Below are 461,373 nucleotides of genomic sequence, written 5' to 3' on the forward strand. Positions count from 1 at the left end.
ATCATTCTTTAAGTTATCGGATGATTGCCATTTTTGTTCAGTTGCGCCTTTGGCCGGTGGAATCGGTTGAGATTTTGCGGCTGTCGGTTCGAGGAAAGCCTGAGCGGAAATAGCGATGGACTATATCGGTGGGCTTACCTCTGTGATTAAGCGTGAACAGTAAGTGAGGTATGTAACTTTGGTTGATTATTACTTCTTTCTTGTGTGCCGCCCAGGACAGAGCCCCCTAATTGATCAATTTTGGCTGAAGTATTTATAAGGAAGTCTAAGTATGTCCTCAGGGGTACGCAGATCATTACGTTGGTGCATGTCACTTGCTTCCAAATTCTCGCGGGTGGTGTTCTGGCACACTCTGATTATTATCTTGCTTACACTTACTTCGCAAATATCGATGGTGCTTGCCTTTTTCCTACCGCTGAAAGTAGTGATTCTGCTTGGTTCTAGCGGTATCCCTAACTACTTTCCGGAATCACTGCGTGTTCTTGGGAGCGAATTTTTAATCCTTGGACTTAGCTTATCAGCAGTTTTATTTTATATAGTTCATTTGCTTTCTGAGCACTTGGTTGGCGTTGTTACAGCCCGTGCTTCCGGTCAAATTCTGCTGCATAACAAAAAGGTTGCTCTGTTTCAAAATCAGGACATTGTTGCAGGTAATGCCTATAAGCGTTTCTCTCGGATGCTGGCGAGTAGTTGCTTTATATTTTTGGCTCTGTCCGTAATATCTGTTGTCTATCTAGATATGGCCGCAATTTTGGTGTTTTTAGCCGTAGTTGTAGGTCTCTTAATTGCTTTCCTTGAAAGGACTCTGCCTTCCTTTAAGGATTATTTGAATAATCAGATGCAGGATGCAGCAGGAATTGTCGCAAGTGCTGGTTTCTTTATTTCTTTTGTTTACTTGGTGCTTGACTTCATTTTTCTGAAGCCACCTTCGGTTATTGTTGCTATCCTATCTTTGCTTTTATGCCGGCAGCTCTTTAGCAGGTTTTCTGCTGTTGTCAAAGACATTCAAAGTCTTTCTTCGCAGCGGGTGAAGATTGATGCGCTTTTTTTTCACAACAAAGTGCTTCTGCCAAGTAGAGCTCGCTCAAGCAAGGGCTACTGGCCGTTTTTAGAGCGAGAGCGCCGGGCGGAGTGGATTGATGCTGTTATTTCCAGTTTTGTTGAGGGCTGGGAGGGTTGCAACAAGGTTTCGTGGCATTCATCGAGCTCTCCAGGAATCGCGGTAATGATTGTAGAAGCGTCTTCTGCAGCGAATAAGTACCTGGTGAAGCTCTACGAGCCCAAAAATAGCAATCTGGCTATGCATGAATCCACTCTCATTGCTGAGGGTATAGCCGGTCTGGCTGCGCCGACATTTGTTGGGATGAGTAGCCTTGGTGATATGTCATGTCTTGTTTGCAGGCTCCCATCGGCTGATTTATCAGTTTCTCCCAATGTGCTTCGGAAAGCCGTAGTTAAACTGAAGAGTGATATGCTGAAGATTGAGCCGCCGGCAGTACTCGTCGATCGCTATCAGCGTTCCAGACCATTGCTTTGGCAACGCTTAGGAGAATCTGACCTTCAGAAAATTAAGGTTGCGGCAACTGAAGTAGCGGAGGTCAATCAGGTCGATCGTGTGATAGATCGTTTGCCTATCATCAGGACGATTTTGCAATCAATGCCTCTTTCTTTTGTAAACCCTGACGTGCGACCAGCCAACATTTGGACACTAGCTCAACAGGAAGAGCCAGTGTTCGTGAACTGGGGGCGCTGGTCCCTTGAACCTGTTGGTGCCGGATTTGGAGTGGGTCAACGTGAGATTAGTCAGATCGAGAAAGCGTTGCACGCCGCGGCTAAAGATCGTCCCTCTCTCAAAAACATTGATGCAAAGGTAGTAGAGTTGGTTGCGTTGGTATCCGCACTTGATGAGCGTTATGGAAAGCATCAGCTGAATGAGGCTCTTGATCTTTTGGGTCCTATACTGGAAAGGTTGGACGTCTTAAATTTTGGGTTGCCACTGGAAGAAGCTGACCACGTGCTATCGTAGGTTTACTTGCGGATTTACAGGTGTTGTCCGGGGTTTATACGGAATTTTATTCTATGAAAGTTGAGATATCTATCATTATTCCGGTTTTTGAGCAGTGGGGGTTTGTTCCGGAACTAGTTGGCTGTCTCCGTGCCCAATCCTATTCAATGCAGGGTGTTGAGATATTGCTGATTGATAATGGATCCCGGGAATTAAGTGTTCCTGATAATTTACCTGAGAACGTAAAGGTTCTGCATTGCGATGTTCGTGGCGCATATGCTGCAAGGAATCATGGGATTCGAAATTCTCAAGGACAATTGCTTATTTTTACCGATGCTGATTGCCTGCCGGTCGATAATTGGCTCAATGAGGTAAAAGGTGCACTTAGAAGCGCGAAGACGGATGACGTTCTTATAGCCGGAAGAGTCGATTCTATAAGCGAGTGGAGTGAGCCTTCGGCCTACGAGATTTTCGACATGGTGAGAGGGATTCCTCAGGCTCACTATGTGAGCCGTGGTTATGCCGCTACAGCGAACCTGTCGGTCCCAAGGAAGTTGTTTGATGAGATAGGTCTATTCGACGAGAAGCTTTTTTCGGGTGGAGACGCGGAATTTTGTCGTCGCGCAACCAATAGCGGCTTTCGGATAATTTATAAAGATTCTGCTGTTGTTCGCCATCGGACCAGGGCGAGCTGGGATGAGATTGCAACCAAAGCACGTCGAGTTAAAGGTGGGCAGTTGACCTGTAAATCAAAGCGCCACAAGCTGTGGATATACGTTCGCACTATTTTGTCTCCGGGAATAACAGCCGTTCGCCTTTTCCGCCACCGGAAGTTTTCACTGCGCTACCGCTTGATTGCAAGCCTGGTATATTTGCGGGTGTGGTGCGTCGAATTGTTGGAGATGATTCGCGTGAGTTTTGGTGCTGAACCCGAGCGACGATAGCCTTAAGGGCTTTTGATAGCTGGAGACGTGTGTGCAAGCTTTTGGTGGATTAGTAAAGTGCCGTTAGGAGTTGATAATAGAGTCAGCGTAATAATGCCCGCTTTCAATGTGGGCTCTTTTGTTGCGGCATCAATCGAGTCAGTGCTAAATCAGAGTCATTCAGAAATAGAATTAATTATAGTCAACGATAGCTCGACCGATGGAACAGGTGAGGTGCTGGATAGGTTTGCAGCTATTGATTCTCGGGTCAGAGTAATCAATAGCCTAAAAAATCTTGGTGGAGCAGGAGCGCGAAATTTGGGGTTGGAGTCTGCTCAATATCGTTATGTCGCCTTTATTGATGGTGATGATCTCTGGCATCCTCAAAAGTTGAGCCGTCAAATTTTTGATATCAAGAGTCGGGGCGCACAGCTTGGGTACACAGCAATTCAGAAAGTTGATTCACTAGGAAATCCCTTCGGAGATGTTCAGTGCGTTGAGCAAGAGGTAGATTATAATACGCTGCTCGCTAACCCTCTTGTAGCTTGCTCAAGTGTTCTTCTGGATTATGAAGCGGTTGGTAGACCGTTGATGCCCAATATTAGAAAGCGTCAAGATTTTGCGTTTTGGCTTAAGTTGCTTCGTGAAGGTGCTGTTGCGAGCGGAATTAACGAACCTTTGACTTACTATAGAGTCAGGCCAGGATCTCTATCGTCAAATAAGTTGAGTGCTGCACTGTATACATGGCGTGTTTATAGGTCATTTGAGTATCTCCCCCTGGCAAAAGCTTTGCCGAATTTTATCTCTTATGCTTTGCGGGCTTTTTTGAAAAGGCTCAACAGATGAGAGGTGGTAGATTGTTGGTCACCGGGGCCACAGGCATGGTGGGTCGTGCGCTTGTTAGCAATCTGCGGGCTTCCGGAGTACCCGTGGCTGCAGTAGGTAGAACGCGAAAGGCCGGGATGGAGGCAGATCATTTCTGGGAGCTGGGCGATCAAATGGGTCCTGCTCTGGATGGGGTACAGACATTGATTCATCTGGCCGCCAGGGTGCATATCAGGGGGGCTGGTTTTTCGGATAAAGAGGGCTTCGATCGGGAGAATGCTGAGCTTACTTTAAGACTTGCAAAGGAGGCTCATGCTTACGGAGTTAGGCGGTTTGTGTTCGCAAGTTCTATTGGAGTTCTGGGTTCAAGGTCTGAACGCCCCTTGGGCGAGAGTGACGCCCGGCGACCGCACAATGCCTATACTTACTCCAAAAGCCTGGCAGAAGAGAAGCTCGAAGCTTTCTCGCGGTCTTCTGGCATGCAACTTGTGATACTGCGTTTTCCTGCAGTTGTCGGAGTCGGAGTTAAGGGGAATGTCGACAGCCTTCTTCGCGCCGTCAGGTTGCAAGTTCCATTGCCTTTTTCCCTGATTAATAACCAGCGCCAGTTCGTAACTCTTCGGAACCTGGTTGACGGGATAGTGCTGGCAGCGAAGCATGACATCGCTGCCGGTGAGATATTTCATCTGGCGAATCCGGAGCGTATTTCAACGTTGCAGCTCTGTAAGCTTATTGCCGAGGAGCTTGGTGTTAAGCTCCGCTGCTGGCCCTTGCCCCCCGCCTTTCTGAATGCAGCATTTTTAGCGCTAGGCAGGAAGTCTCTGGCTGACGGGCTGACTGGGAATATGTTAATCGATACTTCAAAAATATCCAGTGTGCTAGGTTGGGAGCCGGAGCAGCCCCTGCAATCGGCTATCCGCGAAATTATCTCTGGCCGTGGTTAGATTGAGCGAGGCTAAAACCTGGTAGATTGGCTTAAAAAATATACTTGGTAAATTTGCTGCTGCTTTGTTTACTCACGCTTGCGACTCATTTCGGGATTTCACATCCCGGTTTGCAGCAACTTTGCTCGGGTTTTGGTCTGCGGGTCTCTTATCAGTAAATCTCCCATATCTTTTTACTGTCACGAAGGCTGGCATCGTGGCCAGTTTGGACCCCGGAATCGTTTTGGTTTCAGAGGTGGCGCGGCCTTCACTTTGCGCTTGTCTATTAGTGTTCCTGTCAGGGTTTTCCTATGAGAAAAGCTCAGGAAGGGCGCTGGAAGTTTGGGTAGGCGCAGAACTGCTTTCGTGTTTAACGAGCCTCCTCACTAAGATTTCCACCTGCTGTCGGTTGAGAGGCCGTGGGGGCTGGACGTAGAGGGCGTTGTTGAGTAATCCGTGGAGTTTATCCAGTTCCTCGAATTCTAAAAGTTTGCTTGCATCACTGATGCTATTTATATGCAGGTTTGGCCATCGGGACTGGAGCCATTGTTTTAGCTCTTTTTGCAAGCGCACCGGGTCACCAGTTTCAACAGCGTGGAAGAGCCGCTTGGTTTGTTCGCTGTCGCTGTTCTGGGAGCTCGGTGTTTTGGCCGTTTGGGAAGGGACCAGATGCTGCCGAAACCACCAGAGATAAATAATCCACATCAGGTGTGAGGCGACAGCAATGATAGCCAGGTTCCGCCAGAAATGATCAGCAGGGAGCTGGTTACTGCGGTTTGGGCCGGGCGGGGCGGTTTGGCTGCTATCGCTGCCGCTTGCCATCGGTGCACCACTGACGGTAAACCGGAACGCCGGTAGCTGGGTTACGCGCTGGCGCCCGGACTTGGTGTCCCACCAGCTCAATGTGATCGGGGGGAGTTGGTATTCACCGGGCTTGGTAGCGACGATGGCCGTGGTCTCGATGCGGCTGCCGCTGATGCCATTGGCGCCGGCCTGGTCATCCTGCTGGGGTTGGTCGGGATAAGTCTTGAGTCCTTCCACATTGATCTTCGGCAATGGCGGCAGTTGGGCAGCGCGCAGGCCCTCGGCGCGAATGGTGACGATTCTAGTGATCGGCTCTCCGACCTTGAAGCTGTCCGGGTCCTGGCTCCAGCTCTGCACAATGCCGAGGCTGGCCGCGGGTAGCCAGTGTTTGCCGCTATAACTGTCGGGTTTCGGTAGTACCTCAACCTCTTTAGCCTCGGAACGCAACCGCATACGTTGCGTATTGCGGTTGAATAGTGAGAAGGGGTCGCGGCGGCCGGCTACTGCCACGTAGGTGAGGGCGGGGATGCGGAGTTTGCCGGAGCTTTCGGGGAATATGGCATAAGTCAGCTCGTAGACCGCATGGCCGACGCCGTTGATGCGCCTCTCATAGCGCTGTTCATCCACTTTCTCAATATGGGCGCCGGGGATCTGCAGTGGCTCGGTTGAGATGTCGTGCAGCCCGATTACCGTATACAGGCGTACCTTGATCAGCAGCTGCTCCTGCACGTAGACCTGGTCCTTGTCGAGCTCCACTTCCAGGAAGGCTTTGCGGTCGTCGTTATCCGGTGTCGAGCCCGCCTCAGTAACGGTGATGGGGATGGCGTCGGACACCTGGCCGTGTAAGTGCAGTGAGGGAACAAACAACCGGCCTTCACGCTTTGGAGCCAGTGTCAGCATCCATTCGACATAGCTTTCCGCGCGGCCGTTGATAACCCGGTACTGGTTGGATTGCTGGCGCGAAAGGATATCAAAATCCTGTTCCAGCAGCTCGAAATCCGGCTGGCCGCCACTCTCCTTGCCGGAATATCGTAGACGTAGGTTCAGGGTCTCGTCCACGCCGATGGTGTTGCGGTCAACGGTTGCAGTCAGCTCGTTGTCCGCCGCGGCGGTACTTGCCAGAAGAAGTAACAAGATTGCCTGGAACAGGTGAAATACTCGACGCATGTTGGTCAACGTTTCTCGTGTTTGTTTGCGGACCCGGGATGAAGCTGCGGTAGATTGAGAGTGTAAGGCTACCATCGTTCCGTGGCTCCATTTTCCGGCGGTTCCCAGTCCCCGGTACGGTAATCCCGCCGTCGCTGGAGGCTCTCATACTTGAATTTCTCCCGCATCAGTCCGGCGGGATCATCGGGAATCTGTCGGAGCCACTGGTCCAGGGCCTGCTGAGTTTCCGGATCGAGGGCGTTTTCGGCGGTTGGCTGTTTCTGTTGCGATTCGCTTTCCTGGTCCGTTTCTTCGCCCTGGCCGCCCTGGGGCTGTTGTTGCTGGCTTTGCTGCTGTTCTTCTTCGCTACCGGACTGTGAGTCTTTGCCTGCCTGTTGCTCCTGTTGTTCGCGGGAAGACTGGCCGGGTTGGGAGTCGGATTGCTGCTCGCCGTCTTGTTGCCCCTGCTGGTCCTGTTGCTCGCCCTGTTGCTGTTGTTGCTCGTCACCGGATTGTTGCTGTTGTTGCTGTCCTTGCTGCGACTGCTGTTGTTGTTCCTGCTGTTTCTTCTGCTGCTCCCTGAGTTTACGGGCGATCTCCCGGTTGTGCTCGGCATCGGGAAACGCCGGTTGCCGGGCGAGTGCCTCGTCATAGGCGGCGATGGCCTCATCGAAGCGCCCCTGGCGGGTCAGGCTGTTGCCCAGGTTGTAAAGGCTTTCCGCGTTCCCGCCACGGGAGAACTGTTGTGCGGCAGCGGGGAAGTCACCGGCCCGGTACCTGGCGGTTCCACGCCATTGCGGGTCCTCGAAAAGCTCGGCTGCCTGCTCCGCCTTTCCCTGTTCCAGTAGCCTGCGGGCCTGCTGGTCCTCCCGCAACCAGAGGTCCTGCCAGAGACCCGTGGACTTCGCTTCGTCGGCATTTGATGGCTGAGGAAGCGCCAGGGCCAGTGTTAGCGGTAGCAGGCAGGCGAGGGCCCCTCGGCGAAACAGGAGGGCCGCGAGAGGCAGGAGAAGTAGTACGAGCCACGGACCTTCCTCACGCCACTGGTCGAATTCGCGTTCAGTCAGAGCCGCCTGTTCAGGAGTATCCCCCCGGGGCATGAGATAGGTAATGTCCTGGTCATCCACCGCAATCTGGGCAAAGCGGCCCCCGCCCTTGCGGGCGAGGTTGCGCAGCTTGGTCTCATCAAAACCTGCGATCACGATAGCGCCGTTGTTGTCGGTAATGAAGCCACCCCCATTGCCGCGGGGGATCGGGCTGCCTTCACCGCTGCCAACTGCCAGCACCGAGAAGTCGATGGCGGCGGGGCCTGTCAGCTCCGCCAGCGTGCCCAGGGCCGCATCATCGATACCGTCAGTGACCGCGAGGATCCGGCCGCGGCCGTTCGCGCCATCTTTAAGCAGCCGAATAGCCGTTTTCACAGCCATTTCAATATTGCTCCCGGGAACCGGGATGATCTTCGGGGACAGGGCCGGAACCAGGTTGGCGATGGTGGCAGTGTCTTCTGTCAGTGGTGTGACCACATGCGCCTCGCCGCCATAGGCAACCAGCGCTGTCAGCCCGTCCTTTCGCTGTTTGAGAATATCCAGAACCTTGAGCCGTGCCCGTGTAAGCCGGTCCGGCGACAGGTCAGTGGCCATCATGGAAGGTGAGAGATCCAGTAGGATGACCAGGGCATCCTGGTTGCTAAACACGGGAGTCGGCAGTTTGCGCCAGGTTGGACCGGCGAGTGCAATGATCATGCCTGCCAGTAGCAGGAATATCAGTGAGAAAAGCAGAGGGCGTCGCGAGCCGCCGCGCAGGAGCAGGTGTGGCAGCAGATCGGCGTCAACCAGTTTCTGCAGGTGACCACTGTTGAAGACAGTTTTCGCCAGCCCCCAGCAGCCGAGGGCAGCGGGTACCAGCAGCAGCAACAGGAGTGGTCGCAGGAAGTGAAACTGTTGCAGGTCGGCGAGCAGGTTCATGTCAGTTCCCCCTGCCGCCGCTTGTCTCCGGCGGTGCCGGACAAGTATTCAAGGCCAGCCCGGAGCAGCGGCACCAGTGCCCACAGCAATGCCAGCACCAGTGCGAGGCCCAGTGGCCAGATATACAGGGAGCGGAGTGGCCGGTAAGAAGCGGCTTCCTGCTCCACCGGCTCGAGGCGATCCAGTTCCTCGTAGATGCGGGCCAGCTCAGCCGGGTCGCGGGCACGGAAATACTGGCCTCCAGTACCATCAGCGATGGCTTGCAGTGTCTCGCTGTCCAGGTCCCGGGATGGGTTGATGCGCCGTGACCCGAAGCGGCTTCCCAGCAGGCCCGGACGCACCATTTCCTCCGCACCAACCCCGACGGTGTAAACGGTGACACCGGCCTGCTGGGCAAGCTCGGCGGCCTTGAGCGGCGCGACTTCGCCGGCAGTGTTGGCACCATCGGTGAGCAGGATCAGGACACGTTGTTCAGCGGGTCTTTGCGTCAGCCGTTTTACCGCCAGGCCGATGGCGTCGCCGATCGCCGTGCCCTGGCCGGCAAAGCCGATCTGGGCTTCCTGCAGCAGCGTGCCCACGGTCTCGCGATCATAGGTCAGGGGCGCTTGCAGGTAGGCGCGGGTACCAAAGAGCACCAGACCCAGGCGATCGCCCTTGCGGCGCTCGACAAAGTCACCCACCACCTCCTTCACAGCATCGATGCGCATTGCCGGGCGTCCGTTCAGCAGCATATCGGGGGTTTCCATGCTGCCTGAGATATCCACTGCCAGGAGCAGGTCCCGCGCACTGCTGGTTTGTGTGATGGGCTCCCCATACCACTGGGGGCGGGCAGCCGCTGCCACCAGTAGTACCCAGAGGAACCACAGCATCAGCAGGTTGACCAGCTTTCCCGGGGCGCCGCTGCCGCGCTGCGAGAGTTCGGCATAGAAGGGCACCTTGAGCGCGCTGTCCAACGGTCGAGCGCGGGGCAGCAGCCGCCGGGTCAGTAGCGGCAGGGGCAGAAGGATGAAGGCCCAGGGCAGGGCAAACTCAAACACTCTCGACCTCCGCTGTGACCTGGCGCCCCGAAAAGCGCGTGGGCTGTTTATGCCTGTGCACCCAGTCGATAGCGAACTGTTGCAGGGCACTGTTGGACTCGATCCTGAACCTGTCGCGCCGGTAGAGTTCTTCAAGTAGTGCGGTCCGGGCGTCCGCGGGGCAGGGGGTGCCGCCGCTTTCCTCCAGGAAGGCGACCCACTGCTGGCCGGTAAGGTTGCCGGCCCTGCGGCGTCCATAGCTGGTGACGGCGACCCGCTTCAGGATCTCGTTGAGTTCCTCGGTCGCGCGGGGGCTTTCCACGTCCACTTCCTGTAGCAGGTGTACGGCCTCCTGCCGGTAGCGACCGCGCCGCGCCCGCTCCCGCCGGTGCTGGATCCACAGGGCCGCGAGTATGAACAGGGCAGCGATCAGCGCGGCAAGTAACCACCAGCCCGGTGCCGGTGGCCACCATGCAAGTGGCGCGGGTTCATGGATGTCCCGCAGTTGTGCCATCAGCTCCTGCTGCTCCGGTGACAGTGCGGGCTGTGCCGGCGGCGCTTGCTGTGTTAACGGCAATCTCACGGCACCAACACCCTATCTGTGGCGGCGCCCAGTCCGCGGGATTCCGGCTGGCGGCTACCAAAGTAACTCAGCAGGGCGGGTACCAGTGGCTGGCCGGTATTAAAGTCAAGCAGGGGTAATCGGTGGCGACGACACAGCTGCTCCACGGCCTCGCGAGCCTGTGCCTGGCGTTCGGCAAAGTGCTCCCGGAGCGGCCGGTTATTGCCGTTCAGGAAGGTTCGCTGGCGGCCATCGGAGATCGTGAGGGATTCCTCTGGCAAGGCCAGCTCCAGGGGGTCAGTGATTCGGAGCACCTGCAGGTCCGAGTGGCGGGTCAGCAGGTACAGGGCCTGGGCGCAGCTGTCGTCCAGGTCGTGGCAATCGGAAATCAGGAAAAGCGCAGTACCGGGACGGCTGATTCGCCGGGCCTCTTCCAGCAATAACTTCAGCGGTTGGCTCCCGGGTGAGGGTACCGGATTGCTCAGGTCGCCGGCGAGCTCGACCATGGCGTGGATCATGGCCAGCACCGCGTGGTGACTGCGGCGCGGGCGCACGGTGTCGATATCGTCGTCGGTAAAGAGCATGGCGCCAATGCGATCACTGTGGTGCAGTCCCGCCCACCCGAGGGCGGCAGCGATACCACTGGCGACAACTGACTTGAATGCCCTGCGACTGCCGAAAAACATCGGTGAGCGCAGGTCCACGAGGATGACCACCGGCCGCTCCCGCTCTTCCTGGTACAGCTTGGTGTGGGTCTCGCCGGTCCTGGCAGTTACCCGCCAGTCGATGGAGCGCACATCATCGCCTGCCTGGTAGTTCCGCACCTCCTCGAAATTCATGCCGCGGCCGCGATAGCGGGTCAATAGGCCCCCAGCCTGATCGCTGCGGGCCACTCGCGGCTGGAACATCTGCAGCTGGCGGGCGATATAACGCAATTTCACCAGCGGCGCCACCTCGGGATAGGCGCCCCGCGGGCTGAGCTCAATATGGGAAACCGCCTTTGGCATCAGATTGCCGGTACCAGTTGGAGCAGGCGCTGGATTACCTGGTCGGCGGTAACGCCGGCGGCCTCGGCCTCAAAGCTCAGCAGCAAGCGGTGGCGGAGGATGTCGGGTGCGACTTCCATCACATCGTCCGGGGTGACGAAGTCACGCCCGGCCAACCAGGCGCGGGCCCGGGCGCAGCGGTCGAGGGCAATGGTGGCCCGGGGGCTGGCACCGAAATCTAGCCAGCTGGCAAGCTCGCTGTCATACTTCGCCGGCTCGCGCGTGGCGATGACGAGCTGGACGATATAGGTCTCGACCGCCTCAACCATCTGCATGTCGAGCACCTGGCCCCGGGCGCGGAAAACCTCTTCCTGGCTGACCACAGCGGTAGGGCGATTTTCGCCAACACTGGCCTCGGATCTGGCCAGGCGCAATATTTTCGCTTCCGCGCCGGCATCGGGATAGGCAAGATTCACCTGCATGAGGAACCTATCCAATTGCGCCTCTGGCAGCGGATATGTACCCTCTTGTTCGATAGGGTTTTGCGTTGCCATCACGAGGAATAGCTGTGGTAACGGATAGGTTTTGCGCCCGACGCTGATCTGGCGCTCGGCCATGGCCTCAAGCAGGGCGGACTGCACTTTCGCCGGTGCGCGGTTGATCTCATCGGCCAGCACCAGGTTATGGAACACTGGCCCTGGCTGAAAATGGAACTCTCCGGTTTCCGGTCGGTAGATATCGGTGCCGGTAATATCTGCCGGCAACAAGTCCGGCGTAAATTGGACGCGATGAAAATCTCCCTCTATAGCATCGCCGAGCGTTTTGATGGCCTTGGTCTTCGCCAGGCCCGGCGCGCCTTCCACCAGCAAATGGCCATCGGCCAGCAGGGCTATCAGTATGCGATTGACCAGCGTTTCCTGGCCAATAATCTGCTGCTCCAGCCATTCGCCCAGCGCCCTCACGCGATCCCTGATATCTTGCGTCGTCGATTCCATAATGTCTCTTCTGTCGAGGATGATCCTGCTCCCTTTCCGGTGGGCGGCTATCTATCATCTTTTATATATAGCCGGCCGCGACCGGAGACGTGATTCCGTTGATTCTAGCGGCACACAGCAGAGAGGCAACCGCCGGGAGGATTAGGCTCCCGGCTTGCTCAAAAGTTCGCCGTCGTGGCAGTCGTTTACCCCTTGCCCGGCGGTCCCCAGATTGAAGACCCGCGGCCACAAGCCGCGTAGAGTATAAGGATAAGCCGGCCGTGAAAAAAAGGCCGGCGGCACTCAGTGAACTTTGGAGGTTTTGTGTGAATATGGCCACGGTGATCACCGATAGCCGCGAGGAGCTGGTCGAACAGGTCAGCGTATTGATCCGCGAAAAGCTGGGTGACAAGGCGGAACCGGTGGTGGCATTTGCCGAACAGTTCCTGCACCAGTACCCCCTCGAGGACCTGGCCGGCCGAAGAATGGCCGATGTCTACGGCTGTATCTACACCTGGTGGGACTTTATCCAGCAGCGGACGGCCGGTAAGCCGAAAGTGCGCGTGTTCAATCCGCGCCTGGAGGATGATGGGTGGGAGTGCAGCCATACCGTTGTGGGTGTATTGCAGCGGGATATGCCCTTCCTGGTCGACTCGGTCCGTATCGAGATCAACCGCCGGGATACGGTCATCCATTCCATTAAGAGTACTGTGCTGCACCTGGAGCGCACTGCCAAGGGCAAGCTGAAAAAGCTGCTGCCACGACCCAGGCCCGAAGAGGGTGTAGCTGCCGGCGCCTCCTCCGAGGCGCTGGTCTATGTCGAGATCAACCTGGATACCTCTGCAGGGCGTCACGCGGACCTGTCCGCCGCTCTCAAGGATGTGCTGGGCGACGTGGAGCTGGTGGTCGACGACTATGTGCCGATGCTGGACACCTGCAGTGCGATGGAAGACCAGCTGCACAATGGTGTCGCCGAGGACGACGCCAATTTGCAGGAGGCCTGCGCCTTCCTGCAATGGATGCGCGACGGTAACTTCACCTTCCTCGGCTATCGGGAATACGAGTTTGCGCAGCGGGGGGACCGGAAAGTCCTGTGCGAGGTTGAGAATCGTCGCCTGGGCATCTTCAAGAAGCTGGAGGAATCGGCAGAGCCGACGCCCGAAGCGGCCTTCAGCGAGGGTAAACAACGCTTTTACCAGGGCCCCAATTACCTGACGTTTGCCAAGTCCTCGGTAAAGTCGCGGGTACACCGTGCCGCCTATTCCGATTACGTCACCATCAAGCGCTACGATGCTGATGGCGAAGTGATCGGTGAGTCTGCAATCATGGGGCTCTACACGTCCCCGGTATACACCGAGAGCCCGGTAAAGATACCGATCATACGTCGTAAGATTGCTTCCATTATGGAATCCAGCGGCCTGTCCCCGCACAGCCATGACGGCAAGGCACTGCGGCGCATACTGGATACCTTTCCGCGGGACGAGCTGTTCCAGAGCAGTACCCAGGGCCTGTTCGATACGGTGATGGGTGTGCTCAGCATGAACGAGCGCGCCCACATCCGGCTGTTCCTGCGCCGCGATCCCTTTGGTAAGTTCGTCACTGCGACCGTATACGTGCCACGGGAGCAGTTTAACAGTGATGTACGCGAGGAAATTTGCGCGCATATCGCCAAAGCGGTCAATGCCCGCGAATCCGAATTCACCACCTATTTTTCTGAATCCATCCTTGCACGGGTGCACTTCGTGTTCCGGGTCGACCCGGGTGAGGAACTGGAAATTGACGAGGCGCGACTGGAGGCGCAGATCGTGGATATAACCCGTTCCTGGGAAGATGTTTTCCATAAGTCCCTGGTCGAGAGTCACGGCGAGGAAGAGGGGAACCGGCTTTACGGTGTCTATGGCCGAGCGTTCCCGGCTGGCTATCGCGAGGACTTCGAGCCGCGCATCGCCGTGCAGGATATCGGCTCCATCGAGGAGTTGAGCCCGGACAACCGGGTCGCCATGAGCTTTTACCAGCCTGTGGGTGCGTCCGCAGGCAGCCTGCGCTTCAAGGTGTTCAACTGGGGCGGCAACCTGCCGCTCTCTGATGTGATCCCGGTACTGGAGCACCTGGGGCTGAGGGTAATGGGCGAGTTTCCCTACACGATCCGGCCGAAAGGTGTCAGCGACGTGTGGATGCACGAGTTCCACCTGGAGTTCGGCCTGCCTACCCGGGTGGACGCCCAGGCGTCACGGAACCTGTTCCAGGACGCGTTCGCGGCTATCTGGAATGGCGTTGCGGAAAGTGATGGTTTCAACCGGCTGGTACTGGCAGCGCGCCTCAACTGGCGCGAGGTTTCCATGCTCCGGGCCTATGCCCGCTACCTGAAGCAGACCAAGTTCAGTGGCAGCCAGCCGTATATCGCTGCCACCCTGGCTAACCACGTGGAAATTACCCGCAATCTGGTTGCATTGTTCCGGGCCATGTTCGATCCACGGGTGGGCAGCAGTAACAAACAGGACCAGACCCGGGTAGAGCGCCTGATCAAAAAGATCCACGACGGTCTCGACAAGGTGGACAACCTGAATGAGGACCAGGTGCTGCGCCGTTACCTGGACCTGATCCTGGCCACGTTGCGCACCAACTTCTTCCAGGTGGGCGCGGATGATAAGCCCAAGGACTATATCTCCATCAAGTTCAGTCCGCGCAATATCCCGGGTTTGCCGGAGCCGCGGCCGGAATTCGAGATCTTTGTCTACTCGCCCCAGGTCGAGGGTGTGCACCTGCGTGGTGGCAAGGTGGCCCGTGGTGGCCTGCGTTGGTCCGATCGGCTTGAGGATTTCCGCACCGAGGTACTGGGCCTGGTAAAGGCCCAGAATGTTAAGAATGCTGTGATCGTACCGAGCGGGGCCAAGGGCGGGTTTGTGGTTCGCCGGCCTCCGGCAGATGGCGGGCGTGAGGCAATGCTCGAGGCCGGTATCAATTGCTATAAGACGTTTATCCGCGGGCTGCTGGATATTACCGACAACCTGAAAGAGGGTGAGGTACTGCCGCCGGAACAGGTGGTGCGGCGCGATGAGGATGATCCCTACCTGGTGGTGGCGGCGGACAAGGGCACCGCGACTTTCTCAGACATCGCCAACAGTATCGCTGCCGAGTACGATTTCTGGCTTGGCGACGCATTTGCGTCCGGTGGCAGCCAGGGATACGACCACAAGAAGATGGGCATCACGGCCCGCGGTGCCTGGGTTTCGGTGCAGCGACACTTCCGCGAGATGGGCGTGAACGTCCAGGAGGAAGATTTTTCGGTTATCGGCATTGGCGATATGGGCGGTGATGTGTTCGGCAACGGTATGCTGCTTTCCGAGCATATTTGCCTGAAAGGTGCGTTCAACCACCTGCATGTTTTCGTCGACCCGACTCCCGATGCCGCAGCCAGTTTTGCCGAGCGCAAACGACTGTTCGAGATGCCTCGCTCCAGCTGGACGGACTACGATCAGTCCCTGATTTCCAAAGGAGGAGGGATTTTCGACCGGAGTGCCAAGTCCGTCGAGATTACCCCGGAAATGAAAGAGGCCTTCGGGATCGAGGCCGACAGGCTCAACCCGAACGAACTGATCAATGCGATGCTCAAGGCGCCGGTTGACCTGATCTGGAACGGCGGCATTGGCACTTACGTCAAGGGCTCTACGGAATCGCACGCGCAGGTGGGGGATAAAGCGAATGACAACCTGCGGGTAGATGGCCGGGAGCTGCGTGCACGCGTCTTTGGTGAGGGCGGTAACCTGGGTATGACGCAGCGTGGCCGGATCGAATTTGCCCTGCGGGGTGGGCGCTGTAATACCGACTTTATTGATAATGCCGGTGGCGTCGACTGCTCGGACCACGAGGTGAATATCAAGATCCTCCTCGACAAGGTGGTCGCCAACGGAGATCTCACTGGCAAGCAGCGCAACCAGATGCTGGAGGAAATGACCGAGTCCGTATCGGAACTGGTCCTGCATAACAACTATGAGCAGACCCAGGCCCTGAGTGTCGCTGAACGGCAGGTGCCTGAACGCCTCGATGAGTATCGTCGCACGATCAATGCCCTGGAAAGTGAAGGGCGCCTGCGCCGCTCGCTGGAGTTCATCCCGGACAACGAGCAGATTAACGAACGCCAGAACAAGGGGCAGTACCTCACCCGGCCGGAGCTTTCGGTGCTGATCTCCTACGTTAAGGTAAAGCTGAAGGAAGAGCTGCTGGATGCGTCCATTATCGATAACCCGCGGGTTATCGAGTCAGTGGAGTCCGCGTTTCCGGAAGAGCTGGTGGCCCGGTATCGTGACATGGTGTACGACCACCCCCTGCGTCGGCAGATAGTGGCCACCCAGGTGGCCAACGAAATGGTCAACAATATGGGGATCACATTCTACCACCGCATCAGCGGTGCCACCGGGGCGGATATCGATACCATCTCGGCCGCCTATATCAGTGCCCGCGACGTTTACCTGATGGACGACTTCCAGGAGGCGATAGCGGCGCTGGATTACCAGGTGTCCGCCGACCTGCAGCTGGAACTGCTGAACTCCATGATTGGCCGCGTGCGCCGTGCGGCGCGCTGGTTTATCCGGAATCGCCGCAGCGAGCTTGATGCCACTGATGGCCAGATGCCTTACCGGGAGTCAGTACAGCGGGTGATCAAGGCTCTGCCGGAAGTATTGAGCGGCCGTCCCAGGCACCTCTGGGAGGAGCGGTTCCAGGAACTCCAGGAGGCTGGCATCCCGGAAAATGTCGCTTTGCTTGCTGCTTCGCCCACTTACCTGTACTCCGCGCTCGGGATCTCAGAGTCCGCGCGGGTCAGCAAGCGGCCGGTAGAAGAGGTTGCACGGATCTATTTCCAGCTGGCGGATTCTCTGGACCTGCCCTGGTTCGGTAACCAGATCATCGACTTGCCGGTGGAAAATTTCTGGCAGGCCCAGGCCCGCGAGACCAGCATGGACGATCTCGACAACCAGCTGAGTAGCCTGGCAGTGAACCTGCTGCGCCTGGCAGCGGAGAGCGATCTCGATGTGGATGGCGCGATGGACCGCTGGAAGGCTATCATGGCGCCCGCGATCCAGCGCTGGACCGGCATACTGGCGGAGCTGCGAGCTGCGCCAAGCACTGACTTCGCGATGTTTACGGTGGCCCTGCGGGAGTTGATGTACCTGGCCAATGCCACGGCTGACCAGGAGAGCCTGCTGGAGTCGGGCGAGGCCCCGCTGGAAGAGTGATATACGGTAAAAAATTCAGGTAACGAGAGAGCATGTATTCGTTTGTACGTAAGGCCCTGTTCGCGCTCGACCCGGAGCGGGCCCACCATATTTCCATGGATGGCATCGGTGCCGCAGAGCGGCTGGGGCTATTGTCCCTGTTTGTGGACCCGCCCGCGGATGACCCGGTGGAGGTGATGGGGTTGACGCTACCGAACCCGGTGGGCCTCGCTGCAGGCCTCGATAAGAACGCGCAGGCGTTCAACGGTCTCGGTGCCCTGGGCTTCGGTTTCGTGGAGGTCGGCACGGTGACTCCCCGGCCACAGCCGGGCAACCCCACACCGCGGATTTTCCGGTTGGAAGAGGCTGAGGCCATCATCAACCGCATGGGCTTCAACAACCAGGGGGTTGATTACCTGGTTGAGCGGGTGCGCCGTCGACGCTATGGCGGGGTACTTGGTATCAATGTCGGTAAGAATTTTGATACCCCGGTGGAGCGGGCCGCCGACGACTATTGCCACTGCATGGAGAAAGTCTATCCCTACGCGGACTACATTACTGCCAACGTATCTTCCCCCAATACCAAGGGGTTGCGGGACCTGCAGTTTGGAGAAAGTCTCAACAGCCTGCTGGATGCCCTCAAGAGCAAGCAGGCCCAGCTCGCCCGGGTTGATGATCGCTATGTGCCGCTGGCGGTGAAGATCGCTCCTGATATGGAGCCGGAAGAGATTGCCCAGGTTGCCGGGGCTCTGCGTAAATACGAAATCGATGGCGTTATCGCAACAAACACCACGATTGACAAGTCCGCAGTCAGCGAGTTGCCGCACGGCCAGGAGGAGGGCGGACTCAGCGGTCGCCCTCTGGCTGAGCGATCCAACAATGTGATCCGGACACTGTCCCGGGAGCTTGAGGGGGCCCTGCCCATCATTGGGGTAGGGGGCATCTTCGATGGCGAGAGTGCAGTGGAAAAAATCCGGGCCGGTGCTACGGCCGTACAGGTTTACACCGGCTTCATTTACCGTGGCCCGACTGTTATACGGGAAGCGGTCGAGGCTATTGCCCTGCTGCGCCGTCGGGGTGGCATGGAAAAAGACGTGGCAGATAGCCAGGTTGGCGGGGAGAGTCGCTAGCTGGTGGCTTTGCCCTGTCGTCCAAAGGCATGACCGGGGCGCGGTGGCTGGTGCCAGTCACCGCGCAGCTCCCCTTATATCGTGCTCCACCCATTCGGGTGATGGATGTTGGTGCTTACGGTGCGGTAGGTTTCAAGTTTCTGGGCTTTGGTGGAGTTCCCAAATCCGTTCCAGTAATCCTGGCGGCCGTCCCGCCATCCATTAACCCATTCCTGGTGAAGATATCCGCTCATGTAAGGACAGCTATCCATGGGTTTTCTCTGGGTGGCGGCAAGGTATCCCTTGTAAAAGGCCCTGCTGGACTGGTTACGTTTTTGGCGTTTCATCGTATACAGCACCTCTTGGTCATTTTGGGCTGGTTTTTTTGGGGTCTGGTGACCCGCGCGTGATGTTAGCGTGCGTTTTTTGATCCCCTGTCTTTAAGCTTAGTGAAATTTATGGCCGGGTTAATGCCTGTGACTGTGTGCTTTCACAATCTAGATTATGGTGTCCGGGAGCGAATCCAAGGCGACGTTTGACGGCTTGGCCCGGAAATGCGACCGACAGACCGCAGGCGGCCACGTATATCTCTGTGCCGCGGTCCTGCTGGGTGGAAATGGCGGACGGGCGCCTGGTTCCATATCCCTGACAATTCAGTTTTTATTACAGAGGCGGTGCTTTCGGGGCGAAGAACTCTACCCAGCCTTTAGTGCAGGGCGCGAGGTGAGGCACGTTCGCAATGGTCAACAACAGGAAATGGAGGGCGACCGCTGGCGCCGGTTTTCATCAGTTTTCCCAGTAGAGCAGAATGTTGCTTTTCTGTGAATGATCACTTGGCACTCAGAATCGTCATTGATAGAAGAAAATGCTATAGGCGTTAAACCAACCTGCGGGCATCGGGTTGACGCCGTGGCCTGAAGTCAGACTGACAATACAGCGTGGAAAAAATATTTTGCCGAAAGAGATGATCCCCCTGACCGCGACCTGCCCACGCGGGCTTGAAGCCCTCCTGGCTGCAGAGTTGCGGGAGCTGGGTGCCACAGATTTACGCGAGCAGCCGGCTGCCGTCCATTTTTCCGGCGACCTGGAGCTGGCTTACCGTTGCTGTCTGTGGAGCCGTCTGGCCAACCGGGTATTACTGCGCCTTGCCAGTACCAAAGTGCGGACCGCTGATGAGCTTTATCGAGCGGTAGCGGCGTTGCCGTGGGAAGAACATATCAACCCGACCGGGAAGCTCTGGCTGCAATTTTCGGGAACCAACCGTGAGATTCGTAACAGCCAGTTCGGCGCCCAGAAGGCCAAGGATGCCGTTGTCGACCGCCTCCGGGACAAGACCGGTGAGCGACCACTGGTAGACAGGAATCATCCGGACCTGACTGTGGCCCTGAGACTGCATCGTGACACTCTGGACATTGCAGTGGACCTCAGCGGTGAAAGCCTGCACAAGCGGGGTTACCGGACGCATATCGGTGCCGCACCATTGAAGGAGAATCTTGCCGCAGCGCTCTTGATGCGCTGTGGCTGGCCGGATATCGCGGCGCACGGTGGTGCGCTGCTGGACCCTATGTGTGGTTCGGGCACTATCCTGATCGAGGGGGCGATGATGGCAGCGGACATGGCGCCGGGCCTGCTGCGCGGAAGTTTTGGTTTCGAACGCTGGCTCAATCACCAGAGCGATATCTGGAACCGCCTTCGCGAGGAAGCCCTGGAGCGCCGGCGCCGGGGGCTTGAAAAAGCGCTTCCCGAGATTCGCGGTTACGATGCGGACGCCAAGGTATTGTTCGCGGCAGAAGCGAATATTGCCCGCGCCGGGCTAGAGCGCCAGGTGCGCGTCAGCTGCCGGCCTGTAGCCGCGTTCAAGGTGCCCAGCCACCGGGAGGTCAAGCCGGGGCTGGTCCTGACCAATCCCCCCTATGGTGAGCGGCTGGGTGAGCAGGAGGAGTTGCGGGAAACGTACGCGGAGCTCGGACGCCAGCTGAAATCCGGTTTCCCGGGCTGGCTTGCTGGTATCTTTACGGGTAATCCCGAACTTGGCCATGCCACCGGGCTGCGCTCGCACAAGCAGTACAAGCTCTACAACGGCAGTATTCCCAGCCAGTTGTTACTGTTTGAGATTCGCGCTGGCGCGTCCGCTGGCCAGGCCGATACTGCCGCCCCACGCCTCTCGCCGGAGGCAGAGATGGTGGCCAACCGCTTGCGTAAAAACCTTCGCACTACCGGGAAATGGGCCCGTAAAAGCGGTATCAGCTGCTTCCGCCTCTATGATGCGGACCTGCCGGAATACGCTGCGGCTATAGATCTGTACCATTCACTGGACGGCGGCAGCTTTGCCCATGTACAGGAGTACCGGGCGCCGGCCCAGATACCCGAGGAAAAGGCGCGTGCCCGGCTGCGGGAGCTGGTGCGTGCGGTCGAGGCGGTGCTTGAAATTCCCCAACGGAATATCAGTATCAAGGAGCGACGCCGCCACAGCCACAAGGGCAGTGGCAGCCAGTACCAGCGGCGTGATGATTCGGGCCGGACTTTCTGGGTGGAGGAGTACGGTGCGGAATTCGAGGTAAACCTCTGGGACTACCTGGACACCGGTGTTTTCCTGGACCACCGGCCGGTACGGCAATACCTGAAATCCCTGGCCGGAGGTAAAAAACTGCTGAACCTGTTCTGCTATACGGGCACAGCAACAGTACAGGCGGCCCTGGGTGGTTGCACCCGGAGCACCAGCGTCGATATGTCGAAAACCTACCAGGCGTGGGCCGCACGTAACTTCCGGCACAATGGAATGGACCCTTATCGCCACCAGCTGGTACAGGCGGATTGCCTGGAATGGCTGCAGTCTGCGCAGGAGAACCGGCGAGGGGAATACGACCTGATCTTCCTGGATCCCCCCAGCTTTTCGAACTCCGCCAGGATGCGCGGGGTGCTGGATATCCAGCGGGATCACGAGACGCTGATCCGGCAGTGCATGGAACTACTGACACCGGCCGGAATCCTGCTGTTTTCCAACAATCTGCGTAGTTTCAGGATGGCCGAAGCGGTCGCTGCGGACTTCGCCGTTGCGGATCTCTCCGGGCGGCTGCTGGATCGTGATTACCAGCGCAATCCAAAGATCCACAACGTCTGGGAAATACGTCTGCGCAAGGAATAAGGGGGGATCAGGGCCGGCTCTGCCGCTGTGGCACCGAGTAAGCGGTGCCGCGACATTCCAGGTACACCCGACAGGTACCCTGGGCGACCCTGGCGCAGGACTCTACCACAACGCCATTTCCGCCCAGTTTGTGTACGCGCTGTTTCATTGCGCGCACAACGCCTGACCGCTCCGGCGCCGGTTCGTCGATGCGTTCCTGGCAGGACGATGCCTCGACCAGCCCGAGTGATACTGCATCGTAACGAGCGATCTCTACCGGCGAATACTCCTCTACACCGGCACTGGCAATACGGCTTTTGGCGTACGGTCCGATATTCGTCCTGAAATCGACGCCGTTGCAGCCGGATATGACAACGCCAACCAACAGGCAGGCCATGGTGATTAAAGCGCTATTCAAAACCTGTATCCCCTGTTTGCCAGTCCGGGTCCCCTCGCGGGTCAGTCCAGCTCCATCAATACGCGAAAGCCAATATCCTTGGACATCGCAATTTCACTCTGACCCACACGGTGCACGGAGCTCACGTTGTAGAGCGGATCACGCATTGATCCGCCACGGACTGTGCGCAGGTTGCAGTTCTTGACCTCTACCGGCCTGCCGTCGCTGCGGCTGCCCTGGTAGTCGGCGAGGAAGCAGTCCTGCGTCCATTCGGCGACGTTGCCAGAGGTGTCGAACAGACCGAAACCATTAGGCTCATAGGTGCCAACCGGAGCGCTCCCGGCGGTGAAAATGCCCACGAATTCGCTGTCACAGCCCCGCCGGCAATTGGCTTTGCCTCTCGGGTCGGCATCGCCCCACCAGAAGGGGCGCGACTCGCCGCCACGTGCAGCATATTCCCACTCTGCCTCACTTGGGAGTCGGTAACGCTTGCCGGTCTGCTCCGAAAGCCATTGTGCGTATGCCCGAGCCTCGTTCCAGGTGACGTTGATCACGGGGCGATGGCCGCGGCCCCAGCCCTCGTCGCCGGGCAGGGCTGCCCCGGTGGCTTCCGCAAACCGGTCGTACTGGTTGAAGGTTATTTCATGTCGGGATATGGCAAAGGGCCGCGCAATGGTGACTCGGTGGGCGGGGCTTGCCGTGGGTCGCTTGTCGTCTCCCATGGTGAAGCTGCCGGGGCTTACCACGACGAGACTCGGCGATCGGCCGCCGTCTGCGAGGGCGGGGCGCAATACCTTGCCCGCGGTGTGGATGCGTTCGAGCCTGAAGCTGACCTTACGGTCCCTGTCGCTGATACGTATCCATCGACGTTCGGTCTCATAGCCCGCCTTGCTGACCTCCACATCGTAGTTGCCCGGCGACAGGGCCATGCCGGCCCTGTAACGGGGAGAAATATTCATGATGCGGACCTGGGCATCCGCGGGCCGGGTAGTGATATTCAGGGCGTATGTCTCGGTTTCGCCAGCAGCGGGCTGGGCGGCCGCGGTCGTTGCTGCTTGCGCGTCCGCCTTGGCAGGGGCCGGGTCCTGTGTCTTTTGCGTGACTTGCTGCGGGCCGGGCACCGCAATATCCGACTCTGGAGAGGCGGGGCCTTTACTCATGCCCCCATCGGAGCCCTCTGTCGTGCTTGATGCCGCTGCCGGCGACTTCTCGTCTGCCTGGTGGCCGGGCTTTCCCGCTGCACTGGTCGCCGCAGGGGCGGACGCGGAGCTATTGCCAGCCGGCTCGGGCTCTGATGTATCAACCTCGTGGCCCTTTGACCCGGGCAACAGCAGGCTGGCTGTAAATTCGCTGGTCCGGCCCAGGATCGAGTCTTCTGGCAGCCAGTCGAATCGGTAACTGAGCAGGCTGAACAGCAGCCACGCCACAAGCAGGCCGGCAGTTATTGCGGATCCGTAAGTCCACTGTCGTATTTTCTTCTGGGGTGCCTGCTGGATCACCTGCTGGATCCGCATAATGGTGGCCTGCTCGGCACGGGGGTGATTCTCGTGCAGGGGCTTGTCCCGCCACCGGGCCCAGGTGGCGGCAACTCGATCACGTGCAGTGCCGTACAGGGTCATGATCAGGGCGCGGACCAGGCTCGAGGTGCGCACCGCAGTGTTGTTCAGCTGAGTAGTCTGAGTTGTGGGCTTGCCAGCAAGGGTTGCCACCAGCTGGTCGATTGCGTCAACAACATCGAGCCCCCGCTGGAAGCGGTCCTGCGGGTCCTTGGCCAGGAACCGGTCGATCAGGCCCTGGTACAGGGAGTGCCGGGCTGGCAGTCGGGGCAGTGGGTCGGTGAGGTGCTTGATGGCGATAGCCACCGCCTCGTCGGCCTGGAAGGGCACAACACTGGTGAGCATCTCATAAAAGACGATGCCCAGGCTGTACAGGTCGGCGCGGCCATCGATGGCTGCGCCACGGGCCTGCTCCGGACTCATGTAATGTGGTGTGCCCACTACCATGCCACTGCTGGTCATGCGGGTTGTTCTGGCTACTGCCCTGGCGACACCGAAATCCGTCAGGACCGCGGAGCCGTCTTCACGAAACAGGATGTTTTCCGGCTTCAGGTCGCGGTGCACATAGCCCTTGCTGTGGGCGTGGTCCAGGGCGAGGGCAATCTGGCGCGTAATAGTGAGCGCCTCCATCGGATCGATGACCCCGCTGGAAAACCGGTCGGAAACCGAGCCGCCGGGCATGAAGTCCATGGCAATGTAGTTGAGGCTGCGAAAGCGGCCAATATCATGGATCCCGACAATATTGGGGTGGGACAATTGCCCGACAATATTGGCCTCGCGCTGGAAACGTTCGCTGAAAATAGGATCCGCGTTTAGCACTGGTGACATGACCTTGAGCGCAACCTGCCGGCCAACGCTGCGCTGCACCGCCAGGTAGACCGTAGACATACCGCCCTGGTTGATCTTTTTCAGGATACGGTAACCCGGTATTTCGAGGGCGTTGTTGTTGCTCACAACCTCCATTGATGCGATTTCCTTAATGCGGTATCAGGCCGAGAAGCCATCCGGCAAAACCGGAGGCTAACGCCGCAGCGGTGACGACCGCCAATACGATTCTTGCCGTGTTTCCCAGGCGGGCGGGAGAGGGAGTGTCCGCGCCCATATAGTCACTTCCCGAAAGCCGGGCCGGGTCCGGCGCGTCAATGACCTGAACGGTGATGTTGTCCTTGCCGCCGGCATCGAGTGCGGCGGCAATGAGGAGGTCTGCCGCCCGGCGGCAATCATCGTTGCAGGAAAGTATCTCGGCGATCGCCTGCGGCTCGACTTCCGCGCTCAGGCCATCGCTGCACAACAACAGTCGGTCACCGGCTTGCCAGGGCGATGACATCCGGTCCACGTCCAGGCTGGGGTTGGTGCTGCCGCCAATACAGCGCGTGATTACGTGTCGGTTCGGGTGGCTTGCCGCTTCCTGGGGATTGATGGCGCCGGAATCTACCAGCATCTGAACATATGAGTGATCATTGGTCAGCTGCTTTAGCCGGCCGTGCCCTTCGCCGGGAGACCAGAGATAGGCGCGACTGTCACCTACCCAGTAGATGTGGAAATAGGCGCCTTCCTCTGCCACTACAACGGCAGTGGAGCCCATATTCGCTGCGCTCTGTTCATCCCCCAGCAACAGCGCATGGGCCCGCTGCAAGGCGTGTTCATAGTGGCGGTCAGTAGCCGCGGAGCGCTGGATCTCCTCTACGACGGTCTTGCTGGCGATTTCCCCCGCCTGGTGGCCGCCTAGCCCGTCTGCCACGACCCATACGCCCCGTTGCTCGTCGGACCAGAGCGCATCCTCGTTCTGCTCACGCTTGAAGCCGGGGTGTGTTGCACCGGCGCTCCGTGCCTGATTCCCTGTCGACTGGCGGGGTACCGTGTGCCTCGATACATCGCGTACTTTGGCTTCACTCACTGCGTGCAACTACCTGTGTCTTATTTTGGTTTTTAGCGCCCCATCCCAGTTCAGCGGGCTCTCCGCTGCCGCGGCTTGACCGCGTGAAAACTAAGCGGGACGCCCATCCCTTAACCGAGCTGAGTTTGCTTCTTCCCGCATGCGGTATCCCCGGAGGACAAACAAGCGGAAATATATGCCAGAGAAGGCCTGGTACCGACCGCCGGAGGCAGGTATTCCATGGCAAATAATATTGTAAGGAGGGATTGTACGCTGCAAACCCAATCACATGCCACGCAAAAACTTCGTGATAGAATTTTCCCGTTAACAACAAGATGGGCGGACTCGCCCGCACCGGGTTTGCTCGGATACCGGCAGGATATCCTTGGGCAGCGGCGCGGCGGGTACTTCTCGGGCATTGCCTGGCGAGGCACTGTCCCTGGAGTTGACCAGACCCCGCATTACCAGGAACACGAGAAATGCTGAAACTCTGCGATCTCAAGGGTGCCGGACAGAGTGTCTGGCTCGTGGCGCCGAGAGTAACCATCGGTCGAGCCTCTACCTGTGACCTCACCCTCGCCAGCGATTCGGTGGCCAAACTGCACGCCGAAGTTGTTGTCGATGGTGACACGCTCACATTGCGCGACCTGTCCGGATACGGCGGGCTGGCTGTCAACGGGCAGCCAATAAAGGGCACGACCCGGCTTAAGTTGAACGATCGTGTCACTATCGGCGATCGTGAGCTGGGGGTAGTCGACCCGAAGGTGGCACGGTTTCGCTCCAGTACCTCCGGCAGTGGCGCCGTGTCCTGGGCACTACGGGCCAATCATCCCGCCATCGCCGGCCGGGTTTTCCCCGTTAAGCAGGCCAGCGTGGTGGGGCGTTCCGACGAGTGCGATATCACTTTTTCCCTTTCTCACCTTTCGCGCCGCCATGCACGCCTGGAAGTACGGGACGGCCTTTTGTTCGTGGTTGACCTCGGGTCGGCCAACGGTACTTTCCTGAACAACCAGCGAGTTTCGGAAACGCGGGTCCGCCGCGGGGATGAGTTACGATTCGACACCCTGAGCTTCAGTGTGGTGGGCCCGGCCGATGACCTGGACAAGACGACAGTGCGTCCTGCAGTGATGATCCCGCGGGAACATGACACCGCTGCAGAGGGCGAGAGTGAGGCGCCCCCGGTTGATGCCGTGCAGTCCGCCCCGGTTGCGGAGGCGGAAATGACCCGCGAGCGGCAGCGCTACGAGGGTGATGCGGCAGCGGCGGAACCCGGGAGCAGCGCATGGCTTTGGTTTGGCGTGGTGCTGTTGATCGGTCTGGGTACCGCGGGCGTGCTCTGGGCGCGCCAGCAGGGGTTGCTCTGAGCAATGCCGGCAGAGTTGCTTCTATATACCACCCTCGGCTGCAGCCTGTGTGAGAAAGCCAAGGCTGAGATCTGGCCCGTGCTGGATGACTTCGCTCTCCGGTTGCGCGAAGTGGATATCTCGGATGACCTGGACCTGGAGAGGCGTTTTGGGGCCCGCATTCCGGTTGTAGGCCTGGGGGACCCGGATGACGTCCTGGGTTGGCCGTTCGACAGCAGCAAGCTACGTAACTGGCTGCAGGCCCGTCTTTAGTGCGGGGTCGTCAGGCCCCCTTTGCGGGCGGGCGCTGCCTCCAGGTTTTTACCTGCCTGGCCGGCCGGCAGGGGCCGCCCGGTCCAAATCACAGCTTGCTGCGCGCCTCGTTATCCCTGAGCAACGGCTGTATGTTCCCGCTGCGATACGCATAAATGACGGAATAGGCCAGTACGTTCTGCACGTACTTCCTGGTTTCGTGGTAGGGAATGGTTTCAATCCACACATCGTAGGGCAGCTGGCTGCCGGTTTCCCGAAGCCACCCGGCGACCCTTGTCGGGCCCGCATTGTAGGCTGCAGCAGCCAGGATCCGGTTATTGTCGAAGCGGTTGAGCAGGGTTCGGAGGTAAAAACTCCCAAGGGCGATATTGGTCTTGGGAGTCAGCAGGTCCCAGCTGCGGCGATACCGCACACCGGCCTTGCGGGCCGTGGTTCGGGCGGTGGAAGGGAGCAGCTGCATCAATCCCAGGGCACCCGCACGGGACTTTGCGTCATGGGCAAAGTGGCTTTCCTGTCGGGCAACGGCGTAAATGAGGTAGGGGTCCAGCGCAGTCTTTTCGCTCATCTGGTTGCTGACATCGGTGACGATGTCGGAGAAGGCGAGCGGGAATCGCAGTTCCAGGTCATCCAGGTAATCGGCGGCGAGTACTGACCGGATCGATTTGTGATACCAGCCCCAGGCGCTGGCGACTTTGCCGGCGGTCAGTAATTCCTGGTGGCCGAGGCCCTGAGTGGCATAATCCCATTCGCGACGGGCGTGGTAGAGCTCACCGATAGCCTGCAGCTCCCGGGCCCGCTGCATACCGGGGCGGGCAGCCATCTCCTGCACCAGTTCCGGCGTGACCTTGGCGGGGCGGTCGACAAAACGGTAGTTCTGCCCGAGGATGTCTGCCGACAGGAAGCCATAGTAACTGCGCTCCTCCGCCGCCTGGCGGTAAAGTTGCACCGCCTGGTCTGAGCGTGAATCGCCGTATTGTTCTTCCAGGGACCGCGCTTTCCAGTACAGCCACACGTCCCGGAGTTGCTCCTCCGGTGGCAGCCGGTCGATCCAGAATTCCACTTGTGCCCAGTCCAGCTCCCGCATTGACTGGCGGGCCAGCCAGCCGATGGTTCGTGGGTCGGTAAATTTCTCGGTACGAGCGAAGAACGCCCGCAGGCCCTCGATATCATCCTGGCGCGCAAACTGCAGGGCCAAATTGCGCAGCAGTTGCTCGCGCTCATTATCGGCAAACAGGTAACTGCGCTCGAAGCGCTGCCAGGCCTTTTCAGCCAGGCCGGCATCTTTCAGGGCCAGGCGCTCGAGTCCGTGCAGGACAATCTGGCGGTATTCGGGCCGGTCACTGATAAAGCGCGAGTGGTTGGACAGCTGCCCGGGGTCCCGGTGGACTGAGCGCAACAGCTCTGCCCGTTGCGCCTGGTCCGGGTCCATTTTCCTGGCGATATACTCAGCCAGGTCCAGTTGGCCACTTTTCACTGCCAGCAGATGCCGTCCCCAGGCCAGCTGCGGAGTGAGGCCGCCGTCTTTTATCCAGCGGTTGAATACCGGGTCACACTCCTCGGCCTGGGAGCGACCGACCATCCACAGCTCCTCCACCAATGCGTAGGCGGTCTCCTTGTCCCCGTGTCGGGAGAGGGCGTCAGCGTAGTAGCACTTCAGTGAAGCGCGGGAGATCTTGTCCGGGTCATAGTACTTGAGGTAGGCACGGAAGCGCTTGCGGCTCCCCAATTCGCGCAGGATGCGCACGCGCATCCAGTCACCGATTGCGGTATCGCGATGCTCACTGATAAACGCATCTATCTCATCGTAAGGGAGGCGGCTGATTTTTCGGCTGATCGCCCAGTAGTCGAGGTAGGGTAGAAGCGGGTAACCTTGTAGCTCCCGCTTGAGGCGCTTCAGGTCGGGGGCATCGCCGCGGCCGATAGCCTCGCGGGCCTCCTGGAGCTTCTCCCGTTGGGCCACCGCTTTTTCCGCGTTGGTCTCGCCAAGTGCCGGGAAGGCAGTCAGCGCCAGGAACAGCGTTAACGCGATTCCCTTTGCGTCAATCGACATAGTACTCACCCGATTGATAATTCGCGCCGGTAAAAGTAAAACAGCGCGTCAAATAATGCGTAAAATATCCATTTCACACAAGCCCGATTCGTGGGCTGGTGAGACTCCCGGTCGAGAATGAGAACGGGCACACCCTCAAATAGTGTAGTTGTAAAAGTATGTTGCTTCAGTTGGATGCCGTGAGCCTGCGGTACGGAACCCAGGTCCTCGCGGACAATGTCAGTGCCATGATAGATCGCGGCGACCGGATTTGTCTGGTCGGCCGGAATGGCGAGGGCAAATCGAGCCTGCTGCGCCTGATCGGCGGCCACGTGGATCCCGATGGCGGAGAGCTGGTTACCACCTCTGGGACCGTAGTCGCGGCCCTCGAGCAGGAGTTGCCATCCGGCTGCCGAGAGAGCGTTTATCGGTTTGTCGCCGGTGGGCTCGGACAGGTGGGGCTGTGGCTGGCGGATTACCAGGATGAGCCCCGGGAGGACCTGCAGTCCCGGATAGAGGAAGCGCACGGCTGGGACCTGATGCCGCGTATCGACAGCGTGCTTGACCGTCTCGGCCTCGACCCGGCGGCAGTCGTTGCTGATCTTTCCGGTGGCTGGCAGCGCCGCGCCGCACTCGCCCGCGCGCTGGTAGTCGAGCCGGACCTGCTGATTCTCGACGAGCCCACCAATCACCTGGATATTGCCGCCGTCGAATGGCTGGAGAACTTCCTTGATTCGTTTCGTGGGGCGTTACTGTTCGTCAGCCACGATCGTGCCCTGGCCCAGCGGCTCGCACGTACGGTCTGGGACCTGGATCGCGGTCACCTGCGGGTATTCAATTGTGATTTCAATCGCTACCAGGCCGAGAAGGAAAAGGTCCTGGCGGAGGAGGCCCGCAACGAGGCGCTGTTCGACAAGAAGCTCGCCCAGGAGGAGGCCTGGATCCGGCAGGGCATCAAGGCCCGCCGTACCCGCAACGAGGGCCGCGTGCGGGCCCTGCAGGACCTGCGTCGCCAGCGGGAAGCCCGCCGCAGCCGCCAGGGTACGGCGAAGCTCTCGGTGGACGCCGGAGAGATTTCGGGCAAGCTTGTGGCAGAGTTACAGGGTGTTGGTTTCGCCTATCCCGGGGAGTCGCCGCTGGTGCGGGACCTGGATTTCACCTTGATGCGGGGAGACAAAGTGGGGCTGATCGGCCCCAATGGTGCCGGTAAAAGTACCCTGATCCGGTTGTTGTTGGGGGAGCTGCAGCCGGATACCGGTCGCGTGCGGCTGGGCACCAAGCAGCAGGTGGCCTACTTTGACCAGCGTCGGGACCAGCTGGATCCGGAATTGACGGTGCTGGATAATGTCGCGGGCGGGCGTGAGTCCATCACCGTCGGCGGCAAGAGCCGGCACGCCATGTCCTACCTGGCGGATTTCCTCTTTTCCGGCCAGAAGGCGCGGACTGCCGTGTCGGCGCTCAGCGGCGGTGAGCGCAATCGCGCGCTGCTGGCAAAGCTGTTCAGCCAGCCGGCCAATATCCTGGTACTGGATGAGCCGACCAACGACCTCGACGTCGAGACGTTGGAGTTGCTGGAGCAGCTGCTGCTGGATTTCTCCGGTACCGTGCTCCTGGTCAGCCATGACCGTGCCTTTCTCGATAACGTGGTGGACTCGTGCCTGGCTTTCGAGGGCGATGGCGTGGTGCGGGAGTATGTGGGTGGATATGAGGACTTCCTGCGCCAGGGCGGGCATTTTGCCGGTTTTGAAGGGAGCGGTGCCACAGAAAAGCCAGAGAAACCGAAACCCCGGAAGGATACGGGGCCGGGAGCGAAGCCCCCGGCCAAGTCCAAAAAGCTCAGCTACAAGCTACAGCGCGAGCTGGATAGCCTGCCGGGGAAGATAGAGGCCCTGGAAGAGGAGATTGGTGTGCTGGAGGAAGAGGTGTCCAGTCCGGATTTTTACCAGCAGGACCAGGCATTGGTGGAGGAGCGCCTGCGGCTGCTGGCCGAACGCCAGGCGGAACTTGAGTCTGCCTTTGAGCGCTGGGCCGAGCTTGATGAAGGCACCTGAGGCGCGCGCCGGTGCCGCGGTATCCCTGTGAGTGGATGCAGGCGGGGGCGGATAACACCGTGATGACCGATCCCCGCCGGGCCCGGGCTACTCGCCCGATTGGACTCGCACGGCCAGCACGTCGCAGCCGGCGCCGTGCAATACGCCATTCGCGGTGGAGCCGAGCAGCAGTGCCAGGCCATGGCGGCCGTGGCTACCGATGATAACCAGGTCGGCGCTGATTTCCTCGGCGAGGCGGTGGATTTCGGACGCGGGCTGGCCGAGCACCACATGCTGTCTCTCCTCTGGAATTCCGAGCGACGTGGATGCTTTCTTCAGTTGCTCTTTGGCCTGGTCCTGCAACTGTTCCTGCACCTCCGACAGGTCCATCGGAATATCGCCGCCATAGGCGAAGGTGAGGGGCTCAATTACGTGGGACAGGCTCAATTCGGCCCCGAACGCCTTGCCAATTTCCTCTGCCTTTTTGAGCACCTGGGAAGAATCTTCCGAGAGATCGAGGCCCACAAGAATCTTTTTATAGCTGGCCATTGGCATACTGCTCCTTTTGTTGGCTGGTTATTGCCCGCTCAGGGTGTAGTCACTTTTTACCCCTGGAAGAGTCTAATGTAAAACAAACCAGTTGACATAACTGGCATCGGGCGCAACACAATAGGCGCCTCAATCATCGAAATGGAGTTTGCATGTCCGGCTGGCTTCCCCTCCTTATCATTTTTTTTGCAGTGGCACTCGTCATCGGCCCCGTGATGTGGCTGAAACCCAGTAGCCGCGATCGCCGGCTCGCAGAGTTCAGGCAGCGGGCGGCGGGCGCAGGCATGGTGGTGCAGATGTCGAGGTTGCCGGAATCACAGGGCGAGGGTACCGCAGCGGTGTATATCTCCCGGTGGGAGGATCCGCGGCGCCTGCAAACCGGATGGATGATCGAGCTACAGCGGATGGAGCACGGTATGCATTTCAGCGGCCGCTGGGACTGGCGCGGAGAGCAGCAGGCACCCCGCGAAGCTTGGCCGCTACTGCGGGAGCTACTGACGTCTTTGCCGCCGGATGCGCTTGCCCTGCACGCCACACAGGCCGGCCTGGGCATCCAGTGGCGTGAGCAGAGCGGCGAATCCGGCATGGACAGCCTGCTCGCGGCGCTGGACAAGTTCAGGCCGGAAATCGAAGAGGCGATCCGGCGTCCGAGGCCTGCTGAGGCCGGGAAATAGTGCCCCTGGAGCTCCATGTTTTCCCGCTTGCGGGCGGTCCGGGGGCGCTCCGATTACCCCTTTACCGGAGGGGCGAGGGGGCAACTATTTTCCCCTCTCGCTTGACCCCACTGGGGTCGGGGCTTATATATTCGCGCACAGCGGCCTGTCCAAAGCGGCGGCGCCAGAGTGTCAGCACCTAGAAATTTTGATTAAAAAACAAGTACTTATGGGTAAATCACTGGTCATCGTCGAATCACCGGCCAAAGCGAAAACGATCAACAAGTATCTCGGAAAGGACTTTGTGGTGAAGTCCAGCGTTGGTCATATTCGCGATTTGCCCACTGCCGGGGGTAATAAGCAGCCGGTCGATCCCAAGGAGCGTGCCCGGCGCGCGGCGGAAACCCGCAAGCTGTCGCCGGAAGAAAAAGAGAAGTACAAGCGGAAGAAGAATCGCGAGCAGCTGATCCGTCGCATGGGAATTGACCCCGACCACAACTGGGAGGCTCACTACGAAATCCTTCCTGGCAAGGAAAAAGTCGTCAACGAGCTGCGCAAACTGGCGGAAAATGCCGACCACATCTATCTCGCCACGGACCTCGACCGCGAGGGAGAGGCCATTGCCTGGCATCTGCGCGAGTCCATCGGCGGGGATGACAACCGCTACCGGCGCGTTGTCTTTAATGAAATTACCAAGTCGGCGATCCAGGAGGCCTTCAAGGACCCTGGCCGGTTGAACATCAACCGGGTTAACGCGCAGCAGGCGCGCCGGTTCCTGGACCGGATCGTCGGCTATATGGTATCGCCGCTGTTGTGGGAGAAGGTTGCCCGCGGCCTTTCCGCCGGTCGTGTACAGTCAGTGGCCGTACGGCTGGTAGTGGAGCGTGAGCGCGAAATTCGTGCCTTTGTACCCGAGGAGTACTGGACGCTGTTCGCCGACACTGAAACCGCGAGGGCCAACCCCCTGCGGCTGGAGGTGAAGAAACAGGCAGGCGAAACCTTCCGCCCCACCAATGAGCAGCAGGCCATGGCGGCCACCAGCGCCCTGCAGGGCAGTGACTTCACTGTCAGCGCCCGGGACGACAAGCCCACCAGCTCCAAGCCATCGGCTCCGTTCATCACTTCGACCCTGCAGCAGGCAGCGAGTAATCGTCTTGGCTTCAGCGTCAAGAAAACCATGATGCTGGCCCAGCGCCTGTACGAGGCGGGGCACATCACCTACATGCGGACCGATTCCACTAACCTGAGTAAGGAAGCCGTGGAATCGGTGAGGGAGTTCATCGTCGATAAATTTGGCGATAAATACCTGCCGGATACTCCCAATAATTACGCCAGCAAGGAAGGCGCCCAGGAGGCGCACGAGGCCATCCGTCCTTCCGATGTGCGTATGCAGCCCAACATGCTCAGTGGTGTCGAGCGTGATGCGGAGCGGTTGTATAACCTGATCTGGCAGCAGTTTGTGGCCTGCCAGATGACCCCCGCCCAATTCACCTCGACTTCGGTGGTGGTAAGCGCCGGGGACTTCGAGTTGCGAGCACGGGGTCGTGTAATCCGCTTTGACGGCTTCCTCAAGGTCGCCCCGCAGACGAGCAAGAAGGAAGAGGATGCCGTGTTGCCGGACGTCAAGGTGGGCGACAAGCTGGCACTCAAAAAGCTCGACCCGAAGCAGCACTTTACCAAGCCGCCGGCCCGTTACAGTGAGGCGGCGCTGGTCAAGGAGTTGGAGAAGCGTGGCATCGGTCGGCCTTCCACCTATGCATCAATTATTTCCACCATCCAGGATCGTGGTTACGTACGGTTGGAAAACCGACGTTTCTACGCGGAGAAAATGGGGGATATCGTCACCGACCGGCTGAGCGAAAGTTTCAAGAACCTGATGGATTACGGGTTTACTGCCAGCCTTGAGGAATCACTTGATTCGGTTGCCGAGGGCGACAAGGGCTGGAAGGATCTGCTCAATGAGTTTTACCGTGATTTTTCTGCCCGCCTGGAGAAAGCCCAGGCTGCAGAAGGGGGCATGCGGCGCAACACGCCTACGGACACCGACATAGAATGCAGCAAGTGCGGACGCCATATGCAGATCCGCACCGGCTCAACCGGTGTGTTCCTGGGATGCTCCGGCTATGCGCTGCCGCCCAAGGAGCGCTGCACCAATACCATGAACCTGGTTTCCGGTGACGAGGCTGTAGACGCGGACAAGGATGAAGACGCAGAGTCCCGTCAGCTGCGTGAAAAAAGGCGTTGTCCGAAGTGCGGTACCGCCATGGACAGCTACCTGCTGGACGAGCATCGCAAGCTGCACATCTGTGGTAATAACCCGGATTGCAATGGCTACGAAGTAGAGAAGGGCACCTTCAAGATCAAGGGTTATGATGGCCCGGTGATCGAGTGCGACAAGTGCGGCAGCGATATGCAGCTCAAGTCCGGCCGCTTTGGTAAATACTTTGGCTGCACGAACGATGAGTGCAAAAACACCCGCAAGCTGCTCAAGAATGGTCAGCCGGCGCCGCCCAAGATGGATCCGGTCCCAATGCCCGAACTGCCGTGCCAGAAAGTCGATGACCACTATATCCTGCGGGATGGCGCATCGGGCCTGTTCCTTGCTGCCAGCCAGTTTCCCAAGAACCGGGAAACCCGTGCTCCGCTGGTCAAGGAGTTGTTGCCTCACAAGGATGAGATTGATCCAAAGTACAGCTACCTGTTCTCCGCGCCGGCAGAGGACGACCAGGGCAGGGATACGGTGATCCGCTTCAGCCGCAAGACTCAGGAACAGTACGTGCAGTCAGAGGAAGAGGGCAAGGCAACTGGCTGGCGCGCATTTTACCGTGACGGCAAATGGCAGGCGGAGGCCACCAAGAAAGCTGCGGCCAAGCGTAAACCGGCAAAGAAAAAAGCCGCCACCAAGGGTAAGTAAGGCCCATGCCCAATCCTTATACCGGTACCGTGGCAGTGGCGCTTCGAAAAAGCCAGCTATTGCTCGAGTCAGAACCAGCTGGGGACCTGCACCGGGTCGCACTGCAGGATGCGGTGGTTCTGCAATTATGGCTGGCCTACCGGGCATTTCTCTGTGAGCTGGGCCACCAGTTACAACTGGGGGCTGAGCCGGAATCACCGGAGCAGCTGGCACGCGCACTGGGGGCAAGGGGCATGGCATCCGCCGAGGCCGCCGAGCTACTCAGCCTGGCGGAAGACCGGGAGAGCTGGCTGGCGGGCCTCGAGGCGGCCTGGCAGCAGCTGTGGCAGTTCTCCGGTGGCAGTGCCACCGGGGCTGGCGGCGCCGGTTCCCCGACCCAGGTCATTCCCCTCCGCGACCTGGGGCGGCAGCCCCCCGTACCTGATCTTCCTGCCCTGCGGGTATGGCGGGAGTCGCTGGCAGAGCTTGTCCGGCGCCAGCGGGCGCATATGGAAGAGTGCTAGTAAGTGGCGCTGATTCTGCCTCCTTCCCTGTGTTACACTGCGTGAAAGTTGATGTTGCAGGAGAAGCGAATGTCCTCCGAGACCTTTGAAATTATCGAGCTTGCCAATGGCGATGTAGCGCTTCGCCGGGCCGGGCAGAAGGAGGATCCGCTGGTGCGTATTCATTTTTCGGACGCCAGCTCCGAATTCTTGCGCGAGCACAAGATCGCCGTGGCCCGTGCCATGTTGGAGGCCGGCATTGACGCCGTCCAGAACATCGATGAGATTGCGGCTGAGTACCTCGAGGAAGAGGAGCTGGAGCCGGTAAACCACACGATCCACTGATTCCCGTCAGTTAATCCGGTCGGCGGGCGCCAGGAGTCGTCTTCCGCCGACGGGTAATCTCCTCCCCCGAGCCCGCCGCTCACTGATATTTCCCCACCTGCCTGTCCTCAATAGCCCTGTGCCAAAAGCCTTTGGATGCTGGCGTCCTGGCGTGGGCTGTTTCTATGGCTGGACTCACTGCGTTACACGTGCCCGCAGCCTGCGGCGCGGAAGCGGGTATGCAATCATTGAGGTGGGGAGGGGCGGGGGGAGCCCCTGCGTACACCGGCAGGGGCAGGCGGGGTCAGGGGCTCTGGCGTATGACGCCCACAGCCAATCCCTCAATGGCGAAGTGCTTATCGCGCATATCGACCTGAATTACGTCGAATTCCTCGTTCTCCGGGAGTAACTGCACTGTGGCCTGGTTGCCCTTCCGGCGGAAGCGCTTGACGGTCACTTCGTCCTCGATCCTGGCAACCACGATCTGGCCGTTGCGGACCTGGTCAGTGCGCTGTACGGCCAGCAGGTCCCCGTCGAGAATCCCGGCATCGCGCATACTCATGCCATGCACGCGCAACAGGTAATCCGCCGGAGGGTGGAAAAAGTTTGTCGGCAGATCGCAGTAATCCTCGATATTTTCTTCGGCGAGAATCGGGTTGCCTGCCGCCACGCGACCAACGATCGGTAAACCCGGTTGGTGGTCCGGGATGCGGATGCCGCGGGAAGCTCCTGCCACCATTTCAATGGCGCCCTTGCGGGCCAGCGCCTTGAGGTGTTCCTCGGCCGCATTGGGGGAGCGAAAGCCCAGTTGGCGGGCAATTTCCGCGCGGGTAGGGGGGTAGCCGGTTTCATCGAGGTAGGTCTTGATGAGTTCGAGTACCTGCGACTGGCGCGCCGTGAGATTGGTCATAGATTCACCTGGTCGTGTGTCTGTATTTTTATACAGTTGCTGGGATTATATACAGATTTCCCGGCGGCGCAAATTCCGCGGCCTTGTCGTCAAATCCTGCTACATTGGAAAGGGGAAAGGAACTGAGAACGAGTCAATAAAAGCGTTGATAAACGCGACAAGGCAAGGAAGTGCAAAATGCTAGATGCCAAGATGCCCGAGGCATGGCGTGTCCTGCGTATCCAGTCTGAGCTGGTTGACGGAATTGAGCGTCTCGTTGCTCTGACCGGTGCGGTAACCGTATTTGGCAGTGCGCGATTCACGGAAGGCAGCCAGGAATATAAGCAGGGAGTCAGGCTGGGAGAACTCCTTGCTGCAGAAGGGATATCGGTGATAACCGGTGGTGGGCCCGGGCTTATGGAGGCCTGTAATCGCGGAGCACATCCTCAGCCGGGCGCATCCATCGGGCTCAATATCGAGCTGCCATTTGAGCAGACAGCGAACCCCTACCAGGATATCAGCCTCCATTTCCGGTACTTTTTCGTGCGCAAGTTTATGTTTGTGAAGCACGCGGTGGGTTTTATCGGGTTGCCGGGCGGCTATGGCACCCTCGATGAGCTCTTTGAGGCGTTGACCCTGGTGCAGACGCAGAAGGTGCGCCGTTTCCCCATCGTGCTGGTAGGGCGCCGTTACTGGGCGGGGCTGCACGACTGGCTGGTGGATACGGTGCTGCAGAGCCAATGTATCGATGAAGCTGACCTGGAACTGTTCCGGGTTGTTGATACCGTGGACGAAGCGGCAGAAATCATTATTGACAACATCCGTGCGCGCGAGCAGTAGCTGGGCACTCAGGGGGATTCGTCAGTACCACTAAAGCTTTCTCCCTCCAGATAGTCCAGCGGGTTCTGCTGGTCGGGCAGGGTGGCATCGCTGGAGCTGGGACTGTGTTCGCGGGCAGTCATACCATAGGCGATATTTGCGTCTTCCGGTGGGGCTGCCGTGGCCAGTGGCAACGATTGCCATTGCTCCATGTCGAGTTCGTCCAGGGTGCCGTCGAGGTATTGGATCTCGACAGTCCTGTGAAGGTCGTCGAGGGCGACCACCTCAAACAATTGCCCGCTGTCAATCATCTCGAACCAGTTACCGATATCCGGGTGGCTGTGTGCCATGATCCGCGTCCCCTTGCGTTTGACTACCAATCTAATGTCTGGGCGTTGCCTTCAGTAACCGCCCTTTTCCGGATGCAAATGTGCTAATCTCGGCAAAATCAAAACAAGCGTTTTAATTGTTGGTTTGAATTTGTATGACCCAGACAGATACGGTCAGTCGGATTCTGGATGCTGCGGAGGTGCTGTTCGCCGAGCGCGGCTTTACAGAGACTTCGCTGCGCACCATTACCAGTACCGCCGGGGTCAACCTTGCCGCGGTAAATTATCATTTCGGGTCAAAAAAAGAACTGATCCAGGCGGTTTTTGAGCGTTTTTTGACGCCGTTTACCGAGACACTTGCCGCAGAGCTGGACCGGCGCGTGGCCGCAGGCGAAGCGCTGGAGGTGGAGGAGCTGCTGGACGCCCTTTTCCGGGGCGGGGTAGCGGGGCTGGCCGCCAAAGGTCGCGATCCCCAGCGCTTTATGCGCCTGCTGGGTATGGCCTATACCCAGCACCAGGGGCACCTGCGCCGCTATATCGTGTCCCGCTACGGGGATAGCTATCGACGGTTTGCCGGGCTGCTCAGCCGGGCACTGCCGGGGATCGACCCGGTAACCTTCTACTGGCGGCTGTACTTCATGCTGGGTGCCACCATTTTCACCCTTTCGAGCTTTGATGCCATCGACGCTATCCTCAGGGAGGACTTCGATGCCCAGAGCAGCCTGCCAGAAACACTCGATCGACTGGTGCTTGCCGCCGCGGCCATGCTGCGCGCCGACAGTGGCGACTAGGTTGCACAGGCAGCTTATGTCGGGCCGGGCCGGGAAGGCTCTTCCAGAGGGAAATACTGAGGACTTGAAATGGGTGAATTGATTGGACCGGTAATGGTCGATGTCGGGGGCACGGAGCTGACGGCGGAAGACCGGGAGTTGCTCCGTCACCCTCTGGTCGGCGGCTTGATTTTCTTTGCCCGCAACTACAGCGGCCGTGACCAGTTGCGGAAGCTGGTTGCTGAGATCCGCGAGGTGCGCCCGGAGATCCTGCTTGCGGTCGACCAGGAAGGTGGGCGTGTGCAGCGTTTCCGGGACGGGTTCACCCGTCTTCCCTCCATGCAGCTGCTGGCCGCAAACGCCAAACCCGGCCAGCTGCGCGACGCGGGCTGGCTACTGGCCGCAGAACTGCGGGCCGAGGATATTGATTTCAGTTTTGCCCCGGTGCTGGATGCTGACGACCAACACTGTCGCATTGTCGGTGACCGGAGCTTCGCGGCGGACCCGGCGCAGGTCGCATCCCTGGTGCGACCGTTTATGGAGGGCATGCACGAGGCGGGAATGGCGACGACCGGTAAGCACTTTCCCGGCCACGGGCATGTACTGGAAGACAGTCATGAAGAGCTGCCCGAGGATGAGCGCTCGCTGGAGCAGGTGATGGCTTCAGATGCACTGCCATTTATTGAGTGCATGGAAGCGGGGGAGCTGGATGCTGTCATGCCGGCCCATATCCGTTTTGTGCGCGTAGATCACAACCCGGTCGGCTTTTCCCGCCTGTGGCTGCAGCAGATACTCCGCGGTGAGCTGGGTTTCAATGGTGTGATTTTCAGTGATGACCTGTCGATGGAGGGGGCGGGCGCCGCCGGCGGGTACGGGGCCCGGATCCGGGCCGCCATGGACGCCGGCTGCGATATGGGTGTGGTGTGTAATAACCGGCAGGGCGCCCTGGAATGCCTCGAGGCCCTGCAGGGGTTCACACCCCCTGCGGAATCCCGTACAAGGCTTCGGCGCATGCGGGGACAGCCAGGGGCAATGGACTGGGAGACACTCCAGCAGGATGGGCGTTGGCAGCGCACGCGGGCCTGGTTGGACGAGCTGGTGGCCATGGGGGCTGCCGGCTGAAGTAATCCATCCGTATGGGGACACGTAAGCCAGCAGCGCTGGAAACAACCCGGCAACACGCGCTATTTTCGCACCCACTGAATTGGAAATAAGCAAAATCAGGAGTGACGTCGTTTGGAATCTGTACAGTCTATGGTGATGACCTGGGTCGGGGATAACCGGTTCTGGATCGTTGTGATTTTCACGATCATCCTTTTGACGGCGCTCGGTGCGTGGTTGTTCGGGCGCTTTACCCGGCGACTTGAAGTACGGGCGAAGCGGACGGTCAATGCCTGGGATGATGCGCTGGTAAAGGCATTAAATCCGCCCGGTGCCGTCTTGATCTGGCTGTTTGGCCTGACCATCGCGGCAGGCCGTGCCGGCAAGGCCACCGGAGCGGAGATCTTCTCTGTGGCGGCCACTGTGCGTGAGATCGGGCTGATCCTGGTAATCACCTGGTTTGCCCTGCGTTTCGCACGCAGTGTGGAGCACAACCTGCGCGATCCCCGCTACATGGCCAAACCCATGGATGCAACTACGGTGCGGGCCCTGGGGAAACTGGTCCGGGCATCCATTGTCATTACCTCCGCGATGGTGGTGATGCAGTTTCTCGGCTACAGCATCAGCGGGGTACTGGCATTTGGCGGTATCGGCGGCCTGGCCGTGGGCTTTGCGGCCAAGGACCTCCTGGCTAACTTCTTCGGCGGGCTGATGGTCTACCTGGATCGGCCGTTCAAGGTGGGTGACTGGGTGCGCTCCCCGGACAAGGAAATCGAGGGTACTGTGGAGGATATCGGCTGGCGCCTTACCCGTATCCGCACTTTCGACAAGCGCCCCCTCTATATACCCAACGCGGTGTTTAACCAGATCTCCGTGGAGAACCCCTCCCGGATGCACAACCGTCGGATCTTCGAGACCGTCGGGATCCGTTATGAGGATGCGCCACTGATGGCCGGGATTGTGGCCGATGTGAAGTCGATGCTGCAGGAGCATCCGGAGATAGACAACAACCAGACGTTGATTGTGAACTTCAACACCTTTGCACCATCTTCGCTGGACTTCTTTATCTATACCTTCACGAAAACCACCGAGTGGGTTCGTTACCACGAGATCAAGCAGGATGTACTGCTAAAGATCCTGGAAATCGTCGAAAAGCATGGTGCTTCTTGTGCATTCCCTACCTCCACCCTGCACGTGGCAGAGCTCCCGGCAGAGTTGCGCGCGCCCGGCTCGCTCGAGGCGCCGGGAGCGGGCCGGGGATAGCCCCGGGGGATCTCCCGAGGGGCGACCGGGAGGTGCGAGACAGGAAAAGCACGAATGTTCAGAAAAGGGGGCTTGCCCCCTTTTTTTTGTTCTTTTATTGCGCAGCTCACGAAATCTGTAGTAATTATTTCACGCTGAAACCTAGACACTGGCGCTGTTTTATCTAAGAATCAGGTAGCGTGTTCGTGGGGCGACCTACGGGGACGCATCGAGGTTCAGTGTGCCGAGGAGCGGCCGCTGCAATGGAGAGCCGTTCGCTGCATGTGGTGAGCGCAATAACAATAATGAGGTTGTCTTAATGAGTGATCGCGTTACAGGTACCGTGAAGTGGTTTAATAACGCCCGGGGTTATGGCTTCATCACCTGTGGAGAAGGTACGGAAGATATCTTTGTTCACTACCGCAGCATTCGCGGCGAGGGGTACAAGACTCTGAACGAAGGCCAGTCGGTCGAGTTCGAAATGCAAAAGGGTGACAAGGGACTGTTGGCGGAAGACGTTGTTCCGTGTGAGTAAGCCCGAACCTGTTGTCGATCTGGCCAGTCTGGGATGATGTAACCCGGGCCATATGTGGTCCGAAGGCATTGCCAGGACTGGCAGGTCGCTCTCCTTCTCTTTTAAACACGCCTCCCTGGCCATACCTGCCTCGCGCAAGCCGGCAGCAGGCCGTCCCACCTTGTGGCCAGTCCCAACGCTAGCCGTGAACCTTTCTTGATGCCTGATGCCTGATGCCTGATGCCTGATGCCTGATGCCGCACCGGGGCATTGCCGTCACGGTCCGCACCTGCCGGGATTCCATTCCCGGGAGAGCCTGGCGGCGTGGTTTATCCGGCTCCGATAACGCGCAACAGTTGCCCGCAGAACCAGGCGGCATAGGTGCCCAGCGCGTAGCCCATCACCGCCAGCAGCACGCCAACCGGCGCCAGGGAGGGGTGGAAGGCCGCGGCGACCACCGGCGCAGATGCGGCGCCACCCACGTTGGCCTGGCTGCCGACCGCCATGAAGAAGGTGGGAGCCTTGATCAGCTTGGCAACCAGCAACAGCAGGCCCGCGTGGACCGCCATCCAGATTGCCCCCAGAAGGAACAGTTCGGGGCTGTCGCGCAGCGCCGTGATATCCATGTGGGTGCCAATGGTGGCAACCAGGAAATAGATGAATACCGAGCCCACCCGGGACGCTCCTGCGCCCTCGAGTTTCTTGGCCGGTGAAAAGGCCATGGCCACGCCCAGGGTAGTGGCAACGACGATCAGCCAGAAAAACTTGCTGGTAAAACTGAACCTGGCCAGCTCTGGTGCATTGGCCTGGAACCACGGCGCCAGGGTGTCAGCAAAAGCGTGGGCTACGGCTGTAATGCCGAAGCCCACCGCTGCGATCAGCATCAGGTCCGGCAGGCTGGGAATCCGGGAGTGCTTTTTCTGGATCGTCTCGACCTTTTCACGCAGTTCCGTGATCGCCGTCGTGTCGGCCCCGCGGCGCGCGTCCAGCTGCTTGGCGTTACCGGCCATGATCAGCAGGGCTGCCATCCAGATGTTGGCAATGATCACATCAACAGCCACCATCGCCGAGAAGACCTGGTCGCCAACGGAGAAAATCTCTTTCATAGCGGTCTGGTTGGCGCCGCCGCCGATCCAGCTGCCGGCCACGGTTGTCATGCCCCGCCAGACAGCCTCGGGGCCGCTGACGCCAAGCAGGTCCGGGTCGAGTTGCGCCATGATCATCAGCGCCAGAGGGCCGCCAATGACAATCCCCAGCGTGCCGGTGAGGAACATAATCAGCGCCTTGGGGCCAAGGCTGACGATGCCCTTCAGGTCAATGCTGAGTGTCAGCAGCACCAGGCTCGCCGGCAACAGGAAGCGTGAGGCCACGTAGTAGAGCTGGGACGCCTCGGCGTCGATGATGCCAAAAGTGGTCAACAGGGAAGGCAGGAAATAGCACAGCAGCAGAGCCGGCACGAAGCGATAGAACCGTTTCCAGAAGCGGTGTTCGCTGCCAGCTGTATAAAAGACAAAACCGAGGATCGCGGCCAGCATGCCGAGAATGATCGCGTCGTTGGTAATCATGGCTACCCGTTCGAGGTCTGTGGATTGGTTTTATTCGTTTATGGTGCGGGCGGCAGGCCCGCTTCAGCCAGATTCCCCTGGCTTTTCCACCTTGCGTACCTGGATCAGTACACCGAAAAGGGGGTGGTCGAGGTAATGCAGCTCGCCGCTACGCATACGCCGTTCCTGTTGCAGCTGTGCCACGTGCGCGGCGTAAACCGGAGCATCGGCCCGTAGCCGCATGGCTCCGGAAGTGCCGGCGGGGCCGGCGGAGAGCTCCAGCGGCTCATCGTCCTGCTGGCGGGAAGGGGTGGGCAGCAGAATGCCGCGCCCGTCCATCGCCGGGCTGGCGAATTCACTCATCCACAGGTTGGTGCTGAGGTGGAGGTAGCGCGATACGCTGACCTTGATGGTCCCCTCCAGCTCACTATGGCGACCATTTGTTTCCCCGCCGGACACCAGGATTGAGGGAGCCCTGCGCTTTTGCCAGAGCCGTTGCTGCCAGGCCTTGTGGAACAGGACCCGGTAACTGCTGGAGCGCTTGAGGGCGGCGGCCTTGTTGTCGAGCTGGGTGGGCACCTGGTCGAGCAGGGGGGCACCATCGTCACCGGTGCTGGAGAAGTCGATCCAGCGACCCGGGTAAGACAGGCGTGGTGCGGCCGGCCAGTCCTCGCGGGCGCCGTCCATGCCTGCTGTGCGGCTGAAGACGATCATCTCTATTTCGAAGGTAGTGCCGGCATAACTGGCGGCCTGGGTGCTGGTAGCGCTCAGGACCATGAGCAGGGCGCTACACAGTTTTAAGAATCGGGTCATGTTGATACCGCTTGCTTTGTTATGTTCGCTCCCCGGCGTCGCAGCTCGGCGCCGGGAGCCACAGTCTATCATTGCGCCAGTTGCTCCAACACTCCTGCAACCTGATTCAGGCGCATGTCCGGGCCCTCTTCATCAAGGGCGAAGCTCAATTGGTTGGCGCCCTGAAGCTGATAGCGGCCGGGCTGGGTCTGGACCAGTTTCACCAGTGTGAGTGGGTCCACGGCAGTTTCCTCCGAGAATTCGATGCGGCCCCGTGCGGCCGAGGCCTCCAGCTTGCGGATACCCATCTGCTCGGCGCGCAGCTTGATTTCGGTGGTGCGGAACAGGTGCTTGACCGGCTCTGGCAGCAGGCCGAAGCGGTCGATCATCTCCACTTGCAGCTCTTTCAGTTCCTGGGTGTCCCCGGCGTTGGCGATACGCTTGTACATCATCAGCCTGCCGTGCACGTCCGGCAGGTAGTCTTCCGGAATCAGGGCCGGTACGCGCAGGTTGACGTCGACCGCAGGTGATTCCAGTGGTTCATCAATATTCGGGGTACGCCCCTCCCGGATTGCTTTCACCGCCTGGTCGAGCATCTCCATGTAGAGCGTGAAGCCGACACTCTGGATCTGGCCGCTCTGTTCCTCGCCGAGTAGTTCACCGGCGCCGCGGATCTCCAGGTCATGGGTGGCCAGGGTGAATCCAGCTCCCAGGTCCTGGGCCTCGCTGATGGCCTCCAGGCGCTTGACCGCATCCGCCGTCATCGAGCGCTTGTGCGGTGTCAGCAGGTAGGCATAGGCCTGGTGGTGCGACCGGCCCACACGGCCGCGCAGCTGGTGCAGCTGGGCCAGGCCGAATTTGTCGGCCCGTTCGATCAGGATGGTGTTGGCACTGGGTACATCGATGCCGGTCTCGATAATGGTGGTGCATACGAGGACGTTGAAGCGCTTGTGGTAGAAGTCGCTCATCACCTGCTCCAGCTCGCGTTCGCGCATCTGGCCGTGGCCGATGCCGATGCGCGCCTCGGGGACCAGTGCCTCCAGTTCCCGGGTAATACGCTCGATGCTCTTGACCTCGTTGTGGAGGAAGTACACCTGCCCGCCGCGCAGAATCTCCCGCAGAATCGCTTCCTTGATCAGGGCTTCGTCCCGCTCACGTACAAAAGTCTTCACCGACAGCCGCCGCGCCGGCGGCGTGGCGATCACCGACAGGTCGCGAATCCCGGCCATGGCCATATTGAGAGTGCGCGGAATCGGTGTGGCGGTCAGTGTGAGGATGTCCACCTCGGCCCGCAGGCTTTTCAGCCGCTCCTTCTGGCGCACTCCGAAGCGGTGTTCCTCGTCAATGATCAGCAGGCCCAGGTTCTTGAAGTCCAGCTCGCTCTGCAGCAGCTTGTGGGTGCCGACCAGGATATCGACCTTGCCGCTCGCGACCCGGTCCTTGACGCCCTCAATCTCCTTGCCGCTGCGAAAGCGCGATATGACTTCGATATTGACTGGCCAGTCGGCGAAGCGGTCCTGGAAGGACTGGAAATGCTGCTGGGCCAGCAGGGTGGTCGGTACCAGCATGGCGACTTGTTTACCTGCATGGGCGGCTACAAATGCGGCGCGCATGGCCACCTCGGTCTTACCGAAGCCCACATCGCCGCAGACCAGCCGGTCCATGGGCTTGTCTGACAGCATGTCGGCCACTACCGCCTCAATGGCCTGCTGTTGGTCCGGAGTCTCCTCAAACGGGAAGCCCGCGGTGAACTCCCGGTAGGACAGCCCCGGGTCGGCAAAAGCGTGGCCCACCCGGGCCTCGCGCCGGGCATAAATGTCGAGCAGCTCGGCCGCGGCATCGCGGACTTTTTCTGCCGCCTTGCGCTTGGCCTTCTGCCACTGTTCGCTACCGAGCTTGTGCTGTGGTGCCAGCGCTTCGTCCGCACCGGAATAGCGGCTGATCAGGTGCAGGCTGGCCACCGGGACGTAAAGCTTGGCCTCGTCGGCATATTCCAGGGTCAGGAATTCCGCCGGCTGGCCATCGATTTCCAGGTGCTGAAGGCCGCGGTAGCGGCCGACACCGTGATCGATATGCACAACCGGTGCACCAATGCGCAGCTCGGCCAGGTTGCGGACCGCGTTCTCGGCGTCATCCTTGGCCTTCTTGCGGCGACGTTGCTGCAATACCCGCTCGCCGAACAGTTGTGGCTCCGCGATTACGTTGATCGCGGGATCCCGCAGGCTCATCCCCTGGTCGATCGGGGCGATGGTCATGCCGTGCGTCTCATCGCTGGCCAGGAATTCAGACCAGGAGTCAAACTGCACCGGCTTCAGGCGGATTCCGTCCAGGAGTTCCAGCAGGGACTCGCGCCGCCCACTGCTCTCAGCGCAGAACAGGACCCGGCCGTTGTACTCCATCAGGTAGCTTTCCAGCGCGGCAAGGGGGTTTTCGGCCTTGCCGTCAACCGGCAGGCTGGGCGGGGTGGCTGTAGGGAAGTTGTGGTTGCCCTCAGCCTCCGGCAGCTCTCCGTCGGAGAAGGTGGCGCGCTTCATCTTTTTCAGGGCGCCGTTGAACTCGTTGATCTCCAGCAGGATCTGCCCGGGCGCCAGGATCGGCCGGGTCAGGTCGCCGCGCCGGCTCTCGTAGCGATTGCTGACTTCCCGCCAGAAGTTTTCCAGTGGTTCCTGGATGTCTCCCTGGAGGAATGCGGTGCTTTCTTCTGGCAGGTAATCAAAGAGGCTGTCACAGCGCTCAAAGAACAGCGGCAAATAATACTCGATGCCGGCCGGGGCAATGCCTGAGCTGATGTCCTGGTAGATGGAAACCTGGCTGGGGTCGCAGTCGAACTGTTCATGCCAGTTTTGCAGGAAGCCGTTGAGTGCGGCCTTGTGCAGGGGAAATTCGCGCGCGGGCAGGAGGTCCACGGTGTCGACGCGGTCCACCGTGCGCTGGGTCTCGGGGTCGAAGGTGCGCAGGCTCTCGATTTCGTCGTCGAACAGGTCGATACGGAAGGGCAGGTCGCTGCCCATTGGGAAGATATCCATCAGGGAGCCCCGCACGGCGAACTCGCCGTGCTCGTATACCGTGTCCACGCAGTGGTAGCCGGCCTGCTCCAGCAGGCGCCTCTGGCTGTTCAGGTCGAATCGCTGGCCCTCCTGCAGCATCAGTGCGTTGCCGGCGACATAGTCGCGGGGAGGCAGCCGGTGCATCAGGGTGCTGACCGGTACGATGACGATGCCGGAGCCCATCTGAGGCAATCGATATAGAGTGGCCAGGCGGTCGGAGATGATGTCCTGATGGGGGGAGAAGGTGTCGTACGGGAGGATCTCCCAGTCGGGGAAATGAATGATCTCCGTCGGCAATCCCCTGTTAAAAAATTTCAGCTGGGCCTCCAGCCGCTGCGCTTCCAGGCTGTCGCGGGCCACCAACAGGGTGGGGCAATCGCTGCGCCGCGCGGCGTTCAGGATCGCCAGCGAGGCCGCCGCGCCGTGCAAGCCGCCCCAGAACTGGCGGTCGTTTCCGGAGCGGAATGGCGGGGGCGAGAGGGGCTGCAAATCTTTCATCTTTCCTTATAAATCCACGCTTTCAGGCGGGCCTCGGCCCGGGCGGTAGCTATTGTAACTGCGAACCGGTTGCGGTGCAGGCCGGGTCATGCCGGTGGTGCCATCGAGGGCTTCGCCGGTGGTGCGCGAACCCATTCCAGGCTCGCGGATTCTTTGGGAGTGAACTGGTAGTTTTACTACAATTTTTTGGTGTTTTTTTGCCCGGTTGCGCCCCTCTCGGCATATCCTGATAATGCGCAGCCACGCGGCCCCGGGAGCCTTTTCCGGCCGCGATTTGCCTGCCTACACAACTGATTGCAGAGGTGTCTGATAGTGACTCAGAAGCGACCCAAGCCCGCGGATTTTTTCAAGGACTGGAAAGAGCGCGAAGCGCTGGCTGAATCCATGATCCCGATGATCGGCAAGCTCAACCGAGAGCGTAACGCCGGCATCTACATGTACGGCCGCAACCTGGTAAACCGCTCCGTGTTGAGCATCATGAAGGCACACCGCTTTGTGCGGCAGGTGGAGGGTAATGAACTCTCCGAGTGGGAAACCTACCCGGTGCTGGAAGCCATTACCAAGCTGGACCTGGGCCCGGTACATATTGACCTGGGCACATTGACCAACAAGTACATGCGCGATGACCGCGGCATGTCCGTGGACGAGTTTGTGCGCGCGGAGCTGGCCGGTGCCGAGGGTGCCGGCAAGCCTATCCCGGAACCGCGGGATGTGGTGATTTATGGTTTCGGGCGTATCGGGCGCCTGGTGGCGCGCCTGCTGATCGAGAAGGCGGGTAGTGGCGACGTGCTGCGCCTGCGCGCCATCGTGCTGCGCAAGGGCAATGCGGACAACGACCTGGTCAAGCGCGCCTCGCTGCTGCGTCGCGACTCTGTACACGGCGCCTTCAAGGGCACCATCCGTGTGGATGAGGAGACCAGCTCGCTGATCTGTAACGGCAACGAGATCAAGGTGATCTATGCCAACTCCCCGCAGGAGGTCGATTACACCGCACACGGCATCCACGACGCCATCGTAGTGGACTCCACCGGTGTGTGGCGCGACGAGGCGGGCCTGAGCCAGCACCTGGAGAGCCCCGGCGCTTCCAAGGTGATCCTCACGGCGCCCGGCAAGGGCGACATCAAGAACATCGTTTACGGCATCAACAATGATGACATCAAGGACGATGACAAGATCATCTCGGCCGCCTCCTGTACCACCAATGCGATTGTGCCGGTCCTGAAGGCGATGATGGATGGCTTTGGCGTCGAGCACGGCCACGTGGAAACCGTGCATGCCTACACCAATGACCAGAACCTGATCGACAACTATCACAAGGGTGAGCGTCGCGGTCGTGCCGCCGCACTGAACATGGTGCTGACCGAGACCGGTGCCGCCAAGGCGGTGGCCAAGGCGCTGCCGGAGCTGAAGGGCAAGCTGACCGGTAATGCCATCCGGGTCCCGACCCCCAACGTGTCCATGGCGATCCTCAACCTGCGCCTCGGTAAAAGCACCACCAAGGAAGAGCTCAACGAGTACGTCCGCGAAGTGGCCCTGCACTCGCCGCTGCGCCAGCAGATCGATTACACCAACAGCCCGGAAGTGGTTTCCTGTGACTTCGTGGGGTCCCGCCGCGCCTGCGTGTTCGACTCGAATGCGACCATTGTCGAGGATGACAATGCGGTGCTCTACTGCTGGTACGACAACGAGTTCGGCTACAGCTGCCAGGTGGTGCGTTGCCTGGAGGATATGGCCGGCGTTCGGTACAAGTTGTTCCCGAAGCGCGACTGATGTTCGTGTCCCGGCGGTCATTGTGACCGCCGGCCCTGCCGGCGTCATGCCGGCGGGGCCGATTTTCCGGGCTTCCCCCGCGATTCCTCATCTCAAATCCTTGTTTTTCCAGCAAAATTTTCCCTCTGATTGGTCATTTCGGCCGCTTCTGCTCTGGTAAAGCAACGGGCCCATCTTTATAATGCGCGCGATTTTAGTGGGGCCACCGTGCGCCGAGATTGTTCCTCCCGCCCGGCCAACGGGTGACAGCGGTTTAAGTCCTCGCAGAGCGTGAATTCCTGGATGCAGCCCCGGGCTTCCGGCAGGTGCCGGAGGTTTGGTCGCTGCATTCGCATACTTTCTTAAACTAGTAACTTAGGCATAGGCGTATGAGAAAGATCCGTCGGGGATTGGAATTACCCATATCCGGCGCGCCCGAGCAGGCCATCCATGATGGCCCTGCGCTCAAGACCGTCGCTGTGCTCGGCCCCGATTACCACGGGATGAAGCCGACCATGGCGGTGGCAGAGGGGGATAGCGTCAAACTGGGGCAGCTGCTGTTTACCGACAAGAAGACCGAGGGTGTGCGCTATACCGCGCCCGCGGCCGGTAAGGTGGTCGCCATCAATCGCGGTGCCCGCCGTGCACTGCAGTCTGTAGTGATCGAGATAGACGGCGATGAGGCCGAGCAGTTCGCTTCCTACAGCGCCGACCAGCTCAAGACCCTGACTGCGGAGCAGGTGCGGGAGAATCTGGTGCAGTCCGGTCTCTGGACCGCCCTGCGTACCCGTCCGTACAGCAAGGTGCCGGCCCTGGATGCCGAGCCGTCCGCGGTCTTTATCAATGCCATGGATACCAACCCGCTGGCGGGTAACCCGGCACTGGTGATCGCAGAGCAGCGCGATGCCTTCTCCCGCGGTGTCGAAATCCTGGCCAAGCTGGCGCCGAAGACCTTTGTCTGCACCGCGCCGGATGCCGATATCCCGGTTCCCGAGATGCCCGGTGTCAGTCGCGAGGCCTTTGCCGGCCCGCACCCGGCCGGCCTGTCCGGAACCCACATCCACTTTCTCAATCCGGTCAAGCCCGGTCGCAGCGTTGTGACCATTGGCTACCAGGATGTTATTGCGGTCGGCAAGCTGTTCGAGACCGGACGCCTGTTCACCGATCGCGTGGTGGCCCTGGGTGGCCCGCAGGTGGAAAAGGCGCGCCTGCTGCGCACCCGCCTGGGCGCGAACCTCGAGGAGCTGACCGCAGGTTCCCTGAAAGAGGGCGATAACCGCATTATCTCCGGTTCGGTATTCGGTGGTCACAAGGCCAGCGGCCCGCTGGGGTATCTTGGACGCTACGCCAACCAGGTGAGCGTACTGGAAGAGGGCAATGAGCGCCCCTTCCTGCATTACCTGCGCGCAGGCAACAAGCGCTTCTCCGCACTGCCGATCTACCTCTCGCGGCTGTTCAAGAACCGCAAGTTCAACTTTACCACCAGCACCAATGGGTCCGAGCGGGCCATGGTGCCGATCGGTGCCTACGAGCGCATCATGCCGCTGGATATTCTGCCCACACAGCTGCTGCGCGCACTGATTGTGGGGGATACCGCGACTGCCCAGCAGCTGGGCGCGCTGGAGCTGGACGAAGAAGATCTGGCCCTGTGTACCTTCATTTGTCCGGGCAAGTATGAATACGGCCCCATTTTGCGGGACAACCTGACCCGTATTGAGAAGGAGGGTTAAGGATGCTGCGCAAATTCCTCGATTCCATTGAGCCGCATTTCCATAAAGGCGGCAAATACGAAAAGTTCTACGCGCTCTACGAGGCGATCGACACTGGCCTGTTCCAGCCCGCGGACCGCACCAAAACCACCGCCCATGTGCGTGACGGCATCGACCTGAAGCGCATCATGATCAGTGTGTGGGCCTGCGCGATGCTGGCTGCCTTCTGGGGCATGTGGAATATCGGTTATCAGTCCAACCTGATTATTGCCGATATGGGCACCACCGGGTTTGACGGTTGGCGCCATGCCATTATCGGCGCGCTGAGCAGCTACAACCCCGCGAGCACCTGGGACAACTTCGTATACGGAGCCATGTTCTTCCTGCCTATTTACCTGACCACGTTTATCGTGGGCGGTATCTGGGAAGTGCTGTTCGCCGCGGTGCGGGGCCATGAGGTCAACGAAGGGTTCTTCGTCACCTCCATCCTGTTTGCACTGAGCTGCCCGCCGGACCTGCCGTTGTGGCTTGTGGCGATGGGTATCAGCTTTGGCGTTGTGATCGGCAAGGAAGTGTTCGGTGGTACCGGCAAGAACTTCCTCAACCCGGCGCTGACCGGCCGTGCATTCCTGTACTTTGCCTACCCGGCCTCCATGTCCGGTGACATGGTGTGGACCGCCGTCGACGGTTACTCCGGCGCTACCGCGCTGTCCGTGCTCGCCAATGAGGGTGTGCAGAATGGTGTGATCGCCGCTGCCTCCGGCCCGCTGACCTGGTGGGATGCCTTCTTCGGCAACATGCACGGTTCCATCGGTGAGACCTCGACCTTTGTCATCCTGATCGCCGGCGCGATCCTGATGAGCATGAAGATCGCCAGCTGGCGCATCGTGGCCGGCACACTGCTGGGTATGATGGCAACCGCCACGCTGTTCAACTTTATCGGTTCCGAGACCAACCCGTTCTTCAATGTGCCCTGGTACTGGCACCTGGTTGTTGGCGGTTTCGCGTTCGGCCTGATCTTCATGACCACCGACCCGGTATCCGCGGCCATGACCAATATGAGCCGCTGGTACTACGGCATCCTGATCGGGGTCATGACCGTGCTGATCCGCGTTGTGAACCCGGCCTTCCCGGAAGGCATCATGCTGGCGATCCTGTTCGCCAACCTGTTCGCCCCGCTGTTTGACCACTTTGTGGTGCAGTCTCATATCAAACGGAGGTTGGCACGTGGCTAATAAAGAAACTGTAAAAGGAACGCTGATCGTAGCCCTGGTGCTGTGTATCGTGTGTTCCGTCGTGGTCTCCACCGCGGCTGTCATGCTGAAGCCCATGCAGCAGGCGAATGCCGCGCTGGACCTGAAGCGCAACGTCCTGCTGGCCGGTGGCCTGATCGATCCCGACCAGGCGGGCAAGGCGGCGGTAGAGGAGGCGTTTGCAAACGTCACCAAGAAGTACGTCGACCTGCGCACTGGCAAGTTCACCGACGAGAAGCCCGCTGGCGGCAGTGGCCGCGCTGCGGCCAAGGTTCCGTCGGCCAGTGAAAAGCTGACCCCGGAGCAGGATATTGCCAAGATCATCCGTCGCGAGAACATCAAGGAAGTTTTCGTGGTGGAAAAGAATGGCGAGCTCGAGAAGATCATCCTGCCGATCCGCGGCTACGGCCTGTGGGGACAGCTGTATGGCTTCCTGGCCCTGCAAAGTGACCTGAACACCGTTGCCGGCCTGGGCTTCTATGAGCACAAGGAAACCCCGGGACTGGGTGGCGAAGTTGACAATCCCAACTGGAAAGCGATCTGGGAAGGCAAGGAAGTCTACGACCAGGACGGCGATGTCGCCCTGAGCGTCATCAAGGGGAGTGTCGACAAAGATACCCCGAATGCCCAGTACAAGGTCGACGGCCTGTCCGGCGCAACCCTGACCAGCAAGGGCGTCGACAACCTGGTGGAATTCTGGCTCGGGCGTGAGGGCTATGGTCCCTTCCTGAACAACCTGAAAGCAGGGGAGGCGTAAGCATGAAAATCAAAGACACTCTGCTGGAACCGATTTTCAACAATAACCCCATCGCGCTGCAGATCCTGGGTATCTGTTCCGCCCTGGCGGTAACCAGCTCGCTGAAAGTGACGCTGGTAATGTGTGTGGCACTGACCCTGGTCACCTGCTGCTCCAACGTGCTGGTGTCGCTGATCCGCAAGCAGATCCCGGGCAGTATCCGCATCATCGTGCAGATGACCGTGATTGCGTCGCTGGTAATCCTGGTGGACCAGGTGATCAAGGCACTGGCCTACGACATCTCCAAGCAGCTGTCCGTATTTGTCGGCCTGATCATTACCAACTGCATCGTGATGGGCCGTGCTGAAGCCTTCGCCATGAAAAACGGCCCGGTGGCCAGTTTCTTCGACGGCCTGGGTAACGGCCTTGGCTACAGTGTGATCCTGATTGGCCTGGCCGTGATCCGTGAGCTGTTCGGTGCCGGCAAGCTGCTGGGTGTGGAGATCCTGCAGACCGTGAACAACGGCGGCTGGTACGTACCCAACGGCATGCTGCTGCTGCCGCCGAGCGCATTCTTCCTGATCGGCCTGTTTATCTGGGCGCTGCGTACCTGGAAGCCGGCACAGGTGGAAGAGGACGAGTTCAAGATTGCGCATAACACCAAAGCGCAGGAGGCCTGATAAGTGGAACATTATATTTCTCTGATTGTTCGGGCCGTGTTCGTCGAGAACATGGCGCTGGCCTTCTTCCTGGGTATGTGTACCTTCCTCGCCGTCTCCAAGAAGATCGAGGCTGCTGTTGGCCTGGGCGTTGCGGTTATCGTGGTTCTGACCCTGACCGTCCCGGTGAACAACCTGATCTACACCTACCTGTTGAAAGACGGTGCCCTGGCGTGGGCGGGTTACCCCAACGTTGACCTGAGCTTCCTCGGCCTGCTGTCCTACATTGGCGTAATTGCGGCCCTGGTACAGATCCTGGAGATGTTCCTGGATAAATACGTGCCGGCGCTCTACAACGCCCTGGGTGTATTCCTGCCGCTGATTACCGTGAACTGCGCCATCATGGGTGCGTCCCTGTTCATGGTGGAGCGCGAGTACAACTTCGGCGAGAGTGTGGCTTACGGCTTCGGTGCCGGCCTCGGCTGGGCACTGGCGATTACCGCACTGGCGGGAATCCGCGAAAAACTCAAGTACAGTGATGTACCGGATGGCCTGAAGGGTCTGGGTATCACCTTTATCACCGTTGGTCTGATGTCGCTCGGCTTCATGTCCTTCGGTGGTATCGATATCTAATCGGGGGAGCGCAATACGATGAATCTGGAAATTATTCTCGGCGTTGCGATGTTTACCGTCATCGTGCTGGCACTGGTGGCGGTAATCCTCGTTGCCCGTTCCCGCCTGGTAAACACCGGCGACGTCAATATCCTGGTTAACGGTGAGAAGACCCTCACCGTGCCGGCCGGCGGCAAGCTGCTGCAGACGCTGGCGGCCAACAACCTGTTCCTGGCCTCCGCCTGTGGTGGCGGTGGCAGCTGTGCGCAGTGTGTGTGCAAGGTCACTGCCGGTGGTGGCGATATGCTGCCCACCGAAGCGGCCCATTTCACCCCGCGTGAGGCGAAAGAAGGAAAGCGCCTGTCCTGCCAGGTGGCAGTAAAGCAGGATATGGAGATCGAGGTGCCCGAAGAGGTGTTCGGTGTGAAGCAGTGGGAGTGCACTGTGGAATCCAACCCGAACGTGGCCACCTTTATTAAAGAGCTGACCCTGAAGCTGCCGGAAGGTGAGAACGTAGACTTCCGCGCTGGTGGTTACGTGCAGCTGGAGGCTCCGCCCCACCACGTTAAATTCTCCGATTTCGACATCGAGGAAGAGTACCGTGGAGACTGGGAGAACTTCGGTTTCTTCAACCTGGAGTCCAAGGTGAGCGAGCCGGTGGTGCGGGCCTATTCCATGGCCAACTACCCGGAAGAGAAGGGCGTGGTGAAGTTCAACATCCGTATCGCCACCCCGCCGCCCCGCACCGAAGGTGTACCGCCGGGCCAGATGTCTTCCTACGTTTTCAACCTGAAGCCGGGCGACACCATCCGCGTTTACGGTCCCTTTGGTGAGTTCTTTGCCAAGGACACCGATAATGAGATGGTATTTATTGGCGGCGGCGCCGGTATGGCACCGATGCGCTCCCATATCTTTGACCAGCTGAAGCGCCTGAACTCCACGCGCAAGATCAGCTTCTGGTATGGCGCGCGCTCCCTGCGTGAGATGTTCTACGAGGACGACTACAACGGCCTGCAGGAAGAGTTCGATAACTTCCAGTGGCACGTTGCCCTGTCCGATCCGCAGCCGGAAGACAACTGGAGTGGCTACACCGGGTTTATCCATAACGTGGTTTATGAAAACTACCTGAAGGATCACCCGGCACCGGAAGACTGCGAGTACTACATGTGCGGGCCGCCCATGATGAACGCTGCTGTTATCAACATGCTGAAGGATCTCGGCGTTGAAGATGACAACATCATGCTGGATGACTTTGGCGGCTGATCGGAGTGATTGATTTGCCCAGAGCAGTTAAACACCCGATAACAACAAAAACAGGGCCCGCATTCCGGGCCCTGTTTTTGCTTTTGTGCCTGGTGTCCGTGGCGGCCTGTTCGCCCGGTGGTGAAACCTGGAAGCTGACAGGCCCCACCATGGGGACCCGCTATCACCTGACGATTGTGGATGCGCCGGATGGCGTGACCCGTGAGGGACTGCAGTCACTGGTGGACAGCGAGCTTGTGGCGGTCAACCAGGAGATGTCCACCTATATACCGGATTCAGAATTGATGCAGCTCAATGACGGTCCGGTTGGTGAACCGGTTCCGGTCAGCGCGCCGCTGGCCGAGGTCGTGGGCCTGGCACTGGATATCTATCGCCGCAGCGAGGGCGCATTCGATATTACCGTGGGTCCACTGGTGAACCTGTGGGGGTTTGGCCCCACGCCGGAGCCGCAACAGGTCCCCGCACAGGCGGAAATTGACAGCCTGCTGGCCCAGCTTGGTTCCGATGCGCTGGTGCTGGAACGCAAGCCTGACCGGCTGACCCGCAAGCGTCCGGTCCAGCTTGACCTGTCGGCGATTGCCAAGGGCTATGGGGTTGACCGGGTTGCACGCCTGCTGGATGACTTGGGTGTTGCCAATTACCTGGTGGAAATCGGCGGGGAACTCCGTACCCGCGGCCACAACCCCGATGGACGGGAATGGCGCATCGGTATCGAAAGCCCGACAACCGCGGGGCATGTCGTTCACAAACCGGTACGGGTGAGCAACCGGGCGGTGGCCACCAGTGGGGATTACCGGAATTATTACGAGCGCGATGGCGTCAGGTATTCCCATAGTATCGATCCGCGCACCGGGCGGCCGCTGTCCCACCAGCTGGCCTCGGTCACGGTGATCGCCGACAACTGCGCCGAGGCGGACGGCCTCGCTACCGCGTTGAATGTGATGGGCGCGGATGCGGGGTTACAATTGGCTGAGCGGGAGGGCCTGGCCGTATTTATGCTGGTTAAGACCAAAGATGGTTTCGAAGAGCGTTACAGCAGCGCATTTGCTCCCTACCTGGAGGAGTCTGAGACGTGACTATTTATATTTTTGCATTCGTTGCCATGATCCTGATCGTGGCCGGGATGGCGGTGGGTGCCATCTTCCAGAACAAGCCGTTGAAGGGATCCTGCGGTGGCCTCAATACGCTGGGCCTGAAAGAGAACTGCGACATCTGCGGCGGCGATGACGATGAGTGTCGCAAGGAGCAGGAGCGCCAGGAGAAACTGTCGCAGCAGGCGGACCTGGCTTACGACGCAACCAGGAAGCACTGATCAGGACTCATGGTTTGGCGGGCGCGCAGGGTGCGCCCGCAGGGTGGACCTTGTCGGGTTCCCTGGCGGCAACCCGCCGTTTCTAAAATAAAACAGAACCACAATTATCAAGAGCTGGTAGATGGCAGAACAGAAATTTGACCTGGTAGTGATCGGATCCGGCCCCGCAGGGGAAGCGGCGGCGATGAGCGCAGCCAAGAAGGGCATGCGGGCGGCAGTCATAGAGAAGCGCCCGGCGGTGGGTGGCAACTGTACCCACAAGGGCACCATTCCCTCCAAGGCGTTGCGCCACTCCGTCAAACAGCTTATGCGCTACAACACCCAGCCGGTATTCCGTGCGTTGGGTGAGCCTTGCCGGCTGTCATTCCCCCAGGTGATGGAGTCAGTCCATAAGGTCATCAACTACCAGGTGGAAATGCACACCAGCTTTTATGCCCGCAACCGGGTTGAGCTGATTCTCGGTGAAGCCCGTTTCCGCGATGCGAATACCATCGAGGTTCAGTTGCAGGATGGCGCTGTAGAGGTACTCAAGGCCGACAAGTTTGTCATCGCCACCGGCTCGCGCCCGTACCGTCCGGCGGATGTGAACTTTGACCATCCGCGGGTTTACGACAGCGACACCATCCTGGAAATGCAGCACACCCCGCATTCCATGATGATCTACGGCGCCGGTGTGATTGGTTGCGAGTATGCCTCCATCTTCGCCGCACTGGGGATCAAGGTCGACCTGATCAATACCCGTGGCAGCCTGCTGGAATTCCTCGATGATGAGATTTCCGACGCACTGAGCTACCACCTGCGGGATATGGGCGTGACCGTCCGCCACCAGGAGGAGTACGCCAAGGTGGTGCCCACCGATAACGGCGTCATCATGGAGATGCAGTCCGGTAAGCGGATCCACGCGGACGCGCTCCTGTGGTGTAACGGGCGCTCGGGCAACACAGGCTCACTGGGCCTCGATAATGTCGGCCTGGAGGCCAACCACCGCGGGCAGCTGACCGTCGATGAGCACTATTGCACCGACGTGGACAGCATCTACGCCGTGGGCGATGTCATCGGCTGGCCGAGCCTGGCCAGCGCCTCCTACGACCAGGGCAGGGCGGTAGCCGCAGCTATCGCCGGTCGCGGGCACCGGGTGATCGAGGATGCACCCACCGGGATCTACACCCTGCCGGAGATTTCCTCCGTGGGCCAGACCGAGTCTGAGCTGACTGCCGCCCGGGTGCCTTACGAAGTTGGGCGGGCGCTGTTCAAGCACACGGCGCGGGCGCAGATTTCCGGCGAGCGCGTGGGTATGCTGAAGATCCTGTTCCATATCGAAACCCACGAGATCCTGGGCATTCACTGTTTCGGCGCCGAGGCAGCGGAAATTGTGCACATTGGCCAGGCGATCATGAAACAGCCATCGCCCAACAACGTGATCGATTTCTTCGTGAACACCACCTTCAACTACCCGACCATGGCGGAGGCCTATCGCAGTGCTGCCCTGGACGGTCTTAACCGGGTAATGCGACTGTGAGCGAGCCATCGCCCAGTGAGTTCCGTGAACTGGTGAAGGGATTCTTCGAGCAGATTCCCTTTAACCGGCAGATTGGGCTGGAGATGCAGGAGCTGGACCTGGAGAACCTCCGGCTCTCAGCGTCATTTGAGCTGCGCCCGGAGCTGATTGGTAATATCTGGAAAGAAATCCTGCATGGCGGGGTGATTGCCACGGCACTGGATACAGTGGGTGGCCTGACGGCCATGGTGGCTGCCTACCAGCGTATGGGGGATATTCACTGGAAGGAGAAAACCGAGCGGTTATCGAAGCTTGGTACGGTGGATATGCGGGTGGATTACCTGAAGCCGGGCAGGGGAGACCGGTTCCTGTGTCACGGCTCCATCCTTCGCGCCGGTAACAAGCTGGTGGTTACCCGGATGGAACTGCACAATGATGCGGAAGAGCTGATCGCCACCGGCACCGCTACCTTCCTGTACTGAGTAGCCTGGCGCTGGAAGCAGGCTCTGGCTGGAGGGCGGGGTGCGCCCTCCCATCGCTGCGGATCAGCCTCGCGGCTTGTTGACGACGTGCAGCACCTTGTCCCACTCAAAGTAAACGTAGAAGTCCGCATACTCCCAGCGTGAAATGGCCGGGTCGCCGACCGGGCCCTGGATGCCAACCGGCTCGCCCAGGCGAGCGGTCACCTGGTCCTTGTCCAGTCCCCGCATGGTGGATGCCTCGGCAACCTGGCCCTGTTCCCCCACGGGTACTTCAACAGTCTCGGCCAGGCTCCCAGAGGAGGCCCCGAGCGCGAGGCCCACTGCCAGTGCACCGAGCCAGGACAGGGGAGCTCCGCGAATCAGTTTATTATGCATTTTTGTTCTCCGGCGAACAGGTTCCTTCGTCATTCTGAAGCTGGCCAGCTTCCCGGCCATTAAAGCAGATATTGTGCCTAAACATTTGGCATTATTCACGTTTTTAGTCTGGCCCGGGATCGGCCAGCCATCGCTGGCCCGGGGATCGGATTGCCTGTGCTAGGCTGATAGAAGAATCCTGTCCTGCGGATAGTCACGGATGCGACTCGCCCATTTCCTCTCCATACCCGGGGTGTTGCTTGGCACCATTTTCTTTGCACTGTCACTGACCCCCTCATTGATCCCCCGCGATGACGTGATGCAGGGCATTGTGTCGGGGATATCGTTCGCCGCCGGCTATGGCATCGGTGTATTCCTGGTCTGGTTGTGGCGTTTCCTTGAGCTCCCCGTGCCGCGTGACGGCGCCCGCAGGGTGATCGGGTGGGCCACAGCGGTGGCCTGCGTATTGCTGGCGCTCGCTTTCCTGTGGCAGGCAACCCGATGGCAGAACTCTGTGCGGTCCCTGATGGGCCTGGAGGCGGTCGATAGCAGCCGGCCGGTGACCGTTACCCTGGCCGCGCTGGCAATTTTCCTGGTCATTCTCCTGTTGGCGCGGCTCTTCCACCGCATCATGCGCTTCCTGTCCCGCCACCTGGAACGCTTCATTCCCCGGCGGGTCTCCCTGTTGCTGGGACTGGTGGCGGCATTCGCGCTGTTCTGGGCGGCGGTCAATGATGTACTGATCAATGCCGGTCTGCGCACGGTCGATTCCATCTACCAGAAACTCGATGCCCGCATCGCGCCGGATATGCCGGCACCGGAGAACCCGGACAGTCCCGGGGGCGCCAATTCCCTGGTGCGATGGCAGGATATGGGGCACCAGGGGCGACAGTACCTGGCCCTGCGGCCGACAGAGGCCGATATCCGCGAGGTGGCTGGCAGGGCCCTCGAGCCGATCCGCGTCTACGTGGGGCTCAATGCGGCGGAAACGCCGGAGGCGCGCGCCAAACTGGCGCTCGATGAGTTTATCCGGGTCGGGGGCTTCGAGCGCTCGGTGGTGATCCTGATTACACCTACCGGGACCGGCTGGGTGGACCCGGGAGCCATCAATTCCGTCGAGTTCCTGCACCGGGGTGATATCGCCAGTGTGGCAATGCAGTATTCCTACCTGCCGAGCCCGATTGCACTGATGACGGAAGATGCCTACGGGCGGGAGTCGGCAGAGGCCCTGTTTCAAGCCATTTACGGCCACTGGCGGTCGCTGCCCCGCGATTCCCGGCCCCGGCTGTACCTCTTTGGCCTTAGCCTGGGCGCGCTCAATTCCGACCGCTCTTTCGACTTCTACGACATCATTGATGATCCCTTCCACGGTGCCCTGTGGACCGGGCCGCCTTTCCGCACCGATACCTGGCGCGCGGTGACCGCCAACCGCGATCCCGGTTCACCCGCCTGGTTGCCCGAGTTTGGCGATGGTGCCGTGGTGCGGTTCGGCAATCACTTCGGCGGTTATGACCGGGGCAGCGCCCCCTGGGGGGATTTCCGCCTTGCCTTCCTGCAGCACTCCAGCGACCCGATTGTCTTCTTTACCCCGGATGCGCTGTTCCGCAAGCCGGCGTGGATGAACAAGCCGCGCGGGCCCGAAGTCTCGCCGGACCTGCAGTGGTATCCCATCGTCACCATGTTCCATCTGGCGGCGGACATGCATGCCGGTATCGCGCCGATGGGCTTTGGTCACAGCTATGCCCCTGCCGATTACGTCCGTGCCTGGCTGGCACTGACCGAACCGCAGGGGTGGGGGGAAGCGGACCTGGACCGACTGCGCGAGAAGCTGAAGGGATACAACAAGCGGTAAATGTGTCCAATTCCTTGGATTTCTCGCGTCATATCCGTTTAAATCACGTCTTATGATCGCCTCTCGAGACCTGCCGGGATGTCGCCGGGCAGCTGATGGCCAGTCTGGACTGCAAGGCTGTGCAAGTCCGGAGGCGGATGGCCACTGGCCGCAATGGGCGAACTGAGCGCCGCAACCGCCCCGCAATGGAGTTATGTGAATTATGTGGGTCCGTCCCGTCCCCCTCTTTATTGGCCTGCGTTACGTAGCCGCCCGCCGCCGGCAGCAGTTTATCTCTTTTATCAACGGCTTCTCGCTACTGGGGATGGCACTGGGCGTCATGGCCCTGATCGTGGTGACGTCAGTGATGAACGGTTTCGACCGTGAGCTGAAAACCAGGATCCTCAGTGTGGTGCCCCACGGTTTTGTGGAGAAAGAGGGCGGCCTTGAGGACTGGCGCGATGCAGCCCGGCAGCTTGTGCAGCAGCCCCACGTGGAGGCAGCGAGCCCGTTTGTGCGCGGTTTTGCCCTCCTGGGTTCCGGCAATGAGAGCCACGGGGTGGAGTTCCAGGGCGTGGACCCCACGGCGCTGCGTGAAGTAAGCGAGGTGGGTGAGCATATGGTGCTGGGCAGCCTCGACAGCCTGCAGCCACGCAGTTACAACATCGTGCTGGGGCGTATCCTCGCGCGCCAGCTCAATGTGATTCCCGGGGACAGTGTCATCCTCACTCTGCCGGAAGTGGTGATTACCCCGGCCGGCATCTTTCCCCGCACCAAGCGCTTTACTGTCAGCGGCGTTTTCTCTGTCGGTGCCCAGGTGGACCAGAGCATGGCCCTGGTGCATATCGAGGATGCGGGCCGCCTGTTGCGGATGCCCGGAAAGGCGCAGGGCCTGCAGTTGCGCTTCGACGATATGAACAACGCCCTGGGCAGGGTCTCCGGCTACGCCGAGGCGCTGGGTGAGGGCTTCAGCGGTGAGGACTGGAGCAAGTCCCAGGGCAGCCTGTTCCAGGCGGTGAAAATGGAAAAAACCGTAGTGACGCTGATGCTGATGATCATCGTTGCGGTGGCCGCATTCAATATTGTGTCCGCGCTGGTACTGATGGTCGCCGACAAGCGCTCGGACATTGCCGTGCTCCGCACATTGGGGCTGACATCGCGGCAGATCATGGGTGTGTTTGTGGTGCAGGGCAGCGCCATCGGTATTATCGGCGCCGTCGCCGGGGCGCTCCTGGGCATCCTGATCGCCCTCAACCTGACCGACATGGTGAGCTGGGTAGAGAACGTCCTGGGTGCGAAAATCTTTGATCCGCGCGTCTTCTTCGTCAGCTTCCTGCCCTCGGAATTCCGTACCGCAGACGCAGTCACTGTGCTGACCGCAGCGATCCTGATGAGCCTCCTGGCGACCCTGTTCCCCGCCTGGCGGGCCGCTCAGATCGAGCCGGCGGAGGCACTGCGCTACGAGTAAAAGCACCGAACGAATAATGCATCCCGGAATGCGGCCCGCCGGAAAACGGTCGCCGCTACCGACAATGAAAATGACTGGCACCAATAAATGATGAACAGCCAAGTAGAATTGCAAGACAAGCCGCACACCGGCAACGATATGCAGAGCGATGCAGTGGTACTGTCCTGCCGCAACCTGCGTAAATCCTATCGGCAGGGCAGCAACGAGCTCGAGGTGTTGCGCGGCGTCGAGCTGGAGGTCCGCCGGGGTGAAAAGCTCGCGATTGTCGGGGCCTCGGGCTCCGGCAAGTCGACCCTGCTCAACCTGCTCGGTGGGCTGGATACGGCCACTTCGGGTGAGGTCCAGGTGGCGGGAAAAGACCTCGCCACGCTGAATGCCAATGAGCGTGGCTGGCTCCGCAACAGCAGCCTCGGTTTTGTTTACCAGTTTCACCACCTGCTGGGCGAGTTCTCCGCCCTTGAAAACGTGGCGATGCCGCTGCTGATCGGCAAGCGTGCGGTATCTGAAGCCCGGGAAGAGGCCGCGGCCATGCTGCGGGCCGTGGGTCTGGGTGAGCGCCTCGACCACAAGCCCTCGCAACTCTCCGGTGGCGAGCGCCAGCGGGTTGCCATCGCCCGCGCGCTGGTGACGCACCCGGCCTGTGTACTCATGGACGAACCCACCGGTAACCTGGACCGGGCCACCGCCAGGGAGATCCACGGCCTGATGGACAGGCTCAACCGGGAGCTGGGTATCAGCTTTGTCATCGTCACCCACGACCCGGACCTGGCGGCGGCACTGGACCGCACGCTGCACCTGATTGATGGGCGGCTGGAGAGCGACTGGCAGCAGGGTGACCATGTTTAAGCCGCTGCCCACATATATCGGCCTGCGTTATGCGGGCGCACAGCGTCGCGGTGAGGACTCCGCGGGACTGGTGTCTTTCATTTCCGGCCTGTCCATGGTGGGGTTGATCCTGGGCGTGGCCCTGATGATCGTGGTGATGTCCGTGATGAACGGTTTCGATCGCGAGTTGCGCGACCGCATCCTCGGCATCATGCCCCATGCAACCATCTACAACAGCAGTCCCGATGTCGACTGGCCGGCGATCCGGGACCAGCTGGCGGCGAGCCCGGCCGTGGAAGCGGCCGCCGAGGTGTGGCAGGTCAATGCCATGGCGCGCAAGGGCAGGGAGGTCACCCCCCTGCTGGTCCAGGGCATCAATCCGGACACCATTACGCGGGTCTCCAATATCGGTGAATTCGTTTCGCCGGACAGCTTCGCCGCGCTGCAGAACCCGGCGGAGCCGGGCGTGATCCTGGGGCGCGGCCTGGCCGACAAGCTGGAAGTGACCGCAGGGGAGCACCTGTCCCTGATTGTGCCCAACAGTGCCGGGGCCGAGGGCGGTCGCCGCGCCGCGCGCCTGGCGGGCTTCAAGGTGGTGGATGTGTTCCACTCCGGTACCGCGCTGGATCACAGCCTGGCCCTGCTGAGCTGGGAGCAGGCGCGCCGCCTCGCTGGCGGTGCCGGTGGGGCCGGGGTCCAGCTGCGCGTGGGTGACATGCTGCAGGCAAACTGGATCATGCGCCAGCTGCTCGGTGAGCTGCCGGCAGAGAATTTCTATGGCAGTGACTGGAGCCGTACCCACGGCAACCTCTACCAGGCGATCCAGATGTCCCGCAACCTGGTGGGGCTCCTGGTGTTGCTGATTATCGCCATTGCCGCCTTCAACGTGGTGTCCACCCTGGTGATGGTGGTGATCGACAAGCACAGCGATATCGCCATCCTGCGTACCATGGGTGCCAGCACCCGCGAGATCCTGCTGACGTTTGTCAGCCAGGGGGCGCTGGTGGGGCTGGTCGGCGCCACCCTGGGTGGCCTGCTGGGTGTGCTTGGGTCACTGGTGGTGACGGACCTGGTGGCGGGCCTGGAATCCCTGTTCGGTATCCAGTTTCTCAAGTCGGATGTCTACCCGGTGGACTACCTGCCGTCCGAGCTCCAGTGGGACGATGTGGCGCTGGTGGTAGGGGCTGGCTTTGTCCTCAGCCTGGTGGCCACCCTCTACCCGTCATTGCAGGCGAGCCGGGTGCAGCCCGCGGCGGCGTTGCGCAACGAACAATAATGATGGCGGGATTCAGGCTGTAGGGAAGGGGGCAGAAGGCTATGGATGGTGACAAAGGTAAAGCAGCGAGAGGAGAGGGTTTCACCCGATTTATGGCGGCCATACACCGGCCGTCGATTGTCTGGTGGCCGTTCCCTTTCCTGCGCCCGGAAGACGGTGAGCCGTTCGGGCGTTTCAGGCTGTTTACCTGCACGACCCTATATCCGCTCTACCTGTGGTCGTTTGTGTCAGTGATTCTGTTTTTGAAGAAGGGCCTGGGAACTGCAGAGTTGTTGCCGCTGCTGGGCGTCCTGCTCGGCTTTTTCCTCATCTATTATTCCGTAGTAGCCCATTGCTGGAACCGGGTTCATGGTCCCGGGCGGCAGCGGGTTTCAATGGATCGCTGATCGCCGCGCCAGGCGCATCTTCCAGCGTTTCACCACATGCCAGCGCCACAGGGCCTGCATGCCGAAATAAGAGACCGCCGCAAAGAAGATCCCGCTCAACAGTGAGCCGAAGAACAGCGGCAGCCAGATCTTGCCCACCTCGCCGGTCAGCCATTCCCACGACAGCTCCAGCCTGAAGTCCAGGGGCGGTGTGCCCAGGATCCAGGCACCCAGCTTGTAGGTGCTGTAGAAAATGGCCGGCATGGTAATCGGGTTACTGATCCACACCAGGATCATCGAGAGCGGCAGGTTACAGCGGAACCACAGCGCCAGCAGCGCGGCGATCACCATCTGGCCCGGCAGCGGCAGGAAACTGGTGAAGACACCCACTGCAAAGGCGACCGATACCGAGTGGCGGTTCAGGTGAAAGAGGTTGGGATCGTGCAGCAGGGTCCCCAAGAAGCCCAGACCCCTGTTGGCCCGCACCTGTTCGGGAGTCGGCAGCCAGCGCCTGATGATACTTTTCGGCATAACGTCACTGTACACGGAGACCGGCGGCCCGGACGAATATGATTCAACGTTCAGGGGAAGTCGGCGGGTCCGGTCCGCCGCCTGTCCTTGCACACTCTCAAGAATAGATTGTGGCCGGCTGGGCGGCACGGCCCAGCCTTTGCGGGCGCTATTATGCCCGCTCAGCGCGCTTAAGACTACTCTTGTGCCAATCGTCCCGCAAAGCCCGTTATTGTCAACAATTGAGTACGTTTTAACTGGTTGACTGGGATAACCTCGTACATTATTGTGGCTTTCAATTCAGGATTGTCGACAATCCTGTGGCCTGTCGGAGATCTTCCCTTGAAAGCAGCACCGTCACAGAACGCCGTCACCGGCCAGAGCCTGGCAGACCGTCTGTTTGAGACGTTGCGCGGAGAGATCGTGGAGGGGCGGATCGCCGCCGGCAGCAAGGTCAGCGAGCCGGAGCTGGCGCGTCGCTTTGAAGCCAGCCGGGGCAGCCTGCGCGAGGCGCTGATGCGGCTCGAGTCACTGGGCCTGCTGGAGCGCCGGGTGAATGTCGGCGCCCGGGTGGTGGACCTGACCGAGCGCGGCCTGCTGGAACTCTATGACGTGCGGGAAGCGCTTGAGGGCATGGCCTGCCGGCTGGCGGCCAGCCAGCGCACAGACGCCGACCTGGCGGAACTCCGGCGGATGCTCGAGCACCATGAGCAGCAGGAAGAGCTGCGGGCCGGTACCGCCTATTTCCAGCCCGAGGGCGATTTCGACTTCCATTTCCGCATCGTGCAGGCCTCCGGCAACGACCTGCTGATCGACACCCTGTGCAACCGCCTGTATTACCGGGTGCGCATGTACCGGTACCAGCTGGGTATGGCCAGCCCCCGTGCCCAGCGGGCCTTCCGTGAACACAGTCATATCATCGAAGCCATCGAGGCCGGGGACGGTGACCTGGCGGAGCTGCTGATGCGCCGCCATATCCGCGCCTCCCGGCAAAACATAGAAAACAAACTGAGGTAGCCAATGAGCCACACTCTCTCTGCTGGCGCGCGCTTTCGCCGTGCCCTCGCCGAAAACAACCCGCTGCAGGTGGTGGGGACCATCAATGCCTACAGCGCCATCATGGCGGAGCGTATCGGCCACAAGGCGATTTACCTGTCCGGTGGCGGGGTGGCCAATGCCTCTTACGGCCTGCCTGACCTGGGCATGACGAGCCTGGACAACGTGCTCGAGGACGTACGCCGCATCACCGCCGCCAGCGAACTGCCGCTGCTGGTGGATATCGATACCGGCTGGGGCGGTGCCTTCAATATTGCCCGTACCATCAAGGAAATGATCCGTGCCGGTGCCGGTGCGGTACACATCGAGGATCAGGTGGCGCAGAAGCGCTGTGGCCACCGCCCGAACAAGGAAATCGTCAGCAAGGAAGAGATGGTCGATCGCATCAAGGCGGCGGTTGACGCCCGTACCGACGACGATTTCTTTATCATGGCCCGTACCGACTCCTTTGCCCAGGAAGGGCTCGACGCCGCCATCGAGCGCGCCCAGGCCTGCATCGAGGCCGGTGCCGACGGCATCTTCGCCGAGGCGGTCACCGAGCTGGAGCATTACCGCGCGTTCAAGGATGCGCTGAATGTGCCCATCCTCGCCAACATCACCGAGTTCGGCAAAACCAGGCTCTACAACAAGGCAGAGCTGGCGGAGTCCGGTGCTGATATGGTGCTGTACCCGCTGTCGGCCTTCCGCGCCATGAACAAGGCCGCGGAAAACGTCTACACCAGCATCCTGGAAAACGGCGACCAGCAGGCGGTGGTGGACACCATGCAGACCCGCGCCGAACTGTACGACTACCTGAATTACCACGACTTCGAGCAGAAGCTCGACGACCTGTTCAAGAAGTAAACCCGAGTTCGATATTTACCCATCGCCATACCGGGCCCCGGCATGGCGAAGCAAAAATTCTTTCCTAAAAAAGGGGATCAGAAGATGGCAGAGAAAAAAGTAGGAGGCGCCGGCCTGCGTGGCCAGGTTGCCGGTAAAACCGCACTTTCCACCGTTGGCAAAAGCGGTTCAGGCCTCACTTATCGCGGCTATGACGTCAAGGACCTGGCAGAACGCTGCGAGTTCGAGGAAGTCGCTTACCTGATCTTCAACGGCGAGCTGCCCACCAGTGCGCAGCTGGCAGATTACAAGGGCACCCTCAAGGGCATGCGCGGCCTGCCGCAGGCGCTGAAGGAAGTGCTGGAGCGCATCCCCGCCGACGCACACCCGATGGATGTGATGCGCACCGGCTGCTCCATGCTGGGCAACCTGGAGGGCGAGGAGTCCTTCGACCAGCAGTACGACCGCGCCAACCGCCTGCTGGCGGCGTTCCCGTCCATCATCTGCTACTGGTACCGCTATACCCACGACGGCGTGCGTATCGAGACCGAGACCGACGACGATTCCATCGGCGGCCACTTCCTGCATATGCTGCGCGGTGAGAAGCCGAACGAGCTGCACGCGCAGGTGATGAACGTTTCCCTGATCCTGTACGCCGAGCACGAGTTCAACGCGTCCACCTTTACCGCGCGCGTCTGTGCCTCCACCCTGTCCGACCTGTTCAGCTGCATTACCGGCGCCATCGGCTCCCTGCGTGGCCCGCTGCACGGCGGCGCCAACGAGGCGGCCATGGAATTGATCGAGAAGTTCTCCTCCGCCGACGAGGCCGAGAAAGGGCTGCTGGGCATGCTGGAGCGCAAGGAAAAGATCATGGGCTTCGGCCACGCGGTCTACACCGAGTCCGACCCGCGCAACGCCATCATCAAGCAGTGGGCCGAGAAGCTGGCCGCCGATGTTGGCGACGAAGTCCTGTACCCGGTTTCCGTGCGCTGTGAAGAGGTGATGTGGCGCGAGAAGAAGCTGTTCTGTAATGCCGACTTCTTCCACGCTTCCGCGTACCACTTTATGGGCATTCCCACCAAGCTGTTTACGCCGATCTTCGTGATGTCCCGCGTTACCGGCTGGGCCGCCCACGTGTTCGAGCAGCGTGCCGACAACCGCATTATCCGCCCGAGCGCGGAATATGTGGGGCCGGAGCTGCGTAAAGTGACGCCGATCGCCGAGCGCGGCTAATCGCGTTTAACGGCCACCGGCCGTGAGGGTTGTGCCGCTGCTCAGGTGCAGTGGCGGCCCGGCCGCCGGTGACCGCCCCCGCGACCCGCCGTAAACCCATCCATGGGGGCTTGTCTGCGAGATCCCTCTCGCAGACAGTCGCGGGGGCAGCCACCGTCAACCGGGCCTTCCCATTGCCCAGCGGTGGTTGTCTGCATTCGGTTGGATTGCCGTACTTCAGGCCGAGCCTGGAAGGGCGCTGGACCTGATTGCAGAAATACCGCTACAAAACATTCGATGGGCCCCGCAGCGGACCCCAAATTATTGATCACACTATGAATACCGAATTCCGCAAAAAACTCCCCGGCACAGACCTCGACTTTTTCGATACCCGCGAGGCCGTCGAAAAAATCCAGCCGGGTGCCTATGAAAAACTGCCGTACACCTCCCGTATCCTGGCCGAAAACCTGGTGCGCCGCTGCGAGCCAGAAATGCTCACCGACGCCCTCAAGCAGCTGATCGAGCGCAAGCGCGACCTGGACTTCCCCTGGTTCCCCGCGCGTGTCGTCTGCCACGATATCCTCGGCCAGACCGCACTGGTGGACCTGGCCGGCCTGCGCGACGCCATTGCCGAGAAGGGCGGGGACCCCGCCAAGGTCAACCCGGTGGTGCCCACCCAGCTGATCGTGGACCACTCCCTGGCGGTGGAGCATGCGGGCTTCGAGAAGGACGCATTCGAGAAAAACCGCGCGGTGGAAGAGCGCCGCAACGAGGACCGCTTCCACTTTATCAACTGGACCAAGACCGCGTTCGAGAACGTGGACGTGATCCCGCCGGGCAACGGCATCATGCACCAGATCAACCTGGAGAAGATGTCGCCGGTGGTACAGGTACGCGAAGGGGTAGCCTTCCCGGATACCTGTGTCGGTACCGACAGCCACACCCCGATGGTGGATGCCCTGGGTGTTATCTCCGTGGGTGTCGGCGGCCTGGAAGCCGAGAGCGTGATGCTCGGCCGCGCCTCCTATATGCGCCTGCCCGATATCGTCGGCGTGGAGCTGACCGGCAAGCTGCAGCCGGGTATTACCGGCACCGACATGGTACTGGCCCTGACCGAATTCCTGCGCCGCGAGCGCGTGGTGGGTGCCTACCTGGAATTCTTCGGCGAGGGCGCCTCCAGCCTGAGCCTGGGCGACCGCGCCACCATCGCCAACATGACCCCGGAATACGGTGCCACCGCCGGCATGTTCGCCATCGACGAGCAGACCATCGACTACCTGAAGCTCACCGGCCGCGACGACGAGCAGGTAGCTTTGGTAGAGAAGTTCGCCAAGGAAACCGGCCTCTGGGCAGACAGCCTCAAGACCGCCGAATACGAGCGCGTACTCAAGTTCGACCTCTCCTCCGTTGGCCGCAACCTGGCCGGCCCCTCCAACCCGCACGCACTGCTGCCGGTGTCCGAACTGGGCAACCGCGGTATTGCCCAGGGGGATTGGAAAGAGGAATGGAAGGAAGAAGAGGGCCTGATGCCCGACGGCGCGGTGATCATCGCCGCCATCACCAGCTGTACCAACACCAGCAACCCGCGCAACATGATTGCCGCGGGGCTGATCGCGCGCAATGCCAACAAACTCGGCCTGACCCGCAAGCCCTGGGTAAAAACCTCCCTGGCACCGGGTTCCAAGACCGTAAAGATGTATCTGGAAGAAGCCGACCTGCTGCCCGAACTGCAGCAACAGGGCTTCGACGTGGTGGCCTTTGCCTGCACCACCTGTAACGGCATGAGCGGCGCGCTGGATCCGAAGATCCAGAAAGAAGTCATCGACCGCGACCTGTACGCCACTGCCGTACTGTCCGGCAACCGCAACTTCGACGGCCGTATCCACCCCTACGCCAAGCAGGCCTTCCTGGCCTCGCCGCCGTTGGTCGTAGCCTACGCCATCGCCGGCACCATCCGCTTCGATATCGAGAAGGACGTACTGGGCCACGACAAGGACGGCAACCCGGTAACCCTGAAGGACATCTGGCCGAGTGACGAAGAGATCGACGCGATCGTCAAAGAGAGCGTCAAGCCGGAGCAGTTCCGCGAGGTCTACATCCCGATGTTCGACCTGAACAAGGCCGAGGCGGAGAAGGGCCAGCCGCTGTACGACTGGCGCCCCCAGAGCACCTATATCCGCCGCCCGCCGTACTGGGAAGGTGCACTGGCTGGTGAGCGTGGACTGAAAGGCATGCGCCCGCTGGCGGTACTGGGTGACAACATCACCACCGACCACCTGTCGCCATCCAACGCCATCCTGGCCAGCAGCGCCGCCGGTGAATACCTGGCGAAGATGGGCCTGCCGGAGGAGGACTTCAACTCCTACGCCACTCATCGCGGCGACCACCTCACCGCCCAGCGCGCCACCTTCGCCAACCCGAAGCTGTTGAACGAAATGGTGCGCGACGAAAACGGTGAAGTGAAGCAGGGCTCCCTGGCCCGCATCGAGCCGGAAGGGCAGGTGACCCGCATGTGGGAAGCCATCGAGACCTATATGGACCGCAAGCAGCCGCTGATCATCATCGCCGGCGCCGACTACGGCCAGGGCTCCTCCCGCGACTGGGCCGCCAAGGGCGTGGCACTGGCCGGTGTGGAAGCCATCGTGGCGGAAGGCTTCGAGCGCATCCACCGCACCAACCTGATCGGCATGGGCGTACTGCCGCTGGAGTTCCAGCCCGGCACCACCCGCGAGACCCTGGGCATCGACGGTACCGAGACCTTCGATGTGATCGGCGAGCACAAGCCCCGGGCGACCCTGGCGCTGCTGATCCACCGCAAGAGCGGTGAAACCCTAGAGGTCCCGGTAACCTGCCGCCTGGACACCCAGGAAGAGGTTTCCATCTACGGCGCCGGCGGTGTCCTGCAGCGCTTCGCCAAAGACTTCCTGGAAGCCGAAGCCCAGGCCTGATGCGAAGCCCCCTGTAGGAGCCTGCTTGCAGGCGAACAAACCACCTACAGAGCACCCGTAGGAGCTTGCCCTGCAAGCGAACAGCCACGAAGCACCGAACTGTTCGCCTGCAGGGCAGGCTCCTACAACCACAAATGACACACTGTCGCGAGACTCATAAATGACCTTCGCACCCCAAATCAAAATCCCCGCCACCTACATGCGTGGCGGCACCAGCAAGGGCGTCTTCTTCCGCCTGCAGGACCTCCCTGAATCCGCCCAGGTGCCGGGACAAGCCCGCGACAACCTGCTGCTGCGCGTAATCGGCAGCCCCGATCCCTACGGCAAGCAGACCGACGGCATGGGCGGTGCCACCTCCAGCACCAGCAAGACCGTGATCCTGTCGAAGAGCGAACAGCCGGATCACGATGTGGACTACCTGTTCGGCCAGGTGGCCATCGACAAGCCCTTCGTCGACTGGTCCGGCAACTGCGGCAACCTGACCGCCGCCGTGGGTGCCTTCGCCATCAACAGCGGCTTCGTCGATGCCGACCGCATCCCGGACAACGGCACCTGCACCGTGCGTATCTGGCAGGCCAATATCAAGAAAACCATCATCGCCCGGGTCCCCATCACCAACGGGGAAGTACAGGAGACCGGCGATTTCGAGCTGGACGGCGTCACCTTCCCCGCGGCCGAAATCCAGATCGAGTTTATGGACCCGGCGGACGGCCCCGGAGAAGATGGTAAAGGGGCGGCCATGTTCCCCACCGGCAACCTGGTGGACGACCTGGAAGTGCCGGGTGTGGGCACGCTGAAAGCCACCATGATCAATGCCGGCATCCCCACCATTTTCGTTAACGCCGACGAGATTGGGTACGTGGGTACCGAGTTGCAGGAAGCCACCAATGGTGACAACAAGGCGCTGGCCATGTTCGAGACCATCCGTGCCCACGGCGCGGTCAAGATGGGCCTGATCAGCAACGTGGAAGAGGCGGCCAGCCGCCAGCATACCCCCAAGGTCGCCTTCGTGGCGCCACCGAAGGACTATGTAGCCTCCAGCGGCAAGAAGGTCGCAGCGGCCGATATCGACCTGCTGGTACGCGCCCTGTCCATGGGCAAGCTGCACCACGCCATGATGGGCACCGCCGCGGTGGCCATCGGCACAGCGGCTGCCATTCCCGGTACCCTGGTGAATCTGGCCGCTGGGGGCGGGGAGCGCAACGCCGTTACCTTCGGCCATCCGTCTGGGACCCTGCGGGTTGGGGCCGAAGCGGAGGTGCTGAACGGGCAGTGGACTGCTACCAAGGCCATTATGAGCCGGAGTGCGCGGGTTTTGATGGAGGGGTGGGTGAGGATACCCGGCGATTCCTTCTAGTACGCCTTGCAGTAGGGGCTGCGAATAGCGGTTAGTACCGTTTAAACGGAGTTCGGAAGTCGAAAAAGCGAGCCTCAGTTGAGGCTCGCTTTTTTGTGTTCACAAGGTTTGTTCAAAATCCATACAGGGCAAGTGGTGGATCGCTAGATCAGCAGCTCTCGTCACTGATTCGATTGGGGTGAGGCTAAGTCATTGACATAAAAGGCAATTGAAATAATATCGGGTACAGGCCTGTCTCGCGTTAGAAAAAATACTGTGTAGCCTAGTGTTGTAGAAATATTTTTTAAGAACAGATAACCTGCTGATTTTAAAGCTTTTCCGTTCGATGCGTTTTGGAGCGATTAGGGTTACAGAGATCCGAGCTACATAAAAGCGTCTTTTGAATATATTATTAGGCAAAAAGAATGAGTAGTCTCAGTCTGATAGAAAAGCAGAAGTTAGAGCGTGAACTAGGAATGCCGAGCGGGTACGTGCTTGGTTTTTCAAACCGTACCTTCGATGAGTTTTTCAGAGAAATTGTCGGTGTTTCGATTTATGACTCCTGCTATGACCAAGCGTCGGGCTCAAAAGCTCACAGAACTCGTTCATTTTGGCGGATAGCTACGGATGAGCAAGTGTTGCTGTTTTTGAATGGTCTGCTTGAAGGCTGGGAAATCTATTCAGATGGACCTATTCCAGATTCTGCGGAAAAGCTTCTAAAGCAAATCATTCGAAGGCTGGGAGGAAACAGTGAACCTCCAGCTCAACCAAAGGATGAGGATGAGCGAGTTCAAATTGACGAAACTCTAAGCCAGCGCATCTTCTCTCAACTTATTGAATTAGCAGATCTAGCGCCACAGAGCCGAGGATTCGCCTTTGAGCGTTTCCTAAAAGACCTCTTTGATGCCTACGGACTTTCTGCACGCTCTTCCTTTCGTCTCCTTGGCGAGCAGATAGATGGCAGCTTCGTATTAAATAAAGAAACGTACCTATTGGAAGCAAAATGGCAAAACGCACCGACAGGAGTAGCAGACCTACACACGTTTGAGGGCAAGTTAAGTCAGAAAGCGTCATGGTCTAGAGGCTTATTCTTGAGTAACAGTGGTTTTTCCGTCGACGGACTTCAGGCCTTCGGTAAGGGGAAGCGCATCGTATGCATGGACGGTTTTGACTTGTCTGAGATCCTCAAGCGAAGACTGTCCGTGGTAGATGTTCTAGAAGCAAAAGTTCGGCGAGCAGCGGAAACAGGGAGACCCTTTATCCCTGTCCGTGAGCTGTTTATATAAACGTGAGTAAGCTTAATAATTATTGCGCAGTTCGTTCCGGGCCTGACGGTCATTTCTTCGCTTAGGTGCAAAAAGATGGCGCCTGAGAAAAGTATTGGTCTTTGCTGTAGGTCAAGGAGGAAGAGCATCGTGAAAAGAGTTGATTTCATAATGGACAGCATAGACGTTTAAGAGCCGATATCTAAAATATTGCATGTTTTTGATGGGCGGGATGGGGTTTGGGTGGAGACAATTAAAGATAACTTGAGTTCAGAGTAAATTTTTCTCGCTATATGGAACAGTTGATTTGGGGTGGGAAAATTTAACTCTGACCCCAATTATCTGAAGGAATTAAAGTGGCAGGTTTCCATGATTGAAGACTGGCTGGAAATCGAGGAGGCGGAAAACGGCGGACGGAAGCTCCTTTACGTGCTTGCTGAGAAAGAGGGGGGTAGGGCTGTCGTACAAGCTGATCTTATCGAGCGTGTGCGCGCCCACTACGACAATCCGCGGCGCATTGCCGACGATATCGCCGAGCTGGGATTTCCGCGTGCTGCAGCGATCCTTCGGGAACGGCTGCCCACCAATGCTAAAACGCGGTCCGGAGAAGTGGGCGAAATTCTGGCGACCGAATTCATGGAACACCAGACAGGCTTCCAAATGCCTGTCCGCCGACTGCGCTACAAGGATGGGCGCGAAATGGCGCTGCGTGGCGATGACTTCCTCGGCATAGAAGAATTAGAGGGACGCCTCTCCTACTTGAAGGGTGAGGCTAAAAGCGGTCAGGCAATGGGCGCGTCAGTGATCACTACCGCTCGAACCCGGCTGAATGACGATGAAGGGCGTCCAACCCCGATCTCGCTCCTGTTCGTCTCCGATAGGTTACTTGAAGGGGGGGAGGAAGACGTGGCACTTGGTCGTCAGATTCGAAATGCGCTTGGCAGGGGCGCCATACGAGCCGGCGATGTTACGCACGGATTGTTCACGCTAACAGGCAATGACCGGGTCGCCGATCTCGAAACCGACCTCGACGGTGCTGACGATGCCCACGGTCATGTTTCCGTCAACCTGAGGATCAACGATCACCCGGCCTTTATCGCCTGGGTTTACGAAGAGGCCGAGAACCTTGGAGACGATTGAGGAGCTGCAAGAATTCATCGGGGCGATAGGGCAGCCCAACATCCGGGGGCGACTCCTTGCGCGAGGAGAGGCTCGCGCAATCATTCGTCGGAATGGACAGCTTCCCCAGGGTGCTCCGGCCTTTGCGGCGAGCCTCGATGCCGACCTTTCCGAATACGGCTTCTCGCTGCTCCGGGCGTCGCTTTCGCTGCGGGAGAGGCAGGAAGGTAACGCCCTAGCCTGGCGCGAAGGATTCTTGACAGCAGGCAACTCCTTCGAGGCGCTTGTCCGGAACGGCTCGCCCACAATGCCAGAGCGTGGTTTTTTACGTGTGATGGGAGCCGCTTCCTATCATCTTGCTGGATACGCCGCGATGTCGTTCTCGCTTATGGCGCAGGCCGAAGAAGAAGCGAATCTTGCACCTGCGGAGCGCGCGATTATGCGCCTGCTGCTCAGCGATCTCGGTACACTTCGTGAAGAAGCCGAAGCGTGGCTTCGCGATCCCGCTCACAGAGACGGCGCACTTCAAGCCGCGTTGCAAGACGGTCAAGGCGAAACGGATGATGTCTTTTCCATTATACTGACGACAGCAGTCTATCGGGCTTTCGCCTTCTTCGAGTTTGCTCTGCTAACGGGGCATGCAACTATGCACGAAGAGGCGCAGAACATGCTCCACCGCGCACTTAGCGTAGCCGATCACGTCGGTGCCGTGACGCTTTGGTGGATCATCCGCGTCGCCCTGAATTTGATCGATGATTTATGGGCTAACAGTCTCCATCAGGTGCTCCCGAAAGTCGGGCCTGATGATGCGGGCGGCTATCCCGAGCTTCGCGATATGTTTCTCGCCTCGCTTTACGCAAGGAATACAGCGGAAGTGGAGCTCTGGCCATCACAGATCGGGGCAGCCCGTCGGGCAACCGATTTGACCGATGATCTCGTGGTCGCTCTTCCGACGAGCGCCGGAAAGACCCGCATCGCGGAAATTTGTTCCCTAATGTCATTGAGTGCGGAGAAACGGGTACTGCTTGTGACCCCATTGCGAGCGCTATCCGCCCAGACCGAGCGCTCATTTCGTAAGACCTTCGGCCCGCTCGGCTTCTCGGTCTCTTCACTCTACGGCGCGAGCGGAGCATTGCCGGGCGACCAAGACGCGCTTAGGTCGCGGGAGATTGTAATCGCGACGCCCGAAAAGCTAGATTTTGCTCTCAGAAGCGATCCGCAGTTGATCGATGATGTCGGGCTGATCGTGCTTGACGAAGGCCATCTCATTGGTCCAAGCGAACGTGAGCTTCGCTATGAAATACTGGTGCAAAGACTTCTTCGCCGACAGGACGCTGACGAAAGGCGTATCGTCTGTCTCTCGGCAATACTTCCGGATGGCGAACAGCTCGACGATTTGACGGCGTGGGTGCGAAGCGACGCAGAGGGTGAGGCGGTGAAGTCAGGATGGCGTCCGACACGCCAACGCTTCGGAATATTGGCATGGGGCGGACAAGGTGCTCGTCTGACCTTCGACCTTGATGACGACGGCCCCTTTATTCAGGACTTCGTTGCCCAGCAACCGGCCATCGCACCGAGGCGAGCTCCTTTCCCTAAAGACAATCCCGAGCTAACGATCGCTGCTGCGTGGCAGTTCGCCGGGGAAGGAAAGCGAGCGCTCGTGTTTTGCACACAGCGCGATCACGTGGAGAGCTATGCCAAACGTATTGTCGATCTCGCACAACGCGGGTTCATTGTCTCGCTTCTTGGCCACGCAGATGCTATTGAAAGGGCGGCATCCGTGGGAGCCGAATGGCTTGGGGCAGACCATCCTGCTGTCCAATGCCTTGCGTTGGGCGTTGCTATTCATCACGCGCGGCTGCCAAACCCGTTTCTTCGCGAGGTCGAGCGACTGCTAAACGAAGGGGTTCTGACCGTTACGGTTGCCTCGCCCACCCTTGCGCAGGGACTAAATCTCAACGCTGCAGTCTTGTTGGTGCCTACGCTCTATCGTGCAGGTATGCCGCTGACCGGCGAGGAGTTTGCGAATGTTGCGGGCAGGGCTGGACGTGCATTTGTCGATCTCGAAGGACTTGTTATTCACGTCATGTTTGAGCCGGCTCGCTGGCGCAGACAGGCATGGCGCGATCTAGTCAATTCCTCTCGGGCGCGGACGCTCGAAAGCGGGCTTATTCAGATAGCCAGCGAGATACTGCACCGTTTAGCGCGAAGCGGAACACTGAATCGAGAAGACGCCTTTGAGTATCTCGCGAATAACCGCGATGGCTGGGATATTGATGTCGATGAAGAGGGCGATGAACCGTTCGAGTTTTTGCTAGAGAAGCTAGACCACACGATATTCGGGCTGGTCGAGGCCCTGGATGCAGATGACGCGGATTTGCCTCGCCTGATTGATGAGGCCTTGAATGGTTCCCTATGGGCACGTCAGCTCGCGCGTCACGCGGGTGATTTGCGCGAACGCCAGCTTGCCCTCTTTCGCGCGCGGTCAGAACTGATTTGGTCACAGACAACGGTCGACCAGCGGCGAGGCCATTTCGCAATGGGAGTGGGGTTGGAAGCCGGTCTCACGCTCGATGCCATGGCCGACGAACTGGCTGCACTGCTCGATCAGGCTGACGAGGCGGCGATACCGGGCGATACCGACGCACTTATTGCAGCGCTCGTTGCACTTGCAGAGCGGTTGCTTGCTATTCGCCCTTTCGCTCCCGACGATACTTTGCCGGGCGACTGGCGTGAAATTCTTTCTGCGTGGCTCACTGGAACACCGGTTCGCGCCATCGGGCCGGACAATATGCGCTTCATCGAGGACGTGTTCACCTATCGCTTCGTCTGGGCTCTGGAAGCCATGCGCACCCGGCGCGTTGCGCTCGGCTGGCAACCAGAAACACTCGCAGGTACTGCTGCTGCCTGTCTTGAAACTGGTTTGCCACGGTACGTGATGGCGCTGCTTGTGCGGATGGGCCTTCCTTCGAGGGCGGCGGCGATGGCTGCCATAAATGACCAGAACCCTGTGGTTATGGACATTGACGATTTAATTGCCTGGCTCGAAAGCAACCAGATCGGTGCCCTCACAGATACGGGCAATTGGCCGACGCCGGAGGCCGCGTCAGTATGGGCAGAGTTTCGCTTTGAATTGCTTAATCGTACCAGCCATCAATGGACGTCGCAGGTATGGAGACGGAATGTTGATTCAAATACTCTCGAAATCGATCCGGTTCCAGGCTCGGAATACAGAGTCGAGATCGACGACGATGGTTCTACCTGGGCCCTTACGCCGGATTTCGAAAGGGTTGTCATGCTCCGGCGCAACATGATTGACCACGCTCCAAGTGTACTTACGGCCCGTTTCGAGGAAGGTAGCAGTCAGGCCATCATACGGCGATTGGGTCGTTCACGTGCAACTTGGTCCGAGGGATAGCATGCCGAAGAAAAGGCTCAGGGCATTCTTCCAGTCCCAGGAGTGCCGGCCTGTCGTGAGCCGAGCCCGGCGGTAGAGATGTTGGATATTGCGGTCGGATATTGGGGGCAGAGTAAGGCATTGGCACTCTATGCTACTGTGGATTCCGCCGTCAAAACTTTACTCTGACCCCAATATTTTTAGGTAATACTTCTGGTGTGGTTTATGGCGACATTGGGGTCCGGAGAAATTATGTACGTCCGAAAAGATGAAGGATTAAAGCTAATTCATGAGTTCAAAGGCGAATTCCTTGGGGAGTTTGAAGGCAGTGCTGAAACCCTCTTCAAAATAGTGAATCAAGACGATTGGTCTTTTGTTATCAAGATTCATGCTTTTATTGAGGCATTGGTTACTGATCTGATAATTAGCCAGGTTTCGGATGAGCGGCTTCGGTCTACAATAGAAAGACTGCCTCTGTCTGACGAGCAAGCGGGAAAGCTTAAAATTGCTAAAGACATGGATTTGCTTTCCGCTTCAGACCGTAAATTTATTAAAATTCTATCTAGGTTGAGAAATGATCTTGCTCATAAGATTGAAAATGTTGAGTTTTCATTTGAAGCTTATATTTTTGAAATGGATAATAACCAAAAGAAGTCATGGTCAAGTACTATTAGTTGGTATGCCAAGGAAGATACAAGAGAGTACTACTCTCAGCTGGCGCTAAAAAATCCAAAATTCGTAATATTGCTCGGCGTTATATTGATGTCTGGTTTGTCGAGGCTTGAAGCTAAGAAGTCGACCTTTCTTAAAAAACTTAACTTGATGGCAGCCAAGACAACTAGTGAATTGATGCTCGACAAGGCTTGAAGGTTTTAAAAGTGTTTTTTCGGCTAAAGGGTGCGTTTTCCGCGGGGCTAAATATTGGGGTCAGAGTAAAGTATTGGCACTCTATGCAATTGTGGACTACGCCTTCAAAACTTTACTCTGACCTCAATATTTTGTGAAAAAGAGCGTATAAAAATCGAGCTTTCTGGAAGGTAGCTGATTTTATGTGGTTGTGTTCATTTCTCGGTATTGGCTTTTCTCTGTTCTTTTGCGAGTAGACTACGAGTAGACTAAATGGGGTCAGATCAACATTATGACACCCATTAGCGCCCACTGAGTTTTCCATTCATTAGTCTATGGCCATAGCAAAAAGGGAAGGGGAAGCTAGATGGCCAGATTGCCGCGCCTCGGACCTGCAGAGATTCCGCAGCATGTTATACAGCGGGGTAACAACCGGCAGGTTTGCTTCTGTTCAGAACAGGACATGCTCGCCTACGCCGGTTGGCTAAAACAGTATGCGAAGGAATTCGATATTCAGGTACATGCCTGGGTGTTGATGACCAATCACGTCCACCTGCTGGTAACCCCGCAGTCTGATCAGGGTGTTAGCAGGTTGATGCAGGCCCTTGGGCGTATCTATCTGCGTTACTTCAACCGGGAGTATCGGCGTTCGGGAACCCTGTGGGAGGGGCGCTACAAATCCTGCCTGGTTCAGTCTGGGGATTATCTTCTGCAGTGCTATCGGTATATAGAGCTAAATCCGGTGCGCGCGGGCATGGTGTCAGATCCGGGGGAGTATTTCTGGTCCAGCTATGGCTGCAATGGGCTGGGCAGGTCATCCAGCCTGCTTATACCTCATATGCAGTATCTGGCGCTCGATCGCTACCCGAAGCAGCGCCAGGAGTGCTACCGGGCCCTGTTCCGCCATGCGCTGGATGCGCCCGCTCTCCACAAGATCCGGGGTGCCTTGAGCAGGGGCTTGGCGCTGGGTAATGACCGGTTCAAGGCGCAGATCGAGGGACAGTTTGCCCGGCGGGTGACGCAAGCTCCGCTGGGTCGGCCGCGCATCGCTTTGCCGTGAATGTTGGTGTTCCTGGCACAATGTTGACCTAACCCCGTTATTCATTTGTTCAAAGTAGATTCAGCGGCGATTCAGTTGTGCCGGGTTAAAAAGCAGGTGTGAATCCAAGGAATACGCACCATGCGCCAGCTCCCATACCGATTACTCGCCGCTCTCACCATCACTTTGACGCTTGGTGGCTGTGTCACCTACCCAGCGACGCCGGTGTACGTCGAGAAAACCTATGTCCGGAAGCCTGCCCCGGTTTACTCCTATTCAGTGATGACCGATCCCGGTTATCGCTACTACGACGATACGCTCGGCGTCTACGTATTCTACGACCGCAGCGACGTTTTCTATCGACAGGGGCGTTACTATCGTTGGCATCAGGACCACTGGATTAGTGCCAGTCACTGGCGTGGCCCTTGGTATCCGGCCCCGAATCTGACTATCTCGGGAAACTTCAATGATCGCTGGCATTCGCGCTTGCGCCGCCATGGCCATCGCTATGCTGGAGGACACGACTACAGACCGCCGCGCCGGCACGTTCATGACGACGGTTATGACCGGCGGGACTGGCATGACAGCAACGGACATCGACATGATCGCCGGGAGAAGGGTCAGGATCAACGCGAGAAGGGCCGGGATCGTCGTGAGAAGGGCCGGGATCATCGTGAGAAGGGCTGGGATCGTCGTGAGAAGGGCTGGGATCGTCGTGAGAAGGGCCAGAATCGTCGTGAGGAGCGCCAGCATCGTGGCCGAGGCGGTGAACATGGGTTTGCTGGCACAGCCGAGCCAAAGCGGCGGGCGTCTCCGGTGGATAACCGGAGCTGGGATCGCGGTAATGAACGCCGGAAGCCACGTCGGAATCCAGGTCGGGACGAGCGGGCAGTTAAACTCGCGGACAAGCCCACCGGCATTCGCGGCCCACGAGTTGTTCCTGCGTTAGAGCATCCGACAACCGATCGTCGCACGGTGCGCGATAGGCCCAAGCCAAAGACCCAGCGCGGGCAGCCCCAGCGCCAGCGCAATGCGCCAAATGATCGGCGCCATACTGCGGCAAAGCCAGCTCCGCGCCAGGAGCGCGAGCAACCCAAGAACGAGCAACCAAAGAAGAAGAAACGGGAAAAGGAAAAGAAGTCCAAAAAGAAAACGGATAGGCGCGATCAGAAACGCCGGGTGCGTGAGCCTTAACCGCCGCTCCAAAGAAGCACGCCGTCGGATCGATTGAGCTGTCTGAAAATGGGGGTAGATCAATGTTATGGCGTTAATTGGAGTGGGGGCGCTTTTCCCTCTCCCCCCTGGCTTGGGTGGGCACCAGACCCTGCTCGTCCAGTTCTGGTGATTGCTGACGCCTGTGCATTTATCCAGTAGAATGGCGCCCATCACCAACCCAAGCCTTAACCCGGAACAGCCTCTTGCCCCAGGGATTTCTCCTCACCCGCCACAGCTTTGACCAGCGCGGCAGTACCTGCATCCACTACTGGCTGGCCACGGCCGAGGGCCCGGTCAAGCTGGTCATTGAAGGAGAGCGCCCGGTCTTTATGGTGAAGGTGGCGGACCGGGCCCAGGTGACCGAGGCCCTGGCCGGCGTGCCGTACGACTGGCAGCAGCTGGGCTTCCAGACCTTTGGCCGCGAGGAAGCGGCCATGCTGTATTTCCCCACCATCGACGCCCACCGCCGGGCCCAGACGCTGTTGCAGAATCGCGGCATTGAGGTGTTTGAAGCGGACTTTCGTCTCCACGACCGTTACCTGATGGAGCGCTTTGCCCGGGGTGGCCTCTACTTTGAAGGTGTGGCCCGGGCAAGGGACGGCTATACGGAATATCGCCTGGTGCGCCTCAAGGGCGCCGAGATGCAGCCGGATTTCAGGGTGGTTTCCCTGGACGTGGAGTGCTCCGGCCAGGGTGAGCTGTATTCCATCGGCCTCTACGGGCATGGCGTGGAAGAGGTGCTGATGGTGGGCAAACCGGAGGCCGCCGACATCACCATCCACTGGGTGGAGGACGAACGGGCCCTGCTCCAGGCCCTGGAGGCCAGGATCCAAAGCCTGGATCCGGACATCATTATCGGCTGGGCCGTGGTGGACTTTGATTTTCGGCTGCTGCTGAAACGGGCCGAGCGCCATGGCCTGCGCCTGAAGCTGGGGCGCGGTGGCACCGATGCCCGCTGGCGGGATGGCCGGGAAGGCGGCCAGGGCTTTGTGACGTTGCCGGGCCGGGTGGTACTGGACGGCATCGACGGACTGAAGAGCGCCACCTACAACTTCGAAAGCTTCAGCCTGGAGTTCGTGGCCCAGACCCTGCTGGGCAGGGGCAAGGACACCGAAGACGTGGACAACCGCCTGGCGGTGATTGAACACGACTTCCGCCATAACAAGCCCAAGCTTGCCGCCTACAACCTGGAAGACTGCCGCCTGGTCTGGGATATTTTCCAGCACACCCGGTTGCTGGATTACCTGCGCCTGCGGGCCCAGCTCACTGGCCTGGAACTCGACCGCAGCGGCGGCTCCGTGGCGGCCTTTACCAACCTCTACCTGCCCAGGCTACACCGCAGCCGCTATGTGGCGCCCAACCTGCCGGCCGACGGCGGCCTGGCCAGCCCGGGCGGCTATGTGATGGACTCCCGGCCGGGCCTTTACGACAACGTGCTGGTGCTGGATTTCAAGAGCCTGTATCCCAGCATTATCCGCACCTTCAAGATCGATCCGATGGGCTTGATTGAGGGACTGGCTGAGGCGGCGGGCGAGGGCGCAGAAGAGGAATCGGAAGAGGGCACGGCGGAGGACCGGGCGGATGAAAACAGCATCCCCGGTTTCCGCGGTGCGCGCTTTTCCCGTGACAAGCACTTCCTGCCGGACATCATTACCAATCTCTGGGCCCAGCGGGACATCGCCAAGCAGGAGCAGGATGCCGCCCGCTCCCAGGCTATCAAGATCATCATGAACTCCTTCTACGGGGTACTCGGAAGCGGGGGCTGCCGTTTTTACGACACGCGCCTGGCCAGCTCCATCACCCTGCGCGGTCACGAGATCATGCAGCAGACGGCCCGCTGGATCGAGGAGCTGGGCCACCAGGTTATCTACGGCGACACCGATTCCACCTTTGTCTGGCTGAGCGGCCGACCCACCCCCGAGGAGGCGGATGTGATCGGCAAGCGCCTGGCCAGCGAGATCAACACGCGCTGGCGGCACAAGCTCAAGAAAGAGCTGGCGTTGGAGTGCGAACTGGAGCTGGAATTCGAAACCCACTACCAGCGCTTTTTGATGCCCACCATTCGCGGCTCGGAGGCCGGCTCCAAGAAGCGCTATGCGGGCCTGGTGATGAACGGGGACGAGGAAAAACTGGTATTCAAGGGCCTGGAAACCGTGCGCAGCGACTGGACGCCCCTGGCCAAGCAGTTCCAGACCCAACTGTATGCGATGGTGTTTCACGGTGAGGATCCGTCCGGCTATATCCGCGAGACGGTGGAGAAAACCCGGGCCGGGGACATGGACGAGCAGCTGGTGTACCGCAAGCGGCTCAGGCGCAAGCTGGAGCAATACGTAAAAAACGTGCCACCCCATGTGCGCGCAGCGCGAATGGCCGATGAACACCGCCGCCAGCAGGGGCTGCCACCCCGCTACCAGAAAAAGGGCTGGATCCGTTACGTGATCACGCTCAATGGCCCGGAGCCGGTGGATTACCGCCAGTCACCGATGGATTACCAGCACTATATCGACCGGCAGCTCAAGCCGGTGGCCGATGCCATATTGCCCTTCGTAGAACTGGATTTTGACAGCCTGGTGGATGGCCAGCTGGGCCTGTTTGGCGTGACCGATTGAGCATCAGAATGTAGGGGTCAGGGAAAAATACTGGTGCTCTACGGCTTTTTTATATTGGCATCAGCTAGCGCTGGCCACACCAGCCCCGCCCGTATACTCACCAGCAGGATGACAAGCGACATTTCCAGGGCCAGAAAGATTCCAATGGGGTGGCCCGGTACGCCTCTTACAAGCAGGTAGACCAGATAGGCTGTAGCAACCAGGTTGCCCACCAGGGTGGTGGTAAGTGCGTAGCCGCGGGCTTGCCAGAGCGGCTTGCTGAGCAGGATGTTCAACACGGCGGCACCGGCGAGCGTCACCCCGGGCAACATTAGCAGCAGGCGACGGGGCAGGGCAGTATCCTCACTTATCAACTGCGCCCACACAGCGGAAAAATGGCCGTAGGCGCCCAGGGTGAGCAGGGCGCCCAGCAGCACCGCACCGACAGCCGCGAGGCTATACAGGGAATTGCGCTGCAGATCTTGTCTTGAATCAGGAACCGACATCGCGCCCTCCGGCGGTGGCCAGGCCGCATTCGTAGGCGAACACCACCGCCTGGGCCCGGTCGCGCAAGCCCAGCTTGGAGAGCACGCTGGATACGTGGGTCTTGACGGTGGCCGGGCCAATAAACAGGGTTTCGGCGATCTCGGCATTGCTCTTGCCATGGGCGATCGCGGCCAATACCTCGCGCTCCCGCGTGGTCAGGCGCTCCAGGCGTTCGGCCAGGTTGCGGCCGGTGCCCATCTTCTGCGCGAACTGGCTGATCAGGCGGCGGGTGATACCGGGGGCGAGCATGGCACCGCCGTCCGCTACCGTGCGCACCGCCTCCACCAGCGATTCCGGCGGAATGTCTTTCAGCACAAACCCACTGGCGCCTGCCTGTAGCGCACGAAACACATACTCATCGGGATCGAAGGTGGTCAGGATGATGACCCGGCAGGGAGTGTCACTGGCTTCGGCTGCCTCCCCGGCTTTTAAGATCTGCGCGGTGGCTTCCAGCCCGTCCATCTTGGGCATGCGGATATCCATCAGGATGATATCCGGTTGATGCTGCCGTGCGGCTTCTATTGCCTCGATGCCGGTGCCGGCCTCGGCCACCACCTCAATATCGGGCTCGTTATCCAGCACCAGGGCAAAGCCGCGCCGCACCAGCGCCTGATCGTCCACCACCATCACTCGTATCATTAATTCCCCCTCTCCATGGTGGGCAGTTGTGCGGTCACTTCAAAGCCACCGCCTTCGGCGGGGCCGGCATTGAGCCAGCCGCCGAGCAGTTCCGCGCGTTCGCGCATGCCGGCAATGCCGTGCCCACCGCCGCCTTGCTCTCCACTTTGCTCCTGAGAGCGCCGCGCGTCTGTCGCACCTGGGCCCTGGCCGTCATCGCGCACACAGATCGCGAGATGGTCCGCTTCGGCGTTCACGTGGACACGGACGCTGGCCCCGGCACCCACGTGTTTGATGACGTTGGTCAGTGATTCCTGCACGATCCGGTAGGCGGCAAGGGCGACCCTGGCAGGCACATCGTCGAGCTCGCCGTGGGTGGCATAGTCCACCCTGGCCACCACCTCCCGGACCTTGTCGATCAGGGCGGGCAGGTCCGCCAGTCCTGGCTGCGGGGCGAGGGCGGCGGCATCACTGGCCGGGCGCAGTACGCCGAGCAGGTGGCGCATCTCCGTCAGGGCCTGGCGACCCGCAGCTTCCACCGAGGCCATGGCCTCACTGGCCGCCTCCGGGTTGTTGCGGCCGATGGTCCGGGCGGCGCCGGCCTGGACCGTCATCAGGCTCACCTGGTGGGCCACCACGTCGTGCATCTCGCGGGCGATCCGGGTGCGCTCGGCCGCGACAGCCCGCTCGGACTCCGCGTTGCGCTCCCGTTCCAGGTACCGGGCTCGCTCTTCCATCAAGCGCAGGTACTCGCCGCGAAAGCGCAACCGGCGGCCGGTATACCACAGTGCCCACGCCAGCATCACCGCCATGGTGCCCCCGGCCGTGGGCCTCACCAGCACCCTCTCGTCGATCAACACAAAAGCCAGCGTCGCCAGCATCGCGATCCAGCTGGCCCGGGTGTTGGCCTCATAGCGCCCAAGGCTGTAGAGAGAAAACGCCAGGGCAACGATGCCCTCGGCCGGCAAACCCAGCTCCAGCACCAGCGTGGCCCCGAGAATAACGGCCTGCACCTGCCAGGGGTGGGTGCGGCGCCACAGCAGGGCGAAACAGCCGATGAAGGCGCACTGGAAAGCGGCGACATCCCAAATGCTTTGCAGGGCCAGCACCTGGTGTGTGTCATCCCGCGACCACATCAGCAGCGTCAGCAAAAAGGCGAACAGGACGATCAGCAGGTCGGTCAGCTGCGGCCAGAGCTCGAATGGCCCGCGGATGGGCTGCCAGACCGGGAGCCTGGGTAACTCTTGCCTCGCTAACTCTTGCCCCATTAACTGGGGGCTGGCCAATTCGGGGCTGGCACCAGCTGAATGCGATGCCTGCGTGGTGGGAGACGGCGATTTCATTTCCGCATGCTAAACCAGGCCCGGCAGGCTGTCATGGGCCTTGTGGGGGAGGGCACAGCAGGGGGACTCCCCCTTTTGGGGGAGGCCAGATTCCTGCCTGTGGCGGATGTGCAGGGGTTATAAAAGGCCGACCATGCCCGGCAGGCACATTCAGCCCAGGCCTGCAGGGACCACACGGGAGAAAAGTATGTCGTGCGTCCCGCTTTATCAATGCATGGAGAACAATGATGAACAACGCTGTACTCAGCCCCACACTGCTGCGCCAATTCGATGCCCGGCGGGCCGTCAATCTATCGGTAAAGACGTGGTTTTGCATAACGGCGATTGGCCACGGGATATTCCTGGCCTACATCCTCGCCGTGTTCTACCCGCCCATTGCCCAGTCCGGGCTGCACGGCCTGCAGGGGCTGCACCTGCCGGCGGGTTTTCGCGAGGGGGATACATTGGGCAACATCGCTGCGGTGGCCCACGTCCTGCTGGCCGCGATAGTGATCGGCGGCGGTCCCCTGCAGCTGGTGCCTGCCGTGCGCCGGCACGCACCCACATTCCATCGTTGGCTGGGGCGCAGCTACCTGCTGGCGGCCGTCATCAGCAGTGTCGGCGGGCTGTACATGACCTGGACACGTCACACCATTGGCGACTTGGTGTCCCAGGTCACTATCTCCATCGACGGCATACTGATCCTGGTATTTGCGTTCTTGGCAGTGCGCAACGCCATGGCCGGCCGCTTTGCCGAGCACCGGCGCTGGGCCCTGCGCCTGTTTATGGCCGCCAGCGCGGTATGGTTCTTTCGTGTGGCCCTGATGGGGTGGGCGATGCTGACCGGTGGGTGGGGAGTCGACTGGGACTCCTTCACCGGCCCCTTCCTGTACGCCCTGGGGTTTGGCCAGTACCTGCTCCCCCTGGCCATGCTGGAATGGTATTTCCATTGCCAGAAGCGCGAAACCGGGCAGGGCACACAGCTTGCCTTTGTCAGTACGCTGGTGCCGCTCACCGCCTTTATGGCCATTGGTATCTTTGCTGCGACCATGGGCATGTGGTTGCCGCGAATGTAGTCCGGTAACCTTGCGCGTCGCCACAGCGCCCGGCTCCAAGATGTGGCTTTGCAGGTGTAGAATCCCCGCCAGTATCAGCCATCAATGGAGCACAAGCGCATGAACACGACGCCCAAAGCCTATCCCATTGGCACCCCCGGCACGCCCTGGGGCGAGGCAGAACGTGCCGAGTGGTTGTCGCGACAGACCCGACAGCGCAGCTATGAATCTGAAGTATTAAGCAAGATCGAGGGCCTGCGCCGGCGTTTCGACGTGGAGGAGTACGGCCTGCTGGAATACGGCGCCGACCGCTATCCGCTGCTGGCGATCCGCAGTCACGACTGGCGTGAGGACCTGCCGGTGGTGCTGGTGACGGGCGGGGTGCACGGTTACGAAACCAGTGGCGTACACGGTGCGCTGCAGTTCGTGGATCAGCATGCCGCGGATTACACAGGCCGCGTCAACCTGCTGGTGGCGCCCTGTGTCAGCCCCTGGGGCTATGAGCGCATCCACCGCTGGAACCCGAACGCCGTCGACCCGAACCGCTCGTTCTGTGATGACAGCCCTGCGGAAGAATCGGCGGCGCTGATGCGGCTGGTGGCGGCGATCCGCGATCGTGCCCTGTTGCATATCGACCTGCACGAGACCACCGATACCGACGAATCCGAGTTCCGCCCCGCGCTGGCCGCCCGCGACGGCAAGCCGTTCACGCCGAACGGGATTCCCGACGGCTTCTACCTGGTCGGCGACAGCGAGAACCCGCAGCTGGAGTTCCAGCAGGCGGTGATCGCGGCGGTAGAGCAGGTCACCCATATCGCCCCGGCGGATGACAATGGTGAGATCATCGCTTCGCCGGTGATTGCGCGGGGGGTGATCCAGTACCCGCTCAAGCAGCTGGGCCTGTGTGCCAGCGTCACCAACGCCCCCTACAAGACCACCACCGAGGTCTACCCCGACAGCCCCCGCGCGACGCCCGAGCAGTGCAATGCCGCGCAGGCGACTGCGGTGTGTGCCGCGATCGACTACGCGCTGGAACATCGGTAAGAAGGTGTGGTGCGCGTTGGCGGCGACGCGCTCTAACGGCGGGTGATACTGGAGGTCACGAAACCGTGACCTCTGCATTCAGCGTTACCGAGGACTTGAGGGAATTTGTCACCAGGCAACTCGCCTCAGACTTTTCCAGCAGCTTGTGCGCCTTGTTCGTATCCGTGCCTTCTGGCACCTGCAACCTGGCGTTCACCTCGAAAGCGGTGAAGCAGGGTGTGCGTTCGACCTTGTCCAGAGTGCCGGTAACGCTGCATTCCAGTGATGTCCACTCAAGCTTTGAAAACTTGGCAATGGCGCGGAACGTCAAAATGAAACAGTCCGCCACGGAAGCTACCAGAAGGTCTTCCGGTGACCAGCGGTCGCCGGGTCCGCCGAACTGGGCCGGTGCCGCAGACGGGAGGGGTTCCAGCCCTTCAGCAGTCAGGGTGATTTCACTTTCACTTGCCGCACTGGCGGCCACTTTGTATTCGTGGGGAAATGCGTCCACGAAACCTCCAATTATCAAGTCATTCATTTATGCCGGGTAGACCCGTCGTCTCTCCGCGGCTATTCAGGGCAGTGCATATCGCGAGGGATATTGGCATCGCGAACACCTGACGCCTCATGGCTATTGTTTAACCAGTGGTTGAAGAGGAGCGCCGCATGAACGTTACCGCCACACAAGACGTCCGCCCTGATTAGGATCAAGTCATCCAGAAATAAACGGGACCAGGCCGCCCGCGACGGCAAGCCGTTCACGCCGAACGGGATTCCCGACGGCTTCTACCTGGTCGGCGACAGCGAGCACCCGCAGCCGGAGTTCCAGCAGGCGGTGATCGCGGCGGTGGAGCAGGTCACCCATATCGCCCGCCCCGGCCAATGGCAGCGGTGAGATCATTGGCTCGCCGGTGGTCGCGCGGGGCGTCATCCAGTACCCGCTCAAGCAGCTGGGCCTGTGTGCCCAGCCTGCGCGCCCTACAAGACCACCACCGAGGTCTACTCCGACAGCCCCTGGGCGACGCCCGGGCAGTACAATACCGCTCAGTCTGTGGCAGTACGCGCGGTGATCGACTAAGCGCTGGTGCACCAGTAACATGGCGGGAATTGGCGGCTGCACGGCCTGGCGCGGCCCGACCCGGCCAGCGGACCGTCTCCGCTGACGATCAGAACAGAACCATGAAAGTACCCAAGAGATTACAACCGCTGGTCGATGACGGCATGATCGAGGAGGTCATTGCCCAGTTGATGAGCGGCAAGGAGGCACAGGTGTATGTGGTGCGCTGTGGCGACGGCTTACGCTGTGCCAAGGTCTTCAAGGAGGCCCGGCAGCGCAGCTTCAAGCAGGCGGTGCAGTACCAGGAAGGCCGCAAGGGGCGCAACAGCCGCCGTGCCCGGGCGATGTCGAAGAAGACCCGCTACGGCCAGAAGGAGCAGGAACAGGCCTGGCTGAGTGCCGAGGTCGATGCCCTGTATCGGCTGGCGTCGGCCGGCGTGCGCGTCCCCCAGCCCTATGGCTTCGTCGATGGCGTGCTGCTGATGGAGCTGGTGGCCGACGACGAGGGCTACGCGGCCCCGCGGCTGGATGACGTCACGCTGACTCCGGAGCAGGCCCGCGATTACCACGGCCAGGTGATTGCCGACGTGGTGCGCATGCTGTGTGCCGGCCTGGTGCATGGCGACCTTTCCGAGTTCAATGTACTGCTGGACCGCGACGGCCCGGTCATCATCGATTTGCCCCAGGCGGTGGATGCCGCCGGCAACAACAACGCCGCCATGATGCTGGAGCGCGATGTCAACAATATGCGCGCCTATTTCGGCCGCTTTGCCCCGGAACTATTGACCACCGATTACGGCAAGGAAATCTGGGCCCTTTATGAGGCGGGTGAACTGCACCCGGACAGCCGCCTTACCGGGTATTTCGAGCATGACACGACCAGCGTCGACGTCGGGGACCTGATGGATGTCATCGATGACGTGCTTGAAGAAGAGGCCGAGCGCCAGGCACCGGCCTGGGAAGGATCGTAGGCCGCTGATGCTGATGATCTTCCTCGCGCAACATTCACAATAAGGCAAAAACTCTATGGCTACCCTGGGCACTCCGTTCTCTTCTACCGCTACCCGCGTCCTGCTCTGCGGCGCCGGGGAATTGGGCAAGGAAGTTGTAATCGAGCTGCAGCGCCTCGGCTGCGAAGTCATTGCGGTGGACCGCTACGCCAACGCCCCGGCGATGCAGGTGGCCGACCGCAGCCATGTGATCAATATGCTCGATGGCGAGGCCCTGCGCGGTGTGATTGAACAGGAGCGGCCCCACCTGGTGGTGCCGGAGATCGAAGCCATCGCCACCGACACCCTGGCCGAGCTGGAAGGGGAGGGGGTCAATATTATCCCCACCGCGCGGGCCACCCAGCTGACCATGAACCGCGAAGGCATCCGCCGGCTGGCGGCGGAAACCCTGGGGCTGCCCACCTCCCGCTATCGCTTTGCTGCCGGTGAGGCGGAATTCAAAGCCGCGATCGACGAGATTGGCATTCCCTGCCTGGTCAAACCGATCATGAGTTCGTCAGGCAAGGGCCAGAGCCTGGTGCGCGATGCCTCGCAGGTTGAAGAAGCCTGGGCCTACGCCCAGGAGGGTGGCCGCGCCGGCAAGGGCAAGGTGATTGTCGAGGGGTTTGTCGACTTCGATTACGAGATCACCCTGCTGACGGTCCGCCACGATGACGGCAGTGGCAACGACAAGGGCAACATCGTCACCAGCTTCTGTGCGCCTATTGGTCACCGCCAGGCGGATGGGGATTACCAGGAGTCGTGGCAGCCGCAGGCGATGTCGGCTGCGGCTTTGAGTCGCGCGCAGGAGATCGCAAAGGCTGTGACCGACAACCTCGGCGGCCGCGGCCTGTTTGGCGTGGAGCTCTTTGTCAAAGGCGATGAGGTGATTTTCAGTGAAGTGTCACCGCGGCCACACGACACCGGCCTGGTGACCCTGATCTCGCAGGATCTCTCCGAGTTTGCCCTGCACGCCCGCGCCATTCTCGGGCTGCCCATTCCCAATATCCACCTGCACCGCGCCTCCGCCTCGTCGGTGCTGTTGGTGGAGGGCAATTCCACCCGGGTCCAGTTCGGCAACCTGGGCGCCGCGCTCTCCCGCCCCGATACCCAGCTGCGCCTGTTCGGTAAGCCTGAAGTCGCTGGCAAGCGCCGCCTGGGTGTCGCCCTGGCGCGGGCCGACGATATCGAAACGGCCCGCGACACCGCCAATGCGGTGATTGCCGATATTGAAGTCAAACTGTAGAGGCAACCAGATTCCCGCCACGCAAAGGCAGGCTTGCCGGCGGTTTCCCGCTTGAAGAAGCACGCGTGACTATACTTTCCCACTGATTTACAAGGTGTGGGCTAGAGGAAGCGGGCGATGAGCGAGGAAGAACAGTCAAAGAGTGTCGGGCTCCATGCGCTGTATGGCGATGATCCCGAGCGGGCGGACGAAGCGGTGTTTGGCCGCAAGCCGAACCCGGACCGGCGAGGCTTTCTGAGGGGCCTGGGGCTCGGGACCATGGCGGCGGCGTTGGGGGTAAGTGCCATTCCCTTTCACCGCAATATGCCGTCGGGCCTGATCCCCGCCGCGCTGGCAGACGATCCCGAACCGTTCACGCTGAAAGGCAAGGATGGCCTGGTGGTGTTGAATGACAGGCCTGTCAACGCCGAAACCCCGGCGCATCTGCTCGACGACGAAGTGACCCCGAAAAACCGGCACTTCATCAGGAACAACGGCACGCCGCCGAGTGACGTGGATGCCGACAGCTGGGAGCTGACCATTGACGGGCTTGTCGACAAGCCGCTGAAACTCTCTATCGCCGACCTGAAGAAAGAGTTCGAAGTGGTCACGCAAAACCTGGCCATTGAATGTGGTGGCAATGGGCGGGCCTTTTTCAAGCCACCGGCCAAGGGGAACCAGTGGACCTATGGCGCCGTCGCCTGTTCGGCCTGGACCGGCGTGCGCCTGGCCGATGTGCTCAAGGCGGCGGGCGTTAAGCCCGGTGCAGTCTATACCGCACATTACGGTGCCGATACCCACTTGTCCGGTGATCCCAGTAAGCTCCCGATCTCCCGTGGCGTGCCAATCAAAAAGGCCATGGGGGAGGAGAACCTGATCGCTTTTGGCATGAACGGCGAGGACATCCACCCGATGAATGGCGCCCCGTTGCGCTTGGTGATACCCGGCTGGCCCGGTTCCTGTTCGCAAAAGTGGCTGACACGCATCCAGGTGCGCGACCAGGTACACGATGGCCCCAAGATGACGGGCACCGCGTATCGCGTACCCAGGTATCCGGTGGCACCGGGCGAAAAAGTCGACGAAAAGGACTTCGTGATCATCGAGCGTATGCCGGTGAAATCCCTGATTACCGCGCCTGAGACAGGCATAAAACTCAACAATCGCGAGCTGGAAGTACGCGGGCACGCCTGGGCTGGCGATCGCGAAGTGTCCGAGGTGCACCTGTCCATCGATTTCGGTGCAACCTGGATGAAGGCAGCCCTTTCCCCTCCCGCCAACAAGGCTGCCTGGCAGCGGTTCCGGGCGAAGGTGAAATTCCCGCAGCAGGGGTATTACGAAGTCTGGGCCAAGGCCGTCGACAGCGATGGCGTCAGCCAGCCCTTCGGCATTACCTGGAATCCCAAAGGCTACCTGAATAACTCCTATCACCGCGTGGCGGTTACGGTGGTTTAACGATGGCCCAGAAAAAACGAATGGACAGGCGTGGCCGCATGGCGCACAGCTGCGCTGGACTGCTCCTGGCGCTCGGGGTGGGGTTCGCGGTGGGGCTGCCCGGCACAACCCTGGCCCAGGACACCGCCCCCGCTGCGCAGGAGTTCGGCGGCCTGCCGCCTGGTGAAGGCCGGGAGGAAGTGTACGGGCTCTGTTCCGCCTGTCATTCGCTGATGATCGTCAAACAGCAGCGGCTCAGCAGGAAAGCCTGGCAGGACACTCTGAAATGGATGACCGAAACCCAGGGCATGCCGCAACTCCCCCCGGAAACGCTCGAGCGGATCACCAATTACCTGGCAGAGCACTACGGTACCGGTGGTGAATGACCGCGCCAGCCTTCTATTCCCGCGTCTCTTTCGCTGTCATCTCTGCCGTCATCCGTTAAAGGAAATGAGGCATGCGTGAACAGCCCTGACCGACGTGAGCAATGACCGCGCTTAAGAACACCGCACAGCGGTACGGCTCCGTCGCCATCGCGCTCCACTGGCTGATGGCGGTGTTGCTCATTGGCCTGATCGCACTTGGCCTGTATATGAGCGGCCTGCCGGACGTCGGGTTCGACAAGAAGAAAATCGAGCTGGTGCTGTTGCACAAGGAATACGGCATATTGGCGCTGGGACTGGCCGTAGTGCGACTGGCATGGCGCCTCGGCAATGTGCTGCCGGCGCTGGCGGAGCAGTTCCCCGACTGGCAAAAGGTGGCGGCGCGGTTTGTTCACCTCTGTTTCTACGCTTTGATGTTCGCCCTGCCGGTGACCGGCTGGTTGATGTCTTCCGCCGCGGCCATTCCGGTATACGCCTTCGGGGTCCGGCTGCCGGACCTGATTGCCCAGAATGATTATCGGTTCCAGGTGCTGCTCGAGATTCACAAATGGCTGGGCTACGCATTGATCGGCTTTATCGCGATCCACGCAGGCGCGGCGTTAAGGCACCACTTCCTTTCCGGCGACAACACCCTGACAAAGATGCTGCCCGGAACGGGCAGCCAGGGCTGACTCAGGGCATCTCCGCGAGTACAAACCAGGCGACCTGTTGCAGGGTTTTTGCGGCGGCCTCGTTGGCGGCCACGACGCCGGCGTAGGGGGTCTGCTGCAACAGGGGTTCGCGCAGGGAGATGGCCCGTTCGGCGATCACCCGGTTCGATCCGCCATCGACCAGCTGCACCCGCAGGGACAGCTGCAGGGTGGCCGGCTCGGAAGTGAAGTCCTGCGTCAGCTCCAGGATCTCGGTCCGCAGCGCATAGTGGTAGGGGCCGAAGTAGGGCGGGCTGAGAACGGCATGGAAGTAGTGGGTGTTTTCCAGCGTTCGGGCCAGCAGGGGCTGCAGCATCTGCGCCGGTGTTGCGCCCCATTCGTGCCGGCTGAAGTACTCAACCTGGTGTGGCCGGAGGCGGTAGGCCATCCGTACGGTGTCGTAGACGGGGTTGATGGCCGGCGGCAGCACCATCAATGTGGCGGCATGGGTGTCCCGCCGGGGGAGTTCGGCAGGCAGCTGGTCGATCACGCCCACCTGGATATCGTCCTCTACCGGGGAGAACAGCGAACAGCCGGCAAGTACAGCTATGGACAGTGCCGCCAGCAGGATGCCGGCCCGGGCGCAGGCCCGGTGGCGCACGCGACGGATTGCGTTCATTCGCTTTCGCCCGGGCCAAGCGGTGGCTGGGCGCTGCCGCGCAGCAGGATTGACGGGTCGCGATTGATCTTGACCGTCAGGCGCTCCATCGAATTGGTCAGCCTGCCCAGGGCGGTCATGGTCCGGTACGCCTCGGGCAGCACCTGCTGCTGGAGTGCGTTGACCGAGTCATTGCCCGAGTCCAGCAGCGGTCCCAGCCTGCCGCTGGCGGCCTCGGTGTTGGTGATAATGGTGCTGAGTCTCTCCTGGTGCCCGGCCAGCATACGGCTCACCTGCTGCAGGGCCTGGACCGTGTCGGTGCTGGAATCCAGCAGTGGCTCGAGCCGGCGGCTGGCCCGCTCGGTGTTGGCGATGAGGGAGCCGAGTTTTTCCTGGTTCTCCGCCAGTGTGTGGCTGACGCGCTGCAGGTCCTGCACGGTAGCGCGGAGCGAGGCAATGGTTTTCTCGTCCAGCAGGGTATGCAGCAGGTCGGTCAGCTGCTGTACGTTCTGGTTGACCTGGCTGATGGCGGTATCCAGGCTCACAACCCGGGACGGGGCAGTGGGTATCTGCGGGTAGCGGTCGCCGGGGGCGGCGGTGAGTGGTCCCTGGCCTGTGCCGGTATTTTCCAGCAGGACGTACACGTACCCGGTGAATCCCCGGGTGGCGAGTCCGCGGGCGGTGATGGTGGCGACGGTCGCCCGGGAGATGGGGGCGTCATTTTCCACCTCAAACAGGATGCGGACAGAGTGGGGGCCGGTCAGCTCGACCTGCGTGACCCTCCCCACATCCACCCCGTGGAACTCCACCGGCGCACCGGCGATCAGCCCGGAGACGGAATCCTCGGTGACAATCTGGTAAGTCGTAAACCGGCCCGCTGCCAGGTAGTACCAGAGTGCCCAGGCCACAAGGCCAAGCAGCACTACCATCACGAATGCCAGCCTTGCCCGGTTCGCTATGCTGATTGTCATCGGGCTTCCTCCGCTGCTGGGGGATTGGCCGGGGTCGTGGCCACACCAAGTCTAGATCAAACCGCGACAAGCTAAATGGATATGCCGACAACTGCGTTGATTGGCGAAGTTGCCGGGTGCATGCCAAGACACAGGTAGTCCAAGCAATCGATGCGGGAGGGAGCCGTATATGAGTAGCAATGTAGAGCAGAATATTCGCCCGGAGTACGACCAGGTAATCCAGGATATCGCTGACTATGTCCTGGATTACGGGATCGAGTCGGAAGAGGCCTGGGACACGGCGCGCTACTGCCTGATGGACTCGATTGGCTGTGGGCTGCTGGCGCTGGGCTTTCCCGAGTGCACCAAGCTGCTGGGTCCGGTGGTCGACGGCACCTCGGTGCCCCATGGTGCGCGCGTACCGGGAACAAGGCTCAGCCTGGACCCGGTGAAGGCGGCCTGGGATATCGGCTGTATTGTCCGCTGGCTGGATTACAACGATACCTGGCTGGCGGCGGAGTGGGGCCACCCGTCGGATAACCTGGGGGCGATCCTGGCGGTGGCGGACCACCTGTCCCGGCAGAATGTCGCTCAGGGAAGCGAGCCGTTCAGGGTGCGCGATGTGCTGGATGCCATGATCCGCGCCCACGAGATCCAGGGCGTGCTGGCGCTGGAAAACAGCTTCAACCGGGTGGGCCTGGACCACGTGCTGCTGGTGCGTGTGGCCTCCACGGCGGTGGCCGCGAAGTTGATGGGCGGCGATCGGGAGCAGGTGATGGCGGCGGTGTCCCATGCCTGGGCGGACGGTGGGGCGCTGCGGACCTACCGCCACGCCCCCAATGCCGGCTCGCGGAAGTCCTGGGCCGCCGGTGATGCCAGCAGTCGCGGCGTGTTGCTGGCAGGCCTCAGTATGCGTGGCGAGATGGGCGTCCCCGGGGCGCTCACGGCGAAACAGTGGGGCTTCTACGATGTGTCATTCAGCAAGACCAATGCCGACCAGAAGGTAAAACCGGAGGGGGACCGCCAGTTTAAGTTTCCTCGGGACTATGGCTGTTACGTGATGGAAAACATCCTGTTCAAGATCTCGTTTCCCGCCGAGTTCCACAGCCAGACCGCCTGTGAGGCGGCTGTAATCCTGCACCCCCAGGTCCGGGACCGGCTGGATGAGATCGACCGGGTTGTGATCACCACCCACGAGTCCGCCATCCGTATTATTTCCAAGGAAGGACCGCTGGCGAACCCGGCGGACCGCGACCATTGCCTGCAATACATGACGGCGGTACCACTGATATTCGGGGAGCTGCGGGCCGAGCACTACGAAGATGGTTTCCATAGCGCACACCCGGAGATCGACCGGTTGCGTGAGAAAATGGAGGTTATCGAGGAGCCGCGCTATTCGGCCGACTACCTGGATCCGGACAAGCGCTCCATCGCCAATGCGGTGCAGGTGTTCTTCAGCGATGGCAGTGCCACCGAGCAGGTGGCCGTGGAATACCCGGTGGGGCATCGCCGCCGGAGGGCAGAGGGAATTCCCCTGCTCGAACAAAAATTCCGGGACAGCCTGGCCACCCGTTTTCCACGCCGGCGCTGTGACGAAATTTTTGCCCTCTGCAGCGACCGGGAATCCCTGGAGCGGTTGCCGGTTTGCGAGTTTATGGATCGGCTGGCGATCTAGGCCGGAGAGGGGAGAGGGGAGAGGGGAAAGTTAAGCGGAACAGTGCAGCCACCAAAAAAAGAAACCCGGCGCGGGGCCGGGTTTCAGGGCAGGTAACTGCTCCGGATGGATCAGAACTTCAGTTCGGTACCAAGGCCGAAGTAGCTGCGCTCGTAGTCGTTGGCTGCGGTCTCGTCGGTAACGAAGGCGAATACCTTGGCCGCGCTGGACATCTTGTAGTCCAGGCCCAGGCTGTAGGTTTCCGCATCTTCCACAACGATGTCGGACTGGCCGTACTGGGCCTTCATGGTCCAGGCGTTGATCTTGTAGGCGGCGGAGGTCATCCAGCCGTCCTGGGTGCTGCCATCGGGCTTTTCCTGCTCTTCGAACAGGGCGCCTACCTGCACCGGGCCGATGTTGTACTGGCTCACCAGGCGCTGCACGTTCCAGTCGTTGGCTTCCACGTCCTGGTCGAAGGCGTAGGCCACGTAGATGCCGTTATTGTCGTAGGCGAAAGACACGGAAGTGCCGTTATCGCGGGTGATCACGTTGCCGTTCTCGTCCAGCAGCGGTGCGCCTTCGCTGTCGGTCAGTTCCTCGTCACCGTGGCTGATGTAGGCGGCGGTAGCCTTGAAACCACCGAAGGACGGGGTGGAATACTGGAGGTTGTTGGCTTCGCGGTTGTCGCTCTTGGTGATGACACTCTTGATGTCACCTTCCAGGTCACCGAACAGGTCGACTTTCTTCTGGGCCTTCTTCAGCGGGGTATCGAATTTGCCGCCGATCACCTGACCGAAACCGCCCTCGAGGCCGGCGTAGATGTTGCGCTGCTTGAAAATCTCTTCAGCCTCGCCGTCGACATCGGTCTCGTATTCCATCTTGTAGATGCCCGTCAGGCCATTGTCGAAAGGCAGCTCGCCCTTTACACCCAGGCGGGAGGCATTGCTCTTCAGGCCGGTGGTGGAGCCTTCGCCCTCATCGGCGGACTGGAAAGTCACATTAGCCTTGCCGTAAAGATCCAGCGCCTTTGATTCGTCTTGCGCATTAGCCAGGGTCGGGACCACGGCAACGATAGCCAGGGAGATAGCGGTCTTTTTCATCGGTCGTCTCGCACAGTTTTTGGTTGAGATTCAGGTAGGCCGTTTATTTGTCCAATCGCCGGCCGTCCCTTGAGTTGCTGCGCATTCTGCGGGGGCTTTATTACAAAAACGTTAAAGAAGACATTTTTTTTGCTGTTGTGTGACTGGCTGGTGCCGTTTCCGGCGGCTCGGGGACGTGAAAACGGCATTTTTGCCTGAAAATCGAGCAGCTGGGGTTTGCATGGCTCCGAGCCCTGTGGCAGAAGTGCATCATATTGGGAGCGGTGCAAAAGGAATTGCCATGCAGGAATCATCGGCCACAGGATCCGCCGGTCGTATCGGGACACCGGTAACCACGGCTGCCGGCAGGGAGCAGGAGGCGCCTGCGGCCTGTTCCCCGGTCCTCTTGCTCTGGTCATATTCCCTGGGCGTTGCCGGCACCGGTCTCCTGCCCGAATTGCCCGGCTGGCCTGCCTGGTTGGTGGCTGCCAGCGCTGCTGTACTCTCCTGCGCGTTGCCCAGGCACCTGCGCCGATACCTGCCGCTCGTGCTCGCGGCCTGCCTGGGCTCTGCCTGGGCGCTCTGGCATAACCAACAGGCGCTGCTGAATCGCTTGCCCCCGGATCTGCACGGCACCGACTTCCTGCTGCCGGTGGAGATTGTTTCGCTGCCGGAGAGATCATCTCCCGTCAACGGCAGACAGGACATACGGTTCAGGGCGCGGGTGCTGCCAACAGAGACCGGCCCTCTCGTGGGACAGCAGCTGCGATTGAGTTGGTATCGCGCCGGTACCGATGTTTGCGCGCAACTGGAGGCGGGTACCCGCTGGCTGCTGCCGGTCCGCCTCAAGCGGCCTCGGGGCAGCGTCAATCCCCATGGCTTCGACTATGAGGGATGGCTGCTACGCCAGGGAATCTACGCTACCGGTTACGTTCGCCCCGGAGATGCGGAGCCGCGCCTCCTGGGCCGGTCATCGGGTATCCCGGCGGTGCGAGAGTGGCTGCGGGACCGGCTTGTGCGGCAGGCGCCGCCGCGACCGGAGCTGATACGGGCGCTATTGCTCGGGGACCGCAGTAGCCTCAGTGGGGCAGACGAGCAACTGTTGCGCGCCACCGGCACCGCCCACCTGGTGGCGATATCGGGGCTTCACGTGGGCCTGGTGGCCGGTTTTTTTGCGCTTGCTGCGGCGATACTGATTCGTTTGCTGGGTGTCGCGGGCTGGCACCTGCCGCCTGCGATCGCGGGGGGCTGCGCGATCCTGGCGGCACTCGTGTACACGTTGCTCGCCGGCGCACCGTTATCCGCCCAACGGGCCCTGGCAATGACGGTCGTAATAACGCTGGCCTTGTGCTGGCGGCGACGTATCAGTGGCGGGCTAGCCTATGGAGCCGCACTGGCGCTCGTCTTGACGCTGCAGCCACTCGCCATATTCAGTCCCGGCTTCTGGCTGTCGTTCGTTGCGGTCGCGGCCCTGCTGCTGGCTTTCTCCGGCAGGAGTGCTGTCGACCGGGGTGAGGGCGCGCGTCGCTGGCCGCGCGGTCTTTGGCGAGGGGTGGTGGGACTGGTCCGTGGCCAGTGGGTGATAACCCTGTTCCTGCTGGTGCCCTCTGCCTACTTCTTCTCCGGGGTAAGCACGGTGGGCTTCGCGGTGAACCTGGTTGCGATCCCCTGGATCGGATTCGGAATCCTCCCTTTGCTGATGCTGGGTGCACTGCTCGGGGGGGACGGCATTGGCGGGCAGCTGGTGGTCGCGGCCGGACAGCAACTGGAGCTACTAATGTCGCTGCTGGCCGAAGCTGGTGCTGCAGGGACCTGGCGATCACTGGGCTACAGTGCTGGCCCGATGGGCCTGGTGCTCTGCGCCACAGGCCTGTTTTTGCTGGCCCTGCCACGGGGGACCCCGGGCCGCCACCTGGGCTGGTTGTTTGCCTTGGTCCTTGTGGGTCCGTTCGCATATCCGGAACACCACGAGAGGGGATCATTGCGGGTAGCGGTGTTCGATGTGGGACAGGGCCTGGCGTTGCTGGTCGGCGCGGGAAAGCACCACCTTTTATATGATACCGGGCCCCGGTCCCGCAGCGGCTGGAATGCCGGTGAAGCAATCCTGGCGCCCTACCTTCAAGGGGAGGGCATAGGGCTGCTTGATACGGTGGTAATCAGTCACGGGGACAGCGATCACAGCGGCGGCCTGGAGGGGTTGCTGCAGCGGGTTGCTGTCGGGCAGGTGCGCGCACCGGGCGGGTTGGCCCGCCGTGTGGGGGATTCGACGGGGATCCCGGTTGGTGAGTGTCGCGCGGGAAGCACCTATTCCCTGGGGCAGGCTGTGGTGAAAGTGCTCTGGCCGGCAGATACCACGGTCAGTGGCGAGGAAAACGACCACAGCTGTGTGCTCGCCCTGCATTGGCGAGGGGTGCGGATCCTGCTGGCGGGGGATATCTCCGCACGCGTGGAGGCGCGCCTCGTGAGGCGGTACCCGGCGCTGGGGGCTTTTGACCTCCTGCTCGCACCCCATCATGGTTCGCGGTCCTCTTCCTCACCAGCTTTTGTCGAGTGGGCCAGTCCACGGCATGTCGTGTTCAGTGCGGGGTTTCGCCATCACTTCGGCCACCCTCATCCGGAGGTGGTTGCCCGGTATGAGGCTGTCGGAGCACAGGTGTATAGCACTGCCGACTCGGGAGCACTAAAATTCGCCTGGCGTCAGCAACCAGAGGACCCTGTTGTCGTTTACGCTCGGGAAGCAGGGCGATTCTGGATAGATGATGCGGCCAAGAAATAACCTTTGCGCTGCAAAAGTGTGGAGTAATGCGCACGGAAGTCCCACTTTTGGTGGGAGCAGGTCTCAGTTTACAGGGTTGGCTGCGCGGGGAACTTCTATTGTGAAGTTGGTCAAATCCAATCTGCTAATAATTGTTAGCCTTTGATAATGCTCAGAGAGTGCGCGACTGCTCAAAAATTGAGCTGTGCAGTCCGGCGACCCAGCCGGGTTGACATAGTGCCGGAAGCAGGGGCACGAGCAAAGAGATGTGGTGTGTTTTGATGAAGAGTTACATGAATAAGAAACTTCTTTCCGGGGTTGTCGTTACGGTGGCTGCATTGTCTGCCAACCCGGCCCTGGCGGAGCCGGAGTGGAAATACTCCCTCGGCACTGACATCAGCAGCGGTGATTACGGTGATTCTGTGGAAACGGATATCGTTTCCACCCCATTTACCGTGAGTTACAAGCCCTCTGCCAGCTGGACCTTCAAGGCTTCGCTGCCATTCGTGCAGATCGAGGGCCCCGGTGGTGTCGTGCCCGGCGGTGATGGCGGCGTTGTCGTGGGGCGCGGCAACGGCGGTGGTTTTGGTCCGGGAAACGGAAACGGCGGAGCGGTTGAGACTGATGTTGAAACCGTGAAGGAATCGGGTATCGGTGACCTGTGGCTTACCGGCACATACAGCCTCGACCCGATCGGCGAGCGCTGGTTTGTTGATCTCTCCGGGAAATACAAGGTGCCGACCGCTGACGAGGAAAAAGGGCTGGGTACCGGCGAGCCGGACTACACCCTGCAGGCCGAGGTTTTTACGATCGTCGGTGACTTTACTCCGTTTGCCACCCTTGCGCGCAAGATGAAGGGTGACTTACCGGAAACCGAACTCAAGGATGTCTGGTACACGTCGGTGGGCAGTGGTTACCGCCTGGGTAGTAATACCAGTGTGGGTGTATCCCTGGACTACCAGCAGGCAACAACCGAAACCAACGACCCCTCTACGGAACTGTTTGGTTATATGAACCAGAAATTGAGTGAGCAATGGAGCGGTATGCTCTACGCCTATAAGGGACTTTCTGATGGCAGCCCGGACTTTGGTTTTGGTGTCCAGGTCAGTTACCGTCCGGGCCAGTAACCGGCGGTTTATTTTTTTAAACAGGAGAACGAGCGATGAAGATTCCCTACAAGACAGCAGTACTTCCCGCTGTGCTTTCTGCCATGCTCGCGGGTGCGGTCTGGGCCCAGGACGAGATGCCGGATAATGATGCAACTGATACCGAAGTTGTAGAATCGGTTGGCGATGTTTCCTCCGGCAATGTTGCCGGAATGTTCAGTGATTTCCTTGGTGAGGATTCCCAGAACTATGTGGAAGGCCTGCGCAGCGGCGAGCTGACCTATGTACCGCCGGAAGATGCCGAAGGTGGTGCAGAGGGTGACGCCGCAGAGGATGTTGCTGAAACCGACGATGTAGAGGGTGTCGAAGGTGAGGAAACCACCGTTGGCATGGGCTACGGCAATGTGGTGATCACCCTGGCGCTGGCGGAGCAGCTGGCCATGGCTTCTGCCGCCGAGGCGCTTGAGGGTGAGACCGGCATGACTGCCGATGACGCCATCAATGAAGTCCTGTACATGCGTGTCGAAGAGGGCATGGGCTGGGGCCAGATCGCCAAGGCGATGGGCTTCAATCTGGGCGAGATCATGAGCGGAATCCACTCCAACCGCCCGGAAACCGCCGGCATGGCCAAAGCCGACAAAATGACCGGCCATGACAAGCGTGCCGAGAAAGCCGTATCGATGGAAAAAGGCATGAAGCCCGATACCGCCGGCCCGAAGATGGCCAAGCCGGAGCGCCCGGCCAAGCTGGAGCGTCCCACCAAGCCTGAGCGCCCGGAGAAGCCGGAGCGTCCGGAGAAGCCCGCCAAGCCGGAGCGTCCGGGACGCTGATCGAATACTGGTGGCCCAGGCCACCAGGCGTCGAACCTGAACCGCCGGTCTCCCGGCGGTTTTTTTATGGGCCAGGTGCAACAACCCTGTTCCTGTGCCACGGTGTAACCGGTGTCACAGACAGGGAAAAGACGCGCTTGGCAAGACTTAGCTGGCGCCAAGAGCTGTGGTAGAGTGCTGCTCTACCTTTCGCAGTACGGGTAATAAAAAAAGTGTTAGAGATAATAAAGTCCGGTGGCTGGCTGATGCTGCCGATCCTGCTCTGTTCCGTCGCGGTTATTGCCATTTTTATCGAGCGTCTCTGGACCCTGAATCCCCGCCGCATTGCGCCACGGGGCCTCCTGGGTGAGGTCTGGGGTTGGCTTAAAAACAACCAGATTGACGGCGAAAAACTCAAGGCGCTTCGCGACTCCAGTCCGCTGGGGCGGATTTTTGCCGCGGGCCTGTCAAATTCCCGCCACGGCCGCGATGTAATGAAGGACAGTATCGAGGAGGCCGCCAGCCAGGTCGTTCACGATCTGGAGCGTTTCCTGGGTGCGCTGGGAACCATCGCTGCCGTAGCGCCGCTGATCGGACTGCTGGGAACGGTCGTGGGCATGATCCAGGTATTCACGGCGATCATGCTGGAGGGTACCGGTAACGCCGGTGTGCTGGCAGGGGGCATCAGCCAGGCGCTGATCACCACCGCTGCGGGCCTGACAGTGGCCATCCCCGCGTTGATAGCCCATCGCTATTTCCAGCGCCGGGTGGACACCATCGTGGTCACCATGGAGCAGGAGGCCGTCAAGCTGGTGGACGCCCTGCACAGTGATCGCCGCGTCGAAACAGCCTGAGGAACACAGGATGCAGTTTCGCCGCCAAGCCAGAGAGCAGGATGGGGTCAATCTCACGCCACTGATCGACGTGGTGTTCCTGCTGCTGATATTTTTCATGGTCTCGACCACATTCACCAAGGAGAGCCACCTCAAGCTGGACCTCCCTGAGGCCTCGGGCCCACAGGCCGAGAATCCACCCCGTAGCATTGAGGTGCTGATCAATGCGGATGGCTCCTATTCTGTGGATGGGCGCGCCCTGGTGAACAAAAAACTGACTACCCTGAAATCGGCGCTGTCGGAAGTTTCTGCGGGCGAGTACAATCGCCCCCTGATTATTACTGCCGATGCCACGGCGGAGCACCAGGCTGTGGTGCGAGCCATGGATGCCGCTGGCCAGTTGGGCTTCGTCCACCTGAGCATTACCACGCGGCAACCGGAAGAGAGTTAACCGACAGGGTGCAACTGCCGGGTCGCACGGCGCGACCCGCTTGCCCCCTGAGGCCGGAGACCGCCGGGCCTGAAGCCGCCTGCAGGGGCTGACCGCCGCGCTCCTCCGCCCGTTGTACGATTTGGGTATCTATGGATAAAGCCCCAGTGCTCCCGCCAAGCGGGACAAAGACCTACCGCCGCCTGCTTTCCTACGCCCTGCCTCACTGGTCGATTTTCGGCCTGGCAGTATTGGGTTTCCTCCTGTTCTCCACCATGAACGTGAGCCTGATCGCGGTAACTGAGTTGCTGCTGGACGCAGTGGGTTCCGGCATCCAGCAGGGGCAGGGGTTCCTGGCGAAATGGGTGGCCGGCTACTTCCCCGGTGGCATCATGCCGCAGGAAACGGCGCGGTGGATGGTGCCTCTGGCGATGTTGCTGATTATTGTCCTGCGGGCATCCGGGAACTTCATCGGCAGCTACGGCCTGGCCTATGTGGCCCGCGCGGTGATTCACCAGTTGCGCACCGACCTGTTCGTTAAAATCGGCCAGCTCCCCAGTGCCTACTTTGACCGTTATACGGGCGCTTACCTGATCTCCAAGGTTTCCTATAACGTGGAGCAGGTCACCAACTCCATCACCAAGGCGATGAAGGTGATGATCCGCGAGTCCTTCACCGCACTCGGGTTGCTGACCTACCTGTTGCTGGTGAACTGGAAGTTGACCCTGACCTTCTTCCTGTTTGCGCCGCTGATTGCGTTCATCGTGCGTATCGTCGGCAAGCGATTCCGCAAGCTAAGCCATCGTATCCAGAACAGCATGGGTGATGTCACCCATGTGACCCAGGAGACCATCAACGGCTACCAGGTGGTGCGCATGTATGGCGGCCAGACCTATGAAAATGCCCGGTTCGAGTCCGCCAGTGACAACAATCGCCAACAATTCATGAAGCTGGTGGTGGCCAATAACGGCAGCGTGTCGATTATCCAGATCCTGGTGGGCCTGGCGACTGCATCGATTGTCTGGCTGGCGCTGGCGCCGGGCATGGTCGAGGCGATGACTGCTGGTGTCTTTGCTTCATATATCGGCGCGGCGGCTTCACTGGCCAAGCCGGTGCGGAGCCTTTCGGAAGTCTACGCTGATATCCAGAAGGGTATCGCCGCCGCGGAGAGCATTTTTGATGTCCTGGATTCCCCCCGGGAGCCGGCAGATGGAACCGCGTCACTGCCATCCCCGGTGCACGGTGCGGTCACCTTTGAGCATGTTGGCTTTCGCTATGACGCGGCAGCCCCGGCAGTGTTGAGCGATATCGATATCGAGGTTGCGGCCGGCCAGACGGTGGCACTGGTGGGCGCGTCCGGATCGGGCAAGAGTACCCTGGTCAGCCTGCTGGCACGCTTCTATGATCCGACGAGTGGGCGTATTCTCCTGGACGGGGTCGACATCGCGGATGTCCCGCTCGAGCAGTTGCGGGCCCAGATCAGCATGGTGTCGCAGAACATCGTTTTGTTCAACGATACTGTCTATAACAACATTGCTTACGGTGAGCTTGCGGACTCCCCGCGTGAGGCTGTGGAGCGGGCGGTTGAGCTGGCCCATGCCACTGACTTTGTGGCGGGGCTGCCCGAGGGGCTCGATACGGTGCTGGGGGACAATGCGCAGATGCTTTCCGGTGGCCAGCGCCAGCGCCTGGCGATTGCCCGGGCATTGCTGAAAGACGCGCCGGTACTGATTCTTGACGAGGCAACCTCCGCGCTGGATAACGAGTCCGAGCGCAGTATCCAGGCGGCACTGGCGGAAGTCATGAAGAATCGGACAACCTTCGTGATTGCCCACCGCCTCAGTACGATCGAAGGCGCTGACAGGATCCTGGTAATGGAGCAGGGCCGAATCGTCGAAAGTGGCGATCATCGGGCCCTGGTAGAGCAGGGTGGTCGTTATGCTGCCCTGCTGCAACAGCAGCGAGCGGGATAAACGGATAGATGTCGATGGAAGACTGGTTTAACAAGCAATGGTATCCGGAGCGGAAGCAACTCTCGCCGGTGGCGCTGCTGTCCCCGTTATCGGCCGTCTACAGGGCGGTAACCAGTCGCCGCCGGCGTGCGTTTCGCGAGACGCCTCCCGAGCCGCTGCCGGTACCGGTGATTATCGTGGGTAATATCACGGTCGGAGGCGCGGGCAAGACGCCACTGGTCGCCGAACTGGCGCGCTGGCTGGGAGAGCGGGGTTACAACCCCGGAATCGTCAGCCGCGGGTACGGTGGCCGGGCCAAGGCCTACCCCTACCAGGTCACCGCACAGTCACACCCGCTGGAGTCTGGTGACGAGCCGCTGATGCTGCACCTGATTACCGGTATGCCGGTGATGGTCTCGCCGGACCGCAGTGAGGCTGCGCAGGCCCTGGTGGATTACCACCAGTGTGATGTGATCCTGTCCGACGACGGGCTCCAGCACTACGGTCTGTGGCGAAGCCTGGAGATCTGCGTTATCGATGGCCAGCGTGGGTTGGGCAACCGCCACCTGTTGCCCCGCGGGCCGCTGCGGGAACCACCGGAACGCCTGGACAGTGTCGACCTTGTGGTAGTGAATGGTGAACCTGATTCCCGTATCAGCGACCAGTGCGGCGAGCAGATAGATTTCACCATGAAACTGCAGCCGTCCAACTGGCACCAGTTCAACCTGGACCAGACATCGACACTGAAGCTCGCGTCCGGGCCCGAGGTCGGGCCATGCCACGCGGTAGCAGCGATCGGTAACCCACAGCGCTTTTTCCGCGAGCTGCGCCAGATGGGATACCAGGTCATGGAGCAGGCGTTTGCCGACCACCACCAGTTCAGCCAGCAGGAGCTGCAGTTCGACGGGGAAACCCCTGTGATCATGACCATGAAGGATGCGGTCAAGTGCCGCGACTTCTGGCAGAGCCACTGGTGGGCACTGGAAGTGCGCGCGCTCCTGCCCGACCTTTTCTACCAGCAAATACACCAACACCTGCAAGATTTTTCCCCCGATGAGTGAGCCCCTCTCTTTCGATGTTGTTATTCCCGCGCGCTACGGCTCCAGCCGCTTGCCGGGCAAACCACTGGCGGATATCGCCGGTAAGTCGATGGTCCAGCGTGTCTATGAGCGTGCCGCCGACAGTGCCGCGGAAAGGGTTTTTGTGGCCACTGATGATATGCGCGTGGCCCAGGCAGTGCGGGCCTTCGGTGGCGAAGTCTGCATGACCTCACCGGACCACGCCTCGGGTACCGATCGTCTCCATGAGGTGGCCGCGAACCTGGGGTTGGCCGGAGAGCGTATTCTCGTGAACGTCCAGGGGGATGAACCGCTGATTCCACCGGCAGTGATTGACCAGGTGGCGGCCAACCTGGCCGGCAACCCCGCAGCGGGGGTAGCCACACTGGCGGAGCCCATCCGCGGTGTAGAGGACTTCCTCAACCCCAATATCGTCAAGGTGGTGACTGCGGAATCCGGCCTCGCGCGGTATTTTTCACGCGCGCCGATCCCGTGGCCACGCGATGCGTTCGCGGTACACCAGGCACGCCTGCCCGAGGGATTCACCCCACGGCGCCACATTGGCATTTACGCCTACCGCGTCGCCCTGCTGCAAAAATTTGTCAGCTGGGATATGGCCCCGCTGGAGCGCCTCGAATCCCTGGAGCAGCTGCGATTCCTCTACCACGATGAGAGTATCCACGTAGCGGATGCCTGCGAGGACGTACCGGGCGGCGTGGATACGGAGCAGGACCTGCAGCGCATGCGGACCCTGCTGGCGGACTGAAATGATCCAGTCAGATGTAGACCTGCAGCCCTACAATACGCTCGCGATAGCCGCACGGGCCGCGCATTTCGCGCGCGTCGAAACCCTCGAGCAGCTCCAGGAGGCGTTGGAGTTCGCGCGCCGGAAGCACCTGCCGATCCTGCCCCTGGGTGGGGGGAGCAATATCGTGTTGACCGGCGATTTTCCCGGCCTCGTGGTTCATCTGGACAATCCCGGCCTGTCTATCAGTAAGCAGGGCGACTGCACTTCAATAACGGCTGGTGCCGGGGAGAACTGGCATCGGCTGGTGCTGGCTACAGTGGACCGCGGCCTCGGTGGCCTGGAAAACCTCGCCCTGATCCCCGGTCGTATCGGTGCGGCACCAATCCAGAATATTGGCGCATACGGCGTGGAGCTCCGGGATACTTTCCAGAGCCTGGAGGCCGTACATGTGGCCACCGGGGAGGTTCATCGCTTTTCCGCCGCGGAGTGTGAGTTCGGCTATCGGGACAGCGTCTTCAAGGGCAGGGCGAGGGACCAGTACATCATCACCAGTGTGTGCCTGCACCTGCCCGAAGAGTGGCATCCCCGGACAGATTACCCGGCCCTGCAGCAATACTTCCGTGAGCAACAGGTGGATGCCACCGGGTTGACGCCCCGCGGGGTCGCCGATGCGGTAATCGCGGTGCGTACCAGCAAGCTGCCTGATCCGGGTGTGATCCCCAATGCCGGCAGTTTTTTCAAGAATCCTGTTGTGGACCGGGAGCTGTACCACGAGTTGAAGCAGGCATATCCCGACCTGGTCGCCTACGAAGTGGGGGATCGCTGGAAGCTGGCCGCTGGCTGGTTGATCGACCGTGCCGGTTGGCGGGGCAGGAGGCAGGGCGCGGTAGGTGTGCACGAGCGGCAGGCCCTTGTACTGGTGAACCCCGGCCGGGGTAACGGGGCCGAAGTGACCGGCCTGGCGCGGGAGATTGCGGCTGACATTAAGGCCAGGTATGGCGTGGAACTGGAACCTGAGCCCAGGTATTACCCCTGACTCCAACGATTCCGGAGCCTGGAAGATGCTGGATGAAACAACCTTCCGCGCCCTGGCCGGGAAGCTGGCGGCCAGCCATGCAAGCTCTGAATGGGTCGACCTGGCGCCGGGTAGCGCACTGTTACTGCCACACTGGCTGGGCCCCTCGGACCAGGCGGGCCTGATGCAGGCCTGCCTGGAGCTGCTGGCCTGGGACAGTCCCGAAATCCGCATGTTCGGCCGCAGCCATCCCATCCCCAGGCGCCATGCTTTCGTGGCCGATCCCGGTATTACCTACCGCTGGTCGGGGCTGGAACAGGTTGGGCAACCGTGGATTGAACCACTGGCCCGGGCCCGTTCACGCCTGCGATCCAGTGGTTTTGACTTTAATTCCGTGCTGGCCAATGACTACCGCGGGGGCGCGGACAGCATGGGCTGGCATGCGGACGATGAGCGCGAGCTCGGGCCGCACCCGGTGATCGCGACCCTGAGCCTGGGTGCATCGCGGCGACTGGCTTTCAAGCGGCGTGACGGTGGCGGCCGGGTTGCGCTGGAGCTGGGCCAGGGTGCGCTGTTGCTGACATCCGGCGCCGTACAGCGTCACTGGCTTCACCAGGTGGCCAAGTCCCGCCGCCCCCTGGGACGGCGTGTGAGCCTGACTTTTCGCCACCTCGCGGGCTGACCCGGAAGCATGATTGTGGTCTTGCCGGTGTTGGCAGCGTTGCGGCTCTGCGAACTTTCATGCCATTTGGTTATATATGGCGTGTGCGTTAGGTCTCGGCCAATGTTTTATCTGTCACCGGGCATTCCCTGTGTCTTTGCACCCGCGAATTTGTCTGGTATTTTGGCCGTAGGCTCTGTGGATTCGCCTGGCGGTGCTGTCAGCCGGGTAAAAAAATCTGTAAGAAAGAATGCAAACCGGAAAGCGGAAGCCCGGTGACTGCATAATCCGTTGTTGGGGCTATCTTGATTAAAGTCTTAGTGGTTGACGATCACGACCTTGTGCGCATGGGAATATCGCGCATGCTCGGTGACGTCTCTGATATTGAAGTTGTCGGTCAGGCCAGCAATGGCGAGGACGCGCTGGCCTTTGTGCGCCAGCAGCCGGTGGATGTCATCCTGATGGATGTGAAGATGCCGGGCATGGGCGGCATGGAGGCCACCCGCAAATTGCTACTGCGCTGTCCGGAATCGCGCGTTATCGCAGTGAGCGCGCTGGATGACGAAATGTTTCCTGACCGGCTGATGCAGGCCGGTGCCCTTGGCTATGTCACCAAAGGTGCTGACCTGGAGGAAATGGTCAAGGCAATCCGCACAGTCCATTCAGGCAATGTCTATCTCAGCAGCTCAATTGCCATGAAAATGGCCCTGCGGAAAGTGAACGGCAATTCGAGCAAGTCATCTCCTTTTGACGATCTGTCAGAGCGCGAGCTGCAGACCGCCACCATGATCGTCAACGGCAATAAGGTCGCTGAGATTGCCGCGACTCTCGCGGTGAGCCCAAAGACGGTCAACAGCTATCGCTACCGGATCTTTGAAAAGCTCGGTATTCACAGCGATGTCGAGCTAACGCTGATGGCAGTCAAGTACCAGGTTCTGGATCCCGAGGCAGTGCTCTGAATTTTCCATAGCGCGGTGCTCACCTTGAATTCCGCTCAGCAGTAATTGGCGAAATCCATGACAGATAGCGATGCTTCGAGCACTGTTCACCCGTTTGACAGCAAGCGTTTCCTGCAATCAGTCACCCGCAAGCCCGGCGTCTACCAGATGTTCGACGCTGATGGCCGCATCCTTTATGTAGGAAAAGCGAAGAATCTCCGCAGTCGCCTGTCCAGTTATTTCCGCGCCTCGGGCCTGACCGCCAAGACCATGGCCCTGGTCCAGCGTATCAATAGCATTGAGGTCACGGTAACCCGCAGCGAGACTGAGGCCCTGGTTCTGGAGCAGAGCCTGATCAAGTCCCAGCATCCGCCATACAATGTGATGCTGAAGGATGACAAGGGTTATCCCTATATCTTCCTTTCCAGTGCTGACACCTTTCCCAGGATTGCCTTCCATCGCGGTGCCAAGCGCAGGAAGGGGCAGTACTTCGGTCCCTACCCAAATGCCTCCTCGGTGCGGGACAGCCTCAATTTCCTCCAGAAGACATTTCGCATTCGATCCTGTGAGGACAGTGTTTTCCGCAACCGCTCACGCCCCTGCCTGCAGTACCAGATTGCCCGCTGCACAGCGCCCTGCGTGGGGTACATCAGTGAGGAGGAGTATGCTGCTGACGTGCGCCATGCGGAGATGTTCCTTACAGGGAAGAGCGACACCATTCTCCGCGAGCTGGCTGATCAGATGGACAGGGCTTCGCGCGACCTGGATTTCGAGCGGGCGGCACGTTTGCGTGACCAGATCGGCGACCTGCGTCGGCTCCAGGCCGACCAGGTGGCAGAGCGTTCGAGTGGCAATGCCGATGTGATGGGCGTGGCGTCTGAAGGTGGCACTTGCTGTGTGCACGTCCTGTTTATTCGCCAGGGGCGCATCCTTGGCAGTCGAAGTTTCTTTCCCGCCGAACGCCTGGGTCTTGGTCCCGCTGAGTTGCTTTCCGCGTTTATTCCGCAGTTTTACCTCGGTAGCCAGCGGGAAATACCGCGGGAAATCCTGATCTCTGAGGAGGTCGGGGACCGCGAGGCGCTCCAGGAGGCGCTGGGCCAGCAGGCTGGTCGCGAAGTGATCATTTCTCACAAGTTGCGGGGGAACCGCGCTACCTGGGTCACCATGGCGCAACAGGCCGCAGCACAAAACCTCGGCAGTCGCACTGCGGCCCAGCAGAAGCTGCAGGGCCGGTTCGAGGCCCTGCAGGAGGTACTGGAGCTGGAGCAACTGCCTGAGCGCCTGGAGTGTTTTGATATCAGCCACTCCAGCGGCGAGGCCACGGTGGCTTCCTGTGTGGTCTTTGATACGGGTGGGCCAGTCAAGTCCGATTACCGTCGCTTTAATATCGAGGGGATCCAGGCCGGCGATGATTATGCTGCCATGGGGCAGGCGCTCAAGCGCCGCTACACAAGGCTGTCGAGCGGAGAGGGCAAATTTCCGAATATCCTGCTGATTGACGGTGGCAAGGGCCAGGTGCGACAGGCCGTGGACACCCTGAACGCGCTGGGCGTGGTGGGTGTACAAATTGTGGGTGTGGCCAAGGGCACCACGCGCAAGGCCGGGTTCGAGACCCTCTACGTCGTCGCAGGGGGGCGTGAGCTGGTACTGTCAGCCGATTCCCCGGCACTACACCTGATCCAGCAGGTGCGTGACGAGGCGCATCGATTTGCGATTACCGGGCACCGGCAGCGGCGTGACAAAAAGCGCCGGGAGTCACCACTCGAGGGTATCCCGGGGGTGGGGCCGGCACGCCGGCGGGCACTACTCAGGCATTTCGGTGGGCTGCAGGAAATCCGGCGTGCAACGGTGCAGGAGCTCGCGAGCGTGGATGGGGTCAGCCGTAAACTCGCGCAGGATATATACTCGGCCTTACACAGTCATTGAGGTTACGAATGCAGCGCCTGCAAGTGACTACGGGGCGCATAAAGTTTCTTTTTAAGTGGCGACTTGGTAACGTACCCGCACCGCAAGCACAGGGATAAGTATGACTCTCGCCAACCAACTGACCCTTTTTCGGGTCGCATTGATACCAGTACTGGTGCTGGTGTTCTTTCTGCCGTACAAATGGAGCTATCTGGCTTCCGCGGTGATCTTTTGCCTTGCCGCCATCACTGACTGGCTGGATGGGTACATCGCCCGAAAGATGAACCAGAGCACCCCATTCGGGGCCTTCCTGGACCCGGTGGCAGATAAGCTCATGGTCGCAACAGCGCTGGTCCTGTTGGTGGGCCTGCACCAGAGTGCCTGGTTCACCATTGCTGCGGCAGTCATCATCGGGCGGGAGATTGCCGTATCTGCCCTGCGTGAGTGGATGGCCGCGCTGGGGCTGCGCTCCAGCGTGGCTGTGTCGTTCATCGGCAAGGTGAAAACCACGGCACAGATGGCAGCGATTATCGTCCTGCTCGCATTTGATGTGCGGGAATACCCGGTAATGGAAACCATCGGCTATATCCTGCTGTATATCGCAGCGGCACTGACACTCTGGTCAATGGTGATTTACCTTCGCGCGGCCTGGCCGGCCCTGATGGATAACAGTGAGGGTAATAATGAAGACGGCGATCGGGAAGAGGGATCCTGAAGCCAGCTTCTGGTCAGCAAAAAGGCCTGCCATCCCGGCAGGCCTTTTTTGGTTCAAGCGGCAGTTCGATTCACCGTGGTGCCTTCAACAGGCCACCACCGAAGTCATCATCGTTGCCGGGCTTGCCCAGGTCCTGTGCCAGGTGAGCCATTTCCGCGACTGCCTGAGCCGGGTGCATGGGCCCGCCATTGGCTTCCATGACCAGGGCCGCAACACCGGCGGCGTGGGGAGAGGCCATGCTGGTACCCACGGACCAGTACCAGCCACCGTTGCCGGTGCTGAATACGAAATCAAACACTCCACAGGGCCGTACCAGTCCGGCTACTGCACAGATATCCCCGCCATTGCTCAGGTAATACTCGTAGTCGCCACCGGGGGCGGCAAAGTCGATCAGGGACTGGCCGTAGTTCGAGTAGATTGCGAGCTGGTTCAGGTTTTCCTCGCCGGCTGCCCAGCCTCTGGGACCAGTGGCCGAAATGGAGATTGCGTGGGGCGAGTCGGCGGGCAGGGTGACCGTGTCTGTGTCCTTGTCGCCGTCCCGGGCGTCATTGCCTGCCGATGTGATGATCGTGACTCCCGCATGGTGGGCGTAATTGGTGGCCCTGGACATCATCACCTTGAGCGCTGCCGCGCCTTCCGCACTGGCGGGGAAAGAGGCGCCAAGGCTCATGTTGATAATGTCTGCGTCATGATCGGCCGCATGTACGATCGCAGCTGCCACGTCACCAAACGAACCCGAACCCTCGTCGCGCAGCGCCTTGAGCAGGATGAGCGTGGCGTCCGGAGCGACGCCGATGGTGCCAAAGCCGTTATCGGCGGCAGCGATGGTGCCGGCTACATGGGTGCCATGGCTGAAGGTGTCATCGATGCCGTAATCGATTCCTTCACCGGTAAAGTCCCTGTAGGCGCTGGTATCGATATTGGGCACCAGGTCCGGGTGATCCATGTCATAACCGCCATCAATAACCGCGACGCGTATACCCTTGCCGGTATAGCCTGCATTCCAGGCTTCAGGTGCATCTACCGCATCGTGCCCCCACTGCAAGTCAAAGAAAAAGTCATCGTCGCCGCTGCCGGGGGGATTGGCAGCCTCTTCAAGGGAAGGGCCAGCCTCGGCAACCGGCTCGTAAAACTGGAAGCCGCCGTCTGCGCTCAGGTGCTTGACCCCGGATATGGTTCGCGCAATCTCGCCAAAGTTGCTGTCCGCTTCCACCTGCAGCACACCAATCTGGGAAATATGCCTGGTGACGGTGCCACCGGCGGCCGCAATATCATCCAGCGTCGTCTGCTTGATGTCGTTGCCGTGGGCGACTACCACCCAGGAATCGGCCAATGCCGCCTGGGAGGCAGCGGCTCCCAGTGCCAACACTGAAGTCAGCGCGATCATTTGCTTGCGTAACATAGGTTTTCCTTTTTTATCCTTGGAAATTGGCGGCTTCCGTACCGCAGATTACGGAGAAGTCGCAAAACACAGCGCGTAAAGCGCCTGCGACTATGTAAGCGGGGAGTGAAATGGGAGTAAATGATATTTGATCAAATAACAAGAAAGTTTGGTCAGGTGACAGGGATAGTAGGATGTGGTTTTTCTCTTGGCACGGGATTCTTTCGGCTGGGTGAATTCAATCTTTGAAGTTCGTACCAAATTCGTCTGCGTGCTTGCGAAGGTTGTCCATGCCGGCCGCGGTAGCTGGGGATAAGGGGTTAAACCTGAGCCAATGGGCTGCGATGGTGATGTGGGAGGAAGCTGATCTGTGACTTTGGGTGGGTCTTCCCGGGGCTTATGGATGGGGAGAGCCAAGAAAAGTGGGAAGTGGTGCCCGGGGCCGGACTTGAACCGGCACGACCTAACGGTCGGGAGATTTTAAGTCTCCTGTGTCTACCGATTCCACCACCCGGGCAGGGCTGCGAGAGGCGTTCGCACTGCCTACCCCGGCGGGGGGCTCTCGCGAATCACCTGCCGGAATGGAGGGCAGGTGAGGGGAATATGGAGGCTAGGGTCGGAATCGAACCGGCGTACACGGAGTTGCAGTCCGCTGCATAACCACTCTGCCACCTAGCCATATTGTTTGCTCTGTCGAAACTTCAGTCGCCGGTTCGAGCTTAACCGGCGCTTATATCTGGCCGCTGGCGCCGTAGTTGCAGTCCGCTGCATAACCACTCTGCCACCTAGCCATATTGTTTGCTCTGTCGAAACTTCAGTCGCCGGTTCGAGCTTAACCGGCGCTTATATCTGGCCGCTGGCGCCGTAGTTGCAGTCCGCTGCATAACCACTCTGCCACCTGGCCAAGTCTTCTAGTCGGGTAAACTGCCTGATTTAAAAGGGACTGCTTACCTGAGCTGTTCGTCGTGGCGAACCTGAAAACGCGCTGGATTCTACCGGATGGACCTGAAAAATCCTAGCGTTTTCTTATACTTACGTTCGCAGCATGGCTGCGAGGAAGGCGCTATTCTAGGGATTGGGAGCGATTAGTCAAGCATTGCGGTGCTCGGTTCTGCCGCTTAACCCACAGCCCTGCGGCGCCGCCGGGGGCTGGCGGGATTTAAGCGCTATCACTATGGACGCGCTGCTACCTATTACCAATTGTTCTAAAATTTTTTGCGGTGGTACTGGCAATCCCCGGGGGTTGGCCAATACTTCCCTTAACTGGCTAGCACATTCCCCCCAAGGTGCTCGGTAATGCCGGTAGGACGCGCCCCGAGCGGCTGCTGTCCGCTGTGTAGCAAGGATGAAATCCTCCAAGTTTCACTCCTAATGGTCTTGGCCCTGACGCTCTCCCCCCCCCGTCGTCAGGGCTTTTTTTTGCCCGAAATTTGTTCACGGTTTCCCGTCGCGGAGGTTGTCCTTGTCCAGCGCCTTGACCGGTCTCCCGGCAGCTTCCTCGGCGAGCCTGCGGAACCGCGCCAGGGTTACCTTGCCCCGATCCTCGGCCAGCGCCCGCGCCACATCGTCAATGCTGGCCTCGCCGTCAGTGGCGGTGCGGATTTCGCGGTCCAGCTGGCGCATGATCCCGACCGCACGGGCGGTAACCGGGCCTGATGAACGCTTGACCAGCAGGGTAGGGGCCTCCTTGCCCCATTCTTCCAGTTCGTCCACTGCACCCTGGTAGCGGCGTTCGCTGATTCCGCCGGTACGCCGCAGGATCTCCAGTGAGTAGAACTCGGCAAGTCCTTCAACGATCCAGTCGCTCTGGTGGTCGCCACGGATACCGGTGGCCACGTGAACCAGCTCGTGGATCATGCTGCTGGTCCGGTTACCGCTGATCAGGGGGCGGTCAGAGTGCATGAAAAGTGACCGGGTTCCGGAAAGGCCCCCGCGCCACATGGGGTCATCCGCGCTGACGATCAGCAGGTGCTCGGGGAATCCCGGGAAAACCTTTTTCAGCTCTGGCAGATTCCAGTTAAGGAATGCCAGTGTGTCCTGGCGACGGACATTCTGCCCCAGGGGGGCGGCCACGGTGGTGTCGACTCCGTCGATGATATCCTGGCGGCTGCCGATCCTGCCTACGATCATCCAGCCCTTGGGGCGCTTGAAGCGGCGCCCGGGATCCTTGATGCGATAGTGATCGTCCTCGATTTCCTCGTAGGGCAGGGCAGAGGACCACCCATCCGGTAGTGAGAACTCCAGCGCAGCCTTCGAGCGCAGGCCGCTCTCCATGGTTGCCGCAATGGGCGGGATCAGCTTGTCACTGCGCAAGATGGCCCATTTGTCGGTGATACGGGAATCAAAGCTACCGGATCCTTTCTGCTCATTGATCTTGAACTGGTAGCGCAGGCTGGCGGATTTTGCCTGTGGATGCCAGACCGCTTCGTCCCCATTGACTTCAAGTTCCCCCTCACCCTCGAGGTCCAGGTGGCGCTCCGGGTCCAGGTGAAGTACCAGCTTGCGGGGCAGGCTTTCGCCCTTGAGTTGGATCTCAACCTCGGCCATGCCGGTTTCCGGCTGAATGTCAGCACGGTAGAGCAGGTCGAAGGTATTGCCTTCCGTCGCGCCTGCGGTAAACGCGATGCAGAGGAGGATCAGGCCCAGTATGGAATGCAGCTGTCTGAACATCGTACCTTTCACTGTCAGGGGTTGAGTGAGATTGGACAGCACAAGAGGGTAACGGTGCCATCTGGATTGAGGCAACCTGTTCGCTTCGGGGCGGCGAGAAGCCGTTTTACCTTGCGGGGCGGGCAGACATAAAAAAAGCCCGCGATTGCGGGCTTTTTTTGAATTTGGTCGGTGAGAGAGGATTCGAACCTCCGACCCCTTCCTCCCGAAGGAAGTGCGCTACCAGGCTGCGCTACTCACCGTTTTGTGGTGCCTCATCAACGAAGCGAGCGGCATTATAGCAGCCGCTCACGACTTGTAAACCATTGATTTACTTTTTAATTTGCCGGATCAGTCCCTCCTGGGCGGTGGAGGCCACCAGTACCCCCTCGCGGGTGAACAGCTGGCCCCGGCAGAAGCCACGGGCGCCGCTGGCTGAGGGACTGTCGGTGACATAGAGCAGCCAGTCATCCGCCCTGAAATCCCGGTGGAACCACATGGCGTGGTCCAGGCTGGCCGGCATCAGGTGGGGGTCAAAAAGGGAGATGGGATGGGGTTGCAGGGCAGTACCCAGCAGTGCCAGGTCCGAGGCGTATGACAGGGCGCAGCGGTGCTCAAGCGGGTCGTCCGACATCTCTCCCTCGGCCCGCAACCAGAACATGCAGCGGGCCTCACGCTGTTTCCGGTCAAAATAGCTTTCCGGGTCCACTGGCCGGAAATCGATCATATAGCGCCGCTGGTCGTGGGCTTCGCTGACCAGCCCGGCTTCCTCAGCCAGCTGCTGGGTATTTTTCAGTGACTCCGGGTCGGGGATAGCGTCAGTGGGCATATCCACCTGGTGGTCAAAGCCCGGCTCATGGATCTGGAAAGACGTGGACATGTTGAAGATGGCGCGGCCATGCTGCTTGGCCACCACCCGGCGAGTGGTAAAGCTACCGCCGTCGCGGATCGGGTCCACGTCGTAGATCACCGGCAGGTCACTGCTTCCAGGGCGCAGAAAATAAGCGTGCAGGGAATGGGGCAGACGGTCCTCGACAGTGCGTGTGGCCGCCATCAGCGCCTGGCCCAGCACCTGGCCGCCGAACAGCACTTTGCGATAGTTCTCCACGTGCTGGCGGCTGCGAAACAGGTTCCGGTCCAGCTCCTCGACGTCCAGCAGCTTGCTCAGTTTTTCCATTGTGTGCCTTACTTTCTGAGTGATCCATTGCCCCCGTACCCGAGTATTGGCGAGTAGCGGCGGGCATTCCAGCGACGCATGATAACAACCCGGGACGGTAGAACCATTACCGATCTGCTCAGTATGGATGTTCCTTTAGGGGGCATGAGGGGCCCGTTGGCACCGGATGCGACTATGAGGGGCCCGCCCCATACCCGCGGATCGGGTCACCGGGCGCGGGATCGAGCGGCGCTTTCGACACAAAGTCCTCTGCAACGCTTTTCCAATGTCCACTAATTGCCTATCATTCATGAATGGATAGTCAATTTCAGTCTCAAAACCGTATGGCACCTAAGGTCGGAAGTATGGATAAGGCAAAGGAGAAGGTTCAGCGCTTCCGCGCGAGGGAGCAGCGTATCCTGGATGCAGCGCTTGAACTGTTGCTCGAGCATGGCGAGGAAAAGGTCACTGTCGAACAGATCGCCGAGCGGGTCGATATTGGCAAGGGCACCATCTATAAGCATTTCATCTCCAAGACAGAGATATACATGCGCCTGCTGATGGACTACGAAAAGGCCCTGACCGAGCGCCTCAAGTCCGCTGTGGCGACGGCGGAGCAGGGTGATATCACCGCCCCGGCCCGCGCGTACTTTGAGTCGCGGATGGCTGACCCGGCAAAGGACCGCCTGTTCCAGCGCCTTGAAGAGAAGATCATCGCCCTGAACCTGGCTCCGGAAATGATTGCCGAACTCCATGCGATCAGGAACTCCAATGCGTCCGCGCTGAACCGGGTATTCGAGCGCCGGATGGAGCAGGGCGTGCTCAAGAAGGTCCCGGCTTACTTCTACTATTCCACCTACTGGGCCCTGGTGCAGGGCGCCGTCGAACTCTACCATTCGCGGTCATTTGCCGATGTGATCGAGGACCGTGAGGGGCTGATGGAGTTCATCATGGATGTGGGTGTCCATATTGGCGATGTGTCCGGCCGCCGCCCGGAAGGTGGCGCCCCGTCAGAAGGCAGCGCGAGTTCCTCTTTTGGCTGAACCCCTGTTCCAGCAACTGCAGCGATTACAGGAAGAGTTCAGTGGGCATCCACCGGTCAGCGACTGGAGCCCTGACCTGTGCGGCGATATGGACATGGTCATCCGCCGTGACGGGAGTTGGGTGCACGAGGGCACTGTGATCCGTCGCAAGCCGCTGGTGAACCTCTTTGCCAGCATCCTCAAGCGCGAGGGCGATGAGTACTTCCTGGTAACCCCGGTGGAGAAATGGCGGATCCGGGTCGAGGATGTGCCATTCCTCGCCACCCAGGTCGCCCGTGGGAAAGAGGGTGGCGAGGACAAGCTGCTCTTCACCACCAACACGGGGGACGTTGTGCCTCTGGATGCCGGGCACCAGTGGGAGCTGCGTCCTTTTGGCCGTCCACCGCAACCCATTCCCTATATCGAAGTACGCAACGGGCTGTTCGCCCGGATTTCCCGCGACGTTTACTACGAGCTCGTAAGCTGGGCCGCTACTCCCGCCCAGGGTCCGCAAGATACTCTTGTCGTCAAGAGCGCCGGTGAGGACTGGCCGCTGGGGCAATACTGAGAACCAATACCCCGGCGGTCGGAAGCATATCTTCGCGCAATTACCCTCTGCTGCGCACCTGACTGGGATCCCCACACTTCTCCTGCCTGACCAGCACGCGACATTAATAGTGGCTTTTTATATTACCAGTCCGGCCAGGTAACGCTTCGAAAGTGCAGCCTGGACTATCGCCTGGAATTGCCAGCCCCAATTCCTCGCGGTCGCCATCTGATTTCCTCTCACCGTTGGATGTAACTTATCTCCGACCTGACCGAATATTGACCGCCTGAAACATGCGCGCAACATAAGTGTAACCGTTTCTTTAATTCCTTTCAGATGTTGCAAGTTTTTTGGGAAATAAGCTGAAAAGTAACATTTCCGCAACATGGCCTTCCTACACTTCCTCGCGTCCGAATCGCCAGGGCGAACAAAAAATTTAAGGTTTCCGGGTTGCTGAAAAAGCGCTTTTGGATTCAGGACGCACAGCTGAAGAAAAGTCAGAATTTTGGCTGCCCAAATTTGCAAAACTTCCGTTAGGGGGAATTATGAAACACGTGAACAAAAAGCTACTGCTCTCTGCGGCGATTGCCGCCATGCTGGCCGGCTGCGACAGCGGTGGAATCAGCATCGAGCCGGAGACTGTCGACAACTCCGTAAGCGGTGGCACTCCCACCGATGAGAATAACCCCTGCGCTTCTTACGAGGAGAGCGGACAGGTAATGCAGGGCTCCTTCGACGGCACCAACTGTACCTACTCAGCGAGCTTTGTTGACTCCGGTAACGCCCTGACCCAGGACCTTTTTATCCCGGCGCTGGACAACGGTGGTGTTCACATCTTTGAAGGCAGCCTGTTTGTCGGCAACAACTACGACGACGACGCGACCATGGCGGCCGCCGGCATTGCTGAAGGCGGTGACGGCGCCAAGCTGACCATTGAGGCCGGCTCCACTATCGCCTTCCCGGACAGCACCAAGTTCATGGTGGTAAACCGTGGCTCCCAGGTGTTTGCTGTTGGTACCGCGGATGCCCCGATCACTTTCACCTCCACCTCTGATGCCGTCGACAACGCGGTTGCATTCGATGCGGTACAGCAGTGGGGCGGTATGGTGATCAATGGCTTCGGTATCACCAATAAATGCAGCTACGACGCCAGCCTGAACACCTCCGAGTGCCATGTACTGGCCGAAGGCGCTGCCGGCAAGGACCAGTCCAACTACGGCGGTGACAACAACAGCGACAGCTCCGGCCAGCTGGAATACGTACGCGTCAAGCACACCGGTGCCGAAGTGGCCAACGGAGACGAGCTGAACGGTATCACCTTCAGCGCCGTTGGTGGCGGAACCATCATCAAAAACCTGGAAGTTTATTCCACATACGACGATGGTATCGAGATGTTCGGTGGTGCGGTCAGCTTTGAGAATTACCTGGCCATGTACGTCCGCGATGACTCCATCGATATCGATGAGGGCTGGAATGGTTCGATCACCAACGCACTGGTAATCCAGAGCGAAACCGATGGTAACCATTGTATCGAGTCCGATGGTATCGGCAGTTACGACGATAAAGATTCCGCTACCATCGACGCAATGATCGCCGCAGGCATCAATAGCCGGCCGGTTATTGATGGCCTGACCTGCATCATCTCCGCCAATGGCGCCGACACCGCCACCCACGATCCGGGTGCTGGGTGGCGCTTCCGTGAGGCCATCTTCCCGAAAATCACCAACTCCATGGTTGTGGCTTCTTTCAATGCCGACACTACCGGTGCCGATGGCAGTAACTACTGCCTGCGTGTGGAAGACCCCGAGACCCTGGCGGAGGCAGAAACCGGAACTGAGCTGCAGATCGAGTCCAATATCTTCGCCTGTGAAGATCGCACCAAGGGTGGCCCGGTTGGAGCCCAGACCCTGGAAGAGTGGGCCGTTGCCAACAACAACATCTTCGCCGACATCACCGGCGCTGTTGACCCGACTGCGATGAACGCCACCCAGCTGCAGATCCTCGAGGGTACCCCCTCTGTGTTTTCCATCGCTGCCGGGAACATGATGGTCAACGATGCACCCATCAGCATCAGTCCCATCTCCCGCGCCTACTTCGGTGCGCTGAGCCAGGGCGACCTCGACTGGACCCAGGGCTGGACCTACGGCCTGCACGACGGCGAGCCGCTGTGGTTTGCAAACTAAGCAGGGCACTTGATCGGGGGCCTGGTCCCTGATCACCCGGGGCGCCACTTTCGCAAAGGGAGTCGGCGCCCCGTTTGCTTCTACCGCAGGATCAACAGGAAATATAAGAGGCCTGGAAATGGTTAAGATCGAAAAATATCAAAGAGCGCCGCTGGTACTGGCTATCGCCACGGCCTCGACCCTGACCCCCAGTGCGTGGGCTCAGGTGGAGATGGATGATGTTCCCGCTCCGCAAGGACAGCAAATCGAAGAAGTAATGGTCCAGGGCCGCCTGCGCGATTCCGCGGAGATGCTGGTCACCGAGCGCCTGGAAGAAGAGGTGGTCACCGATGTGCTGGGCTCGGAGATGATCGGGCGGGTGGGGGACTCCACCGTCGCGGCTGCACTGCGCCGCGTTTCCGGCCTGTCACTGGTAAGCGACAAGTTTGTCTATGTGCGCGGCCTGGGTGAGCGCTATTCCAGTACTACCATGAACGGCGCCACGGTCCCTTCACCGGACCTGACCCGTAATGTAATTCCCCTGGATATCTTCCCCACCTCGGTGGTGGATTCCCTTGCCGTGCAGAAATCCTATTCTGCCGACAAGGCTGCGACCTTTGGTGGCGGTAACGTTGATATCCGCACCAGGGGCATCCCGGAGTCGCTGACTTACTCTCTGGAATTCGGTACCGGTATGAACTCGGAGACCGACGGGGATGTTCTGAGCTATCGCGGCGGTGGCGATGATGACTTTGGCACTGACGATGGCACGAGGGAGCTTGCCAGTGAAATAGACTGGTACCTGGAGCGTTTCCAGGGGCGCCTGGGCGTGGCAGATATCCGGGATACACTGCAGAAAGATGGCGTTGAGTACCATTCCCCGCAGGAGGCCTTCTCTGCTGCGCAGAAGCTCAATCGTGAGATAGCCCTGTACCTGAATCGCGATGTGGCTATCGAGGAAGACTCCAGTGCGCCGGATGCCGATATCAAGGGTAGTGTCGGCAATCGCTTCTATATCGGTGACAACCTGGAAGTGGGCTTCCTGGCCGGGGGGTCCTACAAGAACAAGTGGCATGAAGAGGAGCGGGTCAAGCGAAGTTTTGGCGCACCGGACCAGCAGTTCGACACACAGGACAAGTCCACTCACTCAGTCGATCTGAGCGGTAACCTGAACCTGGGTGTACGTTACGGGGATGATCACGAAATCTCCAGCACCAGCCTCTACCTGCGCAATACCGATGATGAAACTGCAATCCGCGACTACTTCAACGAGAACCGCCAGCTGGCAGATGGCCGCGGCTTCCGTGAGTACAGTATCAAGTACGAAGAGCGCGACCTGTTCGTCAACCAGGTCAAGGGCAGCCATGTGGTTGGTGCCCAGACCAGGGAAATGACGCCCGGTGGCATGCTTGACTGGGTGCCGGAAGACCTGGCGTTCGACTGGTTCTATTCCGAAGCCACTGCTGCCACTGATATTCCCAATGAGGTGTCAGTGAATGCTGATACCACTACTGACGAGTCCGGAGCAGTTGTCAGCTCGGCCGTCAGCATTGGCACCAACACCTCAGGCTTCCGTTTTACCGAGCTGGAGGATACTGTCAAGGATTATGGCTGGACTGCAGCCCTGCCGCTGCAGTTCTCTTCTTCCACACTGGAGCTGAGCGGTGGTTTTGCCCGCACAGAGAAGGGGCGCACCTACAAGGAGACCGAGTTCCGCCTGGGTGCCCTGGATGTCGACAGTGTTGATTCCCTGAATGGTTCATTGGACCAAGTGCTCAGCGACCAGAATATTACCGACCCGAACAACAACTTCGTATTCGACCGCGCCGGCGCCAACAACCAGAGCTATATCGCCGCTACCCTGACCGATGCCGCCTTCGGTAAGTTTGACTGGACACTGAACGAGACCTGGCGTGTCTCCGCCGGCGCCCGCTGGGAGGACTACAGCCAGGTGGCCCTGGACTGGAACCCCTATGGCTACACTTTCGATGATCCCCAGGTCACCATGGATCGCCAGGAGCTGGAAGCCGCGACATTCAGCGAAGATGCGGTTTACCCGGCACTGGCCCTGACCTACATGGACAACCTATGGGCCGAGACTTTCCAGCTGCGCTTTGGTGCCAGCAAGACCGCGGTGCGTCCGGACCTGCGTGAGATCACGGATGCTATCTATATCGACCCGATCACCGATGAGCAGATCAAGGGTAATCCCAATGCGCGTCCGTCAGAGATCACCAATTTCGACCTGCGTGCGGAGTGGTTCTTCGACAACGGTGATAACCTGACCCTGTCCACCTACTACAAGGGTATCCTCGACCCGATCGAATTCTTCGAGCTGGGTTCCAGTGATACCAATGTTGCGCGGGAGATCATCAATGCCGAGTCTGGTGAAATCATCGGTGTCGAGATTGAGGGCCTGAAGACCATGGGCTTCCTGGGCGAAACCATGGACAGTTTCTTTGTCCAGGGCAATATCACGCTGCAGGAGTCGGAGCTGGTTGCCGGTACCGAGGCGGACGCACCGACCAATGCCGTGCGTGAGATGACCGGCGCTTCCGATTACGTGGTCAATATGCTGGTTGGTTTCGACTCGCCCGACGGTTACCACGCAGCCACCCTGGGTTACAACGTCTTCGGCGAGCGCCTGTACCTGGCCGGCCGTAACGGCTCGCCGGATGCATTCGAACAGCCGTTCCACTCCCTGGACCTCACTTACTCCTGGTATCCCACCCAGGAATTAACCATCAAGGCCAAGATGCAGAACCTGCTGGATGAGCCTGTCGAGATCGAGCGGGAGAGTGTCATTGTTTACGAGGAGCAGCCGGGATCCTCTTTTGCCCTGAGCGCGCAGTACAAGTTCTGAGTACAAACAGGGACTTAACAAGCAGAATGGGGAAGCTTAAACCGGGCGCTGGTTCCTGCGCCCGGTTTTTTATTGTCGGGATATCGTCGGGATCATGTATTATTTTACCGAGCGGATATGCTGGCGCAGGTCCTCTACCAGCGTCTCAGTCTCGATGGTATCGCAATAGACTCCATGCAGTCGGTCCACTGTGTCTTTCTCCATTCGTTCACTGCCTGTGGCCGTGGCGTCCGTGACGAGCACTGGACGGTAATGGAAATCGGCCAGGGCGCGGACGGTGGATTCTACGCCCTGGTGGGTAAACACGCCGCAGCAGTACGGCTGGGAAATATCAAGCTCGGTGAGTATGGGGTGGATATTGCTGTTGCCGAATGGACCGGAGCCCGTCTTGTTGATAATCAGCTCGTTCTCCCGGGGCTGCACCGAGTCGAGAAATTCCGATTCCCGTGAGCCGGGCAGGCACAAGAGTTCGCGCCGCTTGTGCCAGTAAGTCCGGTCGCGCCCGTCGGTTGTCTTGCAGCGGGTGCGCAAATGGATCACCTCCAGGCCCTTGTCTCGGAAAATCGCCTGTAACTCCTGGATGTTTGGCAGGACCAGCTTTTCCAGCCGGTTAAAGTAATACTCCTGGCCTGGCTGGTCGAAGGGTGCTTTGCCGTCGGTGCTGAATACGCCGTGACCGCGGGCGGCCACAAGGTACTGGAGGTCGATGCAGAGTAGGGCGGCTTTCATGCGGATACACCTGTCTTCGGGTGTCGCAAGGCGACATTCTTCTTTGGCGGTATGCTTCAGTGTAGTCAGCTGGGAAGGTCTGGCCGGGACCGGGTGCAGGCAGGCGCTGGCAGGGCGCGCAGGAGTGCGGGGTTGCTATCCAGTGCAATAAAAAAGGCGCCCGAAGGCGCCTGGAAACTCTAACTGTCGGGTTACATGTTGGGGTAGTTCGGACCACCGCCGCCCTCGGGGGCGATCCAGACAATATTCTGGGTCGGGTCCTTGATGTCACAGGTCTTGCAGTGCACACAGTTCTGCGCATTGATCTGGAAGCGCTTGCCCTCGGCATCTTCAACCACTTCGTACACGCCCGCCGGGCAGTACCGCTGCGCCGGCTCGTCGTAGATGGGAAGGTTGTGGTTCAGCGGGATCTCGTCATCCTTGAGCGTCAGGTGACAGGGCTGGTCTTCCTCGTGGTTGGTGTTGGAGATAAACACCGAGGACAGCTTGTCAAAGCTGAGCACGCCGTCAGGCTTCGGGTAGTCGATCTTCTTGCAGTCCGCGGCGGGCTTGAGCTGGGCGTGGTCCGCCTTGGTGTCACGCAGGGTCCACGGCAGCTTGCCCTGGAAGATGTTGATATCCAGGAAGGCGTAGGCGGAACCGAGAATGTTACCGAACTTGTGCTGGGCGGGGCCGAAGTTGCGCTGCTTGTGCAGCTCCTTCCAGGCCCAGCTGTTGCGGTACTTGTCGCTGTACTCGGTCAGCTCGTCACTGGCCCGCTCTGCGGCCAGGGCTTCGGCCACGGTCTCGGCGGCGATCATGCCGGACTTCATGGCGGTATGGTTACCCTTGATCTTGGCGAAGTTCAGCGTGCCGGCGTTGTCGCCGATCATCAGGCCACCCGGGAAGGTCATTTTGGGCTGGGACTGGAGGCCACCCTTGGTGATGGCACGGGCACCATAGGCCACGCGTTGACCACCTTCCAGGTACTGCTTGATCACCGGGTGGTGCTTGTAGCGCTGGAACTCGTCAAACGGGCTCACGTGGGGATTGCTGTAGGCCAGGTCGGTAATCAGGCCTACCACGACCTGGTTGTCCTCCAGGTGATACAGGAAGCCGCCGCCGTGGGAGCCGCTCTCATCGAGGGGCCAGCCGGCGGTATGCACTACCAGGCCTTCCTGGTGCTTGTCGTCGGCAACTTTCCAGATTTCCTTGATACCGATACCGTAGTGCTGCGGGTCCTTGCCTTCATCCAGCTTGAACTTGCTGATCAGCTGCTTGCCCAGGTGGCCGCGGCAACCCTCGGCAAAGAGGGTGTACTTGGCATGCAGTTCCATGCCGGGCATGTAGGCATCTTTATGGTCGCCGTTGGCCCCAACGCCCATATCGCCAGTGGCGATACCCTTGACTGAGCCGTCGTCGTTGTAGAGGACTTCTGCGGCGGCAAAACCGGGAAAGATCTCCACGCCCAGACTTTCCGCCTGTTCCGCCAGCCAGCGGCACAGGTTGCCCAGGCTGATGATATAGTTGCCTTCATTGTGCATGGTGCTGGGCACAAAGAGGTTGGGTACCCTGGTGGCTTTTTCAGCACCGCCCATGACATAGATGTCATCACCCTTGACCGGGGTATTCAGCGGCGCGCCGCGCTCTTTCCAGTCCGGGAACAGTTCATTCAGGGCAGTGGGCTCGAATACCGCGCCGGAGAGGATATGGGCACCGACCTCGGAGCCTTTTTCCACCACACACACCGAGATGTCTTCGTTGAGCTGGCGAATACGGCAGGCCGCCGCCAGCCCCGCCGGACCGGCACCCACGATTACTACGTCGTATTCCATTGATTCGCGTTCCACGGCGCTCTCCTCCGCTGGTTGCACTCGAGTATTTCAGGGCCACTGGGGCCTCGGTTCTTATATAGGTCGGCGATTATATCGGTGTTTGAACAGCCCTACCAATTGCAGGAGTATGCATTTCTCGTGGCAAATATGCCGAAATTCAATGAGTTGCGGTGGATTATGGCGGTGGCGGATGCCCGGTCATCAGTCATATGAATAGTGCTGGCGGCTATTATCAGCCTATTGATTTTGCGCAGTAGAAGGCTCAACATACACCGCGTTCAAACAACTGTTTGACCGAAGAATCATATTTGTTCGCGATATGACCTGTCAGTCGCGGCTCCAAAATAGATTAGCGAGACGGGATTTCCATGAAAGTTCTTGTAGCTGTGAAACGCGTTGTGGACTACAACGTCAAGGTTCGCCCAAAGGCGGACGGTTCCGACGTCGATACCGCCAACGTGAAAATGTCCATCAACCCATTCTGCGAAATTGCCGTTGAAGAGGCGGTGCGCCTGAAGGAAAAGGGTGTTGTCAGCGAGATCGTTGTCGTTTCCATGGGTTCCAAGCAGTGCCAGGAGCAGATCCGCACTGCTCTGGCGCTGGGCGCTGACCGTGGCATCCTGGTTGAGACCGACGAAGAACTGCAGCCCCTGGGCGTGGCCAAGTGCCTGAAAGCCATCGTTGAGAAGGAAGAGCCGCAGATGGTCATCATGGGCAAACAGTCCATTGATGGCGACAACAACCAGACTGGCCAGATGCTGGGTGCGCTGACTGGCATGGCCCAGGGTACCTTTGCTTCCGAGGTGGTTGTTGAAGACGGTTCCGCCAAGGTGACCCGTGAGATTGACGGCGGCCTGCAGACCGTCGAGCTGAAACTGCCGGCGATTGTCACCACCGACCTGCGCTTGAATGAGCCGCGTTATGCCTCGCTGCCGAACATCATGAAGGCGAAGAAAAAGCCGTTAGACACCACCAGCCCGGACGAGCTGGGTGTCGATATCGCCCCGCGCTTCAAGACCCTGAAGGTTGAGCCGCCGGCTGAGCGCCAGGCTGGCGTTAAGGTCGCTGACGTAGCGGAACTGGTGGAGAAACTGAAGAACGAGGCGAAGGTAATCTGATGAGCATCCTGGTTATTGCGGAACACGACAACGCCGAACTGAAGGGCGCAACCCTAAACACCATCGCCGCTGCCAAGGCGATTGGTGATGATATCCACGTACTGGTTGCCGGTGCCGATTGTGGCGCCGTTGCTGAGGCCGCCGCCAAGGTGGAAGGTGTCAGCAAGGTGCTGGTTGCCGATAATGCAGCCTATGGTCACCAGCTGGCGGAGAACGTAGCCAAGCTGGTGGCGGACCTGGGCAAGGATTACGGGCACATTCTGGCCCCGGCCACCACAACCGGCAAGAACATGCTGCCGCGTGCAGCGGCATTGCTGGATGTGCAGCCGATTTCTGACATTATCGCCGTCGAGAGCGCCGACACGTTCAAGCGCCCGATTTACGCTGGCAACGTCATCGCCACAGTACAGAGCTCCGATGCCATCAAGGTGGTATCTGTGCGTGCAACCGCGTTTGATGCGGTAGTCGCCGAGGGCGGCTCTGCTGATGTTACGGCCGTCGATATCGCTGACGATGCCGGTGTCTCCAGCTTTGTCGGGGAAGAGCTCGCGGAATCCGACCGTCCGGACCTCACCTCTGCCAAGGTAGTGATCTCCGGTGGCCGCGGCATGCAGAACGGTGAGAACTTTGAGATGCTCTATAAGGTCGCTGACAAGCTGGGTGCCGCCGTGGGCGCCTCCCGGGCGGCTGTGGATGCCGGTTTTGTGCCCAACGACATGCAGGTGGGGCAGACCGGAAAGATCGTGGCACCTGACCTGTACATCGCAGTCGGTATCTCCGGTGCCATCCAGCACCTGGCAGGTATGAAGGACTCCAAGATTATTGTCGCCATCAACAAGGATGAAGAGGCACCGATCTTCTCCGTGGCGGATTACGGCCTGGTGGCTGACCTGTTTGATGCCGTACCTGAGCTGGAAACAAAGTTGTAACTTCCACTTAATAGACTGTCCGGCATTCGGAAGGCGGCCCCTGGCCGCCTTCTTTTTACCTGGGAGGTGACCCGGACGGATTAGCTGTTGCAAGCTCGATGCCTGTGGGTACAGGAAGTAATCGGCGCCAATCAGGGAACATTGCCTTTCTGGGTGTGACGAAAGACAATAGGCGTCAATAATAGATAAGCTCCGTCGATCTCGTTATTGACTCACAGGGTGTTTCATGACCGCAGTTTCTCGTGTGTTCAGCGCATTTCGCGACCGTTTCGCGCACGCTGAGGGCCGCAAACCGTTTCCTCGAAGCACTGCGGCCTCCGCAGCTGTTGCCGCTGGCTGGTTGCTGCTCAATGCGACCGCTTACGGTGCGTTGATTATTCCCTCTTCACCGGAAGAGTCCCTTCTTGCTCCCCGCCAGGCCGCCCCTTCGACCGTGGCCCGTACCACGCGCCTGCCGGCTACGCAATTTTTCGGCGATGCCGCTGTTGAGCAGGGCCGGGAGGAGCCGGACCTGGATCTCGCCAATATTCCCATTACCCAGTTGAACCTGGTCCTGTCTGGTGTCCTGGACAGCAGCCGTAAAGAGCGGGCCAGTGCCCTGGTGGCCGAGCGGGGCAAACCCGCTGAACGGGTGTATGTGGGGGACGCGTTGCCCGGTGGGGCCAAGTTGCACTCGGTGGCTGTTGATCATATTGTGCTGCAAAGGGGGGGGCAGATGGAAAAGCTGACCTATCCCGACGTGGATGGCCAGCCCAGCGTTTCCCGGCGCAACTATGCAACCGGCTCTGCCAGAGCCTCCAGTGCGTCGGTACGCTCCCGCGGCAGTGTGAATAATGCCGATCAGAGTCGCGCATCGGTGCGCGAGCGTCTGGAAGAGCTGCGGCGACTCGCAAAAGAGCGCCGGGCGGAACGCCAGTCCCAGTAGGATCGATTACAACAAAAAGATTTTTTGCATCACGGCATCTCAGATAAGAGTCAGTTAATCAATGATCAGGATGTTTTACCGGCGGCTGCTAGTCGCATGCTCAGCAGTATTGCTGGCAACGTCAGTCATGGCCCAGTCCCCGGAACGAGTCACCCTGTCTCTCGACAACGCAGACATCCGCGACCTGATCAACTGGGCTGCCGACTTTACCGGCAAGAACATCATCGTTCACCCGAACGTCAAGGGTAAAGTAACCGTGGTCGCGGGTGATCCCATGACCCATGAAGAGGCCTTTGACGTTTTCATGTCGGTCCTGCAGGTCAATGGCTTCAGCCTGGTGGAGCAGGGCGGAACCTGGAAAGTCGTGCCGGATGCCCTGGCCAAGCAGCAGGCCATTCCCGTGACCGACGACAGCTCGCGCGCACCGGCGGAATCGCTGGTGGTGCGAACCGTGAGGGTGGAGAACATCTCGGCCACCCAGCTCATCGCCATGCTGCGTCCGCTGATTCCCCAGACCGGACACCTGGCCGCCTATTCCGATACCAACACCCTGATCATTGCCGACCGGGCCGCGAATATCGACCAGATTGTGCGACTGGTGCGCCAGCTGGACCGCGCCGGCGCCATTGATATCGAGTTGGTACCACTGCAGTTCGCCTCTGCCAAGGAGATCAAGCAGGTACTGAGCGAGCTGCTGCAATCCGGTGGCAAACAGGCGAACGAGGCTCACCCCCTGCGTATCGCGGTGGACGAGCGTTCCAATTCGGTACTGCTCACCGGTGATCCAGTGACCCGTCAGCAGCTCAAGAATGTGATCATGCGGCTCGACCAGCCGCTGGAGGGCGACGGCAATACGGCGGTGGTTTACGTGCAGTATGCGAAGGCCGCCGACCTGAAGCCGATCCTCGAGGGCATGAGCGGCAGTATCCAGAAGACCGAGAAGGATCAGCAGGCCGCTGATGTGGAAGTGAGCATCCAGGTCAACGAGTCCCTCAACTCCCTTGTCCTGACCGCGCCGCCGGCACTGCTGGAAACCATGAAGGGTGTGATTGCCAAACTGGATGTTCGCCGTGCACAGGTGCTTATTGAGGCGATAATCGTCGAGGTGACCCAGGGTACCGGCAACGATCTGGGGATTCGCTGGATTGCCGGCGCCGGCGACAACGCGGTGGCGGGGTTCCGCAACAACGCCGCACGTTCCGACGTACTCGATGACGATGGCAATGTCATCAGTGAGGATTTCAACCCGTTCTCGCTCGACCCCGCCAGCCTGCTCGTTCCCGGGGCTCTTAACCTCGGGTACCTGAGCGGCACCGATATCCGGGTCGCCATCAATGCCATCGCTACAGAGAACAATGCCAACATCCTGTCCACGCCAACCATCATGGCACTCGACAACGAGGAAGCCGAAATCCTGGTGGGCCAGAATGTGCCGTTTATTACCGGCGAACAGCTTCTGTCCGGCAGTAATAACGATCCTTTCACCACCATCCAGCGCCAGGACATCGGTACCACCCTCAAGGTGACGCCGCGGGTAAATAACAACAATTCGGTCACCCTGGACATCGAGCAGACCGTCGAAAATGTGCTGCCCACCAGCGAGGGGGCCGCAGACATCGTGACCAGCAAACGGGAAATTCGCACCCGCGTGCTGATCGATGATGGTGCCATGCTCGTGCTCGGGGGGCTGATCGAGGACCAGGTGACGGAAACCAAAGAAAAAGTGCCGCTCCTGGGCGATATCCCTGGTATCGGGCGACTGTTCCGGTCGAGCTTCAAGGATGTTACCAAGACCAACCTGATGGTCTTCCTGCGGCCGCGGATCCTTACCACCCGCCGGGCCGGGTATGAGGAGACCCGCAAGCGCTATCTTGACCTGCAGCGCAAGCAACTGCGTATCAAGGACGACACCAGCTACATCTGGGACTGGCACCGGGGTGACGTGCTGCCCGACCTGCTACCACCGTCGGGATCATACGATGACGACGATGGCGCGCCGATCCAGGTGCTGGAAGCTGAAGAGTCAGAGGCCCCGAAATGACGGCCGATCCGGTACCTGGGGCAGTGTCTTCCCGGCGCCTTCCCTATGCCTTTGCCAAACGCCACCGGGTGCTGCTGGTGGAGGCCGGGGGTGAGCCCCGCTGCCAGTACGTGGCGCCGCTCAACCCCAACGTGCTCGCTGAGGTCCAGCGCCTGACCGGTGCCGAACTGGATATCGAAGCCGTTGCGGAGAGTGATTTCCAGACTGCCCTGCAGCAACTTTATGAAAACCGCGAGGGGGGGAACCTGGCAGACGTGGAGGGTCTGGGTGATGAGCTGGACCTGGCCGCCGTGGTGGATGCGCTCCCGGAGACCGAAGACCTGCTGGAACAGGAAGACGATGCGCCCATCGTCAAGCTGATCAATGCCATTTTTGCCGAGTCCCTCAAGCAGGGGGCCTCGGACATTCACATCGAGACGTTCGAGAAGCGCCTGGTGGTGCGCTTTCGCGTGGACGGTGTTTTGCGTGAGGTACTTGAGCCCCGCCGCGGACTGGCACCGCTGCTGGTGTCACGGATCAAGGTGATGGCGAAGTTGGATATCGCGGAAAAGCGAGTTCCCCAGGATGGCCGGATTTCGCTGTTGATGGCTGGTCGGGAGGTGGACGTGCGCGTCTCAACCATGCCCTCCAGTGCCGGTGAGCGTGTGGTGATGCGCCTTCTGGATAAGCAGGCCGGCAAGATGGACCTGCGCCAGCTGGGTATGGCGGACCATGACCTCAGGGTAATGACAGAATTGCTCGGGCGCCCCCACGGTATCCTGCTGGTGACGGGGCCGACCGGTTCGGGCAAAACCACGACACTGTATGCCGGTCTCGGCAGCATCAACAATCGGGAAAAAAATATCCTCACGGTGGAGGATCCCGTCGAATATAACCTCGAGGGGGTGGGGCAGACCCAGGTCAACACCAAGGCCGACATGACTTTCGCCCGGGGCTTGCGGGCGATTCTGCGCCAGGACCCGGATGTGGTCATGGTCGGGGAGATTCGCGACCTGGAGACCATGCAGATCGCCATCCAGGCCAGTCTTACCGGACACCTGGTGCTGTCCACCCTGCATACCAACACGGCCCTGGGTGCGGTGACGCGCCTGGTGGACATGGGCATCGAGCCTTTCCTGCTGTCGTCGAGCCTGATAGGCGTGCTGGCGCAGCGGCTGGTGCGGGTGCTGTGCCACGAATGCCGGGAGGCGCATCCTGCCGATCCCACTGAGCGCCGCATGCTCGGTCTCGAGGACAGCGGTGAGACCCTTATTTACCGCTCCCGGGGTTGTGAATCCTGTAACCACAGCGGTTATACCGGCCGGGTCGGCATCTATGAACTGGTGCCGGTCAACGAGACCATGCGCCAGCTGATTCATGATCGCGCCTCCGAGAGCAAGCTGGTCGCAGAGGCCCGCAAGGTGGCCCCCAGTATTCGTGAAGACGGAATCGCGAAAGTACTGAATGGCGTGACTTCCCTGGAAGAAGTCCTGCGGGTTACCCAGGAGTCCTGATCGTGGCTGCTTTCCAGTTTACCGCCCTGACTGACTCCGGCCGCAAGAACCGCGGTACCCTGGAGGCCGACAGCGCTCGTGCCGCGCGGCAGCAATTACGCGCTCGCGGGCTTGTGCCTCTCGAGGTAGAGCCGGCCACAGGGGGGGAGGAAAGTCGTTCTGGTGGGCTATTGGTGGGAAGCCCCGGCCTGAGCGTGAAGCATCTGGCGCTGCTGACCCGGCAGCTGGCGACTCTGCTCCGGGCTGGCATCCCGCTGGAGGAATCACTCGGGGCCATTGCCAACCAGACCCGCAACCACAAGATCCGTCGCATTGTACTGGCCGTGCGCGGCAAAGTGCTCGAAGGCCATAGCTTTGCCCAGGCACTGGGCAGCTTTCCGCGCGCCTTTCCGGGACTCTACCGGGCTACCGTTGAAGCGGGTGAGCATTCCGGGCACCTGGATTCAGTCCTGGAGCGGCTGGGGGATTACACGGAAAACCAGCAGAAATTTCGCCAGAAGGTCCAGCTGGCACTGATTTACCCGATTGTGCTGGTGTTTATCTGCGTACTGGTGGTCACCGGCCTGATGGTGTACGTGGTACCGGATGTGATCGAGGTATTTACCGGTACCGGCCAGGCACTACCGTTGCCGACCAGAATCCTGGTCGCCATGAGCGATTTCATTTCCGCCTGGGGCTGGCTGGTGCCGCCCGCGATCGCGGTGCTGGTTGGCGCGGTCATCGCGCTGCTGCGCCGACCGTCTGTCCGCTATTGCTTCCATCACCGCTTGCTGGAGATGCCGCTGATCGGTTGGCTGGTGCGGGGCAGCCAGAGTGCACGCTATGTTGGCACGCTGGCCATCCTGACCGGAAGTAGTGTGCCCCTGGTGCAGGCCATGGGCATCGCCAGCGGTGTGATGTCAAACGAATACCTGAAGGAGCGGCTTAAAACCGCACAGAAGTCTGTCCGCGAGGGCGGTAGCCTGCGGCGGGCGCTGGAGGACGTCGAGTACTTCCCGCCGATGATGGTATACATGATCGCCAGCGGGGAGTCATCCGGCACCCTGGACGAGATGCTGGGCAGGGCCGCCGAGTCGCAGGAGCAGGACCTGCAGGGCGCGGTGACGGCCTTTGTGAGCCTGTTCGAGCCCGCCATGCTGCTGGTCATGGCCGGGATAGTCCTGTTTATTGTCATGGCCATCATGATGCCGATCATGAGCATGAACCAGATGGTGGTATAAAGGCTGGGCGACAGCCGGGAAGGTCCCGCATCCAGCCTGGAATCAAGAGGGTAGAGACGATGAAGACAATGAGTAAGAGTGGCGGTTTTACGCTGATTGAGATCATGGTGGTGATTGTGATCCTGGGTGTCCTCGGTGCCCTGGTGGTACCGAATATCATGGGTCGCACTGGCGAGGCCCGTGTGAAGGCGGCGGTTACCGACCTGCGTGCCATCGAGACTGCGCTCGATATGTACCGCATGGACAATTTTGTTTATCCCAGTTCCGAGCAGGGACTGCAGGCCCTGGTCAGCAAGCCCTCTGGCTTCCCGGAAGCCAAGAACTGGACCCAGCCCTACCTCAAGCGCGAAGCCAAGGACCCGTGGGGTAACGAGTACCAGTACATCAGTCCCGGTACCGAGGGCCCCTATGATCTCTACAGCCTGGGCGCCGACGGCAAGCCGGGCGGGGAAGGGGAAGCCTCGGATATCTTCGTGAACGAACTCTGACGTCGATCCCCGACCGGTATGGGAGCCCCGCCTGGCCGCTGTCGCGGCTTTACGCTGATCGAACTGCTGGTGGTAATAGTGATTATTGCCACCCTTGCCGGCATGGCGGTTATTTCGCTCGGCAGTGCGGGGCACAGGATCTGGACCGGCGAAACCCAGCGACTGGCCAATGTGTTGCGCCTGGTCGCAGACCGCGCGGTGATCGATAAGGCCCATTACGGTGTCCGCGTGGAGCGGGACAAGTATGCAGTGGTTCGTTTCGAGCCCGGGACCATGCGCTGGGAGAGCCCGGCAGCAGGGCAGTCTTCCGCCAGTCGTTTTGCCGAACATGTGTTGCCGGGGAATGTGCGCCTGGAGGTGCTGGAGCAGGCAGAGCTGCCCGGCGCAGAGGACTCTGTTTTTACGCCCGCTGGGGACGAGGGGGATAAGGCCCAGCCGCCCCAGTTTGTGGCGCTCTCCAGTGGAGAGGTGTTACCGGTGGCACTCGCGGTAATCCTGGTGGAGAACGGCGATTACGTCCGCACGGCAAAAATTTCCTATAGCAGCCTCAATGGCCTCGAACTGCAGTGGCAGGCCGATGATATTTGAGCGAGGTCACCCCGAGCGGGGCTTTACCCTGGTAGAAGTCCTGGTGGCACTGGTCATTTTTGGGGTAATTGCCGCCAGTGTTCTCAAGACCATGCAGGATAGCGTACGGCACCAGGCCTTGATGGAGGAGCGCCTGGCAGCCAGTTGGGTGGCGCAGCAGGCATTGGCAGAAATCCGTCTCCGGGATGACTGGCCGCCCCTGGGGGAGCAGACCGAGCGTGTGCCGCAGGGCGCCCGTGAGTGGCGGGTTACCGCCCGTGTGGAAAGCACCAGTGAAGAGCGCCTCCGCCATATCATTATTGAAGTCGCCGCAGCTGGCAGCGAGACCCCGAGCCTGACGCTGGATGCGTGGGTGGCCGGCGACGCGAGCACGACTGGCCGCGTGAAAAGCCCTGCGGGCGGGGGGCGCCAGTAATGCCCGGGCCCACCAGCTTCCCTTCCTGCAATCGCCACAGTGGCTTTACCCTGATTGAGGTCATGGTGGTGCTGGTCCTGGTAGCGATCATCAGTATCGGGTCCTTTGCGCTGCTCGATTCTTTCCAGAATACGGACCAGGCCCTGGAGTTGCGGGCGGAGGAACTGCGCCGGGTATCCATGGCGATGTACCGCATCGGCGATGACATGCGGCAGGTCACCGCGCGCCCGGTGAAGAACGGCTACACCGGCTATGAGCCGGCCCTGCGCGGCGACAGCGACGAAATAGAGTTTACCCGCCTGGGCGCGGCGAACCTTACCGGTGAGCCCCGTGGCGAGATGCAGCGTCTCGCATACAGCCTTGGCTTTGAAGAGGAGGTCGCCAATCCCGCGCCTCGGTCCCCCGGGGGCCTGTTACTTCGCAGCCGCTGGCGAGTGCTGGATCGTGCACCCGACTCAGAGGCGGTCGCAGAGCCACTGCTTTCCGGCGTGAATAACCTGGCTTTCCGTTACTACGACGGCGACAGTGAAGCATGGCTTGACCAATGGCCACCGCTTGGCACGAACTCGGGTACCGGTGCGCCGGATAACCGGTTGCCGCGCGCGGTGGAAATGATAGTCACCACCACCGGGGCCGGCGAAATGCGTCGTGTCTATACGCTGCCCCGGGGCGTCGGCGCGACCGTGGGTTCGGGGAGCCGGGGCGGGTCCGGAACCGGTGGCGACGCCGGGGGAGAATCCGGAGATCGGGCCGGGGGGGTGGATGACGCCGGGAATGACCGCCGGAATACTGGTGGGGACGGGTCAGAAAGTGGGCCCCGGGAGGCGCGGGATGGCTCCTAGCAGCATCGCCAGGCAACGTGGTGTGGCATTGATTACGGTGCTGCTGGTAATGGTGATTGCGATTGCGGCGGTGACCCATACCATACTGCGAAACCGTATTGCGATTTCGCGCACTGCGGCGTTGCTGGCCAATACCCAGATGGCGGAATTCGTTCATGGTGCCGAGGCCTGGGCCAGAATCGCCCTCGAGCGGGACTATCTGGAGGACCAGGATAACCCGGATTCCGCTGATTCCGGAATGGACAACTGGGCGCTCGAGGCGCTCCAGTTCAATCCCGATAACGGAAAAATGCGCATTAAAATCAAGGACTTAAACTCCTGCTTTAATGTGAATAATCTCGCCGGGGCGGGGCAGGCCGCGGCAGACCAGCGCGCGGTGTTCGAGCGCCTGGTGCGCAATGTAAGCGGCAAGGCAGACCTTGCCCACGCCATGCTCGACTGGGTCGACAATGGCGATACGCCCCTGGCCCCCGGGACCGAGGACAACGGCTATCTGGGGCGGGAAATCGCCCACCGTACGCCGGATATCCCGATTACCGATGTTTCAGAACTTTCCGCGGTGCAGGGAATGGAGCGGGAAGACTGGGAGGCCCTGAGCCAGTTCCTGTGTGCACTGCCGGAGTCTGGCACAGTGATCAATGTGAACTTCGCCCCGGTAGAATTGCTTGAGGCAATGGCCCCGCAATCCCGGGCGGCGCAGATAAACAGCTTCCGGGAGGCGGACGGTGTGTTTACCGAGGCCTCGCAACTGGCTCCCTACGGCCTTGGGGGCGTGGCGGGCCTGGTGTTTCACAGCCGCTACTTCCTGGCCCAGATAGCGGTACAGTTGGGTCCGGATCCTGACAACCGGCAGTACTGGGAGACCATGTTCAGGCTCGATGACGGGCGTGGTGAAGTGTCCATGGTCCAGCGCCAGCGGCGCATGTTTTCCGGCAGTGAGATCCTTGAGTTACTTGAGAGTGATTCTGGATCAAGCGAAAAATCTAATGAAAACAATGACGTATGATTGAATCCTCAAGTGAGAAGAGAGCGGGCGGCCCGCAGGTGATGTTACTGCGGTTGGTTGAAACGGCCGATACGGGGCAGGTGGCAATGCAATGCTGGACAGGGCATGTCTGGCGGCCGGTTGCGATCGACGGTGAATTTTCCCGGGCCTTTGCCGCCAGTGACGCATCGCCTGAGGTCTCTCCTGTCGGGACAGCCGTCACGGCCGCGAATGATGATGATGCGATACCGCTGGAGTTTGCAGCCGGTGCCAGGGCGATCATTCTGCTCCCCGGGAGCTGGGTCTGGAGCGGGCTGGAGTCCATCCCCCGGGCAGCGCGCAAGCAGAGTGCGGCGGTGGGCTACATGGTCGAGGAGCGGCTGGCCGAGGACGTGGAGGAACTGCACTTTATCTGCCAGCCGCGCGCGGGCAACCTTTGCTCGGTTTACGCGATTCAGCACAGGAAAATGACGGCCCTCTCCGGGCAACTGGAGCGACTCGGCTGGCCTGTGATTGCCGCGGTACCTGAATACCAGCTGCTGGACCTGTTCGAAACCGACGTCAGTTTGTGGCTCGATGGTGACCGGGCGCATATCTGGCGGCGCGCCGGTTACGGCCTTACGGTCCGTCGGCGCTACCTGCAGCCGTTGCTCGCCTCCCTGACGGAGAATGATGCCGATTTGGCGGTCGAGACCTCCAGCACGGAGGTGCAATCCCCGCCCGAGCTAAGCCTGCTGGGCGCCGGAGAGCAGGATGGGCTAACAGTCGCGGAGCTGGAGTCGCTCTTTGGCGACGGGCTCAGGCGGGTGGAGGCAGAGGCGGAGAATCAGCTGTTAACACGGCTCAGGATTCCCGCCCTGGCCAACCTGCTGGTGGGAGACTATCGCCCCGCAGGCGAAGCGGGGGATGCCAACTGGTGGCTGGGGCCTCTCAAGGTTGCCACTGCCTGCTTTGTATTGCAGCTGGTGCTGTTTGTTGCCGCCGGGGGTTACTACAGCTGGCAGGCGCAGCGTCACGATGCGCAGGCCAGGGCACTGTTTACCGAACTGTTTCCCAATGCCCGGGCCGGCGCGGATATCCGCCGCCAGATCCAGGGGTACCTCAACCAGGCCGGTGGTGGCGGTGGCGGCTTCGCCAGCCAGGTCTCCGCGCTCAGCCGGGCGTGGGAGCAGCACAGGGGCGAACAGCTGAAGCTGCAATCCCTGCGCTTTGACGGTAATCGTGGCGAAATGGTGATTCAGCTGCAGGCTGCCACCCTGAGTGAGCTTGACGGCTTTGTGGGGCGCCTGTCCTCGGGGCAGTATACCGCCGAGCTGCTGGCAGCCAATGAACTGGAATCCGGAGTGTCGGGCCGGATCCGTCTTCGCTGAGTGCAATAGCAACATTTCACAGGGCACCTGGAACATGAAAGAAAAGATCGCAGAACTGCAGCGCCGGTGGCTGGCGCTGCCACCCGGTGACCAGCGCGCGCTTGGGGCCCTGTCCATTTTCCTGGGCGGCTTATTTCTTGTTTATGGCCTGTTCATGCCGGCCAAGCATTATTTCGATAACTCCCGTACCCGGGCAGAGGAGTCCCGGGAGCTGGTTGCCTGGATAGAGGCCCAGCGACCGGTACTGGAACGCCTCGATCCGGGCGCCGGACGGGGCAGTGAGCAGAACGCCGGAACCCTTCTGCAGCGTGTCACGGCCGCAGCCGAACGGCACGGGATCACGATCAAGCGGTTTGAACCCGAGGGCCAGGGGAGGATCCGGCTCTGGATCGAGCGTGCGCGATACGAGGATTTACAGCCCTGGTTCAACACACTGATCGAGCAAAAGTTTATGCTGCGCACGGTGAACCTGGATGCTCTGCCGGAAGAGGGCATGGTTTCCGCACGATTGACCCTCGAGGGCTGATCGCCTGCGTGCCGGTTTAGATATTTTCGGTTTTCAGGAGCTTTTTGTTGGTCTCTATTCTTGTTAGTAGAATTCAAATGGCAGAAAAATCATAAATCCTTCGATTTTTAAGGTGGGTTTACCTGCAAGTGGCGTTTGTATTTTCTGGCAGGAGATCGGCCGATTACCGTGGATTGCCCCTATACTGTCGATATAGACGATGAATAGGGTGCCAACATGCTGTTCAGAGACACGTCGACCAACCACCTGGTGGAAGTGGCCGATATCGTAACGCTCGCGAACCCGTACGAGCTAACGGTGGTTGGGCGGTATCTGTGGGGGGAGGAAGTCCAGGACCCCGAGGTCTTTGACAAGACCCAGCTGAGCTTTCTTTCGGGGGAGGCGCTGCCGCGTTGCTGGCATGACAGCCGTTATCGCGACCGGGAGGTTAGGCGACTCCGGTGCGGGACCCGAGCCGAAGATGGCGACTACTACCAGGGTGCCTGAAACTGCCTGGTGGAGGCACCCGGGGATGGGAAAACCGGCAAAGGACTCGCGACCACGCCCGCTAGGCTGTAAAATGCGCGCCAAATTTTCACCTGTGGTATCCCATGACGTTTGCGCAATTTGAAGAGTATTCCCTCTGGTTCGGTATCGGGGGCCTGATCCTTTTTATGCTGTTTATCGTCTGGGACCTGGCCAAAAAATCCAAGGCCGGCCGGTTCGGCACCATGATTCTGTTTCTGGCGCTCGGTCTGGGCCTTCTCGGGTTCATTATCAAGACGGTGCTGGTAGAAGTCATGGGGATCGGCTAGGTAGTGCCGCTATACGCAACTGGATCGCCGGGCCTATTCATGGAAGGGCATAATGCCAATATTTGACCGCCCAGAGCTCAAAGTACAGAAAGATCGACGGGTCTGCCGTGCCACCGATACACGGATTGCCAAGTACAGTCGGCGGGGGATGCTGCTGACGCTACTGGCGTTTGTTATCGCTGCAGCGATGGGGGATCTGCGCCTGCAGGAGCCGCAGCTGCTGTTGGTGCTGGGCGTAGTCCTTGTGCTGTTGACGCTGGTGCGGGGTTACTATGTCTTTCGTTTCCGCCACTTGTATGCGACCGGGCCGGTACGGTGGCGCCGTCGTTATTTTTTCGTTTCCACCCTCGGGGCGGCCTGGTGGGGCGTGATCCTGCTGTGCCATGAGTGGTTGCTGGGTTTTGCCCCGGCAACGCATTTCCTCTGGCTGTACACCGTGGTTTTCTGCTCTAGCGTGGCCTCGGTATTCGCCCCTTACCATCGTTTCCTGATCTGGTTCGTGTCAGCAAGCCTGGTGCCTGCTGCAGTCAAGGCAATTATGTCCGCGGATATCCTTGGGACCATTTATGGCGCCCTGACATTTGCCTTTATCTGGCTCACGGCACACCAGGCGCGTCGGGAATCGCAAAACTACTGGGATCGGCTCTCGGCCATGCAGGAGTTGCAACAACGGGCCAGCAACCTTGCGGCCGCGCGCAAGCACTCTGAGGCGGCGGTTGAGCTCACCAATGAGTTTGTTGCCAATATCGGCCAGGAATTCCGGAGCCAGCTATCCGATTCACTGGGCGCGTTGGCATTACTCGAGGCCGACGACCTGAGTGAGCGGCAGCGGGAGTGGGTCCGGCTGGCCAAGAACGCCGGCAGTCAGCAGTTGAAGCTGGTGGACAATGTCGGCCTCTTCACGCGTGTTGCGCGCAAGGATATCCGGCTGCGCCAGGGACCATTCAACCTGGTCAAGACGATCGAGAAGTCTTTCAAGTTTGCCGCCCGTGCGGCCCATCGACAGAACCTGGAATTCAACTTTCAGATTGACGACAACCTGCCGGTGATGGTCACGGGTGATAACCGTAAAACCGCCCAGTTGATCCGTAACCTGGTGGATTCAGCCACGGCAGTGGCACAGGTTGGAGAGCTCTGGGGCCAGGTAAACTTTACTCCGATCACCAGTTTCGAGGGGCAACTGACCATTCACCTGAATGACGACGGCCGTGGTGAGATCCTGCCAGATGAGAGTGAGCTGTTCGGGGCCTTCGCACGGCTTGATACCAACCAGGTAACCAGTGGCCTGGGCCTATCGATCTCCAAGGGCCTGGCCGAAGCGATGGGAGGGTACTTACAGGTCAACTCCACACCTGACGGAAATCGCTACGAAGTGGGGATCAAGCTTGCGATGGAGCCAAACCAGCGTGTCTACCTGACACCTGATCGTCGCCTGCAGGACTGTGAAGTGTTTGTTTTCCACGAGGGAGGACTGTTCGTTTCCGGCCTGGTACAACAGCTCCGATCATTTGGCATGGAAGTGGGTTGTGGGAAGTGGGGCACGAACGGCGGTGAGCCAATCGAGAAGCTCCTGTTGGCTGTAGAGAGACAGCAACTCCTGATTCTTGTACCGGCCATGGGCGCGCGCCGGATGCTGGTTGAGGTCTCTGAGTTCTTCAACGGCCTGAATGGCGATGCCAGTGCCACCAAGGTGATTTGCCTCGGGGCACCCGGCCACAAGGCCGATTTTGCGCCGCTCATGCAGGCTCTGCCTGAAGCCCAGTACATCCGTCGCCCGGTGACCCGAAAGGAGCTTCATGATGCGCTGATCAGGCGCCTGTTCGGGGGCGTGAAGAAAGCCAGCCGGCGTATTGCTTCCACCATCAGTGCGCACCCGCGGCAGCGTTCACTGCTGTTGATCGAGGAGTCACGCCAGCACCAGGGAGTGACTGAAGAGATGTTGCACGCACTCGGTTACCGGGTGGATGTGGCCGCGGCAGTGGAAGAGGCGCTGGAGCGGCTCGGGGACAAAAGCTACGATTTGGTGCTGGTGGATTGCCAGCAGAATACCGATCACAGCGCCGACATCATTGACAGGTTGCGCCACTGGGAGTCGGAGAATTCACCAGGTGATCGCATGCCGATTGTCGCCCTTACCAGTACCACCGAAGAACAGTTTGAGGGGCGCTGCCTAGCTGCGGGGATGGATGACTTCCTGACCAAGCCGCTGAACAAGGAGTCCCTCCAGGAAACCCTGGAACGCTGGCTGGGCGACGCCTGAGTAAGCTGAGCCAGGTTCCCGGGGCCTTGCTGGCCCCGGGTTGAGGGTTACCGCTACATCAGAACTGGTATCGAATCCCCAGGCGCGCGCGCCACAGCGAGGCGTCTGACACCCGGGTCTGGCCCGCGGGATCCAGGAACTCCTCGAAGACATAGCGTCCCTGTTCGTCCACGCTGGCACTGATCGCCGCCTGGTAACGAGGGAAACCGCCCTCGTACATTACTCCCCAGTCATCGTTCAGCAGGTTGCCCAGGTTCTCCACCACAAAGTAGGCGTTGGCGCGATCATCGGCACGGAAGCCCGGCAGTTCCTGGTTGATCTTCAGGTCGAACTTGGTCCACCAGTCGCTGCTGAGTTCATTGCGCTCCGCGATTCCACCCCGGTCCAGGTCCTCACTGTCCAGGAAAGCAAAAAAAGCATCCGTGTCGAAACCTTCCGCAAAGACGACATTCTGGTCGTCCGGACCACTGGGAACATAGAGCAGGTGTCGTGAGATAAAGCCGGTAGAGTCACCGAACTTGAAGCCGTCATCGAAGGTATAGGTGTAGGGACGTCCCTCGTTGGCGGAGCCGAACAGGGTGAAGCGGGTCTCCAGGCCGGCGAAAAGCTCCTGTGCGTAGTCCAGCTTCAGGGTGAACCGATGGGGTACGACATAGTTGGATGTCGCGGTACCCGGGTTCTCAGGGTCGGCGGTGGCAATATTCACGTAGTTTGAAAACGCGACCGAGCTGGTCATGGGATTGACATCCTCTGCCTCGGTGTAGGCGTAGCCCAGGGCTGCAGTCAGGCCGGACTCGAAGGACTTGGTCAGCCCCAGGGAGACGACGGTTGAGTAGCCGCTATCGCCCCGGGCGTTGGTCAGCATGAAGTCCTGCGAACGCCCCGTGTCGCTTCCATAAATGGGGCGGCCGTCGATGGCTGTGCCCACCTGGACGCGGGAGATATCGCGTACGATTGCTGCATCCTGGTAGTCACTGTAAAGCAGGTCGGCTGATGCCAGGTAGCCGTCGCCAAATTCGTAGCTGCCACCGATTGCATATTTCCAGACCGAGGGCACTTCGAAATTCGGGGCCAGCAGGTTGACTCCGCCATTGTCACCTTCGCCGCTGGCGACCGCGTCATAGAGTTCCGCCGGCACCTCGTAGATCGGCTGGCCGGAGCCGGTCCAGGCCAGGTCGAACAGGCTCTGCTGGCTGAAATCGGCGAGTGAAGTCTCTATCTGGGTAACGCCGTCGTTGGAATAGTTGTTGGAAATCCAGACATTGGGATTGCCGCCGGAATAGAGGCCGATACCACCGTGGACCTCAGCGCTGTCGGCCAGGTTCCAGTTGAAGCCGATACGTGGCTGCAGCAGGTCCTTGCCATCGAGGTTGGCCCGGTTGGAAAAGCCGTAGGCTGAAACGATATCGCCATTGTTTACCGGCCGTTCATCACTGCCATAACGGTCGTAGCGGAAGCCACCTACCAGGGTCAGGTCGACACTGGCAAAGGTGTACTCGTCCTGCAGGTAGAAGGTGTCGATGGCATAGCTGAATTCGGCCGCAGCGTCCTGGGGATTATTGCTGCCGCTGGCATTCTCGTAAATCAGGACGGAAGGGGTACCTGCGGCAAAGTCCGTGATGCTGCCAAAGCGGTACTCACCTTCGGCTTCCTGGACAAACATATTGAAGACATCGAACGTCTCGCGCTCATAGCCACCGTAGAGGCGGTGCTCACCCAGCTGCAGGTTGCCGGCGAGCTTCAGGCTGAGGCTCTCATAGCTCAGCTTGTTCGCATGGCGGGAATCGTCAGCGCCGAGATAAACGGTCGCCCGGGACGCATTGCCATCACCGTCGTCATCGTTTTCGGTGCGAATCTGCACCTCGCCAAACTCGGTGCCACCCAGCGAGAGCTGGCGGTTGTCCAGTTCCGAGTAGCCGATCTTGACCTCGGTTGAAAAGATGTCACTCCAGTCGGAATACAGCTGTCCGACGTAAGCATTGAGCTCCGCGCCACGCTCGTAGTAGTGATTGGAGAGCTCCAGTTCATCCGGGTCGCCGTCGGACTGGGCAATGCTGAAGCCATCATTGTAATTGTAGGTAAAGGCTGCCCGCTGGGTATCGGTGATATTCCAGTCAAGCTTAACCAGCAGTTTCTCATCCTCTTCCGGCAGACTGGACGGGAGCCCACCCGGGTCATAGCCGTAGATATCGCGGGAGATACGCAGGATTTCCTCCAGCTGTGCCTGCGAGACACCCTGGACCGGGGTAGCAGTGTTACTGCCGGCCGGGCCCCGATCGAATGTCGCCACGCCGTCAAGCTTTTCATAGGCGGCGAAGAAGAAAAGCTTGTCCTGGATAAGCGGGCCGCCCAGGGTGGTGCTGTAGCGCTGCTCATCGAACGGGGCAATATTGATATCGTCGCCCTCCAGTTGGTCGCCCCGCATACCGTCATCGGTGTAATCGTAGAACACCGACCCGTGCCACTGGTTGTCCCCGGATTTGGTAACGGCATTGATGTTGCAGGCGCTGAAACCACCGTACTGGACATCGAACGGGGCCAGCTCAACGGCCACCTGCTGGATGGCATCGTAGGAGAAAGGCATCCGCTCGGTAGGGTAGCCATTGCTGTTCAGGCCGAAATTGTCATTCATCCGCACGCCGTCGACGGTCAGGCTGTTAAAGCGCGGGTTGGCGCCGGCACATTGCACGGAATCGTTAAAGGCCTCATCCACGTACAATCGCGGGTCCAGCCGCACCAGGTCCTTAAGATCCCGGTTAATAGCCGGGGCACTTTCCAGGTCATCGAGACTGAAGTGTGAGGCGGGCCCTACCGCTGTGGCAGTGGGGTTCTGGACATTGGCCACAACACTGATTTCTTCCATTGCCTCCGGCGCCAGGCTCAGGTTCAGCGGCAGGGAGTCACCCAGTGAAAGGTAAACCCGATCGACTACCCGCCGTCCCTCGGGCGCATCGATGATCACCCGGTAAGGGCCACCTACCCGGAGTCCGTCCAGGTTGAAGCGCCCCGATTCGCCGCTGGTGATTTCCCGGCGGCTGTTTGACGGGGTATGCACTACGGTTACCGTGGCATTATCCAGCGGCTGCCCGTCAAGTCCGGTCAGCTGTCCCCGAATGCCGGCACTGGTTTCCTGGGCCATGACGCCCGGTGCACAACTGATGGAAGCCGACACTGCTGCTGACAGCAGTGCGCGGGTAAAATTGATTCGTTTCATTGAAAACTCCTGCTCCCTGGAAGGGTTGTTGAGATTCCTGCCCCTGGGAATTGCCGTGTTGCAGCATGCCCGCCAGAGACTGTTTTTGTTGTTTACGCGAGCCCGGTCGCGCGGACACTTTGTAACAGCCTTGCTTTAACCTGCTGTGACGGTGAGGTTTCCGGTTTATCTCCGTGCGGTTATATTTTTGTTACTGATTACAAACTGTCATGACAGGTGGTTATCCTCGGGCACTCAAGTAACCAAAGGACTTTGAACATGGGGAACAGCAGTACCGCAGTGACTGCATTGCTGGTTGCATCGATATTGAATTGCTTTTCCGCCACGGCCTGGGGCTGGGGCGAGGACGGTCATCGGGTAACCGGGCAGATCGCCTGGGATCTTCTTGATTCTTCTGTACAGGAACCGGTGCGGGAACTGCTGGCCGTGAAGGGAGAGAAAAGCCTGGCCGAGGCTGCAACCTGGGCGGATTGGATCCGTGGTGATGGGCAGTACGACTGGGCTGGCCCCCTGCATTACATCAGTCTCCCGCGTCACTGGTCTGGATACCAGCCGGGCCGGGATTGCCCGGAGCAGGGATGCATCCTGGGGGCCATTGCAAAGTTCCGGCAAATCCTGGCTGATCCTGATGCACCACAGGGAGAGCGGGCGGAGGCCCTGCTGTTTATTGTCCATTTCGTCGGTGACCTGCACCAGCCCCTCCACACCGGACTGGCCACAGACCGCGGGGGCAATGATGTGGAGGTGGAATTTTTCGGCTTTGGCACCAACCTCCATGCGCTGTGGGATGTTTTCCTGCCGGGAGGCTTCCTGACTGACTGGCAGGCATACGCGAAAAAGCAGGCTGCCGGGCTTGGCAAAAGCCGGTTAGATGCATGGCGCCGGGGAACGCCCGGGGACTGGGCCGCAGAGTCCCACCAGTTGGTGCATGAGTATGCGTATACAGAGAGCCGGGTGCTTGGAGAAGACTACTACCTGCGCAACCGCCCGATTATCGAAAGGCGCTTGCAACAGGCCGGGGTAAGGCTGGCAGTATTGTTGAATAACGACCTGGCGCGGGAGCGCTAGCAGCGGCGGGAGACCGCACCGGGCGCTACAGGCTCCCGGCGGAATGGCTGGCCCTGGCCGTTTCCGCGGGCAGTGGCCATACAAACGCCGCTGCCAGCAGGATAAAGCCGACCGAGATCCACAGGCAGGCGTTCAGGCCTGCCACCTGGAATACCCAGCCGGAAAGCACCGTCCCCAATAAGCGGCCCATGGCATTCGCCATATAGTAAAAACCCACATCCAGTGATACGCCGTCCTCGCGGGCATAGCGCACAATCAGGTAACTGTGCAGTGACGAGTTGACGGCAAACAGCGCCCCGAACAACAGGAGTCCCCCCAGCAGGCTGGCCTGGGGCGGCAGCCCTGCCTGCAGCGCTATGGGGATGGCGGCGGTTACAAGCGCCAGTGACAGTGCCCAGCCGGTCGCGGCCCGGTTGGCGGAACCACTGGTTGCGACGGAACCGGTGAACCTGGGGGCGAGTGACTGGATGACGCCGTAGCCTATGATCCAGATGGCCAGGAAGCTACCGATACGCCAGTGGTCCCAGCCGAATTCCATTCCCAGGTAGAGGGGCAGGGCGATAACAAACCAGACATCCCTGGCCCCAAAGAGGAACAACCGCGCAGCTGCCAACAGGTTGATTGCCCGGCTTTTGGAAAAGATATCCCGGAATTTTGCCTTCTGTTTTGCCCGGCCCAGGTCTTTCTTCAGCAGGCAGATACTCAGGAGCCAGACCAGGAACAGTGCCAGAGCCATTGCGCCAATGGCAGCGGTAAAGCCGATTGCACTCAGCAGCAGGGCCCCGAGGAAAAAGCCCAGACCCTTGAGGGCGTTCTTCGAGCCTGTGAGTATTGCCACCCATTTATACAGGGTCCCCTGGGCTTCGCCCGGGACCAGTAACTTGATGGCGCTCTTGGCACTCATCTTGTTGAGGTCCTTGGCAATACCTGAAAGGGCCTGCGCCGCCATTACCCACGGTACGGTCAGCATCGGCGATGGCAGCAGTAGCATGGAAAGCGCCACGACCTGCAGCCCAAGCCCGATATTCATGGTGCGGTTCAGTCCCACACGGGCACCCAGCCAACCTCCCAGCAGATTGGTAACCACACCAAAGAATTCATAGAACAAAAACAGTAGTGCGATCTGCAGCGGCGAATAGCCCAGCTCGTGAAAGTGCAGTACCACGAGCATGCGCAGGGCACCATCAGTAAGGGTGAACGCCCAGTAATTCCCGGTTACTAACAGGTACTGCCTGATTCCCGGTGAAAGGTGCTGAAACATCGACAAGTAGACCTATCTCAATTCGTGCCCGTGAGCGGGGCAGCCTTACTGCCTGGCCCCGACCATGCGTGCCAGTTCCACGGTGCGGTTGGCGTAGCCCCATTCGTTGTCGTACCAGGCATAGAGCTTTACATGGGTACCGTTGACCACCATGGTCGAGAGCGCATCGACGATACTGGACCGCGGATCGGTCCGGTAATCGATGGACACCAGCGGTCTTTCCTCGTAGCCGAGGATACCCTGAAGGGATCCATCAGCAGCTTGCCGGAAAAGGTCATTGACCTCTTCTGCGGTGGTTGCAGTTTCAACTTCAAACACGCAATCAGTCAGGGATGCGTTGGCAAGCGGAACCCGGACTGCGTGTCCGTTCAGCTTGCCCTCCAGCTCCGGAAATATCGCAGTAATCGCAGTGGCGGAGCCCGTGGTAGTGGGAATCAGGCTCATTCCGCAGGCGCGGGCCCGGCGCAGGTCCTTGTGGGGCGCATCGAGGATGGTCTGGGTATTGGTAACATCGTGGATGGTGGTCATGGACCCATGGCGGATGCCGAGGTTCTCGTGCAGTACCTTGACTACCGGTGCCAGGCAGTTGGTGGTGCAGGACGCGGCAGTGACGATTTGGTCCTGTTCCGGGTCAAACAGGTTGTGGTTCACACCCATCACCACATTCAGTACGGCGGCATCCTTTACCGGTGCGCTGACCACAACCCGGGCCACGCCCTGGTCGAGATAGGCCTGCAGCAGGTCTGTGCTGCGCATCTTCCCACTGGCTTCAATCACGAGGTCACAGCCGGACCAGTCGGTGTCACCAATATTCCGGTTATGTGTGCATCTCAGGCTTTTGTTGCCGATAACGATGGCACTTTCGTCGGCATGGGCCTCGTGTCGCCACTGGCCGTGCACGGAATCGAAGTTCAGCAGGTGCGCGAACGTGGCAGCATCGCCGCCGGGATCGTTGACCTGCACAAACTCGAACTCCGGCCAGTCCCATGCGGCGCGGAGGCACAGGCGGCCGATCCGCCCGAGCCCATTGATACCTATCTTGATTGCCATTGCAGAAATCTCCCTGATATGTAGTTTGTCAATTCGGGCACGAAGCCGGCTCAACAGTTGCCAGAACAGCGTTCGGGGCGATTGGCCATGTCCTCAAGTCGTTGTAGAGGTTCACTGAGGAAAGCCTCGTCGCCCGCAAGGGTCTGTTGCAAGACTGCCGCAGCCCACTCCGGCAGTTGCGGCGCAAGCCGGTAAAATACCCATTGCCCCTGACGGCGGTCGCACACAAGGCCGCACTCGCGGAGCTGTGCAAGGTGCCGCGATATTTTTGGCTGGCTCTCGCCCAGGGCCTCCATCAGTTCGCATACACAGAGTTCGCCCTCCCGGGCAATCAGTAGCACGCTGCGCAGGCGGGTGCCATCTGCAAGGCACTTGTAGAATCGCAAAGGGTTCAAGGCCGGGTCCCCGGGGTAATGTTGAATAACTCCGGGCAGTATATATGGAAATCCATATATGTGGCAGTGGGAATGTTTATGCCATACCGGCACACGCCGGGGCATGAAAGTCCCGATGGTGCCGTGCTTGTAGCCCATGGGTGTATCGTGCAGTATAAGAGTAATTATGTGGAGATGGCCGCCTCGTGAAGGGGCAGACAGCAGCTTGCCAGGTGCGGGGAGGGAATTTGCGCGGGCGCCGGATACTCCTTTCATTAATACTCACCGCCATTGTGCTGCCTGCCCGGGCCGAAGAGGTAATTGCGGCCGTGGCTTCCAATTTTGCCGCACCCATGAAGGTGATCGCGGCAGCATTCGAGGAGTCCACCGGACATCGGGTGCGCCTGGCTTTCGGTTCCTCCGGAAAAATCTTCGCCCAGGTCAGCAATGGCGCCCCTTTCGATATTTTCCTCTCGGCCGACCAGGCCAAGCCTCACGCCCTCCTGAATGCCGGCCTGGCCGAGCCCGGTAGTGCATTCACCTATGCCATTGGCCGGCTGGTGCTCTGGTCTCCTGTAACAGGCAGGGTATCCGACGGCCCAGGGGCGCTGCGGGAAGGCGGATATCGCAAACTTGCGCTCGCCAATCCACGCCTGGCCCCTTACGGCGCCGCAGCCGTACAGGTGCTCGGCTCGCTGGAGCTGGTTGAGACGACTCGCAGCCGCTGGGTGCAGGGTGAAAATATTTCCCAGGCGTTCCAGTTTGTCGCCACTGGCAATGCGGAGCTGGGATTTGTTGCTTTATCCCAGGTAATGAAAGAGGGGCGAATCGCGCGGGGCTCCGGTTGGGTGGTGCCCTCCAGTATGCACCGGCCGATCCGCCAGGATGCAGTACTCCTGGAGCAAGGTGCAGAAAACCCGGCCGCCCGCGCCTTGCTCGCTTTCCTGCGCTCGCCCAGGTCTGCGGCCCTGATCGAGTCCCACGGCTACCAGCTACCCGTGAGCGAGGAATAGCCATGGGTTTTTCCGAGGCGGACTGGATTGCCATTGGCCTGACCCTGCGGCTGGCGGTGACGGTGACCATACTGCTGCTATTGCTGGGTACACCCATTGCCTGGTGGCTGGCCCGCACCAGTTCCCGCTGGAAAGGGCCGGTGAGCGCGCTGGTGGCATTGCCCCTGGTGCTACCCCCGTCAGTACTGGGCTTCTACCTGTTGCTCTCCATGGGGCCCGGGGGGCCGATCGGCCAGCTCACCACGTCGCTGGGCTGGGGCACGCTGCCGTTTACCTTCTGGGGCCTGGTGGTGGCATCACTCTTCTATTCGTTGCCGTTTGTGGTGCAACCCATCCAGAACGCGATTGAAGCGATAGGGACGAGGCCACTAGAGGTCGCCGCTACCCTGCGGGCGGGACCCTGGGATCGCCTCTTCACTGTCGTTCTGCCACTGGCCCGGCCAGGGTTTATCAGCGCCGCGATCCTGGGGTTCGCCCACACAGTCGGGGAATTCGGGGTCATCCTGATGATCGGGGGGAATATCCCGGGAGAAACACGGGTCGTTTCTGTTCAAGTCTACGATTACGTGGAAATGATGCAGTATGAACGGGCCCACTGGCTGGCCGGGACCATGCTGCTGTTTTCCTTTGTGGTATTGCTGGCACTGTACGGGTTCCGTCGCCAGCGCCAGGGTACGGTACTGCGCATGGGGGGGTAAATGAGGCCTGGATTCGAGCCAGACGCTGTGTCGGCCAGCGATATTATTACGCGGTTCCAGCTTGCCTATCCCGCCGCTGAGGGGGATCCGGGGTTTTCGCTATCGGTGGATACCAGGCTGCCCGGCAGGGGCATTACCGGTATTTTCGGTCAGTCCGGATCGGGCAAGACCACACTGCTTAGGTGCATCGCCGGACTCCAGCAAAGTGACGCCGGGCAACTCGTTGTGGGCGGGGAAACCTGGCAGGAGAATGGTGTGTTTGTGCCCGCGCACAGGCGCCCGATTGGATATGTATTCCAGGAATCCTCCCTCCTGGATCACCTGAGCGCCAGTGGTAACCTGCAATATGCGCTGCGCAGGGCACGCCCGACGCCACCGGCGCAGCTTTATGATCATGTCGTGGCGCTAATGGCACTCGAGCCATTGCTCGCCCGTTACCCCCACCAGCTGTCCGGAGGGGAGCGCCAGAGGGTCGCCATTGCCCGCGCACTCCTGACCCATCCCCGACTGCTATTGATGGATGAGCCGCTCGCATCACTGGACTCAGGGCGCAAGCACGAGATCCTGCCTTACCTGGAGCGCCTGCGGGAAGAGTTTGCATTGCCGATTCTTTATGTCAGTCACTCACTCGATGAAATCGCCCGCCTGGCGGATCACGTGGTCATGATGAAAGCAGGGCGCCTGGCAGGGGCGGGCAGTCTGGCAGAAGTGCTGGGAGACCTGCACATGCCTCTGGCGCCGGATGATGAACGCTGTGTGGTGCTGGAAGGACGCGTTACTGAATGTGACCCACACTGGAACCTGGCGCGTATTGAAATACCGGGCGGGCACTTGTGGTTGGCCAATCTCAACCTCACGGTCGGGCAGCCGCTGAGGGTGCGCATTTTTGCTCGTGATGTGAGTATTACGCTGCATGCGCACGCTGATAGCAGTATTTTGAACCGGCTACAGGCCTCTGTGGCCGCCATTTCGGCGGAGGAGGGTAAGGCCCTGGCCCTGGTCCAGCTGCGTATCGGCAGTAGTGTGATACTGGCCCGGGTCACCCGGCGTTCACTGGCGGATCTGCGGATCGCGCCAGGAAGCCAGGTCTGGGCCCAGGTAAAGTCAGCCGCGATCGTCAGCTGAGTCACAGCGGCCCCGCTTTACAGCGGATACCGCCAGGCAGCCGGCGGTTTACAGGTTGAACTCGGCCCACACCGGTGCGTGATCCGACGGACGCTCCATTCCCCGAATATCGTAGTCGACACCGGCAGCCACGCATTTTTCTGCCAGTGGCTGGCTGGCAAGAATCAGGTCGATGCGCAGGCCGCGCTTCGGGTCACGATCGAAGCCGCGACTACGGTAGTCGAACCAGCTGAAGATATCGTCAGTATCCGGGTTTCGGCTACGGAAGGTATCAACAAGTCCCCAACCCTGGATTTTCTCGAGCCATTCACGCTCCTCCGGCAGGAAACTGCATTTGCCATCCCGCAGCCAACGCTTACGGTTTGACTCGCCGATACCGATATCCAGGTCGGAGGGGGAGATGTTCATATCGCCGATAACCAATACCGGTGCGTCCGGCTTACAGGTGGTTTGCAGATAATCATCCAGGTCGGCGTAGTATTTGCGCTTGGCCGGAAACTTCACCGGGTGCTCGCGGTTCTCTCCCTGCGGGAAATAACCATTGATCACGGTGAGCGGACTGTCGCCGCCAATATCGAATTTCCCGGCTACCATGCGGCGCTGTGCGTTTTCCTCGTCTTTCGGGAAGCCGTATTCACGATCGATAAAGGGATAGCGGGAGAGCAGGGCGACGCCGTAGTGGGTCTTCTGGCCGAAATAGATCAATTCATAGCCCAGGTCTCGGACCGCGTCCACCGGGAAGTCCTCGTCGGTAACCTTGGTTTCCTGCAGGCCGATAATATCCGGAGCGTGACTGTCCACCAGCGCCTCGAGCTGGTGCAGCCGCGCCCGAATGCTGTTTACATTGAACGAAACGACTTTCATTTATCCCCCATACAAAACAAAAAGGTCGGGCAAAGCCCAACCTGATCAATCGTTAAACAAGTGCAACAGTAACGGCGGACACCGGAAGGTGCCCGCCGCATCGAGTGGTCAGAAATTGGCGACCTGAGGCGGTGCCTTGGCGCTCTTCTCTGTCATACCGATAAAGTCGGACATGATGTAACCAGCCTCGTTGAGGATAGGGTCGTCCTCAAGCTTGATCTCCACGGGACCGCCAATGGCCGCTGTGCTATCGGACTCACTTTCCTCGTAAGCCTCGAAGGATTCATAGGGTTCCAGTCCCTTGGCGGTGCGGCGCCGGTTTTCCATGGTCAGGAGGCGTTCGTTGATATCCTCGCGCTCCTGCTTGCGGGTAAGCTCATTCAGGGAGACAAACTTGCGATCGGCACGCTCGCTCTCAAAGCTGAACTGCTCCCTCAGGTAGATGAAGTCCGGGTCGGCTGCCGTGCGCTCGTTGTGCTTCGTGACCAGCTCCGGCAACACTTCCTTCAGGTTAAAGTACTTGGCGTGCGGTACGGCGTGGATACGATCCCAGGGCAGGGCAGTATCGTAAGCACTCTCGCCGACACTCTCGGCATCGATCAGCTGCGGCATGGCTATGTCCGGTGTCACACCGGCATGCTGGGTGCTGTCGCCCGATACCCGGTAGAACTTGGACTGGGTGATTTTCAACTGGCCTTCCTTCAGGGGAGCCATGGTCTGCACCGTGCCCTTACCAAAAGACTGGTTGCCCACCACAATGCCGCGATTGTAGTCCTGGATGGCACCGGCAAAGATCTCTGAGGCAGAGGCAGACAGGCGGTTGATCAGCACCATCAGTGGCCCCCGGTACATCGCACGTGACCGCGAACGGTTATGGCGCGATATCTGCTCGTTGGCATGGCGAATCTGTACCACCGGTCCCTGGTCGATAAACAGGTCCGTCAGGTTGGTGGCTTCCTGCAGGGAGCCGCCGCCGTTGTTGCGGAGGTCAAGGATGATTCCGTCGACATTCTCCGCCTTCAGTTCGTCAAGCAACCGGGCAACATCGCGCGTAGTGCTCTTGTAGTTGGGGTCGCGACGGCGATATGCCTCGAAATCGATGTAGAAAGTGGGCAGGTTGATCACACCGACCTTGTAATTCTTCTCACCATCGGAGAACTCAAAAATCGCTTTCTTCGCTGCCTGGTCTTCCAGCTTTACCTTGCTGCGCTTGATCAGGATGGTGCGATGGGAGCCGTCCCCGCCAGTGGGAATGGTCTCGAGGCGAACAAAGGTGCCTGCGGAGCCACGAATCAGGTCCACGACGTCGTCCAGGCGCCAGCCGATCACATCGACCAGCTCGCCGTCCTTACCCTGACCGACAGCAACGATTTTGTCATTCGGCTTGATCTTGCCGGTCCGATCGGCCGGACCACCGGCAACCAGGCGTGCGACCTTGGTGTACTCCTCTTCCATCTGCAGTACCGCGCCAATGCCCTCGAGCGACAGGGACATGCTCATATTGAAGTTTTCCAGAGAGCGCGGGGAAAGGTAATTGCTGTGCGGATCATACAGGCGCGTCAGCGAGTTCATGTACAGCTCGAACACATCGTCACTGGTCTGCTGCTTGATGCGCTTCAGCTGCCCCTGGTAGCGGCGTACCAACAGATCCTGGATTTCCTGATCTTCCTTGCCGGTCAGTCGCAGGTTGAGGACGCTGGACTTGAGTCGCTTGCGCCACAGCTCATCGGCCGCACTGATAGATCCGGGCCACTCGGCCTCCTCCCGATCCATGATCAGGGACTCATCGCGTGTGAAGTCGAAAGAGGGCAGGCCCTTGTCGAGCCGGGACAGGATATTGTTCAGGCGATCGGTAACCCGGAGGCGATACCGGTTGTAGATCTCAAAGCCGGCGTCCACCTCACCGGTGCGCAGCTGGTCATCCAGGTCATCCCGCCACTCACGGAATTCCGCGATATCGGACGCCAAAAAATAGCTGCGGGTGGGGTCGAGTGCATCGATGTACTCATCCCAGAGGTCCGCAGACATCTCGTCGCCCACTTTCTGCTTGTTGTAATGCAGCATTTCCAGTTTGCCGACGATCTCACGGGCAGTGCCACCCTGGCCGTCCTGGGGCTCAAGGGTACCGACCTCTTCAGCGTGAAGGGGCGTGAAAGCGGTGAAAGTGAGAATCAGGAGGCCGGAGAACAGGGCTGTGATCCGATTGGTAAGCATAGGGAGTCTCTTTATACGTCCTACTTCAAGGCGCCGCTCAACCCGGCGGGACTGAGCCCCGGGCCTTGGCGACTTATAGCTTAGGACAAGTATAAAGGCTGAAAGCTCCAAAAGGCATGAGTTGCCTCTAATCCGAGGCAGGTGGTGTCGAGAAGGGCTGATTTTAGACATTTTGTTGCGCATTTAGCCGGTCAGACGCGTAAATATACTCAATGTTGGTACTGACGGATTGGAATAATCCGAGATACTGCTTTTTTTTTGAACAGGACCGAACCTTTTGAGGGCCACTGACAGGCACAGGGTTCACCTGGTGACCAGCCAGTCCGGCAGGCTTATAACTTCCTCACCATTTGATCCCCGGATCTGAGTTCCCTTCGGACCGAAACTTGGGCCGGTCATTGGGTCAACGGCCGGATCGCGCACCACCTCTTGGCTGCGAGCCGGCGGAGTGCGGGTTTGCAATTGGGTATTTGAGGCCAGAGCGGGCTTTGCTGTGATGACCAGGAAGGCGCAACAGCACAGCGTGGGCAACATGAATCACTTGTATCTCTTGACACACTGATACAGTTGGTGAGATTTTTCTTAGGTTCCCGACAGCGATTGCTGCAGAAAGTGCTGTCGTAGTTGGGGACATCGCAGAGCAAAGAATGACGAAAAAAGTGTCGGGTTCCCGTATGGAGACCCGGACTCAAAAAAATAAATTGCGCACAGAATAGGCAGGTATGGCCAAGAACACGCAACCCTTGCTTTCCTCCCCGGCCCGTTTGGGCAGCGGACCAGGCTATGTAAACAAGTCACTTTTTCATGGCTTCTTCGTGCGTGTCGGCGATCCACAGCCCGTTACCACAGCCTTTCACAAAGCGCCTTACCACTAATCATGCGGACCTTTTTATCCCCGCTGCCCAGGAGGATCAGTTGATGCGTTATTCCCTGGCGTTGTTTGTGATCCTGGCATTTATCTGGTTGGCCAACTCCGGCCATTACACCGGACTACTTCTCTCTTTTGGCCTGGTTTCCGTGTTCACAGTGGTTGCTATTTCGCAACGCATGGGACTGATAGACCACGAGTCACAGCCAATACACCTTGCTGGTGGCTTGCCGCGCTATTACTGGTGGCTGTTCACGAAGATCGTGCGGAGTAACATCGATGTAGTGCGGCATGTATGGCGGGGGCCATCGACCATCAGTCCGGTAAGCGCCTGGGTCCCCGCAAGACTGCATACCGATATGGGCAAAGTGCTCTATGCCAATTCGATCACCCTGACCCCGGGAACTGTGGCAGTGGATATTGATGGGGAAGAGATCCTTGTGCATGCGCTGACGGCCGAAGGGCTGGAAGACTTGCGCCGGGGGGAGATGGAACGGCAGGTAAGGGACCTGGAGGAATAATGCTCGCTGCAACAATTATTGCCCTGCTGGTGGTAATGGCGCTGGCGCTGGCCCGGGCTCTCTTAGGTCCTACCATTTACGATCGCATCCTGGCCGTTAACGTCTTCGGCACAAAAACCGTGGTCCTGATCGCAGTCATCTGTTTTACGCTGGGCAAGCCGGAATTCCTGGATATCGCCCTGGTTTATGCACTGATCAACTTTGTCAGTGTGGTCGGTGTTTTGCGTTATTTTGAGTTTCGTTCCGGCAATAGCTTCCCTGTAGTTGGCCAGGGTGACTTCAGTGGTGACGAAGGGGGGCAGGCAAATGACTGATCTGGTGGTGAGTGGGCTGAGTGCTGTGCTATTGGCCCTGGGTTGCCTGTTTATGGTTTCAGGGGCCGTCGGCCTGTTGCGATTCCCCGATTTTTATACACGCATGCACGCGGCTGGAGTGACTGACACACTGGCTACTTTCCTGATCATCTGTGCGCTGATGTTGCAGGCCGGCTGGAGTCTTGCGCTCTTCAAGCTCGGCCTCATCCTCCTGTTTATTTTTTTCACCAGTCCCGCTGCCAGCCACGCGCTTGCAAAGGCCGCACAGCACAGCACCCTGCGGCTCGAGCCGGGATCCGGACCTCGCGCTGTTCCGGCGGAGGCTGTCGGGGGACAGGAGACTCAACCCGCGGAACCGGCTCTCGAGGCGGACGCGGCCAATGGAGATCGGGCCTGAGCCCGGGGGAGCCTGATGGACTTACTACTCGATGTCGCGCTGCTGAGCCTCCTGCTTGTAACCGCTGTTGCCATTGCATGGACGCGTGACCTGTTTAGTGCCGCCATGCTGGCGGGTATTTACGGACTGCTTTCCGCCAGCTTCTTCGTGACCATGGGCGCTGTCGACGTGGCCTTCACCGAGGCCGCAGTGGGTGCGGGTATCTCGCCGTTGCTGATCCTGGCCACCCTGGCCCTGTGCGGGCGGAGACAGAAGCCGGACCGAAGTCGAGCGCTGCTGGCTCTCGGGCTGGTGTGCACGGTCGGTGCGCTGTTGGTGGCAGCGACCCTGGATATGCCAGCGTTTGGCGATCCGGATGCGCCGGCACAGACTCATGTGGCACCGCGCTATCTCCAGGAATCCATGGCCGAAATCGGTATTCCCAATGTTGTGACCTCGGTGCTGGCCAGTTACCGCGCCTATGACACCTTTGGCGAGGTGGTGGTCATCTTTACCGCTGGCCTGGGCGTGCTCAGCCTGTTACTGGGCCTTGCCGATACCCGTCGGTCCGCGCCCAGCCTGCAGGCAGTGCCGCGCCAGCACCTTGTTTTTCGTGTGATCGCGAAGATCCTTATCCCACCGATCCTCGTGTACGCTCTCTACGTTCAGTTCCATGGTGAATACGGGCCCGGCGGAGGCTTCCAGGCCGGCGTGATCTTTGCCGTTGGGTTCATTCTCTACGCCCTTGTATTCGGCCTGGATGCCGTGCGCAGGGTTGCCGGTCACGGGCTGGTACAGTTTCTTGCAGCGCTGGGCGTGCTGGTTTATGGGACTGTCGGGGTGCTGGGTATGGCTACGGGCAGGAACTTCCTCGATTACAGCGCACTGGGGAGCGACCCGGTTACCGGCCAGCACATCGGCATCATCGTTATCGAGCTGGGCGTCGGTATAACTGTAGCGGCCGTCATGATGCTGGTCTTTTACCTGTTCTCAGAGCAGCTGCAAGAACGAGGCGATGGGGGAGGGCAGTTAACCTCGGGGAGGGCCGGATAAGGTGCTAGTAACTTCGCTCTACAACTACTGGGTCGTCATTGGACTGATGATGATCGGGCTTTACATGGTTGTTGCCCAGGGCAACCTGATCAAGAAAATCATCGGCCTGAATATTTTCCAGACTTCTGTATTTATCTTTTATATCAGCGTGGGCAAGGTGGATGGCGGGGCAGCTCCGATCCTGTCAGAGGGTGAGGCCGTGTACTCGAATCCCCTGCCTCACGTGCTGATCCTCACAGCCATCGTTGTGGGGATCGCCACCACTTCACTGGCGCTGGCACTGATTATCCGCATCAAGCGGGCCTATGGCTCTGTTGAGGAGCGAGAGATTCAGGCGGAGGAAGCACAGTGCTGAGCCATTTACCGATACTCCAGGTTATCCTGCCCCTGGTTGCTGCGCCTTCATGCATGATGATTCGGCGGGCCAACCTGGTGTGGTTCTTTGCCATGCTGGTCAGCACGGCGGCACTGGTTGTGAGTGTCCTGTTGTTGCAACAGGTGCTTGACACCGGTCCCATCAGTTATCGCCTCGGGGGCTGGGAAGCCCCATGGGGAATCGAATACCGAATAGATCTCCTCAATGCCTGGGTGCTGCTGGTGATCACAGGGCTGGGCACCGCCGTGCTCACTGCTGCGCGAGTGAGTGTACAGCGGGAAATGGATGACCTGCGGCAGACAGTGTTTTACAGCCTTTATCTGCTTTGCTTTGCCGGGCTCCTTGGCATTGTGGCCACTGGCGACGTGTTCAACGTATTTGTGTTCCTGGAGATTTCCTCGCTGGCCACCTATGCGCTCATCGCCCTGGGCCGCGACCGGCGATCGCTGTGGGCGGCGTTCCAATACCTGATTATGGGAACCATTGGTGCCACATTTATCCTGATTGGTATCGGTTTCCTGTATATGATGACCGGTACACTCAACATGGCAGACCTGGCGCAGCGCCTGCCTGAAATCAACAGTTCCAATACCGTACTTGCGGCCTTTGCGTTTATCGTCGTGGGCGTTTGCCTGAAGCTGGCACTGTTTCCCCTCCATATGTGGCTGCCCAACGCCTATGCGTTCGCTCCCTCGATAGTGACCGCCTTCCTTGCGGCGACGGCGACCAAGGTAGCGCTGTATCTGTTGGTACGCTTTATTGTCACCGTGTTCGGCGTGGACTTCTCCCTGACCAGCCTGCCATTGCAGTCCCTGTTCATTGGCCTGGGCCTGATGGGCGTATTTGTGGCCTCGGTTGTGGCCATTTACCAGGTGGATATCAAACGGATGCTGGCCTATTCCAGTGTTGCGCAGGTTGGCTACATGGTAGTGGGGATCGGTATCAGCAGTGTGGTGGCCCTGCAGGCAACACTGTTGCACCTGTTCAACCATGCATTGATGAAGGGTGGACTGTTCCTGGCCCTGGCGGGGCTGGTCTACCGTCTGGGCAGTAGCCGGATCGATGCCTTCAATGGCCTTGGGCGCACCATGCCCTGGACCATGGGGGCGATCGTAGTGGGCGGAATCAGCCTGATCGGGATGCCGCTGACCGTGGGGTTTGTCAGCAAGTGGTACCTGATTACTGCCGCCATTGAGAGCGATATGTGGTTCGTGGCCCTGCTGGTGGTGCTCGGCTCCCTGATTGCTGCGATTTATATCTGGCGCCTGGTCGAGGCGGGATATTTCCGTGAAGCGCCCGTGGCCAGAGCAGCAACCGTTGGGGAAGCCCCGCTGTCCCTGCTGGTTCCCACGTGGATCCTGATCGGTGCGAACATCTACTTTGGTATCGATACCCGCCTGCCGGTTGAAGTTACCGGTGCCGCTGCGCAGTACCTGCTGGGAGGTATCCAATAATGTCTGCTGTCGACCTCCTGCAACTCAGTGTCCTGATTCCTCTGTTGGCGGCGGCTGGAATTGGCCTCACCGGCAAGCACCAGAACCTGCGTGAGAGCGTATCCCTGATTGCCGGCACCCTGTTGTTTGCCTCGGTCTGCAACCTCTACCCGGTGATCATGGCAGGCCAGGTGGTAGAGCTGATGTGGCTTGAGGTGCTCCCCGGGCTGGCGCTGGCATTCCGGGTGGAACCGCTCGGGCTCCTGTTTGCGCTGGTAGCCAGTGGCCTGTGGATCGTCACTACGCTCTATGCCATCGGTTACATGCGCGGTCACGGCGAGCAGAACCAGACCCGGTTCTTCGCTTTTTTTGCCATATCCATCGCCGCCGTCATGGGCATTGCCTTTGCCGAGAACCTGTTCACCCTGTTCGTGTTCTACGAGATCCTGACGCTTTGTACCTATCCGCTGGTCACCCATGCCGGTACCGACAAGGCGCGGGAGGGTGGCCGCGTTTACCTGGGCATCCTGCTGGGCACCTCGGTGGCTTTCTTCCTGGTGGCAATCATCGCCACCTGGTTGCTGGCCGGGACACTGTCTTTCCAGCCGGGGGGTGTTTTCAGCGGGGATACACCGGCTGGGCTGCTGTCGCTACTGCTGGTGCTTTATGTATTCGGTGTGGGCAAGGCGGCGATCATGCCGTTTCATCGCTGGCTGCCGGCGGCCATGGTGGCCCCGACCCCGGTAAGTGCTCTCCTGCACGCGGTTGCGGTGGTAAAAGCGGGTGTCTTTGTACTGCTCAAGGTGTGCCTGCTGATCTTTGGCCTGGAGACCCTGCGTGAGATTCCCGCCACCCAGTGGCTCCTGTACCTGGCGGGTGCATCGATCCTGCTCGCAGCCATTGTGGCAATGCGTCAGGAAAACCTGAAAAAGCGCCTGGCGTACTCCACGGTGAGCCAGCTCGGCTATATCACGCTGGGTGCACTGCTGGCCACCAGCGCCGGTATCACCGGCAGCGCGATGCATATCGTGATGCATGCCTTTGGCAAGATCACCCTGTTTTTCTGCGCCGGCGCCATCCTGGTGGCTGCCCACAAGACCGAGGTAGGGCAGTTGCGCGGCCTGGGCCGACGGATGCCGATTACCATGGGAGCGTTCCTGGTTGCCAGTCTCTGTATTATCGGCATCCCGCCAACCGGCGGCACCTGGAGCAAGTGGTACCTGTTACTGGGTACATTGGAGGCAGGCGAGCTGGGATTAATGGCTCTGCTGATGGTGAGCTCGTTGCTCAGTATCGGCTACCTGTTACCGATCCCATTGCGGGCATTCTTCTCTGACGCGTTGCCGGCCGATACCGGCGACACCAGTGTCGCCGTGCGCGAGGCCCCATGGCCGTCGCTGCTGGCGCTGGGGATTACAGCCACAGGCTGCGTCCTGTTATTGATTTATCCCGACATTATCTATCAGCTGATCAAGGCCGGAATCTGACCCGATGAGCACTGGTGACAAGCAAGACTTTTTCGATAAGCCGGAGAATATCCAGCGAATCCTGCGTACCTTCTACGCGATCTGCGCGCTGCTGGTGCTCGCGGATTTCGTGGTTCACCGTCACACCGAGCACGGTTGGGAAGGGCTGCCCGGGTTCTATCCGCTGTATGGATTCGCTGGCTGTGTGATCCTGGTGATCATTGCCAAGTGGATGCGCAAGTTCCTGATGCGCCCGGAAGACTATTATGATCGGCTGGAGCTCGGCGGCGATGCGCCTTCCGGTGTGAACGTCTCGACTGGTGCAGGTTCCCGGTCGCCGGAGGAAGGAATGAGGGGAGGGCAGGAGCATGTTTGAGATGGCCCCCTTTATTCCCTTTTTCGTCGCTGCACTACTGGCAATGGTCCTGCGTGGCTGGCCGCGCGCACTGGTAATGATTGCTGTGCCCCTGCTGGGGCTGGCCAACCTGTGGATGCTGGGAGCTGGTAGTTTCGGGGCCTATTCGGTGCTCGAGTTTGACCTGTTGCTTTTCCGCGCAGACAAGCTGAGCCTGTTATTCGGCTACCTTTTCCACGTCGCGGCGCTGATTGCGATCATTTACGCACTGCATGTTCGCGATACCCTGCAGCAAGTGGTGAGCCTGCTCTACGCTGGCAGTGCACTGGGTGCCGTGTTCGCCGGTGACCTGCTGACCCTGTTTATTTTCTGGGAGTTGCTGGCGGTCACCTCCGTATTCCTGGTCTGGGCGCGCCGCAACGGCCGCGCCTATATGGCGGGCCTGCGCTATTTCACCCTGCATATTCTCTCGGGGCTGCTGCTACTTGGCGGTATTATTTTCTACGGCCAGGCCCACAGCACTCTCTCTTTCGGGCAGATCGGGTTGGGCGACAACGCCTACAGCTGGATGATCTTCCTGGCCTTCGGTATCAAGTGTGCCTTTCCTTTCTTCCACAACTGGCTCACCGATGCATACCCGGAATCCACCCCGACGGGTACCGTATTCCTGAGTGCATTCACTACCAAGGCGGCGGTCTATGCACTGGCGCGGGCCTATCCGGGCACTGAGCTGCTGGTCTATATCGGTGCGACCATGGCCTGCTTCCCGATCTTCTATGCGGTAATCGAGAATGACCTGCGCCGGGTGCTGGCGTACAGCCTGATCAACCAGCTCGGTTTTATGGTGGTCGGTATCGGTATCGGTACTTCACTGGCCATCAACGGTGCCGTGGCCCATGCGTTTAATGATGTGATATTCAAGGGCCTGCTGTTCATGTCCATGGGCGCAGTCCTGCATGTCACCGGCCGTATCAATGGCTCAGAGCTGGGTGGCCTGTACAAGACCATGCCCAAGACCACTATCCTGTGCATCGTCGGTGCCGCCTCGATCTCTGCCTTCCCGTTGTTCAGTGGTTTTGTCAGCAAGTCGATGGTGATGAGCGCGGCGATCAAGAATGGCTATGACTGGGTGTGGCTGATCCTGTTGTTTGCATCCGCCGGTGTCTTCCACCATGCGGGCATCAAGATCCCGTACTTTGCCTTCTTTGCCCACGACTCCGGTATCCGGGCGCAGGAACCGCCTGCCAACATGCTGGTGGCAATGACGATAGCCGCGGCTCTCTGCCTGGCAATCGGTATATATCCGCAGGCGCTCTACAGCCTGCTGCCCCATGAAATGGCGTATACACCGTACGACGTCACCCATGTGCTGACCCAGCTGCAGCTGCTGTTCTTCTCCGCGCTGGCGTTCGTATGGCTCAACCTGCGGCGCCTTTACCCACCGGAGCTGCCGTCGGTAAACCTGGATGTCGAATGGCTTTACCGCCGGCTGTTCCCGCAGGCTGTGCGCGGCTTCGTAACCGCGGTATTTCGCCTCGACGGGCGCGCCCGCCGCGCTGCCATCGCCGGAGTGGGTAGTCTGATGGATTCCGTTGCCAGCCACCACAAGCCTGACGGCGTGCTGGCGCGCAGCTGGCTGACCGGGAGTATGGTCGCTGGTGTCATACTGCTGCTGGGCGTCTACCTGTTGCTGGGGTTCGCCCTGTAGGTCCGGGGCGGGCTCATCATGCTGAAGAGCCATGCCCCTATTTACTCAGGCTGGAATGGTACGGCGCAGGGCAGGGGAGTGCTGCAGCATTTCGATCATGGCATCCAGGTAGCGCTCGCCGATACAGGCCAGGTCCCGGTCACGGGGCTGCAGCAGCCAGTCCCCCAGGATCCCGACCAGTGACCCATGCAACAGTGGTGCTGCCAGTTCGATATCCAGGTCCCGGGGCAGTTGGCCGCGCTCAACCGCCCAGCTGATCAGCTGGCGGACCCGTTCCTGTCCTTCCTCGGTGCAATCGAGCATACGCTGGCGGATTTCGCCGCTCTCCGTGACCAGCTCGCAGCGGTGGAAGAGAATATCCAGGATCAGTTGCCAGTCCCGGTTACAGGAGACTTCCTGGAACAGCCACAGCCAGCGGGTCCTGAGTACCCCCAGCGGATTGTCCGGTGGTTCACTGCCGGCCTCTTCACACAGTTTCTCACCCGGTAGCTGCACGCGCTCAGCCAGGGCATTGAAGACATCGGCCTTGTTGCGGAAGTGCCCGTAAACTGCGCCCCGGGTGACGCCAGCCAGCTCTGCCACTTCCGTCAGCGACGGACGGGCCAGGCCCTGCTGGTGAAATACCGTGATAGCCGCATCCAGGATGCGTTCCCTTGTCTCCAGTGCGTCTTCTTTCCGCTTCTTGACCAACTCTCTGTCCTCTGGTGGCAACCGTCTATCTATTTACCCGCGGGATCGGTTCATATCCGGGTTAGGATGGCCGGCGTCGCCAAACCGGGCCGTTCCGGGCGCGAAGTGTAATTCATATTCATGCATGAATGAATACTTGCCGGCGCTACCGGCCGGGCGATAGAATGCGCGGCATTCTCGACCATTCATAACTGTCAGACCGTACTTACAGCGCGGTACGCTGGCGTCCACTGGCGAACCCAAGGGTCACTGGAGAGGTATCCATGCAGAAAAGGAATCTGTTGATCGGCATGCTGGCCGGCTTGTCGCTGCTGTCCGCATGCAGCCAGGAGCAGGGCGGGCGGCCACAGATGGCGCCAGAGGTGGCAGTGGTGACGCTGGCACCCGAGTCAGTGACGCTGACCCGTGAGTTACCCGGCCGCACCAACCCGTATAAGGTCGCCGAAGTGCGTCCGCGGGTTAATGGCCTGGTGGAGCAGCAGCTGTTCCGCGAGGGCGGGCTCGTCGAGGCCGAGCAGCCCCTGTACCAGCTGGATGATGCGACCTACCGTGCCGATTACGAAAGTGCCCGCGCAAGCCTGCAAAGCGCCCGCGCGGAGCTTGAGGTTGCCAGGCTTCGTGCCCAGCGGGTCGCCAACCTGGTCAAGACCGGTGCCGTGAGCAAGCAGGACAACGATAGTGCCCAGGCCGATCTCAAGAAGGCTGAGGCGGCAGTCGCCAGCGCGCTGGCGGCGGTGAAGCGCAGCCGTATCCCGGTGGACTATGCCCGGATCAGTGCGCCCATTTCCGGTCGTATCGGCAAGTCATCGGTAACCCAGGGTGCACTGGTTACCGCGAACCAGGCGCAGGCACTGGCTACCATCCAGCAACTGGATCCCATCTACGTGGACGTGAGCCAGTCTACCAGCGAGCTGCTCAACCTGCGGCGCGCGCTGGAAGCGGGGAAAGTGGAAGACACCGCTGACCTGCCGGTAACCATCCTGTTGGAGGACGGCTCCACCTACGAGCACAAGGGCAAGCTCGAGTTTGCCGAAGCCACTGTCGACCCGACCACCGGCAGTGTCCTGCTGCGCGTCGTTGTGCCAAACCCCGAGAATATGCTGTTGCCGGGTATGTATGTGCGCGCGGTGATCGGCCGCGGTATCCGCGATAACGCCATCCTGGTCCCCCAGCAGGGCGTCACCCGCGACCCCAGGGGCAACACCAATGCCATGGTGGTGAACAGTGAGAACACGGTGGAGGTACGCCCGCTGACCGTCAGCCAGACCATTGGCAGCCACTGGCTGGTGGAGGACGGCCTGCAGGCCGGTGACCGGGTCATCGTCGAGGGGCTCCAGAAAATCCGCCCCGGCGTCCAGGTCACCACCGTATCCGCTGAACCTGAACAGCCAGCCCCTGCGGCGGAAAGTGCTGCTGCAGCTGATTCCTGAGGGGGCATACCATGGCATCTTTCTTTATTGACCGCCCCATCTTCGCCTGGGTGATCGCGATTGTCGTGATGCTCGGTGGCGGGCTCGCGGTCAGCAAGCTCGCCGTAGAGCGTTACCCGGATATCGCGCCGCCCACGGTATCCATCAGTGCCAGCTACCCCGGTGCCTCTGCCCGGGTAGTAGAGGAATCGGTGACCCAGGTTATCGAGCAGGGCATGACCGGGCTCGACGGCCTGTTGTATATGTCCGCTACCAGCGAATCCAATGGCCGGGTGAATATTTCGCTGACGTTTGCCAATGGCACGGATCCCGATATCGCCCAGGTACAGGTGCAGAATAAACTGCAGCTGGCCATGCCGCTGTTGCCGGAAGCGGTGCAGCGACAGGGGGTGAATGTTGGCAAGGGGCGCAGCGGCTTCCTGATGGTGGTGGGGTTTGTGTCCGAGGACGGGCGCATGGACCGTGCTGATATCGCAGACTATATCAATGCCAACATTGTCGACGCTATCAGCCGGGTGCCGGGCGTGGGCGGTGTCAGGGTATTCGGTTCCCAGTACGCCATGCGTATCTGGCTGGACCCAAACAAGCTTGAAACTTACAAGCTGGTGCCCAGTGATGTAATCGCCGCGGTCCGGGCCCAAAACCAGCAGGTGGCCGTGGGCAGCCTGGGCGGGACGCCGGCCATCGATGGCCAGCAGCTGAATGCCAATGTGGTGTCCCAGGGACGGCTGGAGACACCTGAACAGTTCCGCGATATTGTTATCCGTTCCAATCCCGACGGCTCGGCACTCAAGCTGGGCGATATCGCGCGGGTCGAGATTGGTGCAGAGAATTACGACTTTATCAGCCGCTTCAATCGCCAGCCGGCCACCGGCCTGGCGGTGAACCTCGCCACCGGCGCCAATGCGCTGGAGACAGCCGATGGGGTGCGGGCGAAGCTCAAGGAGCTGGAGCCTTATTTCCCGGCCGGGATCAAGACCGTGGTGCCGTTTGACTCGACACCGTTTGTCGAGGTGTCCATCAAGGGCGTGATCCAGACGCTGATCGAGGCGGTGATCCTGGTATTCCTGGTGATGTACCTGTTCCTGCAGAACATCCGCGCCACGATTATTCCCACTATTGCCGTGCCGGTCGTACTACTGGGCACTTTCGGCGTGCTGGCGGCGATGGGCTTCTCCATCAATATGCTCACCATGTTTGCCATGGTACTGGCCATCGGCCTGCTGGTGGACGACGCCATTGTGGTGGTGGAAAACGTAGAGCGGGTGATGAGCGAAGAGGGCCTTTCGCCCCGAGAGGCCACTCGCAAGTCGATGAAGCAGATCACCGGGGCGCTGGTGGGTATCGGCGTGGTGCTCTCGGCGGTATTCGTGCCCATGGCATTTATGGAAGGCGCCACCGGGGTAATTTACCGGCAATTCTCGGCCACCATCGTCGCGGCCATGGCACTGTCGGTGCTGGTGGCCATCGTGCTGACACCGGCCCTCTGCGCCACCATGCTCAAGCCCATTGCGAAAGGTGAGGGCCATGCGAAGACGGGTTTCTTCGGCTGGTTCAACCGCAACTTTGAAAGAGGCACCGCTGGCTACCAGCGTGGTGTACGGGGGATCGTGGCGCGGGGCGGTCGCTTTATGTTGCTGTTTGCAGGCCTCGCCGCAGTGATGCTGGTGCTCTTCCTGCGTCTGCCCAGTTCCTTCCTGCCGCAAGAGGACCAGGGTGTGCTGTTTTCCATGGTCAATGCGCCGGTGGGCGCCACCCAGCAGCGCACCATGGAGTCGATCAGGAAAGTCGAGGACTACTATCTCGAGAACGAGCAGGACACGGTTAAATCTGTCTTCAGCGTGCAGGGCTTCAGCTTTGCGGGTAGCGGGCAGAACAATGGTATCGCGTTCATCAATATGCACGACTGGGAAGAGCGTGAGGAGCCGGGTCAGGACGCGGGTTCTGTCGCCATGCGGGCCATGGGCGCGCTGATGCAGATCAAGGACGCCATGGCCTTCGCTTTCTCGCCACCGGCGCTACCGGGCCTCGGCACCTCCGGGGGCTTTGACTTTTACCTGAAGGACAATGCCAACCTGGGACACGAGGCACTCACGCAGGCGCGCAACCAGCTCCTGGGTGCGGCGGCAGAGAGTCCCCTGCTGGCAAATGTGCGTCCTAATGGGCAGAACGATACACCCCAGTTCCGCCTGAATATCGATACCGAGAAGGCAGCCGCGCTGGGCCTGTCGATCAACGAGATCAATACCACCATCGGCACCGCCTGGGGTGGGCGCTACATCGATGACTTTATCGACCGTGGCCGGGTAAAGAAGGTCTACGTGCAGTCGGACGCGCCGTATCGGATGGTGCCGGAGGATTTCAACAAGTGGTCCGTGCGTAACCGGGACGGGGAAATGGTGCCGCTGTCGACCTTTGCCAGCTTTGAGTGGGAGTACGGTTCCCCGCGCCTGGAGCGCTACAACGGCGTGCCAGCGATGCAGATCAACGGCTCCGCTGCACCCGGTGTGAGTTCCGGGGAGGCCATGGCGGAGATGGCACGCCTGGTCGGCGAGCTGCCGGCTGGCATCGGCCTGGAATGGACCGGCCTGTCATACCAGGAGCGGCAGGCAGGCGCCCAGACCCCACTGCTGTATACGCTGTCGCTGCTGATCGTGTTCCTGTGCCTCGCGGCCCTCTATGAGAGCTGGACAGTGCCGACCGCGGTACTGCTGGTCGCTCCGCTGGGTATCCTGGGGGCTGTGCTCGCCAATACGCTGCGCGGTATGGAACGGGATATCTACTTCCAGGTGGCGATGCTCACTACGGTGGGCCTGACCAGCAAGAACGCCATCCTGATCGTGGAGTTCGCCAAGCAAAACCTGGAAGAGGGCATGGAACTGGTCCAGGCCACCATGCGCGCGGTGCGCGATCGCCTGCGCCCGATCCTGATGACCTCGCTGGCCTTCGGCCTGGGGGTACTGCCGCTTGCCATTGCCTCCGGTGCGGGCTCCGGTGCCCAGCAGGCCATCGGCACCGGGGTGCTGGGCGGCATGCTGGTGGGGACATCGCTGGGGATCTTCTTCATTCCCCTGTTCTTTGTGATTGTGCAGCGTCTCTTTGGTCGCTCGCGGAATGCTGAAGAGCTCACAAGTGAATCGGAGGCGCCTGCCCGGGGGAATCTCCGTGAAAGCGCCCCGGCAGATGTGACCTGAGCGCTGGGGCGGCCGTGAAAAAGAAGCAGGTGTATACCGCCTGACTGGAAACGCCGGCAATCGCCGGCGTTTTTTTATGTGCGTTAGAATGCGTGGCAAACAATCGCAACAGGAGACCGGGATGCGCAGGGCTGCACTCGCGACGGCGTTACTCTTCAGCGGGAGCGCCTTTGCCGACGACCAGGGCGGGGATGTTGAAAGCCAGCTTGAGACGCTGGTGGTCACCGGCAGCCCCCTGCACGACAGTCGGGCGGACTACGCCGGCAGTATGGCGGTGTTGGAGGCCGACTCCCTTACGCTGGTGAACCACAGCCATATCCAGCAGAGCCTGGCCCGGGTTCCCGGGGCCAACCTGAGTCGCGGCAACGGGCAGGAATACCTGCCGGCCCTGCGTTCGCCGGTGCTGACCGGCGCCGGAGCGTGCGGCAGTGTGCTGGCCATGCAGGATGGCATCCCGCTGTTCCCCGCCGGCTTTTGTAATATCAATGAGCTGTTTGCCGCCCACAGCGAACAGGCCGAACGGATCGAGGTGATCCGCGGGCCGGCCGGTACCCTGCACGGTGCCGGTGCCATGCATGGTGTGGTCAATGTACTGGGCCCGTCATACGGATCCGCTGATACCGGGCGGGCCAGCCTGGAAGCGGGGCCCAACGATCGCTGGAGATTCACCAGTCGGATTCCCACCGCCACCGGTGCCGGATCGGGTCTGCTTGCCGCCGTCTCGCTGGCCAGTGACGGGGGCTACCGGGCAAGCTCCGGCTACGACCAGCAGAAACTGACCCTGGTGCACCGGAGCGGGCAGTCCACTTCCGAGACCCGTTTCAACGCCACCAATCTTGAGCAGGACACTGCAGGCTATGTAGTAGGGGAGGATGCGTACCGGGACGATGTACTCCGACGCTCTAACCCCAATCCGGAGGCTTTTCGCAATGTGCGTACTGCGCGCCTGTCGCACCGGCTGGAATCAGAGTGGGGGGCGGGCTACAAGCTCGAAATCACCCCGTACGCCCGCTATGGGAAGATGGGCTTCCGGCAGCACTTCCTGCCCGGGCAGCCCCTCGAGGAAACCGCCCACGGCAGTGCGGGCGTGCGGACCAGCCTGACCGTGCCGGTGAACGATTTACTCGGTGTCGCGGCAGGCGTCGACGGGGAAATTACCCACGCCTCCCTGCGCCAGTCACAGTCCGGCATCGCGGCCGGATCCGGGTTCCTGGCGGAAACTGTTCCACCTGGCCGGCATTACGATTATCACGTCAATGCGTTCCTACTCTCGCCCTATGCACTGGCATCCCTGCGACTGACGGAGCGACTGGTACTGGAGGCGGGACTGCGGCTGGAAAAGCTGTCGTACGACTATGACAACCGCATGCTGGCCGGCCGAACCCGAGACGATGGTAGCAGCTGTGGTTTCGGCGGCTGCCGCTACAGCCGTCCCGCGGATCGACGGGATGACTTTGAAAACTGGTCACCGCAGCTGGGGTTGCTTTACAGCTGGAGACCGGCCCATCAGCTGTTCGTAAACCTGGCCCACGGTTTCCGCGCACCGCAGGCGACCGAGCTTTACCAGTTACAGCGGGAGCAGCAAGTGGCCGAGCTGGATTCCGAGGAAGTTCGCAGTGTCGAGCTCGGGCTGCGGGGCGGGGCCGGGGACTTTGATTACGAGGTAGTGGGTTTTGCCATGGAGAAGCGCAACGTGATCTTTCGCGATGCCGACTTCTTTAACCGCTCCGGCGGGACCACTACCCACCGCGGCCTGGAGCTGGCACTGGGTTACCAGTTGGCACCGCAGTGGCTGGTGGATGTGTCAGCGAGCTATGCGGAGCACCGCTACGACGATGAGAGGCTGCTCGACGGAATAGCGCTGCAAGACAAGCTGGTGGACTCCGCGCCGCGCAGTTTTGGTTCCGCCCGTCTCCAATGGCAGCCGGATGCCGCCACGCAGCTCGAACTCGAGTGGTTGCACCAGGGACAGTACTACACAGATCCCCTCAACCTGCATAGCTACCCGGGCCACGACCTGTTGCACGCACGTGCAACTCGACGACTGGGCGAGCGCTGGTCAGTAGGGGTGAGATTGCTCAACCTACTGGATGAGGAATACGCGGAGCGAGCCGATTTCAGTAACTTCAGCGGCGATCGGTATTTCCCCGGTGAATCCCGGGCGCTTTATGCCGAATTATCGCTGCAGCTGTGACCGCACGACGCTGTTCCGGTTCTCGGGGCATTGTCAGTCTCGGCCCGGATACGGGTAATGGCGACAGATTGTAATAATTCCTGGCTGGCTGCGACTCTTGTGCCAATACAAGCAAAGCTTATCGCCAAGCCGGTGATCCGGCCTGAAAACAACAGGGGTCAGCTGATGCGGCACATCTTAGTCACCATCCTGCTGTTGGGCCATTTTACCCTGGCCGGAGCCTCTGAACCGGATCACGGCACCTGGTCGGACCTGTTGCGGAAGCATATGGTCCTGCACGATGGCGGCCGCGGCTCGACCGTGGACTACCGCGGAATGCAGACCGACCAGGGGCGACTGGATGGCTACCTTGCAGAGCTGGCGAACGTGGAAAGGGATACCTTTGAGGGCTGGGAAGAGAGTGAGCGACTGGCTTTTCTCATTAATGCGTATAATGCCGCGACCGTCCAGCTGGTGCTGACAGAATACCCCGGGCTGGAGTCCATCCGGGACATCGGCTGGCTTCCGGGGGCAGCGTGGCGCCGGGAGTTCATTTCCCTGTTCGGCCGCAGGTATTCCCTGGATGATATCGAACACGGCATGATCCGGCAGGATTTTAATGAGCCCCGCATCCATTTTGCGGTCAATTGCGCGAGCGTGGGTTGCCCGATGCTGCGCGAAGAGGCCTATACCGGGGAATTGCTGGAGCAGCAGCTCAAGCAACAGGCTCGCCGCTTCCTGTCGGATCGGTCCCGAAACCGTGTCACCGCTGAAGGTCTGGCGCTGTCGCGACTATTCAAGTGGTATGGGGACGACTTCAGTAGCGGCTGGCGTGGCCACGGGAGTCTCGGGGAATTCCTGCTGGATTACCGGCAGGCCCTGGGCCTCGATCCCGCACAGGTAGCGGCCCTCCGCGCCAATGAGCTCCAGATTAGGTTCCTCGACTACGACTGGCGCCTGAACGATGCTGGCAGCCGGTAATACACGTAACACCCGAGAAGAATTTTGGATGACCAACAGAGGCCAGGAATGACCGATAAGAGTTTCCGTAAAAACCCCATCGCACTCTCATTGATACTGCTCGCTGCAACACCGGTACTTGCCCAGGAAGCAGAGCCCGAGCTGGTCGAGGTAGTGGGCAGCCAGGATGACCCGGTGCGCGCGGGTCTTGCGGACAATACCGTCAGTGATGCTTTCGGGGAGGGGCTCACCAGCGAGGATATCGCACGTTCGGTCACGCCCATTGACGAATGGCTGCTGGAGGCAGTGGCTGTGCAGGACCTGCGGGACCTGCAGCGCGTTACGCCCAACACCTACGGCGCAACCGGTTTCGGGGCCCCCAGCCTGCCGACGGTGCGCGGGCAGCTGGGTGAGGTCTTTGAGGCCGGAATGCGGCGTCAGGTGGGCAATAACGGCCTGGGGATTCCGCTGTCATTCAATGCGGTGGGGCAGGTAGATGTGGTGCGCGGCACGCCATCGGTGATCCTCGGCACCACCCAGCGCACCGGTGGTTTCGTCAACCTGCAGCCCAAGCGACCGGACCTTGCCCGCTCCAGTCGCTCGGTGCAGGTCCGGGGCGGTGAATGGGATCGCTACCGAACCCAGCTGGATTATTCCCGGGTACTGGAAAAGGGGCGTTCGGCGGTGCGGGGCAGCTATGAACACCGCGACGAGGGCAGCTTCTACGATTATGCCGGCCTCGACAGCGACAACCTGTTCCTGGCCTATCGCCTCAGGCCCGACACCAGCAGTGAGTGGAATATCTCGCTGGAATACTACGATATCGACTGGACTGACAATGCCGGTATCAACCGACCGACACAGCAGCTGGTTGACGACGGCCTGTATGTACAGGGGCAGGGTGTGCAGCCAGGTGGTTCCACGGTGCCCGGTGCCGGTGCACTCGTGAGCCCCACCGGCCCGGTGGAAATTGATCGCAGCACCGTGCTCACTGATCCGCTGGATATCAACGGTGCCGAAACCCTGCTCCTGCACTCCGTTTATCGCCGTGAACTGGGTGAAGAGCTGGCATTTATCAACCGCACTTATTACGAACACCTGGAGCGCGAAGAGATAGCGCAGAACAGTTTTGTCGAAATTATCGACGGGGCGGATACATTCGAGAACCGGACTGAACTCCATTTCGGCGATACCGTCGCCGGCATCGGCCTGCGCTACAACGACGTGCTGGGCTACAGCCAGTTCACTACCGAGGCCGACCTGCCCATTGATCTCACCGGGCCGCTGGCAAGCCGGCGTATACCCTTGACCGAGGCCCAGCAAGAACGCCTGGTGGAACTGCGTCCGGGTTTGTTCGTGTCCCCGGGCGGCCAGTATGACCTCGATGGAGACGGATTCGGCGACTTCAACCTGTCTGACACCACCGATTCCAGTAGCCTGCAGACCGGGCTGTTTGTGCAGCATCGCCAGGATTTCACCGAGCGGCTCTGGGTTACGGCCGGCGTACGGGGCGACTACTACGATGTGAAGGCCCGGGACCCGCTGGCCCCGTCAGGAGTACAGCGCGCCAGCGACGATTACAGCGACTGGCTGAAATCCGGCAGCGCCAGCCTGCACTATCGCCCGCAGGAACCTGTTACCGGCTATGCCACGCTTGCCTACCAGGAGTCCACCTCCAACAGCCTGGGCGGCGGCAACGTGCTTTCCGGTGACAACACCATCAGTCCGCTGAACTTTGCCACTGAAAATACGCTGTACGAGATTGGCCTGAAGTACCGGCCCGAGGGGAGCCCCTGGTATGCCGATGCAGCACTGTTCGAGCAGACCCGGAGCCTGCGAAACCGCGACGGGAGCAATTCGGGTATCCGCACACGGGGCGTGGAGATGCAGCTCTTCTACCAGGGTGAGAGACTGTGGGCCAATGCCGGTGCCAGCTACCTGGAGGCCCGTTTCGATGACTCCGCTGCCTATCAGGACTCGCGGCAGGTACTGGACGCCTTCGACGACTCACGTCCGGAGATTGTTGCGGGAACCGGCGCGGGTGCGCCCAATTTTGCCCGCTTCGCCCCATCGGATGCCCGCCTGCAGGGCCTGCCGGATTGGACTGCATCCGCGGCTGCGGGTTATCGGCTGAGCGACGCCTGGTCGCTGGGTGGATCGGCGGTACTCTCCGGCAGCTACCCGCTGGATTACCTGCAGACAGTGGAGATCCCCGCGCAGTTCACCCTCAACGCCAATGTCGAATACCGCTTCAATCAACAGCGTACTTCGGTTCGGCTGGATATCTTTAACCTGACCGACGAGGAAAACTGGGCGCCGGTATTCGAGGGTGGCTATTTCGGCTCCACGCTGGTCTTCCCCGAATTGCCCCGACATATCGACCTGGCGCTGTCGCACCGGTTCTGAGGCATCAGGGGTTGCCCGGCAGCGCGCTCCAGCTGGCATAGGGATCCGGGCCGTCGTCGAGCGGGATGTGGATCATCCTGAGGGTGCGCTGCCCGGCGGGCCGGGCCAGCTCGGCGTAGATCTCCGCGGTCGAAAGGCCGTGGGGCTCGCCGTTTTCCTGGGACAGGGCGTAATAGGCCCGCGTCACCCCACACAGGTACATGGCAGCCAGGCACATGGGGCAGGGGTGTCCGCTGGCGTACATGATGGCTCCATCAAGCCGCGGATGGCCGGCACTGCAAGTGGCAGTGCGGATTGCCTGTAGCTCGGCATGCGCTGTCGGGTCGCCGTCCCGGTGAATGGTATTGACGCCCTCGGCAATCACCTGGCCGTCACGCACCAGCACGGCACCGAATGGCCGTCCAGATTCCTGCCTGACGTTCTCATCAGCCAGGGTCACCGCGCGAGCCAGGAACTCGCGATGCTGGGCTTCTGTCGACGGACTATCCGGGTCACTCTTCATGGGTTACCTCCACTACGGCCTCTCTCAGGTTAGCCGGAGCCTGGGGCGGTGGGGATATCTGTCGGAAGGGGGGAAGCGGCCCACCATTTTGGTGGTGGGCCGGACGGTCAGCGTCAGGCGGCCAGTTCCTCGATGCGTTCGTGAGCACCGGTCAATGCCTTTTCCTTTGCATCATCGTTGATGGCCAGGCCCTCGGCATGCACGAACTCAACGTCAGTAATGCCGATAAAGCCCAGGAACTGGCGCAGGTAGGCAGTCTGTGCATGATCCTCGCCGTAGATTCCGCCCCTGGTGATGAACACCACGGCCTTCTTTCCCTTGAGCAAGCCTTCCGGGCCGTTTTCGGTGTAGCGGAATGTGACCCCCGCACGGGCGATATGGTCAAAATATGCACTGAGCGTTGTGGGTACGCTGAAGTTGTACATGGGGACACCCAGCACCAGCACATCGGCGCGCTTGATCTCATCGATCAGTTGGTCGGAATAAGCGACTACCGCCTCCTGCTCCGGGGACCGTTCGCCCGCGGGGGTGGTAAACGCACCGAACCGCTGGGCGTCCAGATGGGGTACCGGCTCTTCCGCGAGGTTCCGCGTAGCCACGGTGGCGCCGGGGTTATGTTGCAGCCACTGCTCTGTATATGCATCGGCCAGTTGCGAGGATTGGCCGTCGTTGTGGAACAGGCTCGCTTTGATCTTCAGTATCCGGGTCATCTCTCGTACCTCCATCGGTATTCCTGAATTTGATGGCGGCATTTAAGCACTGAAGAAATCGATTGAAAATTGCAAATTTATGGCTGAATGGGTCTATTTTTTAGAAGCGTTGCCCAGCGAAACCCATCAGTGCCCCCCGCGCTGTGCCTGAACCTCCGCTCAGGTCGCGGCTGACTGCGATGTTTCCTGGCGGTCCTGCGGGCCGCTGTACCAGAAATTGTAGAAATCCTCGGTCACATTCTGCTCGATTTCGTGGGCATCCTCGCGGGGGCAGAACAGGGTGATGGTCACCACATCGTGTCCCAGCTCGTTGGATGAGAAGGTAATCTTGGGTTCGGTCCCCACCAGCTCGACTCCCGTACGGTGTTCAATCATCTGGCAATAGCGTGCTGCCACTTCCCGGAATGCCTCGCTGTGTTCGTGGATACGTTCCAGCAGGAACTTCTTGGCGGCAAAAGGATTGCCACCCTTGTTCTCCCTGGTAATGGAAAAGGTATGCTCAATGTAACGTCGCATAAAGTTCAGGTTCTTGACCGGCTGGGTAAAGAACACATTATTGGGAATGTACAGTGTGATACCGGTGTAGCCACTGCCGAGGCCATGGGGGTCGATCTCCAGCAGGGTAGTGCTCAGCCAGTCACTGTCGATCACCTCCCCGAACTGGTCGCCCACCTTGACCCAGTCGCCTACCAGGAAGGAGCGCATGCTGGCCTGGTACAGCTTACCCACCAGGCTCTGCACCAGTTCCCGCAGGGCCAGCACGATGGCGACTGAGAAGGCAGCGATGGAAAGGGCGAATTCCCGCAGTTCCGAGACCCAGACCGCCACAAGGCCGAGGAAGATCAGCAGGTTGCTGAAATTATGTACTGTATTGATCCGGCGCCGGCGATCCTGCTTGCTCCAGCGCTTCTGGCGGGCAAATATAAATGACAGCAGCAGGCGCAGCAGCAGGACTACGACAATCACCAGGATTGAGAGGAAGAGCTTGTTCTCGAGCAGCTGCTGCAGCATTGATACTCCATCTTTACTGTGGGTTGGTCATATCCGTTCAAGCCGGCATAGTAATGATTTCCGTGCCCCAAGGACAGACGCTACCCACAAAAGAATAGACCGCTGCACAATGTTTCAATCGACTGTGTCGAACCGTGGTTTCGATAACTTTCAAAGCAGTAATGGTTCCGGCTTTGCATAATGGTTGTCTGGCCGGTTTAAGAGGCGGTATGGGGCGACATAGGGCAAACGATAAACTGCCAGCCAGATAGTTCTGACAAAAAGGGGATTAAGCGTGAGTAATCTGATCAGGACTGCAGAGCAGGAATGCGACTTCATTGAGGGATGTGGCGCTATCCAGGAGATCATCGAGCCCAGGTCACGGGAGCTCGGAGGTTTCCAGGTGCGTCGGGCGCTGCCGAGCCGGGAGCAGCAGATGGTCGGCCCCTGGATTTTCTTTGACCATATGGGCCCGGCAGATTTCCCGGGCGGGCAGGGGATCAACGTCCGGCCACACCCGCATATTGGTATCTGCACCGTTACCTACCTGTTCGAGGGGGAAATCCTCCACCGGGATTCCCTGGGAAGCCTGCAGCCAATCCGGCCAGGGGACATCAACCTGATGGTGGCCGGTAGCGGTATCGTGCACTCGGAGCGGGAACGCGACGAGGTCCGCAGCTTACCGCACAGGCTGCACGGACTGCAGCTCTGGCTTGCGCTGCCCAGAGACCGTGAAGAGATACTGCCTGAATTTTACCACTACCCATCAGCGCAGATTCCAGCACTGACTGTTGACGGTGTACCGGTGCGCGTGATCATGGGCCGCGCCTATGGTGCCGAGTCACCAGTCAAAACCTTTGCAGAGACTCTCTATATCGAGGCCCACCTGAGCCCCGGACAGCGGATCACACTGCCCGACAGCGAGGAAAGGGCCGTCTATGTGGCAGCCGGTAGCCTCAGGGCCCGCGATACGGATATTCCCGAGTTCTCCATGGCGATCTTCAAGCGTGACCAGGGCGTGGAGCTGCAGGCACTGGAAGAGAGCCGCATTGCCATTATTGGTGGCGAGCGATTCGACCGACGCCATATTGTCTGGAACTTTGTCTCCAGCCGCCCGGAGCGCATCGACCAGGCAGTGAACGACTGGAAGCAGGGCAGGTTTGCCAAAGTGCCGGGCGATGAGGAAGAGTACATTCCCTTCCCGGAAAAGTAGCCAGCCGCCCAGGAGCCGGGAGACATCGCGTACTGGCGCACGGTGGTTGGTCACGCCGGTACACGCTTGCCTGGAATTTTTCTCTCCGGGCTTACCTTCCTGCCTGACGCGCTGGCGCCGATGCTTGGACCGGCTTACCCACGGTCCCGACCTGTCAGGCTATGGAGGGCACCCGACTTCAGGCGCCTTGCTACACTCTGTGGTATCCCTGTATACGTGATAACAATGGTTACCGGAAATGCCCGACACCCTGCTCGGATACTCATGCGACCCGGTCTGCGGCGCCACGGTGCCGGTGGACACCCTCAGCTGGACACATCGCCATATCAAGTACGCCTTTTGTTCCGAACATTGTCGCACCCGATTCCAGCGCTGGCCCCACCTCTATGTCGGTGAAGCAACTTTCGGGCTTTCCGAGGGCCAGCTCGGCACATCGGTACCCAAGTTTCGGCGTATTGCGCTGGCGGGTACCCCGACAGAAGAACAGACTGAACGGATTGTCCACTCTCTGCTAGAGCTGAAGGGCATCGGGGAGGTACGCGTGGAGGGCAGTGAAGTACTGGTGAATTACGACCTGATGCGGGTGTCACTCAGCGATATCGAGAACGCCATCATTGCGCAGGACGCCACCCTGCGCAATCACTTCCGGGACCGGGTGGCCTGCGCCCTGGTGCACTACAGCGAGAACTGCGAGCTCGACAACCTGTCCCATCTGGCCAGTCACTACAGGGCCTGAACAGGCAGGCGTTTGCTCTCTACGCGTTAATGCTCATCCGCCAGGTTTGAATTCCCGGGGAAAGTTCCGCTGCGAAGTCTGATTGTGGTGTCCCTCCCCGGTGTCGCCCAGACCGCGATGCTACCGCAGTTTACCGGCGCGGCTGCCGGGTAGTGGCATGAAGGGCCGTTACAGCTCTGGTATGCTGTTTTCCCGTGATACGAGCAAAAAACAAGGGGAACCGTAGATGAAGGCATCGGATCTGTTTGTTCGGGCGCTGGAAGCAGAAGGCGTCGAGCATGTTTTCGCAATCCCAGGGGAAGAGAACCTTGACCTGCTGGAATCCCTCCGCGGTTCCAAAATCAACCTGATCGTCACCCGGCATGAACAGGCAGCGGGTTTTATGGCTGCCACCTACGGTCGCCTGACCGGTAATTCCGGTGTCTGTCTTTCCACCCTTGGGCCCGGGGCGACGAACCTGGTGACCGCCGCGGCCTATGCCCAGCTCGGCGCCATGCCGATGGTGATGGTGACCGGGCAGAAGCCGATCAAGAGTTCCAAGCAGGGCCAGTTCCAGATTATTGATATCGTGGACATGATGCAGCCACTGACCAAGTTCACCAAGACCATCGTCAGCGGCGACAACGTGCCCGCCCATGTGCGTGAGGCGTTCCGCCAGGCGCAAGAAGAGCGTCCCGGCGCTACCCACCTGGAATTGCCCGAGGATATCGCCCAGGAGCACTCGACCATGCCAGTGCTTGAGCCGAGCTACACCCGCCGCCCGATCGCGGAAGAGAAGGCTATTCGCCAGGCGGCCGAGGCCATTACTGCCGCACGGAAACCCCTGCTGCTGATCGGGGCCGGTGGCAACCGGAAGCTTACCGCGAAGATGCTGCGGGAGTTCGTGGAAAAACTGGGCATACCTGCAGTGACCACCCAGATGGGCAAAGGGGTTATCGACGAGTCGGGTCCCCACTTCATCGGCAACACCGCACTGTCAGACCATGATTTTGTCCATCGCGCCATCGACGAGGCGGACCTGATTATCAATGTGGGCCACGATGTGGTGGAAAAACCACCTTTCTTTATGCGCCCCGGCGGTGCCGAGGTGGTTCATATCAATTTCAATTCCGCCCAGGTGGATCCGGTCTATTTCCCACAAATTGAAGTGGTGGGGGATATCGCCAACAGCCTGTGGCAGCTCAAGGAACGCCTCGAACCCCAGGAGCACTGGAGCTTTGCCAGCGCACACCGTATCCGCGATGCCCTGCAGAAGCATATTCACGATGGTTGCGGGGATGACAGCTTTCCAATTCGGCCCCAGCGCCTGGTCAAGGAAGTCCGTGATGTTATGCCGGAAGATGGCATTCTCGCCCTCGACAATGGCATGTACAAAATCTGGTTTGCGCGGAATTACCCGGCACATTCACCGAACTCGGTCCTGCTGGACAATGCCCTCGCTACTATGGGTGCCGGCCTGCCGTCGGCCATGGCTGCCAAGCTGGTTTTCCCGGAGCGCAAGGTAATGGCGATCTGTGGCGACGGCGGCTTTATGATGAACTCCCAGGAACTGGAAACCGCCGTGCGCCTAAAGCAGGACCTGATCATCCTGCTCTTGCGGGACGACGGCTACGGCATGATCAAGTGGAAGCAGAAGCAGATGGATTTCCACGATTTCGGCCTGGACTTCGGCAATCCGGATTTCGTCGCCTACGCGGAAGCGTACGGGGCACACGGTCACCGAATTGCCGCCACCGCCGAGTTGAAGCCCACAATCGAGAAGTGTTGCAAGGCGGGCGGGGTGCACCTTATCGATGTTCCAGTCAATTACTCCGATAACGACCACATCCTGAACCGGGAAATTCGCGAGTTATCCGAGAAACTTTAGCGGTCAGCGCAGCTGGCCGACAGCCGGAAAGAGGAGACGCACATGCTCCGGGATGCTTACCCCTACTACCTGGCGAATGACGCAGTGTTTGCCAACACCGACCTGGAGGTCCCGGACAAGTATTCTGGCAGTGTCGCAACCCGGGTCGCTATGGCGGATACCGCCGCCATCGACCAGGCCATCGACTGGGCAGTAAAGGCTGAGAAGCCCATGGCGACATTGGCGCCCTACGAACGACAGGACGTACTCAACCACTGCGTCGGCCGTTTTCGTGATCGTTTCGACGAGCTGTCCGAGGCCCTGTGCATCGAGGCCGGCAAACCGATCCGGGATGCCCGCGGCGAGGTCACCCGGTTGATCGATACATTTCGGGTGGCTGCCGAGGAAGCGGTCCGCATCGACGGGGAAGTGATCAACCTGGAAATCTCTCCCCGAGCGCGAGGCTATCGGGGCTTCGTCAAGCGCGTGCCGGTGGGTGCCTGTTCATTTATCTCTCCTTTTAATTTCCCGCTGAACCTGGCAGCCCACAAGGTTGCCCCGGCAATCGCGGCGGGCTGTCCGTTCGTACTGAAGCCGGCAAGCCGTACGCCGGTGGGTGCCCTGATCATCGCTGAGGTGCTGGCAGAGACCGACCTGCCTAAAGGTGCATTCTCTGTGCTGCCCTGTCACCGGGAGGGTGCCGACCTGTTTACCGTGGACGATCGCTTCAAGCTGCTCAGTTTTACCGGTTCGCCGGAGGTTGGCTGGGATCTCAAGGCCCGCGCGGGGCGCAAGAAAGTGGTGCTGGAACTGGGCGGGAATGCCGCCTGCGTCGTGGACGGGGATGCGGACCTGGATGATGCGGTAGAGCGCCTGATCTTCGGTGCCTTCTACCAGTCCGGACAGAGCTGTATCGGGGTGCAGAGGATTTATGGCCATACCAGTATCTATGGCGACCTCAGGGACCGCCTGGTGGAACGCACTCAAACGCTGGTAAAGGGCGATCCGAGGATGGAGGATACATTTATCGGCCCGATGATCTCGGAAGGCGAGGCCACCCGCCTGCATGACTGGATCCGTCAAGGGGTAGAGCAGGGGGGCACACTGTTATGTGGTGGCGACAGGGACGGCGCCATGCTGGACCCGACCCTGCTGGAGAATGTTCCCCGGGGCTGCGCCGTGGTGGAGGAGGAGGCGTTTGGCCCCGTGGCAGTGCTAGAGTCCTTTGATGACTTTGGAGAAGTGCTCGACCGGGTCAACGACAGCAAGTTCGGATTGCAGGCCGGTATATTCACCCGTGATATCTACAAAGCCCAGAAAGCCTGGGATGAACTCGAGGTGGGCGGCGTCATCATTGGTGATGTCCCCAGCTGGCGGGTGGACAATATGCCCTACGGCGGAGTCAAGGACTCCGGGCTGGGTCGGGAGGGCATTCGCTGGGCAATTGCCGACATGACAGAGGAGCGCCTGCTGGCAATCCGTACCCCGCCAGGCTGATCCGGGCACGGGTGGGGGCATTAGTCATCGCCGGCCGCCATGTACCGGCCTAATACCTGGTTTCCCGGTTGTCACCACTGGACACAGATCTTGCCGAAATGACGGCCACTCTCCTGGTAACGGAAGGCATTACCCAGCTCTTCCAAGCCAAAAGTACGGTCCACCACCGGTCGAATGCCCGTCTGCTCGAGAGCAGCCACATATTCCTGTTGCTGACGGCGACTGCCCACAATCAGTCCCTGCAAGCGGGCGTGCTTCGCCATCAGCACTGCTGTCGGTATTTCACCGCTCCGGCCGGTCAAAACGCCGATCAGGGCAATATGGCCACCGACACGCACAGCCTCGATCGATTGGGCCAGGGTGCCGGGTCCGCCGACCTCAACCACATGGTCGACGCCACGGCCATCAGTCAGCTCGAGGGCTTTCTTGCCCCAGTTTCCCTCGCGCTTGTAGTTGATGGTGTGATCCGCACCCAGTTCACTAACGCGTTTCAATTTCTCGTCAGAAGAAGATGTCGCAATGACCCGGGCACCCATTGCCCTGGCGAGCTGCACGGCAGCAATGGACACGCCGCCGGTGCCCAGCGTCAGCACCGTATCACCGGCCTTGAGGCTACCGTCAACGACCAGGGCACGCCATGCCGTGAGGCCGGCAGTGGTGATCGTTGCGCTCTCTGCGTGACTCCAGCCTCGGGGCGCATGGGTGAAGGCACTGCAGGGGCACACCGCATGCTTCACGGCAAAACCATCGATGCCATCCCCGGGAGTGTCGCTGAAACTGCCTACTCCCGGGCCTGGCAGCCCATCAGACCACTGCGGGAAAAAACAGGAGACCACATTATCACCGGTGTTGAACTCCGTAACCCCTGCACCCACGGCCTCGACGACCCCGGCACCATCGGACATCAATACCCGGCCGTCCTCGCTGGAAATGTGCCCGGCAGCAACCAGGTAGTCGTGAAAATTGAGGGACGTGGCATGCAACGCGACCCTGATCTCTCCCGGACCTGGCTCGCCTGGATCCGGTTTCTCCGCAATCTCCAACCGGTCGAGCCCCCCGGGTGACCTGACGACAAAAGCTTCCATCGATTACTCCTTTTTCTGGTGCCGGTTCCGAACCCGGCGGCGCTGGATGCATGACAGTTCAGTCGCTGCTTTCCTGCCATAGCTCCCGCAGGCAGTGCACTTCCACCTTGAGATCCGGGTCGCGCATTTCCCGCCTTACGATTTCAATAAGATCCTGGGCGTATTTCCTGTCAAGTTCAAACGGTGCACCGATCACCAGCACTACGTCCGACCTGTGGTGGCGTGAAGCAGGCCGGCCCGCTGTCAGAATCTCAATATCGGGATTATCCTCTACGTAGTCTTTCAGGGGTTCGATCACTGTTCGGGACAGGGGATACAGATTGGGTTTGGGCTTGCCCTGGAGCAGGTCCTTGACCAAAGAGACTTTCAAGGGGCCGAGCAACACAATGGCAACCAGCGCCATCACCGCGACAGTAGCAGCCACCCATCGACGCTGTCGGAAGCGGGTCCGTCGTGAGGTGCGGACACCCATCCACCGAAAGGTCAATGCAGCGAAAAGCACAATGGCAATAAAGTTGGTGAGGAATAACAGGGCGGCACCACCGGCATTGCCAACCTGGAAATAAGCGACAGAAATGCCAATCGAACACAGCGGCGGCACCAGGGCGGTAGCGATTGCCACGCCTGCAATAGAGCCGACCAGGTTTGGGCGGGCAAGTGCATAGGCAGCAGCCGCGCCGGAAGCAGCAGCAATCACCAGGTCGAGTACATTCGGGGCACCGCGGGCATAGATCTCGGGGGTCAGTTCCACGCCCGGCGTCAGGAAACCAATCGCGAAACTGGTAATCACGGTCAGGAGGGTACCTGAACCGATAGTGGCGAGTGAGGTGTTTCCCAGTTTCGGGTTGGCCTGGGCCAGCGCCATGGCGCATCCCAGCATCGGCGTCATCAATGGCGCCAGTAGCATTGAGCCGATTACCACCGCCGGAGAATCCTGCAGTAGCCCCATGGATGCGACGACTGCTGCCAGGCCCAGCATGATCAGGAAATCCAGGCTGAGCAGGGACCCGCGGCGCAACCCGCCAAGCAGGTCGACGTAGTCCGCGGGGCTGAGGAAGGGATTCCACTCCTCGCCAATGGTCCCGGGCCGCCAGGGTTTCAGGGCCGGTGCGCGCTTGATTACCGCAATGGCGGGGTGCTCGGTGGATTTGACGATGGTGCTGACAACCGGGGAGTTGGCTCCCACCAGCACCAGGTCGTGCGCATTCATTTTTCGGGCGTTGCCAGCCCGGTCCTTCTCACGCAGGATCTGGCATTCAATACGTTCACTGTCCTCAAGGCCTGTATCCCGTATCAGCTGGTTGAGGTCCTGCCGGCCAACCTCAACATTGACGTCCTCGTACTCGGCTTCTGTACGCGCGAGAGTGATCTTCCCATTGTTGGCTTCTGCCAGCTGCTGTGCCAGAAAAAGGCATGCGCCGTCGTGGGGGTTCTCCCCTGCGAATACGAATATGTTCCTGGCATGGCCGGCGCGCCCGGGGCCTCCAAACAGGATCAGGGTGCTGCAGGGAGCCTTCTTCAGTAGGTTATTGGTGGAGTAACTCGCGCCTTTCCCGGCAGCCTGGTCATCGCCGACAGCAACAACCAGCTGAACCTCTTCCTGCCTCGCCAGGTCCAGGGCACTCTCAGTTGCATCGGGGGAAGAAAGCTCGCGTACCTCGCCCTTGCCCTGCTTCACCAGTCGCGCGAGTGCGGGAACCTCCTGGTGCTCCTGCAGGTAGGCCCTGACTGCCTTACCCAGGCTGTTGTCGCCATATCCGGCCCCTGGCAGCGGGGGCTGGGCATGTTGCCAGCAGAGAGCACAGACAGAGGTACCACGAGCCTGTGCGATCTCCGCAGACAGGCAGAGCACCTGGCCGATCTCACGGGGGTTTCTGATCAGGGCCAGGATGGCCATTAAGTCGACCTCAAATACATTTGGCGTCGGCGAGTTACTGGTAAACAAACAGGCGGAGCTGCTTCAATATAGCTCCTGCCGAGGAACCGTTTACAGCTTTGGTCGGTAAGCGTGAAAGTGCCACATGAAAGGGCAGCAGCTGTACCAGACTGCACCGGAATCGCCTGGCAGGTTAGCTAATAACTCCGTTGCGCCGCTTAGAGTAAAGAGTGACGAGGTGGTTGTTGCCGTCAGAAAAATCCTCGATAAACGCCCTGATAAAGGTATCCACGGTCTGTTTCCGCTTTGGCGCGAGACTGACGGCCAATAGAGCCAAAAAGATGACAACTATCTTCGCACCTGGAGCAACGGTTTTCATCGTAACGCCCCCTTCGGATAGCTCCGGCAAAGCTTGACAGAATTATCAATTGAAGAGCCGGAAATCTGCGGATTCGGCTACCAGCATGCCGGGATGTGTAACCATGCTGAATCGTTGTGGTTGCTGGGTGAGATTCCTGGGCAGATAAGCGCCCGGTGATGTAAAGGTTTGGCTTCTCTATCGATAAGTGGCCGGAGCGAGCCTGGTGTTTCTATCCTATGGGGAACACATTTGGCGAGTAGGGAAATTGTGGAGAAGATCAGCCCTGTTGAGCCCAGCGTCACCCCGGCAGCCTCAATCGGGGTCATCACCGAGGTACACGGCCCGGTGGTGGTAATCCGTTGCGATCGATTACCTCCCTTACGTCAGGCATTGATGGCCGCGATCAACAGCGAATCCTATCTATTTGAGGTGCACCAGCACCTGGACCAAGGTCACGCTCGCGCCATCACCCTGCACCGGACCACCGGGCTGTGCCGGGGGATGCCGGTTTACGATACCGGGGCGCCTCTGCATATTCCTGTAGCGACTGAGTGCCTCGGCAGGCTCCTGAACATTTTCGGCGAGCCCCTGGATGGTGGCGCCCCCCTGAAAACAGCGGAGTTCCGCAATATCCATGCGCCACCCCCCGCGCTCTGGGACGCCCTGGGCACCGGGGATATTCTGCAGACAGGGATAAAAGTCATTGATCTGCTGTGCCCCTTCCTGCGGGGTGGCAAGACAGGCCTGTTTGGCGGTGCGGGCGTGGGCAAGACCGTGCTGGTAATGGAATTCATGCATGCCATGGCTGCCCTTCACAGGGGCGTCTCTGTTTTTGCCGGTGTAGGAGAGCGAATTCGCGAGGGACATGAGCTCTGGCACGAAATGCGTGAGGCCGGGGTGATGAAGCAGACGCTGATGTGCTTCGGGCAGATGGATGAGTCGCCGGGCGTACGCTTCCGTATTGGCTTGTCCGCACTTACCTATGCGGAATACTTGCGTGACGCAATGCGTAAAGAGGTCCTGTTTGTAATGGACAATATTTTCCGTTTTGTCCAGGCGGGTAGTGAGATTTCGAGCCTGCTCGGGCGTATGCCAGCCACTGTGGGGTACCAGCCGACCCTCATCAGTGAAGTGGCGGAGCTACAGGAGCGAATCCTCTCCACCAGGTTGGGGGCCGTTACTGCGGTGGAGGCGGTGTATGTCCCTGCGGACGATATGACAGACCCGGCGGTGGATGCCATCCTCAGCCACCTTGATTCCTCGGTCGTGTTGTCCCGGGCCCAGGCGGGGAAGGGCATCTATCCGGCGGTAGAACCCCTGCAATCCGCCAGTCGTGCCATGGACCGGCAAACCCTCGGCGATCGCCACTACGCCGTGGCGGAAGGGGTAAGGGAACACCTGGCGAGGTACCGGGAGCTGGAGGATATCATCGCCATGCTCGGTATCGAGGAGCTGTCGCGTCAGGACCGGACAATTGTTTCGCGCGCACGGAAGCTCCAGCGCTACCTGACACAGCCGTTTAATGTGCTCTCGTCCCACACAGGTATTCCAGGGACCTCGGTCTCCCTGCAGGAGAGCCTGGACGACTGTGAAGCATTCCTGCGTGGTGACTATGACGAGCTGCCAGAGGAAAAATGCTATATGCGCGGGAGCATGCGGAGAGCCACGAAATGACGTATTTCAGACTGGAGTTGCTTTCCGCCGCCGAAGAAAGGCATGTGGACAACGTCATCTCATTTGTCGGGGAGGATGATTCTGGCAGCTTCGGTATTCTCGCCGGTCACGGGCGCTGCATCACGTCGCTGGTGTTCGGCCTGGCCCGTTTCCGCTGCGACGGGGAAGGCTGGCAGTACCTGGCCGTGCCCGGGGGAGTGCTCTACTTTCTCGATAGTCGTCTGCAGATCTGCACCCGACACTTTCTGGTAGACAACGACTACGGGCGTATCTCTGAATTACTGCAGCGGAAACTTCTGGCCGAAGAGGAGCAGCAACGTGAAATGAAAGAAAGCCTCAGACGACTGGAAGAAGCCCTGCTACGCCGGCTATGGGAAGCGGGACGCAGGGATGGCCTGCAGGAACAGATGTGATGGAGGAAAACCGTGACAAGGCCCTGAGGGAGCAAATTGAGCGACAGGCCCGGCGTATGAAAAAGGCCGAGCGGGAGCGGCCTACACTAATCGCACAGACGATCTACATTGGCACCCTTGGACTGGTTTTTGTGCTGCCCGTGATCGGCGGCGCCTACCTGGGCCACTGGCTTGATGGACTTGCCTCGGGGTACTCCACTCGCTGGACCATCAGCCTTATTTTGGTCGGTTTGGTGGTGGGCGCTGTTAATGTCTATCTGCTGATCAGGGAATAGTGCATGGAGCACAGTGAACTCTCACCTGCGGTGCTTTTCAGCCTGGGACCAGTACATGTCACCAGTACCATCGTCACCAGTTGGGGGATTATCCTCGGGCTCTGGCTGGCCTCATCATTGCTGTGCCGGCGCCTGCGGCTGACACCCGGGCCTGTGCAGACCGCCGCCGAGGGCGTCCTGGGCGCAGTGGAAGAGGCGATCCGTGCAGTTGCGCCGGATCACGCCAGGTTGTTGCTGCCGTTTATCGGCACCCTGTGGATCTTCCTGGTAGTGGCGAACCTCAGTGGCCTCCTTCCCGGCGTCCACTCCCCGACCAGGGACCTTTCCGCCACTGCAGCACTGGCGATACTTGTGTTCCTGTCAGTGCACTGGTTCGGCATCCGCAGCCAGGGCCTGAAACCCTACCTGCGGCATTACCTGACACCCAGCCCGCTGCTATTGCCTTTCCACTTGATCAGCGAAGTCACCAGGACCGTGGCACTGGCCGTGCGCCTCTTCGGGAACATCATGAGCCTGGAGATGGCGGCACTGTTAATCCTTTTGGTAGCGGGATTCCTCGCTCCTGTTCCTATACTGATGCTGCATATTATCGAAGCCCTGGTGCAGGCCTACATTTTCGGCATGTTGGCGCTTATCTATATCGCCGGTGGGCTCCAGTCGCAACAACAACGGCACACGCCGCAAGGAGAGCGCGATGAGTGACGTATCCTGGTTTGCGCTGCTTTCAACCATTGCAGCCATGCTGGGCATTGCCATTGGTGTGCTGCTACCGGCCTTGGCGATGGGCCGCGCCATCAGCAGCGCACTGGAAGCACTGGCGCGCCAGCCTGAGGCCGAGCGCTCGATAATGCGCACACTATTTATTGGTCTTGCCATGATTGAGTCCCTTGCCATCTATGTGCTTGTGATCGCATTGATCATCCTGTTCCGGAACCCGCTGCTCGAATATTTGCTGGAATCAGCCCCATAACAGGAGACCACAAGTGGAGCTCAGCTGGTCGACCTTCCTGCTGGAGATCGTCAATTTCCTTGTACTGGTATGGCTGCTCAAGCGCTTTTTTTACAAACCGCTCCAGGCAGTCATCTCGCGTCGCCAGAAAGGGATCGAGTCCCGGTTAGCAGAGGCAGGGAAAGCCCAGGCTGAGGCACGGGACTTAAAGCAGCAGTACGAGCAACGCCTGGAGAACTGGAAAGAGGAAGCCCGGCAGGCAAGGGATAAATTGCAGAGGGACATACACGCCGAGCGGCAAAAACTACAAAAGGAGCTGGAGGACTCACTGCAAAAGCAGCGCGAGCAGGCCGAAATTGTCCAACAGCGCCAGCAGCACGAACTGAGACGACAGATGGAGCAGCAGGCCATGGAGCAGGGCAGCCAGTTCGCGGCAAAATTACTGCAGCAGGGCGCGGGCCCGGAACTGCAACAGCGCCTGCTGGACCTGTTACTGGGATCCCTTGAGGAGTTGACCGAGGCCCAGCGACGGCCATTGCGGGAGCAGATGCAGGAAACCGCTGCAGTAGTGGAAATTGTCAGTGCGTTCCCCCTGGAGGGGCCTCAGCGCCAGGATCTGGAGGAAGCATTACGTGATGTGCTGCAGCAGGATTATCCGTACCATTATATCGAGGACCCGAAACTGCTCTCGGGCCTCCGTATCACGGTCGGTCCCTGGCAGTTGGGTGCAAGTGTACGTGATGAACTACACGCCTTTGTGAAGTTGGCGCAGGCGGCCCAGTGAGCACCGAAGCACTGCTGCGTCGACAACGCTGGCTCGAGGATTACCGGCCGTGCCTGCGAATCCAGGAACGGGGGTGGGTCGTCTCGGTGGGTGATGGTATTGCCTGGGTTGCGGGATTGCCCACTGCAGCCATGGACGACCTGCTTGAATTTGCCGACGGGAGCCGCGGACTGGTCTTCGATCTGGCCGGCAGCCTGTTGGGCACAATACTGCTTACCTGGACCGGACAGCTTACCGCCGGCACATCCGCGCGACTGTACCCCAGGCCGCTGGGGATAGCTGTAGGAGATGCACTGTTGGGGCGGGTTCTCGATCCCCTTGGCAACCCGCTGGATGGCGCCACTGAACCGGACTGTCCGGGCTGGATGCCCATGGAAACGGCCTCACCACCAATTACCCAACGGGATTTTGTACACCGGCCCCTGTATACAGGTAACAAGATCCTCGACACATTGATACCCATCGGTTGCGGCCAGCGACAATTGCTTATTGGCGACGAGGGGCTTGGACGCAGTGCCCTTGCGCTGGACACGGTGATCAGCCAGCGCAACTCCAGTGTTGTATGTGTTTACGTTCTGATCGGGCAGAAACGCTCCGCTGTGGTCAATACCATCCGCCTGTTACGGGAATACGGCGCCATGGAGTACACCACTGTCGTGGTGGCCGAGGCCAGCGCACTGCCCGGACTCCAACACCTGGCGCCCTTCGCGGGCTGCAGCCTTGCCGAGTACTGGATGCGGCGGGGACGGCACACACTGGTCGTTTATGACGACCTTTCCACCCACGCCAAGACCTACCGCGAATTGTCACTGCTGCTGCGGCGCCCACCGGGGCGAGAGGCGTATCCCGGCGACATTTTTTCCGTACATGCACGCCTGCTGGAGCGGGCTACCTGTCTCAGCGCCGCGGAGGGAGGTGGCAGCATGACAGCACTTCCCATAGTGGAAACCAAGCAGGGTGAGATAGCGGCCTATATCCCCACCAACCTGATCTCCATCACCGACGGACAGGTGTACCTGAACCGCGAACTCTTTAGTGCGGGCTTTCGCCCGGCGATCGACATCGCGATGTCAGTATCCCGCATCGGCGGCCGGGCCCAGCACCCGGCAATCAAGCGCGAGAGCGGACGTATGAAGCTCGACTACCTGCAGTTCCTGGAGCTGGAAATGTTTACCCGTTTCGGTGCCCGGCTCGAGACGGGCATGGCAAGAGCCATTCAGCGGGGAAGGATATTGAGGGAAGTCCTCAAGCAAGAGCGCCTTGCTCCACTACCCATCGAGTACCAGCTGGCGTGGATGGTCGCCTTCAACGACGGTCTCCTCGACAGCCTGGACCCATCCCGTGTACAGGGGCTACTCGCCAGACTGGAAAAGAGGCTTCAGCGTGGCGTACCACAACTGGATGATCCTCGCAGGGAATGGGAGACCCTGGCCAGGGAAGTATTTGTCAGTATGGAGGAAAAAACAGAATGAGCCGCCAGCGGGAACTGCAGCGCCATCAGCGACAACTGGGGGAGACCCGGGAAATTGTCAGTGCAATGAAGGCGATGGCGTTTATGGAAGTGCACCGGCTGGAAAAGACACTCCTTAACCAACGGCGCACGGTTGAGGCCATGCGTGGGGCCGCGGTGGATCTGGTCACTTTTTTCCCGGAGTCACTCCCGCCACCGCCACTGGAGTTCCGCCGCGTATACCTCCTGGTGGGTTCAGAACGGGGTTTTTGTGGCAACTTCAACGAGAACCTCATTGCACACCTGGAACAATCCCTGGAGAAAGGGGCCAGGGATGAAGGCAGGGCAAGTGGCGGCATTATTGGCCTGGGGCGGCGATTGTGCAGCAAACTGGAAGGACACCCACAGCTACTGGCCGCCCTGGACGGCGCCGGCCTGATGGATGAAGTTGAAGGCCCCCTGCGCCAGCTGGTGGAAAAGCTTGCTGACCTGCAGGCCGAGACCGTGACCACATTGACAGTGTTCTACCACGACCCGGAACACAGGACGGTGGTGGAGAGGGAACTGCTGCCACCGTTTGAGTCCCTGCGTAATGGCGCTAGAGGATTTGTTCACCCACCTTACCTCAACATTCCCCCGGCAGTTCTTATGCATGAACTGGAGGAGCAGTATCTGTTCGAGGCTCTGCACGAAATTGTCTACCTATCCCTGATGGCGGAGAACCAGCAGCGTATGCAGCACCTCGAAGGAGCCGGGCGATACCTGAGTGAAAGACTCGACGTACTTCGGCGTAGAACCCGGCAACTGCGCCAGGAGGAGATCACCGAGGAAATCGAGGTGATACTCTTGAACGCGGACAGCGCCAGCCTGCCGTCGCAACCGACACGCAGTGATCAAGTTCCCTGATTCTGTTCACTGGCAAAACTGTGCCCGGATGAAAAGGAACCAGGCTGTGATCCCACGACTTTGCCTGCATACTGAACGAATGTTGCCACGAGGGGCTGCTAATGTTGGGTAATCCAGAGCTTGCCCGGTTTTTCTTGTCGAGATGACTGACAGCGAAACTGACCGCCAGTGGTACTCCATGCACACCGTTGAGGTGGCCGAGCAGTTTGACTGCGCCGTGGGCGAGGGCCTCCCCTCAGTTGAGGCTGACAGACGCCTTGCCATCAGTGGCCCCAATGCCTTACCGCTGCCACGCCTGCCCGGGTTCCCACGATTGTTCCTGCGACAGTTTGCCAGCCCGCTGATCTATGTTTTGCTGGCGGCGATGCTGGTCTCGGTCAGTGTGGGCAAGCTCGCAGACGCCACTTTCATCGGACTGATATTGCTGCTCAACGCCCTGATCGGAGCCCTGCAGGAGCATCACGCCCATCGTAGCGCCCAGGCGTTGCGGAAGCTTATGGTCAACCGGATCCAGGTGGTTCGGGATGGAGCGGCCATGGAACTCGATGGCGAACTGCTGGTGCCGGGGGACATTGTCCTGCTGGCCTCCGGAGATCGCGTGCCGGCGGATGTGCGACTGGTGGAATCAAATGGGCTGGAAGTGGACGAGTCGGTCCTGACCGGGGAATCGCTGCCAGTTGAAAAGAACAGCAGCGCCATGTGCGAGCCTGGAACGCCGTTAGCTGAGCGGCGTAACCTGTGTTTTGCAGGCAGCCTGGTTGCTTCGGGCCGCGGCCGCGGACTGGTGGTCGCCACGGGTCTGCAGACGGAAATGGGCAAGCTCAGCCTGAGCCTGGAATCGGCAGGGGAGGTCAAGCCCCCGTTGTTCCAGCGTATCGAGCGTTTCAGCAAACGGCTTACGGTCGTCCTTCTCTTCAGCGTGGCACTACTGGCGTCGATCGAACTGGTACGCGACACACCGCCGCTGCTGATTTTTATGACTGCTGTGGCGCTCGCAGTATCGGCCATTCCGGAAGGGCTACCGATGGCGCTGACCGTGGTGCTTTCCATTGGGACCCGGCGTATGGTCAGGCGGCATGTCATCGTCCGCAAGCTGGTGGCAGTGGAGAGCCTGGGCTCCTGCACCGTCATCGCCGCGGACAAAACCGGCACGCTGACCCAAAACCAGCTGACCGCTAGCCAGGTGGCCTTTATCGATGGGGGCGACGTCCGCGTTGATAGCTTACAGCACCGCGACGAGCGTATGACCCGACTATGTCGTGTCGCCGCCTTGTGTAATGAGGCTGTAGTGCAGAAATCCGCAGGTGGTCAGTGGCAGGCTAACGGCGATGCGGTGGATCAGGCGCTGCTGGTCATGGCGCATGAATGCGGCGCGGACCGGGCTGTTCTGCTCAAGCAGTATCCGCTGCTGTCACAGATACATTACGAACCCGCCCTTGGTTATGCGGCGACCCTGCATGAGCACGAGAACGGCCAACTGATATGCGTGAAGGGGGCCCTGGAGAAGTTGCTGCCCATGTGCGACCGGATGGCGACTGCGCAGGGCGATACAGCCGCGGATGCCGAGCGCGCCCACGACGCTATGGAACGGCTGGCGGGAAGCGGGGCACGAGTATTGGCACTTGCCGACGGTTACTGGCAAAGCGGCGACGTCATGGCCCCGGAACAACTGCGGAACCTCTGCCTGCTAGGCCTGGTGGGAATGGTGGATCCGCCTCGTCCAGAGGCCGCGCGGGCGATAGCGGATTGCCGGAAGGCCGGTATCCGCGTATGTATGGTTACCGGTGACCACCCGCATACTGCGCTCAGTATTGCCCGGGAGCTGGGACTGGCGGACGATGGCGATGCTGCCGTAAGCGGTATGGAACTGGCGGAAGCTGAGTTCCGCGGCAATTCCGCAATCGATGAAGTCACAGCCGGCGCACGTGTTTATGCAAGGGTGTCACCGGAACAAAAACTGACCATTGTCCAATCCCTGCAGCGCCAGGGAGAGTTTGTCGCAGTGACCGGTGACGGGGTGAATGATGCCCCCGCGCTGCACAGTGCCCATGTTGGCGTGGCAATGGGGCAGCGCGGAACCGAAGTCGCAAAGGAATCCGCCGACCTCCTGCTCACTGACGACAATTTCGCCTCCGTAGTGGCCGGCGTAGAGGAAGGACGCATCGCTTACCGGAATATCCGTAAGGTGGTGTTTTTCCTGATCTCCACCGGCGCGGCTGAAATTGTGCTGTTTGTATTGAGTACCGCTTTCGGGATGCCATTGCCACTGACACCGGTACAGCTGTTGTGGCTTAACCTCGTCACCAACAGTGTGCAGAGCGTGGGCCTGGCATTGGAGCCAGGGGAGGGAGACGAGATGCGGCGGCCCCCGCGACCGCCCGGGGAGTCGCTGTTCGATCGGGTGATGCTGGGTCGTGTCATTACCTCCGGCCTCGTAATGGGCGGAGTGGCCTTCGGTTGCTTTTACTGGCTCATGCTGGAAGGCTGGCAGGTTGAGCAGGCGCGCAACAGCGTTCTGTTGCTGATGGTGCTGTTCGAAAATGTACAGGTGTTCAACAGTCGCTCGGAAGCCCGCTCGATTTTCCACCAGCCATTCTTTTCCAACCCGGTGTTGTTACTGGGTACGCTGGCAGCACAGGGACTGCATATCCTGTCGATGTATTCACCGTTGATGCAGGGGGTGCTGGGTGTTTCACCGGTAAGCCTGGTTCACTGGACTGGCCTGTTGTCGCTGGCGATGTTGCAGTTACTGGCCATGGAGCTGCTGCTACGGGTCCAAACCTGGCGCAGGGATCAAGCAGTTTCCGGATAAGATGGTCAATCGCCGGGAGGCGCTTATCAACGAATCGACTCGCTCAGCGTAAAATAAAGCTCTTCCTCTTCAGAGAAGTGTAGTCGGACGATCGCCAATAAACTGAAGAGGGTCAGTCCGAGAGCGTGAAGCTGGGCCTCGTCCGGGGCATCATCCTCCAGCGATTCAACGCACTGTCGAAAATTGCGGGCGAGACGGAAGATTTCCCGGTGAGTATGGCTGAGGGAACCCATTGGGTCGAAGCCACGAACCAACCTGGCCAGCATCGGATAGAGTTCTTCCTCGTCTTCACGCTCATGAGGTAGGAGTTTCTGGCCAATTTCGTCGGAGAGTAACTGCAATTGAGAGCGGATATCCGCGGGATCGATGCGCGCAAGCTCCCTAGCGGTGGCCTCGATATGGTCCAGCACTGGCTGCAGTTCCCGGTGCTCCAGACGCAGGCGATCTGCCAGTTCCACCGGAAGCTGTGCCGATGACGGGAATCCGGGTATGGGGCGAAGCGCTCGAAGCGCGTTGAGAATGACCGCCACGTCAATGCCTTCCTGCAGCAACGCACCTGCCACCGGTGACAGGTGCCCCAGAGCAGCGAACAACATGGCTATTGCGGATAAACCCATACCAACAGAAACACTCTGCAGGCCGATGCGTCGGCCACGTTGAGCGATATGGAGTCCTTCGGGCAGTCGATCGAGCCGGTCTACCAGTAACACCACATCGGCGGCTTCGGCCGAGGCACCCGCACCGCGCGCACCCATGGCAATACCAACGTCCGCCGCTGCCAGTGCTGGCGCATCGTTGACGCCATCACCGACCATCGCGGTAGTTGCTTGTCCGCATTCGGCACGTACTATTTTCAGCTTCTCCGCTGGGGAGCACTCGGCCAGGACCGAATCGAAGCCGAGAGCGGCTGCGATAGTCTCCGAGACGTCGCGACGGTCACCACTCAACATCACCGTGCGGTCTATGCCTGCCCGATGTAGCTCTCGCAGTGCGCGAGGTGTTTCCAGACGCACCTGGTCAGCCAGTAACAACGCGCCGGCGAGCTGCCCATCGACCCCTACAAATGCCGCCGATATACCGCGACCGGCTATCTGGCGCAGTTGCTCTCGTGCCCATGGGTTTTCTACCCCAGGGCCCAGAACCAGCGGTAGCCCGCCCACGGTCACGCTGTGTCCCGAAACTTTTCCCCGGAGGCCTGCACCGGCCTCTTCGATTACGTCCTGCGGGATTACCAGCTCCAGGCCGCGCTGGCGAGCTTCCATGACCAGTGACTGTGCCGTGACATGCTGGGAAACCTGGTCCAGGGACGCGGCGAGGCGTAATACCTCATCCGGAGCAAAGCCGGGGTGGGTTTCCACCGCAACCAATTGTGAGCGGCCAGTGGTGAGCGTTCCCGTCTTGTCGAACAATACAGTTTTTATCCCTGCGAGCTGCTCTAGGGCCGTACCGTTCTTGATTAGGATCCCTTGCCGCGCTGCACGGGATATCGCCGAAATGATGGCTACCGGTGCAGCCAGTATCAGCGGGCAGGGAGTAGCAACAACAAGCACCGCAAAGGCTCGCACAACATCGCCGGTAACAAGCCAGGATAGTCCTGCAACAGCGATTGCCGTTGGGACGAAATAGAGTGCGTAACGGTTGGCCATGCGGACAAAAGGCGCTTTGCCCGCCTGAGCCTCCTGCACCATACGTACTATCCCCGCATAAGCACTCTCCGCCTGGGACTTCAGGGCTCTGATTTCCAGCGGACTGCTGGCATTGACAACTCCGCTCAGCAGCTGGTCTCCCCGGCTGATCTGGCGCGGTCGGGATTCCCCTGTCAGTGCTGATTCATCCACCGAGGCAGATTCTGACAGTAACAGCCCGTCAACAGGCACAACCTCGCCCGGCTTCACCAGGAGGCGATCCCCCTGGCGGACCTCATCCGCCGGCACCTGCTCCAGCCCGGACTCTTCAATACGATGTGCCACCCTGGGGTTACGATTGAGCAGTACGTTGAGTTCACGGTGCGCCCGGCCCCGGGCAAACTCCTCGAGGGCACGCCCGCTGGCGAACATCAACGCAATCACCGCACCGGCAAGGAACTGCCCGAGTACAAGAGCGGCAGCCATGGTCAGCAGGGCCAGGAGGTCCACGCCCGGTCTGCGCTGCAGCAAACCATGCAGGGTCTCGACCGTAGCCACCGCGAGCATTACCCCCACCGCCACGGTCCATGGCAGTGCGGGGGAAGTGCCCAGTAGCAGGGCCACGCCACCGGCGGCCAGCAGTATAGCCATCAGGACAGCGAGGGCAGTGTGAAACCTGCTCATGGCGAAATCACCCGGGAAGGTAACGGACTGGAAACCGGGAATGCCAGAATTTGGATTCCACGCTCAAATTACCGTATTGCCTGGGAGTGGCTCTCATGATGCCCGCAACCCGGTCAAGGTTCCGGTGTGCCGGTGTCCTGCTCTCCACGCGCAAGCTCTTCCCTGGCAACGGAAGCAAGTCGCTCATAGCGACGCAAGAAATCCTGTAGAATGTTCTCATCAAGCTCCTCGAGGTCTAATAGAGCGTTATGCGCCCCATGGGTGGCACGGATAAGCTCATCCAGCTTGATTTGAATGGCTTCTGTATCGCGGTTTTGTGTGTTCTGGATCAGGAACACCATCAGGAAAGTGACCGTGGTGGTAACCGTATTGATAATGAGCTGCCAGGTATTACTGAAGCCAAAAAATGGGCCGCTGATGCCCCAGACCACGATAATCCCCAGGGCAAATACGAAAACCCTGGGCCGCCCGCAAAAGCGCGCAGCGGATTTCGCCACTCGCGAGTACCAGGTAATTGCAGTCATGGTCTTACCTCACTGTAAAAAACGCCTGGCTCGGATAAAAGCGGAAGAGTCGCTCCCGATCTCAAAGTGCATCTCCGAGGCCAGCGGGCTAGTCATCACGGCCTTCGCCCCTCCTGCCAGCGTTGTGCTCTATAGCCGCAACCCTTGTAATAGTACGAAGTAGGGCATCGGGACTCAGGCTGATCGAATCAATTCCCAGGTGCACCAGGTATTCCGCAACTTCCGGGTAGTTCGACGGGGCCTCACCACAGATACCAGCGGGAATACCATTGCGCTGCGCGCCCTCGATCGCCAGGCGCAACATCTCAAGTACACCGGGATCCCGTTCATCGAAATCAAAGGCGACGATATCCGAGTCCCGGTCGACACCGAGCACCAGCTGTGTGAGATCGTTGGAGCCGATCGAGATGCCATCGAATAACTTGCTGAATGCATCGATCTGCACAACGTTATTGGGGATCTCGCACATCACGTAGACTTCGAGGCCATTCTCGCCGCGCGTCAGCCCATGCTTCGCCATTGCCTGCAGTACCTGTTCCCCCTCGGGGATGCGCCGGCAGAAGGGAATCATTACCTTGATATTGTCGAGCCCCATAGTCTCCCGGGCCCGCTTAAGGGCCGCACATTCCAGAGCAAAACCGTCGGCGTAGGCTTCGTGGGCATAGCGGGAAGCGCCGCGGAAACCCAACATCGGGTTTTCCTCATGGGACTCGAACGGTGAACCGCCGATCAATCGCGCGTATTCATTGGTCTTAAAGTCAGAGGTACGCACAATCACCGGGCGCGGATAAAATGCAGCGCCGATAGTGCCGATTCCCTCGGACAATTTCTCGATAAAGAACGCACCGCCGTTTTCATAGCCGTCAACCAGCGCCTCGATTCGACGCTTTTCCTCAACATCCGTCACCCTCTCCGGGTGTGCCAACGCCATCGGGTGGACCTTGATGTACTCATTGACGATAAACTCCATCCGCGCCAGGCCCACACCATCGCAGGGCAGGGCACTGAGCCGGAAGGCCTGGTCCGGGCTGCCCAGGTTGATCATCATTCTGGTCTTCGGTCGCGGCAAATTGTCCAGTTCAGTGGTGATAACCTCGAATGGGATACTGCCAGCGTACACGAGGCCCACGTCGCCCTCAGCACAGGAGAGGGTGGCGGTTTCACCGTCCGCCAGTGCGCGCCCGTCCTCACCGATGCCGACCACCGCCGGGATACCAAATTCCCGCGCCACGATGGCGGCGTGGCAGGTACGGCCGCCGCGCTCAGTGACGAGTGCAGCCGCGCGACGCATGGCCGGACCCCAGTCCGGGCTGGTGCTCTCGGCAAAAAGCACTTCCCCATCCCCGAAGTCCGCCAATTGTCCGACATCGTCGATCCGGCGCAACTTACCAGTGGCAATGCCGGTCCCTATTGCGCGTCCTCGCGCCACCAGGGCAGTTTCAGCCGGCTTCTGGCTGAGCCGGTAGCGTTTCAGCTGGTTACGGGGCTTGCGTGACGCCACTGTCTCGGGCCGTGCCTGCAGCAGGTACAGCTGTCCATCATCCCCGTCCTTGGCCCATTCGATATCCATCGGGCAGGGTGTGCCCCGACGCTCGCTGTAATGCTGTTCCGTGCGGATGGCGTACTCGGCCAGGGTCAGTACCTCCTCATCGCTGATACTGAAGAGCCCTCGTTGCGGCTCTGGCGTCTCAATATTATGAAGCTCCTGGCTGTTCAGGTCCTGGTCACAGACCAGGGTCTGTTGCTTGGCGCCCAACTGCCGCCGTAACACGCAGCGGTACCCCTGTTCGAAAGTGGGTTTATGAACATAGAATTCGTCAGGGTCGACGGTCCCCTGGACAATATTTTCCCCCAGGCCGAAAGCGGAGTTGATAAACACTACATCACGAAAGCCACTGTCGGTGTCGAGCGTAAACATAACGCCACTGGAGGCGTGATCGGCCCGTACCATTTTCATTACCACAATGGCCAGGGACACCTTGAAGTGGTCAAAGCCGTTACGCTCCCGATAGCTGATGGCCCGCTCGGTAAACAGGGATGCGAAGCATCGGCGACAGGCTTCCAGCAGACCGCCCTTATCACCAATGTTAAGGAAGCTGTCATGCTGGCCTGCGAAACTCGCGTCGGGTAGATCCTCGGCAGTCGCGGAGCTGCGCACCGCGATGCGAAGCTCCGGGCCATATTGTTCGCACAGCTCAACATATGCGCTGACAATTGCCCGCTCCAATTCCCCGGGCAGCCCTGATTCAAAGACTATGTCGCGGGCTTCGCGGGCCAACTGCCGCTGCGCCAGCCCGCCGTTACCACTACTTTCAAGCAATTTACGTAAAGGATCCCAGGCACCAGCACTGTCGAGCACCGCGCGATAAGCGGCAGCAGTAATAGCAAAACCGTTGGGCACTGGTATCCCTTTCGGCGCCAGTGATCGATACATTTCTCCCAGGGATGCAGCCTTGCCGCCGACATCAGGAATGTCGTCGATACTGATATCTTCAAACCAGCGGATATAGGGGCTCTTATTCATGGTGGTCGCCTTCGCGTAAATTGACCTCTTTTTCAACCCGAGCTGAATTTCTTCCGGTCTGTACTGACCATAGCCACGCTAAGCTTGAGTCGCGGCCGATATAGTCCAGTAAAGGTCGGGACATTCTTCTGCCGTTGTTCCTATAACATAGCGCCGCACCTTTACTGTTTCCGGAAATTTACGCTTGTCTCATATACAGACAGGGGAAAGGCATGTCTTTTGAACATATCCTGCTTCCACTCGATGGCTCCCCGGTCGCAGAGGAAGCCATAGCGCACGCTCTGTCGGTGGCCCGCAGTTGCGGCGCTGAAATTCACCTTCTGCATGTACAAAAATCCCAGGGCCAGTCCGGGTCCCATAACGTTGATCCGGTGGACTGGCGACTACATCGTGCAGAACTACGTAGTTACCTGAACCGCCTTGCCGACAAGATCTCCGCGCAGGACATTCCGGTCACCGTATCCATCATGGAGGGACGGCCGGCGGAGCAGATCGTCGAATATTGCGATGACACCAACATTGACCTGATTGTATTTACAGCCTTCGGCCGGGGCGGGCCCAGCCGCTTTGACTTTGGCAGCACAGCGCACAAGGTCTTCAGCGGTGCCGGCTGCTCATTTATGGTTGTCAGGCCAGGCCAGGCACCAGCAGACCTGCAGTCCATGCAATACCGCCGCGTCCTGGTGTCTATGGATGGAACACCCCGTTCTGAGTGGGTAGCCTGCCAGATGGCGTCGATGATGCGTGACCAGGAGGCCGAGCTGATCCTGCTGCAGGTCATTGCCATACCGGAAATGCCGCGGCGCATGCCAATCACCCGCGAGGAGCATGCCACCCGGGAAAAGTTTGTTGAGTGCAACCGCCGCGCTGCCCAGGCCTACCTGGAAGAGGTTGCCCGACAGCTTAAGAACGGTATTACCGTACGCCCATTGCTACTGGTGGACCAGAACGTTGCGGAGCGTATTTATGCTACTGCGGAACAGGAGGGTGCCGACCTGATTGCCATGAGCGCGCATGATTGGCAGACCGGCGCCCAGCAGGTCACCGGTACGCTCTGTCACACCGTAACGTGTCATAGTGCGCGGCCGGTGCTGGTGTTCCAGGATCTGCCGAGTGCCCAGATACAGGCCCTGCGGTCTGGCGCAGAGTTCTGCCCGATACGTCACCCCCTTCTTCCCTGAGACAACCATACTTCGATGAGATTCAGACGCTGGAAAATGCTCCGAGCCGGCCATGGGCGCGGTATTATCCGCGACGCAGGGCATACCCCTGTCTCGCCGGACGCCGCGAAAATAATGGAAAAAGGGCGGAACGAGCAGCAGCGCCAGGAGCACATCGAGACACTGGCACAGCGTCACCATACCACCATCGATATCCGGGTTTCGTATCGCCTCAAGCCTAGACTCGCACAACTGGAACGGGAATTTGAAAGCGTTTACCGCCATCTGTCGGCACGAGTAGAGTCCGGGGAGAAAGGGAGCCGCAGCGAGGAGTGGCTTCTGGACAATCGCCATGTGATCCAGGAAACCCTGGAATTGGTCCGCGAATCCCTCCCAGCCGGCTTTCTCAAGCAGCTACCAAAGGTTGTCGATGCTGCTGGTGGTACCGACCTCCGTGCACACTGTCTCGCGCAGGGCCTTGTGGGCCCACTCTCCCAGCCCCTGGATATGGAGTCCATCCAGCAACTGGTAGCCCATTACCAGGAGAAAACCACACTTGCGACGGGAGAGCTATGGGCACTTCCTGCGCTCTTGCGACTGGTCCTGCTGCAGAGACTGTCCCGGTTCGCCATAAGCACGGTTGAGATAGGCGAGGGCGAGTCTGGTAACGATGACGACAACGCAGTGGGCATTGCCAGTGTCATCATCAGCCTGCGTGAACTCCGCGCATATCGCTGGCGTGACTTCGTCGAGACCCTGAGCGCAGTAGATCGGGTGCTGGTAGCAGACCCCGCAGGAGCCTATCGCGGCATGGACTTCGAAACCCGCGACCGCTATCGCGCGAATGTGGAGCAACTGGCCCGGGGCAGTGGATACGACGAAGAACAGGTCGCCCTGCATGCCGTGGCGTTAAGCGAACAGCAGCCTCCGGACAGCCGGGCGCGGCATGTAGGCTACTACCTGCAGGGAGACGGACGGCGGGAGCTGGAAACGGAACTCTCGTACCGTCCGGGGTATAAAGAGCAGCTGTATGGGTGGACCCTGCGACAGGCACTCCGAGCCTACTTCGCGGCGATGGCCGTGTTTTTTGTGCCACTGGCAGTGGCCCTGGCTGTTTTCCTGCTGGCAGGTGGAACCACTCTTCGCCTTGCGCTGCCTGTCATCATCATCGCTGCAGTGCCACTGCTGGGCCTGGCCATGGCCATGGTCAACGGACTGATCACCCACAGCCTGCCGGCACGTAAACTACCCAAGATGGACTTCGAGGAGGGTATCCCGGACGAGTACCGCACAGTGGTTGTCATGCCGGTACTGGTCGCCGATGAGGACGATTTGCACGGCATCCTGGAAAGCCTGGAGATCAACTTCCTCAACAATGATGATGACAACCTGCTGTTTGCCCTTCTCACTGACTTTCCTGATGCAGAATCGGAATACACCAATGGTGATGACGCCCTGCTAATGACAGGCCAAAAGTCCATACAGGCGCTTAACCAGCGCTATACAGACAGTGAGGGTAGGGCACCTTTCCTGCTGTTACACCGTAACCGACGCTGGAACCCAGCGGAAAACTGCTGGATGGGATGGGAGCGCAAGCGCGGCAAGCTGGTCGAGTTCAACCGCCTGTTACAGGGAGACACGGAAACCAGTTTCCGTCACTGCGCCGGCGATTACACCCGGCTGGAAAACATCCGCTATGTAATTACCCTCGATGCCGACAGCCAGGTACCCCCGGGTACCGCCAGGCGCCTGATCGGTGCCATGGCGCATCCGCTGAATCGGGCTGAAACTGATAGGGATGGGCAACGGATTACGTCTGGTTACGGCTTTCTGCAACCGCGACTGGAAACCGATCCCGGCAGCCCTGCGGAAACCGTGTTCACCGAGGTTTTTTCCGGCGACCGGAGTGTCGACCTTTATACCCATGCCGTCTCCGATGCCTACCAGGACCTGTTTGGCGAGGCGATCTTTGCCGGCAAGGGTATCTACGATCCGATGGTTTTTTCCGGCACACTGGTTGGTCGCCTGCCGGAGAATGCCATTCTCAGCCACGACCTGCTTGAGGGGGCCATCGGTGGTGCCGCACTCCTCTCAGACACGGTTTTCTATGAACAATACCCGCCAAACATCCTTGCCCTCCTGAGACGCAGCCATCGCTGGATCCGCGGGGACTGGCAATTACTACCGTGGCTCGGTAAGCGTGTAGCGGTCGCCGATGGTCGCACAGTAGCCAACCCGTTACCGACGATCCAGCGCTGGAAAATCCTGGACAACCTGCGCCGCAGCCTCGAGGCACCGAGCATGCTGGCCCTTTTCCTGCTTGCATGGAGTGGTCAGTTGCCCGGGAGCGCAGGGGCGTGGACGCTGGGCCTGCTATTGCTTTCAGCGGCACCGGTGTGGCTGGAGATACTGTCGATTTTCTGGCTCAGTGTTGCCGATCCGCGCCGGGTGCACCGCCATTTACAGGCTGGGCCGGCACGCCTGCACCAGCGCTGCCTGCACTGGCTTTTATCCCTGGTGTTGTTGCCTAGCCAGGCCATCAATGCCCTGGACGCCACCACCCGTAGCCTCTACCGGCTACTGTTCTCCCGTCGACACCTGCTCGAGTGGACATCCGCCGCCCATGTAAACCGTTCGGTTGCCACCCCCCAGAGCATCGGCGGCATATGGCAACGGCTCTGGTTCACACCGGTGCTGGCGGCAGGAGTAACCACAGGTCTAGTTGCGGCGGAGCCTGGCAGCCTGCTGCCTGCAGCGCCATTGCTGCTGTCCTGGCTGTTCATGCCGCAGCTTATCAATCGAATAGACCGTCCCCGGCGGGCCGGGCCACCGTCACTCAGCGAGGCAGAAAAACGCCAGCTGCGCCTGCTGGGCCGTCGTACCTGGTTCTTCTTTGAACACTTTATGGGTCCGGATGACCACTGGCTGCCACCCGACAATTACCAAGAGGAGCCACTGGCGGTACTGGCACGGCGTACATCCCCGACCAATATCGGGCTGGGCCTGCTTTCAATACTCAGTGCCTACGATTTCGGGTACCTGGACCTCAATCAGCTGATCGCCCGGCTCGACAACACCTTTGAACGCATGCGTGGCCTGGAGCGTTACCGTGGCCACTACCTGAATTGGTATGAGACCCGGGAACTGCACCCGCTGAACCCCCGTTACGTCTCCACTGTCGATAGCGGCAACCTGGCGGGGAGCCTCCTGACGCTATCCACGGCACTGCAAGAACTTCGCATGGCGGCCCTCAGTGGCCGGCAGCTGGTGAGCGGGATCCTGGACACACTGGGGGTAGTCGAGGAGACACTGCTTCCGGCGGAGGCGGAAAACGTTCCCGCAGAGATTACCGGGATGCTCGATGAGATGGACAAGCTGCGTGAGCGTCTCGAACAACGCGCAGAACAGGGCCATTGGTGGCAGGTGATCGATGATCTTGACGAGCGTGAACTCCCGGTCCTTCGCGAGCGCCTGCTGAAACTGATTGAGCAGGAAGAGTCCGGCTTCAGTTCCGAGGCCCTGTCCCGACTCCGCCAGTGGATCGATGAATTGCACCGGCAGGCACATGCGGCGCGACGGTTCCAGGAAAGCCTCCAGCCATGGCAGAGACTGATCCAGGCACCGCCAGCATGCTATGCGGGGGAGGGCGGTCCCGCGGGCAATTGTTTCAGGGAATTGGCAGCGTTATTGCAGGCACCAGTCTCACTGGCGGAGCTACCGGGCGCATGCGCCCTGGCGGGGGAGAAACTTACAGAGCTTGACCGACTGCTGGACAGCCTCACCGAGGACCAGCGGAATCAGGCGCTTGGCTGGAACGAAGAGCTGCGCAGCGCCCTCGCGACGGCCAGCGACAGTGCCATAAGTCACAACGACGAGCTACAACGGCTGGCCGCACTGGCCGGGAAATGGGTGGATGAGATGGACTTCTCCTTTCTCTATGACCCCGGCCGCCACCTGTTCCATATCGGGTACAACGTTACCGATGCCGCGATGGACCCAAACTACTATGACCTGCTCGCTTCGGAATCGCGCCTGACCGGTTTTATCGCAATCGCGAAGGGGGATGTGCCAGCCCGGCACTGGCGGCACCTGGAACGCCCTTTCCGGCGCTTGCACCGGCGCGTGGTGTTGATGTCCTGGAGTGCGACCCTGTTCGAATACCTGATGCCGCGACTGTTGATGGAAACACCCGACAACAGCCTGATGGGGCGGGCCTGTCGCAATGCCGTGGATACCCATCGCGAATTCACCGGTCGTTTCGGCCTGCCATGGGGCATTGCTGAATCCGGTTACTACGAGCTCGACAGTCACCTGCACTACCAGTACCGGGCCTTCGGTGTCCCGGGGCTCGGGTTCCGTCGCGACCTCGGTGAACGCATCGTGGTCTCGCCCTATGCGTCGGTGATGGCGTTGCCTTTCTGTGCCGATGCGGTCGTGGAAAACCTGCGACAGTTGCGCACTCACGGTGGCTATGGCCAGTTTGGGCTTTACGAGGCGATTGATTTTGGCCGCACCGCCAAACCCGCGCCCCGACGCGCGCGCACCGTGCGCTCATATATGAGCCATCACCAGGGTATGATCCTGCTGGCACTGAACAATTACCTCCATGGCGATGTCATGCTGCGCCGATTTCACGGCGACGTACGTATCGCGGGACTGACGCCTCTGTTACACGAGCGACTCCCGGCTGCCCCTCCGGCGCTCATGCCATGGAAACGACCGGGTGTTATGCGGAGTTTCCGGCCCGAAGTGGCACTGGAAAGCTGGTGGCCCGACCTGACTCGCCCCTTTCCGCATTACAACCTGTTATCCAATGGCCACTTGACCCTGGTCCACGCCGCTGATGGCGCCGGTGGCAGCTACTGGCATGACATTGCCGTTACCCGTTGGCAACCGGACCCCACCCATCACCAGTGGGGCCATTGGAGCTATGTAAAGGATCTTGATAGCGGAAAGCTTTTCTCCGTGGGATTGGCGCCCTGTGGCGGTGATACACGCAATTGCGCAGTCAACTTCTCCCCCCAGCGCGTGGAGCTGCAGCGCCGGGAGACGGATCTTTTCTGCCGCCTGAGTACCGCCCTCAGCTCACAGCACGATATCCAGGTACGGCGACTCCTGATCAAGAATGAAAGCCACCGCGAGCGCCGGCTGCTGGTGGCAGATTTCGCAGAAGTAGCGCTTGCTCCGGAACGGGAAGACCAGCGCCACCCGGCATTTGCCAAGCTGTTTGTGGAGAGCCAGTACCTCGCGGAAACCCAGCTGATGCTCTATCGGCGGCGTCCTCGCGCGAGCGATCAAAAACCCATTTACCTGGCGCACGCCGTACTCGTGCAGCAGGGCGTCCAGCACCGGCTAGGCTGGGAGACCGACCGCGCACGATTCCTGGGCCGCGGCGGCTCCCCGGCACAGCCGCAGGCCCTGCGGAAGGGGCTGTCTGGCTTCAGCGGGACCACTGGACCGGTGCTCGATCCCGTGATTGCTTCGGCACAGGAAGTGGTGGTTGCAGGGCATTCGGAGATCGAGATTCTCTATTTGACTGGTGTGAGCAAATCCCGGCGAGAGTTGCTGGCGATGCTACAGAGCTATCGCTCGCGCCCCAAAGCCCACTGGATCTTCGACCTGGCCCGCATGCAGTCGGAGCAGGAGCTGCGCAACCTGCATATACCCGCCAGTAATCTCCACTGGATGACAGACCTGCTATCGGCAGTACTGGCTCCAGCCGGCAGCATGCGTGCCCCCTCCCGTGTACTGGCGCGTAGCCATCATATCCAGCCGAACCTTTGGAGTCGTGGCATTTCGGGTGACCAGCCAATATTACTGGTGCAGATCCGCAGCGAGCAGGATACCGGCTTTGCCGAACCGATCCTGCAGGCACATACATACTGGTGCGGCCGCGGGCTCCCCGTCGACCTGGTGATCATCGACGAGGAGTCTGCCGGCTACGCCCAGCAGACCCGGGACCGGCTGCAGGAAATGATCGATGAAATCCGGGGACGCACCCAGCGCAAGCTGGCTGGCTCTGTGATCATGGTGCCGGGTCAGGAGTTACCCGGTGTCGAGCGAACACGGCTCATGTCGGCTGCCCGGGTCTTGTTGGATTCCGAGGCGGGTTCGGTGGTTCATCAGCTGGAACAGGGAGCCATGCGCCTGCAGGCCCTGACACAACCTCTGCCCCCGTTTGTGCCGGTACATCCCGGTGACACCAACGGGCAACCGACACCGGTTCTGGAGCGGCCCGACGACCTGCTGTTCGATAACGGTCTCGGTGGTTTCTCCGCCGATGGCCGTGAGTACATCATGCATCTCGAAGCCGGACAACGCCCCCCGGCCCCCTGGGTCAACGTGGTGGCCAACCCGGTTTTCGGTTGCCTGATCTCCGAGGGTGGCTCCTGCTGCACCTGGAGCGGTAACAGCGGCGAGCACCGGCTAAGCGCCTGGAATAACGACCCGGTGCGTGATCCCAGTGGCGAGGCGCTTTATCTGCGGGATGAGGAAACCGCTGCCGTATGGACCCCAACCCCGGCCCCGCGGTCAGCTGACGCGACCTGCCAGATACGCCATGGAGCGGGGTACAGCGAATTCCGCCAAAACAGCCACGGACTGGAACAGGCGTGGCGTATTTATGTCGATCCTGAAGCGCCGGTAAAAATCGGTCGCCTGACGCTGAAAAACTGTTGGGGAAGGCCCCGGCGCCTCACCGCCACCTATTACGTGGAGTGGGTCCAGGGGCTGGTACGCGCTGCCAGCTGGCCATACCTGGTGAGTGAATTTGAGCCAGAACGCAATACACTACTGGCCCGCAACGCGTTTGTGCCTGACGCCACACCGGGCGTCGCTTTCCTCACAGCCAGCTTGCCGCCCCACGGTGTCACGACCGACCGGCGTGAGTTCCTTGGCGAATCCGGCGATCGCGATGCACCCGCGGCCCTTTTCCGCATCGGCCTTTCCGGGAGAGTGGAGTGCGGCGGCGATCCCTGCGGCGCCTACCAGGTGCATATCGACCTCGCCGCTGGTGAGACACAGCAGGTCTATTTCATCATGGGAGAGGGGAACGACCGGGCCCACGCATTGGAATTGGCCGGGGAATTCGGGGATCCCGAACGGGCCGAGAAGGCCTGTGTCGAGACAGCAAGGTTCTGGGATGACTTCCTGGGCAGTGTGAAGGTCTCCCTGCCGGACAGGGCGACCGAACTGCTTGTGAACCGCTGGCTGCCGTACCAGACGCTAGCCTGCCGCCTGTGGGGGCGCAGCGGCTTTTACCAATCGAGCGGGGCGTTTGGGTTCCGTGACCAGTTACAGGATGTTCAGGCGTTGTTGTGGACACATCCCGAGTGGACCCGGGAACACATACTCCGGGCCGCGTCACGACAGTTCCAGGATGGCGATGTCCTGCACTGGTGGCATGAAGATCCATTGCGTGGTGTACGCACTCGCTGTTCCGATGACCTGTTGTGGCTGCCGTTTGTGACCGCACAGTACATACGCACCACTGGCGATTTCGCAATCCTGAAAGAGGAAATTCCGTACCTGCAGGGTGCGCCGCTGGCCAGGGATGAACATGAACGCTATGCCGAGTTCGATACCAGTGACGAGTCGGGCTCCCTTTATGAGCACTGCTGCCGTGCCATTGAACACGCCGGGGCGGTGGGGCCCCACGGCCTGCCGGTGATTGGCAACGGGGACTGGAATGATGGCTTTAACCGGATCAGCACCACCGGTCGTGGTGAGAGTGTCTGGATGGGCTGGTTCCTGTTAAGGGTATGCCGGGATATGGCCCCCCTGTGCGAGCACATCGGCGACACAGCGCTGGCGCAACATTACCGCGAGCTGGGAGAGAATTTCCGTGAACAGGTGGAAGAGAATGGCTGGGACGGTGAATGGTATCGCCGCGCCTATTTTGATGACGGCACGCCAGTCGGTTCCACTGAGAGTGAGGAATGCAAGATTGACCTGATTGCGCAGACCTGGTCGGTGTTATCCCAGGAAGCGCCGACGGGACGCGCTCGCAAGGCGATGGATTCCGCCTGCGAGCATCTGGTGAATGAAGAGGCGCGGCAGATACTACTGCTTAAGCCTGCCTTCAACCGTACTAAAAAAGACCCCGGTTACATCAAGGGTTACCCGCCAGGCATTCGCGAGAATGGCGGCCAGTACACCCACGCCGCTACCTGGGCGGTCTGGGCCGCCGCGGGACTGGGGCAGGGGGAGCGTGCCTGGCACTTCTTTAATCTCCTCAACCCAATCACCCACACCGACAGTGCTGCAGGAGTACAGCGGTACCGAACCGAACCCTATGTGCTGGCTGGCGATGTCTATGGCGTGCCCCCCCACGTGGGGCGCGGAGGCTGGACCTGGTACTCCGGTGCGTCTGGATGGCTGTACCGGGGCGCGCTGGAAGCACTGCTGGGAGCAAGAATCGTCAATGGCAACACGCTGGAGATTAAGCCCTGCCTACCCAGGAGCTGGGATCGATACAGCCTTTCTCTGAGTTTCGGCAGCAGCCGTTATGACCTCGACGTGGTCAATTGTGGTGGCTGCCCGCGGGAAGTGGCCGAATTGATACTGGATGGAGAGCAAGTGGAGGGCAGTCACCTCCCCCTGACGGATGACGGCGCGCGCCACAGCGCACAATTGACCTTTGTTACAACCTGAGCCGATCACTGTACAAGCAGTTCGTCGAGGTTACCGTCACCCGGCGCATAGAACCACTTATCCATGGTTCGCCGCACTTTACGTCATTTCACTTGACCGGCTAAACCGGTTTGTGGGCCGGATATGGGCAAGCTATGACCTGGTCAGGTCGAGCGTATAAATCACCTGCGTATGGTTCTCCGGATCCGTGCGACAATCCCAGCCCATCGCTTGGGCCACCCGACGCAGCCTATTGTTAGCTGCCGAGTCAATCGAGTACAGGTGCTCAATTCCCCTGGCACGCGCTGACTCTATCAGCCGGTCCAGTAACAGGGTGCCGAGTCCCTGCATTTGCCATTCGTCTGCTACTACCACTGCACATTCAGCGGCCTTACCGCCAGCTTCCAGGACATAGCGGGAAACGCCAATTTCTCTGTCTTGCCCATCGTCTCGCTTGATGGTGGCGACAAATGCCTCCCGCTGGTCGTGATCAATATCTGTCAATCGTTCAAGCATTTGCTGGCTGGGCTTGCCAACGCCACCCAGGAAACGAAAGTGGCGTGATTCCGGCGACAGGTTGGTAATGAATTCACGCTCCAGGTCTATATCGGCCCGGTCCAGCGGGCGTATTTTCACTACCCGGCCGTTGCGGAGTTTCTCGGTCACCGCTCTCGATATCGCCTCTCGATGCTGCTCTTCGGACATTGTCGCCTGTCTCCTCTCACGCTGGCCTGCTGGTTTCTACAATCAGCCTAAATAATAGTTCTCTGTCGTTGCGGTCGGCCAACCTGACAGATGTATTTCGCGCACCAGTAAACACGCCGCACGGGGTACTCATATCATGCAGGATTACGTTTTACAGGCACGAGACCTGGACATCCTGATTCAGGTGGTTCGTGCAGAGGGTTTCGAGGTCATGGGGCCGGTCCTGCGCGACAACGCCATCGTCTATGACGCAATTTCCACCGCGGCAGATCTCCCGCAGGGTTGGACCGATGAACAGGAGAAGGGCACCTACCGGGTAAAGCGTCGCAACGACGGCGCGTATTTTGGTTATGCGGTTGGGCCACATTCATGGAAGAAGTTCCTGCAACTGCCGCACCGACAGGTCTGGAAAGCACGAAGCAACAACTCCGGTATCCAGGTTGCAGAGATTGTCGATGAAGCGCCACAACTTGCCTTCCTGGGTGTGCGAAGCTGCGAAATGCACGCCATTGCCATCCAGGACCGGGTATTCGTTGATGGTGAATATCAGAATGACAGTTATACGCGGCGGCGTAGCAACATCTTTATGGTTTCAGTGAACTGTACCTCCGCCGCAGCCAGTTGCTTTTGCACTTCAATGGATACCGGCCCCAGGGTAACACTCCCCTGTGACCTGGAGATGACAGAAGTCATCGAAGGTGAAACGCACTATTTCCTGGTTGGCAGTGAATCATACCGGGGAGCACGCGTACTACAGCAGCTACCGGTTGTACCTTCAACTCAGGAGCATGAGGCGAAGGCAGAACGAGCCGTACAGAACGCAGTGCGGCAGATGGAAAAGGGGCCGCGCAATTTTGACAGTACCGACCTCAAGGAACTGCTTTACCGCAATTACGAGAGCCCGTCCTGGGACCGGGTTGCAGAGCGCTGCCTTTCCTGTGCCAATTGCACCATGGCTTGCCCCACCTGCTTCTGTTCCACTGTGGAGGACACCACCGACTTGAGTGGAACCTACGCAGAGCGCTGGGAGCGCTGGGATTCGTGCTTCACTGCTGATTTCACCTATATTACCGGGGGCGCCGTACGGCCGGATACACGAACTCGTTACCGCCAGTGGATGACCCATAAACTGGCCACCTGGCACGACCAATTCGGTTCTTCCGGCTGTGTCGGTTGTGGGCGATGTATCACATGGTGCCCGGTGGGAATCGACCTCACCGAGGAAGTCCGAAAAATTCGAGAGCTTGAAAAAATTAACCGGGAAGGTCCATGAAAACCATTGCCGAACTGTTACGTGAGCATCCCTTTTTCCGGGACCTGGCCCAGGCCGACCTGGAATTTATCGGTGGCTGCGGAGAGAACGCCATCTATGCTACTGGTGATTACCTGGCGCGGGAGAATGAGCCGGCCGATCATTTCTTTGTGATCCGCAGTGGCAAGGTCGCAGTGGAAACTTACTTGCCTGACCGTGGCCCGCTGTGCCTGCAGACGCTGCACGATGGGGATATTTTCGGCTGGTCCTGGCTGTTTCCACCCTACGTTTGGACCTTTGATGCCCGCGCCCTGGACGAAGTTCACGCGATACGCCTGGGAGGAAAATGCCTGCGGGAAAAATGTGAAGGGGAGCCGCGCCTGGGATTCCAGCTCATGAAGCGTTTCGCCCGAATTGCCACAGAACGGCTACAGGCGGCAAGGATTCAGTTACTGGATGTCTATGGACAGAGTCCACCGCCGCAAGGGGACACCTGGTGATACCACGGGTGTATCGAATTGAACATCGCCGGGAGGAGTATCCCGGTACTTTTACCCTGGAGATGTCAGCCGACCGGGGACGCCCTGTGACGTGTGATCCGGGGCAGTTCAATATGCTCTATGCCTTTGGTGCCGGCGAGGTACCTATATCAATTAGCGGGGCAGGCCGTCGGGATGGGTTGCTGGTACACACCATCCGCACCCAGGGACTGGTAACTGCGGCCCTGGAGAGGCTGAAGGAAGGCGAGCAACTCGGTGTGCGTGGTCCCTTCGGCCAGGGCTGGCCGCTGGACCTGGCCAGGGACAGTGACCTGCTGATCATCGCCGGGGGCGTGGGCCTCGCACCACTGAGACCGGTTGTTTACAGCCTCCTGGACGGCAGAGGCCGTGCCCGACGTACTCAGCTTTACTATGGGGCCCGAAGGCCGGAGGAAAGGCTCTTCCGGCACGAACTCAACCAGTGGGGGCGGGCTGTGTCGTTGGTGCAATCGGTGGATCATGCAGACAGTGACTGGCCGGGCCATATTGGCGTGATAACCGGGCCACTGCAGGCATCGCGGATCAACGGACCGGAAACAATTGCATTTGTCTGTGGGCCGGAGCTCATGATGCGCTTCAGCATCCGCGTGCTACTCGAGAGCGGCGTGCCGGCGTCCGCTATATTCCTTTCCATGGAGCGCAATATGAAGTGTGCCACCGGCCTCTGTGGCCATTGCCAATGGGGTCCCCGTTTTATCTGCAAGGACGGCCCGGTGTTCTGCTACAAGGATATCCAGCCATGGTTCCAGATTCGCGGGCTGTAAAAAAAACCTCCGGGAAGCGAAAGCTCGCAGTGTGGAAGTTCGCCTCCTGTGACGGTTGCCAACTCAGCCTGCTGGACTGTGAAGATGAGCTGCTGGCACTGGCGGGAGAGATGGAGATTGCGTATTTTATGGAGGCCAGCAGCCATCAGGTGGAGGGACCATACGACCTTTCGCTGGTGGAGGGATCCATCACCACTGCCCGGGACAAACGCCGGATTCAGCAGGTTCGCGCACAGTCCCGGGTGCTAGTGACTATCGGGGCCTGCGCAACCGCCGGTGGCATCCAGGCCCTGCGCAATTTTTCCGATGTGGAGGAGTTTACCTCCGTCGTCTACGCCCACCCGGAATATATCGCCACCCTGAAAACCTCAACGCCTGTCAGTGCCCATGTAGCAGTAGACTTCGAGCTGCAGGGCTGCCCGATCAACAAGCACCAGCTGCTGGAGGTCATCAGTGCATTCCTGCACCGGCGCCCTCCACAGGTGCCGGCACACTCGGTATGTGTCGAATGCAAAATCCGCGGCAATGTCTGCGTCTGGGTTGCCGATGGCATCCCCTGTATGGGACCGGTGACACACGCCGGCTGCGGCGCCCTGTGCCCGGGCTATAGCCGCGGCTGCTACGGTTGCTACGGCCCCAAGGAAAATACCAACACAGCCTCCCTATGTCACTGGTGGAAAAAGGAGTTGGGCGCAGACCAGGCCACCATTGTCGAGAACCTGCGCAACTACAATGCGGCCGCACCGGTCTTTGCACGCGAGAGTCGCCGCCAGGAGAGGCCCGATGGCGAAAAGTAAGACCATCAAGGTGGACTACCTGGCGCGGGTGGAGGGGGAGGGAGCCCTTTACATCCGCTACGATGATGGCGGAGTTCGCGATGTCAAACTGAAGATCTTCGAGCCACCGCGTTTCTTCGAGGGCTTTATGCGCGGTCGGGACTACCTGGAGGCACCGGACATCACCGCCCGAATCTGCGGTATCTGCCCGGTGGCCTACCAGATGAGCGCCCTGCATGCGATGGAGCATGCGCTGGGCCTGACCCCCACGGCGGAACTCCGGGACCTGCGACGGCTGATCTATTGCGGTGAGTGGATCGAGAGTCATGCCCTGCATATTTTCATGCTGCACGCGCCGGACTTCCTCGGCTATGACAATGCTGTCGCCATGGCGAAGGATCATCCGGCCATTGTGCAGGATGGCCTGGAAATCAAGAAAGCCGGCAACGCCATCGTGAGCCTGATTGGTGGACGGGAAGTGCACCCGATCAATGTGCGGGTAGGAGGATTCTACCGGGTTCCAACTGTCGAAGAACTGGGCCCCTTGCGGGAACAACTCCTGAAAGCAAGGGATATGGCGGTGCAAACTGCCCACTGGGCAGCTTCACTCACATTTCCGCGGTTCGAGCGTCCCGCAACGGATCCCTATGAATTTGTCGCCCTTTCCCATCCCCGTGAGTACCCGATGAACGAGGGCCGTATCGTATCCACCCGCGGCCTGAACATCCCTGTAGAAGAGTACGAGACGCATTTCCGTGAGGAACATATCGATTACTCAAATGCACTACACAGCGTACTGGTGGAGCGGGGTGCCTACCTCGTTGGCCCAATGGCGAGGTATAACCTCAATTACGAACACTTGTCGCCACTGGTTCAACAGACGGCCGAAGTAATCGGGTTCCCGCCATTTTGCGCCAATCCATTCCAGAGCATTGTGGTACGAAGCCTGGAGGTGCTTTACGCCTTTGACGAGGCTCTGCGGATAATCGATTCCTATCGCAGGCCAGAGCAGCCATACCTGGCAACCGATCCCCGAGAATCCAGCGGTTGTGCCGCCACCGAGGCGCCCCGGGGGCTGCTCTACCACCGCTATGACATCAACGACAGGGGCAAGATCACCGATGCCAGGATAGTGGCGCCCACCTCCCAGAACCAGAAGTCCATCGAGGATGACTTACGCCACCTGCTGCCGAAGTTCCTGGACTTGCCGGAGAACAGGCTACAGGCCCGATGTGAGCAGGCAATCCGTAATTACGATCCCTGTATCTCCTGTTCGACCCACTTCCTGCAGCTGCACCTGGAACACGATGAAGGCCGGGGCGGAGCAGGGATATGAGCGGAGCCATCCCGGGGAGCTGGGCAATCATCAGCCTTGGCAACCGCTTCCGCGGTGACGACAGTGTGGGCCCATACCTGCTGCACCGGCTGCGCGTCCGGCTCGGCGATGCAGTGGATTGCCTGGAAAACGGTGGCGACATGACCCGTTTGCTGGAAGACTGGAAAGGTCGTGGTGTTTGCCTCGTCGACGCTGTCGTGGCGCAAGGGCGCGATTTGGGGGAGATCATCCACCTGGACGGCCTCACTGAGACTTTGCCGGCCGGGGTCTGCACCACATCCAGTCACGGCTTTACGCTGGCCGAGGCACTGGAGCTCGCCCACCTGCTGGATTCACTGCCAGATAAGCTGGAGATCTACGCTATCTGTGGCTCCAACTTCGCCACTGGCGCCCCCCTTTCCCCGGCAGTGCTGGCCGCTGCGAAAAAAGTCGAACAGGAAATTCTGCAATACCTTGCACAACAGGCAGGAGGCCCACCGTGCACGAACAATCGCTGATAAGGAACCTGGTGGGCAAGATACAGGTGCTCGCCAGGCATGAAACCGGCAGGCTGGTTGCTGCCAGGCTGCGCCTGGGAGCACTGGCGCATATCTCGGCAGATCACCTGCGCGAGCATTTCGAGCATGAAACCGCCGGCACGCCCCTGGAAGGCCTCCGTCTGTACATCGAGGAATTGACCGATATCCATCACGCCCAGGCCCAGGAAATTGTCCTGGAAAGCCTTGAGTTCGAGGATAGCGATGAACCCTGAGCGAACCGAGCGCCTGCGTGTCGAGGTTGGCGGCCTGGTACAGGGCGTCGGCTTTCGCCCGTTTGCCTATCAACTGGCGTACCGCTGCGACATCAGCGGATGGATCGCCAATGATACCCGGGGCGTGCAAATGGAAATCCAGGGCAGGGCGCGACGAGTACGGGAGTTTCTGCAGAGGCTGCAACAGGAAAGGCCGCCTCATGCCCGTATCGATGACCTGGCAATCGAGGCCATCCCACTCCTGGCAGAGACCGGATTTACCATCCGCGACAGCGATCGCTGCCCATCGCCTTCGGCGATTATCTTGCCCGACCTGGCCCCCTGTGCCGACTGCCTGGGGGAACTGTCAGACCCCACCAGCCGGAGATTCGGTTACCCGTTCATCAACTGCACGCACTGCGGCCCGCGCTTCAGTATTATTGCGCGGCTGCCGTATGACCGGCCCAATACGGCCATGCAGGCTTTTCCCTTGTGTGACGACTGCCGACGCGAGTACGTCGATCCACAAGACCGTCGCTTTCACGCGGAGCCCAATGCCTGCGCCCGTTGTGGACCGCAACTGCAACTGTGTGACCGGCATGGAAATGTCAACGCCGGAGGAGCCACGGCGCTGCAACAGGCTGTCGCCGCGATCCAGGCCGGCCAGATTGTCGCCATCAAGGGAGTCGGCGGTTTCCAGCTGTTGGCGGATGCGTCCAACACCGAAACAGTTTGCCAGCTACGCGACCGCAAACAGCGGCCACACAAGCCTTTTGCGTTGCTGTACCCGAACCTGGTTACCGTTCAGAGGGACTGCAGGCTCAGCGGGCGGGAGGCGGAGTTGCTCAGTGGTCCGGAGAGGCCTATTCTCCTGCTCGCCGCGCTGGAGCAGGATACCGCCCATATTGTTCCGGAGGTCGCGCCCGGGAACCCGCTTCGCGGTGTCATGCTCCCAGCCTCACCGCTGCACCATCTCCTGATGCAGGCGCTGGAGCGCCCGGTGGTTGCCACCAGCGGCAACCTGGCGGGTGAGCCTATCTGTACTGAAAACAGCGACGCGCTGGTCCGTCTGGGAAAGATCGCGGACCTGTTCCTGTGGCACAACCGCCGAATACTTCGGCCCGTGGACGATTCCGTGGTGCGAATTATCAATGGCCAGCCCGTGATGATTCGACGTGCCCGGGGCTACGCACCACTTCCCCTAAAGCTACCGTCTTCCAGCGCGAGCACGGAATGCCGGGTCGCCCTGGGGGCAGACCTGAAAAACTGTGTGGCAGTCGCGCGCGGCACCACTGTCCACTTGAGCCAGCATATTGGCGACTTGCAAGACCGGGTCGGACTTCAGGCTTTTGAACGTGCGATCGCTGACCTCCTGGGATTGTATGAGCTGGAACCCATGACACTACTCTGCGACCTGCACCCGGGATACACGTCTACGCGCTGGGCGGAACAAAGTGGCCGGCAAAAGTCTGGCGTACAGCATCATGTGGCCCACTTTTTTTCCTGCATGGCGGAGCATGCCTATCGGGGCCCGGCATTGGGTATCTGCTGGGACGGCACCGGTTATGGCACGGACGGCACCCTGCGTGGCGGGGAGTTCCTGCTCTGGGACGGCGGCCACCAGGTTGCTCATTTCGGCAGTCTCCGCAAGTTCCGCTTACCCGGCGGCGATCGGGCCATTCGAGAGCCACACCGCGCAGCGGCGGGACTCCTGTTCGAGATGCTGGGTCGAGAGGCTTTTTCACAATCGCCCCTGCGGCAGCAGTTCAAGGCCCGCGAGAGGCACAACCTGGCCAGGATGCTGGAAAGGAACATCAACAGTCCCTGGTGTAGCAGTATCGGCCGCCTGTTCGACGTTGCGGCCGCGCTGCTGGGTCTCTCCACACGGAGCTCTTTCGAGGGGCAGGCAGCCATGGCGGTGGAACATGCCGCACAGGACTCGGTCACTACCTCAAGCTATCCCCACAGCTTGTGTAGACTCCACGACCGTTGGCTGATCGACTGGGAGCCGACAATTTCTGCACTATTGCAGGATACCGCCGCGAACGTCCCTGTGGCCGACAGGGCGGCGATGTTCCACACCACTCTGGCCCGGATGGCCCAGGCCCTGGCCCATAAAGCCGGAACAGAGAATGTCTTCCTGTCAGGCGGCGTCTTCCAGAACCGTCGGCTCACAGAAACCGTGGTCAGGAGACTGGAGCAGGACGGCTTTCGGGTCCATTGCCACAGCGCTGTGCCACCGAACGACGGCGGCATTGCTCTGGGCCAGCTCTACTACGCCCAGTGCATGGCCCAGAGCGGCGTAAAGATCGGGGAGGGTGGCGCCCTATGTGTTTAGGTATTCCCGGCCGGATCGAGGAGATTATCAACAACAGCCCACTGGAGCGCTGTGGCAGGGTCAGCTTTGGCGGTATCAGCAGGGAAGTCAACCTGGCTTATGTCCCCGAGGCAGCTGTCGGCGACTATGTAATCGTGCATGTGGGCTTTGCCATCAGCCGGGTGCGGGAGGATGAAGCCCGCCGGGTTTTCCGTTACCTGGAGGAAATCGGGGAGCTGAAAGCGCCATGAGATACCTGCATGAATACCGGCAACGGGAAAGCATTGAAAAGATCCAGACAGAAATCTCACGGATCACCACCAGGCCCTGGACCATCATGGAGGTTTGCGGTGGACAGACCCACGCTATCGTCAAGTATGGACTGGAGACGTTCCTGCCTGAGCAAGTGGAGCTGGTACACGGCCCGGGCTGCCCGGTTTGTGTGACGCCGCTGGGAATCATCGACAGGGCCATCAGCATCGCCGCCCGGCGCGGGGTCATTTTCTGTTCCTTCGGCGACATGCTGCGGGTTCCCGGCAGTGAGCGCGACCTGCTGGCCGTAAAGGCGGTGGGAGGGGATATCCGTATCGTCTATTCCCCCCTCGACGCAGTGGCCCTGGCTGAAGACAATCCGGACAGGGAGGTGGTGTTCTTCGCTATTGGTTTTGAGACCACCGCGCCCGCCAACGCAATGGCCGCCTACCTGGCAAGGAAGAAGGGGCTCCGAAACTTTTCGCTCCTCGTTTCCCATTTCCTGGTCCCGCCGGCCATAGAGGCTATCTGTTCCACAACGGACAATCGTGTGCAGGGCTTTCTTGCGGCTGGCCACGTGTGCGCGGTCATGGGGTATGAGCAATACCCACCTCTGGCACGGCGACATCGCGTCCCGATCGTGGTTACCGGCTTCGAGCCCCTGGATATCCTCGAGGGTGTGCTCATGTGCCTGTCCCAGCTGGAACAGGGCAGCTGCAGGGTGGAGAACCAGTATGCACGTGCGGTTGATCGCAGGGGCAATGCCCCGGCACAGGAGATGGTCAAGCAGGTATTCGAGATCGCCGACCAGCACTGGCGTGGGGTCGGACATATCGGTCACAGCGGACTACGCTTGAACCCCGGGTTTGCAGACTTCGATGCTGAAAAAAGGTTTGCCCCCCCGCACACTCCGCGAATGGATGACAGTGGGTGTATCAGTGGCCAGATAATGCGGGGCCTTAAAAAACCTTGCGACTGTCCCCATTTTGGCCGTCGCTGCCGTCCCGAACAACCATTGGGCGCACCCATGGTCTCCTCAGAGGGAGCCTGCGCTGCTTATTACCGTTACAACCGACAGGTCACGACTGATGAACGTTGAGTGCCCGCTCACCACAAATACCGGGACAGTGGTGCGTCTCGGGCACGGCAGTGGGGGCGTGATGAGCCAGCAGCTGCTGCGCGAGTGTGTCTTCCCCCATTTTGACAATGCCTGGACCAAACAGGAACACGACGGGGCCAGGATCCCAATGCCAAAAGGGCAAGTGGTGTTCACCACCGATTCCTTCGTAATCACCCCGCTGTTTTTCCCTGGAGGGGATATTGGCAAGCTGGCAGTCTACGGAACGGTAAACGATCTCGCCATGTGTGGGGCCAGGCCCGAGTACCTGAGTTGCAGCCTGATCCTGGAAGAGGGGCTGCCATTCGCTACCCTCGACAGGGTAATCGAGTCCATGGCCCGGGCGGCGTCGGAAACCGGGGTGCAATTTGTTACCGGCGATACCAAGGTGGTAGAGAGAGGCAAGGGCGACGGGCTCTATATCAACACTGCCGGTATTGGCACCATGGCCTGTCCGGATGCGATAGAACCCCGACAAATCCGGCCGGGAGATCGAATCATCCTGTCCGGGGATATCGGGCGGCATGGTGTGGCGGTAATGGCCAAACGGGAAGGGCTGTGTTTCGATAGCCCGCTGCAGAGTGACTGTGCGCCTTTGCACGGTGCGGTCCGGAGCCTACTGGATGCAGGGATAACCCCGCATTGCCTGCGCGACCTCACACGTGGCGGACTGGCTACGGCACTTGTAGAGCTGGCGGAGACCGCCCGGAAGGAAATCCTTGTACACGAAGCCGATATCCCCGTGGGGGACGCCGTGCAGGGTGCCTGTGAGATGCTGGGGTTGGATCCCCTCTACGTCGCCAATGAGGGGCGCTTTATCGCCTTTATCCGCCCGGAAGAGGTGGATCGTGCACTATCGATCCTGTCCCGCGATCCCGTTGGATCGGGAAGCCGCATCATTGGCAAGGTCGGTGAGGGTGACTGCCACCAGGTAATCCTGCGGAACTCACTGGGTTGCGAGCGCCTGCTATATCGGTTGCCCGGGGAACAACTGCCGCGGATCTGCTGATCCCGATTATGGTCGGGATTAGCGGGCGGGTTAAAACCGGTACTGCAAGGTCAATTCCGTGAAATTGAGGTCATCTGCGGGACCCGTCTCGCGAATGAACTCCCCGGGCTTACCAAAGGTATGAATTGCGGTAAACACAAGGCCGCGGCGGATTGTGTATTCGGCAGTAAATGACAGGGCAGAGGCGGCGAAGTGGGCATCACTTCCCTCCGGTCGCCGGATTATCTGGCCACTGGGACTGTAGAGGCCATCCTCGCTTTCCAGGCGCCAGAAAAAGTTGACGTCGGCGGTCAGGGCCAGTACCCCGGAGGGGTTCAGGTACAAGAAGGTATGGAAATTGTAAAAATTACGAGGACCAAAAACCGCGGCTTCAGAGAAATAGTTCCCACGGGGGTAGAGCGGGTTGAATGTCGATAACTCGTCGTCCAGCGGGTTCTTGTCACCGCTGGCAATATTGACACTCAATTTCAACCCGGGTTGCCAGTTAACCTCCGGCCACTGGTAAGCAGTCTCCATGGCCAGTGTCCAGGCATTGATATCATCGCTGCCGAAATTGCCGAACTGGTAGAGCGTCTCCCAGTTCCATATCCAGTTCCCGGCCTCACCCCAATAACGTGCTCCCAGGGAATGGCGCTGCTCCCTGGCGACTCCCTGAACATATGCAGAGCTGTCATTGCCGTATCCCAGGTAGTAGAGGTCCAGGTTGCCGGGCCCGGACAGGGGTTGCTTGATGACGCCGTAGAGCCCCCAGAGTGCCTGGTTGCTATTTGTCCCGTCATCGAAAACGCCACGCTGGTCCTCGCGTGGCCGCGCAGCGATCACATCAAGGCGCCAGCCGTCCCCGATTGAGAAGCTCCTGGCGCCATCAAAGGTGCGCCGCACATTCGGCCCCTCGCGGACATCCACCAGGCGTCCAGAGCCCAGTACAATTTCCTGGCGCCCAAGGCGAAAGGTCGTTTCACTGCCGCGCAGTTGCCTGGTGCTCAGGTCCAGGAATGCGTTCTGCCACTCGAGCTTGTCTTCATCCACGGGGCTGGGCCCCTCGGCCCGACCATTCTCCAGCGCGCTGGTGAGCTGCCCGAAGAATCGCACATCGGGATTCCAGTGCAGGTCACCAAGCAGGGAGTAGCGCTGTAACCAGACGCCGCGCTTGTCCTGGGGATCCTGTCCGTAAGCGGGGTTGTTTGTGTACTCATAACGCTGGCGGATCTCGCCGCCAAGAGTGAAATAGCGCCCGCGTGTATCGGATAGCGGGATGTATTTCCAGCAATCCGGCCAACACGCTCGGGGCGGGACACTTTCGAGGTGTGAATAGTCCTCTTCGAAGCGCAGTTTCTTTATTGGCGGCAGTTCCAGATCCCGGGAAAATCCCGATGCACTCGACAAGAGCGCGATGAGAACCAGCACCAAAACTGAAGGTTTATATTGCATAGTCCGGAACCCCGGTTACCCCCTCGGCTGTCCAGGCGACCGCCAAAGGCATATCATCCCCGGGATGAGTCCGACTGTCCCAATCCTGCAGGCACAGCCGGTCTCCTCTGATAGTGGGCGGAAATCACCTGTTACCGCTACAACCTGGTATCGGGGCTAAGAGCCGGTTGTCGTTTGCTGACGGCGGTCCGTGTAAGTTACCGGGGACCATTCTGGTATTGCAGGCAGGGCCCGGGTCTTGTGTTCTGGGTAGGCATCGGAGGCATACTCAATTTCGCCATCCACCACGGTAAGTTCAGCGCGGGTTTCCAGCAGCTCCGGCTCTTCCACCTCGAAGATATCGCGGTCGAGGATAGCGAAGTCCGCAACCATTCCCGGGGCGATTTCCCCTTTACTTTCTTCCTCGCCGGAGAACCAGGCGGAACCCTGGGTGAATAGCTTCAGCGCGGTCCGGCGGTCGAGACGGTTCTCCGGTCCATATAGCTCGGTGCCGCCGATGGTACGGCCGGAGACAGCCCAGTAGTAGGTGACCCAGGGGTTGAAACTGGCCACGCGGGTACCATCGGTGCCGAGTCCTACCGGGATTCCCATTTCCAGCATCTTGCGAATTGGGGGGGCACGGCGGGCCGCTTCTTTACCGTAGCGCTCAATGAAGTACTCACCGGCAAAGGCCATACGTGCCTGTACAGAAATTCCGCCACCCAGGGCCTTGATTCGCTTCAGGTTCTGGTCGGATACAGTCTCCGCATGGTCGGGTGAGGTCAGCTCTGACGCCAGCTCAGTATGGATTACATGTACGTCGTCGCTTAGCCAAGGGGAAGTGGCACGGGTTGCGCCTTACTTAGCGTTGCCCGAGGGCGGAAGTGGATGACATCCTGGATCGCGTGAAGACTGGCGCAAGTGCACAGGGCGCGGCGGATAGCTGCACCGTGTGCACTGGGCAGGTATTAACAACCACCCTAATACAAAGTGAAGTTCGCATAATATAGATTATGTTAAATTAGGTGTCAGGACACCGGACCCACAGATCGGCCCACTGCCATGTCCCCTGCAACTAGACTTGCGAAAACTGGACAGGAAATACCATTGCCGGACAGGTTCAACGATCACGCAGCCAATGAGCGCACTTTCCTTGCGTGGGTACGCACGGCCGTCGCTGTGGTGGGGTTCGGTCTCGCGGCCGGCAGGCTGGGCACGCAGCCGCCGCCGGTGAGGAGTGAATTCACCCTTCTGGTGATGGGCGCTGTGATCATACTGCTGGCTTACCTCCGAATGCGGATCCAGCGTGACCGGATCGAGGGCCTGACAAAGGTCGATGACAGGGCCCGGCCTGTCGACTGGCTTTTGACGGGCCTCGTTTTGAGCCTCTTTGCCCTGGTGGGTTTCTTCACGCTGCACCTGGCGTAGCTACTGATGGTCCTCAGTGCTTGCGAAATCGCTCCAGGAACGCAGGAATACGCTGTTCCAGCCAGTAAACGGGGCGCCAGAGACTACCGCCAACAAACCCTACATGGCCGCCCTGCTTTGAGATCTCCAGCTCAACCGACGGACTGCATTCCGCCGGTTCCGGTACCGCGCTGGGGCAGATAAAGGGGTCGTCCACGGCGTGAATGATCAGCGTCGGGGACGCAATACGCTTCAATAGCGGCTTGCTCGAAGCACGGGTGTAGTAATCCTCAACATCACGGTAGCCGTGCAGTGGTGCCGTGAACCTGTCGTCAAAGATCCGGAAGTTGCTGAACAGGCTGGCGTCCTCCAGGTCTGGTAGCTGGCGTGCCAACTCTTCATTGGCACTCTTGCGAAGCAGGCTTTCGCGAAGGCTCGCGAGCAGGTGCCGCTGGTAGACCCGCGATAGTCCACGGTTGATCCTGTGACTGCAGGCGTGCAAGTCGAGGGGCGCCGACACTGACACCGCCGCCCTCAAGGGGCTGGCCTGACTGTCCTCACCCAGCCACTTGAGCAGCACGTTGCCGCCCAATGAGTAGCCCACGGCCATCAATGGCGTATTCGGCAATTCCTTCTGCAGGACACCGGCGAGCCAGCGAGGATCATCGCTGTCGCCGCTGTGGTACGCTCGTGGAAGCCGGTTGGGTATCCCGCCGCAGCCGCGGAAATGCATAACCGCCACCTGGAAATTGCGCTGCTGCAGGGACTCCATGATTCCCTGCGCGTAGGGAGAGTTGACCGACCCCTCGAGCCCGTGCAACACCAGGACCAGTGGCCTTGCCGGATCATCGTGGAGCTTTGCCGGCGTATGGAGCGCGATGACATCCCCGTCAGGCGTACGCAGCCAGCGGCTGTGCGTCCGCACCCAGGGCTTCGGGCGATGAAATCGGGAGAAAACAGTCTGGAGGTGACAATTGCCCAGGCCGGCGGCCGGGCGGAACTTCTCTGCCATGCAAATCAATCCGGTTCGGGGAGGCCCTACCTTACCAGAAACACAGGGCTAGGAGCCGTCCCGCACTGCCCCGTTAACCGAGTTTTCCGGCTCATCCTGCTCAGCGCGAACCTCCGGGCGCCCTTCACTTCGGGTTTCAGGCTCATCAACTCGCGCGTAGAACCGGTAGTCACCATCGCGCATCACCAGGTACACCGTATAGGGCGCAAAATTCTCACCGTCATACATCCCGGGGCTGCCCTCGGGCATCCCGGGCACGGTGAGGCCAAGACTGTCCTCCGGCGGGTTGGCGAGGAATTTCCGGATCAGTCGTGCCGGGACATGGCCTTCGAACACATATTTTCCGTCGATCACGCCGGTATGGCACCCCTGCATACCATTGGGGATCCGCCATTTGCCCTTCAAAACGCTGAGCTCATCGTTGCTGGCGTTCACCACCGGCGTCTGCATGCCATTGGCCTGTAGGTGCTCCATCCACCGCTTGCAGCAGAAGCAGAACCGGTGCTTGTAGACGGTAATGACAGATTGTTGCCCTGTCTGTGGCTCTTCAGCAGCTGCCTCAGGATCAGACGCCCCGTGTGCGGGATTGGCCATACCTGCGCACAGCACTGTCAATAAAAGGAAAGGTGCGAAAATAACCCGTGCTTCAGCGGATTTCCGCATAATGAATGGCATACAGCCCTCCCCTGTCGCTCCACTGGCGCACCAGTGTAAAGCCGGCCCCACCGAGCATTTCAGCAAACCCTTCAAGGGTATACTTGTGGCTGTTTTCCGTGTGGATGGTTTCGCCCTCGGTAAATTCGAAGCGCTCGCCAGCAATGTGGACCTGCTGCGCCTTCAGGCTGACCAGGTGCATCTCTACCCGCTGCCTCAGTGCGTGGTAAAAAGAACGATGGGCAAAGGCATCCAGGTCAAAGTCCCCGCCCAGCTCACGATTGACCCGTGCCAGCAGGTTCTTGTTGAAATTTTCAGTAACGTGTTTGCTGTCATTGTAGGCCCGCTCGAGCACAACTGAGTCCTTGACCAGGTCAGTGCCGATCAGGATCCCGTCACCAGCGGCGAGATGGGCCGCAAAGCCAGCCAGCAGCTGGCGCGCTGCGTCCGGATCGAAATTCCCGATGGTGGATCCCGGGAAGAAAATTACCCGCCGACCAGCAACCTTCTCCGTTACCACACCCTGCCAGGCTTCAGGTGCAGTAAAATCACCCACATGCGCATCCACCTCCAGGTCTGGCAACTGGCTGCGGATGCGGGTTCGGGCAGCGAGCAGGATTTCCGGCGAAATATCCATGGGGATGTATGCCCGGGGCTCCTCGAGCGCCTCCAACAAGGGTTCCACCTTCTCGCAGTTGCCCGCGCCGGGCTCGATAATCACACTGTCAGGCCCGATCAGTTGCACCATGTGCGGCAGATGGTCATGGAAAATCCCCGCCTCGGTGCGGGTCAGGTAGTAATCTGTGAGCTCGCAGATCTGCTCAAAGATACGCGACCCCTCTTCGTCGTACAGGTATTTACAGGGAAGCGTTTTTTGCTTTTTACTGAGGCCGGCAATCACATCGCGACGGAAGAATTCCGTTTCGTTGATTTCATTCGCTGGTGATAAGGCCATATTCATACTGGGTCTCCTGCCAGCCTGATACCGGTAAACTGCCACCCCTGGTGCGGGTAAAAGAAATTACGGTAGGTCATACGAATATGGTCCGCCGGCGTAATGCAGGAGCCACCCCGCAATACTTTCTGGTTACACATAAACTTGCCATTGTATTCGCCGACTGCATCCGCACTTGCACGGAAACCGGGATATGGCAGGTAGGCACTGGAGGTCCACTCCCAGAGATCACCGAGAAACTGGTTGTGGCCCGCGCCTGCGGCCAACGGCCGAAGCTGTCGTTTCTCCAGCAGGTTGGCGGAAGCCAGCTGGTCCGGCCGGCGCAGCTGGCAGGCGGCGACTTCCCACTCTGCCTCTGTCAGCAATCGCTTGCCAGCCCAGGTAGCAAAGGCATCAGCCTCATAAAAATTGAGGTGACAGGCCGGCTCCCCATCGACCAATGGCATCAGGCCGCCCAGGGTAAACTGCATCCAGCGCCCTTCCCTCTGCTGCCAGTACAATGGCTTTGCCCAGCGCTCACGCTGCACCAGGGACCACCCATCCGATAACCAGAGTCGCGGATCCCGGTAACCACCATCTTCGATAAAGTCGACAAACTCCCGGTTGGTCACCAGTCGCGATGCGACCTGAAAATCCTGCACCAGTTGCTGGTGCGCCGGGCTCTCATTGTCAAAATAGAAATGATCCCCCTCCGCACCGATGGCATAGGCCCCACCGGGAATTTCAAGCCATTGAAGGTCAGGGGCCGCGGTCTCCTCCTCCTCCGGGTCAAATGAAAAATCCGTGTAAGCAGGTAGTAACGGGTTAATGGAGAAGGCATGCTTGATATCGGTCAGCAACAGTTCCTGGTGTTGCTGCTCGTGATTCAGGCCCAGGGTAACCAGCGAGACCAGCGTGTCCGGGATGGGATATTCCGACAGCAGTTCCCGCATCGCGAAGTCCACCGCCCGGCGGTAGGAGAAAACACTTTCCAGGTCCGGTCGGGACAGCAGGCCCCGTTGTGGTCGGCTGAATGGTGTGCCCAGGCTGTTGTAGTAGGAATTGAAAAGCTCATGGTAGTGGCTGTCAAAAACCCGGTAACCTGGCAGCGCATTGCGAAGGATGAAAGTCTCGAAGAACCAGGTGGTGTGGGCGAGGTGCCATTTGCTCGGGCTGGCATCGGGCATGGACTGCAGCTGCATGTCCTCCGCCGAGAGCGGATCGGCGAGCGCCTCTGTCTCGGCACGCACCCGGCGATATCGGGAGAGGAGTTCAGCTTGGTTTTCGTCAGATACCTCTCGCGCAAGTAACGTCATGCGTTGGATCACTGCTTCTGCTTTTCATTGATCATACGCAGTTTTGGCGTGATTCCCATGAAATTGCCAGCGGCCCTGGATTTTTTGGCGCTTTTTTCTCTGTGTTTCAGTTCCCCAAAAAAAGAAAGGCCGGCAAATGCCGGCCTTTCATTACCTCTGTATCAGGGTTCCTGATCAGAAGCGCACAGTCACGTCTGCACCGAACATACGCGGCTGGAAACGCCAGCCGGTCTCGGAGCCAATCGCACTACCCGGGCCACCATAGGAACCCACGATCTCCTCATCGGTCAGGTTCTGGACCCAGGCCGAGACAGTGTAGGTATCAGTGGGGCTGTTGAAAGCCACACGGGCATTCAGCAGCTGGTAGTCAGGTACCGTCAACGACGGGTCAGAGATGGTGCCTACACGCTCGTCGGTCCAGTTGTAGTCACCCCGCAGGACGACATCGCCGCCGGAGTTCAGACCGATGACGTATTCCGCCATCAGGTTGAACTTGTTCTCCGGAGTGCCTACGCGCGGATCGCCGGTGCGGTCATCTGCAGCGGTCTCACCGGCAGCCTCGATGATCTGGTAGCGGGTGTACTCGGTCTTCAGGTTCGAGTAGTTACCGCCGATCAGGAGGTTGTCTGTAGCCGCGAACAGCACTTCCACCTCGGCGCCCTGCCCTTCGGCATCGGCGTTACGCAGGTTGTAGCTGGGGATCGGGAAACCGATCAGGCTCAGTTCCTGCAGGTTATCGTACTCGTAAGCGAACAGGGACGCGTTCAACTGCATGCGGTTGTCGAGCAGGTTCGACTTCATGCCCACTTCAAAGTTGGTGACGTTCTCCTGGTCGAAGGAGTTCTCGATATCCTCACCGTAGTTCAGGCTGTTGAAACCACCCGCCTTGAAACCGTTCGCCAGAGAGGCGTAGGTCATCACATTGTCGTTCCAGGTGTAATCAAGAACGACTCGACCGGAGAGATCGGACCAGCTGTCGGACGGCGATTCGGAAATCATCGGCTGGCCGCCGCTGAAGAAGGCAATACCGAACGGCAGGCCGTACAGCTCGTTCTGGTAGGCGGTATCGATGGTGAAGTCCTTGTCGTCCTGGGTGTAACGCAGGCCGAAAGTCAGGTCCATGCGATCGGTCAGGGACCAGGTCGCGTCACCGTAGATGGCCGCTGAACGGTAGTCACCGGTGTTCAGTACATTCTCACGCCAGCTGGCATCAGTACCCTGGACGAAGGCATTGGCGCCCTGGAACAGGCAGCCCTGCAAGAGGGCCGGGTCGCTCAGGGCCGGAGCACAGGAGAAGGTGCTCAGGAACTGGCCCCAGGCTTCCGGGGATTGCTGCGCCTGCGCAACGAGAGACGGCAGCAGGTTCTGGCCGAAGAAGCTGGCGATCAGGGCACCGTCCAGGCCAAAGCTGCGGATCATCTCGCGAGCGCCGGGTACGATGTCACGCACCTGCTCGTCGGTCATCTGGGAGATCGCCATCAGCTGCGGCGTGAGCTCGTCGATAACCGGCTGCTGCATTTCCGGCGGCAGCGCACCGGCCAGGCCCAGCAGGTCCATGGGGCTCTCACGCAGTGCGGTGTACAGGGCGAACGACTCGAAGGTACTCGGGGTGAAGAACGCCTCGGTGTTGTGCTCCAGCTTCTCCTGGGAGTAGGACGCGCCCAGGGTCCACTTGAGGGTGTCGGTCTCACCATTCAGGCGGAATTCCTGCGAGAAGAATTCCTGGTCGTCAGTGTTGGCGGAACCGAAGTAGAAGTCCGGGTTGTTGGCGCCGTCCTCGTCCTGGCCGATGTACGCCTCGAAAGTGCGGTACGCGGTGATGGAGGTGAGGGTCACATTCTCGAAATTGTGGGTGACCTTCAGGGAAGTGCCGTACAGGTCGCGCTCTTCCACGTTGCCGAAATCGAACGCCACGTCACCGAAGATATCGCCACCGCCAACGGAGATGGCATCGTTGGTGGAGACGCGGGTGGCACCGTTCTGGTCCAGGCGGCTGTACTCGCCGCGCCACAGGATTTCTGTGTTGTCGGTCGGCAGCAGCGAGACCGCAGCGCGCAGGGTCTTGGTGTCCTGCCCACCCCAGTCGGAACCGTCGAGGGCGTTCGGGTAATAACCGTCACGCTTGTCGGTGGACGCGGTCAGGCGCACCGCGGCACGATCATTGATGGCGCGGTTGATGATCACGTCCGAGGACATGCGGCCGTAGTTGCCCGCAGTCAGGGACACCTCGGTCTGGTCCTCGTTGAAGGGACGCTTGGTGATGATGTGGATGGCACCACCGGTGGCGTTGCGGCCGAACAGGGTGCCCTGCGGGCCTTTCAGTACCTCTACCCGCTCGATATCGGCCAGGGGTACCTCGGCACCGGCGCCGCGGCCGGTATAGACACCGTCCACGTAGACAGCCACCGCGGGGTCAGAACCGACAGTAAAGTCGGAAGTCTGGATGCCGCGGATGTTGTAGGTCGGCTGCAGGGCTGTGTCGTTATTCATTTCGACACCGGGGGTGGATTTACCCAGGTCGGTCAGGCTCTGTGCACCCATCTTCTCGATGTTGTCGCCGGTGAAGGCGGAAATCGCAATGGGGACATCCTGGAGGTTTTCCGAGCGCTTCTGCGCAGTCACCACCACTTCCTCGATCTCGGCCGCATAGGCGGAGCCGCTGATCGCAGTGGCAAAGGCAACAGCTTGGGAAAGAATGGACAGACGGAAGTTCCGGTTGGTACCGGGCTGATCGGCGTCGTGCATCATCGCGTCCTCGCGTTTGTTGTTATAGAAAAGCGTGATGTTCGGTTAGTTTTTTGTTATTGGGCGCCATATTACGTGCCAAAAACCAAATGTGAAAGCCCGTTATGACTTTTTTCTAGTGACCAGTCAGTTCTCCCAAACGCAACCGGTTGACGGCGGACTTTAATGGCACGTCATTCCTCTGAAAAGTGAAATTTGTGACTCTTATATGTCCCCGGGTAACTATTTTGGTGCACCGCTGGCTGCTAATATCCGGCTGTAACAAGACCAATAAGCATTTTCCACCGGATGTAGCCATGTCCCCTACCACTCCACTTCGGTTCGTGACCCGTGCACTGATACTTATCGCCACCATTACCGCGATTGCCCTGGCGGCAGGCTGGTTATGGTTGCGCCAGAGCCTGCCTATGCTCGAGGGCAGCCTGGAAACCGGCAAGCTCGACGCCCCGGTGACCATACGCCGCGATGCCCGGGGAGTTCCCCTGATCCAATCCGAAAGCCGTGACAGTATCGCCTTTGCCCTGGGCTTCCTGCATGGCCAGGAGCGCTTTTTCCAGATGGACCTGCTGCGCCGAAATTCGGCGGGTGAGCTATCGGCGCTGGTAGGGGGTGCGGCGTTGGAGCACGACCGTGAGGTACGGGTACACCAGTTCCGCCAGCGGGCTCAACGCAATGTCGAGGCCCTGCCCGCTGACCAGCAGGCGCTGCTCGCGCAGTATGTCCGCGGGGTCAACCTGGGACTGGAGGAACTGGGCAGCAAGCCCTGGGAATACGTGCTGCTCAACCAGGAGCCGCATCCCTGGACTGCAGCTGACAGCATGCTGAGTGTCTTCAGCATGTACCTGAGCCTGCAGAGCCCGATCGGCAAGTTCGAGCAACGGGATACCGCGCTTGCACAACTGTTACCCGAGGATCTCTACAGCTTCTTCTTCCCGGAGGGCGGAAGCTGGGATGCCCCCCTGATCGGGGAGGCACGCGGCCCGGTTAGCGTGCCCGAAACCCACATTGCCTCCCTCCTCAAAGAAGCAGACCCGATTGCATACCAGCCCATGGAGAGCGACGACCAGGTCTTTGGCAGCAATAACTGGGTGGTCGGTGGCGCGCTGACTGCCCACGGTGGGGCCATGTTGGCGGACGATATGCACCTGGGGCTCGACGTCCCCAACATCTGGTACCGGGCAGCGTGGACTATCCCCGGCACCGACAGACAGATGCGCGCGGCCACTCTACCGGGCGGGCCGATTGCCGTAGTGGGCAGTAATGGCCTGGTGGCCTGGGGTTTCACCAATACCATGGGTGACTGGGGCGACCTGATCCCGCTCGAAGTGGATAAGAGCGGCGAGCGTTATCGCACGCCTGCTGGCTGGGTAGAGTTTGCCGTTGAGCCCGAAGTGATAGAAATCAAGGATGGTAAACCTGAGACCCTGCAGGTGCGCAAGACCATCTGGGGGCCGGTAGTGGGTAACGACCACCGGGGCATACCACTGGCTTACCGGTGGGTGGCCCATGATATCCGCGGCGGGAACCTGAACCTGCTATTGATGGAGAAAGTCGCGTCAGCGTCCGAGGCTCTGGACCTGGGCGCCCGCCTGGGAATTCCACACCAGAACCTGGTGGTTGGTGACAGGGACGGAAACATCGGCTGGACGGTAGGCGGCGCGATTCCCCGCCGTGTGGGACTGGACGGCAGCCGCTCGGTATCATGGGCTGACGGCACCGCACACTGGGATGGCTACCTGGATGCGAGCGAGCAGCCCCGAGTCTACAACCCTCCCTCCCATCGAATCTGGACGGCGAACAGCCGGGTCATGGACGGACCGCAGTTGGCGGTAATGGGCGACCATGGCTACGCGCTGGGGGCACGCCAGCAGCAGATCCGTGACGCGCTGTTTGCCAGTGAATCCTTCGCCGAGCAAGATCTGCTTGACCTGCAGCTGGATGACCGCGCCCTCTTCCTGCAACGCTGGCAGAAACAGTTACTGGCGCTCCTTGAGGGCAACAACAACTATGCCGACGTGCGGGCCGAGCTGGAAAACTGGGAGGGCCGGGCCAGCGCCGATTCCGTAGGCTACCGTATTGTCCGGAACTTCCGCCTCAAGTTCCTCGAGCTGGCCACCGCTCCGGTACTGACCTATATGCGCCGCTTCCAGGAGGACTTTTCTTTCGGTCCACGCAAGCGGCAACTGGAATATGCGGCGTGGGAGATGAACCGCAGTGAGCCCGCGCACCTGCTCAACCCGGATTTCGAATCCTGGCGCGAGCTCAAGATGGCTGCACTGGATGCCGTCCTGGAGCGGATGGCCAGAGACGGGCTACCCCTGGACGAACAGACCTGGGGCGTGCAGAACACTGCCCGGATCTGGCACCCGCTGGGCCGTGCCGTCGCACCGGTGAACTGGCTGACAGCCATGCCGGCAGATCAGCTGTCCGGCGATACCCACCTGCCTCGGGCACAGTCGCCGACCACCGGCGCCTCCCAGCGCATGGTCGTTGCGCCCGGACGGGAGGAAAGTGCCATCTTCCATATGGCCACCGGGCAGAGCGCCCACCCGCTCTCGCCCTTCTTCGGTAACGGCCACAGTGACTGGGTCGAGGGCAATCCCTCGCCGATGAAGGAAGGCGAGACCCACTACACCCTGACACTGCACTAGCGATGACCGGTGGGCCTGCGCTTCAAGCGGTTTCGTCGAGAATGGCGAAGGACAGGAAAGAAGTCAGCAGGCCCAGTGCCGCCACAAACGGCAGCAGCGGGAAACAGATCATCAACAGGGTTGCGACGATCCAGAGATTTTTAACCCAGCCCCGCTTTACCCGATAAGCCCGGGTATAGCGCCGGGTGTGGCTGTCGTTCGGGTCCGGCAGGGAAATCTCTTCTTCCGCCGGCAAAAAACTGTGCACTAAAAGCGTGCAGTAAAATCGGATCAGCGCGACAACCATGCTAGACACCACTGGGAAAATCTATCTAGCAGTATAGTTAGCCGTTCACCAGGGGTGGTTTGCAGCCAGCGTTCAAAGTGGTTGTAGCTGTCAGTCCCCCGCCATATACAGGCCATCAGGCGGTAATGTCAGCGAAACCACTGCAACTTTTCATGCAGGCTGACGACACCGCCGACAATCGTCAATGCGGGCGCCTGCACATCGCGCTCCCGGGCCAGGTCCGGCAGCGTGCACAGGTTGCCCACCACCACACGCTGCTCCGGCGTAGTGCCTTTTTCAACCAGTGCTGCCGGTGTTTCGGCAGGCAGCCCATGCGCTGTCAGCTGTGCGCAAATGGTATCGATGCCGGTGAGGCCCATGTAGAACACCAGCGTCTGGCCCGGGGAAGCCAGCTCCTTCCAGGGCAGGACCAGCTCGCCTTCCTTGAGGTGGCCGGTAATGAAGCGCACCGACTGTGCATGGTCACGGTGCGTCAGCGGGATACCCGCGTAACTGGCACAGCCTGAGGCTGCAGTAATACCGGGCACCACCTGGAACGGAATCCTGGCATCCGCCAGCCGGTCGATTTCCTCACCACCGCGACCAAAGATAAACGGGTCCCCGCCTTTCAGGCGCAGGACTTTCTTGCCCTCTCTGGCCAGATCCACCAGCAGCTGGTTTATATTGTCCTGGGGTACCGAGTGAAACTCTTTCTTCTTGCCCACATAAATCCGCTCGGCATCCCGGCGCACCAATTCCAATACCTGGTGGGAGACAAGACGGTCGTAGAGCACCACGTCCGCCTGCTGCATCAGGCGCAGCGCACGGAACGTCAGCAGGTCCGGATCCCCGGGGCCGCCGCCCACCAGGTAGACCTCACCGGTAGGTTCCGGGCTTCCGGCCCACTTTTCCAGCACTTCGAGTAATTGTGCCTCACCTTCTTCCGGCTTGCCGGACTCCACCTTGCTCGCCACCGGGCCGGTAAAAACCCATTGCCAGAAATCCTTGCGCTGGGGCTCCGGCAGCGCCTCTTTGACCCTGTCCCGCGTGCGTGCGGCCATCTCTGCCATGGTGGCGACCGCCGGTGACAGCAGGGCTTCCAGTTGCGCACGGATACTGCGCGCCAGTACCGGCGCCGCACCGCCACTGCTGATGCCAATCGACAGGGGGCCGCGCTCAACCAGCGCCGGTACAGTAAAGGTGCAGAGTTCCGGGGAGTCCACCACGTTGACCGGCAGGCGCAGTGCCCTGGCATCGGCGGAGACAATGGCGTTGACCGATTCCTCCGAGGTGGCGGCAATCACCAGGTCGCCAAGGTCCAGAAATTCGGTGCGATAGGGTTCGGGGTAATACTGCCCACCACTTTTACGCACCAGCTCGCGTAACTCGTCGGTAATGTCCGGGGCGACCACAAACAGGCGGGCACCGGCCTTGCGCAGCAAACGCGCTTTGCGGGTGGCAACAGGTCCGCCACCCACCAGCAGGCAGGGGCGGTCTATCAGGTCAAATGCGAGGGGAATGTAGCGCAACGATGGTTATCCGTTATTCCAATCCGGGCCGGTCCCTGGTGTGGGCAGTCAGCCGATACTTTCGATTCCGCCCATGTAGCCGCGCAGTGCCTCAGGAACCTGAATGCTACCGTCCTCACGCTGGTAATTTTCCAGCACGGCAATCAGGGTACGACCGACGGCGAGGCCGGAACCATTAAGGGTATGCAGCAGCTCCGGCTTGCCTGTTTCCGGATTGCGCCACCGGGCTTTCATCCGGCGCGCCTGGAAATCGCCCACCAGTGAGCACGAAGAGATCTCGCGATACTTGGCCTGGGAGGGAATCCACACCTCGATATCGTAGGTCTTGCGCGCAGCGAAACCGATGTCGCCGCCACACAGGATAACCGTCCGATACGGCAGCTCCAGCTTCTGCAAAATGGTTTCCGCGTGGCCCGTAAGGTCCTCGAGCGCTTGCTCTGACTGGTCCGGGCGGGCAAACCAGACCAGTTCCACCTTCTCAAACTGGTGCTGACGAATCATGCCGCGGGTGTCGCGCCCATGGGAGCCGGCTTCGGAGCGGAAGCAGGTGGTATGCGCCACATACTTGTGCGGCAGCGACTCCGCATCCTCAACAATCTCATCCCGGTACAGGTTGGTCAGCGGCACCTCGGCAGTCGGGATCAGGTAGAAATTACGCTCATCTTCCAGCTTGAACAGGTCCTCGGCGAACTTCGGCAACTGGGAGGTGCCGAACAGTGAATCGCTGTTCACGATCACGGGAACATTCGCCTCGCGGTAACCATGTGATTCAATATGCGTATCCAGCATAAACTGTGCCAACGCCCGGTGCAGCTTTGCCACCTGCCCGGTCATTACCGCAAAGCGGGAACCGGTGAGCTTGCTCGCCACCTCGAAATCCAGGCCATTCAGCTGCGCGCCCAGGTCGACATGATCGCGGACCTCAAAATCGAAAGTGCGGGGCGAGCCCCAGGTGCGGACCTCGACATTATCGTCCTCGGTCTCCCCTTCCGGTACGGACTCATCCAGCAGGTTGGGGATCGCCGACAGGACTTCATCCAGCTCCTGCTGCAGCTGTCCCAGGGCCTCTTTCGCTTCACTCAGTTGGCCACCCAGGGACTCCACTTCCTTCAGCAACGGTGCGATATCCTCGCCCTGGGCCTTGGCCCGGCCGATATTCTTGGATTTGCTGTTGCGCTCACTCTGCAGGCTTTCGGTGCGAACCTGCAGTTCCTTGCGCCGCTCCTCCAGTTCCTGGAGGCGGGCAGTATCGAGTTCAAAACCGCGCTTTTTCAGAGTCGCGGCCACTTGGTCCATCTGGGTGCGAATGAGTTTGGGGTCGAGCATGATGCTTTGATTACCGCTTATAGATATTTCATTGTCAGTGCGATGGCCGCGCCGGTAGCAGCCAGGCACAGGACCAGGCTGATCAAAAGGTAGGCAATCGCCATCAAAGGCTGGTTATTGTGCCACAACAGCAGCGTTTCCAGCGAGAAAGTGGAGAAAGTGGTCAGCGCGCCAAACAGGCCCGTCATCAGCAGTAGCCGCCATTCCGGGGAAAGCATGCCACGCTCCACGATCGCAACATAGACCACGCCGATCAGGAAAGAGCCCATGACATTGACAATCAGCGTGCCAAGGGGAAACCGCCCCTCAAAAACGGGATAGCTCCAGACACTCACCAGGTGACGGATCAACGCACCAATGGCGCCCCCCACTGCAATCGCCAGCCACTGCATTCAAAGTTCCCGCGTCGGTCGGCGCCACGTGCGAGTGGCAACCGGTGTTGAATCCCCGGCCGGCATCCGGGCCGGTCATATGACCGGGGATTCTACCGGAATTCGCCGCCACCGGCACTGAGCCGGCCCGCTGTGGCTGTAAGTAACCCCCCGGATCCCAGAGACGGCTTCACTGCGGTATCGCCCAGTCCGGTGTACCGGCAAAGCGCTCAACGAGGAAATCCACAAACATTCCCACTCGCGCGGGCACGAATGCGGCTTTAGGGTAAAGCGCGTAACTGTGAACAATGTCCAGCCGGGCCCCACCGATACGGAGATGAATCCGGCCGACGGTGCCTACAGTGAGGTATTGCACAGCTTTATGGCGCTGAAGCGCCATGGTCGCCCGGAAGAAGTGGCGGGGGTTGTGGCATTCCTGGCGGGACCGGAAGCCGCCTTCATCACCGGCTCGCACTACGACGTCGACGGCGGTTTCAAAGCGTGACCGGGTGTTAACGCCAGTGGGCCCGCATCCGCGGGCCCTTTTCAGTTCTTTTGCCGCCCCGCATCCCGGCCGTATCGCTGCTGCCCGCTGTCGCGGTTCAGCTGCCTGAGCTTCTCCAGCTTGTCGCCGATTTTGAGTTCCAGCCCCCGTGGCACCGGCTGGTAGTACACGCGCTCGTGTATGGGTTCGGGAAAGTAGTTCTCTCCCGCGGCAAAGGCATCCGGCTCATCGTGGGCATAGCGGTACTCGGCTCCGTGCGCCATGCTTTTGGCCAGTTTGGTGGGCGCATTGCGCAGGTGGATGGGAACCTCGTAGCTGGGATCCCGCCGTACGTCCGCCAGCACTCGCTTGTAGGCGCTGTAGACGGCATTGCTTTTCGGGGCGACCGCCAGGTAGGCAATTGCCTGGGCAATCGCCAGCTCCCCTTCCGGGCTGCCCAGGCGCTCCTGGACATCCCAGGCATCGAGGGCAACCTGTAGCGCACGAGGGTCCGCATTACCGATATCCTCGCTGGCCATACGCACGGCCCGGCGGGCGATATAAAGCGGGTCGCACCCCCCGTCCACCATGCGGGCAAACCAGTAGAGTGCGGCATCCGGGTCCGATCCCCTCACCGCCTTGTGCAGGGCCGAAATCTGGTCGTAGAAATAGTCCCCGCCCTTGTCGAACCGCCGCACATCGGCACTCAGCACTTCCGCCAGCACCGCCTCATCGATTACATAGCGGCCGCCCTCTTCCCGGGACAGGTCACAGGCAATCTCCAGCAGGTTAAGCGCACCGCGGGCATCACCGTCTGCGGCCTTTGCCAGCTTGGCCAGAATCGCCTCATCGATCTGCGGGTGCAGTTTCTGCAGCGCCTCGTCCTCGGCCAGTGCCCGGTGCATCAACTGCAGCAGTTCCTCCTCATTGAGGTTGCGCAGCATGTAGACCCGGCATCGAGAGAGTAGTGCATTGTTCAGCTCAAATGAGGGATTCTCGGTGGTGGCGCCGACAAAGGTGACGGTGCCCTCTTCCACGTACGGCAGGAACGCATCCTGTTGCGCCTTGTTAAAACGGTGTACCTCGTCCACAAACAGAATGGTGCCGCGCCCGGTCTGGACCCGCTGCTGTTCAGCCTCCGCCACCGCTGCCCGGATGTCTTTTACCCCGGCCAGCACCGCGGACAGCGTGGTGAAATGGGCATCGCACTCCTCTGCCAGCAGGCGGGCGAAGGTCGTCTTGCCCACCCCCGGCGGTCCCCACAGGACCATGGAGTGCAATTGTCCCCGCTCCACTGCTTCCCGCAGCGGTTTTCCCGGCCCCAATAAATGCGTCTGGCCCATGTACTGGGCCAGGTTGCGAGGCCGCATGCGCGCGGCCAGGGGCTGGTGTTTTGGTGCGGACTGGAACAGGTCACTCATCGCGGATAATGTCGGTTCCTGCCGGTGGGTTGAAGTTGAACAGTGCCGCAGCAAGGCTGGGGTTCGCCTTGACCCGACTGAACTTGATCCTGGTAGTCTGCCCCATACTGTCACGCACGGTCATTGCCGCGGGCAGCCCTTTGTCACTGAAGCGAATTTCCATGGATCGAAACGGTGCCGAATCGCTTTTCGGAGTGAGCTGGAAGGCGCCATCCTTGCTCGCCACATTGAATGAGCTGCGAATCTCACCCACCTTGCCACCAAGCAACAGTGCCGGGGTCTCTTTCATGCGCTTATCCACCGGGCGGATAGTCACCTGCTCGAGATCCGGGTCATACAGCCACAGTTTTTTGTTGTTGGTCACCAGCAGCTGCGGAAAGGGCTCCCCTGTCTCCCAGCGTAACTTTCCCGGACGCTCAACGGAGAAGGTGCCGCTGCTTTTCTGCAGGACTTCACCGCGCTCATCGGTGAGGGTCTGGTGGAACTTTCCCGAGATAGATGCCAGCGGTTGCAGCAACTGGCTCAGTTCGGCGGTGGCGTCGGCCCACGCAGAGCTGGTCAGTAGCGACGCGGAAGCCGCAAGGGCAGTAATAAAGCGATTCATAGCGAGACTCCAGTGCTGGTGTTTTCCATAGGAAACCTGGTATCAGGTCCATAGCCTCTCTGTGTGTAGCGATCGAGACTCTGCACCTGTCCAAAGTTCCCTAAAGATTAGCCGCCGGCGTGTGAACGATAACTGAACCCGGCCGGGAGCCGGGTGATCAGGCGGGTGGCGGCGCGAGGACCTCGCGATTGCCGTTATGGCCGGCGGGGGAAACCACACCGGCGGCCTCCATGGCATCGATAATACGAGCCGCGCGATTGTAGCCGATGCGCAACTGCCGCTGCACCGAAGAAATCGAGGCCTTGCGCGACTTGGTCACAAAGGCCACGGCCTCATCATAGAGCGCATCGGTTTCCGGATCATCGTCTTCCCCGCCCTCGGATTGCAACCCGGGTACCGGGATACTGTTATTGCTGTCATCGACAATGCCGTCGATATAATCCGGCTCACCGCGACGGCTCCAGTCGGCTACAACCTTGTGCACTTCGTGGTCATCCACGAACGCACCGTGGACACGCACCGGCACGCCGCTGCCCGGCGGCAGGTACAGCATGTCGCCGTGGCCAAGCAGTTGCTCTGCACCGCCCTGGTCGAGGATGGTCCGGGAGTCCACTTTGGAGGACACCTGGAAGGCCATGCGGGTGGGCACATTGGCCTTGATCAGGCCGGTAATCACATCCACCGACGGACGCTGGGTGGCGAGCAGGAGGTGGATCCCGGCGGCGCGGGCCTTCTGTGCGATCCGCGCGATCAACTGTTCCACCTTCTTGCCCACAATCATCATCATGTCGGCAAATTCGTCAATCACCACCACAATCGCCGGCAGTGGCTTGAGGTGCGGCGGCGTCTGCTCGCCTTCCGGGACGCTGGAGGCCGGATCCGGCTGCCAGGTCGGGTCGACCAGGGGCTCCCCTGCTTCAATCGCCTCGCGGACTTTGCGGTTGAAACCCGCCAGGTTGCGCACGCCCATGGCTGCCATCAGCTTATAGCGTCGCTCCATTTCACCGACACACCAGCGCAGCCCATTGGCGGCGTCGTTCATGTCAGTGATTACCGGGGTCAGCAGGTGCGGAATCCCCTCGTACACTGACAGTTCCAGCATCTTCGGGTCCACCAGGATCAGGCGGACCTCCTCGGGCGTGGATTTGTAAAGCAGGCTCAGGAGCATCACATTGATGCCCACTGACTTACCGGAGCCGGTGGTACCCGCCACCAGCAGGTGCGGCATCTTGGCCAGGTCCGCCACCACTGGCTGGCCGGAGATATCGTGTCCCAGCGCCAGCGTGAGGCGGGACTTGGCATTCTCGTACACATCCGCCGACAGGACCTCGGTCAGGCGCACCATCTGGCGGTTCTCGTTGGGAATCTCGATTCCCACTACCGACTTGCCCGGAATCACTTCCACCACCCGCACGCTGATCACAGCCAGTGAGCGCGCGAGGTCCTTGGCCAGGTTACTGATTTTGCTGACCTTGACCCCCGGAGCCGGCTGGATTTCAAAGCGTGTGACCACCGGACCGGGCAGCACTGAAACCACTTCCGCCACCACGCCGAAATCCTTCAGCTTGAGTTCTAGGAGGCGGGACAGGGCTTCCAGCGACTCGCGGGAAAATCCGGCCTTTTTGTTTTTGTCCGGGGCATCCAGCAGCGACAGTGGCGGCAGCTTGCCGGTCACCGGCCCACTGGAAAAAAGCTCGCCCTGCTTTTCTTTCGCAGCACGGGGACTGGGCTTGGGGGCCGGCAATGAGGGTTCGATCTTTGGCGGGATGCGCTTGGCTGTACGCTGTTTCTCTTCCGTTACGGCGGCCTTGCGTACCAGGACGGCCTCCCGCGCCACGCGCTTTTCTTCCCGTTCCTGGCGCGCACGCTGGTAGCGCTGGCCAAGCCAGGCGATCAGTCCCAGTAGATTACGACCAATACTGTCCGCCAACTTCAGCCATGAGAGGCCGGTGAATACGGTTATGCCAATGGCAAACAGTGCCAGTAAGAGGATTGTCGCCCCCACGTACCCAAGACTGGTTTCCATCGAGCTCGCAATAGCGGCCCCCACTATCCCGCCATTGGAGAACGGCAAGGGTTCCTCGGCCTGGGCGAAAGACAGTGTGGCAAGTCCGGCCCCGGTCGCCAGCAAAAGAACAAGCCCGGTTACCCGTAGCGCAAACAGCGGCCCATGGAACCGCGCGTTACGGTCGCGGAGGATACCGAACGCACGCCAGCCAATCAGCAGGGGAAAGAGATAGGCCATCCAGCCCAGCAGCGAAAGGCAGACATCAGCCAGCCAGGCGCCGGTTGGGCCAATTGCGTTCTGGACCGGCCCGCCATGGCCGGTGTGCGACCAACCGGGGTCCTGGGGGCTGTAGCTTGCCAGGCTGATGGCCATCAGCAGCGCCCCGGCCAGCAGGGCAATCAGGGCCCCTTCGCGCAATAGCCGGGCGATCAGCGATTCGGGCAGGCTGCCGGCCTCGGTATCTGGTTTGTCGGTTGCGCTCTCGGCCTTCACTGGCGTACCTCGGTGATTCTTGTTGTGTCCGGGAGCTGTCTCCGCCCCGACGGAAGTGCCCTGTGTACTACAGAGACGCCTAAAATACCACTATCGTGCTGCTTGAGAGTTTACTTTAAGATAGATTTAATTCATATAATTCAAACAGTTAGAGGGTTTTCCCAAGTAAAATTGTGAGCCAGTTCAATCGCTTCCACAGTGAGGGCGCACGGTAGCCCAGCCGCCCCGCCGGGGCGACCGGGCATAGTGGCGTGCAATGATTGGAATTGAGCCAAACTATTTCGCTCCCCCCCACCCTTAGCCTATGATATCGCTCAATTTGATAGCCTCCGCTGATCAATTTTCAGCCGGCTGCCGCCCGCACACCGGAGCGGATACACTGTTGTTAACGGATTTGTTGAAGAGCCTTTTATGAGTGACAAGCATCATCGACTGATTATTCTCGGTTCCGGTCCAGCCGGTTACACTGCAGCAATCTACGCCGCGCGCGCCAACCTCAACCCGGTAGTCATCACCGGTATGCAGCAGGGTGGCCAGTTGACCACTACCACCGAAGTCGAGAACTGGCCGGGCGGTATCGCCGAACTGCAGGGCCCGGACCTCATGGTACAGATGCAGCAGCACGCAGAGCGGTTTGAGACAGAAATCGTTTTCGATCACATCGATTCCGTGGACCTGAAGCAGCGCCCGTTCGTGCTGAAAGGCAATGAAACCTATACCTGTGACGCCCTGATCATTGCCACCGGCGCTTCTGCCCAGTACCTGGGCCTGCCCTCTGAAGAGGCATTCCAGGGCCGCGGCGTATCGGCCTGCGCGACCTGTGATGGCTTCTTCTACCGCGACCAGAAGGTCGCCGTTGTAGGCGGCGGCAATACCGCCGTGGAAGAGGCCCTGTATCTCTCCAACATCGCCAGCGAGGTCACCCTGATCCACCGCCGCGATGAACTGCGCGCTGAGAAGATCCTGCAGGACCGCCTCATGGACAAGGTCGAGAACGGCAATATCAAGGTATGCTGGCATCACACGCTGGACGAGGTGCTGGGTGACGACAATGGTGTTACCGGTGTACGCCTGCGCAGCACCCAGGATGATTCCACTCGTGAACTGGACGTCTCAGGAGTCTTTATCGCCATTGGCCACAAGCCGAACACAGACATCTTTGCCGACCAGCTGGAGATGAACGGCGGCTACATCATTGTCCAGAGCGGCCTCGACGGGAACGCCACCCAGACATCGATCCCGGGAGTATTCGCGGCCGGTGATGTCTCTGATCATATCTACCGCCAGGCAGTCACCTCCGCGGGCACAGGCTGTATGGCAGCACTCGACGCAGAGCGCTTCCTCGACGGTCTCTGAGCCGCTACCGGCGTGGCCGGCAAATGCAGTGTCATTAAAGGGCGATCTTTTGGGTCGCCCTTTTCTTTTGTACTCTTTTGGTAATACCGTCCCACCACTACGGCGACAGCCGGCAGCAGCACCCGCACAGAGGGCTCAGTAACAGATGACCAGACAAAGCGAAGAGCGCCTGAGCCTGCTCGGTGAGGGCCCCCCTGATTTCCCCCCTACCCACCAGGCACTGGGCGACCCCAACGGGCTGCTCGCGGTTGGGGGCCAACTGACACCGGAGTGGTTGCTGGCCGCCTATAAGCGCGGCATCTTCCCGTGGTACTCGGACGGCCAACCAATCCTGTGGTGGTCCCCCTCACCGCGCTGTGTCGTCCTGCCGGACCGATTCTCAATCGGCCGCAGCCTGCGCAAGACCCTGCGCCGCGGCCGCTACACGGTGACTTTCGACCGGTGTTTCGGTGAAGTCATCCAGGCCTGCAGTGAGCCGCGGGCGCAGGATGACGGGACCTGGATTACCGGGGAGATGCGGGAGGCCTATCTCGAGATGCACCGTCTCGGGTACGCGCACTCTGTGGAGACCTGGGAGGGCGACCGACTGGTCGGCGGGCTCTACGGGCTGGCGATCGGCCGGGTGTTCTTCGGCGAATCCATGTTCCACCGGGAAACCGATGCCTCCAAAGTGGCTTTTGCCCACCTGGTCCGCCAGTTACAATTCTGGGGCTGCCCGTTGATCGACTGCCAGGTGAGCAACCCACACCTGACCAGCCTCGGCGCAGTAGAGGTAGAGCGTGCTGCCTTCGAGCAGCTTCTGGCCCGGGGAACGGCGATGAGTGATTTCCCGCGCCCATGGACCCTCTCCAGGAATATTGCCCTATGAGCAGGTACTCCCAGCTGGACTCAGTGCGGTTACTGGCCACCCTGCCCCACCCCTGCGGCTACCTGCCCGGACGGGAGGCAACCACGGTCTTCATGGATCCCCAGACCCGGGTCGACCAGCAGCTATACACCCAGCTGTCAGAGCTTGGGTTCAGGCGCAGTGGCGAATACCTGTACCGGCCCCAGTGCGCCAACTGCAATGCCTGCATCCCCGCCAGGGTACCGGTTGGACTGTTCGTACCTGACCGCAGCCAGCGGCGCTGCTGGAAGCGCAACCGCGACCTGGACATCTTCCATGTCGATACCATCGACACCGATGAGCACTATCAGCTGTATGCACGCTACATCGAGGAGCGGCACCGGGACGGGGAGATGTACCCACCCAGCCGGGACCAGTTCCGCGACTTTCTCTCGCCGGCCTGGGGCAGCACGCGCTATATCGAGTTCCGTGCCCGCGGGGCCCTGGTCGCCACTGCAGTTACGGACCTGCTCACTGCAGGCCTTTCCGCCATCTATACTTTTTTCGACCCGGATGAGGCGCGCCGCAGCCTCGGCAGCTATTGCATCCTGTACCAGATCGAATGGGCCCGGCAGCTGGGCCTGCCGAGCCTCTACCTGGGCTACTGGATCGAAAATTGCCAGAAAATGGCCTATAAAACCCGGTTTGAACCGGTGGAATTACTGCGCGACAACCGCTGGCACCTGAAGTCTGGCTAGCGCCCCGGGCCCCAGGTTTTGCCCTGCCGCGTCTTTTCGTGCAAAATACGCGCCCGTCGCACCGCGGCCCGGCCTATGTGCCGCCGGGGTAAAAGGTCAGATCAAGTTATTTTGAAGGTTACTGCCGCATGGCGAAAGACGATTACATTGAGATGGAAGGCGAGGTGATCGACACCCTGCCGAACACCACATTCCGCGTAAAGCTTGAAAACGGACACGTGGTGATCGCGCACATCTCCGGAAAAATGCGCAAGAACTACATCCGTATCCTCACCGGTGACAAGGTCAAGGTAGAGCTGACTCCCTACGACCTGAGCAAGGGCCGCATCACTTACCGCGCGCGCTGAGCTAACCGGTTTACAGGTACGAAAAAGGCCACCCCTCGGTGGCCTTTTCCGTTTCGGGAACAGAGCTTGCCCCTATCAGGCAGGGACGGCAGTCCTGATCTGCAGCTCGTCCCCCTCGACGGTGACCTCGACACGGCCACCCTCCTCCGACAGATCCCCGAACAGAACAGCCTCCGCCAGGGGCTTGCGCACCTTGTCCCGGATCAGCCGGGCCATTGGACGGGCGCCCATCTTCTCGTCATAGCCGTGACGGGCTAGCCACTCGCGGGCTTCCTCGCTGACCTCCAGCGTCACACTCGACTCATCCAGCTGGGCCTGCAGCTCCACGATGAACTTGTCAACGACAGTCTTCACCACCCCAAAGTCCAGCGCACCAAACTGGATAATGCTGTCCAGGCGATTACGGAACTCCGGAGTGAACATCCTCTTGATCTGCTCCATGCCATCACTGGAATGGTCCTGGGAGGTAAACCCGATGGACCGGCGGCTCATCAATTCCGCCCCGGCGTTGGTGGTCATGATCAGGATCACATTGCGGAAGTCCGCCTTGCGGCCATTGTTGTCCGTCAGGGTTCCGTGATCCATCACCTGCAGCAGCAGATTGAAAACTTCCGGGTGGGCCTTCTCAATCTCATCAAGTAGCACCACGCTGTGCGGGTGCTTGGTAACGGCATCGGTGAGCAGCCCACCCTGGTCGAAACCCACATACCCGGGAGGTGCACCAATCAGGCGGGAGACGGTGTGGCGCTCCATATATTCGGACATATCGAAGCGGATCAGCTCGATCCCCATGACCTTGGCCAGCTGCCGACAGAGCTCTGTCTTGCCCACACCGGTGGGGCCGGCGAAGAGGAAGGACCCGATGGGCTTCTCCTCGGCGCCCAAGCCCGCGCGACTGAGCTTGATCGAGGTGCTCAGGGCACCGATCGCCTCATCCTGCCCGAACACCACCATCTTCAGGTTGTCGTCGAGGCGTGCCAGCTGCTCCTTGTCGGACACCGACACACTCTTGGCCGGGATCCGGGCAATCTTGGCAATCACCGCCTCGATATCCTCAACCTCGATGACTTCCTTGCGCTCTTCCACAGGTAGCAGCGCCTGGAAAGCCCCGGCCTCATCGATCACATCAATGGCCTTGTCCGGCAGGAAACGCTCGGTAATGTGACGGCTGGACAACTGCGCCGCAGCCTCCAGGGCGCCATCGGTAAACCGTACGCGATGGTGATCCTCGAAACAGGTTTTCAGGCCCCGCAGGATCTGCACGGTTTCTTCAATAGAGGGCTCGTTGACGTCGATCTTCTGGAACCGCCGGGACAGGGCCCGGTCTTTCTCAAAGATGCCCCGGTACTCGCTAAAAGTCGTTGAACCGATACAGCGCAGGTGGCCGCTGGAAAGCAGCGGCTTGAGCAGGTTGGATGCATCCATCACCCCACCGGACGCCGCTCCGGCACCGATAATGGTGTGGATTTCATCGATGAACAGGATTGCCTGGTCCCGCTTGCGCAGCTCTGCGAGCAGCGCCTTGAAGCGTTTCTCGAAGTCACCACGGTACTTGGTGCCGGCGAGCAGGGAACCCAGGTCCAGGGAGTAGATGGTGGCGTTGCGCAGCGTCTCGGGAACATCCTCATCAACGATGCGACGTGCGAGCCCCTCTGCAATCGCAGTCTTGCCCACACCCGACTCACCCACCAACAGGGGGTTATTCTTGCGCCGGCGCGCCAGTACCTGGGTTACCCGCTCCACTTCGGGGCCCCGGCCGACCAGAGGGTCAATGCGACCCAGGATCGCCTCCTGGTTGAGGTTGGTGGCGTAACTCTCCAGCGGGTCAGAGCCACCCGGTTCACTGCCCGGCGCCAGGTCCTCATCAGTCTGCTCAGGGGCCGGCTCGGCACTGTGGCTATTATTGCCACTGGAACCCACACGGGAGATACCGTGGGTGATGTAGTTGACCACGTCGATACGGGCCACACTCTGCTGCTTCAGGTAATAAACCGCCTGGCTCTCCTGCTCACAGAAGATCGCCACCAGCACATTGGCACCGGTCACTTCCTTCTTGCCGGACGATTGCACATGAAATACCGCCCGTTGCAGCACACGCTGGAACCCTAGCGTAGGCTGGGTCTCGCGCTCGGTATCGGACTCGGGAATAAGCGGCGTGGTGGAGTCGACAAACTCCAGCAATTCGCGGCGCAGGGCACTCAGGTCGGCTCCACATGCGTGCAGCACATCGGCAGCGGATTCATTATCGAGCAGGGCGAGCAACAGGTGCTCTACCGTCATGAATTCATGCCGTTTGGCGCGCGCACCCTTGAACGCCAGATTGAGCGTTACCTCTAAATCCTTGCTGAGCATCTGAACCTCGAATCCTCGTATGCCTGTATCACCCGCCACTCACCTGTCCAGTGCGCGCCGCAGAACGGCGGTTGTGAATGCGCCCGATTCCTTTCGGGCAACGGGGCCTGAATCAATCTTCTTCGCTCTCGTCCGCTTCGATCTCACACAGCAGGGGGTGCTGGTGGTCCCTGGCAAATTGATTGACCTGTGCTGCCTTTGTTTCCGCTATATCCCGAGTATAGACACCACAGACCGCTTTTCCCTCCGTATGCACCTGTAGCATCAGGCGGGTGGCACGCTCCCGGTCCGCGCCAAAAAACATCTCCAGGGTCTCCACCACGAAGTCCATCGGGGTGTAGTCGTCATTGAGCATCACCACCTTGTACATGGGAGGACGCTTTACTCGCGCAGGGGCCTCTTCAAGCGCCAGGTCACCATCAAAATCGTCTCCGTACGGAAGATCATTCCCGCTGCCGGAGCCGAGCTCAATCACACTAAACTTGCTCATAGCTATATTCTATAAACTGGTAGCCATCCGCCAGCGCCACGAGTTTCCGGGCGCCACTAAATAAGCCGGCATTGTACCTTCATTTCGCTCGCCGGGCAGGCGTCCACACCCCTTGACATTAGCAAACCAGTTAGCTACAAGAGGTAGTGCATGCCTTGACCAGAGGCATCAATACCGCAGGGACGCACGCGGTAATCAAGCGACAAGCTTCGATAACGATAAAAGAAACTCTGTAAGGCGGCCTGCAGTCGCCCCGGCAATTAGAGGGATTTCGCCATGCCTACCGGTACCGTCAAATGGTTCAATAATGCCAAGGGATACGGTTTCATTCTCGCGGACGAAGGGGGTGAAGACCTGTTCGCGCACTACTCCGCAATCCAGATGGAGGGTTACCGAACCCTGAAGGCGGGTCAGCAAGTAAGTTTCGATATCATCAAGGGCGATAAAGGTTTCCACGCGGCCAACATCAATGTCGGCACCGCGGCCCAGCCGGGCCCGGATAAGGCTTCCGAGGCAGCTGGCCAGAGGGAGAAAGAGGCCGAGGCTCTCGGCTGAGCCAGTCAGGACCGGCCATACCGCCGCTCCTGAATTCGGCGTTTCAATTCCAATCGAGACGGCTCGGCAGCGATGCTTCGGTATCGCACTGACCACGCCCCCTTCTCTACTGGTCAACCGCATCAGAGGGGACGTTTTACCGGACAGCCCCGCGCCAACCGGCGATTCCGACCAATAAAAAAGCCCCACCTCTTTCGAGGCGGGGCTTTTTCATTCCGGGTCTGGCCCTGGATCAAGCCATGTGCTTGATCACTTCATCGCCAAACTCGGAGCAGGACTTCAGCTCGGCACCATCCATCAGGCGCTCGAAGTCGTAGGTCACGGTCTTGGCGGCAATTGCACCTTCCATGCCCTTGATCACCAGGTCCGCAGCGTCGTTCCAGCCCAGGTGACGCAGCATCATCTCGGCAGAGAGAATCAGGGAGCCCGGGTTTACCTTGTCCTGGCCGGCGTACTTGGGCGCAGTACCGTGAGTCGCCTCGAACAGTGCCACCTCGTCAGAGATGTTGGCACCCGGAGCGATACCGATACCACCCACCTGGGCCGCCAGGGCGTCGGACAGGTAGTCGCCATTCAGGTTCAGGGTGGCGATAACGTCGTATTCGGCCGGACGCAACAGCACCTGCTGCAGCATGGCATCGGCAATGACGTCCTTGACCACGATTTCCTTGCCGGTATTCGGGTTCTTGAAGCTGTGCCACGGGCCACCATCCAGAGGCTGAGCACCGAACTCGTCGCGAGCCAGCTCGTAACCCCAGTCGGCGAAGGCGCCTTCGGTGAACTTCATGATGTTACCCTTGTGCACCAGAGTCACAGAATCGCGATCCTGGTCCACGGCGTACTGGATGGCCTTGCGTACCAGGCGCTTGGTGCCCTCGGCAGAAACCGGCTTTACACCAATACCACAGTGCTCCGGGAAGCGAATCTTCTTCACACCCATCTCTTCCTGCAGGAACTTGATGACCTTCTTGGCCTCATCGGTGTCTGCTTTCCACTCGATGCCGGCATAGATGTCCTCGGAGTTCTCGCGGAAGATCACCATGTCCACTTCGTTCGGCTTCTTGACCGGGGACGGCACGCCAGTGAACCAGCGAACCGGGCGCTGGCACACGTACAGGTCCAGCTCCTGTCGCAGGGCCACGTTCAGGGAACGGAAGCCGCCACCTACCGGGGTGGTCAGCGGGCCCTTGATGCCGACAGCATACTCTTTCAGGGCCTCCAGGGTCTCGGCCGGGAACCAGTCACCGGCATAGGTCTCGGCAGCTTTCTCGCCGCAGTAGATTTCCATCCAGGAGATCGCCTTATCGCCGCCGGAGGCCTTCTCGACCGCCGCGTCGATGACCTTGCGCATTACCGGGGTGATATCCACGCCGATGCCGTCACCCTCGATATAAGGCACGATCGGGCGATTCGGGACGTTCAATGAACCGTCGGAATTGACTGTAATTTTCTCGCCGTTTTCCGGCACTTGGACATGACCCATATCGTTTAAACTCCCAAAACTCTTTGACTATTTCGGTCGGGTGTTACTTGCCCCGCCCTCTTCTTCTCCGCTGGCGGGATGAAAAATCGGCGGGATTATATCAGTATCCACTCATTTTTGTAGTTGGATTACAATACTCATTTCACCCGACCTATGAGCAACATCATCCTTTTCAACAAGCCGTACGGCGTACTGAGCCAGTTTTCGGATGAGCGTGGCCGCCCCACACTGGCTGATTTTATCAGCCGTAAAGGCTTCTATGCCGCGGGACGCCTCGACTTTGACTCCGAGGGCTTGCTGCTGCTCACCGACGACGGTCGGCTTCAGCACCAGATTGCCCACCCGCGACAAAAGCTGCCAAAGACCTACTGGGTGCAGGTGGAAGGCGAAATCGACGCGGAGGCGCTGGCCAGGCTACGGCAGGGGGTGGACCTGAAAGATGGCCGCACAGCGCCAGCACGGGCTCGACGCCTCGAATCACCCGACCTGTGGAAACGGACACCACCGGTCAGGGAGCGCAAGTCCATACCCACCAGCTGGCTGGAGCTGACCATCCGCGAGGGCCGTAACCGCCAGGTCAGGCGCATGACTGCGGCAGTGGGATACCCCACCCTGCGCCTGGTCCGCACTGCCATTGGCAACTGGCAGCTGGGCGAATTGCAGCCGGGCCAGCTGCGACAGGAGGAGGTCTTTGCCGCACCGAAAACCGTGGCCAGGCGGTCGCGGCGACGCTGACGCGTGATCCGCGGGCAGAACGATCCTGGAGCGCCTGGCGTGAACTGAAGTGCACGGATCCTGGACGCGGCTCGCGCCGCCAGGCCTCACCGGCACCACGGTTACGCGCCCCAGGCCCCGCGCAACGGGGCATTGAGAGCGACGCCCTCCAAGGATTGCGCCCTGCAACCTCCCCGGCCGCGCCTTGATTATGGGCCGCTCACGAAGCCGGAAACGCCATAGTGGAAGGCCCGGGGTGACCGGGCGTGGTCATAGCGGCTTTTCGCGGTTAAAATTGCGCCCCTTTTTACAGCAGTAACAGCCAGTCCCATCCACCATGCCTGATTCCACAGCCAAACAGCCCCAGCGCGTCATCGTCGGCATGTCCGGCGGCGTAGACTCATCCGTGGCCGCCCTGCTGCTGCAACAGCAGGGCTATCTGGTCGAGGGCCTGTTTATGAAGAACTGGGATGAGGACGACGGCACCGAGTACTGCACCGCCAAGGCCGACCTCGCGGATGCCGAGGCGGTCGCTGCGCGCCTGGGGATCAAGCTCCATACCGCGAACTTCGCTGCAGAGTACTGGGACCACGTGTTCGAGTACTTCCTGGCGGAGTATCGCGCCGGCCGCACGCCTAATCCGGACATCCTCTGCAACCGGGAAATCAAGTTCAAGGTCTTCCTGGAGTACGCGGAGATGCTGGGTGCTGATGCGATAGCCACTGGACACTACGTGCGACGCCGGGATATCGACGGCCGCACCTACCTGCTCAAGGGGCTGGACAGCAACAAAGACCAGAGCTATTTCCTCCATGCGGTGGGTGAAGCGGAATTCGCCCGCTCCCTGTTCCCCCTCGGGGAGCTGGAAAAACCCGAGGTGCGCCGTATCGCGGAAGAGAACGGTTTCGTTACCCACGACAAGAAGGACAGCACCGGTATCTGCTTTATCGGTGAGCGCCGCTTCAAGGACTTCCTGGAGCAGTACCTTCCCGCACAGCCCGGGGATATGGAAACGCCCGAAGGCGAGATCATGGGGCGCCATGCGGGGCTCATGTACCACACCATCGGCCAGCGCCAGGGGCTCGGTATCGGCGGCGTCAAAGGTGCCGGCGACGCTCCTTGGTATGTCGTCGGCAAGGACCTGCAGCGCAATGTGTTGATTGTGGCCCAGGGGGCGCACCATCCACTACTCTATGCGACCGGCCTGCACGCCTCTCAGGCTCACTGGATCAACGACAATGCGCCGGCCGGGCAATTCCGCGCCCGGGCCAAGACTCGCTATCGCCAGCCTGATCAGGACTGCACGGTACAGGTGCTGGACAATGGTGAGCTGGACGTCACTTTCGATGAGCCACAGCGGGCCATAACACCAGGCCAGTCACTGGTGCTTTACGATGGAGATATCTGCCTGGGTGGCGCCGTGATCGAGCGGGCCACAGGGGTCGGCGAACGGGTACCGGAGAAGTACCGATAGCCCACTCTCGACCGGCAGCAAATTTCTCGCGGGCGCATGGGGCGACCGCAACCTGAAGAAAACCAGTTTAAGGAGAGAACTTGAGTAAGTGGCGGGACCAGGCAATCGCTCTGGCGGGGATATTCCAGGCCTCCATGTTAGTGGAACGCCTGGCGAAAACCGGTAGTGCCCCCGATGAGCAGCTGCAGACAGCGGTCTACAGCCTGTTCCAGGTCAACCCCGAGCGGGTCGGGGACGTGTTCGACGGCACTGACAAGCTCCTGCCCGGGCTGCGCGTGTCCCGGCAGCTATTACGCACGCGCCAACACCCAGAGTACACTGACTGCCTGCGCTACGCCCTGTCCATACTGTACCTGCAGCGCCAGCTGGCCAAGAAACCGGACCTGCTGGCAATTATCGGCAGCCGCCTGGAGAAGGCCCAGGTACAGGCAGAACACTTCAGTCTGACTCACGAGAATGTATTTTCCAACCTGGCGAGCATCTACACGGATACCCTGAGCACATTCCGTTTTCGCATCCAGGTACTGGGAGATTTCAACTTCCTGCAACAGCAGCGCATCGCCAACCAGATTCGCACCATGCTGTTTGCCGGTGTACGCGCCGCGACACTCTGGCGCCAGCTGGGTGGGAGCAGGCTGCACCTGATTTTCCAGCGCAAGAAGCTGTTGGCCGCGACCGAGCAGGTGATCGCGGAACTTGAACAAGCCAATATGTAATTTCGGAGAAATATCATGACAGTCGAGTTATCCGCGCTTACCGCGGTATCACCGATCGACGGCCGCTACGAAAGCAAAACTGCGGCCCTGCGGGACATTTTCAGCGAGTACGGCCTGATTCGCGCACGCGTTGAAGTGGAAGTGCGCTGGCTGCAGCAACTGTCACGCCATGACGAGGTTGCCGAGGTTCCCGCTTTCAGCGCGGCCACCGACAAGCTGCTCGACGATATCATCGCCCGGTTCTCGATAGAGGATGCAGCGCGTATCAAGGACATCGAGGCCACTACCAACCACGACGTGAAAGCGGTCGAGTATTTCCTAAAGGAAAAGATCGCCGGTAACGAGGAACTGGACCGGGTGAGCGAATTCGTGCACTTCGCCTGCACTTCCGAGGACATCAACAACCTGTCGCATGCGCTGATGCTGCGCGCCGGCCGCGACCAAGTGCTGCTGCCCGCTATGAACCAGATCGTCAACAAGGTTGCGGAGCTCGCCCGGGACTTTGCCGATGTACCGATGCTCTCACGCACCCACGGGCAGACTGCCAGCCCCACTACCGTCGGCAAGGAACTGGCCAATGTGGTGGCACGGCTGCGTCGCCAGGTAAAACAGATTCACGATGTGGAACTGCTGGGCAAGATCAACGGTGCCGTAGGCAATTACAACGCGCACCTGTCCGCCTACCCGGATGTGGACTGGCAGGCCAATGCTGAGGAATTCGTGCAGTCCCTTGGCCTGTCCTGGAATCCCTACACCACCCAGATCGAACCGCACGACTATATTGCAGAACTGTTCGATGCGATCTGCCGTTTCAACACCATTCTGATCGATTTCGACCGGGATATCTGGGGCTATATTTCCCTTGGCTACTTCAAGCAGAAAGTCGTGGCCGGTGAAGTCGGCTCCTCCACCATGCCCCACAAGGTCAACCCGATTGACTTCGAGAACTCCGAAGGCAACCTGGGTCTCGCCAACGCCGTATTCCAGCACCTGGCGTCCAAGCTGCCGATCTCACGCTGGCAGCGCGACCTGACCGACTCTACTGTTCTGCGCAACATGGGAGTCGGTGCCGGTTACGCCGCTATCGCCTACGCTGCCACCCTCAAGGGACTGGGCAAACTGGAAATCAACCGGGCTCGTCTCGAAGAGGACCTGGACAACGCCTGGGAAGTGCTGGCGGAGCCAATCCAGACGGTCATGCGCCGTTACCACATCGAGGAACCTTACGAGAAGCTCAAGGCCCTGACCCGCGGCCAGGGCATCAACCAGGAAACCCTCAAGGCATTTATCGACAACCTGGAGATTCCGGAGGAAGCCAAGCAATCCCTGCATGCACTGACCCCGGCGGGCTACATCGGTAACGCTGTCGCCCAGGCAGAGAAAATCTGAGGAGCCCGATGTGACTGCTTCCCTGCCCCGGCCACTGACGCATCTCGGCGAAATGCCCGTGGCGGAATTCCTGCGGGACTACTGGCAGCAGAAGCCACTGCTGATCCGTAACGCCTTTCCGGATTTTGTGTCTCCCGTCTCCGGCGAGGAGCTGGCCGGGATGGCGCTGGAGGAGGCGGTAGAATCGCGCCTGGTACTGGAACATGGCGAAGACGGCCCCTGGCAGCTGCGCAATGGGCCATTCACGGAAGAGGACTTTCTCACCCTTCCCCGCAGCCACTGGACCCTCCTGGTCCAGGCTGTGGACCAGTGGATGTCTGAGGTTGCCGACCTCAAGGAATATTTCCGCTTCCTGCCCGACTGGCGGCTCGACGATGTCATGATCAGCTACGCCGCAGATCAGGGTAGCGTCGGGCCGCACTTCGACTACTACGATGTGTTCCTGCTGCAGGCAGAGGGCAAGCGCCTCTGGCACCAGGGGCCGCCTGTGGACGCCAGCAGCCCCCGTGTCGAGGGAACCCCCCTCAACATCCTCCGGGAATTTTCGCCGGATAACAGCTGGTTGCTGGAGCCCGGCGACATGCTGTACCTGCCCCCGCAGTACAGCCACTGGGGCATTGCCGAAGGGGGCTGCACCACCATATCCATCGGCTTTCGCGCCCCCTCGGCGAAGACTATCCTCGAAGACCTGGCGGCGGAGCTTGCTCACGCCCTCCCGGAACACCTCCGCTACACAGATCCCGGGCTCAAGCCGGCGACAGAGCCGGCGGAGATTGATCCGGCAGCCGTTGACCGGCTGCGGGACCAGCTGGCGGACTGGCTGTTGCAGCCACAGAATATCGCCCAGTGGTTCGGCGCTGTAATGACCGAAGCCAAGTACCCGGATACCGTAGCCCTCGATGCCGGCGAGGCCACGGACTGGCGCGCGCAGCTGCCGGACGGCGCCAGGCTGGTGCTGAACCCGGCCTCCCGCTGCGCCTTCTGCCGCGATCCCGAGACACTGTTCGTCGACGGCGAGTCCTTCCCGGCGCCACTGGCCTTTGCCGAGCGTTTTTGCACCAGCCACCAGCTGGTCCAGGGGGATATTGATGATTTTCCCGGCATCGCCGAACCGGAGGGACTGGTTGACCTGCTGGTGGCGCAAGGGACGTTAATCTACCCACCGGAGGACTTTTGAAGTGGCACCCGGGGAACCAATGCTTGAAATCCGCACCGCCGACTGGGAGGCCGACAGGGACCATCTTCGCGCCATACGCGATGCCGTGTTTATTCGCGAGCAGGGCGTGGATCCCGCGATCGAGTGGGACGACCAGGAGGAGGTTGCCCAGCATTTCCTGGTGCTCAGGGATGGGAACCCTGTGGGAACCGGCAGAATCCTGCCCGGGGGCAAGATCGGCCGTATGGCGATCCTCCCGGAGCTGCGCGGCACCGGGCTGGGCCTGCGCCTGCTGCAAAGCATATGCACCTTTGCGCGGAGCAATGGCCTGCCGAGGGTCTACCTGCACGCGCAGCGCCACGCCGAAGCCTTTTACCGCAAGGCCGGCTTCGTCCCGGTAGGTGGCGAATTCGAGGAGGCAGGTATCGCACATATTCGCATGGAGCGCACCCTTGCCTGATACCGATGCGCAGAACCCCGCTGCCGGGCCTGCAGCCGCCGGGGCAAAGAGGCAGCTGCAGAACCAGGAAGACTTTCGGGAGGCCCTGGTGGAACTGCTCCGGGGCGCCAGTCGCCAGGTATACATTTTTTCAGACCGCCTGGCACGGGGAATCTACAGCGACCCCGAAGTGGCGGAAGCCATTTCCGGATTTGCCCGCCGGAGCCGGTACGTGGAGCTGCAAATCCTGGTGCGCGACACTGACACACTGGCACGTGAATTCAATCGCACCCACAACCTGGCCCAGCGGCTCAGCAGCCGCATCCGCCTGCGCTGTGTGCATCCCACGGCGGAAAGCCCGGAAACGGAATTTGTCCTCGCTGATGGCAGGGATGTATTGCTGCGGGAGGATCGCGAGCAATGGCGCGGCGTATATGTGCCAGGTGACCGGGTGCGGGCCCGAAAGCTCGGGGAGATTTTCCAGCAGCAGTGGGAGCGCGCCACGGAGGACCCCGCCCTGCGCCGGCTCTTTCTCTGAAGCGGCAGCAATGCCCGCCCAGACCCACGCTTTTCAGCGCAGGTGGCTGGGGCATGGGCAATGTTTTACACCCGCTTATCCGGCCTGCTGTCTCGCCTTGAACTCGCGGCGACGCCGGTGGAGAACCGGCTCGGTATAACCGTTCGGCTGCGCACAGCCCTCGAATACCAGCTCACAGGCCGCCTGGAACGCGACACTCTGGTCGAAATCCGGGGCCATGTCCCGGTAGTTCGGGTCACCGGCGTTCTGTCGGTCAACCACGGCCGCCATACGCTCCATGGTCTCCCTTACCAGGGATTCGCTGACAATGCCCTGCTTGAGCCAGTTGGCGATATGCTGGGACGAGATCCGCAGGGTAGCGCGATCCTCCATCAGCCCCACGTCGTTGATATCCGGGACCTTGGAACAGCCAACCCCCTGCTCTACCCAGCGCACGACGTAGCCGAGGATGCCCTGGGCGTTATTATCCAGTTCACGCTGGATCTCCTCTTCGGTCCAGTTGCTGTCTTCCGCCACCGGCACCGTGAGGATATCGTCCAGTCTGGCCGTCTCACGGCCGGCCAGCTGCTCCTGGCGCCTGGCCACATCCACCCGGTGGTAATGCAGAGCGTGCAGCGTGGCAGCTGTGGGAGACGGGACCCAGGCGGTATTGGCTCCGGCCATGGGGTGACCGATCTTGGCTTCCATCATGGCCGCCATTTTCTCCGGCATGGGCCACATGCCCTTGCCAATCTGCGCCCTGCCCTTGAGACCGGTGGCCAGGCCCACGTCCACATTCCAGTCCTCATAGGCATTGATCCAGGTAGACTGTTTCATATCTCCCTTGCGGATCATCGGGCCTGCCAGCATTGAGGTATGTATCTCGTCCCCGGTGCGGTCCAGGAAACCGGTATTGATAAAGACCACCCGCTCGCGGGCGGCGGCGATACAGGCTTTGAGGTTGACCGTGGTACGACGCTCCTCATCCATGATGCCCATTTTCAGCGTATTGCGATCCAGCCCCAGTGCATCCTCGATACGGTCGAACAGCGTGTTGGAAAAATCCACCTCCTCCGGGCCATGCATCTTCGGCTTGACGATGTACACACTGCCGGTACGGGAATTCTTCAGGGCCCCGTTACCACGAATGTCGTGCAGCGCAATCAGGCTGGTGATCATGCCATCGAGGATACCCTCAGGCACTTCGTTTCCATCGCCATCCAGGACCGCATCATTGGTCATCAGGTGGCCGACATTACGCACGAACATCAGGCTGCGTCCGGGCAGGGTAAACTTGCTGCCATCGCGGGCGATATATTCACGATCGCCGTTCAGCTTGCGGACAAATGTCTTGCCATCCTTGTCGATGGACTCTTCCAGGTTGCCCTTCATCAGGCCCAGCCAGTTGCGATAGACCACCACCTTGTCTTCAGCGTCCACCGCCGCAACCGAATCCTCACAATCCATGATGGTGGTCAGCGCAGATTCCATCAGGATATCTTTCACCCCCGCCGCATCGGTCTTGCCGATGGGGCTTTCGCGGTCAATCTGGATCTCGAAGCGCAATCCATTTTGTTGGAGGAGAATGGCTTCGGGGCTATTGACATCGCCATTGAAGCCAAGGAACTGGCCTCTGCTTTTGAGCGTGGCGATGTCCCCGTTACGCAACTGCACTTCAACCAGGTTTCCATTGATATGGTATTCCACCGCATCGCTGTGGCTGCCCTCGGTAAGCGGTGCCGCCTGGTCGAGGAAGTCCCGGCCGAACGCGATAACCTTCTCGCCGCGCACCGGGTTGTAGCCGGTTCCCTTCCCGGCTCCCCCTTCCTCGCTGATCACGTCGGTACCGTACAGGGCATCGTACAGGCTCCCCCAGCGTGCATTGGCCGCGTTCAGTGCATAACGGGCATTCATCACCGGGACCACAAGCTGCGGTCCGGCCATAGTCGCTATTTCCTCGTCAACATTCTCAGTTGAGATCGTAAAAGGCTGCGGTTCATCCACCAGGTAGCCGATTTCCCGCAGGAACGCCTTGTAGCCATCCAGGTCCCGGAAAGCGCCGGGATTATCTCGATGCCACTGGTCGATCTGTTCCTGCAGTGCGTCGCGCCTTGCCAGGAGCTCCCGATTGCGGGGCGCCAGATCGGCAACGATCTGGCCGAATTCCGCCCAGAAACCGTCGGCATCCACGCCGGTCCCCGGGATCACCTCTTCGTTTACCAGCTCGTAAAGTTCTGGGGCAATTTTCAGTTGGCCGACTTGGACTCGCTCCGTCATTTCCTGACCTCTTGGCTGCTCGCGTTTTGGGAAATTGTTGCACGGCATTCTAAACAGGCGCAGCGCCATACCGCTAATTTATAGCTGCAATTTCCACTATTCACTCATGTAATTTTGGTAGACCGACTGTTCACCCGGATAACTGTGCACCCTACAGCTGTCGGCCAATATCCAGGATCAGGCGGCGCAGCCAGCGATGCGGCGCGCTCTGCTGGAGCAACGGGCTCCAGGCCATCTTCAGTTCCAGCGGCGGGATATCCAGCGGCGGCTCTCGCCGTGCGATACGCGGGTTGTCGCTGGCCAGCTGGGCCAGGCGTGTCGGCACCGTCACGATCAGGTCGCTCTGCTCTGCCAGCAGCACGGCGACCTGGTAATGTCGGGTAAACACCGATATGTCACGCTTTTCCCCCAGGCGCCCGATGGCCTCGTCAACCCAGCCGAGTCGCTGGACATCCTCGGGGTTGACCCCTACCCCGACACCCATGCCGGTCTTGCTCACCCAGATATGCTGGGCCCGCAGGTAGGACTGCAGGGTATAGTCCCCCAGGATCGGGTTGTCCGCACGCATCACGCAGGAAAAGCTGTCCCGCCACACCGTGGCCTGGTGAAAGCTCTGGGGCATGCTGTCAAAGCGGTTGATGACCATATCCACCTTACCCTGCTCGACATCCACGAAACTGACGTCACTGGGGGTCATGATGTCCAGGCTGATGCCCGGGGCGTGGTCCCGCAGGCGCCGCAGTAACGGCGGGATCAGCGTGGACTCGGCATAGTCACTGGCCATGATGCGAAAGGTCCTGCGCGCTCCGGACGGGTTGAAGTCGCGATTGGGCTGGATCACCCGATCAATCGAGGCCAGGGCCTCCCTCACCATCGGCTGCAGCTCCAGCGCCCGCTCGGTGGGCATCATTCCCTCCCGGGTGCGGACCAGCAGCGGATCATCAAACAGCTCCCGCAGGCGCTTGAGGCCATTGCTCATCGCGGGCTGTGACAGCCCCAGGTAATTGGCGGCGCGGGTGACGTTGCGCTCCCGCAGCAGTACATCCAGGTAGACCAGCAGGTTCAGGTCAGCTCTTTCCAGGCTCATAGTATTTATCTGACTGATAGCGAAAATAATGGCAATAAATTAGCCAAATTATGCCAGCGCCCTTAGCATATGCAACAACAATTCGCAGTCATCTTTTTTCAAGGAAATACAGCCATGCCTACCTACTCGCAAGAAATCGAAGCGGCAGCCAAGCTCCGCAAAGCCAATGGCAGCTCCTGGGATGCCATCAACCCGGAATCTGTGGCACGCATGCGCCTCCAGAACAAGTTCCAGAACGGCCTCGAAATCGCCAGATATACCGCCAATATCATGCGTAAAGACATGGAGGCTTACGACAAGGATTGCACCAAGTACACCCAGTCACTGGGTTGCTGGCACGGTTTTATCGGCCAGCAGAAGATGATTTCCATCAAAAAGCATTTTGAAGGCAACACCGATCGCCGTTACCTGTACCTGTCCGGCTGGATGGTGGCTGCGCTGCGCAGTGAGTTTGGCCCCCTGCCCGACCAGTCCATGCATGAAAAGACTTCAGTCGCTGCCCTGATCGAAGAGCTGTATACCTTCCTGCGCCAGGCAGATGCCCGCGAGCTGGGAGACCTGTTCCGCAAGCTGGACACAGCCCGCGAAGCCGGCGACAAAGACGCCGAGAAAGCGATCATCGACAAGATCGACAACCATGTGACTCACGTCGTGCCGATTATTGCCGACATCGATGCCGGATTCGGTAACGCGGAAGCGACTTACCTGCTGGCCAAGAAGATGATCGAAGCCGGCGCCTGCTGTATCCAGATCGAAAACCAGGTATCCGACGAGAAGCAATGTGGCCACCAGGATGGCAAGGTGACCGTACCCCACGAGGAGTTCCTGGCCAAGATCCGCGCAGTACGCTACGCGTTCCTCGAACTGGGTGTAGAAAACGGCGTGATCGTTGCCCGAACCGATTCCCTGGGCGCCGGCCTGACCAAGCAGATCGCCGTGACCAAAGAGCCTGGCGACCTGGGTGACCAGTACAATTCCTTCCTGGATTGCGAAGAAGTCGCTACCGGTGATCTGGCCAATGGCGACGTGATCATCAACCGTGACGGCAAGCTGCTGCGTCCTAAGCGCCTGGCTTCCAACCTGTTCCAGTTCCGCAAGGGTACCGGTGAAGCCCGTTGTGTCCTCGACAGTGTGACATCCCTGCAGAACGGCGCCGACCTGATCTGGATTGAAACCGAGAAGCCCCATGTCGGCCAGATCGGTGCCATGATGGACGAGATCCGCAAGCAGGTTCCGAATGCGAAGCTCGTGTACAACAACAGCCCGTCCTTTAACTGGACCCTGAACTTCCGCCAGCAGGTATTCGATGCCTGGCAGGAGGAAGGCAAGGACGTGTCGGCCTACGACCGCGAAAACCTGATGAGCGCCGAATACGATGATACTGAACTGTCCATGGCGGCCGATGACAAGATCCGTACCTTCCAGGCGGATGCTGCCCGCGAGGCCGGCATCTTCCACCACCTGATTACTCTGCCAACCTACCACACCGCCGCCCTGTCTACCGACAACCTGGCGAAGGAGTACTTCGGCGAAAAAGGCATGCTGGGTTACGTAGAAGGCGTGCAGCGCAAGGAAATCCGCCAGGGTATCGCCTGCGTCAAACACCAGAACATGGCCGGCTCCGACATCGGCGACGACCACAAGGAATACTTTGCCGGTGAAGCTGCGCTGAAGGCTGCCGGTAAAGACAACACCATGAACCAGTTCGGCTAAGCGCCGCTAGCGAGCAGGAGTTGAGCAGGCCTGGCTACTGCCAACTCCCGGAACTTATTCACTCACTTTCGGGGTCACTTTGTGACCCCTTTTTTATGGGCGAGTTAAAAGCCGCGCTCCCCGCGCACATGAGCCCAACGGGTAGCGCCCCTGTTCCTGTCTGCCCGGAACAGGGATAACGCGCCAGTTTGGACTAGCCTTAGGGGATGATGGTGTTTATTTGGCGGATTGTATGGCCGCGCCAGGGCGTGTTCTGGTCTTTAATTCTGGCTGTTCCTCGCCCGGGTTTGCGCTGCTCAGCCTCCTCAGTGACAAACCGTCCCGGAGCGGTATCGGCGAGGCACAGTAACGCCACGTGTGGGCTACCTGCAGGCAGACACCCGCCAGGCGCGATGAAATGAATTGCAGCAGGTCACCAAGTGGTACACGGCGATAACCGGCCCGGCCGCCGGGCCTTGATCGACCAACAGGTCATCGCTGCCATCGCCGCCCGGTCTGCCGAGGCGCCCGGTCTGCCGAGGCGCCAGATACTTAACACCCAATTGCAGCCAACATTTCGAGGGGAAGCAAGAGATGACTACCGGCAACTATGACCGCAAGGCCGAAATCGCTGCCATCGAGAAAGACTGGGCAGAAAACCCGCGCTGGAAAGGTGTAGAGCGCACCTACAGTGCAGAAGATGTGGTGCGGCTGCGCGGCTCCATCAAGCGCGAGAACACCATTGCCCAGCGCGGCGCCGAGAAGCTGTGGCAACTGGTCAACGAGGGCGGCCGCCCGCCATTCCGCCCCGACAAGGACTTCGTCAATGCCATGGGTGCGCTCACCGGCGGCCAGGCCGTGCAACAGGTGAAAGCCGGCGTGCAGGCCATCTACCTGTCCGGCTGGCAGGTGGCCGCCGACGCCAACAGCTCCGAGACCATGTACCCGGACCAGTCCCTGTACGCCGTTGACTCGGTCCCCACCGTGGTACGCCGCATCAACAACGCGTTCGAGCGCGCCGACCAGATTCAGTGGAAGAGCGGCAAGAATCCCGGTGACGCCGGCTATATCGACTATTTCGCCCCGATTGTCGCTGATGCCGAGGCTGGCTTTGGCGGTGTCCTGAACGCCTACGAGCTGATGAAGAACATGATCCGCGCTGGCGCCTCCGGTGTGCACTTCGAAGACCAGCTGGCGTCCGTCAAGAAATGTGGGCACATGGGCGGGAAGGTACTGGTACCGACCCAGGAAGCCATCCAGAAGCTGGTAGCCGCACGCCTTGCCACAGACGTTGAGGGTGTTCCCACCATTGTCCTGGCCCGTACCGACGCCAATGCCGCGGACCTGATGACTTCCGACCACGACGAGCGCGACGCGCCCTTCCTGACCGGTGAGCGCACTGCCGAAGGCTTCTATCGGGTCAAGGCCGGTATCGACCAGGCAATCGCCCGCGGCCTGTCCTATGCCCCGCATGCCGACCTGCTCTGGTGTGAGACCGCCACACCGGACCTGGAGGAAGCAAAGAAGTTTGCCGAGGCCATCCACAAGGAATATCCAGACCAGCTGTTGTCCTACAACTGCTCGCCCTCCTTCAACTGGAGAAAGAACCTGGATGACGCCACCATCGCCAGGTTCCAGCGGGAGCTGTCGAGCATGGGCTATAAATTCCAGTTCATCACCCTGGCCGGTATCCACAACATGTGGAACAGCATGTTCAACCTGGCCTATGAATATGCCCGCGAGGACATGTCCGCATACGTGCGTCTGCAGGAAAAGGAGTTTGCCGATGCCGAGAAGGGCTACACCTTCGTTGCGCACCAGCAGGAAGTGGGCACGGGTTACTTCGACGACATGACCAATGTGATCCAGGGTGGCCAGTCATCAGTAACCGCTCTGACCGGTTCCACTGAGGAAGACCAGTTCAAGTAAACCCTGTGCCGAATGTATCCCTTCACCCAATGTGCGGGCCGCTTTGCGGCCCTTTTTGTGGCTGTCGGTTACCCGTCAATGGTGAGTGGTCGTCTGCGGTCTACAAACTGCTGCAGGGCAGCGGCAACCAGGTAACCCTCGAGCCGATGCTCAAAAGTATCGGTGTCCTCGAAAGCCATCCGCTGCAGGCAGCGATGGATATACTCCGCCTGCGGGGAGGTGTCGGCACGGGCGCGGCGACCTGCGAGGGCTAGCTGCAAGATTTTCCACCATTTTTTACTGTGGACCTTGAGTCGGCTGAGGGCCACCGCCAGTATGGCCTCCTCCTCGGTGAAATCCGTACCCAGCGGAAAATACGGCAAGAGGGAAAGGCGGCGCTCGGTACTGTAGGCGGCGCGGATTCGCTCCGGGGTATTTTCAGTGAATTCCATCGGGATGGTGTAATCCTTTTCCACCTTGCCCGCCGACTTCGCCCTTTCCAGCAACCCCCGCTGGAAACGCGAATCGCAGATGGCCAGCATTGACACAATCACGTCGCGGTCTGATTTGCCACGCAGGTCGGCTACACCATACTCGGTGACCACTATATCTCTCAGGTGCCGGGGAATCGTGCAGTGCGGGTACTCCCACACCAGGTTGCTACGGGTTTCGCCGTTGGTTTCGCGCGTGCTCGGCAGCGCAATTATCGAGCGACCACCCGGCAACTCATGGGCCTGTGCGACAAAGTTGTACTGCCCCCCAACCCCGCTGACCACCTGACCGTCGGCAAGGCCGTCGGAGATCACGGCCCCGTTCAGCGTCACCATCATGGCCGCATTCACAAAGCGCGCATCCTGTCGCTGGGCCATCTTGAGTTCCCAGTCGCCGGACAGATCATTAATAAAGTCGATTGCGGTCATATTGATGCCGGCCCGCTCATCCGCGGCAAGCTCCCGCAGTTCACGGTACATAGCGGATGGCCCCAGGTAAAAGCCACCGTGGAGCCAGATGCCCCCTTTGAGCGGTTGCCCGGCGCAGCGACCCAGAAGTCGCTTCCGCCCGTGCTCGCTATGCAGGTCACTCTCTTCCTCCTCGCCTTCCGGAGTCAGCAACTTGTGGCCACGCCAGCTGTAACTGGGGTCAATGGCCCCGATCGCCTGCAGGAAGTCGGTATCACCGGGGGTCAGCGGACAACTGATACGACCGCAATCCCGCAGGGCCAACAGCAGTTGTTCGTCTGCGATGGCGTCCACTTTGTCCCTATTCAGCAGTTTTTGCAGGGCGGCATCCGGATAGACCGTGCGGGCCAGTATCCCGGCGCGCCGCAGCGCCAGGAAGCCAGGCGGCACCATTTCGCTCGCACCATAGAGACCACGCTCAAATACGCCCTCCTCAAGGGGCAGGCGCTGACGCAACTGGAGGGAATCGTCGGACGTCAGGTCTCGCAGTATGCCCCGATATTCCTGGTTATCTGTCTGGCGCAGCCTCAGGGCATGGCATATGGCATCGCCCAGTGCCCCGATGCCGACCTGCAGCGTGCCCCCATCAGGCACCAGGCTGGCCACGTGAAAGCCCAGGCTGTACTCGGTAAAGCCAACCGGGGTCGTGGGCGCGCTGAACAGCGGTACATCAAAAGCATCGCCCTCGAGCAGGAAGTCGAAATCGCCCTCGCCGAGCTCCGCATCCCCCTCCATAAACGGCAGCTGGGGGTTCACCTCACCCAGCAAGTAGAACTCGTACCCTTCGCGCGCACGGGCTTCGCGCAACAAGGGCAGGGTCAGGTCGGGGTTACTACTGAGGCTGAAGCGATCCGGGGACTCACCCGGTGCCACCATCTGGGCAATCAGGTTTACCCCGCGATCAAACAAATCCCGGGGCACGTGGGTGTAATTGGAACTTACGTAATTTTGCTGGACGGACGGGCACCCGAGAAAGGAGCCAGTCTGGAGGAAAAACTCACATACCTCGATATTGGGCGGTAACTGCCCCCGGTGTCGAGGATCGGTGTAGGCGAGGTCCTGGTAGTGGTTGTAAAGGCGGTCGAGCAGGGGCTGAATAAACCGCCGCTGTATTTCCCCCTTGCCCTTAGGGCGCTCCAGTGTCAGAGCGGTAAAAATCGTCAGCGAGATGGACGGGTCCGCCGCAGCGCGGGCGTACAGCGCGTTGGCAAAGTGATTGGCCTTGCCGATACCCAACGGCAGGCCAAGCACGATGCGTTTGCCCACTTTCTCCAGCACCGCATCGACACAGGCTTCGACACAGTCAAACCGACCGGGTTCTCTATCCACTGAATAACTCCTGCCCTGCCCCGCCCGCTGCGACGGGCGGAGTGCGGATTTACTGCTCGTGCAGCGCCTTGTCGCCGCAAGGGCTGAGGTGGTCGAAGTGATCTACCTGGATTGCCAGGTTGACCGCTTCCGCGGCATCCTGCAGCTGGCTGGCCTCGTCCTCGCTGATCACTTTTTTCTCCAGGGCCTCGTCGATACAGTCCCGGTTCAACTGGCGCAACCCGGCTTTCTTCATCTTGTCCCGGGCTTCCTGAGTGGCGCAAACCTTGTTGAATGCCTGCTCCATGATATCCACGCCGTCGCCGGGATTACCGAGGAAAACGCCTTTTGTCAACCGATCCCGGGTCTCCGAGGGCTCCATCAGGAGCTCTGCGCAAACACGGGCCTGCCGATCGGATGCGGTATACACGCTATGCCCCCAGGGCATGGTGAGAAAGTGCATCAGATGCCCCAGGAACCGCCGGGGGAAGTTCTGGTAAACCTCCAGCAGGCTCACCTCAATTTTGTGCAACCCGGCACGCATGGAAAACTCCAGCAGGGGACGGTCAGCCTCAGGGCTCCCATCATCCTTGAAACGCTTCAGGGTCGAGCTGAGCAGGTAAAGCTGACTCAGCACATCACCCAGCCGGGCAGAGATCAGTTCCTTGCGCTTAAGTTCCCCACCCAGTGACATCAGGGAAATTTCCGTAACCAGGGTGAGGATCGCGGAGTAGCGGTTCAGCTGCCGATAGTACTTGGCCGCCGCCCCGACACCGCGGGGGCTACTGGCAAACAGGCCCACGGTCCAGCCGTGGAACACGCCGCGCGCCAGGGTCTTGAGCTGGAACCAGGCATGTTTTGGCAGCAATTCATCCAGCTCATCGGTACCCGCTTCCGTATCCTTGTTCTCTGCCGCAAGCATTTCATCCAGCAGGTAGGGATGGCAGCGTATCGCCCCCTGGCCAAAGATCATCAGGCTGCGGGTCAGGATATTTGCGCCCTCCACCGTGATGGCCACCGGCACGGCGCGGTATACATTACCGATATAGTTCAGTGGGCCATCCATGATCGCCTTGCCGGCATGTATATCCATGGCATCGTTGATGGCGTTGCGAAGCCCGAATGTGGCGTGGGCTTTCATGATCGCCGAAACGACAGCCGGCTTGAGGCCCTCATCCAGGGCGCGGGTCGTGGTCTTGTGGGCGGAGTCGAGCACGTAGGCAATACTGGCAATTTCCGCCAGGCGATGTTGCACTCCCTCGAATTTACCGATGGGGATACCGAACTGCTCCCTGACGCGGGCATAGGCGCCGGTGAGACGGGCTGCCATCTTGGCGCCGCCGGTAGACAGTGAGGGCAGTGATATACCCCGCCCCGCGGCGAGGGCGCTCATCAGCATGTGCCAGCCGCGCCCCACGTTTTCCTGCCCGCCGATAATCCATTCCATGGGAATAAATACGTCCTTGCCCCAATTGGGTCCATTCTGGAATGCCTGCATGGCTGGCAGGTGGCGCTGGCCAATGGTGACGCCCTCGGTATCCGTCGGTACCAGGGCGACAGTGATTCCCAGTTCCTCCTGGTCCCCAAGGATATGGTCGGGGTCATAGAGTTTGAAGGCGAGACCGAGGATCGTCGCCACAGGTGCCAGGGTGATATAACGCTTGTGCCAGTTCACCCGCATACCCAGCGTTTTCTCACCGTTGTATTCGCCATAACAGACAACCCCGCGGTCGGTCATCGAGGCAGCATCAGAACCGGCCTCCACGCCCGTAAGCCCGAAACAGGGCAGCTCACGACCATCCGCCAGGCGTGGCAGGTAGTAATCCTTCTGCTCTTCGGTACCGTGCGCCATCAGCAATTCACCCGGGCCAAGGGAATTCGGCACCATAACGGTGACACCAACAGTGGTGCTGCGAGTGGAAATCTTCGTCACGATCTCGGCGTGGGCAGTCGGCGAAAAGCCGAGGCCTCCATATTCCTTGGGAATGATAATGCCGAAAAAGCGCTCTTTCTTCAGGAAATCCCAGACTTCTTCGGGAATATCCCGGTCTTCAAAACTAATTTGCCAGTCGTCGACCATCTGGCACAGTTCTTCTGTAGGGCCGTCGAGGAAGGCCTGCTCCTCCTCGGTGAGCCTGGGCGGCCCCATACTCAGGAGTTCGTCCCAGTGGGGCTTACCGGACAGCAGCTCCGCATCCCACCAGACCTCGCCAGCCTCCATGGCTTCCCTCTCGGTCTCGGAGATTGGCGGGAGAACTTTTTTAATCAGGTTCAACAGTGGGGCGGTGAACCATTTCTTTCGCAGGTCGCTCATTGTTTCCTTCCGGGTGCTGGATGGGCGGGCACTGAAAGCCCCCGCAATTGCGTGACGGTGTCAGCTCACATGATAGGCGACAGGGACCGGTTAAAGCACAACCGGGCTCACCGCGCTACCACAATTGACACCTATTTCGACGACCAGGGACAGCCGGCACAATGGCCCCGTGGAATGGCCAGAGGCATGCCGGCCACTCGGCAGCTGATAAAAGGCACATCTGTCCCTGCCGCAGCTCAGGCTAGGGAATGCTACGCCAGGGGTCAAATAACAGATCAGAAGACCACTAAACCGGGAGTATTGCTGACACTGCTTACAACAACGCCCGATCACTCACAACCACGCCGTTATTGTCGGCATAGACATAAGCGCCCGGTATAAATGTTACTCCGCCAAATGTCACCGAAAGATCGCGCTCCCCCACTCCCTTCTTGTCAGTTTTCATGGGGTGGCTACCCAGTGCATGCACGCCCAGATCCAGCCCGCCGATCTCATCCACATCCCTGATACAGCCGTACATTACTATCCCTTCCCAACCATTGGCGACAGCCTTTGCTGCCAGCTGGTCACCGAGACAGGCCCTCCGCATGGATCCGCCGGCATCCACCACCAGCACCCGGCCCTCACCGGGTTCAGCGACCAGCTCGCGAACCAGCGAGTTGTCCTCGAAACACTTGATGGTGACGATGCGTCCGCCGAAGCGCTCGCGCCCACCGTAGCTCACCATCATGGGCTCGAGCACCTGAATTTCGCCTGCATGTTCGTCACAAAGATCCGGGGTGGAAATTTCCACAGTCAGTCCCTCCTGAAATCATTATCTGCGAATCCCAGTATGCCGGTGGCCCAGGCACTTGCAAGCGAATCAAAAAATAACGGGCATTACCCGTGAGGATAATACCCGACGCCCTGCATTCTTTGATCAGCACTCCCCGGGTCAGTAGGTCACCCGCACTGGCGTGCCCACCCGGGCATACCGGTAAAACACCTGCGCCATGTGCGGCGGCATACGGACACAGCCATGTGATGCCGGATAATTGGGCACATGACCCGACGCGTGCAGCCCGATTCCACCGTTAAAGCGAATGTAATAATGCATCTTGGCGCCGCGGTAATAGGTTCCAGGAGGACGGCGATGGATTCGGGTATTTACGTCAGCCTTCACCACACGCCCGGTGCGCTTGTCCACATAGCTGCCGTAAATCGTGGAGCGGTGGCGTGGATGCTTGGAAAGCACACGGAAGTGCCCGGGGCTGGTCCTGAATCCCTGCTTACCCGAAGACACCTTGGAGACGCCGATCAACCGTCCACCCTTGTAAAAATAGGCACGCTGTTCAGAGAGGTTGATGCGAATGGAGGGTGCGCCGGAACTCGACGCTGCGGCCTGCTCGTCGAACCAGTTGACGCCACGCTGGTTGGCAACCGCGGGCACGGACAGGAATGCCAACAGCAACAACATTATTCCCGCCTGAGCGATTGGGGTCCAGTCTCGTCTGATCGTGTGCATACATCACCTCACTTGACTCGGCACGGACACTGATCGCCCCTGGCGGACGCGATCCCCTGTTTTTTCCCCGTTTCCTCTACTTGTGACCGTCGATTGAACTTCGACCTGCACCACTTTCCAAAAAGTAAAGCTTCGGCACAGTTTTCACTATTCGATTCTATTGCCGGCCGGCATGCCTTTTAGACGGATTCCTTCTGTCACGGATATTGGTTATTGAGCTACCGGGGACCTCAGGTACGAAGTCCTGAGTGGTGGTGTACAGGGAGAACAGGTTGCGCAGCGTGCGGCTCAGGGAAAGGAAAATGGGTTAATTATCAAGCAACTTGAATAAGAGCGGCGGCCATGTGCGGAGATATTTCAACCAAAGGAAAAATAAAAGACCAGGGAACCAGGAAAAACCAGTCAAGCAGGACTTTGGACCATGTGACCGGGCCAGTTGCATTGGCCGGCAGCCTGACATTGCACTAGTGAGCCCTGCCCCCATAAAAAAAGCGGCCCTGAGGGGCCGCTTTTGGATTATTGTGCTTCTGGGTCACTGGCCAGAAATAACCAGGTGTCCACCGCCGTATCCGGGTTGAGGGAAACGCTGTCGATCCCCTCATCCATCAACCAGCGGGCAAAGTCCTTGTGGTCCGATGGGCCCTGTCCACAGATGCCGACATATTTGCCGGCTTTCTTGCAAGCCCGAATGGCTTTGGACAACAACAGTTTAACCGCTGGATCACGCTCGTCGAACAGCTCTGCAACCAGTCCGGAATCGCGGTCCAGCCCCAAGGTTAACTGGGTGAGGTCATTCGAGCCGATGGAGAAGCCGTCAAAGTGCTGCAGGAACTCCTCCGCCAACAGTGCGTTCGAGGGCAGCTCACACATCATGATCACCTTCAGCCCGTTCTCACCGCGCTTGAGACCATTTTCCGCCATCAGGGCAACCACCTCGCCCGCCTCGGCCGGCGTGCGCACAAACGGCACCATGATTTCAACATTGTCGAGGCCCATCTCCTCGCGCACCTTTTTCAGCGCGCGGCATTCCAGGGCAAAGCACTGGCGGAAATCCTCCGAACGATAACGGGCAGCCCCGCGAAAGCCCAGCATCGGGTTTTCTTCACTGGGCTCGTACAGCTGACCGCCGACAAGATGCGCATACTCATTGGACTTGAAGTCGGACAAACGGACGATCACCCGGTTTGGGGCAAAGGCGGCAGCCAGCGTGGAAATTCCCTCCACCAGCTTTTCAACAATAAAGTCCTCCGGGGAATCGTAGCCACCAATGCGCTCGCTGATGGTTTTCTGCAGGTCTTCCGGCAGTTTATCCAGTTCCAGCAGGGCTTTTGGGTGAATGCCAATCATCCGGTTGAGGATGAACTCCAGCCGGGCCAGCCCCACCCCTTCATTGGGCAGGTGACTGAAGGCAAAGGCGCGATCCGGGTTACCAACGTTCAGCATAATCTTGAACGGCAGATCCGGCATATCCTGGACCTCGGTCTGCTCTCGCTCAAATTCCAGCTCTCCCGCCATCACGAAACCGGTATCCCCCTCGGCACAGGACACGGTTACTGCGGTGCCTGTGTGCAACAGGTCGGTAGCGTCGCCACAGCCCACTACCGCCGGAATACCCAGCTCACGGGCAATGATCGCCGCGTGACAGGTGCGCCCACCGCGATTGGTAACAATCGCACTGGCCTTCTTCAGGACCGGCTCCCAGTCCGGATCCGTCATATCGGTAACCAGGACCTCACCGTCCTGCATCGCCGCCATATCCGCGACTGACTCCAGCACACGAACCCGCCCAGCACCGATACGCTGGCCGATAGCCCGACCTTCACACAGCACGTCGCCGCGCTCGCGCAGGTGGTAGCGCTCGATGCTGGTGCCCTCGTCACGGGAACGGACTGTCTCCGGTCGCGCCTGGACAATAAACAGCTTGCCCGTTTCCCCGTCTTTGGCCCACTCGATATCCATAGGACGACCGTAGTGTTCCTCGATCTTGCAGGCCTGCAGGGCCAGGCTGGTCAATTCCTCATCGGTCAGAGAGAAAGTGAGACGGTCCTCATCAGCCACCGGCTCGGTTTTGACAGTACGGCCACCCTCGCCACCCTGGTCGTAGACCATCTTGATCGCTTTGCTGCCGCGGTTACGGCGCAGGATGGCCGGGCGCCCGGCCTGTAACGCCGGCTTGTACAGGTAGAACTCATCCGGGTTCACAGCACCCTGAACCACAGTCTCCCCCAGGCCGTAAGCCGAGGTGATAAAGACTGCATCACGGAATCCACTTTCGGTGTCCAGCGTGAACATCACCCCCGCCGCACCGATATCGCTGCGGACCATGTGCTGGATCCCGGCTGACAGCGCCACACCGGCATGGGCGTAACCGGTATGCACCCGGTAGGCGATGGCCCGGTCGTTGTAGAGGGAGGCAAAGACCTCCTTCACCGCTATCAGTACCGCGTCAATACCGCGGACATTGAGAAAGGTCTCCTGCTGGCCGGCAAACGAGGCATCCGGCAGGTCCTCAGCGGTGGCAGAGGAACGCACTGCGACAGCGGTCTCGCCTCCCCCAAGCTTTTCGTAGCCGTCGCGAATCTGCTGTTCCAGCTCCGCAGGGAACGGAGTGGCGAGTATCCATCCCCGGATCTCCTCGCCAGCTTCCGCCAGCGCCTTCACGTCCTCGATGTTGAGAGTCTGCAGGCGAGCTGCAATCCGTTCCTCGAGCTCTTCGTGGACAAGGAAGGCACGGAAAGCGTCGGCCGTGGTGGCGAAGCCGCCCGGCACACTAACCCCGGCACCGGCGAGTGAGGAGATCATTTCCCCCAGAGAGGCGTTCTTGCCGCCGACCTTGTCGACATCGCCCATCCCCAGTTGCTCGAAGCTGATGGTAAAACTCGTCACTTGTGCGCCCTCTGCAGCAGGATTTGAGGCGCCGATTATAAGGAAGGGTTTTGTAAAAAATACCCCGTAATTTGTCGCGAAAATGTTGTAATTTTTCTACAAAAATACGGGCAAGACTACAAACCCCAAAAGCCTTAGCATAGCCACCCAAACAGCCTGCAAGGATCCCCATGGCAAAGGATAAACGCACCGCATTCTTCGTTTCGGACGGCACCGGGCTCACTGTTGAGGCCATCGGCCACAGCCTGCTGGCTCAGTTCCGCAGCGAGCACGTGGAGCAGGTTACCCTGCCCTACATCGATTCCTCAGAAAAGGTAGGGCGCGTTATGCAGCGAATCGAGCGCGCCGCCGAAGAGTCCGGCCTTCAGCCGATCGTCATCAGCAGTATCGTCGCCGACAAGTTCCGTGCGCAGCTGCACCGCAGCCCGGCCCTGATGCTGGATGTATTCGAGAGTTACCTGACCCCCCTGGCCAACCTGTTCGGCACCGGCCCCGCACAGACCGTCAATGTCTCCCACGGTATCGCCAACGACAGCCGCTATACGGAGCGTATCGAGGCCGTGCACTACGCCATGGATAACGACGATGGCCGCCGGGTGCGGGAATTCGACCGGGCAGACATCATTCTGGTGGGCGTGTCCCGCTCCGGCAAGACTCCGACCTGCCTGTACCTGGCGTTGCAATTCGGTCTCAGGGCCGCGAACTATCCCATTACCGAGGAGGATATGGACTCCACGGCCCTGCCCAAGATTCTTCGCCCATACCGCCACAAGCTGTTCGGCCTGACCATCGATCCCGAACGCCTGATGTCGATCCGGCAGGAGCGACGGGCCAATAGCCGCTACGCTTCTCGGGAACAATGCGAATTCGAGGTCCGGCAGGTGGAGCAGATGTTGCGACGTGCGCAGATTCCCTACCTGGACGCCACACAGTTGTCGGTGGAGGAACTGGCCACCCAGCTGATGTCCCAGGCCGGCATAGAGCGGCGCGTCGGCTGAATTTACGGTAAAGTAGCCGCCTTTTTTCTGTCCGGGTGACCTCAGGGCAAACCCGGGCCCGGCGTGGTGCGTATAGAAGCCTGAATGAAATCACTGCAGATCGTCGCAATTCCCTACTCAATCAATACGCCGATGGCCTTCCAGGCCATTGCGGACCTGCCCGCACCGGTGTGGCTGGACAGTGGCCGCCCTGTGGCACCCGGGGGTCGCTTTGACATTATGAGTGCAGACCCACTTGCGACACTGGAGCTCGATGCAAGCGCCCGCGAGCCATTTTCAGAGCTGGACGACCTGTTGTGCGAACTGGCGCCACAGGACAGCGATGCGCAGTTGCCCTTCTGTGGCGGGGCGATTGGTTATGCCGGTTACGAACTCGGCATGGCGGAGAACTTCCTTGAACCGGATCTGCGCACCACCCCACTTCCCGCAGGTTTTTTTGGGCTGTACAGCTGGGCCCTGGTCGTCGATCACCAGCTATGTGCCAGCCACCTGGTATTCCATCCCGCCTGCTCAGAGATCCAGGTCCGGGACGTAATCGCACGCTTCAACGCTGTCGCCTGGCAGGGCGAGTGCAAGGCAGGGAAATTTGCCCTGGGCGCCGCCTTTACCCATGAGTTTACACGGGAGGAGTATTGCGAACGCATTGAGCGAATCCTCGACTACATCCAGGCGGGCGATATCTACCAGGCCAATTTCACCCAGCGATTCCAGGCGCCTTTTGACGGTGACCCATTGGCGGCCTACCTGGCACTTCGAAGTCGGGTGGCCGGCCCCTTCTCCGCCTATCTCGACCTGCCCCGCGGGCAGGTGTTGAGCCTGTCGCCGGAGCGCTTCATCCATGCTGACGGCAGCAGCGTACAGACCGAGCCCATCAAGGGCACGGCGCCCCGGCACCCGGAGCCGGTAGAGGATACCCGGGTGGCAGAAGCCCTCCAGCACAGCATCAAGGACCGCGCTGAAAACCTGATGATCGTCGACCTGCTGCGCAATGATTTCAGTAAGCGGTGCCGGCGCGGCAGTGTACGGGTGCCGGAGCTGTTCGAGCTTGCCACCTTTGCCAACGTGCATCACCTGGTCAGCCGTATCACCGGTGAGATGCCGCCAGGCTGCTACTTCACCGACCTTTTAGGCGCCTGTTTTCCCGGCGGCTCCATCACCGGTGCACCCAAGCGCCGGGCCATGGAAATCATCCGCGAACTGGAAAAGAGCCCCCGCGGGGTCTATTGCGGCAGCATCGGCTATCTCAGCAGCTGTGGCCGGGCCGACACCAGCATCGCCATCCGTACTTTCACCGCCGCCAACGGACAAATCAGTGGCGCCGCCGGCGGGGGTATCGTGGCGGATTCGAGCCCCACTGCGGAACACGACGAGTGCCTGAACAAAATCGGCATGTTGCTGGCCACACTCGAGTCGATGGCCTGACAAGCGCTTTCAGCCCTGTCTAAAACCATTTGTTATTACCGTATCTCACTTTGATATTTCCAGGTTATTAAAGCGTCTGCTAGATTCTGCGCCAGACTATGGATAGATACGCCCTTCCCCAGCGGGACGGCGGTTAATCTCGAGGATGAAAGCAGGAGCCTGTTCATGCGCATTACCCTGGTAAAGAAGATACTCAGCGACGGCTCCCCCTGCGCCAAGTGCCGCGATGTGGAGCAAAAACTGCGCGACAACGACCAGCTGAGACTGATCGACGAGACCCTGGTTGCCGACGAGCGGGACCAGGCCAGCCCCGGCATGGTCTTGGCGCGCCAATACGGTGTTTCCCGCGCTCCCTTCTTTGTTGTCGAGGACAGCGCAGCTTCCGGGGAACCCCAGGTCTACACTGTCTATTTCAAGTTCGCCAAGGAAGTCCTGCAACCTCTGCAGCGTGCCGCCGAAGCTTCCTGACCGGAGCGGATTTCCCCTAACTCCCTGACTCTCCCCTGCCCCAGGGCTTCCCCCTTTTCTCTCCAGGCGGGAAGTCCAGGGCCTGTGACATTGACTATAATTAAATCTAAATTTAATATTGACCCGTCAGCTCCGGGTAGTACCGCTTAATTTCCATGCCGGGCTGGGGAGGCGCTGATGGCCGGGAAGCGAACACCAGGTAGACCGATAAACCGTACCAGTACGGACCTACGCCCGGCGATCATAGATGCCGCAGTGCGCTGCTATTCCCAGCGCGGGGTAGCCGCGACCGCACTGAAACATATCGCCGAGGAAGCCGGTGTCACTCCCGCCCTACTCCATTATTACTTTGGCTCTCGCGAACATCTGCAGCAGGCGGTGCTGGACGAACGTGTACTCCCCCTCCTTAACGAAGTCCAACAGCAGTTGGGCCCGGGCGGCCTCAGCGGCTCTCCCGAGGCCCTTGTGCGCCGGTTTATCTCAGCGGTCTCAACAACCGTCGAGCGGCATCCCTGGTGGCCACCACTTTGGACCAGGGAAGTACTTCTTGAAGGCGGCGTATTCCGTGCCCCCTTGATCGAACGAACCGGTAAACAATTCTTCCAGCAGATCGTCGCGGCATTTTCGGCTGCAAAAGATCGGGGCGAACTCCCCCCAGACATCGATCCACGCCTACTCCTGGTATCACTGGTTGGCCTGACCCTGTTTCCGGCCGCGGCCGCCCCTGTCTGGCGAAGCCTGATGGACACCAGGGATATAGATTCAGAGGCCATGGAGCGGCACACACTGGCACTGGTTTTACAGGGCATCGGGGGCCACCATGCCTGAGGGCTTTTTCAGCAAACCTAAAAGAACACTATGTGTAGCATTGGCCATGGCCGTGCTGGCCATTGCAGCCTGTGATAACAAACAACCGGGTGCCCTTGGCACACTGGAATGGGACCGTATCTCTTTACCGGCTCCCGCCGCAGAAAAAATCGAGGAGACTTTTGTAGTTGAAGGACAGGATGTGGCTGCAGGACAGCCCCTGATACGCCTCGACGAGCGCGCCACCCGCGCCCGGTTACAGGTTGCCAGGGCGGAAGCAACCCGGCTCCGTGCCCAGCTGGACGAACTCGAGGAGGGTCCCCGAGTCGAGGAAATCGAACGGGCCGGCGCGGCGCTGGAGGCTGCCAGGGCGACGCGCCAGGAAGCTTTCGACAACCACCGGCGTCTGCTCGCGCTAAAGGAAGAGGACTTTATCTCCCAGGCAGATATCGACCGTGCCCGTACTGACCTGGACACTGCAATTGCCGAAGTGGAATCCCGCACCGCGGCCCTGCAGGAATTGCAGCGAGGGACCCGTGCAGAGCAACTGGCGCAGGGGCGCGCGGCCCTGGCGCGAGCCGAGGCAGAGGCCCGCCTGCAGGCAGTGCTGCTCGACAAACTCCTGCTCCAGGCACCCCGTAGCGGCCGCATCGACGACCTGCCTTTCCGGACCGGCGATGAAGCCCCCGTGGGGGCACCGCTGGTCAACATGCTGGTGGGTGAGGCGCCCTACGCCAGGGTATATATCCCCCAGTCACTCAGGCCCGGGATTCATACCGGCGACCGCGCAGTGGTTTACATCGTCGATGTCGCCGGAAGTTTCGAGGGGCGGGTGCGCACGATTCGCAGCGAGCCAAGCTTTACGCCCTACTATGCACTTACCGGCAAGGATGTCTCCCGCCTCAGTTACCTGGCGGAGATCCAGCTCGGTGCTGACGCAGCGCAGCTGCCCTCCGGGCTGCCGCTGCGCGCCGAATTCACCGGCGATGTGGCAACGACTGGCAGCGCAGGGAAAGTGCCGACGAAACCGATGCCAACCGATGGGGGACCACAGCCCGATGGCAAGTGAGGAGGCGGCCGTGATCGCCCGCGGGCTGACCAAGGTTTTCGGCGACCTGGTGGCAGTGAATGCAGTGGACCTGCGCATCGAAAAACGGCAGGTATACGGCTTCCTCGGTCCCAACGGCTCGGGCAAATCCACCACTATCCGGATGCTCTGCGGCTTGCTCACCCCGACCGGGGGAAATATTGATGTACTGGGCATGGAGATCCCCAGGCAGGCAGAAGCGCTGCGTCGCCGTATCGGCTATATGACCCAGCACTTCTCCCTGTTCGGCGACCTGACGGTGCGGGAAAACCTGGAGTTCCTCGCAGCGGTCCAGGGCCTCGCGGCCGCCCCGGCGCGACGACGGGTGGCGGAACTGCTGGAGGAGTTCCACTTCACCGGCATGGAGCGACAACTGGCAGCCACGCTGAGTGGTGGGCAGAAGCAGCGCCTGGCACTGGCCGGCAGTATTGTCCACGGCCCGGAATTACTGTTCCTGGATGAACCCACCAGTGCGGTGGACCCGGAGTCCCGGCGAGATTTCTGGGAGAAACTGTTCGAGCTTGCCGACGCCGGCACAACCCTACTGGTGTCGTCCCACTACATGGACGAGGCTGAACGCTGTCATCGCCTTGCCATCCTGGACCACGGCGCGCTGGTGGCCGACGGCACGCCCGCGGAACTTACCGGCTCACTGGAAGGCCGCACATTTGCGGTTGAGGCATGGCAACCACGCCGGGCCAAGGCGACCGTGCTGGGCGTGCCCGGCGTCATCAGCGCGGCACAGATCGGCAACAGCCTGCGGATATTGTGCGATTCAGGGGACGGCATCGAGGAACGCCTGTCGCGGGCGCTCGACAAGGCCGGCCTGCAGGCGCGACTCTCGGCAGCGCGGCCCACCCTCGAGGATGTCTTTGTCGCCGTCACCATTCACCAGGCACCGGGAGAGACCGCGGAAACACCATGAACCTGCGACGCCTCTGGGCGATTGTGATCAAGGAATTGCGACAGCTGCGCCGCGACCGGGTAACCCTGGCAATGATAGCGGGCATTCCCGTGATGCAGCTGATCCTTTTCGGTTATGCCATCAACCTCAACCTGCGCCACCTGCCCACAGCAATCGTCGACGAGGCACAAACTACCGCCTCCCGGCAGCTTGCAATGGATATGCTGGCCACGGATATCATCCGGCCGGTCGCACAGGCCACTACTGCCGAAGGTGTCATGGCCCTGATCCATCGCGGCGAGATCAGTGTCGGCATTGTCATACCGCGGGACTTCGAGCGTCGGCTCGCGCGGGGAGAGCCGGTAGCACAGGTACTCGTGGACGGCAGTGATACGGTCGTCCAGAGTGCTGCATCCCAGCTGGCTCAGCTTCCGGTAACAACGCCGGCCACAGAGCGGGACCGGGCCTCGGTCCCCCTGCCCCGGGCACCCATCAGCGTGGTCAGTTTCTATAACCCCCAGCGCGTGTCTGCCATCAATATCGTACCCGGCCTGATCGGCATCATCCTGACCATGACCATGGTGATGTTTACCTCGGTTGCGATTGTGCGGGAGCGGGAGCGCGGAAATATGGAACTGCTGATCGCCACCCCGGTAAGCCGCAGCGAACTGATGCTGGGCAAGGTGCTGCCCTACGGCATTATCGGCCTGGTGCAGACCACGCTTATCCTGTTGCTGGGAATGTGGCTGTTCGGGGTGCCGGTGCGAGGGAGCGCCATGGACGTCTACTGGGCAGCACTACTGCTGATCCTCGCCAATCTGTCCCTGGGGCTGCTGATCTCGACCCGGGCCCAGTCACAGTTCCAGGCCATGCAGATGACATTTTTTGTCTTCCTGCCCTCGATACTCCTGTCGGGATTTATGTTTCCCTTCGAGGGCATGCCGCTGCCGGCGAAATGGATTGCCGAGATCCTGCCATTGACACACTTCCTGCGCCTGATCCGCGGCATCATGCTGCGGGGTGCCGACCTGATGGAGCTGTGGCCAGAGGTACTGGCGCTGCTGGCATTCATCGCCCTGATGATGACCCTGGCAATCAACCGCTTCAGCAAGCGACTGGACTGATCGCCCCGGCTCAGTACACCGGCAGGTCGATGCTGGCGAACAGTTCGTCCAGCTCTGCCCGTGAGCCCACATGGGCTGCCTGATCCACCAGTTCGCGGGTCAGGTGCGGGGCGAACTGCTGGATAAACTCGTACATGAACCCGCGCAGGAAGATGCCTTTGCGGAAGCCGATCCTGGTCACGCTCGACTCGAACAGCTCACTGGCATCCAGCGCCACCAGGTCTTCATCGGCTTCGTCCACCGCCATATCCGCCACAATGCCGATTCCCAGGCCCAGCCGCACATATGTCTTGATAACGTCCGCGTCTGCTGCGGTAAAAACCACCTTCGGTGACAGCCCCTTTTCCAGGAAAGCCTCGTCCAACTTGGAGCGCCCGGTAAACCCGAAAACATAGGTAACGATGGGATACTGGGCCACATCCTCCAGGCTAAGCTTGCCGACCTGGCACAGCGGGTGGTCCCTGGGCACCAGCACGCAGCGATTCCAGCGGTAAACCGGCATCATGATCAGGTCGCTGAACAGCTCCATAGCCTCGGTGGCAATGGCGAAGTCGGCGGTACCATCGGCGGCCATTTCCGAGATTTGCATGGGCGTGCCCTGGTTCATCTGTAGGGACACTTCCGGGTAGCGCGCAATGAAAGACTTGATCACCGGCGGCAGCGCATAGCGCGCCTGGGTATGGGTGGTGGCGATGGAGAGACTGCCTTTCTGGTCGTTACTGAATTCCTGCGCGACCTGCTTGATATTCTCCACCTTGTGCATGATCTCGCCGGCGGTCTTGAGGATGGCCTCACCGGCAGGCGTGATGCGTGTCAGGTGCTTGCCGCTCCGCGCAAAAATCTCTACGCCAAGCTCATCCTCGAGCAGGCGGATCTGCTTGCTGATACCGGGTTGCGAGGTATACAGGCTCTGCGCGGTAGCGGAGACATTCAGGTCGTGATGGGCAACTTCCCAGATATATCGCAACTGCTGCAGCTTCATGGTTTCTCCCTGGCATCGGGCCCCGGTACCCGGACTTCCGGCCCGGGCTCCCCCGGCCGCTTTCACGGCAGTTATAAAAACTATAAAAGTTTATGCGAGAAAAGAATAGCAGCCAATTCCGCAGACGGGCAAAGTGAAAACACGGCGGATCCATCGAGGTGTGACGGCAAACACGGGAGATGTGCTCCCAGGCGCCACTGACCGGCCGGGTAATGCCGGAATATGCCCCAGGGCGCCAGATTCAGGACTGGCCCTCGAGGTTGGCGATACCATGGGGAACATGGCCGGTCGCCACGTGCTCCGCGGCGGAGGCACAATGCGCAGGCTGGTCGTCAAAGAAGACATCAGCGCCGAATGCACGCAGGAACTCCCCCTTGGGCAACCCACCGAGGAATACCGACTCATCAATACGCACATTCCACGCGCGCAGGGTGCGAATGACGCGCTCGTGCGCCGGCGCCGAGCGCGCGGTCACCAGCGCCGTGCGGATCGGGCAACTCTCGGGGGTAAACTCGGCCTGCAGCTGCTGCAATGCCTCGAGGAACCCCTTGAAAGGCCCACCACCCAGGGGCTGCTGGGCAGAGGCCCGCTCCGAGGCAGCAAAGGCAGCGAGCCCGTCCCGCTTGAAAATCTGCTCAGCCTCATCGGAGAAAATGACTGCATCACCATCAAAAGCGAAGCGCAGGGTGTCATCCTCCCGCCAGCGATCCCCCCCGGCCACCAGCGTTGCCGCGGCCACACCCTGCTCCAGTGCCCGGCGCACATCCTGGCCATCGGTTGACAGGAACAGGTGGCAGCCAAACGGCGCTATATAACGATAGGGACTGTCGCCGTTACAGAATGCCGCCCGGGTAATATCGAGGCCGTAATGCTCGATGGAATTGAAAACACGCAGGCCAGTGTCCGCACTGTTGCGCGACAGCAGGATCACCTCGACCCTCGGGTTGCCCTCCAGCCGCTGGTTAATCTGCAGGAATTTCTCCACCAGCGGAAAGGCATCGCCCTTCTCCAGCACGTCGTTTTCATGCTCAACCTGGTAGGCTGAAAACGCCTCCAGCCCCTGCTCCTCAAACACCCGGTGACTGTCGCTCAGGTTGAACAACGCCCGGGAGGAAATGGCAATCACCAGTTTATCGGTGCGCGGCATCACGGGGCCTCTACGTCGCCAAGCCCACTGGGACGACTGTCTTTGCGTCGCGAATCGAGCATGCTAAACAACATACCTTCAAGATCCTCGCGCGTGCGCTCGGAGCGCACTCCCTGCTGGTTGACGATAACCAGGAACACCGCATGGCAGGTCTCCAGAGTGGCGCGCGCCAGCCGGTTCATCTCATTCGGTGGGCAGGTAAAGCCCATGCGCCGGAACATATCGCAGAGGTGGCTTATGATCAGCTCGTCGTGGCGCTCATCAAGTTCGTGGAGCTCAGGAATACCCCACATGGCCTGCACCAGCGGCAACAGGCCCCGCTGCTCGCGATAGACGATCAACAACCGTCGCACCAACTCGGAGATAAACTCCTGCAGTGACATCTGCTCGACCCCGGATTGCCCCAGCTCGTCCAGGGCCTCCGTCATGCTTACCAGCCATTGCTCCCCCATCGCGTAGAGGATCGCGTGCTTGTTGGGGAAATAGTGGTAAAGCGAGCCCACCGACACACCCAGCTCCTTGGCAATCAGGATAGTGGTGAGATCATTCAGGCCCACCTCTTCAAGCAGGCGCCCGGTGATATCGAGGATCTTGCGGGTACGCTCGCGTGCACGCGCCTGCACCGGCTCGCGCCTCGGTGCAAGCTGGCTCTTGCGCTTGCGTTGTTCGGAGTTAGACAAATCCATGCCCCCCATTCTCATGTAAGCGCAGTTTATCATCAATAGCAGCCCGCGGAGGGGCATGAGCGCACTCCACAAGCATAAAAAAACCGGCGCAATGCGCCGGTTTTCGGGTCCGCATCCTGCGGGAAGCGGGGGGATCAGAAACGGTAGTCGAGGTTGACACCCAGCACTCGGCCACGGGACGGATCCGTCTTGGTGGCCGGCAGGTTGTACAACGCCTCAGCGTAACCCCAGTGGTAATACTCCTCACCGGTCAGGTTCTCGGCGTACAGCCCGGCCGTCCAGCTGTCATCCGGCGAGGTCAGGGCCAGGCGCAGGTTGAACACATTGCGGGCTTCCAGGCGTACGGCCTCAGTGTTTTCCAGGTCGGACCACTGCTCCCCGGTATAAGTGTACTCACCGGATACAGACATCTCGCCCAGTCCTGTCATGCGGCTGTAGGTCAGCACTGTGGCGGAGGAAAAAGCCGGTGAGAAAGCCATTTCGTTACCATCACAGGTTTCACACAGCTCGGCGGGAGCCCCGGTGAACTCTGTATCCAGCCACGCGAGCCCCATATACAGGTCGAGATTGTCCGTGAGCAGCCACTGGGCATCCACCTCCAGGCCCTGCCCCCGGGATTCCCCCACGTTGCGGGTAATGGCCGCCGCGCCGACAAAGAATGCCTGCTGCAGGTCGTCATAGGTGTACTGGAAGGCTGCGGCATTCAGGGCCAGGCGGTTATCCAGCAGGCGCGCCTTCAGGCCCAACTCATATGAGAGGACATTCTCCTCATCGAACTTGCTGGGTTCCGCGTTGCCGGAATCCACCTCGTAGCCCTGTTCATCCAGCCACTCGTACTGGCTGTCGGCGTCGGTGCCATAGGCAGGGTCCGTCACGTTGTAGCTCAGGTAATCAAAGCCTCCGGATTTATAACCGGTGGCCACACTGGCATAAGCCGTCAGCTCGTCACTCAGTACCTGGGTCAGGGTTGCACGGCCGGAAACATTGCTCCAGGTATTGTCCCCGGTAATGGCACCGTTGGTGTACATGGCCTGGTAGTTCCAGCCACCCGTCCAGGTATCGGGCCACGGGGAATCCACACTGTACATCTTGTCATCTTCGGTATAGCGGACACCCAGGCCAAGGGTGGTGGACTCGCCCAGGTCGTAGGTAGTGTTGGCGAAGACACCCCAGCCGGAATATTCGCCAACAGTGTAGGCCTCTTCACTGGACAGCATGCCTGGCGCATACTCCCAGGGCTCGCCCTCGAAACCGAACGCCTCGTCCAGCACATCCTGGGGCAGCGCGTCACAGGTGACGAAGCTATCGAGGCCCTCTTCCCACTCGTCGGCATAGATGCCGTCACAGATGAAGTCCTCATTGTCGACGCCGGCAAAATAGGTGTCCAGCTCCTCCTGGTAGTAGGAGGCACCCAGTACATAATTTAACGGGCCGCTGTTATTGGAGGTCAGGCGGAATTCCTGGCTGAAGAAATCCCCGGTTTGGTCGCGGTAGTAGGTATCGATCGGGAATGGGGTACCGTCAAAATCCTCTACGTAACTGTAGTCATGGGTCTTGTAGCCGGTAATGGAAGACAGCGTGGAGCCACTGGCCAGGTCATGCTCGATGGTCAGGATAACGTCGCCGATCTGCGACTCATCCTTGCCGCGCTCGTCGTTGTAGACCTGGTCGTAATCCCCCTCCGGGATCGGGTAGTTGTAACCCGCATCGGTATCGAAAGCCCGGTAGATGGTGCCATCGCTGGCACGGTCCTCGTACTGGGCCAACAGGGTCACCGTGGTGTCCTGGATACCATCGTAAACAGTGGTGATGCGCATGGCATTCAATTCACTGGCACCCAGGTCGGGCCCGCCGGCCAGGTTTTCAACATGGCCATCTTCCGCGAAGTGCTTGCCGGAAAACCGAACCGCAAGGTCTTCGCCCAGCGGCATGTCCAGCCCACCCTCGATTTCGGTGCGACCATACTGCCCCGCACCCACGGAGATCTCGCCGGCAACGGTGTCACCGGGCTTGCGGGAAACCATCGAGATGGCACCGGAGGCGGTATTGCGTCCGAACAGGGTACCCTGCGGGCCCTTCACCACCTCAACGCGCTCCAGGTCATACATGCTGGGGGTCGCACCGGTGCGGCTCTGGTACACGCCGTCCAGGAAGATGCCCAGTGCCGGGTCACTGCCGCTACCGAAGCTGTTGTTGTTCACCCCTCGCACGGACACGGAATCAAAGTAGGAATCCGTGGTCTCGCCGGATATGCCAGGCGTCAGGGAGAACAGGTCCTTGAAATCGCTCAGGTTACTGTTCTTGACCGTTTCACCGGTGAAGGCGCTCACCGCCATTGGCACGTCCTTGAGGGACTCTGCACGCATCTGGGCGGTGACAGTCACCTCCTCGATCTGCGCAGCGCTGGCACCGGTGCCGACGGCAATAACAACTGCACCCACTGCCGAGGCCAGCAGGTGTTTCCGGGTAAGTAGTGTCTTCTCTGTAACAGGCATGGTAGTCCCCGTCTTTGTTTTTATTCAGGGTTGCTCATCCAATACCGCCGATGGCAGTACCCCATCGAAAATAGCTCGAGGTATTGTTATCCCATAAACCGAATTATTATTCAAATTACTTTTTCAACGCCCCGGGAGCCATCGCCGGCCCGGACCTGTACATACAGTGCGTCAGGCCCCCAGCTTGTCCTTGAGGCTGTAGTAGAGCATCCCCGTGACCAGGCCCGGCCAGCGCAGCAAAGTGCCACCCGGGAAGGTAGGCGTTGGAATTTGCGCCAGCACATCAAAGCGCTCTTCCGTTCCGGCGATCACTTCGGCAATCAGCTTGCCCGCGAAAGTCGCGGTGGGAACACCGTGGCCAGAGTAGCCCTGGCTGTAATAGACGTTGGGCTCCAGCCGACCCAGGTGCGGCATCCGGTTCATGGTGATGGCCAGCGTGCCCCCCCAGCCGAAATCGATCCGGGTATCCGCCAGTTGCGGGTAGACCGCCAGCATATACTTGCGCACGAAGCTCCGGATATCCTGGGGGAAGCGGGAGGTATAATTTTCCCCGCCACCGAAAATCAGGCGGTTGTCCCCGGAGAGCTTCCAGTAATCGATAACAAAGAGGGTATCCTGGAGCGCGTAATCGTTCGCGATCAGCTCCTGTGCCAGCGTTTCCGGGAGCGGCTCGGTGGCCAGGACAAAATTGTTGATGGGCATGATCTTGCCGGCCATCCGCGGCTCCAGGTTGCCCAGGTAACCATTGCAGGCAAGCACCACGTTCTTTGCCCGCACCTGTCCCCTTTCCGTCTCGACAATGCAGGGAGAGCCGCCCTGGTAGCGGGTCACCCGACTGTTCTCGTAAAACGTGACACCGGCAGCGGCAGCCGCACCGGCCAGGCCCAGGGCAAAATTCAGCGGGTGCAGGTGCAGTGATCCATCATCCACCTGGGCGCCGAAATAGCGCTCGGAGCCAACCATGGTCCGGGCTTCCTCCTCATCGGCATAACGGATCTGCTCATAGCCGTAACGTTCCCGCAGCAGGTCGGCCTCCATCTTCAGGTGCTCATTATGGCTGCGCTTGGCGGCCAGGTGCAGGATGCCCCGCTTCAGGTCACAGGAAATAGCATGCTTGTGGATCAACTGCTCCACCAGGTGGACCGCCTCTACACCCATGTCCCAGAGCTGGCGGGCAGTGTCCATACCCAACATCTTTTCCAGATCCTCCTGGCCACGGCGCTGCCCCACCCCGACATGCCCGCCGTTGCGACCCGAGGCGCCCCACCCGACCCGTTCGGCCTCGAGCACAACCACCTTGTAGCCGCGCTCTGCGAGGTGTAGCGCCGAGGAGAGCCCCGTGTACCCGGCACCGATCACGCAGACATCGGCCTCCACGCTCTCCTCCAGAGCCGGATACACCGGTGCCGCATTGGCACTGGCCGCATAATAGGAATCGGTGTGCCCTATCAACTTGTTCACTGTCCCCCTGGTACTCATCGCATCATCTCCGCCAGTGGTTTGCGGGCGCACCCGCAAAACCCGAATAATAATTCACTTTATATTGAATAATAATTCGGTTTCTTGTCATAATCAAAGCCTGTGGATCGGCCCATGTCGCCGACCACTTACTCGCTCGTCTGTGCCATCCTACCGGAGACGCAGGCGGCGTATACTAATGCAACCCTCCAAAGGGGCAGATCATTTCGATCAAGGTGCAAAATGGACAAGATTAAGCAGTGGCTCGCAGAACACAATATCTCTGAAGTGGAGTGTCTGGTGCCCGACATGTCCGGAAATGCGCGGGGCAAATTTACCCCCACGGACAAATTCCTGACCCAGGACAGCCGGCTGCCGGAAAGTATCCTGGTACAGACAGTGACCGGAGACTACGTCGACGAGCACAACGAGCTGGTTGACCCGGCGGACACCGACATGCTGCTGGTGCCGGACCCGGACTCCATCCGGCTGAACCCCTGGGCCAATGAGCCCACGGCACAGATCATTCACGACTGTTATACCCGTGACGGCGCCCCCCACCCCATCAGCACACGCAATATCCTCAAGTTTGTGCTGGCGAAATATGCAGAGAAAGGCTGGAAACCGATAGTGGCTCCGGAGGTGGAGTTCTACCTGGTGAAACGCAACCTGGACCCGGACGAGAAGCTGTCCGCCCCCGTGGGCCGTTCCGGCCGCACCGAGAAAACCCGGCAGTCCTACAGTATCGATGCGGCCAACGAGTACGAGCCGATTATCGAGGATATGTATGACTTCTCAGAGGCCCAGGGGCTGGATGTGGATACACTGATCCACGAGTCCGGGACCGCCCAGATGGAAATCAACTTCCTGCATGGCGACCCGCTCAAGCTCGCCGACCAGGTCTTTACCTTCAAGCGTACGGTACGAGAGACCGCGCTACGCCACGGCATTTATGCCACCTTTATGGCGAAGCCCATGGAGCACGAGCCCGGCAGCGCACTGCATATTCACCAGAGCGTCGTGAACTCGGAGACCGGCCGGAATATCTTTGTCGACGAAAACGGCAAGGAAAACGAGACCTTCATGCATTTTATCGGTGGTATGCAGAAATACACTCCCGGGTTCATCAGCTTCTTCGCTCCCAACGTAAACTCCTATCGCCGCTTTACGCCGGAGATAGCGGCACCCACCAGCCTCCACTGGGGATACGACAACCGTACAACCGGCTTGCGTGTACCCGACAGCTCGCCCCAGGGAAAACGCCTGGAGAACCGGTTTCCCGGTGCGGACTGCAACCCGTACCTGGCCATCGCCACCTCCCTCGCCTGTGGCTACCTGGGCATCATCAACCGCATCGAGCCCAGCGAGCCCTATGCCGGTGACTGCTCTTCGGAGCCGATCTCCCTGCCCCGCACACAGGAGCACGCCCTCAGCCTGCTGGCAGAGTGCAGTGAGGCACAGCAGATGTTTGGCGAAAAATTCGTGCGCGCCTGGAGCGCCATCAAGCGCGACGAATACGAGGAGTTCAATCGGGTAATCAGCTCCTGGGAGCGTGAATACCTGCTGCTGAACGTCTGATTGACACGATATCAGGCACCTCCCGAGGAGGCGCCTCTGCCGGAAAGGCCCCAATAAAGGGGCCTTTTTTTGATTATAAAGTTAACTTTTTTACTGACTATTCGTGAAAATTAAGCTGCTTTTTACGATAAGATCGTTTCAGCGCAAAAAAACTTGACCCACTTTCCAAACCGCGAAATAGCCCTCCCGAGCCAATTGCCCCCCCTGTTATGCCCGCTAATCTGGATCACGCCTGTCACCAACAGGTGAACCGGTCGGGGAAGTGAGAACGGGGAGATGGAGCCAGGGCTCGCTGCTGTGGTGCCCTCTTTCCCCCAATCCCGGCCCAACCCAATGGCGGCGGTATCGCAGGCTCCCGGCATTGCCGGTTCCCGCCCGTGCGTTGCGTGCGGAGGCGATCCCACCAAACGCGGCCCCGCCCTTCCGGATAGAAAAGGAATAATAAGCAATGAAGCACTTAATAGGTTTTAGCTGCGCGATTTCGATGACCCTGGGTGCCCATGCGGCCGACCGCATTCCGGCAACGCCGGACCTGTTGGCGAAAGGCATTCAGTCAGCACAGGACGTCACGCTGGAAGCGGTAAAAACACGGACCCTGCCAAACGGCAAGACCGTGACCCGTTACCGCCAAACGCATCGGGGCATACCGATCTGGGGCGCCTCCGTGACCACTTCCGGTCAGGGCATCGCCGCGCGAGTCAGCGGCGAAGTGATTACAGGACTCGACCTTGAGGTCCCCTCCGTTAGCCCCATTATCAAGCCAGAAAATGCCCTTGCGAGAGCGATGTCCCGCAGCATCGCACTGCGTATGGAGTCCGGCCGGGCAACACCGCAATCGGCAAACGCCCTCAGGCTCTCGGCCGCCAACCAGCAGCAGCAACTCTACGTGTACGTCGATGACCAGGACCGTGCCCGCCTGGCTTACCTGGTCAGCTGGGTCGAGTATGGCGAGAATCCCGGCCGCCCCTTCTTCTTTATCGACGCGCTTACCGGAGAGGTACTGTCCCACTGGGATGGGCTTACCAATCGCGATGCCAATGGTCCTGGTGGCAACGAGAAAACCGGTCGCTATGACTATGGCAGCGATTTCGCTCCCCTGCTCGTATCCAGTGACTGCCGGTATGATTCACCAAACGTGGAAACTGTCGACATGGACAATCGCACCAGCGGCGGCAGTATTTTCGCGATTGACAGTTGCCCGGCCAGTGGCACGCCCTATAACGACTACCGCTATACCAATGGGGCGTTTTCCCCGCTGAATGACGCACACTATTTCGGCAACGTTGTGTTCAACATGTTCAGCGACTGGTATGACACCGCTCCGCTGACGCAAAAGCTGCGTCTGCGGGTCCACTATGGTAACAGCTACGAAAACGCCTTCTGGGATGGCAGCCAGATGACCTTCGGGGACGGGGCCTCCCGCTTTTATCCCCTGGTCAGCCTCGATGTCACCGCGCATGAGGTGAGCCACGGCTTTACCGAACAGAATTCAAACCTCCGCTACTCTGCACAATCCGGCGGTATTAACGAGGCCTTTTCGGATATGGCAGGCGAGGCAGCGGAATACTACATGCGTGGCAGCAACGACTGGCTGGTTGGCCAGGAAATTTTCAAATCCAGCGGTGCGCTGCGCTATTTTGAAGATCCCACCCAGGATGGTAACTCCATTGGGAACGCGGCTGACTACTACTCGGGCATGGACGTCCATCACAGCTCTGGCGTCTTCAATCGTGCCTTCTATCTGCTGGCCAACACCAACGGGTGGGATACCCGCAGCGCCTTCGATGTCTTTGTCCTTGCCAACCAGGTTTACTGGAACAGCACCACAGATTTTAACGAGGGCGCCTGTGGTGTGGTTGAGGCAACACGCGATTACAGCTATGACGAAGCAGACGTGGTTGGGGCGTTTGATGCCGTCGGCGTTTCCACCACCGCCTGTACCGCCACACCACCACCAGGTTCAGAACTGGACAATGGAGTCCCTGTCAGCGGCATCTCGGGTAGCCAGGGCGAGGAAATCTTCTATACGCTCGAAGTGCCGGCTGAGGCGAACAGCACCAGCTTCGAGATTTCCGGCGGCTCGGGCGATGCGGACATGTACGTCAAGTACGGTTCTGCGCCGACCACCTCCAGTTATGACTGCCGCCCCTACCGGAACGGCAACAATGAAAGTTGCTCGTTCAGTACTGCACAGGCCGGAACCTACCATGTCATGCTCAGGGGCTATACGAGCTTCAGCGGTGTGGAACTAGTGGGTAGCTACAGTGACGATACCGGGGATAGCTGGACCCGGTCTGACCTTTCCGGCACCCGCGGATCCTGGCAGCATTTCACGCTGGACGTCGGGGAGGGGCGCTCCGCGCTTGAGGTGCAGATGTCCGGGGGGAGTGGTGACGCCGACCTTTATGTTCGCTACGGCAGCGAGCCCACTACCAGCAGCTACGACTGCCGCCCGTACCGAAACGGCAACAGTGAAACGTGCTCGTTCAACACCCCTCAGCCAGGTACATGGCATATCAGCATCCGCGGCTACCAGTCCTATAGCGGCGTAACCCTCGAGGCCGCAGCCACGCCATGATGCGGGGAACCACCGCCGGGTCGCACAAGGCACAGGCCTGAACGAGAAAGGGGCAGCCTATGGCTGCCCCTTTTCTGCACCGTCTTCAGTGATTACTTGTGACTGGGATCCTTCCAGTAATCCTTTACGGTATCTTTCATTTCTTTCGCAAGAATGCTGATACCAAACAGGTTGGGCAGTGTCATGATCACGATCGCTACCGCTGACAGGTTCCAGATCACCGTAGTGTCCTCGATCGCCGCCCAGAAAAAGGCGATGACGTAAACCAGGCGGTAAGGCATCACCGCCCGCGGACCAAAGAGGTAAATCATCGAGCGGTCGCCATAGTAGGACCAGGCAATAGCCGTGGAAAAGGCGAACAGCAGGATGCCAAGCGTAACAATCAGGCTACCGTAATCCCCGAAGAAACCGCGCTGGAAGGCGATATTGGTCAGCGCCACGGAATGCACCAGAGAGTTACCCCAGACTTCCACATTCTCGTTGACGAAGCGACCATCGGTCACTGTGAGCACCCCGCTGAAGGTATCATCGCCAACGCGGAACTCGACATCCTCGGCAACCGAGCGCGCATTGATCAGGGTAAACTCACCCTCGTTCAGGGCGCGGCCATCGGCGACCACAACGGACCCATTAAACGGTTCCACCTCGCTCTCGCCATTGCTGAGGAACTTGAACAGCTTTTGTACATCCTCACTGTTTTCATCAGTGTACTGGCCTGCCAGTGCCACCATGTCCGCACGCTCGAAGCGATTGAAGTGTTTTTCCGTCCACACGCCGGAGGAGAGGATCACCAGTCCGGTGAGGGTGCAGATGATCAGCGTATCGATAAACGGTTCGAGCAGGGAAACCATGCCCTCAGACACGGGTTCGTCAGCCCGCGCCGCGGCGTGCGCAATCGGCGCCGAGCCCTGCCCCGCCTCGTTTGAGAAGAGCCCACGGTTAACGCCGCGGTTGAAGGCGTAAGCGAAGCTGGCGCCGAGGAAGCCGCCGGCAGCAGCCGAGCCATTGAAGGCATCCCGGAACACCGCCACAAATGACGGGATGATGTTGTCGTAGTTGTAAAGGATCACGGCAAGGGCGCCAATCACATACAACAGGGCCATTACCGGGACGATAGTGGAAGTCACCTTCGCAATTCGGGTGATGCCACCGATAATCACCATACCCAGCAAAATTGCCAGCACACCTCCTGTCAGGGCCTTGTTGAGCCCGAAGGTGTCATACATTGCCTGGGCGATATTGTTTACCTGCGGCAGGCTGCCGGTACCAAAAGAACAGATCACCGTGGCGATCGCGAACAGGACCGCCAGCCACTTCATATTGAGGCGGCGCTCCATATAGAACATGGGGCCACCTGCGTAGTAGCCGTCAGCAGCCTTGATACGGTATTTGTGTGACAGGGTCACCTCGACAAACTTGGTTGTCATACCGAGGAACGCCGTGACCCACATCCAGAACAGGGCCGCCGGCCCGCCGAGGAAGATGGCCAGCCCCACACCGCCGATGTTACCGGTACCCACAGTACCGGAAAGCGCGGTGGAGAGCGCCTGGAAGTGGGAGGTGTCACCGGGGTCACCCGGCTTGTCATACTTGCCCCGGACAATCTTGATCGCATGGCCGAAATACCGCACCTGGGGAAAGCCCAGGAAAATGGTAAAAAACACGCCGACGCCAAGCAGGACGTACGGGAACCACCACGCTGAGCCGAGAAAGCCGTCCAGCGACAACAGCAGTTGATTGAAGGATTCCAAGTTGACCCCCACTACTCTGTATTATTTATTTCCGATTATTTTTACAGCTTTGGCTGCAGATAGCTGCGCAGATTAGCAGTTTCCGGGATGCTAGAACAGTAAAGCCGTATCACCCCAGGAATGCGAAGTGCTCCCGATGCGGGAACAGGCCGTAGTGCCCTCCGGTATGCACAAATACCAGGTTGTCGCAATCACGGTACTTTCCGTGGCCGAGGTCCTGCAGCAGGCCGTGGAAGGCCTTGCCGGTGTAAACTGGATCCAGCAACAGTCCCTCAAGGGCAGCCGCCTCGGCAATTGTCTGGTACACCGGTACCTCAGCCACCCCGTACCCGGGCCCGATATAATCCGCGCTCACCGCAATATTGAGTGAATTCTCATCAAACTGCTGATTATTCCGGCTGGCCCATTGAACAACATCTTCACGCACCTTGCGAACGAAGAACGCTTCGTCATCGCATACCGCATAGCCGGTAACCTGTGTCTGCATGCCTGCGAGGTGAAAACCGAGGGTCAGGCCGGCCTGGGTGCCGCCACTGCCGGTGGCACAGACGACATGGCCCGGCTCGAAGCCCTCCCGGCGACAGTCGTCGATAAGCTCCCTGGAGCCAGCGAGGTAGCCCCAGATACCGAGGCCGTCGCTGGCTCCTGTCGGAATCAGCAACGCCCGGTGACCATGGTCCGCGTAGACCTTCTCCCAGTGCGCGAAGATGTCCTGCTGCTCACGGAAATACTGGCGCGGCGGATAGAACGAAACCTTTGCACCCGCGAGCCGGTCCACCAGCAGGTTGCCGTCCATATCACCGCTGTGCTCGCCGCGCAGGATGAGGTGTACATTGAGTCCCAGGCGGGCACCCACCAGGGCTGTGGTGCGGCAGTGATTGGACTGCAGCCCCCCACAGGTAATCAGGGTGTCATATCCCTGCTCCAGTGCGGCTCCGGCGATAAACTCGAGTTTGCGCAATTTGTTGCCGGACATGGCGGCCTCCGTCAGGTCATCGCGCTTGACCCAGATACGCGGACCATCGGAGGGTGTGGAGTACTTCTCGGTGATACGGTCGAGTGGCTGCAGGGGCGTTGGCAGGCGGGCAAGTTCCACCCGGGCAGGAAAAGTCAGCTGATCCATGGACACTCCCATCGTTTGCAAATCAGGCACCAAACGAACAAAAAAACCCGGCATATTGCCGGGTTTGTACGGAACCTTGAAGACAGTGCACCTGTGCGCACTAGATCTTCTTGATAGTACCTTTGGGCAGGATGGCATGTACTGCCACCTTCTGGAACTTCAGCTGCATATTCTCAGCCACTTCCAGAACGATATAGTCCTCGTCGACCTTCTCGACACGACCGAGCATGCCACTGGTCATCACCACTTCGTCGCCTTTTTTCAGGGCGTTGACCAGCTCCTGGTGCTCTTTCTGGCGCTTGCGCTGCGGCCGGATAATAAAGAACCACATAAACGCGAACAGGCCAGCGAACATCAGCAGGGTTACCATCGGGTTACCCTGGGGCGCGGGAGCGGCCTCCTGAGCGACTGCGGCAGGAATGAAAAAGCTCATTAATCAACCTCGAAAAGTCAGCCAATAATTTGTGGCCAACTCTAACGGGTTTATCCTGCCGAGGCAATCTGCGACCCCGCGGCTTGGGCGCGGGGCCGTAGAGGCATCAGAAACGCTGTCGGACCTGGCGGCGATAGCCTGTGGGCGACATGCCCGTCCAGCGTTTGAATGCACTGGTAAAGCTGGTCCGGTCGGAGAAGTCCAGGATCCGGGAGATACCGTCAACGCTCAGGGCGGTGTCCTTGAGGAAATGCACGGCGTGGCGGAAACGGACGTGGTCGCGCAAGGCGGCGAAGCTGAGATTGTGCTCCTGCAACCGGCGCTGCAGTGTCCGCGTGGACATGCTCAGGTCGGAGGCTACCGGGCGGATGGCCAGGGAGGCCTTGCCAATCCGCTGCTCCAGCACGTCGATCACACGTGCGGCAATCCCAAAGCTGGTGGCCTCCGGCGGTGCAAGCAACTGGTCCAGGATATTGGGATCACCCGAAAGTCGGGCCTGCTGCAGGGGCTTGTCCTCGGAGAGAGAAGACTGATCTGGCTGAATATGGTTCATGAGCTGCTCCTTAATAAGTTCCGTGAGCCGCGGTTATTTTTCTACGTCCGCTTCCTGCGAATCCCTGAACTTTTCTAGCCCCTACCACTCACCTCAAGAGCCAACTACCACCCGTTGGGGATGCACCTGAAACAGACCTCGAATCCATCGCAGAACTGTACAAAAATTAACCTTATCTCCGGCAACTTCCTTCCAGGGAGGAGACCCTGTGCCGGCGCATCTTTACACAAGCCAGTATAGACCAATCACAGAGAATGCAAGGCGCGACAGGCAATTTTTTTTAAAAATTGTATAAATGACACCTTACCGGACCAGAATTGACGTTAACTGAGGCGTCACTCGCGTGGCGGCAGCAGGACAAAGCATACAACGAGGGCGCGGTGCTGCACGCATTCGTGCGGCACCGGCCGGGAGCCGAGGGCTCAATCCAGGTTCTCATCTATCCAGTTCAGGACATCATCGTGATGGGTCTTGGTTTTGACCTTGTCGATGATATGCCGCAGCCGGCCACTCTTGTCGATAATGAAAGTGGTACGCAGGAGCCCCATGTACTCCTTGCCCATAAACTTCTTCAGGCCCCAGCAACCGTACTTGTCAGCAACCTTGTGTTCCTCATCCGCCAGCAGGTCGAAATTCAGCTCGTGCTTGTCGATAAACTTCTGCAACCTGGCCTCGGGGTCGGGACTTACACCCAGTACCACCGTATCCCGCTTGGCAAACTCCCGGGCACTGTCGCGAATGCCACAGGCCTGGGTAGTGCAACCTGGTGTCAGCGCCTTGGGATAGAAATACAGCACGACATTCTTCTTGTCGCGAAAATCCTTGAGTGCAACTTTCTCGCCATCCTGGTTTTTCAACGTAAAGGCTGGAGCGAGGTTACCGATCTTGGGAAATGCCACAGATACCCCCTAAATGTAAGCATGATGGTTTGAGAGGGGCAGGATTATAACGGAGCCTGGTTAGCAGCTCACTTTATGCCGCCAGAACCCTCTCTCACTCTTGCCCACTATACCCGTCTCTCCGCCAGCATGCCTGATGCCTATCGGGGCCGTGCACTGGCGCAAGCCACTCACAGCTCAACAAAGCCGTATCCACGCTCGCGCCGGGCAAATATTCCGCACTGGCTGAGCTTTTCCACCAGTGCAGCGCGCTCCGCATCGGTCAGGAAGTCACCAACCTCCAGGCAGCCCTCGGGTCCCGTAAAGCTGATTGACGCAGGTTCCGTATCGCCCTCGATGCGCACCAGCACAATCAGGCTATCGCGCTCAAACTCCCGATGGTAAACAGTCTGCTCCCGATGCCCACGGGAACAGTCAAGCACTACGCGCTCGCCATTAATACGGATCACTTCGCGCCTGGCCCCCTCCGCATAGACGTAAAACAAGACGATGCCAAGTAACAACATTTCGAGGCCGGCAAAGGGCAGTATCATCCACGCCCCCGCAAGCGCGAACGCGAGGCTGATACCCAGGGAGACAGCGATCAGGGACACGAAAACCCACAGGTTTCCGGACAGGGAGAGTGACTGGTTGGGCTGCAGGAGGATACAGGCACTGGCGCGGGAAGCGCGGCCGACTTCAGTAACCATGATCTCGGCTTCCAGGGACTACTTGCCTTAAGTGTAGTCAGGCCGGCCCGGGAGCCAAAAACCCCTCCCTGGGGCCAGGTCACTTACGCCGGGACATAAAAAAAGCCCGCAACCGGCGGTGCGGGCTTCTCTCAATCCGGAACCGTCAGCTGACGGTGGATCGATTACGGCAGCAGGTGCGCCACGGCGTCGCGCTCTTCCGCCAGCTCCTGCTCGGTGGCAGTCATCTTCTCGCGGGAGAAATCATTGATGTCGACGCCCTGAACAATTTCCCAGTCACCGTTCTTGCAGGTGCAGGGGAAAGAGTAGATCAGGCCTTCCTGGATACCGTAGGAGCCGTCGCTGTAGACGCCCATGCTGGTCCAGTCACCCTCGGCAGTGCCCAGCGCCCAGTCGCGCATATGGTCGATTGCCGCATTGGCTGCGGAAGCGGCTGAGGAGGCACCACGGGCCTTGATGATCGCCGCACCGCGCTGTTGCACGGTGGGGATAAAGTCACTCTCGTACCAGTCCTGCTCCACTTTATCCATGGCATTGGCACCGCCCACCTTGACCTGGTGCAGGTCCGGGTACTGGGTGGAAGAGTGGTTACCCCAGATGGTCATATGGGTAATGTCATTGACACTGGAGTCGGTCTTGTTCGCCAGTTGCGACAGGGCACGGTTGTGGTCCAGGCGGGTCATGGCGGTGAAGTTACGCGGATCCAGGTCCGGCGCGTTGCGCTGGGCAATCAGGGCATTGGTGTTGGCCGGGTTACCCACAACCAGCACTTTCACGTCGCGGGCCGCCACATCATTCAGCGCCCTGCCCTGTGCAGAGAAGATTGCCGCATTGGCTTCCAGCAGGTCCTTGCGCTCCATGCCAGGTCCGCGCGGACGGGCCCCGACCAGCAGGGCGTACTGAGCGTCTTTAAATGCAACATTGGCATCGTCGGACTGGACAATACCCGCCAGCAGCGGGAACGCGCAGTCTTCCAGCTCCATGGCCACGCCCTTGAGCGCTTCCAGGGCCGGGGTGATTTCCAGCAGTTGCAGGATCACCGGTTGGTCTTTGCCCAGCATCTCGCCGGAGGCGATGCGGAACAGCAGCGAATAGCTGATCTGGCCGGCGGCGCCGGTCACAGCAACACGTACAGGTGCTTTCACGATAGTTCTCCCTCGTCTGTAAGCGGCCCGCATTATAGAGACTTGCGGATAAATTTCACCTGCGGTCCGCGGGCTTTAGCCCCGGTTCATGCCAATGTCGTAGTCGATTCCTCGTACCGGCTGGCCAGCGCCCGGTAAAGCTGGTCGCTATAGTCGCCGCTCGAGGCATCCAGGCCCGCACTGAGCTCCGCAAGGTGCTCGTTGTCCTCTCGCCCCGCCCAGTTCTTCACGTAACTCCCGTCCTGGTAGCCATTGTCCTGCCGGAAACGATTGAGGACATTTTTACCCACGTAGCGCCGGTAAAGCTCATCGAAGCTCATGCCGGTATCCACCAGCAGCTGCGCAAACCCCACCAGGTCAAACTGCCTGCTGGCCAGGGTATTCAACGTAAAAGCCTCCAGGTGCTCGCGAAAATCGCCGGGCTGGGTGTCCGCCGCGCCAAGCTCCGCTGCCATCTCGGCGGCTACTTGATCCGGGGCGCCCTGCTGCAGCTCGAGACTCAGGCCAAAATGCCAGATATCCACCAGCTCCAGCTTGACCTGGTCCATATCGGGTTGCTGTTTTTTCCACCACTTCCAGCCAAAATGGTCCAGCAGCTCAGCACTCTCCACCCAGATTGCGCGGTACCACGCAAAGCCCTGCTCACGCCAGTTCTCGTTGACCAGTGTATTGATCTCGTCTTGCAGGGCCAGCATGGCCTGCAGCTGTTGTTGCATCATCGGGATTTTCCAGCGAATGGGCTCAGGCGGCCCGGGGGAACAGTCGGTTAAAGTTTTCCGTGGTGATTTCGGCAAGCTCTTCCAGAGCCAGCCCACGCAGTTCGGCAATGAACTCCGCCACCTCACGGACATAGGCGGGGATATTCGGCTTACCGCGGTATGGCACCGGTGCCAGGTACGGGGAATCAGTCTCTACCAGTAACCGGTCCAACGGCAGCTTGCGTGCCACATCCCGCAGCTCCCCGGCATTCTTGAAGGTAACGATACCGGACAGAGAGATGTAGTAATTCAGGTCCAGGGCAGCCCGCGCCATTTCCCAACTCTCGGTAAAGCAGTGCAACACGCCGGCGTGCTCCGGATCTCCGTGGGCGCGAATCAGCTCCAGGGTATCCTCACGGGCATCGCGGGTATGCACGATTACCGGCAGGCCGGCGCGGCCGGCTGCACGGAGGTGCGCGGCGAAACTCTCGCGCTGGGTCTCTTTCGTATCCGTGCTGTAGTAGTAATCCAGGCCGGTTTCACCCAGGGCCACCACTTTGGGTTTCGCCGAGAGCTCTATCAGGCGATCCTCGGTGGCCAGGCCCGAATCCACGTCCAGCGGGTGGATTCCCACGGAACACACGACATCGGGGTACTGGCCGGCGATTTCCACCACGCGGTCGACGTTATCGAGACTGACCCCCACACACAGGAACTTGTGCACCCCGCGCTCACGTGCCAGGTCCAGTACGGCATCCAGGTCACCGTCGAACTTGTCCAGGTTCAGTCGATCGAGATGGCAATGGGAATCTACAATCATCTATCTGTTACAACGTGTGGGTAGGCCGACTGGATTCCAGTGAACCGGCCAGGTAAGTTTCGATCTTGCTCTGCGCCTGATTGTCCTTGTCCGTGAACTGAAGCCCCACACCCGGTGACCGGTTGCCCTGGGCACCAGCCGGTGTGATCCAGACCACTTTGCAGGCCACCGGGACCTTATCGGGCTCGTCCATCAGGTTCAACAGCAGAAAGACCTCGTCGCCCAGGTTGTAGGGCTTGTCCGTTTTCAGGAACAGGCCACCGTTTTTCACGAAGGGCATGTAAGCAGCATAGAGCACCGACTTATCCTGGATCTTCAGCGTCAGGATACCCCGGGCACCCCCTCCCATGGCGGTCATAGTCCGTCCTCGGTTGTTGTCGTTGTATTTGGCGCTACGTTAGCCGAGCGCGCCAGACCTGTCCAGAAGCGGCCACCTGGTCAGGCAGCGAGTTCGCCGTGACAATCCCGGGTTAACCGGAAAAGAGCCTCGTCCAGCGAATCATCAACTCCTCCAGTAATAGGCGCTTGTTCGGGTTGCTCCCCCCTATCAACCCCTGCCGGGCCTGCTGCAACTGGTCGCTGAAAGCAAACAGCGGCTGCAGGCTCCCGGTCCCAGAGCCCGGCAGGCGCTGCAACAGGGCCACGACCTGCTCATCGGCAGTGAGGTCACAACTCCGCGCGCGCATCATGAGAGCCACCCAGTGCTGCCAGAATTTCAATAGCTGGGGCAGTGACACCCCCTCGGGGGGATTCTCCCACCGCCCCGCCAGGGCGACCGGGCTGGAGGCCCCCTGGGTGAGTTCGGTCAGGTCGCCGAGAAACTGCTCCCGCGCCTCACTGGCCTCGGGTTCAGCCAGTTCCAGGGCCAGCAGGGGGGCACCGCCCGCCAGGTCCAGCGCGCGCCGCGCGCCCTGTCCGTCAAGCCCCCCCTCGCCCAGCCAGCGCAGTGCAACGTCTCTGGACGGGGCCGGGAAAGGCACCGTCTGGCAACGACTGCGAATGGTGGGCAGCAAGCCCGATGGGGCATCCGAAATCAGCAGGAACAACACTGCCGGCGCGGGCTCCTCCAGGTTCTTCAACAGGGCATTGGCGGCATTGACGTTCATCGCCTCGGCCGGGGCCAGCCACACGACCCGGGCCCCTTCCCTGCCGCTGGTGCGGCCGACGAAGCCACCCAGTTGCCGAATCTGCTCCACCTTTAGTGGCCCCCCCGGTTTTTCCGGCTCCACCCGCAGGAAATCGGGGTGTGAGCCGGCCTGCCACAGTCGACAGCCGCGGCAATCACCACAGGCGAGGCCCTCGCGAGGCTGCTCGCAGAGCACCAGGGCGGCAAACGCCTCCGCAAAGCGGCGCTTGCCAAGGCCACCCGCCCCGCTCAGCAGCAGCGCATGGGGGCAGCGCCCGGCACGCCACTGTGCGCCCAGCCTCTGCCAGGCCTCGGCCTGCCACGGCAGGGGTGAGGGAATACGGGTATTGGCTTCGTTGATATCAGGCACGCGCACTATGCTCCTGCAAATACTCCCACCCCCTCAGGGGATGAGGCTCTCCAGCTGCCGCTGCAGGTCCGCCTGCACCCGTTCCAGGGACTGGCCGGCATCAATCACGGCGTAGCGATCGGGATCCGCCTCGGCGCGCGACCGATACGCCTCCCGGACGCGGCGAAAAAATTCCAACTGCTCACTCTCAAAGCGGTCTGCGGCCCCGGTCCTGGCTGCACGCTCCAGGCCAAGCTCCGGATCCAGGTCCAGCAGCAGAATACGATCAGGGCGCAAGTCACCCTGCACCGTCTGCTCCAGCAGGGCAATCAGGTCCCAGTCCAGCTGCCGGCCCCCGCCCTGGTAGGCATAAGTGGCATCGGTAAACCGATCACAGATTACCCACTCTCCCCGCGCAAGCGCGGGTAATATGACCTCCGCCAGGTGCTGTGCACGGGCGGCAAAGACCATCAGCAGCTCTGCCGTAGGGTCGACAGGTTCCTCGCGGCGGCTTAGCAGCAACTCCCGGAGCTGTTCCGCCAGTGGCGTGCCGCCGGGCTCCCTGGTCTGCACGAAAGGAATCCCCTGCTCCTGCAGCCACCCGGTTACAAAGCGCAGGTTGGTGGACTTACCGACACCTTCTCCGCCCTCCAGGGTGATGAACTTTCCGCGCACCGTCATTCTCCCTGGTCCGGACTCGAGCGATAGTCCGCGCGGCGCTTGAGCTGGTACTCGCGGACCGCACGGTTATGTTCTGCCAGGGTCGAGGAGAAGTGATGGTAGCCATTGCCCTTGGCGACAAAATAGAGGCTGTCGCCCTCCTTCGGGTTCAGGGCCGCACGGATGGCCTCACGGCCCGGCAGCGCAATCGGCGTGGGCGGGAGTCCTTTAATCACGTAAGTGTTGTACGGGGTCGCCTGGCGCAAGTGTACGCGTCGCAGGTTACCGTCGTATTCGTCACCGAGGCCATAGATCACTGTGGGGTCAGTCTGCAGGCGCATACCCTTGTTAAGGCGCCGGACAAATACACCGGCAATCTCGTCGCGTTCCGAGGGTTGGCCGGTTTCTTTCTCCACCAATGAGGCCATGATCAGGGCCTCATAGGGCTCGCTGTAAGGCAGGTCCTCTCCGCGAGCCTGCCACTCCTCATCCAGCACTTTCTGCATGCGCTGGTAGGCTTGCCGTAACAGATCGATATCGGTGGTGCCAGAGCGATAGATGTAGGTGTCGGGGAAAATCCATCCTTCCGGGCTCTGCTCCTCGAACCCGAGCGCCGTGGCAGCACTGCCGGGATCAGCCGCGGCTTCAGTCTGGACGATATTACGACCGGCCCGTACCTGCGCCAGGGCCTGGGCAAAAGTCCAGCCCTCCACCAGGGTGACGCGGTAGCGGGTGACATCCCCGGTGTGCAGCCGCTCTACCAGGTCCATGGCATTGCTGCCATGCGGCACCAGGTACTCTCCGGCATGGATACCGGTCTTGTCCTGCCAGTAGGCATACAACAGCACAACTTTCGGTAGGGATACTGCCCCTTCACTGTGTAACTGGTCCAGCACCTTCGAGAGGCTGCCACCACTGGGCACCTCGAAGCGCAGGCCTTCCTCATTGACGGCCAGCGGCTCCACCAGGCTCTTCTGGTATGCCCACAGGGCGGCGGCCCCAGCCACGAGAGCGAGAACGCCCCCGAGAAGCAGGTAACGCAGAACTTTTGCCCCACGTTTCCGGGTAGGGGTGGCCGCCTTGTCCTGCTTTGTTCGCTTGTTTTTCTTTACCACAATTCTTCCGTCACTAACTGCTGTAACTTGCGGGTCTCAGGCCCTGGCGGCCCGAGCTGGCGTCCATCGAGCGCGACCACCGGCAAGACGCCACGCACGCTGTTGCACAGTGCCAGCTCACCGGCTCGCCAGAGAGTGCCCTCTTCAATATCAACCTCATGCAGGGCTATCCGCTCTGCCAGCCAGTCTCGCATCACGCCTCGCACCCCGCAACGACTCAAGTCGGGAGTCAGCCATCCCTCATCCGTATATAGCAACAGGTTGCAACGGATACTCTCGATGACCCGGCCGGCACTGTCCCGCAGCAGGCCATCTACTGCAAGTCCGGATCCGGGCAACTCGGCTGCAGCACGATTATACCGCGCGCGCTGCAGTAATTTGCAGCCACGGTTGGCAGTTTCACCCGCTTCCAGGCGGGTTTCGCAGAGGTAAAGGCGTACTCCCCGGGCCTGGCCCTCACGCGGGTCCAGGGGATGCAGGGCCAGATCCCAGTAGCCCTTCCCCCCTGCCAGTCGCAAGCGAACCCGGGCTGCATCGGGAACCGCGGCGAGCTCCGGGAGAAACGCCTCTATGTCATTGAGCTGGCTATCTGGCACGGCACCACTGCGCACCAAGCGCTGCCGGTGCAGGTGCCAAAGCGGAATACGCCCCTGTTCCAGCCGCATGGTCTCCAGCAGGCCATCCCCAAGCGCAGCATCAGGCGGGAGATCGCCGGCAGGAGCACCATTGCGGAAATACGCGGGCAGGATCACGGGGGCGGCACCAGGCCGAGGGAAATACTGCCCCGCCACCTGTCGGCGGCGGGGGCGAGGGAATCAGGCACGCCTGAAGACAAGCGAGCCGTTAGTGCCACCGAAACCAAAGGAGTTCGACAGCGCGGCATCAATGTCCATCTTCTGGGCTTCCCAGGGTACCAGGTTGATGCCTCTGCAGGCCTCGTCGACATTGTCGAGGTTGATGGTCGGCGGAGCCACCTGATCACGCAGGGCCAGGACGGAGAAAATCGCCTCGATGGCGCCGGCAGCGCCCAGCAGATGACCGGTCATGGACTTGGTGGAGCTTACCGCGAGCTGTTCCGCTACATCACCGAATACCGCACGCACCGCCGCCACCTCGGCTTTATCGCCGAGCGGCGTGGAGGTACCGTGCGCATTGATGTACTGAAGCTGATCCGCTGAAAGCGCGGCATCATGCAGCGCATTGCGCATGGACAGCGCGGCTCCCGCACCATCCTCGGGCGGTGAGGTCATATGGTGGGCATCGCCACTCATGCCGAAACCGGTGAGCTCCGCGTAAATCCTGGCACCACGGGACTTGGCACGCTCGTACTCTTCGAGTACCAGCACACCGGCGCCCTCGCCCAGGACAAAACCATCGCGGTCGCTGTCCCACGGGCGGCTGGCAGACTTGGGATCGTCATTACGGGTGGAAAGTGCACGCGCCGCACAGAAACCACCGAGCCCCACCGGGGTGGTTACCATCTCCGCGCCACCACAGACCATCACGTCTGCGTCGCCATACTGGATCGTGCGCAGGCCCAGACCGATCGCATGGGTACCAGTAGTACAGGCGGTGGTGGTCGAGAGGTTGGGCCCCTTGAGGCCGTATTTAATCGAAAGGTTACCGGCCACCATATTGATAATGGCTCCCGGCACAAAGAACGGGGAGACGCGGCGCGGGCCCTTTTCCGCAATCAGGAAGGCGTTATCCTCGATCGCACCAATCCCGCCCATACCGGAGCCGATGCAGGCCCCCATTCGTGGCGCATCCTCTTCGTTCACTTCAAGGCCGCTGTCCTGCATGGCCTGGATACCCGCCACCATGCCGTACTGGAGGAAGACGTCCATCTTGCGCGCTTCCTTCGCCGCCATATACGGGGTCGGGTCAAAGTTCTTTACGGTCGCCGCGAAACGCGTGGAAAACGCGGAAACATCGAAAGACTCGATCGGCCCGGCACCGCTAGTGCCAGCGAGGACCCCGGCCCAGGTCTCATCCACGGTATTGCCCAGCGGGCTCACCATGCCCATGCCGGTTACGACTACTCTTCTGCGCGACACTGTTGCTCCCCCGAAAATCATTATTGCACTGACGGATTATCTACGCGCGGCCTATCGACGGAGATCAATCCGGCAGTCACATTTTCCTAGTGGCAATAAAAGGAGAGCCGAACTATGGGACATAGAACGGCTCTCGCGATATTCAGCGACCGGGAAGGTCATGCACTCCCCGGGCTTATTCCTTCCAGCTCGGATTAACCAAGGTTTTCCTTGATGTAATCGATGGCGAGCTGGACGGTAGTGATCTTTTCGGCTTCCTCGTCCGGAATCTCGGTCTCGAATTCCTCTTCCAGGGCCATTACCAGCTCAACTGTGTCGAGGGAGTCAGCGCCCAGATCTTCAACAAATGAGGCTTCAGGCTTTACATCTTCTTCCTTAACGCCCAGTTGTTCAGCAACAATCTTTTTGACGCGCTCTTCAATGCTGCTCATGATTCAATTTAACTCCTAGTGGATGAAAATCTGTTTTAGTCGTTATTTTTTCAGGCCGCCGTTTGATGCGGGTATAACGACCGGCTCACACAGCTTATGGTTAATGCGAGGCGGCATTGTACCCTGAATTCCTCAGGTTGTAATGCACCGCCAGCCCCAACCATAAACTACTCTACAAACTCTTTATATTTCAATAAGTTACGGCTGTTTTTTGAGTGCCAGCTCAAGCCATGTACATGCCGCCATTCACATGAATGGTCTCACCGGTCACATAGCCCCCGGCATCACTGGCCAAAAATGCAACAACGGCAGCGATCTCTTCCGGCTCACCCAGGCGACCGAGCGGGATCTTGGCCATCAGCGCTTCGCGCTGCTCCTCCGGCAGAACGCGAGTCATATCGGTATCGATAAACCCGGGGGCCACCGTATTCACCGTAATCCCGCGAGAGCCGACCTCAGCGGCCAGAGACCGCCCAAAGCCCGCCACTCCGGCTTTTGTGGCAGCATAGTTACTCTGTCCGGCGTTACCCATACTGCCGACCACGGAGCTGATATTGACGATACGCCCCCAGCGCGCCTTGGTCATGTCACGCAGGCAGCCCTTGGTGACACGGTAGACGGCGCTCAGGTTGGTGTCGATGACCGACGCCCACTCTTCATCCTTCATTCGCATCAGCAGGTTGTCTTTGGTGATGCCGGCATTGTTGACGAGAATAGTCGGGGCACCGAACTCCTCTTTCACCGCCGCCAGCAGGGCCGCCAGGCTGTCTGCACTGGTTACGTCCAGCACCTTACCTGCTCCCTTCAAGCCTTTCTCGGCCAGGCGCGCACTGATTTTTTCGGCACCGGCCTCGGAGGTTGCAGTGCCAATCACCGTGGCACCGAGGTCACCCAGGGTATCGGCAATCGCGGCACCGATGCCGCGACTGGCTCCGGTAACCAGGGCAACCTTGTCGTTCAGGGACGTTGTTATTGTCATTACTGCTCCAGGATCGCTTATTCAGCGGTTGCCAGCGCCGCCTCTGAAAGCTGCACTGGGGTTTCAATATTCATTGCAGTGAGGCTGCGATCGATTCGCTTCGCCAATCCGGCCAGGACCTTGCCGGGGCCGCATTCAACCAGCTGTTCCACACCATCTGTCGCCATCGCCTGCACACAGGCGGTCCAGCGGACCGGGCTGTATATTTGCTCAACCATCAGCGCCTTGATGGCGGCAGGGTCCATCTCCCTGCGCGCATGCACATTGTGTACCACGGGGATTTCGGGCACGTGAAATTCTGTCTGCTCGATCTTCGGCGCCAATTTTTCCGCCGCCGGACGCATCAGTTCGGTGTGGAAAGGGGCACTGACCGGCAACGGCATGGCACGCTTGGCTCCCGCCGCCTTGCAGCTGTCAATCGCCCGCTCGACCGCGGCCTTGCTACCGGCAATTACGACCTGCCCCGGTGAGTTGTAGTTCACTGCCGCAACAACTTCGCCCTGGGCGGCGTCACTGCAGGCCGCCTCCACCGCCGCATCATCCAGTCCGATCACCGCGGCCATAGCGCCCTCGCCCGCAGGAACGGCTTCCTGCATCAGGCGGCCGCGCTCGCGCACCAGACTGACTGCTTCAGTAAATGACAGGACACCGGCACAAACCAGCGCGGACCATTCGCCCAGGCTGTGGCCGGCCATGACGGCCGGGCGGGCACCACCGCGGGCACGCCAGGCCCGGTAAAGGGCGACACTGGCCGTGAGCAACAGTGGCTGGGTACGCTCCGTGAGGTTGATATCAGCCTGCTCGCCGTTCTGGCAAAGATCCCAGAGGTCGTAACCGAGCACCCCGGAGGCCTCCGAAAAAGTGGACCGGACTTCCGGGAATTCACCCGCCGCATCGGCGAGCATGCCGATCTGCTGGGAACCCTGGCCGGGAAAGACGAATGCGAGCCTTGCATTGGTCATGGGACATCCTTACACCTGTTTGCATTATTGGTGAGGGACCGGCCCGTGCATCTCTGACATGGCGCGGCCTACCCGGCCGGCGAGATCCGCATCAGCGCACTCTTTGGCGGTGATCATCGCCCGGTAAAATGCCTCACTACTGGCACCACCGTGGCTCTTGATCACGTTGCCCTTCACCCCTAAAAAGCTGGCGCCATTATAGCGGGCGGGTTCCACCTGTGTACGCCATTTTCGCAACAGCTTTATGGCTAACTGGCCAAAAAAACGCTTGAAAGGCGTCTTCTTTTCGATCGTAAAGGCTTTTTGACCCATAAGTCTAATGACGCCCTCGGCGGACTTCATTGCCACATTCCCCAGCAGCCCGTCACAGACCACCACATCCACACACCCGGTGAATATATCGTGCCCCTCAACAAACCCCGCGTAATGGATCCCCGGATCAGCCTCAAACAGCTCAGCGGCGCGACGAATCTCCTCGGTCCCCTTATGCGCCTCCGCACCGATATTCAAAAGTGCGACCTGTAATTCGCACTTATTGGCGTGCACACGCTGGGCCTCGATGCCCATGCGCGCAAACTGCAACAGGTCCTCAGCACTACAATCAATATTGGCGCCCAGGTCGAGCAGGAAACAGGAGCCCCGCTCAGTTGGCAGCGACTTGCCCAGCGCCGGCCGGCGAACGCCATCGATTGTGCCCAGGATACTGCGGGACAGCGCCAGCAGCGCACCGGTGTTACCGGAGCTGACCACTGCCTGCACCTCGCCGTCTGCCAGAGCCTGCAATGCACGCCCCATCGACGAATCACGCTTGCGGCGGACGGCCTGGATCGGATTGCACTGCTGGGTAATGACCTGATCGCAGCCCACCACCTGCAGGCGTCGGCTCAGGGAAGGTTTATGCTGCTCCTCGAGGAGCCGGGTAAGGAGGTCGCGGGGGCCGAAGAGCTTCAGCTCCGCTTCGGGAAATCGCTGGAGAAACCGGACACAGGCCGGAACGACAGAGCGGGGACCTAAGTCCCCGCCCATCGCATCCACGGCCAATCGTAATTGGCTGGACAAGACTTACTCTTCTTCAGAGCCGCCGACATCGATCACTTTGCGACCGCGGTAGAAGCCGTCTTTGGTCACGTGATGACGACGGTGCTTCTCACCGGTAGTCGGATCGACGGAAAGAGCCGCACCTGTGTCCAGCGCGTCGTGGGAACGACGCATGCCGCGACGGGAACGGGTCTTTTTGTTTTGTTGAACAGCCATGGCTTGCTCCTAAAATCAACAAGTTACACTGGAACCGGGGCGCCTACCGGCGAGCCCAAACTCGGCGGGAGTCACTCAGGACTTACCCGACGAACCCTTCAACTGTTCCAGCACTTTAAAGGGGTTTTCCCGCTGCTCATCCTCCCCTGCTGACTCATCACCGGCGCGGAAATGCTCGCTGGCGACGCATTCCTCATCGTGGTAAGCCACCATAGGCAGGTTGAGCAAAATCTCATCTTCCAGTACTTCGTACAGGTCCAGTTCATCACTGTCCTGAATGACCGGATCCAGCTCCTTGGGCAGCGCCTTGCCCTGCTCCTCGGACCAGACGACACCCCAATGGAACTCTCCCTCTACCGGAACCGGCATGGGCTGCAGGCAGCGCTGACAAAGCAGCGTGACCGCCCCGTGCACCTGCCCGGTTACGGTAAAGTGGCCCTGCAGGTCCCTGGCAAATTCCAGGTCCGCCCGCACATCCTCCTCTACAGAGTCTACTGCTGCAGCCAGTCGCTCAAGCCCGGCCACCGGAACCTTGCCCGAAAGCTGTTGTTCTCGCTGTACCAGCTTGCGCGCATCAATGCGCCGCGGCAGCTCTGATTTAGAGGGGGGTATCGACATAAGCGCGCAATTCTATGGACTCGCCTCACCCTTGTCAAAACAATTCAGCCCGCTCAATATCCGGGCTGCAAACCAATCCCGGCCATGATGCGAGGATCACCCAAAGCCATGACCTACCCCCTGATTCTAGCCTCAAGCTCCCCGTACCGGCGCGCACTGCTCGAACAGCTCGAGCTCCCTTTCGAGTGTGCATCACCCCATATAAATGAAGAAGCATTAACCGGGGAGAGCGGGCCGGAACTGGCCGCCCGACTGGCAAGCGAGAAGGCCCGCGCACTCGCCGCGCGCTACCCCCACGGACTGATCATCGGCTCCGACCAGGTGGCCGAATGCGACGGAAGACTTCTGGGCAAGCCAGGCACGCCGGAAAAAGCCGAGGAACAGCTCTCAGCCTGCAGCGGGCGCCGCGTATGCTTCCACACCGGCCTGAGCCTCCTGCAAGCGGCGTCCGGCCGCCAGCTGACCCAAGTCGAGCCCTTCAGCGTTATTTTCCGTGAGCTCACTCCGGGGCAGATCCGCCGCTATGTAGAGCGAGAGCAGCCACTGGATTGCGCTGGTTCGTTTAAAGTTGAAGGATTGGGGATAGCACTTTTCGAAAAAATGGAAGGATCTGACTATAACAGCCTGATCGGCCTCCCATTAATTCGACTGGTCAACATGCTGAGGCAGTTTGACATCGATCCGCTAACCCCGGCAAAAGCCCCTACCGGGAAGTAGTAGCATCCCTCAGGGGACAAGCGGCGGCCAGCACAGCAACTCTGAAAAGTGGTCGATAATCACCCTCGGCTTCCACGCCTGGAGACGATCGGGCTCGTGCACCCCGTAACTGACCCCTATGGAGGGCATATCGAGGGCGGCCGCCATTTCCAGGTCGTAGACAGTGTCCCCCACCATCACCGCATCCTCGGGGCGACAGCCCGTCTCCCGCAGGATCTCCTGCAGCATTCGCGGGTGAGGCTTGGAGGCGGTCTCGTCGGCGCAACGGCTGGAACGGAACAGGTCATGCAGCCCGCGCTCACCCAGTTCGCGATCGAGCCCGCGCCGGCTCTTGCCGGTGGCCACAGCCAGCTGGTGCCCCGCCCCCAGCAGCCGATCCAGGGTAGGCAGGACGCCATCAAAAAGGGGGAGCGGCTCCCCGCGGGCAGCCAGCCACTCCTCGGAATAGTATGCGCGCATCCGCTCGCGCTGGTCGCTGCCGGCCTCCGGAAACAGCGCCACCAGCGCCTCCGGCAGACCGAGCCCGATAATATTGCCAATCGCCGCCGGCTCCAGCACCGGCAGCCCCGCCCGCTCGGAGGCCCTCTGCATGCACTGAACTATGCGCTCGGCGGAGTTACAGACAGTGCCATCCCAATCAAGAATCACCAGCATCCCGGTCACCTGCTCAACTACAAAATCATCGACTGCCGGAGCATTATCGCCGCAGCGTTGCCAGCACCGACTCGAGCTCCGGGGACAGAGGCGCCTCCACCCGAACCTTCTCGCCACCGGGAAGGGAACAACTAACACTGGCGGAATGGAGGAACAACCGCTTGAGGCCCAGCCCCCTGAACCGGCGATTGTCATCATCCGGCGTGTACTTCGCATCCCCGGCCAGCGGGCAACCGACAAACTGCGCATGGACACGTATCTGGTGCGTGCGGCCGGTTACCGGCTCTGCCGCCAGCAGGGTCGCACCATCAAAGCGCTCCAGAACCTGGAACCGGGTCTGCGACGGCTTGCCGTCCGCCGCCACCGACACCATGCGCTCCCCGCTCTTGAGGGTATTCTTGCGCAGCGGGGCCTCCACCAGCTTGCGCCCCCGGGGCCACTTGCCACACGCCAGCGCCAGGTAGGACTTACCCACCCTGCCCGCGCGCAGCTCGGCCTGCACGTGCTGGAGCACCGAACGCTTGCGGGCCACCATGATGGCACCGCTGGTATCCCGGTCCAGGCGATGCACCAGCTCGATAAAGGGACTCTGCGGGTACATCTGCCGCAAAACCTCGATGAGCCCGAGGCGAACACCGCTACCACCATGAACCGCGAGCCCGGATGGCTTGTTGACCACCAGCAATCCCCCCTCATCATAAAGTATGGATTGCTCCACCAGGGTTCGCAGTGACTCACCGGCAACCGCCGGCGGAGCCTGCTCCGCGGTGCGGATCGGCGGCACCCGCACCCGGTCACCGGCCTGAAGCCGGTATTCGGCCTTTACCCGCCCTTTGTTCACCCGCACTTCACCCTTGCGCAGGATGCGGTAGATACGCGAGCGGGGCACCCCCTTGAGGCGCGCCTGAAGGAAGTTGTCGATACGCTGGCCTGCCAGGTCGGGCGGAACTGTCAGGAACCGTACGCCGGGAGAGCCAGCACTGGGGGATTCGGCGGCCGGGCTGGCCTTACCGGAGGGGTCATTACTTCGCATGGGCGCATGATAGCGGCAGCGCGACTGCAATTGAAGCAACTTCCGGGCCATGCTATATTCGAGCAGGCTGAATTGGGCTGGTTTTCGGCGATGCGCGGCTTCCGAAGTTGTTGGCTCAGGCATCGCTCAAGAGAAAATACCGCCAATCGGCCGGTGCGCGGACAACCGCGACATCAACAAAACTCTGTCGATGAGGCAGGCCCCGACCAGAATGTACCGGGCGCCTCGTCGGCTACTGACTCCCGCCTGACCGGCGGGTATTTATCGCGAAGGTAAGACGGGCTGAGACCCGCAGCGCTTGAAGAAAGACTCAGGACACTTTACGTCCCGCTCTGTTTCAGCTGGCCAGCGATCGAACTGGCCCACCGGGCAGCACACGAAGACCAAGCGAGCCCGGTCGACACAAATACAGAAACGAAGGGGCCCGGCCACAAGCCGGAAACGACAGAGCCGGACGACAAAAGTATTTCCCCGCCGCCGGGGTTTGCGCGTGACGCACACCTTTTCATATGGCGGCCCTGCAGGTAGCGGTATTTCCCGCTGACCCGCAGGTGGTGCCCGGAAGCGGCACCGGAGACCCAAAGGCTGCACTGCCAACTGCGTGCAGCCCGAGGTACGGCAGCGAGACCGCCGGGTCAACACCGCCCTGCCCCAGGGGCGGCGGAGCGACCCCTGTTCCCTGCAAGACTGTGCGGAAATTCCGCACAGCACCTGAACAACAAGCCTGCGACCTCAGTGTCTGGCCTTTGCGCAACGCAAGGATATAAGACACGCATGAAGAGAATGCTGATTAACGCAACTCAACCTGAAGAGTTGCGTGTAGCTCTGGTAGACGGCCAGTGGCTCTACGACCTGGATATCGAAAACCGCACCCGCCAGCAGAAAAAAGCCAACATTTACAAGGGCAAGATCACTCGCGTCGAGCCTTCCCTGGAAGCTGCCTTCGTCGACTACGGCGAGGAACGACACGGTTTCCTTCCACTGAAAGAAATCTCCAGGGAATATTTCGTTAAACAGCCCAAGGACATCGAAGGCCGCATCAAGATCAAGGATGTGGTCAAGGAAGGTATGGAAGTTATTGTCCAGGTGGACAAAGAGGAGCGCGGCAACAAGGGTGCCGCCCTCACCACTTTCATCAGCCTCGCGGGTCGCTACCTCGTCCTGATGCCTAACAACCCCCGCGCCGGCGGTATCTCCCGTCGTATTGAGGGCGATGATCGCTCCGAGCTGCGCGATGCCCTTTCCAGCGTGGAAATCCCCTCCGGCATGGGCATTATTGTCCGTACCGCCGGCGTTGGCCGTAGCGGTGAGGAGCTCCAGTGGGACCTGAATTACCTGCTGCAGCTCTGGGATGCCATCAAGAAAGAGGCCGACGACTCCAAGGCGCCGCACTTCCTGTTCCAGGAAAGTAACGTCATCATCCGCGCAATCCGTGACTACATGCGCGACGACATCGGTGAAGTCATTGTCGATGACAAGGGCGCCTACCAGCTGGCCGCCGAGTTCGCACGCCAGGTGATGCCCCACTACGCCAACAAGGTGAAGTACTACGAAGACGCGATTCCGCTCTTCAACCGCTACCAGATCGAAAGCCAGATCGAGACGGCCTTCGAGCGCGAGGTCAAGTTACCCTCCGGCGGTTCCATCGTCATCGACGTCACAGAGGCCCTGATCTCCATCGACATCAACTCCTCCCGTGCCACCAAGGGTGGGGATATCGAGGAGACAGCGCGCTCCATCAACCTGGAGGCCGCGGACGAAATCGCCCGCCAGCTGCGCCTGCGCGATATGGGCGGCCTGGTGGTCATCGACTTTATCGATATGCAGAACAAGTCGAACCAGCGCGAAGTGGAAAAGCGCATGGAAAAGGCCCTCGGCATGGACCGGGCCCGAGTACAGATCGGCCGCATTTCCCGCTTCGGCCTGCTGGAGATGTCCCGGCAGCGCCTGCGCCCATCCCTCGGGGAAACCACCTTCCGGGTCTGCCCCCGCTGTAGCGGCCAGGGCACCATTCGCGGCACCAAGTCGCTGGCACTGTCCATCCTGCGCCTGGTAGAGGAAGAGGCGAAGAAAGAGCGCAGTGCGGAAATCCGGGCCATCTGCCCGGTCAATGTCGCCACCTACCTGCTCAACGAGAAGCGCAAGGCGATTTCCCAGATCGAGTCGCGCAACAATACCCGTGTAGTGGTGGTGCCGAGCGCCGATCTGGAAACCCCGCATTTCGAGGTTCAACGGCTGCGGGATGACGACACAGCGACCCTCGAAACCTCCTACAAGATTGCAGGCACCCTCGAGGAGGCCCCGGACCAGGAAGAGGAGCCGATGCGGGCACCCGCCCAGCCCGCAGTGCAGCAGATCGCCCACACAGCACCTGCACCTACTCCCACTGAAAAGCCGGCGGCACCCGCTGCGGCGAAGGCCAAGCCCGGCCTGATCTCACGCCTGATCAGCGCCATCTCTGCCCTATTCTCCGGTGAGGAAGAAGAGGCCAAGACCAAGAAACACAAGAAAACCAAAGGCCGTGGCAAGAACTACCAGAAGCGCGGTCGCGGGGGCAGCCAGCGCGGCAGCCGCGGTGGCCGCACCAATCGGGGCGGTCGACGTCGTGAGGAATCCCGTCGCGAGGAGAAACCAGCCGAAAAACAGGCGGACAAGCGAGAGGAGAAGCGCCAGGAAAAACGCGAGGAAAAGCGTGAAGACAAGGCCACTACCGCCAAGCGCGATGAAGGCCAGGGCGGCGAGCGCCCACAGCGTCGCCGCCGCCGTCGTCGCGGTGGTGAGGGACGTCGCCGTCGCGAGGAAGGCCAGCAGCCAACTGCGGAAAAGGTAGCTTCCGGGGAAGTTGCCGAAACCTCCGGTGATGCCGCTGAGACCGAGGGCCAGGAGCGCCCGGCGCGTCGCCCAGGCAACGTCCGCGGCCGTCCGCAGCCCCGTCGTCGCGGTCGCCGCGGTGAGAATAAAGCGGCGGCTGCCGTAGCCCAGAACCAGGAAGAGCTGGATCGTGAGGTCAATGAGGCCATCGACGAAGCCGAGGGTGAGGCCAAGAAATCTGCCGACAAGCAACAGCAGGCCCCTGTAGAGGCTGCTGCCGGCCAGAAGCCGGAGGCCGCTACAGAAGGCAAGCGTGAGCCGAAGGCAGAGCGCCAGCCCCGCAAGCCGAAGGAAGCCAAGGCGGAAGAGACCACCAAGCCCGTGAGCGACAAGGGCAAAGGTAAAGCCGAGGGCGAGGGCGAGGCCGCGGACGAAAAGGCTAAGCGGAAACCCCGTCGCCAGCGGGAAGCACGCAAGGATTCCGGCGAGGAGGCGGAGCGCTCCGCGAAAGCCGCTGAGCGCAGTGGCGACCGGGACCAGCAGCGCCCGGAGGAGGCCCCGGCGCCGAGCCCGGCAGCACCGGAGCCGGAAACTGCAGGTGCACCCGGCAAGGCTCCGGACGCCGAGAGCCAGGTCACCACTGCCGCTGTCTCTACTGATGAGGAAGCCGGCGAAGCGCCACGTACCGATACTGTGAAAGCCGAAGCGCCTGAAGCAGTCGCAACGGCACCTGCGCAGCCCGAGCCTGAGGAAGCTGCCGAATCGGCGGCAGAAGCCCAGCAACCGGAACCGGAAGCAGTAGCTGAAGCTGCTGAAGCACCGGCACCCGCAGCTGCAGAGCAGCCAGAGGAGCCGGCTGCTGAAGCACCCGCGGCAGCCCCGGTTGCAGCTGAGCCGAAGCAGGCAGCCCCGACCGGTGCTACGCCCGCTCGAGCCAGCAACGATCCGCGAGTGAACCCGAAACCGCTGGGTGCACTGGCGATCGTCACCGAGCAGCGCGATATGGGACTCAACCAGCCGCTGGACACGTCCACCCCGGCTGCGATTGAGCATAAGCCCCGCGCCATCACGCGTCCGGCCAACGATCCACGCGTCGCGCGTGAGGCGAACCAGGCCAACGACGAGGACGGCTCCGCCCAGGCGAGCTGACCAGACAGGAGGCCCGTGCCCGCCACGGGCCTCCCACGTCACTCGCACAGGCACCGAAATTGTTTAAAAATACAGCTAACCTATTGAACTGCCTAAAAAAATTATCCACGCCCTTGTACCCGACAACCACGTCGGTATAATGCGCCGGACAATCTGGTGGGGTGGCTGAGTGGTCGAAAGCGGCGGTCTTGAAAACCGTTGACTGTAACAGGTCCCAGGGTTCGAATCCCTGCCCCACCGCCATACAATACAGCCCGGCTTTATGCCGGGCTTTTTTGTATGGTGCTACGGTGGATTTGGATAAGAACCCCGTTCGACCCGGAGGGCGACGCCCGGAGAGCCGCGAGCATAGCGAAGCGCATCCCCCACCGCCATATAAGGAAACCCGGCTCCACGCCGGCTTTTTTTATATGGGGTTGGGACAGATTTGGATAAGAACCCCGTTCGAGCCGGAGCTGGCACAGCCAGCGGAGACCAGCGAGCGCAGCGGAGCTACCCGGAGGGCGTCAGCCCGGAGAGCCGCGAGCGCAGCGAAGCGCATCCCTGCCCCTTGCCCCACTATCCGACGATCTGGAAATGAGGTCGGTGTGCCTAAAGGCTTCCCCGGGACCCCATCCCTGTCCAGTGTGGGCGTAAATAAATCCTGCGACGTTCTTTGCCTTGTATCAGGCTGCCCTGGCCGAGGACCGGCACGAAGGGCAATTCCCTCCACTACACTAGGCCTCAAGCCGGGATTAGCCGCCGACACCGAAAAAGTGCCCAGGGAGCGCCTTTAATGAGCACCAAACCTTATATTCGCCTCGAGAAAGACAACGCCGCGGTACTATTGGTCGACCACCAGACCGGTCTGTGCTCATTGGTCCGGGATATAGAACCTGACAAGTTCAAGAATAATGTCCTGGCGCTGACAGACCTCGCCAAGTACTTCCAGCTGCCCACTATCCTCACCACCAGCTTTGAAGACGGGCCCAATGGCCCCCTGATGCCTGAAATCAAAGACAGCTTTCCCGATGCCCCCTATATTGCCCGGCCAGGGCAGATCAATGCCTGGGACAATGAGGACTTCGTGAAGGCAGTAAAGGCCTCCGGGCGCAAACAGTTGATTATTGCCGGCATTGTCACCGAGGTATGTGTAGCATTTCCCGCCCTGGCCGCCATCGAAGAAGGTTTCGAGGTCTTTGTAGTCACTGACGCTTCAGGTACTTTCGACCCATTTACCCGACATTCTGCCTGGGGCCGAATGGCCGCAGCCGGGGCGCAGCTGATGACCTGGTTTGGCGTGGCCTGCGAACTGCACCGGGACTGGCGGAACGATGTTGAGGGACTGGCCAGGTTACTTGCCGACCACATCCCCGACTACGCCAACCTGATCAGTAGCCACGATTCAGCGAGCAGTAACCCGAGCCCCTGATGTCCGATCATCCCTGGGTTAACGCAGAACTCCACAATCTCGCGCCATCAAGCTATCGCCGGCGTTGATGGTGCCCATTTACTACAACTATCCCGAAGCAGGGTCTATACAGTAAGAATCCCCATGTCCCGCCTGCGCGCGGACATGGTCTATCCTCATGTCACTGAAAAAACGGTGAGTGACGCATATGCACGATCCAAAATCCTCTGAAGCCTCCTCAAAGGCGACGCCTGAAGAAGCAAAGATCAAATGGCTGGTGTTTCTCAGTTCGGTTATTGGGATCTTCCTGTTCTCCCTCTGGGCGATGATTTTCACCGAACAGGCCAGCAGCGTAATTTTTGGCGTGCTCGCGTGGATATCCGGCAGTTTCGGTTGGTTTTACTTCCTGGCGGTTGTCGCCTACCTGATTTTTGTCATTTTCATCGCAGCATCCAAGTATGGCGACGTGAAGCTGGGGCCGGATCATGCTGAACCTGAGTTCAATGTGATCACCTGGGCCGCAATGCTGTTCGCGGCAGGCATCGGTATCGACCTTATCTTCTATTGCATCGTCGAGCCTATAACGCAGTTCATGACACCACCAGTGGGTGAAGGTGGCACGGAAGAGGCGGCCCGCAACGCCATGGCCATCACCTTCCTGCACTGGGGCCTCTCTGGCTGGGGGGTATACACGCTGGTAGGAATGTCACTGGCGTTTTTCAGCTATCGCCATGGCCTGCCCCTGACAATCCGCTCCTCGCTCTACCCTCTGTTTGGTAAACGCATCTACGGCCCCATCGGCCATGCCGTGGATATCGCCGCAGTACTCGGTACCGTCTTCGGTGTCGCCACCAGCCTCGGCATCGGCATCATCCAGCTGAATTTTGGCCTCAAGTATATGTTCGGGGTCCCGGAAGGCACCTTGACCCAGTCCGCCCTGGCCATCCTGATTGTGATCTTTGCGGCAATTTCGGCAGCGACAGGGGTCGAGAGAGGGATTCGCAGACTTTCTGAATTCAATATGCTGCTGGCGATCATACTGATGTTGTTCGTACTGATCAGCGGCCAGACCCGCTTCCTGCTGGATGCCTTTGTCACCAATATGGGCGACTATATCCAGAACTTTATCGGGTTTTCATTCAATACCTTTGCCTTCGACCCGCCCCAGGACTGGCTCAATGCCTGGACCATATTCTTCTGGGCCTGGTGGATCGCCTGGGGTCCGTTCGTAGGCCTCTTCCTGGCGCGGATATCCCGGGGGCGCACAATCCGTTCTTTCGTCGCCGGCACCCTGATCCTGCCCTTCCTGTTTATGGCCGCATGGATGTCCATCATGGGTAACTCGGCCATCGACCTGGTGCTTGAAGGCGCGACTGAGTTTGGCAACAGAGCCATTGAGAAACCGGGTTCGGCTATTTACCTGTTCCTCGAGCAGATGCCCTGGACCGTGGTAAGTACGATCGCGGTCACGATTCTCTCGATTGTCTTCTTTGTAACTTCCGGTGACTCCGGATCACTGGTGCTGTCAAACCTGACCACCCGCCTCACCGACCCCAATCACGACGCACCGCCCTGGATGCGAATCCTCTGGGCTGGAATCATTGGTATTGTCACCGTGGCACTACTGATGACCGGCGGCCTCTCGGCCCTGCAGAGTGCCGTCGTCATCATGGGCCTGCCATTCGCGTTCGTCCTCATCATGATGATGATGGGGCTCACCAAGGCCTTACGCCTGGAAGGGATGAAGACCGCAAGTATGCAGGACACCCTATCCGCCCAGCTGTCGGGTCGGACGGTATCCAGGGAGGGACATGCAAACTGGGCACAGCGACTGACAAGGGCCATCAGTTTCCCGACCCTGAAACAGGTGGAGCAGTTTATTGAAAAGACGGCAAAGCCGGCTTTTGAAGCGGTCAAGGAGGAGCTTGAAGAACAGGGTCACCCCGTGCGCATTTCTAGTGACACTGGCGAGAATCTCCACCTGTCGCTCGACGTAGGGCTCGGCGAGGAGCTGGACTACACCTATCAGCTGTGGCCACGGCAGTGTTCCATGCCGGCATTTACCATGCGTGCCGAAAAGCCCCGCTCCAGCTATTACCGGCTTGAACCACACTTGCGTGAGGGCGGACTCACCTATGATTTGATGGGTTATACAAAGGAACAGCTGATCGGTGATATCGTCGACCACTTTGAGGTCCACATGCAGTACCTGCACATGAAGCGGGAAATGGCAAACCGTACACCCGGTGAAGGCGACGAGCCGGGTCCGGCATAAGGGGGAGTGGAATCGATGGCAGACCAATCGTTTGACCAGACAGTTGACTACATCGTAGTCGGGGCCGGCTCTGCCGGGGCAGTGGTTGCCAGCCGGCTGAGTGAGGACAGCACGACCACTGTGTTGCTGCTGGAGTACGGAGGGAAGGACAATTCCATTTTCATCCGGATGCCGTCTGCCTTTTCGATCCCACTCAACATGCCCAAGTTTGACTGGGAGTTCTATACCGAGCCGGAACCGGGCCTGCACGGTCGCCGTATTCACCAGGCCCGGGGCAAGGTGATCGGGGGTTCCTCCTCCATCAACGGTATGGCCTTCGTGCGTGGCTGCAAGGGTGATTATGACGAGTGGGTGGAAAGCGGGGCTGAGGGATGGGGATATGCCGACGTACTGCCCTACTTCCGGCGCTCCGAGCACTGTGTTTATGGCGCCGATGAATACCGCGGAGACAAGGGGCCAATTACCGCCTGCAACGGCAACAATATGAAAAACCCGCTGTATCGCGCGTTCATAGAAGCGGGCAAGCAGGCGGGATACGGGTACACAGAGGACTACAACGGCTACCGGCAGGAAGGTTTCGGCCGCATGGACATGAGTGTACGCGATGGCGTGCGCTGCTCCACAGCCCTGGCCTACCTCAAGCCGTCCCTGACCCGGGACAACCTTGAGCTCAAAATGCATGCCCTCACCACCCGGGTAATCATGGAGGGTAAGAAGGCCGTCGGGGTCGAGTATGAACAGGGCGGCAAGACCTTCCGGGCGCGCGCCAATCGGGAGGTCATACTTTCAGCCAGTACATTCAACTCTCCCAAGCTATTGATGCTCTCCGGCATCGGTCCGGCGGATCACCTCAAGGAGCACGGTATCGAAGTGGTACATGACCTCCCCGGGGTAGGACAGAACCTGCATGACCACCTTGAGGTCTGGGTACAGCAGGAGTGCAAACAGAAGATTACCCTGAACGGTTCCCTGGGCCCGCTATCGAAAGCCTGGATAGGCATCAACTGGCTGCTGTTCAAGCGTGGGCTTGGCACATCCAACCATTTCGAATCCAACGGCTACATACGAAGTCGCGCCGGCCTCCAGTACCCGGATATCCAGTACCACTTCCTCGCCGGAGCCATCGCCTACGATGGTTCCAGCGCAGTCGAAGGGCACGGCTTCCAGGTACACCTGGGATGCAACAAACCCCTGAGCCGCGGCTGGGTAAAGCTGAAGTCAGCGGATCCACGCCAGGCACCGGAAATGGTGTTCAACTATTTCGCACGCGAAGAGGACAAGCAGGCATTTCGCGCTGGCCTCCACTTTACCCGCGAAATATTCGCACAGGCGGCCATGGATCCCTACCGGGGTCGGGAAATCTCTCCCGGCCCGGATGTGCAGAATGATGACGAAATCGACAACTGGCTGGCAGAGACCGCGGAGACAGCCTACCACCCGGCAGGCAGTTGCCGGATGGGTACGGATGAAATGGCGGTGGTTGATCCCGAGTGCCGGGTCAGGGGCATCGAGAACCTGAGGGTCGTGGATTCCTCGATTATGCCCACCGTGACCAATGGCAACCTGAACGCACCCACCATCATGATTGGTGAAAAGGGGGCGGACCATATCCGGGGCAAGGGCATGCTGGAACCCTCAACGGCTGATAGCTTCTTTGCGCCAAACTGGGAAGAAGCCCAGAGGGAAGGTACCGCCGAGCGGCCTGTGGAGGACTGAGTCTCCCGCGCCTTTCGCAACCCGGCATTTGAGCTGGCAGCCCTGGGAGACCCCCGGGGCTGCTGTCGATTAGTAAGGAGCGTCGACATCGCCCTCGGCGACATATACGGTCTTCAGCCGGGTGTAATGCTCGAATGCGCGGCGGCTGTTTTCCTTACCGATCCCCGACTGCTTGAAGCCGCCAAAAGGCATCTCTATCGGCGTCAAATTGTAGTGGTTGATCCAGACGATACCCGAGTCGAGGCCATCTGCAACACGGTGCGCCCGCTGGATGTCCCGGGTAAACAAGCCCCCGGCAAGGCCAAAGTGGGTTTTGTTCGCCCTTTCCAGCACCTCATCCTCAGTGGAAAAGCCCAGTAGCGACAAAACGGGCCCAAAGATTTCCTCCTTCACGATCGTCATGTCATCGGTGAGTCCGTCGAAGATCGTGGGCTCCACGAAATTACCATTCTCCAAGCCTTCCACCCGGGCTCGCCCTCCCCCGATCAGGAGCTTGCCACCCTCCTCCTTGCCTTTCTCCATGTAGGCCAGGACCCCTTGCATGTGATCGGCACTGATCATCGGGCCTACATCGGTATCGGGATCCAGGGGGTCACCTACCTTGAGCTTGCGGGTGCGCGCCAATAATTTCTCGACAAATGACTCCTTGATCGATTCATGTACAAATACCCGGGTGCTGTTGGTGCAGATCTGTCCCTGGGTGTAGAAGTTGCCCAGCATCGCCGCACCCACGGCATTATCCAGGTCTGCGTCCTCGAAAATGATCAGTGGTGACTTGCCACCGAGCTCCAGGGTGACCGCCTTGAGCGTATCAGCGGCGGCGCGCATGACTGCCTTCCCGGTCCCCACTTCACCGGTCAGGGAAATCTTGGCAATATCGGGATGTGCGGTCAGGGCCTGTCCGGTTTCCGCAAAGCCCTGCACCACATTGAACACACCGTCGGGGAGGCCCGCATCGCGAAACAGCTCGGCAAGACGCAAGGCCGATAATGGCGTGAGTTCGGCCGGCTTGAAGATCATCGCGTTGCCGGCCGCCAGTGCCGGGGCCGATTTCCACGCGGCAATCTGCAGTGGGTAATTCCAGGCACCGATGCCGGCACAGATACCCAGGGGTTCCGGGCGGGTGTAGAAGAAGCCCCCGGGCACAGCCTGGTACTCACCGTGCAATGAGGCGGCCTGCCCACCGAAGAACTCCAGGCAATCCGCTGCAGAGCCCACATCCGCCTCGGGGGTTTCTGCAATCGGCTTGCCGCCATCGAGGGATTCGAGGCGGGCCAGTTCATCACAGTGCTCCCGCAACAGGTTAGCCGCCTTGACCAGCACACGTCCCCGCTCGGCTCCGCTCATTGCGGCCCATTGCGCCTGTCCCTCACGCGATGACTCCACCGCCCGCTCCACATCTGCCTTTCCGGCCTGCGCGACCCTGCAGATCACCTCACCGGTGGCAGGGTTATGGGTGTCAAAGTATTTACCATCGGCAGGAGTGACATACTCCCCATGTATCCAGAGGAGTCGGTCATTGGAATCCGGCATTGTGATCTCCCACAAGGTAAAAGGGTTTCATGTGATGAGTCCAGGCGAGCCAGGCAGCACTGGTGGCACTGACTGCATCGGGGACTTCAGGCGATCAGCGGGGACGGGCAGTCAAAGGAAAATCGCAAGGACTGCCCTGCGAGCTAGAAACTCCGGGTAATACTGAATACCGCCTCGCCATCTGTCAGTTTAGGCCTGGCCAGGAAGGGGTCAACGCCATCAGTATCATACCAGCGAAGGTCGAGGGTCCAGTCCTCAATGGAGTAATCCATCCCGATGTCGTAGTAAACATAGTTGAGATTGTCAAAGGCAGACTCGAATCTCTGTTCACCAACACGTGCGGATATGGAGAAGTTGTCGGGCAGCTGATAGGCCAGGGTCACTTCATAAGCCAGGGCCGAGACCTCGTCCAGGAAGTCCTCACCGAAATAGTTATCTGCATACCAGACACTGGGAGTAATGGAGAAATCATCCAATGTCCAGGTGACGTAAACGTATACCTCACCATAATTCAGGTCGAACGGGGAACCGGGATAGTTGTATGACCAGTAGCCGATATCGTAACTGAAATTGCTTTCACCAAAGTTGCCGGCCATCCCCACATATGGATCCAGCTCCATGCTGTTTCCGGTGCCACCGAAGTCGGTGTTGGAGGCCCAGACCCCCAGGTAGAAGCCCGCATCGTGGCTCCAGTTCATGTCCGCCTGGACCTGTGGCCGCAGGTTGGAGTTCGAAATGCTCCGGAACATATAGTCACTGGCGATCATGGCGCTGCCGCCAAAAGTACCGAAAGAGGGTTCTTCGCTCTCCTCCTCTTCCGGTTCCTGCGCGGAAGCGGTTACCGGCACCAGCGCCGAAATCAGTAAACCGGTAATGAATAAGTTACGGCCAGTTAACAGATGCATGTGGATCTTCCTTGATGAGTCCGCCGTCATGCGGGAACGCCTTTCTCTGGTGGTTAGGCTACATATAGGCAAAATGCGCAACTTTTCAAGAAACTGGCGACGCTCTCCTCTTTTTATATCTCCAGGCGGGACATTACCGCCAACAAAGCAGCCGTCACTTGGCTAGGCTTATGTGGGAGAGCGCGTAAGCCGATCTTCTGCAATCCTTGTTGGACGAACCTATGGCAGTCAAGTACGCACCCGTCTGGATCATCGTGCTGTGCATCATTGGGGTGGGGGTTGGCCTTGGCCTGCTTTTCTATTTCGACCTGGATGACCGCCTGATTGAGCTTTTGCAGTGGATGGAGAGTCGCGGCTGGCAGACGAGCCTGCTGTTTATCCTGGTCATTGCGCTGGCCATTGTGGTGCTCGCCCCTGGCGTGATTTTCACCATGGGGGCGGGCTTCGTGTTCGGTGTAGTCAAGGGAACATTGCTGGTGGTGGCAGGCACCGTCCTCGGTGCTACCATCGCCTTCCTGGCTGCCCGCTACCTTTTCGGCCCCCGGCCCTCCAGGTGGTTGATGTCACATGTACGGCCACCCCACCTGGGCGAAGTGATCAAGGATGAGGGCTGGCGCCTGGTCATGCTCACAAGGCTGGTGCCGCTGTTTCCCTTCAAGCTGTCAAACTATTTTTTTGGGCTGACACCGGTTCGCTTGCGGGACTTTGTCATCGGCAATGCCATCGGGATCATACCGATCACCATACACAATGTGTACGTGGGATCGATCGCTTCAGACCTGGCAACGCTTGGCAGCAGGGAATCGGAGCGCACACCGGTGGAATGGACCCTGTATGCACTCGGGTTCGTGCTGGCGGTGACTGCATTGATCGGCATTACCCGTATCGCACGGCGCGCGCTGGCACAGAAAATTGAACGGGAGGATATCTAATGCCCTGGATGAAATGGCTGCCCTGGCGTTTCTTCGTCCGCAAGTTTGCCACCTCCCATGGCTTTGTCGATCCGCTCTCGGTCATGGCGCATATGCAGCGGTTCGCACAACCGTCCGAAGTCGCCGAGCCGATCGAGCTTCTGCGAGCCGGTGTCATCTTTCATGCCCGCGCACTGATCAACAGCAAGGTGATCCAGCACAACCTCGACTGGGTATGGCCCTACTGGGTTGAACGGCAGTTTGATCCTCTGGACAAGTCCTTTATTCCCCGCGCATTTTCAATTACGCACTGCAACCTCAGTCACCGAAACTGGACCGCGGTGGGTCTCCCCGACTGTGAGGAAATGCCACTGGTGGATCCGCGCGGCCTGCTGACCCCGCATTACGACGGCTGGTCAATCGACACCTGGATTATCAGCGACAGCGGTGAGCAACTGGTTCCATCAAGACTGGAGCAATGTCGCCAGGAGTTCCTGCTGGGCGACAATATCAGTGTGCTGACCGAGTCCAGCCACGCCGGAATGCTCCTTCGTAATCGCGCTGTGGTGGAACGTGAAAACGGCCGCAATCAATGCCTGCTGCAACTCCAGGCTGAGAGTGGCACCGGTGGGTGGTTGGTCGTAGCACTGCGTCCCTACAATCCTGAAGGGGTCAGTTTTGTGCACAGGGTACGGCTGGATAATAGCCGCAGGAAGTGGCTCATCGAGAAGAAGTTTGCGGTCGAGTTCGATCGGCCACTCGAGCGTCACCTCGCTTCCGATTACCGTCATGGCGATATCTACCTGCACCTGCACGACGAGGGCGGTCGTACCCACGGTGAGTGTGAGGTGGGTATGGCAACTGCCGCGGCCATGTTCAGGATCGAACCGGGAAAGCCGCTGGATGTCCAGGTGAAAGTTCCGCTTGCGCCGGACCAACCCGGCGACCCGGATCGCCAGTCGCCCGCCACGCCGGGGAACTGGGATGAAACCCTGGCCAACCACTGTGCGATGGCCGTCCCCGACCAGAAAATGCAATTTCTCTACGATGCCGCCATCCGCACCCTGATCCTGCACTCGCCGAAGGATGTCTATCCAGGCCCCTATACCTACAAGCGCTTCTGGTTCCGTGACGCGGCGTTTATGATCCAGTCGCTGTTGTACGCTGGCCTGTTGGACCGCGCCGAACGGGCCCTCGACCAGTTTCCCCACCGCCAGAAGCGCGATGGTTTTTTTCATTCCCAGGATGGCGAATGGGATTCGAACGGCGAGGCCCTGTGGATCTTTGACCTGTACTGCCAGCTTACAAACCGGCCCCTCAAACCCCGCTGGCGCCAGGCGGTATTGCGCGGGGCCAGCTGGATCGACGACAAGCGGCTGCCCAGGGACGGCAGCCGCTGTGGCGGCCTGCTGCCGGCGGGCTTCAGTGCCGAGCATCTGGGACCAAACGATTGCTACTACTGGGATGATTTCTGGGGTGTGGGAGGCCTGCAGGCTGCCGCCGCCATGTGCGCGCGGGAAGGGCTGGAAAACGACAGTACCCGCTTCTCGCACCAGGCGACGGATTTCCAGCAAACCATCGATGCCAGCCTCGCCGCAGCCGCTGAGCGCCTGGGCCGCCCGGCGATGCCGGCCTCGCCGAACCGGCGCCTGGATCCCGGTGCCATCGGTTCCATTGTGGCCGGCTATCCGTTGAGCCTTTACCCACCGGATGATCCGCGACTGCTTGACCTGGCAGAATTCCTGATGGAGAAATGCTTTGTCGCCGGCGGCTTCTTCCAGGACATGATCCATTCAGGTATCAATGCCTATCTGACCCTGCACATCGCACAGGTGCTCCTGCGCGCGGGGAATGCCCGGTGCGTGGAGCTGATGCGTAACGTTGCGCAGCTGGCGTCGCCCACCGGGCAATGGCCCGAGGCCATCCATCCGCACTCACTGGGCGGTTGCATGGGTGATGGCCAGCACGCCTGGGCCGCCGCCGAATGGGTGGCGATGCAGCGCAACTGCTTCGTGCGCGAGGAAGGCGGCACGCTGGTCCTTGTATCCGGCCTGCCCCCGGAATGGCTTAGCGACCAAACCGCCACCGCTTCACTGCATTTCGGGCCGGCGCCAACCCGCTTCGGCCGTATCACTGTGGAGGTGGCCCCGGGGGCTACCCCAAGGGTGAGCTGGATGGCCGAATGGCATGGGGAGGAACCCCCGATCGAGGTCCGTGCGCTGGGCTTTACCGCCATCCGGGCCGCTCCAGGGGCCCAGGAAGTGGAGCTCGCGCCGCAGTGAACATTGTGATGCTCACTAATACCTATCTCCCCCATGTGGGTGGTGTGGCACGCTCGGTGGCAGCCTTTGCGGCAGAATACCGCGCCCGCGGACACCGGGTTCTCATCGTGGCACCGGAGTTCTCCCAGTACGTCAAGGGAGAAGAGGACGTGGTTCGCATCCATGCCATCCAGAACTTTAATGGCAGCGATTTTTCCGTGGCCCTGCCCTTCTCCGGACACCTCAGCGATCGACTCGATGAATTCCAGCCCGACATTGTGCACTCGCACCACCCTTTCCTGCTCGGCATGACCGCAGTGCGCATTGCCCGCTCCCGCGGGCTGCCCCTGGTTTTCACCCATCACACTCTCTACGAGCGCTATACCCACTATGTCCCCGCAGACTCCCAGGCCCTGAAACGCTTTGTGATCGAGCTGGCTACGCGGTATGCCAACCTTGCGAGCCTGGTGTTTGCGCCCAGCGAGAGTATTGCGCGCATCCTGCGCGAACGCGGTGTCACCACTCCGATCGAGGAGATGCCCACGGGGCTACAGGAGGAGCAGTATTTGCCCGGCGATGGCGCGCGCATGCGAGCGGAGCTCGGCATCCCCGCGGACGCCTATCTCCTGGGTCACCTGGGTCGGCTGGCTCCGGAAAAAAACCTCGAATTTACCGCGCTGGCAGTGGCGGATTTTATGCAGGAACACACTGACACACACTTCCTGCTGGTTGGCAGTGGCCCCAGCTCCGGCATGATCGAGAATATTTTTAATGCCAGGGGGATGGCTGGCAGGCTGCATGTGCCCGGCACGCTCCAGGGCTCCCGCCAGCGCGACGCCTATGCTGCAATGGACACCTTCGTATTCGCCTCAACCAGCGAAACCCAGGGCATGGTGCTGACTGAAGCCATGGCCGCATCGGTACCGGTGGTTGCCCTTGATGCCAATGGCAGCAGGGAAGTAGTGCGCGACAAAATCAATGGCCGCCTCGTGACAGCGGCTAACCGCCAGGACTTCAGTGATGCCATCGCATGGATTTACCGCCGCTCAGCCGACGATCGCCGGCTACTGCACACCGCTGCCCTGGAGACTGCCCGTGATTTCTCCATGGAGCGCTGCGCCACCAGGGCCCTGGATCTCTATCGGCCGCTACTGAAAAAAAGCTGGGCCCTCGATGATTCGGTCTACGACCAGTGGATGCGGCTGCGCAACCTGATCGCCGCCCAGTGGGACATCCTGGAGGGCGTGACCAGTGCCGCCGGTGCGGCCTTTGGCCAGCCGCCACGCCGCTAGCAGCAGGTTTGCACATCCTATGATGAGTCGTATTGAGACAGCCCTGCGCCGACTGCGCCGCCGCTTCAGCCGCAGCGCGTGGATGGCTCACCTACTCAAGTTGCCCACCAGTGACAGCCATCCCAGTGATCACGGCCTTATCCTGATCCAGGTGGACGGGCTCGCCTATCCCCAGCTGCAGAAAGCCCTCGCGAAAAAAAGAATGCCCTTCCTGCAGAAACTGATCCGTAAGGAACACTACCAACTCGACCATCTTTTTTCCGGGGTTCCATCGACAACCCCCGCCGTCCAGGCCGAATTGTTCTACGGTGTTCGCGCAATCGTGCCCGCTTTCGGGTTCATGATGCGTGACACCCAGCAACTGGTGCGTATGTACGATCCGGAGGCCGCCTGTGCCGTTGAGGAAAAACTCGAGGCGCGCGTAGACGATCCACTGCTCAAGGACGGCAGCTGCTACCTGAGCCTGTTCCGTGCCGGCACCGCCGATGGCGAGGCACATTTCTGTCCCGCTTCCCGCGGCTGGGGGCCGGCGATGCGCGAGGCCACCCCACTCACCGTGATACTCGTGATCCTCAGCAACCTGTGGGGACTGATCCGTACCGGGGCCCTGCTACTTGTCGAACTGGTGCTGGCGGTGATCGACTCGATCCGGGGGGTCTTCTCGGGGGAAAACTTCTGGCGTGAGCTGATGTTCATTCCCACACGCGTCGCTGTCACCATCCTGATGCGCGAGCTGTGCACCTTCGGGGTCAAGATCGACATAGCCCGCGGCCTCCCGGTGATCTACGTCAACCTGCTGGGATACGACGAGCAGTCACACCGGCGCGGCCCTAACTCGGCATTTGCCCACTGGGTGCTCAAGGGCATCGATGATGCCATCGGGCGCATCTGGCGGGCTGCACACCGGTCAGAAAAGCGACAGTACGATGTCTGGATCTTCTCCGACCACGGCCAGGAGCAGGCCGAACCCTACGAGGTGCGCCACGGTCGCAGCCTGGGGGAAGCCCTTTCCGAGGCTCTGCGCGACCTGCCCGGTGATACAAGCAGCTATCGCAGTACCGGCCGTCGCGGGGTACAGTTGGAGCGGGCACGCATGTTCGGCAGTGAGTGGATCGAAAAAATGATCCCGGAGGATGGCAATGGCACGGGGTCAGAGCCGCCACTGGCGCTCGCCGCCCTGGGTCCGGTTGCCATGCTGTACAACCTGCGGACAAATGGCACACCACGGGCCGAGGTAGCCCGCTTGATCGTCGAGCGCGCCGCGGTGCCACTGGTCCTTTACCGGGCCTCAGACGATGACAACGCTCCGGTGCACGGCTGGTGGCGTGATGGTGCCGTGGAATTGCCCCGGGATGGCCAGCTCCTGATGGGCGACGAGCACCCCTTCGCAGAGCAGACCGCTATCGATCTCGCGCGCCTGTGCCATCATCCCGATGCCGGTGATTTCATCATGTGTGGCTGGTGCGTGGGGGAGGAGCCGATGACCTTCGCCGTTGAAAACGGCAGCCATGGCGGGCCCGGCCCGACCGAAACCAATGCCTTCGCCCTGCTGCCCAAAGACATCCGGCGCCCGTCACAGGGGTACTGGCGCGCCGGGGACCTGCGGCGCGCGGCACAGCAGTTCCTGCATCACTACTATCCCCTGGTTCCGGTTCACCGGCCAACGGCCGTCAGGACCCTGCGGGTAATGACCTACAACGTACACAGTTGCCAGGGCGTCGACGGCAAGTACTCGGCGCGGCGTATCGCCCGCGTGATTGCCCGTTACCAGCCCGATGTGGTGGCACTACAGGAGCTCGACGTCAGCCGTCCGCGCAGCGGCGGGGAGGACCAGGCGGAACGGATCGCCCGCTATCTACAGATGGATTTCCAGTTCCACCCCGCCATCCACATGGAGGAGGAACGCTATGGCGATGCCATCCTGTCGCGACTGCCAATGCGGGTAATCAAGAAGGAGATCCTGCCGGGCCCACCGGAAGCCGCCTCCATGTCACTGCTACCCACCGTGGATGAGCCCCGCGGCGCGGTCTGGGTAGAGATCGATCACAACGGTGAGAAGGTGCAGATCGTGAATACCCACCTGGGACTCAGCAAGGCGGAACGCCTGCGCCAGGTGGACGCGCTGGTAGGACCGGAGTGGCTGGGACACCCGGAGTGCAATGGGCACAAGGTATTACTGGGAGACTTCAATACGCTGCCCAATTCCGCCGAACACAAGCGCCTGTGCGAGCACCTACACGACGCCCAGGTCCATCTCGCCAACCACCGTCCCCGGGGAACCTTTCCCAGTCGGCTGTCCCGGGCCCGGATCGACTATATATTCATCGGCCGGCGCCTGAAGGTGTCAAAAGTACTGGTGCCGCGCACAGAGCTGACCCAGGTGGCATCGGATCACCTGCCACTGGTGGCGGACCTGGAGTTACCGGCCGCCAGGGGTGAACGGGACGCCAACGGCCAGTGACTAAAGAACCGTAACTTGACTTGATGGTCCAATCCAGCAGCTATATGATTTGCCCAATCGTTCAATAGCAGGAGAAGCTAATGCAACCCCAAGTCTACTCATCCTCTGGCGCCCTGGACCGCGCTGAATCGGCCAAGGTGCTGCGTAACACTTACGCTCTGCTCGCCATGACCGTGCTGTTCAGTGCGTTTACCGCGGGTGTCGCCATGGCCCTGGGCATGGGGCGTGGCATGGGGCTGATTTGCTCCATTGCCGCCATCGTGCTGGTCTGGTTTGTCCTGCCGCGCACCGCCAATTCCGGCGCCGGCGTCGGCGTGGTGTTTGCATTCACCGGACTGCTGGGCGCATCCCTGGCACCACTGCTGAACTACTACGTGGCCGCCGGCATGGCCCAGGTGATTACCCAGGCGCTGGGTACCACTGCGCTGATCTTCTTTGCCCTGTCCGCCTACGTGCTGACTACCCGCAAGGATTTCAGCTTTATGGGCGGGTTCCTGTTCGTGGGCCTGATCGCCGTACTGGTCTGCGCCCTGGGCATGATGATCGCCGGCTTCTTCGGCGTGCACATGCCGCTGGCCAGCGTAGTCCTGAGCGGCGTTATCGCCCTGCTGTTCTCCGGCTTTATCCTGTATGACACCAGTGCCATCATCAACGGCGGTGAGACCAACTACCTGATGGCCACCACGCGTCTGTACCTGGATATCCTGAACCTGTTCACCGCCCTGCTGCACATTATCGGGTTCGCTTCCGACGACTGATGCCGCCAGCTGATTGAACAGTCTCACCGGGGCCCCGCTTTGAGCGGGGCCTTTTGTATCCGGCCACTTCTGACACCCGCAACCAAGCCGCCATGAACTTTACCCTCGCCGTCTACGCCGCTCCCCATGCCAGCCAGTCTGCCGCGACCGCCCTGCGCTTTGCGCAGGCATTGCTGCGGCAGGGCCATCAACTGTACCGGGTCTTCTTCTACTGCGATGGTGTCCACAATGGCAGTAGCCTGGCCACGCCGCCCCAGGATGAAACTGACCTGCTGCCGGCCTGGCAGTCGCTACAGGCCGAGCATGGGCTGGACCTAGTGGTCTGTATCGCCGCGGCGCAAAGGCGCGGCGTGCTGAGTGAAGCCGAAGCGAAACGGCTGGAGCGGCCCGCTGCCAACCTTGCCCCGGGCTTCGAGCTGGCCGGGCTTGGCCAGCTGGCCGACGCCGTCGCCCATTCCGACCGCCTGGTGACGTTTGGAAGCTGAGGAGCATAGTCATGGGAAAGAGATCGCTCGCGCTGTGCCGGCAGGCACCTTACGGCAATGCCCTGGCCCGTGAGGGGCTGGAGGCCGTCCTGGCCGCTTCAGCACTGGAACAGGCCCCCGACCTGCTCTTCAGCGGGGACGGGGTTTTCCAGCTGCTGCCCGGGCAGGAACCTGACGGCATTGGCCAGAAGAACCTGCAGCGCAACCTGCAGGCGCTCCCGATATTCGACATCGAGCGGGCTTACGTCTGCGAGCATAGCCTCTCACAGCGCGGCCTCAGCCTGGACGACCTGGCCACAGGCGGCCCCGCGTTGCACCCGGTGTCCGACATCGGCAAACTGATCTCCAGCTACGATACCGTGTTGAGTTTTTGAGCCATGAGCCTGCATATTGTCAGTAAATCGCCCTTCTCCAGCACCGCACTCGCGGATTGCCTTACATCTTTTATCGAGGGTGACGCACTGGTGCTGATCGAGGACGGGGTCTATGCGCTCAGTGGCGCCCTGAAGAGCCAGCCTGTCGTCGGGCCGGTATACTGCCTGGCGGCCGACGCACAGGCCCGGGGCCTCACCATCCCGGCTGCCGTGGAGGCGATCGACGACGACCGCTGGGCATCGCTGTGCACGGAACACAATCCTATCGTCAGCTGGTTCAGGTGATGGGCATGATAACTATCGAAGGGCGGGATATACCGCTGGACAAGGAAGGCTTCCTGCGCAACCTGGACGACTGGAGCCCGGAGGTGGCGGAGGCACTTGCCCGGGCAGAGGGTATCGAACTCACCGAAGCCCACTGGGAGATTATCCACCTGCTACAGGACTTCTACCGCGAGTTCGAGTTGTCGCCGGCCATGCGCCCCCTGGTGAAGTACGTGGCACAGCACCTGGGTGCCGAGAAAGGTCGCAGTATTTACCTCATGCGCCTGTTCCCCGACAGCCCGGCCAAGCTGGGCAGCAAGATCGCCGGCCTGCCCAAACCCACAAACTGCCTCTGATCAACCCGACCGGCCGGTGACCGCCATTCAGACGTGCAGGATCACCCGGCGCCGGCCGTGATGGTGCCGGTGCTCCCACAGGAAGATGCCCTGCCAGGTCCCCAGCAGCAAACGGCCATCCCGCACCGGAATGGACAGGCTGGTCGCGGTCAGCGATGCCTTGATATGGGCCGGCATGTCATCGGGCCCCTCAAGCGTGTGGGTATAGAGCGGGTCATTTTCCGGCACCAGCCTGTTCAGCCACTGCTCCAGGTCATGGCGGGCCGAGGGGTCGGCATTTTCCTGGATTAGCAGGCTGGCCGAGGTGTGCTGGATAAACAGCGTGCATAGCCCCTCTCTGACTTCCTGGCGGGCCAGCCACCGGCCCACTTCCGCGGTGAACTCATGCAGGCCCTGCCCGTCAACTGCGATCTCTATTTCACCCACAGGCATAGGCCACCTCCTCTCTGTCCTGTCCTGGCGACCGGCAACACTGGCTTGTTGCCGCGCCCTGTTCGCGACTTTACTTTAACTACCGGGATTATACGGCGCGACCACGGATCGTTATAATCCGCGGCCCCAGATCCCGGCCACAACAACTGGCCCTTTTTTGAGACTGTAACCGGCATGGCCCTGCACCGAGTAAATACCGACGACTATCCCGCCCAGCTGCACGAGAAAGCCGAACGGCTCCGCGAGCGCTACAGCGCCTATACCGACCTGGCCCCAGAGGTGTTCCCCTCCCCGCCCAGTCACTACCGGCTGCGGGCCGAGTTCAAGGTATGGCAGGAGGACGGCAAGGCGCATTACGCCATGTACCGCCAGGGTGAATACAAGCAGCCATTTATCATCGAAGAGTTCACCGTCGGCTCGGAATTGATGAATCGCCTGATGCCGCAGGTGCTGGAAGCGGTCAATGCCAGTGAGGTGCTGCGCAAGCGCCTGTTCTCGGCAGAGTTCCTCACCACCCTGAGCGGCGACGCGCTGGTGACCCTGATTTACCACAAGAAGCTCGACCAGGAATGGGAGCAGGAAGCCCGGGGCCTGCAGGAACAACTCGGTTTCCCGATCCTGGGCCGCTCGCGCAAGCAGAAGCTGGTGCTGGAACGGGATTACGTCATCGAGAAGTTGCAGATCGGGAACAGGACCTACCAGTACAAGCAGGTGGAGGGCAGCTTCACCCAGCCCAACGGGGAAATCTGCCGGGCCATGATCGGTTGGGCCAGGGATGCCTGCCGGGACAGCGAAGGTGACCTGCTGGAACTCTACTGTGGTAATGGCAACCTGACCATTCCCCTGTGCGAAAACTTTGACAAGGTACTGGCAACGGAAATCTCCAAAGTCTCGGTCGCTTCCGCACAGGAAAACATTCGCACGAACGGCATCACCAACCTGGATATCGTGCGCCTGTCCAGTGAGGAGTTCACCCAGGCGATTGACAAGGTGCGACCGTTCCGCCGCCTGCGGGATATCGACCTCGACAGCTATGACTTTTCCACGGTACTGGTGGACCCGCCGCGGGCGGGACTGGACGCGGACACCTGCGCCATGGTGGCGCGCTTCCCGCGTATTCTCTACATCTCCTGCAATCCCGATACCCAGCTGGAAAATTTAGCGACGCTGAGCAAAACCCACCGCATCGAGCGTTTCGCGCTGTTCGACCAGTTTCCCTACACCGACCATACCGAGACCGGTCTGCTGCTGGTACGGCGTTAGTCAGCGGCCGTCCTGTGCCTGCGATTCCCGTTGCAGGCGTTTTTCCAGGCGCTGCCGGGCAGCCGTAGCGTATTCCTCACAGGCAGACTGGCTAACCAGCGGCTCGGGGGCGCCGGGACCCAGCCGCTGCCACAGGCGGCTGGCGGAGGGATGCGTCGTCACCAGGATATCGCAGTCCAGCTCCCCTACCCGCTCCAGGGTCTCCCGGAGCGCCGGCAACAGATCGGAATCCGTGTAGCGGAATACATCGTCCGAAATCGCCGTAAGGCTGTCGGCATAGACCATCGACCGGCAGTTGCCTCTGCCATCGCAGCTTTGCCAGGTCCAGCTGGTGCCGCCCGGCGTATGCCCCGGGGTCGCAACTGCCTCCAGCTCCAGCACTCCCAGCCGCAGGTGCTCCCCGTCCACGATGCGGCGTACGGAGGAAACCGGGGCGAACTCTTGCAGGCTCAGTAACTGCGGGTCACTGCGATCGCTGGCACCCCGCTCGAGCACCGCTGCCGCGGGCGCCCGCGCCACCACGGTGGCACCCGTGCGCCGCTGCAGCTGTGCGATCCCGCCGGCGTGATCGAAATGTTCGTGGGAGTTCAGAATAAAGCGGACATCCCCGGGACGGAATCCCAGCGCGCGGATATTGTCCTCAACCAGTGGCGCGGCGCCGGCGGTGCCACCATCCAGCAAGATATGACCATCCGCCGAGGTGACCAGCACCGCACTCAGCCCACAGGTCCCCACATACCAGGTATTGGCAAAGATCCTTGTTGCCGGTGCCGGGGACTCCCAGCCATCATCATTCCGGCACTTTTCACTGGCCGCCTGCGCAGTGCCGGCCAGGCAGAAAGTCACACAGATCGAAACCAGTATTTTCGGCAACATAGGATTTCCCTTTTTCTTATTTATTTCGGGCCAGTGGCAATTGTCAGAACTGCCTGCCCAGGATCCGCCTGGCCGCGTCCAGGGCAAAATCCCGGTATTCGGATTCCAGCGCCGCCATTTCTATCTCGAACTTGAACCGTTCCTTTGGCGAGAGCTTCTTCCACTCCTGCAGGATAGGGATATGCTGGGTTTTATCGGCGATGGTGTAGAACGCCACAAACTCCTCTTTCACCCCCTGCTCCACCTGTAGTGCATCGAGCAACACACGAATGCGGATCGCAGCCTCGGTCATGCCGACCCCCTCGTCCAGCAATGTCCGGGCAATAATCTGGATGCTGTCGTTGACACGCTGGCGCTGCTCCTCAGCCGCCTGCTCCAGTTCGGCCAGCTGTTGTTTCTGCTTCCGGGTCGCTACCTGCAGCCGGCGCAGGTAATAGCCCGCTATCGCGGCGAGCGCAAAAATAACCAGCGCTGCCAGCACCAGCAGCCAGGTGGGAAACTCGGTCATGACAACCCCTTCTACGACAGGATGGATTCCAGCACTGCCAGCCCCAGGCTGGCAGTAACGATAGACAACAGCGTGCTGAGCGCGACGATATTCGCAGCCAGCTGGCTGTTGCCGCCCAGTGCGCGCGCCATGATAAACGAAACCGTCGCCGTGGGCGCGGCCGCCATCAGGAACAGCACGCCGAGGGACTGTGACGGCAGTCCCAGCAGCCAACCGCAAGCCAGCAACACCAGCGGCACCACTAACAGCTTGAAAGCCGATGCCCCGACGGCACCGGCGGAACTCTGGCGCAACCGGCTCAGGTCCAGGCTGGCGCCGATACACAGCAGTGCCAGCGGCAGGGTAATGGAAGCCAGGTAATCCCCGGTCTGCAGCAAAATATCCGGCAGTTGCAGGCCCAGCTCGCGGAAGACCAGGGCCAGGACAATGGCAATGATCAGAGGGTTCTGCGCAATATCCCGCAGCAGTCGCGCCCAGCTGAAACGGGCCCGCTGGCTGTAAACGGCGAACAGCGACACCGCAGCGAGGTTATAGAGGATGGTGACCACCGCCATCAACAGTGCCGCCTGTGCGAGGCCGCTGTTACCGTAGGCATTCAGAGCCCAGGCCAGGCCGATAATCCCCAGGTTGCCGCGGAAGGCGCCCTGGATAAACGCGCTGCGGTCACCGCGTGCCAGCGGCCGCGCTGCCAGCCACGCCAGCGGCATGGTCAGCAGAGTGCCGACTGCCCCGGCAAGCAGCAACGGCCACTGCTCGGACAGCTCGGCACCAGCCGTAAAGATATTGATAAACAGCAGCACCGGCAGGGTGATCAGGTAAACCAGCCGCGACGCATCGTCGACAAACGATTCGCTCAGCAATCCCACCTGTGCCAGGCAGTAGCCAATCAACAGGGTCAGGAAAATCGGGGCGGTAACCGAAAGCGCAAACGCGAATGTCTCCATTGGCAATCAGGTTTCCCCGGTCTCGACCTCGGGGGACTCCTCCCCCTCAGCCTCCGGTTCCGGCAGAGCGGCACGATGGGCGTCCTCGGCCTTTTCCCGCAATGCGGGGTCGATCTGCTTGCGGGTCTTGGCACCCAGCTTTCGCAGACTGTCGATACGCTTCACCGCATTGCCACGACCACTGGCGAGCCGCTTGTAGGTCTGCTGGTAGGCATCCTCGGTCTGGCGGATACGGTTGCCCAGCTCGTCCAGGGCAGCCAGGACCATGGAAAACTGGTCGTGCAGCTTGCCGGCCTCGTCGGCGATCTTCTCCGCATTCTTGTTCTGCTTCTCGTAACGCCAGATATTCTCCACTGTGCGCAGTGTGGCCATCAGGCTGGTGGGGCTCACCAGCACAATGTGGCGATCATAGGCATAGCGGAAGAGGCCCGGATCCGCCTGCATCGCGAGCATATAAGCCGCTTCGATGGGTACGAAGATGAAGACAAAATCCAGCGAGCGTACCCCCTCGAGTTGCTCGTAGGCTTTCTTGTTCAAACCGGCAATATGGGCCCGCAACGAGTTGACATGTTGCTTCAGTGCCTGCGCCCGCTGCTCATCGGTCTCAGCGGAGGCATAGCGCTCGTAATCGGTCAGCGAGACCTTGGCATCGATAATCAGGTCCTTGTTTTCCGGCAGGCGCACGATCACATCCGGCTGGCGACGCTTGCCGTCGCTGGTAATGGTCACCTGGGTCTCGTATTCGCGCCCCTTCTGCAGGCCCGACTCCTCCAGCAGCCGCTCCAGCACCACCTCGCCCCAGTTGCCCTGCACCTTGCTGTCGCCCTTGAGTGCCGAAGTCAGGTTGAGGGCCTCGTCACTGATACGCTGGGTCTGCTCACGCAGGGCCTTAATCTGGCCCAGCAAGGAATTGCGCTCGGCATTCTCGCGATCATAGACATGCTCCACCCGCTTGCGGAAGTCCCCCAACTGGCGCTCCAGGGGATCCAGGCTCTTGCGCAGGCTGTCCTCGCTACGACGCACGAACGCCTGCTGCTTTTCCTCGAAGATACGGTTGGCCAGGTTCTCGAACTGCTCTGCCATGGACTTGCGGGTCTGCTCCAGTAGCTGGCGCTGTTCCGCCAGGGCGGCCTCGCTCTTTTCCACCAGCACCTGGCTACGGGTCAAACGCTGGGCCTTATCCGCCAGTTCCGCGCGCAGCTTTTCCTGCTCGGCCAGCAGCTGGGACTCCCGTTCGCGGGAGCCCTCCAGGCGCGCCCGGGCCACGCCCAGTTCATTGCGGCACGCCTCCAGTTCCTCCCGCTGGGCGTCGCTGTCGTTGCGTGTCCGCTCTAGGGCCCGGAGCGGACCGCGCCGGGCCAGGGCGGACATCGCAATGATCGCAACCACCGCCACCATAACTGCAGCCAGGGCCTGCTCCGCACTTAACTGGAGGGGAAATACTTCCATAGGGGACTCTGTTTCTCTGGTTATTGAACCGGATCGGGCGAACGCATTCAGCGGGTCGCAGCCACCTAGACCGGCCGGGATTTTGGTATGCTTTCGGCCAAGCGGACCCGAGTGATGAAACTGGATGCCATTCCATTGACCGACACGCATTCTAACAAGGGCGGTTATCGCCCCCCAAGTGCCCTGATTTTTGATTCCGGCGTGGGTGCCATCAGCATCGCCCGGGAAATTCGCGCCCTGCTGCCGGGCCTGACCCTGCATTTCGGGGTGGATAACGGCTTCTTTCCTTACGGGGACAAAAGCGAGGAGCAGCTGCGGCCCCGCATCGTGGCGACAGCCACCACCATGATGCAGCATTGCGGGGCCGACATCCTGGTTGTGGGCTGCAATACCGCCAGCACCCTGGCACTGCCGGAGTTGCGGGCCGCCCTGCGCACCCCGGTGGTCGGCGTGGTGCCGGCGGTCAAGCCGGCCGCCCGTGCGAGCCGCTCCGGCACTATCGCCCTGGTGGCGACCGAGGGCACCGTCAACCGGGAATACACCCGCGGCCTGATCCGGGACTTCGCTGACGGGGCGAAGGTGATCAACGTGCCGGCGCCGGAACTGGTGCGACTGGCAGAAGCCAAATTGCGTGGGGAGCAGCTCACCCACAACCAGCTCGCACCAGTGCTGGCCCGGATCTTCGACGTGCCGGGCGGTGAACAGGTCGATACGGTCGTGCTGGCCTGCACCCATTTTCCGCTGCTGCGCGCAGAACTGGATCGTTATGCCCCGCGAACGGTAGAGTGGCTGGATTCCGGCGCTGCCATCGCCCGCCGGGTACACTGGTGGCTGGGCGAGATGGGGCTCACGCTGCCCCAGGCCCCCGGCGACGGCAGGTTGCTGATGACGGCCGCCGACCCACGGGGCGACATTGCCGCTGCCTTCAGCGAGTTCCCGCTGCAGAGCGAGATCATCGGCCCCGGAGCCGTTACTCCGCCCCGGGGACCGGAACAGAACCACCAATAACCCACCGGTCGGGGACTATCCCATGCTGCAACTGGCGTTTCCAGCCTTGGACATCCTCTCCCAGCTGCCCGAAGGCGGGCTGCTGCTGACGCCCAATAACCGCCTGCGCAACCGCTGCCAGCAGGTGTACGCCAACAGTCGCGGCGAACAGCGCAACTGGTCACCGCCCGCAGTGGAATCCCTGCAGGGCTGGTTGGATACCACCTGGGCCCGCTTGCAACAACAGGGCTGGCAACCGTCATGGAAACCGGTCCTGACCCCTGAACAACGCCAGCTGTTGTGGCAACGGGCCCTGGACCAGACCCTGGATCGACAGTTGCTGAACAGCCAGCAGTTGTGCCGTGATGCCGACGCCGCCCTGTCACAACTGATCCAGTGGCGCATCCTGGATTTGGCGCATCTACACGGAGAGGCTCTGGGCGCGGCCATCGCACCGCACCTGGAGCAGTTCGCCCTGGCACGGGATGCCTTCCCGTTCTTCGATCTGCTCGAGGCGTTTGTGGCAGAACTGCACCGGCAGGATGCCGTCACACCGGATATGCGGGACCTCGTGCTGGCCCGCGCCTTCACTGAAGGGGTGTTGCCCACCCTGCCCTGTATCGCCATGGCTGGTTTCGCACAGGTATCGCCCCTGGCCGACTATTTGATCCGGTCGGCCGCCAGCAAGGTTGAGCAGCACCCTGTCACCCGGCAGCCGAGCCGGGTGACCGTCGCGCCCTGCAGCGATCTGGAGGAGGAGCTGTACAGCGCTGCGCGCTGGGCCGCCGGGCATCTTGAGCGGGATCCTCACGCAACCCTGGGCATCGTGGTAAACAACCTGGGGCAGTGTCGTGCGCAGGTGGAGACCATCTTCGCCCGGGTGCTGGAGCCCCAGGCGCTCGATCCGACACAGCCGCGCTACACCCTGCCGTTCAACTTTTCCGCCGGCACGCCACTGGCACAGACGCCCATTGGCGCCGGTGCGCTGCAGCTCCTCGAAATCCTGCAGGACCAGTGGGATTACTCGCAGCTGCGCAATCTACTGTTCAGCCCTTTCTGGGGCGCCGCTACAGGCGACGGGGCAGCCGCAGCCTCGCCCCGGCATGAAGAAGCGGAAGCGACCCTGCGCAGCGCCCTGTTCCGCCAGCTGCAGAAACGCGAGCTGTGGCAGGTGCGCGGCGACACCTTGCGCTACTGCGCCGAACAGCTGGCAGAGCGGCTGGCCCTGCCACAGCCGGTGCTGCCCCGCCAGCTGGAGACCGTGGGGGACTGGGCGCGTCGCTGGCAGAAGGCGCCCGCAGAGACCTGGGCAGAGCGATTCTCACGCTTACTCGAGGCACTGGGCTGGCCCGGGCCGCGCAATCCGGACAGCCAGGAGTACCAACAGCTGAACCAGTGGGAACGGGTGCTGGAAGAATTCGCCGCATTATCCCCCTTTACCGGCATCCTGACCCTCAACCAGGCCCTCCAGCACCTGCGCCGGATTGCCAGCCGCACGCCTTTCCAGGCCGAGACCCGGGACGGGCCCGTGCAAATTCTGGGCGTGCTGGAGGCCGGCGCCCTGTCCTTCGATCAACTGCGCCTGGTCGGGTTTGGCCAGCAGCAATGGCCACCCGCGCCGGCCCCAAACCCGCTGTTGCCGGTGCAGTGGCAGAAGCACTGGCAGATGCCCCGGGCCAGCGCTGAGCGGGAACTGGAGCTGGCCGGGGAACTCACCTCCGACCTGCTGGGTGCCAGCAGCAACGTGGTTATCAGCTACGCCCGCGAAGCCGATGGCGTCGAACAGGGACTGAGCGCCCTGTTCCCCGTGACATCGATGGAAACCGCTGGCGAGCCCGGAAATACGCTGGCGAAGACATCCTACCCGCTTGCAGACCACTATCAGCTACTGGCGCAATCGCCCTCCCTGGAGGCAATCGCCGACCCGGCCTTCCCAGCCCTCAGCCCTCCTGAGTGCAGGCCAGTGCGCGGTGGCTCCGGAGTCCTCAAGGCCCAGGCATTGTGCCCGCTTAACGCCCAGCTCCACTACCGGCTGGGTGCGCTCGTGTACAACGCGCCAACCCTGGGCCTGAACCCGGCCGAGCGCGGCAAACTGATGCACGAGGCGCTGGCCGGGTTCTGGCAACGCTGCGGCGACTCGGCGAGCCTCCAGCAGTGCAGCGATGACGAACTCGATGACGCCATTCGCGGCGCCGTCACCGAGGCAATCCGGCAGCTGCGCCGCCACCAGGCACATCTGCCCGAGGGATTCTGGCGCCTGGAGCAAGAGCGGCTCGAGCGCCTGCTGGCAGAGTGGCTCAAACTGGAAATGACCCGCCCCGGCTTCCGGGTGGAGGCGACGGAATTCCAGCAGACGATGGAAATCGGCGGCCTGAGCTTCGAGCTGCGCCTGGACCGACTGGATCGGCTCCCCGACGGCACTGCGATGGTGATCGACTACAAAAGCCGCCAGCCCTCGGTGAGGGACTGGCAGCAGGAGCGCCTGCGGGAACCCCAGCTGCCCATGTATGCCCTGTCGCGACCGGACGCCCGCGCCATCGCCTTCGGGCAGGTGCGATTCGGCGAATGCACCTGGAGCGGCACGGGCGAACTGGCACAGCCAGTGCCAGGGATCAAGGCGGTCGGCGACCTTGAAAAGGACGGCCCGTTCGGTACCTGGGCACAACTGGCCGAGCACTGGGAGCAGAGCCTGGCGATGCTTGCCACCGAGTACCGGAGCGGGCATGCCGCACTGCGCTTTGACCGAATCAAGAATGACAACAACGAGAACCTCTGGCCGCTCAATCGCTGGCCCGAACGGGAGCAGGCCTGACCCATGAACGAACTCGACCTGCCGCAAAACGAGCGCGACACCGTGGAGCCCGAATCAAACCATTCCCGCCGGCCTGCCGATGCGGACGCGCGCGCCGCCGCCCTGGACATCAGCCGAAGCTTTGCCGTGTCGGCACCGGCTGGCTCCGGCAAGACGGGGCTGCTCACCCAACGGGTACTGAAGCTACTGGCACACAGCCGCCAGCCCGAGGATGTACTCGCCATCACCTTTACCCGCAAGGCTGCCGGCGAGATGCGCGAGCGCCTGGTTAAAGCCTTGCTCCAGGCCCGCGACGAACCGCGCCCGGACAATCCACACGAGGCAGTGACCTGGGACCTGGCGCGGCTCCTGCTGGAACAGGACCAGCGTCACAACTGGCAGCTGCTGAAGGCACCACAGCGACTGAGGTTCCAGACCATCGACGGCCTGTGTCGCAGCCTCGCCAGCCAACTGCCCCTCGACAGTGGCCTGGGCGCCCCGGGCGAACCTCTGGAGCAGCCATCAATCGCCTACCAGATGGCAGTCTCCAAACTGCTGGAGGGCCTGGCCAGCGAGACACCGGACCCGTCGTTGCAGAGACTCCTCCTGCACCTGGACAACGACCTGGGCCAGCTCGACAAACTGTTGCAGATGCTGCTCGAAAAACGCGAGCAGTGGCTCGGCCAGCTGGTGGACATCGGCACCGGGGACAGTGCCGATGCGCGCGAATACTTCCACCGTGTGGTGGATGAAATGACCACCGAAAACCTGCAGCAGTTGCGCGACGCCCTGGGCAGTGCCACCGGCGAATTACTACAGCTGGCGGACTATGCCGGCAGCAACCTGCAGAGAGAAAACCCCGCCCATCCCCTGGCGCGCTGTGCCGGAATCAGCACACCGCCGCCAACAGACCACAGCGGCCTGGCCTCCTGGTCCGCGTTGACAGAATTACTGGTGACAGCCAAGGGGGAGTGGCGCAAGGCCGGCGGCCTGAACAAGAAACTGGGCTTTATCTCCCCGGCCAAGACCGATCCGGAATATGACCGCGCGCAGGAAAACAAGGCGCGCATGAAAGCGTTGCTGGGCGAGCTGGCGGAAAACGACCCCCTCCTGGCGGCCATCAACGAAGTGCGCCGGCTGCCGTCGGCGCTGCCACAGGACCAGTGGGACCTGCTGGAAGCGATGGCGGAAGTACTGCCCCGGTTGGTGGCACAGCTAAAACTCGTGTTCCAGCAGCTTGGCGCGACCGACTACACCGAAGTGGCACAGGCGGCACTGGTGGCCCTGGGGGACAGCGATGCGCCCACGGACCTGGCGCTCAAGCTGGACCTGCAAGTGCAGCACATCCTCGTCGACGAGTTCCAGGACACGTCCCAGATGCAGTTGCAGTTGCTGGAGAAGCTCACCGCCGGCTGGCAACCGGATGATGGCCGCACCCTGTTTATCGTCGGGGACGGCATGCAATCCTGTTACGGCTTCCGCAACGCCAACGTGGGTATTTTCCTCGAGGCACGGGCACACGGTATTGGCGAGGTGGCCCTCGAGCCGCTCGACCTGCGGGTGAATTTCCGCTCTGACAGCGCCGTGGTGGATTGGGTCAATGAGGTATTCCGGCAAGCTTTTCCCGCCCGGGACAACATCAGCCGGGGTGCCGTGCGCTACCTGGATTCCATTGCCTTTCGCGGCAACGGCTGGCCCGGCCCTGCCGTACAGTTTTACGGGTGTATCGATGATCCATACCGGACAGCAGAGGCGGCCCAGGTAACCGGGCTGGTCCGGCAACTGCAACAGCAGGACCCCGGTGGACGCATCGCCATCCTGGTACGGAAAAAGCGACACCTGGACCAGGTGCTACCGGCCCTGGCTGCGGCGGGCATCCCCTATCAGGCCCCGGAACTGGCACCGCTGGCCAGCAAGATGGTGATCCTGGACCTCCTCAGCCTGACCCGTGCGCTCCTCGATCCCAGCGACCGCCTCAGCTGGCTCGCCGTCCTGCGCGCGCCCTGGTGCGGCCTGAGCTGGGCAGACCTTCATACCCTGGCCAACTGGGGCAATGGCGAGCTCGCGGCCACAGACGCCGCGGCGCGCCCCCTGCTCCAGGCTGTTGCCAACGCGGCCGGGATTGATGGCCTGAGCGAAGCCGGCCGTCAACAACTGCAGGCCATCGGCCCGATACTGCTCGGCGCCTGGCAACAACGTGGGCGCAAACCCCTGCGCCTGTGGATCGAGGGGCTGTGGCTGGCCCTTGGCGGCCCCGCCTGTGTTGCCAGGAACGGCGAGATCGGCAATGTAGAAGACTATTTCCGGCTACTGGAGCGTCACGACCGTGGCGGTGGCATCGGCGACTGGCAGCAGTTCCAGCTGGCGCTGGAGAAGCTCTTCGCCCGTCCGGGTGAGGACGCTGCCGTGCAGGTCATGACAATCCATAAATCCAAGGGACTGGAGTTCGAGCATGTGCTGATTCCCGGCCTCGACCAGGGCGGCAAGCCCGGTGGCGACCAGCTGTTACGCTGGGCCGAATGGCTCAACAGTGGCGGCGACAGCCGCTTCCTGCTGGCACCGAAGAGTGCGCGGGGACAAAAGGACCCCCTGTTCGACTACCTCAAGTACGACAACAACGAACGCGAGCGCCTCGAGGGCACCCGGCTGCTGTACGTGGGCTGCACCCGCGCCATCCGCTCCCTGCACCTGCTCGCCTCATTGCAACCGGAGGACAAAAAACCGGGACTCAAGCCGCCCGGCAGCGCCTCCCTGCTGGCCGGGATCTGGCCGTCATTGTCGGACTGCAGCGATTGGTGTCACTGGCTGGAACCCGATGCAGAGGCAGTCCCCCCGAATGGGGGGGACGATAACCGTGAAGAAATTACCGGGCGCAATGATCACTTCCTGCGCCTGCCCCAGGGCTGGCGCCCACCCGCCATCCCCGAAACCGGGTGGCTTGCCCCCTACCGCATGGATGACTACCGCCCGCGGGAAAGTGAGGAGCCCAATATCCCCGAGCTCGGCCAGGTGACACAGCGCTGGCTGCGCCATGCCGGTACAGTGGCACATGAAACACTGGCCACCATCGCCGGCACCGGTCCCGGCCAGTGGGATGACAGCCGCATCGCAGCACAGCGCCCGCTATGGGAGCTGCGCCTGCGCCAGCTGGGCCTGCATGGGAGCAATCTCACAGCGGCACGGGACAAGGTGGAACTCGCCATCCGCAGTACCCTGGAATGCGACCATGGACGCTGGTTGCTCGACCACCGCCACCGGGAGGCCGCCTGTGAACTGGAGATTCACAGTGGCGGGCGCCAGTTGCGGCGCCATATTGTGGACCGCACCTTTATCGACGCCGACGGCATTCGCTGGATTGTCGATTACAAGACCGCGGAACCGCACGATGGCCAGGAGGAAGAGGCATTTATAACCATGCAGGCAGAGCACTACCGCGCGCAGCTGGAGGGATACCGCCGGCTCTTCTTCGATCGCGGTGAGCGTGACATCCGCTGTGCCCTGTACTTCCCACTGCTGCGCCGGCTCGAGCTAATCTGATAGCCAGGGGCGACCGATGCCACCGACTGGCAGGTAAATACCCGTCCTAACCAAGGGCGCCAAACTGGTTTCAATTGAAACACTCGCCCTTGTCGCCAGCTGTGAGTAGGATATGCCTTCCCCAAAGGCTGCACCGCGGCCCGATTTGCCAGAGAGTAACAGCGACAGTAAGCACAATGACCACACAGCAGTTCGACGACCTGAATGTCGTCTCCCAGGAAATCCTGATCAGCCCCGAACAGCTCAAGGCCGAGCTGCCGGTGTCCGCGGCCGCCGAGGCCACCGTGGCAGCCGGTCGCGCCGCCGTACGCGATATCCTCGACCGCGAGGACCATCGCCTGATGGTGGTGATCGGCCCGTGCTCGGTGCACGACGTCGACGCCGCCATCGACTATGCGCAGCGCCTGAAAAAAGTGGCCGACCAGGTCTCCGATACCCTGCTGATTGTCATGCGTGTCTACTTTGAAAAACCGCGTACCACGGTGGGCTGGAAGGGACTGATCAACGACCCCTTCCTGAACGATTCCTTCAAGATCCAGGACGGACTGCATATCGGTCGCAAGCTGTTGCTGGATATCGCCGAGCTGGGCCTGCCTACCGCCACCGAGGCGCTGGACCCGATTTCCCCGCAGTACCTGCAGGACCTGATTTCCTGGTCTGCCATTGGCGCACGCACCACCGAATCCCAGACCCACCGGGAAATGGCCAGTGGCCTGTCTTCCGCCGTGGGCTTCAAGAATGGAACCGACGGCAGCCTGGATGTGGCCATCAATGCGCTGCAGTCCACCGCCAACCCGCACCGCTTCCTGGGTATCAGCAAGGACGGCCAGGTCTCCATCATCCACACCGCCGGCAACCGTTACGGCCATGTGGTGCTTCGGGGTGGCAATGACAAGCCCAATTACGATTCCGTCAGCGTCGCCATGTGCGAGCAGGAACTGGAGAAGGCCGGGCTGGTCCCCAACATTATGGTTGACTGCAGCCATGCCAACTCCAACAAGAACCATGAGCTGCAGCCCCTGGTAGTGGAGAATGTCGCGCACCAGATCATCGACGGCAACAAGTCCATCATCGGTATCATGGTGGAGAGCAACCTGAAAGCGGGTAACCAGAAGATCCTGGAGGACCACAGCCAGATGGAATACGGCGTTTCGGTCACCGACAAGTGCATCGACTGGGAAACAACAGAGGCCCTGCTGCTCAAGATGGCGGAGCAGCTGCGCGGCCCCCTGAAGTCACGCAAAGGCTAACCCCAGGCTTTTCATGCGGGCTCGGAGACGGGCCCGCAACTGCTCCGCTACCCTGTCTATTCCCCCGGGTCCCCCCTTGTCTCGCATTGTGCCGGTTACCGTGAAAGGCGTAAGCGGATGTTGCCACGCTACTTGAACCGCTGCGGCGGGGAATCGAGAACGAGAATGACACACAGCCCACCACTGCAACTGCCCTGTCCAGAATGCGGCGCGATCAACAGGATTCCCCCGCAAAGGCTTAACGACCGCCCGTTGTGTGGCAAATGTCGCGCCAGGCTTCTGCCCGGCAAGCCCGTGACTGCGAAGGACAGGGATTTCGGCCGGCTGGTGCAGAATACCGACCTGCCGCTGTTAGTGGATTTCTGGGCCCCCTGGTGCGGCCCATGCCAGCAGTTTGCGCCAGTTTTCAGCGCGGTCGCCACACAAATGGCGACCCGCGTAATATTCGCCAGGGTCGATACCCAGGCCAATCCCCAGACTGCCGCAACCCACCAGATCCGCTCCATTCCCACGCTGGTGCTGTTCCATGGCGGAAAGGAGTTCACGCGACTTTCCGGGGCCCTGCCCCGGGCACAGTTCCAGCAGTGGCTGGAACAGCAACTGGCCGCACTCGGCTGCTAGCAGGATACGGGCAACTGCCACGCCCCGCCTGTGACCTGGCTGCTCCCGTGCGGGATTCCGGGACCACGACACGGTTCCTTGCTTCGGCCACGAATCACCGTTTACTCTCTTCCGACGTATAAATCACCATAAAAACGCAGAAGGTTATCTGGTATGACGTTACACCTAGAACTTGCCCCCATTCTCGCACTGTTGGCCGGCGTGGGTATCCTGATCAAGCCCAAGCTGCTCAACTACATCGTGGCGGGCTACCTGATTGCTGTCGGCCTGATCCAGATCCTTAACATCTAGGTCCGAGCCCTCGGCGCCCCGCCCGCGTTTGTGAGGTCCGCGGAGCCGGGGTCAGCTATCCGGGAAGGTCCCGGTCCACAGCAGCGGTAACAGAGCCGACATCCATCGCTGCCTTCACGCCGGATAATTGGCGTCTTCCCCTCCCCCGCTTCTCGCCCGCCCTGCGCTACGTTGCCGCTGCCCCACAACACTCGAACCAGGCACCAGCGCCCGGCCTGTTCAGCCAGCACTGCTGTGAGTGATGCAGGCAGCTATGATATCGAAACCGGCAGGCCGGCCCTGGCGTAACCTGGGACGGGTTATGAATACTGCCAGTAACCCTTGTGAGCGCCTGAAAACGGCTGTGTGAGGGATGACACGGGTCCGCCGGACCTGACAGGGAGGGAAAGAAAATTGAGGAAATGGCTAGTACTGTTGCTGGTGCCACTGCTACTGATCGCCTGTGATTTCGACGACCTGCCGGCATTCAGCTTCCAGACCGAAAACCGCAATTACCGCATCGACATGCGCAACCTGGTGCGGGACATCAGCGCCTATGCCCGGGATATCGAGGAAGAGTTTATTATTGTCCCACAGGGCGGCACCGAACTGATAACCAGTGACGGGCGGAGCACCGGGACCATCCAGGGAGGCTACCTGGATGCAGTGAATGGCCTCGGGGTACAGGGGCTGTTTTTCGGTGGCAGAACCGTCGATCAGCCAACCCCCGTCATCGAGACGGAGCGGCTACGCACCCTGCTCGACCTGGCCGTCGCCAGTGGCAGCATCCCGATCCTGGTTACCGACTTCGCCACCAGCCAGCGCAATATCGACGAGGCGTACCGACTCACAGAGGATGCTGGTTACACTGGTTTTGTCGCGCCCAGTAGGCAGCTGGATACCATTCCGGACTATCCCACCGTGATCCCCGGCTTCAACCGCCGCGATATTGACACACTGGCACAGGCCCGCAACTTCCTGCACCTGACCAGCCCGCGCCTCTATTCAACACGCCAGGAATTCATCGATGCGCTCGCCGCAACGGGCTACGACCTGCTGATCCTGGATTTCTTTTTCAACGGCCAGCCGTTTACCACCGCCCAGTTGCAACAACTGCAACTGAAGCCCGATGGCGGCCGGCGTATCCTGCTCGCCTACCTCAGCATCGGCCAGGCCGAGAGCGACCGCTTTTACTGGCAGAACAGCTGGCCCACCAACCCGCCGAGCTGGCTGGGCGAGCAAGTCACCGGGATCCCGGGAAATTACCAGGTGCGCTACTGGGAGGAAGGCTGGCGAGACATTCTGTTCGGCTCGGCCGACAACTATCTCGACCAGATACTGGATTCCGCGTTCGATGGGATCTATCTGGACCACGTCGACGAGTTTAAATATTTCGAGGAACGCTGAAGAGTTTACTGGGGCGCATGTTCACGCTTGCTCCCCGGTATTGATGGGCGCATCCCAGGGTCGAGGAAAGGTATAGCCCCTATGGCTGGTTACATTTCATTCAGCGCGGTATTGATACTGTGCCTGATTTGCTGGACGCTTCCCAGATGGCAGTTCTTGCAGGGCAGTAATCATCCGCCAATCCTGAGTGTTTCAGCAGGCGTGGGTATCTCCTATGTATTTCTGGCATTACTACCCAAGCTTGCCGAAATACAGACATCCATCTTTGTAAAGGGCGACGATAGTGCACTCTTGCCCGTCGGACTACACGCTTATCTCGCCGCCCTGGTGGGATTTGTCATCTTTCTTTTACTCGTAAGAAAAGACCTCGCCGAAGATGAGGACACCAAGGGCAGACGACCATCCAGCACAGTGATTTTAGTGACGAGTATCTTTGCCCTCTATAATGCGCAGATCGGCTTCCTTCTCGGCGCATGGCCGATCCCCTACTGGCTCAGCTATCTTGGACTGACATTTGCTTTCGGAATGCATTTTATTGGCATCAATTACCATCTGTGGAGGCACTACCCCAATCGGTACACTCGCTACTTTCGGGTTGTGTTCTCCTTGAGCATGCTTGCGGGCTGGCTTGGGTCGCTGTTGGCAGAGCAGCTAAACCCGGCTTTCAAGTTTTCCACAATGTTTGTCGCCGGGGGAATAATTATCACCGCGATACGAGAAGAGATCCCACCAAGGGAAGAAGCCAATATCCCATACTTCCTGGTCGCCGTGATTGCGGCCAGCCTGTTCATCATTTTCACCAAGATACTTCTGGCCCGTGGGCAGTAGTTCAACAGGCTGAACCCACTTCACACTTTTCACCCCAATTCACACAGCGGCCTAGTTACTTTCTCGAGGAGCAGCACTGACTGTTCACATCAGGCAGGAAGCCTTTACCGGTCATGCGGACGGCACAAGCACAATTTTTTTGCATAAAAAAAGCGAGCCAGGCGGCTCGCTTTTTCGGTTTCGATCTTCAGCGATCAATAGTACGCCTGCGACTTATCCGTGTGGTCGGTGATGTCCTTCACCCCGGCCACTTCCGGAATCTTCTCTTTCAGGGTCTTCTCGACGCCCTCTTTCAGGGTCATGTCCACCATACCGCAACCCTGGCAGCCGCCGCCGAATTGCAATACGGCATAGTTGTCTTCGGTGAATTCCACCAGACTTACCTGACCACCGTGGGCTGCGAGCCCCGGGTTGATATCGTTGTAAAGGACGTAATTGATACGATCCTCGATCGGACTGTCATCGGTGATCTTGGGCATCCGCGAGTTCGGCGCCCGGATGGTCAACTGGCCGCCCATCTTGTCCGAGGAGTAGTCCACCTTCGCCTCGTCCAGGTAGGGCACAGAACGGCCCTCAAAGTAGGCCTTCAGGCCATCCAGCTCCATCATTACATCGTCTTCCTGCTCCTCGCCGGGACGGCAGTAGGCGATACAGGTTTCCGCTGTCGGGGTGCCCGGGTTGGACACGAACATGCGGATGGCGATGCCCTCGCAATCCTGCTTCTCCAGCAGCTCGCGCAGGTACTCCTGGGCAGACTCTGTGATGGTGACATTCAGCGCTGCAGGTTCTTGTGACATATACCTTCTCAAATAACCGAGTTTCCTTGTCGGGTATTTTACTCTCACTTGCGCCCGAGTTAAACCAACGGGATGCACACGCAAGACAACAGGGATCAAATAACCGCTAACTTCCCTTTAAGATCAACTGGTTATAACGGATTCATGCGCCCATTACACAGCGCAGGTGGCGCCGGGCATGTTAATATGGGCGCCCTGAAATGACTCACCGACCACAACCATTCAGCGACAGCCAACCGAAGGAATCGCCAATGTCCCAGCAGTCCCGCAGTGAACGCCTCAACCAGCTCCAGTCAGCGCTCGCCGAGCGCATCGTTATCCTGGACGGTGGCATGGGCACCATGATTCAGCGGGAGAAACTGCAGGAGGAGGACTTCCGCAGTGCGCGGTTTGCGACCCACCAGGGCGATCTCAAGGGCAACAACGACCTGCTGAGCATCACGCGGCCGGACCTGATCGAGCAGCTGCACCGCGACTACCTGGCCGCCGGCGCGGACATCATCGAGACCAACACCTTCAACTCGACCCGCCTGTCCCAGGCCGACTACAGCCTGGAGGCGCTGGTCCCCGAGCTGAACCGGGCCGCCGCAGAGCTGGCCCGGCGCGTGGCGGATGAAGTGGCGACACCGGACAAGCCACGCTGGGTGGCGGGCGTGCTGGGCCCGACTTCCCGCACCGCCAGCATTTCCCCGGACGTGAATGACCCGGGGGCGCGCAACGTAACCTTCGACGAACTGGTTGATAACTACCGTGAGGCCGGGCGCGCGCTGATCGAGGGTGGCAGCGACCTGGTCCTGATCGAAACCATCTTTGACACCCTGAACGCCAAGGCAGCCATCTACGCCCTGCACGACCTGTTCGATGAACTGGGTTATGCCCTGCCGATCATGATCTCCGGCACCATTACCGACGCCTCTGGCCGTACCCTTTCCGGACAGACTACCGAAGCGTTCTACAACTCCATCGCCCACGCCCGCCCGCTGAGTGTCGGCCTGAACTGCGCCCTGGGCGCCACCGAACTGCGGCCCTATGTAGAGGCGCTGTCCGCCGTCTGCTCTGGGCACGTATCGGCCCACCCCAACGCCGGCCTGCCCAACGAGTTCGGCGAATACGACGAGACACCGGAAGAGACCGCGGCCATCGTCGCGGAATTCGCCCGCAGCGGCTTTATCAACATACTCGGCGGCTGCTGCGGGACGACTCCCGAGCATATTGCCGCCATTGCCACAGCAGTCGCCGACATCCCGCCCCGCAGGTTGCCGGAAATCAAACCGGCACTGCGACTGTCGGGCCTGGAGCCCTTCACCGCAGACGAGCACTCCCTGTTCGTCAACGTGGGGGAACGCTGTAACGTGACCGGTTCGGCGCGCTTCAAGCGCCTGGTCCTGGAGGATGACTACGACACCGCTCTGGAGGTGGCCGCCCAGCAGGTCGAGGACGGAGCCCAGGTCATCGATGTCAACATGGACGAGGCGATGCTGGATTCGGTCGCCGCCATGCGCCGCTTCCTCAACCTGGCCGCCACCGAGCCGGAAATCGCCAAAGTGCCGTTTATGGTGGACTCCTCCAAGTGGGAGGTAATCGAGGCCGGGCTGCAGTGCATCCAGGGCAAGCCGATCGTCAACTCCATCAGCCTGAAGGAAGGCGAGGTGGACTTCGTCGAGAAGGCCCGGCTGTGCCTGCGCTATGGTGCCGCCGTCGTGGTCATGGCCTTTGACGAGAAGGGCCAGGCCGATACCTTCGAGCGCAAGCGGGAGATCTGCGAGCGCAGCTACCGCATCCTGGTGGACCGGGTCGGCTTCAATCCCTCAGACATCATCTTCGACCCGAACATCTTCGCTGTCGCCACCGGCATCGACGAGCACAACAACTACGCGGTGGACTTTATTGAAGCCACCCGCTGGCTACGCCAGAACCTGCCGGGTGCCCAGGTAAGCGGCGGGGTCTCGAACGTGTCGTTCTCATTCCGCGGCAACAATCCGGTACGGGAGGCGATCCACTCGGTTTTCCTGTACCACGCCATTAAGGCCGGCCTCAACATGGGTATCGTCAACGCTGGCCAGCTGGCGGTCTATGACGACCTGCCGGAAGAGCTGCGCGAGCACGTAGAGGACGTGATCCTCAACAAGCGCCTGGACGGCACCGAGCGGTTGCTGGAAATTGCGGACAAATACCGCGGCGACGGCACTGGCCAGGCGCGCAAGGAAGACCTGGGCTGGCGCGAATGGCCAGTGAACAAGCGCCTGGAGCACGCACTGGTCAAGGGCATCACCAGCTTTATCGAGGAAGATACCGAGCTCGCCCGCGAAGCCGCAGCGCGCCCTCTGGAAGTGATTGAAGGGCCATTGATGGACGGCATGAATGTGGTCGGCGACCTGTTCGGGGAAGGCAAGATGTTCCTGCCCCAGGTAGTGAAATCGGCCCGAGTCATGAAACAGGCTGTGGCCTACCTGCAGCCCTATATCGAGGCGGAAAAAACTGCAGACAGCAAACCCAATGGCCGCATCCTGATGGCCACGGTCAAGGGTGATGTGCACGATATCGGCAAAAATATCGTCGGCGTGGTACTGGCCTGCAACAACTTTGAAGTAATCGACCTGGGCGTTATGGTGCCGGCAGAGACTATTCTGCAGACCGCCCGGGAAAAGCAGTGTGACATTATCGGCCTGTCCGGCCTGATCACCCCGTCCCTGGACGAGATGGTACATGTAGCAGCAGAAATGGAGCGCCTGGGCTTTGATATCCCGCTGCTGATTGGCGGGGCCACCACATCCAAGGCGCACACTGCCGTCAAGATCGAACCGGAGTTCCGTCGCAACCAGGTGGTTTACGTCCCCGATGCCTCGCGCGCTGTCGGCGTTGCCAGTAACCTGCTCTCTGACCAGCACCGCCCCGGGTACGTGGCGGGCGTGCGCGAGGAGTATGAGAAAGTCCGCCATCGCACGGCCAACCGCAAGCGCAACGACAAGCGCCTGACGTACGAGGAGGCCCTGGCGGCGGCACCACAATTTAACTGGCAGGAATACACCCCGGCGGCGCCCAATAAGCCAGGCGTGACCGTGCTCGAGGATATCCCCCTGGAGACCCTGGTCGACACCATCGACTGGACGCCCTTTTTCATCTCCTGGGACCTGGCCGGTAAATACCCGGCCATCCTCAACGACGAAGTCGTGGGTGAGGCCGCTACAGACCTGTATAAAAACGCCCGCCTGATGCTACAGCAGATCATCGACAAGAAGCTGCTGCGGGCCCGTGCAGTGATCGGCCTGTGGCCTGCCAATAGTGACGGCGATGATGTGGTCGTTTACAGTGATGATTCCCGTACAACGGAACTGGCGCGCCTGCACCACATGCGCCAGCAGGTACAGAAGCGTGGCGGCGACGGGCTCTGCCGGTCCCTCGCGGATTTCGTCGCGCCAGTAGGATCCGGGGTAGCCGACTATGTCGGCGGGTTCGCGGTGACCGCCGGTATCGGTGCCGATGAACTGGCAGCTGAATATGAGGCCGCCCACGATGACTACAACTCGATCATGGTGAAGGCGCTGGCAGACCGGCTGGCGGAGGCCCTCGCCGAACACCTGCACCGGCAGGTCCGCACGGATTACTGGGGATACGCCCCGGACGAGGCACTGACCAACGAGGAGCTGATCCGCGAGGCATACTCCGGCATCCGCCCTGCCCCGGGCTATCCGGCATGTCCGGACCATACCGAAAAGGCAACGCTTTTCCGGCTGCTGGGCGCGGAGGAAAATGCCGGTATCAGCCTGACCTCTCACTACGCCATGATGCCGGCGGCCTCTGTCAGCGGCTGGTACTTCGCGCACCCGGAAGCCAGGTATTTCAACGTGGGTAAAATCGGTCGCGACCAGCTGGCAAGCCTGGCCGAGCGGAAAGGCACGGCCGAACAGGAGCTGGAGCGCTGGCTGCGCCCCAACCTCGAGGACTAGCGGGAAGAACCCCAATGCCTAGAAAACCCGAAGATACACAACAGACGGGCCACACCGCACAGGACGACATGCGCGGGAACTCCCCTTCCTTCGGCCAGGTCGTGCTCAGCACGCTGGCCGCAGCCATCGGCGTACAGAGCAGCAAGAACCGCGAGCGCGATTTTAGCAGCGGGAATATCAAGGCCTATATTGCCGCCGGCATCATCTTCACCGCGCTCTTTGTATCGGCCCTGGTGCTGATTGTGAAACTGGTGCTGGGGAATATGGGCTGAAGGCCAATGCGGGACGACGCTACAACCGGGCCAGGCAGAGAAGCCGGGGAAGGGTGACAGGACCAGCTCGCCCGGTACACAACCACCCGGGCGGCCGGAGGGGGCTGGGGAGTTACTGCGATGCCACCCAGTACACACAGGTCACAACAAAAATTGCAACCAGCGCCACGGCGGCAATGGCGTCTACTGCATTATCGCTATCATTAGATACAACTACTTCTTTACTCATCGGAATACTCCGCTTACGCATTATTCTTATACAGGTAGCTGTTGCCGTTTTGAACGGTCAACCAAGTAGAGCAAATACCCACAGGCAGCGCAAGCGGGTGACGCACAGTGCCAGTTGTACAGGCTCCGGAGACCATTCCTCATATAACTATTAGTTACTGATATAGCAAAAAATATTGTTATTTTTTGCATAAGAGCGCTGGTATGTTATGCGCCATCGGAGAATCCGCGGAGCTTTTGGCCCGCCTCCGGCTTGCGCAAAAAAGGCAATGGAATCAAGCTGTTATGTATCGATATGACGACCGGGACCGCACCATCATCGGTGAACGCGTGGCGCAGTTCCGCAGCCAGACCGAACGTTACCTGGCTGGCGACCTGAGCGAGGAGCAGTTCCTGCCACTGCGCCTGCAGAATGGCCTCTACATCCAGCGCCTGGCACCCATGCTGCGCATCGCAGTCCCCTACGGCCTGCTGAACAGCGAGCAACTGCGCCGCCTGGCCCGGATCAGCCGCGACTACGACAAGGGCTATGCCCACTTCACCACGCGACAGAACCTGCAGTTCAACTGGCCCCGCCTGGAGGATGTGCCGGATATCCTGGCCGAGCTGGCGGAAGTGGAAATGCACGCTGTGCAGACCAGCGGCAACTGTATCCGCAATACCACCTCGGACCCCTATGCCGGTGTTGCCCGCGACGAGATCGCCGATCCGCGCCCCTATTGCGAGCTGATCCGCCAGTGGTCCACCTTCCATCCGGAATTCGCCTTCCTGCCACGTAAATTCAAGATTGCCGTCAACGGTGCCGAGGCAGATCGTGCGGCAATCCGGGTCCACGACATCGGTGTGCAGCTTGTGGAGCGGGACGGCGAGATCGGTTTCCAGGTCTATGTGGGGGGCGGCCAGGGACGCACCCCTGTGATCGCCGAGAAGATCCGTGAATTCCTCCCCGAGGAAGACCTGCTTTCCTATCTCGAGGCCATTGTCCGCGTCTACAACCAGCTGGGTCGGCGTGACAACAAATACAAGGCCCGCATCAAGATCCTGGTCAAGGCGCTGGGGCCGGAGGAGTTCGGCCGCCGTGTGGAACGCGAGTGGGAGCAGATCCGGGGCGGTGCCGACCGCTTGACGCCCGAGGCCCTGCAGTGGGCCAGGTCATTTTTCGACGCTCCCGACTACGCGGACCTCGACGGCGCTGCTGCTGACTCCGCGCTGCAGTCACAGGCGGAGGGCGACAAAGCCTTTGCCCGCTGGCTGGAGCGCAACACCTTCCCGCACAGGGTGCCAGGCTATCGAGCCGTGCGCCTGTCCACCAAGCCCACCGGCGTCCCCCCGGGCGACGTCACCGATACCCAACTGGAGGCCATCGCCGACCTGGCCGACCGGTTCAGCTTTGGTGAGGCCCGGGTTACCCATGACCAGAATGTCGTCCTCGCGGACGTACGCGAGGACGAACTCCTAGAGCTTTGGCAGGCCGCACGCAAGCAGGGCTTTGCCACACCCAATATTGGCACCCTGACGGATATGATCTGCTGTCCGGGCGGCGACTTCTGTTCACTGGCCAACGCCAAGTCAATCCCGGTGGCAGAGGCAATCCAGCGTCGCTTCGACGACATGGACTACCTCTACGACCTGGGCGACCTGAACCTGAATATTTCCGGCTGCATGAATGCCTGCGGCCACCACCACGTGGGCCATATCGGGATCCTGGGGGTGGACAAGAAAGGCGAGGAGTTCTACCAGGTGCAGCTCGGGGGCAGTTCCTCGGAAAACGCCAGCCTCGGCAAGGTACTGGGGCCCAGCTTCTCCCGCGCCGAGGTACCAGGGGTGATCGGCATTATCCTGGATACCTACGTGGAGCAGCGTCGTCCGGACGAGCTGTTCCTTGACACTTACCAGCGCATCGGCCTGCAGCCCTTCAAGGAGAGAGTCTATGCCAAAGCCAGCTAAAACCGGCCCCCAACCACAAAACCCGGCCCAGTTGATCCGGGATGGACGGGTTGTGCGCAACGAGTGGCGACTGCTGCCGGCCGATGATGAAAACGCGGCAATCACCGCCGAAGCCCTGGCACCGGGCAAGGTGATACTGCCCCTCCCTGTCTGGCGAAGACTTCGGGAAGACCTGGCCGAGCGCGGCGATGAGATCGGGGTATGGCTTGACAGCGACGAGACCGCCGACCAGCTGGGCGACGACGCCGGTCAGTTGCCCCTGGTGGCCGTGCACTTCCCGGCCTTTGCCGATGGCCGCGGCTTTACCACCGGCAGGTTGCTGCGTGAGCGCTATGGTTATACGGGCGAGTTACGTGCCGTGGGCGGCTTTATCCGCGACCAGCTGACCTACCTGCGCCGCTGCGGCTTCGACGCCTTTGCCTACGAGGGCGAGGAGGACCCGGCAGCCCTCCTTTCGTCCCTGCGGGACTTCAGTGACAGCTACCAGGCTGCCGTAGACGAATCGCAGCCCATATTCCGTCGACGCGCGCTCGGCGGCTGACCCGTTCCTGCCGGTAACCGCACCCGCGGATACCGGCACTCCCCCGGATCGGGATCGCAACCAGCGACCGCCCGGCCCTGAACGCCACTGCCCACCCCGTAGCCGCCGCACTATCGCCCCAAGCTCCCTGGGACTGGATTTCCACCCGGCAACAGTCCAATATGCCCGCCGTAACAGGTCTACGCGGACTGCCCAAAAACTGGGCACCCCGCGAGTCAATAGAGAACCGAGCGAGAACAATGCAAGTCGAGTCTGTAGATACTCTTTTGAAATCCAGCGGTCGCGAGGGCGAGCAGGCCCGTATCCAGGGCTGGATTCGCACCCGTCGCGATTCCAAGGCCGGGCTGTCTTTCCTGGCTGTCCACGATGGCAGCTGCTTTGACCCTCTGCAGGTAGTGGTGGAGTCCAGCCTCAGCAACTACCAGTCCGAGGTGCTGCGCCTGACCACCGGTTGCGCTGTCGATATCGTTGGCACCATCAAGCCGTCCGAGGGCAAAGGTCAGGCCATCGAGCTGCTGGCCAGCGAAGTCCACGTGGTCGGTTGGGTCGAGGACCCGGATACCTACCCGATGTCTCCCAAGCGCCACACCATGGAGCACCTGCGGGAACACGCTCACCTGCGCCCACGCACCAATGTTGGTGGCGCCGTGGCCCGGGTCCGCAACTGCATTGCGCAGGCAATCCATCGCTTCTTCCACGAACAGGGTTTCAACTGGGTCCACACGCCGATCATCACCGCGTCCGACTGTGAGGGTGCCGGCGAGCTGTTCCGGGTCAGCACCCTGGACCTGGAAAACCTGCCCCGGACCGACAAGGGCCAGGTGGATTTCCACGAGGATTTCTTCGGCGAGGAGACCTTCCTCACCGTATCCGGGCAGCTCAATGTGGAGAGTTACTGCCTGGCCCTGTCCAAGGTATATACCTTCGGCCCCACCTTCCGGGCCGAAAACTCCCATACCACCCGCCATCTGGCGGAGTTCTGGATGGTGGAGCCCGAGATCGCGTTTGCCGAGCTGGCAGATATTGCGGCGCTGTCGGAGCAGATGCTCAAGTATGTCTTCAAGGCGGTCCTGGAAGAGCGCGCTGACGATATGGCCTTCTTTGCCCAGCGCATCGACAAGGAGGCCATCAGCCGCCTGGAGAACATCATCGAGAATGACTTCGCGCGCATCAATTACTCCGAGGCAATCGACATCCTGGAGAACTGCAAGGAGAAGTTCGAGTTCCCGGTATCCTGGGGCATCGACCTGGCTTCCGAACACGAGCGCTACCTGGCCGAGAAGCACTTCAAGAAGCCGGTGGTGGTAATGAACTACCCGAAGGATATCAAAGCCTTCTACATGCGCATGAACGACGACGGCAACACTGTTGCCGCAATGGACGTCCTCGCCCCGGGCATAGGCGAGATCATCGGCGGCTCACAGCGTGAGGAACGCCTGGACAAGCTGGACGCGCGCATGGATGAGATGGAGATTCCCAAGGAGCACCTGGACTGGTACCGGGACCTGCGCCGCTATGGCACTGTACCCCATGCCGGCTTCGGTCTCGGCTTTGACCGCATCGTGTCCTACGTCACCGGTATGGGCAATATCCGCGACGTTATCCCCTTCCCACGCACACCGCGTAACGCCGCATTCTGACCGCAGGCGTCCGCTTTCAATGGCGTGCATGAAAGCCCCGGCCAGGTGTCCGGGGCTTTTTTCGTTTTGCCGGGAGCGGCGGCCGCCAGCCCGCTGCGGAAATCAGGGGCCGTCACCACACTGGGCGAAAGCACGGTACGCCTGCGCCTTCCGTACGTACCGGCGGCTGCCCCGGCACTCCAACGGCGCAGATGCGTTTCCCTCCGGCCGTAACCAGAGCTTGTCACCATCGAACAGCAGGGAAATCGATGCCCCCCTGTAACCCCTGACGGGCGAGCCCCCATTGCCGACCATAAATACATTCTCCCCGCGAAATGTAGCGCTCAGTGAAGGAAGGCTGGTGTCATAAAAGCGCAGTGTCAGGACTTCACGTCCGCAGCGATATCGCGCCTCCCTCTCCAGTCCGGCCATTGCCAGCTCCACCTGCAACTCGGCGATACGGCGACGGTAATGCCGCACGGCACAGTCACGTGGATTACCCGCCCGCCAGCAGTTATTACGTGACTCGAGCCAATCCCGCTGGGAAGCCTGCAAGCGCTTGCGCGCCACCTCACCGACTTCCCGCAGCCGGGCCGCCCCTCGCACGATTTCCCCCAGCATGTGGTCCAGTCCGCTGAGCTCGGAGTCCTGGCAGACAAGATTCTCTATAGCCAGACCTGACAGTTCATCGCAGCTGACCCGCCCTGTCGCACCGGCAGCACCCGTCGAAATGGCCACCAGCAACAAAATCAAGGGGGCCCCCAGCAGGGATATCACCCTGCGCCGGGCAAGCAAGACAGCCATTACTTCTCACCGTCGTGAAATTCACCTTGTTTCAATCTAGCACTGGCGCAGGAATCTTTCCTGCAAACCAGGCGACTGTCGGGGGAAAACCGGGGTGGGAAAGCGCCCCGCCGACATCGCGCGGCCGACTCACCCCTGAGGCAAACCGGGCAGTTTTGAGCTGCTATGCTGGAAAAAGCAATGCTTTCTGATGTTTAAAAACCTGCCAATGGGGAGCAAGAATGGCCAGGCAGTTCTTTGTTTTCGGGCTCGCCCCACTGCACCGCGAGTACCTGAATGCAGTGAGGGGTGCAGAGCAGTTCCAGTGGCACGAACTTTTTACCGATGACGAAATTGTCTGGTTTCCCGAACGCCCAATGGCAGATCTCCTCGATGACGCCGAGCGGAAGGTACGGCGCTACAACGGTCAACTTGCCGGCATCATCAATCACTGGGACTTTCCCTCCAGCACCCTGCACCCCATCATTTGCCAGCAGCACGGCCTGCGCTCAGCCACCCTGCCAGCGGTGATGAAATGCGAGCACAAGTACTGGAGCCGACTGGAACAACGCGCTGCCCTCCCCGGCTGGGTTCCCGAATTCTGCCCGGTGGACCCATTTGCAAAGGATCCTCTCCAGCAACTCCAGTTCGGCTTTCCTTTCTGGCTCAAGCCAATAGTGGGCCACTCTTCCCAGCTGGGCTTCCGGGTTGATGATGAGGCGGGCTTTCGCCGCGCCATAGAGATAATCCGCGGCGAAATCCGGCAACTGGGGGAGCTGCTCAATTACGCCCTGGCCAGGGTCGGGATCCCGCCTGAAGTGGGGCCAGTGGACGGCAACTGGTGCCTCGCGGAAAAGCTTCTCAGCGGCAAGCAATGCGGTATCGAGGGCACAATGATCAACGGCTGCTACAGGGTGCACGGCATCGTTGATACGGTGAAAGACAGCCGCAACCAGAGTTTCACCCGCTACGAATATCCGTCCGCGTGGCCGGACTATGCCCAGGAAAAAATCTGTGCGGCTGGCGAACGGCTGCTGCGTCAGATTGGCTTCGACAATTCGGCTTTCGGTATCGAGTTTTTCTGGGAACCGGCCACTGATACCTTCCGGGTACTGGAGATCAATACCCGTATATCCCAGTCCCATAGCGACCAGTTCGTCAAGGTGCACGGCGTCTCCAATCATGAGGCCGCCCTGGATGTCGCGCTCGATCGGACCACCGATTTTTCTGACCTGCAGGGCCCCTTCAAGTGTGCCGCCAAGTTCATGCTGCGGCGCTACGCCGACACACTGGTCACCCGCGTCCCCACCGAACCCGAACTCCGGGCGCTCGAGGCATCCATCCCGGGCTGCCGGATCCACCTGGTCGTCGATGAAGGCCAGCAACTCAGCGACCTGGCAAGCCAGGACAGCTACAGTTATGAAGTGGCAGATATCTGCCTGGGAGCCCAGGAGCAGGAAGAATTACTGGAAACCTACCGCAACCTGGCCGGGCAGCTGAAGTTCGAGTTTGCCGATGGCCGAGGCTTCGAACCTTTCCAGTTCGAGAGCGTTCGCTACTGAACACGCCCAACACACCTATCCCTCGCCACTGGAGTTCCGATGCGGGTAGTAACAGATTTCCCGTGCAAGATTACCGCAATCGAACATGTCGAGATTCCGCTGGCGGATGGTGGCTGGCTGGCAGCGCGTATCTGGATGCCGGAAGATGCGCCGCAACATCCGGTCCCGGCAATCCTGGAATATATTCCCTACCGCAAGCGCGACAAGACCCGCCTGCGGGACTCCGTCATGCACCCCTATTTCGCCGGCCACGGTTACGCCTGCGTGCGCGTGGACCTGCGTGGCAGCGGCGAGTCGAGCGGGGTAATGACGGACCAGTACCGCGAGCAGGAGTTGAGTGATGCGGTGGAGGCGATCGAGTGGATAGCCCGACAGTCCTGGTGCGATGGCAGCGTCGGTATGCAGGGCATTTCCTGGGGAGGCTTTAACGCCCTGCAGGTGGCGGCACGCCAGCCCCGCGCCCTGAAGGCCATCGTGTCCTGCTGCTCTACCGACGACCTCTATATCGACAACATGCATTACATGGGCGGCTGCCTGCTTACTGACAATCTGTCGGAGGCCACCACCATGTTTTCCATCAACACCTGCCCGCCCGATCCCGCACTGGTCGGCGACAAGTGGCGGGACATGTGGCTGGAGCGGCTGCGAGGCAGCGGCCTGTGGCTGGACATCTGGCTGCGCCACCAGCACCGGGACGGCTACTGGGAACACGGTTCCGTCAGTGAGAACTACGAAGCCATCCGTTGCCCCACCATGCTGGTGGGAGGCTGGGCCGACGGCTACACCAACGCCATTTTCCGGCTGCTGCAGCACCTGGAGGTTCCCCGCCTGGCCCTGATTGGCCCCTGGGGACACAAATACCCCCACCAGGGGATTCCGGGCCCCGCCATCAATTTCCTGGGCGAGGCACTGCGCTGGTGGGACCAGTGGCTCAAGGGCAAGGACACGGGTATCACCGGGGAACCGACCCTGCGGGCGTGGATGCAGGACAGCGTGCCGCCGACCACCTACTACTGGCAACGTCCCGGGCGCTGGGTGGGCGAGGACAGCTGGCCATCGGCGAATATTATCGAGCGGGTCTACGAGCTCTCTGCCTACCGGATCCTGTTTGGCAATGAACCGCCCTGTGTTATGGAGAATGTTCTACGGGTACAGTCCCCCCTGAGCGTGGGCCTGTTTGCGGGCAAGTGGTGCTCTTACACCGCCGCTCCTGACCTGCCCCACGACCAGCGCCAGGAAGACGGCGGCGCACTGGTGTTCCAGAGCGCCCCGCTGCAGGACGACCTGGAAATCCTCGGGGCACCACGCATGGAAATTGAGCTGAGCTCTTCACAGCCCATCGCCATGGTTGCCGTGCGCCTTTCCGATGTATCACCCGACGGTGCCGCCACCCGTGTGACCTATGGCCTCTTCAACCTGACCCATCGCCACGGCCATGACAAGCCTGAAGAGCTGGTCCCCGGCCTCAAGTACCGGGTGCAGGTGCATATGAACCATGTTGCCCAGGTGTTTCCACGGGGACACCGGCTGCGCGTGAGTGTCTCAACTTCGTACTGGGCCCTGGCCTGGCCACCACCCAAACCGACGCGCCTGGATATCTATTGTTCCACCAGCAACCTGGTACTGCCATTGCGCAAGCCCCGGGCGGAGGATGACCGGATCCGGTTTGAACCCGGCGAGGGTGCGGAACCGGTAAAAATCGAGTACCTGGAATCGCCACACCACAACTGGCTGGTACACCAGGACCTGGCCGAAGACATTTCCACCCTGGAGGTGATCAAGGACGACGGGCTAATCCGTATCGACGAAATTGACCTGGAATACGCCAGTCGCACCTGGAACTGGTACACGTTCCAGGATAACGACTTCAATTCCCTGAAGGGCGAGACACGTACCGAGCGCACCTTTGCCCGCGATGACTGGTTTGTGCGCACCACTACCCGCACCATACTGACCGCGGACGCCGATTTTTTCTATATTCACGCCCAGCTCGATGCCTGGGAAGGCGACGACAGGGTATTCGCGGAGAACTGGCAGAGGAAAATTCCGCGGGATTTTCTCTGATTCTGGCCAGGACATTCATCCGCTTTACCTTTTCCGGGTCCGCCCAGCAGTGGTATGTTAAGCGGCCGACAGAGCGCACCAGGCGATCGGCGAACAAGGACAGGGATGGAGCAGCACGGATGGCCCAGGAGATTTCCGCAACAGAGCCCGATTGGACGCGCGAACGCCCCAGGAGATTCTGGGACCCATCGCGCAAACTGTTGAAAAGCATTCGCGACTACCAGCACACCGACGATGGCCCGCTGGCCGGTATCCGCCGGCGGCTGGCGGTTGTGCGGCACCGCTTCTGGAGCATCGTATCCGGGGCGGATATCCCTCTCAATTGCCGCATCGGCGGAGGGCTCCAGATGCCCCACCCAAACGGCATTGTCATTCATCCCGAAGCCGAGGTGGGAGTAAACTGCCTGCTGCTGCAACAGGTTACCCTGGTCAGCGGGGTCACCCTGGGGGGCAACGTGGATATCGGTGCGGGGGCGAAGATTATCCGGCCAGTGGCAGTTGGCGCCCATGCACGTATCGGGGCCAACGCGGTGGTACTGGCGGATATACCCGCAGGCACGGTGGCCGTCGGCATCCCCGCGCAGGTAATCGGGCAGGAGGCGCAGACCGGCCTCGCCGATACCCACGCCCGGGCCGGGACTGGACCGAGCAGGACAACGGCGCTGACGGAGTAAGCACCCCCGGAGCCGTGATGGCCGGGCCAGGGAGGGCCCCGCCATCACGGTTCAGATAATCCCCTCCTTCCGCAGGGCTTCAACCTCACCGGAATCCTTCCCCAGCATCTCCCGCAGGACCTCCTCCGTGTGCTCGCCCAATACTGGCGGTGCCTGGTCGTATTCCAGCGGTGAAGCGGAGAAAACCACCGGGTTGCGCACCGTGCGCACGGTGCCGGCGGTGGGGTGCTCCTGTTCCACTACCATGCCCCGCGCCCGGACCTGGGGATCGCTGAATACCTGCTGCAGGTTGTTAATGGGACCGCAGGGTACGTGGGCCTCACTGAGTTTCTCCAGCCACCAGCCGGAATCCCGCTCCCGGGTCGCCTGCTCGATCATGGGAACCAGCTGTTCCCGCGCCATCACCCTGGCGGCATTGGTGGCGTAGGCGGGCTGTTCCGCGAGATCACCCAGCCCGGCGATTTGGCAGAAGCGCTTGAACTGGTCGTCATTACCCACAGCCAGCATGAAATAGCCATCCCGGGATGGCACAGCCTGGTAGGGAACGATGTTGGGATGCGCGGTGCCCTGGCGCTCCGGGCTGCGACCGGAAGTGAGGAAATTCTGGGCCTGGTTGGCCAGCCAGGCCACCTGGGTATCCAGCAGGGCCAGGTCGATATACTGGCCCTCCCCTGTCTGCTGCCGGTGAATCACTGCCGCGAGGACAGCCGAAACGGCATACATTCCGGTCATCAGGTCGGCTACCGCCACACCCACTTTCTGCGGACCGGCGCCGGGCTGCCCCTCCGGCACACCGGTCAGGCTCATGAGGCCGCCCATGCCCTGGATCATGGCGTCGTAACCCGCACGGTTGGCATAGGGGCCAGTCTGGCCGAAACCGGTAATCGAGCAGTAGATGATGCCGGGATTGATCTCGCGAATGGCGGCGTAATCCAGTCCGTATTTTTCCAGTCCACCGACCTTGTAGTTTTCCAGCAGGATATCGCAGCATGCTGCGAGATCGCGGACAATCTGCTGGCCCTCCTTGCTGGTGATATCCACTGTCAGTGATTTCTTACCGCGGTTCGCACTGAGGTAGTAGGCCGCCTCACTGGTATCGGCCCCCTGGCCGTCTTTCAGGTAGGGCGGGCCCCAGTGCCGCGTGTCATCGCCCCGCCCCGGGCGCTCGACCTTGATTACTTCAGCGCCGAAATCGGCAAACACCTGCCCCGCCCATGGGCCAGCGAGAATCCGGCTCAGGTCGAGAACCTTGAGATGGGAAAGCGGTCCCGGCATAACTACTCTACTCCTTATTCTTTAGCCCGCGGCCAATCGACAAGACGACACACGACAGGCAGTCTGCAATCCGGGACGCAGACTACCAGATTCTCTGCCGGCCTGTTGCGGGAGCTGTTTACAGCGGGCTCAGGGCAGGTCCCGGCCCCATAACGGACGCCCCCTGGGCACCCGCGCTCACTTGGACCACCGCCTGAAGCGGCGTACACTGGCTCGCGTATCGGACTGCATAACAAAAAACCGGAGACCGGTAATGACAACAGAACCCCAGCAAACCGAGCCTGCCCCGCGTGACGGAGAACAACCGCAATCGCAACCCCAAGAGGAATTCGGGTCTTTTGCCGACTTCTACCCCTTTTACCTGAATGAGCACGCCAACCTCACCTGCCGGCGCCTGCACTTTGTCGGCACGCTGCTGGTAATCGCCCTGCTGCTCACCACCGCCTTTACCGGCAACCTGCTGTGGTTGCTGGCAGTACCGGTGGCCGGGTATGGCTTTGCCTGGGCCGGACATTTCTTCTTCGAGCACAATCGCCCCGCAACCTTCAAACACCCGCTCTACAGCCTGCTGGGGGATTTCGTGATGTTCCGGGATATGCTGCTGGGACGGATCGAGCGCTGAGTGCCTAGTATATTTACGTGCATTGTTGCAACGGGCGCAAACCAGGCATTTACCGGGCCAGGCCATGCCGGCGTAACTTGTTCGCCACCGCGGTGTGGGAGATTCCCAGCCGCCGGGCCATCTCCCGGGTCGAAAGGCGCTGTTGTACCAGTGCCTGCAACATGCCCCGCTCCACTTTATCCATCGCCTCCCGGTAATTGAGCCCCCGGGCCCAGTCCAGGGGCAGGCCATCATTGTGCGGCGCCAGTTCCGGAAGATCGTCGACGGTAACCAATGTTTCCCCACGGGCTCGACTGCGCCGGGCAGCTACGGCGAGAAAGTCCAGCAGCCCGGCAAAGTTTCGAGGCCAGTCGTGCGCATGCAGCCGCTCCAGCGCACCAGCCGAGAGAGAGAGCTGCACCTGGTCGTCGCCGGACTTCGGCCTCCCCACTTCCCACAAAATCGCCGTGGCAAAGCGATCCATCGCAGGCCGCATACTGCGCAAAGGCGGTAATTCAAGCACTAAACTGGAAAAAAACTGTGCCAGGCCCGGCTGCAACAGCTCCGGCTGGCGACAGGTGGCAACCGGGCGGACGCTGCGCGGCAATTCCCGCAGGTGGCGCAGCAGTGATAGCTGTGCAGCGGCCGGCAACTTCTCCGGTTCATCCAGGATCAGGGTACCCGCGCCGGGCCAGTCCCGGGGCATCAGGCCCACCACCGCGGCGGAGGATGCGTCCAGGCGCAAACACTCCCCCCGGGAAGCGACCGGCGACAGGTAGTGCGCGGCCCCGGCAAAGGTGCTTTTGCCACTGCCCTCTTCACCGGTGATCAGCAGCGGCGACACCAGGCCGGCCATTTGCTGGAGGTCCAGGCACACCCGCCGACGCAGGTCAAAATCCCACAAAGCGACCGGGGGCGGGAGCCGCGACAGTACTGCGGTATCTGCGTCCGCCTGCAGTGTCAACACTGCCCCGGCCAGAGACTCAACCTCGTTACTATCCGCCAGCGCGATGGGCACCCACTCCAGCCTGAAGCTGCTTCCGCGCACGGTAACCGGCACTCCGTAGCGCGGCACGGCGAAATCCCGCAGCAGTTCTGCAACCTGCAGCAGAGGCAGGAAACGCTGCAACTGCATGCCGGGCACCCGGTCCACACCCACGCCAAAGGCTCGCGCGGCCGCCAGGTTAGCGGCCACGATCCGCCCCTCCCTGTCCACCGAGAGCACCGGCTCAGAGACGTGGCGCAGGAGCGTATCCAGCTCGAAGTGGCGGCGTTCGGAGGGAATCAGGGATATACGGCGCACCCGCTTCAGGCCGGGCACCTGCAGCAGGGATTTCTCGATCGCATTGAACTGGGTGTTGAGCATTCCCGGCGCAGACAGGTAAACCTTGTCCCCGCTGTCACCACCCAGCTCTCCAGATGCCACATTTACCCGGTAATCGGCAAATATAGCCGTTATTTCATGCAATATGCCGACACGATTGTCACAAGTTATCTCTACGCGCATAGAAACCTGTAAAGATTAGTTTACAAAAATCTTAGCGCCAGCACACTGCGGTATGCAAGTGTGGGGGCCGCAGCCTGCCACTCCCACCTCACTCTGGCTAAAAATGTGGGGGTGATAAAAACAATGAGTTAGCGCACCTGCGCCACTTGGGTCCACAGGGCCAGTGGCCATGACGCGCCGGGAGAACAGAGCCATGAAGCAGAAAGATTCCCAAGCCAGCGGCAAGAAACCGAGCAAGTATATCGCCCGGGAGCCGGACGCCCAGGGCTATATCCACTACACCGATGTGGAGCACGAGACCTGGCAGCGCCTGATCGAGCGGCAGCTGAAAATGGTTCCGGGACGCGCCTGCGACGAGTACCTGCGCGGGCTCGAGTTGCTGGACCTGCCCCGCGACCGCATCCCGCAGCTGGAGGAAATCAGCAGCGTCCTGAGGCGCGAGACCGGCTGGGAAGTGGCCCGCGTGCCGGCCCTGATCGGCTTCGAGACCTTTTTCGGGCTGCTGGCAGACCGGAAGTTCCCGGTCGCCACGTTTATTCGGACCCCGGAAGAGTTCGACTACCTGCAGGAGCCGGATATCTTCCATGAAATCTTCGGTCACTGCGCCATGCTGACCAACCCGGCTTTTGCCAACTTCACCCAGAAGTATGGCCAGCTGGGCCTTGCCGCCTCCCCCAAGGAACGTGCCTACCTCGCCCGCCTCTACTGGTTCACGGTGGAATTCGGGCTGCTGCAGACCAGCGATGGCCTGCGGATCTATGGCGGCGGCATCCTGTCATCGCCCAAGGAGACCCTGTACGCCCTCGGCGACGAGCCGGACCGGTATGATTTCGATGTGCTCGACGCACTGCGGACGCCCTACCGTATCGACATCGTGCAGCCCATTTACTACGTGCTGAACGACCTTCAGCAACTGCAGGAGCTGACCGAGATCGACCTGATGAGCCATGTTCGCGAGGCGATCGACCGGGGGCTGTTCGAGCCGCGATTCCCGCCGAAGAACGCCGCCTGAGCCAGACGCGCGCTGCAGTCCCCCCTGTGGCGCGCGCAACACTACCCCCATCTACTCACCGACAGTTCCCCAGCACTTCCCCCATCCGCTCCCCCGCAAGAGAAATCCGGGCTACCGACTCGGCTGACGGGAGATTAACGTTACCGGTGTGAGTGCAGAGGTTGGCCAACGATTCCCGAGGTCGGATCCCCGCACCACATACAAATTAGCCGGGGTATTTTGTTGCCACTGATGGCCCCAATGCATGATTCAGGGATACAGACCCCGCGTTATAGGGAGCTTTGTAGAACAATGTCCTCACTTGACGCGATCGACAGACAACTTCTTGCTATCCTGCAATCAGATGTTAGCCTTTCCATCGAAGAGCTGGCCGAGCGTGTGGGGCTGACCAAGACCCCTTGCTGGCGGCGGATTCAGAAACTGGAGAAGAGCGGCATCATCCGTCGCAAGGTGGCCCTGCTGAACGCGGAGGTCCTGGGGCTACCGGTGTCGGTGTTTGCCCAGGTTAAAACCGACCAGCACACCGCCGAATGGGCCGAATCGTTTGCCGCGCTGGTGGGAAAGCTACCGGAGGTGGTTGACTGCTACCGGATGGCCGGCGAGTACGATTACCTGCTGCGAATCGTGGTCGGTGATATCGCCGCCTATGACCGTTTCTACAAGGAACTGATCCGCCAGGTGGGCATCAGCGATATCGTCTCCAACTTTGCCATGGAGCAGATCAAGAGCACCACCGAACTGCCCATCCCCCCCGGAGACTGACACCGGCCGCTCGAGTACCGCACCCGATAATTTTAAAAACAATGGACGGCGGGCCACCCGTTACCCCACAGGGCAAGTGGGGTCACCGGGCCTGCAACCCGACCCGTCTTGGCAGTAGAGATAATGATGAAAGACCATGCCACCCTTCTCGAGCGCATCCGCACCAGCGTCATCGGCGAGCGCCTGCCGCTTGCCACCCCATTTGGCACACGCCCGCTGATCTACGCCGACTACACGGCTTCCGGACGTGGCCTGACATTTATCGAGGATCTCATTCGTAACCAGGTACTGCCCTGGTATGCCAACACCCATACCGAGACTTCGGCCACCGGCCGGCAGACCACCGCTTTCAGGGAACAGGCACGCGCTGCAGTGCGGCGCTCGGTGAATGCCGGCGAGGAACACGCGGTAATTTTCTGCGGAGCAGGAGCCACTGCTGCCGTCAACCGGCTGGTGGATAGCCTGGGCCTGCGAGCCAGCCAATACCAGCGTTTTGGCGCCACTTCGGCGGAGATCCCCTCCGCCCGGCGCCCGGTAGTTTTTATCGGTCCCTACGAGCACCATTCCAACGACCTGCCCTGGCGCGAATCGGTGGCCGAGGTCGTAACGATTCCCCAGGGAGCCAATGGCAGCGTCGACCTGGAGGCCCTGGACCAGGCGTTACTGGAACATGCGGACCGGCCACTGCGCATCGGCAGCTTTTCCGCTGCCTCCAACGTCACCGGTATCCGCACCGATGTCGAGGCAGTGACCGCATTACTGCACCGCCATGGCGCCCTGTCATTCTGGGACTACGCGGCCGCCGGGCCCTATGTGGAAATCGATATGCAGGGGGATGGTGACAGTACCTGCAAGGACGCCCTGTTCCTCTCGCCCCACAAGTTTGTGGGCGGTCCCGGCACGCCGGGGGTACTGGTGGTGCGTAAGTCACTGCTGCCCGCCGAACGGCCGGCGGTCCCCGGGGGAGGCACCGTGTCCTGGGTCGGCCCCGAAAGCCATACCTACCTGCCTGCCGGCGAGCGCCGGGAGGAGGCCGGCACCCCCGCAATCGTCGAATCCGTGCGGGCAGGTATGGTCTTCGCCCTGAAAGACCGGGTCGGTGCCGCAGAGATCGAGGCGAGGGAGACACAGTGGCTGGATCGCGCCTTTGCACGCTGGGGCAGCAACCCGAATATCGAGATTCTGGGCGGTACCGGGGCTCCCCGTGTCAGCATCGTCTCCATGCATATTCTCCGGGACGGCAAGCCCCTCCACCACGGGTTTGTGGTGGCCCTGCTGAATGACCTGTTCGGCATCCAGGTCCGCGGTGGCTGTTCCTGCGCGGGCCCGTATGGCCACCAGCTGCTGCACCTGACCCCCGAGCAGAGTGCCGCCCTGGAAGAGCTGGTGAGCGAGGGGGAAAGTATCCTCAAACCGGGCTGGGTGCGCCTGAACTTCAATTATTTCCTCGACGAGGAGACCGCCGACTACCTTATTGAGGCAATTGAAATTGTTGCGGCGGATGGTCACCGGCTGCTGCCCTATTACCAGTACGACGCGGCCAGCGGCGTCTGGCGCTACCAGGGTGAGCCGGCCGAGGCGCCCCTGCAGCTGGATATCGACAGTGCGGCCCCCGATGCGCCGGCACCGGTCACCGCCGAACTGGCGGGATTCCTGCAAGAGGCGAAAGAGGTACTGCGGGCCCCACAGGGGCAAATCTGCGCGCAACCGATCCTGTCGGAACGCGCCGAGGGCCTGCGCTGGTTCAACCTCTGAACGGCCGCCCGGGAGGCTAACAACCCGGTGGTTCCCGCTGCACCGGCATCCGTGGATAATGTCCGGGGGACAGGCCCCGGACGGGACAGCGACACAAGGAGCGACAGTGGCGGAAACCTCCCTCTTCCAGTCTTTTTTTCTGATATTCAGCGGCGCCGCGCTGATTGCCACCCTGGCACTCTACGGGCGCCAGCCATTGCTGGTTGCCTATATTGCGCTGGGCGTACTGCTGGGTCCCTCAGGTGTCGGCGTCGTGAGCAATGTTCAATTGCTGGCCGATATGTCCACCATCGGCATTATCTTCCTGCTATTCCTGCTGGGACTGGATATGCAGCCCCGGGCACTGGTGTCGGTCATGCGCAAGGCCACGTTCGTGGGCCTGATCAGCTGCGCCCTGTTTCTGGGAATGGGCTTCGCCATCGGCCAGCTGTTCGGGTTTACCAGGGTCGAATCCTGGGTGATCGGCATGGCGATGATGTTCTCCAGCACCATCATCGGTATCAAGTTGCTGCCCACCACAGTGCTGCATCACAAGCACCTGGGCGAAATCATGGTGGGGCTGCTGCTGTTCCAGGATTTTGTGGCCATCGCCTGCCTGATGATCCTGTTGAGCGGCAGCACCGGTGAGGTGGATATCGCGCGCCTGGGCCTGTCCTTCGCCGCCCTGCCCCTGCTGGTGGTCGCTGCCTGGGCAGTAGTGAAATATGTGCTGCTACCCCTGCTGACCCGCTTCGATCGCTTCCATGAATATGTATTCCTGATTGCGTTGGGCTGGTGTATGGGGATGGCGGAAATGGCTGAAGTTGCGGGTCTCTCACGGGAAATCGGCGCCTTTATTGCCGGAATTACCCTGGCGACCAGTCCCATTTCGCAGTACATCGCCCTGAGCCTGAAACCCCTGCGGGATTTCTTCCTGATCCTGTTTTTCTTCAGCCTTGGGGCACAGTTCAATCTCGCCATGGTGCCCGAGATCGCCCTTCCCGCACTGGTGACAGCTGCAGCGGTACTGGCAGTGAAACCGGTGGTGTTCCGCTACCTGCTGGGCAACCAGAGTGAGCAGAACGTGTTGTCCTGGGATGTGGGTTTCCGGTTGGGGCAGATCAGTGAGTTTTCGTTGCTGATTGCGTTCCTGGCGGTGGGGCAACAGTTGATCGGCAGTGCCGCCTCGCACCTGATCCAGGCCACCGCCATCATTACCTTCCTGGTATCGTCCTACATCGTGGTGATGAACTTTCCCAACCCGATTGCCATCAAGGACCACCTGCGCCGGGACTGACGGGGTACAGTGCGCCCGGAGAATGCCGGCCCGCTACTCCCGGGACACCCTGGCACGGGAACGCCGCCCATTGCACAGCAGGCCGAACAGCGACGGGATATCCCGCGCAAACATCAGGTAAAGGCAGGGCACCAGCAAGAGCGAGATGGTGGTGGCGGCAAGAATGCCGTAGCCCAGGGAAATCGCCATGGGAATCATAAAACGCGCCTGCACCGAGGTTTCAAAAATCATCGGCATCAGGCCGCAGAAGGTGGTTACCGTAGTGAGGATAATTGGCCTGAAGCGCCGCGCCGCCGCCCGCTTGATCGCCTCGGTGACATCCTCGCCCTGCTCACGCAGGCGATTACCGTACTCGATCATCACCAGGGTGTCGTTGATCACCACCCCCGCAAGCGCCACCATCCCCAGCATGCTCACCATACTGAGCCCGTAGCCCATCACCAGGTGCCCCAGCACAGCGCCGATTACGCCAAACGGGATCGCCACCATCACCGTCAGTGGCTGAATGTAACTCTTCAGCGGGATCGCCAGCAACAGGTAGAGCGCCGCCATGGTGAGGGAAAAAGTCAGGCCCAGGGACGAGAGCCCCTCCCGCTCCTCAGCCTGGCGCCCCTCATAGGAAATCCCCAGGCCGGCGTATTCGGCCCGCAATTGCGGTACCAGGGAGGCATTCAGCTCGTTGATTACCAGGGCCGCCTGGTCGGCGGGCTCCACATTAGCGGTCACGGTCATCACCCTGCGGCCCTCACGGCGATTGATGCCCGCATAGGCGCGGCCCTTATCGACCGCCACCAGGTCCGGCAGCGGCAACCACAGGCTGTCACCCGCCCGGATCATGATACTGGAAACGTCTTCCAGCGTGCCGCGCTGCCCCTCCGGCAGTCGCACCATTACCTTGACCTGATCCCGGCCGCGCTGCTGGCGTATTGCCTCAGCGCCGTAAATCGAGGCGCGCAACTGCCGGCCTATCTCCTCCGCGGTGAGCCCCAGGCTTTTCGCCGTGTCTGTCAGGGTAAGGTCCAGTTGCTGCTTGCCGAGGGAAATGCCCGGATCAATGTCACTGACGCTCGGGAAGTCCTCCAGCGCGGACGCCAGCCGCAGGGCAACCTCCTCGAGGGTGCGGGTATCCGTATGGCGCAGCTCGACTGTCAATGCCGGACCGGAACCGGGCCCCCCGCGGTCCGCGGCAAATCGCGAGCTCAGTGCCCCGGCCACCGGCCCAACTGCACGCCGCCACTTGCGCACGAACTCACCGGTGGTAAACGGACGCTGGTCGGCGGGGACGAAATACACGTCCACTTGCACGTCACTTCCCTGGATCAGGCCACGCATGCCCAGGAAAACATCCTCCCGTCCCACCTCATCCAGTACGCGGTTGGCGGCATCAATGATCTGGGTGCGGGCGAGCTCGAGTTGCTGCTCCGCCGTGCCCGCGGGAAAAGTGATCTGCACCCGTCCGGAGTCCCTCTCAACCCGCGGCATCAAGGTAAAGCCCATGCGTCCACTGGCCGCATAGCCGGCCACGATCACCAATGTTGCCAGCGCCACCGCGATGGTCGTGTACCGATGGCGGATACACAGGTCCAGGAACGGCCTGAAGCGCCGCTCGACAAACCGGTCAAGGCTGCGGGCGATCATTTTCTGGCGCGCGGCGAAGCGGCGCGCGCGGTCGCTGCGATAACCGCGCCGTGAATAGGCCAGGTGCGACGGCAGGATAAACAGGGCTTCCACCCAGGAAATAACGAACACCGAGCCCACGACCAGGGGGATGATCCCGAAGATCTTGCCCATAAACCCCGGCAGGTGCATCAGGGGGATAAAGGCGACAATATTAGTGAGAATGGCGAATGTCAGCGGGATGGCCACCTGGCGCGCGCCGGCGATGGCCGCTTCCAGGTTACTGTAACCAAGCCTTCGCCACTCATGGATGTTCTCGCCCGCAATGATCGCATCATCCACGACAATGCCCAGCGCGATGATGAACGCGAACATGCTGACCATATTGATGGAAATATCCATCGCCGGCAGAAACAGCAACGCACCGAGGAAGCTGGTGGGAATACCGAGGGTGACCCAGAAGGCCAGCCGCAATTCCAGGAAGGCTCCCAGCACCAGGAACACCAGCAGCAGGCCGATAAAACCGTTCTTCATCAGTAGCGACAATCGTTCGCGGAATATCTGCGAATCGTCATCGCGCACGCTGATGGCTACCCCCTCCGGCAATGTGCCGCGCACCCGGGCCAGAACCTCGTGGGTTGCCTCGCTGACGCTCATGGGAGTCTGGGCGCCGACCCGGAACACATCGATACCCATCGCCGGCTCGCCGTTGAAGGTCATGTTGCGAGGCTCATCAACCAGTGCGTCCCGTACGGTGGCGATATCCTTGAGCCGGACGGTTCCGCCGCCAGCGCCCTGCACCACCACTATTTCACCAAACTCCCGCGCCCAGTCCCGGCGCTCGGTGACACGCACCAGGACCTCACCGGCCTCGGTCTTCACCCCTCCTGCGGGCACGTCGACCGCCGCATCGCGCACCAGGGCCGCCACTGCCGGCAATGACAGGCCGTAACGGCGCAGGTCCTCGCGCCGGACTTCCACCGCCACCTCAAAGTCCCGCACGCCATAGGTTTCCAGCATGGTGATGCCCGGGTGACCCTCCAGCTCCTCGTAAACCTGCATGGTGATGGCACGCAGGGAGCGCACGTCGATATTGCCGTGTACCACCAGGTCCAGCACATCCCGCTGACGATCCGCCAGGCTTACCCGGGGCCGCTCTATATCACCGGGAAATGTGGTGACACGATCTATCGCCTGCTGGATATCCTGGTAGACCTTGCTGCCATCCGCATCCTCGTCGAGCTCGAGCGTGAGCGAGGCGCTGCCTTCATTGGCGCTGCCGCGCATTTCCCGTATTCCCGCGATGCCCTGGACCGCCTGTTCGGCTGCCACCAGTACCCCGCGCTCAACCTCTTCGGGGCTGGCGCCGGGATAGGATATCTGCACCGTCACGATATCCAGGCTGAAATCCGGGAAGACCTCTTTTTTCACGATCATCGAAAACGCCAGCCCACCAATGATCAGTACCAGCATCAGCAGGTTGGCAGTGACGTGATTGTGCGCCATCCACGCGATGGCCCCGCCACGGGTATTTACCACTGGGCGGCGCGTACTGTTTTCTGTTGCCGGCTCACTCACCCGCGCACGCCCCACCCCTGACCGGCCCGGCGGGAGCCACGCCCCGCCCCTCCCGGCGACCACTCCTGCCACTTGCTTCCGAACGAGCGCCATTGCCATTGATTAAACCGGGGTCCGCTGGCCCGTCGCCCTGCCGCCCGCTGGCACCCGACGGCTTCACCCTGACTTTCATACCGTCAGTCACGGTGTTGAGGCGCGTGGTCACCAATGCCTCTCCGCCTCCCAACCCCGCATCCAGCACTGCGAAATTACCGCTCAGGTAGGCCACCTCGACCGGCTGGATGCGGATCCTGCCCTCTTCCACCACCCATACGGTGTCGCCATCCTGTACCGCGGCAATGGGGACCCGTACCCTCTCCCGGGAGGCCGGGCTGACAACACGCACCCGCGCCAGGTCATTCAGCAACAACTGCGGTTCACCGGGATTCTCGATCGACAGGGGATCCTGCACTTCCACCAGTATCCGGGCCAGGCGGCCCTGCTCTTCCAACACCGGGATCAGTCGCACAAATCGACCCTCACGAAAGTAATTTGCCGGCCACTGACTACCCTGTACCCGCACGTCCACGCCCTCGCTGCGCAGTCGTGTCAGTTGGCTGGCCGGGACCTCAACCTCGATGTGGAACCGGTCGGCGCCGGCCAACTCATAAAGGACGGTACCCGGCGCCACCCGGTCCCCAACGTCCACCGAGCGACGCACCAGCAGGGCATTAAACGGAGCACGAATCTCGGTCAGGCGCAGGTCTCGCTCCGCCAGCCGCAGCTGGGCCTCGGCGGCATCGACCCGCGCCCGGGCCGCTGCTAGCTGCGGTTCCCGCAGCACCAGCGCCCGGTCCGCCTCCGGCAGGGAGCTTCCCAGCAACTCATACTCTTCCCGTGCAACCTGGCGCTGCCCCTGTTCCTGCTGTAACTCCGCGCGCCGCTCCGCCAGGGTGCTGCGGGCCGTTTGTAACGCCAGCTGGTATGGCTCGGTTTCGATGCGGGCAAGCAACTGGTTTCCCTCCAGGGTTGAGCCCTGGCCCAGATCATAGTCGAGCCAGTCGATCCGCCCTTCCACCTGAGGCTGTAACTCCACCATTTCCCGGGCCTGCACCCGGCCCAGCGCCTCTACGGTAACCGGGAAGCGCGCACGCTCCGCCACAGCCACATCCACCGTGGGCGCCGGCGACGCGACGGCCCCGCGGCTCATGGTGGGCTTTTCCCGCAGGAACCAGCTGGAGACCAGCACTGCGCCGACCAGCAGCCCCACGGGCAATGCAAAATTCCAGTTGAGGCTCTTCGCCATCAGGGTTCCCCCTCCCGGTACAACTCCAGCTCCACCGGCCGTGCCTGGGGCAGGTCCTCGCCGGGTATACCGCCGGAAAGTGCCCGGTACAGCGTTACCCGGTTCTCAATCAGTTCGCGTCGTGCGGTAAGCAGTTGCCGCGCCAGGCCCTGTTGGTCATTGGTGGCGGCCAGCACATTGAGAAAATCCACCGTCCCGCGGCTGTAGGCCCGCCGCTGCCGCTCGACGATCAGGTCCGACAACGCCGCCCGCTCCCGCAGGTGTTCCAGCCGCACGCGTACGGCCTGCTCCTGCACCAGCGCCTGCTCCACCTCCGCCAGGGCGTCGAGCACGGCGGAACGATAGAGGGACCAGCGCTCCTGCTCCACGGCCTCCTGCCGCTGCTGCTCAGAGGACAGCTGGCCGCCGTCGAATATCACGCCCTCTGCCGCAGCCGTCAGCGTCAGCAACCAGTCCCTGGCGATATCACTGATAGAAGGCCCGCCACCACTATAGATCGCCGCAAGGCTGATCACCGGCAGCCGCTCGGCCCAGGCCTGCTCCACCAGGTAGTGCCCCTGCAGGAGATTGCGCTGGGCCTGCTGCACGTCGGGCCGGCGCAATAACAGGCGCGCGGGCACTCCGGTATCCGGCAGCGCCGGCAATGCTGGCAGTCCGGCTGCAGGCTGGATCATTGCTTCGAGTTCCCCGGAGTTCACCCCGAGCAGCGTCGCCAACTGGACTTTCAATGCCACGATATTGAACTTCGCGGTATCGAATTCCTGCCGGGACTGCTCCACCAGCTGTCGTTGCTGCAACACGTCTGCCGCGGCACTGATACCCCCACCAAAGCGGAGTTCCAGCACACGCAGGGTTTTGCGGTTAGTGTCCAGCTGCTGGGCCAGCAGGTCCCGCTGGCCCCACTGCTCACGCAGTTGCAGCCAGGTTGCGGCCACCTCGGATGCCAGGCTGAGGGCGGCCGCCTGCAGGCTATCCTCCTGCGCCAGCCGCGCCGCCTCGGCCGCGAGCGCTCCCCCGCGGACCCTGCCCCACAGGTCTATTTCATAGCTGGCAGCCAGGCGGCCACTCCAGCTGCCGCCCTCGTTCTCACCACCGGAAAAATCGAAGTCGCCGCGGTCGGAGCGCCGCTGCTCGGTGTGGTCCAGGTTCCCGGTCAAGCGTGGCCAGAAACCGGACCGCGCGCCGCGGGCCACCGCTCCGGCCTGCTCCAGCCGCCACAGCGCCGCGCGCAGGTCCGGGCTATCGCTGAATGCGCGGGTGACCAGTAGGTCCATCTGCGGGTCCTGGAAGTTTCGCCACCAGCGCAACCCCGGGTCCGCCTCGCCCGAGAGGGAAAAAGCGTCCGGTAGCCCCAGCGTCGCCTGCGGCAGTGGCCGGGCGGCACAGGCAGTCAACAGCGGCAGTATCAGTACCAGTGTTCGCAAAACAGACAAAAAATGGCTTCCAAGTGTGCTATCTGGCTGAAAGTTGAAAAATTGTTGCGCAAATAATCGGCGAGCCCCGTGCCAGAAGAAGCGTATTTGCGCTTGTTTACGCTTGCAGGGTGACTCCAGCCCTTTTCTGGCACTCCGGGGAGTGCCCTGCGCGCAGGACTCCGGTATCATGGCACCCACCTGGAAAGTGATCACAAATTCCAGCGGAGATGGCCCCGGCCGGAAAGCACCCGACCGTGGCAATTATGGTGCAACTGATTACCATGCAAGCAGCAATGCCCGGGCCAGGCCCGGAAGCAAACGACAGTGAAGGTAAACGAGACGAATAATGAGCAAACAGCAACCACTCGCCCACTGGGACGATATCCTGCTCCTGGACCGCCAGCTCACCGATGAAGAGCGCATGGTGCGCGATACCGCACGCGAATACTGCCAGACGCAGCTGATGCCGCGGATTCTCGAGGCCAACCGCCACGAGGTGTTTGATCGCGACATCATGAGCGAGATGGGTGAACTGGGCCTGCTGGGCTCCACCATCGAAGGCTATGGCTGCGCGGGCCTCAACTACGTTTCCTACGGCCTGGTGGCGCGGGAAGTGGAGCGCGTGGATTCCGGCTACCGCTCCGCCATGAGCGTACAGTCCAGCCTGGTGATGTATCCGATCTCGGCGTACGGCAGCGAAGCCCAGAAAGAGAAATACCTGCCCAAACTGGCCACCGGTGAGTGGGTGGGCTGCTTCGGACTCACCGAACCGGACGCCGGTTCCGACCCGGGCGGAATGAAGACCCGCGCTAAAAAAGTCGATGGCGGCTACCGCCTGAGCGGATCCAAGATGTGGATCACCAACAGCCCCATCGCCGATGTATTCGTGGTGTGGGCCAAGGATGACGACGATGTGATTCGCGGCTTCGTGCTGGAAAAAGGCATGGAGGGCCTGAGCGCTCCCAAGATTGAGGGCAAGTTCTCCCTGCGCGCGTCCATCACCGGTGAGATCGTGATGGATAACGTGTTCGTGCCGGAAGAGAACAAATTCCCCGATATCGGCGGCCTGCGTGGCCCCTTCGGCTGCCTCAACCGCGCCCGCTACGGTATCTCCTGGGGTGCCATGGGCTCGGCGGAATTCTGCTGGCATGCTGCGCGCCAGTACGGCCTGGACCGCAAGCAGTTCAACCGTCCTCTGGCGCAGACCCAGCTGTTCCAGAAGAAGCTGGCCGACATGCAGACCGAGATCGCCCTGGGCCTGCAGGCTTCCCTGCGCGTGGGCCGCATCATGGATGAGAGCAAGGACTTCGATCCCACCATGATCTCGCTGGTCAAGCGCAACAACTGCGGCAAGGCACTGGATATTGCCCGGGTGTCCCGGGACATGCACGGTGGTAACGGTATTGCCGACGAATTCCACGTGATCCGCCATGTCATGAACCTCGAGGCCGTCAACACCTACGAGGGTACCCACGACGTCCATGCGCTGATCCTGGGGCGGGCCCAGACCGGGCTGCAAGCCTTCTTCTGATGCCTGTATGATTCGCCTGCAGGTCGCACCCGCGGCCTGCAGGCGAAACTTCAAGACAGGCCCTTTCCGATGGAACACCTGCTGCACTGGTTCGATCTCATAGGCATCGTGGTATTTGCCTTTACCGGCGTCCTGGCCGCCGGCCACAAGCAGATGGACCTGTTCGGCGCCGTGGTACTCGCCTGTGTAACCGCTACCGGCGGCGGCACCACCCGCGATATGATTCTCAACATCCCGGTCTTCTGGCTACAGGCCAGCCATTACCTGTGGCTGGCGGCGGGTACCGGCGTAATCAGCTTCTACCTCATCCGCTACCTGCAGGTGCCCATGCGGCTACTGAAGGTTGCCGATGCCATGGGCCTGGCTGTATTCGTGGTAATCGGCACCCAAAAAGGGCTCGACCTCGGCCACAGCCCTGCTATTGCCATCGTCATGGGCGTCATGACCGGCACCTTCGGTGGGCTGATCCGGGATATCCTGGCCGGCGACATTCCCCTCTTGCTACGCCGCGAGATCTATGCCACTGCAGCCCTGTCAGGGGCCGCCACGCTGGTTTTGCTTGACGCGAGCGGTAAACTGCCCGGTGAGGCAGTAGTGGCCATCGCCGTGCTGGTGACCCTGGGTATCCGCCTGGCCGCCCTACGCTGGAACCTGAGCGCACCGATTGCGCGGTTTGGCAACCATTGACCGCGACCGACCAGTAATGGCTGGTCCGCAGACACAGGTAACAAAGCTTGACTGATTCCCGTATTGCCAGGGTCGCCCTGGCCCTGCTGACATGCACACTGCTCTGGGCATGTGACCGCGACCCGCGCACCGCGGCGGTCGAGGAGGAACCCACCAGCCTGGCCCCCAAGCCATGCTGGTTTGAAACCGGCGACGACTGGCCGCTGGCGCAATGCTATATGATGGAGGTACCGGAGGATTATTCCGAGCCCTCGGGTCGGCGCATACAGTTCCCGGTGGTGCGCTTTGTTGCCTTTGAACCCGACCCGGACAAGACCCCCCTGCTCCACCTGGGCGCAGGTGGGCCAGGGGCCAGCCTGGGACTGGAGCCGGAAAATGCCTCCGAGTGGCTGTGGATCAACTACGCCGAAATGACCGTGGATGACGGTCGCGACCTGATCGTAATCGATCCGCGCGGCACCGGCATGGCCCGCCCCCGCCTCACCTGCGACGAGTTCATTGACGACGCACAGACCGCCTTCCAGCGTCGGCTCTCCCGGGATGAGGAAGCGCGCGTATTTACCTTCAGCATGGAGCGGTGTTACAGCCGCCTGAGCGAGACCGCCGACCTGGCCCAGTACCACAGCGCCAATATTGCCCGCGATATAGACGCCCTACGCCAGCAGCTGGGACTGGAGAAACTCAACCTGTATGGCGTCTCATATGCTTCCCGCTATGCGCTCACCATGGCGCGGGACTTCCCGCAGTCAGTCCGCGCGCTGGTGCTGAACAGTGCAGTGTTCCCGGAGATCAAGTACACGCAGCAGCTACCCGACGATACCCTGGACGCCTACCAGCGGGGACTCGACTTCTGCCGCGAGGACAAGCTCTGCAACAGCCGTTACCCCGACCTGCAACGCCGGCTCGAAAACCTGGTACAGACCCTGGACGAAACCCCGCGAACGATTGACATCAAGCATCTCTACTCCGAAGAGGAATATCCCTTCGTCCTTACCGGGCAGCGGCTACTGCGCGTGCTGTTCCAGGCCCTGTACAACGAAAACTTCTACCCCCGGTTACCGCAGGTGATCGAGGGGCTGGAAAACGGCAACGAGGTACCGGTGCAGGAAGCCATCGGCAACTTCATGAATATCCTTCTCGATCCCTACTTCGGGGATGCGGCCGGGGTCAGCCATTTCTGCCATGAAGAGGCACCGTTCGTGGATTTCGACAAGGCCAGGGCGGCGGCGGCGCAATCGGGAATCCTGGGGGGGGCCGTGCGCGCGGATATCGACCTGCTGCAGGTGCAGTGCCGCATCTGGGCCATTCCCTCAGCACCGCTCGAGGAAGCCCGCCCGATCCGGACGCCACTGCCGACCCTGGTGCTCCACGGCGCCCTGGACCCGGTTCTCGATGCCGCTGACGCGGACAGGGCACGGCAGAAACTGCCTAACCACCAGTGGCTGCTGTTCCCCAAACTCTCCCACGACGTCATCTCCGCCAGCAACTGTGCCGAGAACGCCGCCGCCCGATTCCTCGACAACCCCGACACGGATGTGAAAGAGGGGCTGGCCGAGTGCCGCCGCGAGGAAATTGCCGCGAGCCAGGATAATCGGCAAGCACAAGAGGCTGCCGCGGACGACGGGGGCAGCACGACTCCCGTATCGCCCCAGGCGGAAACGGCAGATGGCTCCGCAAATGCGGGGAGTGAGGGCGACACAGCCGGGAGCCGCAACCCGGCGGGCAGCGAGCCACCACAAGCCTCCCCCGCCCAGTAGTCCTCGCCGGGCAGCGTCGTTTCCGCGACGCTCGCCCCTTTCACCCCTTTCGCCGCTTTCACCCCTTTCGCCGCTTTCACCCCTTTCCACGCAAACCCACTGCACTTGCCCGTCTCCGTCCCCGCCGTGCGATTGCGTCGAAGTTGACGGTTGATGCCACGCCCTTGCGCGCCAGCCCTCTAGACTGAACCTGACTTCCTGTCAGGGCACGACTCCCTGCACAGTCCCCGGTTTCTGCAACTGTATCGGAGCATTTCACATGGCGCGTCTTTCATATGGCAACCGGTTTGCCGGAGCCTCCTTCCTTCGCAAGCAGCCGGTGGGGGGCTGGATCGCACTTTGCCTGTCGACACTGCTATCCACTGGCGCCCAGGGACAGGACGATAACGTTCCGGACAACGCGCTCTTCAATGACTCTCACTTTCACCTGACAAACTATGTACAGAAAGGCACAGATATAGACGACTACCTGAAAATAATGGGCGACACTGTCGGGCGTTCCACCCTGTTCGGTATCCCCCTGCAGCAAACCTGGTCATACGAAAATACCGGTGAATCGGCGCCGACTTATTATCTTGAATCGGATTCGCCACTGTATTACTACTCCTTCACCGACGCCCATATTGCCGAAGCCTACAACAGCCTGTCGGATGCGGAGCAAGCCCGGCTCGACCCCATGATCACGGGGTTCAACCCCGCAGATATGTACGCAGTCGACCATATCCGCCGTGTGCTGGAAACCTACCCGGGAGTCTTCTCCGGGATCGGCGAATTCACCATCCACAAGGAATTTGTGTCCTCCAAGGTCGCGGGTGATACCGCCAGCCTCACCGATCCGGCGCTCGACCGCATTTTCGATTTCGCCGGCGAAACCGGCCTGGTGGTCATCCTCCACAACGATATCAATACCCCCTTCCCCAAGCCGGGCAAGGAACCCTTTGCCCTCAAGCAGTTAAAGGCCCTTTTTGAGCGACACCCGGAGACCACCATTATCTGGGCTCACATGGGGCTGGGTCGTGTAGTCAGGCCCATCAAGGACCAGCTCGCTATCGCGGAAAAGATTGTTACAAACCCCAAAATGAAACACGTGAACATAGACATCTCATGGGATGAGGTGGCCAAGTACGCCACGGAAACACCGGAAGCGGCACAGAAGACAGCTGACCTCCTGAACAAGTACCCCGACCGTTTCCTGTTCGGCTCCGATGTAGTGGCACCGGAATCCATAGAAGCCCAGAAGGCAGTCTATGAGATGTACAAACCGGTCTGGGACAAGCTCACAGCGGAAGCGAAAGAAAAGATTACCAAGGGCAATTACGAGCGTATTTTCAATGAAGGGCGACGCAAGGTGCGCGCGTGGGAAAAGAAAAACGTGAAACAGTGAAAGGCAATACCAGCTGCAACCGCTAACGGCCCGCTAACCCCGGGCTTCCTCGATCCGCCCGGGGCCGGGAATGGCCCCCGGTCCAGCCCCGGCAATCACCACGGAAGATTCATGAGAACTCTACAATCTGGCGCCGCCTCCCGCCGGGACAAACTGCCACTGAGCCCTGCCATCCCCCTCGCACTTGCGTGCTCCATAGCACCAGTCGCATCGGCTCAAGGCGATGGGGAGCTGTTCAGCAAGCCAAAACTCAACCTTTATACCACTATCCAGCTGGACATGGGGTACGAGAAGAACCAGACCGCTGACAACTGGTTCGATGTCATGCGGCCCACCAAACTGCCCGCATTCGAGGGTGAATTCCCCCCCGACGGAAACTTCTATGCCAGCGTCCGTCAGACTCGAATGGGCTTCAAGGGGAACTGGCAGACCCGCTGCGGTGAGGTTAACACCTGGTTTGAGTACGAGCTCTTCGGTTCCGGCAGCAATGTCGGTGAGACCACCTTTCGCTTCCGTCATGGCTGGGCCGAATTCTGCCAGCTTGGCGCCGGCCAGACCTGGACTCTGTTTATGGATTCCAGCATATTCCCCAACGTGGTGGAAAAGTGGGGGCCCAACGGGATTCCCTTTTTCCGCAATGTCCAGCTTCGCTGGACCCCCTGGAAAGACGGTGATTCGCATTTTGCCGTGGCGCTGGAGCGGCCCGGTGCCACCCGCGACGAAAGTGACTACGACGAATTTATCGAACTCGAGGGGGTTGTGGGCCATTTCCGGCTACCGGACATAACCGCCCAGTATCGCCAGGCAACCCACTGGGGACACTTCCAGATGGCCGCCCTCGCCCGCCGTATCGAATGGCAGAATTCACCGGGCAGTGAATTTGACCTGGATGGTGATGTGACTGGCTGGGGAATCAACTTCTCCGCCAGTATCGAGATGGATTACACCGAGCTCAACCTGAGCGCCACATACGGAGAAGGCGTACAGAGCTATATGAATGATGCGCCCGCTGACATCGGTGTGGTTGAAAACTTTGACAACCCGAGAACGCCGCTCACCGGTGAGCCACTGCCGATGCTGGGACTGATGGCATACCTGGACATTGACTGGAACGACCACTGGACCACGAGCGTTGGCTGGTCGGGCCTGGACATCAACAATTCCGATGGCCAGCTGGAACGGGCCTACGAACAGGGTGAATACGCATCAATCAACCTCCTGTACCACCCGGTGGACAGCGTCATCCTTGGGCCTGAACTGATCTGGGCCGATCGGGAGGCTCGCGATGACTTCCGGTCTGAAGACTGGCGCCTGCAGCTCTCCTTCAAGTACAAATTCAATATGAACCTGGTCGGGGATTGAGGGAATAGCGCCCCGGAAAGCGGCCTTCGCCGAGCAGGCCCTTCTGCCCACGCAAAAGCAATAGTTTCGCGGCAAGGTGCCCGCGCTGGCCGGACCGGCGGGCCGTGACATGGAGCTGGACATGGCGGCCGTTTGTCCGTAGTTTTTATGTGTATAACAACACAAAGATGTTACGGACAATGAATACCCAGGCTGTTATTGAAGTTGCCGAACTGCTGGACCAGCTCAAGGATCCCGAGCTGGTCGTCCTCGACTGCCGCTACGACCTCGGCCAGCCAGACGCCGGCGAGGCCTGCTTTGCGCAGTCCCATATCCCCCGCGCCCAGTACGCCAGCCTGCACCGGGACCTTTCCGGCCCCACCGAGCGCTACGGCGGTCGTCATCCCCTGCCATCGGTAGATCAGTTCACTCCAGTGGCACGCAGGCTGGGTATCAATCCCGACTCACATGTAGTGATCTACGACGACCAGCGGCTCGCCTTCGCCGCACGCGCCTGGTGGCTGTTGCGTTTTTTTGGCCTCAAGCGGGTATCTGTATTGAACGGCGGGTTCACTGCGTGGCGCGATGCCGGCCTGCCCGTTGAGAGCGGCCAGGCGCAGACTGTGCCCTATGGCAGCTTTGCCCCCAGCCCAAACCCCGGTGCTGTTGCCGACCACTGGGAAATTTACTCGGGCCTGGCCAATCCCGACTGGCAACTGGTGGATGCCCGGGAACCGGCGCGATTCGCCGGTATCGAAGAACCTATCGACCCGGTGGCCGGGCACATCCCCTCTGCCATCAACAAGCCCTGGCAGATGGTCACTGAACCCGGGGGCAAGCTGAAACCGGTAGCGGCGTTGCGGGAGCACTGGCAGGACGTCCGCTCTGATGAACCATTGATCTGCTACTGTGGTTCCGGCGTCACTGCCTGCGTCAACCTGCTATCCCTGCACCTGATCGGCCGCGACGACGCGCGCCTGTATCCTGGCAGCTGGAGCGACTGGTGCGCCCACCTCCTGCACCCGGCATCACAGCAGGCCAACTGACGAACCCCTGAACAAAAAGCGGCCGGCCCCTGGGCCGGCCGCAATGGGCAAACTGATGTCAGGGGGCACGCCCGTCAGCGGATAAGGCAGGCACCGGTGCCGGCCAGCCCGCAATAACCTTCCGGATTCTTGGCCAGATACTGCTGGTGATCCTCCTCGGCATAATAGAATTCCGGCGCCATGGCGATTTCTGTGGTGATTTCTTCATACCCCTTGTCTTCCAGGGCCGCCTGGAACTTTTCTTTCGATTTCTTCGCCTGCTCCAGCTGGGCCTCGTCAAAACAGAAAATACAGGAACGGTACTGGGTGCCAAGGTCATTGCCCTGGCGCATGCCCTGGGTGGGGTCGTGCTCTTCCCAGAAGCGCTTGAGCAGGTGCCCATAACTCACCTTGCCTGGGTCAAACACCACCAGCACCACTTCCGCATGGCCGGTGCGGCCGCTGCAGACTTCCTGGTAATTCGGGTTCTCGGTACAGCCATCCGCATAGCCGGCAGCCGTGACGTATACGCCGTCGATTTCCCAGAACAGGCGCTCGGCCCCCCAAAAGCACCCCATGCCGAAAATGGCCTGTTGCATGCCCTCCGGGAAGGGTCCCTTCATGGGGTGATCGTTAACAAAGTGGATCCCGGTAATGTCCATGGGCTCCTTGCGGCCCGGCAGGATCTGGTCTGCACAGGGCATCTTGAACTTGTCGTATTGCATCGTCTCTCCACCTCTCTGGACCATCTGAGGCCCTGAAAACACTTAAGACCCGGTTGCACCGGCGACCAGTATGCAGCCGCTGGCCTTCATTGGCCGCCTGACCTCCCACTCCCGGTATTCCGCCCCCAGCTTTTGCTCGGCCCGCTCCGCCAGTCGCCGGAAAGGCGATCGGCCCGGGTCCGCGAGCACAACCTGCTCTACACCAGCCCGCAGCGCCCTGCGGGTCAGGTTGAAGAGTGGCGCTTCCAGCTTGTCCCAGAAGCAGATATCGGTCCCTATGACCGCATCAAATCGTGAAAGGTCTCTCTCGGTCACCCGTTCGTAGCGGCAACGCCATGTTTTCACGGTCACTCCGTTCAGCTCTGCATGATAGTCCACGAAAGGGAATACGCTGGGATCCGCATCCAGACCAGTCACGTCGGCAGAAAATTCCTTTGCGCAGAAAATACCGCCCAGTCCCCAGCCGCAGCCCAGGTCCAGTACCCGTGCTCCCTTCCTGAGCGGATGACGCTTGAGGTAGTCCATGGTGAGACAGGAACTCTTCCAGAACTTGTTGCCGTGCAAGGTGGGGTCACCCGCCTCCCGGCGCAGGCGGCGCATATCCGGGTGAGCGTTCTTGCGTACCGTCAGGCCGAACAGGCGACGGGAATCGTTTTGCGTGCCATTCACGGTTTTGTCAGCTCCTGAGTTCAGTTCGCTCAACCAAAACAAGGTAGTAGCCGTCAGTTGGGCGCCAGTTTAACTATTTAGCACTGTGGTTTCAGCTCACTGGGCTATTTTTCAATGACGAATCGCAGTGCAAGGCATTGCCAATAACCACAAGGATATCGTGGATTCAGCATGCATAAGCATATCGCAACCGGCATTGCCGGCATGGTCCTGCTCGGCGCAAGCCTGGCCAAGGCAGTCCCGGTTTACGAATCAGACGAGGTCACCTTGTTTATTTCCGGGTATTTCAGCGCAAACCAGATTAATGCCAATGGGGACACGTTCCTGGATGATGGATTTAACCGGGTGCGTCTGGGCCTGAATACATCGGCCTATAAGGACTGGAACGTCGGCTTCAACGCGGAGTGGGGCATCAATGCCATCTCTTCCGGGCAACCGGTGATCATCGCTGGTAACCAGCAGGCATCCCTTGGAGAGCGGGGCCGCTCACTGTTTATCCGCCAGGGCCATGTGTTCGCCAAGCACGAGCACTGGGGGGATTTCGTTGCCGGCAAGCAGTGGGCCGTCTATTACGACGTGGCAGGCTTTACCGACTGGTACGAGATTTCCGGCGGCCTGGCCAGCGGTGCATTCTCCCTGGGCAGTGACGGTGGCATCCTCGGCACTGGCCGCGCCGATGGTGCCATCACCTGGCACAAGAGCTGGGCCGGCCTGGGCGGGGAAATGGAAATCGGCTTGCAGTACCAGGCCCATAGCTCCAACCTGGATATCAGGGTGGAGGATGCGATCGGTGAGGATCTGCTGCTGGAGTGCCCGGCCGGGGACTGCGAATTTGGGCTGGGGCATTCGATTTCCCTGAGATACACGGCCGATATCGGCGACGGTCTCACGATTGGCACAGCCTACAACCGGGTGAAGGTGGATATTGAGTCCACCCGCGGCCGCGTTTTCGATATCACCGATCCCGCCAACCCGATCCTGATCGACTCCGATTTCGACATCACTGCCAGCAGCAACTCCTGGGCACTGATCGCCGGCATCAAATACGGCAAAGGGCCCTACCAGCAAGGCTTCTACGGTGCGGTGGTGGCACAGCGCTCGCAGAACAATGAGTTGGCCCCGGAGGGCTCGACACGGGGCATTACCAACTTCTTTGATGCCGAGGGCAGTGAGTCCATCTTTACCTACACCTGGGGCCTCAAGGACTGCTACTCGTTTTACTTCGGCCACAATATCCTGCGCTCCGATGACCCCGGCTTCGAGGAGGGCCTCATCGAAGAAGACCTGTACGAGCTTAAAAAGTATTTTATCGGCTTCCAATACCGCTGGAGCGACCGCGTAAAGCTGTATACGGAAAATACTATCGATGACAGTAACTCGCTGGGGGCAGCGTTCGCTGCTGATGTGATTGCGGTCGGCATGCGCGTCGACATCTGATAATCTCGAGGCCCGGGTTATTTAGAAAGGAACACCCTGTGGCCAGACTGATCCTGCTGATTGCGCTCGGCATCTTTGCCTGGATTGCATGGCAGAAATTCACCGCCAGCCCGCCGCGCCAGCGCCGTAAACTACTGCTCCAGTGGACGCTGGTGGCCGTGGCGCTGGCGGCAGTACTCCTGGCCGTCACCGGCCGCCTGCACTGGGTGGGGGCCGCCGTGGCGCTGGTGCTGCCGGTACTGGGGCGGACCCTGGGCTGGCTGGGCCGGCACCTGCCGTGGCTCGCCCCGCTGCTCGCACGCCATGCGCAGGCCCGCCAGCAGCAGGCAGGCCGTGACTCGCAGCAGGGACCGAATCAGGATACCGGAGAGAGCCCGCTTACGGTGGAGGAAGCCCGCCGGATTCTCGATGTCCGCCAGGGCGCGACCCGCGAGGAAATCCTCGCCGCCCACCGCCGCCTGATCCAGAAAATGCACCCGGACCGCGGTGGCAACGACTACCTGGCCTCCCGCATCAACGCAGCCAAGGAACTGCTGCTGCAACAGCTCTGAGCCCTGCCCCCACGCTCACAGGCCAGTCCGCCTGGTCGGGAGGCACGCCGTGGTTCAGTCAACCCGCCGACACAGCAGGTGTACGTAACGGGCCAGTTGCCTGTAGGGATCCCGCCGGGAAAATGCCAGCTCTTTCTCCACTACCGCGCTGGCGGGCAGCTTGTCGCGGATTGAGGGGGTCATGAAATCGTTGAAACAACGGATACCGCTGTGTGCCGTCACTGCCAGCCCCGCCTGCAACAGCCAGTCCTGCACCCACTCGGTGCACAGCGGGTTATCCGGCGTCAGGCTCCCAGGATGGCCGCCCCAGTAACCGCTGGCGACATTGCGGTCCAGCTGGCGGAAGCTGCCCCGCTGCAACAGGCGAAATTCCAGTGCCCGCCGGTTGTAGAAGGTCAGGGAAAGATGGCCGCCGGGCCGCAAGAGTTGGGCCAACTGGAAAACAGCCTCCCGTGGCCGGTCCAGCCATTCCAGCACCGCGTGGCACAGTACCAGGTCAACCGCGCCATGCGCCGGCTCAGCCCCCAGCGACTGCAGTGGCGCGTGTACAAAAGATACCCGTTCCTCCAGGTGGCGACTGGCGGCCAGCTCCCGCGCCTGCGCCAGCATCTTTGCGGAAATATCCGCGATTGTGACGCTATGCCCGGCCTGCGCCAGGTCCAGTGCAAACTGTCCCTGTCCGCCACCAGCATCCAGCACGCGCAGCCCGGCCCCCCCGTCCAGCACCGGCTGCAGGTCCCGGTTTAACACCGCCAGGCGGATGTCGCCCTTGAGGCCGCCGTAGATACGCTTGCGGAAACGCTCCGCCAGGTCGTCGAAATTCCGGTCTGCCATCGCCCGTCAGCCGTCCCCGCCCGTACCAGCGGCCAGAAAACGCTTGCGGTTGTGAACGATCTTTCCCGCAACAGCAGCCTCCAGGTCGATATCCATCACCGCTGCCAGCTTCAGCAGGTACATCTGGATGTCCGCCAGCTCCGACGCCAGTTCGGCCTTTTCCGGGCCTTCGCCGGTCGCGAGCAGGTCTTCGATATCACCGTCACTGCGCCATTGCAGGTGCCGCCCGAGTTCGGACACTTCCACCGCCAGGGCCATGGCGAGGTTCTTCGGTGAATGCAGGCATTGCCAGCCGCGCGCCCGCGCAATGGCATCAAACTCACGCAGAATCTGCCGGGTATCCATTTCAGTGCCCTCCCCCTCAAATCTCGCTGGTGCGCTCGAGCACCTTCCCTTCAGCCGCCAGTATTGCCCTCAGGGTGCGTGAACGGAATTCGCGCAGGAAAAGGACCAATGCCACCACCAGGTAGCCGGCCACGAACAGCAGCGGATGGACAAACCAGCCCATTACCGACATGGCGAAATAATAGGAACGCAGCCCGTAGTTGTAACTGTGTCCCGCCTGGTCGATCACCTTGGCTGTGCTGATGGCAAAGCGGCGCCGCTCCCGGTCGGAGGTATCTTCCGCTTCCGGCAGCGGGGCCGCGCCGATCAGCACGTTGGCAAAAGAGTACTGGCGCAACGACCAGGTAAAGTTGAAGAAGGCGAAAATAAAAATCAGGATCAGCAACAGGATCTTGAGCTCGAACTGCTGCACCGTGGTCTCTTCGGCGAATGGCAGGGTACTCAGGACCTTGATCGCCGCCTGGTTTGCACTCAGGGCGGTTACCAGGCCGGCCAGGATCAGGATGCTGGTGGAGGCAAAGAAACCGATAACCCGCTCCAGATTGCCGATAATCGCTGCATCGGGCATCCGCATGTCGCGGTCGAGCATGCGCAGCATCCATTCCACCCGGTACCACTGCATCGACGAGGCCAGGCACCAGGACACCTTCGCCTTCTTGCGGGCGAAGATCGTATAGCCGCCCCAGGTAATGAAAAATCCAGTCACACTGGCAATATCCAACCAGGTCAACGTCTGTCTCCGTATTCGTCTACATTTATCCTGCCGGAACCCCGGCCTTTGCCCGGGACGCCAGAGCCTGGAACAGGTATCCGCAGTCTTTGCCCTGCTGGCACCCTTGTCAACACTGTTTTTCCCGCACGGCGAGGCGGTAGAATAACGTCCAAACCCTGCCGGGTCCGCCCGGCGCAGCCGGTGCCACCGGCCCGCTAGTTACCTTATGGAGCTGCCTTTTGAGTAATACACACCCTGCATTCGAACTGGTCACCACCGCAGAGATCGAATCCCTCGGCGTGAGGGTAGAGGAATACCGGCACAAGGTCACCGGTGCCCAACACCTGCATATCGCCGCGGACAACGCCGAGAATGTCTTCCTTGTCGCCCTGCGCACCGTGCCGCAGGACTCTACCGGGGTCGCCCACATCCTGGAGCACACCGCACTCTGTGGTAGTGACAAATATCCGGTGCGCGACCCATTTTTCATGATGATACGGCGTTCCCTCAACACCTTCATGAACGCATTCACGAGTTCCGACTGGACTGCCTACCCGTTCGCCAGCCAGAACCGTAAGGACTTCAACAACCTGCTCGACGTCTACCTGGACGCGGTATTCTTCGCCAAGCTGGACCCACTGGACTTTGCCCAGGAGGGTCACCGGCTGGAGTTCAGCGAGCCGGGCAACCCCGACAGCGAGCTGGTCTACAAGGGCGTGGTGTACAACGAGATGAAAGGCGCCATGAGCTCGGTCACCTCCCAGCTGTGGCAGGCCCTCAGCCGCTACCTGTACCCCACCACTACCTACCACTGGAACTCGGGCGGGGAGCCGGCGGATATCCCCAAGCTCACCTATGAGCAACTGCAGGCCTTTTATCGCACCCACTACCACCCCAGCAACGCAACCTTCATGACATTCGGGGACATCCCCGCTGCCGAACACCAGGCGGCGTTTGAGGAGAAAGCCCTGAGCAAGTTCGAAAAGCTCAACAAGACCATTGAGGTTGGTCGCGAGGACCGCTACCTGGCACCGCTGTCGGTGGAGGAGTTCTATCCCCTGAGCGAGTCCGAGGCCGGCGAGGGCGACACTGGCAATGCCAGCGACAAAACCCATATCGTGCTGGCCTGGCTACTGGGCGATGTCACCGACCTCGAGGCGGTGCTGACAGCCCACCTGCTGGCCGGTGTGCTGCTTGACAACAGCGCGTCACCGCTGATGAAACTATTGGAAACCACCGACCTGGGCACGTCGCCCTCTCCCCTGCTGGGACTGGATGACACCCAGCGGGAAATGGCCTTCGTCTGCGGTATCGAGGGCAGCGAGCGGGATCGGGCCGACGAGCTGGAGCAACAGGTCATGGATGTCCTCAGGGACGTGGCGGAAAACGGTGTGCCCTATGAACAGCTCGCCGCCAGCCTGCACCAACTGGAACTGCAACAGCGGGAAATTGGCGGCGACGGTTTCCCCTACGGCCTGCAGTTGATCATGACCGCCCTGACCGGCGCCACCCACCGGGGCGATGCCATTGGCTTGCTGAATATTGACGCGACCCTGGAGAAACTGCGCGAACAGATCAAGAATCCGCGGTTTATCGCCGATGTGGCACGGGAGCTGCTGGTGGACAACCAGCACCGGGTCCGCCTGGTCCTGCGCCCCGATACCGAACTGGCCGGGCGCCGCGAACAGGCAGAAAAGGCTCGCCTGGCAGAGATACGCGCTGCACTCAGCGACGGGGAAAAACAGCAGATCATCCAGACCGCCAGCGCCCTGCAGGAGCGACAGGAGCGCGAGGACGATGCCTCTATCCTTCCCAAGGTAGGGGTGGAGGACATTCCCGCAGAAATGCCGCGGGTCGAGGGCGAGGAACTGCAGCTGGGCCGGCAGAAACTGACCCGTTACAGCGCTGGCACCAATGGCCTGGTTTACCAGCAGGTGGTCTGTGCCCTGCCCGAATTCAGCGAAGAGGAAAAACAGCTGCTGCCGTACTACTGCCAGGTACTGAGCGAAGTCGGGCTCGGTGAAAAGGACTACCTGGAAGTGCAGCAGTGGCAGGCGCGGGTCTGCGGCGCTTTGCATGGTTTTACCAGCAGCCGCACCGCGATCGATGACCTGCAACAGATGCGCGGGCATTTCGTGCTGTCCGGAAAGGCGCTGGCCGCCAATCAGGAGGGCCTCACCGAACTGATGGATGCCACGCTGGAGCAGGTCCGCTTCGACGAACTGCCGCGTATCCGTGAGCTCATGCAGCAGACCCTGGCGCGCCGTGAGCAGGGTGTGGTGGGCAACGGCCACGCCCTGGCCATGGCTGCCGCCAGTGCCGGGTTCAACCGGGCCGCATTCGAGAATCACGCCACCGGAGGCCTGCTGGGCCTTCGTCACCTCAAGGGCCTGGTGCGCAGTTTTGACGATAGCGGGCTGGAAAGCCTGCAGGAAAAGCTGCAGGCAATCCACGGCAAGATCCTGTCCGCAGAACGCCAGTTCCTGCTGGTGGGCGAAGAAGAAAAACTATCGGATTTCAGTCGCGCCATGGATACCCTGGCTAACGATGCCACCGGCGGCGGTTATACCATCAACGGCGACTTTAATCCCCGCCAGGTGGGAGAGCTGTGGCTGACCAACAGCCAGGTCAATTTCTGCTCCAAAGCCTACGCGACCGTGCCCATGAGCCACCCCGACTCGGCTCCGCTGGCGGTGCTGGGCGGGTTCCTTCGCAACGGCTTCCTACACCGCACCATCCGCGAACAGGGGGGCGCCTATGGTGGCGGGGCGGGCCATGACAACAACCTGGGTGTGTTCCGGTTCTTCTCCTATCGCGACCCTCGCATGGCCGAAACCCTGCAGGATTTCGATGCCTCCCTGGAGTGGCTGGCCGATGGCAAGCACCAGGATTCACAGGTGGAGGAAGCGATCCTCGGCGTGGTAGGCGGACTCGACAAACCCGGCTCCCCGTCTGGCGAGGCCAAGAAGGCATTTCACTCCGCCCTTTACGGCCGGACCCACGAGGTGCGCGAAGAGTTCCGCCGCCGGGTAACCGAGGTAAAACTCGAGGATCTGCAGCGGGTGGCCGCCACCTACCTGCGGCCGGAAAAAGCCGGCACCGCTGTGGTCACCGGCAACCAGGGCCGTGAGGCAGGACTGGCACTGGGACTGGAGGAAGAAAAGCTTTAAGGGATATATCGCCGCGCGACCAGTCGCGCGGCGTGCCTGCAACCGCTTTTCCGGAAACAAATGAGCAAGAAAGACAGTATTTACGCGAACCCACTGGGCGATATCGCGGGTTTCCGCTTTGACCAATCGGTGGTCGATGTCTTCCCGGACATGATCCAGCGTTCGGTACCGGGCTATACCACCATCGTCGCCATGATCGGCACACTGGCGGAGCGTTACGCCCAGTCGGGCACGCGCTGCTACGACCTCGGCAGCTCCCTGTGCGCTGCCACCCTGGCCATGCGCCACCGCATTCCCGCGGCGGACTGCAAAATCGTGGCGGTGGACAATTCACCGGCCATGGTGGAGCGCGCCCGGACCGTGCTGGCAGCTGACAGTGGGCTGATCCCGGTGGAGCTGGTCTGTGATGACCTGCAGAACGTGGACATCGAAAACGCCTCGGTGGTGGTCCTCAATTTCACCCTGCAGTTCATTCCCGTCGCGGAGCGGGAAGCAATCCTGCGCAGGATTTTCGAGGGCCTGCGCCCCGGCGGTGTCCTGATCCTGTCAGAAAAAGTGGCCTTCGAGGACCGCGACCACCAGGAGCTGATGATCGACCTGCACCACTCCTTCAAGCGTGCCAACGGCTACAGTGAGCTGGAGGTGGCTCAGAAGCGCTCGGCACTGGAAAACGTCCTGATCCCAGAGACCCTGGCAGTCCACCGCGATCGACTCAAGGGCGTCGGCTTTGGCAGCGTTGACGTATGGTTCCAGTGCTTCAACTTTGCCTCCATGATTGCCATCAAGGCACCCACTGAGGGCTGAGCGCCACGATGATCGATTACACCCAACTCTACCAAGGCCTCCAGCATATCCCCGCCCTGCGCGGTTGGCTGGCCAACCTGCCACAGCAGGTCGCTGCCGGCCTGAGTGAACACCGCTGGGGCGACCTGCCCGACTGGCGCGCAGCGTTAGACGGCCTGCCAGATATCCCCTGTGATTCCACCGAGTTCGTCGACGACGTGGTGATCGGCCAGGCCGGCGACGCTACGCCAGAGCAGCTGGAATGCCTGGAGCGCGAACTACGCCGGCTGCACCCCTGGCGTAAAGGTCCGTGGGAAATCTTCGGCCTGCACATCGACACCGAATGGCGCTCGGACTGGAAATGGGAAAGGGTCCTGCCACACCTTGAGTCGCTGGAAAATCACCTGGTCCTGGACGTGGGCTGCGGCAATGGTTATCACTGCTGGCGGCAGTACGGCGCCGGCGCACGCCGTGTTATCGGCATCGATCCATCCGCCAAGTTCGTCGCCCAGTTTTACGCACTGAAAAAATACATGGGTGAAGAGCTGCCGGTGGATGTCCTGCCCATTGGCATCGAGGCAGTACCACCGCAGCTGCGCGCATTCGACACCACTTTTTCCATGGGTGTCCTGTACCACCGTCGCTCGCCCATGGCCCACCTGCGCGAACTGCGCGAAACCCTCCGCCCCGGCGGGCAGCTGGTGCTGGAAACGCTGGTCATCGACGGCGACCTGGGCCAGTGCCTGGTCCCCGAAGGGCGCTACGCCAAGATGCGCAATGTGTGGTTCCTGCCCAGCTGTGCCACCCTGGAAAGCTGGCTGCGCAAGAGCGGCTTTGTGAATCCCCGGACCGTGGACGTTGCACCCACCAGCCTTGGAGAGCAGCGCCGAACCGACTGGATGCATTTTGAGTCGCTGGCCGACTTTCTCGACCCGGAATCCCCGAATCAAACCATCGAGGGTCACCCCGCGCCCAAACGCGCCATTCTGGTCGCAAATACACCGTAGCTTGTGCCGCAAAGACGCAATTTAGACACTTAAACTCGGTCAAAGACAATACCGGGAGGATATTCTGTGGAATGACCGCAAGTGCCTTGAATGTGCGCCGCGATGCGGCAAAGTTGCCACACGAGTATTTTCAGACCAGCCAGTCCAGGAGCGCCAGAGTCAATGAGTATCAGCGTTTTCGAACTGTTCAAGATCGGTATCGGCCCGTCCAGCTCCCATACAGTGGGGCCAATGGTCGCCGCACGGCAGTTCGTGTCAGATCTCGATCAGCGGGGCCAGCTGGCCCGCACAGACCGGGTGCAGGTGCACCTGTATGGCTCCCTGGCCCTCACCGGTATCGGGCATGGGACAGATATGGCGGTACTGATGGGCCTGCTGGGAGAGGCACCCGATACCATTGATGTGGACAGTATCGATGAGAAGCTGGCTCGTATCGAGGGCGACGAGCAGCTATGTCTGAATAATGACCACAATATCCGGTTCGTTCGCGAACACGACCTGGTTTTCCACGAGGACGAGTTCCTGCCACAACACGCCAACGGCATGACCTGCCGGGCGTACGCGGCCGGTGAACTCTTGTTTGAACGGAGCTACTTCTCCATTGGTGGCGGCTTCGTGCTTTCCGAGGAGGACTTCGCCCACAAGGACCAGATCGCCACCCTACTCCCGCACGATTTCAGCAATGCCGCCGAGTTGATGGCCATTTGTGACAAACACAACTGGACCATTGCCGAGCTGGCGATGGAAAACGAAAAGGCGTTCCGCTCGGAGCAGGCCGTCAAGGATGGATTGTGGGAAATATGGCAGGTGATGGATGCCTCCATCCAGCGGGGCTGCCATCAATATGGCCTGCTGCCCGGCGGGCTGAAAGTACGCCGCCGCGCCGCGGAAATGTACCGGGAACTGAGCAAGCAGAGCCAGGAAGAGCGCGAGGATGGCCTGGTAATCCTCGACTGGGTCAGCCTTTATGCGCTCGCAGTCAACGAGGAAAACGCAGCCCGCGGCCGTATTGTAACCTCCCCCACCAATGGTGCTGCAGGAGTAATCCCGGCAGCCATCGCCTACTATGCCAATTTCGTGCATAAGCCTGAGAAGCACGGTGACCTGAAAGACCAGGTGGTTAAGTTCCTGCTCACCGCCGGCGCCATCGGCATGCTGTTCAAGAAGAACGCCTCCATCTCCGCAGCGGAGGTGGGCTGCCAGGGCGAGATTGGCGTTGCCTGCTCCATGGCATCAGCCGGACTCGCGGCAGTCCAGGGCGGCAGCAATCAGCAGATTGAGAATGCAGCCGAGATTGGCATGGAGCACAACCTGGGGCTCACCTGTGACCCGATCGGCGGACTGGTACAGGTTCCGTGTATCGAGCGCAACACCATGGGGGCGGTAAAGGCCATTAATGCCGCCCGTTTATCCATGCGTGGTGATGGTGCGCATATTGTGCCGCTGGACAGCGTGATCGAGACCATGCGCCAAACCGGTATTGATATGCAGAGTAAATACAAGGAAACATCCCAGGGCGGGCTGGCCGTCAACGCCGTGAACTGCTGACCCGGCCCACCCGTCCTCCAATACGCCAAGCCATATCTCAACCCGGCACACCGTGGCGGGTATAGATATCAAAGCGGCCGGACTTTCCCTCCAGCGACAGATCCGGCTTGCGCCCCGCCAGGTGGGGTGCAAGCCGCGGACGTTTAACCACCGTGCGGTAGTAACAGGCCCCGAGCGCGGGTTCCAGCAGTGCATCCGCATCCGGATCCTCACCGACCAGCAGATGGAAGACTGCCATCTCTTTTTTTACTTTTGCGCTCTTGCCACGAGCGGGAAACATCGGATCCAGGTAAACCACCGGAATTGATTCCGCAGGCTGGGCAGCAAGCCAGCTTGCCGAGTCCTCGGTCGCGTCAGAGAGCTGCAGCCGCCCTGCCACCGCCGCCAGCTCCGGATCCATTGTGGCGGCAGCTCGCAGGCGCGAGAGGCCATCCGCCAACAGTGCCCTGACAACCGGGTTACGCTCCAGCAATAGCACTTCACAGCCCACCGATGCGAGTACAAACGCATCACGCCCAAGACCTCCCGTCGCATCCACGACCCGCGGCTTGAAACCGGCACGCACGCCCACAGCCTTGGCAATCTGCTGGCCTTTGCCACCACCGTACTTGCGCCGGTGGGCGGCGGCACCGCCGACGAAATCCACCACGACCGGTCCCGGCGCCTTGCGGCCGGTGGCGCACAACTCCAGCATTTCCCCGCAGCGCAGTACATAGGCGGGGTCCGAAATTTGGCGCGGGTCAGAATTTTCCAGGAGATCGAGGCCAAGTTGCACCGATAATTCACGGGCGGCCGGCAACCACTCGGGTGCTGCGGCTATCACTGCCAGGGATTGGGTCACTGGTTTTCCATTCAGGTCACTGCAGGATGGCGGATACTAACCGGGCCCGGCCAGCCATTCCAGCGCCCGCTCCCTCTCTGCACCGGGAAAGGGCCGAACATCGGCCCCCACAAAATGATCCACCAACCGCGGCATGTACCCCAATAGTGGCTGGTCAGAGACGACTGCGACCTTGTGCACATGACGGTGGTGATCGCGGATGAAAACGCAGTGGGCAACCAGCCCGGAGAAATCCTCCCAGCCGGGAAAGCTCTCGGCATTGATGAGGATACCGGCGAGGCTACCGTGCTCCTCGATCACCGGGTCAACCTGCGAGGCCAGCACTTCGAAATCCGCCCGCGTAAGCGGAGCCCCGGGCAACACCTCAAGCACTGAATGGTTGTAATGCCAGCGATGATCGATCATGGTCAATACACAAAGCCGAAGCCGGGTTTACACACGGCTTCGGCGTTCAGAGGGAAGGTTAATGGTTACTGGTTCTGAGGTTCTTCAGTGGACTCAGTTTCCTTTTCATCAGTAACCTTCTCCATGGTATCTTCGGCCGCCTTCTTGGTGGCCTCGCCGGCGCCTTCAATTGCCTCACCGGCCTTCTCTGCCGCTCCCTCAATCACCTCACCGGTTTCCGAGGCCGCCTTTTTGGTGGCCTCCACAGCCTCTTTCGCCTCCCGCTCGAGGCTGCTTTCTTCGCCCGGCGGGACCGTATCCGGCTGATCCGACTCACGAGGTGTCTCGGTGCCGGTTTCGGGCGTATCCATGGTACCCATTCCGTCGGGCGGAGTCTGGCTCTCGTCCGGGGTAGTACCGCCCTCGTCTATGGTTTCGCTCTCGGGGGTCTCGAGCGAATCGTAGGCGTCGCCGGCCTTGTCATCGCCGCCGCGCGACATGAAATACCCGATAATCAGCAACAAAATAATCAGCGGAAGCAGTAGCTTTTTCATAAACCCACCTCTGAGGCCTGGCTGTTTCACAATTAGGGATGCGACAGCGGAAGTCTCCGATAATTGTCCCCGGTGCATGCGCCAACCGGCTTTGCACCAGGGGAATCAAGGGGAAAGCTTCCCGATGTCTGCCCATGACGCCGGGCGAGGTATCGCCTTTTGCCTCAATCCGGAAGATGTTGGCGCCAATATTGATAAGAATAACCTGCAAACCGTGTTATTCAAGGAACATTGTTCCCACTTTCAGGCAGTCTTGCTGTAGATAGCAAGCCTTTAATAACCACCGGTTTTAAAAAAAAGCATTCAAGGTTTGAAGCGAGTCGCACCACTGAGACGGCAAACCCAAGCGATAACCGCCCGTCCTTTCCGGGCGGATTTAAACCGGCGGCCAGGCTAGCCCTGCAGCTCTGACTCTTTCAGGCGGGCCAGCAGCGGCGCCGCCTCCGACTCTGGTACCGCAGCCTCACAGCTATACAGCTGTAACCTGCCGTATATGTCCGGGCTGGCAAAAATCAGGTAGCGCGCGCCCTTTTCGAGCTTCACCTCACAGGCATCCAGCCCGCGCCGAAACGCAACAAGCCGGTTGGCCTCGCCCTTCCAGACCTGCTCGGACACGGCAGAGTAGACATAACCCTTGATTGCCACCATGCCCGGCTCGGACAGTGCCTGGTCGACGTCGCGGTGTATTCCGGCAATCATTACTTCGGCCACAAATGCCGCATCCTCATAGCGCACGCTGAGGCTACTGCCACCAGCACCAGGCTGGGGAACGTCACCATCAGGTTTGGAGGATTCGCTGCCAGATGAGGAGGCGTGGCCGGCTACCGGGGAGACGCCTGCGGCATCATCGACCACCCCTGAGGGGGTCTCCGCGGCCACAGGGGGAACCGGGAGAAACACAAAAGTGAAAACAGCCGCCGTGAATGTCAACACGCGGTACGGTTGGTAGTTACGGGGACAACGGCCCTGCCGTTGCTTTCCCCTCGACTTGCTGCCCAGGCCCAGCATGAAGTTCCTCACGGGCTCACTCCCTGTTATTGCTGACACACCCCGGACTTTACCGCCCTTCATTGGGCCAGTAGAGATATGAGGCCTTCCCCACCATCATCCCTGTGACCCAGCCTCCGGGTAGCCATCGGTGCCCGGGCAAAAAAAAGGGCACCGAAGTGCCCTATTTTGTCTCACATTATTTGAGCGGCAGCAACTCGAGCTCGACGCGGCGGTTCGCCTGCTTGCCGGACGCGGTGTCGTTAGCCGCAATCGGGTAACGCTCACCATAACCCACGGCCTGGACACGGCCACTGGCAATACCGGCATTGGTGAAGAAGCTTGCGACAGAGTTGGCGCGACGCTCACTCAGAGTCTGGTTGTAAACGTCGGAACCGGTGCTGTCGGTATGGCCGCTGACACGGATGGCGGTCTTGTCGAACTCCTTGAGTACCAGCACCACGGAATCGAGGGTGTCGTAGAAGTCGCGACGGATTTCGGCACGGTCAGTGGCAAAGGTGATATTACCCGGCATAATCAGGCGAATATTGTCACCTTCACGCTGGACCCGAACGCCTGTACCTTCCAGGCGCTGGCGCAGTGCAGCCTCCTGGCGATCCATGTAGTAACCAACGCCCCCACCAATTGCGGCGCCGCCCAGTGCACCGGTAATCGCACCTTTTTTACGGTCGTCCTTGCTGGCAGTCGCCGCTCCGATGATAGCCCCCGCCACAGCACCGGCACCGGCACCTTTCGCCGCGTTACTGGTTTTACGCTCGCCGGTATACGGATCCAGGGTGCTACAGCCAACCAGTGAGCCCAGTGCGAGAATTGCGACCCATTTTTTCATGTAAGGTTCTCCTAACGCTTTTCAGTGAACGGGTGTTGCTTCACGACAGGACAGAATCGCCCGCCGCGCTGATAGAAATGTTGCCGCGGACCAGCTGTCTCCCAGCTGAACCGCCCCCCTTTCTAAGGTTGCGAAGACTAGGCGGATTTGCCCTCGGCGTCCATAAAGCAGTACGCATTTATGGACAACAAACAGTCGTGAGTTTCTGCATTGATCGGAAAAGTGGCGGGCTGACGGGAAAAGCTGCCCGGGCCCGAGCCGTAATTCCCCTGCATATCTTCCACAATTTCTGTGGATAACTCTGTTAACGAAACGCTAAAAGAGCAAGCCAAGCGGCGGGCCAACTCGCTCCCAGCGTTTTGCGCACTTTTTAGCCTTAGCCTTTTATCATTAAAAAACAATAACTTACAAGCAATCAAGACCCTCAGCGTACCAAATAGCGAAGACTGACCGGGCGTTCACAGAACCCCCTCCGCCATGTGGAAAAAGTTTTGTCAACACGCGATCAGGGGAAAAGACGATGATTTTTTGCCAAGGAATCGTCATCGGGACCGCGTCCAGTCGAACGAGACGCTGAAGCTGAACGATCGCTTCACTTGTGACCCATAGGGAACAACCCATGACGGTGAGCAACCGCCGGCCGGTATGAGCCGATTCCCCAAAGCCACGGGGTCCGCAGTCCAGTATCCGGTCCACGGATATGGCCGCAAGCGGTGACCTTTCAAACGCCATTCCCATTAATAATGTGGGGGCTTTTCACTCGCATCGCCGCCGCGTCCTGCTCCATGCATCTCCTCATTCAGGTCCCGGTAGCGCTCTCCCAGTTCCCTGAGCCGCGCGACCAGGGTACGGAGACTCGCATCCTGGTTGGCGATCACATCATTGAGCTGGGCCAGGGTGTCCTCCTGGAATGCCAGGCGGGTTTCCAGCTCCTCGACCCGGCTGCGGAGGTCTTGTAACTCTTCTGTCATGGGCACATCCGGTATGGTTTCAGAGATAGGTATACAGCTGTTCCACCAGCCCCACGGCCCGGCGGTCCATGAACAGGCTCTGCCCCAGGCGCGAGGTCACATAGCCAACCCCGATCCCCGCATCGGGATCGGCAAAGCCAACGCTGCCACCGGCCCCGGGGTGACCGAATCCCTGCTCACCACCAAACCGCAGGTCGGCCGCGGAAGCACTACGGATGTACCCACAACCAAAACTGATTTCCGCCTGCAGGACCACATCCCGTTCGCAACTTTGCTCGCGCACTGCTTCCGCGAGCACATTACCGGGAAGGGTAGCAGGCTCCTCCATGGCGAGGTCACCGTAGAGAGTCGCCAGGTCCAGCGCACTGAAGTGGCCGTTCGCGGCCGGGATCAGAGCCTCGCGCCACTGGCTACTGTTGCTGCTCATCATCAGGCTCATTGGATTCGAGAATGCCTTGGCGACGGGCCCCTCCCGGTCCGACTTCATCGCGCGCCCCACCGCATTCTCGCGCAATTCCGGCAGGGGTTTCTTCAAGGGCAGTACGTCCGCAAGGCGCCCCGAACGATGGCCCACACCGCCGAATCCCCCGTGCAGCTCCAGCGGCCCGGCCAGGGATTCCCGGTAGAGCGCCCGCAACGATTGGCCGCTGGCGCGCTCCAGCAGGCCACCCAGTGCCCAGCCATAGAGGAAAGGTGAATAGCCCTGGCGACTACCCGGAAACCACCAGGGCTCCGCAGACGCCACCGCCGCACAGGAACGCTCCCAGTCGTAGATGACAGAATCCTGCATCCGCTCCCGGAAAGCCACCAGGCCGGCACGGTGGCAAAGCAGTTGTCGCGGGGTCACCCGCTCCTTGCCCCCTGCAGCAAACTCCGGCCAGTATTCCGCAACCGGTCGGTCCAGGTCCAGGTTTCCCGCCGCCACCTGCTGCAGGGCCAGCAGGGCCAGCACACCCTTGGAGCAGGAAAAGACGTTGGCCAGCGTATCCTCTGTATAAGGCACCTCACCGGCCCGATCGGCACTGCCGGCCCAGAGGGACACAATGGTCTCGCCGTCCTGGCGGACAGCGAAAGCAGCCCCCGTATCACCATAATGGCGAAAATTGTCAGCAAACCGGTCGTAAAGCGCTTCCAATCCGGGCGCGCAGTGTCCGTAAATCTCCATTGATTCCCGTCCAGCAATAAAACGAGGCGCAAGGGTAGTTTCTTCCCCTTCCCTGCGCAAATCGTTAGCATTACCGACCAATGTAATGACGGCTTCCAGGGGGACCCATGCCAGCAGAAACCGCAATCCAGGACCAGATCCCGCATAACCACTGTTTCGGGTGCGGCCCCGAGAACGATGCGGGCCTGCAAATCAAAAGCTTCTGGACCACTGCAGACAGCAGCCGCTGTGAGTTCATGCCCGGAGCCCACCACTGTGCGGGGCCCACCCACTATCTCAACGGCGGCATCATCGCCACAGTCATCGACTGCCACACCATCTGCACGGCAATTGCCGACGGCTACCGCCAGGCGGGGCGGGAAGTCGGCACCGGGGACAAGATCTGGTATGCGACCGGCAAGCTTGACATCCAGTACCGGGCCCCGGCGGCAATCGACAAGCCGGCTGTGCTCGAGGCGGAGATCGTTGAGCGAACCGAGCGCAAGACGCTCCTGACCTGCACCCTTTCCAGCGATGGGCGGGTGTGCGCAACGGCGGAGGTGGTAGCAGTGAGGGTTCCCGACAACTGGTAGGATCTATGGCGGACCGGGCTGGGCCTATTCGTCGTCCCCGGGCCTGTCGCTCTGCCGCCTGCTCTCTTCCTCGGCGAAGGTGCGCCCCGGCCTGCGGGCTTTTCTCTCGGCTTTCTTTTCCGCCGCCCGCTCTTCCTTTTTCTCGGCCTCGCGCTCGACATCCTCAAGTTTGTAACCGCAATGCTTGCAGTACTCGGCATCCTTGTCATGCCCGGCACGGCTGCAATTGTCACAACGGATCGACAATCGCTCCCGCCCCAACTCAGATGCCAGTTCCGCAGTCACAATGCCGGTGGGCACCGCAATAATGGAGTAACCGATCAACATAGTCAGAGATGCTATCCCCTGGCCCAGGACAGTCTGCGGAGTGATATCACCGAAACCCACTGTCGTCAGGGTCACAATTGTCCAGTAGACACTCTTGGGAATACTGGTGAAACCGTGCTTGGGGCCTTCCACCACGAACATCAGGGAACCGAAGATAATGCATACGACCAGGACACTGGCATAGAAAACCAGGATCCGGCGCCGCGCCTGCCACAACGAGCGCAGCAGCAGGTTGGCGTCTCGCAGGTAGCGCACCAGCTTCAGGATCCGGAAAATCCTCAGCACGCGCAGCAGTCGGATTACCAGCAGGTAACTGGCACCCGTAACGAGGAGCGCGAGGTAACTGGGCAGGATTGCCAGCAGGTCAACAATGCCGTAGAAACTGAAAATATACCTGCGCCGGTCCACGGCGCAGTAAATCCGCGCCAGGTACTCGACGGTAAACAGCGCGGTAAAAAACCATTCCAGAACAAAGAACAGCTCGCCATAGCGCCCGGCGATACTTTGCACCGAGACCAGCAACACGAGCAACACACTGATCAGGATGGCCCAGATCAGGAAGACGTCGAAACCTTTCCCCAGTGGCGTATCCGTGCCAAAGATAACTTCGTTAAGCCACTTTCTCTTTCCGGTTAATGCCATATCACCTCCACAAGAGCCATGACTATAGCGCCACTGGTGGCGCCCCGCCAGACCATCCATGCCAGATGGCATCAACAGTACTTTGGGGGTACCCTTGCCGGCGGGAATCCCGGGCATCGATGTAGATGTAGAGGACAGGTTCCGCCCAAAATGCGGCACCAGGCCTGCACGGGGTTCGCCGGTAGCTGGGCACAACGCGGAAGACAGTGAATATGACTAGAGAAACCCGACGGGTGTATTCCACCGATGTGGGGCGAGTTAAAGAAGAACCGAAAGCAGAGCAGCGCCGTCAAGGCGACGGCATCGTGCGCATTCAACGGGAGACAAAGGGCCGCAAGGGAAAAGGTGTGACCTGCGTGCGTGGCCTGCCCGGAACCGACGCTGAACTGAAACTGCTACTGGCTGAGTTGAAGAAGCGCTGCGGTTGCGGCGGTGCCCTGAAAGACGGTGTCATCGAGATCCAGGGTGACAAGCGTGCGGAAGTCAAGGCCATGCTGGAGGCGCGGGATTTCAGGGTCAAACTGGCAGGAGGCTGAGGCACCCGTCTGGCAACCCGCATAACCTGGCCTGGCTGTCGCGCTAGGCCAGCTCCCCCACCAGCCGTAACGGTCGCACCTGCAGGGCCTTCTCGATCTCCAGGCATTGCCCCAAAAGTCGTGATATGTGCCTGTGGTAATGCTCGTTCACTGTGGCGCTGACAGTCCTGCAGCGCAGTTCCATTTCCTGAAGGGTATCGATAAGCGCCTGTCGCTCCCGTGGCAAGTCCTCCCCGGCGGCCCTGTCAGCGCCCGCCAGCCGCTGTTCCAGGGCAGCCGACACCCCGATCGCGGAAAGGGTATCGCTGTTGTTCACCTGGTGCTGGATTACCTGCAGGCCACGCTGTGCGAGACCATAAAATTTCTGCAGGGTCTCGCGCTGCCCCGGCTCCAGGGAAAGCCGGTCGATTGCAAGCCCGAGGACCCGAGCCAGTTCATCGAGCCGGTCCAGGTGGGGTGCAAGGGTAGTGAAAGCCTGCGTCTCCCGCCGTGCCGAATCTGCCCAGGCGCGATCCTCGCTTTTCATTGAACCGATCGCGCGCTTCATGCGCAGTACGAATACCTCCTGGATCTGCTGGTACTGCGCCTGCAAACCGTCCCGTTGCTGGCGCAGCTCCCTCTGGGTCGACTCGGCGGCACCCACCTCGGTATTGCCCAGATGAAAATCAGCGGGCCGTATCTTCACGGAATGGCGCAGCAGCTCTACACCAAGCTCAACTGCGGGCGCCCTTACCGCGAGTTCATCCAGGCGGCCGGTAAGGTCGCGCAAATCGACCAGCCTGGTGCGCAACCAGTCGACGCACTCCTGCAAGCCCATCGCGGCCAGGGTTTCCTCCCCCGGCGTTTCCAGGGGCAGAAAGCGACGCGGCGGAACACGATTGAAGAACTCACCGATTATGCGCAGCGCCTGTTCCGCATCCTCGCTGGTGCAGAGCAGCTGCTGGTTGTCTACCGGGCGTGTATCGGCAGCGGCAATATCGGCGCTCACCTCGCTCGCCAGCCCCGGCAGGTCATCAATCAGGCGCTGCACCGAAAACTCTGCCTGGATCGCCGCCGCCAGCCCGAGTTGCTCCACTGCCGCAACCCGGTCATTGTCCACCGGGGCGGTGGGATCCCAGCAATCCGATGGCTGCGACATTGCCAGTTCCAGGTTAGACAGGGTCTCCCGGTCCAGGTTGCGCATTGTCCACTGGATGGCCCGCGGGTAATTCTCCAGTCGCTGGCCTGCGATAGCCGCCTCGCGGTTCACCTCGGCCACCATCAGGTCCGCGTGCACCATACGGTGCCACCTCTCTGCAAATGGCGCGATCCCGTCACTGCCGATCAAGTGGGCCGCACAGCGATCCCCTTCGCGCTCCAGCATTCGCGCCGCCGGCCGCGCCACGATCTGGTGCATCGCCTCGAGTCGGTCCAGGATCGGGATCACTCCCCGCCCACAGAGAGCAAGCAGATTATGCAGCGGGCGTAAAAGCCCGCGGGCATGCCCCCCCGGCGCAATCACACTGCGATCGTTCTCCATCGCCCATTGCACCCACTGCAGTCGTCGTGGTGTTTCCAGGGCCAACCATGCCACGGTTGCCCGCAGGCGTCCCCGGTACATGCCACGCTGCCGTGCCACCAGCGCCAGCAGTTCGTTCCCCGTCAGGCAGTAGGCCGCCCCCAACCCCAGCTCCAGCGCCAGGCTCTGTCGGTACGCCTCTGAAATCCGTCCGGCCTCCACCCGGACAGCGCTACCAGCGGTAACGCTAACGGCAGGGGTGCCCGGCAGTCCGCTTTTGCCCGCCAAAACGTCCAACAGAAGGTACAACCCCTGGGCATCGCGCCGCTTGAGCGGACGGGATTTCGGCAGAGAGTCACGGGCCAGCCGTCGCGCGCCGAAAAAGGGCCACGCCACCAATGCGGCCACCAGCCCGCTCAGTGAAATTGACAAGCAGAGGCCCATCACCGAGCCGGCGCCCAGCTCCCCGGCCAGCGCCGCCCGGGCAAATTGCCAGATTGCACTCGCCACGCTGTAAAGACAGATCCCCAGCAACAAAGAGAACAGCGCGGGAACCAGTGCCGCCCCGGGCAGGGAAGCGGCAAGCGCACTGCGCGAGGAAATCGGGTCGGGGATCGTGGCATCGCCACCGTCGAACAGGGATTCCAGCTGCCGCTGCGCCCTGGAAGCGGGTGCGCCCTGCTCTCGCCGGGCCTTGTCCTCAGTCGTGGCATGCTCACGGGTGGGGCGGACGGCATCGCTGGTGACCTGCTGCGCCGGATTCGATGATTGCATGCCACGGCGCCGCCTCCTGGCCTGCTCCAGCCGGGCCAGCAATGCACGATTGTCGTATTTTCCGGCCGGGAACACTTCCACCCGCAGCCCCATACGCTGCAGGCGCGAGCGGTATTCCAGCACCTGTTTTGACGAGAGCCGGTCCTTGATCACCCAGCCCTTCAGGAGCAGTGTGCGGGCTTTTGCCTCGGGAATGGAGAATGCCTTTGCCGCCGCCTGCAATACCTCACCCGGGGACTTGCCACGCAGGGTTTTCCCGGCAGATACAACTTGAAATAGCTCGGCAGGCATCGCGCGCTCCGGTGACACTCGTTCCAGTATTTTCCCGATGGGTCGGGCAGTGAAGCACGAAGACTAATTTATTATCCCCGAACAGTGTGGGGACTGGTTCTCACAGCCCCAGCCCCAAAAGGGTCGTTCCGGGGAAAAAGCGCGGTCCGACACGCACGGAATGATAACGGGATCTCAGTGCGGGTTGTGCATGCCACGCAGATATCCCGTCAGCGGCAATACAGGCTGAGAACCTGCCCGGCAAGTTCGTCCAGTGACAACCCCTGCTTCTTGGGCCTGAACCAGTGGTAACTGTGGGCCAGGGAGCCCTGTAGCAGGCGCCGGGCCAGGGCCGGATCATCCATGCGCCCTGCCTCCGCAAGCACATCGCGCCACAGCCGCTCATAGCGCTCGCGCAGTTGCAGCACCTGCCGCTGGCTCTCAGGGCTGAGGCTCCGCCATTCCGACACCAGGATGGTAAAGCCAGGCACTGCGCGCCCGTGAATGGCTTCCAGCTCACAGAGGATGCATGCCCTGAGCCTGCCCCGGGGCGTACGCTCCTGCGCGACAGCAGCTTCCATGCGTGCCCGCGCGAAAATCGTTACCTCCCGCATCACCTGGCACAGTATTGCCTCTTTGCTGCGAAAGTGGTGAAAGATACTACCGGAGAGGATCCCCACTTCCGCCGCGATATCCCGCACCGTGGTCCGTGCGAAGCCCTTTTCGACAAACAGGAGTGCCGCCGCATTCAGCAGGCGGCCGCGTGGCGATGCCGGGTCAGTCAATTCACCCTGCGCCACAAGCGCTTCCACAAGCGCGCTGGACCCCTGCCCCAATCCTGCGGATGTCACCGCATTTCCGCTGCCACCTGGCACTGACATCTCCCCCATCAAAAGTGTTGATAACCAAGCGCTTGCTTGGTAGCGTTGGTGATCATGCGCAATATACCCGCCCGGTGCAAGACGCCGCCAAAAAAGCGCGACCAGCCGGGCCAGGCTCACGACCAACAACCATAACAACCGCAGGGTTCCAAGGCCGACAGGAGAACTTATGCCCTACCAGAGCCAGTTGCGACCAGGGAGCTTTAGCAACCAGGTGCACATTGTCACAGGTGGCGGCAGCGGCATCGGTCGCTGCATTGCACATGAGCTTGCAAGCCTGGGGGCTCACGTGGTGCTGATCGGGCGCACCGCCGAAAAACTGCAGCGCGTGGCGGGAGAAATCGCTGACGACGGGGGCTCCTCCAGCTACCACCCGCTCGATATCCGCGAGGAAGCCGATGTCCGCGCAGCCGTAGCCAGCATCGTGGATGAGCACCAACATATTCACGGCCTGGTCAATAATGCCGGTGGCCAGTTTCCCTCACAGCTCGAGGAGATCTCCGCGCGGGGCTTCGAAGCCGTGGTGCGCAGCAATCTGGTAGGCGGTTTCCTGATGGCCCGGGAGGTGTACACCCGGTCGATGAAGAACAATGGCGGCGCAATAGTGAATATAACCGCCGACAATGCCGGCGGCATGCCCCTGATGGGCCACTCCGGTGCCGCGCGCGCCGGAATGGACAACCTGACGGAAACCGCCGCAGTCGAGTGGGCGGCCAGTGGTGTGCGTGTAAACGCGGTCGCACCGGGATATATCCTCTCCAGCGGCTTCGATACCTACGACGCCGAGTTCCTGAGGCAGCTGCTCCCTGGGTTCCGGGACAGTATCCCGCTCTATCGGCTGGGTGAGGAGGCCGAAATCAGCGCCGCGGTGTGCTTCCTGCTGTCCGACGCCGCGAGCTATCTCACTGGACAGACCCTCCGTATCGACGGCGGCTCCAGCCTGAAACATCACTCCCCGTTATGGCAGCCCGCGCCGGCCAGGAACCGCAAGCGTTTCGAGGGTTTTCATCGCGCCGAAAAGCCTGCGGTGGTCGCCGAGCTCGAGGCAGAGGGCAAGCTCTGATGCAACCATTCGACTCCCAGGCCGAGCCCGGCTCGACGGAATTTGCCGAAAACCGGGAGGCAATGCTGCAGGCCATCGCACGGTTCCGCGAGGCCGAACAACGCCCGGTGGATGTGGCAACAGAAAAGGCCGAGCGCTACCAGAAGCGCGGCTGGCTGTTGCCGCGAGAGAGGCTCAATCGCCTCCTCGATCCGGGCGCCCCCTTTCTGGAACTCTGCTCCCTGGCAGGTTATCGGCTGTATGACGACAACGATGGCAGCGGCGCCGGAGGCGGTGCGATCTGCGGCATCGGCACCATCAACGGCCGGCGCTGCATGGTGCGCGTGGACAACTATGCGGTGAAGGGGGGCACCATCTCGCCCGCAGGTATGGACAAGGCGCTGCGCATGCAGCAAATCGCACTGGAAAACCGTCTGCCGGTGGTGACCCTGGCCCAGAGCGGAGGAGCCAACCTGATGTTCGCCAATGAAACCTTCGCACCGGGCGGACGGGGATTTGCCAACCAGGCGCGCATGTCTGCCGCCGGTATACCCCAGGTCACGGTGGTACATGGCAGCGCAACCGCCGGTGGAGCCTACCAGCCGGGACTGTCCGACTATGTGGTAATGGTGCGCGGACAGGCCGGCATGTACCTGGCCGGCCCCCCGTTACTCAAGGCCGCTACAGGAGAGATTGCCGACGAGCAGAGCCTGGGTGGAGCGGAGATGCATTGCCGGCAGTCCGGCAGTGGCGATTACCTGGCCGAGGACGACGCGGACGGCATTCGCATGGCCCGGGAGATCGTCGCCACGCTCCCCGCCCTCCCCGGGGGCATTAGCGAGGAAGCCTGGCTCCCGCCACGCTACCCGGAAGACGAACTGCTGGGGCTGATTCCCGCAGACAGCAGGAAACCCTACGACGTTCGCGAAGTGCTGGCCCGCATTGTCGACGACTCCGCGATTCTCGATTTCAAGCCCGGGTTCGACCGGCAGACCGTATGTTGCCATGCGCGCATCGAAGGCCAGGTGGTCGGGGTGATCGGCAACAATGGGCCGATTACTCCTGCCGGTGCCAATAAGGCTGCACAGTTTATCCAGCTGTGTGAGCAAGGCGGCACGCCATTGCTGTTCCTGCACAACACCACCGGCTTTATGGTCGGCACCGACGTGGAACGTGGCGGCATCATCAAGCATGGGTCCAAGATGATCCAGGCGGTGGCGAATGCCAGCGTACCCAAAATCAGTATTGTCATCGGTGGATCCTATGGAGCGGGCAACTACGCTATGTGCGGCCGAGGATTCGACCCCCGTTTCATCTTTGCCTGGCCCAACTCCCGCACTGCGGTGATGGGCGCGGCGCAGGCGGGCAAGGTCCTGCGTATCGTCACCGAGCAGAAAATGCAGCGCGCGGGCACAGTGGACCAGGCCACACTCGACAAGCTGGAGCAGGACACCGCCGCCTTTATGGAAGCCGGCTCCGATGCTCTGTCCTGCAGTGCGAGGCTGTGGGACGACGGCATCATTGATCCGCGGGATACCCGTCGCCTGCTGGGCATGCTGCTGGAAATATGCCGGCATGCAGAACAGGCATCGCGACGGAAGAACACTTTTGGCGTGGCGAGGTTCTAGCTCGCGCCAGGCTGGTAACCAGCGTCGAGGACCACGGAAAAACGCCATGATACTTACTGACGAGCATCACGAACTGCAGCGTACCGTGCGCAATTTTGTCGAGCGCGAGATCAACCCCCATGTCGCCAAGTGGGAAGAGTCCGGCGAGTTTCCCACCCGGGAACTGTTCGGCAGGCTGGGCGAACTGGGTCTGCTGGGCATCAGCAAGCCCGTTGAGTACGGCGGCCTGGGCCTGGACTTCAGTTACGAGGCGGTGTTTCTCGAGGAACTGGGCGGGGCACACTGTGGGGGGGTGCCACTGGCTATCGCCGTGCAGACAGCCATGGCAACACCGGCCCTGGCCAATTTTGGCAGCGATTCGCTCAGGCAGCAGTTCCTGCTGCCAGCGATCCGGGGACAGATGGTCGGGGCCATCGCCGTATCCGAACCCGGTGCCGGCTCGGATGTCGCAGGGGTCAAGACCACCGCTACCCGTGATGGCGACGGCTATGTCGTCAATGGCAGCAAGATGTGGATTACCAATGCGCCCCGTGCCGACTTTTTCTGCACGCTCGTCAATACCGGCGAGGGCAAACCCCACCGGAATAAATCCTTGCTGGTGATTCCCGCCGATGCGCCCGGCGTTCGTGTCGGCGACCGACTGAAAAAACTCGGTATGCGCTCCTCGGAAACTGCCCCGGTATTTTTCGATGATGTGCGGGTTCCACAAAGCTACCGTATCGGCAACGAAGGGGATGGCTTCCTGCTACAGATGCTGCAGTTCCAGGAGGAGCGCCTGGCAGGAGCCCTGCTGACCATTCGCGGGCTTGAGAACTGTGTCTTTTCGACCATCGACTACACTCGCGAGCGCCAGGTGTTCGGCGGTGCGCTGCTGGATAACCAGACCGTGCATTTCAACCTGGCGGAGATGCAGACGGAGGTGGAATGCCTGCGTGCCCTGACCTGGCGAGCCACCGAGGCCTACGTGGCCGGTGAGGACGTCACCACCCTGGCCTCTATGGCCAAGCTGAAATCCGGGCGCCTGGCGCGGTCCATTCCCGACCAGTGCCTGCAGTTCTGGGGTGGCATGGGCTATATGGAAGAGACGCCCATCAATCGCGCCTACCGGGACTCGCGCCTGACCGCCATCGGCGGCGGTGCTGACGAAGTGATGCTCGGCATCATCTGCAAGTTGATGGGTATTTTGCCACGGGCCAGGAAAACGGTCTCGCCCGATATCAATACTGATCAAAAGGGGGAGGCCCAACGTGAAAATTGACGAATCAGCAGCAGGTTCACTGCTGGCCCGCCGCAACGGCCACACCCTTCATCTCACTCTGAACCGCGTGGACCAGCGCAATGCCCTCAGCCTGCTGATGGTGGACGAACTGCTGTCCCAGCTGGAGCGGGCTGAAGGGGATCCGACTATCCGCGTCCTGATGATGCGCGGCGCCGGGGGGAATTTTTCCGCGGGTGCCGATGTCGGCGACATGCTCACCGCCCAGGAAAAAGTCGAGGCAGGCGAGACCGATGCATTCGCCACGATGAACCGGCGTTTCGGGACCCTGTTGCAGAAATTTGACCGTACGCGCCTGGTCACTGTCGCGGCCCTGGAGGGCGCCATCATGGGCGGCGGGCTGGGACTGGCCTGCATTGCCGATATCGCCATCGCCAGCGCAACAGCCCGCTTCTCACTACCGGAGACACGGCTGGGCCTGGTGCCGGCACAGGTGGCACCCTTTATTACCGCGCGTATCGGGCCGTCGCAGACGCGCAGGCTGGCGCTGGCCGGTGCCAGTATCAATGCGGACGAAGCCCTGCGCATCGGGTTGGTGCATGAAGTCGCAGCGGACACGGGGGCACTGGAAACCGCGCTGGCAAACCAGCTCGCCGCTATCGGCCGGTGTGCACCCGGCGCCCTCGCCACAACCAAGCGACTGTTGCTGGAGAGCAGTCCGGTCCCGGTGGCCGGCGATCGCGACCGGTTGCTGGACCGGGCCGCCCGCCAGTTTTCCGAGGCAGTCCAGGGTAACGAGGGGCGCGAAGGTACCCGCGCATTTATCGAAAAGCGACCGGCGGAGTGGCAAAGCCAATGACTGACGCCAAAGAACGTTTACCGGGTCGCTCCCGCCCTACACTGCTGGTTGCCAATCGCGGCGAAATCGCGGCACGGATTATCCGCAGCGCGCGGAGCGAAGGCTACCGGACGGTGGCCATCTACAGTGAGCCGGACCACGACGCCCTGCACACCCGCCTCGCTGATGTCGCGGTCGCCATTGGTGGCCGCAGTCCCCGGGAATCCTACCTGGACATCGACAAGATACTCGCTGCCGCCCGACGGTGCGGCGCCACCGCCGTGCACCCCGGTTACGGCTTCCTCTCCGAAAATCCCGCGTTCGCCCGCGCCTGCGAGGAGAGCAGCCTGGTATTCGTCGGCCCCACCGCTGCGTCAATCGAGGCCATGGCCAACAAGCGGCGGGCCAAGGCCCTGGTGTCGGAGGCCGGGGTCCCGTGTATTCCCGGGTATACCCCGGAGGGCGCGGGGACCGATGACGACACACTGGTACGTGCGGCCGACGAAATCGGCTACCCAGTGATGATTAAAGCTGCGGACGGCGGCGGTGGCCGCGGTATGCGGCTGGTGCAATCCGCCGATGAACTGGCAGCACAGTTGCTATCGGCCCGCAGCGAGGCCCGCGGTGCCTTTGGCAGTGACGAGATTATCCTGGAGAAGGCACTGGTCAATGCACGCCATGTAGAAGTCCAGATTTTTGCCGACAGCCACGGCAACGTCATTCACCTTGGGGAAAGAGACTGCTCCATCCAGCGCCGGCACCAGAAAATTATCGAGGAGTGCCCCTCCCCCGCCGTGGACGCCGATCTGCGCCGGCGTATGGGTGCCGCCGCAATCGCCGCGGCACGGGCCTGCGACTACCGGGGTGCTGGCACAGTGGAATTCCTCCTGCAGGCAAATGGGGAATTCTACTTCCTGGAAATGAATACCCGACTGCAGGTGGAACATCCGGTTACTGAGATGGTGACCGGCCTTGACCTGGTGGCCTGGCAACTCGCCGTTTCGCGGGGCGAACGATTGCCCCTGAGCCAGGATGAAGTACGGTTGTGTGGCCATGCGATCGAGGTTCGGCTGTATGCCGAGGACCCGGACAACCAGTTCCTGCCCCAAACTGGTCAGATCCTCCACTGGCAGGCACCCGCTGGCGACGGCATCCGCTGCGACCACGCCATCACCCACAGGGGAACGGTCAGCCCGTTTTACGACCCCATGCTGGGCAAACTGATCAGCAGCGGACGGGACCGTGAGCAGGCCCGGCTGCGCCTGCAGCAGGCCCTGTCCGGGCTCGAGTTTATCGGCCCCAAAAACAACGCGTATTTTCTCAGTCGACTGGTCGCCGACCCGGTATTTGCCGCTGGCGACGCCACAACCGGGTTTCTGGACAGCGAGGGCCTGTACCTGTTGCACTCGGCCACACAGGAATCACAGCCTGAGCTACAACACGCTGCCATCGCCACTGTCCTGATGCACAACTGTGGCCTGGCCCCTGCAGACCTCCGCAGCGACCGGGCCGACTGGCGTAACAGCAACCACAGCACACCGTTTTATTACCGGCTGCAAAGGGACAACATAGTCTTCGAGTGCCAACTGCGCCCGCTACCGCACCGAACCTATCTGGTGGAGAGTACAGGCGAGGCATTCCAGCTTGCGCTGATACATGCAGGAAAGGACCGGGCGGTGCTATCTGTTGATGGCGTCGAACAGGCGGTCATTTTCCATCACCGGGCACCGACGCTGTTCACACTACTGGAAGGGCGACAAATGGGATGGCGGGACTGCACTCACGCCCCGGCCAGCACCGGCAACGACCCGGGTGACGGTGTACTCCGCTCCCCCATGGATGGCACGGTTACGGCCCTCTGCGTGAAGCCCGGGCAACCAGTCCGGAGCGGCGAGACCCTGGCAGTGGTCGAAGCAATGAAGATGGAACACCCGCTCAAGGCGGACTGCGACGGCACTGTCGGCGAACTGGGCGCTGCCGCCGGGGATCAGGTGCGCGGCGGCCAGTTACTGGTCCGGATCGAGCCCGCCGTAACACCCTCCAGTTCCGGGGTTTCCACCGCTACCCCCTGAGCCCACTAAAGCGGTTACCCGCACTGCAGGCAACAGAGAGGACCGCCGCGTGTTCGATATCGATTCCACCCGACTCCACAGCCCCTTCCGGACTGGCGAGCACCAGCAGTGGCGCGCTCAGCTGCGCCGCTTTGTAGACCGGGAGATCGCCCCCTTCATCGAGCAGTGGGATGAAGATGGCAGCCTGCCGGCTGACCTGTGGCCCAAGGCCGCAGGTATCGGCCTCCTGGCCCTGGGTTATCCGGAGCCCTACGGCGGCATCCCTGGGGATATTTTCCACACCATCGTTGCCGCGGAGGAACTCGCCCGATGCGGTGCCGGGGGACTCTACGCCAGCTTGATGGTGCACGGCATTGCCCTGCCACCCCTGGTCCACTACGGCGACGATGCCCTGAAAGAGGCAGTTATCCCCCCCGTACTGCGCGGCGAACGAAATATTTCCCTCGCAATCACGGAACCAGGTGCCGGCTCCGATGTGGCCAACCTCCAGTGCCGCGCAGCCCCCGATGGCGATGCCTATGTTGTTCGCGGGGAGAAAACATTTATCACCGGCGGCATGCGGGCAAACTGGTTCACCGCCGCTGTCCGTACCGGTGGCGAAGGCTTTGGCGGGATTTCGCTGCTGTTGATTCCCGCCGATGCGCCCGGGGTGGAGCGCCGGGCACTATCGCGCAAACAGGGCTGGTGGTGTTCCGATACAGCCAGCATTTTCTTTGATGGGGTCCGGGTTCCCCGTGAAAACCTGATCGGTGAAGAAAACGCGGGCTTCCTGCCGATCGTGCACAACTTTAATGGCGAGCGACTTGGCATCGCCGCCTCCTGCGTGGAGTACAGCCGCGTCTGCCTGCAGGAGGCGATCGAATGGGCACAGCAGCGCCGGACATTCGGCAAGCGGCTCGCCGATCACCAGGTGATCCGCCACAAGTTTGCCCAGATGCTGCAACGGATAAACGCCACTGCGGCCTACCTGGAACTATGCGCCGCAGCGGAACAGCGCGGGGAACTCGGAGTTGCCGATGTCTCCCTGTTGAAAGTACAGGCGACCGAGGTTATGGAGTTCTGTGCGCGGGAAGCCATGCAGGTGATGGGCGGTGCCGGTTATATGAGGGGCAGCCGCACCGAGCGGATTTACCGCGAAGTAAGGGTCAATGCAATAGGCGGTGGTTCCGAGGAAATCCTCCGCGACCTGGCGGCGCGGCAGATGGGCATCTGACGGTCAGCGGACAAGCGAAAGACAGTTACCAGCGATCTGCGTCCCACACATCATGCTCCACGCCCGGTATATTGTGCTTGCGCGCATCAAATATCGGCTGGTCAGTACCGCGCGCACGCTGCTCTTCATAGTCCGCCAGCACCCGGAATGCGACACCGGAAAGCAACAGCATCGCCAACAGGTTGGCGGAGGCCATAAAGCCCATGGACATATCGGCCATGTTCCACAACAGCGCAAAGTTATCGGAGCTGCCACTCGCCGCGACCCAGGCACCAAAGAGAATGAACAGGATATAGAGTGCCCGGTAGCAGAGAATGGAGGTGCGTGTGTGCCAGAGGTAGAAAATATTTGTTTCCGCGTAGTAGTAATTGGCAATGATGGAGGTAAAGGCGAAGAAGATCAGTGCAATGGCGATAAAGCCACCACCCCAGCTGCCCACCTCGCTCGCCAGCGCGTCCTGAGTCAGGGTGACGCCCTCGATGCTGCCCAGCACATGCACATCCGCCAGCAGGATAATGGCCGCCGTGGCCGTGCAGATCAATATGGTGTCCAGGAACACTGACGCCATCTGCACAAATCCCTGCACCGCCGGGTGCTTCACATCCGCAGCTGCACCCACATTCGGTGACGAGCCCATGCCTGCCTCGTTGGAGAACAGGCCACGCTTGATCCCATTGGCCACCACTGCGCCAAAGGCCCCGGCCCCGGCCTCCTGGAGACCAAAGGCATTGCGGGCAACCAGGCCAAGCACTGACGGCAGTTCAGCCAGGTTCATGGCAATCACCACGATCGCAACAGCCAGGTAGGCCAGCGCCATCACCGGCACGACCAGTCCGGCAAAGCGGCCGATGGTATGAATGCCCCCGAATACAATCAGTGCCGCTACCAGGGCCACGATCACACCCACCAGCAGCGCGTTTATCTCGAACGCGGCACTGATGGCCGAAGCCATTGCATTCGCCTGCACCGCATTGAAGAAAAACCCGAAACTGATCACCAGGAAAATGGAGAAGACCACAGCCAACCATTTCCACTGGCGCCCCAGGCCCTTCTCGATGTAGTAGGCCGGACCACCGCGAAAGGTGCCGTGCTCTTCCCCACGCTCTTTGTAGGTCTGCGCCAGGGTGTTCTCGACAAAGCTGGTGGCCATACCCACCAGTCCCACCAGCCACATCCACAGGACGGAGCCCGGGCCACCGGCGGTGATCGCCACCGCCACCCCGGCAATGTTGCCGGTGCCCACCCGGGCGGCGGCACTGGTGGCGAAAGCCTCGAATGAGGAAACCGAGTCATAGTGTTCACGGCGCAGGCTGCAGCGCATGACATGCAGCATGTGCCCGAATAAGCGAAACTGGACAAAGCGACTGCGGATCGTGAAGTAGAGTCCCGCCGGCAACAGCGCCGCAACCAGGATGCCCAGCCACCAGATCCCGCCGATCCCACCCCAGGCGAGGGAGTTGCCCCAGCCGATCACTGTCGACAGCGCATCCAGGAATGATTGCATCGGTCGCTCCCCTGACTGCCTCTACAGGAGCCGGGCACGATGACGGCCCGCTGATAGTGGCGGAAAAAACTTCACCTGAACTTAAGACTAGCTGAGCGACAGGTGAGCGGGACAACGGGAACAGACTGGCAGGTCCGGCCCCGGGTCAAGGGTGGGCGAAATACTCCCGGTCGAAGCAACGATAATCCGCGCCTACAGGAATATCTCCCGTGCGCGCGGCGGTGATACCACCTTGCGTCCCGCGTCCTCGGCCACCTTTACCAGCGCCTCGACCAGCTGGCCGTTGCCACTGGTGCGGGAACCGTCCGGGAGATAAAAGGTGTCTTCGACACCGCTCCGCAGGTGACCGCCCAACTCGGCCGTCTTGCGGTGCAACGCCCAGATTTCCTGGCGCCCGATCACTGTGGACTGCCACAGGGCGCCGTCATGCATGTAGCGCGGCAGCAGTTGCAACAGGTCCGGGTCAGCGGGCATGCCCGAGGCAACCCCCATCACCAGGTTGTAATTGGGCCGTTCCACCATGCCCACATCCCGGTACATGCCGACTGAACGCACAATGCCGACATCGAAGCACTCGAATTCCGGCCGGGTTCCGGTCTCGCGACAGACTTCCAGTAATTCCCCCACCTTTTCTACCGTGTTCTCAAACAGTATTGGCGGCCAGGCCCAGGTGCCATTCGAGCGGGCTTTCAGGTAATTCAGGCTGCCGGCATTGCAGGCGGCGATTTCAGGCTGCCCGGCACGAATACAATCCAGTGCGCCCTGCTGGTCGCGGCCGACAGTGCCAGTGCTGAAGTTGAGTATAACGCCGGGACAGGCATGGCGTATCGCTTCGGCGATGGCCACCGCAACCTTCGGGTCCCAGCTGGGCAGGTGCCCCGTGCCCGGCTCCTGGGAGCGAAAGTGCACGTGCATTACCGAGGCTCCCGCATCGAAAGCCTCCCGGGCCGACGCGGCCATCTCCTCCGGTGTTACCGGCACCGGGTGCTGCCGGGGGTCGGTGAGTACACCGGTCAGCGCGCAGGTAATGACGACTTCATCAGACATGGGCAGGACTCCTGAATTATCTTTATGGGAACCCGGGGCCCCGAATGGCACATACCGCCATCTGCGAAGGGCCTGACGCCATGCCGCGGGCCGGGATCCAGTGAGGTCCAAAACAAGCAACCAAGCAAACGCTTGGTTGGTCAGGCTATCACATGGCCGCAGGCTGGCAAAGCCGACTTGTGCGGGCTGCTGCAGCTCGGCAGAATGCGCGCCTTGAACTGTTATTTAGCGACAATACACAGCCCCATAACGGAGACCGACGCATGACTGAGCAGCCCGGCGGGACAACAAAGGCACCTTTTGGAAGCTGGAAATCCGCCGTTACCGCCGAACTGCTGGTAGAGGGGAGCGTCCGTTTGGGGGAAGCGAGCCTTGTGGATGGTCGTTACTACTGGCTGGAATCGCGCCCGGAGGAGAAGGGCCGCTCAGTGCTGGTCCAGTACTGCCCCACACACGGCAGGCGGGATATCACCCCTGCCCCACTCAGCGTACGCTCCAAGGCTCACGAATACGGCGGGGCCAGTTACCTGGTGGCCGACGACCAGGTCTATTTTGTGCTCGCCGCGGACCAGCGGGTGTACCGGATGCCACTCGAGGGGGGCGACGCGCAGCCCCTGACCCCGGGCGACCACAGCCGCTATGCCGATTTCTTCCTGGACCGCCAGCGCAATCGCCTGATCTGTATCCAGGAAGACTACAGGCCTTGCAACGACGGCGGTGAACCAGTCGCCCGCGTCGTGGCGATTGGCCTGGAGGACAATTGCACATCCCGCGAACCATCCATCCTCGTGCAGGGAGCGGATTTCTATTCCAACCCAAGCCTCAGCCCGGACGGACGCACTCTCTGTTTCCTGCGCTGGTTTCACCCCAATATGCCCTGGGACGGCACCGAGCTCTGCCTGAGCACACTGGATGAAAACGGTAGCCCCACAGAAACCGACGTGGTCGCCGGCGGTCCGGAGGAGTCAATTTTCCAGCCACAATGGTCCCCGGCGGGCGAACTCTTCTATGTTTCCGACCGGAGTGACTGGTGGAATATCTATCGCCGCGGTAAAGACAAGCCAGTGTGGGAAAAACAGGCCGAATTTGCCACGCCGCAGTGGGTGTTCGGGATGTCGACCTATGGTTTCCTGACCAGCGACCAGGTTCTTTGCACTTTTACCGAGGATGGCCGCTGGCGTCTGGCGCGGATCGACCTGAACAGTGGCAGCCATGAGTGCATCGAGCAGCCTTACAGTGATATAGAAAGTCTTCACTGTGAAAGCCACCGCGCTGTAATGATCGCTGCTTCCGCCAGCGAATTTCCCGCGGTGGTGGCGTTTGACAACCATGCCGGTTCACTGACGACCATCGCCCGCAGCCACAGCGCGGGCCTGCCGCCGGAAACCTTTTCCCTGGCGCAGGCAATCGAGTTTCCTGTGGGCGATCGCAATGTACATGCCTTCTATTACCCACCGCAGAATCCGGACTACCAGGCACCTGAAAGTGAATTACCTCCCCTGCTGGTATTGAGTCACGGCGGGCCCACGGGCGCCACTTCCGCTGGCCTCAACCTGAAAATCCAGTACTGGACCAGCCGCGGTTTTGCCGTGCTGGACGTAAACTATTCCGGAAGTACCGGTTACGGTCGCGCCTACCGCGAGCGCCTGAAAGCCGGGTGGGGTGTGCTTGATGTCGAGGATGTCTGTGCGGGGGCAGAATACCTGGTGGCCAAGGGCCTGGCCGACCCGGAGCGGCTACTGATAAAGGGCAGCAGTGCCGGTGGCTACACGGTACTGGCTGCCCTCACCTTCCACCATACTTTCAAGGCGGGTGCCAGCCTCTATGGTGTGGGCGACCTCACCACCCTCGCCCGAGACACTCACAAATTTGAATCGCGTTACCTGGATAAGCTGGTAGGCCCGTGGCCAAACGCGGCGGAGATTTATCGTGCGCGGTCTCCCATCAATCACGTGGAGCAGCTTGACTGTCCGGTAATTGTCTTCCAGGGCATGGAGGATAAAGTTGTCCCCCCCAACCAGGCAGAAGCCATGGTAAACGCACTGCGCCAACAGGGTATCCCCGTAGCCTATATAACCTTCGCCGAGGAGGGTCACGGGTTCCGGGCTGCCGATACGATAAAGCTTGCCCTCACCGCGGAGCTGGAATTCTACAGTCGTATATTCGGCTTTCCTCTGGCCGAGCCCGGGCCCGGTATCGAGATAGAGAACCTCGACAATAAGCCAGGCAATGGATAACAGGAGCTGACTAACAATGGGACGTTGGAGACCGCCGCGACCAAGGGGCTCGCGCTATATCACACCCGAGGGCGCCCGCCGCATGCGCGCCGAAGTCAAGTACCTGTGGGAAGAGGAGCGGCCACGGGTAACCAACGCCGTCAGCGAGGCCGCCAAGCTTGGCGACCGCTCGGAGAACGCGGACTATATCTATGGCAAGAAACGCCTGCGGGAAATCGACAGCCGCGTGCGCTTTCTCACCAAGCGCCTGGAGGAAATCACCGTGGTCGATCGAGTCCCCGAGGATCGCGACAGGGTTTTTTTCGGGGCCTGGGTCACCGTTGAGGATGACGAGGGTAATACCAGTACCTATCGCATCGTCGGGCCAGACGAGTTCAATGTAAAAGAGGGACTTATTTCCATGGACTCCCCGGTAGCCCGGGCACTCCTGGGCAAACGGCTGGACGATGAAGTGGACATCCGCATCGAGGAGCGCTGGGTAACCTATTACGTTCTGGAAATTCGCTATGAAGAGATTTCCGGCTGAGCGGCCGGAAATCCATCCGCTGAAGACAAGGCAATGCGGGTCTTGCACTGCCTTTCCCCCTCCCCTGAAAATTCCGCTGCCCTCATCGTAGAAAACACTGCCGGGATTGTAGCTGCGCCCTTTCCCGCAGCTGGCCAGCCAACCGTCCTGCACGGACAGTGCCGGGCAAATTGTTGCGCGACACGCTTCTTCAAATAAATTCTTCCAGCCTCCGCCAAGTGTTCATTTTTTAAACTCATCGCATGAGGGGTATGCAAATACGCGATCGATCCTGTATGATTTTGCGCCAATCCGGTCGCACTTCGCACATATGGGTGCGTGACTGGAAAAGCGCTGATTAAATTTTGCGCACCAATAAAAAAGAACAGGGAGTCAGGCATCGCCACAAGGCGACCATCAGGTCATTGAAGACTATCGGTGCACAGCGGAAATAAAACGCAGCGTGACACCGCAATATGTACAAAAAATAACCGCCAGATGTATTTCCAATGACCTCCGCCTGTTACCGCAAACTGCTATTGATCGCCTGCCTCTCGCTCTTAACCGCATGTAACGGCGGTGGTGGCGGTGATGATTCTTCCTCTACCCCGCCCGGCTCCAGCTCATCCAGCGACTCCGGGGACGGCGGTAACAGCACAGGCAGCAACAGTGGCTCCAGCTCCGGCGGTGGCAATGCCGCTGGCCTGCAGCCCGGTGAGTATGTCTCGGTCGGTAATTGTGTACCGTTTGAGGGCAGCGAAAATGCCGAACTGAAGATATTCTTCCTCAACCTCAACGACGCGCCCTACTTCGACGAGTTGGTCAACAACGCGGTCTACGAGCAGTTCCAGCAGATCCCGCCCTTCGACGAATATTTCAGTCACCTGGCGTTTTACCGCCTGGATATCGGCAATGGTGAGGACTTCAACTGCCAGGGCACCAACCAGGGACTTTCCGGGGGCGACCTCCTGCAGTGCGACGACGAGAAGATCCACCAGGAAATCACTGCCCAGTGCGACGTCAGCGATGTCCACGGATTGATCAAGGTGGTTTTCGCCGACTCCCCCAATGGCGGTTCAGCCGGCGAGGTGATTTACGTGGGAGCCGATTCCTCTGCGGACCTGGAAACAGTGCTGGCAAAACAGACCAATACCGTAATCCATGAGGTGGGGCACAACTTCGGCCTCGCTGACCTCTATGGTGGCGGCATCAACAAGAACGGGGATGCAGAAGAGGGCTGGCCCAGCGAGCGATCGCGGGAGTGGCGCAACCTGGACGGGCCGGGCTGCTCCAAGTGGTGTAACTCCTACAAGCCGGCCTCCGAATACACCCAGTCCGAGACTTCAGTCTGCCCCACCTTCACCAGCCGCGACCAGTGCGTGAGCCACAACCGACTGGAAGATGGCGACTGCACCAAGGATGAGAACGGTGTTTACCAGTGCTGCGCCTGGTCGGAAACAACGGATGATTACTTCGGCAGCAACTGCACCCCGGTCTGGGGCACCGAGGACATCGGCCTGGACTGCGAGGCGGGATCCGGCTGTTTTTACGGCGGAGCCTACGGCAACAACTCCTGGCGTCCGGTGAAGTCGTGGGAGGACAGCATTATGTATGGCCCCGATGACGCCGAGGTCTTCGACAGTGTCTCCGAGCGGGAACTGCGGAAAGCGCTGACCTGCTGTGCCACTTCCGAGGATGGCACGGCGGCCTGTGAGGAGTTTCGCGAAGAATACGTGGACTTCCTGGCAAACGAACAGCTCTGGAAAGAGCGCCTGGGATCCTGCGGTCTTGGTTCCAGCAGCTGAGCCCAGGCGCCCTGAATCAGGGGAGGCGCAAGCGGTGCAGGGAAGCGCGCGCTCCGCTAAGGTTTCCCGAGATCCCTAAAGTCGCGCAGTGCCCCATCCAGGCTTCGGGATAGGCTAGAGTTCCTGCATCTTGCCATCGGGAAGCAGGCCATGGATTCCAGGCGCAAATGCCCCCCTCCGACGGGTAGCTGTAGCCGGCGCACTTTTCTCCAGGGCCTGGGCGCCGGGCTTTTCACCACCGGCATCAATGCAGCCCTGCCGCTCGCGTCCTGGGCCCTGGCCTCCCCCCGCAACCTGCATGCCGGAATCGGCGATTACAGACCACAAAACTATTTTGACCTGGCTTTCCGGTATACCCGGCTGGGCATTGACGGTCGCAGTGGTACAGCTACTGCCATCAACGGCACTGTCCCCGGGCCGCTGATCCGCTGGCGGGAGGGGGAAACGGTGACCATGGATGTCACCAATCACCTCGACGACACTCCACACGCCTCTATTCACTGGCACGGCATACTGGTGCCTTTCCGGATGGATGGCGTGCCCGGGGTAAACTTCAACGGCATCCAACCCGGGGAGACCTATCGCTACCGGTTCCGGGTCGTGCAGGCAGGAACCTACTGGTACCACAGCCACTCGCGCTTCCAGGAGCAGACCGGCTCTTATGGGCCGCTGGTGATCGACCCGCGCGACGGAGAACCATTCCACTATGACCGGGATCATGTGATTGTTCTCTCGGATTGGGCGTTTACCGACCCCGAGACACTGTTCCGTAATATCAACCTGAATCCCGAAAACTACATCTACTACAAGCGCACCGTCTTCGATTACCTGCAGGATGTGCGGGAAAAGGGCTTCGCCGACGCAAATGCGGAACTGCTGCCATTCCGCAGGATGAACATGAGCCCGCGGGATCTCTCCAACGTCACAGGCTATATCTACACATACCTGATGAACGGGCACTCGCCGGACATGAACTGGAGCGGCCGGTTCCTGCCCGGCGAGACCGTGCGCCTGAGAGTGATCAATGCCTCGGCGATGAGCAACTTTGACGTGCGTATCCCCGGTCTCGACATGGAGGTGGTGATGGTCGACGGCAAAGCGGTCAAGCCGGTGCCGTGCCACGAATTCCGCATCGGCGTCGCCGAAACCTACGACATACTGATCAGGCCACGCGAGGCACGGGCTTATACCCTGTTCGCCGAATCACTCGACCGCAGCGGCTACGCCCGCGGCACCCTGGCGCCCGCGCCGGGTATGACAGCACCGGTGCCGGCGTTACGGCCCGTACCGGATCGCAAGCTGGAAGATATCGGCATGGGCATGATGAAAGGCCGGTACTTCGGTGGCATGACGGACACCATGAAGGAAAAGCTGCGCCGCAAGCGGCTACAGATGCAGGATCCCTCCATACCCGGCCCCAATGGACCCATGCCGTTCCTTCCCGACCGGAAAAACCCCAACGTGGCCATGGCGGTAATGGATCCCCAGCACCGGCTCGGTGAGCCGGGCGTGGGCCTGGGCCAGGATGGCTGGAGGGTGCTCACATACCAGGACCTGGTCTCCGCGGAGCCACAGCCCTACAAGGTTGCTGTCGACCGCGAGATGACCATCAATATCACCGCCAATATGGAGCGGTTTATTTTCTCCCTCGATGGGAAAAAGTTCACTGAACAGGATGGCCCCTACCTTTTCCGGCATAACGAGCGACTTCGCCTGTTCATGGTAAACCATACGATGATGGAACACCCGATGCACCTGCACGGCATGTGGATGCAACTGGAGAACGGTGCCGCTCACGAGGAAATTCCCTACAAGCACACCATCCTGATCAAGCCCGGCGAGGTACTGTCTGTCCTGATCACGCCCATCGAAAAAGGGGACTGGGCCTTCCACTGCCACCTGCTCTATCACATGGAGGCGGGCATGTTCCAGGTTGTGCGCGTCGCCTGAGGAATCCCATGCAAACAATACCTGTCCTGCTCGTGCATGCCATATTGCTATTGCCTCCGGTGGCTGATGCCAGGGAGGCCGTACCGGCAGATGTCCCTGTACAGGCCTCTGAAGACGGTACCGAACCGAAACCTGAGTATTACCGGAGTCCTCCCCTGCCCCCGGAGCCGGGACAGCAGATACGTAAGATCGCCGAAGATGCCCCCGGCAAGCCACAGGAGAATTTCGGTGTAATCCCCATCCATGACAACCAGAAATTTTTCCGGGTATTAGGCAAGCGACTCGAATACCAGCGGGACAGTGATACCGAAAAACAGCTATGGGAAATCGATGCCTGGTATGGTGGTGACCACAACAAACTGTATCTGGAGTCTGAAGGAGAGCGCGAAGCCGGCGGCAAAACCGAGTCGGCACAGCTGGAGGTTTTCTGGAACCACGCCATCCGTCCTTTCTGGGACTTCCAACTCGGCGTGCGACACGATTTCAATCCCGGCGAAAGCCGCTCATTTCTCGCCACAGGACTCCAGGGCATGTCTCCCTACGGCTTTGAAACCGACCTGACCGGCTATATCAGTGAGGATGGCGATGTCTCCTGGCGGCTGGAGATAGAACAGGGCTTCCATTTCAGCCAGCGGCTGGTGCTGGAGCCACGCCTGGAGACGGAATTTTCCTTTTCCGATGTTCCCACCAGCAAGGTTGGCGACGGCTTTACCGGCATCGAGCTGGGCATGCGCCTGCGTTACATGATTACACCGAAATTCGCGCCCTACCTGGGCGTATCCTGGGAACGGAAGTTCGGGGAGACCGCCGACCTGGTTGAGGCGGGAGGGGAAGGCAGTGAGTTTACATTCGCGGTGATCGGAGTGCGCTTCTGGTTCTGACCCTCGCCCCCTGCGCAGGGCCGGGTGACCCGGGGATGGCACGAAACCGGCGTTTATTACCGTGCCATCCTGCCTCTGCTGCGCGCTCAACCAATGGCGGGCCATCCCGGCCCCGGGGCCAGGGACTATAGTGAAAGATGGATTTCCCCGTGACAGAGTCGCGGCGTCAGGATGGCGCGAAAGGGGATCCCGCCAATAGATTCGCGACCGCCGGTCATATGAATTATCCGGCACGATAAAGCCAATAAATGGACGCCGACTTGCAAGGACTCCCGGACTCGCCTGGACAGCCACAAATCCATTCCGCTACCGGAGACGCGTCCGGTGCCATGGCCTACGTCGACCTGGAAAGTGCCATCGCGTTCGGCATCGCGCTCAGCCTCGGGTTACTGGTGGGCCTGCAGCGGGAGCGTACCACGGACCGCATCGGCGGTATCCGGACTTTTCCACTGATCGCACTGTTTGGCGCCCTCACGGGACGCATTGGAGAAGTCCACCAGGTGTTCTGGCTCGTGCCGGCAGGGTTGCTCAGCGTGACCATCATTTTGATTCTTGGCAATATTGAGCGCCTGCGCGGGGAAGAAGAAACCAGCGGCATCACCACGGAAATCACCGCACTGATGATTTACCTGGTTGGCGCCTATGTGATGGTTGGAGAGAAATCCATCGCCGTCGTGGTTGGCGGCACCGTTGCCATTCTGCTGCACCTGAAACCGAGCATGCATGCCTTTGCCCGCCACCTGCCGGAGAAGGACCTGCGCGCGATCATGCAGTTTGCCCTGATTTCGCTGATCATCCTGCCGATCCTCCCCAATAAGACCTTCGGCCCTTACGAGGTGCTGAATCCTTTCAAGATCTGGCTGCTCGTGGTACTGATTGTGGGCATCGGTCTCGGTGGTTATGGCGCCTACAAGATCGTTGGGGCCCGTACGGGAACCCTGCTCAGTGGCCTGATCGGCGGCCTGATTTCCTCAACCGCCACCACGGTCAGCTACGCACGCCGTGCCCGCAACCAGCCCGGGTTGATCCACCTGGCAGCCCTTGTGATCCTGATCGCCTCCACCAGTATGTTCCTGCGGATGTTTGTGGAGATTGCCGTGGTGGCTCCACGCATGGCGCTCTACCTGATCCCGCCGCTCGCGGTAATGCTACTGGTGAGCCTTACAGTATGCGGCCTGGGTTACCTCCGGGTAGGCACCCGCGATGATGTCATGCCCGAGCAGACCAACCCGGCGGAGCTGACCCCGGCACTGGTATTCGGCCTGCTTTACGCGCTGGTTTTGCTGGCGGTCGCAGCGGCCAAGGACTATTTCGGCAACCAGGGAATCTATGTGGTGGCACTGATTTCGGGTTTCACCGACGTCGATGCCATCACGCTGTCCACTGCCAATCTCGCCGGTCAGGGCAAACTCGATGCCGCCACCGCCTGGCGCTCCATGATTATCGCCACACTGGCCAACCTGGTTTTCAAGGCCGGCGCTGCCGGAGCCCTGGGCGGCTGGGCGCTGTTCAGGTATTTGCTTCTACTGTTTGCGCTGCCCTTCGTTGCGGGCATCTCGGTGATCCTGCTCTGGCCCACTGGGGCCTGAATGCGGGCCCGGGCGCAGGCGGCACACCGGCCTGGGGATACAGGGAGTAGCTTCAATGGAAAGTGAGGTGACGACCAGCACGACCGCGGCATTTCGTGCCGAAGGGCTCACCAAAGTCTACGGCACCGGCGAGGCTACGGTCTACGCCCTGCGCGGCGTCGACCTTGAGGTGCCTCCCGGGGAAATGGTGGTGTTGCTGGGCCCCTCCGGCAGCGGCAAATCCACCCTCCTGAATATCCTCGGCGGTCTGGATTCGCCGACTTCAGGGCGTGTCTTCTTTGGTACCCGCGAGCTGACCGCATTTGATGATCGTCACCTCACACTCTTCCGGCGGGAGCACGTCGGGTTCGTTTTCCAGTTTTACAACCTGATCCCCAGCCTCACGGCCCGGGAGAATGTGGGGCTGGTGACAGAAATTGCACGGCAACCCATGCCACCGGAAGAGGCCCTGGGACTGGTCGGCCTGGAGCAGCGCATGGACCACTTCCCGGCGCAACTGTCCGGGGGAGAGCAGCAGCGGGTGGCTATCGCCCGTGCCATTGCCAAGCAACCCAATGTCCTCTTCTGCGACGAACCCACCGGCGCCCTCGACAGCACCACGGGCATCGTGGTGCTGGAAGCCATCGCCCGCGTCAACCGGGAGCTGAATACCACCACTATGATCATTACCCATAACGCCGGCATTGCCGCCATGGCCAACCGGGTACTGTATATGGCGGACGGGCAGATCCAGAAAATCGAGCGCAACCCGACTCCCTGTGCGCCGGACCAGCTGAGCTGGTGACCCCTGCTTGGAACCGCAAAACGGATTGACGATGATCAAATTGTTGAGACCGCTGAACCGCAAACTGCTACGGGATCTCTGGGCCATAAAGGGACAGGCGCTGGCTATCGCAGTGGTAATCGGTTGCGGTGTCGGCATGTACCTGATGTCACGGGGTATGTTGCTGTCGCTGGCAGAAACCCGTGCAGCCTATTACGAACGCTACCGGTTCGCCGATGTCATCGCCCCGGTCAAGCGTGCGCCTGAGGCACTGCTGGAGGAAATCAGCGCCCTGCCCGGCGTCCGCCGCGCGGAGACCCGTATCCGTGCGGGCGTGATTCTGGACGTGGAGGGCTCCAGCGCGCCGATTACCGGCGAAATACAGTCGCTGCCAGTGATTCCAACCCCCCATATCAACGACATCGTCCTGCGGCGCGGACGCTACCCGGACCCGCAGCATGAAGAGGAAGTACTGGCGCTCGACGCCTTTACCGAGGCCCATGAACTGGGACCCGGGGACCATATTTACGCGATTCTCAATGGTACCCGCAAACGGCTGACCATCAGCGGGATCGTGCTGTCCCCCGAATATATTTATGCAATTTCGCCCGGTGAAATCGTGCCGGACAAGAAGCGCTTTGGCGTGCTCTGGATGAACCGGGATGCCCTGGCCAACGCCTTCGATCTGGACGGTGCCTTTAACGAGGCCGTACTCCTCACCTCCGCCAGCAGTAGCGAGGATGCACTGATCGAGCGACTGGACAGCCTGCTGAAGCGTTACGGCGCCACGGGCGCCTACGGCCGCGACCAGCAGATCTCGGACCAGTTTCTCACCAACGAGATCAAGCAACTGGAAACCATCGGCCGTATCCTGCCGCCGATTTTCCTGCTGGTGGCCACCTTCCTGCTCAATGTAGTCGTCGGCCGGCTGATCGATACCGAACGGGAGCAGATAGGCCTGCTGAAAGCTTTCGGGTATACCGACCGGGCGGTGGCGACACATTACCTGAAGATGATCGGCGTGATCGTCGTAGTCGGCATCCTTATCGGGGTTGCGCTGGGAACCTGGCTGGGGCGCGGTCTGGCCAACATGTACCAGGATTTTTTCAAATTCCCATTCCTGCTCTTCCGCGCCCCGCTCCAGGTTTACCTGGTGGCCATCGGCATAAGCCTGCTGGTGGCGGTGGCTGGCACCTTTTCATCGGTACGCAGGGTCATGCGGCTCCATCCCGCCGTGGCCATGATTCCCCCACCGCCGCCGGACTACAGCCGGTCCGCCCGCTGGATTGAACACCTGTCAGGTTGGATTGACCAGCCCACGCGCATGGTCCTTCGGCACCTGTATCGCTGGCCTCGACGGGCAGCAATGGCTTTGCTGGGGATTGCCATGTCCATGGGCCTGCTGATCGGGGCGAGTTTCTCCATGGATGCCATGATGTACATGGTGGATATCAGCTTCAACGTGATTGACCGGCAGGATGTGACCGTGAACTTTTTTGATCCCCGCAATGATCGCGCTATATACGATGTGCTGCATGCGCCGGGAGTGATTACCGCAGAACCTTTCCGTGCCATTCCGGTGGTATTGCGCAATGGCCCGCGGATGCGCCGGGAGAGCATTGTCGGCCTGTCGCCCGGTGCAGAACTGAGCCGGGTTGTCAATACGAACCTGCAGCCGGTGCCGCTACCGCCCCAGGGTATTGTCCTGTCCGATAAACTCGCACAGCTGCTGCAGGTAGGTCCAGGGGAATTGCTGCGGGTGGAGGTGCGGACCGGGCGTCGCCCGGAACTGGATATCCCGGTCAGCGGTGTCGTAAAAACCTACATGGGCACGGCGGCCTACATGGACCTGGATCACCTCAACGAACTACTCAGGGAAGACACTGCCATTAATGGTACCTATCTGCTGGTGGACCCACAGAAAACCGATGCCCTGTACCGGGAACTGAAAAACACCCCACTGGTTGCCGGTGTCAGCTTGCAGGAGGAGGCACAGAATGCATTTTATGAAACCCTGCAGGACAGTCTGGGGACATTTGTATTTTTCAATACACTCTTTGCCGGGTTGATCGCCGTGGGCGTGGTTTACAACAATGCGCGTATTTCGCTGTCCGAAAGGGGCCGGGAACTTGCCAGCCTCCGGGTGCTGGGCCTGACCCGCGGTGAAATCTCCTACATCCTGCTGGCGGAACTGGCGTTCCTTACACTCCTCGCACTGCCACTGGGTGCCATGCTTGGCTACCTGCTTGCGGCAACACTGGTAAAGTCCTTTGACACCGAGTTATTTCGTATCCCGCTGGTAATCTCACCTTCCACTTACGGCTACGCCGCACTGGTGGTGCTGCTGGCCGCAATCGGCTCGGGGTTGCTGGTACGCCGTCGCATTGACACCCTGGACCTGGTTGCGGTCCTCAAGACCAGGGAGTGATATGCGCGCGAGAATCCTGCGTCGGCTTGTATTCATCGGGCTGCTCGTTGGCCTGGGGCTTTTCTTTGCCTATGCGTTCCTCCCCAAGCCGGTTCCCGTCGACTTCACCCATGTCACCCGGGGCCCAATGGAGGTCTATGTGCGCGACGAGGGCTACACACGGGTCAAGGATGTGTTTGTCGTCTCCGCACCCGTGACGGGTTACCTGCTGCGAATAGAAAGTGAAGTCGGGGACATGGTGAGCGCCAACGAGAGCGAGCTGGCCCAGCTACTGCCCACCCACCCGCAATTCCTCGACGAGCGCACCCGAAACCAGGCTGCGGCCGCGGTGCGCAGCGCCGAGTCAGCGCTGGAGCTTGCCCGCGCTGAGCTGCGGGACGCACAGGCGCAACTCAGGTTTGCCCGGGCGGACGCCCGTCGGGCCCGCGCGCTGATCCGGAAAGACCATATCTCACGGGTGGAGCTGGAACGTATCGAGCTGGCCCTCGACAGCGCAAAGGCCGCGGTGGATACCGCAGAGGCCGCAGAAAAGGTACGCCTGAGCGAGCTGGAAAGCGCTCGCGCCGCCCTGATCGAACCCGGGCAGGGCAAGCCCGTCAGCCCGGAAGATGTAGTGACGGTGAAGGCCCCGGTCAGTGGCCGGGTGCTCCAGGTACGCCAGGAGAGCGAAAACGTGGTCAATGCCGGCACCCCCCTACTGGAGATCGGCAACCCCGCGCAGCTGGAGATAGTGGTCGACCTGCTATCCCGGGATGCTGTGCAGGTCGAGGCAGGAGACTATGTGCGCCTGACCAGCTGGGGGGGCGAGAAGCCCCTGAACGGCAGCGTCCGGCTGGTAGAGCCATTCGGGTTTACCAAGATCTCCGCCCTGGGCATCGAGGAGCAGCGTGTCAATGTGATCATCGATTTTACCGATCCGCGGGAAGTCTGGCAGCGCCTCGGGCACGGTTACCGGGTGGATGCGGCGGTGCGAATCTGGCGCGGCGATGACATCCTGCAGGTGCCCACCGGTGCCCTGTTCCGCTACCAGGGAGATTGGGTGGTGTTCCGGGTAAGCAACGGACGCGCCGAACGTGTGCCCGTTGAGATCGGCCACAACAATGGCCAGGAGGCCGAGGTTCTCGCCGGCCTCACCGACGGCGAGACGCTGGTGCTGCACCCCAGTGAACGGATCGAGGACGGCGTGGAAATCGAACCCCGGCACCTGTAGGCCCCTGTCAACCCTGCCCTGATTGCCCAGCCACGCGCCCTGTGACAGACTTGTCGGGCCAGCGTTGAGGAGAACAATAATGATCAACTGGACTCATGCTGTAATCACCGGGGCCGGTAGCGGTCTCGGCCTGGGTATTACCCTGCGCCTGCTACGCAGGGGAACCAATGTTTCAGTGCTCGACGTGCACCTGCCAGACAAGGCCCGGGAGCAACTGGAGGATGCTGCCAAACAGGGCGACAACCGGTGGCAGTTTTTCGAAGCGGATGTCACCGCGCCGGCTGGCCTGTGCAGCGCGGTGGAACAGGCCGTGGCCGCATTTGGCAGCCCGGGAATCGCCCTTAACTCTGCTGGCATTGTCCTCAACAGGGCCTTCCCGGACCTCTCCACGGAAGAATTCCATCGCGTGGTAGAAGTAAACCTGAACGGCAGTTTCCACTTTGCCAAAGCCGTCCTGCCACACATGAAACCGGGATCGCGCCTGGCCCTGGTGGCCTCCCTGGCGGGCCTGACCAGTAATTATGGCTACGCCGCCTATGGGGCATCAAAATTTGGCGTGGTGGGCCTGGCAACGACCCTGCGGTTCGAGTACCAACCCCTGGGTATCGGCGTCAGCTGTATCTGCCCGGCCGAGGTGCGCACGCCGATGGTGGAAAAGGAAAAGCTGGACGGCAACCGGATATCGATGGAATTACGCAAGGTTGCCGGCTCCCTGGACGTGGATACTGCCTGTGACGAAATCCTGGCTGGGCTGGACCGGGGCAAATGGCAGATTATCCCAGGCATACGCGGCAAACTCACCGCGTTCGCGAACCGGGTGTTCCCGCGACTGTTTTACCGGATATGCAGCCTGGTGCTGGTGCGGGTGTTGCGCAGGCAATCCCTGGCGCTGCAGAAATCGGGTTAGCGGTAAGAGAGGTTCCCTTTAGGAGCGGCCCATGGCCACTCCTAAAGGGCGATTTGTCAGAATGAGCGCCGACGGTACTTGCGGTAACCCGGGTACCAGAAATTGCGCTCGATAGAGGCGCTGAGCTTCTCCTCACTCACGACCGGTGCCACGCCGTCTTCCTGGGCCTGCTGGCCCACCTTCAGTGCGATATATTTGGTGATCTCTCGAATATCGGACAGGGACGGCAGCAACGCGCCCTCACCGGTTTTCACCACCGGTGCATTTTCGGCCAGGGCATTGGAGGCCGCCATCAGCATGCCGTCGGTCACCCGGGAAGCACCCGCGGCGACAACACCGAGGCCGATCCCGGGAAAGATATAGACATTATTGCACTGGGCAATACGATAAGTATCGCCTTCAAGCTCTACCGGCTCGAAGGGGCTGCCGGTCGCCACCATGGCCTCGGCGCGTGTCCAGCTGAGGATCTCCCTGGGTGTGGCCTCGGCCCGCGAAGTGGGGTTGGACAGGGGTAGCACCAGCGGCCGCGGGCAGCCGGCATGCATTGCCTCAATCACCTCCTGGGTAAACAGGCCGCCCTGGCCAGACACGCCGATCATGATGGTAGGCTTGGTCTCTTGTACCAGTTGCAGCAGGTCCCAGTCGCTCACTCCCGGGTACCTGGCCGGATCCTGTGCCAGGCGCGCCTGGAAAGTGTGCAGCCCCTTCATGTCACTGGTCACCAGTCCATAGCGATCAAACATCAGCAGGTGTTCCCGGGCTTCGGCCTCACTGGTGCCCTCCTCCACCATCGCCTTGACAATCTGCTCGGCGATCCCACAGCCGGCGGAGCCGGCCCCCACCACCAGCACGCGCTGGTCGCTCAACTTTTCCTGCTTCGCCTTGCAGGCTGCCAGCACCGTTCCCAGGCAGACCGCCGCCGTGCCCTGGATATCGTCGTTGAAACAACACAGCTCGTCGCGATACTTCTCCAGCAACGGCATGGCGTTGGTCTGGGCGAAGTCCTCGAACTGCACCAGTACCTTCGGCCAGCGACGCTTACAGGCCGCAATAAACTCGGCCACGAACTCGTCGTACTCCTCCTGGGACACACGCTCGTGACGCCAGCCCATATACATGGGGTCATTCAGCAGGGTGCGGTTGTTGGTCCCGACATCCAGTGTCACCGGCAGGGTGTAAGCCGGGCTGATGCCACCGCAGGCGGTATAGAGGGACAACTTGCCGATGGGGATGCCCATGCCGCCAATACCCTGGTCACCCAGGCCCAGGATCCGTTCACCGTCGGTGACCACTATCACCTTTACGTTGTCCTTGGTTGCACTGCGCAGGATATCGTCCATATGCTCCCGGTCCGGGTAGGACACAAAGAGCCCGCGGTGATTGCGGTAGATATTGGAAAACTCCTCACAGGCCTTACCGACCGTGGGCGTATAGATGATCGGCAGCATCTCTTCGATGTGCTCTTCGATCAGGCGGAAAAACAGGGTTTCGTTGTCATCCTGGATGGCGCGGAGATAAATATGCCGTTCCAGGTCGGAATTGCACTGTTCGTACTGGCGGTATGCGCGGCGTGCCTGCTCTTCGATCGTTTCCACATTATTGGGGAGCAGCCCTACCAGGTTGAACTCAAGGCGCTCTTTCAGGGTAAAGGCACTGCCCTTGTTCAACAGGGGCATTTCCAGCAGGGAGGGACCGGCATGGGGAATATAGAGGGGGCGTTTATCTTCGTTGGTCATCGTTTCTTCGTTTCTTCTGGATATATCGCATCGACACCGGCAACCAGCTGCCAGCGGTAAGCAATCGTTGCCCGGAATTCTGGGGGCCGTGACCCCGCTACACAGCAGGTTCACGCGCAGCAAAACCGACATGAACCGGAGCCCGATTTTGGTCACATAAGTGCCTGTTTTTCCCGGCAAAAAACGGGAACACAGTGCACATCCACCGCGCGGGCGGGAGCCTACCGTGAGGCGCTCAAGATAACAACTCCTGAGGCTTATCCAGCTGCGATTCCGCAGCAATCCCCTCTACTTCCACCGTCAGATGAAAAACCTGCGGACAACGCGCTTTCAGCTCCGCCTCAAGTTCATCGATCACGCGCTCGGTGCGCTCGAGGGTAGCCTGGATTACAGCGCGGGTCTCGGCATATTCCCGCACCGCCTCTGTGCGCCGATCCTCAGGCACCCGTTCCAGCAGGGCCCGCTCATGGGCCCGGATGCGCTCACGCATATCCGCCACCAGTACCTCTTCGCGCAATTCCACCTCCGCCACCACCACCACATGGGTCTCATCCACGATCACAGAGCGCAGGTCATGGAAGCGCTCTATGTCCCGGCGGGCCCTGCAGATCTCGGCAAAGGCGCGCTCCGCATCCAGGTCACGGATGCTGGTCAGGAAGCGCATATTGATCGCACCGAGGAAGATCGCGGTCAATCCCAGCATCGCGGCAATCGCCACTGAGAACCAGATATCCCAGATCTTGTTACCAGTCACCTGAGCCAACCCGATACCGGTTGCGGCGAGGATGACACCCGTTACCGCAATGCTGTCTTCCAGCAGTACTGCAATCAGGGTCGGGTCGTCTGCCTGTCGCAGGAAGCGAAACGGGTTGCGCGCACCAGCGGCGCGCATCTGCGTGCGAAACTCTTTCCCCGCGACCCACAGCACGTAACCTTCCAGCACCAGTGCGATCAACAACACCACCCCCGAGATCCAGATCGGCGCAATCTCCACGCCCAGCAGGTTGACCACTGTTGGACGTTCGACCGTATGCAACTGGTGATAGGCATGCCAGGCATGCGCCAGGCCAAGGCCACAGCCAATCGAGAACAGGCCGATAGCACTCCAAAGGTTCCAGAGGTACTTCTTCTGGCCGTGGCCAAAAGCATAGGTTTCATCTGCAGGCTGGCCGCCCCGCAAAAGGCCGATCATCAGGAACACCTGGTTCAGGGTATCCATCAGGCTGTGCACAGCCTCATTCATCATGGCCGCCGAATGTGTGGCTAGAGCTGCCATGCCTTTCATAACCGTAATAATGCCGTTGACGAATATGGCGTAGAAAACCGCTTTTTTTGAGCCTTGTGCCATAACTTTCCGGTGCCCCTGGCTGGAGAGTCGAGTAGTTAGCAGAATAGGCAATAACGAGGCTTATCGGGTTAAAGTGCAGGTTTGACACTTAAACTGATTTGCTGATCGATGTATTTCAAACAAGAGTGACAGCCAAACAAACCCTTTATTACCACTGTCGATTTTTCTGACCGCCTATGAGTGGGGACAAGGACAGAGAAACCACGGTGAGCAAGGCCGAGCGGTCTTACGTGGCCATCACACCCCAGTTTTTTCACCTATTCCCGGTCCGGCAGCAATGTTATGACCTGACCATGAACAACTTCACTGAGCGCGCACGGACCATGATGAGCATCAGCCAGTCTGAAAACCCACGTGAAATACCCGTCGCGCAAGCTACAGAGTGAAACCTGCCCCGACCCATTAACAACCAGAAATTACCAGGAATTCAAGCATGTGCGGGGTGAGCTGGGGAAGCGAGGTACTGGACATCCCGGCTCGAGGGGGAGCTGATTGACATAATCGCCTCCCGACGCAGGGAAGCCCGGAGGGGCGCCAGCCTTTGCTCTCTCCCTTTCCTCTGCCAGCTATAGCATCTCAAGGAAGAAACCCCTCCCCTATTCCCCGTCTATGTGTGCAACTACTTCCAAACCTCTGCCTGACTTAATGCAAAGCATTGCATGCCATAAAAACACTTTAGCGATTGAGACGGAACTGCGAGGCAAACAGTATATGACCGCTCTGCTATTACTGATACACGAAACTCCCAAACACTCGCCAACGCACTGCACGACCAATTCCGTGAGGAAGACCATGAGCAAACATTTTTTGCCCCTTATGCTTGTCACGCTCCTGCTTGTGGCGTGTGGAGGAGATACTGCCGACAGGAAGGACCGGGGTGACTCCTCCAAAACGGGCTCCGGGGAGCAGGCCGGCGAGCAGATTATCGGAGAAGAGTTCGGCACCGATGATACGGCCACGCCAAAGGAGGATATCGAAGACAATCCCTACTCCGCAGGCCAGGACAACGACAACCAGTCAACAGCCTCTTCCACGGGAAAAAAAACGGATTCATCCGCCGACTACCCCACAAAAGCGTACTTCGGCGACAGCCACGTGCATACCGGCTGGTCGGCCGATGCGGGGATGGATGGTGCAATCCTCACTCCGGAGGATGCCTATCGATTTGCGCAGGGGGAGGAGGTGAAGTCCAACAGCGGACTGAAGGCAAAACTGCACCGCCCCTACGACTGGTTCATGATCACTGATCATTCCGACGGCATGGGCGTGATCAACGAGATCACCGACGGCAATCCCGAAATGCTGGAGGACCCGACCATCAAGAAATGGAGCGAGGCCCTCAGCTCAGGCGACCCAGAGCGCGCCAGCGAGGCCAAGAGCGAGCTGATCACCATGCAGTCCGAAGAGCGGTTGCCAAAGGTATTAATGGATCCTAAATGGATGAAGTCTGCCTGGGAGAAGACCGTCGATGCGGCTGAAAAGTATTACCAGCCGGGAGAGTTCACCACCTTCATCGCCTACGAATGGACCGTGAATGCCGATGGCGGCAACAACCTGCACCGAAATGTCATATTTCGCGATGGTGCCGACCGGACCCGGGAAATACTCCCCCTCACGACGTTCGAGACCCAGGACCCCATGAAACTGTGGGAGTGGATGCAGGCTTACGAGCAGAAGACGGGCGGCCGGGTCCTGGCCATCCCCCACAACGGCAACCTTTCCAATGGCCGTATGTTCGAAGAGCAGCAGTTCGATGGCTCCCCGATGACCAGTGAGTGGGCAGAGATGCGCGCGAAGTATGAGCCCCTGTTTGAAGTCACCCAGATCAAGGGCCAGAGCGAATCCCACCCCTCCCTGTCACCGGAGGATGAGTTTGCCAACTGGGACCTATGGGATCGCGGTAACCTGATCCTAGTCCCCAAGCCCAAGGGCGCGTTCAAGACCGAGTACTGGCGCGAGGCACTGAAATCCGGCCTCCGACTGCAGGCGGAACTGGGTACCAATCCCTTCCAGTATGGCGCTAATGGCGCCAGTGACACCCACACCGGCCTATCCACGACTGAGGAAGACAACTTTTTCGGCAAATTCAAGACACTGGAGCCCTCCAACAAGCAGCGCTGGAACTTTCCCCTGCTCGAGGGCAAGAGCGGGGATTTCTACGGCTGGGAACAGGCAGCCTCCGGCATTATGGGTGTATGGGCGAAAGAGAACACCCGGGAGGCCATCTGGGACGCCATGATGCGCAAGGAGACTTTTGCCACCACCGGCCCCCGGATCAAGGTACGCTTTTTCGCTAGCCACGACTTCACCAGGGAGGATGCCGGGGATGACGTTGTTGCCATCGGCTATAAAAAGGGCGTCCCCATGGGTGGCAAACTCAAGGGCGCGGAGCGCGGCCAGCCCATGACTTTCCTGGTGGCAGCGATGAAGGACCCCGAGGGCGCCAACCTTGACCGGATACAGATCATCAAGGGTTGGGTGGACGGCAACGGCGAAACCCACGAAAAAATATACAACGTCAAGTGGTCCGGCGAGCGCAGCAAGGATGGCAGGGGAAGGATCCAACATGTCGGTAACAGCGTTGACCTGAAGACCGCCGAGTACAAAAATGACATCGGCGCCGAGCAACTGATCGGCTATTTTGAGGACCAGGAATTCAACCCCTTACACAAGGCGGTTTACTACGTTCGTGTCCTGGAGATCCCTACCCCGCGCTGGACGCTGTACGACAAGGTTCGCTTCGATATCGATATGGACAAGAAAGTCCCCATGGTCCACCAGGAACGCGCCTTTTCCAGCCCGATCTGGTATACGCCCTGAAGGCCCGGAAAGAGTGATGAAGGCTGCCGTGCTGAAATCACGGCAGCTTCCACCGCCCCCTGCAAGAATATCAATTACTCCCCGCTGCACCTGACTTCAGCTGTTCCTCGATTTTCTTCAGGTTGAACGCACCCGGTGTCTGGCTGGGAGGATACTCTTCCATGGTTTTCAGAAACTCTGCAGCCATCTGTTGCAACGGAACCAATACGAAGGCCCGCTCCAGCAACCAGTCATAGTAAGTATTCGCGTTATGCTGGGCCCGCTCGAACGGATCCCGGCGCAGGTTGAATATCAATGGCACCCGCAGCTCGGTGAAGGGCTCCATCCATACCCCGAATGCCTTGCCGCGATTCTCCAGAAATACCGCTTTCCATGGCTGGTAGCGCATTGCCACGATCTGGCCGTCGTCATTGACATAGATAAACTCGTTACGCGGCGACTCTTCAGTCTTGCCGGTAAAGTAATCCAGCATGTTGTAGCCATCGATATAGTTGCGGTACTTGCGCCCCTCCAGGCGCACGCCGTTCAGCAGTTTCTCCTTGATATCATTATTACCGGCAGCAGCAGCCAGGGTTGGCAGCCAGTCCTCGTGGGAGACAATACCATTCAGTGTCTTGCCAGCCGGGAATTTACCGGGCCAGCGGACAAAGGCCGGCACCCGATAGGCCCCCTCCCAGTTTGAGTTCTTCTCACTCCGGAACGGGGTAATACCCGCATCGGGCCAGGTATTGAAGTGGGGCCCATTGTCGGTGGAATAGAAGACAATCGTATTCTCGGCTATCCCGAGCTTGTCCAGCAGGTCGAGGAGCTTGCCCACATGCTGGTCGTGCTCGACCATACCATCGATATACTCGTTACTATCCGGTCCCCCCAGGTTCTTGTGCTCCTCCCGGACATGAGTCCTGAAGTGCATCCTGGTCGCATTCCACCAGACAAAGAATGGTTTGCCCGCATCGTGGGCACGCTCGATAAAATCGATCGCAGCATTCACCGTTTCATCATCGATCGTCTCCATCCGTTTCTTCGTCAAGGGGCCGGTATCCTCGATCTCCCCGCCCGCTTTTGTACGGATAACCCCGCGTGGGCCAAATTTCTTGCGGAAATCCGGGTTTTTCGGATAATCCCGGTTTTCAGGCTCTTCCTCGGCGTTCAGGTGATACAGGTTGCCGAAAAATTCATCGAAACCATGATTTGTTGGCAGGTGCTCGTCCCGGTCACCCTGGTGGTTTTTGCCAAATTGCCCGGTGACATAACCCAGGCTCTTCATCACGGTTGCGATTGTGACATCGGACTCCTGCCACCCCTCCTTGGCACCGGGCAGCCCAACTTTCGTCATGCCGGTTCGGACTGGCACGTTGCCACCGAGGAATGCGGCACGACCCGCGGTGCATGACTGCTGGCCGTAGTAATCGGTAAATGAGAGCCCTTCCTTGGCGATGCGGTCGATATTCGGTGTCTGGTAGCCCATAAGGCCACGGCTGTTGAAGCTGATATTGGTGATACCAATGTCATCGCCCCAGATCACCAGGATGTTCGGTTTCTGCTGGGCCTGCACCACATTGTGATAACCAAGCAGCACGGCCACCGGAAGAACCAGAAGCCAGCGTAGTGAATACATAGATATCTCCTTGCTCCTCAAGGCTTTTCCAATATGTTCAAGTACCCGTGCTCTCCCGCCACATGGCGGCGAAACTTTCGGGATCGACCAGCTTCAGCAATAACTGGCTATTTTTTTTCGAACGGGAAAACGGTTCTCCAGTCATTCTGCATATCAACCACTGTCCAGCCACGCTCTGGCGCCGCTTTCAATGCCTCGTCAAGACGCCCGACATGGGAATTACGGTCGTAAGCCCACTCCCGGCCCGAGTCCGTATGGTGGAGCAACAGGCCAAAACGGGGACCCGGCCCGGCTGTGGTGTATTCCAGCATCTGCAGGTCGCCATCGGAGTTGCCAGCGGCAAAGATCGGGCGACGGCCTATGTACTGATAAATGCCGACCGGCTTTCCCTCCTTGTCGTCGATCAGATTAATTTCCGGTATTTTTACCAGGACAGGTTGCCCGTCCTTTACCTGGTACTTTGCTTTCAGGCTGCTGCCCACCACCTGTTCCGGCGGGATTCCATAAGTTTCTTCTGAGAAAGCGCGGACAAAATCAACTCCGCCACCTGACACAATAAATGTCTTGAAGCCGTTGGCGCGAAGATGCCGGAGAAGCTCCAGCATTGGCTGATACACCATTTCTGTGTACAGCTGCCTGTACTTCGGGTGTCGGGCAGTGGCTAGCCAATTACTGACACTTTCATGAAACTCATTGCCAGTCATGCCGCTGTGCGTGGCAGCCAGCAACTTCATCAGCGCCGGCTTGCCGCCCTCCAGCGCCTTACGCGGATCTCCTTCCAGTATCGATGCGAACGGTTCTTGTTTTTTCCACTCGGGATGCTCCGGAGCCTTCTCCTTGACCTTGTCGATCGCATAGAACAGCTGGAAGTACAATGGCTTTTCTGCCCATAGAGTGCCGTCGTTGTCGAAGACCGCGATCCGTTCTTCAGGGGGAACATAATCCGACCCACCCTCCTTCGTGACGTTCGCCACAAACTCCATAATCGCGTCTTTGGTGGGCCCGTCGGCCCAGGACCGCAGGGGATCTGCTGCCTGGGCCGGTACCGCAGCAAGCAGATAGATTAGAAGAGTCGGTATGCCACCCCAAATGCGTGCCATGCATCTCGACATCATGGGTACCTCAGGCTAAATGGAGAGCGCGCCCTGCAAAATGCGCCCTATTTCACCTTAGCTGCTGGTGGCGAATTGTGCCTACAGAGGAAAGAAGCGCCACCGGGTGCGAAGCTGCCAGCAGCTGACCTGAACCGGCTTCCCAGATGATTCTGACCGAGTACAGTGGGCTGCTCATATCTACCAGGTACCAATTTCATTCGCTGGTAACGCTGTTACGGTTGGTTCAGGGCCTGCCCCGGCTATATTGAATACCGGCGCTCACTTATTTGACATGAATCAGCCCTCGCAATTGCTAAAGAAGCAGAAAATAATGGCATGAAAATAGATCCCGGGAATTCGATGCCAGGCAAACTGTATCCCTGCGGGCTCGCGTTGTTGGCCCTTATGACATTGATTTCAGGCTGCGACAGGAACGCAGTACCTGTCGAGGGCAACGAAATTGATGCTTCCGATGCTGCCCCAGACTCACCAGACCCAGAGACAGAGGTTGCGGTGGATCAGGTAACCGGGCGCGCAGCCCCTGCCGCTCAGGACCAGGCACAGTATGTCGGCTCCAGGCGCTGCGGCAGTTGTCACCAGGACCAGCTGCAGGCCTGGCAGGGCTCCCACCATGACCTTGCCATGCAGGAAGTCTCTGAGGAGTCTGTGCTCGGTGAATTTGACGGGTCAGGATTCAGCTACCATGGCACCGTATCCCGCTTCTATAGAAAAGATGGCAGCTTCTTCGTCCAGACTGATGGTCCTGACGGCAAACTACAGCACTACCCGATCGCCTATACCTTCGGCGCATTTCCCCTGCAGCAATACCTGGTGGAACTCCCGGGCGGCAGGCTACAGGCGCTCCCCCTCGCCTGGGACAGCCGGAGCGAGGCCGGGGGTGGCCAGCGCTGGTTCCACCTTTACCCGGACGAGGAGATCGCGCCCGGGGATCCTCTGCACTGGACCGGTATCAACCAGAACTGGAACTTCATGTGCGCGGACTGCCACTCGACGAACCTGCGCAAGAACTTTGATCGGGGCAATAACCAGTTTGCCACGCAATGGTCAGAGATCGACGTGGGATGTGAGGCCTGCCACGGCCCGGGCGCGCGCCATGTTGAGTGGGCAGAAACCCGCAGCCCATCAATCAAGGACAAGGGCCTGAACACGGATTTCTCCGGCCGCATGGCCGTTGCCTGGCATATGGACACCGCCAGCGGGGTTGCCCACCCAGACAAACCCGAGCAGAACCAGGTTGAGATACAGGCCTGTGCGGGTTGCCACGCCCGGCGCTCCACCGCCTACCCGGGCGCCAGCCCCGGCAGTGATCTGCTGGATTACTACAACCTCGCGCTATTGGAGGAAGGCCTGTATCACCCGGACGGCCAGGTTGACGGCGAGGTCTTTGTGTATGGTTCGTTCCTGCAGAGTAAAATGCACGCCGCCGGCGTGACCTGCAGTAATTGCCATGAACCGCACAGCCTGGAGCTGCGAGTGGAGGGCAATGGCCTCTGTACCCAGTGCCACCAGTCGGGCAGGTTCGATACCGCAGCGCACCACTTTCACCCGCCCGGCAGTAGCGCTAGCCGCTGTATCAACTGCCATATGCCCGCCAAGGATTTTATGGTGGTGGACACTCGCCGGGACCACAGCTTCCGCATCCCACGCCCGGACCTGTCAGAAGCGCTGGCCACACCCAATGTCTGTACCGATTGCCACCAGGATCGTGAACACAGCTGGGCTGCAGGTGTACTTGCAAAGAAGTTCGGCCCTCCCGAAGGGAGCCACTATGGGGAGGCCATTCACGCGGGGCGGCGCAACCTGCCCGGTGCCCCGGCGGCACTCAGCGCCCTGGTCGCCGATGAGTCACAACCATCCATTGCCCGTGCCACCGCGGTTGGCCTGCTGGGCCGTTATCCTTCCCGGGAATCCGCCCAACTGCTGCAGATGATCGCCCAGCAGGATGACCCGCTGCTGGAGCTTGGCCTGGCCCAGGGGCTGGAAGCGCTGCCGGAACAGCTACGCCCAGCCCTGGGGATTCCGCTGCTCTTCAGCCAGCAACGAGTGACCCGCGGCCTGGCCGCCAATGCTCTGGCCGGCACGCCAATCGAGCGGTACCCCCAATCGGTACAGGAACAATTCGCCATTGCGCTGCACGACTACCTGCAGTCCGAAACCTATAACGCCGATCGTCCCGAGTCGCTGGTGAACCTGGCCGGCCTGCATGCCCAGCGCGGAAACGTGGACGAAGCAGAGCGCTTCTTTCGGCAAGCAATGTCAGGGGATCCCACATACACTCCGGCCTACATCAACCTTGCGGAGCTCTATCGCACCACCGGGCGGGAACAGGCTGCCGAGCAATTGTTGAGGCAAGCGCTTGACCGGGCAGATGAAAAGGCGGCCGTACTACACAGCCTGGGCCTGTCCCTGGTTCGCCAGCAGCGAACCAGCGAGGCTCAGGAATACCTCCGGCGCGCCACCCGGGAACCGGCAGCGACTGCCCGCTATACCTATGTATATGCGGTAGCGCTGCACTCTTCCGGGAAACCTGGCCGCGCCCTGCAGGTACTGGAGCAAGGGCTTGGTCGGTATCCGGGCGATGCGGGCATCCTCAGCGCACTGGTCACCTATCACCGCGAGGCCGGCAACAGTGCGGAAGCCCGGACTTATGAGCAGCGACTACGCGCCCTGAGCCGCTGACGCTGTTTCCTGCACTGGCGCACGTCCATGTGCGTTGTGATTGCATGCCTCTCTTTAATATCATCCGTCAATCGTCCCCCCGGTTCCGCTCCCGCCACTGTCGTGGCGGCAGGCCTGTCCAGCGCTTGAAATTGCGACTGAAAACGGCGATATCCGCATAGCCCAGGTTCAACGCCAACTCGGTAATCGTCATTTCGCCATGTTGCAGATGCTGCCGCGCCAGCTCCTCCCGTGTGTCCCGGAGCAGTTGCCTGAAGCTGGTCCCCTCCCCTCGCAACCGCCGCTGCAACACCCGCGGGTGCAGATCCAGTGACGCCCCAACCCGCTCCAGGCTGCACTCCCCGCTGGCAAGCAACCCGCTGATCACATGGCGCACCTGTGTGGGCAGATGCCCCGGATGCCGAGCCTCCAGCTCTTCAATCCGCTGCCGGAAGTGATCGCGCAGCAGGTTTTCGTCGTCGCGGGGCTTGCGGTTGGTCCAGCTGGCGGGATAGCTGACGCCACAGAACTCACTGGCAAAGATCACCCGTTCCGCGTAGCGCTCGGGTACAGCATACCTGGTGGGAGGCTCCCACTGGGGCAGGTGCAGGCGGGGCTGGCGGGACGTCGTCTTCACCAGCTGCTGGATTGTGTTAAAGGCATGGGCTGCACTGAGCTGCATCAGCTGCAACAGCCCGGAAGCATTGGTAAAGTCAAACTGCAGCTGCAACTCGACCCGGTCACCACTGGCCAGCTGCCGGATATGTAATCCCTCGGCATGCAGGCTGATATGGCTCTGCGCATGCTCCAACGCCTCCCACAGGGACGTCTGGTGCCGGATCGACAGGACAATTACCTCGCCCAGGGGCAGCGCCGGCTGGGCGGCAGCAAGTTGAAGGCCAAACAACGGGGCGTCACAGGCCCGGGCGGCACTGTCCAGCAGGTCTGCGATCCGCACATAGGAAACATAGGTATCCGGATCGCGCAGCTGGACATCGCTGAAGCCCGTCGTACGCAATACCCGTGCCGGATTGCCGCCCAGCTTACTGACCAGTTGCTCAAACCCCTGGATGGCGCCTGCACGCACCAGAAACATACTTGGCCGCCTCTGAAAAGCTGCACCGGGAACGATGGACCGACCCGAATCCCTGCCGTGACATTATGGTCCCACACCTTCCAGCATCCCTTTTCCGGCAGATGGCCGTCGGTTTTTTCGGACCAGGCAAACGGGTTCGCCAAAAATCAAAAAGTGGTCATAAATAATCAAGCTGTCAAATACCGCTTGTACTTAGACTTCTCCGCCCAAAGGCAGCCCTGGCCCCGCCTCGCGAACGATGAGCTGCCCCCTCCCCGGTCCGGGCAATGCCCGGGCCCGGCAATCCCGGTACTCCCTGATACAGAAACCGAGACCCGATGTATCCATTGAATTCAGCCCTGGTCACCGGCGCAGGCGGCTTTATCGGCCGCTACCTAGTACAACAGCTGATCGCTGATGGCATCGAGGTAGTGGCCCTGCGCCAGCCTGGAGAGTTGCTACCACCCGAATGGCGGCGCCATGTGCGCATTGTCACCGGGGACATCCGTACCCTCACCGCCCTGGAGGCGCGGATTGGTCCGGTAGACGCCGTATTTCACCTCGCTGCGCTGGTGAGCGACTGGGGCCCCCGCAAAACACACTTTGACATCACCGTGGGCGGCACGGCCCAGGCAATCGAACTGGCCCTGCGCTGGAACGCCCGCTTCATCCTTGCATCCAGCATCTGCGTCTGGGGCGATGCCCTTTCCCGCGGTCGACTTGATGAGAACAGCCCCCTGGGAAGGCCTACCGCTCCCTATGAGTTCTGCAAGCAGCAACAGGAGCGCCTGACCCGCCAGGCGGTCGTCCACGGGGGCCTGCGTGCCACCATCGTGCGGCCGGGCAATGTCTACGGTCTCGGCAGCCCCCTCTGGGTGGAGACCCTGGCCGGGCTGCTGCGAAAACGCCGACCCTGCCTGCTGGGCAGCGGCGACTGGGATGCGGGCCTGGTACATGTGCGCAACCTGGTTGCCATCATGCTGGCCAGCGCACGTTCCAATTACTCCCGGGGCGACATTTTCCTGGCTGCAGACGGACTCGGTATTACCTGGCGAGAGTACCTGGATCACCTGGCGCATATTCTCAACGCCCCGGCACCAGTATCCATTCCCCGCGCCGCCGCCGTAGCCGCGGCACCGCTGCTGGAATTTGCCGCACGCCTGCTCGGTCGCCAGGAGCGGCCACTGTTCACACGCCAGGCCTGCCGGCTTGTCGGGGGACCCAACGAATTCTATCCGGAGAAAGCAGAACGCCTCCTGGGATACACACCGGTGATCACTTTCGAGGAGGCCATGGACGAGCTGCGGCCCCACTTAAGCTGAATCCCCCGACAATCACTCACAAACAGGATCGAGAGACTGGCCCGGACAATCCACTTTGGCGGGCTGTGCCAATGCACCCAGCGACCGGGCCATGCACCGGGGCAGTGGTGCTCATCGGCTCAGCAGTCGCGTCCGGCACATCCTGGGCGTCTCTCCATACCAGCGACGGAAGGCCCGATTGAACGTGCTCTGCTCGGCGTAACCCAGCAAGCCGGTGATCTGGGCCAGGCTAAGTCCGGGCTCAGCCAGGTACTCCCGGGCCAGTTCCCTGCGCACTCGCTCCAGCAGTGTTTCGAAGCGGCACTGCTCGCCCGCCAACCGGCGCTGCAGGGTGCGCGGATGAAGGGACATCTCTGCCGCCACTACCCCGATCTGGTATTTACCCGTGGGCAACAGCTGCCGGATCAACTGTGTGACCTGCTCCGCCAGTAGCGTGTCCGGGGCGACAACCAGCTGTTCCAGGTAGCGGCTGGCCAGCTGGCGTGTCGCAGGATCGGCAGTGGGCACCGGCTGGTCCAGTAGCGACGCCGGGCACTCCAACGCACAGCAGGACTGGTCGAACTCCACCGGGCAGCCAAAATATTCCCGATAGTGCCGTTTATCCCCGCGGGGCCGGTGTGGCAGTAATACCAGCGATGGGGTGGCTTCGGGACCAGCCAGCACCGAGAGGATCTGTCGCGCGTTACCGAGCGTCTGCTCACATACCTGGTACATGTCCACCAGTGCGGGATCCTGCAGCTCGAATGAGAGGCGCTCGCTGCCCGGGGTAACCCCTCTGCCCAACGCTATCCGGACCGCCGGGCTATGCAGGGGCATAAACCGCTTTACCCAGGTCACAGCCTCGCGGGGCGTCGCGGAGTTACGGGCGATCACCGCGATACCACCCAGCATATCCGCACCCTGTCGTGCCGCCAGCCGCAAGGCAAAGTCCGGACAATCCAGCCGCTCTGCAGTCAGCTCCAGCAGTCGCGCCGAGTCCCGGAAGCGGATGAACCCGTCAAGCTGCTTTTCTATTCCGGCTGGAAGTTGCGCCAGATCCAGGAGCAACTCCGGTGCCCCACCCAGCTCTCGCACCAGTGCGCTGTACCCCGTCAGGACACTCGCGCGAATCACACTGTGGACAGTCACCCTTGCTCCCCCATGATTACCGTAAAAAGCCACTTGTCGCCCAAAGATAAAAGGTTGTCGTGATAAATCAATATCTTGTCAGAGGGAAGCGGCATGCTGATACTCGCAGAAAACAAGAAACGGGTAGCGGAAGGGAAAAACCATGCAAACCCAGCATCATGACGTGCTTATCATCGGCGCCGGCCTCTCCGGGATTGGTACCGCCTGCCACCTGAGACAGAAAAGCCCCGATCGGGACTTCGCCATCCTCGAGCGCCGCGACCGGATCGGCGGCACCTGGGACCTGTTCCGCTACCCGGGTATCCGCTCGGATTCGGATATGTTCAGCTTCGGTTTCAGCTTCCGGCCGTGGAATGGCTTCAAGGTGCTCGCGGATGGGGAGTCCATCCGCCGCTATATCAGCGACACCGCCGGGGAGTACGGCGTCACCGACAAGATCCACTTTGGCGTGGACCTGCAGGAAGCCAACTGGAACAGCAAGTTGCAGCGCTGGGAACTGCGAGGCGAGCAACGCGGGGCACCTGTTATGTATACCAGTGACTTCCTGATTTCCTGCACTGGCTACTATGACTACCGCCAGGGCTACCTACCGCCCCTCCCGGGTATCGAGCAATTCGGTGGCCAGGTTATACACCCGCAACAGTGGCCGGAAGACCTGGACTACACCGGCAAGCGGATCGTCGTGATCGGCAGCGGGGCCACGGCGGTGACGCTGGTTCCCGCCCTGACCGACAGGGCCGCCCATGTCACCATGCTGCAGCGCTCCCCCACCTATGTGCTTTCCGTCCCGGCCTGGGACAAGATTTCTGCGGTACTGGAGAAGTTCCTGCCCAAAAGCCTGGTGTACCGCATGGCGCGCAAGCGCAATATCAAGTTGCACCGCTGGATCTTCAAGGCCGCCAGGCGCTGGCCAACACTCACCCGCCGCCTCATGTTGCGCGGCGTCCGCAGGGCACTGGGCAAAAACGCCGATATGCGCCACTTCTCCCCGGATTACCTGCCCTGGGACCAGCGCCTGTGTGCCGTACCCGACGGCGACCTGTTCGAGGCCATCCGGTCCGGCCTGGCTTCGGTGGAAACCGATGAAATCGCAACTTTCACTGCGGACGGTATTCGCCTGAAGTCCGGGAAAGAACTTGCCGCCGATATTGTCATTACCGCCACTGGCCTCAAGGTGCAGGTGCTGGGTGGCATGGATCTTCAGGTAGATGGCCAGTCGGTAGAGATCAATCGTCGCCTCACCTACAAGGGCGTTCTGATGGAAGGCGTGCCGAATATGGGCTGGGTGTTCGGCTATACCAACGCCGCCTGGACCCTCAAGGCCGACCTGTCCGCGGACTACCTGTGCCGCCTGCTGAACCATATGCAAAAAGAACAACAAACCGTATTTATGCCGGTGGACCGCGAGGGGTGCAAGGACGAAGAATCCGTCATGGCTGCCCTGAAGTCGGGCTATGTGCAGCGGGCAGATCATCTCCTGCCACGCCAGGGCACCAAGTATCCCTGGCGACTGGTGAACGATTATGAAAGGGATGCCAGGATCCTGCTCGAGTCGCCTATCGAGGACGGCATCCTCAGTTTCTCCAGCCAAGCCATGAGGCAGGACCCGGCAGTGAAGGCACCTGCACCAGAAGCTTGCAACGATTAAAAAGTGCAGGGGCTTACCCGCCACTGCAATTGCGCGAATGGCAACCCGGCATTACTGTGCCGGGTCACACCGCTTCCCATGCAATGCATCCCCCCGCACTGCCCGAAAACTTGGCTAGTCTGTCTAAAAGCAAACACCGCACTTGAACTCGAGCGCTCCAACTCTCTGGCGGTCTAATCGACATCGGTTCGAAGGGGCGTCATCAACCAGACGGAAGGCTCCTCCGACAAGCATGTTCAAATCCAGAAAGTTAAATATCAACTATGTTTTTGGTCAGTTATTCTCATTTCTATTTATCGCTATTGCCGCGACTATTTTGGTCTCCACCATTTTCACCTTGCTGGAATTTATTGTTTCCTCTCCCGTCTTTTATAAGGAAAATGAAATTCCGGAGATCGTGGTCAATGCAATCAGCAATTTGATTATTGCCTTGGCGGCGTTCGAACTTCACGTAGTCATGAATGTAATCTTGTCTCAACCTGTGAACGAAGAAAGAACGTTGCGTGTACTATTGGAGTATGGGCCGAGATTTATCATTGTCGTTAGTGTTGCTTTATGTCTTGAGGGGTTAGTACTGGTTATCAAATTCAGCCAGGCAAATACGGCCGAGAATCTCATCTACGCGATTGTGGTTGTGCTAAGCGCATCGCTACTGCTACTCAGTCTGGCCATCTATGTCAAATTGGTCAGTCGGGCCGCACTGGCCGAAGAGAAAAGGGCCACCAACCCTCTGCCGAATAAAGCTGACTAACCTGGCGGGCCCTGCTTTTCGGCCCGGGGTATTTCACCAGACCATATTTGGGTAATTCCCTGAAGAGCATTGCATAAAACCAGTCCGCGCGAGCTTGAGAAAGCGCACTGCCCCCGAGGTCACTCTTTTCGCATTAGATATGCATTATTCCGCGGGGAGCAGGTTGAGAATTTTCTCATGCCAGCTGCGTATGGAGGGATATCACCGATAAGTCGCCCCTTCTCACTACCCTTTTTCTGATGCTGGCGGCCAGGCCGCGGCTGGCCATCCATGACTCCGCTGATCTACCACTGGAACCCTATAGGCGACTTGATGAGAGAAAAGCCAGGCATCCAGCCCCTGCTAGGCTTTCGAGTAGACACCTTTGACCTAACCTGACTAATGGCAACATCAGCCTGCATATCCGGTGCCCATGAACACAGTAAAAACAACGCCACTCCCAGGGATGATAGTCATTTGCCCACGGACTCCTGGCTCATCGATATATCAACCCGTTGACACTACCTGCTGCCAGGTGACCTTTGCCGCCCAAGTGAGAACCGGAAGGGCTGGATCGATATGAAAAGCAGTCTCCCCCCCAAGTGGCAGAGGATGCCCTGGCCCGCTGCGCTGTTGTCCAGCGCCATTCTGGTCAGCGCCTGTAACAGCGAGAACCCTCAATACAATCCCGACGCAAGAACAGCATCCCATGCCCTCCCTCCCGGGACCGGCTCTCCCATGGCCCAGGCAGTCATCCGTGAAAGCGAGGGCAAGTCACCTGAACACTCGGGTTTCATGCTACTGCCGGAAGGATTAGCGGCCTATGTAACCAGGGTTGTCCTTATAGAGCAGGCGCGAGTCTCCCTGGACCTACAGTACTACGCCTTCAAGGACGATACTGCCGGCAACCTGATGACCAGTAAGCTATTGGAAGCTGCTGACCGGGGCGTGCGCGTCAGGCTGCTCGTGGACGACCTGGCCACTCGCGTCGATAATCCCCAGGTGGTCAAACTGGCCGAACACCCCAACATGGAAGTCCGGGTATTTAACCCGGTAGCGGGCCGGAGCGGACTGAAAAGGGCGCTCGAGCAGATAAGGAATCTGGGCCGCATCAATCACCGCATGCACAACAAGCTGTTGATTGCCGACAGCCTCGCGCTGATTACCGGGGGCAGGAATATTGCCGACGAGTACTTCTCCTCCGGAGCCATAAAGTTCCTTGATACAGATATCCTGATTATCGGAAACCTGCTGCCCAAGGCAGCTGCTGCATTCGATGTGTACTGGAATCACCCGGTATCCGTACCTGTATCAGAACTGATGCTGGATGATGATGACTCCCGGACCCTGGAGGACATCCGCCACCGGGTGCGAGAATTCCTGCGGAAGGAATCCAGGGACGAATTCAACGAGGCACTGGATGAATCCGACTTTGCCCACCGGCTGCTGAAGAGGAAACTGGATTTCCAGTGGGGACCGGCCCAGCTCTTCACCGATCCACCGGAAAAGGCCCTGGGCCGGGACATTCCAGAGCATGAATTGCCCGGCTACCAGCTGAAACAGGAACTGGCCGCCACTCACTCGCGAATAAGGGTCAGTTCAGCATACTTCGTACCCCGGGACCGGGGAGTCGAGTTCTTTACCGGGCTGGCGAGAAATGGGGTGGACGTCGGAATCCTGACAAACAGCCTGAGCAGCACGGATGTAGCGGCTGTTCACAGTGGCTACGCGCCGGACCGGGCACGCCTGCTCAAGGGCAATGTGCGCCTATGGGAGCTCCGGCCGGGCGCAGACCAGGAAAGGCGCCGGCACTGGTTTCAGGGAAGTGCCAACTCCGCGCTACACGCAAAAACCTATATCATCGATAGCAACCGGGCGTTTATCGGCTCCATCAATATGGACAGTCGCTCCCTGCGACAGAATACGGAAATCGGCGTACTGGTCGAGAACCCAGCCATCAACTCTGAGCTTTCCAGGCTATTTGAAGACTGGGTTGCGCCGGATTCAGCCTGGAAGCTGGGTCTGGACGAAAACGGCGAGCTGCAATGGACTGGCAAGGAAGACAGCAAGACAGTTACCGTGCACCAGGAGCCTGACACCTCGCGCTGGGATCGCTTCGTCGTGTGGCTGCTTTCCTTCCTGCCGATCGAATCGCAGGTCTGACGTACCCAGTTCCCAACTGGGCCTCGCGAGTGTGGGACCGGGGCGAACCGGCCTCACCCTTCAGGCGGAAGAGAGACGCGACCGGACCACAATCTCCGATGTCAGCGTGCGGTGTACCGGACAGTGATTGGCAATATCGAGCAGCTTTTCCCGCTGCTCGCCGGTCAACCGCCCTTCCAGTGTAATCTCGCGCACGATCTCGTCGATCTTGCCCTCTTTTGTCTCACAGTCCTGGCAGTCCTCGGCATGCACCTTGCGGTGTGAAAGTATCACCCGGACACGGTCCAGTGGGATTTCCTTGCGCTCCGCGTACATACGAATGGTCATGCTGGTACATGCCCCCAGCCCCATCAGGACGTACTCATAAGGACCCGGCCCAAGGTTATCACCACCGAAATCCTCCGGCTCGTCGGCGACAAGTTGGTGCGGCCCGGAATGCATTGTCTGCGTGAACTTGCCGTCACCGCTCTCTTCTACGGTGACTACCGTTGGTGTGGGTCCGCTCATGACAGTTTTCTCATCCGCAATGACTGTCCAGCATAATGCCAGCATGCACCAAGGATGCACAACGCCGGCCTCTCTTTACAGGTCAAATTGTATGGAGCCACCGAAGAAGTTCAGTGAATAATCATCATAACTACCCTGTAGCCGCGGACTGAACGGCGGTCCTCCCTCCTGATCGATGGGGACATCTCCCATCCACACCAGCGTGTAACCAACATCCAGTCTCAGGCCCGGGCAGAGCTCCTTTCGGGCACCAAGCCCCAGGCGCCACTGCTTGTCGACGACCACGTCGGCAGTGCGAGAGCTGAGATCCTCAATGCTGCTGTCGTAAGCGATACCGGCCGACAGCGCCCACCCCGCCAGGGTGCCGGTGCGGTACTGGTGGCGCACGCCGAGGGCACCGTGCCAGCTGTCATCGTACTCCCGGTCGATGGTGACACTGGTCTGGTTCGGATTGTCTATCCGGAAACCGATGAGCCCAAACTCTGACCACTCCTGCCAGTTCGCATTGGCGTACACAGTGGTCGATGCAGTGAGGTGCTGTTGCATGCTGATGGTCAGGGTCTGCGGGGCATTCATGTCGAAACCGGTGCGAGCGCCGTCCAGTCGCTCTACCAGACGTGTGAACAACGGACCGAACCCGTCGAGCCGCAGGTCATCGCGGAATTCCCAGTCGACCCGTGACGTATAGCTGAGCCCCAGGGTTGTGGCTGCAGTGGGCTTGTAGATAATGCCCAGGTTGCCGCCGTAGCCGATATCCTTGTCATCGTATTTCAGTCGGGCGTCGCCGCCCGCGAGGCCGGCACGGGGACGGGATTCGTACTTGTAATAGGCGCCCATCACATTCAGGCCCAGCCCGATTGACAGGCAGTCACTCGCCTTCCAGCTCAGCGAGGGCAACAGGCTCATGCCAATGAGACTGGTCTCGGTCACGAAACGGCGACCCTGCCAGTTTTTGCCGTAATCCAGCACACCGCCGAAATTACCGGCCATGGCGAAGCCCCAGCCGATTCGATCGGAGAAGCGACCCGCGGCAAAAAAACCACCACCAGGAAACCACTCGATCGCGTTGCCACCATCGTTGCCCGGCACATTACTCTCACCACCGTCACTGAATTCCAGGTTGCCGTAGAGAAGCTGTCCCGATGCCATCAGCTGGGTGCCCTCGCGCCAGACAGTTCCAGCAGGGTTCGTATACGCGGTCGAGGCATCCTCGGGCATCGCCGCCCACCCGGCACCGGCGGTACCAAGGCTCGGGGTCCCGATTTCCCAGACCATCAGGCCAGCGGCATTTGCCTGTCGGGCCAGCCCCATCGCACCAATCGTCAGTGCCACTGGCAGAATCACAGCGTTAAATCTCTGCACCTGTCGCATGGTCAGTTCCTTCTGATCGGTTCGGTTAGTTCGCTGCCGGAAGCAGCAAAACACTGTTCAGGTGAAAGCCCGGACTGACTGTCAGTAGCGATATCCAGGCCCTCGTCGTAGTAACGGGGACGGCCTTGGAACTGCAACTTTGCTGACCGATCCGGAACGCGTTTCCTCCCACCTGGTCCGCGCAGGCCTGGGTGTGAGCGCCGGCAACCAATACCACGCAACGACAGCACCCAATACATCCTGTACATCATCGACTTCCGTTTTGGGCCCAGCAACGTCAAAAACGATGTACCTTCAGTCTAGACGGCGATTCAATTGGGCAGATACTGCAACAAAGCTGCCACACCGGAAGGTTGTAGAGCGGTTAAAGGGAACCTGGAGGTCAAAGGGGGTGCCGGATGGCAGGTAATTTGCGCTTTCGTGCGGGAATGCGGGGGCACGAGCGTGCACCAGGGAAGTGTGGCCAGAGGGAAGAAAGAACAGGCTACCCCGCCACACTGCGATGGCGGGGCACTTCATGCCTTCGTTCAGCGCATGCCGTCCAGCAGGTGGCGGGCGATGATCAGGCGCTGGATCTCACTGGTACCTTCATAAATAGTGGTGATGCGCACATCCCGCGCCATCCGCTCCAGTGGGTAATCGCGGGTGTAGCCGGCGCCACCGTGCATCTGTAGCGCGGTATAGCAGGCTTCGTTGGCTTTCTCCGTGGCATACAGTTTCGCCATTGACGCTGCCGGGCCAAAGTCCACCCCGGCGTCTTTCTGCCAGGCTGCCTGCATCAGCAACAGGCGTGCAGCTTCCATCTCGGTGTACTTGTCGGCGAGCTGCCATTGCAGGCCCTGGAATTTCGCCAGCGGCTGCCCGAACTGTTCGCGTTCCTGGATAAAGGCGCGCGCACAGTCCAGCGCCTCCAGCCCGACACCCAGCCCCAGGGAACCGATACCGATACGGCCACCAGCCAGTTCACCGGCCGCGATGCGGAAACCGCGATTCTCCTCGCCCATGAGATTAGCGGCCGGGATACGGCAGTCGTCGAATGAAACCTCGTTGGTGACCGAGGCCTTCTGTCCCATCTTCTCTTCTGCCTTGCCAATCACCAGGCCGGGGGTGCCCGCCTCCACCAGGAAACAGGAGATGCCCTTCCCTTTCGGCGCCTCGGGATCGGTCACCGCCCATACCACGAACACGCCGGCGAACTCGGCACTGGAAATGTACAGCTTGCTGCCATTCAGGACATATTCGTCGCCGTCCCTTACCGCCCGCGTGCGCATGGCAGCGGCATCGGACCCGGAACTTGGCTCGGTGAGACAGAAGGAGCCCGCGGGGTACTCACCACTGCAGATTTTCGGCAGGTATTTCGCCTTCTGGTCATCATTGCCCACCGCCTGGATCACCTCCGCCACCATATTGGTCACAGACGTGGTGGTGGCAGTGGAGGCGCAGCCCCGCGCCAGCTCGGTGATCGCCAGGCTGAAGGCCACGGTGCCGGCACCGGTGCCGCCGAAATCGGGATCGATATTGATTCCCATAAAGCCCAGCTCGGCCAGCTGTTTCAATTTATCGAGCAACAGCTCGCGATTGCCGGTTTTATCCAGCTCTGCCGCCACTGGCTTCAGTTCACTCTCGGCAAACTGGCGCGCGGCATCCTGGATCATCTGTTGTTCTTCGGTGAGGGAGAAATCCATGGGGTACCTGCTTATCTTTATCGCTTTTCAGTTTCTCTCAATCATCAACGTAGGAGCGGCCGTTGGCCGCCACCCGGTCACGAACGGACCGGGGAAACATCGCGGCAGCGGCCGCTCCTGCCGGATTCATCATCGTTTCAGGAGCGCCCGGCGCAGCACGCCCTGCTGCACGGCCACCCCGAGCATAATCAAAACCAGGCCAACAATGGTTGCCATCTGGATCGTTTCACCCACCAGCAACGCAATAAATACCAACGATAACGGTGGCGAGAGATAAATCAGGTTACTGATCCGCGCCGTGTTATCACAGGCCATCAGCGCCGCCTGCCACAGCAGGAAGGCGATACCCATCTCAAACAGGCCCACGTAGAGCGCACCGACCCAGCCGGCCAGCGGTGGCCACTGCCAGTCACCCTGCACTACCAGGGCTGCACCCAGCCAGGGCAGCCCGCAGAGAAAGCTCAATAGCAGGTTGACCGGTGCGCTGCCCCCGATGCGGGTGTTCAGCAGCCAGAAACTGCACCAGATCAGGGTGCTGAACAGGGCCAGCCCCACACCCAGCGGGTCGGCAAATTCCAGTGCCAGTGGCCGCCCGCTGGTTGCGATCACCACCACCCCGCTGTAACACACCAGCGCGGCCACCAGGTCCTGGGTGCGCAGTTGCTGCTTGAGTACCGGCACAGACAAGAGTGCCAGCAGGACCCCCCAGGTGTAATTGAGGGGCAACACCTGCTGGGCCGGCAGCAGGTCATAAGCGGTGAACAGTACCAGGTAATAAAGGAAGGGATTGCAAAACCCCAGGGCCAGATACCAGTGGCGGTTCCGGGCCCAGGCCGTGGCGAGCTCGCGCCAGCGCCCCTCCCGGGTAACCACCGCTGCCATCAGCAGGGTCGAGACCGCCGCCGCGATACTGACCAGCTGTAGCGGCGATACATACTGGAGGGAAATCTTGAATGCACTGGCCACAGTAGACCAGCAGAGCACAGCTGCCAGGGCGAGCAGGACGGCACGGCGATTGTCCGGCAGTGACGATTCGGTCATTCAGGCTACTTTGATTTGGGGGATGTTCAAGGCACGGGCGGGCCGCGAGGCCCGCGCTGTCGGCCTAGCGCTTGGAGGATTTGGCCTTTTTGGGCTCGGGATCCGGCACCGCAACCGCGGTATCGGTCTTTACTTCCTCTATCACTACATAGGTATGGGTCTCCCGTACCCCAGGGACGGAGGCCAGCTTTTCGCCGAGGAAACGGCGGTAGCCGAGCATATCCTTGATCCGGATCTTGATCAGGTAGTCAAAGCCGCCCGCCACCATATGGCACTCCTGCACCTCTTCGAGGCTGGAGACATGTGAGTTGAAGGCCTCCAGGGCTTCGGTGGCAGTGTCCGTCAGGGTCACCTGGACATACACCACCAGGCCGGCGTGGACCTTGAGCGGGTCCAGCAACGCCACGTAGTCGCGGATAAACCCCTCCCGCTCGAGGCGCTTGACCCGCTCGAGGCAGGGGGTGGGACTGAGATTCACGCGCCTTGCCAGCTCCACATTGGGCAGGCGCCCTTCGCGCTGGAGGATGCGCAGGATCTGGCGGTCGATACGGTCCAGGTCTTCCATCTGACGAGACATAGCAACATACCCTACTGGTGATCATGCAAATAGGCGCTACATTTAACCACAACCGGAGGCAAAATGGCGATTAATTCTGAGCGAAATCGCACATAATCCGACTTTTCTTCTGGTCCAACTTAGAGCTTTGGAGTCACCATGCCAACACAATTCGCCGGAGACCTGCACAGCGCGCGCGAGAAGGCCCGCGAGTACCTGCACGCCGACGAAAACCAGTGTGTGAGCGAGCTGCTGGCCGCCCCACGTCCCAGCGACACACTGCGCCAGAAAATCCTCGCCACCAGCCGCACGCTGGTCGCCGAGTCCCGCAAGGAACGCAGCAAGCGCGGAACACTGGATGCCTTCCTGCAGCAGTTCGGCCTGTCCAACAAGGAAGGGGTGGCCCTCATGTGCCTGGCCGAGTCCCTGCTGCGGGTCCCGGATGCGGATACTGCCGACAAACTGATCGCCGAGAAAGTGCATTCCGGCAACTGGGCCAGCCACCGTGGCCAATCCGACTCCCTGTTCGTTAATGCGTCCACCTGGGGCCTGATGCTCACCGGCAACATCGTCGAACTGGATCCGGATATCACCGAGCGGCCCTCCCACTGGATGAAGCGCATGGTGAGCCGCATGGGCGAGCCCATGGTGCGCGCCTCCATGATGCAGGCCATGAAGATCATGGGTGGCCAGTACGTGCTGGGGCGCACCATCGAGGAAGCACTGAAGCGCGGCCCCGCAGAAAACATTCCCGGCACCCGCTTCTCCTTCGATATGCTCGGCGAGGGCGCCCGCACCATGGCCGACGCCAGGCGCTACTTTGACTCCTACATGATGGCCATTGAGGCGATCGGCAAGAGCAACGACAAACGCGACGTGATCGAGGCCAACGGTATCTCCATCAAGCTGTCCGCCCTGCACCCCCGTTACAGCGTGTTGCAGCGGGAGCGCGTGATGACCGAGCTGCTGCCGAGCGTGAAAGAACTGTGCATCGCGGCCGCCAAGTACGATATGGGCCTGAACATCGATGCCGAAGAAGCCGAGCGACTGGATGTCTCCATGGACATCTTCGAAGAACTGGCCCGCGCGCCGGAGCTGGGCAACTGGCAGGGCCTGGGCTTCGTACTACAGGCCTACCAGAAGCGCGCCCCCTACGTGGCGGACTGGTTGATCGCCCTCGGCCGCGACACCGGACGCAAGATCATGGTGCGCCTGGTAAAAGGGGCCTACTGGGACACCGAAATCAAGCACGCCCAGCAGATGGGCCTGACCGATTACCCGGTATATACCCGCAAGTGCCACACCGACCTGTCTTACCAGGTCTGTGCCAAACAACTGCTGGACAACCGCGATGCGGTCTACCCGCAATTCGCCACCCACAATGCCTACACCGTAGGCCTGATCCTGGAGCTGGCGGGCGACGCCAACAACTACGAGTTCCAGCGCCTGCACGGCATGGGCCACCTGCTCTACGCCCAGCTGGAAAAGGTACACGGCAAGCGGGTGCCTGTGCGCGTATACGCGCCGGTGGGCGCCCACAGGGACCTGCTGCCCTACCTGGTGCGCCGCCTGCTGGAAAACGGCGCCAATAGTTCTTTCGTAAACCGCTTTATGGACGAGGAGACTCCCATCGACGAACTGGTACAGGACACAATCGAACAGAGCGAAAACTGCCAGCCCTACCGCCATCCGCAGATCCCGGTGCCGGAGGACATTTACCTGGGCGGCGAACCCCTGCCCCGCAAGAATTCCCACGGTATCGAGCTGACCGACCCGGTAGCCGTGGAGCCGCTGCTACAGAGCATCGAGAAACTGAAAGGCAAGCAATTCAAGGGCGGCCCCATCATCAATGGCAAGATGGGCAAGACCGACGAGCCGGTCCACAACCCCGCTACCGGCGAGGTAATCGGCCATACCGCCAATGCCGACAAGCACCAGATCGATGCCGCCTATAGCGCTGCAACAGAGGCCCAGGTGGCCTGGGACCGCCTGGGTGGCAATGAACGCGGCCGGATCCTGGACCGCATTGCCGACCTGTACGAACAGCACCTGAACGACCTGACAGCCCTGATTTGCCTGGAGGCCGGCCGAACCCTGAATGACGGTATCTCGGAGGTGCGCGAGGCGGTGGACTTCTGCCGTTATTACGGCAATGGTGCACGCCGCCACTTTAGCGAGCCGCATGAACTGCCCGGCCCCACCGGTGAGAGCAACGAGCTGTACCTGACCGGTCGTGGCGTATTCGTGGCGATCAGCCCCTGGAACTTCCCGCTGGCCATCTTCACCGGCCAGGTCGTTGCCGCCCTGGCGGCGGGTAATGCCGTGCTGGCCAAGCCCGCCGAGCAAACCCCGCTGATCGCCGCACGTGCCATCGAGCTGATGCACGAGGCGGGCGTACCGAAAGAGGTCCTGCACCTGGTTACCGGTACCGGTGCCGCCGTCGGCGCGCCGCTGATCGAGGATCCGCGCCTGTCCGGCGTGGCCTTCACTGGCTCCACCGAAACCGCACGCCTGATCAACCGGCAGCTGGCTGACAAAGACGGTCCTATCACGCCGCTGATCGCCGAGACCGGCGGCCAGAACGTGATGATCGTGGATTCCACTGCCCTGCCCGAGCAGGTGGTGGACGATGTCATCCAGTCCGCCTTCCTGAGCGCCGGGCAGCGCTGTTCCGCCCTGCGCATCCTGTGCGTGCAGGACGTGATCGCCGACAACCTCCTGAAGATGCTCAAGGGAGCCTGCGAGGAACTGACCCTCGGCAATCCCGCATTACTCTCCACCGATATCGGCCCGGTGATCGACGAGAAGGCCCTGGGCACGCTGGAGAAACACCGCGAGCGTATGGCCCAGGAGGCCAAGCCCCTGTTCGCCTTTGACCGCAGCAAGCTCCCGGCGAAAGGCACGTTCTTCGGCCCGCAGGTGGTCGAGATCGAGGACTTCTCCGTGCTGGAGCGCGAGGTGTTCGGTCCCTTCCTGCACGTGGTGCGCTTCAAGGCCGGCGAACTGGAAGATGTGATCCGCCGGATCAACGCCACCGGCTACGGCCTGACCTTCGGCCTGCATTCTCGTATCGAGGGACGTGCCGGCGCAGTGTTCAAGCGCGTGAATGTGGGCAACACCTACGTCAACCGCGATATGGTGGGTGCCGTGGTGGGCGTCAACCCATTCGGCGGCCAGGGACTGTCCGGCACCGGCCCCAAAGCCGGTGGCCCGCACTACCTGTTCCGTTTTGCTGATGAGAAGACCAAGACCATCAATACGGTGGCAACCGGCGGGAACACACAGCTGTTCTCCCTCGCCCAGTAAGGCAAAACGGGCTCCCG

The 461,373-nt window shown here is 60.4% G+C and carries 374 protein-coding genes and 4 tRNA genes (1 of these 378 cut by a window edge); 233 read left to right on the top strand and 145 right to left on the bottom strand.

All coding sequences use genetic code 11. The features are described 5' to 3' along the window. The 5 genes from LVD11_RS03035 to LVD11_RS03055 all read left to right on the top strand — a co-directional run. Positions 1–113, top strand: partial view of a glycosyltransferase family 2 protein gene (locus LVD11_RS03035; RefSeq protein WP_237057078.1) — the end only. 751 nt of this gene lie to the left of the window's left edge; only the last 113 of its 864 coding nucleotides appear in the window; the start codon falls outside the window, past its left edge; the stop codon is at positions 111–113. Between the two features lie 158 nt (positions 114–271). After that, positions 272–2,026, top strand: coding sequence for a hypothetical protein (locus tag LVD11_RS03040; protein ID WP_237055941.1), 1,755 nt, complete (start codon positions 272–274; stop codon positions 2,024–2,026). Between the two features lie 53 nt (positions 2,027–2,079). Beyond that, the gene (locus tag LVD11_RS03045) at positions 2,080–2,949 is read left to right on the top strand and encodes a glycosyltransferase family 2 protein (protein ID WP_237055943.1); all 870 of its coding nucleotides are present in this window, start codon (positions 2,080–2,082) and stop codon (positions 2,947–2,949) included. 57 nt (positions 2,950–3,006) lie between these two features. After that, positions 3,007–3,774, top strand: coding sequence for a glycosyltransferase family 2 protein (locus LVD11_RS03050; protein ID WP_369413304.1), 768 nt, complete (start codon positions 3,007–3,009; stop codon positions 3,772–3,774). Further along, positions 3,771–4,697, top strand: coding sequence for an NAD-dependent epimerase/dehydratase family protein (locus LVD11_RS03055; RefSeq protein WP_255775290.1), 927 nt, complete (start codon positions 3,771–3,773; stop codon positions 4,695–4,697). The genes LVD11_RS03050 and LVD11_RS03055 overlap by 4 nt, the downstream gene beginning before the upstream one ends. A gap of 288 nt (positions 4,698–4,985) precedes the next feature. Here the strand turns inward: LVD11_RS03055 and LVD11_RS03060 are convergent, their stop codons facing one another. The 6 genes from LVD11_RS03060 to LVD11_RS03085 form a co-directional block, all read right to left on the bottom strand. Beyond that, positions 4,986–6,647: a BatD family protein gene (locus tag LVD11_RS03060; protein WP_237057080.1), complete on the bottom strand. Its 1,662-nt coding sequence runs from the start codon at positions 6,645–6,647 to the stop codon at positions 4,986–4,988. 68 nt (positions 6,648–6,715) lie between these two features. Beyond that, a complete protein-coding gene (locus tag LVD11_RS03065) occupies positions 6,716–8,590 on the bottom strand; it encodes a VWA domain-containing protein (RefSeq protein WP_237055954.1) in 1,875 nt (624 codons plus the stop codon). Beyond that, entirely contained in the window at positions 8,587–9,627 is a 1,041-nt protein-coding gene (locus LVD11_RS03070) for a vWA domain-containing protein (protein WP_237055956.1), read from the bottom strand. Before LVD11_RS03070 ends, LVD11_RS03065 begins: the two co-directional genes overlap by 4 nt. Beyond that, positions 9,620–10,189, bottom strand: coding sequence for a DUF4381 domain-containing protein (locus tag LVD11_RS03075; RefSeq protein ID WP_237055959.1), 570 nt, complete (start codon positions 10,187–10,189; stop codon positions 9,620–9,622). The genes LVD11_RS03070 and LVD11_RS03075 overlap by 8 nt, the downstream gene beginning before the upstream one ends. Next, complete coding sequence (locus tag LVD11_RS03080) at positions 10,186–11,175, bottom strand: DUF58 domain-containing protein (RefSeq protein WP_237055961.1); 990 nt, start codon at positions 11,173–11,175, stop codon at positions 10,186–10,188. Before LVD11_RS03080 ends, LVD11_RS03075 begins: the two co-directional genes overlap by 4 nt. Beyond that, positions 11,175–12,149, bottom strand: a complete 975-nt coding sequence (locus LVD11_RS03085) for an AAA family ATPase (protein ID WP_237055963.1) — start codon at positions 12,147–12,149, stop codon at positions 11,175–11,177. The genes LVD11_RS03080 and LVD11_RS03085 overlap by 1 nt, the downstream gene beginning before the upstream one ends. 311 nt (positions 12,150–12,460) lie before the next feature. Between LVD11_RS03085 and LVD11_RS03090 the strand changes: the two genes are divergently transcribed. Further along, positions 12,461–17,362, top strand: coding sequence for an NAD-glutamate dehydrogenase (locus LVD11_RS03090; protein ID WP_237057081.1), 4,902 nt, complete (start codon positions 12,461–12,463; stop codon positions 17,360–17,362). A gap of 32 nt (positions 17,363–17,394) precedes the next feature. Next, on the top strand, positions 17,395–18,471 hold the full coding sequence (locus tag LVD11_RS03095) for a quinone-dependent dihydroorotate dehydrogenase (RefSeq protein WP_237055968.1): 1,077 nt from the start codon (positions 17,395–17,397) through the stop codon (positions 18,469–18,471). A 74-nt stretch (positions 18,472–18,545) separates the two neighbouring features. Here LVD11_RS03095 and rmf read toward each other — a convergent pair whose 3' ends face one another. Next, a complete protein-coding gene (rmf, locus tag LVD11_RS03100; protein WP_237055969.1) occupies positions 18,546–18,797 on the bottom strand; it encodes a ribosome modulation factor in 252 nt (83 codons plus the stop codon). Between the two features lie 617 nt (positions 18,798–19,414). Between rmf and rlmKL the strand changes: the two genes are divergently transcribed. Further along, positions 19,415–21,595, top strand: a complete 2,181-nt coding sequence (gene rlmKL / locus LVD11_RS03105) for a bifunctional 23S rRNA (guanine(2069)-N(7))-methyltransferase RlmK/23S rRNA (guanine(2445)-N(2))-methyltransferase RlmL (protein WP_237057082.1) — start codon at positions 19,415–19,417, stop codon at positions 21,593–21,595. Positions 21,596–21,602: 7 nt separating this feature from the next. On the opposite strand, the gene LVD11_RS03110 is transcribed toward rlmKL, so the two are convergent. From LVD11_RS03110 to LVD11_RS03120, 3 genes are read right to left on the bottom strand one after another with little or no spacing between them, the layout of a single operon-like run. Further along, positions 21,603–21,992, bottom strand: coding sequence for a hypothetical protein (locus LVD11_RS03110; RefSeq protein ID WP_237055971.1), 390 nt, complete (start codon positions 21,990–21,992; stop codon positions 21,603–21,605). A gap of 41 nt (positions 21,993–22,033) precedes the next feature. Next, positions 22,034–24,490 carry a bifunctional serine/threonine-protein kinase/formylglycine-generating enzyme family protein gene (locus LVD11_RS03115; protein WP_237055979.1) on the bottom strand — a complete coding sequence of 819 codons (2,457 nt, stop codon included), beginning with the start codon at positions 24,488–24,490 and terminating at the stop codon, positions 22,034–22,036. 13 nt (positions 24,491–24,503) lie between these two features. Further along, a complete protein-coding gene (locus tag LVD11_RS03120; RefSeq protein ID WP_237055981.1) occupies positions 24,504–25,424 on the bottom strand; it encodes a PP2C family protein-serine/threonine phosphatase in 921 nt (306 codons plus the stop codon). A 458-nt stretch (positions 25,425–25,882) separates the two neighbouring features. Here LVD11_RS03120 and LVD11_RS03125 point away from each other — a divergent pair, with 458 nt between their 5' ends. Further along, complete coding sequence (locus tag LVD11_RS03125; RefSeq protein WP_237055991.1) at positions 25,883–26,767, top strand: FHA domain-containing protein; 885 nt, start codon at positions 25,883–25,885, stop codon at positions 26,765–26,767. Positions 26,768–26,770: 3 nt separating this feature from the next. Next, entirely contained in the window at positions 26,771–27,019 is a 249-nt protein-coding gene (locus LVD11_RS03130) for a glutaredoxin family protein (RefSeq protein ID WP_237055993.1), read from the top strand. An 88-nt stretch (positions 27,020–27,107) separates the two neighbouring features. Here the strand turns inward: LVD11_RS03130 and LVD11_RS03135 are convergent, their stop codons facing one another. Then, the gene (locus LVD11_RS03135; protein ID WP_237055995.1) at positions 27,108–29,069 is read right to left on the bottom strand and encodes a transglycosylase SLT domain-containing protein; all 1,962 of its coding nucleotides are present in this window, start codon (positions 29,067–29,069) and stop codon (positions 27,108–27,110) included. Positions 29,070–29,227: 158 nt separating this feature from the next. Here LVD11_RS03135 and LVD11_RS03140 point away from each other — a divergent pair, with 158 nt between their 5' ends. Continuing rightward, on the top strand, positions 29,228–31,099 hold the full coding sequence (locus LVD11_RS03140; RefSeq protein ID WP_237055997.1) for an ATP-binding cassette domain-containing protein: 1,872 nt from the start codon (positions 29,228–29,230) through the stop codon (positions 31,097–31,099). Between the two features lie 87 nt (positions 31,100–31,186). Here the strand turns inward: LVD11_RS03140 and LVD11_RS03145 are convergent, their stop codons facing one another. Continuing rightward, the gene (locus tag LVD11_RS03145) at positions 31,187–31,627 is read right to left on the bottom strand and encodes a universal stress protein (protein WP_237055999.1); all 441 of its coding nucleotides are present in this window, start codon (positions 31,625–31,627) and stop codon (positions 31,187–31,189) included. A gap of 152 nt (positions 31,628–31,779) precedes the next feature. On the opposite strand from LVD11_RS03145, the gene LVD11_RS03150 reads away from it, so the two are divergent. The 4 genes from LVD11_RS03150 to LVD11_RS03165 all read left to right on the top strand — a co-directional run bounded on the left by LVD11_RS03150 (position 31,780) and on the right by LVD11_RS03165 (position 36,021). Beyond that, a complete protein-coding gene (locus tag LVD11_RS03150; protein ID WP_237056001.1) occupies positions 31,780–32,301 on the top strand; it encodes a hypothetical protein in 522 nt (173 codons plus the stop codon). A gap of 208 nt (positions 32,302–32,509) precedes the next feature. Beyond that, the gene (gene topA / locus LVD11_RS03155; RefSeq protein ID WP_237056003.1) at positions 32,510–35,194 is read left to right on the top strand and encodes a type I DNA topoisomerase; all 2,685 of its coding nucleotides are present in this window, start codon (positions 32,510–32,512) and stop codon (positions 35,192–35,194) included. Between the two features lie 5 nt (positions 35,195–35,199). Then, positions 35,200–35,697, top strand: coding sequence for a DUF6586 family protein (locus tag LVD11_RS03160; RefSeq protein WP_237056005.1), 498 nt, complete (start codon positions 35,200–35,202; stop codon positions 35,695–35,697). A 69-nt stretch (positions 35,698–35,766) separates the two neighbouring features. Beyond that, positions 35,767–36,021, top strand: coding sequence for a hypothetical protein (locus LVD11_RS03165; RefSeq protein WP_237056007.1), 255 nt, complete (start codon positions 35,767–35,769; stop codon positions 36,019–36,021). A gap of 283 nt (positions 36,022–36,304) precedes the next feature. Here LVD11_RS03165 and lexA read toward each other — a convergent pair whose 3' ends face one another. Beyond that, positions 36,305–36,910: a transcriptional repressor LexA gene (lexA, locus tag LVD11_RS03170; RefSeq protein ID WP_237056009.1), complete on the bottom strand. Its 606-nt coding sequence runs from the start codon at positions 36,908–36,910 to the stop codon at positions 36,305–36,307. A gap of 177 nt (positions 36,911–37,087) precedes the next feature. On the opposite strand from lexA, the gene LVD11_RS03175 reads away from it, so the two are divergent. After that, positions 37,088–37,729 (top strand): LOG family protein, encoded by a 642-nt coding sequence (locus LVD11_RS03175; protein ID WP_237056011.1) that lies wholly within the window; start codon positions 37,088–37,090, stop codon positions 37,727–37,729. A gap of 8 nt (positions 37,730–37,737) precedes the next feature. On the opposite strand, the gene LVD11_RS03180 is transcribed toward LVD11_RS03175, so the two are convergent. Continuing rightward, a complete protein-coding gene (locus LVD11_RS03180) occupies positions 37,738–38,058 on the bottom strand; it encodes a DUF6763 family protein (RefSeq protein WP_237056013.1) in 321 nt (106 codons plus the stop codon). 134 nt (positions 38,059–38,192) lie between these two features. On the opposite strand from LVD11_RS03180, the gene LVD11_RS03185 reads away from it, so the two are divergent. The 4 genes from LVD11_RS03185 to LVD11_RS03200 all read left to right on the top strand — a co-directional run bounded on the left by LVD11_RS03185 (position 38,193) and on the right by LVD11_RS03200 (position 41,685). Then, positions 38,193–38,828, top strand: coding sequence for a TetR/AcrR family transcriptional regulator (locus tag LVD11_RS03185; protein WP_237056015.1), 636 nt, complete (start codon positions 38,193–38,195; stop codon positions 38,826–38,828). Positions 38,829–38,897: 69 nt separating this feature from the next. Continuing rightward, positions 38,898–39,929, top strand: a complete 1,032-nt coding sequence (nagZ, locus tag LVD11_RS03190; RefSeq protein WP_237056017.1) for a beta-N-acetylhexosaminidase — start codon at positions 38,898–38,900, stop codon at positions 39,927–39,929. Between the two features lie 138 nt (positions 39,930–40,067). Continuing rightward, complete coding sequence (locus LVD11_RS03195) at positions 40,068–41,171, top strand: mechanosensitive ion channel family protein (protein WP_237057083.1); 1,104 nt, start codon at positions 40,068–40,070, stop codon at positions 41,169–41,171. Between the two features lie 298 nt (positions 41,172–41,469). Then, positions 41,470–41,685, top strand: a complete 216-nt coding sequence (locus LVD11_RS03200) for a cold-shock protein (RefSeq protein ID WP_091512424.1) — start codon at positions 41,470–41,472, stop codon at positions 41,683–41,685. Positions 41,686–41,993: 308 nt separating this feature from the next. On the opposite strand, the gene LVD11_RS03205 is transcribed toward LVD11_RS03200, so the two are convergent. The 3 genes from LVD11_RS03205 to mfd all read right to left on the bottom strand — a co-directional run bounded on the left by LVD11_RS03205 (position 41,994) and on the right by mfd (position 47,545). Further along, the gene (locus LVD11_RS03205; protein ID WP_237056025.1) at positions 41,994–43,229 is read right to left on the bottom strand and encodes a DUF819 family protein; all 1,236 of its coding nucleotides are present in this window, start codon (positions 43,227–43,229) and stop codon (positions 41,994–41,996) included. 63 nt (positions 43,230–43,292) lie between these two features. Then, entirely contained in the window at positions 43,293–44,021 is a 729-nt protein-coding gene (locus LVD11_RS03210; RefSeq protein ID WP_237056034.1) for a CsiV family protein, read from the bottom strand. 68 nt (positions 44,022–44,089) lie between these two features. Next, a complete protein-coding gene (gene mfd, locus LVD11_RS03215; protein WP_237056041.1) occupies positions 44,090–47,545 on the bottom strand; it encodes a transcription-repair coupling factor in 3,456 nt (1,151 codons plus the stop codon). Positions 47,546–47,854: 309 nt separating this feature from the next. On the opposite strand from mfd, the gene LVD11_RS03220 reads away from it, so the two are divergent. The 11 genes from LVD11_RS03220 to LVD11_RS03270 all read left to right on the top strand — a co-directional run bounded on the left by LVD11_RS03220 (position 47,855) and on the right by LVD11_RS03270 (position 58,818). After that, positions 47,855–49,315 carry a glyceraldehyde-3-phosphate dehydrogenase gene (locus LVD11_RS03220; protein ID WP_439651270.1) on the top strand — a complete coding sequence of 487 codons (1,461 nt, stop codon included), beginning with the start codon at positions 47,855–47,857 and terminating at the stop codon, positions 49,313–49,315. A gap of 368 nt (positions 49,316–49,683) precedes the next feature. Then, positions 49,684–51,024: a Na(+)-translocating NADH-quinone reductase subunit A gene (locus LVD11_RS03225; RefSeq protein ID WP_237056043.1), complete on the top strand. Its 1,341-nt coding sequence runs from the start codon at positions 49,684–49,686 to the stop codon at positions 51,022–51,024. Between the two features lie 2 nt (positions 51,025–51,026). Beyond that, positions 51,027–52,238, top strand: coding sequence for an NADH:ubiquinone reductase (Na(+)-transporting) subunit B (locus LVD11_RS03230; RefSeq protein ID WP_237056045.1), 1,212 nt, complete (start codon positions 51,027–51,029; stop codon positions 52,236–52,238). After that, on the top strand, positions 52,231–53,013 hold the full coding sequence (locus tag LVD11_RS03235; RefSeq protein ID WP_237056047.1) for a Na(+)-translocating NADH-quinone reductase subunit C: 783 nt from the start codon (positions 52,231–52,233) through the stop codon (positions 53,011–53,013). The genes LVD11_RS03230 and LVD11_RS03235 overlap by 8 nt, the downstream gene beginning before the upstream one ends. A 2-nt stretch (positions 53,014–53,015) precedes the next feature. Further along, positions 53,016–53,672, top strand: a complete 657-nt coding sequence (locus LVD11_RS03240; RefSeq protein ID WP_237056049.1) for an NADH:ubiquinone reductase (Na(+)-transporting) subunit D — start codon at positions 53,016–53,018, stop codon at positions 53,670–53,672. 3 nt (positions 53,673–53,675) lie between these two features. After that, positions 53,676–54,284, top strand: a complete 609-nt coding sequence (nqrE, locus tag LVD11_RS03245; protein WP_237056051.1) for an NADH:ubiquinone reductase (Na(+)-transporting) subunit E — start codon at positions 53,676–53,678, stop codon at positions 54,282–54,284. 18 nt (positions 54,285–54,302) lie between these two features. After that, on the top strand, positions 54,303–55,526 hold the full coding sequence (gene nqrF, locus LVD11_RS03250; RefSeq protein ID WP_237056052.1) for an NADH:ubiquinone reductase (Na(+)-transporting) subunit F: 1,224 nt from the start codon (positions 54,303–54,305) through the stop codon (positions 55,524–55,526). 98 nt (positions 55,527–55,624) lie between these two features. Continuing rightward, positions 55,625–56,602, top strand: a complete 978-nt coding sequence (locus tag LVD11_RS03255; RefSeq protein WP_237056055.1) for an FAD:protein FMN transferase — start codon at positions 55,625–55,627, stop codon at positions 56,600–56,602. Next, the gene (nqrM, locus tag LVD11_RS03260; RefSeq protein ID WP_237056059.1) at positions 56,599–56,838 is read left to right on the top strand and encodes a (Na+)-NQR maturation NqrM; all 240 of its coding nucleotides are present in this window, start codon (positions 56,599–56,601) and stop codon (positions 56,836–56,838) included. Before LVD11_RS03255 ends, nqrM begins: the two co-directional genes overlap by 4 nt. A gap of 121 nt (positions 56,839–56,959) precedes the next feature. After that, entirely contained in the window at positions 56,960–58,357 is a 1,398-nt protein-coding gene (gene sthA / locus LVD11_RS03265) for a Si-specific NAD(P)(+) transhydrogenase (protein ID WP_237056069.1), read from the top strand. After that, on the top strand, positions 58,354–58,818 hold the full coding sequence (locus LVD11_RS03270) for a thioesterase family protein (RefSeq protein ID WP_237056071.1): 465 nt from the start codon (positions 58,354–58,356) through the stop codon (positions 58,816–58,818). Before sthA ends, LVD11_RS03270 begins: the two co-directional genes overlap by 4 nt. A 63-nt stretch (positions 58,819–58,881) precedes the next feature. Here the strand turns inward: LVD11_RS03270 and LVD11_RS03275 are convergent, their stop codons facing one another. Next, on the bottom strand, positions 58,882–59,193 hold the full coding sequence (locus tag LVD11_RS03275; RefSeq protein ID WP_237056073.1) for a hypothetical protein: 312 nt from the start codon (positions 59,191–59,193) through the stop codon (positions 58,882–58,884). 199 nt (positions 59,194–59,392) lie between these two features. Between LVD11_RS03275 and LVD11_RS03280 the strand changes: the two genes are divergently transcribed. The 5 genes from LVD11_RS03280 to LVD11_RS03300 all read left to right on the top strand — a co-directional run bounded on the left by LVD11_RS03280 (position 59,393) and on the right by LVD11_RS03300 (position 64,958). Then, positions 59,393–61,024 carry an alpha/beta hydrolase gene (locus LVD11_RS03280; protein ID WP_237056082.1) on the top strand — a complete coding sequence of 544 codons (1,632 nt, stop codon included), beginning with the start codon at positions 59,393–59,395 and terminating at the stop codon, positions 61,022–61,024. A gap of 202 nt (positions 61,025–61,226) precedes the next feature. Next, positions 61,227–62,471, top strand: coding sequence for a lipoprotein-releasing ABC transporter permease subunit (locus LVD11_RS03285; RefSeq protein WP_237056091.1), 1,245 nt, complete (start codon positions 61,227–61,229; stop codon positions 62,469–62,471). A 90-nt stretch (positions 62,472–62,561) separates the two neighbouring features. Next, positions 62,562–63,317, top strand: coding sequence for a lipoprotein-releasing ABC transporter ATP-binding protein LolD (gene lolD, locus LVD11_RS03290; protein ID WP_237057085.1), 756 nt, complete (start codon positions 62,562–62,564; stop codon positions 63,315–63,317). Next, positions 63,310–64,572: a lipoprotein-releasing ABC transporter permease subunit gene (locus LVD11_RS03295; protein WP_237056093.1), complete on the top strand. Its 1,263-nt coding sequence runs from the start codon at positions 63,310–63,312 to the stop codon at positions 64,570–64,572. The genes lolD and LVD11_RS03295 overlap by 8 nt, the downstream gene beginning before the upstream one ends. 92 nt (positions 64,573–64,664) lie before the next feature. Next, positions 64,665–64,958, top strand: a complete 294-nt coding sequence (locus LVD11_RS03300; protein ID WP_237056095.1) for a hypothetical protein — start codon at positions 64,665–64,667, stop codon at positions 64,956–64,958. Here LVD11_RS03300 and LVD11_RS03305 read toward each other — a convergent pair. Beyond that, positions 64,944–65,468, bottom strand: a complete 525-nt coding sequence (locus LVD11_RS03305; protein WP_237056097.1) for a DUF2062 domain-containing protein — start codon at positions 65,466–65,468, stop codon at positions 64,944–64,946. The two genes, LVD11_RS03300 and LVD11_RS03305, sit on opposite strands and share 15 nt — an antisense overlap. A gap of 321 nt (positions 65,469–65,789) precedes the next feature. On the opposite strand from LVD11_RS03305, the gene LVD11_RS03310 reads away from it, so the two are divergent. From LVD11_RS03310 to LVD11_RS03365, 12 genes are all read left to right on the top strand, one after another. Then, positions 65,790–66,464, top strand: a complete 675-nt coding sequence (locus LVD11_RS03310) for a GntR family transcriptional regulator (protein WP_237056099.1) — start codon at positions 65,790–65,792, stop codon at positions 66,462–66,464. A gap of 3 nt (positions 66,465–66,467) precedes the next feature. Then, positions 66,468–67,346, top strand: a complete 879-nt coding sequence (gene prpB, locus LVD11_RS03315) for a methylisocitrate lyase (RefSeq protein ID WP_232942732.1) — start codon at positions 66,468–66,470, stop codon at positions 67,344–67,346. 84 nt (positions 67,347–67,430) lie between these two features. Next, complete coding sequence (gene prpC, locus LVD11_RS03320) at positions 67,431–68,558, top strand: bifunctional 2-methylcitrate synthase/citrate synthase (protein ID WP_237056101.1); 1,128 nt, start codon at positions 67,431–67,433, stop codon at positions 68,556–68,558. A gap of 314 nt (positions 68,559–68,872) precedes the next feature. Continuing rightward, positions 68,873–71,485 carry a Fe/S-dependent 2-methylisocitrate dehydratase AcnD gene (gene acnD / locus LVD11_RS03325; RefSeq protein ID WP_237056102.1) on the top strand — a complete coding sequence of 871 codons (2,613 nt, stop codon included), beginning with the start codon at positions 68,873–68,875 and terminating at the stop codon, positions 71,483–71,485. Positions 71,486–71,645: 160 nt separating this feature from the next. After that, positions 71,646–72,842 carry a 2-methylaconitate cis-trans isomerase PrpF gene (gene prpF / locus LVD11_RS03330; RefSeq protein ID WP_237056104.1) on the top strand — a complete coding sequence of 399 codons (1,197 nt, stop codon included), beginning with the start codon at positions 71,646–71,648 and terminating at the stop codon, positions 72,840–72,842. A gap of 404 nt (positions 72,843–73,246) precedes the next feature. Then, positions 73,247–74,107: a restriction endonuclease gene (locus LVD11_RS03335; protein WP_237056107.1), complete on the top strand. Its 861-nt coding sequence runs from the start codon at positions 73,247–73,249 to the stop codon at positions 74,105–74,107. Positions 74,108–74,455: 348 nt separating this feature from the next. After that, the gene (locus LVD11_RS03340; protein ID WP_237056109.1) at positions 74,456–75,226 is read left to right on the top strand and encodes a Hachiman antiphage defense system protein HamA; all 771 of its coding nucleotides are present in this window, start codon (positions 74,456–74,458) and stop codon (positions 75,224–75,226) included. Next, positions 75,213–78,623, top strand: coding sequence for a DEAD/DEAH box helicase (locus LVD11_RS03345; RefSeq protein ID WP_237056111.1), 3,411 nt, complete (start codon positions 75,213–75,215; stop codon positions 78,621–78,623). The genes LVD11_RS03340 and LVD11_RS03345 overlap by 14 nt, the downstream gene beginning before the upstream one ends. A 204-nt stretch (positions 78,624–78,827) precedes the next feature. After that, the gene (locus tag LVD11_RS03350; protein ID WP_237056113.1) at positions 78,828–79,469 is read left to right on the top strand and encodes a hypothetical protein; all 642 of its coding nucleotides are present in this window, start codon (positions 78,828–78,830) and stop codon (positions 79,467–79,469) included. 346 nt (positions 79,470–79,815) lie between these two features. After that, the gene (locus tag LVD11_RS03355; protein ID WP_237056115.1) at positions 79,816–80,508 is read left to right on the top strand and encodes a transposase; all 693 of its coding nucleotides are present in this window, start codon (positions 79,816–79,818) and stop codon (positions 80,506–80,508) included. 120 nt (positions 80,509–80,628) lie between these two features. Then, positions 80,629–81,681: a hypothetical protein gene (locus LVD11_RS03360; RefSeq protein ID WP_237056117.1), complete on the top strand. Its 1,053-nt coding sequence runs from the start codon at positions 80,629–80,631 to the stop codon at positions 81,679–81,681. Between the two features lie 224 nt (positions 81,682–81,905). Continuing rightward, positions 81,906–84,311, top strand: a complete 2,406-nt coding sequence (locus LVD11_RS03365) for a DNA polymerase II (RefSeq protein ID WP_237056119.1) — start codon at positions 81,906–81,908, stop codon at positions 84,309–84,311. Positions 84,312–84,349: 38 nt separating this feature from the next. Here LVD11_RS03365 and LVD11_RS03370 read toward each other — a convergent pair whose 3' ends face one another. From LVD11_RS03370 to LVD11_RS03380, 3 genes are read right to left on the bottom strand one after another with little or no spacing between them, the layout of a single operon-like run. Beyond that, positions 84,350–84,796, bottom strand: coding sequence for a hypothetical protein (locus LVD11_RS03370; protein ID WP_237056121.1), 447 nt, complete (start codon positions 84,794–84,796; stop codon positions 84,350–84,352). Beyond that, positions 84,783–85,475: a response regulator gene (locus LVD11_RS03375; protein WP_237056123.1), complete on the bottom strand. Its 693-nt coding sequence runs from the start codon at positions 85,473–85,475 to the stop codon at positions 84,783–84,785. The genes LVD11_RS03370 and LVD11_RS03375 overlap by 14 nt, the downstream gene beginning before the upstream one ends. After that, positions 85,475–86,722: a sensor histidine kinase gene (locus LVD11_RS03380; RefSeq protein ID WP_237056125.1), complete on the bottom strand. Its 1,248-nt coding sequence runs from the start codon at positions 86,720–86,722 to the stop codon at positions 85,475–85,477. The genes LVD11_RS03375 and LVD11_RS03380 overlap by 1 nt, the downstream gene beginning before the upstream one ends. Before the next feature lie 299 nt (positions 86,723–87,021). Here LVD11_RS03380 and LVD11_RS03385 point away from each other — a divergent pair, with 299 nt between their 5' ends. Continuing rightward, positions 87,022–87,852, top strand: a complete 831-nt coding sequence (locus LVD11_RS03385; protein ID WP_237056127.1) for a DUF2306 domain-containing protein — start codon at positions 87,022–87,024, stop codon at positions 87,850–87,852. 99 nt (positions 87,853–87,951) lie between these two features. Continuing rightward, positions 87,952–88,875, top strand: a complete 924-nt coding sequence (locus LVD11_RS03390) for a M14 family metallopeptidase (protein WP_237056135.1) — start codon at positions 87,952–87,954, stop codon at positions 88,873–88,875. A 55-nt stretch (positions 88,876–88,930) separates the two neighbouring features. Here the strand turns inward: LVD11_RS03390 and LVD11_RS03395 are convergent, their stop codons facing one another. Beyond that, the gene (locus LVD11_RS03395) at positions 88,931–89,365 is read right to left on the bottom strand and encodes an OsmC family protein (RefSeq protein WP_237056137.1); all 435 of its coding nucleotides are present in this window, start codon (positions 89,363–89,365) and stop codon (positions 88,931–88,933) included. 201 nt (positions 89,366–89,566) lie between these two features. Beyond that, complete coding sequence (locus LVD11_RS03400) at positions 89,567–89,785, bottom strand: hypothetical protein (RefSeq protein ID WP_237056140.1); 219 nt, start codon at positions 89,783–89,785, stop codon at positions 89,567–89,569. A gap of 248 nt (positions 89,786–90,033) precedes the next feature. Between LVD11_RS03400 and LVD11_RS03405 the strand changes: the two genes are divergently transcribed. The 5 genes from LVD11_RS03405 to LVD11_RS03425 all read left to right on the top strand — a co-directional run bounded on the left by LVD11_RS03405 (position 90,034) and on the right by LVD11_RS03425 (position 94,610). Further along, the gene (locus LVD11_RS03405; protein WP_237056142.1) at positions 90,034–90,882 is read left to right on the top strand and encodes a PA4780 family RIO1-like protein kinase; all 849 of its coding nucleotides are present in this window, start codon (positions 90,034–90,036) and stop codon (positions 90,880–90,882) included. Positions 90,883–90,937: 55 nt separating this feature from the next. Further along, positions 90,938–92,146 carry a formate-dependent phosphoribosylglycinamide formyltransferase gene (gene purT, locus LVD11_RS03410; protein ID WP_237056145.1) on the top strand — a complete coding sequence of 403 codons (1,209 nt, stop codon included), beginning with the start codon at positions 90,938–90,940 and terminating at the stop codon, positions 92,144–92,146. A gap of 117 nt (positions 92,147–92,263) precedes the next feature. Next, positions 92,264–93,577: a sulfite oxidase gene (locus tag LVD11_RS03415; RefSeq protein WP_237056147.1), complete on the top strand. Its 1,314-nt coding sequence runs from the start codon at positions 92,264–92,266 to the stop codon at positions 93,575–93,577. Between the two features lie 2 nt (positions 93,578–93,579). Continuing rightward, positions 93,580–93,942, top strand: a complete 363-nt coding sequence (locus LVD11_RS03420; RefSeq protein WP_237056149.1) for a hypothetical protein — start codon at positions 93,580–93,582, stop codon at positions 93,940–93,942. A gap of 101 nt (positions 93,943–94,043) precedes the next feature. After that, the gene (locus LVD11_RS03425) at positions 94,044–94,610 is read left to right on the top strand and encodes a cytochrome b (RefSeq protein WP_237056151.1); all 567 of its coding nucleotides are present in this window, start codon (positions 94,044–94,046) and stop codon (positions 94,608–94,610) included. A 1-nt stretch (position 94,611) separates the two neighbouring features. On the opposite strand, the gene LVD11_RS03430 is transcribed toward LVD11_RS03425, so the two are convergent. Further along, a complete protein-coding gene (locus LVD11_RS03430) occupies positions 94,612–95,247 on the bottom strand; it encodes an ABC-type transport auxiliary lipoprotein family protein (RefSeq protein WP_237056153.1) in 636 nt (211 codons plus the stop codon). Then, on the bottom strand, positions 95,244–96,197 hold the full coding sequence (locus LVD11_RS03435; protein WP_237056161.1) for an MlaD family protein: 954 nt from the start codon (positions 96,195–96,197) through the stop codon (positions 95,244–95,246). The genes LVD11_RS03430 and LVD11_RS03435 overlap by 4 nt, the downstream gene beginning before the upstream one ends. A gap of 169 nt (positions 96,198–96,366) precedes the next feature. On the opposite strand from LVD11_RS03435, the gene prpD reads away from it, so the two are divergent. Next, on the top strand, positions 96,367–97,851 hold the full coding sequence (prpD, locus tag LVD11_RS03440; RefSeq protein WP_237056164.1) for a 2-methylcitrate dehydratase: 1,485 nt from the start codon (positions 96,367–96,369) through the stop codon (positions 97,849–97,851). 110 nt (positions 97,852–97,961) lie between these two features. Here the strand turns inward: prpD and LVD11_RS03445 are convergent, their stop codons facing one another. Then, positions 97,962–98,930 carry a porin gene (locus tag LVD11_RS03445; RefSeq protein WP_237056166.1) on the bottom strand — a complete coding sequence of 323 codons (969 nt, stop codon included), beginning with the start codon at positions 98,928–98,930 and terminating at the stop codon, positions 97,962–97,964. Between the two features lie 280 nt (positions 98,931–99,210). Between LVD11_RS03445 and LVD11_RS03450 the strand changes: the two genes are divergently transcribed. The 13 genes from LVD11_RS03450 to pgsA all read left to right on the top strand — a co-directional run bounded on the left by LVD11_RS03450 (position 99,211) and on the right by pgsA (position 113,834). Continuing rightward, positions 99,211–101,685: a DNA internalization-related competence protein ComEC/Rec2 gene (locus LVD11_RS03450; protein WP_237056168.1), complete on the top strand. Its 2,475-nt coding sequence runs from the start codon at positions 99,211–99,213 to the stop codon at positions 101,683–101,685. Positions 101,686–101,957: 272 nt separating this feature from the next. After that, positions 101,958–102,791, top strand: coding sequence for a hypothetical protein (locus LVD11_RS03455; RefSeq protein WP_237056170.1), 834 nt, complete (start codon positions 101,958–101,960; stop codon positions 102,789–102,791). A 35-nt stretch (positions 102,792–102,826) separates the two neighbouring features. Then, positions 102,827–103,600, top strand: a complete 774-nt coding sequence (locus LVD11_RS03460) for a hypothetical protein (protein ID WP_237056171.1) — start codon at positions 102,827–102,829, stop codon at positions 103,598–103,600. Positions 103,601–103,812: 212 nt separating this feature from the next. Next, positions 103,813–104,433, top strand: a complete 621-nt coding sequence (locus LVD11_RS03465) for a MotA/TolQ/ExbB proton channel family protein (protein ID WP_237056173.1) — start codon at positions 103,813–103,815, stop codon at positions 104,431–104,433. Positions 104,434–104,443: 10 nt separating this feature from the next. Next, positions 104,444–104,863 carry an ExbD/TolR family protein gene (locus tag LVD11_RS03470; protein WP_237056183.1) on the top strand — a complete coding sequence of 140 codons (420 nt, stop codon included), beginning with the start codon at positions 104,444–104,446 and terminating at the stop codon, positions 104,861–104,863. Between the two features lie 131 nt (positions 104,864–104,994). Further along, positions 104,995–106,815, top strand: a complete 1,821-nt coding sequence (gene msbA, locus LVD11_RS03475; protein ID WP_237056185.1) for a lipid A export permease/ATP-binding protein MsbA — start codon at positions 104,995–104,997, stop codon at positions 106,813–106,815. Positions 106,816–106,829: 14 nt separating this feature from the next. Continuing rightward, entirely contained in the window at positions 106,830–107,855 is a 1,026-nt protein-coding gene (gene lpxK / locus LVD11_RS03480; RefSeq protein WP_237056194.1) for a tetraacyldisaccharide 4'-kinase, read from the top strand. Then, positions 107,848–108,618: a 3-deoxy-manno-octulosonate cytidylyltransferase gene (gene kdsB, locus LVD11_RS03485; RefSeq protein ID WP_237056196.1), complete on the top strand. Its 771-nt coding sequence runs from the start codon at positions 107,848–107,850 to the stop codon at positions 108,616–108,618. Before lpxK ends, kdsB begins: the two co-directional genes overlap by 8 nt. Before the next feature lies 1 nt (position 108,619). Further along, on the top strand, positions 108,620–109,636 hold the full coding sequence (gene murB / locus LVD11_RS03490; protein ID WP_237056198.1) for a UDP-N-acetylmuramate dehydrogenase: 1,017 nt from the start codon (positions 108,620–108,622) through the stop codon (positions 109,634–109,636). A gap of 25 nt (positions 109,637–109,661) precedes the next feature. Beyond that, positions 109,662–110,297: an alpha-ketoglutarate-dependent dioxygenase AlkB family protein gene (locus LVD11_RS03495; protein WP_237056200.1), complete on the top strand. Its 636-nt coding sequence runs from the start codon at positions 109,662–109,664 to the stop codon at positions 110,295–110,297. 284 nt (positions 110,298–110,581) lie between these two features. After that, complete coding sequence (locus LVD11_RS03500) at positions 110,582–111,235, top strand: response regulator (RefSeq protein ID WP_237056202.1); 654 nt, start codon at positions 110,582–110,584, stop codon at positions 111,233–111,235. Positions 111,236–111,292: 57 nt separating this feature from the next. Continuing rightward, positions 111,293–113,140 (top strand): excinuclease ABC subunit UvrC, encoded by a 1,848-nt coding sequence (gene uvrC / locus LVD11_RS03505; RefSeq protein ID WP_237056204.1) that lies wholly within the window; start codon positions 111,293–111,295, stop codon positions 113,138–113,140. Positions 113,141–113,240: 100 nt separating this feature from the next. Beyond that, entirely contained in the window at positions 113,241–113,834 is a 594-nt protein-coding gene (pgsA, locus tag LVD11_RS03510; protein WP_237056206.1) for a CDP-diacylglycerol--glycerol-3-phosphate 3-phosphatidyltransferase, read from the top strand. Positions 113,835–113,904: 70 nt separating this feature from the next. Here the strand turns inward: pgsA and LVD11_RS03515 are convergent, their stop codons facing one another. The 6 genes from LVD11_RS03515 to LVD11_RS03540 all read right to left on the bottom strand — a co-directional run bounded on the left by LVD11_RS03515 (position 113,905) and on the right by LVD11_RS03540 (position 119,041). Then, entirely contained in the window at positions 113,905–115,236 is a 1,332-nt protein-coding gene (locus LVD11_RS03515) for a S8 family peptidase (RefSeq protein WP_237056208.1), read from the bottom strand. A gap of 409 nt (positions 115,237–115,645) precedes the next feature. Then, a tRNA-Leu gene (locus tag LVD11_RS03520) sits at positions 115,646–115,732 on the bottom strand. A gap of 87 nt (positions 115,733–115,819) precedes the next feature. After that, a tRNA-Cys gene (locus tag LVD11_RS03525) sits at positions 115,820–115,893 on the bottom strand. A gap of 756 nt (positions 115,894–116,649) precedes the next feature. Next, positions 116,650–117,885, bottom strand: coding sequence for a hypothetical protein (locus LVD11_RS03530; RefSeq protein ID WP_237056210.1), 1,236 nt, complete (start codon positions 117,883–117,885; stop codon positions 116,650–116,652). A 165-nt stretch (positions 117,886–118,050) separates the two neighbouring features. Beyond that, positions 118,051–118,127, bottom strand: a tRNA-Pro gene (locus LVD11_RS03535). A 68-nt stretch (positions 118,128–118,195) separates the two neighbouring features. After that, complete coding sequence (locus tag LVD11_RS03540) at positions 118,196–119,041, bottom strand: acyl-CoA thioesterase (protein WP_237056212.1); 846 nt, start codon at positions 119,039–119,041, stop codon at positions 118,196–118,198. A gap of 344 nt (positions 119,042–119,385) precedes the next feature. Here LVD11_RS03540 and LVD11_RS03545 point away from each other — a divergent pair, with 344 nt between their 5' ends. From LVD11_RS03545 to LVD11_RS03560, 4 genes are all read left to right on the top strand, one after another. Next, positions 119,386–120,063: a TetR/AcrR family transcriptional regulator gene (locus LVD11_RS03545; protein ID WP_237056214.1), complete on the top strand. Its 678-nt coding sequence runs from the start codon at positions 119,386–119,388 to the stop codon at positions 120,061–120,063. Further along, the gene (locus tag LVD11_RS03550; protein ID WP_237056216.1) at positions 120,056–120,610 is read left to right on the top strand and encodes a DUF1285 domain-containing protein; all 555 of its coding nucleotides are present in this window, start codon (positions 120,056–120,058) and stop codon (positions 120,608–120,610) included. Before LVD11_RS03545 ends, LVD11_RS03550 begins: the two co-directional genes overlap by 8 nt. Before the next feature lie 524 nt (positions 120,611–121,134). After that, on the top strand, positions 121,135–122,772 hold the full coding sequence (locus LVD11_RS03555) for a beta-helix domain-containing protein (protein WP_237056218.1): 1,638 nt from the start codon (positions 121,135–121,137) through the stop codon (positions 122,770–122,772). A gap of 118 nt (positions 122,773–122,890) precedes the next feature. Next, complete coding sequence (locus LVD11_RS03560; RefSeq protein ID WP_237056219.1) at positions 122,891–125,614, top strand: TonB-dependent receptor domain-containing protein; 2,724 nt, start codon at positions 122,891–122,893, stop codon at positions 125,612–125,614. 99 nt (positions 125,615–125,713) lie between these two features. Here the strand turns inward: LVD11_RS03560 and LVD11_RS03565 are convergent, their stop codons facing one another. Then, complete coding sequence (locus tag LVD11_RS03565; RefSeq protein WP_237056221.1) at positions 125,714–126,343, bottom strand: cysteine hydrolase family protein; 630 nt, start codon at positions 126,341–126,343, stop codon at positions 125,714–125,716. A 191-nt stretch (positions 126,344–126,534) separates the two neighbouring features. Then, positions 126,535–128,172, bottom strand: coding sequence for an electron transfer flavoprotein-ubiquinone oxidoreductase (locus LVD11_RS03570; protein ID WP_439651261.1), 1,638 nt, complete (start codon positions 128,170–128,172; stop codon positions 126,535–126,537). A gap of 353 nt (positions 128,173–128,525) precedes the next feature. Between LVD11_RS03570 and LVD11_RS03575 the strand changes: the two genes are divergently transcribed. The 16 genes from LVD11_RS03575 to LVD11_RS03650 all read left to right on the top strand — a co-directional run bounded on the left by LVD11_RS03575 (position 128,526) and on the right by LVD11_RS03650 (position 144,151). Further along, the gene (locus tag LVD11_RS03575; protein ID WP_237056223.1) at positions 128,526–129,275 is read left to right on the top strand and encodes an electron transfer flavoprotein subunit beta/FixA family protein; all 750 of its coding nucleotides are present in this window, start codon (positions 128,526–128,528) and stop codon (positions 129,273–129,275) included. Next, the gene (locus LVD11_RS03580) at positions 129,275–130,204 is read left to right on the top strand and encodes an electron transfer flavoprotein subunit alpha/FixB family protein (protein WP_237056232.1); all 930 of its coding nucleotides are present in this window, start codon (positions 129,275–129,277) and stop codon (positions 130,202–130,204) included. Before LVD11_RS03575 ends, LVD11_RS03580 begins: the two co-directional genes overlap by 1 nt. 226 nt (positions 130,205–130,430) lie before the next feature. Continuing rightward, on the top strand, positions 130,431–131,129 hold the full coding sequence (locus LVD11_RS03585; protein ID WP_237056234.1) for a type II secretion system protein N: 699 nt from the start codon (positions 130,431–130,433) through the stop codon (positions 131,127–131,129). A gap of 61 nt (positions 131,130–131,190) precedes the next feature. After that, complete coding sequence (gene gspD, locus LVD11_RS03590; RefSeq protein WP_237056243.1) at positions 131,191–133,170, top strand: type II secretion system secretin GspD; 1,980 nt, start codon at positions 131,191–131,193, stop codon at positions 133,168–133,170. Continuing rightward, positions 133,167–134,663: a type II secretion system ATPase GspE gene (gene gspE / locus LVD11_RS03595; protein WP_237056245.1), complete on the top strand. Its 1,497-nt coding sequence runs from the start codon at positions 133,167–133,169 to the stop codon at positions 134,661–134,663. Before gspD ends, gspE begins: the two co-directional genes overlap by 4 nt. 2 nt (positions 134,664–134,665) lie before the next feature. Next, entirely contained in the window at positions 134,666–135,883 is a 1,218-nt protein-coding gene (gene gspF, locus LVD11_RS03600; protein ID WP_237056247.1) for a type II secretion system inner membrane protein GspF, read from the top strand. 59 nt (positions 135,884–135,942) lie between these two features. Next, a complete protein-coding gene (gspG, locus tag LVD11_RS03605) occupies positions 135,943–136,371 on the top strand; it encodes a type II secretion system major pseudopilin GspG (RefSeq protein ID WP_305080654.1) in 429 nt (142 codons plus the stop codon). An 18-nt stretch (positions 136,372–136,389) separates the two neighbouring features. Next, the gene (gene gspH / locus LVD11_RS03610; protein WP_237056249.1) at positions 136,390–136,959 is read left to right on the top strand and encodes a type II secretion system minor pseudopilin GspH; all 570 of its coding nucleotides are present in this window, start codon (positions 136,390–136,392) and stop codon (positions 136,957–136,959) included. Further along, complete coding sequence (gene gspI / locus LVD11_RS03615) at positions 136,949–137,374, top strand: type II secretion system minor pseudopilin GspI (RefSeq protein ID WP_237056251.1); 426 nt, start codon at positions 136,949–136,951, stop codon at positions 137,372–137,374. The genes gspH and gspI overlap by 11 nt, the downstream gene beginning before the upstream one ends. After that, positions 137,374–138,216, top strand: coding sequence for a type II secretion system minor pseudopilin GspJ (gspJ, locus tag LVD11_RS03620; RefSeq protein WP_237056253.1), 843 nt, complete (start codon positions 137,374–137,376; stop codon positions 138,214–138,216). Before gspI ends, gspJ begins: the two co-directional genes overlap by 1 nt. Continuing rightward, on the top strand, positions 138,206–139,222 hold the full coding sequence (gspK, locus tag LVD11_RS03625; RefSeq protein WP_237056255.1) for a type II secretion system minor pseudopilin GspK: 1,017 nt from the start codon (positions 138,206–138,208) through the stop codon (positions 139,220–139,222). The genes gspJ and gspK overlap by 11 nt, the downstream gene beginning before the upstream one ends. Continuing rightward, positions 139,219–140,571 carry a type II secretion system protein GspL gene (gspL, locus tag LVD11_RS03630; protein ID WP_237056257.1) on the top strand — a complete coding sequence of 451 codons (1,353 nt, stop codon included), beginning with the start codon at positions 139,219–139,221 and terminating at the stop codon, positions 140,569–140,571. Before gspK ends, gspL begins: the two co-directional genes overlap by 4 nt. 34 nt (positions 140,572–140,605) lie before the next feature. Then, on the top strand, positions 140,606–141,097 hold the full coding sequence (locus tag LVD11_RS03635) for a type II secretion system protein M (RefSeq protein WP_237056259.1): 492 nt from the start codon (positions 140,606–140,608) through the stop codon (positions 141,095–141,097). 216 nt (positions 141,098–141,313) lie between these two features. Beyond that, a complete protein-coding gene (locus LVD11_RS03640) occupies positions 141,314–141,583 on the top strand; it encodes an acetyltransferase (protein WP_237056261.1) in 270 nt (89 codons plus the stop codon). 104 nt (positions 141,584–141,687) lie between these two features. Then, positions 141,688–141,891, top strand: coding sequence for a DUF2788 domain-containing protein (locus tag LVD11_RS03645; RefSeq protein WP_237056263.1), 204 nt, complete (start codon positions 141,688–141,690; stop codon positions 141,889–141,891). Between the two features lie 52 nt (positions 141,892–141,943). Beyond that, positions 141,944–144,151 carry a hybrid sensor histidine kinase/response regulator gene (locus LVD11_RS03650; RefSeq protein WP_237056265.1) on the top strand — a complete coding sequence of 736 codons (2,208 nt, stop codon included), beginning with the start codon at positions 141,944–141,946 and terminating at the stop codon, positions 144,149–144,151. Positions 144,152–144,209: 58 nt separating this feature from the next. On the opposite strand, the gene LVD11_RS03655 is transcribed toward LVD11_RS03650, so the two are convergent. Further along, positions 144,210–147,365: a TonB-dependent receptor gene (locus LVD11_RS03655; RefSeq protein ID WP_237056267.1), complete on the bottom strand. Its 3,156-nt coding sequence runs from the start codon at positions 147,363–147,365 to the stop codon at positions 144,210–144,212. Between the two features lie 258 nt (positions 147,366–147,623). Here LVD11_RS03655 and LVD11_RS03660 point away from each other — a divergent pair, with 258 nt between their 5' ends. Continuing rightward, positions 147,624–148,433: a S1/P1 nuclease gene (locus LVD11_RS03660; RefSeq protein ID WP_237056269.1), complete on the top strand. Its 810-nt coding sequence runs from the start codon at positions 147,624–147,626 to the stop codon at positions 148,431–148,433. A 25-nt stretch (positions 148,434–148,458) separates the two neighbouring features. On the opposite strand, the gene arsJ is transcribed toward LVD11_RS03660, so the two are convergent. Genes arsJ through LVD11_RS03675 form a run of 3 tightly spaced genes read right to left on the bottom strand, consistent with a single transcriptional unit; the run spans position 148,459 to position 151,139 of the window. After that, positions 148,459–149,694, bottom strand: coding sequence for an organoarsenical effux MFS transporter ArsJ (gene arsJ / locus LVD11_RS03665; RefSeq protein WP_237056271.1), 1,236 nt, complete (start codon positions 149,692–149,694; stop codon positions 148,459–148,461). Positions 149,695–149,739: 45 nt separating this feature from the next. After that, positions 149,740–150,744: an ArsJ-associated glyceraldehyde-3-phosphate dehydrogenase gene (locus tag LVD11_RS03670; RefSeq protein ID WP_237056274.1), complete on the bottom strand. Its 1,005-nt coding sequence runs from the start codon at positions 150,742–150,744 to the stop codon at positions 149,740–149,742. A 50-nt stretch (positions 150,745–150,794) separates the two neighbouring features. After that, positions 150,795–151,139, bottom strand: coding sequence for a metalloregulator ArsR/SmtB family transcription factor (locus LVD11_RS03675; RefSeq protein ID WP_237056276.1), 345 nt, complete (start codon positions 151,137–151,139; stop codon positions 150,795–150,797). A gap of 308 nt (positions 151,140–151,447) precedes the next feature. Between LVD11_RS03675 and modA the strand changes: the two genes are divergently transcribed. The 3 genes from modA to modC are packed head-to-tail and all read left to right on the top strand — an operon-like array spanning position 151,448 to position 153,954. Further along, the gene (modA, locus tag LVD11_RS03680) at positions 151,448–152,131 is read left to right on the top strand and encodes a molybdate ABC transporter substrate-binding protein (RefSeq protein WP_237056278.1); all 684 of its coding nucleotides are present in this window, start codon (positions 151,448–151,450) and stop codon (positions 152,129–152,131) included. Positions 152,132–152,133: 2 nt separating this feature from the next. After that, on the top strand, positions 152,134–152,829 hold the full coding sequence (gene modB, locus LVD11_RS03685) for a molybdate ABC transporter permease subunit (protein WP_237056280.1): 696 nt from the start codon (positions 152,134–152,136) through the stop codon (positions 152,827–152,829). Further along, positions 152,830–153,954 (top strand): molybdenum ABC transporter ATP-binding protein, encoded by a 1,125-nt coding sequence (gene modC / locus LVD11_RS03690; RefSeq protein ID WP_255775306.1) that lies wholly within the window; start codon positions 152,830–152,832, stop codon positions 153,952–153,954. 48 nt (positions 153,955–154,002) lie between these two features. On the opposite strand, the gene xthA is transcribed toward modC, so the two are convergent. Both xthA and LVD11_RS03700 read right to left on the bottom strand, forming a co-directional pair. Beyond that, positions 154,003–154,818 carry an exodeoxyribonuclease III gene (gene xthA, locus LVD11_RS03695; protein WP_237056284.1) on the bottom strand — a complete coding sequence of 272 codons (816 nt, stop codon included), beginning with the start codon at positions 154,816–154,818 and terminating at the stop codon, positions 154,003–154,005. Between the two features lie 108 nt (positions 154,819–154,926). After that, positions 154,927–157,032 carry a carboxy terminal-processing peptidase gene (locus LVD11_RS03700; protein ID WP_237056286.1) on the bottom strand — a complete coding sequence of 702 codons (2,106 nt, stop codon included), beginning with the start codon at positions 157,030–157,032 and terminating at the stop codon, positions 154,927–154,929. A gap of 918 nt (positions 157,033–157,950) precedes the next feature. Between LVD11_RS03700 and LVD11_RS03705 the strand changes: the two genes are divergently transcribed. Genes LVD11_RS03705 through LVD11_RS03745 form a run of 9 tightly spaced genes read left to right on the top strand, consistent with a single transcriptional unit; the run spans position 157,951 to position 165,502 of the window. After that, positions 157,951–158,421, top strand: coding sequence for a Na+/H+ antiporter subunit E (locus LVD11_RS03705; RefSeq protein WP_237057088.1), 471 nt, complete (start codon positions 157,951–157,953; stop codon positions 158,419–158,421). Next, positions 158,421–158,735, top strand: a complete 315-nt coding sequence (locus tag LVD11_RS03710; protein ID WP_237056288.1) for an MrpF/PhaF family protein — start codon at positions 158,421–158,423, stop codon at positions 158,733–158,735. Before LVD11_RS03705 ends, LVD11_RS03710 begins: the two co-directional genes overlap by 1 nt. Beyond that, positions 158,728–159,132, top strand: coding sequence for a monovalent cation/H(+) antiporter subunit G (mnhG, locus tag LVD11_RS03715; protein WP_237056290.1), 405 nt, complete (start codon positions 158,728–158,730; stop codon positions 159,130–159,132). The genes LVD11_RS03710 and mnhG overlap by 8 nt, the downstream gene beginning before the upstream one ends. 15 nt (positions 159,133–159,147) lie before the next feature. After that, positions 159,148–160,164 (top strand): DUF4040 domain-containing protein, encoded by a 1,017-nt coding sequence (locus LVD11_RS03720; RefSeq protein WP_237056292.1) that lies wholly within the window; start codon positions 159,148–159,150, stop codon positions 160,162–160,164. A gap of 1 nt (position 160,165) precedes the next feature. Continuing rightward, the gene (locus LVD11_RS03725; protein ID WP_237056293.1) at positions 160,166–160,519 is read left to right on the top strand and encodes a cation:proton antiporter subunit C; all 354 of its coding nucleotides are present in this window, start codon (positions 160,166–160,168) and stop codon (positions 160,517–160,519) included. After that, positions 160,513–161,994 (top strand): monovalent cation/H+ antiporter subunit D family protein, encoded by a 1,482-nt coding sequence (locus LVD11_RS03730; RefSeq protein WP_237056295.1) that lies wholly within the window; start codon positions 160,513–160,515, stop codon positions 161,992–161,994. Before LVD11_RS03725 ends, LVD11_RS03730 begins: the two co-directional genes overlap by 7 nt. Further along, the gene (locus LVD11_RS03735; protein ID WP_237056313.1) at positions 161,994–163,460 is read left to right on the top strand and encodes a proton-conducting transporter transmembrane domain-containing protein; all 1,467 of its coding nucleotides are present in this window, start codon (positions 161,994–161,996) and stop codon (positions 163,458–163,460) included. The genes LVD11_RS03730 and LVD11_RS03735 overlap by 1 nt, the downstream gene beginning before the upstream one ends. 4 nt (positions 163,461–163,464) lie before the next feature. After that, positions 163,465–163,815, top strand: coding sequence for a hypothetical protein (locus LVD11_RS03740; protein ID WP_237056321.1), 351 nt, complete (start codon positions 163,465–163,467; stop codon positions 163,813–163,815). Beyond that, positions 163,808–165,502, top strand: coding sequence for a Na(+)/H(+) antiporter subunit D (locus tag LVD11_RS03745; RefSeq protein WP_237056323.1), 1,695 nt, complete (start codon positions 163,808–163,810; stop codon positions 165,500–165,502). The genes LVD11_RS03740 and LVD11_RS03745 overlap by 8 nt, the downstream gene beginning before the upstream one ends. A 45-nt stretch (positions 165,503–165,547) precedes the next feature. On the opposite strand, the gene LVD11_RS03750 is transcribed toward LVD11_RS03745, so the two are convergent. Next, positions 165,548–166,192, bottom strand: a complete 645-nt coding sequence (locus tag LVD11_RS03750) for a TetR family transcriptional regulator (protein WP_237056325.1) — start codon at positions 166,190–166,192, stop codon at positions 165,548–165,550. Between the two features lie 263 nt (positions 166,193–166,455). On the opposite strand from LVD11_RS03750, the gene LVD11_RS03755 reads away from it, so the two are divergent. The 5 genes from LVD11_RS03755 to LVD11_RS03775 all read left to right on the top strand — a co-directional run bounded on the left by LVD11_RS03755 (position 166,456) and on the right by LVD11_RS03775 (position 176,355). Continuing rightward, positions 166,456–167,622 carry an efflux RND transporter periplasmic adaptor subunit gene (locus LVD11_RS03755; protein WP_305080655.1) on the top strand — a complete coding sequence of 389 codons (1,167 nt, stop codon included), beginning with the start codon at positions 166,456–166,458 and terminating at the stop codon, positions 167,620–167,622. 11 nt (positions 167,623–167,633) lie between these two features. Then, positions 167,634–170,816 carry an efflux RND transporter permease subunit gene (locus LVD11_RS03760; protein ID WP_237056327.1) on the top strand — a complete coding sequence of 1,061 codons (3,183 nt, stop codon included), beginning with the start codon at positions 167,634–167,636 and terminating at the stop codon, positions 170,814–170,816. A 121-nt stretch (positions 170,817–170,937) separates the two neighbouring features. After that, positions 170,938–173,010: a TonB-dependent receptor gene (locus tag LVD11_RS03765; RefSeq protein WP_237056330.1), complete on the top strand. Its 2,073-nt coding sequence runs from the start codon at positions 170,938–170,940 to the stop codon at positions 173,008–173,010. A 165-nt stretch (positions 173,011–173,175) separates the two neighbouring features. Continuing rightward, positions 173,176–173,970 carry a DUF547 domain-containing protein gene (locus tag LVD11_RS03770; protein WP_237056332.1) on the top strand — a complete coding sequence of 265 codons (795 nt, stop codon included), beginning with the start codon at positions 173,176–173,178 and terminating at the stop codon, positions 173,968–173,970. Between the two features lie 48 nt (positions 173,971–174,018). Then, a complete protein-coding gene (locus LVD11_RS03775; protein WP_237056334.1) occupies positions 174,019–176,355 on the top strand; it encodes a TonB-dependent receptor in 2,337 nt (778 codons plus the stop codon). A 4-nt stretch (positions 176,356–176,359) separates the two neighbouring features. On the opposite strand, the gene LVD11_RS03780 is transcribed toward LVD11_RS03775, so the two are convergent. From LVD11_RS03780 to LVD11_RS03790, 3 genes are all read right to left on the bottom strand, one after another. Further along, positions 176,360–176,857: a nucleoside deaminase gene (locus LVD11_RS03780; RefSeq protein WP_237056336.1), complete on the bottom strand. Its 498-nt coding sequence runs from the start codon at positions 176,855–176,857 to the stop codon at positions 176,360–176,362. Between the two features lie 113 nt (positions 176,858–176,970). Beyond that, positions 176,971–177,582, bottom strand: coding sequence for an FMN-dependent NADH-azoreductase (locus LVD11_RS03785; protein ID WP_237056338.1), 612 nt, complete (start codon positions 177,580–177,582; stop codon positions 176,971–176,973). 144 nt (positions 177,583–177,726) lie between these two features. Next, positions 177,727–178,578 carry a mechanosensitive ion channel family protein gene (locus LVD11_RS03790; protein ID WP_237056339.1) on the bottom strand — a complete coding sequence of 284 codons (852 nt, stop codon included), beginning with the start codon at positions 178,576–178,578 and terminating at the stop codon, positions 177,727–177,729. Positions 178,579–178,852: 274 nt separating this feature from the next. Here LVD11_RS03790 and LVD11_RS03795 point away from each other — a divergent pair, with 274 nt between their 5' ends. The 4 genes from LVD11_RS03795 (at position 178,853) to LVD11_RS03810 (ending at position 183,849) form a co-directional block, all read left to right on the top strand. Then, on the top strand, positions 178,853–179,770 hold the full coding sequence (locus LVD11_RS03795) for a pirin family protein (protein ID WP_237056346.1): 918 nt from the start codon (positions 178,853–178,855) through the stop codon (positions 179,768–179,770). A 238-nt stretch (positions 179,771–180,008) separates the two neighbouring features. Then, complete coding sequence (locus LVD11_RS03800) at positions 180,009–180,506, top strand: hypothetical protein (RefSeq protein WP_237056348.1); 498 nt, start codon at positions 180,009–180,011, stop codon at positions 180,504–180,506. Positions 180,507–180,732: 226 nt separating this feature from the next. Continuing rightward, positions 180,733–182,373 carry an acetolactate synthase large subunit gene (locus tag LVD11_RS03805; RefSeq protein WP_237056356.1) on the top strand — a complete coding sequence of 547 codons (1,641 nt, stop codon included), beginning with the start codon at positions 180,733–180,735 and terminating at the stop codon, positions 182,371–182,373. 42 nt (positions 182,374–182,415) lie between these two features. After that, a complete protein-coding gene (locus LVD11_RS03810) occupies positions 182,416–183,849 on the top strand; it encodes an aldehyde dehydrogenase family protein (protein WP_237056358.1) in 1,434 nt (477 codons plus the stop codon). A 71-nt stretch (positions 183,850–183,920) separates the two neighbouring features. Here the strand turns inward: LVD11_RS03810 and LVD11_RS03815 are convergent, their stop codons facing one another. Together LVD11_RS03815 and LVD11_RS03820 are read right to left on the bottom strand one after the other, a co-directional pair. Then, on the bottom strand, positions 183,921–184,934 hold the full coding sequence (locus LVD11_RS03815; RefSeq protein ID WP_237056360.1) for a zinc-dependent alcohol dehydrogenase family protein: 1,014 nt from the start codon (positions 184,932–184,934) through the stop codon (positions 183,921–183,923). Positions 184,935–184,992: 58 nt separating this feature from the next. Continuing rightward, complete coding sequence (locus tag LVD11_RS03820; RefSeq protein ID WP_237056362.1) at positions 184,993–186,831, bottom strand: DUF389 domain-containing protein; 1,839 nt, start codon at positions 186,829–186,831, stop codon at positions 184,993–184,995. A gap of 607 nt (positions 186,832–187,438) precedes the next feature. Here LVD11_RS03820 and atpD point away from each other — a divergent pair. From atpD to LVD11_RS03865, 9 genes are all read left to right on the top strand, one after another. After that, positions 187,439–188,845 (top strand): F0F1 ATP synthase subunit beta, encoded by a 1,407-nt coding sequence (gene atpD, locus LVD11_RS03825; protein ID WP_439651264.1) that lies wholly within the window; start codon positions 187,439–187,441, stop codon positions 188,843–188,845. Then, positions 188,842–189,258, top strand: a complete 417-nt coding sequence (locus LVD11_RS03830; RefSeq protein ID WP_237056364.1) for a F0F1 ATP synthase subunit delta/epsilon — start codon at positions 188,842–188,844, stop codon at positions 189,256–189,258. Before atpD ends, LVD11_RS03830 begins: the two co-directional genes overlap by 4 nt. Continuing rightward, positions 189,258–189,533 carry an AtpZ/AtpI family protein gene (locus tag LVD11_RS03835; protein WP_237057091.1) on the top strand — a complete coding sequence of 92 codons (276 nt, stop codon included), beginning with the start codon at positions 189,258–189,260 and terminating at the stop codon, positions 189,531–189,533. Before LVD11_RS03830 ends, LVD11_RS03835 begins: the two co-directional genes overlap by 1 nt. A 3-nt stretch (positions 189,534–189,536) precedes the next feature. Continuing rightward, entirely contained in the window at positions 189,537–190,235 is a 699-nt protein-coding gene (locus LVD11_RS03840; RefSeq protein WP_237056366.1) for a F0F1 ATP synthase subunit A, read from the top strand. After that, a complete protein-coding gene (gene atpE / locus LVD11_RS03845) occupies positions 190,228–190,503 on the top strand; it encodes an ATP synthase F0 subunit C (protein WP_237056368.1) in 276 nt (91 codons plus the stop codon). Before LVD11_RS03840 ends, atpE begins: the two co-directional genes overlap by 8 nt. A 13-nt stretch (positions 190,504–190,516) precedes the next feature. Then, positions 190,517–191,266, top strand: a complete 750-nt coding sequence (locus tag LVD11_RS03850) for a F0F1 ATP synthase subunit delta (protein WP_237056371.1) — start codon at positions 190,517–190,519, stop codon at positions 191,264–191,266. Next, positions 191,263–192,738: a F0F1 ATP synthase subunit alpha gene (locus LVD11_RS03855; protein WP_237056373.1), complete on the top strand. Its 1,476-nt coding sequence runs from the start codon at positions 191,263–191,265 to the stop codon at positions 192,736–192,738. Before LVD11_RS03850 ends, LVD11_RS03855 begins: the two co-directional genes overlap by 4 nt. Next, positions 192,735–193,622: a F0F1 ATP synthase subunit gamma gene (locus LVD11_RS03860; protein ID WP_237056381.1), complete on the top strand. Its 888-nt coding sequence runs from the start codon at positions 192,735–192,737 to the stop codon at positions 193,620–193,622. Before LVD11_RS03855 ends, LVD11_RS03860 begins: the two co-directional genes overlap by 4 nt. A 142-nt stretch (positions 193,623–193,764) precedes the next feature. Next, positions 193,765–196,434, top strand: coding sequence for a cation-translocating P-type ATPase (locus tag LVD11_RS03865; RefSeq protein WP_237056383.1), 2,670 nt, complete (start codon positions 193,765–193,767; stop codon positions 196,432–196,434). A 26-nt stretch (positions 196,435–196,460) separates the two neighbouring features. On the opposite strand, the gene LVD11_RS03870 is transcribed toward LVD11_RS03865, so the two are convergent. The 3 genes from LVD11_RS03870 to ppsA (LVD11_RS03880) all read right to left on the bottom strand — a co-directional run bounded on the left by LVD11_RS03870 (position 196,461) and on the right by ppsA (LVD11_RS03880) (position 201,791). Beyond that, positions 196,461–198,743, bottom strand: coding sequence for a heavy metal translocating P-type ATPase (locus tag LVD11_RS03870; protein WP_237056385.1), 2,283 nt, complete (start codon positions 198,741–198,743; stop codon positions 196,461–196,463). A 113-nt stretch (positions 198,744–198,856) separates the two neighbouring features. After that, the gene (locus tag LVD11_RS03875) at positions 198,857–199,267 is read right to left on the bottom strand and encodes a low affinity iron permease family protein (RefSeq protein ID WP_237056388.1); all 411 of its coding nucleotides are present in this window, start codon (positions 199,265–199,267) and stop codon (positions 198,857–198,859) included. An 88-nt stretch (positions 199,268–199,355) separates the two neighbouring features. Beyond that, positions 199,356–201,791 (bottom strand): phosphoenolpyruvate synthase, encoded by a 2,436-nt coding sequence (gene ppsA / locus LVD11_RS03880; protein WP_237056390.1) that lies wholly within the window; start codon positions 201,789–201,791, stop codon positions 199,356–199,358. Positions 201,792–202,003: 212 nt separating this feature from the next. On the opposite strand from ppsA (LVD11_RS03880), the gene LVD11_RS03885 reads away from it, so the two are divergent. Together LVD11_RS03885 and LVD11_RS03890 are read left to right on the top strand one after the other, a co-directional pair. Then, complete coding sequence (locus LVD11_RS03885) at positions 202,004–202,972, top strand: universal stress protein (RefSeq protein WP_237056392.1); 969 nt, start codon at positions 202,004–202,006, stop codon at positions 202,970–202,972. Positions 202,973–203,086: 114 nt separating this feature from the next. After that, positions 203,087–211,603 carry a GH36-type glycosyl hydrolase domain-containing protein gene (locus LVD11_RS03890; RefSeq protein WP_237056394.1) on the top strand — a complete coding sequence of 2,839 codons (8,517 nt, stop codon included), beginning with the start codon at positions 203,087–203,089 and terminating at the stop codon, positions 211,601–211,603. 132 nt (positions 211,604–211,735) lie between these two features. Here LVD11_RS03890 and LVD11_RS03895 read toward each other — a convergent pair whose 3' ends face one another. Further along, positions 211,736–212,287, bottom strand: a complete 552-nt coding sequence (locus LVD11_RS03895) for a GNAT family N-acetyltransferase (protein WP_237056395.1) — start codon at positions 212,285–212,287, stop codon at positions 211,736–211,738. Between the two features lie 136 nt (positions 212,288–212,423). On the opposite strand from LVD11_RS03895, the gene LVD11_RS03900 reads away from it, so the two are divergent. The 11 genes from LVD11_RS03900 to hypE are packed head-to-tail and all read left to right on the top strand — an operon-like array spanning position 212,424 to position 222,379. Continuing rightward, on the top strand, positions 212,424–213,560 hold the full coding sequence (locus LVD11_RS03900; protein ID WP_237056397.1) for a 4Fe-4S dicluster domain-containing protein: 1,137 nt from the start codon (positions 212,424–212,426) through the stop codon (positions 213,558–213,560). Further along, positions 213,557–214,039 carry a cyclic nucleotide-binding domain-containing protein gene (locus LVD11_RS03905; protein ID WP_237056399.1) on the top strand — a complete coding sequence of 161 codons (483 nt, stop codon included), beginning with the start codon at positions 213,557–213,559 and terminating at the stop codon, positions 214,037–214,039. Before LVD11_RS03900 ends, LVD11_RS03905 begins: the two co-directional genes overlap by 4 nt. Before the next feature lie 8 nt (positions 214,040–214,047). Next, positions 214,048–214,842 carry an FAD/NAD(P)-binding protein gene (locus tag LVD11_RS03910; protein WP_237056401.1) on the top strand — a complete coding sequence of 265 codons (795 nt, stop codon included), beginning with the start codon at positions 214,048–214,050 and terminating at the stop codon, positions 214,840–214,842. A gap of 29 nt (positions 214,843–214,871) precedes the next feature. Then, entirely contained in the window at positions 214,872–215,639 is a 768-nt protein-coding gene (locus LVD11_RS03915) for an NADH-quinone oxidoreductase subunit B family protein (RefSeq protein ID WP_237056411.1), read from the top strand. Then, complete coding sequence (locus tag LVD11_RS03920; protein ID WP_237056413.1) at positions 215,626–216,954, top strand: Ni/Fe hydrogenase subunit alpha; 1,329 nt, start codon at positions 215,626–215,628, stop codon at positions 216,952–216,954. Before LVD11_RS03915 ends, LVD11_RS03920 begins: the two co-directional genes overlap by 14 nt. Next, positions 216,951–217,451: a hydrogenase maturation protease gene (locus LVD11_RS03925; protein ID WP_237056415.1), complete on the top strand. Its 501-nt coding sequence runs from the start codon at positions 216,951–216,953 to the stop codon at positions 217,449–217,451. The genes LVD11_RS03920 and LVD11_RS03925 overlap by 4 nt, the downstream gene beginning before the upstream one ends. Further along, positions 217,433–217,705, top strand: a complete 273-nt coding sequence (locus LVD11_RS03930; protein WP_237056418.1) for a hydrogenase/urease maturation nickel metallochaperone HypA — start codon at positions 217,433–217,435, stop codon at positions 217,703–217,705. Before LVD11_RS03925 ends, LVD11_RS03930 begins: the two co-directional genes overlap by 19 nt. Continuing rightward, on the top strand, positions 217,695–220,022 hold the full coding sequence (hypF, locus tag LVD11_RS03935; protein WP_237056420.1) for a carbamoyltransferase HypF: 2,328 nt from the start codon (positions 217,695–217,697) through the stop codon (positions 220,020–220,022). Before LVD11_RS03930 ends, hypF begins: the two co-directional genes overlap by 11 nt. Beyond that, a complete protein-coding gene (locus LVD11_RS03940; RefSeq protein WP_237056422.1) occupies positions 220,013–220,252 on the top strand; it encodes a HypC/HybG/HupF family hydrogenase formation chaperone in 240 nt (79 codons plus the stop codon). Before hypF ends, LVD11_RS03940 begins: the two co-directional genes overlap by 10 nt. Further along, entirely contained in the window at positions 220,249–221,352 is a 1,104-nt protein-coding gene (hypD, locus tag LVD11_RS03945) for a hydrogenase formation protein HypD (RefSeq protein WP_237056424.1), read from the top strand. The genes LVD11_RS03940 and hypD overlap by 4 nt, the downstream gene beginning before the upstream one ends. After that, positions 221,342–222,379: a hydrogenase expression/formation protein HypE gene (gene hypE, locus LVD11_RS03950; RefSeq protein ID WP_237056432.1), complete on the top strand. Its 1,038-nt coding sequence runs from the start codon at positions 221,342–221,344 to the stop codon at positions 222,377–222,379. The genes hypD and hypE overlap by 11 nt, the downstream gene beginning before the upstream one ends. A 30-nt stretch (positions 222,380–222,409) precedes the next feature. Here hypE and LVD11_RS03955 read toward each other — a convergent pair whose 3' ends face one another. Beyond that, positions 222,410–223,810 carry an alginate export family protein gene (locus LVD11_RS03955; RefSeq protein WP_237056434.1) on the bottom strand — a complete coding sequence of 467 codons (1,401 nt, stop codon included), beginning with the start codon at positions 223,808–223,810 and terminating at the stop codon, positions 222,410–222,412. Positions 223,811–223,966: 156 nt separating this feature from the next. Beyond that, on the bottom strand, positions 223,967–224,599 hold the full coding sequence (locus LVD11_RS03960) for an amidohydrolase family protein (protein WP_369413305.1): 633 nt from the start codon (positions 224,597–224,599) through the stop codon (positions 223,967–223,969). Positions 224,600–224,896: 297 nt separating this feature from the next. Here LVD11_RS03960 and LVD11_RS03965 point away from each other — a divergent pair, with 297 nt between their 5' ends. Continuing rightward, positions 224,897–225,217 (top strand): YidH family protein, encoded by a 321-nt coding sequence (locus tag LVD11_RS03965; protein ID WP_237056441.1) that lies wholly within the window; start codon positions 224,897–224,899, stop codon positions 225,215–225,217. Between the two features lie 13 nt (positions 225,218–225,230). On the opposite strand, the gene LVD11_RS03970 is transcribed toward LVD11_RS03965, so the two are convergent. The 5 genes from LVD11_RS03970 to LVD11_RS03990 form a co-directional block, all read right to left on the bottom strand. Beyond that, entirely contained in the window at positions 225,231–226,208 is a 978-nt protein-coding gene (locus tag LVD11_RS03970) for a hydrolase (protein ID WP_237056443.1), read from the bottom strand. A gap of 48 nt (positions 226,209–226,256) precedes the next feature. After that, positions 226,257–226,682 carry a DUF411 domain-containing protein gene (locus tag LVD11_RS03975; protein ID WP_237056445.1) on the bottom strand — a complete coding sequence of 142 codons (426 nt, stop codon included), beginning with the start codon at positions 226,680–226,682 and terminating at the stop codon, positions 226,257–226,259. A 172-nt stretch (positions 226,683–226,854) separates the two neighbouring features. Then, entirely contained in the window at positions 226,855–227,823 is a 969-nt protein-coding gene (gene egtD, locus LVD11_RS03980) for an L-histidine N(alpha)-methyltransferase (protein ID WP_237056447.1), read from the bottom strand. Then, positions 227,820–229,112, bottom strand: coding sequence for an ergothioneine biosynthesis protein EgtB (gene egtB, locus LVD11_RS03985; protein ID WP_237056449.1), 1,293 nt, complete (start codon positions 229,110–229,112; stop codon positions 227,820–227,822). The genes egtD and egtB overlap by 4 nt, the downstream gene beginning before the upstream one ends. Before the next feature lie 174 nt (positions 229,113–229,286). Continuing rightward, positions 229,287–231,857: a TonB-dependent receptor gene (locus LVD11_RS03990; protein WP_237056451.1), complete on the bottom strand. Its 2,571-nt coding sequence runs from the start codon at positions 231,855–231,857 to the stop codon at positions 229,287–229,289. A 296-nt stretch (positions 231,858–232,153) separates the two neighbouring features. Here LVD11_RS03990 and LVD11_RS03995 point away from each other — a divergent pair, with 296 nt between their 5' ends. Then, complete coding sequence (locus tag LVD11_RS03995; RefSeq protein ID WP_237056454.1) at positions 232,154–234,508, top strand: penicillin acylase family protein; 2,355 nt, start codon at positions 232,154–232,156, stop codon at positions 234,506–234,508. A gap of 22 nt (positions 234,509–234,530) precedes the next feature. Here the strand turns inward: LVD11_RS03995 and LVD11_RS04000 are convergent, their stop codons facing one another. The 4 genes from LVD11_RS04000 to crcB form a co-directional block, all read right to left on the bottom strand. Beyond that, on the bottom strand, positions 234,531–234,755 hold the full coding sequence (locus tag LVD11_RS04000; protein WP_237056456.1) for a hypothetical protein: 225 nt from the start codon (positions 234,753–234,755) through the stop codon (positions 234,531–234,533). 167 nt (positions 234,756–234,922) lie between these two features. Then, positions 234,923–236,302, bottom strand: coding sequence for a siroheme synthase CysG (gene cysG / locus LVD11_RS04005; protein WP_237056459.1), 1,380 nt, complete (start codon positions 236,300–236,302; stop codon positions 234,923–234,925). 48 nt (positions 236,303–236,350) lie between these two features. Next, positions 236,351–237,628: a serine--tRNA ligase gene (gene serS, locus LVD11_RS04010; protein ID WP_237056460.1), complete on the bottom strand. Its 1,278-nt coding sequence runs from the start codon at positions 237,626–237,628 to the stop codon at positions 236,351–236,353. 17 nt (positions 237,629–237,645) lie between these two features. Further along, a complete protein-coding gene (gene crcB / locus LVD11_RS04015; RefSeq protein WP_237056462.1) occupies positions 237,646–238,020 on the bottom strand; it encodes a fluoride efflux transporter CrcB in 375 nt (124 codons plus the stop codon). Positions 238,021–238,300: 280 nt separating this feature from the next. On the opposite strand from crcB, the gene LVD11_RS04020 reads away from it, so the two are divergent. Next, positions 238,301–238,504, top strand: a complete 204-nt coding sequence (locus tag LVD11_RS04020; protein ID WP_237056465.1) for an SDR family oxidoreductase — start codon at positions 238,301–238,303, stop codon at positions 238,502–238,504. Between the two features lie 41 nt (positions 238,505–238,545). On the opposite strand, the gene LVD11_RS04025 is transcribed toward LVD11_RS04020, so the two are convergent. The 3 genes from LVD11_RS04025 to LVD11_RS04035 form a co-directional block, all read right to left on the bottom strand. Further along, positions 238,546–239,904 carry a replication-associated recombination protein A gene (locus LVD11_RS04025; RefSeq protein WP_237056468.1) on the bottom strand — a complete coding sequence of 453 codons (1,359 nt, stop codon included), beginning with the start codon at positions 239,902–239,904 and terminating at the stop codon, positions 238,546–238,548. After that, positions 239,897–240,508 carry an outer membrane lipoprotein periplasmic chaperone LolA gene (lolA, locus tag LVD11_RS04030; RefSeq protein WP_237056470.1) on the bottom strand — a complete coding sequence of 204 codons (612 nt, stop codon included), beginning with the start codon at positions 240,506–240,508 and terminating at the stop codon, positions 239,897–239,899. The genes LVD11_RS04025 and lolA overlap by 8 nt, the downstream gene beginning before the upstream one ends. A 157-nt stretch (positions 240,509–240,665) precedes the next feature. Further along, on the bottom strand, positions 240,666–243,008 hold the full coding sequence (locus LVD11_RS04035; RefSeq protein ID WP_237056472.1) for a DNA translocase FtsK: 2,343 nt from the start codon (positions 243,006–243,008) through the stop codon (positions 240,666–240,668). A gap of 411 nt (positions 243,009–243,419) precedes the next feature. Here LVD11_RS04035 and trxB point away from each other — a divergent pair, with 411 nt between their 5' ends. The 4 genes from trxB to infA all read left to right on the top strand — a co-directional run bounded on the left by trxB (position 243,420) and on the right by infA (position 246,295). Continuing rightward, positions 243,420–244,364 (top strand): thioredoxin-disulfide reductase, encoded by a 945-nt coding sequence (gene trxB / locus LVD11_RS04040; protein WP_237056475.1) that lies wholly within the window; start codon positions 243,420–243,422, stop codon positions 244,362–244,364. A gap of 145 nt (positions 244,365–244,509) precedes the next feature. Next, complete coding sequence (gene aat / locus LVD11_RS04045) at positions 244,510–245,232, top strand: leucyl/phenylalanyl-tRNA--protein transferase (protein WP_237056477.1); 723 nt, start codon at positions 244,510–244,512, stop codon at positions 245,230–245,232. After that, complete coding sequence (locus LVD11_RS04050) at positions 245,229–245,948, top strand: arginyltransferase (RefSeq protein ID WP_237056480.1); 720 nt, start codon at positions 245,229–245,231, stop codon at positions 245,946–245,948. The genes aat and LVD11_RS04050 overlap by 4 nt, the downstream gene beginning before the upstream one ends. Before the next feature lie 128 nt (positions 245,949–246,076). Further along, positions 246,077–246,295, top strand: coding sequence for a translation initiation factor IF-1 (gene infA, locus LVD11_RS04055; RefSeq protein ID WP_010130378.1), 219 nt, complete (start codon positions 246,077–246,079; stop codon positions 246,293–246,295). A gap of 75 nt (positions 246,296–246,370) precedes the next feature. Here the strand turns inward: infA and clpA are convergent, their stop codons facing one another. Beyond that, the gene (clpA, locus tag LVD11_RS04060) at positions 246,371–248,647 is read right to left on the bottom strand and encodes an ATP-dependent Clp protease ATP-binding subunit ClpA (protein WP_237056481.1); all 2,277 of its coding nucleotides are present in this window, start codon (positions 248,645–248,647) and stop codon (positions 246,371–246,373) included. 112 nt (positions 248,648–248,759) lie between these two features. Beyond that, positions 248,760–249,137, bottom strand: coding sequence for an ATP-dependent Clp protease adapter ClpS (gene clpS / locus LVD11_RS04065; RefSeq protein ID WP_237056483.1), 378 nt, complete (start codon positions 249,135–249,137; stop codon positions 248,760–248,762). Positions 249,138–249,413: 276 nt separating this feature from the next. On the opposite strand from clpS, the gene cspD reads away from it, so the two are divergent. Continuing rightward, entirely contained in the window at positions 249,414–249,692 is a 279-nt protein-coding gene (gene cspD / locus LVD11_RS04070) for a cold shock domain-containing protein CspD (RefSeq protein WP_305080657.1), read from the top strand. Between the two features lie 232 nt (positions 249,693–249,924). Here the strand turns inward: cspD and icd are convergent, their stop codons facing one another. After that, positions 249,925–251,175 carry an NADP-dependent isocitrate dehydrogenase gene (gene icd / locus LVD11_RS04075; protein ID WP_237056486.1) on the bottom strand — a complete coding sequence of 417 codons (1,251 nt, stop codon included), beginning with the start codon at positions 251,173–251,175 and terminating at the stop codon, positions 249,925–249,927. 153 nt (positions 251,176–251,328) lie between these two features. Between icd and LVD11_RS04080 the strand changes: the two genes are divergently transcribed. The 7 genes from LVD11_RS04080 (at position 251,329) to LVD11_RS04110 (ending at position 257,601) form a co-directional block, all read left to right on the top strand. Then, positions 251,329–251,910 (top strand): pseudouridine synthase, encoded by a 582-nt coding sequence (locus LVD11_RS04080; RefSeq protein WP_237056488.1) that lies wholly within the window; start codon positions 251,329–251,331, stop codon positions 251,908–251,910. Positions 251,911–252,226: 316 nt separating this feature from the next. Further along, positions 252,227–253,363 carry a tRNA 2-thiouridine(34) synthase MnmA gene (mnmA, locus tag LVD11_RS04085; protein ID WP_237056490.1) on the top strand — a complete coding sequence of 379 codons (1,137 nt, stop codon included), beginning with the start codon at positions 252,227–252,229 and terminating at the stop codon, positions 253,361–253,363. Positions 253,364–253,443: 80 nt separating this feature from the next. Continuing rightward, positions 253,444–254,079: a high frequency lysogenization protein HflD gene (gene hflD, locus LVD11_RS04090; RefSeq protein ID WP_237056492.1), complete on the top strand. Its 636-nt coding sequence runs from the start codon at positions 253,444–253,446 to the stop codon at positions 254,077–254,079. A gap of 15 nt (positions 254,080–254,094) precedes the next feature. Beyond that, positions 254,095–255,468 carry an adenylosuccinate lyase gene (gene purB, locus LVD11_RS04095; RefSeq protein WP_237056495.1) on the top strand — a complete coding sequence of 458 codons (1,374 nt, stop codon included), beginning with the start codon at positions 254,095–254,097 and terminating at the stop codon, positions 255,466–255,468. A 10-nt stretch (positions 255,469–255,478) separates the two neighbouring features. Then, positions 255,479–256,645: a cupin domain-containing protein gene (locus LVD11_RS04100; RefSeq protein ID WP_237056496.1), complete on the top strand. Its 1,167-nt coding sequence runs from the start codon at positions 255,479–255,481 to the stop codon at positions 256,643–256,645. Positions 256,646–256,664: 19 nt separating this feature from the next. Beyond that, complete coding sequence (locus LVD11_RS04105) at positions 256,665–257,084, top strand: GNAT family N-acetyltransferase (protein WP_237056498.1); 420 nt, start codon at positions 256,665–256,667, stop codon at positions 257,082–257,084. After that, positions 257,077–257,601, top strand: a complete 525-nt coding sequence (locus LVD11_RS04110; RefSeq protein ID WP_237056500.1) for a DUF7931 domain-containing protein — start codon at positions 257,077–257,079, stop codon at positions 257,599–257,601. Before LVD11_RS04105 ends, LVD11_RS04110 begins: the two co-directional genes overlap by 8 nt. Before the next feature lie 75 nt (positions 257,602–257,676). On the opposite strand, the gene LVD11_RS04115 is transcribed toward LVD11_RS04110, so the two are convergent. Beyond that, entirely contained in the window at positions 257,677–259,857 is a 2,181-nt protein-coding gene (locus LVD11_RS04115) for a malate synthase G (RefSeq protein WP_237056503.1), read from the bottom strand. A gap of 151 nt (positions 259,858–260,008) precedes the next feature. Next, positions 260,009–260,944, bottom strand: coding sequence for a LysR family transcriptional regulator (locus LVD11_RS04120; RefSeq protein ID WP_237056511.1), 936 nt, complete (start codon positions 260,942–260,944; stop codon positions 260,009–260,011). Positions 260,945–261,058: 114 nt separating this feature from the next. On the opposite strand from LVD11_RS04120, the gene LVD11_RS04125 reads away from it, so the two are divergent. Together LVD11_RS04125 and aceA are read left to right on the top strand one after the other, a co-directional pair. Beyond that, entirely contained in the window at positions 261,059–262,657 is a 1,599-nt protein-coding gene (locus LVD11_RS04125; RefSeq protein WP_237056513.1) for an isocitrate lyase, read from the top strand. Positions 262,658–263,230: 573 nt separating this feature from the next. Beyond that, positions 263,231–264,565, top strand: coding sequence for an isocitrate lyase (gene aceA / locus LVD11_RS04130; protein ID WP_237056515.1), 1,335 nt, complete (start codon positions 263,231–263,233; stop codon positions 264,563–264,565). A 68-nt stretch (positions 264,566–264,633) separates the two neighbouring features. Here aceA and LVD11_RS04135 read toward each other — a convergent pair whose 3' ends face one another. From LVD11_RS04135 to ppsA (LVD11_RS04155), 5 genes are all read right to left on the bottom strand, one after another. After that, positions 264,634–266,832 carry an acetyl-CoA hydrolase/transferase C-terminal domain-containing protein gene (locus LVD11_RS04135; protein WP_237056517.1) on the bottom strand — a complete coding sequence of 733 codons (2,199 nt, stop codon included), beginning with the start codon at positions 266,830–266,832 and terminating at the stop codon, positions 264,634–264,636. A 49-nt stretch (positions 266,833–266,881) separates the two neighbouring features. Next, the gene (locus tag LVD11_RS04140; RefSeq protein WP_237056519.1) at positions 266,882–269,125 is read right to left on the bottom strand and encodes an acyl-CoA dehydrogenase; all 2,244 of its coding nucleotides are present in this window, start codon (positions 269,123–269,125) and stop codon (positions 266,882–266,884) included. 313 nt (positions 269,126–269,438) lie between these two features. Next, positions 269,439–269,918 (bottom strand): ribonuclease E activity regulator RraA, encoded by a 480-nt coding sequence (rraA, locus tag LVD11_RS04145; protein WP_237056521.1) that lies wholly within the window; start codon positions 269,916–269,918, stop codon positions 269,439–269,441. Positions 269,919–270,059: 141 nt separating this feature from the next. After that, complete coding sequence (locus tag LVD11_RS04150; RefSeq protein WP_237056523.1) at positions 270,060–270,581, bottom strand: L,D-transpeptidase family protein; 522 nt, start codon at positions 270,579–270,581, stop codon at positions 270,060–270,062. 564 nt (positions 270,582–271,145) lie between these two features. After that, positions 271,146–273,515, bottom strand: coding sequence for a phosphoenolpyruvate synthase (gene ppsA, locus LVD11_RS04155; RefSeq protein WP_237056525.1), 2,370 nt, complete (start codon positions 273,513–273,515; stop codon positions 271,146–271,148). Positions 273,516–273,685: 170 nt separating this feature from the next. Between ppsA (LVD11_RS04155) and ppsR the strand changes: the two genes are divergently transcribed. The 7 genes from ppsR (at position 273,686) to LVD11_RS04190 (ending at position 280,325) form a co-directional block, all read left to right on the top strand. Then, entirely contained in the window at positions 273,686–274,513 is an 828-nt protein-coding gene (ppsR, locus tag LVD11_RS04160; RefSeq protein ID WP_237056527.1) for a posphoenolpyruvate synthetase regulatory kinase/phosphorylase PpsR, read from the top strand. A gap of 84 nt (positions 274,514–274,597) precedes the next feature. Further along, a complete protein-coding gene (gene pabB / locus LVD11_RS04165) occupies positions 274,598–275,935 on the top strand; it encodes an aminodeoxychorismate synthase component I (RefSeq protein WP_237056529.1) in 1,338 nt (445 codons plus the stop codon). Positions 275,936–276,100: 165 nt separating this feature from the next. Next, entirely contained in the window at positions 276,101–276,403 is a 303-nt protein-coding gene (locus tag LVD11_RS04170; RefSeq protein ID WP_237056531.1) for a hypothetical protein, read from the top strand. Positions 276,404–276,580: 177 nt separating this feature from the next. Further along, positions 276,581–277,231 carry a TetR/AcrR family transcriptional regulator gene (locus LVD11_RS04175; protein ID WP_255775316.1) on the top strand — a complete coding sequence of 217 codons (651 nt, stop codon included), beginning with the start codon at positions 276,581–276,583 and terminating at the stop codon, positions 277,229–277,231. Between the two features lie 181 nt (positions 277,232–277,412). Next, on the top strand, positions 277,413–278,279 hold the full coding sequence (locus LVD11_RS04180) for an HlyD family secretion protein (protein WP_237056541.1): 867 nt from the start codon (positions 277,413–277,415) through the stop codon (positions 278,277–278,279). Beyond that, positions 278,269–279,222 carry an ABC transporter ATP-binding protein gene (locus tag LVD11_RS04185; protein ID WP_237056543.1) on the top strand — a complete coding sequence of 318 codons (954 nt, stop codon included), beginning with the start codon at positions 278,269–278,271 and terminating at the stop codon, positions 279,220–279,222. Before LVD11_RS04180 ends, LVD11_RS04185 begins: the two co-directional genes overlap by 11 nt. Beyond that, positions 279,219–280,325, top strand: coding sequence for an ABC transporter permease (locus tag LVD11_RS04190; RefSeq protein WP_237056545.1), 1,107 nt, complete (start codon positions 279,219–279,221; stop codon positions 280,323–280,325). Before LVD11_RS04185 ends, LVD11_RS04190 begins: the two co-directional genes overlap by 4 nt. Before the next feature lie 10 nt (positions 280,326–280,335). Here LVD11_RS04190 and cysB read toward each other — a convergent pair whose 3' ends face one another. From cysB to LVD11_RS04215, 5 genes are all read right to left on the bottom strand, one after another. After that, positions 280,336–281,307 carry an HTH-type transcriptional regulator CysB gene (cysB, locus tag LVD11_RS04195; RefSeq protein WP_237056554.1) on the bottom strand — a complete coding sequence of 324 codons (972 nt, stop codon included), beginning with the start codon at positions 281,305–281,307 and terminating at the stop codon, positions 280,336–280,338. A gap of 241 nt (positions 281,308–281,548) precedes the next feature. After that, positions 281,549–282,454, bottom strand: a complete 906-nt coding sequence (locus tag LVD11_RS04200; protein WP_237056556.1) for a 5'-nucleotidase — start codon at positions 282,452–282,454, stop codon at positions 281,549–281,551. Continuing rightward, positions 282,454–283,140 carry a TetR/AcrR family transcriptional regulator gene (locus LVD11_RS04205; protein WP_237056558.1) on the bottom strand — a complete coding sequence of 229 codons (687 nt, stop codon included), beginning with the start codon at positions 283,138–283,140 and terminating at the stop codon, positions 282,454–282,456. Before LVD11_RS04205 ends, LVD11_RS04200 begins: the two co-directional genes overlap by 1 nt. 134 nt (positions 283,141–283,274) lie before the next feature. Next, complete coding sequence (locus LVD11_RS04210) at positions 283,275–285,635, bottom strand: TonB-dependent receptor (RefSeq protein ID WP_237056560.1); 2,361 nt, start codon at positions 285,633–285,635, stop codon at positions 283,275–283,277. A 171-nt stretch (positions 285,636–285,806) separates the two neighbouring features. Further along, positions 285,807–287,114, bottom strand: coding sequence for an NAD(P)/FAD-dependent oxidoreductase (locus tag LVD11_RS04215; protein ID WP_237056562.1), 1,308 nt, complete (start codon positions 287,112–287,114; stop codon positions 285,807–285,809). 222 nt (positions 287,115–287,336) lie between these two features. Here LVD11_RS04215 and LVD11_RS04220 point away from each other — a divergent pair, with 222 nt between their 5' ends. Further along, positions 287,337–288,671, top strand: a complete 1,335-nt coding sequence (locus LVD11_RS04220; protein ID WP_237056565.1) for a glutamine synthetase family protein — start codon at positions 287,337–287,339, stop codon at positions 288,669–288,671. Positions 288,672–289,119: 448 nt separating this feature from the next. Further along, positions 289,120–291,249, top strand: a complete 2,130-nt coding sequence (locus tag LVD11_RS04225; protein ID WP_305080658.1) for a M4 family metallopeptidase — start codon at positions 289,120–289,122, stop codon at positions 291,247–291,249. A 92-nt stretch (positions 291,250–291,341) separates the two neighbouring features. On the opposite strand, the gene LVD11_RS04235 is transcribed toward LVD11_RS04225, so the two are convergent. From LVD11_RS04235 to LVD11_RS04335, 21 genes are all read right to left on the bottom strand, one after another. Then, positions 291,342–293,000, bottom strand: a complete 1,659-nt coding sequence (locus LVD11_RS04235) for an alanine/glycine:cation symporter family protein (RefSeq protein WP_237056567.1) — start codon at positions 292,998–293,000, stop codon at positions 291,342–291,344. Positions 293,001–293,109: 109 nt separating this feature from the next. Beyond that, positions 293,110–294,123: a D-cysteine desulfhydrase family protein gene (locus LVD11_RS04240; protein ID WP_237056569.1), complete on the bottom strand. Its 1,014-nt coding sequence runs from the start codon at positions 294,121–294,123 to the stop codon at positions 293,110–293,112. A 100-nt stretch (positions 294,124–294,223) separates the two neighbouring features. Next, complete coding sequence (yajC, locus tag LVD11_RS04245) at positions 294,224–294,556, bottom strand: preprotein translocase subunit YajC (protein ID WP_237056571.1); 333 nt, start codon at positions 294,554–294,556, stop codon at positions 294,224–294,226. A 106-nt stretch (positions 294,557–294,662) separates the two neighbouring features. Next, complete coding sequence (locus LVD11_RS04250) at positions 294,663–295,109, bottom strand: helix-turn-helix domain-containing protein (protein ID WP_232942372.1); 447 nt, start codon at positions 295,107–295,109, stop codon at positions 294,663–294,665. 422 nt (positions 295,110–295,531) lie between these two features. Then, positions 295,532–296,008, bottom strand: coding sequence for a thioredoxin-dependent thiol peroxidase (bcp, locus tag LVD11_RS04255; protein ID WP_237056587.1), 477 nt, complete (start codon positions 296,006–296,008; stop codon positions 295,532–295,534). A 170-nt stretch (positions 296,009–296,178) separates the two neighbouring features. Then, positions 296,179–296,697, bottom strand: coding sequence for a DUF2244 domain-containing protein (locus LVD11_RS04260; protein ID WP_237056588.1), 519 nt, complete (start codon positions 296,695–296,697; stop codon positions 296,179–296,181). A 164-nt stretch (positions 296,698–296,861) separates the two neighbouring features. Further along, positions 296,862–297,842, bottom strand: a complete 981-nt coding sequence (locus LVD11_RS04265; protein WP_237056590.1) for a malate dehydrogenase — start codon at positions 297,840–297,842, stop codon at positions 296,862–296,864. A gap of 86 nt (positions 297,843–297,928) precedes the next feature. Then, the gene (locus LVD11_RS04270; protein WP_237057093.1) at positions 297,929–298,558 is read right to left on the bottom strand and encodes a dUTP diphosphatase; all 630 of its coding nucleotides are present in this window, start codon (positions 298,556–298,558) and stop codon (positions 297,929–297,931) included. A 25-nt stretch (positions 298,559–298,583) separates the two neighbouring features. Further along, positions 298,584–299,360 carry a TatD family hydrolase gene (locus LVD11_RS04275; RefSeq protein WP_237056592.1) on the bottom strand — a complete coding sequence of 259 codons (777 nt, stop codon included), beginning with the start codon at positions 299,358–299,360 and terminating at the stop codon, positions 298,584–298,586. Positions 299,361–299,367: 7 nt separating this feature from the next. Next, the gene (locus tag LVD11_RS04280; RefSeq protein ID WP_232942362.1) at positions 299,368–299,718 is read right to left on the bottom strand and encodes a PilZ domain-containing protein; all 351 of its coding nucleotides are present in this window, start codon (positions 299,716–299,718) and stop codon (positions 299,368–299,370) included. Between the two features lie 112 nt (positions 299,719–299,830). Then, a complete protein-coding gene (locus LVD11_RS04285) occupies positions 299,831–300,856 on the bottom strand; it encodes a DNA polymerase III subunit delta' (protein WP_237056594.1) in 1,026 nt (341 codons plus the stop codon). A 33-nt stretch (positions 300,857–300,889) separates the two neighbouring features. After that, complete coding sequence (tmk, locus tag LVD11_RS04290; RefSeq protein WP_237056596.1) at positions 300,890–301,516, bottom strand: dTMP kinase; 627 nt, start codon at positions 301,514–301,516, stop codon at positions 300,890–300,892. After that, positions 301,513–302,610 carry an endolytic transglycosylase MltG gene (mltG, locus tag LVD11_RS04295; RefSeq protein WP_237056598.1) on the bottom strand — a complete coding sequence of 366 codons (1,098 nt, stop codon included), beginning with the start codon at positions 302,608–302,610 and terminating at the stop codon, positions 301,513–301,515. The genes tmk and mltG overlap by 4 nt, the downstream gene beginning before the upstream one ends. Beyond that, positions 302,604–303,362, bottom strand: coding sequence for an aminotransferase class IV (locus LVD11_RS04300; protein WP_237056600.1), 759 nt, complete (start codon positions 303,360–303,362; stop codon positions 302,604–302,606). The genes mltG and LVD11_RS04300 overlap by 7 nt, the downstream gene beginning before the upstream one ends. 63 nt (positions 303,363–303,425) lie before the next feature. Then, positions 303,426–304,667 (bottom strand): beta-ketoacyl-ACP synthase II, encoded by a 1,242-nt coding sequence (gene fabF, locus LVD11_RS04305; protein WP_237056602.1) that lies wholly within the window; start codon positions 304,665–304,667, stop codon positions 303,426–303,428. A gap of 194 nt (positions 304,668–304,861) precedes the next feature. Next, positions 304,862–305,098 (bottom strand): acyl carrier protein, encoded by a 237-nt coding sequence (gene acpP, locus LVD11_RS04310; protein ID WP_067080870.1) that lies wholly within the window; start codon positions 305,096–305,098, stop codon positions 304,862–304,864. Positions 305,099–305,321: 223 nt separating this feature from the next. Next, entirely contained in the window at positions 305,322–306,077 is a 756-nt protein-coding gene (fabG, locus tag LVD11_RS04315) for a 3-oxoacyl-ACP reductase FabG (protein WP_237056605.1), read from the bottom strand. Positions 306,078–306,094: 17 nt separating this feature from the next. Then, the gene (gene fabD / locus LVD11_RS04320; protein ID WP_237056607.1) at positions 306,095–307,039 is read right to left on the bottom strand and encodes an ACP S-malonyltransferase; all 945 of its coding nucleotides are present in this window, start codon (positions 307,037–307,039) and stop codon (positions 306,095–306,097) included. A 24-nt stretch (positions 307,040–307,063) separates the two neighbouring features. Continuing rightward, positions 307,064–308,098, bottom strand: coding sequence for a phosphate acyltransferase PlsX (gene plsX, locus LVD11_RS04325; RefSeq protein WP_237056609.1), 1,035 nt, complete (start codon positions 308,096–308,098; stop codon positions 307,064–307,066). Positions 308,099–308,101: 3 nt separating this feature from the next. Further along, positions 308,102–308,293, bottom strand: coding sequence for a 50S ribosomal protein L32 (gene rpmF / locus LVD11_RS04330; protein ID WP_237056611.1), 192 nt, complete (start codon positions 308,291–308,293; stop codon positions 308,102–308,104). Positions 308,294–308,368: 75 nt separating this feature from the next. Then, positions 308,369–308,911 (bottom strand): YceD family protein, encoded by a 543-nt coding sequence (locus LVD11_RS04335; protein ID WP_237056614.1) that lies wholly within the window; start codon positions 308,909–308,911, stop codon positions 308,369–308,371. Positions 308,912–309,019: 108 nt separating this feature from the next. On the opposite strand from LVD11_RS04335, the gene LVD11_RS04340 reads away from it, so the two are divergent. Continuing rightward, positions 309,020–309,628 (top strand): Maf family protein, encoded by a 609-nt coding sequence (locus LVD11_RS04340; protein WP_237056621.1) that lies wholly within the window; start codon positions 309,020–309,022, stop codon positions 309,626–309,628. 9 nt (positions 309,629–309,637) lie between these two features. Here LVD11_RS04340 and LVD11_RS04345 read toward each other — a convergent pair whose 3' ends face one another. Together LVD11_RS04345 and rluC are read right to left on the bottom strand one after the other, a co-directional pair. Next, entirely contained in the window at positions 309,638–310,282 is a 645-nt protein-coding gene (locus LVD11_RS04345; protein WP_237056623.1) for an HAD-IA family hydrolase, read from the bottom strand. 43 nt (positions 310,283–310,325) lie between these two features. After that, positions 310,326–311,366: a 23S rRNA pseudouridine(955/2504/2580) synthase RluC gene (rluC, locus tag LVD11_RS04350; RefSeq protein ID WP_237056626.1), complete on the bottom strand. Its 1,041-nt coding sequence runs from the start codon at positions 311,364–311,366 to the stop codon at positions 310,326–310,328. A gap of 723 nt (positions 311,367–312,089) precedes the next feature. Between rluC and rne the strand changes: the two genes are divergently transcribed. The 5 genes from rne (at position 312,090) to betA (ending at position 320,656) form a co-directional block, all read left to right on the top strand. Next, positions 312,090–315,275, top strand: coding sequence for a ribonuclease E (gene rne / locus LVD11_RS04355; protein WP_237056629.1), 3,186 nt, complete (start codon positions 312,090–312,092; stop codon positions 315,273–315,275). Positions 315,276–315,430: 155 nt separating this feature from the next. Then, positions 315,431–315,518 (top strand) — tRNA-Ser (locus tag LVD11_RS04360). 532 nt (positions 315,519–316,050) lie between these two features. Next, positions 316,051–316,686: an isochorismate family cysteine hydrolase YcaC gene (gene ycaC, locus LVD11_RS04365; RefSeq protein ID WP_237056631.1), complete on the top strand. Its 636-nt coding sequence runs from the start codon at positions 316,051–316,053 to the stop codon at positions 316,684–316,686. Between the two features lie 187 nt (positions 316,687–316,873). After that, positions 316,874–318,940 (top strand): choline BCCT transporter BetT, encoded by a 2,067-nt coding sequence (betT, locus tag LVD11_RS04370; RefSeq protein WP_237056633.1) that lies wholly within the window; start codon positions 316,874–316,876, stop codon positions 318,938–318,940. 15 nt (positions 318,941–318,955) lie between these two features. Then, positions 318,956–320,656: a choline dehydrogenase gene (gene betA / locus LVD11_RS04375; RefSeq protein WP_237056635.1), complete on the top strand. Its 1,701-nt coding sequence runs from the start codon at positions 318,956–318,958 to the stop codon at positions 320,654–320,656. Positions 320,657–320,725: 69 nt separating this feature from the next. On the opposite strand, the gene betB is transcribed toward betA, so the two are convergent. Both betB and LVD11_RS04385 read right to left on the bottom strand, forming a co-directional pair. Continuing rightward, entirely contained in the window at positions 320,726–322,189 is a 1,464-nt protein-coding gene (gene betB, locus LVD11_RS04380; RefSeq protein WP_237056637.1) for a betaine-aldehyde dehydrogenase, read from the bottom strand. 143 nt (positions 322,190–322,332) lie between these two features. After that, positions 322,333–323,094 (bottom strand): TorF family putative porin, encoded by a 762-nt coding sequence (locus tag LVD11_RS04385; protein WP_237056639.1) that lies wholly within the window; start codon positions 323,092–323,094, stop codon positions 322,333–322,335. Positions 323,095–323,315: 221 nt separating this feature from the next. Between LVD11_RS04385 and LVD11_RS04390 the strand changes: the two genes are divergently transcribed. The 9 genes from LVD11_RS04390 (at position 323,316) to LVD11_RS04430 (ending at position 332,256) form a co-directional block, all read left to right on the top strand. Then, positions 323,316–324,026 carry a TVP38/TMEM64 family protein gene (locus tag LVD11_RS04390; protein ID WP_237056641.1) on the top strand — a complete coding sequence of 237 codons (711 nt, stop codon included), beginning with the start codon at positions 323,316–323,318 and terminating at the stop codon, positions 324,024–324,026. Continuing rightward, positions 324,026–326,287, top strand: a complete 2,262-nt coding sequence (locus tag LVD11_RS04395) for a hypothetical protein (protein WP_237056643.1) — start codon at positions 324,026–324,028, stop codon at positions 326,285–326,287. The genes LVD11_RS04390 and LVD11_RS04395 overlap by 1 nt, the downstream gene beginning before the upstream one ends. After that, entirely contained in the window at positions 326,284–327,558 is a 1,275-nt protein-coding gene (locus LVD11_RS04400; RefSeq protein ID WP_237056645.1) for a glycosyltransferase, read from the top strand. The genes LVD11_RS04395 and LVD11_RS04400 overlap by 4 nt, the downstream gene beginning before the upstream one ends. A 19-nt stretch (positions 327,559–327,577) precedes the next feature. Beyond that, the gene (locus tag LVD11_RS04405; protein ID WP_237056655.1) at positions 327,578–330,019 is read left to right on the top strand and encodes an endonuclease/exonuclease/phosphatase family protein; all 2,442 of its coding nucleotides are present in this window, start codon (positions 327,578–327,580) and stop codon (positions 330,017–330,019) included. An 80-nt stretch (positions 330,020–330,099) separates the two neighbouring features. Then, complete coding sequence (locus LVD11_RS04410) at positions 330,100–330,777, top strand: Bax inhibitor-1/YccA family protein (protein ID WP_237056657.1); 678 nt, start codon at positions 330,100–330,102, stop codon at positions 330,775–330,777. 92 nt (positions 330,778–330,869) lie between these two features. Further along, positions 330,870–331,262: a sulfurtransferase complex subunit TusD gene (gene tusD, locus LVD11_RS04415; protein WP_237056659.1), complete on the top strand. Its 393-nt coding sequence runs from the start codon at positions 330,870–330,872 to the stop codon at positions 331,260–331,262. A gap of 11 nt (positions 331,263–331,273) precedes the next feature. Beyond that, positions 331,274–331,636: a sulfurtransferase complex subunit TusC gene (tusC, locus tag LVD11_RS04420; RefSeq protein ID WP_237056661.1), complete on the top strand. Its 363-nt coding sequence runs from the start codon at positions 331,274–331,276 to the stop codon at positions 331,634–331,636. A gap of 3 nt (positions 331,637–331,639) precedes the next feature. Further along, positions 331,640–331,921: a sulfurtransferase complex subunit TusB gene (gene tusB, locus LVD11_RS04425; protein ID WP_237056663.1), complete on the top strand. Its 282-nt coding sequence runs from the start codon at positions 331,640–331,642 to the stop codon at positions 331,919–331,921. Further along, positions 331,921–332,256 carry a TusE/DsrC/DsvC family sulfur relay protein gene (locus LVD11_RS04430; protein ID WP_237056665.1) on the top strand — a complete coding sequence of 112 codons (336 nt, stop codon included), beginning with the start codon at positions 331,921–331,923 and terminating at the stop codon, positions 332,254–332,256. Before tusB ends, LVD11_RS04430 begins: the two co-directional genes overlap by 1 nt. 27 nt (positions 332,257–332,283) lie before the next feature. Here the strand turns inward: LVD11_RS04430 and LVD11_RS04435 are convergent, their stop codons facing one another. Then, positions 332,284–332,688, bottom strand: coding sequence for a secondary thiamine-phosphate synthase enzyme YjbQ (locus LVD11_RS04435; protein ID WP_237056667.1), 405 nt, complete (start codon positions 332,686–332,688; stop codon positions 332,284–332,286). Positions 332,689–332,862: 174 nt separating this feature from the next. Between LVD11_RS04435 and trmA the strand changes: the two genes are divergently transcribed. Then, a complete protein-coding gene (gene trmA / locus LVD11_RS04440; RefSeq protein ID WP_237056669.1) occupies positions 332,863–333,951 on the top strand; it encodes a tRNA (uridine(54)-C5)-methyltransferase TrmA in 1,089 nt (362 codons plus the stop codon). On the opposite strand, the gene bla is transcribed toward trmA, so the two are convergent. Genes bla through LVD11_RS04460 form a run of 4 tightly spaced genes read right to left on the bottom strand, consistent with a single transcriptional unit; the run spans position 333,952 to position 337,728 of the window. Then, positions 333,952–334,827, bottom strand: coding sequence for a subclass B3 metallo-beta-lactamase (bla, locus tag LVD11_RS04445; RefSeq protein WP_237056677.1), 876 nt, complete (start codon positions 334,825–334,827; stop codon positions 333,952–333,954). A gap of 43 nt (positions 334,828–334,870) precedes the next feature. Next, positions 334,871–335,335, bottom strand: a complete 465-nt coding sequence (locus tag LVD11_RS04450) for a DUF2489 domain-containing protein (RefSeq protein WP_237056679.1) — start codon at positions 335,333–335,335, stop codon at positions 334,871–334,873. An 11-nt stretch (positions 335,336–335,346) separates the two neighbouring features. Further along, the gene (locus LVD11_RS04455; RefSeq protein ID WP_237056681.1) at positions 335,347–336,279 is read right to left on the bottom strand and encodes an AEC family transporter; all 933 of its coding nucleotides are present in this window, start codon (positions 336,277–336,279) and stop codon (positions 335,347–335,349) included. A gap of 6 nt (positions 336,280–336,285) precedes the next feature. Next, a complete protein-coding gene (locus LVD11_RS04460; protein WP_237056691.1) occupies positions 336,286–337,728 on the bottom strand; it encodes a DNA recombination protein RmuC in 1,443 nt (480 codons plus the stop codon). A 114-nt stretch (positions 337,729–337,842) separates the two neighbouring features. On the opposite strand from LVD11_RS04460, the gene murI reads away from it, so the two are divergent. The 8 genes from murI (at position 337,843) to LVD11_RS04500 (ending at position 349,419) form a co-directional block, all read left to right on the top strand. Continuing rightward, positions 337,843–338,736, top strand: a complete 894-nt coding sequence (gene murI / locus LVD11_RS04465) for a glutamate racemase (RefSeq protein ID WP_237056693.1) — start codon at positions 337,843–337,845, stop codon at positions 338,734–338,736. Positions 338,737–338,758: 22 nt separating this feature from the next. Then, positions 338,759–341,527, top strand: a complete 2,769-nt coding sequence (locus LVD11_RS04470; RefSeq protein ID WP_237056694.1) for a PD-(D/E)XK nuclease family protein — start codon at positions 338,759–338,761, stop codon at positions 341,525–341,527. 3 nt (positions 341,528–341,530) lie between these two features. After that, a complete protein-coding gene (locus LVD11_RS04475) occupies positions 341,531–345,043 on the top strand; it encodes a UvrD-helicase domain-containing protein (protein WP_237056696.1) in 3,513 nt (1,170 codons plus the stop codon). Positions 345,044–345,219: 176 nt separating this feature from the next. Beyond that, positions 345,220–346,293, top strand: a complete 1,074-nt coding sequence (locus tag LVD11_RS04480; RefSeq protein ID WP_237056698.1) for a 3-deoxy-7-phosphoheptulonate synthase — start codon at positions 345,220–345,222, stop codon at positions 346,291–346,293. Between the two features lie 165 nt (positions 346,294–346,458). After that, a complete protein-coding gene (gene trxC / locus LVD11_RS04485) occupies positions 346,459–346,914 on the top strand; it encodes a thioredoxin TrxC (protein ID WP_237056700.1) in 456 nt (151 codons plus the stop codon). A gap of 153 nt (positions 346,915–347,067) precedes the next feature. Continuing rightward, positions 347,068–347,205, top strand: a complete 138-nt coding sequence (locus LVD11_RS04490) for a DUF3096 domain-containing protein (protein WP_237056702.1) — start codon at positions 347,068–347,070, stop codon at positions 347,203–347,205. Between the two features lie 393 nt (positions 347,206–347,598). Next, entirely contained in the window at positions 347,599–348,591 is a 993-nt protein-coding gene (locus tag LVD11_RS04495; protein WP_237056704.1) for an endo alpha-1,4 polygalactosaminidase, read from the top strand. Between the two features lie 81 nt (positions 348,592–348,672). Further along, positions 348,673–349,419: a hypothetical protein gene (locus LVD11_RS04500; protein WP_237056707.1), complete on the top strand. Its 747-nt coding sequence runs from the start codon at positions 348,673–348,675 to the stop codon at positions 349,417–349,419. 194 nt (positions 349,420–349,613) lie between these two features. Here the strand turns inward: LVD11_RS04500 and nfuA are convergent, their stop codons facing one another. Next, entirely contained in the window at positions 349,614–350,216 is a 603-nt protein-coding gene (nfuA, locus tag LVD11_RS04505; protein WP_237056716.1) for a Fe-S biogenesis protein NfuA, read from the bottom strand. 251 nt (positions 350,217–350,467) lie between these two features. On the opposite strand from nfuA, the gene metH reads away from it, so the two are divergent. From metH to asnS, 5 genes are all read left to right on the top strand, one after another. Then, positions 350,468–354,163, top strand: coding sequence for a methionine synthase (gene metH / locus LVD11_RS04510; RefSeq protein ID WP_237056719.1), 3,696 nt, complete (start codon positions 350,468–350,470; stop codon positions 354,161–354,163). A gap of 14 nt (positions 354,164–354,177) precedes the next feature. Then, positions 354,178–354,435: a DUF2970 domain-containing protein gene (locus LVD11_RS04515; RefSeq protein ID WP_237056721.1), complete on the top strand. Its 258-nt coding sequence runs from the start codon at positions 354,178–354,180 to the stop codon at positions 354,433–354,435. A gap of 513 nt (positions 354,436–354,948) precedes the next feature. Next, positions 354,949–356,610 carry a nitrite/sulfite reductase gene (locus LVD11_RS04520; RefSeq protein ID WP_237056723.1) on the top strand — a complete coding sequence of 554 codons (1,662 nt, stop codon included), beginning with the start codon at positions 354,949–354,951 and terminating at the stop codon, positions 356,608–356,610. Further along, positions 356,594–357,151, top strand: a complete 558-nt coding sequence (locus tag LVD11_RS04525) for a DUF934 domain-containing protein (protein WP_237056725.1) — start codon at positions 356,594–356,596, stop codon at positions 357,149–357,151. The genes LVD11_RS04520 and LVD11_RS04525 overlap by 17 nt, the downstream gene beginning before the upstream one ends. Positions 357,152–357,390: 239 nt before the next feature. Continuing rightward, the gene (gene asnS, locus LVD11_RS04530) at positions 357,391–358,791 is read left to right on the top strand and encodes an asparagine--tRNA ligase (protein ID WP_237056728.1); all 1,401 of its coding nucleotides are present in this window, start codon (positions 357,391–357,393) and stop codon (positions 358,789–358,791) included. A gap of 102 nt (positions 358,792–358,893) precedes the next feature. Here the strand turns inward: asnS and LVD11_RS04535 are convergent, their stop codons facing one another. After that, positions 358,894–359,574 carry a lysozyme inhibitor LprI family protein gene (locus tag LVD11_RS04535; protein WP_237056730.1) on the bottom strand — a complete coding sequence of 227 codons (681 nt, stop codon included), beginning with the start codon at positions 359,572–359,574 and terminating at the stop codon, positions 358,894–358,896. Between the two features lie 221 nt (positions 359,575–359,795). On the opposite strand from LVD11_RS04535, the gene LVD11_RS04540 reads away from it, so the two are divergent. The 3 genes from LVD11_RS04540 to LVD11_RS04550 all read left to right on the top strand — a co-directional run bounded on the left by LVD11_RS04540 (position 359,796) and on the right by LVD11_RS04550 (position 363,853). Next, positions 359,796–361,115 carry an ATP-grasp domain-containing protein gene (locus LVD11_RS04540; RefSeq protein WP_237056732.1) on the top strand — a complete coding sequence of 440 codons (1,320 nt, stop codon included), beginning with the start codon at positions 359,796–359,798 and terminating at the stop codon, positions 361,113–361,115. A gap of 39 nt (positions 361,116–361,154) precedes the next feature. After that, positions 361,155–363,179 (top strand): CocE/NonD family hydrolase, encoded by a 2,025-nt coding sequence (locus LVD11_RS04545; protein ID WP_237056735.1) that lies wholly within the window; start codon positions 361,155–361,157, stop codon positions 363,177–363,179. Between the two features lie 119 nt (positions 363,180–363,298). Then, on the top strand, positions 363,299–363,853 hold the full coding sequence (locus LVD11_RS04550; RefSeq protein WP_237056737.1) for a serine O-acetyltransferase: 555 nt from the start codon (positions 363,299–363,301) through the stop codon (positions 363,851–363,853). Positions 363,854–363,904: 51 nt separating this feature from the next. Here the strand turns inward: LVD11_RS04550 and LVD11_RS04555 are convergent, their stop codons facing one another. Continuing rightward, entirely contained in the window at positions 363,905–365,128 is a 1,224-nt protein-coding gene (locus LVD11_RS04555; RefSeq protein WP_237056739.1) for a CaiB/BaiF CoA transferase family protein, read from the bottom strand. Between the two features lie 253 nt (positions 365,129–365,381). On the opposite strand from LVD11_RS04555, the gene LVD11_RS04560 reads away from it, so the two are divergent. Beyond that, positions 365,382–365,750 (top strand): Mpo1-like protein, encoded by a 369-nt coding sequence (locus LVD11_RS04560; protein WP_237056741.1) that lies wholly within the window; start codon positions 365,382–365,384, stop codon positions 365,748–365,750. 49 nt (positions 365,751–365,799) lie between these two features. Here the strand turns inward: LVD11_RS04560 and LVD11_RS04565 are convergent, their stop codons facing one another. Next, a complete protein-coding gene (locus tag LVD11_RS04565) occupies positions 365,800–367,236 on the bottom strand; it encodes a TyrR/PhhR family helix-turn-helix DNA-binding protein (protein WP_237056742.1) in 1,437 nt (478 codons plus the stop codon). Between the two features lie 193 nt (positions 367,237–367,429). On the opposite strand from LVD11_RS04565, the gene phhA reads away from it, so the two are divergent. The 4 genes from phhA to LVD11_RS04585 all read left to right on the top strand — a co-directional run bounded on the left by phhA (position 367,430) and on the right by LVD11_RS04585 (position 372,041). After that, on the top strand, positions 367,430–368,248 hold the full coding sequence (gene phhA / locus LVD11_RS04570; RefSeq protein ID WP_237056750.1) for a phenylalanine 4-monooxygenase: 819 nt from the start codon (positions 367,430–367,432) through the stop codon (positions 368,246–368,248). Between the two features lie 291 nt (positions 368,249–368,539). Further along, complete coding sequence (locus tag LVD11_RS04575) at positions 368,540–369,010, top strand: Lrp/AsnC family transcriptional regulator (protein WP_237056753.1); 471 nt, start codon at positions 368,540–368,542, stop codon at positions 369,008–369,010. A gap of 123 nt (positions 369,011–369,133) precedes the next feature. Beyond that, positions 369,134–370,765, top strand: coding sequence for an aminotransferase class V-fold PLP-dependent enzyme (locus LVD11_RS04580; RefSeq protein WP_237056755.1), 1,632 nt, complete (start codon positions 369,134–369,136; stop codon positions 370,763–370,765). Between the two features lie 106 nt (positions 370,766–370,871). Next, positions 370,872–372,041, top strand: a complete 1,170-nt coding sequence (locus LVD11_RS04585; protein WP_237056771.1) for a cation:proton antiporter domain-containing protein — start codon at positions 370,872–370,874, stop codon at positions 372,039–372,041. A gap of 33 nt (positions 372,042–372,074) precedes the next feature. Here the strand turns inward: LVD11_RS04585 and LVD11_RS04590 are convergent, their stop codons facing one another. The 3 genes from LVD11_RS04590 to LVD11_RS04600 are packed head-to-tail and all read right to left on the bottom strand — an operon-like array spanning position 372,075 to position 377,954. Further along, positions 372,075–375,197 (bottom strand): efflux RND transporter permease subunit, encoded by a 3,123-nt coding sequence (locus LVD11_RS04590; protein WP_237056774.1) that lies wholly within the window; start codon positions 375,195–375,197, stop codon positions 372,075–372,077. Between the two features lie 31 nt (positions 375,198–375,228). Beyond that, positions 375,229–376,521: an efflux RND transporter periplasmic adaptor subunit gene (locus LVD11_RS04595; RefSeq protein ID WP_237056776.1), complete on the bottom strand. Its 1,293-nt coding sequence runs from the start codon at positions 376,519–376,521 to the stop codon at positions 375,229–375,231. Then, on the bottom strand, positions 376,521–377,954 hold the full coding sequence (locus LVD11_RS04600) for an efflux transporter outer membrane subunit (protein ID WP_237056778.1): 1,434 nt from the start codon (positions 377,952–377,954) through the stop codon (positions 376,521–376,523). The genes LVD11_RS04595 and LVD11_RS04600 overlap by 1 nt, the downstream gene beginning before the upstream one ends. A gap of 328 nt (positions 377,955–378,282) precedes the next feature. Between LVD11_RS04600 and LVD11_RS04605 the strand changes: the two genes are divergently transcribed. The 6 genes from LVD11_RS04605 (at position 378,283) to LVD11_RS04630 (ending at position 385,682) form a co-directional block, all read left to right on the top strand. Then, positions 378,283–379,467: an acyl-CoA dehydrogenase gene (locus LVD11_RS04605; RefSeq protein WP_237056780.1), complete on the top strand. Its 1,185-nt coding sequence runs from the start codon at positions 378,283–378,285 to the stop codon at positions 379,465–379,467. A gap of 69 nt (positions 379,468–379,536) precedes the next feature. Further along, on the top strand, positions 379,537–380,154 hold the full coding sequence (locus LVD11_RS04610) for a trimeric intracellular cation channel family protein (protein ID WP_237056782.1): 618 nt from the start codon (positions 379,537–379,539) through the stop codon (positions 380,152–380,154). A gap of 47 nt (positions 380,155–380,201) precedes the next feature. Beyond that, positions 380,202–381,911, top strand: a complete 1,710-nt coding sequence (locus LVD11_RS04615; protein WP_237056784.1) for an alpha/beta fold hydrolase — start codon at positions 380,202–380,204, stop codon at positions 381,909–381,911. 259 nt (positions 381,912–382,170) lie between these two features. Beyond that, a complete protein-coding gene (locus LVD11_RS04620) occupies positions 382,171–383,295 on the top strand; it encodes an amidohydrolase family protein (protein WP_237056786.1) in 1,125 nt (374 codons plus the stop codon). Between the two features lie 111 nt (positions 383,296–383,406). Further along, the gene (locus tag LVD11_RS04625) at positions 383,407–384,657 is read left to right on the top strand and encodes a DcaP family trimeric outer membrane transporter (RefSeq protein ID WP_237056789.1); all 1,251 of its coding nucleotides are present in this window, start codon (positions 383,407–383,409) and stop codon (positions 384,655–384,657) included. A 179-nt stretch (positions 384,658–384,836) separates the two neighbouring features. Then, on the top strand, positions 384,837–385,682 hold the full coding sequence (locus LVD11_RS04630) for a sulfurtransferase (RefSeq protein WP_237056791.1): 846 nt from the start codon (positions 384,837–384,839) through the stop codon (positions 385,680–385,682). A 74-nt stretch (positions 385,683–385,756) separates the two neighbouring features. On the opposite strand, the gene msrA is transcribed toward LVD11_RS04630, so the two are convergent. Continuing rightward, positions 385,757–386,386 (bottom strand): peptide-methionine (S)-S-oxide reductase MsrA, encoded by a 630-nt coding sequence (msrA, locus tag LVD11_RS04635; protein WP_237056793.1) that lies wholly within the window; start codon positions 386,384–386,386, stop codon positions 385,757–385,759. Positions 386,387–386,428: 42 nt separating this feature from the next. Beyond that, positions 386,429–387,055: a class I SAM-dependent methyltransferase gene (locus LVD11_RS04640; protein ID WP_237056794.1), complete on the bottom strand. Its 627-nt coding sequence runs from the start codon at positions 387,053–387,055 to the stop codon at positions 386,429–386,431. Between the two features lie 171 nt (positions 387,056–387,226). Here LVD11_RS04640 and LVD11_RS04645 point away from each other — a divergent pair, with 171 nt between their 5' ends. Next, positions 387,227–388,492 carry a porin gene (locus tag LVD11_RS04645; protein WP_237056802.1) on the top strand — a complete coding sequence of 422 codons (1,266 nt, stop codon included), beginning with the start codon at positions 387,227–387,229 and terminating at the stop codon, positions 388,490–388,492. Positions 388,493–388,530: 38 nt separating this feature from the next. Beyond that, positions 388,531–389,043, top strand: a complete 513-nt coding sequence (locus LVD11_RS04650) for a J domain-containing protein (RefSeq protein ID WP_237056804.1) — start codon at positions 388,531–388,533, stop codon at positions 389,041–389,043. 54 nt (positions 389,044–389,097) lie between these two features. Here LVD11_RS04650 and LVD11_RS04655 read toward each other — a convergent pair whose 3' ends face one another. From LVD11_RS04655 to LVD11_RS04665, 3 genes are read right to left on the bottom strand one after another with little or no spacing between them, the layout of a single operon-like run. After that, positions 389,098–389,877 carry a methyltransferase domain-containing protein gene (locus LVD11_RS04655; RefSeq protein ID WP_237056806.1) on the bottom strand — a complete coding sequence of 260 codons (780 nt, stop codon included), beginning with the start codon at positions 389,875–389,877 and terminating at the stop codon, positions 389,098–389,100. A 6-nt stretch (positions 389,878–389,883) separates the two neighbouring features. Beyond that, the gene (locus tag LVD11_RS04660) at positions 389,884–390,222 is read right to left on the bottom strand and encodes a nucleotide pyrophosphohydrolase (protein ID WP_237056808.1); all 339 of its coding nucleotides are present in this window, start codon (positions 390,220–390,222) and stop codon (positions 389,884–389,886) included. Between the two features lie 16 nt (positions 390,223–390,238). Beyond that, positions 390,239–390,952: a DUF599 domain-containing protein gene (locus LVD11_RS04665; RefSeq protein ID WP_237056810.1), complete on the bottom strand. Its 714-nt coding sequence runs from the start codon at positions 390,950–390,952 to the stop codon at positions 390,239–390,241. Between the two features lie 221 nt (positions 390,953–391,173). On the opposite strand from LVD11_RS04665, the gene LVD11_RS04670 reads away from it, so the two are divergent. The 4 genes from LVD11_RS04670 to LVD11_RS04685 all read left to right on the top strand — a co-directional run bounded on the left by LVD11_RS04670 (position 391,174) and on the right by LVD11_RS04685 (position 397,442). Then, positions 391,174–394,104 carry an insulinase family protein gene (locus LVD11_RS04670; protein ID WP_237056811.1) on the top strand — a complete coding sequence of 977 codons (2,931 nt, stop codon included), beginning with the start codon at positions 391,174–391,176 and terminating at the stop codon, positions 394,102–394,104. A gap of 60 nt (positions 394,105–394,164) precedes the next feature. Beyond that, the gene (gene cmoA, locus LVD11_RS04675; protein ID WP_237056813.1) at positions 394,165–394,908 is read left to right on the top strand and encodes a carboxy-S-adenosyl-L-methionine synthase CmoA; all 744 of its coding nucleotides are present in this window, start codon (positions 394,165–394,167) and stop codon (positions 394,906–394,908) included. A gap of 8 nt (positions 394,909–394,916) precedes the next feature. After that, positions 394,917–395,894: a tRNA 5-methoxyuridine(34)/uridine 5-oxyacetic acid(34) synthase CmoB gene (gene cmoB, locus LVD11_RS04680; RefSeq protein WP_237056823.1), complete on the top strand. Its 978-nt coding sequence runs from the start codon at positions 394,917–394,919 to the stop codon at positions 395,892–395,894. A gap of 162 nt (positions 395,895–396,056) precedes the next feature. Continuing rightward, on the top strand, positions 396,057–397,442 hold the full coding sequence (locus tag LVD11_RS04685; protein ID WP_237056826.1) for an L-serine ammonia-lyase: 1,386 nt from the start codon (positions 396,057–396,059) through the stop codon (positions 397,440–397,442). A 37-nt stretch (positions 397,443–397,479) separates the two neighbouring features. On the opposite strand, the gene LVD11_RS04690 is transcribed toward LVD11_RS04685, so the two are convergent. From LVD11_RS04690 to LVD11_RS04720, 7 genes are all read right to left on the bottom strand, one after another. Continuing rightward, on the bottom strand, positions 397,480–398,283 hold the full coding sequence (locus LVD11_RS04690) for a class I SAM-dependent methyltransferase (protein WP_237056834.1): 804 nt from the start codon (positions 398,281–398,283) through the stop codon (positions 397,480–397,482). A 36-nt stretch (positions 398,284–398,319) separates the two neighbouring features. Then, positions 398,320–398,688 carry a SpoIIAA family protein gene (locus tag LVD11_RS04695; RefSeq protein ID WP_237056836.1) on the bottom strand — a complete coding sequence of 123 codons (369 nt, stop codon included), beginning with the start codon at positions 398,686–398,688 and terminating at the stop codon, positions 398,320–398,322. 65 nt (positions 398,689–398,753) lie between these two features. Continuing rightward, complete coding sequence (locus tag LVD11_RS04700) at positions 398,754–399,221, bottom strand: prolipoprotein diacylglyceryl transferase (protein ID WP_237056838.1); 468 nt, start codon at positions 399,219–399,221, stop codon at positions 398,754–398,756. A 393-nt stretch (positions 399,222–399,614) separates the two neighbouring features. Then, entirely contained in the window at positions 399,615–400,100 is a 486-nt protein-coding gene (locus LVD11_RS04705; protein ID WP_237056840.1) for a hypothetical protein, read from the bottom strand. A gap of 307 nt (positions 400,101–400,407) precedes the next feature. Continuing rightward, on the bottom strand, positions 400,408–401,058 hold the full coding sequence (locus tag LVD11_RS04710; RefSeq protein WP_237056842.1) for a YiaD family glycine zipper/OmpA-like lipoprotein: 651 nt from the start codon (positions 401,056–401,058) through the stop codon (positions 400,408–400,410). Positions 401,059–401,795: 737 nt separating this feature from the next. After that, a complete protein-coding gene (locus LVD11_RS04715) occupies positions 401,796–402,029 on the bottom strand; it encodes a SlyX family protein (protein WP_237056844.1) in 234 nt (77 codons plus the stop codon). A gap of 19 nt (positions 402,030–402,048) precedes the next feature. Next, positions 402,049–403,194, bottom strand: coding sequence for a serine hydrolase domain-containing protein (locus tag LVD11_RS04720; protein WP_237056846.1), 1,146 nt, complete (start codon positions 403,192–403,194; stop codon positions 402,049–402,051). A gap of 107 nt (positions 403,195–403,301) precedes the next feature. On the opposite strand from LVD11_RS04720, the gene LVD11_RS04725 reads away from it, so the two are divergent. Next, positions 403,302–403,766 (top strand): PaaI family thioesterase, encoded by a 465-nt coding sequence (locus LVD11_RS04725; protein ID WP_237056848.1) that lies wholly within the window; start codon positions 403,302–403,304, stop codon positions 403,764–403,766. 24 nt (positions 403,767–403,790) lie between these two features. Here the strand turns inward: LVD11_RS04725 and LVD11_RS04730 are convergent, their stop codons facing one another. Continuing rightward, a complete protein-coding gene (locus LVD11_RS04730; protein ID WP_237056850.1) occupies positions 403,791–404,735 on the bottom strand; it encodes an ion transporter in 945 nt (314 codons plus the stop codon). 212 nt (positions 404,736–404,947) lie between these two features. Here LVD11_RS04730 and yciH point away from each other — a divergent pair, with 212 nt between their 5' ends. Next, on the top strand, positions 404,948–405,271 hold the full coding sequence (yciH, locus tag LVD11_RS04735; protein ID WP_237056852.1) for a stress response translation initiation inhibitor YciH: 324 nt from the start codon (positions 404,948–404,950) through the stop codon (positions 405,269–405,271). Between the two features lie 43 nt (positions 405,272–405,314). Here the strand turns inward: yciH and LVD11_RS04740 are convergent, their stop codons facing one another. Together LVD11_RS04740 and LVD11_RS04745 are read right to left on the bottom strand one after the other, a co-directional pair. After that, positions 405,315–407,834 carry a hypothetical protein gene (locus LVD11_RS04740; RefSeq protein WP_237056854.1) on the bottom strand — a complete coding sequence of 840 codons (2,520 nt, stop codon included), beginning with the start codon at positions 407,832–407,834 and terminating at the stop codon, positions 405,315–405,317. A gap of 209 nt (positions 407,835–408,043) precedes the next feature. Next, positions 408,044–408,625, bottom strand: coding sequence for a TetR/AcrR family transcriptional regulator (locus LVD11_RS04745; protein ID WP_237056856.1), 582 nt, complete (start codon positions 408,623–408,625; stop codon positions 408,044–408,046). Positions 408,626–408,863: 238 nt separating this feature from the next. On the opposite strand from LVD11_RS04745, the gene LVD11_RS04750 reads away from it, so the two are divergent. Genes LVD11_RS04750 through LVD11_RS04775 form a run of 6 tightly spaced genes read left to right on the top strand, consistent with a single transcriptional unit; the run spans position 408,864 to position 416,703 of the window. After that, positions 408,864–409,757: an SDR family oxidoreductase gene (locus LVD11_RS04750; RefSeq protein WP_237056859.1), complete on the top strand. Its 894-nt coding sequence runs from the start codon at positions 408,864–408,866 to the stop codon at positions 409,755–409,757. Continuing rightward, the gene (locus LVD11_RS04755; RefSeq protein WP_237056861.1) at positions 409,757–411,364 is read left to right on the top strand and encodes an acyl-CoA carboxylase subunit beta; all 1,608 of its coding nucleotides are present in this window, start codon (positions 409,757–409,759) and stop codon (positions 411,362–411,364) included. Before LVD11_RS04750 ends, LVD11_RS04755 begins: the two co-directional genes overlap by 1 nt. Positions 411,365–411,410: 46 nt before the next feature. After that, complete coding sequence (locus LVD11_RS04760; RefSeq protein ID WP_237056863.1) at positions 411,411–412,622, top strand: acyl-CoA dehydrogenase family protein; 1,212 nt, start codon at positions 411,411–411,413, stop codon at positions 412,620–412,622. Continuing rightward, positions 412,612–413,439, top strand: coding sequence for an enoyl-CoA hydratase/isomerase family protein (locus LVD11_RS04765; RefSeq protein WP_237056865.1), 828 nt, complete (start codon positions 412,612–412,614; stop codon positions 413,437–413,439). Before LVD11_RS04760 ends, LVD11_RS04765 begins: the two co-directional genes overlap by 11 nt. After that, positions 413,436–415,490, top strand: a complete 2,055-nt coding sequence (locus LVD11_RS04770) for an ATP-binding protein (protein ID WP_237056871.1) — start codon at positions 413,436–413,438, stop codon at positions 415,488–415,490. Before LVD11_RS04765 ends, LVD11_RS04770 begins: the two co-directional genes overlap by 4 nt. Before the next feature lie 49 nt (positions 415,491–415,539). Beyond that, positions 415,540–416,703 carry an acyl-CoA dehydrogenase family protein gene (locus LVD11_RS04775; RefSeq protein WP_237056873.1) on the top strand — a complete coding sequence of 388 codons (1,164 nt, stop codon included), beginning with the start codon at positions 415,540–415,542 and terminating at the stop codon, positions 416,701–416,703. Positions 416,704–416,728: 25 nt separating this feature from the next. Here LVD11_RS04775 and LVD11_RS04780 read toward each other — a convergent pair whose 3' ends face one another. Both LVD11_RS04780 and LVD11_RS04785 read right to left on the bottom strand, forming a co-directional pair. After that, positions 416,729–418,207: an alanine/glycine:cation symporter family protein gene (locus tag LVD11_RS04780; RefSeq protein ID WP_237056875.1), complete on the bottom strand. Its 1,479-nt coding sequence runs from the start codon at positions 418,205–418,207 to the stop codon at positions 416,729–416,731. Positions 418,208–418,399: 192 nt separating this feature from the next. Beyond that, entirely contained in the window at positions 418,400–419,254 is an 855-nt protein-coding gene (locus LVD11_RS04785) for a beta-keto acid cleavage family enzyme (protein ID WP_237056877.1), read from the bottom strand. A 263-nt stretch (positions 419,255–419,517) separates the two neighbouring features. Between LVD11_RS04785 and LVD11_RS04790 the strand changes: the two genes are divergently transcribed. The 10 genes from LVD11_RS04790 to LVD11_RS04835 all read left to right on the top strand — a co-directional run bounded on the left by LVD11_RS04790 (position 419,518) and on the right by LVD11_RS04835 (position 433,529). Continuing rightward, positions 419,518–421,491: a S9 family peptidase gene (locus LVD11_RS04790; protein WP_237056879.1), complete on the top strand. Its 1,974-nt coding sequence runs from the start codon at positions 419,518–419,520 to the stop codon at positions 421,489–421,491. A gap of 16 nt (positions 421,492–421,507) precedes the next feature. Beyond that, the gene (gene greB / locus LVD11_RS04795) at positions 421,508–422,017 is read left to right on the top strand and encodes a transcription elongation factor GreB (protein WP_237056889.1); all 510 of its coding nucleotides are present in this window, start codon (positions 421,508–421,510) and stop codon (positions 422,015–422,017) included. Between the two features lie 488 nt (positions 422,018–422,505). Then, a complete protein-coding gene (locus LVD11_RS04800) occupies positions 422,506–423,801 on the top strand; it encodes a zinc metalloprotease (protein ID WP_237056891.1) in 1,296 nt (431 codons plus the stop codon). Positions 423,802–423,951: 150 nt separating this feature from the next. Continuing rightward, entirely contained in the window at positions 423,952–425,751 is a 1,800-nt protein-coding gene (locus LVD11_RS04805; protein WP_237056893.1) for a copper resistance system multicopper oxidase, read from the top strand. Positions 425,752–425,759: 8 nt separating this feature from the next. Then, positions 425,760–426,632, top strand: coding sequence for a copper resistance protein B (locus LVD11_RS04810; protein WP_237056895.1), 873 nt, complete (start codon positions 425,760–425,762; stop codon positions 426,630–426,632). A 329-nt stretch (positions 426,633–426,961) separates the two neighbouring features. Next, positions 426,962–428,221: an MgtC/SapB family protein gene (locus tag LVD11_RS04815; protein WP_237056897.1), complete on the top strand. Its 1,260-nt coding sequence runs from the start codon at positions 426,962–426,964 to the stop codon at positions 428,219–428,221. Between the two features lie 67 nt (positions 428,222–428,288). Next, entirely contained in the window at positions 428,289–429,005 is a 717-nt protein-coding gene (locus LVD11_RS04820; RefSeq protein ID WP_237056899.1) for an ABC transporter ATP-binding protein, read from the top strand. A gap of 31 nt (positions 429,006–429,036) precedes the next feature. After that, positions 429,037–431,412, top strand: a complete 2,376-nt coding sequence (locus tag LVD11_RS04825) for an ABC transporter permease (RefSeq protein WP_237056901.1) — start codon at positions 429,037–429,039, stop codon at positions 431,410–431,412. A gap of 1 nt (position 431,413) precedes the next feature. Then, complete coding sequence (locus LVD11_RS04830) at positions 431,414–432,622, top strand: efflux RND transporter periplasmic adaptor subunit (RefSeq protein WP_237056903.1); 1,209 nt, start codon at positions 431,414–431,416, stop codon at positions 432,620–432,622. A gap of 79 nt (positions 432,623–432,701) precedes the next feature. Continuing rightward, positions 432,702–433,529, top strand: coding sequence for an SDR family NAD(P)-dependent oxidoreductase (locus LVD11_RS04835; RefSeq protein WP_237056905.1), 828 nt, complete (start codon positions 432,702–432,704; stop codon positions 433,527–433,529). Positions 433,530–433,585: 56 nt separating this feature from the next. On the opposite strand, the gene LVD11_RS04840 is transcribed toward LVD11_RS04835, so the two are convergent. Together LVD11_RS04840 and LVD11_RS04845 are read right to left on the bottom strand one after the other, a co-directional pair. Further along, complete coding sequence (locus LVD11_RS04840) at positions 433,586–435,265, bottom strand: NAD-dependent malic enzyme (protein ID WP_237056907.1); 1,680 nt, start codon at positions 435,263–435,265, stop codon at positions 433,586–433,588. A gap of 235 nt (positions 435,266–435,500) precedes the next feature. After that, a complete protein-coding gene (locus LVD11_RS04845) occupies positions 435,501–436,613 on the bottom strand; it encodes a cation diffusion facilitator family transporter (protein ID WP_237056909.1) in 1,113 nt (370 codons plus the stop codon). A 792-nt stretch (positions 436,614–437,405) separates the two neighbouring features. Between LVD11_RS04845 and LVD11_RS04850 the strand changes: the two genes are divergently transcribed. Next, positions 437,406–439,433 (top strand): DUF3604 domain-containing protein, encoded by a 2,028-nt coding sequence (locus tag LVD11_RS04850; RefSeq protein ID WP_237056911.1) that lies wholly within the window; start codon positions 437,406–437,408, stop codon positions 439,431–439,433. Positions 439,434–439,503: 70 nt separating this feature from the next. Here LVD11_RS04850 and LVD11_RS04855 read toward each other — a convergent pair whose 3' ends face one another. Further along, positions 439,504–441,051 carry an arylsulfatase gene (locus tag LVD11_RS04855; protein WP_237056913.1) on the bottom strand — a complete coding sequence of 516 codons (1,548 nt, stop codon included), beginning with the start codon at positions 441,049–441,051 and terminating at the stop codon, positions 439,504–439,506. A gap of 107 nt (positions 441,052–441,158) precedes the next feature. Continuing rightward, positions 441,159–442,034: an HAD family hydrolase gene (locus LVD11_RS04860; RefSeq protein WP_237056914.1), complete on the bottom strand. Its 876-nt coding sequence runs from the start codon at positions 442,032–442,034 to the stop codon at positions 441,159–441,161. 624 nt (positions 442,035–442,658) lie between these two features. Between LVD11_RS04860 and LVD11_RS04865 the strand changes: the two genes are divergently transcribed. Continuing rightward, a complete protein-coding gene (locus LVD11_RS04865) occupies positions 442,659–444,845 on the top strand; it encodes a tetratricopeptide repeat protein (RefSeq protein ID WP_237056916.1) in 2,187 nt (728 codons plus the stop codon). Positions 444,846–444,912: 67 nt separating this feature from the next. Here the strand turns inward: LVD11_RS04865 and LVD11_RS04870 are convergent, their stop codons facing one another. Then, on the bottom strand, positions 444,913–445,920 hold the full coding sequence (locus LVD11_RS04870) for a helix-turn-helix transcriptional regulator (protein WP_237056918.1): 1,008 nt from the start codon (positions 445,918–445,920) through the stop codon (positions 444,913–444,915). A 317-nt stretch (positions 445,921–446,237) separates the two neighbouring features. Here LVD11_RS04870 and LVD11_RS04875 point away from each other — a divergent pair, with 317 nt between their 5' ends. Beyond that, positions 446,238–447,221, top strand: a complete 984-nt coding sequence (locus LVD11_RS04875) for an NAD-dependent epimerase/dehydratase family protein (RefSeq protein WP_237056920.1) — start codon at positions 446,238–446,240, stop codon at positions 447,219–447,221. A 111-nt stretch (positions 447,222–447,332) separates the two neighbouring features. Here the strand turns inward: LVD11_RS04875 and LVD11_RS04880 are convergent, their stop codons facing one another. Then, positions 447,333–448,349, bottom strand: coding sequence for an AraC family transcriptional regulator (locus tag LVD11_RS04880; protein ID WP_237056923.1), 1,017 nt, complete (start codon positions 448,347–448,349; stop codon positions 447,333–447,335). A 142-nt stretch (positions 448,350–448,491) separates the two neighbouring features. Between LVD11_RS04880 and LVD11_RS04885 the strand changes: the two genes are divergently transcribed. The 3 genes from LVD11_RS04885 to LVD11_RS04895 all read left to right on the top strand — a co-directional run bounded on the left by LVD11_RS04885 (position 448,492) and on the right by LVD11_RS04895 (position 452,890). Next, positions 448,492–449,997, top strand: coding sequence for a flavin-containing monooxygenase (locus LVD11_RS04885; protein WP_237056930.1), 1,506 nt, complete (start codon positions 448,492–448,494; stop codon positions 449,995–449,997). Between the two features lie 232 nt (positions 449,998–450,229). After that, entirely contained in the window at positions 450,230–450,748 is a 519-nt protein-coding gene (locus LVD11_RS04890) for a hypothetical protein (RefSeq protein WP_237056932.1), read from the top strand. A 717-nt stretch (positions 450,749–451,465) separates the two neighbouring features. Next, positions 451,466–452,890: a phospholipase D family protein gene (locus LVD11_RS04895; RefSeq protein ID WP_237056934.1), complete on the top strand. Its 1,425-nt coding sequence runs from the start codon at positions 451,466–451,468 to the stop codon at positions 452,888–452,890. Between the two features lie 60 nt (positions 452,891–452,950). On the opposite strand, the gene LVD11_RS04900 is transcribed toward LVD11_RS04895, so the two are convergent. The 5 genes from LVD11_RS04900 to LVD11_RS04920 all read right to left on the bottom strand — a co-directional run bounded on the left by LVD11_RS04900 (position 452,951) and on the right by LVD11_RS04920 (position 458,071). Further along, the gene (locus LVD11_RS04900; RefSeq protein WP_237056936.1) at positions 452,951–453,397 is read right to left on the bottom strand and encodes an OsmC family protein; all 447 of its coding nucleotides are present in this window, start codon (positions 453,395–453,397) and stop codon (positions 452,951–452,953) included. A 75-nt stretch (positions 453,398–453,472) separates the two neighbouring features. Continuing rightward, positions 453,473–454,768, bottom strand: a complete 1,296-nt coding sequence (locus LVD11_RS04905; RefSeq protein ID WP_237056938.1) for an OmpP1/FadL family transporter — start codon at positions 454,766–454,768, stop codon at positions 453,473–453,475. Positions 454,769–455,295: 527 nt separating this feature from the next. After that, entirely contained in the window at positions 455,296–456,453 is a 1,158-nt protein-coding gene (locus LVD11_RS04910; protein ID WP_237056940.1) for an acyl-CoA dehydrogenase family protein, read from the bottom strand. 129 nt (positions 456,454–456,582) lie between these two features. Continuing rightward, the gene (locus tag LVD11_RS04915; protein WP_237056942.1) at positions 456,583–457,494 is read right to left on the bottom strand and encodes a DMT family transporter; all 912 of its coding nucleotides are present in this window, start codon (positions 457,492–457,494) and stop codon (positions 456,583–456,585) included. Positions 457,495–457,558: 64 nt separating this feature from the next. Then, positions 457,559–458,071: an Lrp/AsnC ligand binding domain-containing protein gene (locus LVD11_RS04920; RefSeq protein WP_237056944.1), complete on the bottom strand. Its 513-nt coding sequence runs from the start codon at positions 458,069–458,071 to the stop codon at positions 457,559–457,561. Positions 458,072–458,209: 138 nt separating this feature from the next. Here LVD11_RS04920 and putA point away from each other — a divergent pair, with 138 nt between their 5' ends. Beyond that, positions 458,210–461,356, top strand: coding sequence for a bifunctional proline dehydrogenase/L-glutamate gamma-semialdehyde dehydrogenase PutA (gene putA, locus LVD11_RS04925; RefSeq protein ID WP_237056946.1), 3,147 nt, complete (start codon positions 458,210–458,212; stop codon positions 461,354–461,356). The last annotated feature ends 17 nt before the right edge of the window (positions 461,357–461,373 follow it).

Origin of the sequence: Microbulbifer sediminum, from assembly GCF_021729035.1 — a bacterium.
Taxonomy (GTDB): Bacteria; Pseudomonadota; Gammaproteobacteria; order Pseudomonadales; family Cellvibrionaceae; genus Microbulbifer; species Microbulbifer sediminum.

Coding starts and splice junctions, on each gene's coding strand:
- clpA (WP_237056481.1), bottom strand. CDS start 248,647: ATGCTCAGCAAGGATTTAGAGGTAACGCTCAATCTGGCGTTCAAGGGT.
- LVD11_RS03555 (WP_237056218.1), top strand. CDS start 121,135: ATGAAACACGTGAACAAAAAGCTACTGCTCTCTGCGGCGATTGCCGCC.
- LVD11_RS04115 (WP_237056503.1), bottom strand. CDS start 259,857: ATGACGGAGCGAGTCCAAGTCGGCCAACTGAAAATTGCCCCAGAACTT.
- LVD11_RS03420 (WP_237056149.1), top strand. CDS start 93,580: ATGGCCCAGAAAAAACGAATGGACAGGCGTGGCCGCATGGCGCACAGC.
- LVD11_RS03275 (WP_237056073.1), bottom strand. CDS start 59,193: ATGCATAATAAACTGATTCGCGGAGCTCCCCTGTCCTGGCTCGGTGCA.
- trxC (WP_237056700.1), top strand. CDS start 346,459: ATGACACACAGCCCACCACTGCAACTGCCCTGTCCAGAATGCGGCGCG.
- lolA (WP_237056470.1), bottom strand. CDS start 240,508: ATGAATCGCTTTATTACTGCCCTTGCGGCTTCCGCGTCGCTACTGACC.
- LVD11_RS03180 (WP_237056013.1), bottom strand. CDS start 38,058: ATGGCACACAGCCACCCGGATATCGGTAACTGGTTCGAGATGATTGAC.
- LVD11_RS03470 (WP_237056183.1), top strand. CDS start 104,444: ATGCAGTTTCGCCGCCAAGCCAGAGAGCAGGATGGGGTCAATCTCACG.
- LVD11_RS04780 (WP_237056875.1), bottom strand. CDS start 418,207: ATGCAATCATTCCTGGATGCGCTGTCGACAGTGATCGGCTGGGGCAAC.
- LVD11_RS03995 (WP_237056454.1), top strand. CDS start 232,154: ATGTCCCCTACCACTCCACTTCGGTTCGTGACCCGTGCACTGATACTT.
- LVD11_RS04480 (WP_237056698.1), top strand. CDS start 345,220: ATGACCACACAGCAGTTCGACGACCTGAATGTCGTCTCCCAGGAAATC.
- LVD11_RS03085 (WP_237055963.1), bottom strand. CDS start 12,149: ATGGAATCGACGACGCAAGATATCAGGGATCGCGTGAGGGCGCTGGGC.
- LVD11_RS04280 (WP_232942362.1), bottom strand. CDS start 299,718: ATGACCGCCATGGGAGGGGGTGCCCGGGGTATCCTGACGCTGAAGATC.
- LVD11_RS04395 (WP_237056643.1), top strand. CDS start 324,026: ATGCCCTGGATGAAATGGCTGCCCTGGCGTTTCTTCGTCCGCAAGTTT.
- LVD11_RS03720 (WP_237056292.1), top strand. CDS start 159,148: ATGGACTTACTACTCGATGTCGCGCTGCTGAGCCTCCTGCTTGTAACC.
- LVD11_RS03970 (WP_237056443.1), bottom strand. CDS start 226,208: ATGGCAGAGAAGTTCCGCCCGGCCGCCGGCCTGGGCAATTGTCACCTC.
- LVD11_RS03790 (WP_237056339.1), bottom strand. CDS start 178,578: ATGCTGCAGCAGCTGCTCGAGAACAAGCTCTTCCTCTCAATCCTGGTG.
- LVD11_RS04785 (WP_237056877.1), bottom strand. CDS start 419,254: ATGTCTGATGAAGTCGTCATTACCTGCGCGCTGACCGGTGTACTCACC.
- LVD11_RS04695 (WP_237056836.1), bottom strand. CDS start 398,688: ATGATCGATCATCGCTGGCATTACAACCATTCAGTGCTTGAGGTGTTG.
- acnD (WP_237056102.1), top strand. CDS start 68,873: ATGAATACCGAATTCCGCAAAAAACTCCCCGGCACAGACCTCGACTTT.
- LVD11_RS04890 (WP_237056932.1), top strand. CDS start 450,230: ATGTTCAAATCCAGAAAGTTAAATATCAACTATGTTTTTGGTCAGTTA.
- aceA (WP_237056515.1), top strand. CDS start 263,231: ATGACTACCGGCAACTATGACCGCAAGGCCGAAATCGCTGCCATCGAG.
- LVD11_RS04535 (WP_237056730.1), bottom strand. CDS start 359,574: ATGGCTGTCTTGCTTGCCCGGCGCAGGGTGATATCCCTGCTGGGGGCC.
- LVD11_RS03425 (WP_237056151.1), top strand. CDS start 94,044: ATGACCGCGCTTAAGAACACCGCACAGCGGTACGGCTCCGTCGCCATC.
- prpD (WP_237056164.1), top strand. CDS start 96,367: ATGAGTAGCAATGTAGAGCAGAATATTCGCCCGGAGTACGACCAGGTA.
- LVD11_RS04185 (WP_237056543.1), top strand. CDS start 278,269: ATGGCAAGTGAGGAGGCGGCCGTGATCGCCCGCGGGCTGACCAAGGTT.
- LVD11_RS03370 (WP_237056121.1), bottom strand. CDS start 84,796: ATGTCGGTTCCTGATTCAAGACAAGATCTGCAGCGCAATTCCCTGTAT.
- hypE (WP_237056432.1), top strand. CDS start 221,342: ATGAACGTTGAGTGCCCGCTCACCACAAATACCGGGACAGTGGTGCGT.
- cspD (WP_305080657.1), top strand. CDS start 249,414: ATGCCTACCGGTACCGTCAAATGGTTCAATAATGCCAAGGGATACGGT.
- LVD11_RS03770 (WP_237056332.1), top strand. CDS start 173,176: ATGCGGCACATCTTAGTCACCATCCTGCTGTTGGGCCATTTTACCCTG.
- LVD11_RS03200 (WP_091512424.1), top strand. CDS start 41,470: ATGAGTGATCGCGTTACAGGTACCGTGAAGTGGTTTAATAACGCCCGG.
- LVD11_RS03495 (WP_237056200.1), top strand. CDS start 109,662: ATGCTGGATGAAACAACCTTCCGCGCCCTGGCCGGGAAGCTGGCGGCC.
- purB (WP_237056495.1), top strand. CDS start 254,095: ATGACAGTCGAGTTATCCGCGCTTACCGCGGTATCACCGATCGACGGC.
- LVD11_RS03380 (WP_237056125.1), bottom strand. CDS start 86,722: ATGGGGCAAGAGTTAGCGAGGCAAGAGTTACCCAGGCTCCCGGTCTGG.
- LVD11_RS04450 (WP_237056679.1), bottom strand. CDS start 335,335: ATGACCGAGTTTCCCACCTGGCTGCTGGTGCTGGCAGCGCTGGTTATT.
- LVD11_RS04390 (WP_237056641.1), top strand. CDS start 323,316: ATGGCAGTCAAGTACGCACCCGTCTGGATCATCGTGCTGTGCATCATT.
- gspI (WP_237056251.1), top strand. CDS start 136,949: ATGATATTTGAGCGAGGTCACCCCGAGCGGGGCTTTACCCTGGTAGAA.
- cmoA (WP_237056813.1), top strand. CDS start 394,165: ATGAGCAAGAAAGACAGTATTTACGCGAACCCACTGGGCGATATCGCG.
- LVD11_RS03785 (WP_237056338.1), bottom strand. CDS start 177,582: ATGGAGGTACGAGAGATGACCCGGATACTGAAGATCAAAGCGAGCCTG.
- LVD11_RS03385 (WP_237056127.1), top strand. CDS start 87,022: ATGATGAACAACGCTGTACTCAGCCCCACACTGCTGCGCCAATTCGAT.
- rpmF (WP_237056611.1), bottom strand. CDS start 308,293: ATGGCTGTTCAACAAAACAAAAAGACCCGTTCCCGTCGCGGCATGCGT.
- LVD11_RS04625 (WP_237056789.1), top strand. CDS start 383,407: ATGAGAACTCTACAATCTGGCGCCGCCTCCCGCCGGGACAAACTGCCA.
- LVD11_RS04720 (WP_237056846.1), bottom strand. CDS start 403,194: ATGGAGATTTACGGACACTGCGCGCCCGGATTGGAAGCGCTTTACGAC.
- lolD (WP_237057085.1), top strand. CDS start 62,562: ATGAACAGCCAAGTAGAATTGCAAGACAAGCCGCACACCGGCAACGAT.
- LVD11_RS03055 (WP_255775290.1), top strand. CDS start 3,771: ATGAGAGGTGGTAGATTGTTGGTCACCGGGGCCACAGGCATGGTGGGT.
- LVD11_RS04915 (WP_237056942.1), bottom strand. CDS start 457,494: ATGACCGAATCGTCACTGCCGGACAATCGCCGTGCCGTCCTGCTCGCC.
- LVD11_RS03430 (WP_237056153.1), bottom strand. CDS start 95,247: ATGAACGCAATCCGTCGCGTGCGCCACCGGGCCTGCGCCCGGGCCGGC.
- aat (WP_237056477.1), top strand. CDS start 244,510: ATGACCAGACAAAGCGAAGAGCGCCTGAGCCTGCTCGGTGAGGGCCCC.
- betT (WP_237056633.1), top strand. CDS start 316,874: ATGCACGATCCAAAATCCTCTGAAGCCTCCTCAAAGGCGACGCCTGAA.
- LVD11_RS04220 (WP_237056565.1), top strand. CDS start 287,337: ATGGACAAGATTAAGCAGTGGCTCGCAGAACACAATATCTCTGAAGTG.
- hypD (WP_237056424.1), top strand. CDS start 220,249: ATGAGATACCTGCATGAATACCGGCAACGGGAAAGCATTGAAAAGATC.
- LVD11_RS04560 (WP_237056741.1), top strand. CDS start 365,382: ATGACAACAGAACCCCAGCAAACCGAGCCTGCCCCGCGTGACGGAGAA.
- gspJ (WP_237056253.1), top strand. CDS start 137,374: ATGCCCGGGCCCACCAGCTTCCCTTCCTGCAATCGCCACAGTGGCTTT.
- LVD11_RS04080 (WP_237056488.1), top strand. CDS start 251,329: ATGAGCAACATCATCCTTTTCAACAAGCCGTACGGCGTACTGAGCCAG.
- LVD11_RS04525 (WP_237056725.1), top strand. CDS start 356,594: ATGCCAAAGCCAGCTAAAACCGGCCCCCAACCACAAAACCCGGCCCAG.
- ycaC (WP_237056631.1), top strand. CDS start 316,051: ATGAGCACCAAACCTTATATTCGCCTCGAGAAAGACAACGCCGCGGTA.
- LVD11_RS03355 (WP_237056115.1), top strand. CDS start 79,816: ATGGCCAGATTGCCGCGCCTCGGACCTGCAGAGATTCCGCAGCATGTT.
- pabB (WP_237056529.1), top strand. CDS start 274,598: ATGAAATCACTGCAGATCGTCGCAATTCCCTACTCAATCAATACGCCG.
- yajC (WP_237056571.1), bottom strand. CDS start 294,556: ATGAGCTTTTTCATTCCTGCCGCAGTCGCTCAGGAGGCCGCTCCCGCG.
- LVD11_RS03040 (WP_237055941.1), top strand. CDS start 272: ATGTCCTCAGGGGTACGCAGATCATTACGTTGGTGCATGTCACTTGCT.
- clpS (WP_237056483.1), bottom strand. CDS start 249,137: ATGAGCAAGTTTAGTGTGATTGAGCTCGGCTCCGGCAGCGGGAATGAT.
- LVD11_RS04240 (WP_237056569.1), bottom strand. CDS start 294,123: ATGGATCAGCTGACTTTTCCTGCCCGGGTGGAACTTGCCCGCCTGCCA.
- LVD11_RS03830 (WP_237056364.1), top strand. CDS start 188,842: ATGACGTATTTCAGACTGGAGTTGCTTTCCGCCGCCGAAGAAAGGCAT.
- LVD11_RS03800 (WP_237056348.1), top strand. CDS start 180,009: ATGCCCGACACCCTGCTCGGATACTCATGCGACCCGGTCTGCGGCGCC.
- LVD11_RS04210 (WP_237056560.1), bottom strand. CDS start 285,635: ATGCCTGTTACAGAGAAGACACTACTTACCCGGAAACACCTGCTGGCC.
- LVD11_RS03390 (WP_237056135.1), top strand. CDS start 87,952: ATGAACACGACGCCCAAAGCCTATCCCATTGGCACCCCCGGCACGCCC.
- acpP (WP_067080870.1), bottom strand. CDS start 305,098: ATGAGCAGCATTGAAGAGCGCGTCAAAAAGATTGTTGCTGAACAACTG.
- LVD11_RS04620 (WP_237056786.1), top strand. CDS start 382,171: ATGGCGCGTCTTTCATATGGCAACCGGTTTGCCGGAGCCTCCTTCCTT.
- rmf (WP_237055969.1), bottom strand. CDS start 18,797: ATGAAACGCCAAAAACGTAACCAGTCCAGCAGGGCCTTTTACAAGGGA.
- egtD (WP_237056447.1), bottom strand. CDS start 227,823: ATGAATATGGCCTTATCACCAGCGAATGAAATCAACGAAACGGAATTC.
- LVD11_RS03225 (WP_237056043.1), top strand. CDS start 49,684: ATGAGAAAGATCCGTCGGGGATTGGAATTACCCATATCCGGCGCGCCC.
- LVD11_RS03640 (WP_237056261.1), top strand. CDS start 141,314: ATGCTGTTCAGAGACACGTCGACCAACCACCTGGTGGAAGTGGCCGAT.
- mfd (WP_237056041.1), bottom strand. CDS start 47,545: ATGAAAGATTTGCAGCCCCTCTCGCCCCCGCCATTCCGCTCCGGAAAC.
- LVD11_RS03705 (WP_237057088.1), top strand. CDS start 157,951: ATGCGTTATTCCCTGGCGTTGTTTGTGATCCTGGCATTTATCTGGTTG.
- tusC (WP_237056661.1), top strand. CDS start 331,274: ATGGGAAAGAGATCGCTCGCGCTGTGCCGGCAGGCACCTTACGGCAAT.
- LVD11_RS03775 (WP_237056334.1), top strand. CDS start 174,019: ATGACCGATAAGAGTTTCCGTAAAAACCCCATCGCACTCTCATTGATA.
- xthA (WP_237056284.1), bottom strand. CDS start 154,818: ATGAAAGTCGTTTCGTTCAATGTAAACAGCATTCGGGCGCGGCTGCAC.
- fabD (WP_237056607.1), bottom strand. CDS start 307,039: ATGACCAATGCAAGGCTCGCATTCGTCTTTCCCGGCCAGGGTTCCCAG.
- LVD11_RS03810 (WP_237056358.1), top strand. CDS start 182,416: ATGCTCCGGGATGCTTACCCCTACTACCTGGCGAATGACGCAGTGTTT.
- LVD11_RS04715 (WP_237056844.1), bottom strand. CDS start 402,029: ATGACAGAAGAGTTACAAGACCTCCGCAGCCGGGTCGAGGAGCTGGAA.
- sthA (WP_237056069.1), top strand. CDS start 56,960: ATGGCAGAACAGAAATTTGACCTGGTAGTGATCGGATCCGGCCCCGCA.
- LVD11_RS03340 (WP_237056109.1), top strand. CDS start 74,456: ATGATTGAAGACTGGCTGGAAATCGAGGAGGCGGAAAACGGCGGACGG.
- LVD11_RS04215 (WP_237056562.1), bottom strand. CDS start 287,114: ATGAGTACCAGGGGGACAGTGAACAAGTTGATAGGGCACACCGATTCC.
- LVD11_RS04335 (WP_237056614.1), bottom strand. CDS start 308,911: ATGTCGATACCCCCCTCTAAATCAGAGCTGCCGCGGCGCATTGATGCG.
- LVD11_RS03460 (WP_237056171.1), top strand. CDS start 102,827: ATGAAGATTCCCTACAAGACAGCAGTACTTCCCGCTGTGCTTTCTGCC.
- LVD11_RS03280 (WP_237056082.1), top strand. CDS start 59,393: ATGCGACTCGCCCATTTCCTCTCCATACCCGGGGTGTTGCTTGGCACC.
- nagZ (WP_237056017.1), top strand. CDS start 38,898: ATGGGTGAATTGATTGGACCGGTAATGGTCGATGTCGGGGGCACGGAG.
- LVD11_RS03165 (WP_237056007.1), top strand. CDS start 35,767: ATGTCCTCCGAGACCTTTGAAATTATCGAGCTTGCCAATGGCGATGTA.
- gspD (WP_237056243.1), top strand. CDS start 131,191: ATGATCAGGATGTTTTACCGGCGGCTGCTAGTCGCATGCTCAGCAGTA.
- cysB (WP_237056554.1), bottom strand. CDS start 281,307: ATGAAGCTGCAGCAGTTGCGATATATCTGGGAAGTTGCCCATCACGAC.
- LVD11_RS03900 (WP_237056397.1), top strand. CDS start 212,424: ATGCAGGATTACGTTTTACAGGCACGAGACCTGGACATCCTGATTCAG.
- LVD11_RS04830 (WP_237056903.1), top strand. CDS start 431,414: ATGCGCGCGAGAATCCTGCGTCGGCTTGTATTCATCGGGCTGCTCGTT.
- LVD11_RS03335 (WP_237056107.1), top strand. CDS start 73,247: ATGAGTAGTCTCAGTCTGATAGAAAAGCAGAAGTTAGAGCGTGAACTA.
- prpC (WP_237056101.1), top strand. CDS start 67,431: ATGGCAGAGAAAAAAGTAGGAGGCGCCGGCCTGCGTGGCCAGGTTGCC.
- LVD11_RS04540 (WP_237056732.1), top strand. CDS start 359,796: ATGGCCAGGCAGTTCTTTGTTTTCGGGCTCGCCCCACTGCACCGCGAG.
- LVD11_RS04250 (WP_232942372.1), bottom strand. CDS start 295,109: ATGAACCATATTCAGCCAGATCAGTCTTCTCTCTCCGAGGACAAGCCC.
- rlmKL (WP_237057082.1), top strand. CDS start 19,415: ATGATCCCCCTGACCGCGACCTGCCCACGCGGGCTTGAAGCCCTCCTG.
- asnS (WP_237056728.1), top strand. CDS start 357,391: ATGCAAGTCGAGTCTGTAGATACTCTTTTGAAATCCAGCGGTCGCGAG.
- LVD11_RS03760 (WP_237056327.1), top strand. CDS start 167,634: ATGGCATCTTTCTTTATTGACCGCCCCATCTTCGCCTGGGTGATCGCG.
- rluC (WP_237056626.1), bottom strand. CDS start 311,366: ATGGCCCGGAAGTTGCTTCAATTGCAGTCGCGCTGCCGCTATCATGCG.
- LVD11_RS04275 (WP_237056592.1), bottom strand. CDS start 299,360: ATGATTGTAGATTCCCATTGCCATCTCGATCGACTGAACCTGGACAAG.
- putA (WP_237056946.1), top strand. CDS start 458,210: ATGCCAACACAATTCGCCGGAGACCTGCACAGCGCGCGCGAGAAGGCC.
- serS (WP_237056460.1), bottom strand. CDS start 237,628: ATGCTCGACCCCAAACTCATTCGCACCCAGATGGACCAAGTGGCCGCG.
- LVD11_RS04605 (WP_237056780.1), top strand. CDS start 378,283: ATGAGCAAACAGCAACCACTCGCCCACTGGGACGATATCCTGCTCCTG.
- gspG (WP_305080654.1), top strand. CDS start 135,943: ATGAAGACAATGAGTAAGAGTGGCGGTTTTACGCTGATTGAGATCATG.
- infA (WP_010130378.1), top strand. CDS start 246,077: ATGGCGAAAGACGATTACATTGAGATGGAAGGCGAGGTGATCGACACC.
- crcB (WP_237056462.1), bottom strand. CDS start 238,020: ATGCAGTGGCTGGCGATTGCAGTGGGGGGCGCCATTGGTGCGTTGATC.
- LVD11_RS03815 (WP_237056360.1), bottom strand. CDS start 184,934: ATGGAAGCTTTTGTCGTCAGGTCACCCGGGGGGCTCGACCGGTTGGAG.
- LVD11_RS03975 (WP_237056445.1), bottom strand. CDS start 226,682: ATGGAGCACCTACAGGCCAATGGCATGCAGACGCCGGTGGTGAACGCC.
- LVD11_RS04120 (WP_237056511.1), bottom strand. CDS start 260,944: ATGAGCCTGGAAAGAGCTGACCTGAACCTGCTGGTCTACCTGGATGTA.
- tmk (WP_237056596.1), bottom strand. CDS start 301,516: ATGACGGTGCGCGGAAAGTTCATCACCCTGGAGGGCGGAGAAGGTGTC.
- LVD11_RS04805 (WP_237056893.1), top strand. CDS start 423,952: ATGGATTCCAGGCGCAAATGCCCCCCTCCGACGGGTAGCTGTAGCCGG.
- LVD11_RS04225 (WP_305080658.1), top strand. CDS start 289,120: ATGAAGCACTTAATAGGTTTTAGCTGCGCGATTTCGATGACCCTGGGT.
- cmoB (WP_237056823.1), top strand. CDS start 394,917: ATGATCGATTACACCCAACTCTACCAAGGCCTCCAGCATATCCCCGCC.
- LVD11_RS03185 (WP_237056015.1), top strand. CDS start 38,193: ATGACCCAGACAGATACGGTCAGTCGGATTCTGGATGCTGCGGAGGTG.
- LVD11_RS03445 (WP_237056166.1), bottom strand. CDS start 98,930: ATGAAAAAGACCGCTATCTCCCTGGCTATCGTTGCCGTGGTCCCGACC.
- trxB (WP_237056475.1), top strand. CDS start 243,420: ATGAGTGACAAGCATCATCGACTGATTATTCTCGGTTCCGGTCCAGCC.
- LVD11_RS04580 (WP_237056755.1), top strand. CDS start 369,134: ATGATGAAAGACCATGCCACCCTTCTCGAGCGCATCCGCACCAGCGTC.
- LVD11_RS04555 (WP_237056739.1), bottom strand. CDS start 365,128: ATGCCGGGACCGCTTTCCCATCTCAAGGTTCTCGACCTGAGCCGGATT.
- gspK (WP_237056255.1), top strand. CDS start 138,206: ATGGCTCCTAGCAGCATCGCCAGGCAACGTGGTGTGGCATTGATTACG.
- LVD11_RS03575 (WP_237056223.1), top strand. CDS start 128,526: ATGAAAGTTCTTGTAGCTGTGAAACGCGTTGTGGACTACAACGTCAAG.
- LVD11_RS03765 (WP_237056330.1), top strand. CDS start 170,938: ATGCGCAGGGCTGCACTCGCGACGGCGTTACTCTTCAGCGGGAGCGCC.
- LVD11_RS03285 (WP_237056091.1), top strand. CDS start 61,227: ATGTGGGTCCGTCCCGTCCCCCTCTTTATTGGCCTGCGTTACGTAGCC.
- murI (WP_237056693.1), top strand. CDS start 337,843: ATGAAACTGGATGCCATTCCATTGACCGACACGCATTCTAACAAGGGC.
- LVD11_RS04515 (WP_237056721.1), top strand. CDS start 354,178: ATGCCTAGAAAACCCGAAGATACACAACAGACGGGCCACACCGCACAG.
- fabG (WP_237056605.1), bottom strand. CDS start 306,077: ATGACAATAACAACGTCCCTGAACGACAAGGTTGCCCTGGTTACCGGA.
- LVD11_RS04550 (WP_237056737.1), top strand. CDS start 363,299: ATGGCCCAGGAGATTTCCGCAACAGAGCCCGATTGGACGCGCGAACGC.
- LVD11_RS04475 (WP_237056696.1), top strand. CDS start 341,531: ATGAACGAACTCGACCTGCCGCAAAACGAGCGCGACACCGTGGAGCCC.
- LVD11_RS03300 (WP_237056095.1), top strand. CDS start 64,665: ATGGCGGCCATACACCGGCCGTCGATTGTCTGGTGGCCGTTCCCTTTC.
- LVD11_RS04470 (WP_237056694.1), top strand. CDS start 338,759: ATGCTGCAACTGGCGTTTCCAGCCTTGGACATCCTCTCCCAGCTGCCC.
- LVD11_RS04595 (WP_237056776.1), bottom strand. CDS start 376,521: ATGGCGAAGAGCCTCAACTGGAATTTTGCATTGCCCGTGGGGCTGCTG.
- gspH (WP_237056249.1), top strand. CDS start 136,390: ATGGGAGCCCCGCCTGGCCGCTGTCGCGGCTTTACGCTGATCGAACTG.
- LVD11_RS04575 (WP_237056753.1), top strand. CDS start 368,540: ATGTCCTCACTTGACGCGATCGACAGACAACTTCTTGCTATCCTGCAA.
- LVD11_RS03755 (WP_305080655.1), top strand. CDS start 166,456: ATGCAGAAAAGGAATCTGTTGATCGGCATGCTGGCCGGCTTGTCGCTG.
- LVD11_RS03295 (WP_237056093.1), top strand. CDS start 63,310: ATGTTTAAGCCGCTGCCCACATATATCGGCCTGCGTTATGCGGGCGCA.
- LVD11_RS03940 (WP_237056422.1), top strand. CDS start 220,013: ATGTGTTTAGGTATTCCCGGCCGGATCGAGGAGATTATCAACAACAGC.
- LVD11_RS03875 (WP_237056388.1), bottom strand. CDS start 199,267: ATGACTGCAATTACCTGGTACTCGCGAGTGGCGAAATCCGCTGCGCGC.
- LVD11_RS04870 (WP_237056918.1), bottom strand. CDS start 445,920: ATGTTTCTGGTGCGTGCAGGCGCCATCCAGGGGTTTGAGCAACTGGTC.
- LVD11_RS03150 (WP_237056001.1), top strand. CDS start 31,780: ATGTCCGGCTGGCTTCCCCTCCTTATCATTTTTTTTGCAGTGGCACTC.
- LVD11_RS03805 (WP_237056356.1), top strand. CDS start 180,733: ATGAAGGCATCGGATCTGTTTGTTCGGGCGCTGGAAGCAGAAGGCGTC.
- LVD11_RS04270 (WP_237057093.1), bottom strand. CDS start 298,558: ATGCAACAACAGCTGCAGGCCATGCTGGCCCTGCAAGACGAGATCAAT.
- tusB (WP_237056663.1), top strand. CDS start 331,640: ATGAGCCTGCATATTGTCAGTAAATCGCCCTTCTCCAGCACCGCACTC.
- LVD11_RS03130 (WP_237055993.1), top strand. CDS start 26,771: ATGCCGGCAGAGTTGCTTCTATATACCACCCTCGGCTGCAGCCTGTGT.
- LVD11_RS04655 (WP_237056806.1), bottom strand. CDS start 389,877: ATGGCAGACCGGAATTTCGACGACCTGGCGGAGCGTTTCCGCAAGCGT.
- LVD11_RS03660 (WP_237056269.1), top strand. CDS start 147,624: ATGGGGAACAGCAGTACCGCAGTGACTGCATTGCTGGTTGCATCGATA.
- LVD11_RS03060 (WP_237057080.1), bottom strand. CDS start 6,647: ATGCGTCGAGTATTTCACCTGTTCCAGGCAATCTTGTTACTTCTTCTG.
- LVD11_RS03835 (WP_237057091.1), top strand. CDS start 189,258: ATGGAGGAAAACCGTGACAAGGCCCTGAGGGAGCAAATTGAGCGACAG.
- LVD11_RS04200 (WP_237056556.1), bottom strand. CDS start 282,454: ATGCCGCGCACCGATAAACTGGTGATTGCCATTTCCTCCCGGGCGTTG.
- arsJ (WP_237056271.1), bottom strand. CDS start 149,694: ATGTTTCAGCACCTTTCACCGGGAATCAGGCAGTACCTGTTAGTAACC.
- LVD11_RS03545 (WP_237056214.1), top strand. CDS start 119,386: ATGGATAAGGCAAAGGAGAAGGTTCAGCGCTTCCGCGCGAGGGAGCAG.
- ppsA (WP_237056390.1), bottom strand. CDS start 201,791: ATGAATAAGAGCCCCTATATCCGCTGGTTTGAAGATATCAGTATCGAC.
- LVD11_RS03560 (WP_237056219.1), top strand. CDS start 122,891: ATGGTTAAGATCGAAAAATATCAAAGAGCGCCGCTGGTACTGGCTATC.
- LVD11_RS03160 (WP_237056005.1), top strand. CDS start 35,200: ATGCCCAATCCTTATACCGGTACCGTGGCAGTGGCGCTTCGAAAAAGC.
- hypF (WP_237056420.1), top strand. CDS start 217,695: ATGAACCCTGAGCGAACCGAGCGCCTGCGTGTCGAGGTTGGCGGCCTG.
- LVD11_RS03405 (WP_237056142.1), top strand. CDS start 90,034: ATGAAAGTACCCAAGAGATTACAACCGCTGGTCGATGACGGCATGATC.
- LVD11_RS04790 (WP_237056879.1), top strand. CDS start 419,518: ATGACTGAGCAGCCCGGCGGGACAACAAAGGCACCTTTTGGAAGCTGG.
- LVD11_RS03045 (WP_237055943.1), top strand. CDS start 2,080: ATGAAAGTTGAGATATCTATCATTATTCCGGTTTTTGAGCAGTGGGGG.
- LVD11_RS03780 (WP_237056336.1), bottom strand. CDS start 176,857: ATGAAGAGTGACCCGGATAGTCCGTCGACAGAAGCCCAGCATCGCGAG.
- bla (WP_237056677.1), bottom strand. CDS start 334,827: ATGTTGCCGAAAATACTGGTTTCGATCTGTGTGACTTTCTGCCTGGCC.
- LVD11_RS04170 (WP_237056531.1), top strand. CDS start 276,101: ATGCGCATTACCCTGGTAAAGAAGATACTCAGCGACGGCTCCCCCTGC.
- greB (WP_237056889.1), top strand. CDS start 421,508: ATGGGACGTTGGAGACCGCCGCGACCAAGGGGCTCGCGCTATATCACA.
- LVD11_RS04885 (WP_237056930.1), top strand. CDS start 448,492: ATGCAAACCCAGCATCATGACGTGCTTATCATCGGCGCCGGCCTCTCC.
- prpB (WP_232942732.1), top strand. CDS start 66,468: ATGAGCCACACTCTCTCTGCTGGCGCGCGCTTTCGCCGTGCCCTCGCC.
- purT (WP_237056145.1), top strand. CDS start 90,938: ATGGCTACCCTGGGCACTCCGTTCTCTTCTACCGCTACCCGCGTCCTG.
- mnmA (WP_237056490.1), top strand. CDS start 252,227: ATGCCTGATTCCACAGCCAAACAGCCCCAGCGCGTCATCGTCGGCATG.
- LVD11_RS04545 (WP_237056735.1), top strand. CDS start 361,155: ATGCGGGTAGTAACAGATTTCCCGTGCAAGATTACCGCAATCGAACAT.
- LVD11_RS03240 (WP_237056049.1), top strand. CDS start 53,016: ATGAAAATCAAAGACACTCTGCTGGAACCGATTTTCAACAATAACCCC.
- LVD11_RS03530 (WP_237056210.1), bottom strand. CDS start 117,885: ATGTTCAGACAGCTGCATTCCATACTGGGCCTGATCCTCCTCTGCATC.
- LVD11_RS04750 (WP_237056859.1), top strand. CDS start 408,864: ATGCCCTACCAGAGCCAGTTGCGACCAGGGAGCTTTAGCAACCAGGTG.
- LVD11_RS04855 (WP_237056913.1), bottom strand. CDS start 441,051: ATGTATTCACTACGCTGGCTTCTGGTTCTTCCGGTGGCCGTGCTGCTT.
- LVD11_RS04815 (WP_237056897.1), top strand. CDS start 426,962: ATGGCCTACGTCGACCTGGAAAGTGCCATCGCGTTCGGCATCGCGCTC.
- LVD11_RS03870 (WP_237056385.1), bottom strand. CDS start 198,743: ATGAGCAGGTTTCACACTGCCCTCGCTGTCCTGATGGCTATACTGCTG.
- LVD11_RS04140 (WP_237056519.1), bottom strand. CDS start 269,125: ATGAGCGACCTGCGAAAGAAATGGTTCACCGCCCCACTGTTGAACCTG.
- LVD11_RS03080 (WP_237055961.1), bottom strand. CDS start 11,175: ATGCCAAAGGCGGTTTCCCATATTGAGCTCAGCCCGCGGGGCGCCTAT.
- LVD11_RS03375 (WP_237056123.1), bottom strand. CDS start 85,475: ATGATACGAGTGATGGTGGTGGACGATCAGGCGCTGGTGCGGCGCGGC.
- LVD11_RS04710 (WP_237056842.1), bottom strand. CDS start 401,058: ATGAAAAAATGGGTCGCAATTCTCGCACTGGGCTCACTGGTTGGCTGT.
- LVD11_RS04760 (WP_237056863.1), top strand. CDS start 411,411: ATGATACTTACTGACGAGCATCACGAACTGCAGCGTACCGTGCGCAAT.
- betA (WP_237056635.1), top strand. CDS start 318,956: ATGGCAGACCAATCGTTTGACCAGACAGTTGACTACATCGTAGTCGGG.
- LVD11_RS03955 (WP_237056434.1), bottom strand. CDS start 223,810: ATGCAATATAAACCTTCAGTTTTGGTGCTGGTTCTCATCGCGCTCTTG.
- LVD11_RS03820 (WP_237056362.1), bottom strand. CDS start 186,831: ATGGCCATCCTGGCCCTGATCAGAAACCCCCGTGAGATCGGCCAGGTG.
- LVD11_RS04205 (WP_237056558.1), bottom strand. CDS start 283,140: ATGGATTTGTCTAACTCCGAACAACGCAAGCGCAAGAGCCAGCTTGCA.
- LVD11_RS04500 (WP_237056707.1), top strand. CDS start 348,673: ATGGCTGGTTACATTTCATTCAGCGCGGTATTGATACTGTGCCTGATT.
- LVD11_RS04660 (WP_237056808.1), bottom strand. CDS start 390,222: ATGGATACCCGGCAGATTCTGCGTGAGTTTGATGCCATTGCGCGGGCG.
- LVD11_RS04825 (WP_237056901.1), top strand. CDS start 429,037: ATGATCAAATTGTTGAGACCGCTGAACCGCAAACTGCTACGGGATCTC.
- LVD11_RS04730 (WP_237056850.1), bottom strand. CDS start 404,735: ATGGCATTAACCGGAAAGAGAAAGTGGCTTAACGAAGTTATCTTTGGC.
- lpxK (WP_237056194.1), top strand. CDS start 106,830: ATGGAAGACTGGTTTAACAAGCAATGGTATCCGGAGCGGAAGCAACTC.
- LVD11_RS04175 (WP_255775316.1), top strand. CDS start 276,581: ATGGCCGGGAAGCGAACACCAGGTAGACCGATAAACCGTACCAGTACG.
- LVD11_RS03115 (WP_237055979.1), bottom strand. CDS start 24,490: ATGGAGGTTGTGAGCAACAACAACGCCCTCGAAATACCGGGTTACCGT.
- gspL (WP_237056257.1), top strand. CDS start 139,219: ATGATTGAATCCTCAAGTGAGAAGAGAGCGGGCGGCCCGCAGGTGATG.
- LVD11_RS04895 (WP_237056934.1), top strand. CDS start 451,466: ATGGCCCAGGCAGTCATCCGTGAAAGCGAGGGCAAGTCACCTGAACAC.
- rne (WP_237056629.1), top strand. CDS start 312,090: ATGAAGAGAATGCTGATTAACGCAACTCAACCTGAAGAGTTGCGTGTA.
- LVD11_RS03400 (WP_237056140.1), bottom strand. CDS start 89,785: ATGACGCCCCGCGCGACCACCGGCGAGCCAATGATCTCACCGCTGCCA.
- LVD11_RS03360 (WP_237056117.1), top strand. CDS start 80,629: ATGCGCCAGCTCCCATACCGATTACTCGCCGCTCTCACCATCACTTTG.
- LVD11_RS03230 (WP_237056045.1), top strand. CDS start 51,027: ATGCTGCGCAAATTCCTCGATTCCATTGAGCCGCATTTCCATAAAGGC.
- LVD11_RS03745 (WP_237056323.1), top strand. CDS start 163,808: ATGTTTGAGATGGCCCCCTTTATTCCCTTTTTCGTCGCTGCACTACTG.
- LVD11_RS04410 (WP_237056657.1), top strand. CDS start 330,100: ATGCAACCCCAAGTCTACTCATCCTCTGGCGCCCTGGACCGCGCTGAA.
- LVD11_RS03125 (WP_237055991.1), top strand. CDS start 25,883: ATGCTGAAACTCTGCGATCTCAAGGGTGCCGGACAGAGTGTCTGGCTC.
- gspE (WP_237056245.1), top strand. CDS start 133,167: ATGACGGCCGATCCGGTACCTGGGGCAGTGTCTTCCCGGCGCCTTCCC.
- LVD11_RS03655 (WP_237056267.1), bottom strand. CDS start 147,365: ATGAAACGAATCAATTTTACCCGCGCACTGCTGTCAGCAGCAGTGTCG.
- LVD11_RS04105 (WP_237056498.1), top strand. CDS start 256,665: ATGCTTGAAATCCGCACCGCCGACTGGGAGGCCGACAGGGACCATCTT.
- LVD11_RS04740 (WP_237056854.1), bottom strand. CDS start 407,834: ATGCCTGCCGAGCTATTTCAAGTTGTATCTGCCGGGAAAACCCTGCGT.
- LVD11_RS04565 (WP_237056742.1), bottom strand. CDS start 367,236: ATGCGCGTAGAGATAACTTGTGACAATCGTGTCGGCATATTGCATGAA.
- LVD11_RS04900 (WP_237056936.1), bottom strand. CDS start 453,397: ATGAGCGGACCCACACCAACGGTAGTCACCGTAGAAGAGAGCGGTGAC.
- LVD11_RS04860 (WP_237056914.1), bottom strand. CDS start 442,034: ATGGAGTTTGTGGCGAACGTCACGAAGGAGGGTGGGTCGGATTATGTT.
- LVD11_RS03210 (WP_237056034.1), bottom strand. CDS start 44,021: ATGACCCGATTCTTAAAACTGTGTAGCGCCCTGCTCATGGTCCTGAGC.
- LVD11_RS03990 (WP_237056451.1), bottom strand. CDS start 231,857: ATGCACGACGCCGATCAGCCCGGTACCAACCGGAACTTCCGTCTGTCC.
- LVD11_RS04345 (WP_237056623.1), bottom strand. CDS start 310,282: ATGCTGGTGATTCTTGATTGGGATGGCACTGTCTGTAACTCCGCCGAG.
- LVD11_RS03175 (WP_237056011.1), top strand. CDS start 37,088: ATGCTAGATGCCAAGATGCCCGAGGCATGGCGTGTCCTGCGTATCCAG.
- modB (WP_237056280.1), top strand. CDS start 152,134: ATGGGTTTTTCCGAGGCGGACTGGATTGCCATTGGCCTGACCCTGCGG.
- trmA (WP_237056669.1), top strand. CDS start 332,863: ATGGCCCTGCACCGAGTAAATACCGACGACTATCCCGCCCAGCTGCAC.
- LVD11_RS04610 (WP_237056782.1), top strand. CDS start 379,537: ATGGAACACCTGCTGCACTGGTTCGATCTCATAGGCATCGTGGTATTT.
- lexA (WP_237056009.1), bottom strand. CDS start 36,910: ATGACCAATCTCACGGCGCGCCAGTCGCAGGTACTCGAACTCATCAAG.
- LVD11_RS03700 (WP_237056286.1), bottom strand. CDS start 157,032: ATGCTTACCAATCGGATCACAGCCCTGTTCTCCGGCCTCCTGATTCTC.
- LVD11_RS04260 (WP_237056588.1), bottom strand. CDS start 296,697: ATGGTTACTGAAGTCGGCCGCGCTTCCCGCGCCAGTGCCTGTATCCTC.
- LVD11_RS04800 (WP_237056891.1), top strand. CDS start 422,506: ATGACCTCCGCCTGTTACCGCAAACTGCTATTGATCGCCTGCCTCTCG.
- LVD11_RS03650 (WP_237056265.1), top strand. CDS start 141,944: ATGCCAATATTTGACCGCCCAGAGCTCAAAGTACAGAAAGATCGACGG.
- LVD11_RS03905 (WP_237056399.1), top strand. CDS start 213,557: ATGAAAACCATTGCCGAACTGTTACGTGAGCATCCCTTTTTCCGGGAC.
- prpF (WP_237056104.1), top strand. CDS start 71,646: ATGACCTTCGCACCCCAAATCAAAATCCCCGCCACCTACATGCGTGGC.
- LVD11_RS04025 (WP_237056468.1), bottom strand. CDS start 239,904: ATGAGTGACCTGTTCCAGTCCGCACCAAAACACCAGCCCCTGGCCGCG.
- LVD11_RS04770 (WP_237056871.1), top strand. CDS start 413,436: ATGACTGACGCCAAAGAACGTTTACCGGGTCGCTCCCGCCCTACACTG.
- LVD11_RS04700 (WP_237056838.1), bottom strand. CDS start 399,221: ATGAAAAAGCTACTGCTTCCGCTGATTATTTTGTTGCTGATTATCGGG.
- LVD11_RS04520 (WP_237056723.1), top strand. CDS start 354,949: ATGTATCGATATGACGACCGGGACCGCACCATCATCGGTGAACGCGTG.
- metH (WP_237056719.1), top strand. CDS start 350,468: ATGTCCCAGCAGTCCCGCAGTGAACGCCTCAACCAGCTCCAGTCAGCG.
- mnhG (WP_237056290.1), top strand. CDS start 158,728: ATGACTGATCTGGTGGTGAGTGGGCTGAGTGCTGTGCTATTGGCCCTG.
- LVD11_RS03095 (WP_237055968.1), top strand. CDS start 17,395: ATGTATTCGTTTGTACGTAAGGCCCTGTTCGCGCTCGACCCGGAGCGG.
- LVD11_RS03645 (WP_237056263.1), top strand. CDS start 141,688: ATGACGTTTGCGCAATTTGAAGAGTATTCCCTCTGGTTCGGTATCGGG.
- LVD11_RS04685 (WP_237056826.1), top strand. CDS start 396,057: ATGAGTATCAGCGTTTTCGAACTGTTCAAGATCGGTATCGGCCCGTCC.
- LVD11_RS03585 (WP_237056234.1), top strand. CDS start 130,431: ATGACCGCAGTTTCTCGTGTGTTCAGCGCATTTCGCGACCGTTTCGCG.
- LVD11_RS04430 (WP_237056665.1), top strand. CDS start 331,921: ATGGGCATGATAACTATCGAAGGGCGGGATATACCGCTGGACAAGGAA.
- LVD11_RS04435 (WP_237056667.1), bottom strand. CDS start 332,688: ATGCCTGTGGGTGAAATAGAGATCGCAGTTGACGGGCAGGGCCTGCAT.
- LVD11_RS04810 (WP_237056895.1), top strand. CDS start 425,760: ATGCAAACAATACCTGTCCTGCTCGTGCATGCCATATTGCTATTGCCT.
- modC (WP_255775306.1), top strand. CDS start 152,830: ATGAGGCCTGGATTCGAGCCAGACGCTGTGTCGGCCAGCGATATTATT.
- LVD11_RS04405 (WP_237056655.1), top strand. CDS start 327,578: ATGATGAGTCGTATTGAGACAGCCCTGCGCCGACTGCGCCGCCGCTTC.
- LVD11_RS03670 (WP_237056274.1), bottom strand. CDS start 150,744: ATGGCAATCAAGATAGGTATCAATGGGCTCGGGCGGATCGGCCGCCTG.
- LVD11_RS04875 (WP_237056920.1), top strand. CDS start 446,238: ATGTATCCATTGAATTCAGCCCTGGTCACCGGCGCAGGCGGCTTTATC.
- LVD11_RS03565 (WP_237056221.1), bottom strand. CDS start 126,343: ATGAAAGCCGCCCTACTCTGCATCGACCTCCAGTACCTTGTGGCCGCC.
- LVD11_RS04490 (WP_237056702.1), top strand. CDS start 347,068: ATGACGTTACACCTAGAACTTGCCCCCATTCTCGCACTGTTGGCCGGC.
- phhA (WP_237056750.1), top strand. CDS start 367,430: ATGAAGCAGAAAGATTCCCAAGCCAGCGGCAAGAAACCGAGCAAGTAT.
- LVD11_RS04050 (WP_237056480.1), top strand. CDS start 245,229: ATGAGCAGGTACTCCCAGCTGGACTCAGTGCGGTTACTGGCCACCCTG.
- LVD11_RS04755 (WP_237056861.1), top strand. CDS start 409,757: ATGCAACCATTCGACTCCCAGGCCGAGCCCGGCTCGACGGAATTTGCC.
- LVD11_RS04340 (WP_237056621.1), top strand. CDS start 309,020: ATGACCTACCCCCTGATTCTAGCCTCAAGCTCCCCGTACCGGCGCGCA.
- LVD11_RS04385 (WP_237056639.1), bottom strand. CDS start 323,094: ATGCATCTGTTAACTGGCCGTAACTTATTCATTACCGGTTTACTGATT.
- LVD11_RS03435 (WP_237056161.1), bottom strand. CDS start 96,197: ATGACAATCAGCATAGCGAACCGGGCAAGGCTGGCATTCGTGATGGTA.
- atpE (WP_237056368.1), top strand. CDS start 190,228: ATGAGTGACGTATCCTGGTTTGCGCTGCTTTCAACCATTGCAGCCATG.
- LVD11_RS03450 (WP_237056168.1), top strand. CDS start 99,211: ATGCAGGAATCATCGGCCACAGGATCCGCCGGTCGTATCGGGACACCG.
- LVD11_RS03305 (WP_237056097.1), bottom strand. CDS start 65,468: ATGCCGAAAAGTATCATCAGGCGCTGGCTGCCGACTCCCGAACAGGTG.
- LVD11_RS03135 (WP_237055995.1), bottom strand. CDS start 29,069: ATGTCGATTGACGCAAAGGGAATCGCGTTAACGCTGTTCCTGGCGCTG.
- LVD11_RS03455 (WP_237056170.1), top strand. CDS start 101,958: ATGAATAAGAAACTTCTTTCCGGGGTTGTCGTTACGGTGGCTGCATTG.
- LVD11_RS04630 (WP_237056791.1), top strand. CDS start 384,837: ATGAATACCCAGGCTGTTATTGAAGTTGCCGAACTGCTGGACCAGCTC.
- msrA (WP_237056793.1), bottom strand. CDS start 386,386: ATGCAATACGACAAGTTCAAGATGCCCTGTGCAGACCAGATCCTGCCG.
- LVD11_RS04845 (WP_237056909.1), bottom strand. CDS start 436,613: ATGGCACAAGGCTCAAAAAAAGCGGTTTTCTACGCCATATTCGTCAAC.
- LVD11_RS03840 (WP_237056366.1), top strand. CDS start 189,537: ATGGAGCACAGTGAACTCTCACCTGCGGTGCTTTTCAGCCTGGGACCA.
- LVD11_RS04835 (WP_237056905.1), top strand. CDS start 432,702: ATGATCAACTGGACTCATGCTGTAATCACCGGGGCCGGTAGCGGTCTC.
- LVD11_RS03890 (WP_237056394.1), top strand. CDS start 203,087: ATGGAAAAAGGGCGGAACGAGCAGCAGCGCCAGGAGCACATCGAGACA.
- LVD11_RS04910 (WP_237056940.1), bottom strand. CDS start 456,453: ATGGATTTCTCCCTCACCGAAGAACAACAGATGATCCAGGATGCCGCG.
- LVD11_RS03090 (WP_237057081.1), top strand. CDS start 12,461: ATGGCCACGGTGATCACCGATAGCCGCGAGGAGCTGGTCGAACAGGTC.
- LVD11_RS03580 (WP_237056232.1), top strand. CDS start 129,275: ATGAGCATCCTGGTTATTGCGGAACACGACAACGCCGAACTGAAGGGC.
- egtB (WP_237056449.1), bottom strand. CDS start 229,112: ATGACGTTACTTGCGCGAGAGGTATCTGACGAAAACCAAGCTGAACTC.
- LVD11_RS03065 (WP_237055954.1), bottom strand. CDS start 8,590: ATGAACCTGCTCGCCGACCTGCAACAGTTTCACTTCCTGCGACCACTC.
- LVD11_RS03860 (WP_237056381.1), top strand. CDS start 192,735: ATGAGCCGCCAGCGGGAACTGCAGCGCCATCAGCGACAACTGGGGGAG.
- LVD11_RS04455 (WP_237056681.1), bottom strand. CDS start 336,279: ATGGAGACATTCGCGTTTGCGCTTTCGGTTACCGCCCCGATTTTCCTG.
- LVD11_RS03925 (WP_237056415.1), top strand. CDS start 216,951: ATGAGCGGAGCCATCCCGGGGAGCTGGGCAATCATCAGCCTTGGCAAC.
- LVD11_RS04190 (WP_237056545.1), top strand. CDS start 279,219: ATGAACCTGCGACGCCTCTGGGCGATTGTGATCAAGGAATTGCGACAG.
- LVD11_RS03415 (WP_237056147.1), top strand. CDS start 92,264: ATGAGCGAGGAAGAACAGTCAAAGAGTGTCGGGCTCCATGCGCTGTAT.
- LVD11_RS03350 (WP_237056113.1), top strand. CDS start 78,828: ATGGCGACATTGGGGTCCGGAGAAATTATGTACGTCCGAAAAGATGAA.
- LVD11_RS04920 (WP_237056944.1), bottom strand. CDS start 458,071: ATGTCTCGTCAGATGGAAGACCTGGACCGTATCGACCGCCAGATCCTG.
- LVD11_RS04850 (WP_237056911.1), top strand. CDS start 437,406: ATGAGCAAACATTTTTTGCCCCTTATGCTTGTCACGCTCCTGCTTGTG.
- LVD11_RS03920 (WP_237056413.1), top strand. CDS start 215,626: ATGGCGAAAAGTAAGACCATCAAGGTGGACTACCTGGCGCGGGTGGAG.
- ppsR (WP_237056527.1), top strand. CDS start 273,686: ATGGCAAAGGATAAACGCACCGCATTCTTCGTTTCGGACGGCACCGGG.
- LVD11_RS04905 (WP_237056938.1), bottom strand. CDS start 454,768: ATGCGACAGGTGCAGAGATTTAACGCTGTGATTCTGCCAGTGGCACTG.
- uvrC (WP_237056204.1), top strand. CDS start 111,293: ATGACAGATAGCGATGCTTCGAGCACTGTTCACCCGTTTGACAGCAAG.
- LVD11_RS04125 (WP_237056513.1), top strand. CDS start 261,059: ATGCCTACCTACTCGCAAGAAATCGAAGCGGCAGCCAAGCTCCGCAAA.
- LVD11_RS03140 (WP_237055997.1), top strand. CDS start 29,228: ATGTTGCTTCAGTTGGATGCCGTGAGCCTGCGGTACGGAACCCAGGTC.
- LVD11_RS03740 (WP_237056321.1), top strand. CDS start 163,465: ATGAGCACTGGTGACAAGCAAGACTTTTTCGATAAGCCGGAGAATATC.
- LVD11_RS03195 (WP_237057083.1), top strand. CDS start 40,068: ATGACCTGGGTCGGGGATAACCGGTTCTGGATCGTTGTGATTTTCACG.
- tusD (WP_237056659.1), top strand. CDS start 330,870: ATGAACTTTACCCTCGCCGTCTACGCCGCTCCCCATGCCAGCCAGTCT.
- LVD11_RS03205 (WP_237056025.1), bottom strand. CDS start 43,229: ATGATTACCAACGACGCGATCATTCTCGGCATGCTGGCCGCGATCCTC.
- LVD11_RS03710 (WP_237056288.1), top strand. CDS start 158,421: ATGCTCGCTGCAACAATTATTGCCCTGCTGGTGGTAATGGCGCTGGCG.
- LVD11_RS03635 (WP_237056259.1), top strand. CDS start 140,606: ATGAAAGAAAAGATCGCAGAACTGCAGCGCCGGTGGCTGGCGCTGCCA.
- betB (WP_237056637.1), bottom strand. CDS start 322,189: ATGCCGGATTCCAATGACCGACTCCTCTGGATACATGGGGAGTATGTC.
- LVD11_RS03895 (WP_237056395.1), bottom strand. CDS start 212,287: ATGTCCGAAGAGCAGCATCGAGAGGCGATATCGAGAGCGGTGACCGAG.
- pgsA (WP_237056206.1), top strand. CDS start 113,241: ATGACTCTCGCCAACCAACTGACCCTTTTTCGGGTCGCATTGATACCA.
- LVD11_RS04725 (WP_237056848.1), top strand. CDS start 403,302: ATGCCAGCAGAAACCGCAATCCAGGACCAGATCCCGCATAACCACTGT.
- LVD11_RS03145 (WP_237055999.1), bottom strand. CDS start 31,627: ATGGCCAGCTATAAAAAGATTCTTGTGGGCCTCGATCTCTCGGAAGAT.
- LVD11_RS03735 (WP_237056313.1), top strand. CDS start 161,994: ATGTCTGCTGTCGACCTCCTGCAACTCAGTGTCCTGATTCCTCTGTTG.
- LVD11_RS03515 (WP_237056208.1), bottom strand. CDS start 115,236: ATGTTACGCAAGCAAATGATCGCGCTGACTTCAGTGTTGGCACTGGGA.
- icd (WP_237056486.1), bottom strand. CDS start 251,175: ATGGGTCATGTCCAAGTGCCGGAAAACGGCGAGAAAATTACAGTCAAT.
- yciH (WP_237056852.1), top strand. CDS start 404,948: ATGACTAGAGAAACCCGACGGGTGTATTCCACCGATGTGGGGCGAGTT.
- murB (WP_237056198.1), top strand. CDS start 108,620: ATGATCCAGTCAGATGTAGACCTGCAGCCCTACAATACGCTCGCGATA.
- LVD11_RS03885 (WP_237056392.1), top strand. CDS start 202,004: ATGTCTTTTGAACATATCCTGCTTCCACTCGATGGCTCCCCGGTCGCA.
- topA (WP_237056003.1), top strand. CDS start 32,510: ATGGGTAAATCACTGGTCATCGTCGAATCACCGGCCAAAGCGAAAACG.
- LVD11_RS04645 (WP_237056802.1), top strand. CDS start 387,227: ATGCATAAGCATATCGCAACCGGCATTGCCGGCATGGTCCTGCTCGGC.
- LVD11_RS03865 (WP_237056383.1), top strand. CDS start 193,765: ATGACTGACAGCGAAACTGACCGCCAGTGGTACTCCATGCACACCGTT.
- nfuA (WP_237056716.1), bottom strand. CDS start 350,216: ATGTCACAAGAACCTGCAGCGCTGAATGTCACCATCACAGAGTCTGCC.
- msbA (WP_237056185.1), top strand. CDS start 104,995: ATGGATAAAGCCCCAGTGCTCCCGCCAAGCGGGACAAAGACCTACCGC.
- LVD11_RS04150 (WP_237056523.1), bottom strand. CDS start 270,581: ATGTTGTTGCTGTTGGCATTCCTGTCCGTGCCCGCGGTTGCCAACCAG.
- LVD11_RS04460 (WP_237056691.1), bottom strand. CDS start 337,728: ATGGAAGTATTTCCCCTCCAGTTAAGTGCGGAGCAGGCCCTGGCTGCA.
- nqrF (WP_237056052.1), top strand. CDS start 54,303: ATGAATCTGGAAATTATTCTCGGCGTTGCGATGTTTACCGTCATCGTG.
- LVD11_RS03540 (WP_237056212.1), bottom strand. CDS start 119,041: ATGGAAAAACTGAGCAAGCTGCTGGACGTCGAGGAGCTGGACCGGAAC.
- LVD11_RS04840 (WP_237056907.1), bottom strand. CDS start 435,265: ATGACCAACGAAGATAAACGCCCCCTCTATATTCCCCATGCCGGTCCC.
- kdsB (WP_237056196.1), top strand. CDS start 107,848: ATGAGTGAGCCCCTCTCTTTCGATGTTGTTATTCCCGCGCGCTACGGC.